We start from the raw sequence: 450,951 nt of genomic DNA, 5'->3' as shown, positions 1-450,951 counted from the left end.
CGCCGGGGCGAGGTGTCCGTCGTGGAGCCCGACCGCGAGGGCTGAGGCCCGGCGGGGGGGGCGCGGGGGCCGTCAGCCTCCCGGCTTCGCGCTGTCCGGCTTGCCGGCGGCGCGCAGCCACCCCGCCCAGGTGCGGGTCAGCGCCGCCCGGGTACCGGCGTCGGGGGCGAGGGACTCGGCGTAGGCGGTGAAGTCGGCGGTACGGGCGTTGCCGTACGCGTGCTTCTTCGGCCAGCCGGTCAGGAGGCGGGCGAAGCGGTCCTCGCCGAGGAGGCGGCGGACCTGGTGGAGGGTCATGGCGCCGCGCTGGTAGACGGGGGCGGCGAAGAGGGAGTTCTGGTCGGGCGGGTCGGCCGGGGGGAAGGTCCAGAGGCCGGCGTCGCCGGGGGTGGCGTAGAGGCGGTCGAAGGTCTCCTGGGCGGTGGGGCCGTCGTGGTCCTCCTCCCAGAGCCACTCGGCGTAGGTGGCGAACCCCTCGCTGAGCCAGATGTCCTGCCAGGTCCGGGGGGTGACGAAGTCGCCGAACCACTGGTGGGCGGTCTCGTGGACGACCAGGCCGACGCTGGGGGAGCCCGGGTAGACGGGCCGGGTCTGGGTCTCCAGCGCGTACCCGACGGTGCCGGGGTCCAGGACGATGGCGCCGAAGGAGTCGAAGGGGTACGCCCCGAACCGTTCGGCCGACCAGTCGAGGACGTCCGGGAGCCGGTCCAGCACCTCGGCGTCCTGGCCGGGGGCGACCGCGTTGACCACCGGCAGGCCCGAGGGCGTACGGGACCGGCTCAGCTCGTAGCGGCCGATGGCGAGGGTGGCCAGGAAACTCGCCATCGGGCGGCGGGATCTCCAGGTCCAGGTCGTGCGCCCGTCGCCGTCCGGCTCCGGCTCCAGCGTCTCCGGTTCGCCGCCCGAGACGGCCCGCTGCCCCTTGGGGACGGTGACGCGGAGGGTGTACGTGGCCTTGTCGAGCGGGTGGTGGTTGCCGGGGAACCAGGTCATCGAGCCGGAGGGCTCGCCGAGCGCCACCGTCCCCGCGTCCCCGGTCAGCCAGCCCTCCTCACTGCCGTCGGCGTCCGCCAGGGGCCCGGGGCGGCCCGCGTACTCCACGGTCGTCCGGAAGGCCGTCCCCTTGTCCAGTTCCCTCTCGGGCCGCACGGTCAGCTCGGTTCCGGCCCGGCCGTGGCGGGCGGGCCGCCCGTCGACGGTGACGGAGGTGACCTCCAGCCCCTTCAGGTCGAGGTTGAAGGCGCTGAGGTTCTGCGTGGCCCGCGCGGTGATCCGTGCCGTCCCGCGCAGCGGCCCCCCTTCGGCCCGCTCCCCGGACCGCGCCGGCGCCCAGTCGAGCGCGAGGTCGTAGTGGCGTACGTCGTAGCCGCCGTTGCCCAGCCGGGGGAAGAGCGGGTCGAGCGCCCCGGCCGCTCCCGGCGTCCCTTGCACCCCGCCGCTCCCGCATCCGGCGACCGGCGCCAGCACGGCGAGCGTGGCGACGGCGGCGAGGGCGGGGCGGGAGCGGGGGCGGCGAGGGGGAGGCACGGGGTGATCCTAGGGGTGCCCGGCGCCCGCGCGCGGGGTACGCGGTGTCCGGGTGACCGCCCCCACGGCGCGCGCTCCGGGCGCCCCTGGTCCGGGCCGGGCGCCGGGCCGCCGGGCGCCCGGGGAGCGGCCTTGCCGGCGGTGGCGACCCTCAGGCGGACCGGTGCCGGACAATGGGTGGGTGCTCGACATCGGCTACGCCCTCTCCGCCCGCTTCCCCGACCCGTCCGACCTGGACTACGCCCGGGTCGACCGGCACGCCCTGCGGCACGACCTCTTCTGCGGGGACGTGTACCTGGCGGACACCAAGGCGGACCGGGAGTTGTCCACAGCCTGGGGATGGGTGCCGGTGCTCGACTTCGCGTGGGCGCTCTGCGACATCGTCGAGCAGCTCGACCAGGACCCCCGGGGCAGCCGGGCCTCGCGGCCGCAGTACGCGGAGCTGGACTTCACCGAGTCGAGCGACCGGATGCTCTTCACCCGGCGGTTCGGGTGGGTCGACATCGAGGCCGACTGGATGAGGTCCGACGAGCCGCCGCTCACCTTCTCCCACGCGGAGCTGCGCCGGGAGGCCCGCGACTTCCTGCACGACGTCGTCGCCGACCTCTGCGACCTGCACGACTCCCTCGCGGACAACCCGGTGGTCTGGGACCTGCAAGCCCGCTTCCCGCGCCTGCCCGCGCCCCGCTGAGCCCGCCCCGCGACCGGCCGCGCTACCGGGCGCCCAGCTCGGCGAGGGCGCCGTCCGTCAGCCGGTACACCGTCCACCCGTCCTGCGGGCGGGCGCCGAGCGACTCGTAGAAGCGGATCGCCGGCTCGTTCCAGTCGAGGACGGACCACTCCAGCCGCTGGTAGCCCCGGTCGACGCAGGTGCGGGCCAGTTCGCGCAGGAGCGCCTTGCCGTGGCCGCCGCCGCGCGCCTCCGGGCGGACGTAGAGGTCCTCCAGGTGGATGCCGTGGACACCGCGCCAGGTCGAGAAGTTGAGGAACCAGAGGGCGAAGCCGACCGCCTCGCCGGTGGTGTCGTCCTCGGCGAGGTGGGCGAAGGCGGCCGGATGCGGGCCGAAGAGCGCGGTGCTCAGGTGCTCCTCGGTGAGGTGGACCTGGTCGAGGGCCTTCTCGTACGCGGCGAGGTCGCGGATCATCGCGTGTACGGCGGGCACGTCTGCGGGGCGGGCGGTACGGATCATGGCCGAAGGCTAGCCGGGGTGCCTCACGCGCGGCCCAGCAGGACGCGGGCGAGGTGGGCCTGGTCGGGCTGGAGGCGGTGGGCGCCGTCGAGGACGTTCCACCGGGTCTCCTGGAGGACGCGGGCCAGCGTCCAGCGGGCGGCCCGCCCCCGGTCGAGCCCGGCCAGTGCGGTGAGCGCGTCGAAGCGGCGGCGGACGGCGCCCGGGTCGAAGCGGTTGTACAGCGCGGGGGCCAGGTCGAAACCCGGGTCGCCCGCGAGGGGTTTGGGGTCGATGGCGAGCCAGGGGCCACGGGCGGCGGCCTCGGTGCCGGGGTGCGGGGCCAGGACGTTGCCGTAGTGGAGGTCCCAGTGCAGGAGGCGGTCGCCCGGCTCCGGCAGGACCTCGCGGACGGCGGCGGCGACGTCGGTGAGCAAGGCCCGCTCGAAGGGGTCGCCGAGGGCGGCGGCGACGCGCGGCGCGTCCTGGACCAGCCGGTCGGCGATGTCGGCGAGGCGCCGCGTCCCCGGCGGGGCGGGGCGGGCCGAGAGCCGGGCGAGGAGAGTGCCGAGCACGGCGACGGCCTCGTCGGTGTCGACCAGCCCCTCCAACGGCCGCCCGGAGTCGAGCCGTTCGACCAGCAGGGTGCCGGTGGCCGGGTCCTCGGCGAGCAGCCGGGCGGCCCCGTCGCCGTCCCAGGCGCGCAACGCGGCCCCCTCCCCCGCGCTCTCCTCGTCCAACAGCTGGAGCTTGAGCACGGCCGGGGCGTCGCCGTGGGCGGTCAGCCGGACGGGGAGGACGAGCGAGGCCGTGCCGTGCATCGCCGGGCCGTCGGGGCGCAGGCCCCAGGCGTCGCGGTAGTGGGCGGCGCGCTGCGGCAGTCCGGCGACGAACGCCCGCCCGCGCGCCCCGTTGTACCGGACCTGGCTGGCGGCGAGTCCGGGCGGGACGGTCAGCCCTGGCCAGGAGGGGGGTCCGTACGGGTGCGGGGCGGCGCCAGGGTGTGTCACGCGGGGCATCGTACGAGCCCAACGGCGTGCGGGACACGGGAATTCGGCCCCGCGCCGGGCCCCTGGCCCGCAGCGTCCGGCACGTGGCGTCACTCCCGGCCCGGAGGCGGTTCGTGGAGGCGGCCACAGGCGAGCCTGGGACAACGGACGTAACGAGGCGTCTCGTCGTCGGGCCGGGCGTCGCCGTGCGGGTCGGCGTGGTCCTGGTGGTCCGCGTGGTCGTCGTGGGGTTCGGTCCGCACGTCACTGCTCCTCGTGAAGGGGTACGCCCGGCCGTGGCCGTCACACCTGCGGCCGGGCGAAGCAGGGGGACGGGAAGCGGCCAGGGGGCGGGCGTAGAGCCGGTACCAGCCCGAGGCGTCCCGGGCCAGGAACGCGTACGGCAGGCCGTCCGCGAGGCACCGGGCGGCGGCCTCCTGATGTGCCACGTGGGCAGCCCACGCGCGGAGTCGGCTGGGGGCGTCCGCCCCGTGGGGCGGTGCCGGACGCAGCGCCCCCGGCGGCACCCACGCGCCGTCCGGGTCGGGGTCGAGCCCGTCGGCCAACCGGAGCGCCTGCCCCCGGAGCCAGCCAAGGGCGAGGCCCCGCACGCGGACCACGGCACGGCCGAGGCACAGGCTCCGCCCCGCGTCCCCGCCGTACACCTCGACCAGGTACCGGCCGCCCCGGCTCACGAAGCCCCCCGCAGCCAGCGCCGCAAGCGGTTCTCCTCAGCCATCCGAGCACGCAGCGCCCGCATCGCCGGGGAGTCCCCGTCCGACTCGGGAGCCCGCCCGGAGCCGGGCCCGGAGCCGGGCTCGGGACCGGGCCGAGGCCCATGGCACGGGCACCCGCAGGACACCCCGCACCCGGATTCCCCGCGCCCCGCGGCCTCCGCCATCACACCGGCTTACGGGCCGAACACTCCGCCGACGCCTGGTGCCGCCTGAGCAGCACCCGACAGTCGGTGGCCTTGCTCCAGTCGTACTCGGCATTGGCCTCAGCCTCGGCGAGGGCGAGGTGGCGGCAGGGGGCGCAAGGGGCGAACTGGGCGTCGGTGAAGACGCGTTCGGGAAGCGGGGGCCGACCCTCCGGGCGCTGCGCAGACATGGGCAACTCCTCTCTGTAGCGAAACCACTACCGGGAGCGCTTACGGTGGCTTACTCTCAGCAGACCATCAACCTCCGAGCAAATGAGTGGGAGTTGGGTCCAGAATGGCGAACCGCAAGAAACTGAATCCCGACGAGAGCCCGCGTGCGGCCTTCGGCGTTCGTCTGCGCACGCTGCGGGAAGGGCGAGGCTGGACACAGGAGGACCTGTCCGACCGCATGGGCTACTCCGCTACGCACATCTCCGGGGTCGAAACTGGCAGGCGAACTCCAACTCCCAGGTTCACCGCAAGTGCCGACAAGGCACTGGGGACGGGAGAGTCGCTCGCCCGACAGGGGGACGCCGTCCTCAACCCGGCGATACTCGACGGCTTTCCGCAGTTCGTCGTGCAGGAAGGGCGCGCGGTGGAGATCCGGCTGTTCGAGTTGGGGGTTCTCCCAGGGCTGTTCCAGAACCCGGCGTACGCCGCCGCCATCACCGAGGGAGCCGTACAGCGAGGTGCGATCACGGAGCAGCAGGGGGACGAACGCTTGGCACTACTGGACCGGAGGCAGCGATCTCTGGACCGCACGCCGCCGCCGCAGATCTACGCGGTGCTCGACGAAAGCTGCCTGATGCAGAAGGTCGGCGGCCCCACGGTCATGCGCACGGCGTTGGACCACCTGTTGGCCCTGGCCGGCCTGCCCAATACGGTGATCCAGGTCGCCCGGTTCGAACTGGGGGCACGCCGCTCGTTCTACACACCGGTAACACTGGTAACCATGCCCGATCGGTCCCAAGTGGCCTACGCGGAGTCTGCGCTCTCGGGGCAATTGCAGCGCGAATCACGCTTCGTCGGTCCACTGTTTACGGCCTACCATCAGCTTCAGGCTGAAGCGCTCTCACAGGCCGAGTCGGTGACTGTGATCAATCAGGTACGAAAGGGCATGTCGTGACTGCTGAATCCCTCCGTTGGTCCAAGTCCTCCTACAGCGCCAACGGCGGCCAGTGCGTAGAAGTCACCGCCGACCTGCTCGCCTCCCACGGGGTGGTCCCCGTCCGCGACTCCAAGCTCCAGTCAGGCCCCGTCCTGGCGCTGCCCGCCACCTCGTTCTCCACCTTCATCGCGGGCATCAAGGCCGACGACTTCCCGGCCTGATCAAGGCTCGGAACGTGCGCGATCCCCTCACCCACCCGCAACCGGGATACGACGGGCTCCGCTCCGAACAGCACGAAGGCCGCCCTACCCGGGGCGGCCTTCGTGGTTTCCGGACCCCGCCCCACGGGTGCGCCGCCACGACCGCGCGCCGGGCGCTTGGTTGGCCAGGGGTGCCGAGGCGAGCCGGCTTGTCAGCAGACCTCGGTGCTCCGCCTTGGGAGAGGCGGCGTTGCCGGAAGCAGTAAGTGGTGTGCATCCATGACCTGCACTTACCAACCGGCGGCCGGCACCGGCGGCCCCCCTCTCTACTCGGCTCGGCGCTCACGTGGTCCGGCTCCTCGATCACGACGGGCTCTCCCCACGAGCAAGGCGTGAACTCAGTTCGGTGCATTACGTTCTACGCGAGAACCGCAGATGACACATCGGAGGGCGCATCTCATGGCGGAGACAGAGCAGGAGCAGGCGAAGGGCACCACGGGCTTCCTGCTGGAGATGGGGATGCTCAAGCGCGCCAAGCGGTCCGGTTGGTGGATCGCCGGGGTGAAGGACCCCGAGACGATCGCCGAGCACAGTTTCAGGGTCGCGCTCATCGGTTCCGTGCTCGCCATGATGGAGGGCGCCGACCCGGCGAAGACCGCTCTCCTCGGTCTGTGGCACGACACCCAGGAGACCCGCGTCAGCGACATCCCCCACATCGGTCGCCGCTACCTCGAAGCGGCGAGCAACGAGAAGGTCACCGCCGACCAGGTATCCGCCGCCCACCCGGCGGTCAAGGCCGGAGCCCAGCGGATCGTGGACGAGTACGAGAACGGCGACTCCCTCGAAGTCGTCTGCGCACACGACGCCGACAAACTCGAATGCCTCCTCCAGGCCGTCGAGTACCGCGAACAGGGCTGCTCGAACGTCCAGCCCTGGATCGACAGCAGCGTCGCCAAGCTCAAGACCGCCTGCGCGCAGTCCCTCGCCGACACCGCGCTCACCATGACCTCGATCGAATGGCAGCAGACGTATCTCCGCTGACGGGAGATGGCCCGTGCACCATCCCTCCCCAGGCCGAGCACCGGGCTCCGCCTCCTCACCACGTGCTACACGGTCGGTCAGTCGTGAGCGCTGTCCGGCGGTGGCGCCGCGTGTGGTCCGCCTCGGTTCGGTCGGCCTACGAGGAGTCGGATTTCGGAGCTGAGGGCACTGCGTACTCATCGGCATCGACGTGCTGACGCCCGTGCCGGGCTCGCGGACCCGTCGGTCTGCGCCGTGAGCCTTGCGGGCCTCGGCCCGCTCGGCGGCGGCTTCCGCCTTCTCGGCCGCGTCCTCGTGGCGCGGGCAGCGAGGGCGGCCCTGCGCACGGCCTCACGCGGAGCCGAGTGGCCGAGGTGAGCGAAGGCCCGTTGCTCACGAAGGGCACCACGGACTCCGACCTCGCCGTGTGGCTTTGGTCATGCGAATCCCCGATCCCTCCTGCCGGACTGAGGCAGTGCTGACGCTACGGGGATGCGCCTTGTCGCGGGGGCGCCCCGCGTCTCACCGGCCGCTTCCGTCGCCCGGATGCGCGTCCATCCGCAGCGACCAGGTGCCCCCCGGGCAGCCCGTCGGCAGGGGTGGGAAGCGGTGGCCCTTCACGTCTGTGCTCCAGTGGTGGCTCTGGCCGCAGTCGCAGGCGTAGATCCCGCTCTCGGGCACGATCTCGCCCGGGCGCCACGTCGTCGTCTCCTCGCTCATCCTCCCTGTGTACGACGGAATCCGGCCGCGCGCGACCGGGGCGGGCCGCACTCGCGGAAGCGGTGCGGCGGGGTGATCCTGGAGGGGACGACCGAGCGGAGGCGGGCGGATGGCGGCAGAGCGGTTCTCCGTGGGCGACCACGTGCGGTGGAACTCCGAGGCGGGGCACGTCCAGGGCGTGATCGTGCGGAAGCACACCCGGGACGTGGAGTTCAAGGGCTACACCCACCACTGCTCGCCGGACGATCCCCAGTACGAGATCAAGAGCGACAGGACCGACCACATCGCCCTGCACAAGGGCGGGGCCCTGACGAAGCTCTGACCCGTGGCGCGCCCGTACCGGATACACACCCTCGGCCACTCGACCCGCGCGTTCGACGAGGTGCTGCGGATGCTGCGCGCCCGTGACGTGACCTGCCTGGCCGACGTCCGCCGCTTCCCGTCCTCACGGAAGCACCCCCAGTGGAACCGGGAGGCCGTTACGGAGGCCCTGCCGCCCGGCATCGGCTACCGGTGGATTCCCCAGCTCGGCGGCAGGCGCCACACCCCGAAGGGCGTCCCCAGCGAGAACGGCGCGTGGCGCGTCAAGGCGTTCCGCGACTACGCCGACCACATGGCCGGGGAGGAGTTCGCGGAAGGGCTGGACGAGGTGCTGAGCCTGGCCGGGCACGAGCGGGTCGCGCTCCTGTGCAGCGAGGCCGTGCCCTGGCGGTGCCACCGCCGCCTGATCACCGACGCGCTGCTGGTCGCCGGGGCCGAGGTCGAGCACATCCTCTCGGAGACCTCGGCCCGCCCCGCCACCCTCAACGAGCACGCCCGGGTCACCGACGGCCACCTCACCTACCCGCCGCCCGCCCCGAAGGCGCCATGACCTACGTCGACGACGTCCGGGCCGCCGTCGCCACGATCCCGCCGGGCTCCGTCGCCTCCTACGGCGAGATCGGCCGCCGGATCGGCCTCGGCCCGCGCCAGGTCGGCCGCGCCATGAGCCTGCTCGGCGAGGACGTGCCCTGGTGGCGCGTGGTGTACGCGGACGGCACCCCCGCCACCTGCCACGGCGGCCGGGCCCCGGCGCTGCTCGCCGAGGAGGGCACACCGATGCGCGGGCGGCGGGTGGATCTGGGGCGGGCGCGGCACCGGTGGGCGGGGTGAACGGCCCACCCGTCCCGCACCGCCCACGGCGTCCCCCTCCCTGTACGAGGGGCAGCCCACCCCGGCACCGACAGCCGGCGCGCCGGGGCGGGGCCGAGCCGGGCGGCGGACGGCGAGGGCGGCCAGGCCGGTGAGGAAGAAGGCTGCGACCCGGGGCGCCCGCCCGCATGCCCGCACGAGCAGCGCGGCCCCGTCCACTCCCGGGCCCGCTCCTCCCCCGCGCCAGGCGGCTCCCCCGGCTCCCCCGGCGCCTCCGGACCCCGCCCCGTCGCACCAAATCCCGTTGTGACCGTGCCAGTTCTCCCGCCGTCCCGGCGCCGAGCAGCTCGGACGGCAAGCCGGGGCGGGCTCCGTCGACGGCTCAGGCGCTGGGGGAAGGCGCGGGCCGGGCGGTGTCCGGGGGCTGTGCGATCATCCTGGAGCTGACATGACAACAGGGGGCTCGGGTGGGGACTGGGGCTGGGGCGGGGCGGGACGGTTCTTCGGAGCCGGACGACGCGTGGGAGAAGTTCCTGCGGGAGTCGGTGGAGGGCACGGCCGACGCGCCGAAGGAGCCGTCGGCGCGGGCCCGGAGCGTGGCCCGCCGGCTGCGCGAGGAGCCCGAACCGCCCGGTTGGCGCACCTACTCCCCGGCTCCGCCGCTGCCGGCCGTCCGGCGGGAGCGCCGGCGCCTCGCGGGGCCGCTGATCGCCGCGCTGGTCCTGGCCGTCGTGGTCGCCGTGGCCTGGTTCTTCGGCCCGTTCGGCGACCCGGGCGCGGAGGCTCCGGCGGCGCCGGAGACCGAGCGCCCCACCTCGGCGCCCCCGGCGCAGTCCGCCGCGCGGCCCACCCTCGACGCGCCGTTCCGGGGATCGCCCGCGGCCCGGTGGGAGAGCGGCGCGGCGGGGATCACGGTGCCGAAGGCCGAGGCCACCGGGTGGATGGACGCGGCCGAGGTCCGGCGCGCCCTCGATGGGAGCCTCGCCTTCCTGACCGAGACCAACCTCGACCCCGGGGTGCTGCGCGGCGAGCGCCCCGAGCGGGCACCGAAGCTGGTCAACCCGCACCAGGAGGACGTACAGGCGCTCCTGGGGGCGGCGTTCCGCGAGCCCGGGCCGAAGAGCGATCCGCTCCTGCTGGTCAGCCGCTTCGACGAGGAGCAGGCACACCTCGTCGGGGACGAGGTCCGCACCCGGGGGCGGCTCTCCTACCGCGAGGGGGAGCGGGGGGCGCTGGAGGTCTCCTCCGACGTCACCTTCGTCTACCCGGCGGTGCGGGCGGAGGGCGCCCGCGACGAGGTCGTCCGGACCATCGTCCGGCGGGAGACCGTGATGAGCTGGGACGACCCCGACAAGGTCGTCACCGAGCCGGGCACCTTCTCGCTGCTCTCGTACCGGCTGCACGTCACCAACGGCGGGTGCGGGGAGTCCGCCGGCTACTTCACCCCGCCCTTCGGCACGGAGCGGCGGGCCCCCACCACCGGGGACGAGATCGACCCGTACGACCGGAGCACGGGGCTGCGGGACGGCTCGGGCGACCGGTGCGACAAGGCCACCCGGTCCTGAGGCGATGGCACCACTGGCACCACGTGGCACCACACGGGACACATATGGCACCACGCGGCGCCACGTGATGCCACGTGGCGCCACACGAGACGCGCGACAATCACGCAGGTCAGGGCCCTGATGCGCCTCATCGACCATCAGTAGCGCCATCGAGGGGTTGCCATGGCGCCAGAGTGGTGCCACTATGACGCCATGGACCTGACGCCCTTTGTCGAAGACCTTCGCCGTGAGCTCGCGGTGGCCGCCGAGGCGGGCGGAGAGGATGCCCGCGCGCTGGCCGAGCGGCTGACGGCTCCGCTGGAGTCGGCCACCCGGCTCGCGATGCTGAACGTCCTCTCCACCGCGATGGACGAGATCACCCGGGATCTGGCCCCCGGCTCGGTGGACGTGCGGCTGCGGGGAGTCGACCCGGACTTCGTCGTGACGCCTCCGCCACGCGAGGAGGCGTACGAGGAGGCGTACGAGGAGCGGCGTGAGGTACCGGCCGAGCCGCCGAGGGCCCCGGCCTTGGCCGACGGCGACGAGGGCGGCACCGCCCGCGTCAACCTCCGCCTCCCCGCCCACCTCAAGGCCCGCGCCGAGGAGGCCGCCACCCGCGAGGGCCTGTCGGTCAACGCCTGGCTGGTCCGGGCCGTCTCGGCGGCCGTCGAGGGCGGCGGCACCCCGGGGCGCCCCTCGCCGAAGACCCGCACCCCCCGCACCGTCGGCCAGAGCTTCACCGGCTGGGCGCGCTGACCGCACCCGACCAGGCACGCCCGCACCACCTCACCACTCACACCGCACCGCGTCCACCTGCGAGGACGCCGCGACGACCCCCGAGGACGGGACAGCCATGCCTTCTTCCACCACTCCCACCGGCTCCACCTTCGAGACCCCCGGGCCGATCACCGCCACCGTGCACGTGGAGGCCGGATCGATACGCCTCGTCGCCACCGACCGGACCGACACCACGGTGGACGTCCGGCCGCGCGACCCCGGGAAGGACCAGGACGTCCGGGTCGCCGGGCAGACCGACGTCACCTACGTGAACGGCCGGCTGAGCGTGCGTACACCCAAGCAGCGCGCCCTGTTCGGGCGCACCGGCGCGGTCGACGTGACCGTGGAACTGCCCGCCGGCTCGCGGGCCGAGCTGACCGGGGCGTGGGCCCAGGTCTACGGCGAGGGTCGGTACGGCGAGGTCAGCGTCAAGACCTCGGCGGGCGACGTACGGCTCGACTCCACCGGCCCCCTGCACGCGACCGCCTCCGCCGGCTCGGTGAGCGTGGAGCGGGTCGAGGGCCCCGCCGAGATCACCACCAGCAACGGCAGCCTGCGGGTCGGCACCGTCGAGGGCCCGGCCGTGCTGAAGAACTCGCACGGCACCACCACCGTCGGCACCGCCCTCGGCGACCTGCGGGTGCGCGGCGCCAACGGCGACATCCTGGTCGAGCGCGCCGAGGGCTCCCTCGCCGCCACCACCGCCCACGGTTCCGTACGGATCGGCGAAGTGGTGCGCGGCAAGGCCGAGTTCGAGACCTCGTACGGCTCGATCGAGGTCGGCGTCCGCAAGGGGACGGCCGTCTGGATCGACGCCGGCTCCCAGGCCGGGCAGGTCGTCAACGCCCTGGACGCCGCCGACGGCCCCGACGAGGCCGAGGCCACGCTCGAACTGCGGGCCCGCACCAGCTTCGGCACCATCGAGATCCGCCGCGCCCACCCCTGACCGGCCGGGGCCGCCCGTACCGGCGGCCCCACCCCGGCACCACGACTCGCCATTCCTCCGAAAGGGAGAGCTCCATGGGTTCTGTTGTCATGCCCACGCCCACCAATCGCGGCGGGAACGACCGCCCGCCGCCCGCCCTCGCCGCCACCGGCCTGCGCAAGGCGTACGGCGCCCGGACCGTTCTCGACGGCATCGACCTGTGTATCCCCGCCGGCTCCGTCTTCGCCCTGCTCGGCCCGAACGGCGCGGGCAAGACCACCACCGTGAACATCCTGTCCACGCTCGTCCCCGCCGACGGCGGCCGGGCCGAGGTCGCCGGGCACGACGTGGCCGCCGCACCGGAGCGCGTACGGGCCGCGATCGGCGTCACCGGCCAGTTCGCCGCCCTGGACGATCTGCTCACCGCCGAGGAGAACCTGCTCCTCATGGCCGACCTGCTGCGCCTGGGCAAGCGTGAGGGGCGCGCACGCACAAGGGAGTTGCTGGAGCGGTTCGGTATCGCCGACGTGGCCACCCGCCGGGCGGCGCTCTTCTCCGGCGGTATGCGGCGGCGGCTGGACCTCGCCATGACACTGGTCGGCGAGCCCCGGGTGATCTTCCTGGACGAGCCGACCACCGGCCTCGACCCGCGCAGCCGCCGCACGATGTGGGAGACGGTGCGCGAGCTGGTCGCCGGCGGCACGACGGTCTTCCTCACCACCCAGTACCTGGAGGAGGCCGACCAGCTGGCCGACCGGATCGCCGTTCTCGACGGCGGCCGGATCGTCGCCGAGGGCACCGCCGAGGCACTCAAGGCCCGCATCCCCGGCAGCCACGTCCGGCTGCGGTTCACCGACCCCGCCGAGTACGAGCGGGCCGCCGGAGTCTTCCCCGACGCGAGCCGCGACGACGAGCGACTGACCCTGCGCGTCGCGGGCGACGGCGGCCTCGACGCCCTGCGCGCCCTGCTCGACCGGCTCGACGCCGCCGGGGCCCGCGCCGCCGACTTCTCCGTCCACACCCCCGACCTCGACGACGTCTTCCTCGCCCTCACCGGCGAGGGCGCGAAGGAGACCGCGCGATGAGCACCCTGACCTACGCCGTGCACGACTCCGCGACGATGCTGCGGCGCAACCTGAAGCACGCCATCCGCTACCCGGCCGTGGGACTGGGCAGCGCCATGCTGCCGATCCTCATGCTGCTCCTCTTCGTCTACGCCTTCGGGGACGCGATCGGCTCCGGGATGGGCGGGGGCCGGGCCGCCTACCTGGAGTACCTGACGCCCGGCGTGGTCATCATGGGCGTGGCCGCCGGTTCGATGTCGACCTCGATCGCGATCTGCTCCGACATGACCGAGGGCATCGTCAACCGCTTCCGGACCATGGACATCACCCGCGCCTCGTTCATGACCGGGCACGTCCTGGGCAGCGTCGTCCAGACCATGGCGTGCGCCGTGCTCGTGGTCGGCGCCGCCCTGGCCCTCGGCTTCCGCTCCGGCGCGACCCCGCTGGAGTGGCTGGCCGCGGCCGGTCTGCTGGCCGCCGTCGCCTTCGCCGTGACCTGGCTGTCGGCCGCCTTCGGGCTGCTCTCCAAGACCGTCGAGTCGGCGAGCAACAAGCCCCTGCTCGTCCAGTTCCTGCCGTTCCTCGGCTCGGCCTTCGTCCCCGCCGAATCCATGTCCCCGGGCCTGCGCTGGTTCGCCCAGCACCAGCCCTTCACCCCCATGACCGAGACCCTCCGCGGCCTGCTCTCCGGCACCCCCGTCGGCGACGCCTGGTGGATGTCCCTCACCTGGTGCGCCGCGATCGCCCTGGTCGGCTACGTGTGGTCCCGCCACCTCTTCGCCAAGGGTCCGGCCCGCTGACCGGGACCGTCCGGAAGAGCCCGCCTGCCCCCTTGGGGGCGGGCGGGCTCCCGGCTGCCGACGCGTCACGCGCCACGTGCCACCGCCACCCGAGGAGCGCACCCCACCCCACCCGCCGAACGGGCGACCGTTCCCCCTCCGCCCTGGACACGCCCCCCGAGAACCCGGTCATGGCGCCGACCCCAAGGTATGACATACATCAAATAAGCCTCATAGGGGTCATGGTGGTGCTCCGTCAGTCGGCGGTCCAGTCCCTCGCGGGCCGCCGGACCCCCTGATTGCTCCCAAGGAGCGCTTCATGTCTCAGACCGTCCAACGGGTACGCCGGCGCGTAACGGGTGTCGTCGCGGCCTCGCTCGCGCTGGCGCTCGGTGTGCAGGCGCCGGCCGGTGCCGCGCAGCCGCCGGCCGATCCGTACGCCAACGGCACGCCCATCACGTTGTCGGGGACCAACGACCCGGCGCGCGGCCTGTACGACTTCACCGGCAACGACGTGTACGGCGGCGGGAACAACCTCACTCCGGCGCTCACCTCGACCGACCTGACCGTGGACGACACGGCCCGCTCGCACCTCACCGTCTACGGCGGCAACAAGGCGGGCCCGCTCGACGGCCCCTCGCGCCTGACGTACGACGGAGCCCGCCCGGACCTCACCTCGACCGCGACCAGCGGGTACCAGGCGTACTTCCTGTACGGCGCGGGCGAGAGCGGCACCACCACCGGCCCCGCCACCGTGACCATGAACGACGGCTGGGTGCGCGGCTGGATCGTCGGCGGCGGCAAGGGGCCCGTGGTCGGGGACACCACGGTGACGATGAACGGCGGCCTGATCGGGCCGCACGTGGATTCCGGCGAGAACGTCGGGCAGGCGGAGATCTACGGCGGCGGCCTCGGCACCGAGGGCACCGTCCGGGGCGACACGCACGTCACCGTCCAGGGCCCGGTCTACGACCCGGCGACGTACCAGCCGGGTCAGCCGGCCACCCTCGTACGGCAGCACGTGCTCGGCGGCGGGTCGTCCGGCGCCGTCGTCACCGGGGACACCCACGTCGCGGTCAAGGGCGGCACGATCCAGGGCATGGTGCTCGGCGGGCCGGGCGGCGGGGGCGTCGCCAACAACGTCGTCGGCGACACGTACGTCGAGGTCAGCGGCGGCGTCATCACCACCCAGCCCGGTTCGACCGCGGGCGGCAGCGTCTTCGGCGGCGGCTACGCGCGCAACCAGAACGTCACCGGCAACACCCACGTCCGCGTCGTCGACGGCGCCGACATCCGCGGCGGCGTCTACGGCGGCGGGTACGCGGGCCCGGCCGGCATCCAGGGCAACGTCGTCACCGGGAACGCCGACACCCTCATCGAGGGCGGCAGGATCGGTACCAACATCTACGCGGGCGCGGCCGGCCTCTCCCGGGTCAACGGCACGGCCACCGTCACCCTGAAGGACATCGCCCCGGGCGAAACCTTCGCCACCGACTTCACCCGCCAGATCCTGCGCGGCGGCATCGGAACCGGCGGCACGGCGAACACCGTCTTCGACCACCAGACCGCGCCCTTCCTCGGCACCGTCGGCACCTCGGGCAACGGCCAGATGGACGCCATCCGGTTCGTCAACGGCACCGAGATGAACGTGGACCCGACCCGCTTCCACGGCCGTGACTGGTTCATCGAGAAGGGCTCGACCGTCGACGTGGTGGCCCCCGGCACGATGAGCACCCGCACCTTCACCAACGCCGGACTGCTCCGCCTCGACGGCCCCGACGCCCCGGAGAACCTGCTCTCCACGATCGGCGGCGACTACGTCTCCGAGGGCGGCACCCTCGCCATGGGCGCGACCTCCGACGACGCCAAGGACTTCCTGGAGATCCAGCAGGCGGCCACCCTCGGCGGCGACGGCCCCACCACGATCGACCTGGACCTCTCCCCGAACTGGGACGGCGACCGCGTCGACCTGGTCCGCTCGGCCGCGCCGAGTGAGGCCGGGGCGTTCACGATGGCCCCGATCGCGGTGGACAACGGCTCCTTCCGGGGCACGGCCGTCCTCAGGTCCGAGCCCAACGAGGCCGGTGGCATCACCTGGTACATCGAGGGCGTGCCGGAGGAGATGTACACGGTCACCGTCACCGACGGCACCCTGGCGGGCGGCCTGAGCAGCGACAGCTTCTACGCCGGGGACACCGTCGAGCTGACCGCCGACGAGCCCGCCGACGGGATGCGGTTCGCCGGGTGGCGGATCGACCGGGGCGGGCCGCTGGACGGCATCGACCTCTCCGCGCCGTCGACCTCGTTCACCATGCCCGCCCACGAGGTGGAGGTGACCGCCCTGTACGAACCGGTGTCGTCGCCCCATCCCACCCCCTCGCCCACGCATCCGACGCACTCCCCGAGCCACGGCCCGGGCCTCCCGGAGACCGGCTCGTCCTCGCTCATGCCCATCGCCCTGACCACCGGGCTCCTCGCCCTCGGCGGCCTTCTCTTCCTGCTGCGGCGCGGCCTGAGGCAGGGGCAGCACTGAACCCGTACCCGCACCCGCACCCGTAGGGGCGGCTGAGCGAGGGCCGACCGGACGCCGGTCGGCCCTCGCCCGTCGACCGCACGCGGTACTCAGCCCACGGGCGCCCCCTGCGCGGTGAGCCGCCCGTCGACCACCCGCACCACCTGGTCCGCCCCGGACAGGTGGTGCGGGTCGTGGGTGACCAGGACGGTGGCGCTGGCGGTGCGGTGGGTGAGGTCGGCGAGCAGGTCGAGGACGGCGGCGCCGCGTTCGTGGTCGAGGGCGCTGGTGGGCTCGTCGACGAGCAGGACGCGGGGGCCGTTCATCAGGGCGCGGGCGATGTTGACGCGCTGGCGCTGGCCGCCGGAGAGCTGGTGGGGGCGGCGGTCGGCCTGCCCGGCGAGGCCGACGGTGTCGAGGAGTTCGCGGGCCTTCTCGCGTGCGGCCGACTTGGGTCGGCCGTCGATGCGGGCCATCACCTGGAGCTGCTCGGCGGCGGTGAGGGCGGGCAGCAGGTTGGGCTGCTGGAAGACGACGCCGATCCGGGAGCGGCGCAGCGCGCTCAGCTCGCCCCGGCCGAGCCCGGCGGTCTCCCGCCCGGCGACGCGGACGGTGCCGCTGTCCGGTGTGATCAGGGTCGCCGCCACCGCGAGCAGGCTGGACTTGCCGGAGCCGGACGGCCCGACCACCGCCGTGAGGCTGCCCTCCGGGACGTACAGGCTGACCCGGTCGAGGGCGGTGAGGCGGCTGTCGCCGTCGGGGTAGGTGAGGGTGACGTCGGTCAGTTCGAGGCTCATCGGGCGCTCCCCAGGGCGGTCAGCGGGTCGACGGAGGTGATGCGGCGGACGGAGAGTGCGGCGCCGAGGGCGCCGAGGGCGATCAGCACGGCGGCCGGGACGAGGACGGTCCCGGGGGACAGCGCGAAGGGCACGGCGGAGCCGGAGACCAGGGCACCGATGCCGGCGGCGAGGCCGGTGCCGAGCAGGGTGCCCGCCGTGAGCAGGACGAGGGCCTGGCCGAGGGCGTCGGTGAGCAGGCTCCGGGTGGAGGCGCCGAGCGCCTTGAGGACGGCGATGTCACCGGCCCGCTGGATGGTCCACACGGTGAAGAAGGCGCCGATGACCAGGGCCGAGATGGCGAAGAGGAAGCCCCGCATGAGTTGCAGCGAGCCGTTCTCGGAGGCGTAGGAGCCGATGGCGGCGAGCGAGTCGCCGGTGGTGACGGTCCGCGTCCCGGCGGCCTGGTCGGCGGCGGGGACGGCGGCGGGGTCCGCGTCCACGGCGATGACGGTGGCCGTCGTGGCGGAGCGCCCGCCTTCGGCGGCGCCGGGGGCGAGGTGCTGCCAGTCGGCGAGGTGGGTCCAGACCACGGGCAGGTGGCTGTAGGCGTCGTCACCGCCGATCGACCGTACGGTGAACTCCCGTCCGGCAACCGCCACTTCGGCGCCCGAACGGTCGACGCCCAGTTCCTCGGCGGCCGGCTCCGTCAGCGCGATCTCGCCCTCGCGGACGCTCCCGGCGCCGATCCCGGAGTCGGGTCGTACGCCGAAGGCGGCGACCGAGGCGTGCCGGTCGCCCGCCGCCGCGCGCACCGAGGCGATGCCGACCGGTTCGGCCGAGCGCACCCCGTCGGCACGCCCGAGCCGCTGCCACTGCTCCTCGCGGACGACGGACGAGGCGTACGACAGGTCCTCGCCCCCGGCCGGTTCGGCGAAGGCGACCCGGTCGACGGGGAGGCGGGTGACCGCCGAGATGTTCTGCTGCCCGAGTCCGGCCGTCAGTCCCGACAGCAGCCCCACCAGCAGCGTGATCAGCACGATCACGGCCCCCATCAGCGCGAACCGCCCCTTGGCGAATCGCAGGTCCCGCCATGCGACGTACATCCCGCCTCACACCTCCTTCGGCCTCGCGGCCACTCGGCTTCCGTGGTTCAACGGTCGCCGCCCGAGGGGGTCGCGGGCATCGCGCGCGGGATGGCACTCCCGGAGCCGAAGTGGGGAGGGGCGCCTCCACCTTTCGGTTGACCCGCGCGGGCCGTTGCCCGTTCGATCAATCGCCCCTGCCCGTACGTACCTGGCGCCAACTGCTCCCGACTATGTAGACAGACAGAAGGAGCTGGGCGTCCCAGCGCCGGGGGGGTTCTTCTTGCACACTCACGAGAACGCGAAAGCCGCCGAGGTGCGCGGCGGACGTGCCTCCGCGTGCGCACCCTCCGCCGCCCGTCCCACCCCGCTGCTCCGCCTGCAGACCACGGCCGGCAACGCCGCAGTTGTCCAGATGCTTCGGCAGGCCGGTCACCCCTGGGCCCAGCCCGCCGCGCCCCGTCCACCGGCCGTCGTCCAGCGCGTGGGGGAAGCACCTGACCCGGCGGTCGAGTCCGAGTATCGGCTGGGCGTCGCCGCCACGCTGGAACGGACCATCAACGACGACGTGAAGGACCGGCTGGGCGCCGAAGGGCTGCATCTGAGTATCGGCGGTGGCGGCGGGGTGGCGGCGCTGCGGGCCGAGCGGCCCGTCCAAGACCTCGACCTGCGACTCCATATATCCGGCGCCCAGGGCGCCGACCCGGAATTTCGCCAGGAGGTCATCACGTACCTCCAGGCCCTCCTGCAGGACAAGGCGGACGACACCGTCGGCGGCACGACGGTGCGGGGCACGTTCGGTGGCGCGGAGGTCAGTGTCACGCTCGGCGAAGTGCCCACGCAGACCCGGGACATGTACGTACATGAGAGCCCCGCACGGGTTCCCTTGACGGTGGTGGCACCGCTGCGTCTGTTCACCGACAAGGTGGCCGCCTTCGCCACGCGCAAGGAGAAGGAGGGGGAGGACTTGGTGGAGAAGCGGCAGCGGGATGCCCGTGACCTGCTGACGCTCTACCCGCAGGTCACCGCCGGGAACGGGCTGGCGGACGTGCTGACCGCACACCTCGACGACCAGCAACTCATTCATCAAGGCCTGAAAAAAGCAGCCCCGTTCAAACAACAGTTGGACCGCTACAAGAAGGACCACCCGGACACGTTCGACGACCAGCAGTGGACGCTCCTCAGAGAGATCGCGCGCATCCTGGCCGATGTCGCCAAACAACAGCGAAAGCCCAAGGGCGAGGCCGCAGCGCAACAGGCAGGCGAGTCGTCGAACACCTCCAAGGAGGCCAAGCGGGCCAGACGGCAGCAGAGGCTCGCGGAGCGATAGCGCCGAGCTGACACCTTCCGGCCCGTGGTGTCCGGGATGGTTCGGTGTGGAGGGCGGATGCGAGTGCGGGCACGACTTCGGTGGTCATGTAGGTGCCGACCAGCTCAGCAAGTCCATGCAGACGGCTGCTCGCTCCGCCGAGCGTAAGCCGCACCCCGGCCCCGCGCGAGGGCGCCTCCGCGCCATGGCCGAAACCGCGAGGAGCCCCGCCACCCCTCCCGCAACGGGAGGCGGACGGGGCTTCCTTGAGCGCTGTTCGCCGAGGTCAGGCCGAGCGGAACCCGCCCGCCTTGACACCCGCCACGAAGGAGGAGAACGCGGCGGCCCGAACGTCCAGCACCGGGCCACTCACGACCTTCGAGTCACGGACGGGGACGGTACCGCGCGAGGCGACGAGGTTCGTGGCGACCTCCACGCAGTTGCCACCGTTACTGCTGTACGAGGACGTGAACCAGCGGGGGGATTCGGTCGTCGTCACAGGCTGCTGCCTTTCCGTCGTCACGGCTGCCGGACCATGGACACGAACGCCGCGAACGCCGCGACCGGCACCGCCAGCACCGCTCCACCCCGGTCCTTCGAGTCCCGGACGGGGACGACGCCCTGCGAGGCGGCCAAGTTGGTAGCCACCTCCACGCAAGTGCCGCCGTTGTTGCTGTACGAGGACGTGAACCAACGCGGGGACGTGTGCGCCATGGAGGTACCCCTTCGCAGACGGCTGCTCGTCCGCCGAGCGTAAGCCGCACCTCCGCCCCGCGCGAGGGCGCCTCCGCACCATGGCCGAAACAGCGAGGAGCCCCGCCACCCCTCCCGCGACGGGAGGTGGACGGGGCTTCCTTGAGCGCTGTTCGCCGAGGTCAGGCCGAGCGGAACTCGCCCGCCTTGACGCCCGCCACGAAGGAGGAGAACGCGGCGGCCCGAACGTCCAGCACCGGGCCGCTCACGACCTTCGAGTCACGGACGGGGACGGTGCCGCGCGAGGCGACGAGGTTGGTGGCGACCTCGACGCACTGGCCACCGTTGTTGCTGTACGAGGACTTGAACCAGCGGGGGGATTCGGTCGTCACGGTGAGCCCTTTCGAAACTGGTTGATCATGGCCACGGATGCCGCCTGGGACGGCGCTTCGGCCTGAAGCTGATGGTAGGCCGTCAGCAGGGGCAAGACCGACGTGCTTTCCCGCTCCAGATGCCCCTGCTGGGCCGACTCGGCGTACGACATGAGCGACCGGTCCGGCATCGTAAGCAAGGTTATCGGCAGGTCGAAGGGGCGTCGCCCACCCATGTCGAAAGTCGCCACCTGAAGCACCGTGTTCGGCAGGTCCGCGAACTCGACCAAGCGCGCCAACTGGGCATCCATGACCTCCGGGCTTCCGATGGGTCGACGGAGGCAGCCCTCATCCAGCACCACGAAGACGAGTGGCGGAGACTGCCGCTTGAGCACCATCTGACGTTCGGCGATCAAGCTGACCCGCTCGTCCGCCTGTTCAGGTGTGATCACCCCGCGCTTGACCGCGCTCTGCGCGAGGGCCTCGGCGTACGCCGGCGTCTGGAGCAGACCGGGCATGACGCCCACCTCGTACAGCCGGATCTCTGCCGCCCGAGCCTCGTACCCGATGAACTGCGGAAAGCCCTCCAGCAAGCTCCCCTGCTTCATCTCGCGCCACATGCGCTCGAATGACTCCTCGGCCCCTGATATGCCGAAGGCGTGATCAAGTCGACGCGATAGACGCAAGGTCGGAGACTTCCGACCGGTTTCCACGGCCGACATATGCGAGCTGGCATATTCGACCTTGTCGGCCACTTCCTGCTGTGTCCAGGCAAAACCCTCTCTCACCTTGCGCAAATGCGCGCCATAGGCAGCCTGCGGGCTGCTTTCCGGAGCCAGCTCCTTGCGGTTCAAGGAGCATCACCAACCTTCCGTTCCCAACTGTCACGTTGATCGCACGGCGACACTGGGTCAGCCTGAGTGCTCCCGGTAGCGGAACAGCTACAGAGAGGAACAAGCATGCCTGGAAACAGCGTTGCCCCGGACGGGAACGCGGCAACTGCCCGCCTCGTCTGCCGCACCTGCGAGGAGTACCGGCACGGCGAGGCGGCGGCCAACGCCGAACGGGACTGGAGCAGGGCGACCGACTGCCGCGTCCTGCTCAGACACCACCAGGACTCAGCCGATTGCGTGGCCCCGGAGCCCCGGTGACCACCCCCACCCCGCCGGACCCCTCCCCCGGCGAACCGGACGAGCCCGGCGAACCCGGCGAACCCGACGAGGGCTCCCCTCAGATGCGGAGCCTGCGCGCCCGCGTCACCGAGGAGAACCGCCTGCGCCGCTGGCTCCGCCGCGCCATATGACCGACACCCGCACACCGACGGGCGTCGCATACCTCGTCGAGGTCCACGGCGGCGCAGCCGCCTCCTCCGTGTTCCTCCGCGGGACCGTCACCCCCAACCGCCGCCTCGCCCTGCGCTGGCTGCGCCACCAGGCCCACCGCCTCGCCGACGCCCTCGACCCCGACCCCCACACCACCCGCCTACCCGCCGGCGCCCTGCGCCCGGCACCCCCCACCACCGAACACGCCCCCACCCAACTCCGCTTCTGGGCAGCCGATCCCGACTACGCCGAGGAAGCCACCGACCGCCTGACCACCGACTACCCCTACCACTTCACCGCCCGCCAAGGCCCGACCTGGTACCAGCTCACCGCCCGCCCCCTGCACACCCCCTCCACCCCGTCCGGCCGCCCGCGTGACGGCGGCGGCCGGACGGCCCCACCCACCCCCAGGAGCCACCCATGACCCAGCCGAACCCCACCCCCGACAACAACCAGCCCGACCAGCCCGACGAGCCCGAGCCCCTCCCCGCCCCCGAACCCGACACCCCGACCACCCCTCGCTACGTCCGCTGCCCCATGCTCGCCTGCGGCAGACTCCACGAGATCACCGAACTCTGAGACCGCGAGGCCGCCGGGACCGTGGTCGCCTTCGCCCGCCTCCGACGGACCCCGAAGGACCGCGCCCGGCCAATGCCCCGGGGGCGGTCACCAGCCGGGCGGACCGGGCTCCGGTCCCCGTGCCTCGTATCGGGCCCAGAGCTTCGTACGTCCCGCCCGGCCACCGCCCGGCCACGGCGCAGCCGACGCCGAGGGCGGCCCCGGCGGTGTTGCAGAGTACGTCGTCCACGTCGGCCGACCGCCCGGCCAGCGCGGCCAACTGCGCCAGTTCGATCAGCGCGGAGAGCGCCGCGTACTGCCCGACCAGCGCCCACGGCCGCAGGTTGCGCCGGCCGCCCGAGGTCTGGAGCACGGGCAGCGGGGCGAACATCAGCGCGTTGGCGATCAGTGTCAGCCGTACCGCCTCCCGCTGCGGCTCGTACATCCCCGCGCCCGACAGGCTGAGCACCCCGGCCCCCGACACCCCCTGCACGGAACCCGCCTGGGACCACAACGGCTCCGTCGGTACGACGGTCACCGCCAGCACCACCCCCAGCACCCCCCACCACCACACCCGCGCGACCTTCCGCGCCGTCCGCCGCGCCCGCCACCCACACCTCGAACCCGCACACGATCGCGACCAGCACCACGAGGAACCCGGCGACGCTCCAGGGGCTCACGGCGTAGATCACCGTCCACGGGGGCATCAGCCACCGCACTGCCCGTCAGGGAACCACTGGCTCACGAAGGTGAAGCCCTGGTCGGCCATCCGCGCCCGGATATCGGTCAGGACCACGGCCCCGACGAAGGAGCCCACGCTCCGGTACTGGTTCGCCATGCCCCCACGGTCGCCACGCGCACTCGCCGTGCCCCCCGACCACCCCCCGATTCACCCTTCGGGACGACAAGTCGTACTGACAGGAGGATGCGCCGGGCGGCGTCGGCACGGCGCGGGCGGGTCGGTCGGCTCGGCCGCCCCCTGCCGGCCTGCGGCAGACTCCGACGACGCGCGTCACACGTCGGCCCGCGACTCCCCCGGAAACCCCGTCCACCGCAGCTCTTCCGGCAGGTGTCCCAGGTCGTTGAAGAGCATCAGGGCGGTGGGGCGGCCCGGGGTGTAGCGGATGAGGGTCAGGCCGGTGTGGGCGTGGTTGAGGCCGATCCAGCGCCAGGGCGGGGCGTCGAGGGCGTCGCGGACCAGCCAGGCGGCGAGGAAGGCGTGGGTGACGAGGAGTTCGTGGCGGACCTCGTCCCCGTCGGCCGGGCCGGTGAACCGCCGCTGGGCCGCGCGGGCGAGTCCCGGCCCGGGGTCGCGTTCCTCGGCGGGGAACCCCGCGAGGCGTTCGAGTGTGGCGTCGGCCGATTCGGCGGGCAGTTCCTCGCGCCCGGGGAGGTAGGGGAGGTAGTCCCCCGCCTCCTCGGCGGCCTGGGGCCGTACGTCCCCGGCCTGATCGGCGACGAGCCGCGCCGTCTGCGCCGCCCGCGCCAACGGCCCGTGGTGCACGGCGGCCAGCGGTACTCCGGCCAGCCGCTCTCCGAGCAGGACCGCCTGGCGCCGCCCGGCGTCGGTGAGCCCGGTCTCATCGGGGGTGGCCTCGGCGTGGCGGGTGACGTAGAGGTAGCGGGTGGCGGGCATCGCGGGGACTCCTCGCGGTAGGGGGCGCGCAGATCCGGACGACGGGGGCACCCGGGGGGTGCGCGGGTTGGTCAGGGGGACGCGAGGGCGCGTGAGGCGGTTCCGCACGCCCCCGCGAGGGGCGGCCAGGTGTCGAGCCTCGGGCTCCGAGCCTCGGGCTCCGAGCTTCGGGCCTCGGGCTTCGAGCCCTCTTCCACCCCGGCGGGTCCCGGGGGTTTCCGGGGGGTGAAAACCACCCTCCCGCCCGCCCCAACCCCACCTGACACCAGGGCAGATCACATTCGGTGATCGGGTTGCGCCCGATGGTGAGGACGCTCTAGGTTCGCGATAAGCAATCGACCCCGGGCAGCGTTGCAGCGCTGACACCGGGGTCTGACCATCACGAAGCCCAAAGAGAAAGCCCTTCGCTCATGGCTACTCCGCAGTTTAGTGCTGCCTCCCTTCCCGCACCCCACCCCCGCGCCTGCGAGGGCTACGGAAAGCGGTACCCGGACGCACAACCGCCCTCCACCGCCCCCGACTTCACCCGGCTCCCGACCCGCGAGGCGGCCATCGCCTCGTACATCGACCGCCTCCCCGAGGGCGCGGCCATGGGCTACAAGACCCTCGCCAACGTCCTCCCCGCCTACGGCCAGCAGGCGTGCGCCTCGGCCCTGCGCGCGCTGAGCGCCGCCGGTCACCTGCGCCGCGTCCGCGAACACCTGACGCTGCACGACCGGACGATGCGCTGGGTGACGCGCACGTACTGGTCCCGCGAGCCGCACGACGACTCCTGGTGGGCGGAGTTCGTCCGCCGGATCAAGGGCATCGACATCACGGGCGCCCGGGGCGAGGGGCTGGCGCGGGTCGAACGGGGGGCGGGCGAGGCACCCGGGTTCGCGGCCGTGGTGGCCGCCCCCGCGCGGCACACCCCGGCTGCCGCCGCGTCGGGCACGCCGGGTGCCGCCACGCCGCCCGCCGCCGCGCCGGACACGCCGGATGCGCCGCCCGTCGCCGTGCCGGAGGCGCCGGAAGCCCAGGTCGAGGCGGCGGAAGCGGCTCCCGGGGGCCTGGCGGAGCGCCCGGCCTGGCTCGCCCATCCCGACGAGGCGCGCCCTGCGCCTCGTACCGAGCAGCCCCGTACCGAGGCCCCCACCCCGGACCCGGACCCGGCCCCGGAGGCCGCTCTCAGCACCCCCGGCTACCGCGCCCTCGCCCGCCTCGCCCACACCGAGCCGCGCCTGACGCTCTCCGCCGCCGAATGCGCCGCCCTCGCGCCCGTCGCCGACCAGTGGCTCCAGCGGCGCGTACGCCCTGAGCACCTGGCCCTCGCCCTGACCTCGGGCCTCCCCCAGGGGCCCATCCACAGCCCCGCCGCCTTCCTGCGCTCCCGACTGGAGAAGAAGATGCCCCCGCTGCCCGCCGACTCCGCCCCCGCCTCGGACGAGGAGAACGCCGCCCAGCCCGGCCGCGTCACCCGCGTCATCATGATCTGCACCACCTGCGACCAGGACGAGACCACCGTCCCCCTCACCGACGGCCTCTGCCCGGAGTGCCACGCCCTCCTCGCCGACGAACTCACCGGCCCCGCGCCCGCGCGGCCCCGCGCCAGCGGCCCGGAGACCCCCGTGGGCGAAGTGGCCGCCCTGTTCCTCAACCGCTGACCACCCTCCGTTCCAGGAGGGGCAGCAGACGGTCCCAGTGCCGGGCCAGCCCGGCCGGGTCGAAGGCGTCGGTGTCGCGCAGGGTGAACCCGTGCACGGTGCCGGGGGAGATCTCGGAGGTGTGGCGGACGCCCGCCGCGTCCAGGGCCCAGTTCACCTCCGCCCGCGCCTCCGGCGTCAGGTCGGACGCGGCGTGGCCGAGGTGGACCTCGGCGGTGATCGGCGACAGGAGCCCGTGCAGCCCCTCCGGCCCGCCCCCGACCACCGGGCTGTGGAACCCGGCGACGGCCGCCACCCGCTCCGGGTACGCCTGCCACTCCCCCGGCGCCCGCTCCAGACGGGCCGCCCACTCAGACGAGCTCGGGAACGGCCCCGGCGGGGTCGCTGGTCCAGTTGGTGACGACGGGCTTCTGAACGGTGGCGGTGTCGGGGAGCTTGAGCGTCACCATGTCGCTCTCCTTCATGACGGCGATGGTGACGTTGTCAATTTCCAAGCCGCTGTCGCTGTTCGTGGTCTTGGGGTTGATACCGGCGTACGCCTTGGCGGAGCCGCTGAGCTTGATGGCGGGCAGGCCGCCCTGTCCGATCCCCTCCGCGACACCGCTGGCGTGGGTGCCGAAGTTGACGTAGAGGGTGTGGGGCTCCAGCAAGCAGGTGATGCCGGGCTGAGCCTTGGCGGTGAGGAGGTAGTAGCCACCGGCCTGGGTCTCCGCAGTGACCGTGAGGTCCAGGTCGTTGGTGCCACAGGTCTGCTGGACGCCCTTGTCGCCGCCGTCGGCAGGCTTGGAGGAGCCGCCGGAACCGGAGTCGGAACCGCCGTCGGCGTTGCTGCCGCTGCCGGCAGGAGCAGACGACGCGCTGTCAGCAGCCGCGCGGTCTTCGGGGTCGCACGCGGTGGAGGTGGCGGCGATGGCCGTCACTGCCGCGGCGGCGAGGACGAGGCGGGTGGAACGGGCGGCGAGGCGCGAACGCATCATGGTCTCCAACGACTTTCGGTGGCGGGGCTGCTCCCCTGCTTGCACCGATGACACTACGGACCAGGTCATCTCGAAACGATCCTGCATATGTCCGGGTTCTGCTTCAGCACGATCGGTTCTGTCGACCGGCAGACAGCCCATCAGCACCGCGTACCAGCCGGGCGCGAAGCGGCATCCTCCGGCGTAGGCGACGATCAGGCCCATCCGCGCCCGCTACGAAAGCGGTCGGAAGCCACTGGGCCAGCATCAGTCGTCGCACCGTGCGACCGCGCAGCATCGCCCGGACCGTGGCGGGGGCTGCGCTCTCGTCGGCGGCCGCAAACGGCGCTGGGGCGCCAGCCGTGAGCCCGGCGGCGATCCGCCGGACACCGCTGGGAACGGGCATCAGGCCATCGCGAACGTGGCAACGTACTCGTCGAAGGGCGACGGCTCGGAGACGTCGGCCGGCCGGTGAGCCCGTCCCTCGTTCCGCCTTTCGGTCGATGGCCGAGCCCCCTCCCTTCCGTACCGTGGAAGGACGGCCGCCCCTCGTCGGCGGCCGGCCGACCCCGCCGTCCGGAGTGCACCGTGCCCAGCACCATCCCCGCCCGCGCCCCCGCGCGCTCTTCCCTCGCCACCCCCGCCCCCCGGGTCCTCGCCTGGTGCCTGCACCTGCTGGTCGCGGCGCTGCTGGTGATGGCGGTGGGGCGGGCCGTGGTCGTGGGTGGCGGGCAGGCGTGGGCGGTCGGGGTGGTGGGGGCGGCGTTCGGGGCGGCGTACGCGGTGGGGCCGGTGGTGCCGGGGGTGCGGAGGTCGCGGCGGGGAGCCGTGGTGTGGCTGGTCGGGGTGGGGGTGCTGTGGGCGGGGCTGCTGACGTTGACGGCGGACGCGATGTGGCTGGCGTTCCCGTTGTTCTTCGTGCAGTTGCATCTGCTGGCGGGGCGGGCGGGGCCGCTGGCGGTGGCGCTGACGACGGGGGTCGCGGTCTGCGCGTACGCGGCGCATCAGGGCCGGTTCACGGCGGCGGCGGCGATCGGGCCGGTGATCGGGGCGGCGGTGGCGGTCGCGGTGGTCCGGGGTTATCAGGCGCTGTACCGGGAGAGCGAGCAGCGGCGGCGGCTCATCGAGGAGCTGACCCGGGCGCGGGCCGACCTGGCGGCGGCGCAGCACACGGCCGGGGTGCTGGCCGAGCGGGAGCGGCTGGCGCGGGAGATCCACGACACGCTGGCGCAGGGGCTGAGCAGCATCCAGTTGCTGCTGCGCGCGGCCCAGCGGACGCTGGGCGACGGGGACGGCGGTTCGGACGGTGCCGCGCGGTACGTCGAACAGGCCCGCCAGGCCGCCGCCGACAACCTCGCCGAGGCCCGCCGGTTCGTCGCCGCCCTCGCCCCGCAGGACCTGGACGGGACCACGCTGGCCGGCGCTCTGGAGCGGCTCTGCGCCACCACCTCGGCCACCTCGCCGGTGGCCGTGCGCTTCCACCTGGCCCACGACCCGGGCCCGCTGCCCGCCGCGTACGAGGTGGCGCTGCTGCGGATCGCGCAGGCGGCGCTCGGCAACACCGTGCGGCACGCCGGGGCGCGTACGGCCGAGGTGACACTGAGCGGGCTCGGGGACGCGGTGGCGCTGGACGTGGTGGACGACGGCCGGGGGTTCGACCCGGCCGCCGTGCCCGCGCCCGACCCGGACCGGGGCGGCTTCGGCATCCCCGCGATGCGCGCCCGGACCCGCGCGCTGGGCGGCGCCCTGACCATCGAGTCCCGCCCGGGCGCGGGCACGGCGGTCGCCGCCCAACTGCCCCTTCCGCCCGCCGTTTCCGACCTCGTACCCGACCCCGTACCGGAGGCCCCGCGATGACCGCCATCCGCCTGCTGCTCGCCGACGACCACCCGATCGTGCGGGCGGGGCTGCGCGCCGTACTGGAGACCGAGCCGGACTTCGAGATCGCCGGGGAGGCCGCCAGCGCGGAGGAGGCGGTGGCGCTGGCCGAGCGGCTGGCGGTCGACGTCGTGCTCATGGACCTCCAGTTCGGGCCCGGCGCGCGGATGAACGGCTCGCAGGCCACCGCCGCGATCACCGCCCGGCCCGGCGCGCCGCGCGTCCTGGTGGTGACCACGTACGACTCGGACGCCGACACGCTCCCGGCGATCGAGGCGGGTGCCACCGGCTACCTGCTCAAGGACGCCCCGCCGGAGGAACTGGCCGAAGCGGTCCGTACGGCGGCGGCCGGCCGCACCACGCTGGCGCCCGCCGTCGCCGACCGGCTGCTGCGCCGCATGCGCACCCCGGGTACGGCGCTGAGCAGCCGCGAGACGGAGGTGCTGGGCCTGGTCGCGGAGGGCATGTCCAACCTCCGCGTCAGCGAACGCCTCCACCTGAGCCAGGCCACGGTCAAGTCCCACCTGGTGCACATCTACGCCAAGCTCGGCGTCGACTCCCGTACGGCGGCGGTCGCGGCGGCCCTGGAACGCGGCCTGATCCGGCGCTGAGCGGCCCCCGGGCCCGTGGCCGTGCGCGCGGTCAGCCGCCCCAGAGCGCTCGCGCCGCCCCGAGCCCCGTGGCGGCGGCGCCCAGGGCGGCGCTGACGCTGAGGGCCGCGTTGGCGAAGGCCGCGCCGCGAGCGCCGGTCTCGGCCAGGCGCAGGGTCTCGTAGGAGAAGGTCGAGTACGTGGTGTACGCGCCGCAGAGCCCGGTGCCGGCGAAGAGCAGCAGGTGGTCGGAGGCGGCCCCGGTGAGCAGGGCGCCCATCAGCACGCCGAGGACGAGGGAGCCGCTGACGTTGACGGCGAGGGTGCCCCAGGGGAAGCCGGAGGTGTGCCGGCGCTGGACAGCACGGTCCACCAGGTACCGCAAGGGTGCGCCGATCATGCCGCCGGCGACGACGAGCAGCCAGGTCACGCCGGACTCCGTTCCGCCCGGCCGAGCCGGACCGCCCGGCGGGTGGACCACGCCGCGGCGGTGACGGCGGCGAGCGCGGCGGCGACGGTGAGCCCGAGGGTGCCCAGAGCGCGGCCGGGGTGACCGCCGTCGAACAGGGTCCGCACGTCGACGGCGTAGGCGGAGAAGGTGGTGAAGCCACCGAGCACCCCGGTGCCGAGGAAGGGCCGCACCAGCCGGGGCGCCTGCGGCCACACCTCGGTGAGCAGCGCCATCAGCACGCCCATGGCCGCGCATCCGACGACGTTGACGACGAGGACCGTCCAGGGGAAGGCCCCGGCCGCCCCCGGCCACAGCACGGTCGCCCCGTACCGGAGAGCGGCCCCCGCCCCACCCCCGAGCGAGACGGCGAGGAGCACGGGCACCTGGCTCCCGGGGCGCGCCCCCCGCGCCGGGCCGGGTTCGAGGTCGGGGTCGGCCGGTTCGGGAGGCGGGGGCGGGAGGTCGGCGCGGTGCGGGGCGGGGACGGACTCCGGGCGGCCTTCGGGCGACCGGCCGTCGCAGGGGCGGGGCATGAAGGGAGACTAGGCGAACCCGGTGGCCCCGGCCCCGGGCTGACCGCCTCCCCGCGCCCCCTGTCGACGTTCTGTAAATAACGGCGTCCGAGGGGTTCCCTCGGATGACGGGCCTTCTTACCATCGGTAACACCACGCGTGTGGTAGCGCCCGAATCCGGACGAAGGGGCCGTTCCATGGCAACGACCGACGCACAGCCCGCCGCCCAGGACGAGGGCGGGCGCGACATCGACGACATCACCCGCCGGCTGCTGGAGTCCTCGGCGAAGCTCTCCTACGACCCGGCCACCGAGGTGGACTGGGAGACCCCGCTCGACACGTCCTTCCACGGCATGAGCCCGGAGTGGAGCTCGCTCTACGGCACGCGCTACTGGGACGAACTGACGGAGGACCAGCGCAAGGAGCTGACCCGGCAGGAGTCCGGGTCGGTGGCGAGTACCGGGATCTGGTTCGAGGTGATCCTCCAGCAGATGGTGCTGCGGGACATCTACGCCAAGGACCCGGGCAGCCCCGAGTTCCAGTGGGCGCTGACCGAGATCGCCGACGAGTGCCGGCACTCCATCATGTTCGCGCGCGGCGTCCGCAAGCTCGGCGCCCCGGCCTACAAGCCGCGCCGCGCGGTGAGGGAGCTGGGCCGCCTCTTCAAGACGCTGGCGGTCGGCGAGGCCGCGTACGCCTCGATCCTCGTCGCCGAGGAGGTCCTCGACGTGATGCAGCGCGACTGGATGCGCGACGAGCGGGTGGTGCCGTTCGTGCGCACCATCAACAACATCCACGTCGTCGAGGAATCGCGGCACATGAAGTTCGCCCGCGACGAGACGCTCAAACGGCTGGAGAAGGCGGGCTGGCTGCGCCGCAACGTCCAGGCCGTGGTCATCGCCGTCTGCGCGTACTTCGTCATCACCAGCATGTGGAACCGCGACGTGTACCGCAACGCCGGACTCGACACCGAGCGGGCCCTCGCCGAGGCCAAGGCCAACCGGCACCACAAGTCCATGATCCGCTCCAGCTGCTCGGGGCTGATGGACTTCCTCGCCTCCGCCCGGCTCCTCACCCGCCCCGCGGCGGCGGTCTACCGGCGGGCCAACCTGCTCTGACCCGCCCCGGCGACGACACGGCGACGGGCCGCGCGCCCGCCGCCGTCGGCCCCACGCGGTCCGCGTCCTGGACGGGCCCGCGCCCCCCTCCTGGCCCGGGGCCGCCCCGGGCCCGTACGACCGAGCCGGAAGCGGACCATGACCTACGCCATCACCCAGACCTGCTGCAACGACGCGACCTGTGTCGCGGTGTGCCCGGTCAACTGCATCCACCCCACCCCCGAGGAACGCGCCTTCGGCAGCACCGAGTTGCTGCACATCGACCCGCGCTCCTGCATCGACTGCGGCGCCTGCGCCGACGCCTGCCCGGTCGACGCGATCTTCCCGGTGGACCGCCTCAAGCCCGCCCACCGCGCGTACGCGGCCCTCAACGCCGCCTACTACGACGAGGAGGCGACCGGGAAGCCGGCGGGCGCCGAGGAGCCCGCGGCGGCCCAGGCCGAGCGCACCGGCCCCCTCTTCCGCGCGTGGGACGCCCCCGGCTTCGCGCGCACCCTGCCCGCCGACTTCGGCCCGCTGCGGGTCGCCGTCGTCGGCACCGGGCCGGCCGGGATGTACGCCGCCGAGGACCTGCTGCTGCACACCGACGCCCAGGTCACCCTGGTCGACCGGCTGCCCGTGGCCGGCGGCCTGATCCGGTACGGGGTGGCGCCCGACCACCCGGCCACCAAGAAGGCCGGCGACGCCTTCGCCCGGTTCCACCACCACCCGCGCGTCCGGATGCGGCTCGGCCTGGAGGTCGGCAAGGAGCTGACCGCCGGGGAACTGGCCGCCCACCACGACGCCGTGGTCTACGCGGTCGGCGCCGCCACCGACCGGCGGCTCGGCATACCCGGCGAGGAGCTGCCCGGCTCGGTCTCCGCCACCGGCCTCGTCGCCTGGTACAACGCCCACCCCGACCATGCCCCCGACGCCGTCTCGCTCGACGCCGAACGCGTCGTCGTGGTCGGCACCGGCAACGTCGCCCTCGACGTCGCCCGCATCCTCGTCGGTGACCCCGACGCCCTCGCCGCCACCGACATCGCCGCCCACGCGCTGGACGCCCTGCGCGGGCGCCGGGTCCGCGAGGTGGTGCTGCTCGGACGCCGGGGCCCCGAGGACGCCGCCTACACCCGGACCGAACTGCTCGCCCTCGGCCACCTGGACGGCGTCGACCTCGTCGTCGACGACCACGACCCGCGGACCGGCGCCGCCATCGACGCGGCCGGGCCGCTGGACAAGGCGGGCCTGCTCGGCGGGGTGACCCGCACCGCCGTCGACTGGACGCGCCCGCCCGAGCCGGGCCGCCGCATCGTCCTGCGCTTCCACTCGGCGCCGCTCGCGCTCACCGGGGAGTCGGCCGTCACCGGGGTCCAGGTCACCGGCGGGACCGAGATCCCGGCCCGGTTGGTGGTCCGCTCGATCGGCCACCGGGGGGTGCCCGTGCCCGGGCTGCCCTTCGACGAGGCCACCGGGACCGTGCCGCACGAGGGCGGGCGGGTGCACGGGCACACCGGCGCGTACGTGGTCGGCTGGATCAAGCGCGGCCCTACCGGCGGCATCGGCGCCAACCGGGCCTGCGCCGCCGAGACCGTCACCACCCTGCTCGCCGACGCGGTCGCGGGTGCGCTGCCGGCGCCGACCGGCACCGCCCGGGAGTTCGCCCGGCTCGCCCGGCGCCGCAACCGGCGCCTCGTCGACGCCCGGGGGCTCGCCGCCATCGAACGGGCCGAGCGGGAGAGGGGGCAGCGCGAGGGGCGGGCCCGCACCAAGTTCGCCACCGTGCCCGAACTGGTGGCGGCGGCCCGCCGCGGCAGACCGCGACTGCCGGGCTGAACCCGGGTCCGCGCGGGGCGGCCCGGCGCGAGGCGGCGGGAAACCCACGGTCCGGTCCTTCCGCGCCGCCTCGCGATGTTTCACGTGAAACATCACACGTCGGGCGGCCGGACGGGCCCGGGCGGCTCACGGGAGAGCCCTCTAACCTGGACGACGGCCCGCCCGACCGGCGGGGTTCTGTCCCGCGAGGAGTAACCGTGAACGCCGTCGTGCCCGCCCAGGGCGTCCCCGATCTGGCCGGCCCCGTACCGATCGGGCCCTGCGTGCTGCTGAAGCACGGCGAGGTGTTCCTCAAGGGCCGCAACCGGCACCTGTTCGTCGAACGCCTCCACGACAACCTCCGCGGCGCCCTGCGCGGCGTCTCCGGCTCCATCTGGATCAAGGAGATGCAGAACGTCACCGTCCTCGGCGGGGACGCGCCCCAGGACGAGCTGATCGAACGGGCCCGGCGGGTCATGGGCTTCGTCGCCGTACAGCCGGCGATGCGCGTCGAGACCACCGAGGAGGCGATCATCGCCGCCGCCGTCGCCGCCCTGGACGGGGCCGCGCCCGGCACCACCTTCGCGGTCCGCGCCCGCCGCCGCCACAAGCCCTTCCCGCTCACCTCCACCCAGCTCGAACGCCTCGTCGGCGCGCGCATCCAGGAGGCCCACGGCCTGCCCGTCGACCTGACCCGCCCCGACATTCGCGTCGAGGTCGAGATAGACCGCAAGGAGTCCTACGTCTCCGGCCTGCGCCACCCCGGCCAGGGCGGACTGCCCGTCGGCACCAGCGGGCGCGCCCTCGTCCTGCTCTCCGGCGGCTACGACTCCCCGGTCGCCGCCCACCGCGCGATGCGACGCGGGCTGCGCTGCGACTTCGTCCACTTCACCGGGGCGCCCTACACCAACGCCGCCTCCGCCTTCAAGGCGTACGCCCTGGCCCGCGAGCTCAACCGGTACCAGCCGCCCGGCAAGCTCCACATCGTCGCGCTCGGCCACGCGCAGAAGCAGCTCGCGGTGGCCGGGGCGGGGCGCTTCCAGGTCGTCGGGCAGCGGCGCCTGATGGTCAAGGCCGCCTCCGTCCTCGCCCGGCGACTGCGCGCCCAGGCGCTCGTCACCGGGGACGCGCTCGGGCAGGTCGCGAGCCAGACGCTCAGCAACATGGCACTCGTCGACGAGGCCGCGACCCTGCCCGTGGTGCGACCGCTCATCGGCTGGGAGAAGCAGGAGATCATCGACGAGGCCCGACGGATCGGCACCGCCGAGATCTCCGTCCTGCCGGACGAGGACTGCTGCCAGCTCCTCGCTTCGCGCCAGGTGTCGCTGCGGACCAAGCTGGAGGATGTCGCCGGGTTCGAGAAGCGGCTCGACACGGACGAGCTCATCGAGGAGATGCTGGCCTCCGCCCAGGTCATGAGGCCGACCGCCGACGAGGCCGCCACGCCCGCACCCCCGGCCGCCCCCTCGACCTGCGGCACGGTCTGACCCCGCCACAGCCGCACCCCCCGGGGCACCGACACGTCCGACCAGCTTCCACAAACAGGAGAAAAGTGACCACCGGCGTCGCACGCACCACCGCCGTGACGGGCAAGAACGGGATCGACCCCGCGGAGATGCGAGTGATCTCGCTCCTCCTGGTCGCCGCGTTCGTCGCGATCCTCAACGAGACCACGATGGCGATCGCCATCCCCGACCTCAATGCCGCCCTGGGCATCCCGCCCGAGTCGGGCCAATGGCTCACCAGCGCGTTCTTGCTCACGATGGCCGTGGTCATCCCCACCACCGGCTACATCCTGCAGCGATTCACCACGCGACAGGTGTTCCTGGCGTCGATGGCCGCGTTCTCAGTGGGTACCGCCCTGTGTCTGCTCGCACCCGGATTCAGCGTCCTGCTCGTCGGCCGCGTCGTCCAGGCCGCGGGTACCGGCATCATGCTTCCGCTGCTCACCACGACCATGATGAATGTCGTGCCGCCCCATTCCCGTGGGCGGATGATGGGCCGGGTCGGCCTCGTCATCTCGCTCGCCCCGGCCATCGGCCCCACGATGTCCGGACTCGTCCTCGACTCGTTGAGCTGGCGCTGGCTGTTCGGAATCGTCCTCCCCATCGCGCTGATCGCACTGGGGCTGGGCGCCAAGTGGATGACCAACCTCGGCGAGACGACGGACTCACCCATCGACGTGCCGTCGATCCTCCTGTCCGCGCTCGCGTTCGGAGGGATCGTCTACGGGCTCAGCCAGTTCGGCAAGGCCCCTTCGGAGGGGGCAGCCGGGGGGACCTCGAACGCGCTCGTGTGGGTCGCCCTCGTGGGCGGGCTCGTGGCTCTCGGCCTGTTCGTGTGGCGGCAGTCGCACCTTCAGAAACGAGACGGCGCACTTCTAGATCTACGCGTGTTCACGTCCCCGACCTACACGTTCTCCGTCATCATCATGGCCGTCGTCGCTCTGTCGATGTTCGGCACGTTCGCGCTGCTGCCCCTGTTCCTCCAGACGGTCGTCGACCTGTCCGCGACGGAGTCCGGGCTCGTCCTGCTGCCGGGCTCGCTCCTCATGGGTGTGCTGGCGCCCGCCATAGGCAGGATCTGCGACGCGCGCGGTCCCCGTGTGCTCCTGGTCCCGGGCACGATGATGATCGCGGCCGCGATGTTCGTGTACTCCACCGTCGGTACGGGGACACCGACGTGGACGCTCGTCCTCGTGCAGACCGTCATGTCCATCGGGCTCGCGGCGTCGTTCACCCCGATCTTCTCCGCCTCGTTGGGCTCACTGGACCGGCACCTCTACTCGCACGGTTCGGCCGCGCTCAACACCCTGCAGCAAGTCGGCGGTGCGGCCGGTACCGCCCTGCTCATCGCCGTCTACTCCGCGGCGCTGCACTCGGGCGAGGCCCAGGGGCTGCCCGTCGCGGACTCCGGTGCGTCCGGTGCGCGTACGGCGTTCCTCGTCGCCGCGCTCATCACGGTCGTCTCCGTCGTCCTCGCCTTCTTCGTCCGCAAGCCCGCGGACAAGGAGGCGGAAGCCCTGACCGTCTGACCCGGTGCGCGACGTACGAGGCACCCGTGCCGTCGAGGGGAGATGCCCGCATTCTCCACTCGCCGACGCGGGTGCCTCGTCGTTCGCCCCCCCCTTGGCCCGGAGGCCGCGCCGGCATCGGGCTCTCGGTGGACACCGTCCCACCGGTACCGCCTCAGTGATCGGCCTCCCGGCCGACGAGGCGGTCCGCACCCTGGAGAGGCAACGCCGAGGACGCTCCCCCGCCGGGCGGGGAGCCGTTGTCCGCGGCGTCGGCGTGGAGCGGAGCGGCTCACCCCTCGCCGAGGGGTGCGAGCGCCGGGCGCTTGGCCACGCGGCCGTCCGCCGAGGAACGGCCGCGCAGCCTGCGTCCCAGCCAGGGTCCGAGGAACCCCGCCACCCAGCGCGCCTCGGCGGTCAGGGCCCGTACGCCTCGTACCGGCGCCACGGCGGGCAGCGGTACGGCCCAGCCCCGGTCGCTGCCCGGGAGGGCGAGGGCGTGGGCGAAGGCCGCCGCGATACGGGCGTGCCCGAGCGGCGCCGCGTGCAGCCTGTCCGGGCTCCACAACCGCGGGTCGAGGACGACCTCCTCGCCGTACGTCTCCACCACCAGCACCCCGTGCCGGGCGGCAGCCTCGCGGATACGGGCGTTGAGCGCGGGGACGCGCGGCGCCAGCGGCCGGGCCAACGGCACCAGCCGCTCCATCGCCGGGAAGGTCAGGGTCGCGACCCGTGCCCCGGCACCGGTCAGCGCGGCGAACATGGCCTCCAGCTCCGCCGCCGTCGCGTCCGCGTCGAAACGGGGCCGCAGCAGATCGTTCATGCCCGCGACCACCGTGGCGAGGTCCGGCCGCAACGCGAGGGCCGCGTCGAGCTGCGTGGCCCGCACCTGCCCGGCCAACTGCCCCCGCACAGCGAGGTTGGCGTACTGGAGCCCGGGCCCGGCGGTGTCCAGCGACTCCGCGAGCCGATCGGCCCACCCCCGCAGCCCCCTCACCTCGTCGCCGTCCCCCAGACCCTCGGTCTGGCTGTCCCCCAACGCCACGTACCGCACCACCGCCGTCATCCCAACCCCTCCTGATCTCCACCCACGCCTTGCCCCACCCGCCAGAAGCCGAAGCCCGAGCCCACCTTCCCAGCCCGCCCGACCCCGACGCCACCTCCCAGCCCAGCCGACCCCGAGGCCACTTCCCCATCCCGGCCGGCGCTTGAGGCCCATCAGTGACCGGCCACGGCCACGGCCGACGGGACGAGACGAAGCCCGACCGAAGACAGCCCGATCGGCGCTTGAGACCACCAGCCCGACCGGCCAGGTCGTCCTCACGGCCGGCGCGGCGGTCCGGGCCGCCGAGGCCCGCTGAGCGGGCCGAACCGGCAGGGGCGGTGGCCGCCGGGGCAGACGAGAGCCCGGCCGGGCCTGTCGCGGGCGATCAGGTCCGGCCGGGCTCAGGTGCGGTGGATCAGCCCTGTTCCGGGGCTCCGCCGAGCTGAGCGGCGGCCGTCTCCACGGCGTTGCGCTCGATGGGGGCGGGCTCGGTGCCGGGGGCGGGGCGGCAGGTGAAGCCGAGGCGGGTCAGCGCCCGCGTCACCTCACCGGCGCTGAAGTCCCGCCGGTCCTGGCGGGTGATGACCTCCCCGACCTGCTTGACCGGGTAGTGGTGGCGGCCGATGATCACGTACTCGCCGGTGACCGGCTCGGGCTTGACGCCCTTCATCTTCGCCACCACCTCGCTCTTGACGAGGTCGAAGGGGAAGCGGGCGATGACACAGCGCATGGGTGCCTCAACTCACGGGGTTTCGAAGGGGGACCGGCGCCGGACAGCGCCCCCGGTCGGCCGGTCGGGGAAGGGGAGCGCGAGGACGCCATGAGCGTATCCGTCCGCACCCGTGACGGGCGAGGATTCGGGCAAGCGTTCTCCCCGCGGGCCCCGCCCGTCGTACGGCCCGGTGACCGGGCCGAGGCTCAAGCGGCCGAACCGAGCGACGAGGCGCCGCCCTGCCCGGCCGGACGGGCCCGCACGGCCGCCGCGCGCCGTGCCTGGGCCGCGGGGCTGCGCCGCCCGCGCGAGGAGGACGCGCCGCGCCGGGGCGAGGCGGGCGCGGGCGCCCGCACGGTGACGGGCACGCCGGAGGGCGTCCGGGCCCCGGTGATACGGGTCAGCTCGGCCTCGCCGGACCGTACCCGGGTGGTCTGCGGGGTGATGCCCGCGTCGGCCATCAGGCGGCTCATCGAACGCCGCTGCTCGGGCAGGACGAGGGTGACGACGCTGCCCGAGGCACCGGCGCGCGCGGTGCGTCCGCCGCGGTGGAGGTAGTCCTTGTGGTCGGCCGGCGGGTCGACGTTGACGACCAGGTCGAGGTCGTCGACGTGGATGCCGCGCGCGGCGACGTTGGTGGCGACCAGCGCGGTGACGTGCCCGTCGCGGAACTGGGTGAGGGTGCGGGTGCGCTGCGCCTGCGAGCGGCCCCCGTGCAGGGCGGCGGCGCGGACCCCGTTGCGGAGCAGGTGCTCGGTGAGCCGGTCCACGGCGTGCTTGGTGTCCAGGAAGAGGATCACCCGCCCGTCGCGGGCCGCGATCTCGGTGGCCAGGGTGTGCTTGTCGGCGCCGTGCACCTGGAGCAGGTGGTGCTCCATGGTGGTGACCGCGCCGGCCGACGGGTCGACGGAGTGGACCGTCGGGTCGTCCAGGTAGCGGCGGACCAGCAGGTCGACGTTGCGGTCCAGGGTCGCCGAGAAGAGCATGCGCTGCCCGCCCGGGCGTACCTGGTCCAGCAGCGCGGTGACCTGCGGCATGAACCCCATGTCGGCCATCTGGTCGGCCTCGTCCAGCACGGTGGCGCCGACCCGGTCGAGGCGGCAGTCACCCCGGTCGATGAGGTCCTTCAGCCGGCCCGGCGTCGCCACGACGACCTCGGCACCGCCACGCAGCGCCGACGCCTGCCGTCCGATGGACAGCCCGCCGACCACCGTGGTCATCCGCAGCCGCAGCGCGCGGGCGTACGGCGTGAGCGCCTCGGTGACCTGCTGCGCCAGTTCCCGGGTGGGGACCAGTACCAGCCCGAGCGGGCTGCGCGGCTCGGCGCGCTGCCCCTCCAGCCGGGCCAGCAGCGCGAGGCCGAAGGCGAGGGTCTTGCCGGAGCCGGTACGGCCCCGGCCGAGGATGTCGCGCCCGGCCAGCGAGTTCGGCAGGGTCGCCGCCTGGATCGGGAACGGCTCGGTGACGCCCTGGGCGGTCAGGCAGGCCAGCAGCGGGGCGGGCAGGCCGAGCTGGTCGAAGGCGTCGACGGGCGCCAGGGCCGGGGTGCCGGTGACGGGCGGGGCGAACTCGCCGCGGGCTCCGGCGCGGGTGCGCTCCCCGCCGGAGCGGCGGGCGCCCTGCGAGCCGCCGCGGCCCGCGGAGCGGTAGCGGTCGGGGTTGGTGGAGCGGGGGGCGCCGGCGCCCCGGTAGCCGCCGCCGGAGCGTCGGCCGGTGCGGTCGTCACTGCGACTCGCGCGGTTCTGGTTCATGGGAACCTCCTCGTTGCGGAACGCCGGGGAGTCCCGGCCGCGCGGAGCTGAAACGCGGAAGAGTCACCGATACGAACCGAAGAAAATGCGGGGCAACGCCGAGCAGCCGAACAGCTGCGCGGGTCGAACATCCGGAATGCGCGAGGGAGGCGTCGCTACGCCGGTGACGCGCTCGCGTACTGCCGTGAAAGGCCCGGGAAGAACGGGGCCGGGTGTGCTGTGCGACCACTCGCGGCGTCGCGCGCGAAGCGCGGCGAGGCGGGCATCGAATGCCTGGGCGGTGCGGGGATCGCGGTCGTCCCGCTCACCGGTGGAGCGGGTGCGCCGGTCGGGGCGCGGGTGCGCCGGACGGCGCGGGCGGGGCCGTTGGGCCCGCCGGGGGAAACGCACGAGCTGGGGCCCGCACCCAAGGTGCGGGCCCCAGCTACATCGGCGCTGGGCCGGTCGTCAGGAAGCGACGATGTTCTCGGCCTGCGGGCCCTTCTGGCCCTGCGTGACGTCGAAGCTGACCTTCTGGCCCTCGACGAGCTCCCGGAAACCGGTGGCCGAGATGTTGGAGTAGTGGGCGAAGACGTCGGCGCCGCCGCCGTCCTGCTCGATGAAGCCGAAGCCCTTTTCCGCGTTGAACCACTTCACGGTGCCAGTAGCCATGTCAAATTCTCCTTCGGGGCAATTCACCGGGAACGCACTGTGCGTATCCCGCGCCGCCGCGATGATTACCCCGCCCGGAGATAAATCCCCGGAAATACACAAGCGTTCCCGCTGATGGCCGTCGATTTCTCGACGGGGCCCTCCGCGAAGGAACGTGAAATTCTGGCAACCACAACTGCAACTCGACCGACACTAGCACGCACGCTCCGGCGGCACAGGAGCCGAAAGCGCTCATTCCGCCGGCCCCTGGGGATTTCCGTCCGCTGCCCCGTGAGGAAATCCGCACCCGCCGCGCCGCCTCTTTCTGCATCAGCCGTGACAGATATTCGGCGGCCGGCCTCCAGGGTCCCGTCGGCGCCCCCGCCCGCCCGGAGCCGCGAGCCGACAGGGGGTACCCACGACGCGAGGGATCGAACCCCACGACACTCCGCCCAAAACTGTCACGGCCACGTTAGACATGGGCCCTCCCCGGAGTTAGCCTTTTTCTTCCGGGTGCTGTGATCCGCCGGAGTCCCGAGCCCCCCGCGCACAGCGGAACGGCCGGGGAGGACTTCCTTCGGAAGGAGCAGCGATCCGTCCCACGAAGAGGTGCAGGTGACCCGAAAGACCCCGCCGGACCCGGCGGACAAGTTCGACGACGAGGACTACCCCGCGTACACGATGGGCCGCGCCGCCGAGATGATCGGCGCGACCCCGGCGTTCCTGCGGGCCGTGGGCGAGGCCCGGCTCATCACGCCGCTGCGCTCCGCCGGCGGCCACCGACGCTACTCGCGCTACCAGCTCCGGGTCGCCGCGCGCGCCCGGGAACTGGTCGACCAGGGCACACCCGTCGAGGCCGCCTGCCGCATCGTGATCCTGGAGGACCAGTTGGAGGAGGCCCTCCGCGTCAACGAGCGGCTGCGCGGCGCCGCCTCGGTCCCCGGTGGCGAGGACCCCCGCGACTGAGCCCCCGCTGCGCCCCGGCCGGGCCCGCGGGAAGGACTCAGACCAGGGGCAGGACGGCGGTCACGCGTTTGCCGCCGGCCGGCAGCAGCCGTACCGAGACGTCCCGGGCGAGGCGGTGCACGAGCGGCCAGCCGTAACCGCCGACCATCGGGCGGTCGGGGTCGAAGGGCTCGTCGGGACGGGTGGTGGTCGGCACGGCCGAGCTGGCGTCGCTGACGTGCAGGGTGAGATCGGTCTCGCCGAGCAGGATGTCGAAGCCGGTGAGGCCGCCACCGTGCCGAATGGCGTTGGTGACCAGTTCCGAGGTGACCAGCAAGGCGTCGGCGACGACCACGGAGTCGGCGTCGTGCGCGACGTCCGGGCCGAAGCTGTCGCACAGGGCCCGCTGGACCCGTTCGCGGGCCGCACGCGCGGTACCGGGTACCCCCGGCCCGCCGGACCGGGGCTGCCGGTGCCGGGGCACTGCGACGATCCGGGGCGCGTCGGCGGGGTGGGGCCTGCTGCCGGAGCGGTGGCCGTCGTCGGCGCGGGAGGGGCCCGGCCGGTTCTGGATCAGGTCCCCGTCGCCTTCATCGACTGTCACGGCTGCCCCCCTTGCGCGTCGGTGCGGCTGCTCGGCCCCGCGGCGGCACGGCCGGGCCACGACCCGGGGACGGGCCACGGGCTCGTGGATCTCGCCGGTGGCCACGGGGACGCACGGTGCGGTTCTCGCGGCCGGACTGCTTCTCCTGGCGTTCCACGAATCCCACTCCTCGGTTCGGACGTTCCGTTCCGTTCAGCGCTTTTTGCCACGATCCCCCGGTTCAAACGGGCGGCGCCCGAGGAGCGGAGAAATTCCGGTGCCTCTACCGGGAGCACGCGGAGAAAGCCCGGACACACCGGAGGAGCCGCCCGCCGAGGCCCGGATTCCGAGCCGGGCGCCGGGTTCCCACGCCCCGTTCGCCAGGCGGAATCCGCACGGCCGCGCCCCGCTCCCGACCGGCGGGGGCGTCCGGACGGGCGCTGCGGGACCCCGGATTCCCCGGCCCGAACCTGTGCTCTCCCGCAATTCTCCTTACGGACGAGGACACGCGGACGAAAGGGAAAGGCCCGCCGGGTGCCGGCGGGTCCCGGTGACCGCCGGCAGCCGCTCCAGATGCGACGCGCCTCCGGGCGGCGGACCGGCCGGAGGGCACCTGGTCAGGGACCACCCCGGCACTCGTGTACGGTGGGGTTTACCGACGCGGGGTGGAGCAGCTCGGTAGCTCGCTGGGCTCATAACCCAGAGGTCGCAGGTTCAAATCCTGTCCCCGCTACCACGATCCGGCCCCCGGGCGCACACAGCGCCCGGGGGCCGGGTGTTTTTCCGCTTTCCCGCCCGGGGCGCCCGCTTCCGGGCGGAACCCGGCGGGAGTTCGTTCCCCTCCGTCGAAGAACTCCGCGCCTCCCCCGGAGCCCCGCCCGTTCGCCACTCCGCCCCGTGCCCACGCGCGGCGGGACGAGGGCTCCCCCGCCGCCGCTCGTACCGCTCGCGCGCGAACGGGTGGGCCGCGGACTCCGTGGAGCCCTGGCGACCGACCGGAACAGTCTGCGGGAACCGGCGGGAAACTGGAACCGTTTTCTGGAATCTGCTTCCAGAAAGGGTGTTCTACCCTGAATCCGTCCCGCCTGTCCGTCCCGCGCTTCGCGCCGCCACACCCCGAGGACACCTCACTCGATGAGCCCGAAGCAGCAGCGCGGCGAGGCCACCGTCGAACGGGCCCTGGAGGCCGCCCTGTCCGTCTACGCCGAGGAGGGCGAACAGGGCTTCACCGTCGGCGCGATCACCCGGGCCGGCGCCCTGAGCCCCGGCAGCCTCTACCACCACTTCGGCAACCTCGACGGGCTCGTCGCCGCCCTCGTCCAGCGCTGGCTGGAGCGGCTGATGACCCCGCTGGCCGGCGCCCTGCTGGAGGCGGACTCCGCCCGGGAGGGCATCAGCGCCGCCGTCCGCGCCTACCTCGACTTCGTCCGGGACCACCCCGACGCCGCCCGCCTCCTGCACTCCGCCGTCGCCGACCGCCACGGCATGGCACACGCGAGGGAGCTGCGGGACACCCAGGAGGCCCGCCTCTCCCCGCTCGCCGCCTGGCTCCAGCACCGCATCGCCACCGGCGAACTGGCCCCGCTCTCCACGCCGTTGCTCGAATCCCTGATCCTCGGCCCGGTCGTCGCCACCGCCCGCCGCCACCTCACCCTCGCCGACACCGACCTCGACGAGGCCACGCGAGAACTGCCGGAACGGATCTGGAGCGCGGTACGGGGGTAGCACGGCGCCCTCGATGCCCCAGCATTCGCCAAGGCCACCCCGAGGGGAGTTTTCCGCCATTCTCCGGGGACGGGGTTCTCCACCACTCCCGCGCCCCGGCTTCCGCGCCCCAGCCCTCGCCTGCCGCGACGCGCCACTCGCGTCGAACTCCTTGTGCGATCACCCGCGGTCAAGGACGGCCTGCTCGGCGGGCTCCAGGTCTGCGGTGCGGAGGAAGTCGGCGGCCTTGCCCGGCTTGCCGAGGGTGACCGGCGGCTCCGGGCCGGGACGCCCTTCTTCGCCATGGGGGAGTGAGCGGGCGCGAACCCCCGTACTACACAGGTTCATTGGACCCGTCGGCCGCCTGCCGTCGGAGGTGCTCCTCCGGCAGGGTGGCGCGGCTTGATCCATCCGCCCGCCGTCAACTCGGTGCCAGGAGAGCGGAGTCCCACCAAGCTGCCGCGGCCGTGCGGCTCGCCGTCGGGCGGGACGACGCGGGGCTGACGGGCGCGAAGCCGTCAGTCGAGAGCGTGGACGCGGCAGGTCCGCAGGATCTCGTCGGACAGTTCGGGCTGGGCGTGGCTCACGGCGCGGGCGAGGGTCATCGCCCCTACGAGCCTGCTGAGCAGCAGCACCGCGCGCTCCCGCGCCTCCTGCGAGGTGATCTCCCCTTCGTGCTCGCGGGTGAACTCCTCGGCGAAGCCGGCGAGGTACCCCTCCACGCCGGTCGCGTAGGCGCGCTGGACCGTGTCGCTGTGCCGTCCGGCGTCGATGACCAGGGAGGCGGAGGGGCAGCCCCCGTCCGAGGCATCGCGGTGGGCTGCCGAAAGATAGTCGTCCACCACCCGCTTCAGTGGCGGGCCGGCGAGACCGGCGCCTTCCTCAAGGAGCTGTTCCAGGGAGCCCAGAGAGGCTTGGAACGAGGCGCCGCACGCCTCGACGGCCAGATCGCCTTTGGATGCGAAGTGGTTGTAGAAGCCTCCGTGGGTCAGGCCCGCTTCCTTCATCAGTTCGGCGATCCCTACGGCGTCGACGCCCTGCGAGCGGAACATGCGCCCGGCCGCCTCGACGATGTTCTTCCGGTTCCTGGCCTTGTCTTCCCTGGTGATCCGCGGCATGGCCGCCCTCCTGCGTCGGCAGTGTTTGACGTTTTCAATGTTACCCCTCATCATTCATTTTTAATGATGGCTGTCATCAAAGAATGGATGGAGGCGCCTATGCGCACCGTGGAGTACTCGCGGCAAGGGGAAGCCACGCAGGTGCTGGCGCTGAGGGAGACCCGCCGGCCGACCCCCGGCAGCGGGGAGGTTCTGGTTCGCCTGCTGGTCAGGCCTATCCACCCGGGGGACCTGATCGGGGTGGAGGGTCTGCCGGGACAGCCGGACCAGCAGTCGGGGGCCCGGACTCCCGGAGTGGAGGGGATGGGCGTCGTCGAGAGCGTCGGAGCAGACGTCCTGGCACCGCGCCCCGGGCAGCGAGTGGCGGTCTTCCCGGGGCCGGGAACGTGGAGCGACTTCGTCGTGGTCCCAGCCGATCTGGCAGTGCCGGTGCCGGACGGAGTCAGCGACGAGACCGCAGCCCTGATGCTGGTCAACCCGCTGACGCTGCTCATGCTGTACCGCGCGGTGGAGCACGCCCTGCGCGGGCAGGCGGGTCCGGTCCTCCAGACCGCCGCCGGCTCGTCCATCGGCAGGCTGGTCAGCGCGGCCGCGGCCCGGCACGACCTGCGGTTGATCAACCTCGTACGCAGCACCTCCGGTGCCGAGAAGGTGCGGGCGCTGCACCCCTCCCAGCCCGTGATCGCGACATGCGACGACGACTGGCGGGAACAAGTCCGCCTGCACGCCGGTGAGCGGGGTGTCCAGGTGGTCCTCGACTGTGTCGGCGGTGCCATGACCCAGGACCTCGCCGAACTCCTCGCCGACGGCGGCACCCTGATCCCCTACGGGCATCTGGGTTCCGGCACGACAACGCTGGAGGCACTGCCCCTCATGGCGCGGGCGCTGACGGTGCGGGGGATGTCGATACTGCGCTGGATGAGCCGCACCCCCGGGGAGCGGGCCCAGGACGTCGCCTTCGCCCAGGACCTGGCGCAGAGCACGCCGGACCTGTTCGAAGTCGCGGCCAGCTACGATCTCGCCGACTTCAAGGCAGCCGTCGAGCACACCCGTCGCCCTGCCAGGAGCGGAACCGTCCTGCTCACCACACCACGGACGGCCGGACACGGGGCCGCCCGATGAAGATCGGAATGCTCGGAGCCGGAGCGATAGCCCAGGCCATCGCCCGGCACGCGATCCGTCACGGCCACGAGGTCTTGCTCAGCAACAGCCGGGGGCCGACCTCCCTGGCCCCGCTGGTCAGGGATCTCGGCGCGCTCGCTGCAGCCGCGACCCCTGCGGAGGCCGCCACCGCGGACCTCGTCGTGCTCGCGGTCCCCTGGCCGCAGATCCCTGACGCCGTCGCCGGGCTCCCCCGCCTGGAAAAGACCGTCGTCATCGACGCAACCAACCAGTTCGCCTCCCGTTCCCCGGACCCGGAGATCGCCGATCTGGGCGACCTCACCGGGAGCGAGTACGTGTCCTCCCTGCTTCCCGGTGCGCGCGTGGTCAAGGCGTTCAACTCCCTCTACGCGCAGTTCATCGCACCCGATCCCCGCCACGAGGCGGGGCGGCAGGTGCTGTTCCTCGCCGGCGACGACGCCGATGCCAAGAACACCGTGCGCGACCTGACCTCCGAGTTCGGCTTCGCCCCCGTCGACCTCGGAACGCTGCGCGAAGGAGGACGCCTCATCCAACTCGGCGGTCCCCTGTCCGCCCTCCACGTCCTCAAGCAGGACTGATCCCAGCGACCGCTCGTGCTCCTCAAGCCCACGAAGTGCGGCTTCCGCCAGAAGAGAGACCTTCATGTCCCACCAGCCCTCAGCACCCGGCATCCAGCCCCTCCTACAGCCCGTTCGGCTGGGCGCGCTCAAGCTGCCCAACCGCGTCGTCATGGCTCCCATGACGCGCTCTCGGGCCGGCAACGAGGAGCTGGCCCCCACCGCCCTGCACGCCACCTACTACACGCAGCGCGCCGGCGCCGGCCTGATCATCAGCGAAGGGACCTGGGTCAGCACGGACGCGATCGGCTTCATCAACGTCCCAGGCATCTACACCGACGCCCAGACCGCCGGCTGGGCCGAGGTCACCCAAGCCGTGCACTCCGCGGGAGGCAGGATCGTCTCGCAACTCGGTCACGCCGGCGCCGCCTCCCACCCGGATCACCACGGCGGCAGGCTCCCCGCCGGCCCTTCAGCGATCAATCCCCACGAGATGTCCTTCACCCCCGACGGCCCGAAGGACTCCCTTACTCCACGCGCCCTGAGCGCCGCAGAGATCGCCACCACGATCGGCACCTACCGGCAGGCAGCCCTCAACGCCCTGCGCGCCGGATTCGACGGCCTGGAGATCCACGCGCAGGTGTCCCACCTCGTGGCCCAGTTCCTCAGCCCACGGCTCAACCAGCGCACCGACGCCTACGGCGGCAGCAGCGAAAAGCGGGCCCAGTTCCTCCTCGACATCGTGGACGCCGTCACCAGCGTGTGGGGCAGCGACCGCATCGGAATCAAACTCTCGCCCTACTGGAATCACGGACCTGCCTTCACCGCGGACGCCGAGACGCTGGACGAGTACGACCAGCTCCTCAAGCGCCTCGACGACAGCAACCTGGCCTACCTCCACCTCCTCGGCCCGGAACCCGGCACGGGAACCGACACCCTCACCGCATTCACCCGCTACCGCGCCCACTACCGCGGCGCCGTCATCGCCAACCTCGGCTTCACGCAAGCGAGCGGCAACGAGCTGATCGAACGGCAGTTGGCCGACGCGGTCTCATTCGGCGCCCCCTTCATCGCCAATCCAGACCTCGTCGATCGATTCACCCACGGCCACCCTCTCGCCGTCGGCAACCGCGACACCTACTTCGCGGGTGACGCGGAGGGATACACGGACTACCCCGCGGTGACCGGCTCCTACTGAAGATCCACCATCCTGACGTTGCTGGCGTGGGGACTGCAGGACGTTCGGCTCTGCCTCACAGGGCCAGGGCGTACTCAAGTGTGGTCAGGACCAGGTCGACGTCCGCGCGGGCGGAGGTCCCCCAGGCGACGACCCGGCGGGAGAGCGCGTCACGGATGGCGGAGAGCCACAAGGGCCCCTCGCCGGTGGAGACCATCGTGAGGTCGGTGACCCACAGCCGGTTCGGTGCGAGTGCGGTGAAGTCGCGCCCGACCAGGTCCGAGGCGGGCGTGGCCGTCGGGTCCCGGCGCGTGAAGCCCCTGGGGCGCGGGCTGACGCCCGCGATGCCGACCTCACGCATCAGGCGTTCGACGCTCGCGGCCCACCCGGGTGCCCTGGCGCCTGAGGACGGCGTGCACGTGCGGTGAGCCGTAGTTGTCGGCGGAGTCGGCGTGGATCTCCTTGATCCGCTTGGTCAGCTCGGCAACGCGGCGTTCGCGTGCGCGGGGTTCCTTCTCGGTGCGGCGCCAGCGGCAGGGCTCAGGCAGAGGCGCGGGAGGCGGCCGGCGGCCCATGGGAGGAGCACGCGGCGCGCTCTTCACCCGCGCGGACGGGCGCCCCCTCGACCCGCGCGCGGACTGGGCGGAGTTCAAGGAACTGCTCGCAGAGGCCGGGATCAGCGACCGGCGCCTGTACGACGCCAGTCGCCACACGGCCGGCACCATCCTCAACCAACTCGGGGTGGACATGCCGACCATCACCAAGGCGGCCCGCGCCCGCCTGCGGCGCCGCATCCGATAACACGAAAGGTGCAGGCCAGAGCATGTCTGGCCTGCACCTTCCACAGAGCCCCCTGTCGGATTCGAACCGACGACCTACGCATTACAAGTGCGTTGCTCTGGCCATCTGAGCTAAGGAGGCATGCCCGTGCAGTGTACCCATCGCGTGGGGAGCGGCCGGGTGGGTTTGGGCGGCGTGGGCGTAGGCGGGATCGTTACCGCTCAGGGCGTGATCCTTCTTCTCCGGGTACTGACAGGGACCCCCGCGAACCGATAGCTTCCAGGTGGTCCGCTTCGGTGGACTGGACCAGTCACCGTCGCGGGGGTCCCCGTGGCGGTTCACCTTCTTTACTCGGATCGTCCGGCACGTTCCTGCCGGTGAAGGGGGCCTGTCACCATGGCCACGGTTACGTTCGACAAGGCGACGCGCATCTACCCGGGCTCGGAGAAGCCCGCGGTGGACCAGTTGGAGATCGAGATCGCCGACGGGGAGTTCCTCGTCCTGGTCGGTCCCTCCGGCTGCGGCAAGTCCACCTCGCTGCGGATGCTCGCGGGACTGGAGGACGTCAACGGCGGCGCCATCCGCATCGGCGACCGCGACGTCACGCACCTGCCGCCCAAGGACCGGGACATCGCGATGGTGTTCCAGAACTACGCGCTCTACCCGCACATGACGGTCGCCGACAACATGGGCTTCGCCCTGAAGATCGCCGGCGTCAACAAGAGCGAGATCCGCGCCAAGGTCGAGGAGGCGGCCAAGATCCTCGACCTCACGCCGTACCTGGACCGCAAGCCCAAGGCGCTCTCCGGCGGTCAGCGGCAGCGGGTGGCGATGGGCCGCGCCATCGTCCGTGAGCCGCAGGTCTTCCTCATGGACGAGCCGCTCTCCAACCTCGACGCCAAGCTCCGCGTCTCCACCCGCACCCAGATCGCCTCGCTCCAGCGGCGCCTGGGCATCACCACGGTCTACGTCACCCACGACCAGATCGAGGCCATGACGATGGGCGACCGGGTGGCCGTCCTCAAGGACGGGCTGCTCCAGCAGGTCGACTCGCCGCGCAACATGTACGACAAGCCGGCCAACCTCTTCGTCGCCGGGTTCATCGGCTCGCCCGCGATGAACCTCATCGAGGTGCCGATCACCGACGGCGGCGTGAAGTTCGGCAACTCCGTGGTGCCGGTCGGCCGGGAGGCGCTGAAGGCCGCCGCCGACCGCGGCGACACCAGTGTGACCGTGGGTGTGCGCCCCGAGCACTTCGACGTGGCCGAGCAGAACAGCGCCGCGGCCGACGCCCTCTCCAAGGAGAGCTCGGACGCCCCGGCCGGCCTCGCCGTCACCGTGAACGTGGTCGAGGAGACCGGCGCCGACGCGTACGTCTTCGGCAGCGTGGACCTGGACGGCGGGTCGAAGGACCTGGTCATCCGCGTCAGCAGCCGCGCCGTCCCGGAGAAGGGCTCGACCGTGCACGTCGTCCCGCGCCCGGGCGAGCTGCACGTCTTCGCCACCTCCACCGGCGAGCGCCTCAGCGACTGACCCGAGGCCGCACCACCTCCGGCAGGGCCGGCTCCCCCGTTTCCACGGGCGGGGCCGGCCCTGCCGCCGTTGCCCGGCACGACCAGACCCCAAACCCCGGCAACCGGCCGAAACTCCCCCGAACCCCCGCGTACCGCACGCTTTCCCCACCCTCCGTCAACCCACACCCGGGAAAACCCGAGCGCCACAACCCGATCGAGTGACTAAATGTCGCCAAATCATCACTTGCCGCTACTCTCAGGCGCGTGAACCACACCGCTCGCCGCATCGGCCGCTCCCTCGCGCTCGTCCTCCCCGTCGTCCTGGTGCTGTCCGGGACGTTCGCGGTCACCCACGTCAACTGGTCGGGCGACCCGGCCGATTCCGTCCTCACCGCCTCGTCCGGGGACGCCTCCGTCCCCGCCAAGCCCCGCGCCGCCCACGACGTGCTGCGCGACAAGCTTCTCCTGGAGCTCCAGGAGAAGGACCCGGGCGAGGCGCTCACCTCCCTCCAGCGGGCCGTCGACCGCAAGCCCTCGCTCGCCCGGCACTGCGTCTCGCTCGCCCGCGCCCTCGGCAAGGCGGCCGTGAAGACCTACGGCGCCACCCGCGCCCAGTCCTTCGCCCGGCCCGTCTGCGACACCTCCTTCGCCTCCGGCGTCGCCCAGTTCGGGTGAGCGCCCCGGCACCCGCACCCGCCCCGCAGTCCCCGCCGGAGAGGCCCACGCAGGCGGTCGTCCTCGCCGGCGGGCAGGGCACGCGGCTGCGCCCGTACACCGACGACCGCCCCAAACCGATGGTGGAGATCCCCGGCACGGGGACGCCCATCATCGGGCACCAACTGGCCTGGCTCGCCGCGGAGGGCGTCACCGACGCGGTGATCTCCTGCGGGCACCTGGCCGGGGTGCTCCAGGAGTGGCTGGACTCCACCGAGCTGCCGTTGCGCACCCTCACCGTGGTCGAGCCGGAACCGCTCGGCCGTGGCGGCGGCCTCAAGTTCGCCGCCACGCGCCTGCCGGACCCCGGCGCGCCCTGGTACGCCACCAACGGCGACATCTGGACCCGCTTCCCGCTCGGCGAGATGGCCGCCTTCCACACCGAGCGGGACGCCCTCGCGACCCTCGCGCTGGCCCGGCCGCGCATCCCCTGGGGCGCCGTGGAGACCGACGCCTTCGGACACGTCACGGACTTCGTCGAGGCGCCCCCCTCGCCCTTCCACATCAACGCGGGCGTGTACGTCTTCGCCGCCGCCTTCACCGCGCTGCTGCCCGAGCGCGGCGACCACGAGCGGACCACCTTCCCTCGGCTGGCCCGCGAACGCCGCCTGGCCGGCTACCCGATCCCGCAGGGCGCCTACTGGCGGGCCATCGACACCGCCAAGGACCTCACCGAGGCCGCCGCCGAACTGTCCACGCATCCCGGCCGCTGAGCGGCGTCCCCGCGCAGCACACACCGCGCCCCGGCGCAACGACGCACACCACACGCCCGGCGGGAACGCTCTCCCCCGTCCCGGGCGTTGCCTGGGGACCGACCCAGCTCATAAGGAGAGAACGCGTGTCCGCCAGTCCGACGGACCCCCCGGGACCCAGTCCCCGACCATCCCGCCCTCATCATGACCAAGGCACTCGGCGGGGTGGTGTTCGATGAGTGCCGCTCTGGGCCTGCTGGCCGTCGTCCTGCTCACCGCCGGGACCGGCTACTTCGTCGCCCAGGAATTCGCCTACGTCTCCGCCGACCGGCTCAAGCTCGCCCGTGAGGCGGACCAGGGCGACCAGCGCGCGAAACGCGCCCTCAAGGTGCTGGAACGCCTGTCGTTCATGCTCTCCGGCGCCCAGCTCGGCATCACCGTGACCGGCCTGGTCGTCGGCTTCCTCGCCGAACCGTCCGTGTCGGCGCTGCTGCGGCCCGTCCTGGAAGGCGTCGGCGTCCCCGGCGCCGCCGCCACCGGCATCTCCGTGGTGCTGGCCTTCGTCCTCGCCACCGTCATCCAGATGGTGCTGGGCGAGCTGGCACCGAAGAACCTCGCCCTGGCCGTCCCCGAACGGCTCGCCAAGGCACTCGCCTCCTCCACCCTGATGTACCTGAAGGCCGTCGGGCCCCTGGTGCGCGTCTTCGACGGCGCCGCCAACGGCCTGCTGCGCCGGATCGGCATCGAGCCGGTCGAGGAGCTGCACCACGGCGCCACCCTGGAGGAACTGGGCCACCTGATCGGCGAGTCGCACGAGCGGGGCGAGCTGCCGAAGGACACCGCCCTCCTCCTCGACCACGCCCTGGAGTTCTCCGACCGCCCCCTCAAGGAGGTACTGGTGCCGAGGGCCGACACGGTCTTCGTACGCCAAGACGCGCCCGCCACCGAGGCGGTCGACCTGATCGCCCGCCACGGCCACTCCACCTACCCGGTCCTCGGCGACCACCCCGACGACGTCACCGGCGTCGTCGGCGTGCGGGAGCTGACGCACCACTCGGAGGAGTCGCTGGCCGCGACGACGGCCGGAGGGGTGGCGCGCGAGCCGCTGCTGCTCCCCGAGACGCTGGCGCTGCCCGACGCGGTCGAGCGGATGCGGGAGGCCGACGACGAGTTCGCGGTGGTCCTGGACGAGCACGGCGGCGTCGCCGGGATCGTCACCTACGAGGACATCGCGGAGGAGCTGGTGGGCGACATCGCCGACGAGTCCGACCGGGTCACCGACCTGGCCGCACCCGACGGTGCCGGCTGGCTGGTGGACGCCGGCCGCCGGGTGGACGAGGTGGCCGAGGCCACCGGGGTCCAGCTGCCCGAGGACGAGGCGTACGAGACGGTCGCCGGGCTCATCGTGGACCGGCTCGGCCGCTTCCCGGCCGTGGGCGACCAGCTCTCCGTCCGCCTCGGCACGGGGCTGGAGGCCGTCCTGGTGGTCCGCACGCTGGACCGGCACGTCCCGGACCTGGTGCGGCTGGAGACCGCCCCGGCGGCCACCGCCGCCAAGGCCCGTGAGGAGGGGACGGCATGAGTTTCCCCATGGCCCTGTTCGTCACCGTGCTGCTGCTGATCGGCAGCGGGTTCTTCGTCGCTGCCGAGTTCGCGCTGGTCGCCTCGCGGCGCCACCGGCTGGAGAAGGCCGCCGCCGAGGGCCGGCGGGGCGCGGGGGCGGCCCTCGCCGGGGCGCGGGAGCTGTCGCTGATGCTGGCCGGTGCCCAACTGGGCATCACCATCTGCACGCTGGGCCTCGGCTCGGTGTCGAAGCCCGCGATCTCGCACGCCCTCGACCCGGTCCTCAAGAGCCTGGGACTGCCCGCCTCGCTGAGCTACGGCGTCGCCTTCGCGGTCGCCATGGTCGTGGTGGTCTTCCTGCACATGGTGGTCGGCGAGATGGCGCCCAAGTCGTGGGCGATCGCCCACCCGGAGCGTTCGGCGATGCTGCTGGCGCCGCCGTTCCGCGCGCTGGTCAAGGCGGTCCGCCCGCTGATCCGGGTGCTCAACCTGGTCAGCAACGCCCTGGTACGGCTCTGCAAGGTCACCCCGCGCGACGAGATCACCGAGGTGCACAACCGCGAGCAACTCACCCAGCTGGTCGCCGAGTCCCAGCGGCTCGGACTGATCAGCGAGGACGACAGCGAGCTGATCACCAGCTCGCTCACCGAGCCGCTCTCCCCGGTCGGCGACCTCCAGATCCCGGCGGCCGAGATCGTCGCGGTCCCGGCCGACGCGGACGCCGAGACGGTACTGGCGACCGCCGCCGCCCACGACCGCAGCCGTCTGCTGGTCCGCGACGGCGAGCGGTTCATCGGCTCGGTGCACGCCCGGGACGCGCTCATCGCCCGCTCCCGGGGCCGCGCGGTGACCGCCCGCAAGCTGGCCCGCCCCGTCCCGGCGCTCTCCGCCGACGACACGGTGGGCCAGGCCATCGAGGTGCTGCGCCAGCGCCGCGCCTCGCTGGCCCTCGTCCACGCCCCGGCCGACCCGGCGTCCACCGTCACCGGCCTGGTCTCCCTGGACGACCTGCTGGCCCGCCTGCTGCACCCGCAGGGGGCGGCCTGACGGAGCCTGTGGGCCCCGGCGGCCGGAGACCTCCTCACCGCGAAGGCCCCGGGTACGTACGCGCGTACGTACCCGGGGCCTTCCCCGTACTCGGCGTGCCGGTCAGCCGAAGAGGCCGCCGACCAGCTTCGGGCCGCCGCCTCCGGAGCCGCCGTCGCCCGGGTCCTCGCCCGGGTCCTCGGCACCGCCGCCGTCGCCGGGGGCGGAGCCTCCCGGCGCCCCGGCGCCGCCGCCGGAGGAGTCGTCGCCCGGGCCCGCGCTGGTCTGCGGCGGGGGCTGCGGGGCGTTCTGCTGCGGCGGCGGGGCCTGGCCGGGGCCCTGGGTCTCGGCGGGGGCGGTGGTGCCGGTGCCCGCGGTCTCCTCCTGCTCGGTGCCGGCGGGCCCGCTGGTCATCCCGGCGGGGCCTTCCGTGGTGCCGCCCGAGGGAGCCTCGCCGACGCCGGCGGAGGCGTCGGGGCTGCCGGAGACCTGGCCGGACTCGCTGGGCAGCGGCACGCCGGGGACGCTGTTGCGCGGGGCCTCGCCGGGGCCGGGGACGACGACCCGGTCGGCGTCGCGGACGGCGCTGCCGAGCAGGGCGCCGAAGAGCAGGGTCAGCCCGACGGCGACGGTGGCGACGACCATGCCGCGCTTGAGCACCCAGCGCCGCAGCTGCCAGAGTTCGGCGCGCGGGCCGAGCTTGCGCCAGGCGTCGGCGGCGAGTTTGCCGTCGACCGACCAGACCGGGGCGCCCGCGATGATCAACGGGGTCCAGGCGGCCAGGTAGATGACGTCGGACATGGAGTAGACCGGGTTCGCGCGCCAGCTGACGGTGATCAGCAGCCCCGCCGCGAGCACCGCGCCCACCGAGGCGGCCAGCCGCTGCCACAGGCCGAGCACGGTCACCACGCCGACCAGGACCTGGAGGAAGGCGACCAGGAGGCCGACCCCGACCGGGTGGTGGACGGCGAAGCCGTGCAACGGCTCGGCGAGCGCCCACGGCTGGAGCGAGCCGAGCCAGCGCACCAGGGAGCCGCGCTCGCCGCCGTCGAAGTACGCCGGGTCGCAGAGCTTGCTCATCCCGGCGTAGGCGGTGGCGAAGCCGAGCAGGACGCGCAGCGGCAGCAGGACGACGCCGAGGTTCATCCGCCGGTACGGGTAGTAGGCGTGGCGCTCGGCGGAGCGGGCCTTGGGCCGGCCGTCCTGGTCGAGGTCGCTGCCGTCGCCGCCGTCGTACCCGTCGTGCTCGCCGTCGTAGGCCGGGGTGCCGTGGCCGGGGGTGTACGGGTCGTCGTAGGCGCTGCCGGCGGAGCGCATGCGGGGCAGCAGCGGTTCGCCGGGGGTGTGGCCGGTGAGGGTGGGGATCTCGCCGGTGGGGACGTCGTCGGGGTCCAGGCGCGGGATGACCTGGGTCGCGCCGGGCGGGTCGTCGCCGTGCCGGACGCCGGAGGCGCGGACCGCCTGGAGCAGGCCGGTGGTGGCGCCGCCGTCGCCGGGCGCCGCCCGGCCGGACCACACGACCGGCGCGCGGCGGCGGGTGACCGTACCGACGACGGGGATGCGCGCGGTGTCGGCCGACGCGTCGCCGGTGAGTCGCGAGATGCGCGGGGACTGCGCCTTCTGCGCGGAAGGGAGCTGTACGCGGAAACTCGCGTGGTTGACGATGACCTGCGCCGGGTCGCAGTGGACTTTCACCATGCTGAGCGGCGTGGGAGTTTCGTCGAACCCTGACGAGCGTCCCCCCGTGGGCGTGCGGGGCGTTCTGGTTTCCACGCTCATCTAACCGAGTGACGCGTGGTTTGGACACTGCCTTGACGCCACCGAATCTGTCCGGGCCCCGTCAAATGATCTTGAGGCCCGGACAGGAAGTGGATCAGGCCCGGCGGCGGGCCGCCTCGTAGAGGACGATGCCCGCGGCGACACCGGCGTTGAGCGACTCGGTGCCGCCCGGCATCGGGATGCGGACCCGGATGTCGCAGGTCTCGCCGACCAGCCGGGACAGGCCCTTGCCCTCGCTGCCGATCACGATGGCCACGGGGCCCCCCAGCGCCGGCAGGTCGGTGACGTCGGCCTCGCCGTCGGCGGCCAGGCCGACCACGATGACGCCTTCCTTCTTGTACGCCTCCAGCGTCCGCGTCAGGTTGGTGGCGCGGGCCACGGGGGTGCGGGCGGCGGCGCCGGCCGAGCTCTTCCAGGCACCTGCGGTCATCCCGGCGGCGCGCCGCTCGGGCACGACCACGCCGTGGCCGCCGAAGGCGGAGACGGAGCGGACGACGGCGCCGAGGTTGCGCGGGTCGGTGACCCCGTCGAGGACGACGACCAGCGGGTCCTGCCCGGCGTCGTAGGCGGCCGCCGTGAGGTCCTCGGCGTGCGCGTACTCGTACGGCGGGACCTGGAGGACGAGGCCCTGGTGGTTGAGGCCGTTGGTCATGCGGTCCAGCTCGGGGCGGGGGGCCTCCATGAGGTGGATGCCGCCGCGCTCGGCCGCGAGCGAGAGGGCGTCGCGGACCCGCTCGTCGTTGTCGATGAACTGCTGGACGTAGAGGGTGGAGGCGGGCACGCCGTCGCGCAGGGCCTCGTAGACCGGGTTGCGGCCGACGACCAGCTCGGAGGTGGAGCGCTGTCCGGGGCGGGCCTTGGGGCGGCGTGCCTGCTGCTTCGCCCTGGCGTTGGCCACGCGGTTCTTCGCGTGCCCCTTGCGCATCTCGGCGGGCGGGGTCGGGCCCTTGCCTTCGAGGCCGCGGCGTCGCTTGCCACCGCTGCCGATCTGCGCGCCCTTCTTACCGGACATGCGGCGGTTGTTCGCGGCCATGAGGTCTACCTGTTCCGTCGGGACTTGCGTCAATGAAGCGAGGTGGTGGTGCCCGGTGGTCCGGACACGCCGCCACCCAGTGTGCCGCCTCGCGGGCGGGGCGGCACACCGGGTGCGGTGAGGCAGCCGGACAGGCCCTAGCGGGGGCCGAGCGTCCAGCGGGGGCCGCTGGGGCTGTCCTCGATGACCAGGCCGGACTGCTGGAGCTGGTCGCGGATGGCGTCGGCGGTCGCCCAGTCCTTGCGGGAGCGGGCCGCCTCGCGCTGGTCGAGGACGAGGCGGACGAGGGTGTCGACGGCGCCGTGCAGGTCCTCGCCGCGGTCCGCCTCCTGGGCCCAGTGCGGGTCGTACGGGTCGAGGCCGAGGACGCCGAGCATCGCGCGGACCTCGGCGAGGCGGGCGACGGCGGCTTCCTTGTCGTCGGCGGCCAGGGCGGAGTTGCCCTGGCGGACCGTGGTGTGGATGACGGCGAGGGCCTGGGGCACGCCCAGGTCGTCGTCCATCGCCTCGGCGAAGGCGGGCGGCACCTCGGCGGCCGGTCCGGGGACCTTTCCGACCTTTTCGGTGACGCGCTGCAGGAAGCCCTCGATCCGCGCGAAGGCCGACTCGGCCTCGCGCAGCGCCTCCTCGCTGTACTCGATCATCGAGCGGTAGTGCGGGGTGCCGAGGTAGTAGCGGAGCACGATGGGGCGCCAGTGCTTGACCATCTCGGAGACGAGGACGGAGTTCCCGAGGGACTTCGACATCTTCTCGCCGGCCATGGTGACCCAGGCGTTGTGCACCCAGTACGTGGCGAAGTCGTCGCCGTACGCCTTGGCCTGGGCGATCTCGTTCTCGTGGTGCGGGAAGACCAGGTCGAGGCCGCCGCCGTGGATGTCGAAGGCGGAGCCCAGGTACTTGTGGGCCATCGCCGAGCACTCCAGGTGCCAGCCGGGGCGGCCACGGCCCCAGGGCGTCTCCCAGCTCGGCTCGCCGGGCTTGGCCGCCTTCCACAGGGCGAAGTCGCGCGGGTCGCGCTTGCCCGTCTCCCCCTCACCGGAGGGCTGGCGCAGCTCGTCGAGGTCCTGGTTGGACAGCTCCAGGTACCCGGGGAAGGAGCGCACGTCGAAGTAGACGTTGCCGTCGGCCTCGTAGGCGTGGCCGCGCTCGATGAGGCCGCGCATCATCTCGGTCATCTCCGGCACATGGCCGGTGGCGCGGGGCTCGTAGGTGGGCGGGAGGCAGCCGAGGGCGTCGTAACCGGCGTTGAAGGCGCGCTCGTTCTCGTAGCCGATCGCCCACCACGGGCGCTCCTGCTCGGCCGACTTCCTGATGATCTTGTCGTCGATGTCCGTGACGTTCCGGACGAAGGTCACGTCGTAGCCGCGGTAGGCGAACCAGCGGCGCAGGATGTCGAAGTCGAGCCCCGAGCGGATGTGCCCGATGTGCGGTGCCGACTGCACGGTGGCGCCACAGAGGTAGATCGAGACACAGCCCGGCGTCAGGGGGGCGAAGTCACGGATCTGCCGGGCGCTGGTGTCGTACAGCCGAATAGTCACGTCTCCCAGGGTAGTAGGCCCCGGGCAGTGCCCCGCCCCCCGTACGCGAGGCGCGTCCACTTCGTGACCGAAGGGGCGGGGCGGTACGGCTCAGAGGCGGCCGACGACCTTGTCCGGGGTGACGCGGACGACGACGCGGGCGGCGTCCTGGCCGGCGGCGGGGTTGAACTCGGCGTACGGCTTGCCGGTGTACTTGCGCGACAGCTCGTCGATCAGCTCCTGACCGCCCTCCTCGGTGACGGTGGCCCGGCCGCGGATCTCGGCGTAGGTGTACGGCTCGTCGAAGGGCTGGACCTGCAGGGTGACGCGCGGGTCGCGGCGCAGGTTCTTGGTCTTGCGCCGGTCGGCGGTGGTGGAGAAGAGCACGTCGTTCCCGTCGCGCTTCACCCAGACCGGGGACAGCTGGGGGCTGCCGTCGGGCTGGATGGTGGCGACGGTGAGGAAGACGGGGGTGTCCAGCTTCTCCTTGAGGGCGTCGCTGAGCTGCGCGGTGTCACTCATCGCGGGCATGCCTCCTGTGGCGGATGGGTCGTACGGGTCCGGCCCCACTCCTACCCCGCCGCGCGCCCCGCCGCACCGCCGCCGCACCCGGACGGCAGCAGCCGCGCCGCCGCCGCGCCCGCCAGCGGTACGGCGGCCAGCGCGCCCCACAGCACCGGCGCCGGAGCCTGGAGCAGCAGCCCGCTCGCCGCGCTCCCGCCGAGCACCGCGAGACCCGAGACCGAGGACAGTGCCCCGGTGGCGAGCCCGAGGTGCCGGTCCTCCACCAGGTCCGGTACGAGCCCCCGGGCGGCCGGGACCAGCAGCATCTGCCCGCAGGTCAGCAGGGTGACCAAGGCCGCGCCGGGCAGCAGTCCGCCGGGCCCGGCCGGGGTGACGGGCACCAGGGCGAACCCGGCGGCGACCAGGGCGAGCCCGGCGGTCAGCGCGGTGCGCGGGGCGAGGCGGACGGCGGCGTGCCGGGTCAGCGGGATCTGGACGGTGACGACCAGCAGCGAGGAGAGGGCGAAGAGCCAGCCGAGGGCCGCCTGGGAGCCGGTGGCCCGTTCCACTTCGGCGGGGAGGGCCAGGTAGAGCTGGTTGTAGGCGAGGAGCCAGGTGCTGTGGGTGAGGCAGAGGACGAGGAAGCGGGGGTTGCGGGCGAGGTGGCGTACGCCGCCGCGGGGGCGTACGCGGTGGACGGCGGCCCGGCGCGGCATCAGCACGGCGTGCCCGGCGAGGACCGCGGCGAAGACGGCGACGCCCGCCGCGCAGGTGGCCCGGAAGCCCCGGTCGCCGCCGAGGGCGAGGAGCAGCGAGCCGAGCAGCGGTCCGAGGAAGGCCCCGGCCTGCCCGGCGGCGGAGAAGACGCCGAGGGTGCGGGCGCGGGCGGTGCCGTCGGCCTGTTCGCGGCGGACGGCCTCGCGGGCGGTCTCGGACTCGACGGCCGGGGAGAACAGGGCGGCGGCGAAGCCGATCAGCAGCACGGCGGCGAGGACGGTGGCGGTGGAGGCGGCGAAGGCGAGCCAGGCGAAGCCGGCGATCCGCAGCCCGCAGCCGGCGAGCACGACGGGCCGGGGCCCGTACCGGTCGGTGAGGGCGCCGCCCACGACGAACAGCCCCTGCTGGCTGAAGGTACGCAGCCCCAGCACCAGACCGACCAGCCAGCCGGCCATGCCGAGCCCCTCGCCGAGGTGGGTGGCGAGGTAGGGCAGCACGGCGTAGAAGCCGGTGTTGAAGGCGAACTGGGTCCCGGCGAGCAGCCGCAGGTAGGGCGGCAGCCCGGTGACCTCGCGGAGGCTGGAGGTGGCGGGGCGGACGCCGGTGCCGGTGGTCATGCCGTCGTCTCGCGGGCGGTGGGGGCGGCGGCGGTCGCGGTGTCGGCGCCGGTGCGGCCTCGTACGGCGGCGGCCGTGAGCACGGCCAGGGCGCCGAGGACGGCGAGCGAGGCGGCCGGGGCGAGCACCGTCCAGGGGGCGCGTTCCCCGTACGGCATGTTCTCGGAGAGCATCCGGCCCCACTCGGGCGCGGGCGGCTGGGTGCCGAGGCCGAGGAAGCCGAGGGCGGCCAGGGCGAGGGCGAGCGCGGGCATCCGGAGCGCGGCGTGCCGGGTGACGGGCGGCAGCACGGCGGGGAGCAGGTGGCGCCGGAGCAGGTGGGCCCGGCCGGCGCCGAGCGAGCGGGCGGCGGCGAGGTGGGGCGCGGCCCGCTCCTGGGCGTACAGGGCCTCGGTGTGGGCGGCGAGCGGTGCCCAGGCCACGGCGGTGACGGCGGCGGCCGCGCCCCACGGCCCGGGTCCGGCGACGGCTGCGGTGAGCAGCCCGGCGAGGACGGCGGGCAGCGCGTTGACGGTCTCGGTGAGGGCGTTCGCCCGCAGGAATCCGGCGACCAGCCCGAGCAGCAGCGCGGCGGCGGCGACCGCGAGCGCCGTCAGCACGGTACGGGCGGCACCGTGGCCGAGGCGGGCCAGTACGTCCCGCCCGAGCGCGTCGGTGCCGAAGGGGTGCGCGGCCGACGGCGGCAGCAGCCGGGCGGCGGCGTCCACGTGCAGCGGGTCGCGGACCAGCCCGGCGACGAGCACCGCGCAGAACACCACGGCCAACGCGAGCGCCCCGGCGGCGACCCCCCGGCGGGCGGGCAGCCGGGGCGCGACCAGCGTGGGCAGCGCCCGGTCGGCCAGGGCCGGACCGAGCAGCGCCCGGGCCAGGAGGCGTACGGCGAGGGCGGCGGTCAGCCCCGTCAGCAGCAGCATCAGCACGGCGGCCTGGAGGACGGGCAGGTCCTGGGCGAGGGCACCGGCGAGGGCGGTGGAGCCGAGCCCGGGCACGGCGAAGAGGGTCTCGACGGCGACCGCGCCGCCGGTGAGGCCGACCACGACCAGGCCGCCCTGCGGCAGCAGCCCCGGCAGCGTGCGGCGCAGGGCGTGCCGGGCGACGCGGCGCGGCGGCAGCCCGGCGGCGGTGGCGGCCCTGGCCCAGGGTTCGGCGAAGGCGGCCGGGAGCGCGTCGTCGAGGAGGCGGCCGAGCAGGGCTCCGGCGGGCACGCCCATGGCCAGGGCGGGCAGCACGGCCTCGGCCGGGGTGCCCCAGCCGAGCGCCGGGAACCAGCCGAGGTGGACGGCGAACACCGTCGCCAGCACGGCGGCGAGCAGGAACTCGGGGAGCGCGGCCAGGACGGCGGCGAGCACCCCGGCCCGGGCGGTGGTGGCCTCCCGGCGGGCCCCCCGGCGCAGGGTGCGGGCGCTGAGGGCGAGGGCGAGCGGCACGGCGACGGCGAGCGAGACGCCCATCAGCGACAGCGAGGTGGCGAGCGCGGCCGTGACGTCCGGGCCGACCGGCTGACCGGAGACCCAGGAGGTGCCGAGGTCGCCGTGGAGCAGCCCGGCGGCCCACTGGCCGAGGACGTGGCCGGGCCCGCCGTCGAGGCCGGTCTCGGCGCGGATGGCGTCGAGGACCTCGGGGGTGGGCTGCCGGTCGCTGTAGCGGGCGTGCAGGATCGTCAGCGCCGGGTCGGTCGTGGTCAGCCAGGGCAGCAGGCCGATGAGGGCGAGGACGGCGAGCAGGGTGAGGGCTCGCCCGGCGAGGTGCTTCACGTCGGTCGCGGTGCCGGGCCGGGTCAGCGCAGCCGGGTGTCGGAGGTGATCAGGCGGCGCTCCATCGGATCGAGGGCGACCCCGTCGACCTTCCCGGAGTCGAAGCCCTGCACGAACCGTTCGTGGACCAGCGGTACGGCGGCGTCGGCGCCGAGGATCTTCGCCTCGGCCTCCATCTCGGCGGCGTGCCGCGCCTGGGTCCCGGCCGCCCCGGCGGCCTCGGCCACCGCCGCGTCCACGCCCTTGTCGCAGAGTTGCGCGATGTTGAAGCTGCCCTCGCAGGTGAAGTCGGAGCCGAGGTAGGAGACCGGGTCGGCGGTGTCGAGCAGGGTGTTGCGGGCCTGGATGAAGGCGTCGTACCTGCCCGCCAGCGCGTCCGCCTCCATCTGCGCGTAGTCGCGCACGTACTGCTTGACGGTGAACCCGCGCGCCTCCAGCTGCTGCTGGACCGCCGAGGCGACCTCGGGCAGCTCGGGCCGGTTGGTGTAGGTGGCGAGCACGATCTCCTTCGTCTTCGCCACCTCGGCCTCGCCCGCCGCCTTCGCCCGGCCCTCGGGCGCCCTGCGCGCGTCGGCGGCCCACCGCACACCGGGCCCGAGCAGTCCCCGCGCGGTGTCGGCGCGACCCTCGTAGACCCCGTCGACCAGGGCCTTGGAGTCGATGGCCGAACGGGCGGCGGCCCGGATCGCCGGGTCGGCGAAGGCGCCCCGCCGGGTGTTCAGGTACAGCGTGTTGGTGCGCGCGGTCGGCACCTCGTGGATCTGCTTCTCGTCCAGCAGCGAGGTCTGGGCGACGGGCACGTACTCGGCGATGTCGGCCGTGCCGGTCCGCAGCGCGTTGGCCCGCGCGGTCCCGTCGGCGACGAACTTCACGTCGACGCCCGGCGCCTTCGCCTTCCCGCCCCAGTACGTGTCGTTGCGCTCCAGCGTCGCGGAGACGGCGCCGTCGACCTCGGTCAGCGTGTACGGCCCGGTGGCGTGGCCGGCCGGGTCCACCTTGGCGCCCTGGGCGTAAGCGGCCTCGGAGAGGATGGCGAGCGAGGGGTTGGCGAGCCGCTGGGGCAGCAGCGGGTCGGCCTCGGCGGTGGTGACGCGGACGGTCCGCTTCCCTTCCGCCTCGGCCGTGAGCCGCACGTCGCTGAGGACGCGCGGCTTGGGCGAGGCGTCCTCAGCCGCGGCCAGCGAGCGCACCACCGCCTCGGCGTCGACGGCCCCGCCGTCCTGGAACCGGGCGTCCCGCAGGGTGAACTCCCAGCCCTTGTCCCCGTCCCGCCGCCACTTCGTGGCGAGCGCGGGCGCCGCTGCGCCCTCCTCGTCGATCCGGGTCAGCCCTTCGATGACGGAGAGCCGACTGAGGGTCACCGCGTCGTCCCCGTACGGCGACATGGCCTGGGCGGGCGGGAACGCCATGACGGCCCGCAGCCGCTGGTCACCGCCGCCGGAGGCACCCCCGCCGGTGGAGCCGCCGCAGGCGGCGACGGAGAGAAGCAGCGCGGCGGCGCCGAGCGCGAGCAGGGGGCGCCGGGCGCCCGTCCGGGCGGGGTTCCGGCGGGTGGACGGCGTGGACGACTGGGGCGACATGGGCGAGACCTTATATGAAAACGATTGTCATAAGAAAGGGGCGGAGACCGGCGGGATCAGGCGGACACGACGCCCGGCCGCCCGAGCCCTGCCACCGGCACCTCGAAGTGGACGATCCCCTGCCCGCCGCCGGGCAGCGCCCGCTCGTCGCAGACCTCCTCGGCGGTGGCCCGCCAGAACGCCTCGGCGCCGGGCACCGACGGGTCGGTGTGCAGGTAGACCCGCTCATACCCACCGGCACGCACCGCGAAGTCGCACAACTCCCGCACCAGGCGCCGGGCCAGCCCGTGGCGCCGGTGCTCGGGCCGTACGTAGATCCGGCAGAGCTGGGCGGTACCGCCCGAGGGGAAGCGGTCGGCGACCCACTGCGGATTGGGCGGCGCGGCGGGTCCCCGGTCGCGGACGGCGCCGGTCGCGACGATCTCCCCGCCCCGCTCGACGACGAGCAGCGTGCACCGCTCGGGCTCCAGGTAGGCCGCGACCGGGTCGATGATGTCGGCGTGCCAGCGGGGCACGTAACCGGAACGCAGATCCCGGTAGACCGTGTCCAGCATCACGGCCCGCGCCCCCGGCACATCGGCCCCCCCCGCGGTCCGCAGCACGTACGCGTCCCGCCCGACCCGCTCCCGGACACCCGCCTCCACTCCGGCGACCACAGCCATCCCGCCTCCCACCAGCCCTTATCAGCCACACGAACCCGCCCTGTCAGCGTACGTGCAACCCATGCGCAAGAGTGGACCCCGGTACTGGAAGACCCCATTCCGCCCCACCGATCCCCCCTGCCACCCTCCCCCAACCCCATGGACAGCGCCGACGCACAACTCCTCCGCGACCGCCCCCACCGCCCCGCCGGAATCAGCCCGGCCGGCGCTTGAGGCCATCAGCGACGGCAACCCCCGGGGCGCCCGAACGCCCACCCCACCCCGCAGAAATCAGCCCCGGCCGGCGCTTGAGGCCATCAGTGACGGCAGCGGCCCGGGGCCGCACCCAAGTGCCCCACCTCAGCCGACCCCAGCCGGGCCGGCGCCTGAGGCCGAAGAGCCCGGCCGGCGCTTGAGGCCACCTCACCCAAGCCCGGCCGGGCGGAACCCGACGCTGAACCCCGACTACCGGCCCCGGTACACCAGGGCGGTGGCGATCGCCGCCAACCCCTCCCCACGCCCGGTGAGCCCGAGCCCGTCCGTGGTGGTCCCGGACACGGACACGGGCGCCCCCACCGCGGCGGACAAGGCGGCCACAGCCTCCCCCCGCCGCTTGCCCACCTTGGGCCGCACCCCGATGACCTGCACCGCCACGTTCCCGATCTCCAGCCCTTCGGCCCGTACGATCCGTGCGGCCTCGCTCAGGAGCGCGACCCCGGACGCGCCGGCCCACTCGGGCCGCGAGGTGCCGAAGTGCGCCCCCAGATCCCCGAGCCCCGCGGCCGAGAAGAGCGCGTCGCAGGCGGCGTGCGCGGCCACGTCCCCGTCGGAGTGCCCGGCGAGTCCGAACTCCTCACCCTCCCAGAGCAGCCCCGCGCACCACAGCTCGCGCCCCCGCTCGAAGGCGTGCACATCGGTGCCGATCCCGACCAGCGGCATCGCGAACCCCGCCCCGCCCCGGGGCCCCGTCTCAGTACCCATCGTTGGCCCTCCTACGCGCCAGAACCGCCTCGGCCAGCACCAGATCGAGCGGCCTCGTCACCTTGAAGGCTTCCTCGTGCCCGGGCACGACCACGACCGGCAGCCCCAGCCGCTCGCAGAGCCCGGCGTCGTCCGTGGCGCCCTCGCCCTCCACGGGCCCCTGCCGGTGCGCGCGGTCCAGCGCCTCCCGGTCGAACCCCTGCGGCGTCTGCACCGCCCGCAGCCGCGCCCTCTCGGGCGTCGCCACCACCGGTTCACCGGGTGCGGTGGCGCCCTCGGCGAGCGCCCCGACCTCCTTGACGGTGTCGCTCAGCGGCAGCCCGGGCACGACGGCCGGGGCCCCGCCCCGTACCGCCACCACCACACCGTCGACGATGTCCACCGGCACCAGCGGCCGGGCCGCGTCGTGCACCAGGACGGTCGCCACGTCGGCGGGCAGCGCGTCGAGCCCGCGCCGTACCGACTCCTGCCGGGTCTCACCGCCGGCCACGACCACGACGTCGGTCTCGTCCCCGCCGCCGGCCCGTTCCGGCGCGAACGAGGGCGCCTCGGTCGGGTGGAGGTGGTCGTCGACCATCGCGCGCACCTCGGCGACACCGTCGGGCGGGGCGACCACCACGACCAGGGACACGGCGCGCGAGGCGGCCATGGCCCGGACGGCGTGGACGAGCATGGGGGTTCCGTGCAGCGTACGCAGGGCTTTCGGGGTGCCGGGGCCGAGCCGCACACCGCGGCCGGCCGCCGGAATCACCACCGCCGTGCGGGGCGCCTGGGTTTCGTCAGTCATCGGTTCCGTTCAGGTTTGTACGCTCGGGCGTCCTGGGTATGGCCACCAACGTGCCGGGCGCGACGTCTGGACCGGACCCTTCCGTGACTTCCGGTCGAGTCGGTCGCCGGGGACCCGGCACGTCCAGCAGCGACACGCCGGGGGCCATTCCGACCACAGACGCGACACCACCACCACACACAGCACGCGTCGCTCAGTATCCCGGTACGCCAGAGGGGCACACCGGCAAGGCGTGCCCCTCTTTCGCGCCGCACTGTCGGGCGCCACTTCCTGCCCGGATATGCCGAATCGCCCGGTGAAGGTGATCAGCGGGCGATACGGCAGATGGGACGTGCGCGCTCACGCGACGCCGCTCCGCGAGGAGCGGGGTGTCAGGAGGCGAGCACCTCGTCGAGGAGGGCCTCGGCCTTGTCCTCGTTGGTGTTCTCGGCCAGCGCCAGCTCGCTGACCAGGATCTGGCGAGCCTTCGCCAGCATGCGCTTCTCACCGGCGGACAGACCGCGCTCGCGCTCCCGGCGCCACAGGTCGCGGACGACCTCGGCGACGCGGATCACATCGCCCGACGCCAGCTTCTCCAGATTCGCCTTGTAGCGTCGGGACCAGTTGGTCGGCTCCTCGGCGTACGGCGCGCGCAGCACCTCGAAGACCCGGTCCAGACCGTCCTGGCCCACTACGTCGCGCACGCCGACCAGCTCCGCGTTGTCCGCGGGCACGCGCACCGTCAGGTCGCCTTGCGCGACCTTGAGAACCAGGTAGTTCTTGTCCACACCCTTGATCTGGCGAGTTTCGATTGCCTCGATCAGCGCGGCTCCGTGATGGGGATAGACCACGGTGTCGCCAACCTTGAACGTCATGTGACAGGTACCCCTTCCGTGGCTATCAAGGGTAACACGAGAATCGAGACCCTTGAATGGCGTTTTCGCAGGTCAGGCCATATCTCAGGGCTTGACAACAACAACGCGAACGTGCTGCGAAGGCCCCACGGAACGAGGTATTCGCAGGTCGGGGCAGCTCTGCAGGGAAAGGGAAACGCGTACGTTACAGGTGGTTGAGGCCGGAAAGGAAGGGCCCTATGTCCTAGTTTGTCCGGCCCAGCGCCCTCCCGTACGGCTCCCGTGCTCGAAGGACCGCGTCACACTTCCCGGCATTGCCGGAATTGATCACGCGGACCTCCCCGGGAGCACCGGAGGGGTCGACTCCGGGGCACCGGGGAAACGCCGCACGGGATCACGGCACGATCACGGGGTGATCACGCGGCGCGGCGTGGACGAGAAGGAGCGGCGCTCCGATCCATTTCCCCCGGCGCCCGCGCATTCCTTACGGGAAATCCCGGGAATCCCCCTCACCGGCGCCGCCCGCGCATTTCCGGATTGCCGCGGACCGGCCCCGGCGGGCACCCTCAGCCACCCTCGCGACGTGAGGCACGGACCGCCCCGGCAGTCCCGGGCCCGGGAGGGGGCGGGTCGGGTGAACCCCGGTGGCGACGGCTCGGTAACCTGATCACGCTTGACCGGGAGGGTCCCGAACCGCCCCCTTGGCCCGTACCGACCTCGTTCCGTCCTCGTGCAAGGAGTTGCCCGCACCGTGAGCAGCAGCCTTCGACGCGGCGCCATCGCCGCCGCCGCCATCGCGTTCTCGATCGCCTCGCTCGCCTCGTGCGCCGCAGGGAAAAACGCGGAGACCCACCAGATCCGTCCGGACAACGCGGCGGCCACGGTCGGCGACATCATGGTCCAGAACGCCACGATCGTGACCCAGCCCGACCTTGAGTCGACCGGCCCCGCGATCGTCGCCGCCACCATCTTCAACAACGGCGACAAGGACCAGACCCTCGACTCGGTCGTGGTCGACGGCGTGAACAAGAAGGCCGAGCTGACCGCCGCGCAGGGCAACGGCCCGCTGACCATCCCGGCCGGCGGCCGCCTCATCGTCGGCGGCAAGGACAACGCCTCGGCGGTCCTGCCCAGCAGTCGCCTCGCCGTCCTCGACGGCAACGCGCAGGCCGTCACCTTCACCTTCAGCCGCACCGGCGACGTGAAGCTGGACACCCTGGTCGTCCCGGCCACCAGCTACTTCAAGAAGTGGGGCCCGAGCGAGACGCCGAGCGCCCCGGCCTCCGGCAGCCCGTCCCCGGGGAACTCCAAGGCCCCGGGTGAGGGCGCCGAGGCCCCGGCCGACGAGACCGGCGCCCCCGCCGAGGGCGCGCAGGGCGAGGCCGGCGAGGCGTCGCACGCCGGTCACTGAGACCACGTACGAGGAGGGCGGGACCCGCACCGGGTCCCGCCCTCCTCGTCTGTCCGGCCCGCCGTGGACCGGGCCCCGTCAGGGCTCGAACTTGTAGCCCAGGCCGCGCACGGTGACCAGGTAGCGCGGGGCGCCCGGGTCCGGCTCGATCTTGGCGCGCAGGCGCTTGACGTGGACGTCCAGGGTCTTGGTGTCGCCCACGTAGTCGGCGCCCCAGACCCGGTCGATGAGCTGCATCCGGGTCAGCACGCGCCCGGCGTTGCGCAGCAGCATCTCCAGCAGGTCGAACTCCTTGAGCGGCAGGTCGACCTTGCCGCCGGCGACGGTGACCACGTGCCGGTCCACGTCCATCCGTACCGGACCGGCTTCCAGGGCCTGCGGTACGGCCTCCTCCGGTTCGCCCCGCCGGCGCAGCACGGCGCGGATGCGGGCGACCAGTTCGCGCGAGGAGAAGGGCTTGGTGACGTAGTCGTCGGCGCCTATCTCCAGGCCGACGACCTTGTCGATCTCGCTGTCCTTGGCGGTGACCATGATCACCGGCACGTTGGACCGGCCGCGCAGCTGGCGGCAGACCTCGGTGCCGGGCAGCCCGGGCAGCATCAGGTCGAGCAGGACCAGGTCGGCGCCGTTGCGCTCGAACTCGTCGAGTCCCTCGGGCCCGGTGGCGGCGACGGCGACCTCGAAACCCTCCTTGCGCAGCATGTAGGACAGGGCGTCGCTGAAGGATTCCTCATCCTCGACGACGAGCACTCGGGTCACGGGAGGACCTCCGGGGCAGGGAGAACGGATGGTGGGGCGGGCGGCGGTGCGGTGGACGCGGCGGGGGCCGCCGCGCGTTCCGCGCCGCCGGGTACGTCGTCGGTACGGGGGCGCCGGGTGGCGCCGGAGCCCTCGGCGGGGCCGGGGGCGGTGGTCGTGGTGGGGCCGCCGGAGTCCGGGGCCATCTCGGGCCGGGGCCTGCGCTTCGACCTCGAACGGCGGTCGCGGGTGGCACCGGCCTCGGGGAGGCGGAGGGTGAAGGTCGAGCCCTGGCCCTCGGAGCTCCAGACGGTGACCTCGCCGCCGTGCGAGGCGGCGACGTGCTTGACGATGGCGAGGCCGAGGCCGGTGCCGCCGGTGGCGCGGGAGCGGGCGGGGTCGACGCGGTAGAAGCGCTCGAAGACCCGCTCGCGGTCCTTCTCCGATATGCCGATGCCCTGGTCGGTGACGGTGATGTCGATGTACTCGCCGCCGGGCTCACTGACCCGGCGGGCGGCCACCCCGACCCGGGTGCGGGGCGGGCTGTAGTTGACGGCGTTCTCGACCAGGTTGCCCAGCGCGCCGACCAGCGCGCCCCGACTGCCCCAGACGAAGAGGTCGATGTCGCCGCCCCAGCTCATGGTGATCTGCTTGTGGGCGGCGGCCTGGCGGCTGCGGTCCATCGCCTCGGCGATCAGCTCGTCCACGTCGACGGGCTCGGCGTCCTCCATCGGGTCGTCGTTCTGGACCCGGGAGAGGTCGATCAGCTCCTGGACGAGGCTGGTCAGGCGGGTCGCCTCGATCTCCATCCGCCCGGCGAACCGCTCGACCGCCTCCGGGTCGTCGGCCGCGTCCCGGACCGCCTCGGAGAGCAGCGAGAGGGCACCGACCGGGGTCTTCAGCTCGTGGCTGACGTTGGCGACGAAGTCGCGGCGTACCGCCTCGATGCGGCGGGCCTCGGTCAGATCCTCGACCAGCAGCAGCACCAGGCGGGAGCCGAGCGGGGCGACCCGTGCGGAGACGGCGAGGCCCTCTCCCCGGCCGGCGCCCCGGCGGGGCAGGTCCAGCTCGGCCTGGCGTATCTCCCCGTCGCGCCGGGTGTCGCGGGCCATCCTCACCATCGGCTCGACGGCCAGTTTGCCGCCCCGCACCAGCCCGAGGGCGTACGCGGCGGAGCTGGCCTTGACCACGCCGTCCCCCTCGTCGAGCACGACGGCGGAGGAGCGCAGGGCGGAGAGGACGGTGTCGACGCCCGCCGGCAGCACCGGGGTGCTGTGCAGGGAGGTACGGGTGGGCCGGCGCAGCTCGCGTTCGCTCCAGCGGAACGCCAGCATCGCGATGACGCCGGTGCACACGCCGGCGAGCGCGGCCACCGCGGCCACTGCCGTGTTCACGTCCATGTGTCCAGGTTATGCGGGCGCAAGCCCCAGCTCACAGCGGCGGGAGCGCGGCCCGCACCACTCGTCGCCCAGAGTTCACCGTGGCGACGGGGGCGGTTCACCAGAGATGCCGGATGCCGTCGCGAAGTGCCCCCACCGTGGGAGCGTGGGGCCCAGAGCCCCCCGGAACCGGGAGAGAGGGAGCCCATGCGGGACGCGTACCACGAGGAACTGGACTCGATCGGCGACAGCCTGGTCGAGATGGCGCGGCTGGTCGGGTCGGCCATCGGACGTGCCACCACGGCGATACTGGACGCCGATCTGAACCTGGCGGAGAGCGTGATCGCCGGTGACCAGAGGATCGACGACCTCCAGCACGACCTGGAGGCACGGGCCATCGCGCTGCTGGCCCGCCAGCAGCCGGTCGCGACCGATCTGCGGATCGTCGTGACGAGCCTGAGGATGAGCGCCGACCTGGAGCGCTCCGGCGATCTGGCGAAGCACGTGGCGAAGCAGGCGCGGCTGCGCTTCCCCGACTCGCCGGTCCCCCGGGACCTGCACGCGACGCTGCTGGAGATGGGTCAGCTGGCGCAGCGGCTGATGGCGAAGGCGGCCGAGGTGATCATCACCAAGGACGTCGACCAGGCGCTCCAGCTGGAGACCGACGACGACGAGATGGACCTGCTGCACCGCGCGCTCTTCCAGCACCTGATGGACGACCGCTGGCAGCACGGCGTGGAGACGGCCGTGGACGTGACGTTGCTCGGCCGCTACTACGAGCGGTTCGCCGACCACGCCGTCTCGGTCGCCAACCGCGTCGTCTACCTGGTGACCGGCGAGCACGCCGACGACATCCAGCCGCCGGCGGTGCCGGTCGAGGGCGTGTAGCCCGAGCGGACGGCGAGGCCCGCGCGGGCCGGTCGGTGAGGGGCGGGGTGCCGACGGGCGCCCCGCCCCTCTCGTCGCATCCGCACCCGGCGCCCCCGCCGCCCCGCCCGTTCCGTGCGGAGGTGCGAGCCGGGCGCATCAGCGTGCGGCCCTCCCGTCCCGTACGCCCATGTGCGCCGTTGATGCGCCCGCCGGTCGGGGCGTCCAATGAGAGGCGGTACGGCTCCGAGCCGTACCCACCGCCGCCCGTCCGCGAGATCCGGACGGCGTACCCGGCCGACGTGCCTCCACCGAGTCGGCCCGGCCCGTGTACGCCGCCCGTCCCGCGACCTGTGAAGGGAACGCCATGGCCCAGGCCCGCATACCCGAGACCTCCCAGGAACAGCGCGTCCACCCCGCCGCCAGCCGCGACCTGCCCCGGCTCGTCCTGTTGGGCGCCTGCGGCTGCGGCTCCAGCTGCGGCTGCGGCTGCCAGTCCGGCGGCTCGTGCCAGTGCGGGGGCGGCTGCGGCTGACCCGCCACCGCGCCACGGGCCCGCGCCTCCGGTGAATCCGCCGGAGGCGCGGGCCTCGCGGACGTGAGCGGGTGCCGCACGCCGGAATAACTGGACAGACGTCCAGGTTGTTCGTCCGGGGGCGCCCGCCTCCCGCGTACTCTCACCACCCTGCGGACGGAACGGAGCATCACGATGACGTGGGTCCTGCTGGCGTGCGCGATCCTCGCCGAAGTCACGGCGACGATCTCCCTGCGGCTCTCCGAGGGGTTCTCGCGGATCGCCCCGTCGATCATCGTGGTCGTCGGCTACCTCACCGCCTTCACCCTGCTGGCCCTGGTCCTCAAGCGCGGTATGGCCATCGGCGTCGCCTACGGCATCTGGGCCGCCGCCGGAGTCGCCCTGGTCGCCTTGATCGGCGCCGCCTTCCTCGGCGACAGCCTGACGCCGGTCCAGTACGGCGGCCTGGCCCTGGTCGCCGCCGGCGTGGTCGCACTGGAGGCCGGCGGTGCCCACTGAACCCCAGGCCGACGGCCGCCGGGCGCGCGGCGAGGAGACCCGGCGGCGCCTGCTGGACGCGACGGTCCGGGTGATCGAGCGCGACGGGGTCGCCGGGGTCACCCACCGCGCCGTCGCCGCCGAGGCGGGCGTCCCCAAGTCGGTCGCCTCCTACCACTACCCGGCCGTCGACGACCTCCTCACCGCCGCCCTGCGCGACAGCTCCGACGCCTACGCCCGCGACCTCTCCGCCCGCCTCCCCGAGGGCTACGGCCTGGGCGACCTCGCCGCCCGCCTCGCCGCCTGCCAGGAGCAGAACCGCTCCCGCGCACTGGCCGAGTACGAGCTGTACCTCCAGGCGGCGCGCCGCCCCGCCCTGCGCCCGGCCGCCGCCCGCTGGACCGACGTCCTCGGCGAACTGGCCGCCCCCTTCACCACCGACCCCGCCACCGTCACCACCCTCACCGCCACCCTGGACGGCCTCTTCCTCCAGGCCCTGCTACGGGACGAGCCGGTGGACGCGGGGCGGGTGGAGGAGGCGATGCGCCGGGTGATCGGCACGTGATCGGCGGGGCTGACGGAGGCGGACGGCAGGTCCGGACGCTGGAAGTGGCCCCCTTGTCCACCAGGCTCGTCGGCAGCGGCGGGATCGACGGCTCCGAGTTCGCGGCATACGGGCTCGACGTACCCTCGATCGCCGCATTGCGCCGGTGGGCGCAGGAATGGGCCGACGACATCGCGGAACGGCTCCTGGATCGGGAAGAGCCGACCCGGGACTGATGCCGACGAGTGACAGCGGGCCCCCGCCTGCGATTCCCGGCAGTCGGGGGCCCGCTCCGCGAGGGAGGAGGTGTTCCTACTTCTTCTTGCCCTGGTTCTTCACAGCCTCGATGGCGGCCGCGGCCGCCTCCGGGTCCAGGTAGGTCCCCCCGGGGTTCAGCGGCCGGAAGTTCTCGTCCAGCTGGTAGGAGAGGGGGATGCCGGTCGGGATGTTGAGGCCCGAGATGTCGGCGTCGGAGATCTGGTCGAGGTGCTTGACCAGGGCGCGGAGGCTGTTGCCGTGGGCGGCGACGAGGACCGTGCGGCCGTCGAGGAGGTCGGGGACGATCGCGTCGTACCAGTACGGGAGCATGCGCTGGCCGACCTGGAGGAGGGCCTCCGTGCGGGGGCGGGCCTCCGGGGGGATGGCGGCGTAGCGCGGGTCGTCGTACTGGGACCACTCGGCGTCGGGGGCCAGCGGCGGGGGCGGGGTGTCGTAGGAGCGGCGCCAGAGCATGAACTGCTCCTCGCCGAACTCCTCCAGGGTCTGGGCCTTGTCCTTGCCCTGGAGGGCTCCGTAGTGGCGCTCGTTCAGCCGCCAGGAGCGGTGGACCGGAATCCAGTGGCGGTCGGCGGACTCCAGGGCGAGCTGCGCCGTGCGGATGGCGCGCTTCTGGAGCGAGGTGTGTACGACGTCGGGGAGGAGCCCGGCGGCCACCAGCAGCTCGCCGCCGCGTACAGCCTCCTTCTCGCCCTTCTCGGTGAGGTTGACGTCCACCCAGCCGGTGAACAGGTTCTTCGCGTTCCACTCGCTCTCGCCGTGGCGGAGGAGGATCAGCTTGTACGGTGCGTCGGCCATGGGCCCGAGCGTAATCCAAGGCCGGGGTGGGGGCGTGGACGGGCCGTATCGCGAAATCGGATGGCTGTCGGCGACCCGGCGGACGTAATATGCGCTCGCCCAGTTCACTGCTTACCTCACGCGGAGTCGCGATCATGCCCGTCCCGTCCCTGCCGTCACCGTCCTCGCTCGTTCCGAGAGCGGTCCGGACGGCCGTGCGGCGCAGTGTCTCCGGGTTGCCCCGCGAGTTCTGGTGGCTGTGGACGAGCACGCTCGTCAACCGGCTCGGCGGGTTCGTCGCCACCTTCATGGCGCTGTACCTGACGCTGGAGCGCGGGCACTCGGCCTCGTACGCGGGGCTGGTCGCGGCGCTGCACGGGCTCGGCGGGGTGATCTCGTCACTGGCCGCCGGCGTGCTGACCGACCGGCTCGGACGGCGGCCCACCATGCTGATCGCGCAGGTGTCGACGGCCCTGTCGGTGGCGCTGCTCGGCTTCATGACGGACCCGGTGGCGATCGCCGCCGTCGCCTTCCTGGTCGGCGCGTCGATGAACGCCAGCCGTCCCGCGGTGCAGGCGATGATGGCCGACATCGTGCGGCCCGAGGACCGGGTGCGGGCGTTCTCGCTCAACTACTGGGCGATCAACCTGGGGTTCGCCGTCTCGGCGATGGCGGCGGGGTTCATCGCCCAGTACAGCTACCTGGCCGGGTTCCTCGGGGAGGCGGTGATGACGCTGACCTGCGCGATCCTCGTCTTCGTCAAGCTGCCGGAGTCGCGGCCCGAGCGGTCGGCCGAGGAGCAGGGCGCCGAGGACGCGGTGAGCCTCGGGACGGTGCTGCGTGACGGGCGGTTCATGGGTGTGGTCGTGCTGTCGTTCCTGGCCGCGCTCGTCTTCCAGCAGGGGGCGGTGGGGCTGCCGGTGGCGATGGGGCGCGCGGGGTTCAGCCCGGCCGACTACGGGCTGGTCGTCGCGGTCAACGGCGTGCTGATCGTGGCACTCCAGATCCCCGTCACCCGGTTCATCGAGCACCGGGACGCGGGGCGGCTGCTGACGATCTCCACGCTGCTCGCCGGGTACGGCTTCGGGCTGACCGCCTTCGCCGGGTCGATCGGGGCCTTCGCGCTGACCGTCTGCGTCTGGACGCTGGCCGAGATCATCAACGCGCCGACCCAGACGAGCCTGGTCGTCCGCCTCTCGCCGGTCCACGGGCGCGGCCGCTACCAGGGCATGTACACGCTGTCCTGGGCGGTCGCGGCGATGGTGGCGCCGCTGATGTCAGGCATCGTCCTGGACCGCTGGGGCGCGGCCTGGCTCTGGGGCGCGTGCGCCGTCATCGGCACGGTCGCGGCCGGCGGGTACCGGCTGCTCGTCCGGGGCCTGGGCGACGAGGAGAGCCGCCCCACGCCCGCGGCCGCCGGTTCCCTCCCGCTGACCCCGGAGCCGCCGGTGGAGCTGACGGCGCCGAAGCCGGACGGGGAGCGGGACGCGCTGCGCAAGCCGGCCTGAGCGGGGTCAGGGCGCCACGATCCCCTCGCCGCCGACCGCGTCCGGCACGGTCGTCGTCCCGGTCCTGGTCAGGCCGCCGTCGGGGCCGATGCGGTACGTCTCGACGGCGCCGGCCTCGGTGGTCTGGACGTAGAGGTAGTCGCCGGCCGGGGAGACGGCCAGGTCGGTCGGGCCCGCGCCGGTGGCGGTGCGGCCGGCCGGGGTGAGGTGGCCGTCGGCGGCGACCCGGTAGGCGGTGAGGGCGTCGCTGCCGGTGTGGGAGACGTAGACGACGCCGCCGTCGCGGGCGATCCTGCCGGTTCCCATCTCGCCGGTGTCGACGGAGTCGACGGGGTGCACGGTGTCGTCCTTCCACAGGGTGAAGGTGTCGACGGTGTTGGTGGCGTCGGCGACGACGAGGCGGCCGTCCTCGTCGGTGACGAAGGCGAAGGGGGCGCTCGGCGCAAGGTCGTTGGTGACCGGTTCGGCGGAGAGCAGGCCGTCGTCGTCCACGTCGAAGACCTGGAGGGAGCCGTTGGCCTTGGTGGTGACGATCAGGCGGGAGCCGTCGTCGGTGAAGCCGACCTGGCCGGGGGTGCGGGTGTACTGGAGCGGGCTGCGGTCGGTGGACAGGCCCAGTTCGCGGCGGCTGCCGGCGATCGGCTCCAGGCGGGGCCCGTCGATGGTGAAGCCCTGGACGGAGCCGCCGCTTCCGGCGTTGAGGACGTAGGCGATGCCACCGTGCACGGCGATACTCGCGGGGAAGCCGCCGCCGGACGGGGTGACCTGGCGCAGGGTCAGCTTCGCGCCGTCGACCTCGAAGACGGAGACCGTGCCGCTGCCGGAGTTGGCGGCGATGAGGAGGGACTCCTCGGGGACGTAGGCGAGGGAGCCCTGCGACGCCTGGTAGCCGTCGGCCTCGGTACCGCGCAGCCGGCCGCCCTCGCCCCGGGTCGCGTAGCTGCCGGCCTCGCGCAGGGTGCCCTCGGGGGTGCGGGTGTACGCGACGACCCGGTTGCCCTCCTCGCCCGAGGTCTGCACGAAGACGATGTCGTGCGGTCCGGCGGTCCCGTCCGTCCCCGCCGCCTCGTCCGGCGCGGGCTGCCGGGCCACCGTGCCGGCGGGCGCGGGGGCCGCCGAGGCGAGGGCGGCCGGGGTCGCGGCGCAGACGGTCACGGCGGAGAGGGAGACGGCGGCGGCCTTGGCCGCCGCCCGGGCGGGCTTGCTGGTGGGACGGAACATCGGTCGTCCTTCCTACAGGGCCGACAGGACGGTCCCGCCGGAACGGCTGGACCTGCCCTCACCCTTAGTACGCCGCCGGTGACCCGCCACTCGATCAGCCCCGGACGCGGGCCGGCGGGCGCCCTGGCGACCTGCGCGGACACCGGGCGCGACACGGGCGACCGGGTGACGGGGAGGGGCCAGGGCGCCCCGCGCGGCGGTTGGGCCTGACGGGTGAGGCGGGGCGGGCGCGCCGGCCCCGCCTCAGCGCGGGCCGCGCTCGATCAGGTGCTGGAACGCCGCCAGGTTCCGGGTCGGCTCGCCGCGGGCGACGCGCCAGTCGTACTCCTTGCGGATGGCGGAGGCGAAGCCCAGTTCCAGGAGGGTGTTGAAGGCACCGTCGGAGGCTTCGAGGACGGCGCCGAGGAGCCGGTCGACCTCGTCGGGGGTGACGGCGGCCAGCGGGAGCCTGCCCGCGAGGTAGACGTCGCCGAGGGGGTCGACGGCGTAGCCGACGCCGTACAGCTTGAGGTTCTTCTCCAGCAGCCAGCGGTAGACGGCCTCGTGGTTCTCGTCGGGGCGGCGGACCACGAAGGCGTTCACCGAGAGCGAGTGGCCGCCGAGGATGAACGAGACGGTCGTCCACAGCTTGCGGCTGCCGGGCAGCTTGACCACGTAGTGGCCGGGCCGCGGGCTCTCCCACTCCAGCTCGGCGCTGTCGAACGCGCCCTGGAGGACACGCCGGCGGGCGGCCGCGTCCGGGGACGCGGGGGCCTGGTGGGACGGGGTGTCAGCCATGGGGCGAGCGTACGCGACGGCGGTGTTCCTGCACCGCGGCCGTGTAGACGTCCGCCGTGCCCGACGCCGCCGTGTCCCAGCCGAACGACTGGGCGTGCAGGGCCGCCGCCGCGCCCATCCGGTCGGTGAGCGCCGGGTCGTCGGCGAAGCGGGCGAGGCGGCGGGCGTAGTCGGCAGGGTCGTGGCCGTCGACGAGGAAGCCGGTCACCTCGTCGGTGACGGCGACGGGCAGGCCGCCGACCCGGGCCGCGAGCACCGGGGTCCCGGTGGCCTGCGCCTCGATGGCGACCAGGCCGAACGACTCGCTGTGCGAGGGCATCACCAGCAGCGACGCCGCCCGGAACCAGTCGGCCAGCTGCTCCTGCCCGACCGGCGGCCGGAACCGGACGACCTCCGAGATGCCGAGCCGCGCCGCCAGCTTCTGGAGCCGTTCCGGCTGGGCCGTGCCGGAGCCCGACGGGCCGCCGACCACCGGCACGACCAGGCGCGAGCGCAGCTCGGGCCGCTCGTCCAGGAGTACGGCGACGGCGCGCAGCAGCACGTCCGGCGCCTTCAGCGGCTGAATGCGCCCGGCGAAGAGCGGAACCAGCGCGTCCTGCGGCAGCCCGAGCCGCTGCCGCGCGGCGGCCCGCGCCTCGGGGACGGCGCGCGGCTCGACGGCGCCGGAGCGGCGCGGGTCCACGCGGAACAGGTCGAGGTTGACGCCGGGGTGGACGACGGCGACCTTGCCGGGGTCGGCGGCGTAGTGGTGGACCAGTTCGTCGGCCTCGCCGGAGGTGTTGGCTATCAGGCGGTCGGCGGCGTCGACGACCTGCGTCTCGCCGATGACGCGGGCGGCCGGTTCGGGGGTGTCGCCCTCGGCGAGCGCGGCGTTCTTGACCTTGGCCATGGTGTGCATGGCGTGCACCAGGGGGACGCCCCAGCGCTGGGCGGCCAGCCAGCCGACGTGGCCGGAGAGCCAGTAGTGGGAGTGGACCAGGTCGTAGTGGCCCGGCCGGTGGCCCGCCCACGCCTGCATCAGACCGTGGGTGAAGGCGCAGAGCTGGGCGGGCAGCTCCTCCTTGGCCAGGCCCTCGTACGGGCCCGCGTCGACGTGGCGGACGAGGACGCCGGGGGCGAGGTCCACGGTGGACGGGAGGGTCCCGGTGGTGGCCCGGGTGAAGATCTCCACCTCGATGTCGATGGCGGCCAGCCGCTTCGCCAGCTCCACGATGTAGACGTTCATGCCGCCCGCGTCGCCGGTGCCCGGCTGGTGCAGGGGCGAGGTGTGCACGCTCAGCATGGCCACCCGTCGGGGCCTGCGGCCTCCCCCGGGCAACCGCAGCCGCGGCTGGGCGGCGCGGCGTGAGAGCCGGGACGCGTACTGAGTCACCTGGCGGTCCTCCTAGCTGCGGCCCGCCTCGCCGGCGGGGGTCCGTCGGGACATACGGCTGCCCCGACGCGGAAACAGCCCGGACGGCCCGAGGCTTCCCGCTTTGCCTAAACGTTACGGGCGCCGGCGAACCCGCCCCGTTCCGAAGCCCCGGACCGGAGAAGGGGCCGGCCGGCGACCGGGGCCGCCCACGCGCGGACCCACCGCGGGCGATCCCCGTGCCACCCCGCCGCCCGGGGGCGGCCATACTCGAACCCATGCCGCCCCCGTCGCGCCCCGTGGGCACCGCGACCAGGGGCACCACCAACCCGAACCGTCTGCGCCGCATGGACCGCTGGATCGCCGCCGTCCACGGCGCGGCCCTGCGCAGGGCGGACCACCCCCTGGCGGTGGACCTCGGTTACGGCCACGCCCCCTGGACGGCCGTCGAACTCCTCGCCCGGCTGCGGACGGCGGCCCCCGGAGTCCGGGTGACCGGTGTCGAGATCGACCCGGAACGCGTCGCCGCCGCCCAGCCGCACGCCCGCGAGGGCCTCACCTTCGTACGGGGCGGCTTCGAGCTGCCCGTGCCCGGCCGCCCGCACCTGGTCCGCGCCGCCAACGTGCTGCGCCAGTACGACGAGGACGAGGTGCGCGCCGTCTGGGAACGGCTGACCGCGCGCCTCGCCCCGCCCGGCCCGGACCGGCTCGGCGGCGGGCTGCTGGTCGAGGGCACCTGCGACGAGATCGGCCGTCGGCACGTCTGGGTCGCGCTGGGCCCCGAGGGCCCCCGCACGGTGACCTTCGCGACCCGGCTCGGCTCCCTGGGCCGCCCCTCCGACCTGGCCGAACGCCTCCCGAAGGCGCTGATCCACCGGAACGTCCCGGGTGAGCCCGTGCACGCCTTCCTCCGCGACTTCGACCGCGCCTGGGCCGCCGCCGCGCCGTACGCCTCGTACGGGGCCCGCCAGCGTTGGCAGCGGGCGGTGCGCGACCTGGCCGCCGACTGGCCGGTGCTGGACGGGCCGGCGCGGTGGCGGCAGGGGGAGATCACGGTGGCGTGGGGGGCACTGGCGCCACGAGGGTGAGCCGGGGGCCCCAACGGGGTGGCACGGGAGTCGGCGACTGTCCCCCGCAGGGATGGGAAACGGTGACAGCTCCCGGAAGTCGGCGAACGGCCTGTGGGGGCTTTTCGCCCGTAGCCGCCGGAGGGCGGGCAAAGTGACCTGTGCGACGGGGATGTCGTCGAGCCGGTCCGGTGTCGGGTCTGTCGTATCTGAGCCGGACATGGCAGCATCCCCGATGTTACTGACGGGAAATCACTTTGTGGGGGCGGAGAGTGACCGGCATGCGAAGGAAGAACCTGGCCGCGGTGGCACTGGTGTGCGGCATCACCTGCGTCGGCGGACTGGCCTCGGCGGGCGCGGCCCACGCCGCTCCGGAGCCCGCCCCCACCGTCTCGGCGCCGGCCGCGCCGGGCGCTCCCGAGGGGGAGGCGGCCGAGGGGCAGGCGGCGACGCCGAGCCCCCTGGAAGAGGCGCGGAAGAAGATCGAGAAGCTGTACCACCGCGCCTCCGTCGCCACCGACGCGTACAACGCCGCCGAGGAGAAGGCCGAGCGCCAGTCCAAGGAGGTGGCCCGCCTGAACCGCGCCATCACCAGGGGCCAGGACCGCCTCGAACTGCTGCGCCACCAGGCCGGCGCCACCGCCCGCGAGCAGTACCGCAGCGGAGGCATCCCCGACGGCGCCCAGTTCCTCCTCTCCGACGACCCCCGCCTCTTCCTGGACAACGCCAACCGCTTCCAGCGCGGCCAGCACGCCGCGAAGAGCCTGATCTCCCAGCTGCGGACCACCCAGGAGCAGTTGGAGGAGGACCAGGCCGCGGCCGCCGCCGAGTACAAGACGCTGGAGCGGCACCGCACGGCCAGGGCGAAGGCGAAGAAGGAGATCAAGAAGCAGATCAAGGCGGCCGAGGAGCTGGAGTCCCGGCTCGCCGCCGAGGAGCTGGAGCGGCTGCGGAAGCTGGAGAAGGAGGCGCAGCGCAGGGCGCAGAGCGCCTGGGTGGACTCCGGCATCCTCGACGCGATCGACGGCAAGGCGTCCGCCGCCGGCAAGAAGGCCCTGGCGTACGCGGTGGACCAGATGGGCAAGCCCTACTCCTGGGGCGCCGAGGGCCCCGACTCCTACGACTGCTCCGGGCTCACCTCGCAGGCGTGGGCTGCCGCCGGGGTCGCCATACCGCGCACCTCGCAGGAGCAGTGGCGCCAGCTGGAGCGCGTCCCGATACGCGAGATGCGCCCGGGCGACCTGATCATCTACCACGACGACGCGAGCCACGTCGGCATGTACGTGGGCGACGGCACCATCGTGCACGCCCCCCGCCCGGGTCGGCACATCACTCTGGCGGGCGCGGGGACGATGACGATCCTCGGGGTGGTCCGGCCGGACGCGTGAGAGCGGGGGCGCGGGGGCGCAAGGTCACCCCGCGCCCCGGACCGCGGGGTGACCTTCGTCATCACCCCTCCCCCACAAAGCGTCCCAATCCCCTGACATGCCACGGCATATGACTCTGGCGACCCACGTCGTGGCATTCCGTTGGGGGGTCGCCAACCGCTATGGTCCCCGTCGGACAGAGCGTCGTTCGTCGCTCTGTCGCGCCCTCGGGGGGAGGGAAGGAAACCAAGACGATGCCCGTACCCATACCGCGGCAGAGAGTCATCCCCGCCGTGGAGAACGGTCACGACGGGGGCGCCGCACCACGGACGGACCGGCCCGCGGGGTCGCCCCCCGGCACCAACCGAAAGACCGCTCCCGGCGGTGCCACCGGCACCGGGACTCCGTACGACACCGGCGCCACCGGCTCCCCGTGGACCACGGGAGACGCGGACGGCACCGGCACCGCCTTCGGCTCGGCGGCCCCCACGGCCGCCGAGGCGGCGGAGGCACTGGCCCGGATCGCGGCCGGCTCGACGGGGTCGCCCGGCGCCGGGCAGGCGTCGGGCGCGCTCACCCTGCTGGTGATCGAGGACGACCCGGCCGGGCCGCTCAACATCCCGTCGCTGCTGGACTCGGCCGAGCTGACGGTACGGGTCCGCACCGCCCGCAACCTCACCGAGGCCGAGCGGCTGCTCACCGACGACGTCCACTGCATCCTGCTGGACCTCGCCCTGCCCGCCGCCGGATCGCGCCCGGCGGACACCGAGGCCGACGCCGAGGACGAGCTGGCGGTGCTCCGGCACGTCCTGCGGCTGGCGCCCCGGCACGCGGTCCTCGCGCTGACCGGTGCCGAGAACAGCGCGCGCGGCCCGGAGGCGGTGCGCGTCGGCGCCCAGGACTTCCTGTACCGCGACGAGCTCGACGGCCGGCTCCTGAGCCGCGCCGTCCGCTACGCCGTGGAGCGCAAGCGGGCCGACCACGCCCAGCGGCAGCTGACCGAGTCGCGGCTGCGCGCCCAGGAGAACGCCCGCCTGGAGCGCGGCCTGCTGCCGACCCCGCTGCTGGAGGGCGCGCCCCTGCGGTTCGCCGCCCGTTACCGGCCGGGCCGCTCCCGGGCCCTGCTCGGCGGCGACTTCTACGACACGGTGCGCACCGCCGACGGCACGGTGCACGCGATGATCGGCGACGTCTGCGGCCACGGCCCGGACGAGGCGGCGCTCGGCGTCGAGCTGCGCATCGCCTGGCGGGCGCTGACCTTCGCCGGCCTCTGCGGCGACGAGCTGCTCTCCACCCTCCAGAAGGTGCTGGAGAACGAGCGTTCGGACGACGAGATCTTCGCGACGCTGTGCGCCGTCGACATCGCGCCGGACGGCCGCTCGGCCGGGCTCTGCCTGGCCGGACACCCGTCCCCGCTCATCGCCCGCCAGGGCCACCTCGCCGAACTCCTGCCCTGCGAGGACAACGGCCCGGCGCTCGGCCTGCTCCCGCAGGCCCGCTGGCCCCGGCGCCAGGTCGAGCTGGGCCGCTCCTGGAGCCTGATGCTCTACACCGACGGCCTGATCGAGGGCCACGTGGGCGCGGGCACTCAGCGCCTGGGCCAGGACGGCATGGTCCGCCTCCTGCGCGGCCTGCTCGCCCGGGGACTGCGCGGGGACGCCCTCCTGGACGCCGCCATGACCGAGGTCCGCGCCCTCAACGGCGGAGAGCTGACCGACGACGTGGCCGTCCTCCTGCTGGACCGGATGGTGCCGACCACCCGCTGAGCCGCCGCCGACGCCCGTCGGTCGTGGCGAGAGGCCGGAACCGCTCCGTGCGGTCCCGGCCTCTCGCCGTCCGGTCTGCGGGCTGTCCGCCGTCTCGCCTGCCGTGCCGTCCTCGCTGCCGCTGTCAGCGACCGCCGTTGTACGGCCCGTACGGACCGTCGCTGCTCGACCCCCGGGAACCGCCGCGCCGGGGCCCTCCGGAGACCTCCCGGACGGCGGGCCGCACGTCGACCGTGTAGACGATCACCGCGATGAGGCCGATGATCGGCAGCGGGGACAGCAGCTCGAACAGCAGGCTCACCACCAGGACGATCCCGAGAACGATCAGCCAGAACGGCTTGGACTGCTTGGAGGCGGCCCGGAAGGCGTCCTCCCGGCGGGTCAGCGCGTCGATGAACGCGAAGGCGGCAAAGGCGGTGAACGCCAGTTGCAGCAGCCACAGCAGGCTGTTGAATCCCTGTATCAGCACTCTCTCCACCACCAGTTTCGACGGGCACGGCACCGCGGACTCCGCGGAACGGGTCACCCGGCTCCACGCCGGACGCCTGCCCCCAGTCTCCAGGACAGCGGCCGGAATCCCGGCCCGGCGCGGACACGCCGCCCGCGCCCGCACCCCGGACAACGCCCACGCCGCCGAAACCGTGCCCGATTCCATGAGGAATGCGCCACAGTATCCGCAATGCCCGGCACTGCTTCCAGCCCGGGCCTCCGCCGCGCGTGGGCACCACGCGGGTACGCCTACCCCCGTACGCCACCCAGCCACCGTCGCCTGCGCGCGGCAGCCGGCATTCCGGCCGCCGGATCAGCTGTCGGTCGGCGCGTCCCTGCGGGCCGCCGGCTTGCGGGCGGGCGCCTTCCTCGGCGCCACCGGCTTCTTCGGGGCGACGGGCCTCTTCACGGCCGCGCCGGTCCCGGCGCCCTTCGCGGTCGAGGACTTCCCGGAGGCGGCCGGCGCGGCCGGGGCGGACTGCGGCTCCACCTTCCGCGCCGCGTCCACCGCACTGTCGGCGGCCTCGTCGACCAGCTCGGCGACCTGGACGACACCCTCGGCGCTCTCGCCGCGCCAGGTGCGCACCGCCTGCTCACCGTGGTCGGCGACCTTGTCGTACGCCTCCTTGGCCTTCACGGCGTACTCGGCGGCGACGCCCACCGAGCGCAGCGCCAGCCCCTGGGCGCTCTCGCCCAGCTTCCGCAGGTCGGTGTCGAGCACCGCGAAGACCTCGTTGACCTTGCCCTGGACCGTTTCCTGCGCCTCCTTGGCGCGGGCGGCGGCCTTGTCCTGGACCACCTTCGGGTCGGTGTTGCGGACCGCCTCGATACGCTCGGGCGCCTCGGCGCGCAGCTGCTCGATCAGCTCCGGCACCTTCCGCGCCTGCCGCACGGCGAGGTCGGCGGTGCCGGCCGCGAAGTACAGGGGACGCGACTCACTCAGGGTCTTGCGCAGGTCGTCGGTGATGGCCATGAACGTGATCCTCCCGGTCTTGCGTCATTCGAGGGATGTGGAACCTGCCGCGCGCTTCACCCGGCAGCTGCTACGTGGCTTCCGCCGTCCCGGCGGAGGGTCCGCCGCCTTCGGCCTCACGGGCGCCGCCACCGCCGGCCGCAGGCCCATCGTCGGCTCCGTAGCCGTTCTCCTTGCGGAACGACTCGTAGATCTGGAGCAGTACCTGCTTCTGCCGCTCGTCGAGCGTCGGGTCGGCGAGGATGACGCCGCGCGTCTCCCTCTCGCCCGGATCCCGCTCGTCGAGAATCCCGGCCTGCACGTACAGCGTCTCGGCGGAGATCCGCAGCGCCTTGGCGATCTGCTGGAGGATCTCCGCACTCGGCTTGCGCAGCCCGCGCTCGATCTGGCTCAGGTACGGGTTCGACACCCCGGCGGCGTCGGCGAGCTGCCGCAACGACAGCCGCGCATTGCGCCGCTGCTCACGCAGATACTCCCCGAGCCCACCGACGTTGAGCGATGCCATGTCCTCACCATGCCCCACCCTCGCTAACTCCTGCAAGCGCGGCGCTTGCAAAAGTACCGGGGCGGATCGCGGGGAGGTAGCGGCGCCGGCGACCCTCCTGTCCGTCCCCGTGCTTGTGGTGTCTCCCACTGGATCTGCCCGGCGAAGTGATCGAGTCCCGATCACTCTGCGCGGCGAGGTCCGTCGGGGGTCGGGCTATGGGCGTCGCGCGACGAAGACGAACTCCTTGCCCGGCCTGTCGGGCGCGTCGCGTACGTCCTCCACCACGTACCCCTGCGCGATCAGCTCCGTCTCGACCTCCTGCCGCTCGCGGAAGCGCAGGGTGGAGTCCGACGTCATCACCTCCCCGTCGGCAGCGAACACATAGGTCCAGCGGAACGTCACCAGCGGCTCGCTCACCTCGACCATGTGGACCCAGCTTTCGACTGGGCCGACATCCGGGATCTCCGTCACGCGATACGAGGCTTCGCGGTTCCACTCCTCCCAGGCGCGTCTGGCCGGGTCCCGGGTCTCGAACACCAGACGGCCACCGGGCCGTAGTGCTTCGTGCGTGCCACGCAGGGTCTCGCGCCATGCCTGCGGATCAAGGATCTGCTGGGCGGCGTTCGCGGTCATGGTTGCCAGGTCGACCCGCATCGGCGGAAGTGTCGTGGCATCGCCCCAGATCCAGCGCACTCGCTCGCCGCCCGGCTTGGCTCGGGCCACGACGATGGACGCTTGAGCGGGATCGACACCCACGACCTCGATCCCGCGTTCAGCCAGCAGAAGCGCGAACACGCCTGTTCCACAGCCGATGTCCAGCACTTGACGTGCCCCGAACTCCTGCGCCATCCGGACGTAGGCGTCGAGATCGCCGCGATCGGGGTCGAGTGGGTCGTAGAGCGCGGCGAGCCGTGGATGCCGGAAACACTCGTCAGCCATGCGGTCGAAGGTAGGGCAGGGGGCGCCGGAGCGCAGCCGGGTTTCGCGCGAGTCCGGGCCGGACGGTCAACTCCCCTCACGCAGAGGGGGCTTGCCTCGCAGGCCGGCGCGTTGCAGGCTGAGGCATGCCGAACACTCCGACCTTCGTCCTTGTCCACGGCGCCTTCGCCAACTCGTTCTCCTTCGCGCCGCTCCAGGCCGAACTGGGCCTGCTCGGGCACCGCTCGGTCGCGGTCGACCTGCCGGGACACGGGTTCGAGGCCACCTTCCCCGCGGCCTACCAGGCCCCGCAGGACCTCCCGGCGCTCGCCGCCGAGCCGGGGGCCATCAAGGGCGTCACGCTCGCCGACAACGTGGCCCGCGTGATCGAGGCCCTGGAGCGGGCCGGACGGAACGGGCCCACCGTCCTCGTCGGCCACAGCCGGGGCGGCGCCACCATCACCGCCGTGGCCAACGCCCGCCCCGACCTGGTCGACCGCCTCGTCTACGTCTCCGCCTGGTGCCCGGTCGACCTGGCCGTGGGCGACTACTACGCCGAGCCGGAGATGGCCGACGTCGACCCGACCGCCTTCGCCTCCTCGCTGCTCGCCAACCCGGCCGAACTCGGCCTGCTGCGCACCAACTTCCGTACCGCGGACCCGACGGCGCTGGCCGCGTTCAAGGAGGCGTTCGCCGCCGACCTCACCGACGACGAGTTCCGGACCTTCCTCAACACCTTCCAGCCCGACGAGAACCTCGACGCCGGCACCGAGGCCGACCGCGCCAAGGCCGCGACCTGGGGCACCGTCCCGAGGACGTACGTCCGGCTGGCGGCCGACACCAGCATGCCGCCCGCCGTGCAGGACCGGATGATCCGCGAGGCCGACGCCCTCACCCCCGGCAACGTCTTCGACGTCCACACACTGGAGGGCAGTCACCTGCGCTGGCTGGTCCACCCGGGACCGGCCGCCGCCGTGCTCGCGGGGCTCGCCGGGAGCTGACCGGGGCCGGGGCCGAGGCCGGGGCCGATCGGCTCGGTCTCGGCACCGGTGTGGTCCAGACCGGCGCCGCCGACCACGGGGACGGCGATCACCTCTGCTCCACCCACCCGTTGACTCGGCTCCGCCTGCTCCAGTCGTTCCGCAGGTGGCGGCGTCGGCGGGTCGTCGCGCGGGACGTGGGGGCCTTTGGCGCAAGGCCCCCACCAGTCGTACGTCGAGAGTGGCAGGGGGCGGTTCGCCGTCCACCGGCTCCACGAGGCGATGGACGACCGGCCCGGCCCCGGTCGGCGAAGGGCACCGGCGCTGTCACATGTCGACACAGATGTGGGCGCGGTCGAAGCGGAGGGACGCCAGGTCCTTGCGGCGGATCAGCCAGCTCATGACACCCCGGTCCAGTTCCTTGACCTCCTCGCCGCAGCGCCAGGTGGCCAGCAGTGCCCAGTCCTCGGCGTCCTCCGGCTCCTCCTCCCGGACGCTTGCCAGCGGGTCGTAGTTCAGGGCGGTCGCGTTGCCGCCGAGCGCGAAGGTCCACATGGGCCACAGGCCGCCGGTGCTCGTCCAGGCGGCGGCCATCTCCTCCACGAGTTGCGTGGCCTGGTCGAACTCGTCCGCGTCCAGGTCGTCGTCCCACTTCGCCGAGGCGTAGCTCTCCGCGTCCGGCGTGGAGGCCCCGAGCCACCCCATGCACAGGTCGTGCGACGGGTACGCGCCGTACCCGGAATCGGCGGGACGGGCGGTCGTCCGCGTGCCGGCGGGGACGTACCGCACGATGCCGTCCTTCGAGCCGCCGAAACCGACGTGCGGCGCGGCGAAGAACAGCAGGTGGCCGTCGGCGGGCAAGGGGAGCCCGGTGCCATCCGGCAGGAGTGAGCAGTCCACGGTGGCGGCGAGCGGGGGGGTCGGGGCCGGCTCTTCCTCGGGCAGCAGCGCGTCACCGCCCAGCCGCGCCGCGACGGGCCCGGCACCCTCGAACGTCCAGAAGACCGCGGGCCTGACGGCTTCCAACCACTCCTCCACCTCCGCCGCCGGCAGTTCCCGGGAAGCCGCCTCGGCACGGAAGTGACGCACCCGGTCGGTGTTCCAGTGATCGATCACGGGGGCACTCTAGGTACGCCCCCGCCAAGTTGTCGAAGTGCCAGGCACCGTCGGAAGGTTGGGGCCGCACGGCGGCCACACCGCCGAGCGGCGCGGCGGCCGGAACGGGCCCGGGGGCTCAGTCGTTGGGGGCGACCCGGATCAGGTTGCCGTCGGGGTCGGCCGCGACGAAGGTGCGGCCGAAGACCGCGTCGCGCGGCTCCTCGACGATGGTGACGCCCTTCGCCGTCCACTCCTCGTAGCGGGCGTCGACCGAGGCCGGGGCGCCGTCCAGGGTGAGGCAGACCTCGGCGGTGCGGGGCCCGGTCAGGTTCTCGGCGGCGCCGCTCCACAGGGCGAGCTGGACGCCGCCGCCCAGTTCGAAGGTGATGAAGCGGGGTGACTCGAAGGCGGGCTCCATCGCGAACAAGCCACCGTAGAAGCGGGCGGACTCCCGAGCGTCGCGGACGTGGACGATGAACATGTCGGGTCGGGTCATGGTGAGGCTGCTCCTGCTCCGTCGCGGCTGTGCCGGTGGGTGGCGTACGAGGGAAGCGTGCCTGCCCTACCTGACAGATCCTGGCGTGTTTCCGTACGCCGGCGGTGAGATCGTGGCCGGGTGACGCCGGACCGCTTCTTCGCCCTTCTCCTCGCCCTCCAGACCCGCCGCGACCCGGTCACCACCACGGACCTCGCGGCCGAGACCGGGGTGTCGGTGCGCACCGTGCTGCGGGACCTGCGGTGGCTCCAGGACGCGGGTTTCCCCGTACTGGTCGAGCGGGGCCGGTGGGGCGGAGTGACGCTGCTGCCCGGGGGCGCCCTGGACACCGCCCGGCTCACCCCCGGCGAGCGGGACCAGCTGGCCCTGCACGGCCTCGACGACCGTCAGCGGCGCCAGCTGGGGGCGGGGGCCGACGGGCGGCGGGCGCGCGAGAAGGTCGCCGCTCGGACGACGGGGGCGGCGGCCGGTCCGCCGCTGCCGCTGAGCGCCGTGGTCACGACCGACAGCCGACCGTGGTTCTGGCCCGGTGCGCAGGGGCCGGAGCCGAGCGCGCTGGTCGGGGACGTCCGGCGCGGGGTACGGCTGCGCATCCGCTACCGGCGCTCGGGGGAGGCCGCGCCGACCTGGCAACTGGTCGACCCGTACGGGCTGCTGGCCAAGGCGGGCCGCTGGTACCTGGTCGCGGACCGGTCGGGCTCGCCACGTCTCTACTCGCTGGAACGCCTGGCCGCCTGGCACCCGACCGGCTCACCCCGCCGGCTGCGGCCCGGGGTCTCACTCGCCGACGTGGTCGCCGAACTGACCGCCGGGTGGGAGGCGTCGGCCGTGCTCCACGTCCACGGGCTGCTGGCATCCCGCCACGCCGAACGCGCCCTGCGCGTCCTCGGCTCCCGCCTGACGGTGCGCCGGCCCGAGGGCGGAGCCGAGGCCGGGCCGGGCCGGGTCACCGTCACCCTGGCCTGCCGGAACCTGGAGGACGTACGCCAACTCCTGCCGTTCGCTGACGACTTGACGATCACCGACCCTCCCGAGGCCCGCGCCCGCCTGCGGGAACTGGCCGCCGCGATCGTGGCGCGGTACGAGGAGCCGGACACGCCGGAGGGCACGGGCGGCCTCGCGTAGCCTCCCGCTCCATGACCGACACCTCCGAGACCGTCGAGCCCCTCGGACCCGCCGAGGCCGCCACCCGCGCGTCCTACGACACCGTCGCCGCCGACTACGAGCGGCTCCTGCGCGCCGAGCTGGACGGCAGACCCCTGGAGCGCGCCCTGCTCACCACCTTCGCCGCGCTCGTCAGGGGCCCGGGGACACGCCCCGTCGCCGACCTCGGCTGCGGCCCCGGGCGGATCACGGCGCACCTCGCCGCCCTGGGGGTCGACGCGTACGGGATCGACCTCTCCCCCGGGATGGTCGCGGTGGCTCGCCGGAGGTGTCCGCATCTGCGGTTCGAGGAGGGGACGATGGCGGCACTGGCCGAGGCCGACGGCGCGTTGGGCGGCGCCGTCGCCTGGTACTCGACGGTGCACACGCCGCCGGAACAGCTCCCCGGGGTGTTCGCCGAGGTCCACCGGGTGCTGGCCCCCGGCGGGCGGCTGCTGCTCGCCTACAAGGCCGGGGAGCGGGTACGGCACCTGGACCGGGCGTACGGGCATCCGCTCTCCCTCGACGTGTACTGGGTCCCGCCCGGCGAGGTGGCCGGGCTGCTGGGCGCGGCCGGGTTCACCGTGGAGGCCTTGCTGATCCGCCGGCCCGACGCGGACGACGGGCCCCGGGCGGGGGACCAGGGGTTCGTCCTGGCGCGGAAGGCGGAGCCGGGGGCGGGCGCGGTGTCCGAGTACAGGGCATGGGGGGCGCCCGCGTACGCCCCCACGCGCGCTGCTGCCCCCGCGCGCCCCTGGTCGGCAGTCATGGAACGGTGAGCGGGTGGGCAGGCCCTGTGCGGCCTGGTCGCACCTGCGGCCAGGCCGCACCGGCGGGGCGAACGCCGCGTCAACCAGAGGGAGTCGGCAGCCACTCGCACGCGCGGAACCGGGCCTCCCCGGTGGCAGTCCTGACAACCACCGGCCGTACGACAGGCCCACCCGCTGCCCGGGGCCCACTCGCACCGTGGCGCGTCGGTCCGCACCACAGATCCGGAGAACCGCACCCATGACCTCCTCCCCCGCCACCGGGATGGCCTCCCGCACGCTCTACCTGGCCAGGCATGGGGACGCGCCGGACGAGGACGGGCTCTCCGCGCACGGGCGCAGACAAGCCGCCTTCCTCGGGCGGCGGTTGCGCGGGGTGCCGCTGTCGGCGATCCACCACGGGCCGCAGGCGCCCACCCGCGAGACGGCCGAGATCGTGGCCGCGCTGCGCGACGGCGGGCCAAGGCCGCGTTCCTGCGACTCGGCCGGGGACTACGTGCCGTACCTGCCGGAGCGCCGGGAGGTCGACTCCGGGCTGCCCGAGACGACGTGGGAGTGGCTGCTCCAGTTGCCCGAGCGGGAGCGGCTGCCCGGGCCCGAGCTGGCGCGGGACGCGCTGCGGAGGTTCACCGGGGCGGTGCCCGGGGGTGTGGCCCGGCACGATCTGGTCGTCACGCACAACTTCGTGATCGGGTGGCTGGTGCGGGAGGCGATGGCTGCGCCCGACTGGCGGTGGATCGGCTTGCACCATGCCAACGCCGCGCTCAGCATCATCCATTACGCGCCTGGGCGGCCGTCCTCGCTGATCGTCTACAACGACATCCGGCATCTTCCGGAGGACCTCCGGTGGACCGGGTTGCCGCCCGAGCTGCGCGTCTAGTGCCTGGTCTTCGGCCTCGGCTGCCCCTCTGCCGTGCCGGTCACTGATGGCCTCGAACGCCGGCGGGGCCGGAAGTGGCCGACCAGGCTGGGAGCGGGCGGGCGCCGACGCGGGGTGTGTGCGTCGGGGGTGTGGCGTTGAGGGGAGGGGAGTGCGCAGGGTTCACCGGCGTGGGAGGTTCAGGTCCCACACGGTCTGGCGTACGGGTTCCAGGGTGCTGGTCACCAAGGGGGCGCCGGCGTCGCGGAGGCGGTCGTAGGCGGGGAGGTCGCGGGCGTAGCCGAGGAAGGGGGCGCCCGCGTCCCTGGCGGCGCGCAGGTCCTCGGGGGTGGAGCCGACCACCAGCGCCTCGGCCGGGTCGGTGCCCAGCGCGGCCAGCGCCCGCGACGGGGCGTCGTGGCCCAGGCGGACGAGGCCGTCGGTGCGGCCGTACACATGCGGGCCGAAACAGGCGGTGAGGCCGCGCCCGGCGAGGTAGGCGTGGACGGCGTCGGCGCAGTGGCCGGTGGCGACGGCGAGCCGGGTGCCCACCGCCGACCAGGTGCGGACCAGGTTGTCCGCGTAGGGCGCGGGACGGGCCGTCAGGGTGGCCGCCATCTCGGAGCCGGTCAGCAGCTCGTCCAGCTCCGCGCTGAGCGCGGGATCGTCGTCGAGGGCGCCGAGGGTCGGCGAGCGGAGCAGGGCGAGCGGGGTGCGGTCTGGCACCTCCTCTGCCGGGACCCCGCGCTCGTGCAGGAGCCGGGCGAGGGAGCCGGCGGCGGCGCGCGCCGTGAGCGGGTCGTAGAGGCGGCAGAGGGGGCCGTCGAAGCCGAGGATCACCGTCTTCGCGGCGGCGACCAGGTCGACAAGGCCCGCGAGTTCGTCGGCGGTCGGCTCGGGAGGGTGCGTGCTGGAGGTCACGAGGGGAGTGTCCGCTTCGCTCGGCGGGGAGACCAGAGGGCGTGCCGGGCAGCGTACCGCCGAGTCGGCCGCCGGGGGAGGGACCGGCGGCCCGGCGCCGCGGCCCGCGGCCTCCGGGCGCCACGCCCGGCGTCGGCCGCCTGCTCGTGGCCACGGGGGTCATCCAGGCCGTGCTGCGCCGCGTCGAGCGGGAGACGCGACGTCGGCGTCGACTGGTGCGGCGAGCCGCGCGACCTCCTCGCCGGAGTACCGGCCGAAGTGCCGGCCGCCCCGGACGGACGCCTCAACCGCGTTCAGGCGAACCGCACTTCACTGGCCGGACTGCCCGGCCGGAGCCGACCTCGCCACGGCCGCGTCCTCGCGCCCCGCGGTCAGAAGGCCGCCCGGATCTCCCCGACCCGCACGGCGCCGCCCAGCAGCGGGGCGCTGCCGATGCGGGTGGCCGTCTCGCCCCCGTACCCCAGTTGCTCCAGGAGGCGGGCGAGGACGGGGCCGAGGGCGCGGGTGGCGCCGTCGTCCACCTTGAAGGCGAGGGCGCGGCCGTCCGGGAGCGCGACCGCCTGGACCGCCTCGGCGCCCATCTTGGACAGGGCCCCGGGGATGCCCCGCATGAGCCAGGTGTCCGGGCGCCGGGTCCCGGCGACGTACTCGGGGTGGGCGCGCATGGCGTCGGCGACGCGGCGCTCCGGCGTACCGGGGTCGGCGCGGACGAAGGCGGCGAAGGCGCGGGCCAGGCCCGGCAGGGTGAGGGCCATCAGCGGGGCGCCGCAGCCGTCGGTGCCGAGCGCGGCGACGGGCTCGCCGGCCGCCGCCTCCACGGTCTCGCGGACCAGGAGCTGGAGCGGGTGGCCGGGGTCGAGGTAGCTGTCGAGCGGCCAGCCGTTGCGGGCCGCCGCGGCGAGCATCGCGGCGTGCTTGCCCGAGCAGTTCATGGTGAGGGGGCGGCGGACCTGGCCCGCGGCGAGGTAGTGCTCGGCCTCGACCGGGTCGAGCGGCAGGTCGGGCGGGCACCGGAGGGCGTCGGCGCGCAGGCCGAACTCGGTGAGCATCCGCTCCACCAGCTCCAGGTGGAAGGGTTCGCCGGAGTGGCTGGCGGCGGCCAGCGCGAGCCGTTCCCCGGCGAGGTCCAGGCCGGAGCGCAGGATCGCGGCGGCCTGCATGGGCTTGTTGGCGGAGCGCGGGAAGACCGGCCGGTCCGGGTCGCCGAGGGACCAGGCGACGCGGCCGTCGGCCTCCAGCACCACGGCGCTCCCCCGGTGGACGCCCTCGACGAAGCCGGAGCGCACCACCTCGGCGAGAACCGGGGACGGGGCGGCGGCGCGCCCTTCGTCGGCAGGGCGGGGCGGAACGGGCGGGCAGGTGGACATCGGGCGGCCTTCCGGTGCGGAGGCTCCCATTCTCGGCGCCCCCGGCCGACCCGCGCGGGCGGGGCCCCCGGACGGTCCTGTCCGCCGCGCCGCCCGCCTCGTCAGGCCAGCAGGTCGTCCACCTGCGCCTCGCCCTCCCGGTACCGGCGGGTGATCTCCGTGCCGCAGGCGTCGGCGGTGCGCTGGAGGTGCTGGCGGCGGCGGGAGACCCGCAGCTCGTAGCGGCCGAGGCGGGCGGTGGCGGTCTCCAGTTCCTCGTCGGTGAGGGCGGAGAGGTCGGAGAGCTCCACCTCGGAGAGCATCTCGGAGGCGAGCCGCCGGTACTCCTCGCCCTGCGGCACGGAGACCGTGACGTGCCGGGCCGAGGCGCGGTGCCGGGTGGGGGCGTCGGCGAGGATCTGGGAGAGGCGCGCCACCACCGGCGGCCCCACGACCAGCCGCGGGCCCACCCCGGTCAGCCCGGCGCCGAAGCCGAGCGCCCGAGCCGGGGCCGGAACCGAACCGGAACCTGAGACGGTGCCCTCTCCAGCGCCGGAGGCCCGCGCCGGGCGGGGATCACCGGAACCGGCGGGCACGGAACCGGAATCGCCCCCGGAGGCCGAGCCCGCCGATCCGGGCCCGGCGGCCTGCGCCCGCTCGGCCCGGCGGGCAGCCGCCTCGGCCCGCAGGATGTCCAGGCGGCCCTGGAGGATGCGCCGTACGTAGCTCAGGTCGCCCTCGTCGCGCAGGGCCGTGCGGCGCACGGTGCGCAGTTCGGCGAGGGAGAGGAGGACGAGGTCGCGGGTGGGCTCCCCGGTCGCGGACAGGCCGGCGCCGGGCGCGGGGCTGTCGGTGCGCTGGGTCGGCGGGCGCGCGGTCCCGTAGACGCCGCCGGAACGGCGCTCCGGGGCCAGTCGTCCCATGCCTGCCGTGATCGGTGTGCTCGATGTGCTCATGTCTTCTCGTCCGTCCCCTCGAACCGGCGGCGGGCTGCACCGCGTGGGAGCATCGTGCCACCCCGGATGACCGCAACGTGCCGGAGTGCCCGATTTCGTGCCCGTACGGCGGTACCGTTCCTGCGCGGCGTGGGGCGTGCGGGGCGCGCGGGTACGTGCGCGGCACACGCCGGGCGCACGGCATGATGGGCCCCATGCGAGCAGTGGTACAGCGGGTCGACGGCGCGAGCGTGGTGGTCGACGGCGAGACGGTCGGGGAGATCGGCGGCGAGGGACTCTGCGTCCTGGTGGGCGTCACCCACGACGACACCGAGCAGAAGGCGGCGCAACTGGCCCGCAAACTCTGGACGCTGCGCATCCTGAACGAGGAGCGCTCCTGCTCCGACGCCGGCGCCCCGCTCCTGGTCATCAGCCAGTTCACGCTCTACGGCGACGCCCGCAAGGGCCGTCGACCCACCTGGTCGGCGGCGGCCCCGGGACCGGTGGCCGAACCCCTGGTCGAGGCGGTGGTGGCGCACCTGCGGGAGCTGGGGGCGACCGTGGCGACGGGGCGGTTCGGCGCCAAGATGCGGGTCGGGCTGACCAACGCCGGCCCGTTCACGGTCCTGTTGGAGGTCTGACCCGGGCGTCGGCGCCTTGGGGTGCCGGCCCCGCCGGGGACGCGTTTCGCCACCCCCGGCGGGCACAGATCCGCCACCCCCGGCGCGCCCGGGGGCACGAAAGGCGCACGGCTGCACATGGGGCGCACCTGCCCCACCGGCCCCTTCCGCCCCGAAGGCCCTACGGCTCGACCACGACCTCCTGCGCCGCCGCCGTCGACTCCGCGACCAGCTCCGCGTCGACCGGTACGTTCCGCTTGACCAGGGCGAGGGCGATCGGGCCCAGTTCGTGGTGGCGGGCCGAGGTGGTGACGAAGCCCAGCTTCCGCCCGTCGGGCCCGTCGGCGGCCAGCCGGACCGGCGCGCCGGGGCCGGGCAGGTGCACCTCGCTGCCGTCGAGGTGGAGGAAGACCAGGCGACGCGGCGGCTTGCCGAGGTTGTGCACCCGGGCCACCGTCTCCTGGCCCCGGTAGCAGCCCTTCTGGAGGTGGACGGCGGTGCCGATCCAGCCCAGCTCGTGCGGGATCGTGCGGTGGTCGGTCTCGAAGCCGAGCCGCGGCCGGTGCGCCTCGACGCGCAGCGCCTCGTGGGCCAGGACGCCGACGGCCGGGCCGTGCGCGGCGGCGAACTCCTCCAGCCGCCCGCGCTCCAGGAAGACGTCCCGCCCGTACGGGGTCTCGCGGACGGCCGCCGCCTCCCCCTCGGCCAGGCTCGCGATGGACCCGGCGGGCAGGTGGACGAGGGCGAACTCCTCGGTCCGGTCGGCGATCTCGACCCGGTAGAAGAACTTCATGCTCTCCAGGTACGCGAGGAGCGCGCCCTGCGTACCCGGCTCGACGTGCACCCAGGTCGTCGCGCCGTCGTCCACCAGGTAGAGCGCGTGCTCGATGTGGCCGTTGGCGGTGAGCACCAGGGCCTCGGTGGCACGGCCGGCCGGCAGTTCGCTGACGTGCTGGGTGATGAGGAGGTGGAGCCAGCTCAGCCGGTCGTCGCCGGTGACGGTGAGGACGCCGCGGTGCGAGAGGTCGACGAACCCCGTGCCGTCGGCGAGGGCACTCTGTTCGCGGAACAGGTCGCCGTAGTGCGCGGCGACGCCTTCGTCGGGCCCCTCGGCGGGCACGGCACCGGGCAGGGACAGCAGGGGACTCTTCATGGACACACAGCCTAGGACGCCGGGTGGGGCCCTGAATATTCCGTCCCCACGACCCGGGGGCGCGGGTCAGCCGTGGGCAGCCGCCTGCTCGCGCTTCTCCCCGCACGCCGCACACCGGCCGAAGATCGCGAAGTGCTTCATGTCGGTGTCGAAGCCGAAGCTCTCGCGGAGCTGGGCGGTGAACCCCTCGACCACCGAGACGTCGGCCTCGATCACCTCGGAGCAGTCCCGGCAGACCAGGTGGATGTGGTGGTGGCGGTCGGCGAGGTGGTAGGTGGGGGCGCCGTGGCCGAGGTGCGCGTGGCTGACCAGGCCCAGCTCCTCCAGGAGCTCCAGGGTGCGGTAGACCGTGGAGATGTTGACGCCCGCGGCCGTCCTGCGCACCTCGCCGAGGATCTCGTCCGGGGTCCCGTGCTCCAGCCTGTCGACCGCCTCCAGCACCAACTGACGCTGAGGCGTCAGCCGGTAGCCGCGCTGCCGGAGGTCACTCGTCCAGTCGATGCTCACCACACGACCCAGTGTAGAGGGGGCCTCAAACCCCGGCCGTGCCACCGATAGCCCGGCCGACGCCTGAGGCCACCGGTGACCGGCAGGTCGAAACGGACCAGTGCGCACCATCAGCCCGGCCGGCGCTTGAGGCCACCGGTGACCGGCAGGTCGAAACGGACCGGTGCGCACCATCAGCCCGGCCGGCGCTTGAGGCCGAAGAGAGCCCGGCCGGCGCTTGAGGCCAGGAGCCGGCCGGCGCCTGAGGCAGCCCTACTTGAAGAAGGCGATCCCGTCGTCCGGGAGGTCACCGAGGTCCTTGGCCCAGGACTCGACCTCGCCCGGGGTCACGACCTTCTTGAGCTGAGCGGACATGTAGGGCCGCAGCGACACCTCGGGGGTCTGCTTCTCCCCGACCCACATGAGGTCACTCTTGACGTAGCCGTAGAGCCGCTTCCCGCCGCTGTACGGCCCGGAGGCCGCCGTGCGGGCCACCGCGTCCGTGACCAGGTCGATCTGCGGCTTCTGGTCGGCCAGCTCGCCGTACCAGACCTCGACCACCCCGTCGTCGCGGGTCATGACGACCTCGACCTTGCGGTCCTTGTCGATCCGCCAGAACCCCGCCTCGGACTCCAGCGGCCTGACCTTCTCGCCCGCCTCGTCGAGGACCCAGGTGTGCGAGTGGTACTCCAGGAAGTCCCGGCCGTCGTGGCTGAAGGACACCTCCTGGCCGAAGTTGCACTTCTCGGCGCCGGGGAAGTCGAAGACGCCCGCGCCCGCCCAGTCACCGAGGAGGAAGGTCAGCGGCACGAGGTCCGGATGCAGGTCGGACGGAATCTCGATCATGAGCGGCTCACGCGTTTCGTCGCAGGGGTTCGGGTCGGCCGGGCAGCTGGGTCAGCGCTGGCCCTGGTACAGCTTCTTCACGCTCAGGCCGACGAAGGCGAGAACGCCGACGCAGACCAGAACCAGCAGGGCGGAGAAGAATGCCTCAAGCACGGGGTGCTCCTCGGTGACGCGTGGATGAGCGGATACGAAGCCGACCCCAGCTTAGACGGCCTGGCGCCGCCGCTCTCGGCGAGGGCGGGCCCGGCTCCCCGGCCCGCCCCCGCCACCGGCCTCAGCCGAGCAGTCGCGTCTGGAGGAACGACCGTCCGGTGGAAGGGGACGCGGGCCGCGTCGTCCTCCCTCTCCTGCGCCACCGCGGCGAGGGTGTCCCCGGCGACGGTGTACGCCAACCCGGGCCTGGGCCCCGTCGTCGCCGTAGGGGGTTCCTCGCAGGCGTGCACGGAGGCGGTCTCGGAGAGGCCCCGGCTGGACCACCGCTCGTCGCTCCGGGTCTCTCGGTACGGGCCGGCGAGCCCCGAGGGCGGGAACCGCGGCAGGGGGGCGCGGGCCTCGGTTCCGTCCGGCATGGTCCAGCCTCGGGAGGCCGCGCGCCGCAGGGCGAACTCGTGGAGCCCGTCGGCGAGGTCGCGGCGGCCGTCCTTCTTGCGTACTCGGCGAGGTAGGCGGAGGTCGCCCCGGGGGTGACTACGATTCGGGGCATGGCGAAGAAGCTCGTGATCAAGGTGACGGCCGGGGCGGACGCCCCGGAGCGGTGCTCGCAGGCGTTCACGGTGGCCGCGGTGGCCGTGGCCAGCGGTGTGGAGGTGTCCCTCTGGCTGACCGGCGAGTCCTCGTGGTTCGCGGTGCCGGGCCGGGCGGCGGAGTTCACGCTCCCGCACGCGGCACCGCTGCCGGAGCTGATCGAGGGGATCATGGCGGGCGGCGGGATCACCCTCTGCACGCAGTGCGCCGCCCGCCGGGACATCTCGGAGGGCGACGTCATCGAAGGCGTCCGGATCGCGGGGGCGCAGGTCTTCGTCAGCGAGGTCATGGCGGACGGCGTGCAGGCGCTCGTCTACTGAGCCTGCCGACCGGTCGGCCCGACTCCCGCCCGCCCTCGGCGGTTCGGCGCCCGCGAGCGGCTACTCCTCCGGCCAGGGGCCGGGCCTGCGCGGATCGCTGCCACGTCCCGGCGGGCCGCCGCTGCCCCGGCGGTCCAACTCCCGCCACCACGCCTCGGATTCGGGGTCGTGTCCCTTGACGCGGTCCTCGTCGGAGAGAGGTCCCCGGCGCCCGCCGCGGCCCCCGGACCCGCCGGAGATCCCGGTGGAGCCGGACGGGTCGGGAGGGGAGGAGGGGCCGGAATGGGTGGACGGCTCCGAGGGCGGCCCGCGCCGCTCGGAGGACGGCCGCACCGGCGGCGTCCCCGGCCCGTCCCGGGGGTCCTTCCTGCGGACGTGGGTCGGCGGCGCGGGAGGGGGTTCGACCTCGCCGGAACCGTCGTCGGCGCCGGGGTCGTCGTACCAGCGGTCCTCGGGCCCCTTGCGGTTGGCGACGATGGCGGCGCACGGCGGGATCACCATCGCCACCACGCACATCGCGACGGCGGCCGGTACCGACCACAGGCGCACGACGGCGCACGCCACGACGAAGAGGCTCAAGCAGAGGCCCATCATGGCGAAGTACACATGCCGCCTTCGCGCATACATGGTTCCAGCGTAGGCACGTCCGCCCACCTCGCACCCCGGCGGACAGCCCTGTTCGAAAGTGCCCGAAAAACGCCCCTGACCAGGGAGAACGGCGACGCCGGTGGGTAGCGGCACGGACACGGACAGGCCGCGGGGCCACACCCCGTCCAGTGGCGTCCAACCCCCTGGGGTGCGGCCCCTCGCCCTGCGGTCCGAAGACGGCGGCGCGCCTCAGACGGCGATGGCGACCTCGGCGAGGCCGCCCTGCTGGGCGACGACCGTGCGGTCGGCGGAACCGCCCGGGACCAGGGCGCGCAGCGTCCAGGTGCCCTCGGCGGCGTAGAAGCGGAACTGACCGGTGGCCGAGGTCGGGACCTCGGCGGTGAACTCGCCGGTCGAGTCGAGCAGGCGCACGTAACCGGTGACGGGCTCGCCGTCGCGGGTCACGCTGCCCTGGATGGTGGTCTCACCGGGCTTGATGGTCGAGGCGTCGGGGCCGCCGGCCTTGGCTCCACACATTCCTGCATCCGTCCTTCGCTGGTGCGGTGCCCCCGCCGCCGGGTCGGGGGCGGGGGCGCGGGGCCGCGCCTGACGCGCGACCCCGCGGGGTCACTTGGCGGGGCCGAGCTCGATCGGCACCCCGACCAGGGAGCCGTACTCGGTCCACGAGCCGTCGTAGTTCCTGACGTTCTCGACGCCGAGCAGCTCGTGCAGGACGAACCAGGTCAGCGCGGAGCGCTCACCGATGCGGCAATAGGCGATGGTGTCCTTGGCGAGGTCGACCTGCTCGGCCTCGTAGAGCGCCTTCAGCTCCTCGTCGGACTTGAAGGTGCCGTCGTCGTTGGCGTTCTTCGACCACGGGATGTTGCGGGCGCTCGGCACGTGGCCGGGGCGCTGCGACTGCTCCTGCGGGAGGTGGGCCGGGGCGAGCAGCTTGCCGGAGAACTCGTCGGGCGAGCGCACGTCCACCAGGTTCTGGTGGCCGATGGCGTTCACGACGTCCTCGCGGAAGGCGCGGATCGCGGTGTTCTGCGGCTTGGCCCGGTACTCGGTGGCCGGACGCCGGGGGACCTCGGCGACCAGGTCGCGGGAGTCCAGCTCCCACTTCTTGCGGCCGCCGTCGAGGAGCTTGACGTTCTCGTGGCCGTACAGCTTGAAGTACCAGTACGCGTAACTGGCGAACCAGTTGTTGTTGCCGCCGTAGAGGACGACGAGGGTGTCGTTGGCGATGCCCTTGGCCGAGAGGAGCTTCTCGAAGCCCTCCTGGTCGATGAAGTCGCGCCGGACCGGGTCCTGGAGGTCCGTGGTCCAGTCGATGCGGATCGCGTTGCGGATGTGGTTCTTGTCGTACGCGGACGTGTCCTCGTCGACCTCCACGACGGCGACGTTCGGGTCGTCCAGGTTCTCCTGGACCCAGTCGGCGTCCACCAGGACGTCACTACGGCTCATGGTGCGTTCCTCCGGGGCAGTTGCGGGGCTGGTGCGCGCTGCGTGCGGTGCGCTGCGGGGGTGTCCGGGGATGCCGGTGCGCGGCCGGCTCGCGCGGGGCCGGTGCGGTCCGGCGGCCACGGTGTCCGCGATGCGGACAGGGTGCGGGATCGTGGCGCTCGCGCGGGCTTCCGGGCTTTTCGGCGGGGCGGTGGCGGGCCGGTTCCGCCCACGGGCGGAACGGGCCGGAGCGTACGGTCCCCGCGCTGCTCAGCCGCGGCGACAGAGCATGGCGGCGACGCGGCACAGGTCGACTGCCCGCCGCTTCGTGAGATCCGCCTGGCGCTTCATGGGTCCGATCGTAGGGACGAAGCGGCGGCGCTGTCACCGGCGTTTCATCATTCGAGACGAGATCGTCCGCGATGCGGGCATCCGACCCGCGCCCTGACAGCACGGAACCGCCCCCACCCCTTCAGGTGGGGGCGGAGGCGGTCGCGAGCGGACCGGCGGACCAGGATCACGGACGGCCGCGTCTCGCTCTGCGGACGCCGCGCGGGCCCGGTGGCGCCGGACGCGCGGCCGTCCTCCGTCCTACCCGGCCAGGCGGACCGACGAACCCTCGACGGTGATCTCGACGCCGTCCTCGGCCGGGGTCACCTTCGACAGCGCGATGCCACCGGGCAGCCCGCCGACCTTCTGCTGGAAGTCGGTGATCTCGCGGACCTTGTCCTCGGCGACCTTGATGCCGAGGTTCGGCAGCGCGTCGGCCTTCACTCGCACCTCGCCGTCCTGGACGGTCGGGGTGGAGAGGACCTCCACGGGCTTGGGGAGCGTGGTGCCGAAGATCTCCGCCTCGACCGCCACCTTGATCTTGCCGTTGCCGCCGTCGGAGAGGCCGACGACCTTGGCGGTGACGCCGGGGGCGACGTCGATCGGGTCGGGCTTGGCCGTCTTGAGCAGGTCGGCGTAGCCGATCCGGGCGGTTCCCTCGGCGGTCTTCGCGGTGGCCTGGCTGAAGCCGCCGGAGAACTCGACGCCGCGCAGGTGGGCGTTGAGGTCGGCGACGCGGACGCTCTTGCCGTCGGTGGTGGCGTCGAAGTCCCGCACCGAGACCTCGACGTCCTCCAGGCCGCTGCCCACGACCTGGGTGAGGAAGGGGAAGCCGTGGATGGTCACCTCGGGGTCGGTGTCCATCGCCCCGTTCGCCTTGAGCCGGTCGGCCACCTCGCCCTCGGCGAAGTGGACCGCGATGCGGTCGGCGATGACGAAGAGTCCCCCCAGGACCACGACGACGATCAGGAGTCTGCGTAGTGCGCGCATCGTTCGGCTTCCCCCACCAGGTGGCTTCGCTCCCGGCGCCCTGGTGGGCACCTGGCCGCGAGCGTAACCCGGACGGCCTAACGTCCTGATCATCTCCGCACGAGTGTGTGCGACCTGATACGTCCCGATGGCGCACGGCGACCGAAAGCGTACGGAACGCCACCGCGCCCCTGCCGGAATCGGCGGGGGCGCGGTAGGTGTCGGCGGTCGGGGTCAGCCGGTGACCACGCGGCCCAGCAGGTAGACGGCCGGGGCGGCGGCGGTGAGCGGCAGGGCGACGCCCGCCGTCATGTGCACGAACCGCGACGGGTAGTCGTACGCCGCGACCCGGTGGCCGATCACCGCGCACACCGCCGCGCCGGCGCCGATCAGCGCGGCCGGGGCGCCGAGCCCGGTCAGCGCGCCGCCGACCGCACCGGCCCCCGCGCCCGCGAGGACGGCGGCGACCATCGAGGCGGCGGCGGGCAGCGGCAGCGAGCGGACGAAGACCGCGACGGCCACCGAGATCCCGCCGACCACGACCGCGTCCGCCCCGGCGGCCAGGTACCCGGCGGCCAGGATCGCCAGCGCGGCCGAGGCGATGGTGGCGAAGAGGCCGTGCAGCCGGTCGTCGGGCGGAGCGCCGCTGCGCAGCTGGAGGACGAGGCAGAGCAGCACCCAGACGCCGAGCGTGCCGATGACGGCGGCGGGGCCGTTCTCCTCTCCGGCGACCAGCAGCACCGCGTCGGCCACGAGGGCGCCCGCGAAGGCGAGGACGATGCCCTGCCGGGCCGGCCACATCCCGTTCAGCCGGAACCACCCGGCCGCCGTCACCCCCTGGAGGACCACCAGCGGCACCAGCAGCCCGAACCAGCCGAGCGCCGCCCCGCCCGCCATGAGCAGACCGAGCGCGGCGGTGAGCAGCGCGGGCTGCGTCCCCGGGTCGATGATCGGCGAGCGGCCCTCGGCTCGGGCGCGCTGGGCGTCGGTGATGCGGGTGTTGCCGGTGACGGTGGCCGGGCCGTAGGCGGGCCCGTCCTCCGCCGGGCTCTCGGCACCCGGGGCACGGTGACTACCGGTCCCGGCGGGCGCACGGTGGTTCCCGGTCCCGGCGGGCGCACGATGGCTCCCGGTCCCGGCGGGCGCCCGATGGCCGCCGTCCCGCTCCCGGGCCTCGGGCATCGGCCCGGCACCGGTCACGGGCGGGATCAACGCCGTCTCCTCGTACGGCGACGGAGGCGGGACCGCACCTCCCCCACCACCGTGCGACACCGGACCAGACCCAGCCTCCACCGGCGGAATCAACGCCGTCTCCTCGTACGGAGAAGGCGGCGGGACCGGCCCCGGGCCGGGGGCCGTCGGGGGGACGAAGGCCGTCTGCTCGTACGGGGACGGCGGTGGTGCCGGGTGGCCCTGGCCGCCGTAGGGCGGGGGCGGTGGGCCGGGCGGGGTGGCGCCCCGCTTGGCCTGCGGCATCATCGCGGTCTCCTCGTAGGGGGAGGGCGCGGGCCGGCCGGGGGCGCTCGGGGGCGGGGGCGGGCCGGCGGCCGGGGTGGGCGGCATCATCGCCGTCTCCTCGTACGGCGAGGGAGCCGGGTACCGGCCCGAGGGCTGGGCCCCGTATCCCTGCGCCGGGTAGCCCTGCTGCCCACCGTAAGGACCCTGCGAGGGGTCGATCGTGGGGTGGCTCTGGCTCTCCCAGGTCTCGCCCTGCCAGGTCTGCGCGGGCGCGGCCTGCCCCTGGGGGGCCTGCTGCCCGCCGTATGCCTGCTGCGGGTACGGGTCCTGCCCGTACCCCACGGCGTTCGGGTCGTACGGGTGGCCCTGGGGGGCCTGCTGGCCGTACGGGTCGTACGGCTGCTGCGGCTGATTGCTCATGCTGTGGGGGGTCACCCTCCTGCGAACGGCGGGAGCACCTCGACCGTGCCGCCCTCGGCCAGCCGTACGGTCTCATGGGCGCGGGTGCCGACGGGATCGCCGTCGACCAGGAACGAGCAGCGCCGGAGCACGCGGACCAGCTCACCCGGGTGGGCGCCGCGCACACCGTCCAGGACCTCGGCGAGGGTCGCCGCGTCGTACGGCTCCTCGGCGACCCCGGCGGCGGCCTTGGCTGCCGCCCAGTAGCGGATCGTGCCGGTGGGCATGGGGGCTCCTCCTCGGCCGGGTGCGGGACACCGGCCCTCCTTGTTGCCTGGGGCGGTCCGCGGGCGCGCCCGGACGCAAGGTTAGGCCCTCGCGGGGCGGGGGTGACTCGGCGTGTCCCCGAATGCCGGGCGGGCTCTGCTTTGTCCGCGCACGCCGTACGGGCCCGGCCGCGGGCCGGTGAGCTGCGGGCACCCCCAGCGCTCTTCACCCACCCGGCGCCCGCCGCGCCGCCCAGTCGGCGATGCGGGTGAGCAGCGGCTCGCCCGCCGCGTTCTCGGCGTGGCCCATGCCGGGTTCGAGCCAGAGATCGGCGTGGGGGGCCGCGGCGGCCAGGGCGCGGGGGTGGTCGAGGGGGAAGTAGGGGTCGCGGTCGCCGTGGACGAGGAGGAGGGGGGTGGGGGCGATGCGGGCGGCGGCCTCGGTGGGATCGAGCGGGACCGGGTCCCAGTCGCGGGTGTGGACGCGGGTGCGCAGCCCGTACCGGCCGACCGCGCGGCCCAGCGGCCGGGTGACGACCCAGTGCAGGCGGCGCATGGCGGCGGTGCCCCGGTAGTACCAGCGGGCGGGCGCGCTGACCGCGACGACGGCGTCGGTGTGGGCGGGCCCGTCCGCGTCCGGCGTCCCGGGGCGGTGCAGGGCGGCGTGGCGCAGGACGACAGAGCCGCCCATCGAGAAGCCGACCGTCCGCACCGTGCGGTGGCCCAGCCGCCGGGCCCAGGCGACGGCGGCGGCGAGGTCGAGCACCTCGCGGTCGCCGACGGTCGAGCGGCCACCGGAGGCTCCGTGGCCGCGGAACGAGAAGGTGACCACCGCCCCGTGGCGGCGGAAGACGGCCGCGGCCCGGCGGACGTGCGGCCGGGTGGCACTGCCGGTGAAGCCGTGGGCGACGACGGTGACCGGCACCCGGCCGGCCGCGTCCTCGGTCACATCCGCGTCCCCGTCCGCGGGCTCGTACACCGCCTCGATCGCGACCCCGTCGGCCGCCAGCAGCACGACCCGTTCGGCTCCCTCGGGGAATCCTTCCTGACCTGCGGCGACGGGGGTCGTCCGAGGGCTCTGGGCGCCGCCCGCGGACCTCGGTCCGGCCCCTCGCGCACGGCCCCTCGAAGGGACTCGGGAGGCGGCCGGGGAGGGGTCCGGGCGCACGTCGCGCCCTGCCGTAGGCGTACTCATGTGGGTTATTGTGCTGGGAAGAGGACTCGGGCAGCGAAGCCCCCGGGTCCTTTCGTGCTTTCCGGCACGTTGTATACGACCGGGACTCCGGTCGCGTCCTGCGCTCCGGGAGGCCGGCGGTCCCCAGGGCGCGGGGGTCGTGGACGTATCCGTACGCAGTGCCGCATGTCCGTCCGGCGCGCCACTCCGGACGGGCTCCCTCTCGCAGGGAACCGAGGAGGAACCGACGTCATGGGCGAACGATCCAACCCCCACCATCCGAGCTGCCGAGACCGCTGCGGGGCGGGTGAGCGCCGATGAGCTCCCTGCTGCTGCTCACCAACGCCCTCCAGCCCTCCACCGAGGTGCTGCCCGCGCTGGGGCTGCTCCTCCACCAGGTCCGCGTCGTCCCGGCCGAAGGGCCCGCCCTCGTCGACGCCCCGAGCGCGGACGTCATCCTGATCGACGGCCGCCGCGACCTGCCGCACGTCCGCAGCCTCTGCCAGCTGCTGCGCTCCACCGGGCCCGGCTGCCCCCTGGTCCTGGTCGTCACCGAGGGCGGCCTCGCCGCCGTCACCGCCGAGTGGGGCATCGACGACGTGCTGCTGGACACCGCGGGCCCGGCCGAGGTCGAGGCGCGGCTGCGGCTGGCCATGGGCCGCCAGCAGATCACCACCGACGACTCCCCCATGGAGATCCGCAACGGCGACCTCTCCGTGGACGAGGCCACCTACAGCGCCAAGCTGAAGGGCCGCGTCCTCGACCTCACCTTCAAGGAGTTCGAGCTGCTGAAGTACCTGGCGCAGCACCCGGGCCGGGTCTTCACCCGCGCCCAGCTGCTCCAGGAGGTCTGGGGCTACGACTACTTCGGCGGCACCCGCACCGTCGACGTGCACGTACGGCGGCTGCGCGCCAAGCTCGGCCCCGAGCACGAGTCGCTGATCGGCACCGTCCGCAACGTCGGCTACCGCTTCGTCACCCCGGAGAAGCCGGAGGCGAAGGAGAAGGCGGCCAAGGAGCAGGCGCAGGTGGAGGCCGCGGAGAAGGTGCGGGAGTCCCGCGCCGCCGCCGCCTCCGCCTCCGGTTCCCCGGGGCAGGCGGCGGCCAAGGGCTGAGCCGCCCGGCCCGCTCCCTCCGCCCGTCTCCCGGCCGCCCCACGGCGGCCCCGGGAGGCGGGCGGAGCGCCGCCCGGGGCCGGTATCGGAGGGCGGAGAACCCATAGGGCGAGGGCCTCGACCCGCGTAGACTGCCCCGGTGGCCAAGGTGACGCGGGACGACGTGGCGCGACTGGCGGGTACCTCGACCGCCGTCGTGAGTTACGTGATCAACAACGGACCCCGGCCGGTCGCCCCGGCCACCAGAGAGCGGGTACTCGCCGCGATCAAGGAGTTGGGCTACCGGCCCGACCGGGTCGCGCAGGCGATGGCGTCCCGCCGCACCGACCTCATCGGCATGATCGTGCCCGACGCGCGGCAGCCCTTCTTCGCGGAGATGGCGCACGCCGTGGAGCAGGCCGCCGCCGAGCGCGGAAAGATGGTCCTGGTCGGCAACTCCGACTACCTCGACGAGCGCGAGGTCCACTACCTCCGCGCCTTCCTCGGCATGCGGGTCTCCGGACTGATCCTGGTCAGCCAGGGCCCGAGCGAGACCGCCGCCAGCGAGATCGAGGCGTGGGACGCCCGGGTCGTCCTGCTGCACCGCCGGCCCGACGCGATCGACGACGTCGCCGTGGTCACCGACGACGTGGGCGGCGCCCAGCTCCTCACCCGCCACCTCCTGGAGCACGGCGTCCCCTATGTCGCCTGCCTCGGCGGCACCGCCAGCACCCCGCCGGTCGGCGACCCGGTCTCCGACCACGTCGAGGGCTGGCGCCGCGCCATGGCCGAAGCGGGCCGCACCACCGAGGGCCGCCTCTTCCAGGCCCCGTACAACCGCTACGACGCCTACGAGGTCGCCCTGACCCTCCTCGCGGGGCCCGACCGCCCGCCCGCCATCGTCTGCGCCACCGACGACCAGGCGATAGGCGTGCTGCGCGCCGCGCGGGAGCTGCGGATCGACGTGCCCGGGGAGCTTCTCGTGGCCGGCTTCGACGACGTCAAGGAGGCCGGTCTCACCGACCCGCCCCTGACCACGGTCGCCTCCGACCGCACCGCGATGGCCCGCGCCGCCGTCGACCTCGTCCTCGACGACGCCCTGCGCGTGGCGGGCTCCCGCCGCGAGCGGCAGAAGGTGTTCCCGTCGCGGCTGGTCGTGCGGCGCTCCTGCGGCTGCTCCTGAACGAGCGCGGGCACCGCCCCGGCCTCCTCGTGCCGGGGGGGACAGGCTTCCTTATACCGGGCATACGGGATTCTCCCCCGCTTCTCAGGCGCTTCTCAGCTCGCTCTCATCCGGCGGCCGGATCGTCGCAGACATGACGGAGAGCCCCCGCCACGACGGCGCACCCAGCGAGTACCCGACGACCCCGTACCCCGAGCAGCGGACGCCGTACGCCCACGGTGCGGCCGGCGAGGCGGCTGCCTGGCCGCCGCCGCCCGCCTACCCGCCGCACACCCCGCGTCACCGGCGCCGCCTGCGCGGACCGGCCGGGCTGCTCGCCGCGGTCGCGGTGGCCGCCGCCGCGATCGGCGGCGGGACGGCGTACGCCTTCCAGGAGCTGACCGGCGGCGGGGCCGACGGCTCGGGCTCGCCGGTCAACGGCACCACCGTGGCCGCCTCCAGCAGGGGGACGGTCGCCGGGGTGGCCGCCGCGGTCGGGCCGAGCATCGTGGAGATCAAGGCGGCGGGGTCCTCGGGCCAGTCGACCGGCTCCGGCGTGATCATCAGCGAGGACGGCGAGATCGTCACCAACAACCACGTGGTCTCCGGGGCCTCGCAGGTCCAGGTGGCGACCAGCGACGGCACGACGTACAGCGCCGAGGTGGTCGGCACGGACAGCTCCAAGGACCTGGCGCTGATCGAGGTCCGGGGCGCCTCGGGGCTCAAGGCGGCCTCGCTCGGCGACTCCGGCAAGGTGGCCGTCGGGGACGACGTGGTGGCCATCGGGTCGCCCGCCGGACTGACCGGGACCGTGACCAGCGGCATCGTCTCCGCCCTCGACCGCGACGTGACCGTCTCCCGGGACGAGAGCCAGGGCGGCAGCGGGCAGGGCGGCGGTCGCGAGTGGCCCTTCGAGTACGGCGGGGAGCAGTTCAACGGCGAGACCGGCGAGCGGACCACGACCTACCAGGCGATCCAGACCGACGCCTCCCTCAACCCGGGCAACTCCGGCGGCGCCCTGATCAACCTGGACGGCCAGATCATCGGCATCAACTCGGCGATGTACTCGGCCGGTTCCTCGCAGGGCTCGTCGTCGGACGCCGGCAGCGTCGGCCTGGGCTTCGCCATCCCCGTCAACGACCTCAAGGCCGACCTCGACACGCTGCGCTCCGGCTCCCAGCGGTGACGGGTGCGGGCCGCCCCGCGCGTGCGAGGCTGACCGCGATCCGAGTTCCGTACCCCCGAACCCCAGGGAGCCCGCCATGCCGGCCGCCGAACCCCAGGACCAGGACCGCGAGCAGCGCATCCTGATCGTCGACGACGAGCCCGCGGTCCGCGACGCGCTCCGCCGCAGCCTCGCCTTCGAGGGGTACGGCACACAGGTCGCCGTCGACGGCCTCGACGCGCTGGACAAGGCCGCCTCCTACCGCCCCGACCTGATCATCCTGGACATCCAGATGCCCCGGATGGACGGGCTGACGGCGGCCCGTCGGATGCGGGCCGGCCAGGACAGGGTGCCGATCCTCATGCTGACCGCCCGCGACACCGTCGGCGACCGCGTCACCGGCCTCGACGCGGGCGCCGACGACTACCTGGTCAAGCCCTTCGAGCTGGACGAGCTGTTCGCCCGGGTCCGCGCCCTGCTCCGCCGCTCCTCGTACGCCGCCGAGCCGGCCGGCTCCGGCGAGGGCGAGGACGTGCTCGCCTTCGCCGACCTGCGGATGGACCTCTCGACCCGCGAGGTACTGCGCGGGAACCGGCCGGTGGAGCTGACCCGTACCGAGTTCACCCTGCTGGAGATGTTGCTCGCCCACCCGCGCCAGGTGCTGACCCGCGAGCAGATCCTCAAGGCCGTCTGGGGCTTCGACTTCGAGCCGACCTCCAACTCCCTGGACGTGTACGTGATGTACCTGCGGCGCAAGACCGAGGCGGGCGGCGAGCCGCGCCTGGTGCACACCGTGCGCGGCGTCGGCTACGTGCTGCGCTCGGGGAGCGGCGAGTGAGACGGCTCGGCGCGCTCCCGCTGCGGGCCCGCCTCGCCCTGCTGGTGACGGCGGCCGTGGCGCTGGCGGTCGCCGCCGTCTCGGTGGCCTGCTGGTTCGTGGTGCGCGGCAAGCTGTACGACGAGATCGACGCCCAGTTGCACGCGCAGAACCAGCCGCAGCCCACCGCCGCCCTGCGCGACCTGCTCGCCGACTGCCCGAGCGAGCCCGCCCCGGCCGGCCCGGGCGACTTCGGCCGGGCCCAGCCCGAGCTGTACCTCCAGCTGGTCACCAGCGACGGCCGGGTCTGCGTCGCGGCCTCGTCCGCCGGGGTGGTCCAGCCCGACGCCGCCGATCTCGCGGTGGCGTCGGCCGGGCCCGGCCACGAAGCCGGGCCGCACGACGCGAAGGCCGCCGACGGCACCGAGGTCCGCGTCCTGGCCGCCCCCGCACTGGGCAAGGGCCCGCCCCCGGCGCACTTCCCGGGCACCGCGATCGTCTACGCGTACGCGCTGGAGGAGACCCACGACACCCTGGACGACCTGGCGCTGCTGCTCCTGCTCGTCTCGGGCGTCGGGGTCCTCGGCGCGGGCGGGGCCGGGCTGTGGATCGCCCGGTCGGGGCTGCGGCCCGTGGACCGGTTGGCCAAGGCCGTGGAGCAGGTGGCCCGCACCCGGGACCTGACGGTGCGCATCCCGGTCGAGGGCGACGACGAGATCGCCCGACTCTCCGCCTCCTTCAACGCGATGACCAGCGCGCTCGCCGACTCCCACGACCTCCAGCAACAGCTCATCGCCGACGCCGGGCACGAGCTGCGCACCCCGCTGACCTCGCTGCGGACCAACATCGAGCTGCTGGCCCGCAGCGAGAGCACCGGCCGCGCCCTGCCGGCCGAGGACCGGGCCGAGCTGCTCGACTCGGTCAAGGCCCAGATGACGGAACTGGCCGCGCTCATCGGCGACCTCCAGGAACTCTCCCGCACCGACGGCGCGCAACAGGGCCGCCTGGAGGTGGTGGCCTTCCACGAGACGACGGCGACCGCCCTGCGCCGGGCCAGGCTGCGCGGCCCGCGGCTGACCTTCACCGCCGACCTGGCGCCCTGGTACGTCCGCTGCCGCCCGGCCGCGCTGGAGCGGGCCGTGGTCAACATCCTCGACAACGCGGTGAAGTTCAGCCCGCCCGGCGGCACCGTCGACGTCCGCCTGCACCGCGGCGAACTCACCGTCCGCGACCGGGGCCCCGGCATCCCCGAGGACGAACTCCGGTACGTCTTCGACCGGTTCTGGCGCTCCCCGTCGGCCCGCTCGCTGCCCGGTTCGGGGCTGGGCCTGTCCATCGTGGCCCGTACCGCCGAGCAGTGCGGGGGCCGGGTCGCCGTGGAACGGGCCGAAGGGGGCGGAACCCTGGTCCGGCTGATTCTGCCGGGGGCGCCCACGCCGCCGCCGGGGGCGGAGCGCACGGAGGACGGGGCCGAGGAGGCCGACGGAGGTACGGGGGCGGGCTGAGGCCAGGCCCCGTACCGGACCGCGCGCGCCCGCCCTACTTCCCGAACCGCACCCCCGTCCCCGCCAGCCTGACCAGGATGCCGTCCGGCTCCACCCTGACGTCGCGCAGGCGGACGTCGCCCTCGGCGGGGAGTTCGGGGAGGGTGAAGCCGAGGGTGAGGCGGTCGGCGAGCTGGGGGCGGGTGAGGTCGGCGAGGGCGTCGAGGAGGTTCGGGTCGATGCCGAGGCGGCTCAGGACGTCGGGGTGGGCGGCGGCGAGGTCGACCAGGTTGACCGCGAGGAGGTCGTCGACGACGGCGGGGGTGCCGAGGAGGTCGGCGAGCCTGCGGTCGTCGGCGAGGGCCGCGCGGATCCGGGAGTCGGGGACGCCGAGGGCGTGCACGATGGCCGGGACCGAGAGCAGGGCCTTGGCCTTGGCCGTCTCGTCGGCCAGCTTCTCCAGGCTGCTCGGGGTGAGGTGGAGGCCGGCACCGGGGCGGAAGACGGCGAGGTCACCGATGTCCAGCCGTGCGCCGGTGACCTCGGTGGTGACCCCCCGGTCGCCCTCGCGGCGGATCAACGCGTTGGCGCGCAGGGCCAGTTCGTGCCCGGCCACGGGCAGGGTGCCGCGCGCGAGGACGCGGTCGTCGCCCTTGCCGGTGAACGTGACCTGGGAGGCGCCGAGTTCGCGCCCGAGGTCGTCGAAGGAGAGCCGGACCTCTCCGTCGACGCCGCCGATGTCGGCCCCGTCGAAGCCGGTCAGGCCCTCCCCGGAGATCCGTACGTCGTGCCCGGTGGCGGAGACCTCGGCGAGCGAGACGCGACCGGCGGCGACGTCGGGGACGGTGAGGTGGACGGTGTCGAGCCGCCGGGCGGCGACCTGGGTGAGGAAGGGGAAGCCGTCGATGTCGACCTCGGGGGCGGCGGCGAGGTTCATCGACTCCTTGAGCGACTCCTCCGCCTTGTTCTCGGCGTAGAGGACGGCCCAGCGGTCGCCGAGGGCGAGGAAGGCGGCCAGGACGAGCACGCCGACGGTGATCTTGGCGCCCCAGTGCAGCGTGTGGAAGGCGCTCCGCACGGGACCGCGCCCGCGCGGCCGGCGCCGGGGCGCCGCAGCGGGGGGCGGCGCGCAGGCCGGGCCCTCGCCGGTCTCGAAGGCGTCGAGGGCGTCCGGCTCCTCCTGGAGGAAGGTGTCCACGGCCCGGTCGTCGAGCCCGGCCAGCTGCTCGTACGGGTTGTCCCACTCGGGGTTGGACGCGTACGGGCCGTAGCGCGGCGCGGGCGTGGCGGGCTCGTCGGCGGGGTCCGGCGCCTGGGGTGAACGGTCGTTTTCCTTGGCCATGCGGTGGGGGGAACGCATCGCCTCATCCCACCACGCCCCCCGCCACCACCCGCAACCTCGGCTCCCGGTACCTCAGCTAATGCGAGGTTTTCCGCACGTGTCGCGGGGAGGAGTCCCGCCCCGGGCGACGGCGGGAGGGGCGCACCCGGTGCTCCGCCGGGTGCGCCCCTCCTCCTTCCCTTCGTCGCCGGTGCGGCGCGTTACCGCACGATCGCGATCCGGTCCCCCTTCGGCGGTTCCAGGGGGTCGGCGGGGGAGGTGGTGGCCGTCAGGTAGTCGTTGAAGGCGGCCAGGTCGTCGCTGCCGACGAGGGGGTCGGTGCCCGCGCCGAGGGCCGCGAAGCCGTCGCCGCCGCCGGCGAGGAAGGAGTTCATCGCGACGCGGTAGGAGGCGGCCGGGTCGATCGGCTCGCCGTTCAGGCGGATGGTGTCGGCGACGACGCGGTCGGCGCCGGACCTGGTGAGGTCGAGGGTGTACGTCAGCCCCTCCGACACCTGGAGGATCTTCGGGGACGCCTCGTTGCCGCCGCTGACCTGCTGCTGGAGCGCGGTCACCAGTTGCTCGCCGGTGAGCGTGACGAGGTTGACGGTGTTGCTGAACGGCTGGACGGTGAACGCCTCGCCGTAGGTCACCACCCCGTCGCCCTCGCCGCCGGACGCCTTGTACACCAGGTCGGAGCGGATGCCGCCGGGGTTCATCAGCGCGAGGACGGCCGTGTCGTCCAGGGACTTGGCGTGGGCCAGCTGGGCGTCGGCGATGACGTCGCCGAGCGGCGACTCCGGCGTGGTGGCGCCCCGGCCGGGCAGGTCGCCGGAGATGTGGCCGACGGGCTGGGCGGCGATCGGCGCGGCCAGCTCGTTCCAGTCGGAGATCAGCCGGGTGAGGTCCTTGGCCTTGGGCTGGTCCCGGGTGACGACGTGGTTGGCCGAGGAGACGCTGGTGCGGACGATGTCCTTGGTCTTCCGGTCGTACGTCAGCGTGGTGTCGGTGTAGAGCTTGCCGAAGGACGAGGCCGAGGTGACCGTGCGCGGCTCGCCGGACGGGTCCGGGACGGTGCAGACGTACGCCTCGTGCGTGTGGCCGGTGACCAGCGCGTCCACCTTGGGCGTGATGCCCTTGGCGATCTCCACGACCGGCCCGGAGATGCCGTCCCCGGCGCCGGAGGAGTCGCAGTCGTAGTTGTACGACGTGGACGCCGGGGCCCCGCCCTCGTGGATGAGCGCGACGATCGACTTGACGCCCTGGCGGTCCAGCTCACGGGCGTACTTGTTGACGGTCTCGACCTCGTCGTGGAACTTCAGCCCCTTGACGCCCTCGGCCGAGACGATGTCCGGCGTGCCCTCCAGGGTGACGCCGATGAAGCCGATCTTGACGCCGTTCTTCTTCCACACCGTGTACGGCTTGAGGATCGGCTCGCCGGTCTTCTCGTCCGTGACGTTGGCGGCGAGGTAGGGGAAGTCGGCGCCCTGGAACTTCCGGCCGTCGGTGTAGCAGCCGTCCTCGGGGTGGCAGCCACCCTTCTGGAGGCGGTTCAGCTCGGCGCGGCCCTCGTCGAACTCGTGGTTGCCGACGCCCGTGACGTCGAGCTTCATCCTGTTGAGCGCCTCGATGGTCGGCTCGTCGTGGAAGAGCCCGGAGAGCAGCGGACTGGCGCCGACCATGTCACCGGCGGCGGCCGTGACGCTGTACGGGTTGCCCTTGCGCGCGGTGCGCAGCGAGGTCGCCAGGTACTCGGCGCCGCCGGCGTCGATCGCCTTGGTCGAGCCGTCCGGCTGGGTCTCGGTGACCTGGCCGGAGGAGCCGGCCGGGGGTTCGAGGTTGCCGTGCAGGTCGTTGAAGGAGAGCAGTTGCACGTCGACGGTGCGGCCGTGGCCGGGCTTGCCGTGGTCGTGGCCGGGCTCGCCGTGGGCCCCGGCCGGCATCGCGGCGACCAGCGCGCCGACGGCGGCCAGCGAGACGGTACCGGTCACCAGGCGCCGGGTACGGCGTCTCGTGCGGGGTGTGGCTGACATGCGTCCCCCTGAGGGAGTGGACTGGGATACGAGCGAAGCCTAGGGTCAACGCGCGTAGCAGGACAGAGGGTTGCGGTTACGACGAGGTTGCCGTCGGGCGGCGCGCCACCCCGGACGCCCGTTACGCCCCGAATGCGGCGGCCCGGCCGCCCGCCCGCCGTACCCTCGGGACCATGACCAGCGACGCCTCGGCCCCCGTGCCCTCCCGCCAGATCCACACCACCGACCAGCTCACCGAGGACCAGGCCGTCTCGGTGCTGGCCCTGCTGGCCGACGCCGCCGCAGAGGACGGCCAGCAGGCCGTCTCCGAACAGGGCCGCCTCCACTTGCGCGGGGGCCGCCGCGAGGGCGTACGCCACCTCCTGCTGACCGTCGGCGGACAGCTCGTCGGCTACGCCCAGTTGGAGGGCGCCGACCCGGTCGAGCCGCCCGCCGGCGAACTGGTCGTCCACCCCGCGCACCGGGGCCGGGGCCACGGCCGGGCGCTCGGCACCGCCCTGCTGGAGGCGGCCGGCGGCCGGCTGCGGGTCTGGGCGCACGGCGGGCACCCGGCCGCCCGGCACCTGGCGATCGCGTTGGGGATGAGCCTCTTCCGGGAGCTGCGCCAGATGCGCCGCCCCCTCTCGGTCCCGCCGCTGCACGAGTCGGCGTACCCGGAGGGCGTCACCGTGCGCACCTTCGTCCCCGGCGAGGACGACGCGGCCTGGCTCGCGGTCAACGCCGCCGCCTTCGCCCACCACCCCGAGCAGGGTTCCCTGACCCAGCGCGACCTGGACGACCGGATGGCCGAGCCCTGGTTCGACCCGAAGGGGTTCTTCCTCGCCGAGCGCGAGGGCGAACTGGCCGGTTTCCACTGGACCAAGGTCCACGCCGACGAGCGCCTCGGCGAGGTCTACGTGGTCGGCGTGGCCCCCGCCGCCCAGGGCTCCGGCCTCGGCAAGGCCCTCACCACCACCGGCCTCGCCCACCTCGCCGCCGAGGGGCTGCCGACCGCCATGCTCTACGTCGACGCGGACAACGAGGCGGCGGTCAGCGTGTACGAGCGGCTGGGGTTCACGACGTACGAGACGGACCTGATGTACCGCACGGAGGCCTGAGCCGGGAGGCCCGCCCGCACGGCCCCGCCGCGTTCCCGAAGGGAGCGGGGCGGGGCCCGCGCATGTCGGGAGCGATGAACACCGGCCCCCCCGGGCGGCCGGTGTCCGCCGCACGAGCCGCGCCCTCCACCGCCCGTGACGCCCCGTCACCGCGAAACGGGAGCATCAGCGCTTACCACCCCAAAGCTCGCTAGGGTCCACCCCATGCGCCCGATGCCGTCCGCCGACATGGTCAGCCTGATCTCCTTCCTCGCCGTGCTGCTGGTCTTCTTCAGCATCGACGTGCGGTCCAGGGACCCGGCGGCCTCCCAGCCCTGGCAGGCGAGCCTCTTCGAGTGGGCGTCCCGGATCGGGGGTGTCGCCACGGCCCTGGCCTTGACCCTGGGGTGGGTGGACCTCTTCCTCCCGGACGAGAGCAGCCCGATCCACGTGGCCTTCGTGGCCGTACCCGGGTCGACGGCCGTCCTGTGCGCCATCGCGCTGGGGCTGGAGATGCTGTGGCAGCGCGGGGAGCCGTCCTGACGGGGGCAGGGAGGCCGTTCCGGCGGCGTGGGCGCGCGGCTTCGAGGCGCCTCTGTTCGAGCCGTGACCTCGCCGCCTCACGCCCACCCCCTGGGGGGACTTGACGTTTGAGCGGAGCTGCATCACCCTTTCACTACTTGATTAGTGAAAGGGGGGTGACAGGTGATCGCCTACCGGATCGACCGGCGCAGCGGAGTCGCCACCTACCTCCAGATCGTCCAGCAGACCCGGCAGGCGTTGCGGCTGGGACTGCTGGAGCCCGGGGACAAGTTGCCGACCGCCCGCGAGGTGGTGGAGGCGACCGCGGTCAACCCCAACACCGTGCTGAAGGCGTACCGCGAGCTGGAGCGCGAAGGGCTGGTCGAGGCCCGCCGGGGCCTGGGCACCTTCGTCCGCCGCACCCTCGGCACCGACGCCGACACCGGGCCGCTCCAGGCGGAGTTGGCCCAGTGGGCGGCGCGGGCGCGGAAGGCCGGGCTCGGGCGCGAGGACGTGGCCGCGCTCTGCGCGGCGGTACTGGACTCGACGTATCCGGCGGAGGGTGAACGATGAGCACGACCTTGAACAGGCCCGCACCGGACGCCGTCTCGGCCGCGCCGACACCCTCGGTCGTCACGCTGGCCAGGGTCGCGCTGCGACTGCACCGGGGGGCGCTGGTGACCTGGCTCGCCGTGGTGGTGCTGGCGGCGGCGGGGCTGGTGTGGCTGCGGTCGCTGGGGATGTCGGCCGAGATCCTGGGGCCGCCCGACTGCTGGCGCCAGCCGGACTGCCTGCCCCGCGAGCCGGGTGTCGACCCGAACCTCGCGCTCCACCTCCAATGGTCCGGCGCGACTGTCCCCATCCTGCTGAGCACGCTGCCCGTGGCCGTCGCCGCCTGGGCCGGTGCCGCCCTCACCGGGGCCGAGCAGGAACGGGGGACGGCCGCGTTCGCCTGGACGCAGTCGGTCTCGCCGCGCCGCTGGGTCGCGGTGAAGTGGTCGGTCGCGGGAGCCGTGGTCGTGGCCGGGGTGGGCCTGCTGGTGCCGCTGTACGTATGGGCCCGGTCCGTTCCGTACCTGGCCGAGACCCCGCTGGACGACTGGACGGTCCAGCTCCTCTTCTCCGCCTCCGGACCGGCCACCCCGGCCCTGTATCTCCTCGCCGTCACCCTCGGCGCGTACACCGGGCTGCTGCTGCGGCGCTCGCTGGCCGCTCTGGCGGTGTCGGCGGGGGCCATGTTCGGGGCGGTGAAGGGCTTGCCGCTCCTGATCCCCCACCTGTGGCCGGCGGAACGGGTCTTCGGCTGGGACAGGGAGTCCGTCCCGGGGAAGGCGTGGGTGCTCAGCTCCGGGCCGGTCGACGGGCAGGGCCGGACCGTGTCGATGGACGGCTGCTACCTCGACGACGAGTCCCTCGTCCGCAGTTGCGTCGAGGCGAAGGGCGCCGAGGGCTTCGAGACCGTCTACCACCCCGCCTCCCACGCCGTCCCCCTCCACCTCGCCGAGGCGGCCCTGGTCCTCGTGGTCACCGCCGCGCTCGCCTTCGCGGCCCTGCGCCTGCTGCGCCGCCGCACCGCCTGACCCTCGCCCTCCCGTCCCCACGAAGGAATCACCATGACCGACACCGCCATCGAGGCCCGGGGCCTCGGCAAACGGTTCGGGCGCCGGGCCGCGCTCGACGCCTGCTCGTTCCGGCTGCCCGCCGGGCGGATCTGCGCCCTGGTCGGGCCGAACGGCGCGGGCAAGAGCACCCTGCTCACGCTCGCCGCCGGACTGGCCAGGCCCTCCGGCGGGGAGCTGCGCGTCCTCGGCGCCGGCCCCGCCGAGGCCCGCCGCGAGATCGCCTACGTCGCCCAGGACAAGGCGCTCTTCCCGCAGTTGACCGTGGCCGACACCCTGCGACTGGGCGCGGACCTCAACCCGGGCCGCTGGGACCAGGAGGCCGCCGAGCGGATCGTGTACGAGGACGGGGCCGAATCGGCGCTCGACCCGTCCGCCAAGGTGCGCGGCCTCTCCGGCGGGCAGCGGACGCGGGTCGCGCTGGCGCTCGCCCTCGGCAAGCGGCCCGCCCTGCTCCTCCTCGACGAGCCGGTCTCGGACCTCGACCCGCTGGCCCGCCACCAGTTGATGGGGACGCTGCTCGCGGAGGCGGCCGAGCGCGGCACCACCGTCGTCATGTCCTCGCACATCCTCGGCGAGCTGGCCGGAGCCTGCGACTTCCTCCTCCTGCTCGGCGGCGGGCGGGTCCGGATGGCCGGCCCGGCGGAGGACCTGACCGCCGTGCACCGCCTGGTCACGGGCCCCGGCGGCCCGGACGACCTCGCCCCGCACACGGTGGTGGAGTCCCGCCCCAACGGGCGCGGCCTCAGCGCCCTGATCCGTCCCGAAGGCCCGGTCGGCGGCGGCTGGGAGTGCGAGGAGCCGAACCTGGAGGACGTCCTCCTGGCCCACCTGCGCAACCCGTCCGCGCCCGCGCTCCTCGCCCCCGAGGCGACCGCGCGGGACCTGGCCGGGGCGGGGGTGCGGGCGTGACGACGACCCTGGCTCCCGACCGGCGCACCGAGGCGCCCGGCCCCGCTTCCGCGCGCACCCCGCGCACCGCGCTCCCGCGTGCGGCGCTCCGGCTGCACCGCAAGGCGCTGGTGGTGGGCGCGGCCCTGGTCGGCGTCTTCACCCTGCTGCTGCTCGGCTCCCTGCTGTGGCGCTCCCTGTACAGCCCGGCCCAGGCCGCCGCCTGCGGCACCGGAGCCGGATGCCCGGGACTCCACTCGTACGGGACGGCGCACTCCGTCTTCTGGTCCCTGCTCAACCAGAGCCAGAACGTGCTGCTCCTCGTCCCCCTCGTCATCGCCGCCTACGCGGCCGGCCCGCTCACCGCCCGCGAACGCGAACTCGGCACCCACCACCTCCTGTGGACCCAGTCCGCCGCCTCGCCCACCCGCTGGCTCCGCTCCACCCTCGCGCTGGCTTCCGTGGCCGTCGCGGTGGCGGGTGTCCTCCTGGTCATGGTCTACCGGACGGCGCTCGCCCCGGTGGCAGGGGCGTGGGGCGTCGGCGGCTGGGTCCCCGGCGGGTACGCCGCCTCGGGGCCCGTACTCGTGGCGTACTGCCTGCTCGGGCTGGCCGTGGGGGTGTGCGCGGGGACCCTCATCGGGCGTGCCCTGCCCGCGATCTTCGCCGGGGTGGTCGGGACCGGGCTGTTGATGGGGGTGGGCGTGGCGGTCCGGCCCTGGCTGTGGCCGGCCTCCACCCTGACCGTCCCCTTCACCCGGGACCGCAGCGCTTGGCCCGCTTCCGGTGCCGACTGGCCCGAGGACGCCGAGATACGGGGCCAGTGGCTCGTGACGGGGAACGGGGACCGGATCGACCTCGAATCCTGCTACGCCACGCCGGGCGGGATCGCGGGGTGCGGATCGCGGTCCGGAGCGGAGAACTGGCTCGTGGAGTTCCACCCGTTCTCCCACCGCCTGCCCGTCATGCTCGTCGAGACCGGGCTCGTCCTCCTGCTGGCCGCCCTCGCCGTGGGCGCCGCCTTCCTCGTCCTGCGGCGGCGCACGCCCTGACCTCGGCGAGGGGCGGGGTTCGTGGGCCTCGGGCGTCGGCGGGGGGTCCTGACGGCGGAGCCATCCTGGCCGTGCCGGTCACCAGCGACCTCACCCGCCGGCCAGGTCGATGGTGGCCGACCACCCGCGCAAGAGCCCCGCCGCACTCCGGACCACCGGAGGCGCGGCGGGGCTCCTGAGCGCTACGTCAGCCGCAAGCCTTCGCGAACGTCACGAGGGCGGCGAAGCCCTCGGGGGTGAGGGTCAGATGCGGGGCGTGCGGGGTCTTGCTGTCACGCACCAGGACTTCGCCGGTGAGGGCGGCGTGCTGCGGGGCCCACTCGACGCACTGGCCTTCCCCGGCGCTGTACGTGCTCTTGACCCACCGCAGGGCCCCGAGGGCGGGAACGTTACTCATTTGCGTGGTCCTCCATGATCTTGCGAATCAAAGCGCGTGATCCCTCTTCGGAGAGCGCCGTCATGCGTAGCCGGTCGAGCTTCTTGACCGCCGAGGCCACCACGGCCGGTGACTCGTCCACCTGCCCGCCGTGGGTCGGCGTCTCGGTGTAGACCGCGCGGGGCTTCTCGTCCAACGCAAGCAGCGTAAAGGGCAGATGGGATGGTGCGGCACCCGCGACGAAGGGAAAGACTTGAACCGTCACATGGGGCGACCGCATGAGCACCAAGAGGTGCTCCATCTGTCCGGCCATGACGGAGGGACCCCCGACATGCGCGCGCAGCACAGCCTCATGAACGATCACCCAGAGCAGGGGCGGCTCGTCTCGATTCAGAACCGCCTGCCGACGCAGGCGGAGTTCCACGCGTGCCTTTATCTGTTCGTCGGACTCGCGCGGGAACGTGGCACGGGTGACCGCCGCCGCGTACTCAGGCGTTTGCAACAAGCCCATGAGGAAGGTGCACGAGTAGTCAGTGATGCCGGTGGCCGACTCTTCCAGCGCAATGTACGGAACGAACCAGTCCGGATGCCCCTGCCTGCCGAGCCTCTTCCGTAGACGCTTGTAGAGACCCGGAGTTCCAGCCACACGGTCCATGGCGATGGCGAACGCCTCGGAGGCCAGTACAGCCCCCTTTTCCACCTTGCTCACTTGCCCCTGGTTGTAGTGCAACTTCGCAGCGAACGCCTCCTGCGAGAGCCCCAGCGCATCACGTAGCGCCTTGGCCTCACCCCCGAAGTATTCGGCGCCGTTCTTGGGTTCGCACTCCTCGCCGACCTCTTCGTTCACCTGTTCAACCTCCCTCTATGCCTCACTGGTTGGCGGGATATGCCATGCCCCTTGGCATGGCTTCAGCCCTTTTGAGAGTACGCCTCGGCGGTCACTGTTGGTGTGCACCCGGTTACACGTACGCAGCCGGCGAAGCAGCCCCACCGAAGGACCACACCGTATGAACGCCGAGTCGGCCTCTCCGCCCCCTGTCGACACCGATCAGCCGCCCACCCCGGATTCGCGGACGGGCGTCGCCCCCTGCCGCCCCTGCCAGGAACTCGCCCTCGCCGAAGCCGTCGCCACGGCCGAGTACGACTGGAGCAGGGCGACCGACTGCCGGGTGCTGCGCAAGCGGCACCGGGAGTCCGGGGAGTGTGGGGCCGGGGAGTCGGCGTGAGGGGTGCGGACCCCGTCGGGGAGGAGCCCGAGTTCAATCCGCTGGCGTTTCCGCCGTGCGCCTGTCCGCGTCACCGGGCCCACGACGGCCCCGCGCCCGCCGAGGGCGAGGAGTCCGCCGTGCTCCGGGAACTCCGTGCGCGGGTCGCCGAGGAGAACGGGGCGCGGCGGTGGGTGCGGGGGCAGGGGTGACGGGCGTGGAGTACCTGGCCGAGACGTACGGCGGCGACGCCGGGACCAGCGTTCACCTCGGCGGGACCATCGTCCCGACCCGCCGCCTCGCGCTCCGCTGGCTGCGGGGGCAGGCCCGGCGGCTGGCCGACGCGCTCGACCCGCACCCGCGCACCGGCTGGGCCCCGCCCGGCACGCTCCGGCGGATACCGGCCGCCGTCCGGGACGCCCCCGGCGCCCTGCGCGGGTGGCACGCCTCCACCGAGTCCCAGGACGCGGCCCTGCGCTGCCTGGCGGACGGCGAACCCTTCGTCTTCCTCACCCAGGACACGGCGTGCTGGTACCGCCTCACCGCGCACCCCCTGCCCGTACCGCCCGTACCGAGCACCACCCGCCCCCGGCGCCTCGTCCGCCTCACCCCTTCATCGGCATGACGGCCGCGCCCCGCCCGGCCCCGGCGACCAGGAGCAACCGCGTGCGACCCACCCCGGACGACGCCACCACCGACCCGGCCCTCGTCCCGGTCAGCGCCCCGGACCAGGCCGACCATAACCAGGTCGGCCCCGACCAGCCCACCCCCCAGACCCCCCGCCTCGTCCGTTGCCCGATGCTCGCCTGCGGCCGACTGCACGAGCTGCCACCGGACTTCGCGTAGACGCGTCACGCGGGCCGGCCCCTGCCGGAGCTGTGACACTGTTGGCAAACTTGTACAGGCCGGGCTACTCCGCCCCGGGTTCGACACGATGCTCCTGCGCTGGCCTCCCGCTGTCTGGGCCGCTCTGCCCGTTGGTTCCGTTGGGGCTCGCAAAGTGGAGGAAGAGGTAGGAGGGCGGTCCGCTATGTCTCACTCCATCCGTGCCCGCTCGATCACCGTGAGAACGGCCTCCGTCACAGCCTCCGGCCGGCTGCGGTGGATGTAGTGCCCAGCGTCGCGCACGACCCTGTGCTCGCCGTGCTCCGCTTCAGCGGCGACCTGCGCCTGCAGCTTCGTCCACCGCTCCCGCAACCGCCGGGGCATCCCCTGCATCGCGCTCAGGACGGTTACGGGTACTTCCGGCAGGCGCGAGGCCGCGCGCAGTCGCCGGATGGCGGACGCTTGCCGAGGGATCATCCGGTTCTCAGCCATCGCGGTGCGTACCTGGTGTTCATCGGCGTAGCACGCCAGTTCCGCCTCGACAAGCAGGTCCCGGACGCGCGGGTCGTCGGTCACCGCTTCGGCCGACCACACAGCCGCTTTGCGCAGGGAGCGTTCGGTGCGTCCCAGCACCCTCTGTATGGCGAATAGACGCATGAAGGCCTCCTCCGCAACCCGTCCGATCAAGGGATCGAACTCCTCATGGGCCGGATCGACAAGGACAAGCCCCGATACCAACTCCGGGGCAGTCCACGCCACCTGTTGGGCGAGCTGGCCTCCCCAGCTGTTGCCGACCAAAATGCAGGGCCCCCGTCCTGCCTCAGTCAGCAACGCGATCAGGTCCGCCACCGCGGAGCCAGCGGTGAGCAGCGGCGCTGGATCACTCATGCCGAGCCCTGCACGGTCGTAGGCGATGACGCGTACGTGCCCGGCCAGCACGGGCATCAGCGGCGCCCATGTCAGCGCCGGTGTACCGCTGGCCGCGTCCAGGACCACCGTGGGGCTGCCCGACCCCGCCTCGACCCACCGCAGTGCCCGCCCGCCCCGATCCAGCTCACCGCGCGTTACGCCGCACGGTATGAGTTCACTAAGCGCCTTCACCACTGCGTCGCTCATGGGCTCCCCTCCCGTTAGATGAAGCCCCCATGCTGACGGGTGCGGGACCCGGGCAACAGCCCATGGGCCGGGGCCGTCTTCCCTCCGGGGCAGAGGTGATCCGGGTGATCCGGAAGAAGGTCCTACCAGTGCTAGTCGGTGGGCCGTAGGGCCGCCAGGCGAGATGTTCGTGTGCGGGCTCGTGGGGTTTCGGTCCACCACGCATTGAGGCGGTGGAAGTTCATCGCCGTGGCCGTGAGCTGGTGCTGAAGCCGGGCTTTGGGCAGGCCGTGATACCGGCATTGCCGCAGGCCGAAGGCTCGAACACCTTGGGAGATGGTGCCTTCGACACCGGCCCGGTGTGCGTACTGCTTCTTCCAATCCTGAGTATCTTCCTGGGCTCGTGCCTGCTGGATCGCCTCATACTCCGCTTGCGGACGGAGGGTAATCCGGCGGCCCATGTCCCACTTACTGTTGGAGCGGGTGCACTGCTCTCGGGTCTTGCAGGGACGGCAGGCAGACGGCGGGAACCGTGCTCGGACCACGGCTGTCCCCTCCTGGGAGCGGTCTTCGGCCCAACGGCTGCTGGTTGCGCCGTTGGGGCAGGTCACCTGCCGGTTTTCCCAGTCGACGGCGAAGTCTGCCTGGGAGAAGCCGCCGTCCTTGGTCTGCCAGCTGGTGGAGGCGAGGATTGGGCCCACCAGAGTCACTTTGTGATTTCGGCGGGCGGTGACCACTTCCCTGGCGGTTGCGTAGCCCGCGTCGACCAGGTGACGGTCGGGCAGGAGGTCGCGCTCAGCAAGGTGGGCGTGGATCGGGGCGACCAGCCGCACGTCTTGGACGGTGGAGGCGGTCGTGGCGACGTAGGTGATCAGATTCGGGCTGTCCGGCTCGCAGGTCTCGGTGAGGTGGACCTTGTAGCCGTCCCAGAAGATGCCGCGCTTTACGCTGCCCCGTGCGTCGGTGTCGTAGGGCGTGACCAGGCGGTCCGCGCCCGGCGGGCGGTCCTTGAGGTCCCGGCGGTGGACTTGTCCGTTGTCGACGAAGTACTGCTGGTTCCACATCTGCCGAAGGTTCTGGACCCGGTCAAGCAGCCGTAGGGACGCAGGGGCGTCGGGTGCGTGCAGGGCTGCAAGAAGTCTCAGCCCGTCGGCGCCGATCTGCTCGATCAGCTCGGTCTGTTTGGCCTTCCCCTTGGGCAGCCGGGTGTCCTCGAACCGGATCGCGTACCGGTCGAACCACTCAGGCGGAGCCCACCCAGCCAGCCACTCCGGCTCGTGGGTCGCCACGCTGTTCAGTGCGGCACGCAGAGTTTCACCGAGCCGCACCAGCCCGTCGATCTGCCGGGCGGCGGACAGCACGATCGTGGAATCCGTGCGCGCACGGCCACCGGCCTTGAGCAGCCCGTGCTCCGCAGCGGCCTCAAGCACCCGGTCTAGGAGCTGAATCCCGGCATCTCCGGCGATCAGCCGGTCCCTGAACTCGGTGAGCACCGAATGGTCGAACCCCGGATCGACCAGTTCCAGTCCCAGCAGGTACTTCCAGTCCAGCCGTCCGCGCACAGCGTCCGCGGCCTGCCGGTCCGAGAGGCCCTCGGCGAACTGCATGATCGACACCAGTGCCAGCCTGCCCGGCGACCAGGCCGGCTTCCCCCTGGCCGGGTACAACCCGGCGAAGTCCGCGTCCGGGAATAGCTCGCCCAACTCGTCACGGATCCGCATCGCCAGGCTGCCCTTTGGGAACGCAGCCCGGGCCACCCGGGCCGTCTCCTCCGGAACGCCGTCGATCTTCTTGGCGTGCAAGGACACCAACACCCTCCCCAAATGCAACGTCGGCTTTCACGACCACAACGGGTCATGAAGGCCGACGTCACGTTCAGGCCCGGGATTCGCCAACAGTGTCGAGCTGTCGGCGGGGGCCGGGTCCTGGGCGGGGGTGGGGTCAGTCCGCGCGGGGGCGCCATCTCGTCGCCTCGCGGGCGGCGGTGGCGCCGGCCCAGGCCCAGAAGAGGAGGGCCAGGAACTCGACGGCGGCCAGGGTGCCGAACAGGACCGGCCACGACTGGGTGGCGCCGCCGCCGGGGCCGGTGAGGGGCGTCCCGAGCCAGACGGCCGCCCCCGCGCCCAGGAGCGCGGCCAGCGCGAGGGGCAGGCCGATGGTCCACCAGGCCGTCGCGGCGAAGACCCCGCGGCTGCCGGTGAGCACACTGACCGGCGCCACGGAGCGGCTGAACCCGAGGAAGTCGCCCAGGTTGTTGAGGCCCGCGGCGACGGTCAGGAAGACGACGCCGACCAGGCCCAGGAACATCACCCAGATCGCGGGCTTCTCCAGCTCCGCCGCCCCGACCAGCCACTCCCCGCTCAGCTCGGAGACCGACGGGCCCGCCATGTGCTGGTAGTACGCCTTCTTGACCTCGGCCACCGGCAGGTCACCGCCACCCTCCCCCACCAGCACGATCTGGTCGGGCGGTGCGGAACGGCCGGTCACCGGGCCCTCCTGGAGTCGCGTCGTCCCCTGACCGGAGGCGTACCAGGTGTCCAGCTCCCGGAGCCGTTCGTCCGGCCGCCCCCCGGAGTCCCCTCCGCACGGGGCGCCCACCGCCGCCAGGGCGGCACAGGGGCCCCGCAGGAAGAGCCGGTCCCCGTCCTCCTGGGGCAGGTGCAGGCCGAGCGCGTGCACCCCCGGCGGGAGGGCCCCGAGGAAGCCGTCCAGCGGGGCCGGGTCCTTCGGCAGCGGATCACCGACGACCAGGAGGCTCTGGCCGACCCGGGCCGCGACCGAACGGGCTTCCACCATCGGCTCGTTGAGCCGGCTGGACCAGAGCTGGACCTGGCTCACCAGCCCGATGGCGATGATCACGCCGGCCACCATCCGGGCGCACACGCCTGGTTGGGCGATGTTCCACCGCCCGGCGATCAGGGGCCCGGGGCGGCCTCGGCGGTTCCCGAAGCGCACCAGGCCGTGCCCGGCCCACCGGACGAGCAGGGAGACGACCGCCGGCAGGGTCGCCAGGGTGCCCAGGACCCCCACCGAGTAGAGCCCCAGGAACAGCAGGGGGGAAGTGCCCTGGGGGTCCGCGAGACCCGGGCCCCTCGTCCCCACCACCAGGAAGACCGGGCAGAGCCAGACCGCCACCCGCGAGACCCGCCCGGCACGGGGGGCGGGCCGGGTGCCTCCGGTTCGCGCGGGTGCCCGGTGCAGGAGCACCACGGCCGCCAGGACGAGGAACGCGGCGGCCACGACCGCACCGTAGAGCTGTGGTCCCCAACGCCGGAGGTCGGCGGCGGCGAGGGTGAAGTCGACGACGGGGACGGTCACGTCGCCCCACTGCGCGCAGAACACCAGGACGGCCCCGAACAGCGCGCCCAGCGCCACCGGCACCGCCGCCTCGCCGAGGTCGACCAGGGCGCGGGCCCGCCGCCCGGCCCCCAGGGCGCCGAGCAGAGCGGTACGGCGGTCACGGGCGGCGGCACCCGACCGCGCGGCGATCACCACGAGGGCACCGGCGGGCAACAGGGTCAGTCCCACGACGGCCACGGTGAACGTCGTCAGGGACTGCACCCGGATCTGGTCCCCGACCGTGGCGACGCTCCCGGACCCGTATCCGGCGATGTCCCACAGGGTCCCGGGCGCCACCGCTCCTTCGGGGGCGCGGACGTAGGCCAGCCGCTCCCCGGGGACGGACAGCCCCTCCTCCCCGATGACCCCCACGACCTCGCCGTACCGGTCGGTCGAGCCCTCCTCGGCCAGCGCCGCGCGCAGGGCCGGGGAGAGCACCGCCTGCCCCGGTCCGGGCCACGCACGCACCCCGGGCGGCAACGGGGCGTCCGCGCCGCCCGGCTCGATGGTGATGACGTCGTGCTGAAGCCCCCCGGCGGTGTCGAACATCTGCCGCCAACGGGCTCCCACGTCCCCCTCGTCCCCGCCCTCCCCGCGCGGGAGGAAGACCGGCGCGCGGTCGGCGCCGCGCAGTTCGCGGCCGTCGTAGGTGGCGAAACCCGCCACCACGGAGGTCAGGCCGAGACAGAGCGCGGCGGTGGCGCACAGCAGCGCCACGAACCGCAGCCGCCCGCCCCGCGCACCACGCCCCGCCGCCCGCCCGATCCGCAGGAGCTGCCGCCACAGCGGCGGCGCCGTCCGCCTCACCGGGCGTCACCCCGTACGGCCCCGGCGCCGACGGGTACGAGCCGCCCTTCCGCCAGCTCGACGTGCCGGCTCGCGCGGCGGGCGACGGCATGGTCGTGGGTGACCACCACCAGCGCGCACTGCCAGCGGCTCGGCGCCGAGAACAGCAGGTCCGCGACGTCGTCCCGGGTCGCGGCGTCGAGCGCCCCGGTCGGCTCGTCGGCGAGCAGCACACGCGGCCGGTTGACCAGGGCGCGGGCCAGCGAGGTCCGCTGGCGCTCGCCGCCCGACAGGTCGGCGGTCGCGGTGGTGCCGTGCGGCACGCCCAGTTCCCCGAGCAGCTCCGACGCCCTGCCGTACGCCTCGTCCCGGGCCACGCCGGAGAGCAGGGCGGCCAGCGCCACGTTCTCCAACGGCGTCAGCTCCGGCAGCAGTTCGCCGAACTGGAACACCATGCCGAGGTGCGCCCGGCGATGCTCGGCGAGCCCGCGCCCCTTCAACCGGGCGATGTCCGTCCCCGCCACCAGGACCTCCCCGCCCTGAGGCCGCACCAGCCCGAGCAGGCAGGACAGGAACGTGCTCTTCCCGCTGCCGCTGGGCCCGGTGACCGCGACCGACTCCCCATCGGCCACCACGAGTTCCGCGTCCTCCAGAAGGGCGCGCCCCCCGATCGCGTATCTCAGCCCGCGAACCTGGAGGGCGGGCGCGTCGGGGGGTGGCGGTGGCGTCGGAGCCATGGGGGTCTCTCTTCTCTACGGTTCCAGTGGGCCGTGAGGGCGAACGGGCGGAGGGGCGTGGTCACGGACAGGGACAGCGCCACGCAGGCGAGCCGACCGCCTCTCGCGATCGGCTCGCCTCGGGCCACGTGGGGCGGGCTCCCCGGGCACGGACCGCTTCAGACGGCCTCACGCTCCACAGCGGAGCCTCAGTTGAACTTCCAGGCGCCGCAGCTGTCCGGGGCGGCCTGCTCCTGCCGGCACGCACGGCCCTTGGCTATCTTGCTGCCCGTCGCGCTCTTGACGACGGTGCCGTTGCCGCTCTTGTTCCAGAGGTTCTTGATCGTGTTCGGGCTGGCCTGGCGCTCGTACTCCCCCTTGGCGGAGCGGCTGTCCGCGGAGGTGTCGTACACCCGGGCGATCTTGTGGCCCTCGTCGGAGCTGGTCGTCAGCTTCGAACCGGTCGTGGTGGCGCTCAGCGCGAACGCGGGCGCCGAGGCGAGCATCGCCCCGGCGCCGAGTGCGAGACCCGCGGCACGAAGAACGGTCTTCTTGTTCATGTGATTCCCCTCGTTATGTGAAGTGACCAGCGCCCGGCTTCACATGGTCGCCATGGGCACGACACACATTCGACACCGCCGTCACGCGAAGGTCACCACCTTTTTGATCTTGTGACCGAAGATCATCCCCGCCCCGCCCGGCTCCACTCCGCGAACCGGAAGTACCGCCCACCCGATCCCCCCGCACCGGCCAAGGGCCCCCGCGACCATGCGGAAGCCCGCGCAACCGAAGCCGGCCGCCCTCCCATATGGCTTGATCTTTTCCCTCTGCACACTCCGCCCTTCCCGGCGTGCACAACCCCGCCACCCGAAAGCCCGCGCAGAAGCCGGGCACCGCACAGCCCCGCCGCCCCCGAAGCCCCCGGCCCGCCCCACCCAAAAGGGTGCCCCCGCACACCCCGCGCGCCACGTCCCCGTAACCCCTGATTCAGCAACCCTTGGCACGCTCGCGCCATGCAGCCCGTAGTGCCCGAGCCCGGGCGGAAGCCACCCTTGAGGCTGGCTTCCGTCCCTTCCGACGCGCCCCAGGACCCCGCGAACGGGAAGAATGGGGCCATGCTGCGTACTCCAGGAGAGACCCCCGACCCGCTGGAGCAGGGTTCTCGGGCGCCCCGGGCCCCGCGCGCCTCCCCCGGCTCCCCGCACCGGCCGTCGACCGCCCCCCTGGAGCCCGATCTCGACTCGGACCCGGACGACTACGCGGGCGACGGCGCGGCGGAGCTGCCCGAGGGGCGCTTCCTGGACCGGGAACGCAGCTGGCTCGCCTTCAACGAGCGGGTGCTGGAGCTGGCCGAGGACCCGTACACGCCGCTGCTGGAGCGCGCCAACTTCCTGGCGATCTTCGCCTCGAACCTGGACGAGTTCTTCATGGTCCGGGTCGCGGGGCTCAAGCGCCGCATCGCCACGGGGGTGGCGACCAGGTCGGCCTCGGGGCTCCAGCCGCGCGAGGTGCTGGAGATGATCTGGGCGCGCTCGCGCGAGCTGATGGCCCGCCACGCCGCCTGCTACCAGCAGGACATCGCCCCGGCCCTGGCCGACGAAGGCGTGCACCTGGTGCGCTGGGCGGAGCTGGCGGAGGAGGAGCAGGCCCGTCTGTTCACCCTGTTCCGGCAGCAGATCTTCCCCGTACTGACCCCGCTCGCGGTCGACCCGGCGCACCCCTTCCCGTATATCTCGGGCCTGTCGCTCAACCTCGCCGTGGTCGTCCGGAACCCGGTCAGCGGCCACCGGCACTTCGCGCGGGTGAAGGTGCCGCCGCTGCTGTCGCGGTTCCTGGAGGCGTCGCCGGAGCGGTACGTGCCCATCGAGGACGTGATCGCGGCGCACCTGGAGGAGCTGTTCCCGGGGATGGAGGTGCTGGCGCACCACATGTTCCGGCTCACCCGGAACGAGGATCTGGAGGTCGAGGAGGACGACGCGGAGAACCTCCTCCAGGCGCTGGAGAAGGAACTCATGCGCCGCCGCTTCGGGCCGCCGGTCCGGCTGGAGGTCGAGGAGTCGATCGACCCGTACGTGCTGGACCTGCTGGTCCGGGAGCTGAAGATCAGCGACGCCGAGGTCTATCCGCTGCCGGGCCCGCTCGACCTCACCGGCCTCTTCGGCATCGCCGGCCTGGACCGGCCGGAGCTGAAGTACCGGAAGTTCGTGGCGCGCACCCACCGCGACCTCGCCGAGGTCGAGTCGGCCTCCGCGCCGGACATCTTCGCGGCGGTCCGCGAGCGGGACGTGCTGCTGCACCACCCGTACGACTCGTTCTCCACCTCCGTGCAGGCGTTCCTGGAGCAGGCGGCGGCGGACCCGGACGTGCTGGCCATCAAGCAGACGCTGTACCGGACCTCGGGCGACTCGCCGATAGTCGACGCGCTGATCGACGCGGCCGAGTCCGGCAAGCAGGTCCTCGTCCTGGTCGAGATCAAGGCCCGCTTCGACGAGCAGGCCAACATCAAGTGGGCCCGCAAACTGGAGGAGTCGGGCTGCCACGTCGTCTACGGACTGGTCGGCCTGAAGACCCACTGCAAGCTGTCGCTGGTCGTCCGCCAGGAGGGCGAACTCCTGCGCCGCTACTCGCACGTGGGCACCGGCAACTACCACCCGAAGACGGCCCGGCTCTACGAGGACCTCGGGCTGCTCACCGTCGACCCGCAGGTCGGCGCCGACCTCTCCGACCTCTTCAACCGGCTCTCCGGCTACTCCCGCCGCGAGAGCTACCGCCGCCTGCTGGTCGCCCCGCACTCGCTGCGGGCCGGGCTGGTCGCCCGTATCCACCAGGAGATCGAGCACCACCGGGCGGGCCGCGAGGCGTACGTCCGCATCAAGGTCAACTCGATGGTGGACGAGGCGGTGGTCGACGCGCTGTACCGGGCGAGCATGGCCGGGGTGCCGGTCGACGTGTGGGTGCGCGGGATCTGCGCGCTGCGGCCCGGGGTGCCCGGGCTCTCCGAGAACATCCGGGTGCGGTCGGTGCTCGGCCGGTTCCTGGAGCACTCCCGGGTCTTCGTCTTCGGCAACGGCGACGAGCCCGAGGTGTGGATCGGCAGCGCCGACATGATGCACCGCAACCTCGACCGGCGCATCGAGGCCCTGGTCCGCGTCACCGACCCGGTCCACCGCGCCACCCTCGACCGGCTGCTGGAGACCGGCATGGCCGACACCACCAGCTCCTGGCACCTGGACGCCGACGGCGAGTGGACCCGCCACAGCCACGACGCCGACGGCAGGCCGCTGCGCCCCGTACAGGAAATGCTCATCGACGCGCGGAGGCGCCGACGTGCCCCGAGTCCCTGAGCCGGTGCGCCCGCCCGGGCAGGCCCCCGGCCCCGCCGGGGCGGCGGCCCCCGTCGCCACCGCCCTGCGCGCCGAGGCCGCGGCCTTCCTGCGGGCCCTGCGCCACCACACCGAGGCCGCCCAGGACCCGCAGGAGGCCAGGGAGGCGGCCCGCGCGCTGGGCCGCTCGGCGCGCCGCCTCGGCGCCACCCTGCACACCTTCCGCCCGCTGCTGGACCGGGAGTGGGCCGACCGGCTGCGGCCCGAGCTGACCTGGCTCGGCGGCGTCCTCGCCGACGAGTACCTGGTGGCGGCCCGCCTGACCCGGCTGCTCGCCTCGCTCCACCGCCTCTCGGGCCCGGCCGCGCCCCGCCGGGGCGGCCCCGGCATAGGAGCCGCCAAGGCCGGCGCGCTGCTGGAGCGCCGGCTCACCCTCGCCCGGACCCGCGCCCACTCGGCGTGCCTGACGGCGTTCGCCTCGGCCCGGCTGCACGCCCTCGTCGACGAGATCGCGCTGCTCGGCGGCGAGGTGCCCCTCGCCCCGGACGTGCCCGGCCGCGCCGGGGCCGACGCCCTCGCCCAGGCCGCCGCCCGCCGCCTCGCCGACGCCGTCGCCGCCCTGCCGCTGCACCGCGCCGGCCACCCGTACAACGCCGACGCGCTGGCCCTCGCCGTACCGGTGCCGGACGGGCAGGACACGCCCTGGCACCAGGTCCGCCTACTGCTGCGCCTGCACCGTTACGCCCAGGAGGTCGTCGCCCCCGACCTCGGCCCCGACCCCCGCGTCGCCGCCGCCCGCCGCGCCCTCGACCACCACCGCGACGCCGCCGAGGCCGCCCACGAGGCCGCCTGTGCCGCCGCCACCCCCCGCATCGCCCCCACCACCGGCTACGCCCTCGGCGTCCTCCACGCCGACCAGCGCCACGAGGTCGAAGCCGCCCGCTACGCCTTCCAGCGGGCCTGGGCCGGGGAGGCGGTGGAGGTGGGGTGAGGGTGGGGGGTGAGTAGCGGCGGGGCGGACCCCGCCCCCACGCCCCGCCCCGAGCGACACGAGCCGTCCCCCTTGAGCCCCGCCCCGCCCCCTGCGACCCTGGAGCCATGACCGAGCGGAAACCGGCGGACGTCTCGTACGAGGACTGGGTGGATCATCAGATCCGGCAGGCCGAGCGGCGTGGGGAGTTCGCGGAGCTGCCTGGGCGGGGGAAGCCGCTGCCGGGGAACGAGATCGAGTACGACGCGCTGTGGTGGGTCAAGGCGAAGATGAAGCGGGAGGGGCTCGGGCAGGAGCAGGCCGACGCCTCGCACTCGCTGGTGGCGGTGTGCCGCCGGGACGCCGAGGAGCTGCCCGCCGTGCTGGCCCGGATCGAGGACGAGGCGGAGGTGCGCCGCCGGATCGCCGAGCTGAACAAGCGGATCACCGACCTGCACCTGATGCCGCCGCCCGGCCCGCCGCTGGGCATCCCCCGGTTCAAGGTGGACGAGGTGGTGCGGGAATGGCGCCAGGCGCGGAAGGCGGCGCGCAGGCGGCCAGGGGCGGCCGGGCGGGACTGACCCGCCCGACGCCCCGCCGGGCGGGGCTCACCGCAGAGCCCGCACCACCGCCTCGGCCACGGGCGCCGCGCTGGCCGGGTTCTGCCCGGTGATGAGCCGCCCGTCCTCCACCACGTACGGCGCGAAGGGCTCCTCGGCGGCGCGGTAGGAGGCGCCCACCGCGCGCAGCCGCTCCTCCAGGCTGAACGGCACGGCGTCCGCGCGCTGCGCCAGCTCCTCCTCGGGCCAGGAGAACCCGGTGACCTCGCGACCGCGCAGCAGCGGCGCACCGTCGGCGAGCGTGACCTCCAGCAGCCCGCACGGGCCGTGGCAGACGGCCGAGACGATCCGCCCGCCGTCGTGGAACGCGGCGATCAGCTCGCCGAGCGCCTTGCTGCGCGGGAAGTCGAACAGGGTGCCGTGCCCCCCGGCCAGGTAGATCGCGTCGTACCCGTCCGGGCGTACGTCGGCGACGGCGACGGTCTCTTCCAGCAGGTTCATGAACTCCCGGTCGGCGTAGCGCCGGGCGGTGCCCCGGTCGGCGAGGACGTCGTGGGCCAGGCTCTCGGGGTCGAGCGGGACGCGACCGCCGTCGACGCTGGCGATGGTCAGGTCGAACCCGGCCCGCTCGGCGACGTCGTGGAAGTGGGTCAGCTCGCCGAGCCACAGGCCCGTGCGGTAGCCGACGCTCTCGTACTCCCCGGCGCTGGTGACGACGATCAGGATGCGGCGGGTCGGGGTGGTGGCCATGGGGTTCCTGTCTCCTTCTCGGGCTCGACTGCGTACCAGCAGGCGCATACCCGCACAGAACCCCCGCAACGCCCCGCCCCCGCCCCGCGCCGCGGCGGGCGGGCGGAACGTTCAGCCCTGGTCGGTGATCTCCGGCGCGTAGACCGTGCCCAGCGGTTCGGGCCCGACGTACTGCTGGCAGTTGCAGGGGCGCTCCTCGAACCTGACCGGCTTGCGGTCGACGTCCCACTCGACCGGGGCCTGGACGCGCTCGTGGCAGCTGCCCCGCTTGTCGTGTTTGGCGAGGTGGTGCGTGCAGCCGCAGACGGGCTCCGGCGGGCGGCTCGCCGCGTCCAGGGCGCGCTGCCGCTCGGTCTCGGCGCGCTGGAGTTCCAGCTTGCGGGTGTGCCGCCCCCTGAGGGTGCTCCGCACGCTCTCCCCGATCCAGCTTCCCCCGCCCAGCAGCATGAACGCCAGGCCCCACCACATCCAGCCGCTCATCGAACGACTCCCCCCTGTGCCGTTTTTCCCGCATGGTACGCGCCGGTACCCGGCCCAGGGCGCGGCGCGGGCAGGTAACTCCCGCAAATGGCCCAGGCGTTGACCCGGCTGGTCGATCGGGATGAGGGTGCGGCTGCCGGCGGTCTCCACGTACTCGCGCCCGGGCGGCGACGGCCCCCCGGTCGCGCCCGGCGACGGCCTGGCACCCGGCCGGTCCACCCTGGCCGGGAGAGCCGGGCCGGTGGGCCCGGACAGCGGAAGGCGCCCCGCACCGGACGTGTGAGCCGGTGCGGGGCGCCTTCCGACGCGCGGCGTCAGATGAGCCTGATGTTCTCCGCCTGCGGGCCCTTCTGGCCCTGCGTGACGTCGAACTCGACCTTCTGGCCCTCGACCAGCTCACGGAAGCCGTTCGACTGGATGTTCGAGTAGTGGGCGAAGACGTCGGCGCCGCCGCCGTCCTGCTCGATGAAGCCGTAGCCCTTTTCGCTGTTGAACCACTTCACGGTGCCGGTGGCCATGTCTGCTCCCTGATCGAGGACGGGACCCGCACTGCGCGAGCCCCTCGGGTGTGAGGTGATCGCCCTGGTCCTTCGACTGCTGGCAAGCGGTACACCGGAACCATGACTGCTGCCCGCAAAGGTAGCCGACAAGGGCGCCCCGCGCCGGGAAACCGGGCGCTGCGCCGCGCCACGGGTCGCCCGCGAACCGCTCGCCGGAGTCCCGCGCGGCTCCGGGGCCCGCGCCCGGGACGGCGGCCGGTCAGGGCCGCTCCGCCGTGACCAGCCACGACGTGCTGAGCAGCCGTACGCCCGTGCCGTCCGCCGCCTCGTGGTCGCGCAGGTGCTCGCGCAGGACCGTACGGGCGCGGGCCAGCTCCGCGGCCGGGACCTGGCCCGCCAGGTGGCGGCCGGGCCCGGTGGCGAGCAGGAAGTCCGCCGCGTCGCCCGCGTCCCGGCCCCAGCGCCCGTACGCCTCCACCCGCTCGACGCCGACGGCGCTCCAGCCGGCCTCGGCGAGGAGCCGGCGGAGGCGGTCCGGCTCGGCCAGGGAGAACATGCCGGGGGTGCCCGCGCGCCCGAAGCCGCCGAGCGGCAGGACGCCGCGCAGCGAGGCCATGGCCGCGACCCAGCCGTTGCGTCCGGCCTCCGCCGGGCAGACGAAGGCGAGCCGGCCGCCGGGGCGCAGGGCGGTGCCGATCCGGGCGAAGGCGGCGACCGGGTCGGCGAAGAACATCACGCCGTACCGGCTGATCGCGGCGTCGAAGGCACCGGGCCCGAACGGGTGGGTCTGCGCGTCCCCCTGGACGAAGGAGGCGTTCGCGACCCCTTCCCCGGTGGCGCGGGCGCGTGCCTCCGCGAGCATGGGGGCGGAGAGGTCCAGGCCGAGGGCGTGGCCCCGGGATGCGCGGAGCGCGGCCAGCCGGGTGGTGCGGCCGGTGCCGCAGCCGATGTCGAGGACGTGGTCGGTCCCGGTGATGCGGGCGGCGTCGAGCAGCGGCTCGTTGAAGCCGTCGTTGACGGCGTTCCAGCGGTCCTGGTGGGCGGCCCAGTGGACGCCTTCCGGCCCGTTCCAGGCTTGCGACTGTTCGGCGTTGACGATCTCGGGCACGACGGACTCCCTCGCGTGGCGCGCTGCGGAACTCGGAATGGGCAAGCGCCCAAAGAATATGGGCGCATGCCCAAAACGGCAATCTCCGTTACGCTCCCCAGGCCGCCCGATCGGCGGGTGGCGGATCGAGCCGACCGACGGCGAGCTGAGGAGAGGCCATGTCACCCCGGGGAGTCGCGACACCGGACGTGAACGAACTGCTCTTCGCCGCCGCCGAACGCGTCGTCGTCCGGGACGGCCCCGGCGCCCTCACCAGCCGGGCAGTCACCACGGAGGCGGGCTGCTCCAAGGGGCTGCTGCACACGCACTTCGCCGGGATGGACGCGTTCGTGGCCGCGCTCTGCCTCGACCGCTTCGCCCGCAGCGCCGCGAGGGCCCGCGCCCTGCCGCCGCTGGCCGGAACCGGTACGGTCGCCGGCCACCTCGCCACCGTCACCGACGCGCTCTTCGGCTCCGGCGGCCCCGCCGTCTCCGGCCTGGCCCTGACCCGCCCCGGCGCCGCCCAGCGCTTCCGCGCGGCCATGGAGGCGGGCGCCCCCGGCTTCACCGCGATCCAGGAGGCGATCACCGCCTACCTCCGGGCGGAACAGAGCCTCGGCAGGTTCCCCGCCGCCACCGACCCCGACACCGCCGCCCTCTGCCTCGTCGGCACCGCCCACCACCTCCTGATGACCGACTGGCCGGGCGCCCCGGACCCCGAGCCGGCGCTGGCCCGGCTCATCGGCCTGCTGCTCGGGGACACCGCCGCCTGACGTCGGCCCGAAAACCGCTTGACCCGCACGCTTACGGTTCTCGCATGCCCCCTTCACCCCGCCCCCGCCTGGAACCGGTCACCGCCGCCAACTTCGAGACCGCGATCGGCGTGCGGGTCCGCCCCGACCAGGAGCACCTGGTGGCGCCGGTGGTGAAGTCCCTGGCCGAGGCGTACGTGCACCCGGACGCGGCCTGGCCCCGCCTGATCCTCGACGGCGAGCGGCCGGTCGGCTTCCTCATGGCCTTCCTCGACATCGACTTCACCGGCGACGGCACGGGCACCGACCTCCGCTCGGGACTTTGGCGGCTCAACATCGCCGCCGGCGAGCAGGGCCGGGGCTACGGCCGCTTCGCCGTCGAGTCGGTGGCCGCCGAGATCCGCCGCCGCGGCGGCACCCGGCTGACCGCCACCTGGCACCCGGGCGAGGACGGACCCGAGGGCTTCTACCTGGGGCTCGGGTTCCGGGCGACCGGGGAGACGAGCGGCGACGAGACGGTGGGCGTACTGGAGTTGGGCCCGCCCGACGCACGCCCGGCCGCCCCCTCCGCTTGAGGCCCGCCCCCGTCCGACGCCTCCGCCGACGCGGGCGGGCCCCTACGCCCCGGGCCCCCGCGCCGCTCCGGCACACCGACCCGGTCCCCGGACGGGGAGGCCGGGGTCCGATCTCCGCCAAGCCGCCGCCACGGCCTCCCCCTGCCACCCCAAGGGCACGTAAAGTCGGCGGGTGATCATCTGGCTGAATGGCACGTTCGGGGCAGGAAAGACCACCACGGCCGGGGAGTTGACCACCCGGATACGCGACTCGCGGATCTTCGACGCCGAGCGGGTCGGGGAACTGCTGGGGCACGTCCTGGGGGCGCCGGAAGGGGACTTCCAGGACGTGCCGCCCTGGCGCGGCCTGGTCGTGGAGACCGCGCGGCAGGTCCTGGACCACGCCGGGGGCACGCTGGTCGTCCCGCAGACGGTACTCGTCGAGCAGTACTGGCAGGAGATCCGCGCGGGTCTGGCCGCAGCCGGAATCCCGGTCCACCACTTCCTGCTCCACGCCGACCAGGACACCCTGGCCCACCGGATCGCCACCGACCCCGATCCCGGCGGCGCCGCCGGCCGCCGGTGGCGCCTGGACCACCTCCCCCGCTACCAGCAGGCCCTTCCCTGGCTGTACCGCGAGGCCGAGGTCATCGACACCGCCGAGCTACCCCCGGACCTCGTCGCGGAGGTCGCCGCGGCACGGATATGGCCGCACGGGGAGGGGCTGTACCGGTAGGGGCACGGCCGGCCCCGAAGGCCACGCCCCTTGGCCGCGCTGGTAGTTGAGGGCCGAGCATCCTTCGGCGAAGGGGCGGCGGGCCCGCCCGCCGCCGGAACCGGAGGCGCGGGCGGGCCGGGGCCCCGCGACACGGGCCCCGTGGGGTCAGGCGAGTGCGCGAACCTCGGCGGCCAGGGAGCGGCAGCCCCGGACGTAGTCGCGGGCCGCTGTCGGGGTGACCGCCTCCGGTTGCTGGAACGCCTGATTCCACAGGGCTTGCAGCCGGGCGTGGAGGGCTTGCCCCTCGGCGGGCAGCCCCAGTCCCGCCAGCCACGCCCGGATCTGCTCCGAACTGTGGCCGCGCGGCTGGGGGCCGAGCGGGTAGCCCCGGGCTCCCAGTACGTCCACGGCGCACTCCACCAGGCTCGCCCAGGCGTGGGCCACCGCGCGCACGGGCGCGTCGGCCGCCAGCTCCAGCGCCTCCTGGAAGGGGTCCGGCCGGCGCGGGGGCGGGGGCGTTGACCGGACAAGGTGGTCGCCGCCTCCACTCCAGCCACCCCACCCGCCCCCTGATGGAGGCTCGTTGGGACGCTCCCTCGGATCGGGAAGGGTGTCCTCCTCGTCCGGCGGGGGCTCCTCGTCCAGATCCTCCGGCCACCAGTCGGCGGAGGTCGACTCGACCGAGGCGGACAGTGTCCGCTCAGGCTCCCCGACCGGCGCGCGCAGGTCGTCGGCCTCGTCCCGCACGGCCCGCGCCGCCGCCTCGAACTCCAGCGTCCCGGCCGGGGTCTCCACCCGCGTGAGCCGCCCGAACGCCTGCTGGATCTGCGCCCGCACCATCCACACCAGGGCCAGCGTGACCACCGGCCACACCAGCGCGTCCAGGTACTTGAGCACCAACTCCGCTATCGCCACCCGCACATCCTCGCGGCACATCCCCACCCACCGGGCCGCGCCCGCGCATCGTGACCCGCCCGCAACACCGGTGTGCGCGCCGGGTCCTGAGGGAGGGCGGGGCCGGTGCTCGGACGTGCCCGGTTCCCGCGCACGCGTCGAAGGGCGCCCAGGCGCGGGCGGTGGCCGCGCGAGCGGCGTTCCGCTCGACGTGGGCGCCGCCGCCCGTTCCGCCGTGGGGCGGCTTGGCTCCGTCTCGGACGGGAGGGCGCACGACGACTGCTCGGGGTGGCCCCGGGCGAGGCCACCCGCGCCCCTGACTCAGGGGCGCACGCCCTTGGCGTGGTCCACGAACGCGGACCACGCCCGGACCCCGACCGTGAAGCCCGGCCGGCCGACGTCCTTGCTGTCCCGCACCGGGACCTCACCGAAGGCCGCCGCGTGGGCGGCGGCCCATTCGACGCAGCCCCCGCCACTACCGTTGCTGTAGGACGACTTGCCCCAACCAGGGTCCGTGGGTTTCGTCATCGGCAGTACCTCCAACTCGCACAGGCGCATAGCGCTACGACTCGGATTCTCCCGGTGAACAGGGCGCCGCGTAAGGGGAATTCAGAGGCGCACGGACTTGGCATAGTCCACGAACGCCGCCCAGGCCGGGGCTGCCACCGTGAAGCCCTGGAGGGCGATGTCCTTGCTGTCCCGGACGGGGACCTGACCGAAGTTGGCAGCGTGTGCAGCGGCCCACTCCACACACCCGCCACCATCGGTGTTGCTGTAGGACGACTTGGTCCAACCGTGACCGGGGACAGGGATCATTGGGGCAGTGCCTCCATCACATCGTGCATGAACTTGGCAGTCTCGGTGGGTGACAGCGCGCATCCCCAGAGACGTTCCCAACGAAGCATGCGCTTCTGCACCTCGGCGGGCGCCTCCAAGAGGGTTCCGCTACCAATCGACTCCTCGTAAGCCATGGAGTTCCCTTCCGGCAAGGTGAAGAGACTCAGCGAGCCACCAAGCAAGTTGTGCTCGCCATGGCCATACGGCAGGAGCTGAATGACGCACGTAGGAGTCTCCACCATGCTCACCAGGAACTCCAACTGCCGTTTCATCACCTCCGGCCCACCGATCGGACGCGCGATCGATGACTCGTCCAGGAGCACCGAGAGGTGCGGCGGATTCTGCCCGTAGAGCCGTGCCTGCCGTTGCTTGCGGACGGCCAGTTGCTCCTCCTGCCAAGCGAGGTCGCCCGGTCGGCCCGCCGCGAAGAGGGCGCGCGCGTAGTCGTCGGTCTGGAGCAGACCCGGTATGAGGGCGCCCGCGTACTCCTTGATGGACACCGCCAGCGCCTCGTACTCCATCCGGCGCTGGTACTGATCCTGGACAGCTTCCCGGCAGGCCAGCACGTACAGCTCCGCGAACAGCTCGTCCGTCCCGAACAGGTCGTCCAGAAGCGCGGGGATCTTCTCCGGGGCCAGATACTCGCCCCGTTCGACCCGGGCCAGTTGGGACTTGCTCATCGGGATCTTGGTGACGAGGTAGTCAAGGCTCCAACCTCGGGCTGCCCGCATCCGGCGGAGTCTCGCTCCGAACAGCTTCTTGTTCGAACCCGCCGGGTCGAGTTCCTTCGCGCGCGTACTCATGGGCATATGCCCCCTCTGTGCCACCGGGGAGTTGGTCCACGTTTCGCTGGCCAGCCTAGCCATCACTGGGTGAGTCTGAGGGCTCACGGAGAGAAACCGCCCCCCGGTGAGTAGGTACCCCCATGTCTCTTGTCGTCTGGCACCCCCGTACCCGTCGTCAGCTCGTGCTGCTGGATGTGGAGGGTGCCTTGCGCAGGGTCGCGGCGGTGCCGCTCGGGGATCGGGAGTTCCTGGTTCCGGAGAGGGAGTTGCAGACCTATCCGGGTGCCTCCGATCCCCGGGCGGTGGCGGGGTGTGTGGCGCGGCTCGTCACGCCGGAGACGGTGCGGGAGGGGGATCGGGTGTCGGTCGCCGGGGAGTACCGGCGGGTGCTGGCCTGTGGGCACACCCGGGCCGGGGGGCGGCGGTTGCAGTTGGAGGGGTACGGGCCGTGGGTGATGGCGTTCGACCGGGTGGCGTTCCGCGTGCCCGCCTCGCCGCAGCCCTGGAACGTGCCGGGCATCGAGGTCTCTCCGTGTGTTCCGCCGTACGCGCACTGTGTCACCTGTGAAGGAGCAGCCTTGTCCGCCTGGGTCCGCCATCTGGAGTGGAAGCGCGAGCAGATCCTCGCGCAGCACCGCGAGGGCATGTCCCTCGCCCGCCTGTGCGAGGTCTACGAGGTGCCGCCGGACGTGCTCCGGGCCTGCCTCGCCCGCTGGGAGCCGGAGGCGGCCTCCGAGGCGGGGTGAGCCACCCGGCCCCGGGCCGCGCGCGGGCCTACGCGCCCGCCGCCGCCCGCGCCTCGGCCAGGTAGGTCGCGACCGGGCCGAAGGTCAGCAACCCGCGTGCCGCGCCCGCCTGTCGGCCGTCGGCCGAGCGAGTTCGGTGGCCGCGCGGGCGGCGAGGCGGGGCGCACCGGCGAGGGTGGCGGCCTGTTCGACACGGCGGCGCCACGGCTCGGGGGCGGGCGGGTCGGCCGCGTGCGGCAGGGCCCCTTCGGCGAGGGCGTCGCCCCGTGGCTCCACCGCGACGGGGGCGAGCAGCCGGGCCCGTACCGCCTCGGGGGCTCCCTCGGGGAGGCCGGCGAGGACGCGTCCGGCGGACCGGACCACCGCGCGGGCGGCGTCGGGCGAAGCGTCGGCCCCCGGCGGCGCCGCCCGCCCGCACCCCGCCCGTTCGGGTGAACCCGTCGCCGCCCGCCCCCGGGGCCCCCGGCACCCCGACTAGACAGGCGGGACGCGTCACCCCCGTACCGACCGCCCTCCGGGAGAGCCCGTGCCGATCGTCCCCCAGCACCAGAACCCCGAGCCGGAGGGGGACCTCCCCCAGGCCCAGCCCCTCCTTCCGGCCCCGCGGCAGGAACCCCGGCCGTCGGCGGCCGAGGCGCGGGCCCACCGTGTCATCGACCGGTCGGCCCGCGCCGTCTGGCGGGAGGTCGGCGACTTCCCGGCCCTCGCCGACTGGCACCCCGGCATCGCCTCCAGCACCGCGCACCTCGGCGACCAGCGGGTACGCGACCTGGTCACCACCGAGGGCATCCGGCTCACCGAGGCCCTCCAGGCTTTCGACGACACCCTCATGAACCTGGAGTACACCTTCGTCACCCACCCGTTCCCGCTCACCGGCTACCGCGCCCGCCTGGAGGTCCGCCCCGAGGGCGACACCCGCTGCGCGGTCACCTGGACGGCGACGTTCCGGCCGCTGGGCGCCGACGGGGCGGAGCTGGCCGCGCGGTTCGAGGAGGGCGTGTTCGCGCCGGGGCTGGAGGCGCTGGGGCGGGGCGAGGGGACGACCTCGGGGTGAGCGGGTGGGGCGCGGCCGTCACCGCGCCCCCGTGGCCGCCTGCCACACCGCGCGCGTCTTCTTGCCGGCCCAGCGCTGGGCGCGGGCCAGCCGGGGGAAGCGGTCGCGTCGGAGGCGGGCCGAGCGGTCGAGTTCCTCGGCCAGGCGCGTCGAGCGCTTCTCCACGTCGAGTTCGTCCAGGACGCGGTCGACGTCGGTGAGCAGGGCGCCGTGCAGCTGCCACTGGCGGGGGTGCTCCTGGACGTGTTCCAGCAGCAGCCGGGCGACGTGTTCGCGGCTGGTGCGGGCCGCCGACAACTCGGTGAGCAGGAAGGTCTCGGCCTCGTCGGCGTCCTTGCTGACCTGGGCGGTGATGAGGACGGCGAAGCTGTCGATGGCCCCGGCCATGTTGATGAAGACGTCCTGGAGGGCGGTGGCCGTCGCCTCGGGGAAGAGGGGTTCGTCGGTGCGCCGGCGGGCCAGGTCCGTGAGGGTGCGGGCGGTCACCCGCAGCACCACCGCGATGATCTCCAGAGTGTCCAGGCCGGTACTGAGCACGACCTGGGAGAGCAGGCCCTCCCGTACGCGCGGGTTGAGACGGAGGCTGTCCACCGCCCGGTCGAGGGACTCGTCCACCTCGGCGATGTCGTGGTTGAGGTCGCGTGCCTCGTGGAGCCGGGCGGCGGCGCGCTCGACCGGGGTGTGGCCCGCCACCTCCTCCCCGATGTCGATCAGCAGTTCCTTCATCCGCCCGGCGAGGTCCTCGATCGACTCGCTCGCCGAGGAGACCCACACCGGCGGGACGAAGACGGTGTTGAAGAGCAGGCCGACCCCGGCGCCGACCAGCGTCTCCAGGATGCGGGTGAGGGCGAGGTCGGTGGCGTGCGAGACACCGAGGACGAGCATGGCGGAGATCGCGACCTCGCGGACGAACTCCTCGGCCCTCACGAGGTGGCCCAGCGCCAGCCCCGTGACGATCAGGATGCCCAGGCTCCACCAGCTCAGCCCCACCAGCGCGCTGAACCCGACCGCGATCAGCACACCCGCCACCACGGCGTTCACCCGGCGGATGCCGCTGGTGAGAGTGGCGAACAGGGTGACCTGGACGACGAGCAGCGCCGTCAGCGGCGCGAGCAGCGGCGGCGGCTTGCTGCCCAGCAGCCACACCGCCGCCGCGTAGGCGAAGGTCGCGGCGGCGGCGGACCGGGCCGCCTGCGTGACGGTCGGGTCCTTGCGCCACCGGTCGAGTGCCGCCACCGGAGCGTAGGAGGTGAGAGGGCGCATCCCGTACGCCTTCCCGCCCCGGGCCGCCGAGGTCTTCGGCCACCCGGGTGGCACGGGATGCGGCCAGGTGGGGCGGGGGCACGGGCGTGGTAGTCACTCCGGCGGCCGGTGCCGCCTCAGGAGCCCGGCTCCCCGCTCCCGGGCTCGCGGGCGCGGGAGGTGAGGCGGTCGGCGAGGGCGACGACGAGGTCGCGCAGTTCGTCGGGGCGCTCGATGACGAACGGCCGGTCGAGTGCGGCGAGGGTCCGGGGCAGCCAGTCGAGCCGCTCCACCCGCAGCTCGACCCGCAGCCAGCGCTCGGCCGCCGGGTCCGGACCGCCCCCGGGCTCGTACTCCTCCAGCCTCGCGACGCTCGCGGGGAGGTGCGCGCGGATCTGCTCCACCGTGCCGTGGACCCGCAAGGTCACCTCGTGCCGGTACTCGGCCGTGGCGAAACCCGACAGGAGGCGCTGCGCGGGATCAGGCTCCTCGGGCGCTTCGAACGTGCCGGGCAGGGCCCTCGCGCCCGCGACGCGGTCGAGCCGGAAGCTCCGGTCCTCGCCGGCCTGGGCGTCCTTCCCCGTGACGTACCAGCGGCCCGCGTGGGCGACGATCCCGTAGGCGTGCACGGTCCGTTCGCTGCGCCGTCCGGTGCGGTCGGTGTAGCGGATCGAGACCGGTCGGCGGTGGCGCACCGCGTCGGCGACGGTGAGCAGGAGCCCGGCGTCCGGGCGGGCCGGGCCGCCGGGCTGATCCGTGATGGCGAGGGCCTCCCGGAGCGCGTCGAGCCGGCGGGCGAGGTGCTTGGGCAGCACCCGCCGGATCTTCGCCGACGCCGTCTCGTTCGCCGTGCGCTCCGCCGCCGTCAGCTCGGCCCGGCCGCCGGCGACCAGGCCGAGCAGCACGGCCAGGGCCTCGTCGTCGCTGAGCATGAGGGGAGGCAGGCGGTACCCGGGAGCCAGCCGGTAGCCGCCGTAACGGCCGCGCAGCGACTCCACGGGCACGTCCAGGTCGATCAGCTGGCCCACGTACCGCCGCACGGTGCGCCCGTCGACGCCGAGACGCTCGGCCAGCTCGGCCACGGTCCGGGTGCCGCCCGACTGCAACAGCTCCAGGAGGGTCAGCACGCGGGCGGTGGGACGGGGCATGTCCGCAGCCTAGGGCCGATACAGGACCGATTCCGTCCCCTATTCCTCCTAGCCTGCGAGGCGCACGCCCTCCCTCCCCAGCACAGCCAAGGAGATCCCCATGCGCTTCGCCTCGATCCGCGTCATCACCGGTGACGTCGCCCGCCTCGTCGACTTCTACGAGCGGGCCACCGGCGTGCGGGCGACCTGGGCCAACGACGTCTTCGCCGAACTCAGGACCCCGGGCGCCACCCTCGCGATCGCCGACACCCGCACGGTCCCGCTGTTCGCCCCGGACTCCGCCCGCCCGGCGGACAACCACAGCGTGATCACCGAGTTCCTCGTCGACGACGTGGACCGCGTCCACCAGAACCTGGCCGGCTTCGTCACCGACTTCGTCACCGAGCCCACCACGATGCCCTGGGGCAACCGGTCGCTCCTGTTCCGCGACCCCGACGGCAACCTGGTCAACTTCTTCACCCCCGTCACCCCGGAGGCCAAGGCGAAGTCCACACGCTGACGCCCCTTCCGCTCCGAACGGACCGCCGGAGGGGTGCCCCTCACACCTTCCCGATCCCCAACGTGTTCTCCCCCGGCAGCAGGCCCGAGCCGATCGCCGCGAGCCACAGCGGTTCCAGGGCCCCGACCAGGTGGTCGCGGTCGGCGGCGGGGAGCGCGCGCCAGGGCCTGGCCGCCAGTTCGTCGGTGCGGCGCTCGACGGCGGCCCGGAGTGCGCGGCCCGCCTCGGTGGCGGTGCCGTCCACACCGACCAGGCCGCGGGCGGCCAACCGGGACCGGGCGGCCTCCCACGCGGAGGTGCTCCAGCCCCGGCTCGCGAACACCTCGACCGGGGCGGCGCCCACCGCCGCGAAGGAGACCAGCGACTCGACGGGGTCGAGCCCGGCCTCCCGCAGGGCGGCCAGGTGCCCGTCCCCCCGGTGCTCGCGGATCACGGTGGCCGCCTGCCACAGGGCGGCGGAGGGCTCCTCGGGCCAGGGGAGCGCCGCGTTGGCCGCGCTCAGGGGGCCCGCCGCCGTCCCGGCCGCGGCCTCGGCGACCCGCCGGGCCAGGGTCGCCGCCGCCGCGACGCCGGGGCCTTCGGCCTCGGGGCCGAGGAGTCCGGCGTACGTCCGCACGACCGCCCGGGCCCGGGCCGCCAGTACCGCGTCCGGCGCCGCCACCCGCCAGCTCCGCGGGACGTACCGGGCGACCGTGCCGGGGCTGAAACTGTGGAAGGCGGCGGTCGCCTCCTCGGCGCCGACCGGCCCGAGGGGGGCGGCGCGCCAGGCGAAGTACGAGGGCCAGCGCTCGGCCGTGCCGTACCCGAGCGCCGCCGCCTCCTCGTACGCCTCGGGGGCGTAGTAGACCACCGCGTGCAGCGGTTCCAGCAGGTGCCACATCCGCCGGGCCGCCGCCCGCTCGTCGGCCCCCGCCCGGGTCTTCGTACCGTGCTTCGCCTCGTCCGGCATGCCGCCCCCGCCTCTCCGTCGCCACGTCGCCGCGCGGGATCGGCCCGCCCGGCCTCGTACCCCATCTAGCCACTGCCTAGATGGGGCCCCAGCCTGCACTCGGACCGGAAACTTGTCAATGCCTAGATCCCGCGTACGCTGCTCCCATGACCAGCGAGCGCGCCGACCGCACCTACCACCACGGCGATCTGCGGCGGGCCGTCCTCGCCGCCGCCGAGGAGGTGATCAGGGCCGAGGGCCCGCAGGCGCTCTCCCTGCGCGACCTGGCCCGCCGCGCCGGGGTCTCGCACGCCGCCCCCGCCCACCACTTCAAGGACCGCACCGGCCTGCTCACCGCCTTCGCCGCCGAGGGCTGGTCCCTCTTCGCCGACGCTCTCCAGGCCGCCCCCGACCTGCGCGAACGCGGCGTGGCCTACGTCCGGTTCGCCCGCGAGCACCCGGCCCACTTCCAGGTGATGTTCCAGCCCGCCCTGCTGCGCACCGACGACCCCGCCCTGCGCTCCGCCATCGCCACGGCCGGCGAGGCCCTGCGCGCGGGCGTCGCCGGGGTGCCGGGCGCCGACGCCCCGCACCCCCGCCTGGCCGGGGTCGCCGCCTGGTCACTCGCGCACGGCTTCGCCTCCCTCCTCCTCAGCGAGAACCTCGACGACGCCTTGGAGGGCCGCGCCCCCGAGGACGCGTTCCGCGAGGTGGCGGCCATGCTCTTCGCCCCCTCGGAGCCGGCGGGGGGCTGAGGGAGGCCCGGTGGGGGCGGGGCACCGGAACTCGGTGGCGGCCCCGCCGCCGGGGGACCCACCATGGCCGCATGACCGAAGAATCCGCACGCTGGACCCGCGCGACCGTCTTCCCCGACATGTGGGTCGACCCCGACGACGACCCACGCGAGAGCGACGCCCCGGGCCCCGAGGGCGAGTTGGCCACCCTCCAGGAGTTCCTGGCCGACTACCGCCTCACCCTGCGCATGAAGTGCGAGGGCCTCGACGCCGAACAGCTGGCCCGCCGCTCGGTCCCGCCGTCCACCATGTCCCTGCTCGGCCTGGTCCGGCACCTGGCCGAGGTCGAACGGGACTGGCGCAACTGGCTCGGCGAGGGCGAGCCCGCGCCGAAGCTCTACGGCGCGCGCGACGCCGACTTCCTCGGCGCCGTCGCCGACCCGGCCGAGGTCGAGGCCGCCTTCGCCGCCCTGGAACGCGAACAGGCGGCCACCGACGCCGCCCTCGCCGCCCACCCGGACCTCGGCACGCGCGTCGGCGAGGACGCCGTCGCCGTCCGCGAACTCCTGGTCCACCGCATCGACGAGTACGCCCGCCACTGCGGCCACGCCGACCTGCTCCGGGAGTGCGTCGACGGGCGGGTGGGGCAGTAGCGGGGGCCCGGCCCGACGGGGGTCGAAGGCGGGGCCGGGGCCGGGGTGGCTAGATGACCCCCTGCTGCACCATCGCGTCCGCCACCCGCTCGAAGCCGGCGATGTTGGCGCCGGTGACGTAGTCGCCGGGGGCTCCGTACCGTTCGGCGGTTTCGTGGCAGGTGTCGTGGATGGCGGTCATGATGGCGGCGAGTTCGTCCTCGACGCGGGTGGCCGGCCAGGTGGTCCGGGCGTGGTTCTGGCTCATCTCCAGGGCGCTGACCGCGACGCCGCCCGCGTTGGCGGCCTTGCCGGGGCCGAAGGCCACGCCGGCCTGCTGGAGGAGGTGGACGGCCCCCGGGGTGGTGGGCATGTTGGCGCCCTCGGAGACGGCCTTGACGCCGTTGCGGATCAGGGCGGTGGCGTCGGCCTCGGTCAGCTCGTTCTGCGTGGCGGAGGGGAGGGCGACGTCGGCGGGGACCTCCCAGACGCTGCCGCCCTCGACGAAGCGGGCCGAGGCGCCGCGCCGCTCGGCGTAGTCGGCGACGCGGCCCCGCTCGACCTCCTTGATCTGCTGGAGGAGTTCGAGGTCGATGCCCTTCTCGTCCACCACGTAGCCGCCGGAGTCGGAGCAGGTCAGGGCGTTGGCGCCGAGGGCGGTCAGCTTCTCGATGGTGTAGAGGGCGACGTTGCCGGAGCCGGAGACGACGGCGGTCTGGCCCTCCAGGTCCTCCCCGCGCTCGCGGAGCATCGCGGCGGTGAACAGGACGTTGCCGTACCCGGTGGCCTCGGGCCGGATCGCGGAGCCGCCCCAGAGCGGGCCCTTGCCGGTGAGGACGCCGGCCTCCCAGCGGTTGGTGATGCGGCGGTACTGGCCGAAGAGGTATCCGATCTCCCGTCCGCCGACACCGATGTCCCCGGCGGGCACGTCGGTGTGCTCGCCGATGTGGCGCGCCAGCTCGGTCATGAAGGACTGGCAGAACCGCATGACCTCGGCGTCCGAGCGGCCGTGCGGGTCGAAGTCGCTGCCGCCCTTGCCGCCGCCGATACCGAGCCCGGTCAGCGCGTTCTTGAAGATCTGCTCGAAACCGAGGAACTTCACGATGCCGAGGTTGACCGACGGGTGGAAGCGCAGGCCGCCCTTGTACGGGCCGAGCGCGCTGTTGAACTCGATCCGGAAGCCCCGGTTGACGTGGACGCGCCCCCGGTCGTCCTGCCACGGCACCCGGAAGATGATCTGCCGCTCGGGTTCGACCAGCCGCTCGACCAGTCCGGGCTCGGCGTACTCCGGCCGGGCCGCCAGCACCGGGGCGAGGCTCTCCAGGACCTCGCGTACGGCCTGGTGGAACTCGGGCTCGGCCGGGTTGCGGCGCTCGGTCTCGGCGAGGAGCGAGGCGAGCTGGTCCTTGGTGTCGTTGCGGGTCACCGGGGGGTCCCTTCTGGCGCGGGGGGTCCGGTCGTGGGGACCGGGCCAAGGTCGCCGGGCACGTGGGGACGGGCGCCGCCGACTACCGGCACGCGCGCGCACCGGTGTGCCCGGTGGAGTGCGCTCGGCGCCGTTGCCTCGCACAGTGCGGGGGCCGCCGTCCACGGAAGAACGGGACCCCCTTCGACCCTAAGTGTTGCGGGTGGATGAACAGCCTGACCAGACCACCCCCTCTTATGACCACCCTCTGAGACGCGAATCCATACATTTACGTCATTCCGCCAAGGAGGGTGATCGGGAGCGCGCCGCTCCGGACCCCGGCCACCCCGCCGAGCCGACCCGGGCACATCCCCGGGTCGGCTCGGCGGGTGTGTTCAGAGAGCCGCGTCGCCGCCCTTGAGCGTGGCGACGAACGTCTCCCACGCCGGGGCGGGGAAGACGAACGCCCCGCGTTCGCGATCCTTGGTGTCCCGGACGGCCATGCGCCCGCCGTCCAGCGCGGCGGCTTCTACGCACTGGCCGCCCTGGTTGTTGCTGTAGCTCGACGTGAACCAGCGGGCGCCGGGCGGTGTGGGGTGCGTGGTCATCGGATCAGTCCTCCTTGATCGCGTCGACGAACACCCGCCAGGCAGTCGCCGGAAAGACGAAGGTTCCCCGGCGCCGGTCCTTGGTGTCCCGGACGGCCATGCGCCCGCCACCCAGGAAGGCGCCTTCGACGCACTGGCCGCCCTGGCCGTTGCTGTAACTCGACGTGAACCAACGAACTTCGGACAGTGCTGCCTGACGGGTCATGGATCAGCTCTCCTTGATCGTGTCGATGAAGGCGCCCCAAGCTGCCGCCGGGAAGACGAACGCGCCGCGCTGACGGTCCTTGGTGTCACGGATGGCCATCTGCCCGCCGTCCAGCAGGGCCCCCTCGACGCACTCGCCGCCCTGCCCGTTGCTGTAGCTCGACGTGAACCAGCGGGCATCGGACAGCGTCGCGGGCATGGTCGTGCGCATCAGAACTCCTTGATTGCATCTTTGATCATGCCGAGGGACTCCTGCGGCCCAACGGCAAGTATCTGGAGGTCGGTGAACGCTTCCTCGTACTGGGCAACGTCCGCCCGCCTGCGCATGACCGAAGCACCGACCAGGTTCTCCAGGTAGACGATTGGAGACGCGTCCTCGAACTTGAGGAGGGTGAAGGAGCCGTCCATCCCGGCATGGATACCCGCCTTGAACGGCACTACTTGCACGCGGACCGTGGGCTGACTCGCCATCTCGATCAGGTGCTCAATCTGGGCGCGCATGACGGAGCGCCCGCCGACCTGGCGACGCAGGACCGACTCGTTGATGATCGCAGCGCACTTCAGAGGTTCGCTGGAACGGCGCATCGCTTCCTGCCGCGTCATGCGCACATCGACCATACGATCGATCTCGTCATCAGGGAGCGCACCGGACGACAGCTGATGAACGGCTCGGACGTATCCCTCAGCCTGGAGCAGACCAGGGACGAATTCACTGTGATAGGTGTGCAACGCCTCCGCCGTAGCCTCCAACCCCAAGTACGCCTTGAAGGTCGGGGAGATCGCGGGTCGGTACTGCGGGGACTGCCACCAGTCTTTCTTGGTCTTCGTCACCGCCGCGTACCCGACGAGGAGTTCGCGGATCTCGGGGGCCGCCCCGTATATCTCGCAGAGCGCCATCACGTCGGCCGTCTCCACGACGGCGTTCTCGCCCGTCTCCAGCCGGGTCAGCTTGGAAGGGCTACAGATCAGCTTGCGGACGACCTGGGTCGAGGTCAGTCCGGCGGCAGCGCGTAACTTCCGCAGCTCCCTGCCGAGTTGCAGACGGCACAGAGCCGGTGTCGCACTCTCCACGTCCGTGATCATGTTCGCGCCTCCCAGTGGGCGTCACCCAGTGTGACCGAGAATGTCGCGCCACCGCAAGGAGCTTTCCGCCCAGGAGCAGAAAGCGCCGCCCGGGAGCGCGAAGTGCCCGATTTGGGTCGATGCATCGCGCAGAAACACGCTCGCGCATTTCCGGCTTCACGCTTCCCGGGTGGCGGTGCCGCTGCCACGATTACTACCAGTTGCCGCGACAGCGCACAGGGCAACGGTGAAACAGGGGGGACCTGGACGTGCGCACCGCCCCATGCCCGCAGGTCAGGAGCGTCTCATGGCAGATCTCGAACACGTGGTCCCGGACACCCCCGAGCGTGTCCCGCTTGACATCGGCGCGGCCCGCGCCGCCGCCGACGAAGCCCTGTCGCTCCAGCTCGGCACCACGACGCGTGTCCGGATCGAGGCGATGACCGAGCGGCTCACCGGCCAGATCAAGTCGGCCCTCGCCGAACTTCCCCGGGACGCCCCCGGCCGGCCCCGGCCGACGCGCGAGGAGGCGGCGGCCCTGCTGGCGGCGGCCCGTACCGGTGCGGCGCTCGCCTACACCGCGTACGGCGCCATGCGCGATCTGGCCTTCGTCCTGCGGCACCTGGCCGGCCGGTGCGAGGCGGAACGGGCGGCACAGGGCGCGCCCGGGGCCGAGCTGGCGCCCGGTTCCCCGACGCGCCGATGATGCTGTTCGCCGTCGAGTGGCAGCCGCCGCGACTCGACACGGGTGACCTCGCGCGGATCGCCGCCCGCCTGCGGGGGTTGCGCCCGCTGGAATCGATCCTGGACGACATCGGCGACGTGATCGGCGACCAGGACCCGCCGGCCGCCGAGGCCCCGGTGCTCGCCGAGCGCCTGCGCGGCGACCTGGTGCGGCTGGAGGACGTGGCGGTCGCCGCCGACGACCGGGACCCGCGGGTGGCGCACCTCGTCGCCCGTGCCCGCGCGTTGCGCCGCCGCGAGGCGCCCACCGCCGCCCACCCGGTGACCGTCGCCCACCTGCGCAGGCTGGTCGGCGCCGCCGAAGCGCTCCTGGAGCGGCTGACCGAGACCGGAACCCTGCGCGCCTGCGCGTGAGCGGCCGACCCGGCCCCACGCTCCCCTCCCCCTTCCCGAAGGAGTCACCGTGTCCAGCCTCCGAAGCCATCTGGAATGGAAGGCCGAGCAGATCCTCGGCCAGCTCCGGGACGGCCACTCGCTCGCCAGGCTGAGCGAGGTCTACGAAGTGCCGGAAGAGCACCTGGCCGCCCGCGTCCCCGACTGGCGCCGCCGGTACGCGCCGGGGGAGCCGACGCCGTAGGGGTGGCTCCGACGCCCGCGAGGCCCCGTCCGGCCCGCCCCGCGCGGGAGGCCGGACGGGGCTGCCTCACAGGAGGTCGGGCTCGTCCTCGTCGTCGTCCTCCCGGTCGTGGTGGATCACCCCGTCCTCGTCGAGGCGGGGCCGGACCTGCGAGGGCTCCTGGACGTTGACGTCGGAGGGGCGCGGGCCCTCCGGGCCGTCGGGGCCCCAGCGGACGAGGCGGCGGGCGCGGCAGACGCGGTGGACGGTGCCGAGGACCTCGACCTCGTTCAGGCGCTCGGCCTCGACGCGGTCGGCCGCCTGCGCGTACGCCTCCAGCTGGAGGGCCACCGCCGGCTCGGCCTCGGCGGCGCAGCTGCGCGCGTCGTCCTTGCGGTCGCCGAAGTCCCAGGCGATCAGGCCCCGTTCGCGCGGCTCGAACCAGCTGAGGCTGAACACCAGCGACTTGCGGGCCCAGTGCGGGGCGGCGTGCAGGGTGCCGCCGAGCCGCCAGCCGGGGCCGTTGCGCTGCACCAGCCGGAAGGCGACCGGCAGGATCAGCACGTCCGGATGGCTGACGATGGCCCGGCGGGCGTCCTGGCGGAAGTCGTCCGGGAAGGTCGCGGCGGTCTGCACCAGGCCCGTCATGAGCAGCCGCTCGGTCGCCTGGCTGGGAGTGAGGGGCGCGTCCGGGTCCAGGACCACGTCGTCGTCGAGCCCGCCCTCGGGATCGTGCTCCTCGCCGTGCTGCGCGACGGGCTCGGGGTCGGTCGGGCGGGGCATCTCGATGCCGTCCGGGCCGACGGCGGCGTACTCGTCGGCCCGGACGACACGGAACCGGGTGCCCAGCACGGTCAGTTCGTCCAGGCGCTCCCGCTCCAACCGGGCGACCCAGGGCAACAGGGCGCGCCGCTCCTCCCGGGTCGCGGACTTCTCGTACGCCCGCAGCCAGAGCATGTCCATGAGGGCGTCCCGGGCCTGCTGCGGGCACCCCTCCTTGACCGCGGAGACCACCCGCCAGCGGCGGTCCTCGCCGGCCACGTCCTGCGCGGCCACACCGAAGAGCGGCCCACGGATCAGCGCCGCGTCGATGTCCAGCGGAGCGTCACAGGCGTCCGCCTCCGTGACCGCCTCCACCGGGTCCTCCGGCGCCCTCACCACGATCCTGCGCGGCCCCGGCCACGTCTGCATTCCGTCATTCATGCCCACATCCTGCCGATCCGGGCGGGCCCGTGACCGGGTTTCCCGCATTCCTCCCTCCGCCGCCCCTCCTCCGTCCGGCCCAGCCGCCCCGCCCCGGCTGCCCGGGTGTCCGGCGGCCCGGCCCCACCTCGGCACACTGGTGCCATGCCCGATGCCAAGCCCGTCCCGATCCAGGCCGCCGGCTGTGTGCTGTGGCGGCGCGCGCCCGAGCCAGGAGGCGCCCTGGTGCTCTGCCTGGTCCACCGCCCCAGGTACGGCGACTGGTCGCACCCCAAGGGGAAGCTGGAGCCCGGCGAGGACCCGCTGACCGCCGCCGTCCGCGAGGTCCGCGAGGAGACCGGGCAGGACTGCCTGCCGGGCGCGCCCCTGCCCACGCTCCGCTACGAGGTCGGCGGGCGCCCCAAGGTGGTGCGGTACTGGGCCGCCGAGGCGACCGGCGGAACGTTCACGCCGAACCACGAGATCGGGGCCGTGCGCTGGGTCTCGCCGGGCGAGGCCCTCACCCTGCTCACCCGGCCCCGCGACCGCGACCTCGTCGCCGAACTGCTCCGCCTCCTCGGCCCACCGGGGCCTGCGGGCCCGGCCCGTCCCGGTACCTGACCCGGTGTCCCCGGGCGCCGGGGGAACCAGTCCGACAGGGGAGGTTCACCCCCCGTTCACCCCCCTCGGCAGACGGCGTCACCTGATCTGCCTAATTTCGGCCCTACGCGAGCGAGCCGCGAGCACCGCGGACTCGGCCGGTTTCTGGAAGGAATCCCCGACAGTGAAGCTTCAGCGCAAGAACAGGGCGCGCGCCCTGGCCCTCGGTGCACTCGCCCTGTCCGGCGCCCTGGCGCTGACGGCCTGCGGTTCGGACGAGACGGGCGACACCACCGGCGAGGGCGGCCAGGCCAGCGCCTCGGCGGCCGACGTCGAGTGCGGCAAGGGCGGGCAGCTCCTCGCCTCCGGCTCCAGCGCGCAGAAGAACGCGATGGACGTCTGGATCAAGAACTACCGCGCCGCCTGCCCGGACACCCAGATCAACTACAAGCCCGACGGCTCCGGCGCCGGCGTCACCGCCTTCCTCCAGGGCCAGACCGCCTTCGCGGGCTCGGACTCGGCGCTCAAGCCCGAGGAGATCGAGAAGTCGGCCGAGGTCTGCAAGGACAGCCAGGCCATCGGCCTGCCGATGCTCGGCGGCCCGATCGCCATCGGCTACCACGTCCCCGGCGTCGACAAGCTGAACCTGGACGCGGCCACCCTCGCGGACATCTTCAACGACAAGATCACCACCTGGGACGACGAGGCGATCAAGGAACTGAACCCCGACGCCGAGCTGCCCGACACCAAGATCCAGGCGTTCCACCGCTCCGACGAGTCGGGCACCACCGACAACTTCACCAAGTACCTGAAGGCCGCCGCGCCCAAGAGCTGGCCGTACGAGCCGGGCAAGGCGTGGGAGGCCAAGGGCGGCCAGTCGGCGCAGGGCTCCTCCGGCGTCGCCCAGCAGGTGAAGCAGACCGCCGGCGCCATCTCGTACTTCGAGCTCTCCTACGCCACCGACGGCATCAAGACCGTCGCCCTGGACACCGGCGCCGGCACCCCGGTCGAGGCCACCGTCGACAACGCCTCCAAGGCCATCTCCGAGGCGAAGATCGTCGGCCAGGGCAAGGACCTCGCCCTGGACCTGGCGTACGACACCAAGGCCGAGGGCGCCTACCCGATCACCCTGGTGACGTACGAGATCGCCTGCCAGAAGGGCAACAAGGCCGAGACCCTCGACGCCACCAAGTCCTTCCTCGGCTACATCGCCAGCGAGGACGGCCAGGCCCTCCTGAAGAAGGACGGCTACGCGCCGCTGCCGGCCGAGATCGCCGAGAAGGTCCGCACCACCATCGCCGACCTGGGCTGACGCCCACTGCGGGCCGGGCGCTCCGACCAAGGCGCCCGGCCCGCGCCCTCAGGTACACAACCCCATCCGCTCGATTCCGGTGCACCGCCGCCACCAGGGCACGAGACCGGCACCGCCGGCACCTCGCACCCTCAGACCGGAGAAATAGATGGACATGTCCATACACACCCCGCCGGACCCGGGGGCCCCGCGCGACCAGGGCCCCGGCATCCGGTCCGCCCCCACCGGCGGGACGCCGCCCCAGCCGGACGGCTCCCCCGCACCCCGCCGGACCGTCACCCACCTCGGCGACCGGGTCTTCCGCGGGCTGTCCCGGGGCTCCGGCATCACCCTGCTGGTGATCATGGCGGCCATCGCCGCCTTCCTGACCTACCGCGCGGTCGGCATCCTCGCCGCCAACGAGGGCAACTTCCTCACGTCCTTCGAGTGGAACACCAACGTCAACCCGCCGGACTTCGGCATCGCCGTCCTGGTCTACGGCACGGTCGTCAGCTCCGTCATCGCGATGGCCATCGCCGTGCCCATCGCGGTCGGCATCGCGCTGTTCATCTCGCACTACGCGCCCCGGCGCCTGGCGACCCCGCTCGCCTACGTCATCGACCTGCTGGCCGCGGTCCCCTCGATCGTCTACGGCCTGTGGGGCGCCCTCGTCCTCGTCCCGCACCTCGGCGGGCTCTACGAGTGGTTCGACGACTTCTTCGGCTGGACCGGCGTCCTGTCCTACCAGGGCGGCGCGGCCCGCTCCCTGTTCACCGTCGGCATCCTGCTGGCGATCATGATCCTGCCGATCGTCACCAACGTCAGCCGCGAGGTCTTCCTCCAGGTGCCGAAGACGCACGAGGAGGCCGCGCTGGCGCTCGGCGCCACCCGGTGGGAGGTCATCCGCATGTCGGTGCTGCCCTTCGGCCGCTCCGGCATCATCTCCGCCTCCATGCTGGGCCTGGGCCGCGCGCTCGGCGAGACCATGGCCGTCGCCACCGTCCTCTCCCCGAGCTTCACGATCATCGTCAGCCTGCTCGACCCGGGCGGCGGCACCTTCGCGCAGAACATCGCCAGCAAGTTCAGCGAGGCCAGCGAGGAGGGCCGGGACGCGCTCATCGCCTCCGGCCTGGTCCTCTTCGTCATCACCCTGCTGGTCAACAGCGGCGCCCGGGCGATCATCGCCCGCCGCAAGGAGTACTCGGGGGCCAACGCATGAGCACCGCGACCACCACCCGCCCCGCCCCGGGCGGCCCCGCCCCCCGGCTCAGCTCCGCGCGGCTGCCCCGCTGGACGCCCTGGATCGTCGCCCTCGGCTCCGTCGCCGCCGGCTGCGCGGTGGGCCTCGCCGCCGGGCTGAGCAGCGAGGTCCAGTGGGGCCTCATCGCCGGCCTGCTGTTCGTCGCCGCCAACTTCGCCCTGACCGCCCGCGTCGAAGGCCGCCGCCAGGCCAGGGACCGCCTCGCGACCAGCCTGATCTGGGCCTCGTTCGTCCTCGCCCTGGTCCCGCTGCTCTCGCTGCTGTGGGTCACCCTCGAACGGGGCGTGAAGGTCCTCGACGGCTACTTCCTCGGCCACTCGATGGGCGTGGTCGGCGACACCGAGACCGGCGGCGGCATCTACCACGCGATCGTCGGCACCCTGGAGCAGGTCGGCCTCGCCACCCTGATGGCCGTCCCGCTCGGGCTGCTCACCGCGGTCTACCTGGTCGAGTACGGCACCGGGAAGCTCGCCAAGGCCGTCACGTTCTTCGTGGACGTCATGACCGGCATCCCCTCGATCGTCGCGGGCCTGTTCATCTTCAGCTCCTGGATCATGATCCTCGGCTTCCAGCCGTCCGGCTTCGCCGGGGCGCTGGCCCTGGCGATCCTGATGATGCCGGTGGTGGTCCGCTCCACCGAGGAGATGCTGAAGCTCGTCCCCAACGAACTGCGCGAAGCCTCGCTGGCCCTGGGCGTCCCCAAGTGGCGCACCATCCTCAAGGTGGTGCTGCCCACCTCGGTCGGCGGCATCACCACCGGCGTCATGCTCGCCGTGGCCCGCGTCGCCGGCGAGACCGCCCCGGTGCTCCTGCTGGTGTGGGGCAACCCCCTCATCAACATGAACCCCTTCGAAGAGGGCCAGTCCTCGCTGCCGCTCTACGTGTACCAGCAGTACTCGGCGGGGCAGGCGCCCTCGATCGACCGCGCCTGGGCGGCGGCCCTCGTCCTGATCGCCTTCGTCATGGTCCTGAACATGGCGGCCCGCGGCATCGCCCGCTGGAAGGCCCCGAAGACCGGCCGCTAGAGGCCACGACAACCGGCTCCGTCCGCGGGGCCACGCGGAAAGTGTGAGTACAAGATGGCCAAGCGAATCGACGTCAGCGGCCTGACCGCCTACTACGGCACCCACAAGGCGATCGAGGACATCTCGATGACCGTGGAGCCCCGCTCCGTGACCGCCTTCATCGGCCCGTCCGGCTGCGGCAAGTCCACCTACCTGCGCACCCTCAACCGCATGCACGAGGTCACCCCCGGCGGCCGCGTCGAGGGCAAGGTCCTGCTGGACGACGAGGACCTGTACGGCTCCTCCGTCGACCCGGTCGCGGTCCGCCGCACCATCGGCATGGTCTTCCAGCGCCCCAACCCCTTCCCCACCATGTCGATCTTCGACAACGTGGCGGCCGGTCTGCGCCTCAACGGCAAGACCAAGAAGGCCGACCTCTCCGACGTGGTCGAGAAGTCGCTGCGCGGCGCCAACCTCTGGAACGAGGTCAAGGACCGCCTGAACAAGCCCGGCTCCGGCCTCTCCGGCGGCCAGCAGCAGCGCCTGTGCATCGCCCGCGCCATCGCGGTCGAACCGCAGGTGCTCCTGATGGACGAGCCCTGCTCGGCGCTCGACCCGATCTCCACCCTCGCCATCGAGGACCTGATCGGGGAGCTGAAGGAACGGTTCACCATCGTCATCGTCACCCACAACATGCAGCAGGCGGCCCGCGTCTCCGACCGCACCGCCTTCTTCAACCTGGAGGGTGTCGGCCGCCCCGGCAAGCTCGTCGAGATGGACGAGACCGAGCGGATCTTCTCCAACCCGTCCGTCCAGGACACCGAGGACTACATCTCCGGCCGCTTCGGCTGACCGACTCCCGCGGTGCTGCATGGCGGTGCCACCGCGGGAACCCGCCCGCTCCACCAGGGCGGGGGTACGCGAACGGGCCCGCGCCCCTCTCCCAGGGGTGCGGGCCCGTTCGCGTACGGCTCAGGGCGTACGCCCGGCGCTCATCACAGGAAGACGAAGTTCACCGCGTAGAAGCAGACCGCGGCGACCAGGGCGGCGGCCGGCATGGTGATGAACCAGCCGAGGATGATGTTCTTGGCGACGCCCCAGCGGACCGCGTTGACCCGCTTCGTGGCGCCCACGCCCATGATCGCCGAGGTGATCACGTGGGTGGTGGAGATCGGGGCGTGGAACATGAAGGCCGAGGCGAACATGATCGAGGCGCCCGTGGTCTCGGCCGCGAAGCCCTGCGGCGGGTCCAGCTCGATGATCTTCCGGCCCAGCGTGCGCATGATGCGCCAGCCGCCCGCGTACGTACCGAGCGAGAGCATCATGGCGCAGGCGATCTTGACCCAGACCGGGATCTCGTCGCCGGCCTGGTGGACGTCGGCGATGACCAGGGCCATGACGACGATGCCCATCGTCTTCTGCGCGTCCTGGAGACCGTGGCCGAGCGCCATGCCGGCCGCCGAGACGGTCTGCGCGATGCGGAAGCCGCGCTTGGCCTTGTGCGGGTTGGCCCGGCGGAACAGCCACATGATCAGGGCCATCACCAGGTAACCGAAGACGAGGCCGATCACCGGCGACAGGAACATCGGGATGACGATCTTGTCGAGGACGCCGGTCCAGATGACGCCGATGCCGCCGGCCAGGGCCGCGCCGACCATGCCGCCGAACAGGGCGTGCGAGGAGGACGAGGGGAGGCCGAAGTACCAGGTGATGAGGTTCCAGACGATGGCGCCGACCAGCGCGGCGAAGAGAATCCACATTCCCTTGTCGCCGTGGGGCGTCTCGATGAGCCCCTCACTGACGGTCTTCGCGACGCCCTGCCCGAGGAAGGCGCCCGCGAGGTTCATCACGGCCGCCATGGCGAGCGCCGCCCGGGGCGTGAGCGCCCGGGTGGAGACGGAGGTGGCGATGGCGTTCGCCGAGTCGTGGAAGCCGTTCGTGTAGGTGAAGCCGAGCGCGACGGCGATCGTCACGACCAGCGCAAAGGTGTCCACGAGAGTCAGGACTCCTTGACCGCGATGGTCTCCACCGTGTTGGCGACGTGCTCGAAGGCGTCGGCCGCCTCTTCCAGCACGTCGACGATCTCCTTGAGCTTCAGCACCTCGATGGCGTCGTACTTGCCGTTGAAGAGGTGGGCGAGGAGCTTGCGGTGGATCTGGTCCGCCTGGTTCTCCAGCCGGTTGACCTCGATCCAGTACTCCGTGAGGTTCTGCATCGTGCGGAGGTTCGGCATCGCCGCGGCGGTCAGTTCGGCGGCGCGGGAGATCACCTCGATCTGCATGTCGACGCCCTTGGGCAGTTCGTCCACCTGGTACAGCACGACCAGGTCGACGGCCTCCTCCATGCAGTCCATGATGTCGTCGAGGGAGGACGCCAGGGTGTAGATGTCCTCCCGGTCGAACGGGGTGATGAAGGAGGAGTTCAGCTGATGGAAGATCGCGTGGGTCGCGTCGTCCCCGGCGTGCTCCGCCGCCCGCATCCGCTCCGCGATCTCGGCCCGAGCGGAGGGGTCCGCCCCGAGCAGTTCCATCAGGAGCTTCGAGCCCGTGACGATGTTGTCCGCGGACGCGGCGAACATGTCGTAGAAGCTCGTCTCCCTGGGGGTCAGACGAAAGCGCACGTGGGGTCCTCGGGGTGCTCTGGATTCGGTCAGGCTGATGCTAGGCGCATCATCCGGCCACGGCTAACCGGCAGCCCCTCAGTGTTCCCTATCCGCACCCCGCACGGCCTGCCCGCCCTGCCATGGCAGGACGACGAAAGGCGAAGTTCGGTACCCTATACCCACCTGGGGTATAGGGGAGGCTGGTTCCGGCTGGTTCCGGACACTGTCCGGCTCCAGGCCGACGATACGACTTTCCGCTTGAGTACCCCGCCCCGCCCCCCGAAACCCCTTTCCAGGAGGACGCGATGACGACCACCGAGGCCGGAGCCCCGACCCCCGCCGCACCCTGGGCCGACCAGCGGGAAGCCACACCCGGCGACACCGCGGACACGCAGGCGCACCAGGGGGCGGACGTGACGAACGAGACAGCGGGGGCCGACCGGGCGGACGGCACCGGCGCGGTCGTCACCGGCCACGACCGCGGCGTCCACGGCTACCACCACAACAAGGCCGAGCACCTCAAGCGCCTGCGCCGCATCGAGGGGCAGATCCGCGGACTCCAGCGGCTGGTGGAGGAGGACGTCTACTGCATCGACATACTCACGCAGGTCTCCGCCAGCACCAAGGGCCTCCAGTCCTTCGCCCTCCAGCTCCTGGAGGAGCACCTGCGCCACTGCGTCGCCGACGCGGCCCTCAAGGGCGGCGACGAGATCGACGCCAAGGTGGAAGAAGCCACGAAGGCCATCGCCCGCATGCTCCGCACCTGACGGTCCGGCGGAGCCGTACCCCCGAGGGCCGGCGCGGAGGGCTACTCCTCGGCCCACCGGCCCGCGCAGACGGGCACCCGGGGCTCACGCACCCGCAGCACCTCGTCGATGACGGCGAAACTCAGGCGGTCGGCGGCAGCGGTCGAGGCGACGATCATCAACTCCCCGCACAGCTCTATCTCCGCGAGCGCCACGGCGTCCTGCACGCCCCCACCGCGCGTCCCGCCCATCCGCCCTCGCCTCTTCCCACGCCGTCGGCCGATCCTCCAGCGTAGGCAGGGCCCGACCGGTCGCACATGACACGGAGGGGCCATTTCCCCCACCCCCCGTCGGGACCAACCGGGCGGCCCGGCCGGGCGGCGGTGCGGTCCCGGGCGGCGGTGCGGTCCCCGGGCGGCGGTACCGGCCACGCGAGTACCGTGGACGTCGTGGCAGAGCCGACAGCACCTCCCGCGCCCCACGTCACCACCACCGTGGAGAAGGGGCGTTTCTGTACCGCACACTGCACCTGCGGATGGAGGGGCCCGGCACGCAGAGCCCGGTCGAAGGCCCGGTCGGACGCCGAGGCCCACCCGGAGGAGTACGGGGGCGGGCCGAGCCCCGCCGCGGCGACCTGAGCGTCGCGGGTTCAGGCGGCCAGGTCGCGGTCACGGCGGCGGCCGACGCCGACGGCACCGGACTCCTGGCGCACCTCTTCCTCCTGCCACTCCCCCTCCCGCCCCTCCTCCGGGGTGGCGGCCCCGCCCTGGACACCCTTCGGGGACCAGACCAGGCGGCCCACCTTCGGGGAACGGGCGACGAGCTTGGTGAGCGGGGTGAGGAGGGCCGAGGCCAGAGGGGAGAGGAGCAGGGCCACGGCGGTACCGAGGGCGAGGCCGCCGATCACGTCGGTCGGGTAGTGGACGCCCAGGTAGACGCGGCTGAAGCCGAGCAGGGCGGCGAGGGCGATACCGGCCAGCCCCGCCCACCGGTGGGCGATGAACAGGCCGACGGCAAGGGCCATCGCAAGGGTGGCGTGGTCGCTGACGAAGGAGAAGTCACCGCGGGCGGCGACCAGTTGCTCGATGCCCCGGTGCTGCTCGGCGGGGCCCAGGCGGCCGACGAAGCCGCGGATCGGGATGTTGACCAGCAGGGCGAGGCCGGCGGCCAGCGGTGCCCAGACGACGGCGGCGACCGCGCCCGCGGCCTCCTCGTCGCAAGCGGTGCGGCGCACCCGCCACCACGTCCACAGGGTCAGCAGGACGAGCGCGAGCACCAGCCCGTACTCACCGGCGAAGGTGACGACGCGGTCGACCCAGTCGGGGGCGGTGGCGGCGAGGCCGTTGATGTCGTAGAGCAGACCCACGTCGGGGTTCGGCCCGGTGGTCTCCAGTCCAGCCATCGCGGTGCGGCCCCTTGTCTGCTCGCCTGCCGGCACGCCCTGACGCGTGCCTCTTCTGCCTTCGCAACCCCCGTGGTCCGAAGCGACGGCTCCGCCACCTACGTGGTGACGGTCCGTCCGGTGCGTGCTGCTGCGTGGTCAGTGCGGCGTGCTGCCCCCCGACCTAGAAACGCCCGTGGGCCCGCGCGCCGTTCCACCCTCCACCGAACGATCACCCTCCTGTTATCGAAGAGAGACCCATCCTCGCAGCTCAGAGCCGGAATCTGACACAGAGTTCCGGCCACCTTACCGTGTGCGTTCAGGACGTAGGGGCCCTTGACACAACCGGGCCCGCGGCCTCGTCCGAACGCCCCCCGGACTCCTCGCGGCGGCCCTCCTCGCCCGCGTCCTGCTCCGGCGCCTCGCCTGGCTCCTCGCCCGGGTCCTCCGCCTCCTCGCCCGCGTCCTGCTCCGGCTCCCCGGCGGGCGCCGTCGGCAGCGCCTCCGCCCCCGCCGCCGTCACGCGGGTGGCGCCGAAGTAGTCCGCGGAGTCGATCGGGCTGAAGCGGATGACGGCGCCGGTGCGCGGGGCGTCGATCATCTGGCCGCCGCCCACGTAGATCCCGACGTGGCGGATGGCACGCGGGTTGGTGAGGTCGTCGGAGAAGAAGACGAGGTCGCCCGGGAGCAGTTCGTCCCGCGAGGGGTGCGGCCCGGCGTTGTACTGGTCGTTGGCGACGCGCGGCAGCTCGATCCCCACCGTCCGGTACGCCGCCTGCGTCAGCCCCGAACAGTCGAACCGGCCCCCCTGCGCGGCGGTGCCCGTCCCGCCCCACAGGTAGGGCGTCCCCAGCTTCTGCTGCGCGTAGTGGATGGCCTGCGCCGCCTGCTTGGACGGCTCGACCCGGGTCACCGGGCGGGCGAAGCTCTCGGAGAGGTCGGTGATGGTCTTCACGTAGTTCTGCGTCTCGCTGTACGGCGGCACGCCCCCGTACTTGATGACGGCGTACGGCCCGGCGTTGTACGCGGCGAGCATGTTGTGCGTCGGGTCGCCCGGCGCGTCCTTGACGTACTTGGCCAGTTCGCAGTCGTAGGAGGCGGCCGAGGGGATCGCGTCGCGCGGGTCCCAGACGTCCCGTACGCCGTCCTTGTTGCCGTCGATGCCGTGGGTCGCCCAGGTCCCGGGGATGAACTGCGCGATGCCCTGGGCGGCGGCCTGGCTCTGCGCCTTCGGGTTGAAACCGCTCTCCTGGTAGAGCTGGGCGGCGAGCAGGGCCGGGTTGATGGCCGGGCAGAGGTTGCCCCACTTCTGCACGAGGCCCTGGTACTGCGCGGGTACGGCGCCCTTGGCGAGCCCCACCGCACCGCCCGCGACCCCGCCCGCCAGCGACCCGGCGGCGGCCAGCGTGCCGACGAAGAGCAACGCGACGAACCCGAGGCACGCCGTGATCCCGATCCCGCCCACCACCAGAACCTTCTTCACGCCCCCAGGGTCCCCCATCGCGGCCGGAAGCGAACAGATTTCCCCCAGACATGACGCAGACCACGCCTGTGCGGCCGGTATATGACGCCCCCTCGACACAACCACCCCACCGGCCTCGCACGCGGGTCCGGGGCGGAAGGACGGGCTTCCCCGCCCAAGTCGGCCAGGTGCGCGGTCCGCACTCGACGCTCGTGTGGACGTGACCGGGCTGGACGGCGGTGGTGTGGCCGAGGTTGGCGGGGTCCTCCAAGTACAGGGCCAGGGTGTCGGGGGCGGCGGAACGGACGGCCCGGATGTTGGTGGTGGTCGGCGGTGGCCGCGGTGGCCAGGTCGTCGTGGAACTGCGGGGAGGGCTCGACGGCGACGACGCGGCCGTGGGAGCCGACGGCGTGGGCAGCCAGGAGACTGAAGACGCCACGGTGGGCTCCGCCATCGATGAAGGTGGTCCCGGGGCGGAGCCGGTCGCGCGGGAAGGCGCTCGGGTTCGGCTCCCACTCGCCGAACAGGTACTGGTGGCGCTGGATGACGTCGCTGGTGGTGAAGCCGACCTTGTCGCCGGTCAGCAGCCGGACGGTGGTGGGGGCCGGGTGGGTGCGCAGGTGCTCGGCGAGAAGGCTGCCGACGAGCCGGGCCTTCCCTGCGGCTCCGGGCGCGTGGCGGACGTACGTCCTCAGCGCGTGGGCGAGTGCGGAGGCGGACACGGGGGGCTCCTTCGAGTGGGGTGAGGGACGGGGGCTCCGGGCCGGTCGGCGGTGGCAGACTGGCCCGCGAACGAGGGTGATATGAGGGGAGTCGGCAGTGGCCGAGCGTGCTCCGGTGGTGTTCCTGCTGGTGGGGCTCACCGGTTCGGGGAAGACCACATACGCCCGGCGGAAGCTGGAGTCCCGGGGTGCTGTGCGGCTGTCGGTGGACGAGGTCGTCTTCGAGCGACACGGTCGGTACGGCGTCGACTACCCGGAGAACACCTACTTCGAGAAGGAGGCCCCGGTCCTCGCCCAGCTGCGCGAGCGGCTGGCCGAGCTGGTCGCGGAGGGCCGGGACGTGGTGTGGGACCACGGGCTGTGGCCGCGTAAGGACCGCGACGCGATGAAGGAGCTGGTGGAGTCGGCCGGCGGGCGGTGGCGGCTGCTGTACTTCCCGGTGGAGCGCGACGAGCTGCTGCGCAGGCTGTCGGAGCGCAACGAGCGGGAGGACGCGAACGCGCTGGTGGTGACGCCAGAGGCGTTGGACGACTTCTTTGCCCGCTTCGAGGCGCCTCAGGGCGAGGGCGAGGAGCTCGTGGAGCCGGACTGGCTCTGAGGCGTGTGTGGGCGCCAGGTGGTGGCGATCTTTGCGGCTTCGGCGGCCCAGCCGTCCGGCAGGCGGTCGAGGGTGACGCGGCGGAAGGCCAGACGGGGATCGGCGACGTCGATCCGGCCGTTGTGGCGGTCGATGTGCTGCAACAGGCGGGACGCCTCGCTGCGGACGGCCGGGGTGTGCTCGTCCCACGCGCCGGAGGTGAACCGGTCGACCCGTCGGCGCAGGTCGTCCAGGACGCCCGAGCGCCACTTGAAGTGGTGCACGCACGCGAGCGTCCGCGGATCGGGCTTGTGGCCCGGTGTCCGGTGGTTGCCGGACGCCACGGTCACCGAGGAACGGGCGAGGACGATCTTGCGTGGGTCGCCCTTGAGGAGCCGGTGGGTGAGGTGCCCACCGAGCGGGAAGGACCGGTCCAGCCCGGCCTCCGGCCGCCACAGCGCCAGGCGGCCGTCGTTCGAGGCGCGGTCGAGCAAGACCCCGCCGATCACCTTGTGCCCGGCGGCCTTGGCCTGGGCGATCATCTCGGCGAGCGGGGCCGGGTAGGTCTGGAACTCGTCGGAGTCGGCGATCAGGTGCCAGCCGGGACCCGCCTGCCCGCGCAGGAAGTCGCGGAGCCGGGTGTTGGTGTGCTCGTGCCAGGGTCCGGTGCTGACCCGGGCGGGGACGACGCCGAGGTCGTGGCTGGCCGCGAGCAGCTGGTCCCGCCAGGCTTCCGGGACGTGGTCGGGGAAGTGGAAGGCGAGGCGAAACCGCTCGATGCCGAGCTGGCGGTAGTGGGCGGTCCAGGCGGCCAGCAGAGCCGGTTCGACCGGGCCCACCACCGCGATCAGGGCCGGGGAGACGGGGGTCTTCATCAGCACTCCCTGATCAGAGCGGTGTAGGTGTCGGTGAGGAAGGCGGCCTGCTCGACCGCCGAGTTCATGTCCAGGACCCGGCGCGCCGACGGCCCGGGACGGGCGGGCGTCTGGTCCGTGAGGTGGTCCAGCGTCTTGGCGAGGGTGTCCGGATCACCTGCGGGGAAGATCAGCGCCCACGGTTCCCCGGCGAGGCGGGCGGTCAGCTCGGGGTCGTGTGCGGAGACGATCAGCGGGACGCCGAGGCGGGCGGCGTCCATGACCAGCCCCGATTCCTTGCCCACGCCGGGCTTCCGGGCGACGAGGGCCGCGTCGGCGGCGGCGTACACGAGCCGCAGGACCTCGTCGCCGACCGGGCCGGGCACGGTGTGGAGGCGGACGTTGGGGAGCTGGTGCCAGCGGGTGAGGACGGCGTCGTCCAGTGGGGTGCCGCTCACCAGGACGTGCAGCGGGGCGGTGAGGCGGGCGAAGGCCGCATCGATGGTGGCGATGTCCTTGTACGGCCACCAGCCGCCGACCACGCACACCGCCGTCGCGTCGGCGGGGACGGTGAAGGCGCTACGGGCTCCGTCGCGATCGGCGTTGGTCGGAGGGCGGCCGTCGTCAACCGCGAACGCCCGCACCTCGCCCGGCAGGTGAGGAAAGGCCGGTGTGACCTGGTTCCGGACGGCGATGGTCGGGTACAGCGCGATCACCCGCTTCTCGCCCCTGCGGGCGAGCCGGCCCAGCCACCGGATGGGGCGGTCCTCGGCGGTGACCGCCTCGTGGATGAACCGCAGGTGCGGGGTGCCGCCAAGCAGGGCGGCCATGCCGTGCAGGGCTTCGCTGGCGCTGAGGATCACCACCGAAGAGGCTCGCGGTGCGAGGTGGCGTGCGGTGCGAAGGCAGGCGGCCTCGGTCAGGCACCGGGCGAGCAGGGTGATCTGGTGCGGGGACCTGCGGACCGCCTTCGGCCAGCGCCGCGAGGCGAACACCTGTTGACCGGCGGCAGAGACGCGCGCTGTCGCCCGCGCGGCGGTCCGCAGGATCTTGGCTGCCGGTCCGACCGGACCGAGGACGACTCGGGCACCCGACCGCACCAGCGGCGCCAGGTCCTCGCTCAGGCCGCCGGGGGCGAGTATGAGGCTGTCCGGCCGCGCGGCGGCGAGCGCCGCCAGCGTGCGCTGGTGGTGTCCGCCGCCCCGGTGTGCGTACGGCTCGATGAGCACCATGGGCCCGGGGGCGGCGTTCATCCGGTGACCGCCTGCTCGCCGTGCAGGGTGGTGAAGTGCTGGTGCAGCCAGCGCGGGTCGTTGAGTGCTTCGAAGAGTTCCGGGTCGCGCGCGGCGGCCTCGGCGAACGCGATCCCGTCGCGGGCTCCGGTCGCCGCGTAGGCGGCGAATTCGCCGTCGCGGCTGGCCGTCCAGGCGGCGATGCGTTCCTGGGCGGAGGCGCCGGTCATGCCGTACTCGCTGCCGCGCGCGAGCATCGCGCACTCGCGGAAGCCGGACCGCCACGCGTGGAACGGGGTCTGGTTGAACCGTGTGATGCCGGCGGTCCGGCGGCAGAATTCCACCTTGCCGGGCAGGGCGGCCAGCACGTCGACGGCCTGGCCCATCTCCCTCAGCGCCGTACGGCGGATCAGCTTGAGCCCGCCGTAGCCGTAGGTCAGGCCGTTGACCGCGTTGACCGCCTGCCAGACCCGCATCGCCACCCCGTCGGCCAGCGGCTCGACCGTGGCGGTGGGGAACTCGGCGTCGATGGCGAAGTCACCGTCGGCGAGGAAGAACTGCTCGGTGTCGACCAGCTCGGCGGTGAGCCGGTAGGCGCGCCGCATCCCCCGGACTCCGTGGAGCCGCTTGACGGTGCCGCCCAGCACCCGGGACAGACGGGTGTGCAGGGAGCTGGCCAGCGGTTCGTCGTAGGAGAGTTGCACCGCCTCGAACCCGGTCACTTGATCGCCTCCAGGTAGCGGGCGGCGACCAGGGCGGGGGTGAGGTCGGCGGTGGAGGCGTACGCGCGCTTGGCGTGCAGCAGGTAGAACTCGGCGTCCGTGGCGAGGCGCTCGGCGATCTGGACGGCCTGCTCGTCGGTGTCGAACAGCAGCTCGTCGGCGATGTGCTCGGCCAGCCAGCCGGTGCGCGGGCCGATCACGGGCAGGCCCATCGCCTGGCAGTCAATTACCGACATGGACCAGGGGCAGCCAGGGCGGAAGGGAGCGATGCCGAAGTGGGCGCCGGCCAGCAGGTTGCGGTAGCGGACGCGGTCGCCACGGTCGGAGGCGACGGTGACGCCGTCCGTGGTCACCAGCTCCTCCAAGTACCTCTCGGGGCTGGGGTCGAGGCGGATGCGCTCGGGGCTGCGGGTGCCGAACAGGTCCATCACCGTGAGCCGCACCGGGACGTCGGCGACGATGCGGCGGGCGAGCTGGGTGAAGCGGGCGGTGCCGTAGTGCTCGTAGAGGCGGTGGTTGTAAAAGCCGGTGGCCCTGCCTTCGGGCGGGGTGATGTCGGCCGGGTCGCGCACCAGCCGTACGTCCCTGGGGGCGGGGACGATGTACAGCTTGTCGCCGAGGTCGACGCCGGTACGGGCGGCGGCTGCGGTGGTCCAGGAGGCCGCGGTGGAGGAGTGGACCAGGACGCGGTCGCAGACCCCGAGGCCGGCGGCGAAGGCCAGCAGCACGCTGCGGCCGAGGTCCCGGTCGTTCATCGCCGGGTCCAGCTCCAGGACGCCGCTGTCGGTGAAGGAGAACGGCAGGTAGTGGCAGTAGCCGGCGATCAGGGCGTCCACCCCGGCTTCCAGGAGCGCGGCCCGGATGGCGGGGGCGGCCTCGATCTGGTTGGCCACCACCACGTCGGGGCGACGGTCGCGGATCAGGGTGACCAGGGCGTCCATACCGGGGTCGAAGCGGGCCCGGTACTTGGTGGACGGCGAGGTGGTGGGCGCGAAGTGCACGCGGGTGTCGCCGACCGGGACCGGCGAGGCCACGGTCACCTCGGCCCCGGCGTCGGTGAGGGCCGGGGCGAGCATGTCGGCGAAGGTGAAGCCGGAGTCGGCTGACAGCTGACTGGAGTTGGAGACGTTGAGCAGATACAGCACGCGCATCGTTGGAACCCTCCTCGTTGGGGCCCGGGGGGTGACCGGGGCCGGTGGAAGAAGGAAACTGGCGGACGGGACCGTGACAGAATGGTGAGTCGAGATCACTCACGGTTCATTCATCTCATCCGGCGGCCAGGGCGGGGGCTTGATGGACGCGCGGGACGACGCCTTGACGGTCGGGCAGGCCGCCGAAGCGTTCGCGGCAGAGGTCGCCTACTGGCGTGAGGTGCGCGGGCTGGCCAAGCGCGAAGTCGCCAGAAGGATGGGCTTCGATCCCTCCTACGTCAGCCACGTCGAGTCGGGACGGCACAAGCCGACCGAGGACTTCGCCCGCCGCGCGGAGGAGGCCCTGAACGCGGGCAAGGCCATCTGGAAGCGCTGGCTGGACTACGAGCTGGCCAAGGCCCCCGCGGCGCCGGCGGCGGCCGTACCGGCCCCTCGCAAGGTCGAGCAGCCGTACGCGGCCGGCTCGGCGATCGTCGTCGAGCACGATGCGGCCCGGCTGGAGTACGACGGCAGCCTCTACCGGCTCACGATGCGCCGACTGCTGCGGAACACGGGCCATGAGCCGATCACCCGCTACCTGATCCGCATCAGCGTCGACCGCTACCCGGGCGAGCCCGAACAGTCCAACGCCCACTACCGCCTCCACCCACTGACCTGGGACGAGCTCTCCCTGACAGCGACCTGTCGCGGGGAAGCGATGCGCTGGCAGGCCAAGCACGACCGCGACGCCTTCAAGGAGGTGTGGCTGCTGTTCGAGAACGAGCAGGGCCGCTTCCCTCTCTACCCGGGCGAGTCGGTGTGGATCGAGTACGCCTACTCGGTGGGCCAGGAGAAGTGGGGCCGCTGGTTCCAGCGCGCAGTCCGCCTGCCCACCGAGCACCTGGCCGTCGAACTCGCCTTCCCCGCCCGCCTCGTCCCCGCCGTCTGGGGCACCGAGACCTCCATGACCGCCGAAGCGGCGCCGCTGCGAACGGCCCCGCTGCAGCGCGAGGAGAACGGCATGCGCGTCTTCTCCTGGAGCACATCCGCACCGGCACTCCACGCCCGGTACCGTCTGGAATGGCGGTTCCGGAACCAACCCGAACATGACGCGAGCCAAGGGGAGTTCAGGTGAGCCAGGTGCGGCCCAGCGAGCAGATGCGTGACCTCGGCGTCGTGCAGAACGGCGCCCCCGTCCTCACCGAACCCGCCCAAGCCTTCGACCTGCCGGCCGAGCGCGAGACGGCCGAGCACGTCATCGAACAGCTCTTCTTCGCGACAGAGCGGATCGGGCAGGTCCACCCCTTCGCCAAGGGCATGGGCATCGCGGCCCCGCAGATCGCGATCGGCCGGGCCGCCGCCGTGGTCCAGCCTCCCGAGCCCGGCGCCCCGGCGATCGTTCTGCTGAACCCTCGAATCACCGACCGCTCCAGCGATCAGGACGAGCAGTACGAAGGCTGCCTGTCGTTCTTCCACGTTCGCGGCCTGGTCCCCCGGCCGCTCAGGATCACCGTGGAGACCACGACGCTGGAGGGCCAGACGGCGACCACCAGCTACGAACGCGGACTCGCCCGGCTGATCCACCACGAGATCGACCACCTCGACGGGCTGCTCTACACCGCGCGGATGCGGACGGGCGTCGCCCCCATCCCTGTCGAGCGGTACCGCCAGACCGGCCGCTCGTGGGTCTACTGACCCGCCAGCGAGGACCCAGGCAGCAGGGGACGAGGGAACGCCCGTCCCACATCGGGCAGTTCGTGGCGACGTATCGCCCGACCGTGAGCAATCGAGGACACTGGCTAGGGTCGTACCCGTGGACCCACTGACCGAAAAGCAGATCCGTGCCTCGTTCGTCAACAGCACGAAGGGCGAGGCCGCGCGCCTGCGTCTCCCGCTCGACTTCGCCGAGCTGCCCTGGCCCGATCTCGACTTCCTCGGCTGGGTCGACCCGGGCGCGCCGCTGCGCGCACACCTCGTCGTCCCGCGCCCGGACGGCACCCCGCTCGGCGTCTCCCTGCGCGTCCCGGCCGTCGGCCGCACCAGCGCCATGAAGTCGAGCCTCTGCCAGGTCTGCCTGACCGGCCACGCCTCCTCCGGCGTCACCCTCTTCGCCGCCCCGCTGGCCGGCCCGCGCGGGCGTCAGGGCAACACCGTCGGCATCTACCTCTGCGCCGACCTGGCCTGCCCCCTGTACGTACGCGGCAAGCGCCAGCCCCAGCTGCGGTCCGGCCGCCAGGAGGAGTCGCTGACGACGCCGGAGCGGGTGGACCGGATGATGGGCAACCTGGAGGCGTTCACGGCGAAGGTGGTGGGCGGGTGAGGCCGCCCGCCTCGCAGGGGGCCGCCCCTCTCCGCCTCCGCTGATCGATTCGTCGCGGGCCCGGGGCCGAACCCCTGGCACCCCGCGCCGAGGGCGGGCAGACTCCGCCCATGACCCGACCCGAGCCTGACCACAGCTACAAAGCAGACCTGATCCGCTACCTCCAGGAGTCCAGGGACGCCCTGCTCTGGAAGCTGGACGGGCTGTCGGAGTACGACGCCCGCCGACCGCTGACCCCCACGGGGACCAACCTGCTCGGCCTGGTCAAGCACCTCGCCGGGGTGGAACTCGGCTACTTCGGCGACGCCTTCGGCCGCCCGTACTTCACCGAGGAGGCCCTGCCCGCCTGGTGGTGGACCAGGGCCACGGACCCGCACGCCGACATGTACACCACGCCGGACGAGTCACGCGAGGAGATCACGGGCCTCTACCGGCGGGCGTGGGAGCACGCGAAGGCCACGTTCGACGCGCTTGACCTGGACGCGGTCGGCCAGGTCCCGTGGTGGCCCGAGGAGCGCCGCGAGGTCACCCTGCACCACCTCATGACGCGGGTCGCCGCCGAGACCCAGCGGCACGCGGGCCATGCCGACATCCTCCGTGAACTCATGGACGGGGAGGCCGGGTTGCTGAAGAACAAGGACGCGCTGGCGCCGGGCGACGCCGAGAGCTGGGCGCTCCACCGCGAGCGGGTGGAGCGGGCCGCCCGACAGGCGGACGTCGGCTGAGCCACGCCCCCGCCAGGCGGCCCGCTCAGTGGTCGGTCAGGGCCGGTACGAGCAACGACGCGTCCACCGTGCCCAGGCCGCTGGCCTGGTCGTAGCCACGGGTGGCGCGGTGGCCGTCGGCGCCGTTGGTGCCATGGGTGACGTCGAGCAGGCCCGCCTCGCGGCCGGCGTCGACGTTCCGCCCCAGTTCGTACAGGTGGTGGTGGAGCCGGCCGACACGGTCCCCGGCCTCCTGGTCGGCGTCGGCGACGATCCCGGCGAACAGGGGTGCCGCCAGGCTGGTTCCGGCCATCGGCACCCAGGTGGGGGTCCTGCCGTCCTCGGTGAAGTGGATCATGGTCGAGCCGTCGCCGGAGGCGGTCATGGAGAGGTCGGGGACGCCTCGCTTGCCGCCGACGGCCGATTCCACCCGGTTCTGGTAGGAGGGGCGGGCGAAGACCTCGGAGACGCCGCCGCCGGAGGCGCCCGCGCGGTCGTCCCAGACCACGTCGGGGTCGGTCCGCCTCCCCTCGTCGTCCAGGCCGAGCCGGAGGCCGCCGACCGCGAAGACGCTGGGGTCGGAGGCGGGCCAGGACACGCCGCGTACGGGCTCGCCGTCCGCCTCGGTCGGTGCCGCCCCGTCGTCCCCGGCGGGGGCGACCACGGTGATGCCCTTGCGGGCCGCGTCGAGGAAGACCGGCGCCATCTCCTTGAACTCGGGCCGGAGTTCCCGCCCCAGCTTTCCCTTCTCGGGGACGGCGAAGCTCACCGACAGCACGTCGGCCGAGTCGTCCTCGACCACCTGCCGCGTCACCTCGGCGAGGCGCCGCACCCCGGCCGCCGTCAGCCCCTCGTCCTCCTCGCCCCGCGCCGCGTCGACCTGGTGCAGCACCACCTTGGCGTCGGGCGCCATGGCGTGCACCGCCTCGACGGCCAGGGTGGTGTCCTTGGCCTGCGAGACCATCACGTCGCTCTTCCAGTCGAAGGGCGCGGCCTCGCCGTCGTCGGGCCCGTGCCGCACCACCTCGATCCGCGGTGACGCCAGCCGCAGCTTCTCGCTGAACGCCCGCAGGTCGGCCTCCAGCACCGGCGAGCCCACCGGCATCACCACCGCGACCGTCTGCCCCTTGCCGGTCGCCTTCAGCTCCTTCACGCCGTAGACGGTCCGCAGCTGGTCGAAGGTGTAGCAGGAGGTCCGCTGCTCCTTACGGCACTCCTCCTGCGCCTGTCGCACGGAGGGATCGGGCTCGTCGGCGGCGGGCGTCGCCGGCGCCGGTGACCCGGGCACCCGCTGCCCCGCCCCGGCCCCCCGCGACCGCTCGGCCCCGCTCTCCTGCCCGGCCCCCTGGCATCCCGCCACCAGCACCGCCCCCGCCACCAGGGCGACCCCTGCCCGCGCCCTCGCTCCCCTGCCCATACTCCGGCCCTCCACGACGACGGCACCCCGACTCGCCCCGGCCGACCCGAGGCCATCCCACCCTCCGCCGAGGCGGCGGGGGCGGCGAGCGCGCGGGGGCCGGGCGAGTGACGGGGCCGCGACGCCGGGCCGGCCGCTCGGCGACCCGGCCGCCCCTCGTCCGCCGGCGCTGAGCCGCGCCGCGCCCGCGCCTCGCCCGTCAGGCGGGGGCAGTCGTCCCCGGCAACGGCACCCCCCGCAGCTGCGAGCCCCTGGCCGGCCCGTTGACGTGGAACGCGGCCCGGACGGCGGCGACGCCCCTGGCGGCCGTCTCCGGGGTGACCGAGTGGTCGATCGGGTCCGGTGGCAGGTCGCCGTAGAGGGCCTTCTCGCGGAGGCAGGCGTTGCACAGGCCCGGCTGGAACATGGCGGCCTTGCAGTTGGTGCACCTGGGGCGCGCGGCCGGGCGGGGTTTCGGGGCGCGTGGGGCGGGCTTCTTGCGCCGGAGCCGGTCGGCGACCAGGGCCGCCGCCGCGTGGACCCGGGGTGGCAGTCCGGCGGTCAGCGCGTGGAACACGGACGCCTCGTCGGCGCCGACCGCGAACCACTCGTCCAGCAGCGGCGCCAACCGCCGTGCCTCGTCGGCCCCGAGCGTGAGCCGCCGGTCCCGCAGACCGAGCTTCGCCAGCACCTCGGCGCTGCCGGTGAGGGGTTCCTCGCGGCGAGGACGCTGGGGCGCGTCTGCGGGGTCGGGGGGCGGCACCTCGCCCTCAGCCGCCTCGGAGGTCTCCCAGACGACGGGAGGGGCACCTGAGGGCTCTGGCGCAGGCGTGGAGGCCGAGGGGTCCGTGGCGGGTGGTGGGGGCGATGCCTCGGCCGCCGCCTCGGCAGGATGGTGGTCGTCCACCGGTGCGCGCGGTACGGGGACAGTGATCGGCGACTCCGGCCGCACGGGGGACGGTTGGGGTTCGAGGGGCTGTCCGGCGGCTGCGGGGGCCGCAGCCGACGGGTCCGTGGCGGGTGGTGGGGGCGAAGCCTGGGCCGCCGCTTCGGCGGGGTGGTGGTCGTCCACCGGTGCGCGCGGTACGGGGACGGTGATCGGCGACTCGGGCCCAGCGGGCGCCGGTTTGGGTTCTGGGAGCTGTTCGGCGGGGGCGGGGGCCGCCTCGCGGCTCTTGCGGGGGCGCTTCGGGCGGCGTCCGCAGACGCCCGCGTCCTCCGCCTCCGCGCCGTCCGCTCCGGGGGAGGGGACTCCCAGGGTGGGGGGTCTTGTACTCCCCGTCTTGCCCGTATGGGTAAGGCCGGGCCCGCCGACTGTCGGTTCACCGGAGGCCGGGTTTCCGGACACCGCCTCGCAGACCTCGCCGAGGCTCGCCACGTCCCGCTCGTCGGCCGGGTCCGGCTCATCGACGTACGGCAGGTCGAAGACCTCGTAATGGGTGGAGAAGCGGCCGGTCGGGCCCTGGCGCTTGACCCGGCGGAGGTAGCGGGCCTCCTCCAACTGCCGCAGGGCGGCGGCCACCCGGTCACGCCCTTCGTCCCTGAGTCCGGCGAGCTGGCGTACCGAGGTCCTGCTGCCGTCAGGGAGCCCGAGGAGGTACGAGAGGATGCCCGCCGCCGTCCACGAAAGGCGCTTGTCGCGTGTCGTGACGTTCGGGAGAGTGGTGAAAGCACGCTTGGGCGCGCTACGGTAAATGCGCATTGGGAAGGTTGAGTTCCTGGTGTCGTGACGGCAGGGAGCGGCAACTCCCGTGTACGTCTGCCCCCGTGTGCTACGCACCGGGGGCTTTTCCTATGAGCGGGCATATGCGCCGCTCGACGGCGACTCTATGTGAGCCCGAAAGGGCGAAGGCAAGCCCGAACAGGCATTTCGGGCCCGCACAGACGGATATTCACTCTTCCGTGTGAAGCGTCGAAGGCGGCACCCCCTCCTCCAGCTCCCCGAGCACGCCCAGATCGCCCGCCGCCCAGGCCAGCAGGGTGCTCCGGAGCAGCAGCGGGTGCACCAACCCCCCTCTCGTGTCCGGCTGATGGCGCCACCTCAGCGGCCAGGTCCAGCCGCCCAGCGCCGGTACGGGGATGAACGCGATCCGGCCCGACTCCCCCGTCAGCCGGGTCACCCCGTCCGGCCAGCTCCGGTGGCCCGTCGACCCGACCGGCACGAGGAAGTACACCGCCCGCCGCCCCCTGACCTCCTCGACCACCGGGCCGGGCTCGCCCAAGGTCATCTGCGCCATCGCCTCGGCGATCAGCCGCCCGGCACACCCGTCCACCCGCACGGCGTCGAACCGCACACCCGCCTTGCGCAGTTGGACCCCGCAGGAGGGCACCCAGTCCAGTTTCGTCGCGTGACTTTCCGTATTCATAGGCCCAGTGAAGTACCCCGGAAGTACCGTTTCCATGACTCTCTGTCGATGATCGCCAACACTGGGAAGTCGGCGGGTCCATCAGGAGACTGTTTGAGTTCGTTTGAGGTCAGGGGTGACCACATTGGGGCGAAAAGAGAAGGCGAGCAAGGGGCGGCTCTCGCCTGGCGCAAGTCGAGCTACAGCGACGGGGGCGGCGGCGACTGCGTCGAAGTCTCCCCCTGTGCCTGCCCCACCCCCACCACCCTCCACATCCGCGACTCCAAGAACCCCACCGGCCCCACCCTCACCCTCAGCAGCACCGCTTGGGCGGCGTTCGTCGCCTCCGCGTGACGTAGCTCGATGACGTCGCGGTATGCGGCCGGACGTTGGGGCTCGGGGGCGGCAAGGGCGTAGCCGGGGTCTGCCTGTACGTCCCGGCTGCGGCCACCGGTCTGCGGCCGGGCGGCGATCTCGACGTGTCCGTGGGCGTCCGGCGGGGCGTGCGGGAGGCGGCGGGCGGCTGGGTGCGGTCACCCGGCGGGCTTGTCCCACTCCTGGGACAGGACCGCCCACAGCTCCATGTCGAGGCGCCTGCCCCGGTGGACGAAGGCCGAGCGGCGGACGCCCTCGCGGGTCATGCCGAGGCGGCGGGCGACGGCGATGCTCGGCGCGTTGTCCGTGGCCACGTGCCACTCGACCCGGCGTATCCCGCGCTCCTGGAACGCCCAGTCGATGATCACGCGGCAGGCCCGCGTCACGAGGCCCTGCCCGACCGCCGAGGGCTCCAGCCAGCAGCCCGCCTCGGCGACCCCGTGCACGGGGTCGAAGGTGCGGAAGAGGACGCCGCCGACCAGCGTCCCTTGCCGCCAGATCCCGTACAGCCGGCCGCTGTCGGCCGCCTGCCTGTCCGCGTACGACTGGAGGAAGGCGCGGCTCCCGGCCAGGTCCCGGACGACGTCCGGCAGGCCGTTGCGCTCCCCGGCGTACTCCCGCGCGCGGTCCATGTGCGCCAGGAACTCGTCCGCCCGCCAGGGCTCGACGGGGCGGAGTTCGGCGCCTTCGGGGCCGAGGGGGTGGGTGAACATGGGGGCCTTCCGTCGCAGGGGCGCGGTGCGGTGCGCGGGGATGCTCTCACGGGGGCGGGGGCCGCGCAGCCGGTTTCCCGGCGCGGGGGCGGTGTGGCGCCGACCGAGGTCGGGCCGGGCAGCGCGGGCGGGTCCGGCGCGGTGCCCCGAGGTGGGCCGGGCCGCCCCCCGGCGGGGGTGGGCCCGTTCGCGTCGGCAGACAGGCGCCGCCGTCCGTTTCCGCGCAGAATGTAGGGGGTCGGCCACCCCGGCGCGTACCGAGCGCGGCCGGACCGGGAGCCGGGGCCGGGCAGGAGGAGGCTCATGCAGCGCAGCGCGTCCGGCGAACCCGATCCGCAGGCCGAGACCCCGACCGACGCGTCGGCCACCGCCAGGATGGCGCTGGCCGTCAACAACATGGGCGCCTACACCTGGACCCTCTCCGACGGCAAGCTCCGGTACGACGAGGGTGGCGAGGCGGTCATGGGCTTCCGGCCCGGGGAGTTCGACGGGCGGTTGGCGATGCTCGCCGAGCGGATGCTGCCGTTGGAGGTGCCGGCGGTCCGGGAGCAGGTGGAACAGGCGTTGCGGGAGCGGTCCAGCTTCAGCACGTACTTCCGGGTGCGGCACCCGAACGGCGCACTGCGCTGGACCCACACGCAGGGGCACGTGATCACCGACGAGCAGGGCAAGCCGGAACGGGTGATCGGGATCGTCCGGGAGGCCAGCCAGGAGCTGCGTGCCGTCGACCAGACGGCGGAACTGCGGCGGGCCCGCAGCGAGCGGCGCCGCCAGGCCGACATCGTCGGCCACGTCAGCGACACCCTGGTGCCCACCCTCACCGTGGACGACCTCGCGGAGGCGCTCACCTCCGACCAGCTGCTGGAGCAGCTCGGCGTCGCCAGCATCATCCTGGGCATGGTCGACGCCGGGCACATGCGGCTGATCGGCGCCAACGGCGTCCCCGCCGAGCTGCTGCGCGACTTCCACCTCTCCCGCCTGGAGCAGCCCCTGCCGCTCACCGAGGCGGTCCGCACCCGCGAGGCGGTCTTCATCATGGGCCGCCAGGACTTCGTCGACCGGTACCCGTCGCTGGAACCGTACGCACGCGAGTTCCCCCAGGGGGCCTCCTCCGTCTACCTCCCGCTGATCGCGCAGGGCGAGGCCATCGGTGCCGTCGGCCTCGCCTACGAGGGCCGGGCCCGCTTCCCCCAGGACGAGCGGACCGTGCTGCGCGCCCTCGGCAAGGTCATCGCCCAAGCCCTGCAACGCGCCCTCCTCTACGACCAGGAGCACGAACTCGCCGCCGGACTCCAGACGGCCATGCTCCCCGGGCACCTCCCCCACGCCCCCGGCCTGGAGCTGGCCGCCCGCTACCGGCCCACCCGGGCCCGGGGCGGCATCGGCGGCGACTGGTACGACGCGCTGCTGCTCTCCGACGGCCGAGTGGGGGCCCTCATCGGCGACGTGCAGGGCCACGACGTGACGGCCGCCGCCATCATGGGGCAACTGCGGATCGCGCTGCGGGCGTACGCGGCCGAGGGGCACCCGCCGACCACCGTCATGGCGCGCGGCTCGGTCTTCCTCACCGAACTCGACACCGGGCGCTTCGCCACCTGCCTCCTCGCCGTGCTCGACCCGCGCACCGGCATGACCACGATCGTGCGGGCCGGCCACCCCGACCCCGCCCTGCGGCTCGCGGACGGCACCACCTCCGGCCTCGACGTCCCCGGCGGCCTCCCCCTCGGCCTCACCTCATCAAAGGCCCAGCCCGTCTACCCGGCCTACGAGACCCTCCTCGAACCCGGCTCGACGCTGCTGCTCTGCACCGACGGGCTGTTCGAGTCCCGCTCCCAGGACATCGACACGGGACGCGCCCGGCTCCTCGACGCGCTCCGCAACGGGCCCGGCGACCCCGAGGGGCTGGCCGACCACCTGCTGGGCGCCATGGCCCCGTACACGGGCGAGGAGGACGACGTGGCGCTGCTGGTGCTGCGCCGCCTGGCCGGCCCGTCCACCCCGGCCCAGCGACTGGAGGCGGTCATCGCCCCGGGCGACCCGGAGGCGCTGCGGGCCGCCCGACAGGATCTGCGGGCCGCGCTGGAGAGCTGGCAGCTGGACACCCTCGCCGACACCGCCGTCCTGCTCACCAGCGAACTCGTCACCAACGCCCTGCTGCACACCGGCGGCGAGACGAGGCTGACGGCCCGCCCGGTACGGCGCGAGGGCGGCAGCCGAGCACTGCGGCTCTCCGTCACCGACACCTCACCCGCCTCACCGCGCCGCCGGGCCGCCACGGGCGAGCACACCTCGGGGCGGGGCATGCTCCTCGTGGAGGAACTGGCCAGCGCCTGGGGCGTGGAGCCGCGCGGCAACGGCAAGACGGTGTGGTGCGAGATCTCGTTGGCGGTGCCCTGAGGGCGGGGGCAGATCTGTCGCTGACTTATTGTTCGACAGCCCCTTCGGCGCCGGGTGAGCAGGCAGTGTAGGTCTTTGGCAGCCATACCCGCGTTCGACGGTGCGACGACCACTTCCGCGGGGTCGGGGCCGCCTTCACGGCAAGGGGGATCAGAGATATGGCCAGCAACATCAGAGTGCCCGTACGCGTCGCGTCCGCCCACACCGTTCGGCCGCGCGGCCGGGCCCCCGGCCGACGAGCCGAACGCGTTCGCCCGCACCGGCAGTACTGAGCCGGCCCGCCTCTCCCCGTTTCCGTCCTCACGGCCGCCTCCGGCGTGCCGACTTCACGGATTCCGCTGCCCGCACGGCCCGGAATCCGGTGCCCCGGTGGCCTCTTCCGGTTCGCCATGCCGTGGATCGAGGCCGCCGCCGCTCCGTTCCCGCCGGGAAAGGATTCAGAGATGGTCATGCCCGAAACCGGACGCCGCACCACATCCCAGCACCTCCACTTCACCTTCGACGACCTGCTCAAGGTCCGCATCGGCGACGAGGTCCTCCCGCACGTCGAGACGTACTTCGCGCTGCGCGCCCTGTCCGCGCCGCCCAACGCCGCACTGTCCCCCTGGCGGGACCTGGTCCGGCCCGCCCTCGGCTCCCTGCTCGGGCTGTTGAAGCAGCTCGGGCAGTGGCTCCCCTCGCCGTCGGCCCTGTTGGGCCTCACCCTCGGCGGCTCGCACGAGACGCGGGTCGCCCAGCTGCGGACCGGCGTCACGGGTGAGCGGCTGCGCGAGGCGCTGAACACCTTCTGGCGGGTCGCCGTCGAGCCGTACTGGCGGCAGATCACCGCCCATGTCCGCCGCTGCCAGCAGGAGTTGCGCGAGCGACTGGCCCACGGCGGGGTGGCGGACCTGCTCTCCCACCTGCCGGGCGGGAGCAACTGGCAGCAGCCGGTGCTGCGGCTGCCCGACGAGCGGGGCGGGGAGGTACGCCTCTCCGGCCGCGGGCTGCGCCTGGCCTCCTCGCTCTTCCTCCCGCAGCGGGGACGCCGGGTCCTGGAGCTGAGCGACGGCAGGGGACAGCCGACGCTCTACCTGCCGGCGCCGCTCGCCCAGGAGGACGCCCCGACGCTCTGGGGCGCGGCGGCGGGTGGGGAACGCTCCCTCGCCGCCCTCATCGGCGCGGGCCGGGCCCGGGTGCTCCAGGCCCTCACGGAGCCCCGGACGACGGGAGAACTGGCCCAGCTGGCGGGGATCTCCGGGCCGGGGGCCAGCCAGCACACGGCGGTGCTGCGGAAGGCCGGGCTGATCACCACCCGGCGCGAGCGGAACATGGCCTGGCACGAACTGACGCCGCTGGGGCGGGCCATGCTGACCAACCTGGAGAGCACCGGGACGCACCGCAGGCCCGCGACGGTCTCGCCGCTCCCCGCGCCCGCCTGCTGAGGGGAGGGACGCCGTGGTGCCCGGGGGACGTGGCGGCCCCCGGGCAGGTGGCCGCCCGGACCGTCAGGCGGGGACGAGCCGGGAGCGGACCCGGCCCTGGGCGTAGAGGCGGCGGACGTCGCGGAGCAGGTTGATCCGCTTGAGCCAGCGGTCCTCACCGTCGTACCGGGGGGTGAACGGGTCCCGGCCGTGCACGACCTTGTAGTTGTCGATGAAGACCAGGTCACCGGGGTGGAGCACGACCCGGCCCGCCGAGGAGCGCAGCGCGGCGTCGGTGACGCGCACCGCCTCGGCCGCCGCCGGGTCGGCGCCCGCCATGAAGTCCACGTCGAAGCGGAGGTACGGCGCGTGTTCCGGGCCGAACAGCACGCGCTCCTCGGGGTAGGCGGCGGGGCCGCCCTCCCGGCCCGGCGCCGGGCCGCTGTGCGAGTCGTCCGGGAAGAAGCGGAACCTCGGCTCCGCGAGCGTCCCGCGCGCCCCGGCCGGCAGGTCCACGTCCTCGACGCTGGCGACGGTGGTCCCCACGGCGTCCGGGTTGCGCAGGCACAGCAGTGCCACGTAGTCGGCGCGGCACGGGTGGAAGACGTCCTCGGTGTGCAGGGAGAGCGTCTTCTCGCTACTGGCGCTGGTCAGCGAGGACTCCATGCCCGGAGCCGGGCAGATGTCGTGGACGATGCGCCCCTCCTGCTGGCTCTCCCAGCCGAAGGCGTCGCCCATGACCGAGCCGCAGAGCAGCAGCGCGGCCTCCTCCCGGCGCCCCGCGGCCGACTTGGCCGCGGCCTCCCAGCCGGTGGGCGTGGGGACCAGCGCGGGGTCGAGGGGGATACCGGAGACCACCGTGAGGTCGGACTCCGCGGTCCGGGCCTCGGCCAGGAACTCCCGCAGCCTCAGCGGCAGTCCGGGGGCCGCCGCGGTGGCGGCCTCGGCGGCCTCCAGCGGGTCCCAGTCGTGGCCGGCGTCGAGGAACCGGCCGACCAGGGTGTCCAGCTCGCCCTGTTCGGCCTCGGTCAGCTGCAGCCTTCGCATTCTTCTCCCCCTACCGGGCTAGGAACCGCTGCCGGCGCGGAGCGAGGCCGGCCGCATGTCGGTCCAGTGGGTGTCGACGTACTCGGCGCAGGCGTCGCGCCCGGCCGGACCGTGGACGGTGGACCAGCCGTCCGGTACGTCGATGAAGTCGGGCCAGAGCGAGTGCTGGCCCTCGTCGTTGGCCAGGACCCTGAAGGTTCCGTCCGGGTCGTCGAAGGGATTGGCCATGGTCGTTCCTTTCGGCGCCCTCGGTCGGAGGGCGGTCTCGCTCCCCGTCGGGGAGGCGTGGGGTTCGAGGGGCGGGGAGGGGCTCAGAGCCCGCGTGCGGCCCGCAGCACCAGGTCGTTGGCGTCGGGCGTGCCGATGGTGAGGCGGATGCCTTCGCCGGGGTAGAGCCGCACCTGGACCCCCGCCCGGGCACACGCCTGGTGGAAGGCGGCGCACCGCTCCGGCTCGTCGAGCCAGAGGAAGTTGGCGTGGCTCTCCAGTACCCGCCAGCCCAGCTGCCGGAGCGCGGCCCCCGTCCGGACGCGCTCGGCGGTGAGGGTGGCGATGCGTTCGTCCAGCTCCGCCTCGGCGCCGACCGAGGCGACGACGGCGGTGCGCGCGGTCTCGGTGATGGAGTAGGGCACCGACATGGTCCGGATGCGGCGCGCGGTCTCGGGCGTGGTCAGGCCGTACCCGATCCGCAGGCCGGCCAGCCCGTACGCCTTGGAGAAGGTGCGCAGGACCACGAGGCCGGTGCGGCCGGCCTTGAGGAGATCGACACCCTGCGGCAGCACGGTGTCCCCGGCGAACTCCATGTACGCCTCGTCCAGCAGGACGAGCACGTGCGGGGGCAGGGCGTCGAGGAACCGCTCCAGGGCCCGCGCCCGCAACGCGGTGCCCGTCGGGTTGTGCGGGTTGCACAGGATCACCACGCGGGTCCGCTCGGTGACGGCCTCCAGGATGCGGTCCAGGTCCTGCTCACCGTCGGGGGTGAGCGGCACCTCGACGCGGCCGGCGCCCGCCATGTCGGTGATGATCGGGTAGGCGTCGAAGGCCCGCCAGCCGTAGACGACCTCGTCCTGGGGGCCGTCGGTGAACGCCTGGAGGGTCTGGAGCGCGACCCCCACCGAGCCGCTGCCGACGACCACGGACTCCGGCGCCACCCCGCGCCATTCCGCGATGAATTCCATCAGGTGGTCCGCGTAGAACTGCGGATACCGATGGATTTCCTGGATGCCGTCGGCAATGGCCTTACGCACCGACTCCAGCGGCGGGTACGGCGTTTCGTTGAGGGCCAGGGAATGGAGGGTGCGGGGTTCCTCGCTGACAGCCGTCATGACGCTCCCCTCTTTCCGCGCGGGCCCCGGGAAGCGTTCTCACTCACTGTCGTCCCGCTCCAGCTGGAAGATCACGGTGTTCGCCGGAGTGCTGTACACGTGCTGCTTCACGCACTTCCAGCCGGACTCCTCGAACACCGAATACCATTCCTCGCGCGTGGGGATGTACTGGCCCATCAGCGCGTGCGCCGTCTCGAATCCCATCGTGAACAGCGGGAGATCCGGCGTTTCGTCGTCCGCGTTGCGGTGGGTGTCGCAGAGCACGAAGTGCTTGAGGTTGGGGAGTTGCGTCCGGATTCCCCGGAAGAGTTCGACGCACTGCTCGCGCGGCCAGAAGTCGTGGCCCATGAGGAAGGAGGTCATGAGTTCGACGTCCTTGAACACCTCGTACTCGCCCAGCTTGCGGGCGTCGCCGCGGACCAGGGTCACCCGGTCCTGGAGACCGTTGGCCGCCACCGCCGCGGTGCCGACCTCGATGGCGCCGGCCGCGATGTCGAGACCCACGCAGGTCACCGAGGGGTCGCGCTTGGCCAGCTGGATCAGGCGCTCCCCGCTGCCGCAGCCGAGGTCGGCGGCGACGGAGAAGTCGAGGCCGTCCAGCACCTCGGTGAAGGCGGCGTCCATGAAGACGTCGTTGGCGTCCCGGCAGGCGATGCTCACGGCGGTGCTGTCACGCCGGATGTAGTCGCCGGTGCGGTGCTTCTCGTAGACGACCTCGCCCATGCGCTGGAAAAGCGATCCGTAGCCCTTGGTGAGCCACTGGAAAAGCCCCTTCGACTGGGCGAACTCCTCGAACGTGGCCCCTCTGGTCACCCGGTCCACGTCGACCTTCACGATGTCGGCGTAGGAGAGTGCCCGGAGCAGATAGCGCAGCGAGGGCTCGTCCATCTCCTCCTTCTTGGCGTACCACGGTATGTCGATCTCATCCGCTTCGGTGAGCGCTTTGAAGAGGTCGATGTCCCAGGCCGCGCTGACCGCCCAGGTGGCGATGGAGGAGTTGAAGAGCTGTGCCGATTTCGCGAATTCGGTGGCTCCGCCGCTCATGGATGCGACTCCGTTCCCGTAGAGATGAGCCGCTCCGGGTGGACGGCTCGGTTTTCGCCGGGCCCGTACGGGAGGGATTCACCGCACGACCGCAGCAGGGGCCCACTGTTGCCCGGGGCCCGGACGGTTTCCACCTTCGTAAGCTCACGCGAACACTCCCCCGGCCCTCGCGTCCCAACGCGGCGCCGCCTCTCAGGGGGTGGCCGGGCCGGGGCGGAGGGTGTAGTTCCACTGCTCCGCGCCACGGGGCACCGGGAGACCGGCGAGCGCCCGCGGGCGGGCCGGGAAGGACTGCCCGTGGAGCGGTCCGACGGTGCCGATCAGGACGTGCTCACCGGCGGCCGGCAGGCCGTCCCAACTGGCGGTGACCCGGCAGGAGAGCCGGTGCTCGGCGGTCGGCCAGCGCAGCGTGGCCGGCGGCAGGTGGCAGGCGGTGACCTCGGTGCCGCAGGCGGCGGCGAACTCCGCGAGGGCCCGGCGCAGGGTGTCGGGGCTGGTGGCCTGCGAGCCCGCCTCGACGGCCACCAGGAGCCGCTCGGGGCGGGGGCGCAGACCGCCGCCCTCCTGGACCCACCAGTGGCGGACGGCGCTGGCGATCAGCGCGGCGGTCCCGGCGTCGTCGAAGGGGAGCGCCGGCCGACCGACGACGGGCCGCGCCCCGGCCTTGCGGCGGCGGACGCAGAGATCCGTACAGGCCGCGGAGCGGAGCTGCGGGACACCGCCTTCCTGGACGCACTCCCCGCAGCCGCGCGCGCGCCGGCCGGGCTCGGCGGCGGGCTCGGCGCGGACCCGGATGGCCGGGTGGCCCGCGTCGGTGAAGCCGCGCAACAGCGCGGCGCCGTGGCGCAGCCGGGCGATCCGGTGCTCCCTGGTGCCGCGGACGGAGGTGTAGGCCGAGGGCTGGAGGGCGAAGCCTTCGGCCTTGAGCAGGGTCGAGACCGTGTCCGGGCCGACCGGGTGGCCGAGCAGGGTGAGCGCCTGGGCCAGTTCGCGGACGGAGAGGGTGGTCCACTCCAGCGGGGAGCGGCCGGCGCCCTCCGGCCCGGCGGAGCGCGCCAGGGCGAGCAGGGCGGGCATCAGTCCCGGGTCCCGCTCGGTGAGCGGTTTGCGTCCGGCGCCGGCGCGGCGCACCCGACCGGCCGGCAGGTGCGGGCCGTCGAGTTCGCGGACCCCCCGGGAGACCGTGGACTCGGCGACCCGGGCCGCCTTGGCGACCGTACGGACGCCGCCGCGGCCCAGGCCCTCGGCGACGGCTCCCAGCGCCAGGCGGCGCTGACGCTCGTCCAGGTTCGGCATCAGGCGCAGGAGTGCCCTGCTGAGTGGTCCGTCGGTCGCCTCCGTCACGCTCGCGAACGTATATCAGCCGGAAACCCACGAAATGGAGTTTCTGGCTGCGCCAAAACACACGACCGTGATCACTTGCTTCAGTTCTTGAGCGCAAAGCTGCCGGGAACTGGCCGATCCGGCTCTGTCGGATGTTCCGGTTCCGCTGGACCGGAGCAGGTCAGTCCGCCTGGTCGACCCGGGCGCTTCCGTTGCTGCTGCGGACGTCGACGGTCCGTTCCGCGCCCGGGGTGTCCTTCACCGAGGAGTCGGCCCGGCCGTTCTCGGCGTCGACCCGGACCTGGTAGCGGTCGTCACCCGGGGGGAGGGTGACGTTCACGTTGCCGTTGTCGGTGCTGGCGGTCACCTTGCGCGGCGGCTCGGTGAAGACGACCTTGAGCCGGCCGTTCCGGGTCTCGGCTGCCAGTCGCCCGGCGCTGATCCCGATCGCCTCCGCGTTCCCGTCGCGCACCTTCAGGCGGACGTCCCCGGAGGCGTTCTCGACCTTGACGGCCGCGTTGGACGAGGAGATCTCCTGGGACTGTGTGAGCCCGACCGAGTCGACCGCGCCGTTGCTGCTGTCCAGGCTCACCGCCATGTCCTTGGGCAGGGTCACGGTGTAGCGGGCGGCGCAGCTGATCGAGATGCCGTTGCACTCGGTCCGCAGACTCAGCGTGGACCCGGACAACTCCCACCGGGAGTTGTCGTCCTTGCCGGCCGCGCCCTCCACGGTGCGCGTGACCCGCACCTCCCCGCCCGTACTGTCCGTGCGCAGCCGCACGTCGGAGTTGTCGGCGTCGACGGTGAGCTTGTCCCCGGAGAAGGTGAAGGTCTTGCTCTCCGTCTTCTCCTCGCCCTTTCCCGGCCCCTGGCAGGCGGCCACGGAAACGCAGAGCAACGCGGCGCTCAGCGCCCCGCCCCATGTCCTCGCGTGCTTCCGCATGTCCATCCTCCCGTTGGCGGCGACCGTCCGCGTGCTCGTCCACGCGGGGGTTGCGACGGCGGTCCGACCGCTGCCCGGCGACCATAGGCAGCGCCCGCCGGTCAATTCAAGGCGGCTTGGAAGGTGGGGAGTTGGCTCGACCCCCGCCAGCCGGGGGGTGGAGTTTCCTCCACCCTCAGGTGGGCAGTCAGGGCCAGTGTCCGGGCACCGTGCGCCCTGCTGTACTCCATCGTGCCGGGACGAGTCGCCCCGGCACAGCCACCAGAGCACCACCGGGAGAGGAAGAATCCGTGTCGGGAGCCGTCATCGACCAGGCCGTCACGCTGCGCGGAGTCGGCAGACTCTACGGCCGCGGCGACGGCCAGGTCACCGCCCTGAACGACGTCCACTGCGCCTTCGCCCGCGGCACCTGCACGGCCGTGATGGGTCCCTCCGGCTCCGGAAAGAGCACCCTGCTCCAGTGCGCCGCCGGCCTCGACCGGCCCAGCACCGGCCAGGTGCTGATCGGGCAGACCGACATCAGCACGCTCAACGAGACGGAGCTGACCAAGCTGCGCCGCGAGCGGATCGGCTTCATCTTCCAGTCCTTCAACCTGATGCCCTCGCTCAACGCCCGCAAGAACGTGGCCCTGCCGATGCGGCTCGCCGGGCGGCGCCCCAGCCGCGACCAGGTGGACGAGGTGCTCCGGCAGGTCGGCCTCGGCGACCGCGGCAAGCACCGGCCCGCCGAGATGTCCGGCGGCCAGCAGCAGCGGGTGGCCATCGCCCGGGCGCTGATCAGCCAGCCGGACGTCCTCTTCGCCGACGAGCCCACCGGCGCCCTGGACACCAACACCAGCCGCGAGGTGCTCAAGCTGCTGCGTGCCCTGGTCGACAACGCCGGCCAGACCGTCGTCATGGTCACCCACGACCCGGTGGCCGCCGCCTGGGCCGACCGCGTGATCTTCCTGACCGACGGCGCGATCTACGGCGAGCTGGCCTCCCCCACCGTGGAGGCCGTCAGCGAGCAGATGGCACGGCTGGGTGGCTGACCGATGCTGACGATCGCCCTGCAGACCCTGCGCACCAGATTCACCCTGTTCATCGGCACGTTCATCGCCCTCTCGCTGGGCGTCGCACTGATCGCCGGCACCGGCCAGGTGCTCGACGCCACCCGCAAGCAGGACGGCCCGGCCGCCGCCGGACGGTACGACGCGGCCGACGCCGTCGTCCGCGCCCCGCAGTCCTACTCCGTGACCTTCGGCAGCGGCGACGGCGCGTACGACGAGACCCGCACCGGCACCCGCGTCCACCGCCTCGACGACGCCGACGAGGTCGCCGGGAAGGTCGCCTCGGCGCACGGCGTCGCCCGGGTCGTCGTCGACCGGTCCGTCCCGGCCCAGCTGCTCGACGGAACGGACGCCACCAGCGTCTCGACCGCCCGCGCCTGGCCGGCCGCGAAGCTGGCCCCCCACCGGCTGAGCGACGGTCGGGCGCCGGCCGCCGCCGGCGAGATCGTCCTCGCCCCCGCGCCCGGCGCGAAGGCCCAGGCCCGGGTGGGCGACCGGCTGGCCCTGCTCACCGCCCAGGGCCGCGAAGAGGTGCGGGTCGTCGGGATCGCCACCCGCACCGGCCCCGCCGAGCCCGAGGGCGCCGCCACCGCCTTCCTCACCGAGGACGCGCTCGCCGAGCTGAACCCGGCACCCACCGAGGCCGACGCCCTCGCCGTGTTCGCCGAGCCCGGCACCACCGCGGGCACCGTGGCCGACGCGGTCCGCACCGCCCTGCCCGAGGCCCCGCTCACCGTGCACACCGGGGCGGGCAAGGAGAGCGGCACCGCCGGGGCCAGCCGCGCCGCCGCCCTCGGCGAGGTCGCCACCCTGCTCGCGATCATGGCGCTGATCGGCTGCTTCGTCTCGGTCTTCGTCGTCTCGGGCACCTTCGCCTTCTCCATCGCGCAGCGCCGCCGCGAACTGGCGCTGCTGCGCACCGTGGGAGCCACCCCCGCCCAGGTGACCCGCATGGTCACCGCCGAGGCCGCGCTCCTGGGCGCCGCCGCCTCCGCCGCCGGCTGCCTCATCGGCATCCAGGGCAGCGACGGCATCACCGCGGTGCTCCAGCACTACGGGATGGCACCCGCCGACATGGAGGTGACCGTCTCCGTCCCGGTGCTGATCATCAGCTTCGTGATCGGTCTCGCCGTCGCCCTCGCGGGCGTCTTCGCCGCCTCCCGGCGCGCGGCGGGGGTCCGCCCCGCGGAGACCCTGCGGGAGTCGGACACCGACGCCCGGGTGATGACCCGGGGCCGGTGGATCACCGGCGGCCTCTTCCTGGCCCTCGCCGTCTTCCTGCTGGTCCAGCTGCCCCGCGCGGGCGACGACGGGGCCGTGGTCATCTCCCTGGTGCTGACCGAGATCCTGGTCATCGCCATGGTGGCCTTCGCCCCGCTGCTGGTCCCGCCGCTGGTCCGGGTCGCCGCCTGGCCGGTGGCCGCGCTGACCCGGTTCACGGGGACGCTCGCCGCCGACAGCGCACGGGCCGCCGTCCGCAGGACCGCCTCGTGCGCCGCACCGATCCTGGTGACCGTCGCCGTGGCCGGGTCGCTCGTCAGCATGAGCAACGCCACCTCGGCCAGCGCCGTCAACGACGAGCGGACGCACCTGCGCGCCGGAGCCGTCGTCGAGTCCGGCACGCAGATCGGCGTACCGCAGGCCGGAGTACGCGAACTGAGCGGCCTGCCCGGCGTGCGCAGCGCCGCCCCCGTCGAGGTCACCAGCGGTTCCCTGGTGGGCTTCAACGCCCTCATCTCCAGCGACGTCGGCGCCGTCGACCCCGGCCGGCTGGCCGACAGCTTCGAGCTGAAGGCGGCCGACGGCGACCTCTCGGACCTGCGCGGCGCCACGGTGGCGGTCAGCCGAACGCTCTCCGACCAGGCCGGCTGGAAGACCGGCGACGAGGTGTCGCTGCGGCTCTCCGACACCACCGCGCTGAAGCTGAAGGTGGTGGCGGTGCTGAACGCCTCCGCCGGTCTGCCGGGGGCCCTGCTCCCCCGCGACACCCTGCTGGAGGCCGAGCCCGGCCTCGCCGCCGGCCGCGTCTACCTGGCGCTGGACGAAGGCGCGGACGCCGCCCGGGTCGCGGCCGGCGCCGACGCGGTGGCCCGCCAGTACGGCGCCGCCGCCTTCGACCGCGAGAGCTGGCTGGAGCGCAGCGCCGCCGACTCCGAGCGGGAGGGCCGCATCCTGGTCCTCGTCCTGCTGGGCATGGCCCTGCTCTACACCGGCATCGCCATCGCCAACACCCTGGTGATGGCGGCCGAGCAGCGCGCCTCGGGCGTCCTGCTCCTGCGGCGGCTGGGGGCCACCGGCGGCCAGGTGCTGCGCAGCGTCCTGTGGGAGACGCTGACCGTCGTCGTGGTCGGCGGCATCCTGGGCATCGCCGCGGCCGGGGTCACCGTGCTCGGCATGAGCCGCGCGCTGGACGGCGCCGGTGGCGCCTCCTTCCCCGTCCCGTGGGCCGAGATGGGCGGCGTCCTGGGCGGCTGCCTGCTGATCGCCATGATCGCCTCCCTCATCCCGACGGTCCTCCAGCTCCGCTCCACCCGGACTCCCCGGCCGGCGGCGGTCGCACCGCCGCCCGGCCCGGGGCTGCCGGCGGCTCCCCAGGAGGTGGAGCCGCCGGTGCACAGCCGCTCCTGACCGCCGGTACATCCCCCGGCCGGCCGTCGGCACCGCGGCACGCACCCGCCCGGTCCGGACCCTCGTGGTCCGGGCCGGGCCGGGCGCACTTTAGGCGTGAGCTTCCGAAGGTGGCACCCGCTGCCGCCCTCGGCGAGGGTGGGTCCGCATCGCGCCGTGGGGCGCGTGGCCCGCCGGCCCCGCCCCTCCGCACCCGGAGTGTCCCCGGGCGGCGCGCCCAATTCCTGCCGGGAGCCCCGCCGGTGGCGACTGCCGCCCAGGTCTCCCGCCCGCGCCATAGGGGGACTTCGTGAACGTGGACGCGCTCTGCGAACGGCTGCCGGAGCTCGCCCGCCGGCACGGTGTACCGGGCGGCCAGTTCGCGCTGCGGCACGACGGGGCGACGTACTCCGTCCCCTTCGGCGAGGAGGAGGCCGGCACCGGCCGGCCCGTACGGGCGGACAGCAAGTTCCCCACCGGGTCGATCACCAAGACGTTCACCGCCGCGCTGGCCATGGTGCTGGTGGACGAGGGCGACCTCGACCTGGACCGGCCGCTCGCCGACGAACTGCCCGACCTGCGGGTGCCCGGCGCCTCCTTCGGCGAGAAGCAGACCCTGCGCCAGCTCCTCTCGCACAGCAGCGGCCTCCCGCCCGGCCGGGACAGCGACGACCTGGCCGACACCACCCGCCGCCGCTACCTCGCCGACTGCGCCCGGATGCGCCCCATCCCGGAGTGCGGCTCGTCGTTCTCCTACTCCAACATCGGCTACGTCGTCACCGGGTTCCTGGTCGAACACGTCGCCCGCATGGAGTGGCGGGAGGCGCTGGAGACGATCCTCCTGACGCCCCTGGGCATCGAACCGGCCTACATCACCCCTCCCGCCGGCCGCCCCCACGTCCCCGGCCACGCCGCCCGGGCCGCCGGCGCCGCCCTGCCCGTACGCCAGACGCTGCCCCGGATCGAGGCGGGCGCGGGCGCGCTCGCGCTGAGCGCCGCCGACCTGCTCACCTACGGTCTGCTGCACACCGACGACGCCGAGGGGGTGCCGGGGCTGCTGGACGCCGAGGCGCTGGTCCCGATGCGCCGGCCGGTGGCCGGGGCCGACCCGTTCGGCCTCGCCGACGCATGGGGGCTGGGGCTCTCCTGCTACCGCGCCCAGGACGGCGGCCTGCGGGTCGGCCACGACGGCACCTCCGACGGCACCTCCTGCCACCTGCGCGTGGACCCGGTCACCGGCACCGCCGCGGCCCTCACCACCAACGCCAACACCGGCATGGCGCTGTGGGAGCAGCTGACCGCCGAACTCGCCGCGGACGGCCTCGACCTGGCGGGCTACTCGTACTCCGGCGCGGACCGCGAGCGCGGCGAGGTACCCGCGCCGGACGAGTGCGAGGGCACCTACGAGAACGGCGACACCGCCTACGCCATCGACCTCGCGGCCGACGGCGGGGCGCTCCTGAAGGTCGGCGGCGAGCCCTTCGCCCGCCTCACCTTCCACGACGACCTCAGCTTCACCATGCGCGAACTGGCCGCCAACCGGCTGGCCTACCTGGGCCGGTTCCTGCGCGCGCCGGAGACCGGGCGCCTGGAGCAGATCCAGGTGACCGGGCGCCGCGCCCAGCGCGTCTGACGGCCCACCCGCCGTCCGCCGGGGGCAGCCGCGGCACCAGGCGCGTCCGCCCGGCCCGCCACGCCGCCACCCGGCGACGGGGGAGTACCGAAACCGATCCGGAAGAGGACAGGAAGACATGGAACGCGGAACGGCATCCCGGCGACCGAACCACCCGTCGAACGGCTCCGGCTATCCCGCGCACGCCTGCCTGCACGAGCTGTTCCAGGAGCAGGCGGCCCGCCGGCCGGAGGCGACCGCCCTCGTCCTCGGCGACCGCCAGGTCTCCTACGGCGCACTCAACGCGCGGGCCAACCGCCTCGCCCGCCACCTGGTCGAAGAAGGCGTGGGACCGGGCGACCTGGTCGGCGTCCGCCTGGAGCGCGGTGTGGAACTGGTCACCGCCGTGCTGGCGGTGCTCAAGGCGGGCGCCGGCTGTGCGCCGCTGGACCCCGCCTTCCCCGAACCCCGGCTGGCGGAGATGGCCGGCCAGGCCGGCACCAGGGCCGTCGTCACCGACACCGAGGGCGCCGGCCCGGCCGCCGCCCTGGCGCCCACCGTCGTCGTCCTGCCCGGCCCCGGTCAGCCCGAGGGAGCGCTCGCCGCGTACGGCGAGGAGGACCTGCCGCGCCGGGCCGCGCCCGACGACGCGGCGTACGTGATGTTCACCTCCGGCTCGACCGGCCGCCCCAAGGGCGTGCTCTCCCCGCACCGCTCCCTGGTACGCCTCCTCTTCGGCCAGGAGTTCCTGGTCCTCGGCGAGCACCGCACCTGGCTCCAGGCCGCGCCGGTCTCCTGGGACGCCTTCGCGATCGAGCTGTGGGGCGCCCTGCTGCACGGCGGGACCGGCGTCCTGCACCCCGGCTCCACCCCCGACCCCGCGGTCATCACCGAGCTGGCGGCGGCGCACGGCATCACCACCGCCTTCCTGCCCACCAGCCTCTTCAACGCGGTCGCCGACGAGTGCCCCGAGCTGATCGGAAGACTGCGCGAGGTCATGACGGGCGGCGAGGCGTGCAGCCCGCGCCACATGGCCAAGGCGCTGCGCGCCCACCCGGAACTGGCCCTCCTGCACGTCTACGGCCCGATGGAGAACGGCGGTTACACCACCTGGCACCGGGTCCGCCCCGACGAGCTGGACGGGCCCACCGTGCCGATCGGCCGCGCCATCGCCCACACCCGGACGCACGTGCTCGACGACCGGCTCCAGCCGGTGGCCGAGGGCGGCACCGGCGAGCTGTGGATCGGCGGCGCCGGCCTGGCCCGCGGCTACTTCGGCCGACCCGCGCTCACCGCCGAACGGTTCGTCGCCTCCCCCTTCGCCCCCGGCGAACGGCTCTACCGCAGCGGCGACCAGGTACGCCTACTGCCCTCGGGCGAACTGGAGTTCGTCGGCAGGACCGACCACCAGGTGAAGATCCGCGGCTTCCGCATCGAGCCCGAGGAGGTGCGCTCCGCCCTCCTCGGCCACCCCGCCGTCGCCGAGGCCGCCGTCGTCGCGGTCCGGCACGGCGAGGGCCCGCGCCGGCTCGCCGCCTACGTCGTCCCGACACCCGGCGACGAGGCCCCCGGCCGGGCCGAGCTGCGCGCCTTCCTCTCCCGCGAACTCCCCGCCCACATGGTGCCCAGCGCCTTCACCGCCCTGGAGCGGATGCCGCACAACGCCTCGGCGAAGGTCGACCGCGCCGCCCTGCCGGAACCGGACTGGGCCGCCGCCACGGAGGACCACGTCGCGCCCAGCGGGCGGGTGGAGGAGGCACTGGCCCGGGTCTGGGCCGAGGTGCTGGGCGTGCCGCGCGTCGGCGTCCACGACGACTTCTTCGACCTGGGCGGCGACTCCATCGCCGCCGTACGCGTCGCCTCCCGGGCCGCCGCCGCGCTCCACACGCGCGTGGCACCCCGCGCCCTGTTCCAGGCGCCGACGGTCGCCGCCCTCGCCGAACTGCTCGCCACGGCCCCGGAGCCGGCCGACACCCGGCCCGACGGCCCGGCCCCGGAGAGGGCCGGCCACACCGCGCTGCCCCTCTCGGACGCCCAGCGCCGACTGTGGTTCCTCCACGAGTCGGGCTCCGGCGCGGCCGAGTACAACACCCCCATCGGCCTGCGGCTGACCGGAACGGTGCGGACCGGTGCGCTGCGCGCGGCGCTGGGCGCGCTCAGCGCCCGCCACGAGCCGCTGCGCACCACCTTCGACTCGGCCGGCGGCGTCGGCACGCAGACCGTCCACGAGGTGCTGGAGCCCGGCCTCGAACAGCTCGACCTGAGCGCGCTGCCCGCCCACGAGCGGGACGCGGCCGTCGAGCGGCACGTCCGGCAGGACGCGGAACGCCCCTTCGACCTGCGCACCGGGCCGCCGATGCGCACCCTGCTGCTGACCCTCGCCCCCGACCGGCACCTGCTGGTCCTCAACCTCCACCACCTGGTGACGGACGGCTGGTCGACCCGGCTGCTCATCGAGGAACTGGCCGCCCTCTACGCTTACTTGTGCGAGGCGCCCGGCACGGCTCCGCACGAGGCCGCCGCCGCCTGCGGGCTGGCCCCGCTGGAGACCCGGTACGCCCAGTTCGCGCTCCACCAGCGGGAGCTGGCCGGCGGCGAGGACCGAAGGGCGGCGCTGGAGCGCTGGCGTACCCGCCTGTCCGGCGCCCCCGTGGTGGAGCTGCCTGCCGACCGGGTCCGCCCGCCGGTCCGCTCCACCGCGGGCGCCGTCCACCGCTTCGCGCTGTCCCCGCAGCTCACCACCGAGCTGAGGCGGCTGGGCCGGCGACACGGCGCCACCCTCTTCATGGTCCTCACCGCGGGTGTGCGGGCGCTCCTGGCCCGCGCCACCGGCGAGGAGGACGTCTGCGTCGGCACCGTCTCCTCCGGACGCACCCGCCCCGAACTGGAGCGGCTGGTCGGCTTCTTCGTCAACACCCTGGTGCTGCGCGGCACCGTCCGCCTCGACGCCGACTTCGCCACCCTGCTGCGCGAGGTCCGTGGCACGGTGCTGGACGCCTTCGACGACGAGGACGTGCCCTTCGACCGGGTGGTCGAGGCGGTCGCCCCGCAGCGCGACCCCGGCCGGCACCCGCTGGTGCAGACCATGGTGGCGCTCCAGGAGGAACTGCCCTCGGCCGACGACGCGGCCGGCCTGCGGATCGAGCCCTGCGACCTGCCGCGCGGCCGTGCGCGGTTCGACCTGTTCGTCGAGTTCACGCCCCGGGGCACGGCGCTGGACTGCGCCCTGGAGTACAGCACCGCCCTCTTCGAGCCGGGGACCGTCGAACGGTTCGGCGCGCAGCTGACCGCCCTGCTGCGCGGCGCGGTCCAGCGGCCCGGCGAGGCGCTGGCCGCGCTGCCGCTGGCCGACGGCGGGGAGCGGCCCGCGCCCGGCACCGAGTCCGTGGGCGGCGGCACCGACACCGGGCTTTGCCTGCACGAGGCGTTCGAGCGCCAGGCGGCCCGCACCCCCGACGCGGTGGCGCTGGTCTTCGAGGGCCGCCGGACCCGGTACCAGGAACTCGACGAGGCGGCCAACCGGCTCGCCCACCACCTCATCGCCCACGGCGCCGGACGCGGCCAGGTTCTCGCGGTCTGCCTGGAGCGCGGGCCCGAGCTGATCACCGCCCTGCTGGCGGTCCTCAAGTCCGGTGCCGCGTACGCCCTGCTGGACCCGGACTTCCCCGACGAGCGGCTGGCCGGCACCCTGCGCCAGACCGCCGCCCCGGTCCTGGTCACCGACGCCGCCGGGGCCGCCCGGTTCGCCGGCGCCACCGGGGTGCGGGTCCTGGACCTGGACGCCGAACACGGCTCCGTCGCCGCCCGCTCGCCCCTGGCACCCCGGGTGGACGTCACCCCGCTCGACGCGGCCAGCGTCATGTTCACCTCCGGCTCGACCGGCCGCCCCAAGGGCGTGCTCTCCCCGCACCGGGCCGCGGTACGCGTCGTCCTGGGCCAGGAGTTCGCCGCGTTCGGGCCCGACCAGGTCTGGCTCCAGTCGGCTCCGATGTCGTGGGACGCGTTCTCCCTGGAGCTGTGGGGTGCGCTGCTGCACGGCGCCACCTGCGTGCTGCACCCCGGCTCGGTCCCCGACCCGGCGGTGATCGCCGCCCTCGTCCCGGCCCACGGCGTCACCACGCTCTGGCTCTCCGCCAGTCTCTTCAACGTCCTCGTCGACCAGGAGCCGGACGTCTTCGGCCCGGTCCGCCAGGTCATCACCGGCGGCGAGGCCGCCTCCCCCGCGCACGTGGCGCGCGTCCGGGCCGCCTTCCCGCATCTGACGCTGGTCAACGGCTACGGGCCGGTGGAGAGCATGGTCTTCGCCACCGCCCGCCGGATCGAGGCGGACGACACCCGGCGGCCCTCGGTACCGATCGGCACGGCGCTCGGCCGCACCCGGGTGCACCTGCTCGACGACCGCCTGCGGCCGGTGCCGCCCGGCCTGCCGGGCGAGGTGTGGATCGGCGGCGACGGACTCGCCCTCGGCTACCTCGACCAGCCGGCCCTGACGGCGGAACGGTTCACCGCCTCCCCCTTCCACCCCGGCGAACGGCTCTACCGCACCGGTGACCTGGCCCGCCAGATCGGCGACGGCGCCCTGGAGTTCATCGGGCGCGCCGACGACCAGGTCAAGATCCGCGGCTTCCGGGTGGAGCCCGGCGAGGTGCGCGCCGCCCTGCTGCGCCACCCGGCGCTGCTCGACGCGGCCGTCGTCGCCCACCGCCCCGCCGAGGGCCCCAAGCGGCTCGCCGCCTACGCCGTCGCCGCGCCCGGCGCCACCGTGCCCGCCCCCGCCGAACTGCGCGGCTTCCTCGCGGCCTCGCTCCCCTCGCACATGGTGCCGTCGGCCTTCACCGCGGTGGACCGGCTGCCGCTGACCCCGGCCGGCAAGCTGGACCGGGCCGCGCTGCCCGCCCCCGACTTCGCCGCGGCCACCAGCGGGTTCGTCCCGCCGCGCGAGGGGGCCGAGCGGACCCTGGCCCGCATCTGGTCCGAGGTGCTGGGCGTGGAGCGGGTCGGCGCGCAGGACAACTTCTTCGACCTGGGCGGCGACTCCATCCTCAGCATGCAGGTGGTCTCGCGGGCCCGGTCCGCCGGCATCCCGCTCCACTCCAAGGACGTCTTCCAGCGGCAGACGGTGGCGGCGCTGGCCGCCGTGGAGGCCGGCGCCGCCCGGCGCCCGGCCGGGGAGGAGGTGTCCGCCCTCGGCGAGGTCCCCACCACCCCGGTGCAGCACTGGTTCTTCGCCACCCCGCAGGAACGTCCCGGCCACTTCGACCAGTACGTGGTCCTCGACCTCGCTCCCGGCACCGACCGGGCGGCGCTGGCCACCGCCGTCGCCGCGCTGCCGGCCCGGCACGACGCGCTGCGCACCCGCTCGGTCCGCGAGAGGGGCCGGTGGGTCCAGTACACCGAGCCGCTCGGCGAGCCGGCGGCGGCCGGACCGCGCACCGTCGACCTGTCGGGGCGGACCGCCGCCGAACAGGACGCCGCCGTCCGGGCGTGGCCGCACGGCGAAGAGGCCCGGTTCCGCCTGGAGGAGCCGGCCAAGTTCGCCTCGGTCCTCTTCGAGCGGGGCCCGGAGCGGGGCCCCGCGCTGCTGCTGACCGCCCATCACCTGGTCGTGGACGGAGTCTCCTGGCGCGTCCTCACCGAGGACCTGGAGACCGCCTACCACCAGGCGACCGTCGGCCGCCCCGTCGACCTGGGGGCGCCGACCACCTCGTTCCGCGCCTGGGCGCTCAGGCTGGAGGAGCACACCGCCAAGGGCGGCTTCGACGCCGAGGCCGGCTACTGGGAGAAGGCCGCCGCGCCGGGCCCCGCGCTCCCGCGCGACGGCGGGGGCCCGCGCCTGGCGGGCGCCGCCCGGAGCGTCACCGTGGAGCTGTCCGCCGAGGAGACCGGCACCCTGCTGCGACGGGCCTCGGCCGCGTACCACACGGGTGTGGAGACCCTGCTGGCCGCCGCCTGCGGCCGGGCGCTCGCCCGCTGGACCGGGCAGCGCCGCACCCTGGTCGCGATGGAGGGCCACGGCCGCGAGGAGCTGTTCGAGGACGTCGACCTCACCCGTACCGTCGGCTGGTTCACCTCGCTCTACCCGGTGGCGCTCTCGGTCGGCCCCGAGGACGGCTGGGACGTGACGCTCCCCTCCGTCAAGGAGCAGCTGCGCGCCGTCCCCGGCCGCGGAGTGGGCTTCGGCGCCCTGCGGTACCTGTCCGGCGGCGCGCCCGCGGACCCCGCCGACGGCCGGGTCGCGGGGGGCCTGCCCGAGGTGAGCTTCAACTACCTCGGCCGGTTCGACTCGGGCGCGGGCGCCGACGGGTCCCTGGTCCGGGGCAGTTCGGGGGTCCAGCTCGCCGAGGACCCCACGCGGCACCGGCCGTTCCTCCTCGACGTGGTGGCCCGGGTGGAGGGCGGGCGGCTCGCCGTGGAGTGGGTGCACTCCCCGGGCGTGCACGACGAGGCCACCGTGCGCACCCTCGCCGAGGAGACCGCCGCGGCCCTGCGCGAGATCGTCCGGCACAGCGCCGACCCCTCGGCCGGCCGCGCCACCCCGTCCGACTTCCCGCTGGCCGGGCTGGACCAGGCCACCTTGGACCGGGTGCTGGCGGGCCGCGACGTCGAGGACCTCTACCCGCTCACCGCGATGCAGAGCGGCATGCTCTACCACAGCATGGCCGACGCGCGGGAGGGCCTGTACCTGGAGCAGATCTCCTTCACCGTGGACGGCCTCGACGACGCGGCCACGCTGGAGGAGGCGTGGCGCCGGGCGGTCGCCGACACCCCGGTGCTGCGCACCGCCGTCCTGACGGACGGCCTCTCCCAGCCGCTCCAGGCGGTCCACCGCACCGCCCCGCTGCCCGTCACCCACCTGGACTGGCGCGAGCGGACGGACCCCGCCCGGCGCGCCGCCGACTGGGCCGAGGTGATGGAGCGCGACCGGGCCCGCGGCCTGGACCTGGACCGGCCGCCGCTGACCCGGCTCACCCTGGCCCGGCTCCCCGAGGGCGGCGTACGGGTGCTGTGGACCTTCCACCACCTGCTCCTCGACGGCTGGAGCGTCTTCCAGCTACTGAGCGACGTCCTGGACACCTGCGGCGCGGTCCTCTCGGGCGAGCCGGAGTCGCGCCGCGCCGGCCGCCGCCCCTTCCGGGAGTACGCGGCGTGGCTCGCCCGGCAGGACACCGGTGCGGCGGTGCGCCACTGGCACCGCGCCCTCGACGGGTTCACCGCGCCCACCCCGCTCCCCTGGGACCGCAGGCCGTCGGCCCGCCGGCAGAGCAGCTCCACCGGGCGGCTGAGTCGCGCCCTGCCCGCTCCGGTCACCGCGTCGCTGACCCGCACCGCCCGCGAGCACCGGCTCACCCTCAACACCCTCGTCCAGGGCGCCTGGGCGCTGCTCCTGTCGCGCTACGCCGCCCAGGACGACGTCTGCTTCGGCGCCACCCGCTCGATCCGCCCCCCGGAGCTGCCGGGCGCCGAGACCGTCCTCGGCCTGCTGATCAACACCCTGCCGGTACGGGCCGGGATCGAGCCGGGCGAACAGCTGGTGCCCTGGCTCACCCGGCTCCAGGAGCGGCAGACCGCCGCCCGCGAGCACGAGCACCTGCCCCTGACCGAGGTACAGGCGGGCAGCGGCGTCGCCTCGGGCACCGCCCTCTTCGACAGCGTGCTGATCTTCGAGAACTACCCGGTGGACACCACGGCCCGGCCCGACGGGCTGCGGCTGCACACGGTCGACGGCGACGTCGAGACCACCAACTACCCACTGGCCGTGACCGTCTACCCGGACCAGCGGCTGACCTTCCGCTTCGCCTACGACCCGGACCTCTTCGACGAGGCCACGGTGGAGCGGATGGCCGCCCGCCTGGAGCAGCTGCTCACCTCGGCGGCGCACCGCCCGCTGAGCCCCCTGCGGGCACTGGACTGGCTCACCGCCGAGGAGGAGCGGGAGCTGCTGGCGGCCGGCGAGGGCCCCGCGCCCACGGCCGCCGACGGCACCGTCCTCGACCTGCTCGCCGCGCAGACCGCCCGTACCCCCGACGCGCCCGCGCTGAGCGGGGAGGGCACCACGCTGACCTACCGCCAGCTGGCCGAACGCTCCGACCGGCTGGCGCGGATGCTGGCCGGCCACGGCGCGGGCCCCGAGGACCTGGTCGCCGTCGCGGCCCGGCCCTCCACCGACCTGGTCGTCGCGCTGATCGGCGTACTCAAGTCGGGAGCCGCCTATCTGCCGCTCGCCCCCGACCACCCGGCCGAGCGGACCGCGTACATCCTCCAGGACGCCGCGCCGAAGCTGGTCCTGGCCGACGCGGCCGGGCGCGAGGGGCTGCCCGCGGGCACCCGGACGCTGCCCGTCGAGGACGCGGGGACGGCCGGGGGGCCGGTCGCACAGGCCGGGCCCGGCGAGCCGCCCGGGGAGCGGCACCCCGCCTACGTCCTGTACACCTCCGGCTCCACCGGCCGGCCCAAGGGTGTCGTGGTCGAGCACCGGTCGCTCGCCGACTACGCGCGCTGGGCCGCCGGCGCCTACCCGGGCGCGGCCGGGGGCTCGGTGCTCCACTCGCCGCTCACCTTCGACCTGACGGTGACCTCGCTCTACCCGCCGCTGATCAGCGGCGGCCAGGTGCGCGTCGCCGACCTGGAGGACGCGGCGCGGGCCACCGGCGGGGGCCGGCGGACCCTGGTCCTGAAGGCCACCCCGGCCCACCTGCCGCTGCTCTCCGCGCTCGGCGGGCAACTCCCGGGCGCCGGCCAACTGGTCCTGGGCGGCGAGCAGTTGCTCGGCGAGACGGTGAGCCGGTGGCGCCGGGAACGTCCCGACGCCACCGTGGTCAACGAGTACGGCCCCACCGAGGCGACCGTGGGCTGCATGGAGTACCGGCTGCCGCCCGGCGCCGCGATCCCGCCCGGGCCGGTGCCGATCGGCCGCGCCCGGGCAGGCATCCGGCTGCGGGTCCTCGACACCTCCCTGCGCCCGGTGCCCGAAGGCGTCGCCGGCGAGCTGTACGTGGCGGGCACGGGCCTGGCCCGGGGCTACGTGCGGCGCCCGGCGCTGACCGCCGAACGGTTCACCGCCGACCCGTACGGCCCGCCCGGCACCCGCATGTACCGCACCGGGGACCTGGTGCGGCTGCGGCCCGACGGCGACCTGGAGTTCGTGGGACGCACCGACCACCAGGTGAAGATCCGCGGCCACCGGATCGAACTCGGCGAGGTCGAGGCGGCGCTCGTCGCCCACCCCTCGGTGGCGGAGGCCGCCGCGCTCGCGCTCCCCGCCCCGCCCGAACGGCGGGAGTCGGCGGAGCCCGGCGACGGCGAGCCCCGGCTGCGGCTGGTCGGCTACGCGGTGCCCGCCGCCGGACACCGTCCGGACGGCGCCGCGATACGCGCCGCCCTCGGTGCCCAACTCCCGGCGTACATGGTGCCGTCGGCCGTGGTCGTGGTGGAGGCGCTGCCGCTGACCGGCAACGGGAAGCTGGACCGCGCAGCCCTCCCCGAGCCGCCCGCACAGGAGAGCGAGGAGTACACGGCGCCCCGCACCCCCACCGAGGAGGCCGTCGCCGACCTGTGGGCGGCCCTGCTCGGAGTCGAACGGGTCGGTGCCCACGACGACTTCTTCGAGCGGGGCGGCGACTCGCTGCTGAGCCTCCAGGCCGTCCTGCGGATGAAGGTCGCCTTCGGCCTGGACCTCTCGCCCCGCGACGTCCTGAGCAGACCGACCGTGGCCGCCCTCGCCCAGCTGATCGAGGAACGCATCATCGCCGAACTGGAGCGGGCCGCCGCCGAGGAGGCGGGAGAGGACCTGCCGCCGTCCGCCTGAGCGGGCCGGCCCGGCGCCCGGGCGCGCCCGGCCGGCCCCCTTCCCGCACCCCGGAAACTTCTCGCCCCACAGCCCACGGAGAGCCCACGTGACCGTCCCTGACCAGCAGAACGACCGCGTCGCAGCCCTGCCGGCGCACCTCAAGGAGCAGCTGCGCCGCCGGCTCGCGGGCGGCGGAACCCAGCCCGCGAACCGCATCCCCACCCTGCCCAGGGACGGCTCACCGCTGCCCGTCTCCACCGCCCAGCGCCGCCTGTGGATGCTGGGCGAACTCGGCCAGGGCGGCGCCGAGTACAACAGCGCCGCCGCCCTGCGCCTGACCGGCCCGCTGGACACCTCGGCCCTGGGCGCCGCGCTCACCGACCTGACCGCCCGCCACGAGGTGCTGCGCACCACCTTCGCCACCGACGGCGCCGAGCCCGTGCAGCGGGTCGCCGAGCCCGGCCCGCTCCTCCTGCGCGTCATCGACCTGCCGGACGGCGACGGCCCCGTGCGCGAACGCCTGGACGCGCTGCTGCTGGCCGAGGTCCAGGTCCCCTTCGACCTGCGCGAGGCCCCGCCGTTCCGCCCGTTCCTGGTCCGCGAGTCGGCCGAGGTCCACGTCCTGGTGGTCTGCGCGCACCACATCATCACCGACGGCTGGTCCATGGGCGTGCTCCTGGACGACCTGGCGGCGCTCTACCGGTCGCGGCTGACCGGCGAGCCCAGCGGCCTGCCCGAACCCCGGGTCCAGTACGCCGACGTCGCCGCCTGGCAGCGGGCCCGCCGGGACAGCCCCGCCCAGGCCGCGCACCTGGCCTACTGGGAGCGGACGCTGGCCGGACTGGAGCCGCTGGAACTGCCCACCGACCGCCCGCGCCCGCAGCTGCGCACCGGGGCCGGCGCCACCTGCTCCCTCGACCTGCCCGGCGAGGTCACCCTGGGCCTGCGCAGGCTCGCCCGGGAGCACGGCTGCACCCTGTACACGGTGCTGGTCGCCGCCTACCAGGTGCTGCTGGCCCGGTACACCGGCAGCTCCGACATCGCGGTGGGGACCGTCGCCTCCGGGCGCGACCAGCCCGAACTGGAGCGGATGGCCGGGTTCTTCGTCAACACGGTGGTGCTGCGCGGCGCCGTCGACGAGCGGGAGCCCTTCACCCGGTTCCTGGGCGAGGTCAAGAACACCGTCCTGGACGCCTTCGACCACCAGGACCTGCCCTTCGACGAGGTCGTCACGGCGCTGCGACCCGAGCGCGACCTCGGCCGCACGCCGCTGGTGCAGACCCTCCTGGTGCTCCAGCGGGGCGCGGGCCCGGCACCCGCCATGCCCGGCCTGGACGTCGCGCACCACACCGTGCCGCGCGGCGCCGCCAACTTCGACCTCACCGTGGAGTTCGAGGACCGCGGCGAGGCGGAGCTGCGCTGCACCCTGGAGTACGCCACCGACCTGTTCGACCCCGCCACCGCCCGGCGGACCGCCGCCCACCTGGCCTCGGTCCTCGGCGCGGTGGCCGCCGACCCCGGCACCCGGGTGGCCCGTCTGCCGCTGCTGGACGCCGAGGGCGAGCGGCACGTCCTGGCCCTCGGCGAGGCGGCCGAGGCCGACCGCGCCCCGGCCCCCTCGGCGGCCGACACCCTGCCGGCGCTCTTCGCCCGGCAGTCGGCCCGCACCCCCGGCGCCGGCGCGCTGACCGACGGCTCCACCACCGTCACCTACCGGGAGCTGGACGAGCGGTCCGACCGGCTGGCGCGGCTGCTGGTGGAACGCGGCGTGGGCCCCGAGTCACGCGTCGCGGTGGCCCTGCCGCGCGGCGCCGACCTGGTGACCGCGCTGCTCGCGGTGGTCAAGGCCGGCGGCTGCTACGTGCCGCTCGACCCCGAGTACCCGGCCGACCGGGTCCGCCACATCCTCTCCGACTCCGCCCCCGAAGCCCTGCTGACCTGCGCCGAGGTGGCTCCCACCCTGCCCACCGGCGAACTGCCCGTCCTGGAGCTGGACGCGCCCGCCACCCGCGAGGCCGCCGAACGGCTCCCGGTCGGCGCCCTGACCGACGCGGAGCGCCGCGCGCCGCTCAGCGCCGACCACCCCGCGTACGTCATCTACACCTCCGGCTCGACCGGGCTGCCCAAGGGCGTCGTCGTGCCGCACCGGAACGTGGTGCGCCTCTTCTCCGAGACCGCACGGGACTTCGCCTTCGGCGCCGAGGACGTGTGGACCCTCTTCCACTCCTACGCGTTCGACTTCTCCGTGTGGGAGCTGTGGGGCCCGCTGCTGCACGGTGGCCGCCTGGTCGTCGTGGACCACGCCACCTCCCGCTCCCCGCAGGACTTCCTGCGGCTGCTGGAGCGCGAGCGGGTCACCGTGCTCAACCAGACCCCGTCCGCGTTCTACCAGCTGATCGAGGCCGACGAGGCGTTCGCCGCGGCCGGCGAGGAGAGCGCCGACCTGTCGGCGCTGCGCCGGGTCGTCTTCGGCGGCGAGGCCCTGGACCCCGGCCGCCTCGACCCCTGGTACGGACGGCACCCGGACGGCCCGGTGCTGGTCAACATGTACGGCATCACCGAGACCACCGTGCACGTCACCCGGGTACCGCTGGACGCCGGCTCCGCCCGGCGCTTCGGAGGTCGCAGCGTGATCGGCCGCCCCATCCCGGACCTCTCGGCCCGCGTCCTCGACAACGGCCTGCGACCCGTCCCCCAGGGCGTCACCGGCGAGCTGTACGTCGCCGGACCCGGCCTCGCCCGGGGTTACCTCGGCAAGGCGGCGCTGACCGCCGGACGGTTCGTCGCCGACCCCTACGGCCCGCCCGGCACCCGCATGTACCGCACCGGCGACCTGGTACGGCTGCGCCCCGACGGCTCGATGGAGTACGCGGGCCGCTCCGACCAGCAGGTCAAGATCCGCGGCTTCCGCATCGAACTCGGCGAGATCGAGTCCGCGCTGCACAGCCACCCCGCCGTGGCGAGCGCCGCCGTGGCCGTCCACCGCGACCAGGCCGGCCACCGGCGGCTGGTCGGATACGCGGTGCCGGCCCCCGGCCCCGCCCCGGACCCCCGGGCGCTGCGCGAACACACCGCCGCGAGCCTGCCGGACTACATGGTGCCGGCCGCCGTCGTCCTGCTGGACGCGCTGCCGCTGACCGCCAACGGCAAGCTCGACCGCAAGGCGCTGCCCGCCCCCGCGTACCCGGCCACCGAGTCGGGCGGCACCGCGCCCCGGACCCCCACCGAGGAAGCACTGGCCGCCATCTGGTGCGAGCTGCTCGGCGTGGAGCGGGTCGGGGTCGAGGACAACTTCTTCGACCTCGGCGGCGACTCCATCCTCAGCATCCAGACCGCCACCCGGGCCCGCGCCGCCGGGCTCCTGCTGTCCTCCCGCGACGTCTTCCTGCGGCAGACCGTCGAACAACTCGCCGCCGCGGCCGACGCCGCGGCCGAGGCCGGCCGGGAAACGGAGGCCGCCGTCGCCACCGGTCCCGCCCCACTCACCCCCATCCAACGCTGGTTCCACGAGACGTACCGGACGGCGCCCGACCGCGTCACCATGTCCGTGTACCTCCGGCTCGACCCGTGGGCGGACGTCGCCGCCGTCCGCGGCGCCGTCCACGCCCTGGCGGAGCGGCACCCCGCGCTCCGCTCCCGCTTCACCGTGCGCGACGGCGAGCGGGTGCAGGAGCCGGTCCCCGAGGCCGCCGGCGAGCTGTTCACCCACCTCGACCTGGCCCCCGTACCGGCCGCCGAACGGCAGGCGGCCCGGGAGCGCGCGGCCGAGCGGGTGCGCGGCGGCTTCCGGCTGGAGACGGGGCCGCTGTTCGGCGCCGTGCTCTTCGACGAGGGGCCCGGAGTGGGCCGCCGACTCCTGCTGACCGCCCACCACATGGTGGTCGACGGAGTCAGCTGGCGACTGCTCCTGGCCGAGCTGGACCGGGCCTACCGGCAGCTGGCCGAGGGCCGCCCCGCCGACCTGGGCGCTCCCCCGGTCCCCTTCGGCCAGTGGGCCCTCGCCCTGCGCGACCACGTCGCCTCGGGCGGGCTCGACCACGAGGTCCCGTACTGGGCCCGGGTCTTCGAGGGCGGCGGCGAGCGGGTGCCGGTCGACCGGGACGGCGCCAACACCGCCGGGTCGCTGCGCACCGCGCACGCCGAACTCGACGCGGGGCTCACCGAGTCGCTGCTCCAGCGCGTCCCCGCCGTCTACCGCACCCGCGTGAACGACCTGCTGCTGAGCGCCGTCAGCACGGTCCTCGGCCGCTGGAGCGGCCACGAGCGCGTCGTCCTCGCGGTGGAGGGCCACGGCCGCGAGGCCGCCGTACCCGCCTGCGACCCGGCGGGCACCGTCGGCTGGTTCACCGCCATGCACCCGGTCGCCCTCCGCCCGGACACCGGGGACGGCTGGCGTTCGGTGATCCGCTCGGTCAAGGAGCAGCTGCGCGCCGTGCCGCAGAACGGTTTCGGCTACGGCGCCCTGCGCGAGCTGAGCGCCCCCGGCACCCCGGGCGGTGTCCTCGCTGCGGACCCGCTGCCGCAGGTCTCCTTCAACTACCACGGCCGCTTCGAGTCCGGCGCCGCCTCCGACGGCCTGCTCCGGGGCCGCCTGGAGGACCTGGAGGACCGGCTCGCCGACGGCGAACTCCGCCCGCACCTGCTGGACGTCGTCGGGGTCGTCGAGGACGGCCGACTCGCCTTCACCTGGTTCTACTCCGACCAGGTGCACGCCCCGGCCACCGTCGAGCGGCTGGCCGGCGAGGTCGTGGCGGCGCTCGGCGAACTCGTCGCACACTGCCTGGCGCCCGGCGCCGGGGGCCGCACCCCCTGCGACTTCCCCCTCGCCCGCCTCACCCAGGCCGAGGTGGACCGGATCGCCGGGGACGGGCGCCAGGTCGAGGACATCGCCCGGCTCACGCCGATGCAGCAGGGGATGCTGTTCCACCGGCTGATGGACCCGGACTCGGACGCCTACGTCAACCAGCTGGCACTGCCCGTGCGGGGCGTCGACGACCCGGAGGCCTTCGCCGACGCCTGGCGCCGGACCGTCGAGGCCACCTGGGCGCTGCGCACCTCGGTCGTCTGGGAAGGGCTGGACGAGCCGGTACAGGTGGCCCACCGGCAAGTGGACCTCCCCGTCGAGCTGCACGACTGGCGCGCTCTGACCGCCGAGGAGCGCGAGCGGCACGTCCGCGAGCTGCTGGAGCGGGACCGGGCCCGCGGCATCGACCTGGCGGCGGCCCCGCTGACCCGGATCACCCTCGTGCGGACCGCCGACGACGAGGTGCTCCTGGTGTGGAGCTCCAGCCACCTGGTGCTCGACGGCTGGAGCGCCGCCGCCCTCTTCGCCGCGGCGGGCGCCGCCTACGCCGCGCTCCGCCGGGGCGAGGAGCCGCCCCGGCCGCGTGCCCGCCCCTTCCGCGACCACCTGGAATGGCTGGCCGGGCAGGACCCGGACACCGCGGACGCCTACTGGCGCGAGCGGCTGGCCGGCTACGACACCCCGACCCCGCTGCCCTACGACCGCCGGCCCGCCCAGGCACACCGCGCCAGCTCCGCCGTCCCCGTCTCCTTCGCCCTGCCGCCGGAGCAGACCGCCCGGCTGACCGCCGCCGCCCGCCGGCACCGGGTCACCATGAACACCGTGGTGCAGGGCGTGTGGGCGCTGCTCCTCTCCCACCACGGCGCCACCCACGACGTGGTCTTCGGCGCCACCGTCTCCGGACGCCCCGCCGAACTGGCCGGCGTCGAGTCGATGATCGGCCTGTTCATCAACACCGTTCCGGTGCGCGCCCGCGTCGAGGCGGGCCGCTCCCTCGGCGCGTGGCTGCGCGGTCTCCAGGCGGACCAGCTGGAGTCCCGCCCGTACGAGCACACGGCGCTCTCCCGCATCCAGTCGCTGAGCGAGGTGCCCGCCGGCACACCGCTCTTCGAGAGCCTGGTGGTCTTCGAGAACTACCCGCTGCAGGACGGCGGCGCCACCGAGCACGGCCTGCGGATCGGTGAGGTCGACGCCGTCGACACCAACAGCTACCCGCTGGCCCTCACCGCCCACCAGGACGACCGGCTGCACTGCGAGATCGCCTACGACCCGCAGCTGTTCGACGCGGCGACCGCCGCGGCGCTGGCGCGGCGCCTGGAGGTGCTGCTCACCGAGGCCGCCGCCGACAGCGACCGGCCCCTGACCGCGCTGCCCTGGCTCCCCGAAGGCGAGCGCGAGGAGCTGCTGAGCCGGGCGAGCGGCCCGGTCCACCACAGGCCCGCCGACCGGCCCGTCCACCTGCTCTTCGCGGAGCAGGCCCGCCGCACCCCCGACGCCCCCGCCGTCCGCTCGGGCGACACCGTCCTGACCCACCGGGAACTCGACGAGCGCACCGACGCCCTGGCCCGCCGGCTGGCGGCCCGCGGCGCCGGCCCCGGCACCCTGGTGGCGCTGCTGACCGGGCGGGGCGTCGAGATGGCCGTCGGGGTGCTCGGCATCCTCAAGTCCGGCGCCGCCTACGTACCACTGGACCCGGGACATCCCACGGAGCGGCTCTCCCAGATCGTCGCCGACACCCGCCCGGCCGTGGTCGTGACCCGGACCGGCCACCTCGACGTGTGGGCCCGCGTCGCCGCCGGCGAGGAGGCCGCCACCGCCGTCCTCGACCTGGACGCCGACGCCGCCGACGAGCCGCCCGCCGCCGAGCCGGTCCCGGCCGACGCCCGCGACCTCGCGTACGTCATCCACACCTCCGGCTCCACCGGCCGCCCCAAGGGCGTCATGATCGAGCACCGCCAGCTCGGCTACATCCTCGACGCCTGGGAGCGGCGCTACCACCTCTCGGAGAAGCGTCTCGACTTCGTCTCCGTCACCAGCCTCTCGGTCGACCTGTTCTTCGCCGACCTGCTGCGCTCGGTGCCCTTCGGCGGCTCCCTGACCATCTGCCCCCAGGACGTGGTCACCGACCCGCCGAGGCTGCTGGAGCTGATCGAGTCCGTCGGCGGCACCGGTCTGGAGCTGGTCCCCGGCCTGGCCGACGCGCTGGTCGCCGAGGCCGCCGTACGCGGCCGGGGACTGCCGCCGCTGAAGCTCCTGTCGGTCGGCTCCGAGGGCTGGCGCACCCAGGACTGCCTGCGGCTGCTGGACCACGTGGACCCCGCCACCGAGGTGGTCAACGCCTACGGCTCGACCGAGGTGACCATCGACGCCACCGTGCTCACCCCCACCCCGGCCGCGCTGGAGGGCGCCGCCTTCGTCCCGGTCGGCACTCCGCTGGCCAACACCCGGGTGCACGTCCTGGACGGCACGCTCTCCCCGGTCCCCGCCGGGGTCGAGGGCGAGCTGTACATCGGCGGCGAGGGCGTCGGCCGCGGCTACTGGGGCCGGGCCTCGCTGACCGCCACCCGCTTCGTCGCCGACCCGTTCACCCGCGGCGCCCGGCTGTACCGCACCGGCGACCGGGCGCGTACCCGGCCCGACGGATCGCTGGAGTTCCTCGGCCGCGCCGACGACCAGGTCAAGGTCCGCGGCTTCCGCGTCGAACTCGGCGAGATGGAAGGAGCCCTGGCCGCCCTGCCCGGCGTACGCCAGGCCGCGGTCAGCGTCCGCCAGGAGGCCGGGCGCACCCTGCTGACCGGCCATGTCGTCCTCGCCGACGAGGCCGCCGGGACCACCGGCGGCGACCTGCGCCGGGCCCTGCTCGCCCGGGTCCCCGACTACCTCGTACCGGCCCGCTTCGCGGTGACCGACGCCCTGCCGCTGACCCCCAGCGGCAAGGTGGACCGCCGGGCGCTCGCCGCCACGGCCTCGGCGGGCGCCGCCGGCGAGGAGCGCGTCGCGCCGCGCACCCCCGCCGAGAAGCTGATCGCCTCGGTCTGGGCGCAGACGCTGGAGGTCGAGGAGGTCGGCGTCGACGACGACTTCTTCGAGCTGGGCGGCGACTCGATCCTCAGCATCCGGATCACCTCCCGGCTGCGTACCGCACTCGGCCGCGACCTCTCGCCGCGCGCGCTCTTCGACCACCCCACCGTGGCCCTCCTCGCCGCCGCCCTGACGGGGACGGACGGCGGCCCGGCCACCGCACCGATCCCCCGTACCGAGGGCGACGAAGGGCCCCTCTCCTTCGCACAGCAGCGGCTGTGGTTCCTCGACGCCTACGAGCCCGGCAGTACCGACTACGTCTCCCCCACCGGCCTCAGGATGCGCGGCCCGCTCGACCCCGAGGCCCTGCGGCACGCGCTGGACGGCCTGGTGGCCCGGCACGCCTCGCTGCGCACCGTCTTCGAGGAGGTGCGCGGCCGGGCGGTGCAGAAGATCCGCCCGCCCGCCGAGGTGCCGCTGCCCCTCACCGACCTGAGCGCGCTCACCGGCACGGACCGGGAGGAGGCCCTGGAGCAGCTGCTCGCCGAGCAGACCGGAACCCCCTTCGACCTGCGCGAAGGTCCGCTGCTGAGGGCCGCGCTGGTGCGCCTGGACGAGGAGGACCACATCCTGGCCCTCTGCGTCCACCACATCGTCACCGACGGCTGGTCCAGTGCGGTGATCGCCCGCGACCTGGAGGCCCTGTACGCGGCCCACCGCCGCGGCGAGGGGCCGGGCCTGCCCGCGCTGCCCCTCAGGTACGCCGATTTCGCCCGTTGGCAGCGCGACCGGCTCACCGGCCCGGTCGCCGACGAACAGGTCGGCTACTGGCGCCGGCGGCTGGCCGGGCTGGAGCCACTGGAGCTGCCCACCGACCGCCCGCGCCCGCCCGTGCAGACCAAGAACGGCGCCACGCTCGGCTTCCGCGTCCCCGAGGAGACGACCGACCGGATCACCGAACTGGCCGCCGACCGCGGCGTCACCCTCTTCATGGTCCTCGTCGCCGCCTGCCAGCTCCTGCTGGCCCGCCACAGCGGGCAGCGGGACATCGCGGTGGGCACCGTCTCCTCCGGCCGCGAGCGGGCCGAACTGGAGGAGCTGGTCGGCTTCTTCGTCAACACCCTGGTGGTCCGCTCCGACATCGACGAGCACGGCAGCTTCCACGACCTGCTCGCCCAGGTGCGGCACACCGTCGTCGAGGGCCTCGCCCACCAGGACGCCCCGTTCGAGCGGCTGGTGGACGAGCTGGTCCCCGACCGGGACCCGAGCAGGTCCCCGCTCTTCCAGGCCATGGTGGTGCTCCAGAACACCCCGCAGCAGCGGGCCGAACTCGACGGCCTGCGCATCGAGGAGTTCGCCCTGCCCTCCCACAGCACCGCCTTCGACCTGACCGTGCAGTTCGAGGAGGTGGACGGGGCGCTGGTGGGCGGCATCCAGTACAACACCGACCTCTTCGACGCCCCCACGATCCAGCGGATGGCCGGCCGGCTGCGGACCCTGCTGGACTCGCTCACCGCCGCGCCCGACCGTCCGCTGCACACCGCGGCCCTGCTCCCCGCCGACGAGCACGCGGCACTGTCGCGCGCCGGAACGGGGGCGTCCGTCGCGCCGCCCGAGGAACTGACGGCCACCGCGCGCTTCGCCGAGCAGGTCCGCCGCGACCCCGGCGCCCCCGCCGTCGTCGACGGCGAACTGACGCTCAGCTACGCCGAGCTGGACGCCCGCGCCAACCGGCTCGCCCACCACCTGCGCGAGAACGGTGTCGGCCCGGACGTCCTGGTGGGCGTCTGCCTGCCGCGCGGGGCCGACGCGGTGGTGGCGGCGCTGGCCGCGGTCAAGGCGGGCGGCGCGTACGTCCCGCTCGACCCCGCCTACCCGGCCGAGCGGCTCGCCGCCATGGCCGAGGAGACCCGCACCCCGGTGCTGCTCACCCTGGACCGGCTGCGCGAGCGGCTGACGGCGGCCCCCGCCGCGACCGTCCTGCTCGACCGCGACCAGGAGCACATCGCCGGCCTGCCCGCCACCGCCCCCGACGGGCCCGCCGGCCCGGACCACCTGGCGTACGTCGTGTACACCTCGGGGTCGACCGGGCGGCCGAAGGGCATCATGATCCCGCACCGCTCGCTCTGCCACACGGTGGCCGACTTCGCCGAGCGGTTCGGCATCGGCCCCGGCGACCGGCTGCTCCAGCACCTCTCGCTCAGCTTCGACGGCGGGGTCTCGGACATCTTCTGCACCCTGATGTCCGGCGCCACCCTCTGCTTCGGCCAGACCGAGAGCGGCCAGGAACTCGCCGCCGAGGCACGGCGGCTGGCGGCGACCGTGCTGATGACCCCGCCCGCGCTGCTCGCCGCGCTCGACCCGGCCGAGGTACCGACGGTACGTACGGTCGGCGCGGCCGGCGACGCCTGCCCCGCCCCCCTGGCCGCCGTCTGGTCCGCCGACGGCCGCCGCTTCCGCAACATCTACGGCCCCAGCGAGACCACCCTGGTGGCCACCCTGCACACCGGCGGCTACGCGGGGAGCAGCCCGAGCGTGCCGCTGGGCGGGCCGCTCGCCGGGGTCCGGCTGCACGTCCTGGACCGCTGGCTGCGGCCGGTCCCGCCGGGCTGCCACGGCGAGCTGTACATCGCGGGCCCCGGCCTGGGCCGCGGCTACTTGCGCAACCCGGCGCTGACCGGGGAGCGCTTCGTCGCCTCCCCGTTCAGCGGTCCCGGCGAGCGGATGTACCGTACCGGCGACCTCGTCCGCCTCCAGGCCGACGGGACGCTGGACTTCACCGGACGCCAGGACCACCAGGTCAAGATCCGCGGCTTCCGCGTCGAGACCGGGGAGGTCGAGTCGGCGCTCCGCGCCCACCCGGACGTCGGCGAGGTCACGGTGGTCGCCGCCACCGACCCGGCCACCGGGCACAAGCGCCTCGCGGCGTACGCCACCCCGTCCGGCGCCCCGGGGAGCGGGCGGCCCGTCCCCACGGCGCTGCGGACCTTCCTCAGCACCGTCCTCCCGGCCCACATGGTGCCGACGGCCTACGCCGTCCTGGACGAACTGCCGCTCAGCCCCAACGGCAAGGTGGACCGCCGCGCCCTGCCCGCCCCGGCACCCGTGGCAGGGCCCGGCTCCGGCCACGTCGAGCCCGAGACCCCGCTGCAACGGCTGCTGGCCGGCATCTGGACCGAGGTGCTGGGCCTGGAGCGGGTCGGCATCACCGACCGGTTCTTCGACATCGGCGGCGACTCGATCCTCAGCATCCAGGTGCTGGCACGGGCCCGGGAGGCCGGGGTCCGGATGACCGGAAAGGACCTCTTCCTCCACCAGACCATCGCCGAACTCTCCCGCGTCGCCGAGGTCGGCGACGACGGCGCGGCGTCGTCGGCGGCACGCGGCCCGGTCAGCGGGGACGTCGTCCTCACCCCGGCACAGCGCTGGTTCTTCGCCACCCGCCGGCAACCCGACCACTTCAACCAGTCGACCCTGCTGGACCTGGCCGGCCCGGCGGACCGCCAGGCACTGGGCCGCACCCTGCTGGCCCTGGTGGCCCACCACGACGCGCTGCGCAGCCGGTTCACGCCCGACGGCACGGGCGCCCGCCGCCAGTGGGTCACCGAGGAACTGCCGACCGCCGAGGAGCTGCTGGCCGTCCACGACCTGTCGCGCCTGGCGGCCGGGGAGCGGCGGGAGGCGGTCGAGCGGCGCGCCGTCGAGGCCCAGCGCGGCTTCGCCATCGCCCGAGGCCCGCTGCTGAAGGCCGTCCTGTTCACCACCGGTGACGGCCCGGACCAGCTCTTCCTCACCGTCCACCACCTGGTGGTCGACACGGTCTCCTGGCGCGTTCTCCTGGACGACCTGGAGCGCGGCTACCACCGCGCCCTGGCGGGCGAGGAGATCGTCCCGTCGGCCCGCACCACCTCCTTCCAGGAGTGGGCCGCACTGCTCCAGGAGCACGCCGCCGAGGGCGCGGCCGACCACGAGCTGCCGCACTGGGCGGACGTCCTGCGGGCGGTCGAGCCGCTGCCGACGGACGGGCCGGGCCCCAACTCCGCCGCCACCGCCGCCACCGTCGAGGTCCGCCTCGGCCGCGAGGAGAGCACTCACCTGCTGCGCACGGCCCCCACCCGCTTCCGGGCCCGCGCCGCCGACGTGCTGCTCGGCGTACTGGCGCTGGCTCTCGGCCGGTGGACCGGACGCCGGCGGGTGGTGCTGGAGGTGGAGAGCCACGGCCGGGAGGAGATCTTCGAGGGCGTCGACCTCTCGCGCACGGTCGGGTGGTTCACCTCGGTCCACCCCGTCGCCCTGTCCGTGCCCCCGGACAGCCCCGCGCAGGGCGGGGCGGGGCCCGACTGGTCCCGGCTGATGAAGTCGGTCCGCCGCGACCTGCGCACCGTCCCGGAGAACGGCCTGCGGTACGGCGTCCTGCGCCACCTCGCCCCCGAGGACTCCCCGGGTGCCGCGCTGCGCGACCTCCCGGAGGCCGAGGTGGTCTTCAACTACCTGGGCCAGTACGAGAGTGCGGCACCCACCAGGACGGCCGCCGGCCCGGACCGGCTGATCGCGGTGGAACACGGAGCCCTCGGCGAGGACGCGGGCCCCGACGAGACCGCCACCCACCTCCTGGAGGTGGTCGGCAGCGCGGTGGACGGCCGGCTCGGCTTCACCTGGTACTACTCCACGGCCGTCTTCCACCCGGGCACGATGGCCAAGGTCGCCCAGCTCTTCGAGGAACTGCTCGGCGACCTGGCCCGCCACTGCGCCGCCCTGCCCGGTGCCACCCGACAGGAGAACGCGTGATGGCCGCCCAGGGGAAGACCCTCCAGCCGCAGCGGACCGTCCGTCCGCTGTGGCGCAACCGCGACTACAACCTGCTCTGGATGAGCAGGACCTTCACCGAGGCCGGGTTCAACGCCACCTTGATGGCCTTCCCCCTGCTGGTACTGGCGGTGACCGGCTCACCGGCCCAGGCCGGGCTGGTCGCCGCGGTCAACGCGACCGCGCAACTGGTCGCGGGCGTGCCCGCCGGCACCCTGCTCGACCGGTGGAACCGCAAGGTGGTGATGCTGGCCTGCGAGGTCGCCCGGGTCACGGTGCTCGGGCTGCTGGTCTGGATGATCTGGCAGGACACCGTGGAGATCTGGCACATGGTGGTCACCGCCGCCGTCCTCGGACTCTGCGCCTCCCTCTACGACCCGGCGGAGGAGGCGTCCCTGCCCCACGTGGTCCCCGAGGAGCAACTGGCCACCGCCGTCTCGATGAACCACGCCCGCGGCAGCATCGGGCAGTTGCTCGGCACCGGTGCCAGCGGCGTGCTCTTCGGCGTCAAGCACCTGCTGCCGTTCGCCGCCAACGCCGTCGCCCACGTGGTCTCCTTCTGCCTGCTGCTCTTCATCCGGCTGCCCAAGCCGCCACCGCCCGAGGCCGGAGAGGCCCGGCCGGGCTTCTGGAAGGAGACCGCGGAAGGACTGCGCTGGGTCTGGGGGCACCGGCTGATCCGGGTCACGGCGTGCTGCGCGGTGGCGCTGAACTTCCTCTTCCAGGTCGTCTACCTGGTCATCATCATGGCCGCCCAGCAGGACGACGTGCCCTCCGGCCAGATCGGCGTGATGGCCGCGATGTTCGGCGTCGGCGGCCTCCTGGGCGCCCTCGCCGCCCCGCGCCTGTACCGGCTGCTCGGCCAGCGCCACTCGGTGCTGATGGTCTTCTGGGCGATGGCGGTACTGGCGCCCGTCTCGCTGACGGTGACCAACGGCCTCCTCCTGGGCCTGCTGCTGGCGGGCATGGCCTTCTTCGCCCCCACCGCCAACACGGCGGTCAGCACCTACCAGCTGCTGACCACTCCCGACCGGCTGCGGGGCAGGCTCAGCGGGATCATCGGACTGGTGTCGGGCGTCTCCGCGGCGCTCGGCCCCCTGGCCGGCGGTCTGACCATGGAGTGGGCCGGCCCGCGCTGGGCGATCGTCGCCGCCGCCGCGGGGACCGCCGTCGTCGCGGTGGTCGCCACCCTCAGCCCGACCCTGCGCGGCTTCGACCCGCCCCAGGACGGGACCGCACCCGCGCCGGAACCCGCCGCCACCGCACCGTCCGGCGGGGAGTGACCGCGTACGGCGCGGCCGTGGGATGACGAGGGGGGGCCGCCGGACGGGCGGCCCCCCCTCTCTCACGCGTCCCGCAGGTACGCCAGCACCGCCAGCACCCGGCGGTTGCCGTCGTCCGGGGAGAAGCCGAGCTTGGTGAAGATGTTGCCGATGTGCTTGGCCACCGCACCCTCGCTCAGGTGGAGTTCGTCGCGGATCATGGCGTTGGAGTGCCCGGCGGCCATCAGGGCCAGCACCTCCGACTCCCGGGCCGAGAGCAGCTGGGTCCGGGTGCTGCGGTCCCGCTCGGTCAGCAGGTGGCGGACGACCTGGGGGTCGATGACGATGCCGCCGGCGGACACCGACCCGATCGCCGCCACGAACTCGCTCAGCTCCCCGATACGGTCCTTGAGCAGATAGCCCAGCCCGCCCCGGGTGACCCCGGGCGCGCTCCCGTCGAGCGAGAACAACTCCTTGGCGTACGCCTTGGCGACGTACTGGGAGAGGACCAGGACGGGCAGGTCCGGGTGGTCCCGGCGCAGTCGCAGGGCGGCGCGCAGGCCGTCGTCGCCGTGGCCGGGCGGCATCTGGACGTCGGTGATGACCAGGTCGGGCCGGCACTCCCCGACGGCCGTGACGAGGGCGTCCGCGTCGGCCACCGACCGCACCACCTCGTGGCCGAACTTGGTCAGCAGCTCCTCGATCCCGGCGCGTACCAGCGCGGAGTCTTCGGCCAGGACTATGCGGAGCGCGGGCACGGGACCTCCAGAGTGAGAGCGGTCGGGCCGCCCGGCGGGCTGGACAGGGCGAGTCTCCCACCGACCACCTCGGCCCGGTCGGCGAGCCCCTGGAGGCCGCTGCCGGCTCTCAGCGCGGCGCCCCCCACCCCGTCGTCGTGGACCGTGACCTCCAGCCCTCCTTCCGAACGGCCGCCGCGGACCACGGCGTTCCGGGCCCCGCTGTGCTTGGCGACGTTGGTCAGCGCCTCGCTGACCACGAAGTACGCGGCGGCCTCGATCTGGCGCGGCAACCGCTCGGCCAGTTCCAGCTCGACCCGGACCGGCACCGGACAGCGCACCGCCGCCTCCGAGACGGCGGCGGCCAGTCCCCGGTCGGTGAGGACCTGCGGGTAGATGCCGTGCACCAGGTCGCGGAGTTCGGTCAGGGCGTCCTTCGCCTCGCCGCGCGCCCGGGCGACGAGCCCCGCGCCGCGCCGTACCGCCTCCGGGCTCTCCTCCTGCCCGGCGCCCTTCAGCTCCAGCTCGGCCAGGCCCAGCGTCATCACCAGCGCCACCAGACGCTGCTGCGCGCCGTCGTGCAGGTCCCGCTGGATGCGGTGCCGCTCGGTCTCGAAGGCGTCCGCCAGCCGGGCCCTGGACCGGGTCAGCTCGACCACCCGCGCGTCCCGGTCCGGCTCGTCCCCGCGGGGGGCCGGATGCAGCAGGAGCCGGGCCAGCCGCGCCTGGAGCGCCGCCACCGCACCGAAGCCGTAGAGCGCGACGGGCACCGCCGGGACGGCGATCGCGGTGAGGATCAGCGCCTCCGGCTGCCCCGAGCGGTACGCCGCCCAGGGCGGTACCACCAGCGTCGCTGCGAGCAGGACCGCCAGCAGGAGCAGGGCCACATCGATCAGGAGGAAGAGGGTGGCGAGGAGCACCGCGTACCCGAACTCCCGCCAGGTGGCGGGCTCCCGGAGCCGCACGGTGAGCCAGGACCGGAGGCCCGGCTCCTCGACGGGGGCGTGCGGGGAGGGGATGGCGGGGGTGCCCGGCTCCTCGATCAGCCGGAGCCTGCGGCGCTCGATCTCCGCCAGGGGCAGGCTGAACAGGACGGACCCGACGAGCATCGGCACCCCGACCCCGATCACCGAGAGCAGCAGTCCCAGCCCGATCAGCACGCCGAGCACCAGCAGGGTGACGGCCCCGAGCCCCGCCCCGGAGAGCAGATAGAGGAGCGCCCGCCAGGGCTCGGCGGAGCTGAGATAGCTCAGCGGCGGCTGCGTCGTCGGTCGTCTGACTGGCGGGGTGCTCACCCCGCCACCCTAGGTACCCGGGGACGCGACGGACACCGGAACCCGGGGAATCCCCCGCGGGCCCGGCGGCCTGGTAGCGCCCGCTCTCCGTCCCGGGCGCCCCGCGCGCCTCTCGCGGACATGGCACGCACCGGCCGCCGTGCCGGGCGGTTCCCGCCACCCGCCCGATCCGTCGGACGGCCGCGCTGACGCCCCTCGCGCTCGCGGCCCGGTTTCCGTGCGAGCAGGGCGTGCGGGCGCAGTCGGTGAGGGTGTTCGGGGCGGCGCCGGTGCGTCCGGTGCCGCCCGCCCCGGTGGGCAGGGCGAGGCCGAACCTGTCGGCCGGGCCGGGTGGCCGGGCCGGGTGGCCGGGTCGCAGCCGGTCGTCGGCCCCTGTCTCCTGAGACGACGGACGCGGGGGCGGCCCGGCCCCGGGCAGGACTTCTGAGGGCCGATGTACGGCCGGCGGGGGGCCGCCTCAGCCGAGCGGGTTGGCGGTGTCCCGCAGGGTGGCCAGGGCAGGGGCGTACATGCGGGCCTTGATCGTGCCCAGGGTGTCGCCGGCCTTGTTCACCTGTGCCTGGGCGATCTCGATCGCGGTGGAGCGTACGGAGTCCTCACTGACCGAGTGGTCGACGATGCCGGCGCCCGCGGCGTCGGTGCCGCCGTAGCGGCGTGCGGTGAGCATGGCCTCGTGCGCGGTCCGCGGGTCCAGCCGGGACTGGATGAGCGCGGCCATGCCGGGGGTGAAGGGGATGTTGATGTCCGCTTCGGGCAGGCACCAGTAGCCGCGGTCGGCGCGCATCACGCGGAAGTCGTGGGCCAGGGAGAACATGGCGCCGGCGGCGAAGGTGTGCCCCTGCAGGGCGGCCACCGTGAGGACCGGCAGCGACAGCATGCGTGCGAACAGCCCGTGGACGGAGACGACGTAGTCCTGGTGCTGGTCGGCGTGGGCGAACAGCCACTCCAGGTCGAGCCCGTTGGAGTAGAACTTCCCCGTGGCGGCGGTGACCAGGGCACGGGGTCCCTCCGCCTGCTCCACCTCGTCGAGCGCGGCGCTGACGGCGGTGATCCAGTCGGGGTGGAAGCGGTTCTCCCCGTCCCCGAGGTCGAGGACGAAGACGTTGTCGTGGCGGTCGAGCGAGGGCATGGCGACTCCTTCGGACTGAGCTGGCGGGCCCCGTACTCACGCGGCAGAGCGGCGGCACCGAGGAGCATCCGCTCGCGACCGTCACTCCTGCGCGGACTCACCACGACCATCCTCCCGTCGCCACAACCGCCCACCGAGCGGGCTACCCGCCAGTAACTTATGGGGTACGGCCTAGCCCGTGCAAGGGGGCTGCGGCCGCCGTTCACGCGGCATCGGCATGCGCTCCGGGCGGCGGCGCGCCGCCATGACGCCCCTGAGTCCCTCAGCGCAAGGCGCTGGACTCGGCGGAGACCTCAGGGCGGAGCGCACACCTGACACCGGGCGGTGTTCCACGCGGAACACCGCCCGGGTCGCGGGCGACCGGCCGCGAGGAGCGGGCCCGGCCCGGTGTCACCTCACGTACACCGGCAGCGAGTCCACCCCGTAGACGATCGACAGCTTGCGGAACTCCAGCTCCCGGGGCTCGACGGCGAGGCGGAGGGCGGGGAAGCGCTCGACGAGGAGGGGGAAGGCGGCGCGCAGTTCCATGCGGCCGAGTTCGGCGCCGACGCAGCGGTGGATGCCGTAGCCGAAGGCGAGGTGCGAGGAGGCCGGCGGGCGGGAGGGGTCGAAGGCGTCCATGTCGGGGCCGAGGCGCTTGTCGCGGTCGGCGGCGCTCAGGGAGACGATGACGATGTCCCCGGGGGCGATGGCCTGGCCGCCGATCACGGTGTGCTCACGGGCGAAGCGCGGGAACGCCGCCTGCACGACGGTGAGGTGGCGCAGGAGTTCGTCGACGAAGGGGGTGGCGACGGCGGCCGGGTCCTCGGCCTCGCGGATCGCCGTGAAGTGGGTACGGTCCTGGAGCATGATCAGCGTGCCCAGCGCCAGCATGCTGGCCGTGGTCTCCAGGCCGCCGGTGAGGACGCCGTCGGCGAGTCCGGTCAGCTCCTCGTCGGTGACCTCGTCGCCGTGCTCGCGGATGATCATCCCGAGGAGGCCCTCCCCGGGCTCCCGGCGCTGCTGCTCGATGACGCCCCGCAGGTACTCGCGGGACTGCGAGATCGCGCCGAAGGAGGCGCCGAGGCCGCCGAGGACGTCGAAGCGGGCCACCGAGAACTGCTGGAAGGCGTCGCGCTCCTCGTAGGGGATGCCGAGGAGTTCGCAGATGACCAGGGCCGGGACCGGCAGGGCGAAGTGCTCGACCAGGTCGACGCGGCCGTCCGCGTCGGCGGCGGCGGCGAGCGCGTCGAGCCGCTCCTCGATGATCGAGTGGATCAGCGGGGTCAGCCGGGACAGGCGCCGCATCGTGAACTCGGGGGTGAGCAGGCGCCGCAGCCGGGTGTGGTCCGGCGGGTCGGCGAAGCCGAGGCCGCCCGGTTCGTGGTGTTCGGCGACGCCGTTGGTGCCGACCAGGTGGGCGAAGTCGTTGCTGAAGGAACGGGCGTCGCCCAGGACTTCCTTGGCCTCGTCGTAACCGGTGACCAGCCAGACCGGGACGGCGGGGACGGGGAGCCGGCTGACGGGCTCGCGGTCGCGCAGGGCGCCGATCTCGGGGACGGGGTCGAGGCCGTTGCGGCGGAGCGGCAGCAGGGCCGGTTCGGGGAGCTTGGAGAGGGCGTTCAGGTCGAGCGTGGTGCCCTTGCGGCGCATGCGGCCGAGATAGCGGCGGGTGAGCCAGGCGGCTATGGAGGAACGGGCGGTACGGACCGTGCGTATGGGTGTGGCTATGGGCATGACGGGTGCTCGCATCTGTGAAGTGTGGCGGACAGGTGGGGCGGGGCCGATTCCCCGTCCGGCGGCCGGCCTCCGCTGGGAGTACGCCGACGGGCCGGTCGGCGGTTCCGGCGGACGGTCCCTGACGGGAGACCGGGGTGGCCGGTTGCGCCGTGGCTCCGGTGCCCCTGTCCCGGGGCCGGTCCGCGCGACCGGGGCCGCGCGGGGTGTGGGTGGACGGGTGAGCGCTGCGGGCCAGGTGGCAGCGAGCGGTGGCCGTGGCCGGGCGCTGCGTCCCGGCACGACACGGGCGTGCGGGCCGGGGCGGCGAGTGGGGGTGAGGCCGGGTCAGGGCGGCTGCTTCGGTTCGGGGTTCGGGTCCTCCGGTGCGGTGCGGGAGCGGGTGGGTCGGCCGGACAGCGGGGACGCGTGACCACGCCGGAGCGTGGTGGCGTCCCGCTGTACCAGACGACGCGGGGGGCCAGGTGGTTGAGCGGTGATGATGACATGACCGTCCTGGACCAGGTACAGGGAGTACCGGCCAGTCCGCTTTCCGGGGCTGCGCGTTCGCTCGCCGGAGCCCGTCGTCAGCGGCGGTGGTCACGCTCGACGACAGCGCGGCCACGATGGCCGCGCCCCAGGGCGGGGCGGGCGGGGAGGCGGGTTACCAACCGGGCGTGGAGTCGTTGAGCGAATCGGTTCACCACCGGCATCTCCCCCACGACTTGAGGAGCGCACCCGTCATGACCACCGCCGAAGGCACCGACCGCCGGACCCTGCTGAGGACCGGTGTGGCCGGGCTCGCCGCACTGGCGGCCGGAGCCGCTCTCTCCCCGTCGGCCCAGGCCGACGAGGGCGAGAACGACCTCGCGATGTCGCCGCTGACCCTGTGGCTGCGCGGCGCCCCGGCCTTCGTACAGGACGAGCGGCTCCACACCGACCTGCTCGGCGACCAGCGCCCCGAGCAGTGGGTCCTGAGGGCCCAGCCCCAGCACGGCCCCGACACCTTCACCATCGAGAAGGCCGACGCCTCCGGCGTCGGCCTGATCGTCCCCGAGGACGAGGGCGAGCCGGTCGCCGTCCGACCCCTGCTCGCCCTGCCGGCCCACCCGCCCCACCACCCGGTGAACGAACTCTTCCGGATCACCCCGGTCGAGAAGGGCGCGCGTCACTACGCGGTCGCCTCGCTCCTGCCGGACGGCGCCCCGCGCCACCTCGCCCGCGCCGAGGTCGAGGACATGTCGCTGGCCCCGAAGCCGGTCTTCGCCCGGCGGACCGACCGGATCGAGCCGGTCGAGATCCGCTTCGCCTGAGACCGGCCCGCCCCGGGAACGACGGCGGGGCCGCGGGCACCGTCTCCGGTCCCCGCGGCCCCGCCGCGCGTACGCCCCGCCGTCGGATCAGACGAACGAGTTGATCTCGATGGTCTCGGTCCGGCCGGGGCCGACGCCGATCGCGGAGATCGGCGCGCCCGACATCTCCTCCAGCGCCTTCACGTACGCCTGCGCGTTCTTCGGCAGGTCGGCGAAGGTCTGGGCCTTGGTGATGTCCTCGGACCAGCCCGGCAGGTACTCGTAGACGGGCTTCGCGTGGTGGAAGTCCGACTGGTTGTACGGCAGTTCCTCGACGCGCTTCCCGTCGATCTCGTACGCCACGCAGACCGGGATGCGCTCCCAGCCGGTGAGGACGTCGAGCTTGGTGAGGAAGAAGTCGGTGAGGCCGTTGACCCGGGTCGCGTAGCGCGCGATGACCGCGTCGAACCAGCCGCAGCGGCGGTCGCGGCCGGTGGTGACCCCGCGCTCCCCGCCGATCCGGCGCAGCGCCTCGCCGTCCTCGTCGAACAGCTCGGTCGGGAACGGGCCCGCGCCGACGCGCGTCGTGTACGCCTTGAGGATGCCGATGACCCGGCTGATCTTCGTCGGCCCCACACCCGAACCCGTGCAGGCGCCGCCCGCGGTCGGGTTGGAGGAGGTCACGAAGGGGTACGTGCCGTGGTCGACGTCGAGCAGCGTGCCCTGGCCGCCCTCGAAGAGGACCACCTTGTCCTCGTCCAGCGCCTGGTTGAGGATGAGCGTGGTGTCCGCGACGTACGGGCGGATCGCGTCCGCGTGGACCAGCATCTCCTCGACGATCCGCTCGGCCTCGACGGCGCGGCGGTTGTAGACCTTGGAGAGCAGCTGGTTCTTGACCTCCAGCGCCGCCTCGACCTTCTGGAGCAGGATCGACTCGTCGTAGAGGTCCTGGACGCGGATGCCCGTGCGGTTGATCTTGTCGGCGTAGGTCGGGCCGATGCCACGCCCGGTCGTCCCGATCCGGCGCTTGCCGAGGAATCGTTCCGACACCTTGTCCATGATCACGTTGTACGGCGTGATCAGGTGGGCGTTGCCGCTGATCAGCAGCTTGGAGGTGTCGACGCCGCGCTCGTTCAGTCCGCTCAGCTCGGAGAGCAGGACCGACGGGTCGACGACGACACCGTTCCCGATGACGGGCACGCACCCAGGGGAGAGGATTCCGGAAGGGAGCAGATGCAGCGCGTACTTCTGGTCGCCCACGACGACCGTGTGGCCGGCGTTGTTGCCGCCCTGGTAGCGCACCACGTAATCCACTGAGCCACCGAGCAGGTCGGTGGCCTTTCCCTTGCCTTCGTCACCCCACTGAGCACCGAGCAGCACGAGTGCGGGCACAGGCGTACACCCCTTCCGGGCGGGGCATGTCCAAGGTTCAGGGCGCACACGCGTACGCGTACACGCCGACCGCCGTTGGCCGAGAACCGTCGGACCGCATGCCCCGAAATAGACGAAGCCCCTGGCGCAAGAGCGCAAGGGGCCTTTGCACAAAGATGCTACCCGAGGAAGGACCGAGGTGTCGGCTCCAGAGCCCGCCACGACCACCACGCCGTCGCTGCTGGTCATCGTGGACCCCACTGCCCGCCGCCTCGACGGAGAATCCGTCCGCATCGCGAAGGACGTGCTCAGCGCGGGCGCCCCGGTCAAACTCTGCCTCCCCGAGAGCCCCCGGGAGTACGCCCGCGCGCTGGCCCGGCGCGGCTCGCGGCGGCCGGTACTGATCGGCGACGACCGCGCCCTGGTCCGCGCCGTCACCCAGCTCCACCAGGAGCGGGAGCTGGCCGAGGCCGACCTCGCCATGGTGCCGGTCGGCCCGGGCGGCGCCCTCGGCCTCGCCCGCCGGCTCGGGGTGCCCGCCACCGCCGTGGCGGCGGCCCGCGCGGTGCTGGACGGCCGGCCGCGCCGCCTCGACCTGCTGGTCGACGACAGCGACGGCGTGGTCCTCGGCGAACTCCGCGTCCCGGCTCCACCCCGCCCGGCGGGCCGGGGCCCGGCGGGCCGGGTCTCCTGGCTGCGCCGCTCCGCCACCCGCACCGGCCCGACACCGCTGCGGGTGGAAGCCGACGGACGCCTGGTCGCCGACCTCGACCGCCCGGTCCACTCGCTCACCCTGGCCCCCGGCACCGACGGGAGCGTACGCGCCGAGGTGCACACCGCCGAGACGGACGACGCGCCCTCCCTCGTGAGCACGCACGCCGGAGTGGTGACGGTCTCCGGGCCCGACTTCCGCTACAAGGCCGACGGACACGTCCTCGGCCCGGTCCGGACCCGCACCTGGCGCGTACGAGGCGCGGCCTGGTCACTGGTGCTGCCATAGGGCGGGGCTCGCCCTTCGCTCACCCCGCCGACGACCATCTGTGAACTGGCGGTGCCCACTGTGGTGCCGGACTCCGGTCCGGCAGCGGGTTCGGTCTACCGGCTGTCCCTGGAGAGAAGGCGACGGTCAGGCCGGGGCCGGTTCGAGAGCCGCAACGTCGCCGACCTGGGTGTGGACAGTGCCGGCCGTCTGCTGGGCGAGGCCCTGGAGGCCACCGCGCCTGCACCTTGCCCAGCTGGGAATTCAGCAGCACCGTGAATCGAGCCGCCCCGGCACGACGACCCGCTTCCTCCCGACACCGGCACCACCGCCCGCCCAGCGACGCGAATGGCAGAGAAAGGGCACTCGGCACCCGTTCACCAGACGTCGCGCACGTCCCCCGGGTGACCTCGTCCCGCCCGAGCGGTGCAGGCACCGGACCATCGCAAGGTTCCGAAACCGCCCGGGCAGCGTCGGAACACGCTGCTGCCGATCCGGGACCTGCCCTGCGCCTCCACGGGGTTGCCGTGCGCCGCGGCAGACGTGAACCGAGCCGTGCCGGGGGAGGAGCTACTGCTCCTTGAGGACTCCGGGGTGTCATGCAGGACAACGCTGTGCTCAAGCGGGACGCGTCCCATGGGGAAGCTGTTGGCCGGCGCGGTCACGTCAGCCGTGCCGAAGGAGATGCCGAACAGCAGCTTGAGTTCGTCGGGAACACCCAAGAACCCGCGGACGGTGTCGGCGTACATCCCGAGCATGGTCTGCGGAATGCCTCCGAGCCTGGGGCACCACCCGGTGGGTCAGCGGTGGAGCGAGCGGTTGAGCTCGACGGTCTCTGCAAGCGTGGGCTCAGCGGCGAGGGAGGCGAAGCGCTCCATCATGCGGTCACGGTTACGCGCGCCCGCACCCCGGTCGGCCGCCCCAAGCGCCGTTGCCAGGTCCTCCAGGTCCAGTTCGGTGCAGTAGGCGGGCGTCATCGGCTGCTGGCGCCAGGAGTCGGCCAACATTCCGGCGTCGAAAGGATCGAAGCCGCTCTCGTCCACCAGGCGCATGCCCACGCGCCGCGCCTCCTGGGAGTCGGCTGCGACCGGAAGGGCGATGCGGCCCGCGGTTCCCGCGGGCACGCCCTTGGTCTGCAAGGTGCCGGCCAGGGCGGCATTCCATGCCTTGACGACGGGCCGCCCCAGTTGCTCGGCCACCCACAGGCTCTCCACCTGACCCCGCTCCACCGCGTCGATGGGACCACTCAGGTGAGGGAAGTAGTTGGAGGTGTCGATGACCACGGTCTCGCCGGGCACGGAGGCGAGAAGTGCCGCCACGTCCGGGACCCGCCCGAAAGGCACGGACAGGATGACCACGTCCTTGCCCAGCACGGCATCGGCCGCCTGCACAGCGCTCGCCCCGTGCTCCAGCGCAGCCGCATCGACTGTCTCGGGGCCCCGGGAGTTCGCCACCTGAACGTCGTGGCCGCGAGCGCTGAACTTGCGCGTCAGCGTCTGCCCGATCGGCCCCGAACCAATCACACCAATTCTCATGACTTATCCCTCTCGAAGGTGCACCCTTCCCGGAAGGGCGGCGCATGGTGACGGTAGGCAGCGCAGGGAAGGACGCGCTGCCAGGAATCCTGATGGCGCCAGCAGGCCGACTGCGAACGAACAGCGGGTGCTCTACTGCGCGTTGCCCTGCTCGCGGTATCCGCTTTCGATCAACGCACGCAGGCGCCCGAGTGACTCCTCACCGGCGGCACCGGTGCCTCTGATCCAGGCAGTGGAGATCGCAGCCAGGAACAGGTCATAGCCCTTCACCGACGAGCGTGCGCGCCCCGCGAGCTGCGCGGCCCGCACGTACTCGTCGGTGGTGGCGATGAGGTCATCGCACGGAAGGGTGAGCGGATTGCCCGGCTCCCGCTCGCGGGCCGCGGCCATGAGCGGTTCCGGCAACCCGCTGAAGGCACTGAAGTACTCCTCCATCGCCCGCAGCCACTGCCGCAGCGCCTCGGAGGCGTCCTCAAGCCGGGCGATACCGACCCGGCGGGCCACCAGCTCATCGGAGCGAGTGTGCAGCACGGCCGCCAGCAGCGCCTCTCGGGTAGGGAAGTGCCGATACAGCGTGGCCGGCCCTACTCCGGCCTCCTTGGCCACCGCCTCCAGGGAGGCGCCAACGCCGTCCCTCAAGAAGTGCCGCTGTGCCGCTTCCAGGAGCGCCGCACGGTTGCGTTGGACGTCCGCACGGGGCTTGCGCCCCTGCTGCCCCTCGACGCCCATGGCGTTCTCCTGTCCTTACGAATTCTGCGGCCGCAGAAAAACGGATACAGCCTCCGTATTGGGGCAAGCGTAAAACGGAGGCGGCATCCGGTCAACCCGGCGCCTGAACGGCAGCAACCTGCGGACCACGGGTGACCTGAGGTCATCCGTGGTCCTCCAGGTCAGACGTTCAACGCGCTGCACTTGACAGAGAACTGGGTGGTGACCAGGTCGAGGTGGCCGTCGACGTCGGCGAGGCGGGTGCCGAGGCCGCCCGCCTCCTCGTGGGCGGAGGTCACCGAGGTGGTGCGGTCGAAGCCCTTCGCGGAGCCCCAGAGGATGACGAGCCACCCCGGCGCGAAGTCGTTCGCCCGGTCCTCGCCGGGCGAACCGACGACCACGTCGGCGCACCCGTCCTTGTTCAGGTCGGCCGAGACCGGGGCCGTGCCGAAGGCGTCGCCCGCCTCGTCGGTGCGGCCGACACCCGGGCTCGCCTGGCTGCCTGGTGCCTCGTGGTCACCGGGCCGACACCCGGGCTCGCCTGGCTGACCACCTGGTGCCTCGTGGTCACCCCGCCGACACCCGGGCTCGCCTGGCTGACCACCTGGTGCCTCGTGGTCACCGGGCCGTCGGCCGAACGGGGACGACGGTGAGGTAGCCGCCCTTGCCGCCGCCGGGCACCCCCACCACCGACTGGGCGTACCCGCCCCCGTCGTACGGGAGGGCCGGGACGGCCCGCGCCGGGGCCGCGGTCGCGGCCGGGGCGGGTGCCAGCAGCCCGCCGCCCGCCGTCAGGGCCAGCACCAGGGCGGTGGCCAGGGGCCTTGCCCGCACGTGCGCCTCCAACGGTCCGCCGGTCGTCGCGGCCCGGCCGACCAGCCCGGCCCCGCGAAGAAGGTGACCGGCCGTGCGGGCGGCGGTCGTACGGCGCGGGGCGGCGGGCCGGCCTCCGCACTGCGCCGGGTCAGCGGAGGCCGCCCGGGGCGGGCGTGACCAGGCCCGCCTCGTAGGCGAAGACGGCGGCCTGGGTGCGGTCGCGCAGGGAGAGTTTCACCAGGACGCGCGAGACGTGCGTCTTCACCGTCGACTCGGCGACGAAGAGCCGGTCGGCGATCTCGGCGTTGGACAGACCCTGCGCGATCCGCACCAGCACCTCCGTCTCCCGCTCGGTCAACTCCCCGTACTGGCCCGGCCCCGGCGCCTGCGGCCGCTCGGCGAGCCGGGAGAACTCCGTGATCAGGCGGCGCGTGACGCCCGGGGCGAGCAGCGCGTCCCCGCTGGCCACCACGCGTACGCCCTCGGCGAGCTGGCGGGCGGAGGCGTCCTTGAGGAGGAACCCCGAGGCTCCGGCGCGCAGCGCCTGGTAGACGTACTCGTCCAGGTCGAAGGTGGTGAGGATGAGGACCCGGGCCGCCGCGTCGGCGGCGACGATCTCACGGGTCGCCTCGATGCCGCTCAGCTCCGGCATGCGGATGTCCATCAGGACGACGTCCGGGTCGAGCGCGGCCACCTGGCGGACGGCCTCGCGGCCGTTGACCGCCTCACCGACCACCTCGATGTCCGGCATCGCGCCGAGCAGCACGGAGAACCCCTCCCGCACCATCATCTGGTCGTCGGCGATCAGAACCCGGACAGGGCGGGACCCGGTCAACGGTCCTCCTTCTTGACGAGCGACAGCGGCGTGGTGGGCGCGGCCTCGGCCGCCTGCTCCGGGCCGGCGGCGGAGGGCGCGGCCTCGGCCGGCGGCTCCGGAGCGACGGCGGGCGACTCCTCGGGGGCGGGCAACGGCGCCGGAAGGAAGGCGGAGACCTCGAAGCCGCCCGCCTCGTCGGGGCCAGCGTGCAGCTCACCGCCGAGGACCGCGGCCCGCTCACGCATCCCCGTCAGCCCGTGCCCGGCGCCGGGCGACGGATCGGCGGGGCGCTCCGGCGCGTCGTTGACGACCCGCAGCCCGAGCCCCACCGGGACGTACGCCAGCTCCACCCGCGCACTCGCCCCCGGCGCGTGCCGCAGCACGTTGCTCAACGCCTCCTGCACCATCCGGTACGCGGACAGCTCCACCCCCTGCGGCAGCTCCCGCCGCCTCCCGGTCACCAGCTTCTCCACCGGTACGCCCGCCTCCCGGACCCCGTCGAGCAGCCGGTCCAGGTCGGCGAGGACGGGCTGCGGGGCGTCGGGGGCCTCGTAGTCGTCGGCGCGGACCACGCCGAGGACCCGGCGCAGCTCGGTCAGGGCCGCCACCGCGTTCTCCCGGATCGCGGCGAAGGCGTCGGCCAGCTCCTGCGGCGGGTCCTCGACCCGGTAGGGCGCCGCCTCCGCCTGGATCGCGACCACCGACATGTGGTGTGCGACCACGTCGTGCAGCTCGCGGGCGATGGTGGTGCGCTCCTCCAGCCGCACGGCACGGGTCCGCTCGGCGGCCGTCGCCGACCGCTCGGCGCTCACCTCCCGGTGCGCCTCACGGACCGTCTCGCGCGTGGTCCGGCGGAAGTGCCAGATGCTGACCGCGCTGAGGGCCAGGCCGAGGAAGAAGAGCAGCGGGACGGTGCTGCCCGAGCCGGTCCCCGTCATCCCGCCGACGAACGCCGAGAACGCGGCGGTGATCACCCACATCCACAGGGCGGCCCTCGGCCCCTGCCAGGCGGCGGCGATCGTCGACACGATCAGCGTCACCAGGAAGGAGACCGGGCCGAACGGCAGCGTGTCCCCGTACCCGGTGAGGACCGAGGCGAAGGCACCGACCGGCATCGTCAGCCACCAGGCGGCAACCGGCCGGGTCGCCGCCAGCACCGCGGGCGCCACCCCGAACAGGCCGAGCACCATCAGCTCGGGAAGCGACATGTACGGCCCCGTGCCCAGGCTGACAAGCAGGGCGAACAGGATCGACCCGAAGACGAGGACGTGCGGGGCGTGCGAGGCGAGGCGGCGCGCCCCCGGCAGCCGCATGGTCTCGCTGTCCGGCACGCTCAGCACCGGAAGCGGCCGGTAGGCCCAGGCCCCGCGCACCAGGTCGTCGCGGAACGCCCGTAGCCCCGCACTGACGAACTGCGCCTCCGGCCCCTTCCGTATCCCGGCCGAGCGAGGTGGCGGTGGCGAGGTGGTGCCCGTGGTCTGCTTCATGCCCCCACGGTAGGTACCCCCACCCGCCCCCGACGTCCGCTTGGTTACGGATTCCTCGGGGTCCGCCTTGAGGGGGAGGCGGGGCACACCGTCCCGCCACAGGAGGGTCGTCCCCTGCTCCCGACGGGCCCCACCCATGGTCGCCCGCACCGAAACCCTCACATCCCCTCGCACCCGAACCGATCCCACGTCCATGTCCACGTCCACGTCCACACGGGCCCACTCCCTTGAAGCCCAGGGCCGAACGCCCCACCAGGCGTGGTCCGTGGGGGGGGGCGACGGTGCAACCCTCCATCTGGGCCCCGCCGTACACCTGCAGGGGGAGCCCCGACGCCCTCTCAGCAACCCGGCCCCCCGGCCGGCGTTTGAGGCCAACAGTGACCGGCACCCCTCATGGCCGCCATGCAGAACCCACCCAAGCCCAAGACCTCCCCAGCCCGGCAGGCGTTGAGGCCAACGGCGACCGACACCCAGGGCGTCCCGCGTACCACCTCCAGACCGGGCGGGCGGCCCGAGCGGCACCGGGGACCCAGGGTCCACGGAGCCCCTTCACCAGGCCAATCGGGCTATCTCCTCGGCGACCAGGGCGCAGGCGGGCGCAGCCGGGTCGATGAGGGCGAAGTGGCCGACCCCGTCGACCAGGGTGAAGCCCGGGGCCTCCCCGGCGGCCGTCGCCGCGTCGGCGTACGCCTCCGCCACCGCGAGCGGTACCTCCGTGTCGTCGCTGCCCTGGACCAGGGTGGTGGCGATCCCGGTCGGCAGCAGAGCGGCGGGATCGGCGTGCGCCAGCCGCTCCCGGTACTCCTCACCGAGGAGCTGGGCGAACGCACCCCCGCAGACGTCCAGCTTCGCCGCGGCAGCGAAGTCCGCGAGGGGAGCGAGCGCCACCACTCCCCGCACGGCCGGCGCGTCGGCCAGGCGCCACGGCGAACCGGCGGGCAGTACGTGCCGGGCGGCGGCCCAGAGCGCGAGGTGGCCGCCGGCCGAGTGCCCGGTCAGCACGGTACGGCCCGGGTCGGCCTCCGGCACCGCCTCGGCCGCCAGCTGAGGCAGCGCGTCGCAGGCGGCGGCGATGTCGTCGAAGGTGTCGGGCCATCGCCCGGCGACCTGGCCGCCGTTGCCCCGCCGGTACTCCACGCTCGCCACCGCGAACCCCCGCCCCGCCAGGAACGCGGCGAACGGCGAGATGTGCCGCCGGTCGTACGCGGCCCGCCACGCCCCGCCGTGCACCACCACGACCAGGGGTGTGCCCGGCGCCGCGCCCGGCCCGCGCGGCGCGTAGAAGTCCACCACCTGGTCCGGGTCGGGGCCGTACGCCACGGTGGTGTCCGGCGCCGCCTCCGGGTACCCGAGCAGGGCGGTCTCCTCCTCCGCCTCGCGCTCCGCCGCGCTCCGCGCTGCGCTCACCGTCGTCCTCCTCCTCGGCGCGAACCGCCTCTACTCGGCACTGATCGGGCTTGACCGGGCTTACCCCCGGGCCCCGTCGCCATCCGGCCACAGCTGGCTGGATGGCGGCAGGCCCCCTGGCCGGGAGCCCCGCCCGGGCGGCCCCGTCAGCGGCGCCCCTTCCCGGGGGGGGGTGCCGCGACCGGCGCTCAGACCGCGCCGAGCGTTCCGGCCAGGACCCGGGCAGCGCGCTCCACCTCGGCGAAGCCGAGGTAGAGCGGGGTGAACCCGAAGCGCAGGATGTCGGGGCTGCGGAAGTCTCCGACGACGCCGCCCGCGATGAGCCGTTCCATCACCGACGCCGCGTCCGCGCACCGCAGCGCGACCTGGCTGCCCCGCTCCGCGTGGGCCACGGGCGTCACGACCTCGACCCGGCCCCGAGGGACGTACGCCTCGACGCACCGCAGGAAGAAGTCGGTGAGTTCCAGCGACTTGGCCCGGACGGCGTCGAGTTCCACACCGTCCCACACGTCGAGCGCGGCTTCGAGGGCGAGGAGCGAGAGGATGTCGGGGGTCCCGACGCGCCCCCGCACCGCCCCGTCGGCGGGCCGGAACCCTGGCTCCATGCCGAAGGGCTCCGCATGGCCGTTCCACCCCGGAAGCGGTGAGTCGAACACGCCCTGGTGCTCGGCGCGCACGTACAGGAACGCCGGGGCGCCGGGCCCGCCGTTGAGGAACTTGTACGTGCACCCCACCGCGAGGTCCACCCCGTGCGCGTCGAGCCCCACCGGCAGCGCACCCGCGCTGTGGCACAGGTCCCAGACCACCAGCGCGCCCGCCTCGTGCACGGCGGCGGTGAGGCCGGGCAGGTCGTGCAGGCGACCGGTGCGGTAGTCGACGTGGTTGAGCAGGACGGCGGCGGTACGCGGGCCGAGCGCGGCGGACACCTCACCGGCCCGCACCGGCCGGACCGTGCAGCCGGTCAGCCGGGCCGCCGACTCGGCGATGTAGCCGTCGGTCGGGAAGGTCGCGGCGTCGACCAGGATCTCGTCCCGCGCCTCGTCCCGGCCGCGCGCGATGCGGACCGCACCCACGACCGCCTTGAAGACGTTGACGCTGGTCGAGTCGGAGACCACGACCTGGCCCGGGGCTGCCCCGACCAACGGCGCGATCCGCTCGCCGATCCGCTCGGGTGCGGTCCACCAGCCGCTCTCGGTCCAGGAGCGGATGCGCAGCTCGCCCCACTCCCGGCCGATGACGTCGGCGATCCGCGCCGGAACCGCCTTCGGCAGCGCGCCGAGGGAGTTGCCGTCCAGGTAGACTGTTCCCTCGCCCAGGACGAACTCCTCGCGCTGGGAGCGCAGGACGTCCTCGGCGTCGCGCTTCGCCGCCTCCTCGGAGAGGTGCGTGTACCCCTCGGGGTGCGCGCCCCCCATGTCCATCACGCTCATGTGCTGCTTCCCCTCCCCGGGTCCCCGGCGAGGTGCCGAGGAGTGTCGTGCGTCGGTCGTGCGGGTCGTACACCTGGTGCGGGTGTTGCGGGTGGCACCGGCCAGTGTTCAGACATGGCTGCGGGCCGTCCACAGCTCGGGGAAGACGGTCTTGCCCGCCCGCTTCTCCAGCCAGGCGACCCCGGCGGAGCCGCCGGTCCCGGTCTTGGCGCCCATCGCGCGGCGAGTGGCGGTCAGGTGGTCGTTACGCCAGCGCCACACCAGCTCGGCCACGTCGGTCAGCACCTCGCCGAGCCGCAGCAGCCCGGGGTCGGCCGCCGGCCCGCCCTCCCGGTCGGCCTCAGCGGTGGGGGTGATCTCCTGGGCGCCGTAGATCGCGGCCCAGACGGCCTCGACCTCCTTGGACGGCTCGTACCGCTGGGTGAGGTCGCGGTCCAGGACCTCGGCGGGGATCGCGTGCCCGCGCCGGGCGAGGAGGCGCAGTACCTCGTCGTAGAGGCTCGGCTCGTGCAGTGCCTTCTCCAGCTCCGCGTGGACGCGGGGCGCGCCACTGTGCGGGATCAGCATCGACGCGGACTTGTCCCCGAGCAGGAACTCCATCCGCCGGTACATCGCCGACTGGAACCCGGAGCCCTCGCCGAGCGAGCCCCGGTAGGAGTTGAACTGGGCCGGGGTCAGGCCCGAGAGTGGCCGCCAGGAGTCGTTGAGCGCGGCCATCTCGCGCAGCGAGCGCTTGAGGGCGTCGAGCGCGGTCGGGATGTCGTCCCTCCGCAGCGCCTTTGAGGCGGTCTCCCACTCGTGGACGATGACGGTGAACCACAACTCCATGACCTGGGTGGTCACCAGGAAGACCATCTCGCCGGGGTCGTCCGAACGCAGCTGCTGGAGGTGGGTGAGGACGTCGGCCTGAACGTAGTCCTCGTAGGGGGTGGTACCGGCGAAGTCGAGATTCGGGGTGTCCGAACCGGCTTCCGTGGCACCGAGGTCGTGCGACATCTCTGTCTCCTCGATACGAACTACCGGGTAGCGGTCCGCTCGACCGCCCACCGCACGACGTGCCGTGGAAAGCGGGAGCTCCGGTCCCCTCGAACCCTCCGGTGCGCGAGGCGCGCACACAGGCTCAGCTCGCATCATCCGATGCCGGGCCCGCGACCGCAAGGCAGGTCCGCGCGGGCCGGGGGGTGCTCCGCCGGAGCCGCCTACCCACAGCTGTGGACAGATCCGACGCCAGGTCGCACCGGGGCTCGCACCTTCGGCCCGCACGAACCGGCCCGTCCGGCGGGACGGCGGGGCCAGTTCGCGGCATCCGGCCGGTCCCGCGCGGTGGCGCGACACGGCGCGGCCGAGCGGGTGGACAGGGGCGGGGCCGGGCCTGGGGGCGAGCAGGGTGTGCACGGCGTCTTCTCTCCTCGGGTCGGCGGCAGGCGGCGGGCGGTGGGGACCGCACGGGCGCGCACAGGACGGGCGACGCGTGAACGACCCGCACTTGTGACGAGCCGACCCACAGCGACATCACGGAGAGTAGTCACGACCACTCTCCGGACGCGACAATTCCGCGCAACTGTTCGTATACACGGACGGGTGAATCCGCATCCCGTGACCCCCCGTGCCGCACCTCGCCCACCGCCCGACCCCGGATGAGGCGGCCCTGCGGCGCGCGGCCGGGCGCTGCCGCGCTCCCCGGCCTGCCTCCACATCGGCCACGCCGACGACCACGGCCGCCCCGGCAGCACGCCCCCTGGGCCCGCCCGCCCACAGGGCGACCGAACGCCTCGTCGCGGCACACGCCCGCCGCTGACCTGGCCCCCGCGCACAGCAGAGGCCGGGCGGAAACCGCCCGGCCTCACACCGCACGCCGCACCGGCGCCCTCGCTCCGCCCCGGATCAGCCCAGCGTCTGGGCGGCCGTCGGCGAGGAGTCGCGGAGGAACTGCGTGCAGCGCTCGTACTCCTCCTGCTCGCCGATGGCCCCGGCGGCCCGCGCCAGGGCGTGCAGGGCGCGCAGGAAGCCTCGGTTCGGCTCGTGCTCCCACGGCACCGGGCCGTGGCCCTTCCAGCCGGCACGGCGCAGCGAGTCGAGGCCCCGGTGGTAGCCGGTGCGCGCGTAGGCGTACGACTCGACGACGCCGCCGTTCTCGAAGGCGGCGTCGGCGAGCTGAGCCCATGCCAGCGAGGACGTGGGGTACTTCGCGGCGACGTCGGCCGGGGCGGCACCGGCGGCGAGCATGTCGCGCGGGCCGGGGTCTTCGGGCAGGTGGGTCGGGGGCGGTCCCCCGAGCAGGTTCTCGTGAATGGCCATGGTTGCCAGTCTGCCTGGCCCCGGCGGAAGTTCCGCTACCGGTCCGGCTCAGGCTCCAGTGGGGGCGCCCCCACCGGGCAGCACGTCCGGGGCTCGGACCGCTGCAGAGCCGGGTCGTCGGCGGGCCTGCGCACCTGCCACCAGGCGAGGGCCGCGCCGGCCACCAGCAGCCCGGCGCAGATCGGCATGGCCCGCCGGAAGGCCGCCTCGAACTCCGGCGCCGACCGGTACGCCTCCGGCGTCATCCGCGCCAGCAACGGCAGCGCGGCCACCGCGACGAGCCCCGCGGCCCGCGCCGCCGCGTTGTTGATCCCACTGGCCAGCCCCGCCTTCCCCGCGTCCACCGAGGCCAGGACGGTCGCGGTCAGCGGCGCCACCATCGTCACCAGCCCCACCCCCAGCAGCCCGACGGCGGGCAGCACGTCGGCCACGTACGAGGCGCCGGGACCGACCCGCAGCATCAGGAGCATGCCCGCCGCCGCGATCAGCGGGCCGACGGTCAACGGCACGCGCGGGCCGACGCGCTGACCCAGCTCACCGGACTTGGCGGAGAAGAGCAGCATCAGGACGGTGGCCGGCAGCAGCGCCGTGCCCGCACCGAGCGCCGAGTACCCGGCCACGACCTGCAACTGGATGGCGGCGAGGAACATGAAGCCGCCGAGCGCCGCGTAGACGCAGAAGGTCACGAGGTTGACCGAGGTGAACAGGGGCGAGGAGAAGACCGACAACGGCAGCATGGGGTCCCCGCGCCGCCGCTCCACCTGGACGAAGACCACGCCGAGCACCACGCCCGCCACCGCCGACCCGATGACCAGCGCCGAGGCGCCCTCAGCCGGCGCCTCGATCAGCGCGTACGTCACCAGCGCCAGCGCCAGCGCGCCGAGCCCGGCCCCGAGCACGTCGAACCGCCGCCGCCCGCCGGCCCCGGCGCGTACGCCCTCCGGCACGCTGGTGTCCCGCGACTCCGGTACGTGCCGCAGCGCCACCGGGACGCAGACCAGGGCCAGCGGCACGTTCAGCAGGAAGACCCAGCGCCAGCCGGGCCCGTCCACCAGCCAGCCGCCCACGAACGGGCCGACCGCCGCGCCGACCCCGCCGAGACCCGACCAGAGGCCGACCGCCCTCGCCCGGTCGTCCGGGTGGAACCCGGACTGGATCAACGCCAGCGACCCCGGGGTGAGCAGCGCGCCGCCGACTCCCTGGAGGGCCCGGGCGGCGATGAGGACCACGTCGTCGGGGGCGAGGCCGCAGGCGAGCGAGGCGAGAGCGAACCAGATGACCCCGATGACGAAGACCCGCCGCCGTCCGAACCGGTCACCGAGCGCCCCGCCGAGCAGGATCAGCCCGGCGAGCGTGATCATGTAGGCGTTGACGGTCCACTGGAGCGCCGCCAGGTCGGTGCCGAGGTCGCGGCCGATGCGCGGCAGGGCCACGTTGACCACGGTCGAGTCGAGCATCGCCATGCTGGAGCCCAGCACGGTGGTGAGGATCATCCACCGGCCCGAGGCGTCCTTCAGCCGGATCTCCCCGGCCGGTTCCACGCTCCCACCGCCCGCCGCGCCCGCACGCCGCCGCCGCCGATGAGATGCCATGCGCCGATCGTGCCGCCGCCCGTCCCGGCCCGCCATCGCACGGGGGCCGGGCGGGTCCACCCGCGGCGCTGAGGCCCGGCCAGGCCGCTCTCAGCCGCGCAACGCCCTGATCAGCGCCTCCACACCGGCCTCCGCCTTGGACCGGGAGCACCCCAGGTTGAGGCGGACGAAGCCCGGGGCGTCGTAGACGGAGCCGCGCATGACGGCGACCTTCTCGCGCTCCACCAGCGTCCGCTGGAGCGCGTCCTCGTCGACGCCGAGCGGCCTCAGGTCGATCCAGGCCAGGTACCCGGCCTGTGGCGGGGTCCAGCCCAGTTCGGGGAAGGCGGCGTCGAGGCGGTCGGCGAGCAGGGAGAGGTTGCCGCCGATGTAGGAACGGGCCGCGTCGAGCCAGGGAGCGCCGTGCCGGTAGGCCGCGATGTGGGCGGTCAGCGAGAGGACGGCCGGCGAGGCGAGCCCTTCACCGGTCTCCATCCGCCGGACGAACGCGGCGTGGTCCTCGGCGTTCCCGAGGAAGCCGTACGAGCCGGTCAGCGCGGGGAAGTTGAACGCCTTCGAGCCGGAGGTGACGAGCGCCCACCGCTCGCCGTCGCCGCCGAAGCGGGTCCACGGGAGGTGGCGGTGGCCGGGGTGGACGAAGTCCGCGTGGATCTCGTCGCTGATGACGGCCACGCCGTGCCGGCGGGCGAGGGCGGCCAGCGCGGCCAGTTCCGCGGCGCTCCAGACCTTCCCGGTCGGGTTGTGCGGCGAGCAGAGCAACAGGACCCGGGCACGCGGCCGGGCGAGCAGTTCCTCCAGGACATGGAAATCCGGGTCGTCCAGCGGCGTGGGCACCCGGACTCGGCCGAGCCCGTCGACGGCCTTGCGGAACCCGTCGTACGTCGGGGTGTGCAGGACGACCTCGTCGCCCGGTTCGGTCCACATCCGCAGGAGCTGGGAGAGCTGGTTGAGGACCGACGGGGCGTAGACGAGCCGGTCGGTGTCGACGGCCGTGTCGTGGCGGGTGGCGAACCAGTGGGCTACGGCCGGGCGGAAGTCGCCGAGGCGCCAGTCGGTGTAGCCGAAGACGCCGTGGGATATCCGCCGGTGGAGCGCGTCCAGGAGGACCGGCGCCGAGGCGAAGTCCATGTCGGAGATGGTGAACGGCAGCAACCCGTCCACCCCGAACCGGTCGGCGACGCCGTCCCACTGGACGCTCCACGTGCCGTACCGGTCCACTGGGGTGTCGAAGTCGAAGCTCACGGGCGGACGCCTTTCACGGGACGGAGTACGAGGAACGGCGAGGGCCCGGCCCCCTCGGCGGCGAACCGGAGGGGACCGGGCCCGTGGCGCTGCGGGTCAGGCCGTCAGGCCCGGCCCGGCGGTCACTTCAGGCGGGTGCCGGCCGACCGCAGGTTCTGGCAGCCGACGACGACCCGGGCGGCCATGCCGGCCTCCGCGGACTTGCCCCAGGTGCGGGGGTCGTACTGCTTCTTGTTGCCGACCTCGCCGTCGACCTTCAGCACGCCGTCGTAGTTGCGGAACATGTGGTCCGCGACGGGGCGGGTGAAGGCGTACTGGGTGTCGGTGTCGATGTTCATCTTGACGACGCCGTTGGTCAGCGCGGTGGCGATCTCCTCCTCGGTGGAGCCGGAGCCGCCGTGGAAGACGAAGTCGAACGGCTGGCTGCCCGCGGGCTTGCCGAACTTCTCGGCGACGCTGGCCTGGAGGTCGGCCAGCAGCTCGGGGCGGAGGACGACGTTGCCGGGCTTGTAGACGCCGTGGACGTTGCCGAAGGAGGCGGCCAGCAGGTAGCGGCCCTTCTCGCCCAGGCCCAGGGCCTCGGCGGTGCGGATCGCGTCGTCCGGCGTCGTGTACAGCTCGTCGTTGATCTCGTGGGTGACGCCGTCCTCCTCACCGCCGGTCGGGGTGATCTCGACCTCAAGGATGATCTTGGCGGCGGCGGCCTTGGCCAGCAGTTCCTGGCCGATGGCGAGGTTGTCCGCGAGGGTCTCGGCCGAGCCGTCCCACATGTGCGACTGGAAGAGCGGGTTCTTCCCGGCCTTCACGCGCTCCTCGGAGACGGCGAGCAGCGGACGGACGTAACCGTCCAGCTTGTCCTTGGGGCAGTGGTCGGTGTGGAGGGCCACGGTGATGTCGTACTTCGCGGCCACGATGTGCGCGAACTCGGCGAGCGCGACCGCGCCCGTCACCATGTCCTTGTTGTACTGACCGCCCAGGAACTCCGCACCACCCGTGGAGATCTGGATGATGCCGTCGCTCTCCGCCTCCGCGAAGCCGCGCAGGGCGGCGTGGAGCGTCTGCGACGAGGTCACGTTGATGGCCGGGTAGGCGAACTTGCCTGCCTTCGCCCGGTCGAGCATCTCGTTGTAGACCTCGGGGGTTGCGATGGGCATGTGTTCGCTCCTTGTGATGTGCCGGTACGTACTTGGCCCTGACCTGGGGGCGACGACATCGTCGTGTCCATCCTTCCAGACTTGCCCCCAGCCTCCACCCGAGGGGACGGGGGAGGAGGTGACACTTCCCGCCACAGATCCACACAATCCGCCACTGCGGCGCCGCCGCCGGAGCCACCCCCGCCCCTTCGTGCGGGTACGCGATGTTTCACGTGAAACCACCCCCCGACTCCGGTGCCACCGGACCTGCGATGTTTCACGTGAAACATCACCCCCCAGTCGCCGGACGGTCAGCCGAGACCCAGCTCGTCCAGCGCGTACGCGTAGAGGTACGGGACACCGGCGGACTCGGAGATCTTCTCGCCGGCGCCCGTCGCGCGGTCCACGATCGTCGCCACGGCGACCACCTCGGCGCCCGCCTCGCGGGCCGCCTCCACGGCGGTCAGCGGCGAACCGCCGGTGGTCGAGGTGTCCTCCACGACCAGGACCCTGCGGCCCCTGATATCCGGCCCCTCCACGCGGCGCTGCATGCCGTGGGCCTTCGCCGCCTTGCGGACGACGAAGGCGTCCAGCCGCCGCCCGCCCGCCGACGCCGCGTGCAGCATCGAGGTGGCCACCGGGTCGGCGCCGAGGGTGAGGCCGCCCACCGCGTCGAACTCCAGCTCCTTGGTGAGGTCGAGCATGACCCGCCCCACCAGCGGCGCCGCGGCGCCGTCCAGCGTCACGCGCCGCAGATCGACGTAGTAGTCGGCCTCCAGGCCGGAGGAGAGGGTGACCTTGCCGTGCACGACGGCCTTGTCCTTGATGTGGTGCAGCAGCTCGCCGCGTACGTCGCTCATGCGGGGAATTTTACGGGCGCGGGGTGCGGCTCCCCCGGCCGCGGTCACCGGCGCTCAGCCCAGCTTCCGCCAGCTCCACGTCGTGGACGCCTCCAGCGGGTCGAGCGGGGTGACCAGACGCGGGGCGGTGTTGAGGCCGTTGGGCGGACCGGTCTGCGGCTCGACGCAGACCGCCTCGGCCTGCTCGTCGTAGACCACCACCCACGGCTCGCGGGAGGTGATGGAAAGCTCCAGCTCGCCGGGCCAGACCACCTTGACGTCGACGCCGTCGGGCATGCCGAAGCAGTCGTCCCAGGGCCCGGGGAGCGGGGCGATCCGCTGCCCGGTCGGCAGGTGGTCGCCGCCGCGCTCCTCCTGCCAGGCCGCGTCGAACTCCAGCCGGACGCCGTCACCGCCCTGCCCGAGGTGCCGCAGGAACCAGGGGTGCCAGCCGACCTGCGCCGGGAAGGAGCTCTCGTACGCCTCGACGCCCATGAAGAGCGTCAGCGCGCCGTCCTTGAGCGCGACCGTCTGCGTCACGCGGCCCGGGTAGGGCCACGGCTCCCCCAGCTCGTAGCTGAGCACGGCCTCGGTGCCGGAGGCCCGGACCACCTTCCAGGGCACGTCGCGCCCGGTGCCGTGGATCGCGTGCGGCGGGTTGTTCCGCGGCAGCTGCCGCACCTCGGCACCGTCCCGGAACCGCCCCTCGGCCACCCGGCCGCACCACGGGACCATCGGGAAGCTGCCGAACCCGGCGCCCTGGCACAGCAGTTCCACGCCGTCGATCCGCAGGCTGGACAGCCGTCCGCCGTTGCCCGCGTCCACCGACACCTCGGCCTCGCCCGCGGCGAGCCTCACCACATCCTCAGTACTCACGCCTCGACCCTAGAGGGTGCGGACGTGTTCCACAGCGCGGCCCGGCCCCGCGCACCGGCACCGCGGGGCTCGGCTACGAGCGGCGCCGCAGGGCCCGCCCGACCACCACCGCCGAGGCGACGACCAGGGCGGCTGCGGGGGCGGCCCAGCGCAGGGTGGCGGAGGTGGTGGAGGAGGCGGGGGCGGGGACGGGGGCGTACCGGCCGCGCGGGGGTGCGTGGTCGACCTCCTCGGCACTGCGGCCGATCATCGTGCGCCGGGCGTGGGCGGCCTCGGCGGGCTCGATGTCGGGCACCTCGATGACCTCCTCGACCTCCTCGTCGAGGTCGATCTCGTCCTCGTCGAACTCGTCCTCGTCCTCGGCGCCGTCCCGGCTGTGGAGGGCAGCCGCCAGTTCCTCAAGGGTGATCTCGTCGTCGTCGGTGAGGTCGGCGGGGCGGTGGGGCGCCGGGGCACCGGTGCTCGCGTCGGTGCCGGGAGCCTCGGTCCGCCCCTCTGCGTCGGCCCGGCCGCCTTCTCCGGCCCCGGCCGGGCCCTGCCCCGAGGAGCCGCCCGGCCGTCCCGCGTCCCCGGCGAGGGCTTCCACCGCCTGGGTGAGCAGGGCGCGCACCCCTCGCTCCGCCGCCACCGGGTCGAGCCGGGCGCCCCGCCCCTCGACCCGGGACCGCACGTCCAGCACGGCCAGGGTGCCGCCCTCCACGGGGGTGAGCCGGAGTCGCACGGTGGCCCGCCCGTGACCGGTGCCGCGCGCCTCGCCGCCCTCCACCTGGAAGACGTGGGTACCGTCGGCCTCGGTGGTCATCCGGAGCGTGCCCCGGTACGTGATGGTGCGCCCGTCCAGCCGTAGCCGCAGCCGTCCGGCCAGGGCGTTCGCGGCGCCGTCCGCCGCGCCCGTACCGCCGTCGGCCCCGGGATCGAGCTGGAGTCCGGGCACGCCGCGGACGGCCGTCGCGGGGGCCCGCAGCGCGGCGCGCAGGGTCTCGGCGGGCACCGGAACGAACACCTCATGCTCCATGCCAGCCGAGCCTACCCACGCCGAAGCCGTCCTGTACCCGCGTCGGCGGCGCCGGAAGGCCGTCGGCCGCCCCCGCCGCCGGCTTCCGGGGCCCGTCCGGCCCTCGCGCCGCGCCCCCGGCGCCCGGACCGCGCGTCACCGCGGGTAGCGCGGATGACTGAGGGTGGACGGCGGGAGGTGCGGCAACCGGGTGGCCTCTGCGGCCAGGCCGCCGGCGCGCAGCGCGGACCGGTCCAGTGTGAGCGGGGGCCCGCCGTCACCGGGGGGCGCCAGCGTCAGCGGCGGGCGCTCCCGGCCCGCGAGGAGGAACCCCCAGTCGGACGCCTTCGGGTGGTCCCACGGGGCACGGTCGGGGCCGAAGGCGAAGGCGCCGTCGTTCCCGGCGGCGCTGTAGGGCGTGGTGACCAGACCGGCCGCGCGCAGGGTCGCGTCGACGGTCCAGAAGGTCTTGGGGCGGTCGGCGGGCGAGCCGGAGTGGACGGCGATCCTGCCGCCGGGGGCGAGGGCCCGCGCGGCGAGGCCGAAGAACTCCTCGGAGTACAGCTTGGTGCTGGAGGTGATGCCGGGGTGCGGCAGATCGGCGACGACCACGTCGTACCCGCCGACCGGCCGCGCCCCCGTCGTGCCCGCGCGGGCCGCGCGCAGCCAGTCGAAGGCGTCGGCGGTGACGGGGTGGAGGCGGGGGTCGCCGTAGGCGTGGCCGTTGAGGGCGGCGAGGCCCGGGTCGCGGCGGGCCAGGTCGACGACGGCCGGGTCGATTTCGACCAGGTCCACCCGGCGTACGCCCGGGTGGCGCAGGACCTCGCGGGCGGCCAGCCCGTCGCCGCCGCCGAGGATCAGGACGCGGCCGTGCGGTCCGGCCATCGCGGGGTGCACCAGCGCCTCGTGGTAACCGTGCTCGTCGGCGCCGCTGACCCGCAGCCGGCCGTCGAGGTAGAGGGCCAGGGTGGGGCCGCCCCCGCCGGTGAGGACGATCTCCTGGACCTCGCTGCGCACAGCGACGCGGACATCCGCCCCGTACATCGCCCGGCGGGCCGCGTCCTCGAAGTCGCCGACGAGGGCGGCGGCCGTGCCCAGCAGGGCGAGGACGGCGACGTTGAGCAGGACCAGCAGCCGCCGTGAGCGCCGGGACAGGTCGCGGCCGAAGAGCCCGAGCACCAGCGCGCCCCCGGCGAAGGCGTTGACGGCGCCGGTCAGCAGGGCCCCGGTCAGCTGACCGAGCAGCGGCAGCAGCAGGAAGGGGAAGGCGAGCCCGCCGACGAGTGCGCCCACGTAGTCGGCGGCGAAGAGGTCGGCGACGGCGCCGCCCGCGTCCTGCCGCCGGATGCGCTGCATCATCTCCATCAGCAGCGGCACCTCCGCGCCGATCAGCACGCCGATCAGCAGCGAGAAGCCGACCATCAGGAACCGGGCGCCCGCGAGCCCCCCGGCGAACCACTCCGGGGACCAGGCGAACGAGGCGTACAGCGCCAGCGCGCTCACTCCGCCGACCAGCGCGAGAATCGCCTCGACCACGCCGAAACCCAGTGCGGCGCGGCAGCGGAGTCGTTTCGCCAACAGCGCGCCCACGCCCATCGCGAAGACCATGACGGAGAGCACCACGGACGCCTGCGTGACCGAGTCGCCCATCAGGTACGAGGCGAGGGCGACCAGTTCCAGTTCGTAGACCAGGCCGCAGGCGGCGCAGACGAAGACGGTGGCGAGCACCAGCAGCCGCGCCGGGCCCGGGCCGACCGGCAGCCCGCCGCTGAACTCCCTCCCCCGCGACGCACGTTCTGCTTCGGGCGCGGGTCGGGTCGGGGCTACGGATTCCGTCACGCGGTGAACGCTACGTCACCGCGCCACCACACCCCGTCACCCAGGGGGGTGCCGTGGGAGTGGAGAGCGGGCGCGGGCGCATCCGGTCGCCCGGCACCGCGCGCGCGACATTCCCGCACGCCCCACCGGACACCCCGGCCGCGCCCGGCGCGCCCGCACCGCGAGGCGAGGTCAGCCCCGGGCGGCCTCCACCGCGGGGCGTACCGGCCGGGAGGTACGCACCCCCGCCCGCGAGCGGGTGACGACGAGCTGCCCCTCCTCGGGGTACGCGTGCCAGGTCCGCCAGTGCGTCTGGCCGTCGCGCCACTGGGCGATCAGCGCGGTGAAGGCGTCGGGACTGCCCGGGAAGACCCCGGCGAGGCCGTGCGGATGGTCGGCGACCAGGGCCAGCAGCTCCTGGGCGCGCCCGGAGAAGGCGCTCGGCGCCATCACCTCGACGCGCGCCGAGAACTCGTACTCCCAGTCGCCGACCCGCTCCGAGACACCGACCGGCAGCGGGCTCTTGCTGCCGGGGATGCAGGCCACGGTCTCCGAGCAGACGCCGCGCTCCCGCTCCAGCAGCACCTGGTGGGAGGCGCCCAGCAGTCTGAGCTGCAACGCGTTGCCGCCGAGGCGGAGATCGAGGGTGGCGAGGGCGGGCAGTGGCTCGCGGCCCAGAGCCCAGGCGAGGTCGGACGCACGCGTATCGGTGTAGACGGTCTTGAGGGTCGTGAGCATGACTCGGCTCCGCAACACGCAGGAATGGGTGGCCGCCCCTCACGGGAACTCGGAGTGCGCGAGCGGGCGCCGGCGAAGGTCCGGGGGGCTGTATGGACGGATTCGAGGGAATCACGAACTGCCCTTGTGCCACAGCGCTTTTGCCCGATCACAGAGGGTTTCCATCCCCCCGGGGGTGAAATAGCTCAACCGTTCAACCAACTACACCCGCAACCTCGCCCCCTCCCCCGCCACACGAGTCTCTCCGGCCTCAACTCCCGCCCGCCGCAGGTGAATCGATTCCCCCTGTACCCACGGGCACGCTTCCGGCACCCCCGCCCGCACTCCCCCGGGCGCACCGGCCCCCTGGACGCGGGGCGCACGAGATCCGGCGCGCGCACCACGACCGCGCGCCGACCCCGGACGCCCACGTACGACCGCGCGGCGCGTCAGCTGCCGCCGCCACCACCGCAGGACGACCCGCCACCGCAGCTGTGCCCACCGCCGGACGAACCGCCGTCCGAAGAGCCGCTGTCCGACGAGCCGCTGTCCCACCAGCCGCCCCCGCCACCGCAGCCCCCGCCGGTGGTACCCGCCCCCGTACCCGAGGCACCCGAGCCGGACCGGCGCCCGCGCTTCGACGACGCCTTGCTCCTCAGCGCCGCGACCACACACACGACGGCTATCACCACGAACCCCATGAATACGAACATCACTGTCCTCCCCGTAGTCACCCCCGCCCGCTGTGCGGCATCCCCACATGACGGGGTCACGCCCAGACGATCCCCCCGCCGGCCGCTCCCCAAAGCGGAGTTGAGCAACTCCAGAGGTTCCCTTCCCCGGCGCCCCGCCCGGCCCGCCCCCACCTGGCACAATGACCGCTCGGCACGGGTCCGGCACGCCGGACAGGGCGCGACGGACGGCGGAACACCATGAACGACAGGCCCCTCCTCAACCGCAGGCTGGCCGAATTCGGCACCACGGTCTTCGCCGAGATGTCGGCCCTGGCCCAGGCCACCGGCGCCATCAACCTCGGCCAGGGCTTCCCCGACACCGACGGCCCCGAAGAGGTCCGCGAGGCGGCGGTCCGCGCGCTGCGCGACGGCCTCGGCAACCAGTACCCGCCCGGCCCCGGCGTCCCCGAGCTGCGCCACGCCATCGCCGAGCACCAGCAGCGCCGGTACGCCCTCACCTACGACCCCGACACCGAGGTCCTGGTCACCGCGGGCGCCACCGAGGCCATCGCCGCCACCCTGCTGGCCCTGGTCGAGCCCGGCGACGAGGTCATCGCCCTGGAGCCGTACTACGACTCGTACGCCGCCTGCATCGCCCTCGCCGGGGGCACCCGGGTCCCCGTCCAGCTCCGCCCCGACGCCGAGAGCGCCACCTTCCGGCTCGACCTCGACGAGCTGCGCGACGCCGTCACCCCGCGCACCCGCCTCATCCTGCTCAACACCCCGCACAACCCCACCGGCACCGTGCTGACCCGCGAGGAACTCGCCGCCATCGCCGAACTCGCCGTCGAGCGCGACCTCCTGGTCGTCACCGACGAGGTCTACGAACACCTCGTCCTGGACGGCGCCCACCTGCCGCTCGCCTCCTTCCCGGGGATGCGCGAGCGCACCGTGACCATCAGCAGCAGCGGGAAGACGTTCTCCTTCACCGGGTGGAAAGTCGGCTGGGTCAACCCTTTTTCGCCCAGCCATTTGGACGGTAGGCCGGTTGCCCGAACACGCCCTCTCGCCGGCTCACCGTCTTGAACCCCAAACCACGTGCACTCATAGAAGATGCTCCAGCTCCGGGCGCGCGCCCTAGGAAATCCCAAACAGCGTGCACCCAGCGGAGCGAGGCGTACGTCTTCTACTGTCCTTCCTGAAGCCGGGGACCACCGGCTCACTCATCCACCGGGAGATCCCCCGACCTCAGGAAGGAACTACATGCAGCTGAGGCTGATGTACGTGATCATTGCGGTCCTCGTGGCGCTCGTCGCCGCTCTGGCCGGCAGCTTCGTGACCGTCGTCGAGGGAGGGCGTCCCACTGCGGCCTTCAAGACTGGAGCACTGGCCTTCGCCGGTTCCCTGACGCTGCTTGTCGTGGTCATGAGCGCCCTGGGCGTGGTGGGCTCGTGAGCGACACGGGTGCCCGTCGAGGGCGCGTACAGGCAGAGGAACTCTCCTCGCTCGACGAGGTGCTCGTGAACGTGCGCCGACACCGCACGCACCTCTCGCGACTGATGAACGCCCACGACGCGACTCGCCTCGTCCTCGGGCTGCTGTACCTGAGCCGGACGCCGCGCGCCGCTCCCGGCACCGGAGTACCGACATGGTCGTGGTTGCTGGGTCAGTCGGCAGGGCGCGGTTCGGGGATCCGCGCTGCCGTGAGCAAGTGTCTGGCCCATTGGCTCCCCGCAACCGACGCACAGGGCGTCGACGCGGGCACGAGGAGCCTAATGCCCGTTCCACCCCCCGGTTCCGAAGGACCACTGGCCGCTCTCGTCCAGGCCATCGACTCCACTCAGAGGGTCGGGCCCCTACTCGACCAGTGCCTGCTGGACCTCTCGACGGACCAGGCAGATGGCAGCCACTACTTCACGCCGGTCGACATGGCGCGTCTCATGGTCGGCGCGGTCGTTCCCCGCGACGGGCACAGAGTGCTGGACCCAGTCTGCGGTTCAGGGGGACTGCTCGTCGAGAGTCACCGCTACGTCCACGACCGCGTCGGGCTGAAGCCGACCATGTCCTTGCAGGGAAAGGAGCAGCACGCCCACACCTCGCAGGTGGCACGCATGAACTTCGCCGTGCGGGGGATCACTGCCCACGTCTTCCCGCCCGGCGACAGCCTCGCGGAGCCCGAACTCGATACCTACGACATCATCCTGGCCAACCTCCCCTTCAACCAGCGCGACTGGGCGCCGGAGGACAGAGTGGAGCGGAGCGCCCGCCGACCGGCTCCCCCGGTCCCTGCCGATCCCCGGTGGCCCGAGGAACCGCCGTCCCGAGGATCCGCCAACTCCGCGTGGATTCAGCACATCGCGCACGCACTGGCTCCGGCCGGACGCGCCTCCTTCCTGATGGCCGACAGTGTGGCCAACAGCCGACAGCCCATCACCCAAAGGCTTCGGAAACGACTCCTGCGTGACGATCTCGTCGAGTGCGTGATCGCCTTGCCACCTCGCGTTTTCGGTCACACCCAAGCCCCCGCCTGCCTGTGGGTGCTCAACAGGGACAAGAGCGCGCGCCCGGGCTGGGGCGTCCTGGACCGTCGCCGACAGGTGCTCTTCATCAACGCGCGGCGAGCCTTCGAACCGGTCCCGGAGTCGAGGGCACGGAGGCTGGGCGACAAGAACACGGCATTGATCCTGACCACCCTCGCGGCCTGGCGTGGTCTCTCCGACGACGGTGCTGCGGCCGTGCCCTACGACGACGCAGCCGGCTGGTCCCGAAGCTGCTCCACCGAAGAGATCGCCGACCGCGAGTACAGCCTGATGCCGACTTCGTACGCCGTGGAGCCTCCGAGCCCCGAACGGGACACACGGAGCCGGATCGAGCAGCTCAAGCTCGAACTGACTGATCAGTTCGACCAGATGCGCCAGTTGGAACTCCGACTGTTGGATGCCTTGGAGGAGATCTGATGGAAACCCATGCCCACCAGGTCGCTTCGGGTACGGCAGCCTGGCCGACGACCTCCATCGAGATCGAGCGGTCCCGTAGGGACATTTACACCACCTCCGGCTTTCTCGACGACGGGGACGCCGATCAGACTCCAGGGGTCGTCAGCTCGACGTTCGTCCAGGACGGCAGCATCCAATCGCTGCGGACCGACAAGCGCGGGCGGAGCGAATCCCCGTCCACCCGGGCAACCCTCAGGGAGGGCGACCTGGCCGTAGTGCTCGTCAGACGGGTGGGCGATTCCGCGCTGGTCACCGCCGAGCACGCGGGATGGACAGCGACCAGGTCGATCGGCATCATCCGCGCTGAGCCGCACATCGTGTGGTGGCTACGCATTTGGCTGCAGACGCCCACGGCGAAGGCCCGGATCGACGAGGACGTGACAGCACACGTCGAGCCCACCATCAGCCTCGACACCCTCCGCCGCATGCTGTTCCCTCTGCCCCCGCCGGACGTCATCACCGCGTACCACCTGGCCTTCGGCCTCATCGAGCAGATGGCCTCCCTCTATGAGAAAACCGCGCGAAAGGCGGTGGAACTAGCCGACGCCGTCCACGACGAATGGGCGTCGGCGGATCCGTCCTGGGAAACACGAGCGCTCGCCGAGGTCGCTAGATCGAAGACGGGCAAGGGTTCTGAACGCTCGCTCCCCCCTATGTCGACAGGACCCACCGTCGACGCGATCGCTCCAAGCGACCTCTTTGACCTTCCCGTGCCCCACGTGGAGACGTTCCGTCTGCGAAGCCCAGCGGACGCCGGCGAGGCACACCCTCCCGGCACCTTCATGCTGAGCACCCGTCCCGACGGCGCGCACATCGCTGTGACACGCCACCCGGCGATCCCCCTCAGAAGTGTCGTGGCGGTACAGCCCACCGAGGACATCAACAGTTGGTGGCTGCTTCACGAACTCAGAAGCCGGGGCAGCGACATCACACAGATGACGCAGGGCGGGAACGCCCGAGAGATCTCCGCCGGCGCCCTCAAGCGTCTGAGAGTCACCTGGCCAGACCAGTTCACGCGCACCGACTTCCACGCGATGGCCGAGCCCCTACACGCCATGGCGCGACTCATGGTTTCCAAGATCGCGACACTGAACGCCCTGCGGGACGCGCTCCTGCGCGACATCTCGGCAAAGGCCGGCGTTCTCCGGGAACGGGCGGCGGAGCCGGGAGAAGGCGCCGTCCTCGCTCCTCGCCCCACTGCGATCCCCGCACCACGCGAAGGCAAGACAGGCAATGCGTCAGGATGGTCTCCGGAGAATCGACAGGCACCCGAGTGAGGACGGTGGAGACATGAGCGGCAGGCCGCTGCTGAACCGCAGGCTGGACGGGCTCGGGACGACGATCTTCGCGGAGATGTCGGCACTAGCGACAGCGACCGGCGCGATCAACCTGGGCCAGGGCTTCCCGGACACGGACGGCCCGGAATCCGTACGCGAGGCCGCCGTACGAGCGCTGCGCGACGGCCGCGGCAACCAGTACCCGCCGGGCCCGGGCATCCCGGAGCTCCGCCAGGCGATCGCCGACCATCAGCGCCGCTTCTACGACCTGAGCCTCGACCCGGACACGGAGGTCCTGGTCACCGCGGGCGCGACGGAGGCGATCGCGGCGACCATGCTCGCGTTGCTGGAGCCCGGCGACGAGGTGATCGCCTTCGAGCCCTTCTACGACTCCTACGCCGCCTGCATCGCCATGGCCGGCGCGAAGCGCGTACCGCTCACCCTGCGCGCCCCGTCCTTCCGCCCGGACCTGGACGAACTGCGATCCAAGATCACCCCGCGCACTCGCCTCCTGCTCCTCAACACCCCGCACAACCCGACCGGCATGGTCCTCACCACCGACGAGCAGAGCGCCATCGCCGCGCTCGCCGTCGAACACGACCTGCTCGTGGTCACCGACGAGGTGTACGAGCACCTGACCTTCGACGACGCCGCCCACGTCCCGATCGCGAGCCTCCCCGGCATGCGCGAGCGCACCGTCTCCATCTCCTCCGCCGGCAAGACCTTCTCCTTCACCGGATGGAAGGTCGGCTGGGCCATGGCGGACGCCCCGCTCATCGCCGCCGTACGGACCACGAAGCAGTACCTGAGCTACGTCAGCGCGGGCCCCTTCCAGTACGCGATCGCCGAGGCGCTCAACCTGCCGAACACGTACTTCGATGGCTTCCGCGCCGACCTGCAACGCAAGCGCGACCTGCTCGGCGACGGCCTGCGGGCGGCCGGCTTCGAGGTCTACCACCCCCAGGGCACGTACTTCATCACTACCGACATCACGCCCTTCGGCGAGAAGGACGCCTACGCCTTCTGCCGCGCCCTCCCCGAACGCTGCGGCGTCGTCGCCATCCCCAACTCCGTCTTCTACGACGACCCCGATGCCAGCCGCACCCAGGTCCGCTTCACCTTCTGCAAGAAGGACGACGTTCTCACCGAGGCCACCACCCGCCTGCAACTGTTGGCTTCCTGACTCGGCCACCGCTTCGAACAGGACGTTCGCGCGGCCCTCCCCGCCCACGCCGACCGGATCCTCGCCGGAGGCGAAGCAGGGCATCCACCTGTCCGCGATGGCCGACCCGGTCTGGGACGAGCCCCTCTTCTCCCGCACCTACGAGGGCCCCGGCCGTACCTTCGCGCGTGACGAGGTACGCGACGCGGTGGCCGACGCCGTGCTGTCCGAGGAGGGGGCCCTCAGCTCCCGGAACGCCGCGTGATCACCACTCGGTGAACGTGGCGCCGGCGGCCGAGTACGGCACCGACGCCGTCCTCACCCCCGACCGCCGGGACTTCCGTGCCATCAGGCCGGTCGGTCGGCACACGTCTTTCCGCCTTCTGCCGGACGGTCTGCCGCTCTGGCGGACCGCCCGCCACCCGCGCGGCGCTCGGCCTTCCCCCGCGCGACGGCGCGCCACGACACGACCGCCCGGCGTACCCCGTCCCCCGCGCTCAACTCGGCCGCGTCGGAGAGGGATTCGAGGAGTTCGAGGGTGAAGGCGCGGGCCTCTCGGGCGTCGAGGTGGCGGGTCCAGGGGAAGACCTCGGGGACGGCCTCCTGGAGGGCCTTGGCGCCGCCCTTCTGCCTCAGCAGGGCGAGGAAGAGGCGGGAGGCCGTGGTCAGGTTCTTCTCGGCGATCTCGGCCACCGAAGCCGTGGTCAGCACCAGGTCCGGCGTGTCCTGGAGGGTGAGACGCAGCCGGCCCGCGGTCGCGACCCGCGCCGCGACGCCCCGCGGGTTCCGGAAGAGGTCGGTGAAGGAGACGGACGCCGACTCCGCACCGGGATGAGTGACAGCCATCCTCAGAGTGTCGCCGCAGTGCGAGACCCACGGGCCCCCGGCGCAGGGGCGTGCGGGGGCGGCGCACGGCGCACGGGGTGCGCGGGGTCATTCCGCGCGCCTTCGCACGTCCGGTACGCCACCCTCACCCCACCTCATAAGCGAACCGGTACTCCACCTTCCGCTCCCCGTGCCGCGCCGTGTACGACCCGGAGCCGGCCAGGCGCCGGAGGGGATCGGCGGTGTGGGTGGGGACGACGGTGAAGGCGCAGTCGATGCCCTCGGGGGTGAAGGTGGCGCGCTCCTCCAGGACGAAGGTGCCGGTGCGGCCCGCCACCGTGCCGGTGAGGAGCTGGACGCCGGTGCAGAAGCCGGTGGTGGGAGTGGAGCCGTCCTCGGGGACCGTGTACGCGATGGTGTACGCGCAGGTGGTGCGGGTCGCCTCGATCGCGCCGGAGTAGGTGTTGGCGACCAGGGCACGGGCCAGGCGGACCGGACCGTCCTGCGGGCCCAGGGGGAATTCCTGCCAGTCGTCGCAGACGAAGTGGCCACGGGTCTCGGCGGGCATGGGTGCGGGTCCTTCCGGGAGGGGAGCGGGCGGCGGGTGCCGTCCTCGCATCGGACAGCCTGGTGGGCGTACCTGTCATCTCCTGTCAGGTACCGGCGCCGGGGCGCAGAATGCCTCCATGCGCGCGGACCGGCTCGTCTCCCTGCTCCTGCTGCTCCAGAACCGGGGGCGGCTGACCGCGCCCGAACTCGCCGCGGAGCTGGAGGTGTCGGTCCGTACCGTCTACCGCGACGTGGAGGCACTCGTCACCTCCGGTGTCCCCGTGCTGGCCGAGCGCGGCCCCGTCGGCGGGTACCGCCTGATGGACGGTTACCGCACCCGGCTGACCGGACTGAACGAGGCCGAGGCGGGTGCGCTGTTGCTGGCCGGGATGCCCGGGCAGGCCCGGGACCTCGGGCTCGGCCCGGTGCTGGCCTCGGCCCGGCGGAAGGTCGGGGCCGCCCTGCCGGAGGCGGCGGCCGAGCGGATGAGGCTGGTCGGGGAGCGGTTCCACCTGGACGCGGCCGGCTGGTTCCGGGCTGCCGATCCGGCCGGGCACCTCGCGGCGGTCGCCGGGGCGGTGTGGGAGCAGCGGGTCGTGCGGGCGCGCTACCGGCGGTGGCGCGGTGAGGTGCGCCGGGAACTGTGCCCGCTCGGAGTCGTCCTCAAGGGCGGCCTGTGGTACCTGGTCGCCGCCTCGGGCGAGCGGGCGGACGGGCCGGTGCGGACGTACCGGATCGCGCGGCTGGCGCAGGCGGAGGTGACCGGTACGCGGTTCACGCGGCCCGAGGGGTTCGACCTGGCGGCGTACTGGGCACGGTCGGCGGAGCGGCTGGAGGCGGCGGTGCGCCGGGAGACGGCGGTGGTGCGCCTGTCGCCCCGGGCGGTGCGGCTGCTGCCGGCGCTCTTCGGGGCGGCGGGGAGCGAGGCCGTCGAAGGCGCCGGGGAGCCGGACGCGGCGGGGTGGGTCGTGGTGCGGCTGCCGGTGGAGGCGGAGGCGGTCGCCGTCGGCGACCTGCTGCGGCTCGGGGCCCAGGCGGAGGTGCTGGCCCCGGCGGGCCTGCGGGCGGCCCTGGCGCGCACGGTGGCGGAGCTGGCGGAACGGTACCGGGGCGGGACGGGCACCGGGTGAGTGCCCGGGGCGGACGCGCCGGAGCCCGCCCCGCTCGGTGCGGGACGGGCTCCGGGGGCCGCCGTGGCGGGAGGGCGCGCGCCCTACTCCTCGTCCTTCTTCGGCTCGGCCGAGTCGACCTCCGACCCGAGGCCCAACTGCTCGACCAGCCAGCGGTCGAACTCGATGGCCGCGCGGACCCAGCTGACGGTGGAGGAGACGAAGTGCTCCAGGGCCACACCGGTGCCGATCAGCATCTGGGCCTCGCCGATGAGGCGGACCGTGCCGTCGTCGTGGGTGTGGGTGTAGACCTTCGGCCACAGGGTGCGGCGGTTCCAGTCGTCGATCGACTCCAGCAGCTGCGGCTTGTCGTCGATCTTGTGCGGCCGGTCGTAGAACGTCCGCACCGAGAAGACCTGCTGGTCGCCCTCGCCACGGAACATGAAGTAGGTGCGGAACTCCTCCCACGGCGCCGCGAGGTCACCCTCGTCGTCGACGACGTACTTGAGCTCCATCTGGTCCAGCAGCTGCTTGACCAGATCCTGGTCGGGGACGACGGGGCCCGCCGGTCCTGCTGCCTGCGGTTCGGGCTTGCCCCCGAAATTCGGAATGGAGGACGGGTCGATGCTCACCGTGTGATTCCCTTCGTACGGTTTCCCGTGCATCCTCTCCCATCCCCGCCCGCCCCTGGCAACCCCGCGGCCCCGCCACTCCCGCGTGTCCGCTGCCGGCTCAATCCGCCCTGCGGACACGCGGGTGGCCGTGCGCGGCCGGGTCAGCGCTCGGCGCGGCCGACGAGGAGCCCGTCCTCGCAGCGGTCGACGCGGACCGTGTCACCGTCGACGACCTCGCCGGCCAGGATCTCCTTGGCGAGCCGGTCGCCGATGGCCGTCTGGATCAGGCGGCGCAGCGGCCGGGCGCCGTACGCCGGGTCGAACCCCTCCTTCGCCAGCCAGGCCAGTGCCTCGGGCGTCACGTCGAGGGTCAGGCGGCGGTCGGCGAGGCGCTTGGCCAGGCCGGCGATCTGGAGCCCGGCGATCCGGGCCAGCTCGTCCTGGTCCAGCGCCGAGAAGACCACCAGATCGTCCAGGCGGTTGAGGAACTCCGGCTTGAAGGAGGCCCGGACCACCTCCATCACCTGGCGCTTCTTCTCCTCCTCGGGCGCGGACCCGACCAGGTACTGACTGCCGAGGTTGCTGGTCAGCACCAGGATGGTGTTCCGGAAGTCGACCGTGCGGCCCTGCCCGTCGGTGAGCCGCCCGTCGTCCAGCACCTGGAGCAGGATGTCGAAGACCTCCGGGTGCGCCTTCTCCACCTCGTCCAGCAGCACGACGCTGTACGGGCGCCGCCGCACCGCCTCGGTGAGTTGGCCGCCCTCCTCGTACCCGACGTAGCCGGGGGGCGCGCCGACCAGGCGGGCCACCGAGTGCTTCTCGCCGTACTCGCTCATGTCGATGCGGATCATGGCCCGCTCGTCGTCGAAGAGGAAGTCGGCGAGCGCCTTGGCCAGTTCGGTCTTGCCGACGCCGGTCGGGCCGAGGAAGAGGAACGATCCGGTCGGCCGGTCCGGGTCGGCGATCCCGGCGCGGGTGCGGCGCACCGCGTCCGAGACGGCCTGGACAGCCTCGCTCTGGCCGATCAGGCGGCGGCCCAGCTCCGCCTCCATCCGCAGCAGCTTCTGCGTCTCCCCCTCCAGCAGGCGGCCGGCCGGGATGCCGGTCCAGGAGCCGACCACGTCCGCGATGTCGTCGGGGCCGACCTCCTCCTTGACCATGGTGTCCCTGGCGGCCTCCTCCTCGGCCTCGGACGCCGCCTCCAGGTCCCGCTCCAGGGTCGGGATCTCGCCGTAGAGCAGCTTGGAGGCGGTGTCGAAGTCGCCGTCGCGCTGGGCGCGTTCGGCCTGGCCGCGCAGTTCGTCCAGGCGCTCCTTCAGCTCACCGACGCGGTTGAGGGACTGCTTCTCCTTCTCCCAGCGGGCGGTGAGCCCGCGCAGCTCCTCCTCGCGGTCGGCGAGGTCGCGGCGCAGCTTCTCCAGCCGCTGCCGGGAGGCCGGGTCGGTCTCCTTGTCGAGCGCCAGCTCCTCCATCTTCAGCCGGTCCACCGAGCGCTGCAGCTCGTCGATCTCCAGCGGCGAGGAGTCGATCTCCATGCGCAGCCGGGAGGCGGCCTCGTCGACCAGGTCGATGGCCTTGTCGGGCAGGAAGCGCGAGGTGATGTACCGGTCGGAGAGGGTCGCGGCGGCCACCAGCGCGCTGTCCGCGATCTGCACCTTGTGGTGCGCCTCGTACCGGCCCTTGAGGCCGCGCAGGATCGCGATGGAGTCCTCGACGCTCGGCTCGGCCACCAGCACCTGCTGGAAACGGCGCTCCAGCGCCGGGTCCTTCTCGATCCGCTCGCGGTACTCGTCCAGCGTCGTCGCGCCGACCATGCGCAGCTCGCCGCGGGCCAGCATGGGCTTGAGCATGTTCCCCGCGTCCATGGCGGAGTCGCCGCCGGCGCCCGCGCCGACCACGGTGTGCAGTTCGTCGATGAAGGTGACGATCTGGCCGTCGCTCTCCTTGATCTCGGAAAGGACCGTCTTGAGCCGCTCCTCGAACTCGCCCCGGTACTTTGCGCCCGCGACCATCGCGCCGAGGTCGAGCGAGACCAGCCGCTTGCCCTTCAGCGACTCGGGGACGTCGCCCTTGACGATGCGCTGGGCCAGCCCCTCCACGACGGCGGTCTTGCCGACGCCGGGCTCGCCGATGAGGACCGGGTTGTTCTTGGTGCGCCGCGAGAGCACCTGCACGACGCGGCGGATCTCCTGGTCCCGGCCGATGACCGGGTCGAGCTTGCCCTCGCGGGCGGCGGCCGTGAAGTCCGTGCCGAACTTCTCCAGTGCCTTGTACTGCCCCTCGGGGTCGGGCGTGGTCACCCGGCGTCCTCCTCGTGTGGTGCGGAATGCCTCCAGCAGCTTCCCAGCCGTCGCGCCCTGCCCGGTGAGCACCTCGCCGGCCGGGCCGCCCTTGGCGGCGATGCCGATCAGCAGGTGCTCGGTGGAGAGGTACTCGTCGCCCAGCTCCTCGGCGCGACCGCCGGCGTCGGCGATGACCGCGAGCAGGTCCCGGTTGGGCTGCGGCGGGGCGACGGTCGAGCCGGTGACGCTGGGGAGCGAGCCGAGGACGCGCTCGGCCCCCGCGCGGACCGCTGCCTGGTCGGCCTCGACGGCGGCCAGGAGGTCGACCAGGTTCTCGTTGTCCTGCCCCTCCAGGAGGGCCAGGAGCAGGTGGGCCGGGGTCAGGTCCGGGTTCCCCGCGGAGACCGCCCGGGTGGTCGCCGCGCTGAGCGCGTCCCGGCTCCTGTTGGTCAGCTCTGCGTCCACGTGCCGTCTCCTCGTCCGTCCATCCCGTCGTGCCTCGTACGTCGTGCGTGCCGCCTGGCTCATCGTGCTCCGCGGGGCCCGGCCTGTCGCGCCGGGGCCACGCCCCGGGCCGGCATCGACCGCGTCGGCACTGACAGAGCCGCCGTACACAAAGTTGAGTCTAGTCCACTCAAGCCGTTGAGGTCATCTCCGAACCCCGCCCGCCCAGGGACCTCGCGCGCGGCCATCACCCCCGTACCGGCCAGCCAGTACGTTCTCGGGGACACCGCTCCCCTCGCGCCCGACAGACCCTCACCGAGCGGGAGGCGGCAGGAAGGGCCCGAGGCCGGGGCGAGTGGCGCCCGCGCCCGTGGCCGGGGGGCCTCCCCCTCACCGGCGGGCGCCCTGCGGCCGTACGCTGCCGCCATGGCTCTCGACCTCACCGCGCCCCCCGCGGGCTTCCTCGCCTTCTGGCGCGAGAAGCACGTCTGCACCCTCACCACCCTCCGGCCCGACGGCACGGCGCACGTCGTCCCGATCGGCGTGACGTACGACCCGGACGAGCGGCTGGCCCGGATCATCACCGGCGGCGGGACCGCCAAGGTCCGCCACGTCCGCGCCGCCGGCCCCGAAGGCGCCCGGGTCGCCGTCTGCCAGCCGGCCGGCCGCTACTGGTCCACCCTGGAGGGCGTCGCCACGGTCAGCGAGGACCCCGCCCGCATCGCCGACGCCGAACGCCGCTACGCCGTCCGCTACGGCCGCGAGCCCCGGGAGAACCCGGCGCGCGTGGTCATCGAGATCGCGGTGGACCGGGCCATGGGGAACCTGCCGCCGGAACAGGCGTAAGGCGCCACAACGACAGCGACGCCACCGTGTTCAGGTCCACGGTGACGTCGCTGCCGGGGGGAGCGCCTGGGCGATCTGTGACGACGGGGGGATCGCGTCTCAGGCGCTGCGGGGGGTGGCTGAGAGAAGTTCTGTCTCGACCGGCTGGTGGTCGCGCTGGTCGAGGTTGACGAAGACCATGCCGTAGCGGACGGCGCAGCGCACGGGCTGGGGGGCGCCGCGAGGGCGGCGCAGGGCCCGGTAGGCGCGGAACCCTTCCTCCTCGTCCCGGACGACCAGGATCGGCTCGCCGAAGAGCGTCACCGTCAGCGGTTCGTCCTCGTCGGGCACGGCACTCACCAGGTCGATGAAGTGCCATCCGGAGCGGTAGGCCGCGGCCATCTCACGCCGGAAGGAATGGTCGTCCGGAGGCATGCTCATGCCTGGACATCCGTGGGCTGGTCCTCCCAGGTCGGCTCGCCGGCGGGGGCGGTCTCCCAGGTGGGCTCGCCCGCGGGGGCGGTCTCCCAGGTAGGCTCACCGGTCGGAGCCAACTCCCAGGTGGGCTCACTCGCGGGGGCGGCCTCCCAGGTCGGCTCACCGGTCGGGGCGAACTCCCAGGTGGGCTCCGACTGGACCGCCACCGGGTTGCCTTCCCAGGTCGGCTCGGCCAGCACCGAGGAAGCGGGCTCGCTCTCCCAGGTGGGCTCGCCACTGGCGATCGCACCGAAGGCAGCCGCGACCGCGAAAGCGCAAAGTACACGAACCATCTTGCTCATGGACGATCTCCACCTCTTCTAATCATTTCCTCCTCCCCCGTCCACATGACGATCGCTCACCAGGACCGCTCGCACCAGCGGATACAGGCATCATGTTCCTGTAATGCATGACCCTGAGGGGGGCTCAGATGGGGACAGACGACCATATACCGGTGCATCCTCACAGCCGTCGCGAGCTGTGCGAGGCGGGACGCCGGCTCTACGCGGACGCGCTGCGGACCGGCCGGATACCCCGCACGGAGGCGGAGGCGGCGCCCTGCCTCATCGACCTGGCACTGGTGCACGCCGACCCGGACGACCCCGAGTGGCTCCGGCCGCTGCCCCCGACGGTAGCGCTCGGCCATCTCGTGCACCCCATCGAGCAGGAGATCCAGGAACGCCGGCGGGCCGCCATCGGCCTCACCGAGACCTTCGCGCCCTTCCTCGCCATGGCGGCCCAGAACCCGGTGGCGTCCAGCGGCATCACCGTGCTGGAGGGGCTGGGACTCATCAACACCACCCTCGACCGGGTCGTCGCGGAATGCTCCGAGGAACTGCTGACCGTACAGCCGGGCAGCGGCCGTAAGCCGGGCACCATAGCCGAGGGGCTGCGCCGCGTCACGCCCCTGCTGGACCGCCGCGTGAAGATGCGCACCCTGTACCAGCACACCGCACGCCACCATTCGGCCACCATCGCCTACGTGGACCGGGTCGGCTCCGAGGTCGAGGTGCGCACCCTGGAGGAGAGCGTCGACCGGCTCATCGTGGTCGACCGCAAGGTGGCGTTCATCCCCGCCCGCTCCGACCGGCAGGTCGCCCTCCAACTACGCCACCCCGGCCTGGTGGAGTACCTCGTCGGCGTCTTCGACCAGTTCTGGCGGCACGCCGTCCCGTGGGACCAGCAGCCCGTCATCTACCGCCCCGAGCTGGACGGCATCACCGGCATCCAGCGCTCCATCGCCAAACTCCTCGTCGAGGGCCACGTGGACGACGCCATCGCCCGCCGCCTGGGCATGAACGTCCGCACCTGCCGCAGCCACATCGCCAAACTGGCCACCACCCTCGGCAGCGGCAGCCGCACCCAGCTCGGCTACCTCATCGCCCGCTCCGGCCTCCTGGACGAGGACGACTGAGCCCGCCCGCCCCGGGAGGAACGCCGAAGGGGCCGGAAGCAGTACGTACTGCTTCCGGCCCCTTCACGCGGGTGGAGCGGCGGCTACTCGCCGGACGGCCGACCCGGCCGCCAGACCACCAGCGCACTGGTGTGCCGCACGTCCTCGTACGGTACGAGGTCGCGGCGGTAGGAGGCGTGCACCTGGGCCTCGCGCTGCCGCATCTGGGCGGCGGCGCCGTCCACCGCTGTGGAGAGTTCCGCGACGCGCTGCTGGAGCGCGGCCACCTGGTTCTCCAGCTCGATGATCCGCTTGATGCCGGCGAGGTTGATGCCCTCGTTCTGCGACAACTGCTGCACCTGGCGGAGCAGTTCGATGTCGCGCGCCGAGTAGCGGCGGCCTCGCCCGGCCGCGCGGTCGGGCGACACCAGGCCGAGACGGTCGTACTGGCGCAACGTCTGCGGGTGGAGCCCGCTCAGCTGGGCCGCCACCGAAATGACGTACACCGGGGTGTCTTCCGTCAGTTCGTAGGGGTTGCGACGTCGTCCGTCCCGGTCCATGGCCTACGCTCCCTTCGCTGCCTTGAACAGCTCCGCCCGCGGGTCCTCGTCCACGGTGGCCTCGCGGTACGCCTCCAGGGCTTCACGGGCCTCGGAGGACAGGTGCTGGGGAACCGCCACGTCGACGGTGACCAGCAGATCGCCCCGGGTGCCGTCCTTGCGGACCGCGCCCTTGCCCCGGGCACGCATGGTGCGGCCCGCGGGGGTGCCCGGCGGCAGCTTCAGCGTCACCGGGGGCCCGCCCAGGGTGGGTACCCGGATCTCGCCGCCGAGCGCGGCCTCCGTGAGGGTGACCGGCACCGTGACGGTGAGGTTGTCGCCCTTGCGCCCGAAGACCGGGTGCTTGCCGACGTGCACCACCACGTACAGGTCGCCCGCCGGCCCGCCGCGCTCACCAGGACTGCCCTTGCCGCGCAGCCGGATGCGCTGCCCGTCCGAGACGCCGGACGGGATGCGGACCTGCATGGTGCGCGAGGACTTGGCCCGACCGGAACCCTTGCAGACCTCGCACGGGTCCTCGGCGATCAGTCCGCGGCCCTTGCAGTCCACGCACGGATCGGTGAGGGAGAAGCCGCCCCCGCCGCCGCGCGAGACCTGGCCGGTCCCGACGCAGGTCGGGCAGACGCGGGGCGTGCCGTTCTTGTCGCCGGTGCCCGAACACGCCTTGCAGGGGGCCTGGCTGGACATCCTCAGCGGCACCGTCGCGCCGTCGACCGCCTCGGTGAAGCTGAGCGTCACCTCGGACTCGATGTCCTGGCCGCGCCGGGGCTGCGTCCGCGTCCCCGCGCCCGCGCCCCCGCGGTTGAACAGCCCGCCGAAGACGTCCCCGAGGCCGCCGCCGAACCCGCCCTGCCCCTGGCCACCGCCGGGGGCGCCGCCCCCGAAGAGGTCGCCCAGGTCGAAGTTGAAGTTGCCGCCGGAGCCGCCACCACCGGGACCGGGGCGGAAGCCGCCGTTCCCGAAGAGGGAGCGCGCCTCGTCGTACTCCTTGCGCTTCTTGGGGTCGCCGAGGATGTCGTTGGCCTCGGAGATCTCCTTGAAGCGCTCCTCGGCCCTGGCGTTGCCCTTGTTGGCGTCCGGGTGGTTCTCCCGGGCCAGCTTGCGGTACGCCTTCTTGATCTCGGCGTCGGTGGCGTCCTTGGGGACGCCGAGGACCTTGTAGTAGTCCTTCTCGATGTAGTCCTTGGTACTCATCGGCGACGTCCCTCCTTCCACTGCGACGTCACCGCCGCGCGGTCACCGGTGAAGGTGACCGCGGCGGCGGTGAGCGGTTCAGCCCTCCTGCGGGCCACCGTTCTCCTCGTCCGGCTTCGCCCCGTCCTGCTCGGCCTCGGCCTGCTCGGCCTTGGCGTCCGCCTGGGGCTTGGCCTGCTGGGCGCCCGGCTGGGGCTCGGCCACCGCGACCCGGGCGGGCCGGATGGTGCGCTCGCCGATGCGGTACCCCGGCTGGAGGACCGCGACGCACGTCGTCTCCGTGACGTCGGGCGCGTAGCTGTGCATCAGGGCCTCGTGGATGGTCGGGTCGAAGGGCTCGCCCTCCTTGCCGAACTGGACCAGGCCCAGCTTGGCGGTGACCGTCTCCACCGACTCGGCTACCGACTTGAAGCCGCCGACCAGCTCGCCGTGGTCACGGGCGCGGCCGATGTCGTCGAGGACCGGCAGCATCTCGGCCAGCATGCCCGCGATCGCCACCTCCTTGACGGCGGCCCGGTCCCGCTCGACCCGGCGCCGGTAGTTCTGGTACTCGGCCTGGAGCCGCTGGAGGTCGGCGGTGCGCTCGGCGAGAGCCGTGCGCACCTGGTCCAGCTGGGCCGTCAGACCGTCCGTGGCGTCGGTGCCCGCGCCCGCCGGACCCGCCTCCGAGGAGGCGGGCCCGGCGGTCTCGGCCGCGTCGTCCGAGGAGGCACCGGGGGTGACGTCAGCGTCCTGCTGCTCGTCGGATCCGGGGGTCTCCTCGGTCACGCCGCACCGCCCTTGCGCTTGTCGTTGTCGTCGTCGACGATCTCGGCGTCGACCACGTCGTCGTCACCCTGCTGGGCCTGCTCGCCGCCCTGGGCACCCTGGGCGCCGGCCTCGCCGCCCGCGGCCTGGGCGTCGGCGTACATGGCCTGGCCGAGCTTCTGCGAGACGGCCGCGACCTTCTCGGTGGCCGTGCGGATCTCGGCGGAGTCGTCGCCCTTGAGCTTCTCCTTCAGCTCGGCGACGGCCTCCTCGACCTCCGTCTTGACCTCAGCGGGGACCTTGTCCTCGTTGTCCTTGAGGAACTTCTCGGTCTGGTACGCGAGCTGCTCGCCCTGGTTGCGGGACTCGGCGGCCTCGCGGCGCTTGTGGTCCTCCTCCGCGTACTTCTCGGCCTCCTCGCGCATGCGGTTGACCTCGTCCTTCGGCAGCGAGGAGCCGCCGGTGACGGTCATCTTCTGCTCCTTGCCCGTGCCCAGGTCCTTCGCGGTCACGTGCATGATGCCGTTGGCGTCGATGTCGAAGGAGACCTCGATCTGCGGGACGCCGCGCGGGGCCGGCGGCAGACCCGTCAGCTCGAACATCCCGAGCTTCTTGTTGTACGCCGCGATCTCGCGCTCGCCCTGGTAGACCTGGATCTGCACGGAGGGCTGGTTGTCCTCGGCGGTGGTGAAGATCTCGGACCGCTTGGTCGGGATCGTCGTGTTCCGCTCGATGAGCTTGGTCATGATGCCGCCCTTGGTCTCGATACCGAGGGACAGCGGGGTGACGTCGAGGAGCAGGACGTCCTTGACCTCGCCCTTGAGGACACCGGCCTGGAGCGAGGCGCCGATGGCGACGACCTCGTCCGGGTTGACGCCCTTGTTGGCCTCCTTGCCGCCGGTCATCTCCTTGACCAGCTCGGCGACGGCCGGCATGCGGGTGGAGCCACCGACGAGAACGACGTGGTCGATCTCGGAGAGCTGGATGCCCGCGTCCTTGATGACGTTGTGGAACGGCGTCTTGCAGCGCTCCAGCAGGTCGGAGGTGAGCTGCTGGAACTGGGCGCGGGTGAGCTTCTCGTCCAGGTGCAGCGGGCCCTCGGCGGAGGCCGTGATGTAGGGCAGGTTGATCGAGGTCTCGGTGGACGAGGACAGCTCGATCTTGGCCTTCTCGGCGGCCTCGCGCAGGCGCTGGAGGGCCATCTTGTCCTTGGCCAGGTCCACACCGTGGCCGGAGTGGAACTGCTTGACCAGGTAGTCGACGACGCGCTGGTCCCAGTCGTCGCCACCGAGGTTGTTGTCGCCGTTGGTGGCCTTCACCTCGACGACGCCGTCGCCGATCTCCAGGAGGGACACGTCGAAGGTGCCGCCACCGAGGTCGAAGACGAGGATCGTCTGGTCGTCCTTGTCGAGGCCGTACGCCAGGGCGGCGGCGGTGGGCTCGTTGACGATGCGCAGGACGTTCAGGCCCGCGATCTCGCCGGCCTCCTTGGTGGCCTGGCGCTCCGAGTCGTTGAAGTAGGCCGGGACGGTGATGACCGCGTCCGTGACCTTCTCGCCCAGGTAGGACTCCGCGTCGCGCTTGAGCTTCTGCAGGATGAAGGCGCTCATCTGCTGCGGGTTGAAGCTCTTGCCGTCGATGTCGATCTTCCAGTCGGTGCCCATGTGGCGCTTGACCGACCGGATGGTCCTGTCGACGTTGGTCACTGCCTGACGCTTCGCGACCTCGCCGACGAGCACCTCGCCGTTCTTGGCGAAGGCGACGACGGACGGCGTGGTCCTGGCGCCCTCGGCGTTGGTGATCACGGTGGGCTCGCCGCCCTCCAGAACGCTGACGACCGAGTTGGTCGTGCCCAGGTCGATGCCGACCGCACGTGCCATGTCAATTCCTCCAGCTGACTACTTGAGTGGAACTGACTCAAGGATGCATGAGGGCGCGCGGCGCGTCAACGTGCTTGAGTCGGTGAGGCTCAAGTTTTATTCGGCCAGTCCGAGCAGAGGGCCGCCGACTCGGTCCGCCTTCGCAGGTCAGGGGCGGTTCGAGCGGGGGCTCGGCCCGCCCCGGGGCGAGGCGGCCCCAGGCGTCGGCCGGGCCGGGATGCGCGTCTCGCCGCCTTCGGGCACCGGGCGCCGACGGCCTCGAACGCCGACCGGACGGGGAGGGGCGGCCCGAGTCACCGTGGCGGGCGGGGGGAGTTTCGGGGCGGGGCCGGGTCGGTCGGGGGAATGCCGGGGCGCAGGGCGGAGTATGGGGCGAGTCGCGCCCTATGGGGCAAATCGTCCGCCCCGCGTGCGCTGGGTGAGTGTGAGGAGATTCGGGTGGAGCCGTCGCAGCCCTCCCCTGGTGATGTCGGGGCCGTCGCCGGTGCCGCGCCGGCGGGGATCGCCGCCGTACCGCTGGAGGAGGCCGCCCGTACCTCGTACGTGGGGCGGCGGGCGCCGGTGGTGGCGGTGCTGATGACCTCGCGGGACCGTCGCCGGCAGACCCTGCGGGCGCTGGACGCCCTCGCCGACCAGCGGTCCCTGCCGCCCGGTACGGCCCTGCGCGTCCACCTGGTCGACGCCGGTTCGCGGGACGGCACCGCCGAAGCGGTCCGGGCCGCCCACCCCGAGGTCCAGGTGCACCCGGCCGGGCCGCGGGTCCGCTGGGGCGAGGGCATCCGGATGGCCAGCCGGAACAGCAGGGCGGCCGGGACCACCCCCTTCACCCACCAGTTCTGGCTGCGCGACGACGTGGTCCTCGCCGACGAGGCGCTGGCCCTGCTCCTGGCCACCTCCCGCTCGCTCGGCGACACCGCGGTGGTGGTCGGCGCCGTACGCGACGGCCGCGTGCCCGGCGCCCGGCCCGGCACCGCGCCGCTCGCCTACTCCGGACGCCGCCGCACCCGCGCCCCGCACCGGCTGCCACTGGTCGAGCCGACCGGGCGCACCGAACTCTGCGACACCTACGACGGGGCCGCCGTGCTGCTGCCCCGTGCCGCCCGCGAGCGGGCCGGCGACCTCGACCGGGCCTTCCGCCACACCCTCGGCGACCTCGACCACGGGCTGCGCGCCCGCCGGGCGCGGGTGCCCGCCTTCGTCGCCCCGCGCGCCGTCGGCGAACGCCACGCCCTGCCGCTGCCACCCGCCTGGGAGGAACCCGGCATCGGGGTACGCGAGGCCCTGCGCCGCCGTGCCGCCGACCTGCCGCCCCGTGCCTGGTGGACGTACTGCCTGCGGCACGCGGGGGCCCGTGCTCCGCTCCTGGTCGCCGCGCCCTATCTGCGCACCGTCGTGCGGGCGGCGCGGGGCTGAACTCCGTCACGAGCTGGGCACGGGCGACGTCACCGGCTCGTACCGCTCCGGTGACGTCCGCCTCGGCGCTCTCCCGCGCCACGCCCGCTCCCGGCGGCCCTCGCCGCCTGTGCGGCTGACGCCGCTGCCGCCGTCACGCGGCCAGCCCACCGCCCAGAAGCGGTGGTAGTCGCTCCGCCCGGTCCCGCCGGGCAGTCAGCGGGATAGTGCCAGGCAACAGGGGTGTGCTGCAAGGTGGTTGCCTGCGGCGCCGGATGAGCTGGGGGTTGGCCCCAGGGGCCGCTGGGGTCGGGCGCGGGGAGTCCGCCGCGCCGGTCGCGGACTGGCCTCGGACGCCGGCCGGGCTGGGATGGGGTGCGGAGAGCCGGGCCGCACCGTCACCGACTGGCCTCAACCGCCCGCCGGGCTGGATTGGGGCGCGCGCCCGTCGTCAGACACCGGTCGCCGATGGCCTCGGCGCCGGCCGGGCCGGAGGTTGGCCGCGCGCCGTCGCCGGGTCGGCGTCAGGGCGTGGCGCCGGGGAGTTCGAGGGCGGCTGCCAGGGTTCGCCAGGCGGCGATGGGGAGGTCCTGCAGGGGGTCGGCGGTGACGACCTGGAGGGCGACGTGGTCGGCGCCGGCCTCGTGGAAGGCGGTGACGCGGGCGCGAACGCGCTCGGCGTCGCCGTAGGCGACCACGGCGTCGAGGAGGGCGTCGCTGCCGCCGTCCTCGAAGTCGGCGGGGCCGAACCCGGCGCGGCGCAGGTTGTTGGTGTAGTTGGGGAGTTCGAGGTAGAAGCGGAGGTAGGCGCGGGCGGTCTCGCGGGCCCGGGCGAGGTCGTCGTCGAGGACGACCTTCAGTTCGGGGGCGAGGAGCGGGCCGGAGCCGAGTGCCTCGCGGGCCTCGGCGACGTATCCCTCGGTCACGAGGTACGGGTGGGCACCCGCGGCCCGGTCCTTGGAGAGCTGGAGCATCTTCGGCCCGAGGGCGGCGAGGACGCGCTGCCGGGCGGGGACGGGGTGGGGCGCCTCGTCGAGGACGGTCAGGTACTCCCGCATGGCGGTGTACGGCCTGGCGTACTCCTTGGGGGCCAGCTGCTGGTGGCTGGCCCCGATGCCGAGGAGGAAGCGGTCGTCGTAGGCGCGGTTGGCGTCGGACGCCTGCTCGGCGACGCGGTCGGCCGGGTGGTCCCAGATGGAGAGGATGCCGGTGGCGACGCGCAGGTGGTGGGTGGCGGCGAGGACCGCCTCGGCGTCGGCGACGCTCGCGCCCCCGCCGACCCAGATGGCCCCGTAGCCGAGTGCCTCGATCTCCTCGGCGGCGTCGGTGATGGCTCCGGCCCGTCCGGTCCCGTCACTGACCCGGAGCGCGCCGCTCCAGATGCCGACGGGGCCGATGCCCAGCTCGCGGGCGGCGGTGGTGCTGGTAGGGCTGGTCATGGTCGTCTCGCTCCTTCGTCGCGGGCCTTCCCTGGGCGGTGGGGGCCGGGCCCGGGCGGTCGGTCCGGTGTCACGGGGGCGGGGGCCCCACCCCGGACATCCTGCTGTCCGGGAGCTGGTATTCCCGGGACCCACGGCGGTGGCAGACCCAGGTGGCGGGATGCCCGGGTCCGGGCCCTCCCCGCGCACATCCCTGCCCTGCCTCACCTGCCCCACCCTCCTCGGTTCGGCGCGCCGCGCGGCAGTACGGCGATCCCGACGAGGAGCAGGCCGACCGAGACCACGAGGGCGCCCCGGTGGCCCCCCGGAAGCAGGACGACGGACCAGACGTACGTCCGGCCTGGCCCGGCGCTGCCGATCAGGGTCATGGCCAGCACCCAGGCGACCGGCGCCACCGCCCCGGCCAGCTCACCCGCCACCCGCCGGACCACCAGGAGCAGCCCGACGAGGAACAGGGTGTTACGGCCCGCCGCGTCCTGATCCGGGCCCCCCGACGCGACGGGGAGCAGCACGACGGCCCCGCAGCCGAGCCCGGCCACGGACAGCGCGAGGACCCGGTCCCACCAGGCGCCCGCCCGCACACCGGTAGCCTCGGCGGACGGCAGCCTGCGGTGCAGGCAGTGGCTGAGGGCGAGGGTGAGCACCAGCGGCGCGAAGAGGAGCAGGGGCTGAGCGGTGGCGCCGTACAGGGACGGCAGTTCCGCGGACGCGTTCCCGACGACGGCGGCGAGCACGGCGAACAGCACGAGGCCGACCGCCGGCACCGGCAGAGCCCGGACCTTCCACCAGAGCGTCATGATCGACCCCCCGGCGAGGGGTCGTACAGATACTTGTCCGCGTCCGCGTCGGCCGTGTACCTGCACTTCCTCAGCGAGGCGGAGGTCTCGGTGAACCACAGGCCCTGCTCGGCACGGGACAGGGGGAGGACCAGGTCGTCGAGGAGCAGCAGGTCCTGGCGCAGGACCATCCGGGCGACCGTGTCCCGATCCGTACCGGTGGTGAGGAGGAGCCATGCCTCCAGCGCCGACCCGCTCCCCACGTAGCCCCGGCAGTCCAGCGGGGGCGCGGCGGCCATGGCGATGGCCCGCTCCGCCTCGGTCCTGTCGGCCCCGGGGCGCAGGAAGTGGTACCAGGTGTCGGCGCGCCGGTCGGCCGGGTCGGCGGTGACGTACGAGATCTGCCGGGGCCGGGGCACGCCCGCTTCGGCGAGGCGGTCCACCACGGAGTCCGCCGCCTCGGTGATCGTCCCGAGGTCCCCTCCGAAGTCGGCGGGTACGCAGACACGCGGCGCGGAACCGGTGCAGACCGGCGCGTCGGAGCGGGCGTAGGGAGGCGGGTCCCCGTCCCACCCCCGCACCGGTGCGCTCGCGAACGCCCCACAGGCGGCGACGACGATGGCGCCCACCGCGGCCGCGGCGCCGAAGCGCGGCAGCCGCGACCGGGCGAGGACCGGCAGACGCGCCGCCTCCCCGCCCAGCACCACGGCGAGCGCCACCCCCACGGCGAGGATGCCGGGCGCCCACAGCGCGACAGGGTGCGTCGTGAGCGCGAAGTTGCCCACGGGGCCGTCCAGCATGCCGGTGAGGTGGCGCGGCCACATCGGGTCCACGATCGTGTTCGGGAGGACGATCCACAGGTAGTCGGCGACCAGCACGAGGGGTGGCGCCAGCAGCCGGGGCAGGACCCAGCCGGCCGCGTACCCTGCCACCGTGTGCGCCGCGATCAGCGCGCCGCACAGGGCCAGGACGCCCAGGTGCGGCCAGTCGTGCGCGCTCCCGGTGTCGATCCGTACCGTCACCAGCGAGACCCCCACCGCCGCCACGCCCAGCGCCGCCACCGGCCACAGGGCGTTCAGCGCGGTCGCGTACCGGCTTCGGACCGGCGCCAGACCGGGCAGCCCGGCGCGGCGCAGGCGTCCCGCCTGACGGGCCGCGAGCGCCGCGCAGGCCGGGCCGTACATGGCGACGCAGAGAGCGGCGAGGGCGGTGTTCCCCGCCCAGTACGGCGGCAGCCGACGGCTGTCGAAGTGGGTGAGGTGCCAGCTCATACCGAGGACCAGGGGAGCCAGCCACAGCACGCCGGAGGTGCGCAGCGCCGTCTTCAGACCCATGCCGAATCCCCCACTGTGCGGTGGTAGGCGGCCTCGCCAAGCCGCCCGGGGGCGGTGCCTTCGGGCGCGAGCGCGAGGAAGCCCGCGACGCTGCCCTGGTACCGCACCTGACCCGCGTCCAGCACGACCACGTGGTCGTAACTCTCCTCCAGGTCGGCCACGTCGTGGGTGGAGAGGATCACGTGCCGGCCGAGCGAGGCGAGCACGTCGTGGAAGACGCGCCGCTGGCGCGGGTCCATGCCGGCGGTCGGCTCGTCCAGGAGCAGCACGTCGGCCTGGTGCACGAGGGACTGCGCCACGCCCACCCGGCGCAGCTGGCCGCCGGAGAGCCGGTTCGCCTTGCGGTCGAGGTGGTCGCCGAGTTCGACCCTGGTCAGCGCGGTCCGCGCCGCGTCCCACGCGTCACGCCGGTTCATGCCCTTCTGCCACCCGACGTACGCGACCTGCTCCCGCGCCGTCAGCCCGGAGAGCGTCTCCACGCGCTGCGGCAGCCAGCCGACCCGCCGCCGGTAGGAACGCAGATCAGCACGGCGCGCGGTGGTTCTTTCCCCGTGCCGGACGGTTCCCTCGCGGGGGAACAGGGCGGAGGCGGCGAGCGCGAGCGTGGTGGACTTGCCCGCGCCGTTGGGCCCGAGGAAGACGGTGCGTCCGGGGGCGAAAGCGAGGGTGAGCCCGTCCAGGACGGGGCGGCGGCGCTGGTATCCGTACATGACGGAGCGCAGTTCGATGGGCATTCGGGAGCCTTCGATGAGGAGGAACCGGCGGGTGCCCTCCTCGACCGAGCAGGGCACCCCGTCTGACCCGGGTCAGTGGATGAAGTCGACGGTCTTCACGCTGAGCATCGGCCCGTAGGTGGCTCCGTTGATCTTGTTGATGGTGAAGTAGAGGCCGTACGCCTGCCGGTTCCAGGTCCCCGACGACGTGCCGCCTTGGAAGCACTTGGTGTAGGTCTTGGATTCGTCGTGCTCGTTCGGCAGCGCCGTCTGGTAGTTGTGCAACTGAACGGTGACCGACTTGCTGTCGAACCCGTTGTCAGAGGTGCAGCCGGTGAATTCGATGGAGGTGCTGCCCTCCAGGTTGTCGTACTGGGACGACGTGAAGCCCACGGTGGCCTGCTTGATGTAGCTGCGGTGGCTGAGCGGCTGTATGGCCGACGAGGTCGCGTCGACGGCAGCGGCCGACGCGGTCGGCGAGGCTGCCAAGGGCAACGCGGCAGCCAGCACGACGACAGCGGCCATCTTGTGCATACGCACGGAAGACTCAGATCCCCCCAGGATCACTTGAAGTAAGTCAACAACAATCCCGACACCCTCGCCCGGTGCACAACTCGGCACGGACAGCGCCGATTTGAGTATGTGCGAAACGATCTTCACGTCAAGGGCACTTTTCCGTCACTGACGGACGGCCTGGCAGTCGGAGCCTCCCCCAGCGACCCACCAGCGCCACGCACCGCGCCCACCGGGGCACCCTCGCCGCCGCACTCCCGCCGACCCGGGCAACGAGCAGTACTGGCCGCCGCCCACCGGCGAGCCGGCCCTCCTGGACCTGCTGACCCGCGTCTTCACCGACCACTGGCGCTCGATCAACTTCGGCCCGATCATCGAGGGCGCCGCCTGGGAGGTCGGCGCCCCTCGGAGCCGACCGACATCAGCCTCCACGACGGCTACGCCACCGTAGGGTCCGGCGCCTGACACTTCCATCACCGCACCAGCGAACACGCCTTCCCCACACCGGAGTTGAGCTGTACCCGATACTGCTCGCGGGCCGGGAGGTACCAGGCGCTCGTCGCCGACGGCCACCCCGCCTCCTGGGTATCCGCCTCTCCAACGGCCGCGCCGAACAGACGAGGACCGCCCTGCTCCCCAACCCCTTCCTCACCGACACCCAACAGCTGGGCGACACCCCTGACTTCAACCGTCTCGCCGCCGGGGACGCCCTGCGCGGCCACTCCCTCGGCCTGGACGCCGATCCGCTGGACCGGCATGGAAGGGATTCAGGCACGAGTGAGGCGCCCGGGGCCGGCCCCGGGCGCGTTCAGGGCGCGGGCCGGATCAGCAGGTAGGGCATGGGCCGGATCTCCCAGTGGAGCCGGGCACCCGAAGGGAGGTCCAGGACGAACCCGCAGGGCTCACCCCGATGCAGCGCGGCGAGCGCGCCGACGCGTCGGCTCCGGGCCCGGGCGACGACCTCCTCCATAGCCCTGGGGATCACCGAGGAGGCATGAGCGATCCGCACCTGCTCACACAGCCGCCGCACGGCGTCCCCGGGCCGGTCGAACATGTCCAGCGCCAGAACGGCCGGCGGCCCGGAAGACGCGGGGGAGAAGCACAGGTTCTCCAGCCAGAAGCCCTGCCGCACCTCGTCTTGGCCGTCGCTCCACGCCGTCACCTGTCGCCCGTGGCTCATACCTGACTCCCTGCTCGGCGCTTGGTGAGCACCCCCGGACAGTCGCCGCGCGGAGCGGCGGGGTGAACGAGGCACTCGCGGAAGGCGTCTGCCAACACGCCTGAGAGCAGGCAGAATTCAGCCCTTGCAGGCATATTTCCCCTCCGAGACCGGTCGCACTGACCACGCCCGGTGACGGTACCGCCACATACGGCTCAGGAGCAATAGTGATGCGGTAGCTACATTGACGCCCGGGTGGGTGGTGCACGCAGAACGGCCCCGAACCGGGGTCCGGTTCGGGGCCGCGAAGGTTGGCGCGCTCAGATCAAGTGGTCGTACTCTCCAGCCTTGACCCCTCGCACGAAGACGGCGAACTGCTCCGGGGTCACCCGGATCGTCGCCTCGGGGTCCTGACTCTCGCGCATGAAGATCACGCCATCCCGAGGCAGGGTTTCCACACAGTTATTGCCGCCTCCGCCACAGAAAGAAGATCGCTGCCATTCATTTTCCGGCATCTTCATGACCTTTCACAATGTGCGTGCGATTTCCCGGATAAGATCTCGCGACTCTGCGACGCCAAGACTACGGGATTCCATCTCGGACAGCAGATCCCGATACGCATCGAGCTGCGCCGCCGCATCAAGGAAGGCCGCCCCGTGCGCGAAGTCGAGCTGCACCGTGTCCAGCTTCGGGACATCACCCTCCGCAAGGAGTACAGCCTGCCCCGAACCGGCAAAGCCGTCAGCCTCGAAGGTCAGCACCCGTATCGTGCAGTTGGGCCGTTCGGAGAGGCTCAGGAGGTGATCCAACTGAGCGCGCGCCATCTTCGGCCCGCCGAACCTCATCCTGAGCGCCGCCTCATGGACGACCGCGCTGAAATGGGGCCCTCCGTCAGCATCCAGGATTTCAGCCCTCCGCATCCGGTGCTCGACCCTGGCACCGACATGCTCCTCGTCCAACCGCGGAAACGTGAAGTCGAAGACTGCCCGCGCATAGCCTTCGGTCTGCGTCAAACCGGGAAGATGAGCGATTTGATAAGTGCGCAGACTCTTCGCCTTCGCCTCAAGTTCCGTCAAATCAAGAAATCCTGCGGGAAGCGTACCGCGATACTCCTCCCACCAGCCACGCTCACGCTCTGCGACCATCGCCAGCAGCGCTTGAAGATAGGGCTCATCGCAACACCCGTAGCTGTTCGCCAGCACCCGCAGGCGATCCGAGCCAACACCCGACCGAGCCGTCTCCATGTGACTGATCTTGGTGTGATCGATGCCGAGCAGCGCTGCGGCTTCACGCGCGTTCAGGCCGGCGGCCTCCCGCATCTTCCTCAACTCCGCACCGAGGCGTCGCTGGCGGGCGGTCGTCACTGTCCTTGGAGGCATGCCGCCAGTCTGCCCCGTTGAGGTGAACCGGGTCCACAAGGATCAACATAGATCCTGCATTCCGTAGCTATGTTGATCCCGGGTGGCCTATGGTTCTGACAGCGCCAGCAGCACCCCGGGAAGACCCGAAGTGCAGCCATCCGCACGCCTGTTCAGGCGCCCCGGGGGATGGCCACTGCCACGGACGGTGGTGCCGACCGGTGCTCACGTCACCTTTGGGAAGACATGGGGAACCACCGAATGAGCAGGTCAACAGCTCCGCCCCTCGACAACGCGGCAGCCCGTTTCAGCCTCCCGAGTACGGCCGCCGCCCCCAGGCTCATGCGGAGCCTGGTCTCGGCTCTCCTCGTCACGGTGGGCCGCCCCCACCTGGCCGACGACGCCCGCCTGTGCGTCAGCGAACTGACCACCAACGTCCGCCGCCACACCGCCACACCCGCGATCCACCTCGACGTCACCGCGCACCCCGGCCGGGTCGCCGTCGCGGTCTGGGACGACAGCGGGGACATCTGGCCGTCCACCCTCCCCGCCACGCGCGACCGCCGCGACCCCGGGGAACACGGTCGCGGCCTCCTCCTCGTCCACCGCCTCGCGGCCACCTGGGGCGTCGCCTGGCCGGTACCGCGTGACCGGGGGCGTAAGACGGTGTGGTTCGACCTGGACGACGGGCCCTACCGCTCGGCCTCCTGACAGGGCGTCGGTGTCCGGCGAAACCGGGCGCCGGCGCGGACCGCTCCCGGTTCGGGGCGGCCGCAGCCGTTCCGCTCACCGTTCAGGCGAGCAGGCGGCCACGGATCTCCTCCCGTAGGTCACGGCCTCGGGGTGTGCCCGCGTAAGGACCCGCCTCCCGGTAGAGCTCGCCGAGCCGGTCGCGGAGACGCCGCGAGTCCACGGCTCCCATCAGGTGAAGACAACGGGAGGTCTCCTCAGCCGCGCCTTCGACTTCCCCGGCGACCAGGTGGGTGCGGGCGAGTCCGAGGTGGTCGAACGCCTTTGAGCGTCGGCGGTGCTCCGGACGGTGTGCGAGGGCTGCGAGGACCAACTCCTGCGAACGGCGGGCTCTGGTGGCTCGCTCGGGCCCGGTGAGGTGCTTGGCGGCGATCTGGTGCGCCATCCCGAGGGTGGCGCACAGCTCGGGGAGGTCGAAGTACGCCATGTGTGGCGACTCGTTCTCCGTGTCGACGCGGGCGAAGTGGTCTTGGGCGCGGTCTGCTGCGGCACAGCTTTCCGCGGGCCGGCCCAGGATGGCGAGGAAGCGTGCCTCCAGGGCGGTGAGGGCGGCCGCCGTGGCGGGGGTCATCTGGTTGCGGGCGCCGTACTGGGCGAGCGCGACGAGTTCGAGGGCGTCCTGGGGACGGTCGAGGTGTGACATCTGCCGGGCCATGCACTGGAGGATGTGCGCGCCCAGGGCGCGGTCCTGGGCTTCGGTGGCGGCGTGGAGTGCGGAGATGAAGATGCGCTGGGCGGCGGCGTGGCGGCCGGCGTCGAAGCTCATCCAGCCGGCGACGCTGCCGAGGTCGGCTGCGGCGGCGAAGAGGTCGCGGCCCACGTGCTCGGTGTACGTGCCGGTTCGCAGCATGGCCATCACGGTGTCGGCTTGGCCGAGGACGGCCGTGCGGGACAGGCCGCCGCCTCTCCGGTTGTCCAGGTCGCGGAAGGTCGCGGTGGTTTGCCGTACCGCCTCGACGTCGGAGGTTCCGATCCGGCGTCCGGTGCGGTGATGCGTACGAGGGTCAGGGTCGTTGGGGGTGGTTAAGGCCCACTGCTGAAGGGGTGCGAGCAGGTGGTCGGCGGTGTGGACGCGGGCCGCTTCGGGCTCGGTTCGGGTATCGGGCAGCATCATCTCGCTCCGGATGATTTGACTGAGGGCGGTGAGCGCGCTCGTGCGGGTCCACGGCAACCGGACCCCTCCGACTGGCCCGTGGTCGCCCGGAAGGCCAATGTCCTCGCAGCTGAGTGATGCGCCGGACAGCGAGGTGAGAACATCCACGATCAACCGGGGCACCGGCGGGCGGGGCACAGCCCCCTTGCGCCAGGCCCGTACGCGACTCTCGTCGGTACCGAGCCCTGTGACGCCCTCGTCCTGTCCACGGGCGTTGACGAGCCGTGCGAGCTGCCCGTTCGACAGTCCGCAGCGGTTCATCCAGTGTTCCAGCAACGCGTTTCGCTGCTGGTGGAGCGGGGGCCGGCCCATGCTGGTCCTCCGTAGATGTTGACCTTTCAGGGTAGTACGCGTACTCCAACTCGGCTGTGGACGGCAGTAATTCACCGCCAAGCACCGGCAGGCACCGGTCCGCGCGCCGAACCACACCCGGTTCTCCAAGGGGCGTGAGCCGCCGCCGATCACCGGTCAGCGCCGGATTCCGCTCAGGTCTCCGAACGGGTGTGCTGTGGGTGTCGCCGGGCACTCCGGCGCGACACAAGAGGAGGCGGCGATGGCGCCGGAGATCCACGACGACAGCATGCCGCTGCTGCTCACCGAGCCGGTCGACGAGGTGACCCTGGGCCGCGGGACGGAGACCCGCGAGGCCACCCACACCTACGACATGGTCTAGCAGCTCCTCCCGCCGCCCGGCGAGATGCCCGGTGCTGCCGCCCCGGCAGCACCGTCAACCACTCAGAGATGAGGACGCCATGCAGAGCACCGCCATCGAGATCACCGCTCCCGAGGTTCCGGCGCTGGCCATCGAGCCGGTGGACGAGATCACCCTCGGCCGCCAGAGCTTCAACGACTCGGACAAGTCGAACTACTTCGAGAACTGATCAGCACTCCGAGGGGGCGGGCGGCATGGCCGTCCGCCCCCTCGGGCGCGTCCTGGGCACGTGACGGAGGGAGAGGGAGAAGCATGGACATGTGGCTGGCATCGGGGGCCTTCGCGCCCCGCCCGGGGGCGGCGCGGACTGGCGGGGTGTGGCATCCACAAGGGACGTTCGTCCGGGAGGTGGCGGCGTCCGACATGAGCGTGCTGGTGGCAGGCGCCTGCCGCGCCGGCGCCCGCGAGATCATCGACACCGCCGCAGCCGTCTGCGAGGGACGGTTCGAGGCGGCTTCCCTGATGGATGGCTCGTACTGGCTGGTCGTCCATGACGCGGCACGGCGCCGCACCGTGGTGTCCGGAGACCTGGCGGAAGTCCGCGCGGTGTTCTACGCCCGCACGCCGCAGGGCCCGGTCTGGGCCACCCGCGCGGACCTGCTCGCGGAGCTGACCGGCGCGAGCCCGGACCTGGACATGCTGGCGGCTCAGATCGCGGTCGGGACGGCTGAGCACTGGCCGGACCGTTCGGTGTGGCGAGGGGTGTGCCGGGTAGCCGGCGGCACCGTCCTCATCCTCGACGGCGGGAGTGCGAAGACGGTGGACGCCCGGCCGACGCACCGAGTCCGCAGCATCGAGGAAGGCGCTGCCGCCGTAGGCGAGGCGCTGTGGCGTGCGACGCAGGCCCACGCCAGGTCGGCCGACGGCCGCGTGAGCGCGGACCTGTCCGGCGGTCTGGACTCCTCGACGGCTGTGGTGGCGGCCGCGTCGGTCGCCGACGTGCTGGCCGTGACCTACGGAGGGCCGCTGGCGGATGCCGAGGACACGCGGCTGGCAGGTCGCGTCGCTGAGTACGTGGGCGCTGAGCACCATCTGAGCGCCGGCGCCACCGTCACCACGGGTCACTTCACCTACTGGCCGACGGTGGCGCCCTACGCGCCCGTCCTCGCGGTCAGTTCTCACCCGCTCGACCTGGACTACCTGCCTCCTGCGCGTGATGTCTCGGCGGTGCACCTCACCGGGCACGGTGGAGATGTGGTGCTGGAGTCGTCCTCGGCGGCCTACACAGCGATGGCCCAGGCCCGTGAACGGCGACGAGCCAGCCGGGAAGCCACCGAGCACGCGCGGCGCGTCAACGCGGCTCCCGGCCCGCTCCTCAAAGGCATACGGGAGGCTGCCAGGGGGCGCCCGCAAGCACTGGAGAGGGCGGCAGACCAGGTCGCGAATGGTCAAGTCGACGCCGCGCTCCGGCTGTGGAGCTGGTGCGCAGTCGGGCCGGCCACCCGCTGGCTGACCGATCTCGGCCGACAGCGAGTCGCCGGCCTGCTCGCTGAGTCCGCCCACACGGTCGGCGCCCAGGAGGCCGGCGAGTGGGACGACTGGGCGGCCCTGCGGTACAACGGCGCGGCGGTCCGCGACAGCGCGCCCCTCTTCGCCCACCTCGGGGTGAACCCGGTCTCCCCCTACCTGGACAACGAGGTCGTGCGGGCCTGCCTGGCGATCCCGGCAGCCGAGCGGCGCAGATCCGGCGCGTACAAGCCCCTGCTGGCCGCTGCCCGCCCGGACCTGCCGAGCTGGCTCACGGACCGGCGTACGAAGGGCAGCTTCTCTCCCCTGCTTCATGCGGGTCTGAGCCGCAACCACTTCGGCCTCCGGCCCCTCGTGGAGGAGAGCCCGCTGGTGCGCTGCGGTCTGTTCGACGCCCGCCGCGTGCAGCTCGGCCTGGCGGCTGCGGCGGGAGGCGTCGGCCGAGCCCCGATACCGGCGGTCGAGATGTTCCTCATCACCACCTGGTGGCTGAAGTACGGCCTCCCCGTCCAGCAGCCGGCTGCCGACCGGACCGGTGCCGCATGCTGAGGGTCCCGCCCGGAGTGCACCGGGCCGAGCTGGGCGAGACAGTCGCAGTGCTGAACGAAGCGACCGGAACGTGGATGTGGGCAAGCCCGCTCACCGACCGGATCTGGGCGGCCGCCGTCGAGGGCCGGGTGGTCACCCTCATCGCGACGCTCGCCGCCGAAGGCCACGGCGAGACGGCCGAGCACACCGTCCAGACCACCATCGACCAGCTCGTCCATGCCGGGTACCTCACCACCGCCGGACCGGGGCTCCAGGCGCTTCCTGAGCAGATGCCCGATGTGGCGGCGCCGGCCCCGGACACCGACCGGCCCCCCTCCCGCCCGGTGCGCTGGCTGGCCCGGACCGGGCTGGCGCTCTCTCTGATCCTGATGACCGCGCCTTTGAGGTGGCGGTTGCGGGCGCTGGCGCCACTGCGAGTGCTGCCCGCTGCCCCACCCGCTCTGGCCGGCGCCGTCTCGGCTGCCATTCCGCAGATCCGCCCGGCCTGGTACCGGGGCCGCATCGCCTGCATGGAGATCTCGCTCGCGACGGTCCTCGCCCTGGCACTGTGCGGCCGGCGGGCCCACTGGGTGCTGGGCGCACGGCAGTTGCCCACCGAGGCGCATGCGTGGGTGTGGACCGGGGACGGCGCGCTCGGGCTGTCCGGCTGCGACCGCCCGGACCCCCGCCGCCCCTGGGTCGGCGCCCTCGCCGCACCTCCCGTACGCCTGCCCGAAAGGGCGAATCGTAAGGCGTCATGTTGACGCTCTCGGGGGTTGACCTGCGGATCTGTACCGCACCGCAGGCAATCCCCGTGCGGCGGCGTCAGGGCCCGCCTACACCGGAGGAGTGACAACACCCACCCCGCCCGTCGTCCCCGTCATGCGCCTGGCCGACGAGAGCCGCCCCACCGCCGGGCTGGGCCGGACCGCCCGGCGGATGCCCGCCGTCCTGGCCCGCACCGCCCGCCTCGCCTGGCGCGCCGACCGCCCGGCCGTGGTCGGCATGGTCGTCGCACAGGTCGCGGCCGCCGTTCTCGCGGCGCTCGCCCTGACCGCGACAACCGCAGTGCTCGCGGCCGGGCTCGACATGGTCACCGCCCATTCCACAGGCCGCGCCGTGGCCCCCTTGCTCTCGGGGGCGACCATGCCCTGCGTCACCCTGGTCCTCGCGCTCGCCGGTGCCGCCCTCGCGGACGCGGCCGCCCGCGCCGCCGCAGCCCGACTCGGCCCGAAGTGCTCGCGCGAAGCCGACCTCCAGGTCCTCGACGCAGCCGCCCGCGTGGAGCTGATCGCCTACGAGCACCCCGGCTTCGAAGACGGGCTCGACGCCGCCGGCAAGGGCGCAGAGAGCGCCCGCGACCTCGTCGCGGACGCCCAGAGCCTCATCTCGACCACCGCCCGCCTCGCCGCCGTCGGACTCGTCGTCGCCACGCTCGACCCGATCCTCCTCGCCCTGCTCCTGCTCGCAGCCACCCCCCGCGCCGTCGCCTCCCTGCGCGCCGCCCGCCTCGAACACGCCGCCGTCCACGCTTCCCGCGCCGACTCCCGCCTCCGGCAGTCCCTGCGCGGCTACAGCACCGACCGCAACACCGCCGCCGAGATCCGCGCCTGCGCCATGGGCCCCTTCCTCAGCACCCGCTACCGGCAGGTCTCCGACCGCCTGGAACACGACGTACTGGCCGCTGCCCTCCGCTCCCTGCGCGTGCAGCTCACCGGCGACGCCGCCTCCTCCCTCGCCCTCGCCGGCTGCTTCGCCGCCCTCGCCTGGATGGTCACCGCCGGCCGGATCGACCTCGCCGCCGCGGGAACCGCCCTCTTCGCCCTCCGTACCGCCTCCGCCGCCCTGGCCACGCTCACCCGCGCCGCCGCCCGCGTCTTCCGCACCGGCCTCTACCTGGACGACTGGGCCGCCTTCCTCACCGACGCCGAACACCATCGCACCCGGCGAGGAACCCTCCAGCTCCCCGCCGGGCCGCCGACGCTCATCGCCGCCCGCAACGTCACCTTCACCTACCCGGGAGCCGACCGACCCGCCCTGGACCGCCTCGACTTCGAACTCCGCTCCGGGGAACTCGTCGCCGTCATCGGGGAGAACGGCGCCGGCAAGTCCACCCTCGTCCAGCTCCTCACCGGCCTCTACCTCCCGGACACCGGGACGGTCCGCTGGGACGGCCACGACCTGGCCGACGTCGACCCCGCGAGCGTCTGGGCAAAGCTGGCCCTCACCCCGCAGGACTACACCCGCTGGCCGCTCACCGCCCGGGAGAACATCCACCTCGGCACACCCCGGCCAGAAGGGGACCTGGCCGTCATGGACGCCGCCCGCGCCTCCGGCGCCGACACCGTCCTCGCGGCACTCCCCGAGGGCCTGGACACCTCTCTGGCCCGCTCGTGGTGGGGCGGGCACGACCTCTCCGGCGGCCAGTGGCAACGCCTCGCCCTGGCCCGCTCCTTCCACGCCGACGCCCCCGTCCACCTCCTCGACGAGCCCACGGCGGCCTTGGACGCCCGCGCCGAACACCAGGTCCTCCAGCGGTTCCGTACGCTCGCCGACGGCCGCGCCGGCCTGTTCGTCACGCACCGGCTCGCCTCCGCCCGCATCGCCGACCGCGTCGTGGTCCTCCACCACGGGCGCGTGATCGAGTCCGGCACGTACGAAGGTCTGCTCGGCCGTCCCGGTGGGCGCTTCGCCGAGCTCCACCGGCTCCAGGACGGCGTCCACCACGCGTCGGCCGGGCAGTCCTCGTAGACCTCCCGCGTACCCGGACGAGCGGGACACGACCCGGTCCGGTCGTGTCCCGCTCGGTTCGGGGGCCGACGAGGCGGCGGGGCCGCTACAGCGCCGGCGCGTCGGAGCGCTCCGTGCACAGGGCCCAGATGACGAAGATGCCGAGGGCGATGTTCAGGATGGCCCAGAGGGGGAGGTAGGGGAGCCACATGAAGTTGAGGATGACCGAGACGGCGGCGAGGCCGACGCCGGTGGCCTTGGCCCAGGTCTGGCCGGTGAGGATGCACCAGCCGGTGAGGGCGACCAGGACGCCGAGGAACAGGTGGATCCAGCCCCACGCCGTGACGCTCATCTTGAAGGCGTAGTCGCCGATGACCTCGTAGACGGTGTTGTCGGCGATGCCCGCGATGCCCTGGAGGAAGCCGAAGACTCCCTGGAGGAGCAGGAGGACGCCCGCGAGGACCGTGCCGCCGGTGGCCCACGCCTGGCGGGCGGAGTCGTCCGCCGGGACGTCGGCGGTGCCGTTGTGCGCGCCGTTGGACGCGCCGCTGCGCGCCTCGCGGGGGTCTGGGGTCTCGTGCTGATCACTCATCTCGGGTGCCCTCTCCTCGACGGCGTGGCTCCGTCCAGCCTCAACGCGCCGCGCCCGGGGCGCACGGAGGGCTGAGCCGAACGGGTGAGGGGCCGGAGGCGGCCCCGTCGCCGGAGCGGGAACCGACTCGCGCGGAGGGTGTGGTCCCTGGTGTTCGGGTGAGGCGCGCGGTCACAGCCGTGCGGGCGGTTGACAAAGACCCGCACCCCCCTCCACCATCATTGTGCTATTCCATATACACAATGATGGTGGGCGGTGAGGGTGACGTGGCGGACGACGAAGGACGCACCAGCGTGATCACGTACCGGATCGAGCGGCGCAGTGGTGTCGCGACGTACATGCAGATCGTGTTGCAGACCAAGCAGGCACTGCGGCTGGGGGTGCTCGTCCCCGGGGACAAGCTGCCGACGGCCAAGGAGGTCGTCGCGACGGCGGCGATCAACCCGCACACCGTGCTCAAGGCGTACCGGGAGCTGGAGCGCGAGGGGCTGGTCGAACTCCAGCCGGGGCGCGGCACCTTCGTGCGGCGCGGGCTCGGTACCGCCGACACCGCCTCGCACGCGCCGCTGCGCGCGGAGCTGACGGCGTGGCTGCGCAGGGCCGAGGAGGCGGGGCTCGACCCCGAGGACGCCACCGCGCTCTTCGACGCCTGCCGCGCCGAGGTCTACGCGGCGGCGGGCTCCCCGCCGCAGGCCGGGCCCGCGCGCCCCTGAACTTTCCCGGCGAGAGCGGCCGAACGCCCCCGGGCCGCCCGGACCTCCCCACGGACGAGAGAGCACGCACGTGTACACAGAGCAGTTCGACCCGGCCGACGCCGGACTGGTCGCCCTGGAGGCGTCCGGGCTCGGCAAGCGCTACCGGCGCGGCTGGGCCCTGAAGGAGTGCGCCTTCCGCCTCCCCGCCGGCCGGGTCTGCGGCCTGGTCGGCCCCAACGGTGCCGGCAAGAGCACCCTGATGTCGCTGGCCACCGGGGTCAGCGGCCCCTCCGCGGGCAACCTGCGCGTCTTCGGCGGGGACCCCCGCGGCGGCCTGGCCCGCCGACGGGTCGGCTACCTCGCGCAGTCCAAGCCCCTGTACCCGCGCCTGACCGTCGCGGACACCCTGCGGATGGGCCGCGAACTCAACGGCGCCGAGTGGGACCAGCGCCGCGCCGAGGCCATCGTGCGCGCGGGGAACATCCCGTTCGACGCCCGGGCGGGCAGCCTCTCCGGTGGCCAGCGCACCCGCCTCGCCCTCGCCCTCTGCTTCGGCAAGCGGCCCGGCATGCTGCTGCTCGACGAGCCGATGGCCGACCTCGACCCGCTGGTGCGGCACGAGATGACCAGCCTGCTGATGGCGGAGGCGGCCGAGTCGGGGACGACCGTCGTCATGTCCACCCACACCCTCGCCGAACTCGAAGGCGTCTGCGACTACCTGCTCGTCCTGGCCGGAGGCCGGGTCCGGCTCGCCGGTGAGGCCGACGAACTGGCCTGGGCGCACAGCCTGGTCACCGGCGCGGCACCCGCGCCCGGGGCGCGCGGCCCGCTGGACGGGCACACCGTCGTCGAATCCACCACCAGCGGACGGCAGTTCACCGCGATGGTACGCCGCGAGGCCCCGCTCGCCGACGGGCCCACCTGGACCGTCACCGAGCCCTCGATGGAGCAGCTGCTCCTCGCCTACCTCCGCTCGCCCGACGCGCCCCCGCTCCTCACCGCCTCCGCGACCCCGCCCGGTTCGACGCCCCTCGCCAGCAAGGATCACGCCGCATGAGCACCGCCACCCTGGAGAGGGAGTCCGCCACCACCCCGGTCCCCGGGCCCCGCCGCCTGCTGCACGGCATGACGTGGCTGGTGTGGCGCCAGCACCGGGGCGCCCTGTGGACCGGCCTCACACTGGTCGCCGTCCTGGTGGCCGCCGCCGTCCTGCTGCGCCACAACGCCGTCGCCTTCCAGGCGGCGCACGGCATCGCCGACTGCCCGCTGATGGGCGGCTCCGAGCGGTGCACGGCGCGCCAGGAGCTCATCGACGAGTACCGCGGCCTGTACGCGGCCCCGTTCCGGCTCGTCCTCGTCGGCATCCTCGCCCTGCCCTTCCTCGGCGGCCTCTTCGTGGGCGCGCCGCTGATCGCCCGCGAACTGGAGGCGGACACCCACCGGTTGGTGTGGGCGCAGGGCATCACCCGGGAGAGCTGGCTGCTGCACAAGCTGGGGCTGCCGATGGGCGCGCTGATGGCCGGGACGGGCGTCGCCGCCTGGGTCGGCTCGTGGGCGCTGGAGGGCGCCGGGCAGGCGACGCTCGGCCTGTACTGGTACACGGCCATCGCCTTCATCCCCACCGGCCCGGCCGTCGTCGGGTACGCGGCGCTCGGCGTGGCCCTCGGCGCGGCGGCGGGCGCGGTGACCCGGCGGACGCTGCCCGCGATGGCGCTGACGCTGGGCGCGATGGGCGCGCTGACGGCCGTGCTGATGGCGGTCCGCCCGTATCTGGTGCGGTCCAACACCTCGTTCGGCCAGACGGTCCCGCCGGTCCGCGAGGAGGACTGGATGCTGGTCCACCCCCAGTCGGCCCTCGCCGACGAGACGCTCTTCGACTCCGCCCCCTGCTTCCAGGCCGACGACTTCGACACCTGCCTGGCCGACCACGGGGCGCTCTACGAGTACTCCGAGCGCCACCCGCTCGCCCACATGCGCGACCTCCAGCTCGCCGAGGGCGCCGTCTGCCTGGGGCTGGCCGCCCTCACGGTGACCTTCGTGTGGCTGTGGATGCGGCGCCGCTCCTTCTGACCGGCCGCCGGCGGGCGGCGTACGACGTGCCGGCGGGCGCGGGGCACGGCCATCCCAAGCCGTATCCCGCGCCCGGCGGTCTTTCCACAGCAGCCGAGGGCCCCTCAGCCCTCGGCACCTGCCCGGGGCCCCTCAGCCCCGGACGTCGCGGCGGCCCGCCCGTGGGGGCCGTGGTCCCAGTGTCGCGCCATCTGGCCCGTGAGGGGGCTGATGGAGGCTTCTGTGGTGAAGAACTCGCGGCGTTCGGGACCGAGCGCTCCGGGTACGCGGATGTCACGGGCCGCCCGGGACCTCACGCCCTACGCCGGGTCCGCCACAGCCAGGCGGCACCGCCCACGACGCACACCAGCTGGAGCAGGTCGGCCAGGACCCGGAGCGCCATGAGGTCCTCGCCGCTCAGCACCTGGTTCCACAGGAGGTTGGCGGCGGCGGGGAGCACCAGCGTCACCAGCACCCCGGTCAGCTTCTGCCACGGCCGCCAGAAGCGGCTGGTGCAGAGCAGCACGACACCGGTCAGCCGCACCAGCAGCGCCACCGCGAGCACCCCGGTCGGCACCCCGGTCAGCTGGAGCACGAGCGCCAGCGCGTACGAGGCGGCGATCAGCCCGACCGGCACGGCGGGGTGTACCCGCGCCGGCCGCCCGGCGGGCACGGGCGGCCGACCGGGCGAGGACGACCCGGCCGCCACCGCGCGCGGGTCGCCCAGCTCGGCCAGGACCTCGCTCATCGCCTCCGGGCGCCCGTCGAGCCCCCGGTCGATCCGCACCGCCACATCGGCCACCAGCGCCCTGCGCCGGTCGTCGGCCAGCTCGGCCGCCGCCCGCTCCACCTCCGCCAGATAGGCGTCCCGCTCCTGGTACGCCGCCTGCGCGCTCCCGGACTTCACCGCTCGCCCCACCTCTTCCGCTGCTCACCTCGGCGAAGCGAATCCCCGCTCCCCACGGATGCTATACACCCCGCTTATAGCTGGCGGCACCGGGGCGCGGACCGCCCCCGCGACGCCCAAGGGCTCTTTCGCGTCAACTCACGGGCCCCAGAGCTCCCTTGGCAACCAATCCGTCCGCCACGCGATCTAGTCCGGTGAACCGACGGCGCGAGCGGCCCCTGCCGGGCCGCCGCGGACCGGCGGCTTGAGGAACCACCGAGTTCTCTAGGGGGAGACTTGCGCAGAGGCGTGAGGAAGACATCCATACCGACGGTCGCCGCAGCGGTGGCCGTGGCCCTGGCGGCGGGGACGGTCCCGTCCTTCGCCGCCCAGCCGGACCCGAGGGGGACATCGGGCGCCGGCGCTCACCAGTCCGGCCGGCAGTTGCGTCACCTGACCCTCGTCACCGGCGACCGGGTCGGCGTCGACGCCGAGGGCAAGCCGGTCACCTTCCGGCCCGCGAAGGGTCGCGAGCACATCCCGGTCAAGCGGATGACCGGCCGGGGGCACACCCTGGTCGTCCCGGCCGACGCCCACCGGCTGGTCGTCTCCGGCAAGCTCGACCGGCGACTGTTCGACGTCACCGAGTTGAGTCGGCCCGAGAACCTGCGGGCCCAACGCGATGGCCTGAAACTGATCGTCGCCTACCGGGGCAAGCAGGCCGGCGCCGCGAAGGCGCAGGTGCGCGAGGCGGGCGGGACCGACGTCGGCCGCCGCCTCGCCTCGCTGAACGCCGAGTCGGTGACCACGCCGACCGCCGACGTCCCGGCTCTCTGGAAGGCGCTCACCGCCGGGCGGGCCAAGGGCGCGCGGGTCACCACCACGGCCGGTGTCGAACGGGTCTGGCTGGACGGGGTCCGCCGCGCGAGCCTCGACAAGAGCGTCCCGCAGATCGGCGCACCGGCGGCGTGGAAGGCCGGGTTCACCGGCAAGGGCGTCAAGATCGCCGTCCTGGACACCGGGACGGACGCCACCCACCCCGACCTCAAGGGCCAGGTCGTGGCGGAGAAGAACTTCAGCGACGCCGAGGACACCGAGGACCGGGTCGGCCACGGCACGCACGTCGCCTCGATCGCGGCGGGCACCGGCGCCGCGTCGGGCGGGAAGTTCAAGGGCGTGGCCCCGGAGGCCAAGCTGCTCGCCGGCAAGGTGCTCGACGACGAGGGGTACGGCGAGGATTCCGGCATCCTGGCCGGAATGGAGTGGGCGGTCGCCCAGGGCGCCGACATCGTCAACCTGAGCCTCGGCGGCGCGGACACCCCCGAGGTGGACCCGCTGGAAGCGGCCATCGACAAGCTCTCGGCCGAGACGGGCGTCCTGTTCGCCGTCGCCGCCGGCAACGAGGGCGACGGCGCGGGCACCGTCGGCTCGCCCGGCAGCGCGGACGCCGCGCTGACCGTCGGCGCGGTCGACGACAAGGACGAACTGGCGGACTTCTCCAGCCGTGGCCCGCGTGTCGGCGACGGTGCGGTCAAGCCGGACGTGACCGCCCCCGGCGTGGACACCACGGCGGCCATCGCCCCCGGGTCCGCGATCGCCGAGGACGTGGGCGAGAACCCCGCCGGCTACGCCACCATCTCGGGTACGTCGATGGCCACCCCGCACGTCGCGGGCGCCGCCGCCCTGCTCAAGCAGCAGCACCCGGACTGGGCGCACCTGGAGCTGAAGGGCGCGCTGACCGCGTCGGCGGAACCCGGCCCGTACAACCCGTTCCAGCAGGGCTCCGGGCGGATCGCGGTGGACCGGGCCCTGGAGCAGAGCGTCGTGGCCGACCCCGTCTCGGTGAGCTTCGGAATGCAGCAGTGGCCGCACACCGACGACAAGCCGGTCACCGAGCAGGTCACGTACCGCAACACCGGGAAGAGCGACGTCACCCTCGATCTGGAGGTGACGGGCACCGGCCCGAAGGGCAAGCCCGCCCCGGCCGGGTTCTTCACCCTCGGCGCGGACCGGGTCACCGTCCCGGCCGGCGGCACCGCCGAGGTCCCGCTGACCGCCGACACCCGGCTCGGAGGCACGGCCGACGGCACCTACGCGGCGTACCTGGTCGCCACCGGCGGCGGGCAGAGCGTGCGGACGGCCGCCGCGGTCGAGCGTGAGGTGGAGAGCTACGACATCACCGTCAAGCACCTCGGGCGCGACGGCCGTCCCGCCGCCTACGCCGAGCCCACGATCTACCGCTTCGGCGCCGGCGCGGACTTCCCGTTCCTGGCACCGGAGGTCGTCGACGGCACGGCGAAGATCCGGGTGCCCAAGGGCACGTACGCGGTCGACACCAACGTCTACCAGGACCCGGAGGACGTCACCGAGGGCGCCGACTGGATGGCCCGGCCCAAGATCGCGGTCTCCAAGGACACCACGCTGACCTTCGACGCCCGCAAGGCGAAGCCGGTGAAGATCACCATGCCGGACGCCAAGGCGAAGAGCCGGCTGTTCGCCCCGGCCTACTCGGTGGAGGCCGGGGACGAGGCCGTCTCCTTCGGCCGGCTCTCGGACTCGCCGGCCGGTCTGCGCACGCTGCACGTCGGCCCGAAGATCAGCGACGGGTCGCTCACCCAGCACTGGACGGGCAACTGGACCAAGGGGGCGTCGACCCAGTACGACATCGCGGTCGGCGGCGAGGTCGAGCGGCTCGCCACCGGCTACAGCCGGACGTTCACCACCGGGCAACTGGCCGAGGTGAAGCTCGCGATGGGCTCGGCCGGCGCGAAGAAGAAGGGGGAGGTCAGCGCCTGGCCCCTCCTGCCCAGGGAGAGTGACGGCTGGGTCGCCTCGGGCGAGCAGAAGCTGCCCGGCACCCGCACGCTGTACCTCTCCACCGCGGACAAGGTGCGGTGGGCCCTGGACTTCAGCCAGCTCGGGCCGATCGAGGAGGACGGCTACCCGGCCTACGAGTCCGATTACCAGGTCACCTCGGCGGCGAAGTACAAGGCGGGCCGGAAGTACCGGGAGACCGTGAACGAGCCGGTGTTCGGGCCCCTGCTGAACGAGGAGTTCGGCGTCTTCCGTGACGGCGACGAGATCAGGGGGTACCTCCCGCTGCTCGCCGACGGCCGGGGCAACCCCGGCTCGATGGCGCTCTCGTCGGCCAAGTCCGTCCTGTACCGCGACGGCAAGGAGATCGGCCGGAACAAGGACCCGCTCGCCGGCGAGGAGGGCTTCCGGGTACCGGCCGGCGCGGCCGACTACCGGCTGACGGCCTCGGCCCGGCACAGCGCGAAGATCAGCCCCCTCTCCACCCGGGTCGACGTGGCCTGGACGTTCCGTTCCCAGAAGACCGACTCCGCCGCGCTGCCCGTCTCCACCGTCCGGTTCGCCCCGGCCGTGGCGGCCGACGGCACGGCCAAGGCCGGCAAGACGGTCTCGGTGCCGGTGACGGTGCAGGGCGCGGCAGCGGGCAAGAACCTCGCGTCGCTCCGCACGTACGTCAGCCACAACGGCGGCAAGACCTGGAAGAAGGTCCACGTCCTGAAGGGGAAGATGACCTTCAAGAACCCCGCCGAGGGCAAGGCGGTCTCCTTCGCCGCCAAGGTCACCGACAAGAAGGGCAACACCTCGACGGTGCGGATCTACCGCGCCTACCTGGCCAAGTGACCGGGCACGGGGCGTAGTTCCCCTCGCGCGACGGCGGCCCGCCGCACGGATTCCCTCCGTGCGGTGGGCCGCTCGCGCGTCCGGGGCCGGCGCTGCTCGCCTGAAGAGCTCCAACACGGGGCGCGGAGCCGCCAGTTGTCGTACGCGCCGGAGTGTGACACGCCCTTCGGGCAGAGGTCCGACGCCGGGGCCGACCGGGTCCGGCGCCGCGAGGTCACGGGCATAGAGGGTCGAACAGAGGAGCGGCGGTTCGCCCGGAAGGAGCAGAAATACGGCTGTACGACCGTGGCCTGCGTCACACGGGCGAACCCTTCCGGACAGGACTCCGAATCGCTTGTTGACTGCCCGTGCGGCGATCTTCGAGAGCGCCGCCCACCCCCCCGTGCCCGTGTTCCGAAGGTGAGCCAGCGTGCCCTCTGTCCCGTCCGATCCCCCGTCCGCCGCGCTCGCGCTGACGGCCGCGCAGCGCGGTCTGTGGTTCGCCCAGCGGCTCGACCCGGACAGCCCCGCGTTCAACGTCGCCGAGTACGCCGAGGTGCGCGGGGAGCTGGACGTGCGGGCGCTGCGCCGGGCGGTGCGGCACGTCGAGGAGGAGACCGAGGCGCTGCGGCTGACCTTCCTGGAGCGGGACGGCGTGCCGTGGCAGCGGGTACGGGCACGCGCCGGCATCGAGGTGCCGGTGGTCGACGTCTCCGGGTACGCCGACCCGCATGCGGAGGCCCTTGGGCGGATGACGGCCGAGCTGGCGCGCCCGGCCGAGCTGGCGGGCGGCCCGCTGGTGCGGATGGCGCTCTACCGACTGGCCGACGGGCACCACCTCTTCCACCAGCAGGTGCACCACCTGGCCGTGGACGGGTACGGGGCGGTGCTGGCGCTGGCCCGGATCGCCGAGGTCTACACCCTGCTGGTGACCGCGCCCGGCGAGCCGGTGCCGGTGCGCCCCGCGCCGCTCGCGCCGGTGCTCGCCGACGAGGAGGCGTACGAGGGGAGTGAACTGCGGGAGCGGGACCGGGAGTTCTGGCGCCGCTACCTGGACGGCGCCCCCGCGCCCGCCGGGCTCGCGGACGGGGCGCCCGGCGGTCCCGCGCGCCGGGTGCGGGCGGTGAGTCGGCAGCTCGGCGCACCGGAGGCGGCCGGGCTGCGGGCGGCGGCGAAGCGGGCCAAGGTGGCGTGGCCGACCTTCCTGATCGCGGCGCTCGGGGTCTGTATGCACCGCGAACGCGGGCTGGAGGAAGTGGTGTTGGGGCTTCCGGTGACCGGGCGGCGGACCCCGGCCGCGCGGACCACCCCGGCCATGCTCTCCCACGTGCTGCCGCTGCGGCTGACCGTGTCGCCCGCCGACCGCGTCGCCGACGTCGCCCAGCGGGCCTCCGCCGAGGCCCGCAAGGTGCTGCGCCACCAGCGCTACCCGGCCCAGGAGTTGCGCCGCGACCGGGGCCTCGGGGTCCGGGAGGCGCAGGCGGGCCCGGCCGTCAACGTCCTCGCCTTCGACGACGCGCTCGCCTTCGGCCCGCTCCCGGCCACCCTGCACAACCTCTCCGTCGGCCCCGTCGAGGACCTGGCGGTGGCGGCGCACGCCTCGTACGGGGACGGCGGGCTGCGGATCGACCTGCTGGGCGACGCGGAACGGTACGGCGAGGCCGAACTCGCCCGCCACCACGAGGCGTTCTGCCGGCTGCTGGCGGCCTTCGCCGAGGACCCGGAGCGGCCCGTCGGCGCCCTGCCGCTCGTACCGGCGCCCGAGCGCACCCGGCTGGTCCGGCTCGGGACGGGCCCGGTGGCCGAGGGCGGGCCGCTGCCGACGCTGCCCGAGCAGTTCGCCGCGCAGGCGGCACGGACGCCGTGGGCCACCGCCGTGGTCAGCGGCGACGAGCGGCTGACCTTCGCCGAACTGGACGCACGCGTACGGTCCTTGGCGACCGAGCTGGCGGCGCGCGGGGCGCGGCCCGGGGAGCGGGTGGCGGTCGGGCTGGAACGTTCCGCCGACCTGGTGACCGCGCTGCTCGCGGTGTTGCGGTGCGGCGCGGCGTACCTGCCCGTGGACCCGTCGTACCCCGTGGACCGGCTGGCGTACATGCTCCAGGACGCGGCGCCGGTGGCGCTGGTGGCGCGGCCCGGGACGGCGGTGCCGCACGAGGGGCTGGAGCTGGTCGACCCGGCCGCCGTGGCGCCGGGCGGGGGCGGCGGGGAGCAGGAGCCGCCCGCGCCCGAGCCGCACGACGCGGCGTACGTCATCTACACCTCGGGCTCCACCGGCCGCCCCAAGGGCGTGGTGGTCGAGCACCGTTCGCTGGCCAACCTGCTGGAGCACCACCGCAGGGAGGCGCACGCGCTCGCCGCCGACGCGCTCGGGCGGCGGCTGCGGGTGGCGCTGACCGCCGCCACCTCCTTCGACGCCTCCTGGGACCCGGTGCTGTGGATGCTGGCCGGGCACGAACTCCACCTCGCCGACGACACCACCCGCCGCGACCCCGAGGCACTCGCCGCCTTCCTCGCCGAACAGCGGATCGACGCCGTCGAGACCACCCCCAGCTACCTGCGCCAGCTCCTCGCCGCCGGGCTGCTCACCGGCGACGGCCACCGCCCGCGCGTCCTCGCGCTCGGCGGCGAACCGGTCGGCGACGCCCTGTGGGCCGAACTCCGCGCCCACGACGACCTCATCGTCCTCAACTACTACGGGCCCACCGAGACCACGGTCGACGCGGTGACCGCCCGCGTCACCGGCACCTCCCCGACCATCGGCCGCCCCGTCACCGGGGCCCGCGCCTACGTCCTGGACAGCGCCCTGCACCCGATGCCGCTCGGCACCCCGGGCGAGCTGTACCTGTCGGGCGAGGGCGTCGCCCGGGGGTACGCGGGACGGCCCGGCCTGACCGCCCGCCGCTTCCTGCCCGACCCGTACGGACCGCCGGGCGCCCGCATGTACCGCACCGGGGACCTCGCGCGGTGGCGGCCCGACGGCACGCTGGAGTTCCTCGGGCGCACCGACGACCAGGTGAAGATCCGGGGGCACCGGGTGGAGACCGGCGAGGTCGAGGCGGCGCTGCGCGCGCTGCCCGGCATCGCCGACGCCGCGGTGGCGCCGGCCGGCCCGCCGGGCGGGGAGCGCCGACTCGCCGCCTACCTGGTCCCCGGGCCCGGCGGCACCGACCCGGCCGAGGTCCGCGAGCTGCTCGCCACCGCCCTCCCCGACCACCTGGTGCCCGCCCTCTACGCCGTGCTGGACCGGCTCCCCCTCACCCCCAACGGCAAGCTCGACACCGCCCGCCTCCCCGAGGCCACGGTGCCGCGCGCCGCGGGCGGCGCCCCGCGCACCGTGGACGAGGAGCGGATGTGCGCCCAGTTCGCCGCCTGCCTCGGGGTGGACGAGGTCGGCCGCGACGACGACTTCTTCCGGCTCGGCGGCCACTCGCTGCTCGCCACCCGGCTGATCGGCCGGGTCCGGGAGGCGTTCGGCGCCGAGGTGGCGATCCGCGCCCTGTTCGACCACCCGACCCCGGCCGCACTGCTCACCGCCCTCGACCGCACCGCCCCGGCCCGGCCCCCGCTCGCCGCCGTACGCCCCCGGCCCGCCCGCGTACCGCTCTCCGGGGCGCAGCACCGGCTGTGGCTGCTGGAGCGGCTGGGCGGCGCCGGGACCGCGTACCACCTGCCGGTCGGGCTGCGGCTGACCGGGCCGCTCGACCGAAAGGCGCTGGCAGCGGCCCTCGGCGACGTGGCCGCGCGCCACGAGAGCCTGCGCACGGTGGTGGGCGAGGACGCCGACGGGCCCTGCCAGATCGTCCGCGAGCCCGCTCCCGTACCGCTCGCCGTGGCGCCGCTGCCGCGCACCGGGACGGCGGAGCCGGACTCCACGCCGTTCGCGCTGGACAGCGAACCGCCGCTGCGAGCACGGCTGTTCACCGACGGCGACCAGGACCACCTGCTCGTCCTCACCTTCCACCACATCGCCGCCGACGGCTGGTCGATGCTCCCCCTCCTCGCCGACCTGAGCGACGCCTACGCCGCGCGCAAGGCGGGCCGCGCCCCCGAACCGCCGCCGCTGCCCGTCCAGTACGCCGACTACGCGCTCTGGCAGCGGGAACTGCTCGGCACCCCGGACCGGCCCACCGAACGGGCCGCGCGCCAGCTCGCACACTGGCGGGCCGTACTGGACGGCGCCCCGGCCGAGTCGGCGCCGCCCGCCGACCGGCCCCGCCCCGAGGAGCCCTCGGGACGGGGTGGCGCCGTCCGGGTCCGCGTGCCCGCCGCCACCCACCGGGCCCTGCTGGAGCGGGCCGCCGCCGACGGGGCCAGCCCGTTCATGGTGCTGCACGCCGCGCTGGCCGCCCTGCTGAGCCGGCTCGGGGCGGGCGACGACCTGGTGGTGGGGACGCCCGTGGCCGGCCGGTCCGAGGAGGCCCTCGCCGGGCTGGTCGGCTTCTTCGTCAACACCCTGGCGCTGCGCACCGACACCTCCGGCGACCCGGACCTCGTCACGTTACTGGCCCGGGTCCGCGAGGCGGACCTCGCCGCCCTCGCCCACCAGGAGCTGCCGTTCGAACGGGTGGTGAGCGCCGTGCGCCCGCCGCGCCACCCGGCACGGCACCCGCTCTTCCAGGTCATGCTGGCCCTCGACAACACGCCCGCCCCGCGCGCCGCCCTGGACGGGCTGACCGTGCGCCGCGACGAGGCGACCGGGCGCAGCGGCGCCAAGTTCGACCTCACCTGGGATCTCGCCGAGCGGCACACCGCCGAGGGTGCCCCGGACGGGATCTGGGGCGAACTGGAGTACAGCGAGGACCTGTTCGACCAGGCGACGGCCGAGCGGTACGCCGAGCGGTTCACCACCCTGCTCGCCGCCCTCCTCGACCACCCGGACACGCCCTTCACCGACCTGCCCTTCCTCTCCCCGAGCGAACGCGCCGCCGCCCTCGACGCGTGCGGGCCCGCGCTGCCGGCCGCCGGGCCCGGCCGGACGCTGCCCGACCTCCTCGCCGCCCGCGCCGCCGCCGACCCGGGACGTACCGCCGTGGTCGCCGCCGACCGGCAGCTCACCTTCGGCGAGCTGCGGGAGCGTGCCGAACGCCTCGCGCGCCGCCTCGCCGCGGCCGGGGTCCGCCCCGGCGACCGGGTCGTGCTCGCCCTGCCCCGCTCCGCCGCCGCCCTCGCCGCCCTCTTCGGCGTGCTCCGCGCCGGCGCCGTCCACGTCCCCCTCGACACCACCCACCCGCCCGCCCGCAACACCCTCGTCCTGCGCACCGCCGACCCCCGCCTCATCCTCACCACCGCCACCACCGACGCGGACGTCCCCGCCACCGGCCACCCCCGACTGGTCCTCGCCGAGGACCCCGACGACTGGCCCGCCACCGGCCCGCTCCCGGCGCCGCCGAGGCCCGAGGACGCCGCGTACGTCCTGTACACCTCGGGCTCCACCGGCCGCCCCAAGGGCGTCGTCGTGGACCACCGCGCCCTCGCCCACCTCCACGCCCACCACCGCGCACACCTCATCGGCCCGGCCGAGGCCGCCGCCGGCGGGCGGCGGCTGCGGGTGGCGCTGACCGCCGCCCTGACCTTCGACGCCTCCTGGGACCCGATCCTGTGGATGGCGGCCGGACACGAACTCCACCTGGTGGACGACGCCACCCGCCGCGACCCCGAGGCGCTCACCGCCCACCTGCGCGCCCAGGCGATCGACGTCGTCGAGACCACTCCGTCCTTCCTCGAACAGCTGCGGGCCTGCGGCCTGTTCACGCCCGGCCACCCCCGGCCCCGGGTCCTCGCACTGGGCGGCGAGCCCGTCGGCGAGGCCCTGTGGGAGGAGCTGGCCGCCCTCCAGGGCGTCGCCGCCTGGAACCTCTACGGCCCCACCGAGGCGACCGTCGACGCGCTCGTGGCGCCCCTCACCCCGGGCACCCGCCCGCACCTGGGCCGCGCCGTCACCGGGGTCCGCGCCCGCGTCCTCGACGCCCGCCTCGCCCCGGCGGCCCCCGGCGCCACCGGCGAGCTGTACCTGACCGGCCCCGGCCTCGCCCTCGGCTACGAGCGGGCCCCCGCCGCCACCGCCGACCGCTTCCTGCCCGACCCGTACGGCCCGCCCGGCAGCCGCATGTACCGCACCGGCGACCTGGTCCGGCGCCGCGCCGGGCGGCTCGTATACCTGGGCCGCGCCGACGGGCAGGCCAAGGTGCGCGGCTTCCGCGTGGAGACCGGCGAGGTCGAGGCGGTCCTGCTGCGCCACCCCGCAGTCGTCCAGGCCGCCGCCACCGTCCGCCCCGGGCCCGACGGCTCCGGGCGCCTGCTGGCCTGGGTCGTGCCCGGCGAGGGGCACCGCCCGGCCGGCCGCGACCTGCGCGCCCACCTCGCGACCCGGCTGCCCTCGTACCTGGTCCCGGCCGCCGTCGTCCCCGTCGCCGCGCTCCCGCTCACCGTGCACGGCAAGACCGACTTCGCCGCCCTCCCCGACGCCCCCGAGCCCCGGACGCCCGCCGACGGCGCCGCGCCCCGCTCGGCCCGCGAGGAGATCCTCTGCGCGCTCTTCGCCGAATGCCTCGGACAGCCGCACGTCACGCGCGACGACGACTTCTTCGAGTTGGGCGGCCACTCCCTGCTCGCCCTCGGCCTGATCGGCCGCGTCCGCTCCGCCTTCGGCGTCGAACTCTCCGTCCGCACCCTCTTCGACGCCACCACCCCGGCCGCCCTCGCCACCCGCCTCGACACGGCCCGGCCCGCCCGGCCCGCCCTGCGCCGCGCGGAACGCCCGGCCCGCCCGCCGCTCTCCCCGGCCCAGCGCCGCCTCTGGTTCCTGCACGGCCTCGACCCGGCCGACGCCTCGTACCACATCCCGATCGCGGTCCGGCTCGACGGCCGCCTCGACCGGGAGGCGCTGCGGGACGCCCTCGCCGACCTCACCGCCCGCCACGAGAGCCTGCGCACCCGCGTCCGGGACCACGACGGCGAGCCGTACCAGGCGGTCCTCGACCCCCGCGAGGCCCGGCCCGCCCTCCCGTCCACCCCGGTGAGCGAGGCGGGACTGGATGCCGCCCTGCGCGAGGCCGCCGCCCGGCCCTTCGACCTGTCCGCCGAACCGCCGCTGCGCACCGAGCTGTTCGCCCTCGGCGCCGAGCGCCACGTGCTGCTCGTCACCGTGCACCACATCGCCGCCGACGGCTGGTCGATGGGGCCGCTGGCCGAGGACCTGGCCGGGGCGTACGCCGCCCGCACCGCCGGAGGCGTACCGCAGTGGGCGCCGCTGCCCGTCCAGTACACCGACTACACGCTGTGGCAGGCGGACCTGCTCGGCGACCCGGACGACCCCGATTCGCTGGGCGGCAGACAACTCACCTACTGGCGCGAGCAGTTGCTAGGCGTGCCCGAGGAGGTCCCGCTGCCCGCCGACCGGCCCCGGCCGGCCCGTGCCACCGGGCGGGGCGGCACCGTCGCCCTGGTCCTGCCGCCCGCCACCACCGAGGCCGTCACGCGGCTGGCGCGGGCCACGGGGACGAGCCCGTTCATGGTGCTGCACGCCGCGCTGACCGCGCTGCTGAGCCGCACCGGCGCGGGCGAGGACCTCACCGTCGGCACGCCCGTCGCCGGACGCACCGACGAGGCCCTCCACCCCTTGGTCGGCTTCTTCGTCAACACCCTGCCGCTGCGCGTCAGCACCGGCGGCGACCCCACCTTCCGCACCCTGCTCGCCCGCGTGAAGGAGACCGACCTCGCCGCCTACGCCCACCAGGACCTCCCCTTCGAGCGGCTGGTCGAGGAGGTCCGCCCGACCCGCTCCCTCAACCGCCACCCCCTCTTCCAGACCATGCTGACCCTCAACAACACCCGCCCGCCCCGCCTCGACCTGCCCCACCTCGCCGCCACCCTGGACGGTGTCGCCTCCGGCGGGGCCAAGTTCGACCTCTCCTTCAGCCTCCGCGAAGAGGACGGCGCGCTCACCGGCACCCTGGAGTACAGCGCCGACCGCTTCGAGCACCACACCGCCCGCCGCATCGCCGCCTGGTTCGCCCACCTCACGGCCGCCGCGACCGCCGCACCCGACACCCCGGTACGCCGACTCCCGCTGTACGGCGCCCAGGAGGAGGCCCGGCTGCTGGCGCTCGGGGCCGGGGAGCCGGGCGAGCCGGTGACCCGTACCGTGCTGGACCGGTTCGCCGACACCGTCGCCGCGGCGCGGGCCGGCGAACCGGCCGTCACCGCACCCGACGGAGCACTGACCTTCGCCGAACTCGACGCCCGTTGCGGGCACGTGGCCGCGCTGCTCACCGCCAGCGGCGTCGTCCGCGGCGACCGCGTGGCCGTCCTACTGCCCCGCTCCACCGACTCCGTCGCCGCCCTGCTCGGCGTCCTCAAGGCGGGCGCCGTCCACGTACCGCTCGACCCCGCCCTGCCCGAGGCGCGCCTCGCCGCCGTCCTCGCCGACGCCGGTCCGCGCCTGGCCCTCGCCACCACCGCGACCGCGCCCCTGCTGCCCACCGGGCAGCCCCGCCTCCTCCTCGACCAGGGGCCCTGGGCCAGGTCCGCGCACACCGGCGCGCGCCCCACTCCCGACGACCCCGCCTACCTGCTGCACACCTCCGGCTCCACCGGCACCCCCAAGGGCGTCCTGGTCGGCCACGGTTCCCTCGCCCGGCTCCTCGACCACCACCGGCGCCACCTCTTCGCCCCGGCCGTCCGCGCCACCGGCCGGACCCGGCTCGCCGTGGCCCTGACCGCCGCGCTCACCTTCGACGCGGCGTGGGACCCGCTCCTGTGGCTGCTCGACGGGCACCACCTGCACCTGCTCGACGACGCCACCCGCCGCGACCCCGAAGCGCTGGTCGAGGCCGTCCGCACCCACCGCCTCGACGTCCTGGAGACCACCCCCAGCCACACCACCCACCTGCTCGACGCCGGGCTCCTCGCCGACGGCGCCCACCACCCTGCCGTCCTCGCGCTGGGCGGCGAAGCCGTCCCCGCACCCCTGTGGACCCGGCTGCGCACGGCCCCGGCCACCCGCTGCCTCAACTTCTACGGCCCCACCGAGGCCACCGTCGACACCCTCACCGCCGACCTGGCCGACACCCCCGGCCCGGTCCTCGGCCACCCCGTCACCGGCACCCGCGCCCACGTCCTGGACGCGGCCCTGCGCCCCACTCCGCCCGGCGTCCCGGGCGACCTCCACCTGGCGGGTGACAGCCTCGCCCTGGGCTACCCCACCCGGCCCGCCGAGACCGCCGCCCGGTTCGTCCCCGACCCGTACGGGCCGCCCGGCAGCCGCATGTACCGCACCGGCGACCGCGCCGTACGGGGAGCCGACGGCAGCCTGACGTTCGCCGGGCGCGCCGACGGCCAGGTCAAGATCCGGGGCTTCCGAGTGGAGACCGCCGAGGTCGCCGCCGTCCTCGAAGCCCACCCGCAGATCGCGCACGCCGCCGTCCTCGCCCACCAGGACCCGCACGCCGGCACCGCCCTCACCGCCCACCTGGTCCCGGTCCCCGGCGCCGACCCGGAGCCCGAGCACGTCCGCGCCCACGCCGCCCGCCACCTGCCCGCGTACATGGTCCCCACCGGCTGGACCACCCTGGACCGCCTGCCGCTCACCGCGCACGGCAAGCTCGACACCGCCGCCCTGCCCGCACCCCGGCCCCTCGCCGCGCCCACCGGCGGCCGGGTCCCGCGCACCCCGCGCGAGGACGTGCTCTGCACCCTCTTCGCCGAAGCCCTCGGCGCCGAACGCGTCACCATCGACGACGACTTCTTCGCCCTCGGCGGACACTCCCTGCTCGCCACCCGCCTCATCGGCCGCGTCCGCGCCACCCTCGGCACCGACCTGACCATCCGCACCCTCTTCGAGGCCCCGACCGTCGCCGCCCTCGCCGACCGCCTCGACTCCGCCGCCGCCGACGACTCCCTCGCCACCCTCCTCCCCCTGCGCCCCACCGGTTCCCTGCCGCCCCTGTTCTGCGTCCACCCGGCGGGCGGCCTCGCCTGGCCGTACGCCGGACTCCTCCCCCACCTCGACCCCGACCAGCCGCTGTACGGCCTCCAGACCCCCAACCTCGCCGGCAACGCGCCCTTCCCCGAGACCATCGAGGCGATGGCCGCGGCCTACGTCGCCGAACTCCGCACCGTCCAGCCGCACGGCCCGTACCGCCTGCTCGGCTGGTCCTTCGGCGGCAACGTCGTCCAGGAGATCGCCGTCCAGCTCCAGGAGGAGGGCGAGGAGGTGGCGCTCCTCGCCCTCCTCGACGCCTTCCCCATCGCCCCCCAGGACGACCTGGACAGCGCCCCGCGCGACACGGTCTTCCGGGCGCTGCTCGCCAACCTCGGCGTGGGCGGGGAGTCCGCCGAGGGCAGCCACGGCGTGGACGCCGCCGCCGTACGGGAGGAGTTCCGCCGGGTCGGCAGCCCGCTCGGCGCCCTCGAACCGGCCACGATCGACGCCATGGTCGACAACTTCGCCGGCCAGGCCCGGCTGCTGCGCCGCTACACCCCGCGCGCCTTCCACGGCCCGGTCCTCTTCTTCACCGCCACCGAGGGCCGCCCCGCCGACGCCTTCCCCCACGCCCTCTGGGACCCGTACCTCACCGGCCCCCTGCGCAACACCGACGTCGCCTGCGCCCACGCCCAGCTGATGTCCCCCGACGCCCGCGCCACGGTCGGCCCGGTCCTCGCCAAGGCCCTGGCCGCACTGGACGAGGCCGCCCCACCGGCCTCCTGACCCACGCCCCGCCTCTTGTCCCTTGTCCCTGTCCCTGTCCCACACCCCTGTCCCAGGAGTCCCCTCATGACGAACCCCTTCGACGACCCCCGCACCCACCACCGCGTCGTCGTCAACGACGAGGGCCAGCACGCCCTGTGGCCCTCCTTCGCCGCCGTCCCGGACGGCTGGGAAGCCGTCTTCGGCCCCGCCGACCAGGACGCCTGCCACGCCTACGTCGAGGAGCACTGGACCGACCTCACCCCCCGCAGCGCCCGCCGCACCGTCACCGTGTGAGCCACGCCGCGCGACGACGGGCCCAGCCTCGCGTGAGCGGAGGCCGGGCCCGTCGTCGTGCTGCCGCCTCACCCCGCCAGCAGCCCCCGTACCGCCGCCCGGTCCACCCGGTTCAGCGCCCGCACCACGACCGGGGTCAGCAGCACCAGGCCGATGCCGAGGAGCGAGGCCGCGCCGATCTGCCAGAAGGACTCCAGGTAGTAGGTGTGGCGTACACCGACGGCGTCGGTGTACGCGAAGAGCCGGTAGCCAGGCCAGCCGACGAAGGTCGGGAAGACCCAGGCGTACAGCGGCAGCAGCGCGACCGTCCACCCCGTGACCAGCAAGGTCAGCGTCATGACGAACGAGGCGATCCGCCACGGGAACATGACGACCTGGAACAGCACGGCCTTCCACCCGGCCGCGTCCGCCAGCCGCTCCTTGATCCCGCCTCGCGGCATCGGCGCGGGCGCCTCGGCCTTCGTCCCCAGCACGGCGGCGGCCCGCCCCCGTTCCCCCGCGCCCAGCCCCCGCGCCCCGGCCAGCAGCGCCACCAGCACCGGCAGCCCGAGCACGGTGACCGCCAGCCCCGCCCCGACCGAGAACAGCGTGACGACGAAGACGAACCCGGCGATGGCCACCGGGAACGAGGTGAACACGTACCCGTACTCCCGCCAGGCGGCGGCCGACAGCGGCCCCCGGCGTACGACGGTGGGGGTCTGATCGGACACATGCGGCAGCGGGCACGCGGTGGGGACGTCGGCGGTGGCCATGGTGACCTCGAATCCGGGAGACGGAGGGGACGGGGAGCGCCCCGGGGCCGTCCTTCGCGGGGCCTCGGCGCGTACTCCACGATGCCGCCCGGGCACCCTCCGGCGACATGGGGCGGCCGGGCGGACGGGGGGTGGGGTAATCCCCCGGGTGGAGGGTCCGGCGGGCCCGCCCTCCACGCCCGCCACTCACGCCCGGCCGGCACGGTCGGCGGCCACGGTTCGGCGGGAGAGGCGCCGGTGGCCGGACGAGATCAGCCGGCCCGCTCGACCTCGGCCCCGCTCACGGCACCGGCACCGGCACCGGCACCGGCACCGGCACCGGCCACCACGGTCGACCGCTTCCCCTGCCCCCACGGCCCGCGCCCTGCGTCCATCACGCCGCCCACCACAGCCAGCCCCAGCCCCACAGCCGCCAGCGAAGCCCCCACCAGCGCGGGCGAGGCCCAGCCCCAGCCGGCCGAGATGACCAGGCCGCCGAGCCACGCGCCGCCGGCGTTGGCGAGGTTGAACGCCGAGTGGTTGGAGGCGGCGGCCATGGTCGGGGCCTGTTCCGCCTTGGCCATCAGGAGCATCTGGACCGGGGTGGTGATGAAGGAGCCCATGGCGCCGATCAGCAGGACGCAGACCAGGGCCGTCACGGTGTGCTGCACCGCGAAGTAGAACGCGAACAGCACGACGGCCATGATGGCGAGCCCGCCGTACAGCGTCGGGCGCAGCGCCCGGTCGGTCATCGGCCCGGCGAGCAGCGTGCCGAGCGTCATGCCCACGCCGTACAGCGCGAGTACCAGCGTCGTCGACGACTGGGCCATCCCCGTGACCTCGGTGAGCATCGGCACCAGGTAGCTGTAGACCGCGAAGCAGCCGCCGAAGCCGACCACGGCGGTGGCCAGGCCGATCGCGATGTGCCGGTTGCCCATCGCCCGCAGCTCGTGCCGCACGCCCGCCCCCTCGGCACGCGGCTGGTGCGGTACGAACCGCGCCAGCGACGCCAGCGCGACGAGCCCGATCACGGCGACCGCCAGGTACGCCGAGCGCCACCCGAACTGCTGCCCCAGCGCGGTCCCGGCCGGCACCCCGACGATGTTGGCCACGGTCAGCCCCAGGAACATGGTCGACACCGCCCGCGCCGCCCGCTCCGGCGCCACCAGCCGCGAGGCCACCACGGCCCCCACCCCGAACAACGCCCCGTGCGGCAACCCCGCCAGCACCCGCGCCGCGAACAAGGTCCCGAACCCCGGCGCCACAGCGGAGGCGACATTGCCGACCACGAAGAGCCCGGCCAGCAGAAGCAGCAGCTTCCTGTGCGGGATCTTCGCCCCGAGCCCCGTCAGCAACGGCGCCCCGACGACCACCCCGAGCGCGTACGCGGACACCAGATTCCCCGCCTGCGGCACGGACACCCCGACCCCGTCGGCGATCTGCGGCAACAACCCCATCGAGACGAACTCGGTCGTCCCTATCCCGAACGCGACGACGGATAGGGCGAGCAGGGCCAAGGGCATGGCGGGAACCTCCGGGGGCAACGGTCACGGACGATCGGACGGGCAGGCGGGCGAGGCCCACGGCCACCGGGTACTCCGCCCACGCCGAGCCCCATCGCCCAGCGCGCGCCAGAACGGGGCCCGGCTCCCGGGCCCCTCGAAGAGCAGCGCGCGCGACAGGCAGGTCATTCCGGGTAGCGCCCGAAGAAGGGAGTGAGCCGCGCCACGCCGCCCGCCGACGAAGGCCCCCGCGGAGGTACGCGAACACCCTCGGCCCACAGACCACCCCCGAGAAGGGCTCGGACGTGCACCGGCCGATCCGCCACCACGGGCCCGCGCGCGTACGGCGCACCCCGGCTCCGCCTACGAGCGCAAGGCGTCGACCGGTTCAGCGCGCAGTCCGCCCCGTCGGTGGCCCAGGACGCCTCCAGGTCCCCGGGGGCCACGGGGGTGTAGGTGAACCCCTGCTTCGTCATGCAGGCCGCGAGGGCGTTCTCCAGGAGGTACTGCTTCTTGAGTTCGGCATGCGTGTCGGCGGGAACGTCGAGTTGCCCCGCCGCCCCGGCCGCCGTCTTCCTCCCGTCCGCCGAAGGGGAATCCGGGCCGGAACCACAGGCCGCCGCCAGGGGCAGCAGGCTCACCCCCACGAACAGCCTTTGGACAGTGCGGGATCACGTCATGAACGTCCGTCCGATCAAGAGGGGGGTGCCACTGGCACGGGGGAACACGCCGATCACGGTGGCGCCGGCAGTTCATCGCCGTGGGCTCGGCAGATGACCGAGCGGTAACAGTCCCCCTGGCGCCCCGCCCAGCCCTCGGTGCGCTCAGGCAGGGGGCCCGGTGACGAAGGCGCCCTCCTCGTCGTAGGGCCAGGCGTTGGCGACACACCCGTGCAGGCCCTTGATCTGCTGCATCATCACGGGCGCCGGCAGCCCGACGCCCGCGCAGGTGGCGTGCGAATGGCCGAGGTAGTGGCCCATCTCGTGGTTGATGATCAGCGCCCGGTAGTCGTGGATCGGCCCGTCGAACGTGGGCGAGCCCTCGACCCAGCGCTTGAGGTTCACCACCACCCCGTCGGGGACCTCGCAGTTGTACTCGCCCCCGGTGTCCTGCTGGATACCCGCCCAGCACAGGGCGTCCGCCGTCCCCGGTGTCGCGATCTTCACGGTGAGGTCGTGCGGCGCCCCCTCGCCCACCAGCTGGAACGCGACGTCCGGGTCCTGGGTCCAGCCGCGCGGGGCGGCGAGTATCCCGGCGATCTCCTTCGCGGCCCGGGACGGCGAGACGTCGAGGCCGGTCTCCACCTGCACGACGTAGCGCAGCGGGCGGGAACCACTGCCCACCGCCGCGCTCCCGGCCCCCGCACTGACGAACGTCCCACTGCCCGTCGGGGGGACGTCGATCTCGGTCCGGCTCGGGGTGGGGCTGGGGGACGGGGTGGGGGTGAGCGGGGAACTGGCGGTCGGGGTCGGAGCGGGGGTGCTCGGCGAGTGCGTCGCCCCGCCCGCCGCGTCGCTCCCGCTCCCTCCCGGGAAATACGGGGGCGCCAGGAAGTACGCCGCCGCGCCCAGCACGCCGAGAGCGACCAGCACGGCGGTCAGCAGGTACCGGCCCCGGCGGCGCGGACGCGCCCGGCGATGGGAGGAACGGCGCCGACGGCCGCCCTGGTGAACGGCCGCGGTGCTGCCTGCGGGAAACGCGGATCGCCGCTGTCGTACCGAGTGCATGGCCGCTCAAGCTGCTCAGCTCAGATGATCGCCGTGAGCCGACACCGTCACGAACGGGTAACGGTGCGCGCCCTCCCGTGGTCGCCCGCGCGACCGGGCCGGGCAGGGCCACCCACCCGCCGGCCCGTTGTGATCGTTGTGTAACGGCATCCGAAGGGCGCCCCTCCCCGCGCCGGCCATCTCATCCGACGTGCATACACTGCCGGGATGCCACGGGTCCTGATTGTCGAAGATGACCAAGATGTGCGCAGAGCCCTCCACTTGAGCCTGCGTCATCAGGGCCATGAGGTCCTCGCCGTGGAGACGGGTGAAGAGGGGCTGGAACGACTCCGCCCCTTCAGGCCGGACGTCGTCATCCTCGATCTCATGCTGCCCGGCATCTCCGGCCTGGACGTGTGCCGCCGCATCAGGGACCGCGACCAGGTGCCGATCATCGTGGTGACGGCCCGGGGCGACGACATCGACGTGGTCGTGGGGCTGGAGGCCGGCGCGGACGACTACGTGGTCAAGCCCGTACGGGCCAGGGTGCTCGACGCCCGCATCCGGGCCGTCCTGCGCAGACAGGACGCGACGCTGCCCGACGGCGCCCGCCCCCGGGCGGAGGCCCACGGCGAACTGGTCATCGACCGCGCCGGACTTGAGGTCACCCATGGGGGTGAGGCCGTCTCCCTCGCTCCCTCGGAACTCCGGCTGCTGCTCACCCTGTCCGCCTCCCCCGGCCAGGTGTTCAGCCGCCAGCAACTGCTGCAATCGGTCTGGGAACACAGCTACCACGGCGACATACGGCTGGTGGACGCCTGCGTGAAGCGGCTGCGCGGCAAGCTCGGCGAAGGCCGGAACCCCCGTTACGTGCAGACCGTACGCGGCTTCGGATACCGCTTCGGCAGCCCATGAGCGACCCGCGCTCCGCGCGGAGGCAGACGACCGGCCCGCCCCACGGAACCCCCCGTGGCGGAAGGGCCGGACGCCCGGAGGCGGCCGAGCACCCGCGCGGGGCCCCCACAGCCGACGAGGCACCCGCCTCCGGAACCGGCCCGCTGAGAACCCTCCGAGCCGCCCTGACACGCATCCCGCTCCCCCTTCGCGGCCTGCGCCCCCGCCTGCTGGCGGCCTTCGTGCTGGTGGCCATGGCCAGCGCCCTGGGCACGGGAGCCCTCGCCTTCCGCGAGGCGCGCACCGCGGTGCTCCAGCAGAGCCAGGACTCCGTCATCCGCCAGTTCCGCACCAGCGTCAACGCCATCGCGCCCGGCCTCTCCCCCGACCCGGACCGGGCCGACCTCCAGGCCGCGGTCAACCAGGTGCTGTACGCGAACCCGTCCTCGGGCTGGCGCGTCATGGCCACGCACGGCCACCTCCGCGCCTCCGCGCCGAAACCCGGATTCACCCGGCTCAGCCCCGCCCTGCGCCGCTCCGTACAGGGCAGACGCGCCGCCGTGTTCCAGCGGGTCGAAGTCGACGGTCAACCACACCTCGTCGTCGGCATGCCCGTCACCTACACCGCCGCCGACGACACGGAAAGGCTCTCCGGGACGGCGCTGTACCTGGAGGTGCCGCAGAAGACCGAGCAGGCGTACGTCCGGGCCATAGTGAGCGGCATCGAGCGAGCCACCCTGGTGGCCCTCTGCCTCGCCGTCGTCCTGGCCCTGGTCGCCGCGAGCGGCGTCCTGCGCCCGGTACGGGCGCTGCGCCGGGCGACACGCCGGATGGCCGCGGGCCACCTCGACGTACGGCTGGCCGTCACCGGCTCCGACGAACTGGCCGACCTGTCCTCCTCGTTCAACGACATGGCAGCCGAACTGGAGCGCACCATCGCGGAGTTGCGGCGCCTGGAGGCCCAGGGGCGCCGCTTCGTGGCGGACGTCTCCCACGAGCTGCGCACTCCGCTGGCGGCGATGTCGGCCGTCACCGACCTGCTGGACCTGGAGGGCGAGGCCGGTGACGCCCTCCAGCTCATCAGCGAGGGGACGGGCCGACTGAGCGCGCTGGTGAACGATCTGATGGAGATCTCCCGCTTCGACGCGGGAGCCGCCGAACTCCACCACGACGAGATCGACCTCGCCGAGTCCGTACGCCGCACCCTCACCTCCCGTGGCTGGCAGGAGCAGGTCGAGACCAGGCTTCCCGGCCCGGGAGCACTCCGCGCGGACGTCGACCCGCGCAGGATCGACGTGGTGACGGCCAACCTGGTCGGCAACGCGCTACGCCACGGTGCGCCCCCCGTGCGACTGACACTGGGGGTGCGCAAGGAGCAGGCGGGCACCGCCTGGGCGGTCATCGAGGTCACCGACAACGGCCCGGGGATCTCCGAGGAGGCCCTGCCGCACATCTTCGAGCGGTTCTACAAGGCGGGCGCCTCACGGAGCAGAAGCGAGAGCAGCGGCCTCGGCCTGGCCATCACGGCGGAGAACGTCCGCCTGCACGGCGGCCGCATCCAGGCGGCCAACCTGCCCAGGGGCGGCGCCGTGTTCACCGCCGAACTCCCGCTGCACACCACCGACGACGGCTGCGAGAGCCGGGGCGAAAGCGAGGCCGGCATGGGCACCCGCGCACACGGAGGCACACGGTGAAGAGCATCCGGGCGACCGCCCTGTCGGCCGGCCTCCTGGCCTCCGCCATGCTCGCGGCCTGCGGAGTCCCGCCGTCCGGCGTCATCGAGGCCGGCGAACCGGCGAGCGGCATGGTCTCCTCCGACCCGAGGCCCTCCCCGCCCACCACCACCTCCCTCTTCTTCCTCGACGACGGAGAGCTGACGGCCTACCCCCGCACGACCGGTACCGGGAGCCTCGCGGTCGCCGTACGCATGCTGTTCGAGGGACCGACCCCGCGCGAGTCCGTGACGGCCACCACCGAACTGCCCCGCCTGTCGCGGGCGTCGCTGGTGTCCCTCGACGACGACGGCGTCCTCTCGGTACGCCTCCCGGATGAAAGGTCCCCGCTGAGCCACCAGGGCATGCTCCAGCTGATCTGCACCGTGGCGCTGGCGACACCGTCGCTCCCCGTGCCCCTGTCCGAGGAGGAGACCCCCGACGGAGCCGTGCTCAGTCCCGCCGCACCCGGCGTCGTCCGGATACGCGGAGACGGATGGACCATGACGCAGTCGGACGACGCCTGCCCCCTCACCCCCTGACGCCCGGCCCGGCCCGAACCGCGACCCGAGGCGGGCGGCCCCGCGCCGACAGCAGGACCCCGGTGGACCTCCCCGCGCCCCCACCGAACCGCTCGCCGCTCCCGCCACACCCCGGGCGGCGAGAGCCGAGGGAGCCGCGCCACTCCGGCCGGGAGGGTGGCCGGGCCGTCGTCAGCGGCGCTCTTCCCCGGACGCCGGCACCGGCGAGGGGACGGCGCCCGCCGCCCGCCGCCGGGGCACGGCGCCGAACTGCCAGGCGGCGGCGTACAGCAGCAGCACGACCGCGAAGCAGGCGCCCGCCCTCTTCGCGACGCCGGTCGACACCCCTTCGGCCACGGTCCCCCACGGCGCCGGGACCATCGTGGAGGGATAGGTCGTCTCGCTCGCCCCGCCGCCCAGGTCGACGGTGATCGGGCGGCTGTGGTCGACCACCTCCGCATGGCGGTGGGCGTCGAAGTCGCCACGGGCGCCCACAGCGCCACCGAGTACGGGAGCCACGACCAGCGCGGCCACCACACCCCACCGCGCGAGAGGCCGCAGGCGGACGACCGCCCCGCCCCCGGCCCGCGAGCGCCCGCGACGTCGCCACAGGCACCAGCCGACGGCCGCCAACCCCAGGGCAGTGCTCGCGTACTGCGACAGCCGGGCGAACGACAGGCCCCCCAGGGCCGGGTCCTGGAACGCCTCCACCCGGAAGACCAGGAAATCCCCCCCGACGAACGCGTCCCACAGGCCGTGGGAGGCGACCCCGACCAGCGCGGAGACCAGCAGCCACAGCACGTACCGGGCCCTGGCCGGCAGGCCGGTCGGCCGCTCCGGCCCCGGGAGGCCGAGGCCGGAGGGGAGCAGCGCCGTGATCGGCGCCCGCACCATCCGGTACACGGCCACCAGGCCTACGGAGAACCCCAGACTCACCAGCAGGCCCGCACCGAAAGCGTGGGTCCCCGTGGCGTTGAGGAAGGGCTCGTACCAGTCCTCGGCGCCGGACGCGGACAGACCGAGGGCGGTCAGGAAGTACGGCACGTCGGGAGCCACGGAGCCCGCGACCAGCGCCGACGGAACGAAGGGCCCACGCAGCAACGGCAGCACGGCGGCGGGATGGGACAAGGTGAACGGCATGTCGGTGATCTTCTCTGTCGGACGAGCCCGGCCGCGGGCCACCGCCTGCCGCGCTGCGGGTACCACCGGCCCCGAGGCATACGGAGTCACACGGCCGGCCGGGCCGGACGGCACTCACGAAGGGGACACCGGAGAGACTATGCACGTCGACCGACCACCACCAGGTGCGTGAGGGACCGGACGGCTCCGGTGGACGAACACGCCGCGCGGCGGCAGTCCCCCGGGGCATGTTCCGAAGGGGGCCGGGGTCAGCGGTGGCGCACCGACTTCCTTCCTTCCGCGGCACGTCCGGAAGTCGGGGCACGCGGTCGGCATGGCGGGCTTGGAGAGGATGACGGGTACCGAACTCGCGCTCCTCGGCAACCGTGGCGTCGACGGCCTGCTTGTGTCCGTGCAGTCCAGCGCTGCTGAGGAGTTCCGCTCCGCCTTCGCCGCTTGTTCGGTGGCCGGCTCCGCCTTGACGCGGAACAGGGCCCGGCCGAGGCCAGGCAGGTCGAGTGCGGGAGTGGGTGGCTTCCACGATGGCGTGACACCGATCACCAGGGTGTCCAGAAGCTGGTGCCGAATCTGGCAGACAACGGCTTCAGGCCCCTTCCTCCCGCGCGCGGACCGTGCCACCGGCCAGGGTGAGGCAGCGGCGCACGAGTGCGAGGGTGCGCCGTGTGACCGTGTCGAGAGGGGTGCCGTTCTCGACGGCGGCCAGGGCGGTGTGCAGCATTCCGGCGATCAGGTCCGCCGTGAGTGCGGGCTCGGGAACGCCGAGCTCCCGGACGGCGGCGCGGAACGGTTCGACCTGCTGCAGGTGGAGTTCCATCAGCCGCTGCTGGCAGGCCGGAGGAAGGCCGGCGTCCATGAGGGCGACGGCGGGCCGGTGCGCGCCCTCGGCCGCGAGGCGGAGGCTTTCCCCGAAGAAGACCTCGACGCGTTCCAGCGGACCGTTCGCGGTGGCCAGGGCACGGGTGAGTGCCTCGTTGGAGCGCCGGAAGGCTTCTTCCGTGATGGTGGCCAGGAGGGCTGCCGAGGAGGCGAAGTACTGGTAGACGCTGGAGCGGGCCAGGCCGGCGCGGGCGCCGACCGCCGCCGGTGTGACGGCGGCGGCACCCTCGTTGACCAGGATGTCGATCGCCGCCCCGATCAGTGCCTCGCGTTGCTGGGCGCGGTGCTCGGCGACGGTGGAGGCATTGATCTTCGGCATGCGGGACGGGCTCCTGGAGGGGCTGATGGGGCCGGGAGCGATGTACCGGCCGGCGGGCGACCGGTCAGGAAAGGCAGCCGTCGACCATCTCGTGGACCCGGTCGGCTGCGTCCATTATCGCCGTGTCATGGGTGACCATGACTGTGGCCGTGCCGCGCTCGTGGGTCTGCTCGGCGATCAGCCGTACCGCCTCGGCCGAACGGACCCGGTCCAGCGCCGAGGTGGGTTCGTCCACCAGCAGGACGGCGGGGGAGGTCATCAGAGCCCGGGCCAGGCCCGCCCGCTGGCGTTCGCCCCCGGAGAGCTGGTGGGGGCGGGACCCTGCCCGGTGGGTGAGTCCGACCGCTTCGATGAGTGCGTCGGCCCGGGCCCGGGCGGCGGCGTCGAGGCGGCCGTCCATGTGCAGAGGCAACAGGAGCTGTTCCCTGACGGTGAGGGAGGCCAGCAGATTGGACTGCTGGAAGACGAAGCCGATGTGACGGCGGCGGGCGGCGGTGCGTTGCTTGTCCGGCAGCGCGGTCAGCTCGGTGTCGGCGATGTGCACGGTGCCCGAGGTGGGACGCTGGAGGCCGCCGGCGACGGCGAGAAGGCTGGACTTCCCGGACCCGGAGGGGCCGACGACGGCGACGAACTCTCCGGGCGCGACCGTCAGGCTGACATGGTCGAGGGCGGTGACGGCGGCGTCGCCGTCACCGAGGGTGAGGGTGACGTCGTCCAGGCGCAGTCCACTGGAGCTCGCGGAGGCCGTGGTGACCCGGTGGTCGGTGGCGGATGTGGTCATCGGGCGGCTCCCAGAGCGGTCAGGGGGTCCACGGCGGTGATGCGGCGGACGGCGACGGCGGCGCCCACCGTCCCGAGGACGATGAGGAGGCCGGAAGAAGTGGCGATGGCCGGGGCGGAGAGGGAGAAGGGCGCCTTGCCGATCATCGCGCTGCCCAGGGCCAGGCCCACGCCGGTACCCACGACCGTGGCGCCGACGAGCACGGCGACGACCTGGGCGAGCGCGTCGCGCAGGATGTATCCGGTGGGGGCACCCAGCGCCTTCATCAGGGCGATCTCGGCCTTGCGCTGCACGGTCCAGACGGTGAAGAACGCGCCGACGACCAAGGCCGAGATGGCATGGAGGAATCCCTTGATCAGCGCCATGGTGCTGGACTCGGCCGTGTAGCCGGGGGAGGCACCGAAGGCGGTCTCCTTGCTGTCGGCACGGGTGCCGGTTGCCTTCTCCACGGCGGCGACGTCGGCCCCCTGCTCAAGGGTCAGGGCGACGGCCGTGGCCTGTCGGCCGGCGGCCTCGGGCAGTTCGCCCGGCAATCCGTAATGGAGGTGCCGCCAGGTGTCGAGGTCGGCGTAGGCGACACCGATGTGGCCGTAGGAGACGGCATCGTCGACCATGCCGACGACCTTCAGCCGCACCTCGCTCTTGTCCGCGGTCAGCACGTCACCGACCTCTACGCCCAGCTCTGCGATCTCGGCGCTGATCACGATGCCCGCACCGCCCTCCCTCAGGCCCTCACCCCTGCTGGGGCTGGGGGCCAGAGGGGAGTCCGGTGCCATGCCGAAGACGGCGAGGTTGACCTGCTCGCCCTTCTTGGCTCCCCGGGTCACCTGGGCATTGGCCAGAGTGTTCCCGAACGGCTCCGCCCTCTTCACCCCCGGGGCCTTCGACCACGCCTGCCAGTCCCTCTGCTCCACGGTCGAGCGGGAGAACTGCTCGCTGGTCGCCTTCTCGTCGAAGGCCATATGAGTCACGGGCAGCGCCCGCAGACCGGATATACCGGCATCCGCCAGACCGGCGGCGAGCCCGGACAGGAGCACGCCGAGCACGGCGATGAGCGCGACCACCGCGCCCATCAGGGCGAAGCGACCGCGGGCGAAGCGCAGGTCGCGTAGGGCAAGGAACACGGGGTTCTCCGAGCGATGAAGGGGATGAGGGCACGACGACTGGACACGCCGCCCCTTTGCTCAAACTTGACGACAGAGGCGTCGGCATCGTATCGAAGGTTGTCGACACACCCGTCGGCACCTGGTCCCGCGGCGGCCCGGGACCGGTTCACGATGCCGCTCGCGATCAGGCGGTGCGGCACCGGTGGGCCGGGGCTGACCGCGGGCGGGTCCTGCCCCCTGGCGGCGCTGCTGGTCGAGGCGGTTCCCCACGTGCGGCGAGTACAGCTCAGCACTCGGTACGACCTGCCTGGGTGATGCGTTCGCGCACTACGGCCGGATCTTCAGGACGCTCCACCTGCTTCAGTTCATCGGCTCCGGGGCGTACCGCCGCATGACTGGCGCCCAGCCGAACATCGGCGAGGGCCGCCACGCGCTCGGCCGACGGATCATCTTCGGCCGCTTCGGCGAACTGAGGCACGGGCCCCGGGACGGGATGGAGGACCGGTTGGGGACGCTGGGTAGATGGACAACCGCCCCGGTCGCGGGGCACCGGCCATCGGCGGTACCGGCCGGTCGGGGCGGAGTTCAGCCACCAGCGCTTCCATCAGCCGGGCCGACGCCGTGAGGCACTCGGGTCTCGGCCCGGCTTCGCCACCCCTCCCACCGCCCGTGCTGTGTACACAGCACTGACGTACCGATAGGTTCCTGGTTGCTCCGGCACCGCAGGTCTCGTAGAACCCTCCTCCCACCCCACAGGAGAAGCCCCATGCGCAGATGCCCCCGCCCGCTGGCAGCCGCCACCGCCCTCGCGGCCTCCGCCGCCCTCGTACTGACCGTCTCACCGGCGAGTGCGGCAGCCGGCTGGACACAGGTCGACAGCGAGAAGTTCAACACCATCTACGCGCTCCAGCGCTCCCAGGGCGTCGCCACCGACGGCACCGACTGGTTCTTCTCCTGGAAGTCCGGCCTGTCCAGGGTGAGCATGGACTACGCGGAGACGTACGACACCGACGACAGCGCGATACCCGAAGCCATCGCCGACCAGGGCGGTGACCACATCGGCGACATCGCCCATTACGCCGGAAAGCTCTACGCGCCCATCGAGGACAAGGACTACGCCCACCCCTGGGTGTGCGAGTACGACGCGGCCACCCTCGACCACACCGGCGTCTGCAACGCGCTGCCCGTCAACCCCTCGGGCCAGACGCACGCCTCCTGGATCGCCATCGACCCGTCCAAGGGCCTCGCCTACACCACGGACTTCGACGGGGTGAACACCCTGCGCGTGCTGCGTCTGACCGACTTCAGCCTGGTACGAACGGTGCCGCTCAGCACCACGCTCAATGACGTCCAGGGCGGCGACGTGCACGAGGGGCAGCTCTACCTCACCTCGAACGACGGCGACAGGTCCGTCAACCGCGTCGATCCGGTCAGCGGCCAGGTCACTCGCGAGTTCGAGCAGGATCTGGATGCCGTCTCCGAGGCCGAGGGAGTCGTCGTACTGCCACGCCCGGACGGCTCGTTCCTGCACACGCTCGACGTCTCGTGGAACCTCTGGGTCAACTTCCGCAGCTACAAGCGCGGCTGACCCGCAGGCCCGGCCGGCCGCCCGGTACTCCGCGCGTCTTCGCGAGAGCCGCCGCCGGTGACGTCTCCGGCGGCGGCTCAAGGAGTGGCTCTGCGCGTGTGGGTCAGTGGAAGCTCAGGGAGGCCGATCCGGGCTCGGCGGTGATCGATTCCGGGCACAGGATGCTGCCGGAGCTCTTGGACGCGGTGAACGCCTGGTTCAGGTAGGTGCGGGTGGAGCCGTCGCGGGTCCACCCGACGCCGGACGCCGTGTAGCTACAGGTGACGATGGACTGCTTCACCGTGATGTCGATGAGGTCGGACGCCGCGGTGCCCGCCGCGTCGTCGAAGGTGAGCGTCGGGTTGTTGTTGAGGGTGGCGCTCGCGTCGCCGCTGCAGCTCAGGCTGCTGTTGACGGTGCCACCGTCGATGGTCGCGGTGGCGGGCGGGTCCGCGCTGACGGTGGCGCCGGTCCAGGTGCAGGTGCTGCCCGCGGCCGTGATGACGCCGTCGACCTGCTGCGAGGCCGCGGGGCCCAGCGCACTTGCCGCGGTGGACGCACCGGCGGTGACCGCGACGGCCAGGGCGGTGACGCACAAGAGTTTCCGTGTGGGCCTCATGTCGCTCCTTCTTGTCACGCACTCGTGGGGGTGTGCAGACGGCCCGGTTCGCGTCCGCAGTGGGGGCGACGGATCCAGGCATGTCATGAACGGTCCCACAGCAACCGACAACTTGTCAGGGTCACGTCACGGGAATGGCTGGATGGCACCCCCGGGCGAGGGCGGCAGGGGCGCGACGGCCTCGACCGCCCCCGCGAGGACGTGCAGGGCCGAGGCCGCTGGCGGTCCGGGTCGCGCCGAGGTCGAGCCACCTCGCGCGGATCTGACACGCGACGCCTGAAGCGGTCCGGACAACAAACAAGGCCCCGGTCGATGACCTGGACCTTTGCGATGGAGCGGGTGACGAGAATCGAACTCGCGCCCTGAGCTTGGGAATCAACGGTTCTTGAACGGCTGTAGTGGCTCTGACCTGCATGTCTGGCTGGAGGGGTCGAGGCTGGCGTGGTCTCTGGGTGCCGCGCTTGACCGCTGTTGTCCGCTCCGCTGGGCACGGATGGGGCACGGCGCCCGGGAAAGGTAGCCTGCGAGCATGCCGAGCGGGTTGCAGTCGTGTGTGGCCGGCGACCGACGTGCCCCACCCACTCATGAACCTTTGTCCTCAACACCCATGAGTGTGGCGCCGAAGGCCTGACGGCAGCGCACGGGACCTCACGTTCGGATCATGCCGGGCTCGTCGCCGACGAGCTACGGGCCTCGGGGCGGGCCGTGGTGTTTCGGCATGCTCGCGACACCGTCCGCGACGCAACGTTCGGCAGTCGGTGAGCGTCTCATCGAGAGTGACGGATCTTCCTGAGAAGAGGAACCCCATCAACACCCAGGACGAGCATGAGGACGAGCGAGTGCGGTCCGGCCCGTTGTGGCGCCATGCGCTGTGGGCGGTGCTCGTCACCTCCGCCGGAGTCACGCTGGGGTGGTTGGGCGCCATGTTCCGCATCGGCCCGGAGGAGTACGGCCTGCCGCCCGCCGCGCCGGGTGCACTCTGGCCCTATCTGTTCACCTGGGCGGTGATTGGCCTGGGGCTGGGCGCCATTCTGCGGTTCGTGGCGGCCAGGGTGCCGGTCTACTCCCCGTCGGAGGTCCTCCTCGGCACCGTCATGATCGGCACCCGGCTGTCCTTGGGCTGGCGGCCGGAGCCCCTCGAAGTCGCGGGCCTGGCCGCGGCCGCGCTGCTCCTGGTGACCGTATGGTGCGCCGTCGCACTGCGCGGGGCGGCCGTCGTGCGACGTTCCCAGGACGCTTCCGAGGTCGTTTAATGGCGCTTGGTCATGTGGGCGCGGGTCGGGCATGCCGCGGTGGCGGGTGAGGCAGGCGCCGGTCCGGACCACGAGGAGTAACTGCAGCTCACGGACGACTCGGTGGAGGCTCAGACCGGTGCCGTCTCGGTTGCTGACGAATGCCTACGGTTCCGAAACACCATCGGAAGCACCCCCGGACCTGGTCGGTCGTCCGGGAGCAAGAAGAATGTTCGCGCATAAGGCACATGGAGGGCACAGCGGGTCGTAAGAGGTCCAGACAGCAAAGAAGCCCCCGGCCGTTGGCCTGGGGCTTTCTCATGGAGCGGGTGACGAGAATCGAACTCGCGCTCTGAGCTTGGGAAGCTCATGTTCTACCATTAAACTACACCCGCAAGATCCACTTCCCCTGAGGGGTGGACCGCTGGTTACTCTACCCCATGCCCAGCCCCCGCCGTCCAGCGTGGGGCTTCGTCGTGTGGGGCGGGCGTACGGTGTGCGGGCGGGGGTGGCGTCGGCGGGGCCGGGGTTTCGTCCCGTAATGTGCCCTCGGGTGTCGGACGGCCGGGGGCGGCAGGCGGGTTCCCGGCGTTGGCGCCGATGTGTGTGACGGGCTCGTGGGGAAGGACTCTGGGACTTTGATGGAGCAGACCGTCGTCCGCTGTGCCGATGGGCACGTGTTCAGCACCGCTTCGTTTCCGATGCAGCAGCTCGGGACCGGGCGGATCGGGCCGGGGCGGCTGATCCGCTGTCCGCGGTGCGCCCGGCTGAGGCAGGCCGTGCCTGTGGAGTGGGCCAAGCGGTAGTGCCGTGTAGTACGGCGTAAGAAGAGTCACCTGCGCGCGGGGCCGTCCGGTTGGGGCGGGCCCGCGCGCTCTGCGTATCCTCGGTGCGTGCTTCTCTCAGACAAAGACATCCGGGCCGAGATCGACGCCGGGCGCGTACGGATCGATCCGTTCGACTCCGACATGGTGCAGCCGTCGAGTATCGACGTGCGTCTCGACCGGTACTTCCGGGTGTTCGAGAACCACCTGTACCCGCACATCGACCCCTCGGTGGAGCAGGACGGGCTGACGCGGACGGTGGAGCCGCCCGGCGACGAGCCGTTCATCCTGCACCCCGGGGAGTTCGTGCTCGCCTCGACGTACGAGGTGATCTCGCTCCCCGACGACCTGGCCTCGCGGCTGGAGGGGAAGAGCTCGCTGGGGCGGCTGGGTCTGGTGACGCACTCCACCGCGGGCTTCATCGACCCGGGCTTCTCCGGGCACGTGACGCTGGAGCTGTCGAACCTGGCGACGCTGCCGATCAAGCTCTGGCCCGGGATGAAGATCGGGCAGCTCTGCATGTTCCGGCTCTCCTCGCCCTCGGAGTTCCCGTACGGCTCCGAGCGGTACGGCTCCCGTTACCAGGGGCAGCGCGGGCCCACCGCCTCGCGCTCCTATCTCAACTTCCATCGGACGCAGGTGTGACACCCGGCATGAGCGACGTTCGCGAGAACCTCACGTACGAGACCTTCGGCACGGCCATCCGCGAGCTGGCCCAGACGATCGCCGACGACGGCTACGAGCCGGACGTCATCCTGTCCATCGCGCGTGGCGGGGTCTTCGTCGCCGGCGGCCTGGCGTACGCACTGGACTGCAAGAACATCCACCTGGTGAACGTGGAGTTCTACACGGGCGTGGGCGAGACGCTGGAGATGCCGGTCATGCTGGCGCCGGTGCCGAACGCGATCGACTTCACCGACAAGAAGGTGCTCATCGCGGACGACGTCGCCGACACCGGCAAGACGCTCAAGCTGGTGCACGACTTCTGCGTCGGCGAGGTCGCCGAGGTGCGTTCCGCGGTGATCTACGAGAAGTCGCAGTCGCTGGTGAAGTGCGAGTACGTGTGGAAGCGGACCGATGAATGGATCAACTTCCCGTGGTCGGTCTTGCCTCCGGTAAGTAAGTCTGGCGAGCCGCGCAAGCCGAACCTGGAAGCACTGTAGTCCTCGCGCTGCGGTAGCCGCCGTGCCGTGAGCCGCACTCGGTGGCAGTGCCTACCGATAGGACTTCGCCGTCCACTTCCGGTCCATCCTGCGCCTCGGCCAGGAGGTCGAGGACCCTGGGTTTCTGGTGCGGTACAACCGGATCGGAAGTGGGACATGGCAAGAAGGCGGACGTCCAAGCCGGAAGGGACGATCAAGGTAGCGGCCTCGCGAAGGCCCAGCTCCTGGGCGACCTCCTCGCCGTGCTGGTGGCGATCGCAAGCTGTGTGGAGCAGCTGGCGCGGGCCTGTCCGGCGGATCGGCCTAGCCGAGATAGGGCTGCTCGCGGTGCTCCATGAAGTGGCGGAGCCTGAGTCGCTGCGTGTGGTGCATCGGAAGTCGGTCCAGCTCCTCAGGACGGACGAACCGCAGCTCCGTCGATTCGTCGGAGAGCGTCAGTTCTCCGCCAACCATCCGCGCGGTGAAGCAGACGTTGAACTGCCGGCGCACCTCGCCATCCGTGTAGGCGATGATGTGCCTCGGGTCGGTGTACGTGCCGACCAGCCCCGTGATCTCCACGTCCAAGCCGGTCTCTTCCTTGACCTCGCGGACGGCCGTGCCGGGGAGCGAGTCGGTGAGGTCCATGCCCCCGCCGGGGAGGGCCCACAGATCGTTGTCGCGTCGACGCTGGAGCAGGATGCGCCCCTGTTCATCGGTGACAACGGCCGAAGCTGCGACAACCATGCTGTTCGGCTTGGGCGCGTTCGGGTCGTCGTAGTACTCGGTCCGTGCCATGGTCACCCCTCGTGCCGTACGGGTGTCGCCGTGGACCACACCGCGTTGAAGCTCTCGGCGTAAGTGTCGAACATGCCGCCTTCGCCGCTTCGCCGAAGATGCCAGACCGGGGCCCCGTACGCGTTGACGCCCCAGACGTGGCCATTGACCAACAACTGATCATCGGCGCGGTAGAACGAGTTGTAGAGCGTCGTCCCGTGGGTCCGGATGTCGATGCCGGGTACGCCGATCAGAGGGCGGTAATGCATGAGCGCCAGTTGGCAACGGGACTCGATGCCGTGGCCGAACTTCTCCTCCTCGCCGCGCGCCCGAACGTTCTCACTCGCGGCGTCGCCCACCGCGATCCGGATCGAGCAGCCGTCAGCGGCTCGCCCCCGCAAGAGCTCGTTGAGTCGGGGGTACGCCTCGTGCAAGAAGACGGCGGCGTACACCAGCACGTCGATGTGCTCGCGGGCCTGCGTCAGCATGTCCACGAAGGCGGATAAGGGGATGTCCGCCCGCTGGCCGTAGAGCGCCACGAGCTCCGGACTGATCGCTCGCGCCGCTCGCGCCTGCCGAAGTGCCGGCCATAGCGCGTGCACGTCTTCTCCTAGGGTCTCTGCCGCCTGCATGGCTGTGACACGGCGTGGCGTACGGCCGAGGTTGACCCACCGCTCAACGGATTTGGGGTCTACCTCGACCCTTTGCGCGAGGGTGGCGTACGTCCAGCCTCCCTCCGCCATGACGGCACGAAGTCTCTCGTTCGGCATGAGTTTCCCCCTGATCCTTGGGACGGCACCAGGGACGTTCTACCTGACGCGGGACGTCCCGAAGTGGGGTTCGGTGGAGGTTCCGACGTCCTTATGAACGGCAGCATGCTCGTGCCCATGGCGAGCAATCAGCAGGCCGGCCCCGGAATCGGTGAACTGGCCAAAGACCGGAAGGCCAGGCGCATCGGCGTCGTCATGGGCGAAATCGGTGGCCGCGTACAGATGCGACCGGTCGGTGGTGGCATCGAGTGGGAGGCCATGCCCGGCGACGTGCTGGTACCGGAGGCGCGGGAGGAACTGAGCGCGCGCCTGGCCGTGAAGAGCAACAACAGCAGGGTCGGCCTGTGATGCGCGTCATCGGCCGGCATGCCGGCGTCCTCCTCGTGATCTGCATCAGCGCTTCGGGCGGATTCGTGATCGGGGTCGCCCTCAGTACCGGCACCTGGACCGGTCCGCCCTGGACGGCTCGCCCGCGTGGCCCTGTCCTGACCCCTTCTTCTGCACGGAGGTTCCCCGCGTGGCAACTGCACCAACCACCCTGCCCCGGAGCTCTCTTCCTCCTCGCAACGAGAGCTGCGGGGACTGCGGCGGCAGCGGTGCCGACTCGTCCGGCAAGAGTTGCGGCACCTGCAACGGGCTCGGCGAGATCTACTGCCGCGTCGCCGACCGCCAGGGCGTACGCGTGCCGTCGCGTTTCTCGATCCGGAAGGAGTACCACTGATGGCTCACGCTCTGATTGCCTCCCCGTTCCTTGACGGGCATCTCCTCCTCAAGCCCGGCGCCAGGGCTGGGGCTCGCATCCCCGCTGACCACTACGAGGGTCTGCGGCAGGCCGCTGCCGACGGTGAGGCTTTGCCCGCCTGGGCGGTGCAGACCGCGTCCGACGTGTGGGGTATTGACCTGAGCGGCCGGCCCGCGCAGGGCACGGTGCTGGTGCGTGAGCCGTCCCCGTACGGCTACTGCCGGGCCTCCTGGGAGATCAACCTCGGCTGCAACTTCGGCTGCAAGCACTGCTACCTCGGCGAGCGCCCCTTCTCCGGCCTCGATTGGGAGGACAAGGTGCGGCTGCTGGACATCACGCGCGAGGCTGGCGTCCTCTGGCTCCAGATCACCGGCGGTGAGCCCACCATGGACCCTCACTTCCAGGGCGCCTACCGGTACGCCTGGCAGGCCGGGATGATGCTCACCATCTCGACCAACGGCTCGCTGCTCTGGCGGCCGGACCTCCTCAAGCTCTTCCGGGATTCTCCGCCGTACCGCCTGGTGGTCAGCATGTACGGGGCGAGCGAGGAGTCCTTCGACACGCTCACCCAGCGCCGCGGGGCGTGGAAGGCGTTCCGGCGTGGTATCAGCGCCGCACGTGAGGCGGGCCTGCCGCTGCGCATCAACGTCGTGGTGACTGAGGACAACGCCTCCGAGGCCGACGAGATGGCTGCCCTCGCCGAGGAATGGAACGTGGAGCACCACGCGTACACGAACATGACGCCCACGATCTCGGGCGGCGGTGAACCGCTGCTCGCCCAGTCCGCCGCCCACCTGCGGCAGCGCAAGCCGTTCGCAGGCTGCAACGCCGGGCACACCTTCTTCCACGCCGATCCGCACGCCAAGGTCTCGATCTGCAAGGTCGGCCGCGACGACCAGATCGACCTCATGGCCGAAGGCATCGACGGCCTCACCCGGCTCGGCGCCATCGCCGACCGCCTCATGCTTCGCACCGGAGGGTGCGAGGGCTGCGCCCTGTCCGGCACCTGCCGGGTCTGCCGCCCCCTGGCCAAGCACTACCAGGAGGCCAAGGCGCCGCTGCACACCTACTGCCAACACGGAGACAAGGAGAACGGATCATGATCCCGCCCGTACTGGTGGATCTCCTGCCGGGCCCGCCGGCCTCGGCGCGCCGCGCGGCCCCACCCGTTGCCGCATCGGCGGTCACCGCCGTCCAGGACCTGGACGTGGTCGTGGAGAGCGCGGAGTGCTCCTGCGACGCCGGTGACGATAACCCCCACTAACCGGCTGAATCTGGTCGGTCCCGTTCAGGTCCTGGCGCCTTCGCGCCGGGGCCTGAGCCCTGGCCGGCCGACAGTTAAGGTGCCGCTCATGTTCTTCCGCTGGGACTGGCTCCGGCCCGTGTCGACCGCGCCGATCGTGCCGACTCTCGGCCCCGTCCACCCCCACGTCCTCACCGTGGATCTCTTCGAGGACACGCTGCGAGCAGCTGTCGCTGACCGTTCCTTCCTTCGCTACGACAAGGACCGGCGTTGGAGCAGTGAGAAGGACGAGACGGTCCTTCGGGGCGACGTGGTCCACCAAGCCGATCACACCCTCATCCCCACGCTGACCCGGCGTGGAAGCGGCACCGTCAAGGTCTTCGCCTACGGGCACCGTGACAGCGTCGTGGACGAAGCGGCCGAACTGTCCGCGAAGCTCGCCGTCGTGCATGACGTAGTCAACGCGAGGGTCGTGCGCCCGCTCGGCCCCGAAACCGGCTTCCCGCGTGGCGCCCGCATCCAGCTCCAGGACTTCACGGCCAAACCCTGCCCCGACCCCGGCGGCCCGGTCCGCCCCGTCACTCACTGGTCGGCCGCTGTGCAAGAGACCTTTGCCCCGTTCGCCACGGCCATGGCCGCCGACGGCCTGGCCTTCCTTCACGGGCAGATGCAAGCCGGCCGGTGCGGCCCGGTCCTCGCCGCTGCCGTGGATGGTCGCATCGTGGGCGCGATCGGCCCGATGGAAGTACGCCCCGACGCGATCGGCTGCCCCCAGCTCATGCCTCAGTACTTCGCCGTACTGGCCGAGGCCCGAGGGCAGGGCCTCGGGCGTGTTCTGTGGCGGGCCGCGATGCACTGGGGCCAGTCCCATGGCGCCGCTTACCAGCTCCTACAGACCGAGGTCGGTGGCCCCTCCGACAGGCTGTGTCAGTCCGAAGGACTGACCTCCCTCGGCTTCAGCCACACCACACGGGCGTAGGGGGATCGCGGCCTGACCTACGACAACGAAAGACCGGCCCCCTCGGCCTGGACAGCATCCGGGGTGGTCCGGTCGCGGAAGCCCTGATCAGGAACCCGGTGCCGATGGCACTGGGGTGGTCGTCGTGTCCAGAGACGGGCTGCCCCCAACCCTGCTCTCGACTTGTCGAGTTGGAGAGGATCACACGGCGTGCGGTTCGGACGGCCTCAATGTCCTGGTGAGCTGGTGGGTGGCGCACGTGACATCGCGTCCGACTGGAGCGGATTCGGCTTGCGCTCGGCGATGGCCCCGCAGACGTCCTCCCACTCCTTCGGGGTGTTGATCGTCTCCCACTCGCCCCTGACGGGCTTGCCGTCCTCGCCGTGGCGGTCTCGCCGTGGTACGTCCGGTAGCCCACCGACCTCGGGTTGGTCAGGATGTGCTCGACGTGATGGTGGGCCATGCGCTTGGTGCCGGCGCGAGGGGTTGCCCAGTCCCTCTTCCTGCCACCGCGTGCGGATGGTGCTGATGCGCACCCCGGCAAGCACCTCCTTCTGTGCCGCGCGGATGTGCCCTGCCGCCTCGGGGTCCACCGTGTCGCGGTCGTCCTTCCGCCATCCGTACGGCACTGGAGGGCCGTTGCCCTTGCCCTGCTGTGCCAGCTCCAGGTGCTTACGCTTGATTCGCCGGGACGTGTCGTGCGACGACTTGTTGGCGAAGGACACCGTGATCCGGGCCACGGTCCGGCCGTCTGCCGTGCCGAGGTTCACGTCCTTGGTGACTCTGAGCGGCTGAGGGCCCGGACACCAGTACACGGTGTCCGGGCCCTCAGGTGTGTCGCGGGCTCAGAAGGTGCCGAGCTTGATCAGGGACAGTAGGGCCAGGAGCTGGATCGCGGAGGCGGCCAGCGCCTTCGGCCAGGGCAGGTCGTGGGACTTGGCGACCATCGCGGTGAACAGGGCGCCGGCGGCGAGCCAGGTGAGCCAGCCGATGATCTGGACGACCGAGGCGTCGCCGCCCATGAAGAGGGCGGGCAGCAGGCGCGGTACGTCGGTCAGGGTCATGACCAGCATCGACAGGCCCACCGTCGGCTGCCAGGAGCCGGCGCCGCCGAGTTGGCGCGCGAGGGTGTGGGTGACGGTGCCGAGGACGAAGGCGCTCAGGGTGAACGCCACCGCCGTGGTCAGGACGTACGGGATCGCGGTGGAGAGGGCGGCCTCTATGACGTCGTCGCGGGCGGTGTCGAAGCCGAAGATGGCGAGCAGGCCGTAGAGGAACGTGACGGTGAGGGCGGGGCCCCACACCTGGTAGTCGCGCATCTGGTGGAAGGTGGGGCCCGGGCGCAGCACGATGCCGCTCAGCAGCTGCTTCCAGTGCAGGCGGGGGCCGCTGGGGCCGGTCGCGTAGACCTCGCCCTCGGGCGGGCCGCCGTGGTGGTACTGCTCGTCGATCGAGAACGCCTGGGTGTGCCCGGCGTTGTTCTGCGCCGCGTACGGGTCGTGCGGTGCCTGGGGGCGCCGGGCGTACGGGTCGGGACCGGGTTGGCCCGCGTACGGGTCCGGGGCGCCGGCGCCCGGGTAGCCGTAGCCGGCCGGCGGCTGTTGGGGCTGCTGCGGGGGGTACGGCTGGTGGCCGCCGTGGCCTGGGTCGCCGAAGTACTCCGGCTCGCCCTGGCCGCCGGCCTGGGGCCACTGCGGGGGCGGTCCGCCCTGGTAGCCGCCGGCGGGCGGGGTCGGCTGACCGCCGTACGGGGCTTGCTGCCCGTACGGCTGCTGCCGCGGTTGTCCGTGCGGTCCGTCGGTGCGGTTGTCCCGGCCGCGTCCGGTCCTGAATCCAGCCACGTGGTCGAACGTACCTGGTCCGGACGGATCGCGCGCCGGGGCGAGTTGGCGGAAGGGGCGTTTGCGGCCGAGCTGTGACATCCCCGCCGGGGGACCCTTAGGGGACGCGGAAGGGAAAGGCCGGGTCAGCCCGAGAGGTGGCTCCCCAGCTCCGGGGCCCCCTCGGTGGGGATGCCGAGGGTGGAGACGTACAGGACGGCCGGGTCGGTGAGCTTGCGCGTCCTGGTGGAGCGGGCGGTGTGGAAGGAGCCGTTGCCGGCGTTCTCGCCGGCGGCGCCGATGACGGGGTCGGCGAGGCCGTCGCCGTCGAGGTCGGCGAGGTGGACGGCGGTGCCGAAGCGGTCGCCGGGCTCGTTCCCGTCGCGGAAGGGGCGGGCGTTCTGGTGGAGGGAGCGGGCGCCGTCGCCGGTGAGGCCGGAGCCGTCGGTGTCGCCGTAGAGGGCGATGACGGCGCCGGTCTCGGGGACGCCGTCGATGTGCTCGCCGGGGACCCCGACGAGCAGGTCGAGGTGGCCGTCGCCGTCGAGGTCGCCGAGGGCGAGGTCGGCGCCGAAGGCGTCGCCCTTCTCGACGTTGCCGGGGACGCCGACCGTCTCCGGGGTGAGGGTGCGGACCAGGCCGTGGGCGGGGCCCTCGGCGGTGCCGTGGACGACGCGGACCGAGCCGCCGAGTTCGCTGGGGCGGGCGGGTTCCCCGACGGCCGGGGAGCGGGGGGCCTTGGCGGCGGCCTCGGCCTTGTCGTCCTTGACCTGCTGGGCCCTCTCGCGGGCCTTGGCCTCGGGGGTGTCCTCGGAGGGCTTGGCGATCCCGGGGTCCTTGGGGGGCGCCAGTTCGCGGGGGCCGTCGGCGGCCTCGGTGGGGTCGGTGCCGAGGACGACCTCGTCGTAGCCGTCGCCGTCGGTGTCGCCGACCGCGCCCACGGGGCCGCCGGGGAGGCGCTGGGTGCCGGTGGCGGTGGGGCCTTCGGCGGTGCCGGGGAGCCAGAAGGTGGCGGGGCGGGCGTCGTCGGCGGCGTACCCGTCGACGAGCAGGTCGTCCTTGCCGTCACCGTCCAGGTCGCCGGCGCCCAGTGAGCGGGCACCGAGGCCGAAGCGGCCGTGCAGGGGCGGGGTGACGACGTGGTGGGAGCCGGGGGTGCCGTCGCGGGTGACGCCGCCGAGGAAGACGTCGACGGAGGCGTAGCCGTAGGCGGCACCCATGGCTATGTCGGTGCGGCCGTCACCGTCGAAGTCGCCGGTGGTGACGGGGGCGCCGAAGCCGTCGTGGCTGCCGGGGCGCGGGTCCTTGAGGGTGGTGCCGCCGACCAGGCCGGAGGGGGAGCCCCAGAGGACGACGGCGGTACCGGTGTCGTGGTCGTCGCCGATGTCCTCGCCCGGGGCGCCGGTGACCAGGTCGTCGTAGCCGTCGCCGTCGAAGTCGCCCCAGGCGTGGGCGGCGCCGAAGTGGTCGTACGGCTCCGCGTCGCCGGGGACGCCCGGGCTGTCCTGGTGGATCGTGGTGTGCCGGTTCCCCTCGGGGCCGCCGTAGATGATCGCGAGCTGTCCGGCGGCCACCTGGCCCTCGACGGTCGCCCTGGGCGCGGAGACGGCGACGTCGGCGTACCCGTCGCCGTTGAAGTCGGCGCCGGCGACCGGCGTACCGGAGTCCGCGGTGGCCACGGGTGCCACGGCGAGGAGCCCGCCGGTCAGGACGGCGGCGGTCGCGGCGGCGAGGGCGGTGCGGAGGTACTGCGGCATGTCTGGGGCTCTCCTGGGCGGGCCGGGCTCCCGTCGCGAACGAGGACGGGGTGGTGGCGCCGGGGGTCGGTCAGGTGGCGGAAGCTCTGCGGGTGAGGTTACGGGGTGCGACGGCGCCGGGCCCAGGCAGGCGGCCCGGCTCCGCTCCCCACGAGGTCAGCGCGGCAGCAGGTCGGCCGTCGTGAACGACAGCGCCGGGCGCGCGGCGGTGCCCTTCGCCGTGCCGGGGTGGACGGTGACGGAGTCGCGGGTGGCGCCGTGGACGGTGCGCAGGACCAGGTCGGCGCGGCCGTCGCCGTCGTAGTCGGCCAGGGCCAGCAGCCGCACGGCGTCGCCCTTGCCGCCGGGCGGCGTGACGGTGACGGCCCCGCCCGCGTCGAGGCCGGTACGGGCGCCGGGCAGCACGGTGACGGCGCGGGTGCCGTCGGCCGGGGCGAGGGCGAGGTCGGTGAGGCCGTCGCCGTCGGCGTCACCGGCCGCGAGGGGGCCCGGGGCGCGGGTCTTCACGGTGGTGGCGGGCCGTCCGGGGGCACCGGGGCGCAGGCGCAGGGTGGCGCCGGCGGCGAGGGCGGTGTCGAGGCCGGCCGTACGGGTGCCGCTGCCGCTGCCCGTGAAGTGGCCGAAGGCGTGGGCGGTGGCGGCGGGCAGGGCCGGGCCCGGGCGGGTCGGGCCCTGGGGTCCGCCGAGGACGACGCGGGCCCTGGCGCGGCCACCGCCCGCGCGGACGACCAGGTCGCTTCTCCCGTCGCCGTCGAGGTCGGCGGCGGGGCCGGTCGGCAGGTCGCCGGGGACGGGCAGGGTGGGGCCGGCCGCGGCGGGAGCGCCCTTGCGGGTGAACGGGCCCCGGAGGAAGGAGAGTCGGCTGCTGCTGGCGTGCAGGACCAGGTCCGCCTCGCCGTCCCCGTCGAAGTCCCCGCAGACGGGGTGGTCGGCCCAGTCGTTGCCGAACCGGGCCCGGTCGGGGACGCGCAGGACGACGGCGCGCCCGGTCAGCCCCTGGGGCCCGCCGAAGACCAACTGCACCGGAACGGGCGGACGCCCCTGCCCGTCGAACGGCGGATCGGTGGAGACGACCAGGTCGGTGTACCCGTCCCCGTCCAGGTCGCAGGCGGCCTCCGCGTCGAAGGCGGCGGGCAGGACGCCCTCGACCTCGGCGGCGTTCCGGGTGGGTGAGAGCAACTGGCGGGCGCCGGGGACGAGGCCGCGCTCGCTCCCGTAGACGATCCCGATGCCCGCGTCGTCGCCCTGCGGGTCGTCCGCGCCCTTGGCCAACTCGTCGAGGACCAGGTCGGGATGGCCGTCACCGTTGAAGTCCGGGGGTGCGGCGGTGTCCCGGGCGGCGCGAGTCCCCTTGCCCCGGGGGACGGGGAGGGGCGGGGTGGCCTTGCCGGACTTGGCGTTGGCCTGGGTGGAGCGGGCCTCGCCTCCGTCGTCCGACGGGGCGCAGGCGGTGAGGGCGAGGGCTGCGGCGAGGAGGGTGGCGGCTCGGCGGGGGGTGCGGGGGCGGGGGGCGCGACTCGGGGTGCGGGAAGGTGCGTCGTTGCCGCGCGCCCGGCTGCGTATGCCCATGTGGTGTGCCCGTCCCTGCGTGTGTGCCCGGGGGCCCTGGCGGCCCGGATTTCGGGGCCATGATGCTCCTGGGGCGGGGCGGGGGGTAGGGGCGGGGTGGGAGCCATGTGGGTGGAGGGCTCGAACTGCCGTGTCACAGCGGGCGGTTCGGGGCCGAATCGGCGGGATGCCCCCGTCCCTACACGGGCGGCATCCCCTGCGAACCGCTCACCCGCGTGCCATCCGCGTGCGGGGCGGGGGCGGGCGGGGGGAGCCGGTCCGGCCCCTCGGAGGACTTCCAGGACGCCCGACCCGACGCCCGCCACGAAGGCCGAGAGCCCTGGGCGTGCTTCGGCCTGCCTTGGCCCCGGGGACGGGGCGCGCCTCGGACAGCAGGCACGCTGCGGCAGCGAACCGCCCCGCCGCAGGGTGCGACGGGGCGGTTCGACGGCGGCCCGAGAGGCTGAATCGTTCAGGCGGAGGGGAAGTTGCCCGCCTTGACGCCCGCCACGAAGGACGAGAAGGCGGCGGCCTGGACGGTGAGGACCGGGCCGGACAGCACCTTGGAGTCGCGGACCGGGACGATGCCGTGGGTGGGGAGGAGGTTGGCTGCCACCTCGACGCAGGCGCCACCGTTGCTGCTGTAGGAGGACTTGAACCAGCGGGGAGATTCGGTCGTCACGAGATGCCCTTTCGTACCTGATCGATCAACACCGTGGAGGCGCTCTGCGACAGCGCTTCGGCTTGGAGCTGATGGTACGCCGTCAGCATGGGCTGAACAGCGCCATAATCGCGCTCCAACAAACCCTGTTGGGCCGATTCCGCATATGCCAGAACCGTTCTTTCTGGCAGCGTCAGCAGGTGGACCGGTAGATCGAATGACCTGAGTTCGCCCAGTTCGTACGGAGCAACCTGAAGCACAGTGTTCGGTAGCTCTCCGAAGGCGATCAGGCTCTCCAACTGGTCGGACATGACCTCGGCACCTCCGACCAAACGCCGGATACAGCTCTCGTCCAGCACCACATGAATGATGGGGACGGGATCACGCTTCAGCGAGGCCTGGCGCTTGGCGAGCAGGGTCAAGCGCTCCTCGGCCTGCTGCTCGCTGATCGCACCTCGCCGTAGAGCGCCCCGAGTGATGGCGGCGGCGTACTCCGAGGTCTGGAGCAGGCCGGGGATGATGCCCAGCTCGAAGAGCCTGATCTCCGTGGCGCGTATCTCCTGCTTCACGAACTCCGGAAAGCCCTCCAGCAAGGAGGAGTTCCGCACAGCACGCACTTTCCGGGCCAGCAGGTCGCCCGTCCCCAGCGCCCGGTCAGCACTCCTCGCGAAACGAGGAGTTGGAGGCCTGCGATGAGTTTCCACCGCAGATATATGCGTTCCGGAGATGCGCATGCGCGCGCCCAGCTCTTCCTGAGTCCAGCCCCGTTCATCCCGCAACCTGCGAAGAAGCGCCCCGAACTCGGCAGCCGGCGACTCCTCGGGGTCGATTTCCTTTCGATTCACCACAGTGCGGCTCAACTCCCCATCCGTTTTCCCCACGTTGATGACTCTTCGACACTAGGTCACCCTGATGCCTCTTGGTAGCGGAATCGCTACGGAGTGGAGTGGACGCCGGGGCGTATTCACGGGCGTTCGCGCCCCCGGGGCGCTTCCACCGTTGAAAGGAGGCATGCCTGTGAGTGCTGCCGAATCCCCCCAGGACCAGGGCGCCCGGACGTGCGACGGGTGCGAGGAATGGAAGCTCGCCGAGACGGTCGCCACGGCCCAGCGGGACCTCAGCCGGGCCACGGACTGCCGGGTCCTGCTCCGGCGGCACCAGGAGAGTGCGCAGTGCCGGGCGGGTGAGCCCCGGTGAGCGCGGGGTACGACCCCGGCGGGAAGGCGTACAGCGAGTTCGACCCCCTGCGCTTCCCGCCCTGCCGGTGCGAGGGCTGCCGTCGCCGCGCCGCGCTGGAGGACCAGGCCCAGCCGCCCACCGAGCCCGTCCCCGCCCCCGAACAGCCCCGTTACGTCCGCTGCCCCGTGCTCGGCTGCGGGCGCCTGCACACCGCGCTCCCCGACGACCCGGAGTGACCCGCGTGTCCCGCCGGGACGGGACGGGCCGCCCACGCCGAAGGGCCGCCCCCGCCGTGCTGGCGGGAGCGGCCCTTCGGGCTGTACGTCGGCCGGGATGCCCGGCCCTACTTCGCCGGTTCCGGCTCCGGAGTGTCCTCCGCGGCCTCGTCCGTGGACGGGTCCGCCGGGGTCTTGACCGACTCCAGGAGGAGCTGGGAGACGTCGACGACCGTCAGGCTCTCCTTGGCCTTGCCCTCGTTCTTCTTGCCGTTGACCGAGTCGGTCAGCATGACGAGGCAGAACGGGCAGGCGGTGGAGACGATGTCCGGGTTGAGGGAGAGGGCCTCGTCGACGCGCTCGTCGTTGACGCGCTTGCCGATGCGCTCCTCCATCCACATCCGGGCACCACCGGCGCCGCAGCAGAAGCCGCGCTCCTTGTGGCGGTGCATCTCCTCGTTGCGCAGGCCCGGGACGCTGGCGATGATCTCGCGCGGCGGCGTGTAGACCTTGTTGTGGCGGCCCAGGTAGCACGGGTCGTGGTACGTGATCAGGCCCTCGACCGGGGTGACCGGCACGAGCTTGCCCTCGTCCACCAGGTGCTGGAGCAGCTGGGTGTGGTGGATGACCTCGTACTCGCCGCCGAGCTGCGGGTACTCGTTGGCGATCGTGTTGAAGCAGTGCGGGCAGGTCGCGACGATCTTCTTGGAGCCCTTGGGCTTCTTCGTCGACGCGTCCTCGTCGTCCTCGCCGAACGCCATGTTCAGCATCGCGACGTTCTCCTGACCGAGCTGCTGGAACAGCGGCTCGTTGCCGAGGCGGCGGGGCGAGTCACCGGTGCACTTCTCGTCGCCGCCCATGATCGCGAACGTGACGCCCGCGATGTGGAGCAGCTCCGCGAAGGCCTTGGTGGTCTTCTTCGCGCGGTCTTCCAGAGCGCCCGCGCAGCCGACCCAGTAGAGGTAGTCGACCTCGGTGAGGTCCTCCACGTCCTGGCCGACGATCGGGACCTCGAAGTCGACCTCCTTGGTCCACTCGACGCGCTTCTTCTTGGCGAGCCCCCAGGGGTTGCCCTTCTTCTCCAGGTTCTTGAGCATCGTGCCCGCCTCGGACGGGAACGCGGACTCGATCATCACCTGGTAGCGGCGCATGTCGACGATGTGGTCGATGTGCTCGATGTCCACCGGGCACTGCTCGACGCAGGCGCCGCAGGTGGTGCAGGACCACAGGACGTCGGGGTCGATGACGCCGTTCTCCTCGGCGGTGCCGATGAGGGGGCGCTCGGCCTCGGCCAGCGCGGCGGCGGGGACGTCCTTCAGCTGCTCCGCCGTGGCCTTCTCCTCGCCCTCCATCGTCTTGCCGCCGCCGGCCAGCAGGTACGGGGCCTTGGCGTGCGCGTGGTCGCGCAGCGACATGATGAGGAGCTTCGGGGAGAGCGGCTTGCCGGTGTTCCAGGCGGGGCACTGCGACTGGCAGCGCCCGCACTCGGTGCAGGTGGAGAAGTCCAGCAGGCCCTTCCACGAGAAGTGCTCGACCTGCGAGGCGCCGAAGACCGCCTCCTCGGCGCCCTCCTCCTCGTCGAAGACCGTCTCGAAGTCGATCTCCTTGCCGCCCGAGACCATCGGCTTCAGCTCACCGAGGGCGGTGGAGCCGTCGGCCTCGCGCTTGAACCAGATGTTCGGGAAGGCGAGGAAGCGGTGCCAGGCCACGCCCATGTCGGTCTTGAGCGCGACGGTGATCATCCAGATGAAGGACGTACCGATCTTGATCGTGGCGACGAGGTAGACGAGGTTCTGGATCGTCTCCGTGCCGAGCCCGCGGAAGCCGGCCACCATCGGGTACGTCACCAGGTACGACCACTCGAAGTGGTCCACGTGGTGCAGGGCGCCCTCAAGACCGCGCAGGACCAGGATGGCCACGCCGATGATGAGGATGACGGCCTCGACGAAGTACGCCTGGCCGGTGTTGGACCCGGCGAAGCGGGACTTGCGGCCCGGCCGGTCGGGGCGCGAGAGCTGGCGGATGACGATCAGCACGGCGATGCCGAGGAACGTCAGCAGGCCCACCAGCTCGGTGAAGATCTCGTACGGCGCCCAGCCGCCGATGATCGGCAGCTGCCAGTCGGCCTGGAAGACCTGGCCCAGCGCGTGGACCAGGGTGAGCACGAGCGCGAAGAAGCCCACCGCGACGAACCAGTGCGCGACGCCGACGACGCCCCAGCGGTTCATCCGGGTGTGGCCGAGGAACTCCTTGGCCACCGTGACGGTGCGCTGCACCGGCTCGTCGGTCCGGGTGCCCGCGGGGACGGGCTGGCCGAGGCGGACGTACCGGTAGATCTGCGCGATGGCCCGGCCGAACAGCGCCACGCCGACGACGGCGAGGGTCAACGACACAATGATCGCGGCGAGTTGCATGGAGGCTCCTCGAACCTGCGCGAGCGGATAGCTAGGCGGATGGTCATGCGGACGGCGACCGAGGCGGCACCGCCGGTGCGAGGATGGCCCCGCGCTCATTACTAAGCGGTAACTTACTCAGTCCGTACGAGACTATCCATTTATTCGGCCGCACTGTAGCCAGCCGGGCGGTGATCTGCGTCGCTGAGGCGACCCTGAGTGGCGAGGCGGCGTCCCGTCGCGGCGCCGCCCCGCCGCTGTCGGCCCTGCGGCCCCTTCGACGCGTTCGATCACCACATCATCCGACATGGCGGACGGTTCGCGGGACATCGGCGCCGGGCGCGTCCGCCCGCGCGCCCCCTCGGCTCAGCCGGACAGCTCCAGCACCCGTCGCAGCCAGTCCAGGCGGGCGGCGCGGGCGGCCCGGGAGATCCTGGCGCCGGGGACCAGGCCGTCCGAGCCGTGGAAGGCGCCCGGCCAGACGTGCAGCTCGGCCCGGCCGCCCGCGCCCCAGACCCGGGAGGCGAAGGCCGCGCCCTCGTCGCGGAAGGTCTCGGCCGAGCCGACGTCCAGGTAGAGGGGAGGCAGGCCCGAGAGGTCGCGGGCGCGGGCCGGGGCGGCGTACGGGGGGACGCCGGGGCCGCCGGCCGCCCGGCCGAGCAGCGCGGCCCAGCCCGCCTCGTTGGCCGCCCGGTCCCAGACGCCGCAACCGGCGAGCTGGCGGGCGGAGAGGCTGTCGTTGCGGTCGTCGAGCATCGGGGAGAGCAGCATCAGCGCGGCCGGGAGCCGCACGCCCCGGTCCCGGGCGAGCAGGGCGGCACCGGCGGCGAGGCCGCCGCCCGCGCTGGTGCCGTGCAGGACGGAGCGGTCCGGGTCGAGGCCGTGGGCGGCGGCGCCCTCGCCGAGGGTCCAGGAGAGCGCCGTCAGGCAGTCCTCGACGGGGGCGGGGTGGGGGTACTCGGGGGCGAGGCGGTAGTCGACGGAGACGACGGCGCAGCCCAGCTCGCGCGCGTAGGTGAGGGGGTCGAGGACGCCCGCCCGGCGGTCGCCGACGATCATGCCGCCGCCATGCAGGGCGCAGAGGAAGGGGAGCGGGCCGGGCGCGGGTGCGGTGGGGCGGCAGACGAGGACGGGGACGCCGTCCGCGTCGTCCTCTTCGACCCGCCAGGCACCGCCGGCCGTCAGCTGGTCGTCGGTCACCTCCGGGTAGGCGGCGACCGCCTCCCGCAGCGCCGGGACCATGTCGACCTCGGCGGTGTCGGGCGTGGTGCGGCGCAGCTCGGCGGCGGCAGCGGCCAGCTCGGGGTCGTAGGGCGGGGCGGGCGGGGGCGGCTCGGCGGGGGTCGCGGGCACGGGCGGGCTCCTGGGGTGGTCCGCGCGGGGCGCGGGGAGGCGGCCCAGCCGGGCCGGGCATCCGGAAGGAGGGGGTCCGTTGAGATCTGCCCCGGAGCTGGTTGCATAATGCCGGAGGCAGCCCCGTCGCGTATCCCCCGTCGCGACGGGGCTGCCTTCCGTCGTACGGACGCCTTCCCCCCTGGCGTCCGCACCTGCCGCCGTCCCCCGACGGGCGGCCTCCCCCTCATCTCCCCCGGTGTCCCGGCTGTGTGCCGGGGCCTCCGGCCTTGCACCGGTCGCCCGGTCTCCCGGGTCCGGCTCGCCCGTGCGGCGGTCACGGGCGCCACCGGGTACGCGCCGTCTCCCCGCGCCGCCACCCCCGTGGGCGGCCCGAAGGCGGATCGCGTTCACGCCGGGGACGGGTTGATGCGCGTAGCATCGCCTTCCGCCACCGGCCTGTGCCACCGCCGGGGGCCCTCCGCGGCGACGTGCGTCCACGGCGGAGCCCCGGCAGCAACGCGCCCGGTCACCGTCAGGGCGCTCCCCTCGCGGCCCCCTGCCGGTGTTTTTTCGAGTTAACAGTGACGTAGAGTATTTACGCAAGTCCGAATCCGCAGCCGGAGCGCAATGCTCCCTTTGTCCACCCCTTCTCGCCGGGCACCGCCCGTTCGGGCGTCCGCCGCGCCTCCCCGGACGCGAGTCGGGCGCGGCCACCGGGACTGGGGCCCGTGGACCGGGGCAGGCATGGCCGGGAGGCCGCGGACGGTGGCAGGGGGTCCGTTACAGTACGACCCCGCCGACCGAGACGCGCACACCGCGGGCCTCGGTCCAGCAGGAACGGCGGAGGGGACAGTGGGGGCCGGATGAACAGCGCTGCCAGCTCGGAGGGGACCGACCGGACCGGGCAGCGGCGGCAGACCACCCCCGCCGCACCGCCAGGCACCCCGCACGACCACCCGGCGCACCCACCGGGGGACGACGGCGCCCCCGAACTGACGACGCTGCGGCAGAAGGTCGAGTACATGGTCGAGAAGACCTTCCCCGGCCAGCGCATCTCCGGCCGCTACTTCTCCGACCTGGTCCGCAGCCGCGGCGGCTCCCTCTCGCACAGCTACTTCTCGAACATCCTGGCCGGCAAGGTCACCCAGCCCTCCGAGGAGATCCTGAAGGCGCTCGGGCTCGGCTTCGGCGTCGACTGGCGCTTCTTCAAGGAGGAGTCCGAGGTCGTCGACGACGTGGTGGCCGGGCTCCAGTTCCTGGTCAAGCGGCGCACCGGCGAGATCAGCGGCGTCGCCGGCCGCGGCCTCGACGCACACGGACTCCCCCCCGAACTCCTGCAGTTCGCCCTCTCCCTGCTGGAGGAGAGCCAGCGCGGCGAGCAGGACGACGGCCGGCCCGGCGACGCGGGGAGCTGAGCGGCCATGTCGCTGCGCGCGCTGCGCAAGGAGTGCGAGGACGGCCTCGCCGACCTGCCGATACCCTCGCCCTTCGGGATAGCGGGCCTCGTCGCCAACATGGAGGCCGCCCGGGGGCGCACCATCGTCCTGCACGAGATCCCCGACCACCTCACGCGCGTCCACTCCGCGTGCGGGCTGCGGCTGAAGACCCCCGCCACCAGCTTCGTCCTGTACCGCAAGCGCCCCACCGCCTACCAGACGCAGCACGTCATCCTGCACGAGCTGTGCCACGAGTGGTTCGACCACGGCACCAGCCTCGACGGCGACCAGCTCCGCCGCCTCCTGCCGGTCTTCGACCCCAGCCTGATCGGCCGCGTCCTCGGCCGCGAGCCGGACGCGCCGGCGCCCGACGGGAGCCCCCTCCCCGGCCTGGAGGGGCCCGTGCAGGCCCGCGCCGTCTACGACACCCACGACGAGCGGGTGGCGGAGTTCGGCGCCTCCCTCATCCCGCGCATGGCCCGCGAGGTGGCGGGCGACGACATGGTGGGCCGCCTCGCCAACTCCCTGGCCCGGCCCGTCTCCCACCGCCGGGGTGCCCGCTCCCTGTTCCGGCGGCGGCCCTGAACCACTAACCTCGGACGGCCCCCACTGCCCGGCCCTCCCACGCCGGGCCACGCACCCCCACCCAAGGACCCCGTGTGAGCACCCTCGACCTGGCCGGTTACCTCGTCGCCGCGCTGATGACGGCCGTCGCCCTGTGGCGGATGCCCGCGGCCCTCTGGGGGGACGAGGAGGACCGGCGCAGACGCGCGCTCTGGGGCTGCTACGCCGGATTCGCCGCCGCCCTGTGGACCAAGACGGAGATCGTCCGCACCTCGCTCAACGACAGCCCGGTCACCGACCTGGCCGTCCTCATCAAGCACTACACGGCGACCATCGCGATCCTCGCCATCCTCAGCTACATCGTCGCCATCTACGGCCGTTACGCGGACCGGGGCGCGATCCCCCGCCACGTCCGCTTCGCCCGCCTCGTCCAGCGCACCGCCACCAAGGCGTCGGTCGCCACCCTCGTCCTCCTCACCGTCCTCTTCTTCACCGTCGTCGACCGGTCCGTCCCCTCCGACCGCTTCGTCTCCGACCACGCGGGCCAGCCCGGCGCCACCCTCTACATGACGGTCTTCTACGTCTACCTCGGCGCCGCCTCCGCCGTCTGCGCCTACCAGTGGAAGCTCGCCACCGCCGACGCCACCACCCGGCACCTGCGGATCGGCCTGTCGATGATGACCGCCGCCATGTTCATCGGCGTCGCCTACACCCTCAGCCGCACCCTGTTCATGTGGGTCAGCGTCGTCGACCAGCCGAGCGTGGAGTTCGCCGACACCTTCGACAAGGTCACCGAGGCCGGACAGGTGCTGCTCTTCGCCCTCTTCGCCGTCGGCGCCTCGCTGCCCGCCTTCTCCACCGGCCTGCGCCGGGCCCGCCTCTGGCGCGCCCAGGCCCGGCTGCACCCGCTGTGGCGCGAGCTGATGACCGCCTTCCCCGAGCAGCCCTTCGCCCCGCCCGCCTCCCTGCTGCGCGAGGCCATCCGCTTCGACACCCCGGCCGACCTGCGGGTGGACCGCTGGTCCGCCGACATCGCCGACGCCGTCGAGAAGCTGCGCCACTACGCGCCCGAGCACCTGGCCGACGCCGCCCGCGCCGCAGCCGCCGAGGACACCGCCGACGCGGCCGCGCGGGGCCCCCGCACCGACGCCCACTGGATACGGGCCGCGCTCGCCGCCCGCGCCGAGGGCGCCCCCGCCGGGCCCGCCGCCCCGGCCACCGACCCGCGGCAGGCCGAGGACCAGGAGGGCGAGGTCGCCTGGCTCACCCAGGTCGCCGCCGCCTGCCGGACCATCCCCGCCGCCCGTACCGCCGCCGTCCTCGCCGCAGCCCGCACGGGCCACGGCGCGGGCGCCGCCATCCCCGACTCCCCGGAGCAGCCGACCCGATGACCACCAGCACCGCCTCCACCAGCCCCGAGACGCCGGAGAACACCGCAGCCCGCCGCGTCACCGACATCCTCCAGCCCCGCAACGTCCTGCTCGCCGGGATGCTCGGGATCGGCCTCGCGGCGGCCGGGGGGCACTGGTCAGGACTGCTCTGGGGGTTCCTCGGGGCGCTCTGCGCCGGGCTCATACCCGCCGGGTACATCGAGTGGCAGCGGGGCCGGGGCGCCTGGGGCGACCGGCACGTGGTCGACCGGACCAAGCGCGCGCCGATCTTCTTCGTCATCCTCGGATCGATCGGGGCCGGTTCGCTGGTGATGGTGGCCGGGGGCGCGCCCCGCGACATCCTCGTCACCATGCTGGCCCTGTGGGCCATGACCATCGTGCTGCTCGCCGTCAACACGGTGTGGAAGATCTCCGTGGACGCGGCCGTCGCGTCGGCCATGGTGGCTCAACTGGCCGTCGTGCACCATCCGTTGTGGCTCGCCGGGTATCTGCTGGCTGCGGCGGTGTGCTGGTCGCGGGTGGCGTTGGGGTACCACACGGTGGGGCAGGTCACCGCCGGGACGGCGGCGGGGGTCGCTACGGCGGCGGGGTTCCTGATCGGCTGAGCAGGGACGCCCTCAGACCAGGTGCCGGTTGGGCAGCCGCGCCGCCTCCGCGCACTCCGGAAGCTCCACCACCGTCACACCCGCCCCCTCCAGGAGTTCGGCGCCGTCGGCACCGGGGACGAAGGTGTCGGGCTCCCGCCAGGCGGTCACGACACGGCGGACACCCGCGTCCCGGATGAGCTGGGCGCAGGGGCGCGGCCGGGAGGCCCGGCGGGCGCAGGGTTCGAGGGAGCTGTAGATAGTTGCGGTGGCGAGCCTGGGGTCGTCGGCGGGGAGCTTGGCCAGGGCGGCTTCCTCCGCGTGGTCGTGCGGGTCGCTCTCGCGGGAGTGCCCACGGGCCAGCTCCGCACCGTTGGCCGCGACGACGACCGCCCCGACGCTGAAGGCCGTGGCCGAAGGCGGGCAGAGCAAGGCCAGTTCGCAGGCGAGGGACAGCCACTCCCGGTCGGCGGCGCTGGGGTCGTGACCAGCGCCAGGAGCGCCGCCGGGCGAGGGAGTGAGGCTCATCGTTGCTCCGTGGACAGATCCTTGGGGGCGTACTTCAGGAGTACCACGTCGCCGATCTGCCGGGCCTCCAGGAGCCGGAGGCGTGCCCCGGGCCCGCCGGGATAGTGCGCCGGGCCGAGCATGCGGACGGCGTCCGGCTGGCCGACCAGGAGCGGGGCGACGGCGAGGTGGAGTTCGTCGGCGTACGCCCCTTCGAGGAACTGGGTGTGCAGGGACCCGCCGCCTTCGACCATGAGCCGCCCGACGCTGTACACGTCACCCAGGAGGTCGAGGGCGGTCGGCCACACTGCCCCAGCAGGGAGGTGCTGGACCCTGGCGAGGTCACCGAGGTTGGCCCGCGCCTTCTCCGTGGCTTCCTCCCCCACAGCCAGGACGAGCTTGTCGCCCCCGTGGTGCCAGAACTTCCACCCCGGGTCGAGCGCGCCCGTACCGGTGAGGGTCACCTTCAGCGGGTACGCGGGCCGCCCTGCGGCAACACGGGACGCCCGACGTTCGGGCGAGTTGACGAGGAGACGCGGGTTGTCGGCCCGCAGCGTCCCGGCTCCGACGAGGATCGCGTCGACACTCGCCCGGACCGCGTCGACGCGGTCGAAGTCCGCCGCGTTCGACAGCAGGAGCCGGTCCTCGCCGGGCCGGGTGTCGAGGTGGCCGTCGATCGAGACGGCGGAGAGAAGGACGTGGGGGCGGGGCATGAGGGGCTCCCGGAGGTGTGGGGCGTACAGGTCGGTATGAGGGCCCGGCGCTAATCGTCACCCCGACACGAAGTGAGCCGAAAACCGCCGCCCCCGTGCCCTGGCTCTGCCATCCTGAAGCCTGATCGAGAGGGGCCGCACCGATGCAGTGGAAAACCCACGGGGAACGTCCGATCTACGAGAACAAGTGGGTGAACCTCTGGCTCACCGACGTGGAGACGCCGGACGGGCACCGGTGGGAACACCACGTCGTCAAGATGCGGCACTTGGCGGTGGCTGTGGTCGTCAACAAGCGCCGCGAGGTGCTGATGATGTGGCGGCACCGCTTCATCACCGACGCCTGGGCCTGGGAGTTGCCGATGGGCCTGATCGAGGAGGGGGAGACCCCCGCCGAGGCCGCCGCCCGCGAGGTCCTGGAGGAGACCGGGTGGCAGGTGGGCCCGGTCAAGCCGCTCGTCTACGCCGAACCTGCCAACGGCATCACCGACTCGAAGCACCACGTCTTCCTCACCGAGGGCGCGACGTACGCGGGGCCGCCCACGGAGAAGAACGAGTCGGACCGCATCGAGTGGATTCCGCTCGCCGACGTACGCGCGATGATCGACCGCCGCGAGGTGGTCAGCAGCGGGGCCCTGGTCGGACTGATGTACGTCCTCATGGACGAGGCGACGCACTGAGCCCACCGGGCAGGGTCTCGCGCAGCCGTGCCTCGAAGTCGAGGACCAGCGGTTCGCGGCGGTGGGGCGCCAGCTCCCCGTAGAACTCGCGCAGGTGGTCCGCGACGCGCCGGGAGGCGGTGGCGGCCGCCGGGGTCAGTGCCTCCGTCGCCGTGTGGCACGCCTCGTCCAGCTTGCCCCGCTGGAGCTGCGTGCGGGCGAGCCAGAAGGCGTGGAACGCGCGGCCCCGGTGGTTGCTGTGCTGCTCACGGCGGAGGGCGTCGGTGATGAGGGGCTCTGCGAGTTCCGCGTCGCCGAGCCTGCCGTGGGCGATACCGGTGTCGACGGCGAGTTTCGTCTCGTCGAAGTACGCCACCCAAGCCGGGTCGGGGTCGCCCGTGCCGATCCGGCCGAAGGACGCGTGCGCCTCCGCGAGGGAGCGGTGGGTCGCCACCGGGTCTCCGAGGGCCGCATGGGCGAACGCCTCCCGCGTGGCGAGCATGGCCAGAACTCTGGGCGTCGTTCCTTCCGCGTACCGGGCCTGGTCCCGGGCCGCCGAAACCAGAGCGAGGGCGTCTCCTGGCCTTTCCTGGTAAGTGGCCTGCAGACTCATGCAGGCAAGGACATTGGCCATGAACAGCCGGTCGTCCGCAGCCTTGGCGAGTCCGAGGGCCTCGGTGAAGTAAGCGCGAGCCTGGTGGTACTGGCGGGCGTCGAAGTGCGTCCACCCCGTGAGCCTGGCCAGCTCCGCGGCGATGCCGTGGAGACCGTCCCGGAGCGGAACGTACGGCTGCTCTCTGAGAAGCCCCAGCACGTAGCGGAGTTGGCCGACCACGGCGGGCCGTAAGGTCTCGCCACCGTGTTCGTCGTCCCGGCGCCAGTAGTCGGTGATGGAGGAGTGCAGCGCTTCCAGTGTGGCCGTACCGGGGCGGTGGTCGGCCGCCAGCGCGAGCACACTGTCGATGCCCGTTCCGGGAAGGCCGGCCGCGACCGGCTCCCTGGACAGACCCCCGACACCGGACCGTTGCGCCGGAACGTCCAGGCACGGTGGCGTCTCCCAGGCACGGCGGGCGAGGCCGAGCATGTGTCCGGGAATGCGCAAGCCGTCGGCGATCCGCTCGACGACGTCCATGTGCACCAACTGGCGTCGGCCTGCGATCACTTCACCGACGCGGCTGGGGGTGAGATCGCACCGCCGCGCGATCATCGACGGATAAATGCCCGCCCGGGTCTTCACCAGCCGGAAAACGGTGCCGAAGTCCCTGCTCCGGCACGCGTCGATCATCGCCGGGTCCGTCAGCAGACCGGCCGGAAGTTCCGGTGAGTGAGGCAGCTCGGGCATCGACACGCTCCGATACGGGACTACGGATCGCTGCGGAAGGCAAACGGACAGTGATGTTACCCACGTTGGGTAACCCGTTGGGCCTTTTCCGCTCGGGCTGCCGCCCGAAATCCTCGACCCATGGCGAACGGACAGAACGACGACGAGGTACGGATGACGCTGCGGATCTCGCGCGACTCCGGCCGCACGTGGGGGCCCACGACGAAGGTGAGCGTGAGCAGGACGAGGCCGGCATCGGTGAGCCATGAGCGGTACCCGCCGTGCCAGTGCCAGAGCTGCCGCGCCCGTCAGCCGCAAGCCGCTCACGGCTCGGTGACGTGATGCGCTGCGCACACCGGCGCCGGGTACCGGTCGACGTGTTGACCGCCCTCTGGTCCGCTGGCTGGTTCGAGACAGCGGTGCGGTGCCAGTTACCGCCGCACAGCACCGGTAAGCACCACGGCTTGCTCGCCGAGACCGAACCGTACGCGGCCCTGTGGTTCCGCTGGGACGAGGGCGGCACGGCGGAGGCCGTCACGCTGCCCGACTGCCCGGTGCCGCCCCTCGACACCGACGCCGACGCCTGCTGCCTGTACTCCGGGCACCCCGAGCGGCACACCTGGGACGTAGCCGCGTACAGCGAGGAGACCTCGTGCACCAGTTGATCGTGAGCCCTTACAACGGCACTTTCCTCGTCGCCCGCCCGGGCATCCGGGCCGGCATGAGACTGCCCCGCGCGAAGTACGGCGAACTCGCCGCCCTCGCCAACAGCGGCCGTCCCGTGCTCAGGTGGCTCGTGGAGGGCGCACGGAAAGCATGGGACCTCGACCTCACCGCCACACCGTTCCGGAACGCCGTCCTGGTACGCCCACAGACGCCCCTCGGCTACGGACGGGCCACCTGGGAGATCAACAAGGGCTGCAACTTCAACTGCGAGCACTGCTACCTCGCGGAGAGAAAGTTCGAGGGCCTGCCCTGGGACGGGAAGGCGCGGTTGTTGCGCCTTCTGCGCGACGCGGGAGTGCTCTGGCTCCAGTTCACCGGCGGCGAGCCGCTGATCGACCGTGACTTCATGGATGCCTACGACCTCGCGTACGACTCCGGCATGCTCATCGAGATCCTGCCCAACGGCTCCCGGCTGCACCACCCCGAGATCATCGCCATGCTCAGGAACCGGCCGCCGCACAAAGTGACGGTGTCCCTCTACGGCGCCACACCTGACAGCTTCGACTCCCTGACGCGCAGGAAGGGAGCCTTCCGGCTCGTGGAGAAAGGGCTCGATGCCGCTCGGGAAGCACGCATCCCTCTCGAACTCGCGTTGATCATCACCCGGCACAATGCCCACGAGGTCCACGCCATGCGCGCCTTCGCCGACCGTTACGGTGCCCGTCGCACCGAGTACGGCACCATCTCGCCCACGTACACGGGCGACCCCGAACCGCTGGCCGCGCAAGCACCAGGATTCCTGGACAAGACGAGTGTCTTCCAGGGCTGTCCCGCCGGTCACACCTTCTTCCACGTCGACCCGCACGGCCAGGCCACCATGTGCAAGGTCGGCCGCGAAAACCCCGTCGACCTGGTTACCGAGGGCCTGGACGGGCTCCGCCGTCTACCCCGCATCGCCGATGCCCAGATGCTTCGCACCGGTGGCTGCGGCGGCTGTCTGCTCTCCGGCACCTGCCGGGTCTGCCGACCGCTCGCCAAGGTGTACCAGGAGGCGAAGGAGCCACTCAACACCTATTGCCGACACGGAAAGGAAGACCGTCGCTGACCGCTGTCATGGTGGAGATCACGAGCCCGCCGACTGCCCTGCGGGAACCCGAGGAAGTCGTACTCCTCGACGGCCTGGAGACGCTGACCGAGGGGGCCGTCCCGGGCTGCAACGACGACAACCCTTACCGGTAGTCGTTCAGGCAGGTGAGAGCGTCGGGGCTCGGCGGCATGTGGACGGCGAGCCCCGGCCGACGCACCGGCTAACCGAGGAAAGGCGCCGCATGCCCACTGCCCGTTTCTCTGTCGACCAGCTTCCGTCCGCCGTACGGGCTGCTGTCGAGGAGCACACCGGACCCCTGCTCCACGCCGAAGAGGTGGCCGAAGGGTTCAACAGCGAGATCTCCGTACGCCTCACTTCGGCCTCCGGCGCCTGGCACGTCAAGGGCCTGCGCACCGACCACCCCCGCGTCTGGACCCAGGCCCGCGAGGCAGCGATCGCCCCCTTCCTCACCGGGCTGGCTCCCGCACTGCGCTGGCATGTCGTGAGCCACGGCTGGGACCTCCTCGGCTTCGAAGCCCTGACCGGCCACCACCACGCCGACTACGCACCCGGCTCCCCGGACCTGCCGAAGGTCGTCGCCCTGCTGGACCGGCTCGGCGGAACGCCCCGCCCTGACATTCCGCTCCGCGAGGCGGAGCAACGCCTGAAGGAGTACGTCGGGGAACCGGCCGACCTGGCCTTCTTCTCCGGCGACCATCTTCTGCACACCGACCTGAACAACACCAACGTCCTCGTCGCCGAGGAAGCCCGTCTCGTGGACTGGGCCTGGGCCACGCGCGGGGCTGCCTGGCTCGACGCCGCCTACTGGGTCATCTGGCTCATCGCCTCCGGCCACACTCCCGCCTCGGCGGAAAGCTGGGCGGCCCGGACTCTCGCCTGGGCCACGGCCCCCGCCCCGGGAATCACCGCCTTCGCCGCCGCCAGCCATCGTCTGTGGTCCGAGATCAGCACGAGCGACCCCGATCCGTGGACGACCAGGCCGGCGACGGCGGCAAGGGTCTGGGACGAGTACCGGGCGAGGGCCTGAGCCCGGCGTCCAGGGCCTGTCCGCCGGACAGTCCCTAGCTCGCAGAGGCAGGGTCGCGGCGCCGCAGCACCCAAGCCGAAGCCCCCGCCCCCGCCACGCAGAGGCAGGCCGTGACCCAGACGGCCGTGTGGACGCCGTTGAGGAACGCCTGGCCGGCGGCCTCGGTGACGGGACCGTGGAGGGCTTCAGGCAGGCGGGGGCCGACCGGGGCCACGCCCATGGCGACGGCGTCCTTGGCCTCGGCGAGGCCGTCGGCGACGGGGGCGGGGACTCCGACAGCGGCCAGTTCGGCGCCGAAGGTCGCGGCGACCCGGCTGCTGATCAGGGAGATCAGGACGGAGGTGCCGAGGGCGCCGCCGACCTGGAGGGCGGTCGACTGGAGGCCGCCCGCGACCCCCGCGTCCCGCACGGGCGCGTTCCCGACGATGGCGTCCGAGGAGGCGGCCATGACCATGCCGATGCCCAGGCCGAGCGCCACGAAGGGCGGCCAGAGCGCGGCGTAGGCGGTGTCCAGGCCCCAGCCGAGGATGCCGAGGGAGGCGCCGGCCTGGAGCAGCATGCCGAGCGGCATCGTCAGGCGCGCGCCGAAGCGGCCGGTGAGGGCGGCGCCGAGCGGGGCGGCGACGACCGAGGCGAGGCTGAGCGGGAGGGTGCGTATGCCCGACTCGACGGGGCTGTAGCCGCGCACGTTCTGCAGGTACAGCATGACGAAGAAGATCACGCCGAGCAGGACGAAGAAGTTGACGGCGGTGATGACGGTGCCGATGGTCAGCGCCGGGTTGCGGAAGAGCCGCATCGGCAGCAGCGGGTGCGCCACCCGGTTCTCGTAGAGGCCGAACGCGACCAGGACCACGAGACCGCCCAGCAGTGTCAGCACGGTGGCCGGCGAACCCCAGCCCCACGTCTCGCCCTTGACGACGGCGAAGACCACCAGCAGCAGCCCGAGGGCGAGCAGCACCACTCCGGGGATGTCGAAGCGCGCACCGTGCTCCTCCTCGCCCTTGGCCTGCGGCAGCACCCAGGCGCTGAAGACCAGGGCGAGGACGCCGACGGGGGCGTTGATGAAGAAGACCGACTCCCAGTTGACGTGCTCGACCAGCAGGCCGCCGACGATCGGGCCCAGCGCCGTCGACACCGAGGAGACCATCGCCCAGATGCCCACCGCCATGCCGAACTTCTTCGGCGGGAAGACCGCGCGCAGCAGTCCGAGGGTGTTCGGCATCAGCAGCGCGCCGAAGAATCCCTGGACGGCGCGGAAGACGATGACGCCCTCGATGGACCCGGCCAGGCCGATGGCGACCGAGGCGAGGGTGAAGCCGGCGACGCCTATCAGGTAGTAGGTGCGGCGGCCGAAGCGGTCACCGAGCTTGCCGCCGAGGATGAGGGCGGCGGCGAGCGCCAGCAGGTAGGAGTTGGTGACCCACTGGAGGTCGGCGGTGCTGGCGTTCAGGTCGCGGCCGATCTCCGGGTTGGCCATGGAGACGACCGAGCCGTCCAGGGCCACCATGAAGAGCCCGAAGGCGACGGCTGTCAGGGTCAGCCACGGGTTGCCGCGCCGGCCGGGGGCCGGGGGCGCGGGTTCCGCCTGAGGCGGGGCTTCGGGGGTCCGGGTGGACATGGGGTTTCCTCACAGGAGACGCGGCGGCGGGGTGCCGCCGCAGGGGATGGGTGGTGCCGTGACACGGCTGCGGCCCCGCGCCGGATCAGGCAGGGGCGGGGCTGTGCGGGAGGGGCCGTGCGGCCGGACGTCAGGACCCGGCCGGGTGGAGACCCCGCTCCAGTACGCGCAGGGCTCCGACGGCGGCGCCGAGCGCGGCCCGCTCGCCGTCACTGAGGGTGGCCAGGGCTCGTACGACGTATCCGCTGATCAGGCCGTCCACCGTGCGGGTGCGGGCGGCGGCGGTCGGGGTGAGGTGGAGATGGGTGACGCGCTTGTCGGCGGGGTCCCGGCGGCGCTCGACCAGTCCCGCGGCCACCATCTGGGTCACCGTCGCGCTGAGGTTGTTGGGCTTGACCAGCAGCACCTCGGCCGCCTCCCGGACGGTGATGCCGTCCTGGTCCCGGATCAGCCGCAACAGGGCGATCTGGCCCTCGGCGGGCTTGGGGTGCGGGAAGTCGGCGTCTACGCGGCGGTCCAGGGCGCGATGGAGGGCGGGGAGGACGGCGGCGAGGGCCTGAGCCAGGTCCTCGGCCGGCGGCTTGTCCGGCATCCGTGCTGTCGTCTCCACGGAGAGGAGAATAGGTATGGGGTCATACCTATGTCAAAGTGCGGCGTCCCGCGGGGAGCCGGGCGGACGGCGGGGGTTCGCCCGCCCGCCTCGTCCGTCCACCCGCTGGGCGACGCGGAACAGGGCGGAACCGGACCGCCCCGGGCACGACGAAAACGGTCGGCCCCTCAGAGGGGCCGACCGCTTCGGTGTCGGCGTCCGCCGGGGCGGGACGGGTCAGGCCGTCGGCTTCTCCTCCAGGCGGGGGAAGAGGACGGCGCCCTTGGTGACGGTGGCGCCGGCCGGGAGGCGGCCCCAGTCGGCGGTCTCGTCGATGCGCTGGGAGGCGAGCGGGCCGAGGTGCGGCTCGGCGCCGAGGGAGTCCCAGAGCTTCTGGGAGGTGTCGGGCATCACCGGGTTGAGCAGGACGGCCATGGCGCGCAGCGACTCGGCGGCCGTGTACAGGATGGTGGCGAGGCGGGCGCGGCCCTCCTCGCTGTCGTCCTTGGCGACCTTCCAGGGCTCCTGCTCGGTGATGTAGCCGTTGACCTGCTTGACGAAGTCGAAGACGGCGAGGATGCCGGACTGGAAGTCCAGCTCCTCCCCGATCGCGCGGTCGGCGGTGGCGACGGCCTTGGCCAGGCCCTCCTGGACCGCCCGCTCGGCCTCGCCCGCGGCACCGGCGGCGGGCAGTTCGCCGCCGAAGTACTTGCCGACCATCGCGGCGACGCGGGAGGCGAGGTTGCCGTAGTCGTTGGCCAGTTCGCTGGTGTAGCGGGCGGAGAAGTCCTCCCAGGAGAACGAGCCGTCCTGGCCGAAGGAGATCGCGCGCAGGAAGTACCAGCGGTACGCGTCGACGCCGAAGTGCGAGGTGAGGTCCTGCGGCTTGATGCCGGTTAGGTTCGACTTGGACATCTTCTCGCCGCCGACCAGCAGCCAGCCGTTGGCCACGACCCGGCCGGGGAGCGGGAGGCCCTGCGCCATCAGCATGGCGGGCCAGATCACCGCGTGGAAGCGGAGGATGTCCTTGCCGACCAGGTGGACGTCGGCGGGGAAGGTCGCGTCGAAACGGGCCTGGTCGGCGCCGTACCCGGCGGCCGTGGCGTAGTTCAGCAGGGCGTCGACCCACACGTAGATGACGTGCTTGTCGTCCCACGGGACCTTGACGCCCCAGTCGAAGGTGGAGCGGGAGATCGACAGGTCGGTGAGGCCCTGGCGGACGAAGTTCAGGACCTCGTTGCGCGCGGACTCGGGCTGGATGAAGCCCGGGTTGGCCTCGTAGAAGTCGAGGAGGCGCTGGGCGTACTCGCTCAGCTTGAAGAAGTAGTTCTCCTCCTTGAGGATCTCCACCGGCTTCTTGTGCACCGGGCAGAGCTTCTCGCCCGCGAGGTCGCCCTCGCCGTCGAGCAGCTCACCGGGGAGCTTGTACTCCTCGCAGCCCACGCAGTACGGGCCCTCGTAGCCGCCCTTGTAGATCTCGCCCTTGTCCCACAGGTCCTGGACGAACTCCTGGACGCGGTCGGTGTGGCGCTTCTCCGTGGTGCGGATGAAGTCGTCGTTGGCGATCTCCAGGTGCTCCCACAGGGGCTTCCACGCCTGGGTGACGAGCTTGTCGCACCACTCCTGCGGGCTGACGCCGTTGGCGTCGGCGGTGCGCATGATCTTCTGACCGTGCTCGTCCGTGCCGGTGAGGTACCACACCTTCTCGCCGCGCTGACGGTGCCAGCGCGTGAGCACGTCGCCTGCGACGGTCGTATAGGCGTGGCCCAGGTGAGGAGCGTCGTTGACGTAGTAGATCGGGGTCGTGACGTAGAACGCCTTCGTCCCCTGCTTCTCGTTTCCATTGGCCGCCATGGGCGAAATCCTAACGGCCCGGCGAAGATCACTTCACCGCGTTTCACGGCGTGGAACGCGGGCGGCCCCCGGTCGCCGGACCGGGGGCCGCACAGGTCAGAGGGGGTCAGGCCCGGTCCGCCAGCCACGCGGGGAAGGCGGCGAGGAGCCCGGCGTACAGCTCCGCGTCGGTCAGCTCGCGGGGAGCGGGACCGGCCGGAAAGTACCCGGTGTGCGGGGTGTTGAGCTTCCGCAGGTACTCGAAGTTCTTGTGCTCGCTCTCGCCGAACCCCACGAACTGCCAGAACAGCGGGGCGTCGGAGACCGCCTTGATCGCCTGGGTCGCGGCGGTCTTCGCGTCCGGCGGACCGTCGGTCTGGAAGACCACCAGCGCGGGTTCGGTGGCCCCGGAGCTCTCGTGCAGCGCCGTGACCTCCTCGACCGCCCGGTGGTAGCTGGTCCGGCCCATCCGCCCGCACTGCGCGTGCAGTTCGTCGATCCGGCCCTCGTACGCGTCCGGGGTCAACTCGCCCTTGCCGTCGATCTCGGTCGAGAAGAAGACCACCTGTACGGCGGGGGCGTCGGCCGGGTCGAGGTACGTGGCCAGCGCCAGCACCTGCTCACCGAGGCACTGGGCGCTGCCGTCCTTGTAGTAGCCGCGCATCGAACCCGAGCGGTCGAGCACCAGGTACACCTTGGCCTTGGTCCCGGTCAGGCCCGCGTCGTCGAGCGCCTGCGCGGCGTCCGCGAGGGGAAGGCCGGGCGCCTGCGGCTCGGCCGCCGCCTTGGGCTCGGGGGTGGCCTCGGGCTCGGAGGTGGCCTCAGGCTCGGAGGTGGCCTCAGGCTCGGAGGTGGCCTCAGGCTCGGAGGTGGCCTCAGGCTCGGAGGTGGCCTCGGCGGGCCCGGGGGCCGGCACCGGCTCGGTGGCCGCGGCGGCGGGCTCGGCCGGCTCCGCCTGCTCCGGCTCGGTGGCCGGGGCGGGCTCAGGGGTCTCGGCCTGCTCCGCCTTCTCGGCCTCGGGGGCCGGGGCCGGCTTGGACTCGGCGACCGGCTCGGGGGTGGGCGCCGGCTCCGCGGAGGGCTCCGGCGCCGGCTCGGCCACGGGCTCCGCCGCCTCCGGCTTCGGTTCGAAGATCGAAGGCTCGATGATCAGGGCCTCGGGCACCTCCGGGTCGGCCGGTGCGGCGACGACGACCGGGTCGGCCTCGTCCTTCGCCTCGTCCTTCGCCTCGTCCTTCGCCTTGGCCTTGGCCTTGGCCTCGGGAGCCGTACGGGCGGAGTCCGCGTCGGCCTCGACCGCGTCGACGCCCTTCGTCGGCTCGGGGTCGGCCACCGGCCCGGCGGCCGGGGTCTCGGTGGACCGGGTCTCGGCGGCGGTGGCTTCGACGGCCGACGTCTCGACGGCCTTCTCCGGCACGTCCGGGGCCTCGGCCTCCGGCTCCTGCCCGGCCTGCGGCCCAACGGCCGGAGCCTCGATGACCGGGGTCTCGACAGCCCCCTCCGGCACGTCCGGGACGTCGGCCTGCGGCTCAGCGGCCGGAGTCTCGGACGCCGGAGTCTCGGCGACCGGCGCCTCCTCGGCCTGGGCAGGGGACTTCGGCTCGGCCTCGGGCGTCGTCGCCGAGTCGGCCGGCTCCGGCTCGGGGGCGGTCTTCGGGGCGGGCGCCGGGGTGGTGAGGGCGGCGTCCGGGTCGTCCTCGGGCGAGCGCTGGGGGCTCGGCACGGTGACCGCGTCGCGGTCGAAGGCGGCGGCGACCAGGTCGGGGGTGGTGTCCGGCGCCTCGGCGGCGGGGGCCTGCTCGGTGCGGGCCCCCGGGACGGACGGGGTGGCGGGGGCCGGGGTGTCGGCGGAGGTCGCGTCCTCGGTACGAGCCGGGGGGACCACCGTGGTGTTCTCGGTCCCGGTGCCGGAACCGGCCTCGGTAGCGTCCCGGTTCTTACGTGACCGGCCGAGCGCGTTCCGCAGGAGACTGAGAATGCCCATCAGGTTCCTTTCGAGGGGGCCACCGGCTCCAGCCGGCGGGGGATCGAATCCAGCCCTGCGCCACGAGGGCGCGGCAGCCGATCTTGCACGTGCGTCGCGGTCCGCGTCCGGCGGGACGCGGAGCCTGGGAAGAGGTGGGGCGAAGGGAGCGGAGGAGAGGGGTCGGGGTTCAAGAAGTGTGACCGACGAAACCGGCCACGGTCCCTAAGGCGGTGCGGGTCGAGCAGGCCGGGACGGCGCCGCCGGCCTCGCGGCGGTGGCCGCCCGCGCGGTCACGCGGCGGCGAGAACACCCGAGTCACCTGCGCAACCCTTCGCGTGAGTTGGTCCCCGTCGCTGCGAAGTCCCGGGGCGCGCCCGGGCCCCGGTTCTGGCCAGGGCGGACACGTAAGGTTAGCCGCCCGCACGGGTGATCTTGGGGAGGGTCGGCCGGGTGACACCGGACAACGTCCCGGCGTACTCCGCCACAGCGCAACCGGAGCCCGTGCGCCGGGGGTTCACGCTCCGTTCAACTCGCGTCCGCCGCGTTGCCCGGCTGCCCTCCTAGCGTCACGCCCGACCGGGGCTCTCACGGTCGGCCGGCCCAGACGGGTGCCGGTGCCGGGGCCCGGACGGAGGAGACCATGCGCAAGCTGCTTCCGCTGATCGGATCGCACCCTGGCGGCCGTTCGGCGCTGACCTGCCGTTTCCGCTGCGGGGACGCCTGCTTCCACGAGACGCCCAACACCAGTGACAACGCGTACGTCGGCGACGTGATCGCCGGCGTCCTCTCCAGAAGGTCGGCCCTGCGCGCGGCCGCCGTCGTCACGGTCGCCGGTGCGACCGGCGCCGCCGTGGCCGGGCCCGGCGCCGGCCAGGCCCTCGCGCACGGCGGGCGCCCCGGACCCGGGGGCCACCGCCCGGACGCGGGAAGCGGACAGGCGGCGCGCGGTCTGCGGTTCACCCCGGTCGCCCCCAACACCCTGGACCAGGTGAGCGTCCCGCAGGGGTACGCGCAGGAGATCGTCATCCGCTGGGGCGACCCGATCCTGCACGGCGCCCCGGAGTTCGACGAGAAGCACCACACGGCCAAGGCCCAGGCGGGCCAGTTCGGTTACAACAACGACTTCCTGTCGCTGCTCCCGCTCCAGGAGCACGGCGTCGAGCACGGCGGGGCCCGCCGCCAGGTGCTGGTCGCCAACCACGAATACACCGACGAGGTCCTGATGTTCGCCGGGTACGACCCGGAGAACCCCAGCCGCGAACAGGTCGAGATCGCCTGGGCCGCGCACGGCCTCTCGGTGGTCGTCGTCGAGGAGGAACGCCGCACCGGCAAGCTGACCCCCCTCCGCCGCCACCGCCTCAACCGCCGCCTCACCGCGACCAGCCGCTTCGAGATGACCGGCCCGGCCGCCGGCCACCCGCTGCTGCGCACCAGCGCCGACCGGCGCGGCACCACCGTCCTCGGCACCCTCAACAACTGCGCGGGTGGCACCACCCCGTGGGGCACCACGCTGCACGGCGAGGAGAACGTCAACCAGTACTTCGCCCATGCCGAGAAGGTCACCGACCCCGAGACCGCCGCCCGCCTCAAGCGGTACGGCATCACCGGCGGCGCCTCCGAGCGCAAGTGGGAGCGGTTCGACCGGCGGTTCGACCTCTCCGAGGAGCCCAACGAGGCCAACCGCCACGGCTGGGTGGTCGAACTCGACCCGTACGACCCTCACTCCACGCCGCGCAAGCGGACCGCGCTGGGCCGCTTCAAGCACGAGGCGGCACAGCCCCGGCTGACCCGCGACGGGCGGCCGGTCGTCTACATGGGCGACGACGAGAAGTTCGACTACTTCTACAAGTTCGTCTCCGCCAAGCGGATGCGGAAGGGCGACTCGCGCGCCGCCCGCGAGCACAACCTGACGCTGCTGGACGAGGGCACCCTGTACGTCGCCAGGCTCACCGGCGACTCGCCCGCCGACCAGATCGACGGCACCGGGAAGCCGCCCGCCGACGGCGAGTTCGACGGCTCCGGCCGGTGGATTCCGCTGGCCACGGCCGGCCCGCACGGCAACGTCTCGCACGTGCCCGGGATGAGCGCCGCCGAGGTCTTCGTCTTCACCCGCCTCGCCGGTGACAAGGTCGGCGCCACCAAGATGGACCGCCCCGAGGACGTCGAGCCCTCGCCGCGCACCGGCAAGGTCTACGTCGCGCTGACCAACAACAGCGACCGGGGCAAGGAGGGCAAGGCGCCCGCCGACGAGGCCAACCCGCGCAACGCCAACAAGCACGGGCAGGTCCTGGAGTTGACCGAGTACCGCGAGGACCCGACGAGCACCCGGTTCGCCTGGTCGCTCTTCCTCGTCGCGGGCGACCCCGAGGACCCCGCCACGTACTTCGCCGGGTTCCCCAAGGAGAAGGTCAGCCCGATCTCCTGCCCCGACAACGTCGCCTTCGACCCGCACGGCAACCTCTGGATCTCCACCGACGGCAACGCTCTCGGCTCCCACGACGGCCTCTTCGCCGTCGCCACCAGCGGCCCGCGCAAGGGGGAGCTGAAGCAGTTCCTCACCGTGCCGACCGGCGCCGAGACCTGCGGACCGGTCATCCAGGACCGGCGGGTCCTGGTCGCGGTACAGCACCCCGGCGAGGTCGACGGCGCCTCCGTGGAGGAGCCCGCCTCGCAGTGGCCGGACGGACCCGGGCGGATCGTCCGCCCCGCCGTGGTCGCGGTGTGGCGCGCCGACGGCGGCGACATCGGCGTCTGAGCCGGCCGCCTGCCGGAGGAACCGGCAGGTCAGCGCCGGGCCGGGCGAGCGCGCCGCAGCCCGGCGAGTACCGCGATGAGGAGTGCCAGGACGAGCAGGCCGCCGAGGACCGCCCACGCCAGGGTCCTCGGTGCGCTCGCCAGGGCGTCGAAGACGGCCGCGGCCGACGCCTCCGAGACGTCCGGAGGCAGCTCGTCCAAGGTGGCCCGCCGCCCGACCACGATGCCGAGGAGCAGCGCCCCGCAGGCCAGCGCCCCGCCGAGGCAGGTGAGGACGGCGGCGCGGGCCCGGCGCCGGGCCAGGAGGAGGCCGAGGGCGGCGGTCACCACGGCGGCGCCGGCCAGCCAGAGCCCGGCCTCCTGGAGCAGGCGGAAGCTCTGCCGGGCGGCCGGGAAGCGGTGCGCCTCCAGGATCGTCACCTCGACGTCCTCCACCGGGACGCGGTCGGCGAACGGCACCCCGTCGGCCTCCAACTGGTCCTTCACCTGCTGGGTGATGGGGGCGAGGTTGAGGGTGACCGCGCCGTTCCCGTCGCCCTCGCGCAGGGCGCGCTGAACCGCGCCGTGTGCCTCCCGGTTGGCGGCGTTCCAGCCGGTCCGGAAGGTCTCCGTGGTGGTGAACGAGCGGATGGCGCTCTCCACGAACTCGGCGACGGTGTCCTGGAGCGGGCCGGTGTCCAGTTCCCGCATGACCCGGTCGGTGACGGCCGCCGCGATGTCGGCCTGGATGTGCTCGTTCGAGGCGAGCGGCTCCATGGTCCCCACGTACTCGTCGACATCGCCGATGTCGAGCCGCGCCCACCCGGAGAGGATGGCGAGCGGCACCAGCAGCGCCGTGACGACCAGCAGTACCCCGGAGGCGGCCGCCGAGAGGCCCCGTCCCGCGCGGCGGGCGCGGGGCGGGGCGGGGCGGGGGGCGTTCGCGGGGCTGCTCACGGGGTCCAGCGAAGCGGTGCCACGCGGCGGACGCCACCCGTGGAGGGCTCATCGGGTCAGCGGTGCGCCCCCGGGGGTCACTCCTTGGTGTGGTAGCGGTAGAAGACCGAGGCCAGGACGGCCAGTCCCAGCGCGAGCCCCAGGCCGACGGCCCTCAGGGCGCTGGCCCCGCTGAGGCTGTACAGGTAGCCGAAGCTCACCCCGGCGAAGACGCCCCAGACCGCCGCCCGCACCTCCTGCGGGATGGCCCGGGTCATCCCCTTGTGCAGGACGAAGGCGAGGACGCCGACGACCAGACCCGAGAGGATGCCGAAGAGGACGTTGCCCCAGGTGATCGGGCCCGCGTCGCGGTCCATGGTGGCGCCCCAGCAGCCGTAGAGCACCGCGAGGACGAGCGGCCAGCCGATCGAGGCCCTGGTCGTCGCGGGGTGGCGGGCGGTGGAGCGGGAGCGTCCGGGGGTTCCCCTGGCCGGGGCGGCGTGCGACATGGCGGGCTCCTCTCAGCCGGTGAGCCGTGGGCTCGCTCGTACGCGCTGCCCCGTCCGGGCCGGGTACGGCCCGGGCACGGCTCCGGTGCGGCCGGTCTGCGGCCTGACTCCAGGGCACACCGCCGCGCGGGCCCCGGCAACTCGGGGCGCCGGGCCGTACGAAGTGCGAGGGTGCGGGGGCCGTGGTTCGCTGGCGGAATCAGCGGTCTGCGCCGATCGACGCCGGAGGGGGCGGAGCTGCGTGGACGGACGGGCAGGCAAGCAGGGATGTTCCACGTGGGTCCTCGGTGTCCGTTTCACGTGAAACATCGGGGCCCTCACGGTCGGATGGTGGATGTTTCACGTGAAACATCCACGAGAGCCGAGCGGTTGGGGGGCCTGAGCCGCCTCACGGGCCGGAACGACCGAGTGGAAGGCGCCAGATGGCGATCCCGAGGGACGTGAGGGAGAGCTCCCCATGAAGATCGTGGTGTTCGGGGCCACCGGCATGATCGGCAGTCGCATCACCGCCGAGGCGGTACGACGGGGCCATCAGGTGCTGGCGGTGAGCCGGAGCGGAGAGGCGCCCGTGCCCGGGGCGGTGGTGACGGCGGGCGACGCCGGCGATCCGGAACGGGTGCGCGAACTGGCGGCGGACGCCGACGCGGTCATCTCCGCCGTCGCCCCGCCCCGCGACGGCTCCGCCCCCGGCGAGGCCTTCCTGGCGGTCAACGTCGCGCTGGCCGAAGGGGTGAGTGCGGCAGCCGCCACCACTCCGGGACCCGCCACCGGCTCCGGCGCGGGGCGGCTGGTCGTGGTCGGTGGCGCGGGGAGCCTGGAGGTGGCCCCGGACCGGCCGCTGGTCGAGGAGGAGGGGTTCCCCGAGGAGTACCGGCCGGAGGCACTGGCCCAGCAGGACGTCCTCTGGTTCTACCGGGACATCGACGATCCGGGGCTGGACTGGACGTACATCTCCCCCGCACCGGAGATCGGCCCGGGCGAGCGGACCGGGCGCTACCGGATCGGTGGCGACACCCTGTTGACCGCCGAGGGGGCGGGCGGCAGCCACGCCTCGCGGATCAGCGCCGAGGACTTCGCCGTGGCCGTTGTCGACGAGACCGAGAACCACCGCCACCCACGCACCCGGATCTCGGTGGCGTACTGACGGGGTCCGTCCTGCGGTGAACGGCGGAAAGCAACCGGGAGGACGGGCCATGCGGCGCGAGGGAGACGCCAGGGCGCACCCGCACGCCGGTCACGTCCGTGTCCGCCCCCTGCCCTGGCTGCGCGGCCGACACGCCGTCCGGGTGCTGCCGACGCCGCTCCTCGTACTGATCGTCCTCGGCGACCTGGCGACGGGCAGCGGCTTCCGGGTGATCACCTGGGTGGTGATCGTCCCCGCCCTGACGGCCGCGCTCGCGGGGGTGCGGGCGACCGCCGTGTTCTCCGCCCTCTCCCTCGGGGCCTGCCTGCTGGTCGACCGGGTGCTGCGCCCCGGCCCGGAGGCCGAGCTGCCCGGGCTTCTGCTGGTCGCTGTGGGGGGCGTGGCGTCGGTGGCGGCCTGCGCCGTCCGCCAGGCCGACGAACGGCGCGCCGCCAGACTCAGCCTCGCCGCCGACGTCATCCGCGACACGGTGCTACGGCCGCTGCCACCCCGCTGGGGCGGCCTCGACCGGGCGGCGCTGTACGTGCCCGCCGACCACGTCGCACGGGTCGGACGACCTCACCGTTCTGGCCCTCAGACCCCTGCCGGCCGCGCCCCGGCGCGACGCGTTTCCGTGAGCGCCGGAGGACCAGGAGCGCGGAAGCGGCTTGCCCGTCCCCGGATCGCGTGATCGGGGAAGAGGCAGGAGGCTGGGAGTCAGGCCAGGGAGAGGAAGAGCTTCTCCAGGCGGGCCCGCATCTCCTCGCGGGACTCCGGTGTGGTGGGGCTCTCCCCGTCCTGGGGGTCGTCGATCAGACACTGCTGGAGCCCGGTGGCGATGATGGCGAAGCCGGCCCGGTCCAGCGCGCGGGAGGCCGCTGCCAGCTGCGTCACGACGTCCTCGCAGTCCCGCCCCTCCTCGATCATGCGGGCGACGCCCGCGATCTGGCCCTGGGCCCGCTTGAGACGGTTCAGCACGGACTTGAGATCCGACTCGGCGAGTTCCAGCTGCACGGGGGGCTCCTTCGTAGGTGTTCTCTCCCAGGATGACACCGGAAGCGGACGGACGAGGAAGGGCCCCGGCGCCCGAGGGCGGCCGGAGCCTCTTCCCGGTGCGGACGGGCCGCCGTCAGTCGCGGATGTCGATCTTCTGCTCGCCCTCGGCCGCGTGCGCGGCGGGGGCGGCCTGAGCGGGCGTCTGCGCGGGCACGGCGGTGGCGCCCTCCTTGGCGGTGATGCCCTTGAGGACGCTGGTCAGGTCCATCCCGGTGGTGGACTGGAGCAGCTCCATGCCCTGGGTGACGTTGTCGACCACGGTGCGGGAGAGCTTGGAAGCACCGTCCGTGGAGATCACCGTCATCTTGTCGACGGCGCTGAGCGGCTCGGACGCCTTGGCGACGACCTGCGGCAGCACCTCGACCAGCATCTGGAGGACGGCCGCGTCGCCGTACTGAGCGAAGGCGTCGGCCTTCTTCCGCATGGCCTCCGCCTCGGCGGCGCCCTTCGCCGCGATGGCGGCCGCGTCGGCCTCACCCTCGATGCGGACGGCGTCGGCGAGGGCGGCACGGTGCGCCTTCTCACCCTCACCGGTCAGGCGAGCCCGCTGCGCGTCGGCCTCGGCCTCCTTGACCTGGGCGATCCGGCGGGCCTCCGCCTCCTGCTCGGCCTGGTACCGCGCGGCGTCGGCGGGCTTACGCACCTTGGTGTCGAGCTCGCGGTCGGTCAGCGCGGCTTGGCGCTCGGCCACCTTCTCCTGCTCCATCAGCACTTCCTGCTGACGGGCGGCCTCGGCGAGCGGGCCGGCGGCGTTGGCCTTGGCGCCGGCCGCCTCCGTCTCGACCTTGATCTCGGCCTGCTTCAGGTAGAAGGTCCGCTCGGCGATGGCGATCTCCTCGGCGGCCTTCAGGCGGGCCTGCTCCGAGGCGCGCTTGGCGATCGCCTCGGCGATGTCGGCCTCCTGCTTGGCGCGGGCGGCCTCAGGACGGCCGAGGTCCTCCAGGTAGGAGCCCTCGGTGGTGATGTCCTGGATCTGGAAGGCGTCCAGGATCAGGCCCTGGCCGGAGAGGCTGGTCTCGGCCTCCTCGGCGACCTGCCCGGCGAAGGTGGCGCGGTCGCGGATGATGTCCTCGACCGACATGCGGCCGACGATGGCGCGCAGGGCGCCGGAGAGCACTTCCTGGGTGAAGCCGACGATGCCGCCCTGCTGCTGGAGGAAGCGCTGGGCGGCGGCACGGATGGCGTCCTCGTTGCCGCCGACCTTGACGATGGCGACGCCTTCGAGGTTGGCCTTGACGCCGCGCAGGGTCACCGCGCCCCGCACGGAGACCGGGATGTGGCGACTGGAGAGGTCGAGGGTGAAGCGCTGCTGCACGAACGGGACGACGAAGACACCGCCGCCGACCACGACCTTCTGCCCGCTGTTGTCGGTGATGACGCGGCCGGTGTCCGGGTCGGTGGACTTCTTGCCCCGGCGGCCGGTGATGATGAACGCCTCGCTGGGCCCGGCGACCTTGTACCGGGTGATCACCACCAGGGCGAGCAGGACGAGGAGCACCACGGCTCCCACGACTGCGGTGACGACTGGACTCATTGGGCTTCCCCCAAGCCGTCCGGGGGACGGCTGATAGTGCGGACAGTGCGGTCGGGTGGAGCTGCGGCCCTCCGGCACGGGCCGGTGTCCCCGTGTAAACACCCGACGGCCCCGTGACGGTGTTTCACGTGAAACGTCCGGATGTTTCACGTGAAACACCGGCCGACTCGGAAGGGCGGTCGGCCGCCGGTACTCCCCCGACCCGGTTCCGCCGCCGTCAGCGGTCGACGGGTCGGACGGAGACCGAGGTCGAGGAGAGAGATGCCTCGACCCAGACCTCCGTTCCCCTGGTGAGGGGAGCGGAGGATTTGGCGGACAGTTTGAGCGGCTGGCCGCCGAGGTACACCAGCACCTCGCCGTACCCGCTCATCGGAATCGCGGTGACCACGGAGCCGGCCGTGCCCACCAGATCGGCGGAGCGGGGCGTGGCATCGGTCTGGTCGCGCATCAGGGCCTTGCTCAGCCTGAGCACGATCCAGCCGGTCACGAGCCCGGCGAGGACACCGACGCCCGTCGCGCCGACCGCACCGAGCCCGGTGGTCCCCAGTACGACCGCTCCGCCGAACCCGAGCATCGACACGAACCCGGCAATGGCGGGCAGGGAGAGCAGACCGTCGAGGAAGTCCCCGAAGAATCCCTCCAGGACGCCGTCGAAGATCAGGGAAAGAACCAGCAGGACGATTCCCGCGATTCCCAGACCAAGAAACAGGGTCACGATTTACCCCTCCCCGTGTCGCCGTTCCTCGCCCACCACCGTGCCCGTTCGCAGGGGGCATTCGCTTCCGGAACCGGCGGTCCTGATTTCCGCCGTGCCGTTCCGGGCCGCTCCGCATTTCTGACGCGCGTGGCAGGGCGAGAAGCCGGTGCCGTGACTCTCCTGAATGCTCCCATAGGCCCGTCCGAAAAGACATTGCCGATCACCGGCAATCTTGACGCGTTCTTAATGCCATGTCGCCGCCCCTCTGTCCCCGGGACCCCGGCGTCCCGTACCCCCGCGCGGGCCCGGCCCTCACCCTGTACGGGCAAGTTGAGGCCACGGGTGGAAACGGGGCGGGAGGGCGTGCTCTGATGTCCTTCGGCTCGCGCGGCCGGGCCACGGCCGGCGCCCACGACCGGGTCCCGCACGCCCGGCCCGGCCGAACGGCAGCCGTTCCCACGGTGTCGGACCGGCCGGCTCTCCGGTCCCGCTCCACCCCCGGTGCCGAGCCCGTACGTCGGCCCCATCCGGACCGCCCGCCGGCCCGAACAAGGAGCGGACGGGAGCGGGCCGGCGGCCCAGGACCACGCCCCGAATTCTGCTGGAGCCCGAGTGCCCGGGCCGACCACCCGACCCACACGCCCACACCCACCGTCACGAACACCGCCGCAGCCGCAGCCCCGTCGGGGCCGGGCCGGGGCGACAAGGGGGAGATACCGACATGAGGACAGAGCGGGCCCAGGACGCCGAGCCGCCGCCCCGCACGGCCGCCGCTCTCAGGGCAGCGCCGCCGGAGCAGTACGAGGACGCGGCCCGGCGGGCCGGTCTCGACGGCCTGCCGCGCCAGGGCGGACGCGGCGAGAGCCCGGCGAGGGCGGACCGGGCCGTGGTGATGCTGCTGCACGGCGGCCGGGAAACGGGCCTGGAGGCGCCTCCGCCGTGGAACCTGCCCGGGCTGCGGATGCGGCCCTTCGGCCGGTCCATCGCCCGGGCAGCCCGGGGCCGCGACGTGCGGCTGACCACCGTCCGCTACACCCACCGGGGCTGGAACGGCGCCCGCGAGGACCCGCTGCGGGACACCACCCGCGCCCTCGACGCGCTGGCCGAGGAGTACGGCGAGGTCCCGGTGGTCCTGGTCGGCCACTCCATGGGCGGCCGGGCCGCCCTGCGCGCCGCCGGACACCCGCTGGTGCGCGGCGTCGTCGGCCTCGCCCCCTGGTGCCCGCCCGGCGACCCGGTGACCCAGCTCGCCGACCGCTCGGTGGTCCTGTTGCACAGCGACCGCGACCCCACCACCAGCCCGCTCGCCTCGCAGACCACGGCGACCCGCGCCCGCCGCGCCGGCGCCCGGACCTGCTCGGTGACGATCCGCGGCAGCGACCACGCGATGCTGCGCCGCGCCCCCGTCTGGCACCGGCTCACCGCGGACCTGGTCACCGGCCTGCTCGGCCACGGCCCGCTCCCCGCGGCCGTCGGCACCGCGCTGGCCCTCCCGCCGGGCACCACGGGGCCCGAGGGCAATCTCGACCTGGACCGGATCTCCGGCGTGCGCCCGTAGCGGCGGCTCACCCGTAGGACAGGTCGTCGCAGAGGTCGTCGTCGGCCGACCGGGCACCGTCCGCCACCTCGGCCGGGACGCCGGTCGGCTGCGGCGAGGGAGCGGCCTGGGGCCCGGCGTCGGGGTCGGCGGCGTAGGAGGTGCCGACGGTGACGTCGATGCCGGGCCCGGCCCCCTCGACCAGCCGGGCGCCGGGGAAGAGCCGGGCCGCCGTACGGGCGCCGTCCTCCTCGCCGGGGCCGTGGGTGATGACGGTGCCCGCCAGGTCCTGCCGGGGGGCGTTGCCGTAGGCGCTGACGGTGAAGCCGTGCTCGGTGAGGCGGGTGGCGGCGCGGGCGGCCAGGCCGCCGGTGGCGGTGCCGTTGTGGACGGTGACGGTGGTGCCGGTGCCGTCCACCGACCCGGTCGTGGCCGACGAGGTGTCGGCGGCCGGGCGGGCGTCCCGGCGGCCCCCCGCGTTCTTGCCGTCGAGGGTGCGGTCGCTCCTGAGTGCCTGCCACAGCGCGGCTGCGTCCGGCTCCACGACGGCCACCCGGTTGCCCTCGTAACGCCAGGGGATGGTGAGGAACTTGGTGTTGTCGAGGTCGATGTCCTTCAGTCCCATGGCGAAGCCGAGGAGCTTGTCGGCGGAGCCGAGGCCCGGGTCGACCGTCATCGACTTGGTGGCGGCGTCCGCGAGCGGCAGGAGCTTGCCGGGGGTGAGTCCGTCCTCCTTGATCTTCTTCATCAGGCTGCCCACGAACGCCTGCTGGCGTTTGATGCGGCCGAGGTCGGAGCCGTCGCCGATGCCGTGCCGGATGCGGACGTAGTCCAGCGCCCGCTGCCCGGAGACGTCCTGCTCGCCACGGGCGAAGACCCGCTTGCCCCGGGTGGCGCGCTTCGGGTCGAGGTCGCGCTCGTATATGTCCTTGGGGACGCAGACGCGGACGCCGCCGACCACCTCGGTGAGGTCGGAGAAGCCCTTGAAGTCGATGACGAGGGTGTGGTCGACGCGCAACCCGGTCAGCTGCTCCACGGTGTTCTGCGTGCAGGCGGGGTTGCCCTCAGCCGTCTCGCCCACGGTGTACGCGGTGTTGAACATGGCGCGCTCCCGCGGCTCGGTCCACGAGCCGTCCGGCAGCCGGCAACTCGGGATCGGGACGAGGGTGTCGCGCGGGATGGAGACCGCGACGGCGTGCTGGGCGTCGGCGTAGACGTGCAGCAGCAGCGCGGTGTCGGAGCGGCCGACGGCGTCCTTGTCCCCGCCGCCGAGGGCGGCGTTGCCGCCGGTGCGGCTGTCGGAGCCGAGGAGCAGGATGTTCTGCCCCGCCGAGGTGTCAGGGGGACGGTTGTCGGAGACGCCCTCCTGGCCGAAGGTGCCGAGGTTGCCGCCGAGTTTGAGGTAGAGCCAGCCGCCGCCCGCCGTGGCGAGCAGCGCGAGGGAGAGGCCGAGCAGCAGGACGCGCCGCGCCTTGCCCCGGCCCTCGGGCGCCGGCGCGGAACCCTGTTCGTCCCCGCGCCCGTCGCGCCCCGCGCCCCCGTCCACCGGTGCGCGCCGTCGGCTGCCGGTCATCCGGTCACTCCCCCTTCAGAGCCCCTCGCCGCATCTGTACGGCGTTGCGCAATGTAGCCAGTCAGGTCGGGCACGGGGAATCCTTCACGGGTATCCGCCGTACCGGCGGGGGCCGTTGGCCCGCCGGGGCGGACACCGCCAGGAGGCCCCGCCCGGAAGAACGACGGCGGCGCCCCGGAGTCCCGCCCGCTGCCCGTGTGCGCCGGGGCGGGGTCAGGGACTCGCGTGGTCGTAGCCGTAACGGAGCGGTTCGTGGTGGACGCGGGGGTCGCGCCGGTACACGTAGAGCGCGTCGACGCGGAAGGGCGCCGAACCGTCCTCCGTCCGGCACGGGTACGTCACCTGCACCACCGCCGGGCGGTCGCGCACCCGCAGGAGCGTGCCGTGGGCCGGGCCACCGTCGAGCAACGCCCGCTCCTCCGCGGCCATTTCGGGAGCGGGAGCGGCGGTCGGGGTGCGGGGCGCGGCTTCACCGGTTCCGTAGCTGGGCATGGAGAGACCTTACGCAGATCCCCACATCCGCTCCACGGCCCCCGGCCCACTCCCCCGAGGCCGGCGCCCGCCCGCCCCGATCCACCGCACCGGCACGGAACCGCCGCCGACTCGGCCCCGAGCCAGGCCGATTCCACTCCTCTCCCGCCGACACCCCACGGGTTCCACCCCCTATACCCGGGCGGCACTACAGCCCCACCACCGTCACCTCCGTGGCCTTGACCGCCATCCAGACCCTGCTTCCGTCCATCAGCCCGAGGTCGGCCGCCGCGGCCGGAGTGATCTCGGCGACCAGGGCCGGCACCTCCGCCGAGGTGAGAAGGACCCGGAGCCGGCTGCCCACCGCCGTCAGCTCCCGCACCGTCCCCGCCCAGACGTTCCGCGGACTGCCTTCCGGGCGGGCCAGATGGAGCGAGACCGCCTCCGGAGCGATCACCGCCAGGACCGGCGCGCCCGGTTCGGGCGGGCTGCCGCCGCCCGGTGCCGTCGTCAGCACGCCGCCGCCCGCCAGCTCGACCGCGCCATCCGCCCCGGCCGTGCCCTCCCAGGCGTTGCCGCCGAGCATCCTGGCCACCCACGGGGAGCGCGGGTGGCGGGTGACCTCGGCGGGCGGGGCGTCCTGCACCGCCTCACCGCCCTCCAGCACCAGCACCCGGCCGGCCAGCGACACCGCCTCCACCGGATCGTGCGTCACGATCAGGCAGACCCCGCCGAACCCGGCGAGATGGCGCCGCAGGGTGTGCCGCACCCGCGCCCTGGTCGTCTGGTCCAGCGCCGCCAGCGGCTCGTCGAGCAGCAGGAGGCGGGGCCGCGCCGCCAGCGCCCGGGCCAGCGCCACCCGCTGGGCCTGGCCGCCGGAGAGCTGGGCGGGCCGCCGGTCGGCCAGCTCTCCCACCCCGAGCCGCACCAGCCACTGGCGGGCCTGCCGCCGCGCCTCGGCCCGGGGCACACCGCGCGCCCGCAGCCCGTACGCCGTGTTGGCCAGCGCCGACAGGTGCGGGAAGAGCGCCCCGTCCTGCGGCACCCACGCCACCTCGCGCCGGTGGGTGGGCAGGCGGGTCACGTCGCGAGGGCCGAGCAGGACCTCGGCGCGGGCGCGCGGGGTGAGGCCCAGCAGGGCACGCAGCAGGGTCGTCTTGCCCGCGCCGTTCGGCCCGACGACCGCGATCGTGGTGCCGGCGGGCGCGGCGAGCGTGAGGCGGGTGTAGCCGGTGAGTTCGGCGCGCAGGTCGGACTTCCCCCCGGGCGGGGCGGCGGGGGCTCCGGGGCGTATCGCGGGTTCGTCCGGGGCGACGCGCTCGTCGGGGCCGTCCGGGTCCGCGCGGCCGGCCCGGGCGGCGGGCACCGTCTCGGCCTCCGGCGGCGGGGCGGAGCGGGCCTCGCGGACCGCCCCGCCCGCCCAGCGGCCGCGCAGGGCCACCAGGACCGCCATCGCGATCACCAGCAGCAGCAGCGAGACGGAGGTGGCGGCCTCGGGGGAGTCCTGGAGGAGGAGGTACACCTGGAGCGGCAGGGTCTGCGTGGCGCCCGGCAGGTTGCCCGCGAAGGTGATCGTCGCGCCGAACTCGCCGAGCGCCCGCGCCCAGGTCAGCGCGGCTCCGGCGGCCAGCGCCGGGGCGAGCAGCGGGAGCGTCACCGTGGCGAAGACCCGCAGCGGGCCGGCGCCGAGCGAGGCGGCCGTCTCCTCCAGCGAGGGGCGCAGCCCCGCGAGCGCCCCCTCCAGGCTGATCACCAGGAAGGGCATCGCCACGAAGGCGGCGGCCACCACCGCGCCCGCCGTGTGGAACGGCAGGGTCAGCCCGAAGGCGGACTCCAGCCACGGCCCGATCACCCCGCGCCTCCCGAAGGCCAGCAGCAGGGCCACACCGCCGACGGTCGGCGGGAGCACCATCGGCAGCAGCACCAGCGAACGGACCAGCGCCTTGCCGGGGAACGGCACCCGGGCCAGCAGCCAGGCCAGCGGCACCCCCATCAGCAGGGAGAGCAGCAGGGCCCAGCCGGAGACGACCAGCGACAGCCGGAGCGCCTGCGTCACCTGCGGCGACGTCAGGTGGTGGACCAGCGCTGCCCAGTCGGTCCTGGCCAGCACGCCGACCAACGGGAGCGACAGGAAGCCGACACCGGCCAGCGCCGGGACCAACAGCCCCGCCGGGACGCCCCGTCGCACCGCGCCGCCCACGCCCCTGCCCGGGCTCCCAGGCCGCTCCGGCCCCCGCACGACTCCCCGCTTCACGCCTGCCCCACCCCGCTCCCGCCTCGCACCCGCGCTCCTCCGTCCACCACGCCCCGCACACCTCGCACACCGCGCTCGTCCTGCGGCCTCCCCCGCCCGGACGCACGCCACACGGAACCACCGGCCCAACAGGAGCGCGGGGCGCACACGAACGCATGATCGAGCGCCCTGCCCGTCCCGAGCGCCCCGAACGATCCGGTACGCCCCCGCAGCCCCGTGAACGGCCCCGCGCACCTCCGCCCCAAGGCCGGAGGCATCGGGCTCAGGGCTCTTGGAACCCCGCCTTCCGCAGGAGCTCCCGCGCCTCGTCGGACGACAGCCACTTCACGAAGCGGGCCGCCTCCTTGGCGTGCTCCGAGCCCTTGAGGGTGGCCGCCGGGTAGGAGGCGACGGCGTTCTGAGCGTCCGGGATGCCGACGGCGTCGACCTTGTCCGCAGCGGTCTCGGCGTCGGTCTGGTAGACGAGGCCGGCGTCCGCCTCCCCCAGTTCGACCTTGCTCAGCACGGCGCGGACGCTGACCTCCTGCGAGACCGGCTCCACCGTCAGCTTCCGGGCGTCCAGGATCTGCTCGGCGTACCGCCCGGCCGGCACCTCCTCGGCGGCGAGTACCACCTTGAGCCGGCCGCCGGTGAGGTCCTCAAGGGCCCCGGCCTTCTTCGGGTTGCCCTCCTCCACCGCGATGACCAGGCGGTTCCTGGCGATGACGGCGGGCTGGCCGGTCTCGCCCGCCAGGCCGTCCATGGTCCTGGTGTCGGCGGTGACCAGGGCGTCGGCGGGCGCCCCCTGCCTGACCTGCGCCGCCAGTTCCTGCGAACCCGCGAAGGAGAAGCCGATCCTGACGCCCGGATGCCCCTTCTCGTACGCCTTCCCGACCTGCTCGAACACGTCGGTGAGCGAGGCGGCGGCGAGCACCGTCAGCCGGGTCTGCTGCTCGGACCCGCCCGACGCGCCACCGCCCCCGTCCTCCTCCCGGCCGCCGCCGCACGCGGCGAGCGGTATCAGCACGGCGGCGGTGGCCAGCGCCGCCAGGGCGCGGCGGCGGGGTGAGCGGGTCGGGCGGATGGCGGCGGAACTGGCCATGGAATCCTGGCTCCTCGGTCCGGGCGGGCCGGGCTGACCGTGCTGATCAGGCCGGAGGGAGTGGGGCGGGGCGGCGAAGGGGCGCTGTCCCGGGTGGACGGCGCCCCTCGCGCGCCGCACCTCAGATCCGGTCGATGTGCACGTTGGTCGACTTCACCCGGGCGGTGGCCCGCATCCCGACCTCCAGGCCGAGCTCCTCGACCGCCTCCCTGGTCAGCAGGGAGACCAACCGGTGCGGCCCGGCCTGGATCTCGACCTGCGCCGCGACGTCGCCGAGCTTCACCCCGGTGACGATGCCGGGAAAGGCGTTCCGGGCACTGGTGTACGCGGCTTCCTCGTCGTCCGCGCCCCGCTGTCCCACCTCCACGGCGAGGGCGGCGAGCGCCTGTCCCTCGATGAGGCGCCGGCCGTTGTCGTCGCGATGGGTGGCGACCCGCCCGGCGTCGGCCCAGCGACGCGCCGTGTCGGGGCTGACGCCGAGGAGCCGGGCCGCCTGCCCGATGGTGTAGGACTGCATGTGCGGCACGGTAGGGCGCTGAGCCTCGCATCTGCAAGGTCGCCCCCGACATAGCAGGCGCATGTACGCCCCCCTGGAGGGCACTTCGGCCCCCGCTCCCACGGAACGCGTGCTTCCGCCGCTCCTCCCTGTCGGCGTGAGGGCCGGCTGTCAGTGGGCCCTGCCACACTCCGGCCTCATGACGACCACCCCTGCCACCTCGGCCGCGCCCGCCGCTCCGGCACCCGACCCGCGCCCCTTCCTCCTCACCGACATCGAGGCCGCCGTCCGCGCGAGCTGGGGCCCGGACACCACGACGCCCGCGCACCGCCCGCACTGGAGCCCGCGGAACCCGGCCCGCGACCAGTGCGGGACGACCGCGATGGTCCTGAACGACCTGCTCGGCGGTGAGCTGATCCGCGGCGTGGTCCGCGTCGACGGCGTCCAGACCGACTTCCACTGGTGGAACCGGCTCGGCGCGGGCATCGAGATCGACCTCACCCGCGAGCAGTTCGCGCCCGAGGAGATCGTCTCGGACGGCGAGGTGATCCCCCGCCCGCCCCACTTCACCCGCCTGAAGGAGGAGTACGAGCTGCTGCGCTCCCGCGTCCTGGCCAGGCTGACCCGCCCGGCGGCCTGACCGAGCCGGCGGCCTGACCGGGCGGCGCTCCCCCTGGGCGCCCGTCCCCCGCGCCGCCCACACCGGACGCAAGCCGGAGACCACCCTCGGCAACGTCAAGGCGGACGTCCTCGCCCACTTCGTCCCCGGTTCGCCCCCGGCGGCTCCGTCGCCACCGCCGAGGAGGCCCCGTGGCCGGAGTGGGCCCGACGCCCGTGCGCGCGTGACGGCGGCGCGGCGAAGGCCGTTAGCCTGGGCGACCCCCGCTCCCCGCGGGGCCGCCGACCACGGGAGTCCACCGCCATGCCGCTGCCGCGCATCGGAGTCGTCATCGTCACCATGGGCACCCGCCCGCGCGAACTGGCGGCGCTGCTCGCCTCCGTGGCCCGCCAGGACGTCCCGGCCGCGCGCGTGGTCCTCGTCGGCAACGCGACGCCGCTCACCGAGGTCGCCGACGACACCGCCGGCCTGGCGCTCACCAAGATCCCGCTCACCGAGAACCTCGGCTGCCCCGGCGGCCGCAACGTCGGCCTCGCCCTGCTGCGCGAAGCCGGCGACGTCGACGTGGTCGTGGAACTGGACGACGACGGCCTGCTCATCGCCGACGACGTCTTCCGCACGGTCCAGCAGCGCTACGCCCGCGACCCCGGCCTCGGCGTCATCGGCTTCCGCGTCGCCGACGAGCACGGCCACACCGAACGCCGCTGGGTCCCCCGGCTGCGTGCCGGCGACCCGATGCGCGGCGGCCCCGTGACCGCCTTCCTCGGCGGCGGCCACGCCCTCTCGATGCCCATGCTGCGCCAGATCGGCCTCTGGCCCGCCGAGTTCTTCTTCGGCCACGAGGAATCGGACCTGGCCTGGCGCGCCCTCGACGCCGGCTGGACCATCCGGTACGCACCCGACCTGGTCCTCCAGCACCCCCGCACCTCCCCCGCTCGCCACGCGGTCTACCACCACAACACCGCCCGCAACCGCGTCTGGCTGGCCCGACGACGCCTCCCGGCCGTGCTGATCCCGGTCCACCTGGCCCTCTGGACGCTCCTGATGACGGCCCGCCTCCGCTCCCCGTCCGCCCTGAAAGCCTGGTGGGGCGGCTTCTTCGAGGGCCTGCGCACCCCCTGCGGCCCGCGCGGCCCGATGGCCTGGCGCACGGTCTGGCGGATGACCCGGCTGGGACGCCCGCCCGTCCTCTGACCGCCCGCCCCGGCCGGCAAACCCCTCGCCCCGGGCCCCGCCCCCGCCTAAGCTGCCCGTCCTGGCGAACCGGAAAGGGTGTGCGTGCGGGTGGAGATGCCGATACGGACCGAACGGCTGGTGCTGCGGCCGTTGCGGGCGGAGGACGCCGACGCGCTCCACGCCTACCACCGGCGGGAGGACGTAGCGCGGTACCTGTACCGGCCGCCGCTGGACCGGGACGGATGCGCGAAGCTCATCGCCCGCAGCGTCGAGTCGCCGGAGTGGGGCACGGCGGGGGCCGGCCTGGGGCTCGCTGTCTGCCTGCGCGGGCAGGTGATCGGCGAGACCGGGCTGCGGCTGCGCTCGGCGGAGGCGGCGCAGGCGGAGATCGGCTGGGTTCTCGCGCCGGAGTACGCCGGTCACGGCTACGCCACCGAGGCCGCCCGGGCCGTACTGGCGGCCGCGTTCGGCCCGCTCAAGGTGCACCGGGTCCACGCACGGCTCGACGCCGACAACAAGCCCTCGCGGCGCGTCTGCGAGCGGCTCGGCATGCGCCGCGAGGCACACCTGGTCGACAACGACGTCAACCCGGCCACCGGCACCTGGGGCAGCGAGTACGTCTACGCCATGCTGGCCAGGGAGTTCCGGGGCTGACCCGGGCCCGACCCCGTACGTACGCGACAGGGCCCGGACTCCCCGAGAGGGGGCCGGGCCCTGTGGCCGTGCGGGCGGTGAGGCTACTTGTCCTTGTCCTTGGCCTTCTCCGCGACCGGCTTGCGGAGCTGGATGTTCAGCTCGCGCAGGCGGGTCTCGTCCAGCTCGGTCGGGGCGCCCATCATCAGGTCCTGGGCGTTGCCGTTGAGCGGGAAGGCGATGGTCTCGCGGATGTTGGGCTCGTCGGCGAGGAGCATCACGATGCGGTCGACGCCCGGGGCGATGCCACCGTGCGGCGGGGCGCCGAGGCGGAAGGCGCGGAGCATGCCCGCGAACTCGCGCTCGACCGTCTCCCGCTCGTAACCGGCGATCTCGAACGCCTTCAGCATGACGTCGGGCTCGTGGTTGCGAATGGCGCCGGAGGACAGCTCGATGCCGTTGCAGACGATGTCGTACTGCCACGCGAGGATGTCGAGCGGGTCCTTCTCCTCCAGGTCCTTCATGCCGCCCTGGGGCATCGAGAAGGGGTTGTGGGAGAACTCGATCTTGCCGGTCTCCTCGTCCTTCTCGTACATCGGGAAGTCGACGATCCAGCAGAAGCGGAAGACGTTCTCCTCGAAGTGGCCGGAGCGCTTGGCGGCCTCGACGCGGACGGCCGACATGATCTTGGAGACCTCGTCGAACTCGCCGGCGCCGAAGAAGACCGCGTGGCCCGGCTTGAGGCCGAGGCGCTCGGTGAGGACCGCGACGTTCTCCTCGGTGAGGAACTTGGCGATCGGGCCGCTGAGGGCGCCGTCGTCACCGACGCGGACCCAGGCGAGGCCCTTGGCGCCCTGCTCGACCGCGTAGTCGCCGAGGCCGTCGAAGAACTTGCGGGACTGCCCGGCGGTGTCCGGCACCGGCAGGGCGCGGACGTGCTTGCCGGCGAACGCCTTGAACCCGGAGTCGGCGAAGACGTCGGTGATGTCGACCAGTTCGAGCTGGGCACGCAGGTCGGGCTTGTCGTTGCCGTACTTCAGCATCGACTCGCGGAACGGGATGCGCGGGAACGGGGAGGTGACCTCGCGGCCACCGCCGAACTCCGTGAACAGGTCCGTCATCAGCTTCTCGATGGGACGGAAGACGTCCTCCTGCTCGACGAAGCTCATCTCGACGTCGAGCTGGTAGAACTCGCCCGGCGAACGGTCGGCGCGGGCGTCCTCGTCGCGGAAGCAGGGGGCGATCTGGAAGTACCGGTCGAAGCCGGAGATCATCAGCAGCTGCTTGAACTGCTGGGGGGCCTGCGGCAGCGCGTAGAACTTGCCCGGGTTCAGGCGGGAGGGGACGACGAAGTCGCGGGCGCCCTCGGGGGAGGTCGCGGCGAGGATCGGGGTCGCCATCTCGTTGAAGCCCAGCGCCGTCATCTTGTGCCGGATCGCCGAGATCACGGCGGTGCGCAGCATGATGTTGCGGTGCATGCGCTCGCGGCGCAGGTCGAGGAAGCGGTACTCCAGGCGGCGCTCCTCGTTCACCCCGTCCTCGGCGTTGATGGTGAAGGGGAGCGGGCCCGCCTCGCCGAGGACCTCGACCTCGGAGACCTCGATCTCGATCTCGCCGGTGGGCAGCTCCGGGTTGACGTTCTCGGTGCCGCGCGAGACGGCCTTGCCGTCGACGCGGACCACCGTCTCCTTGGACAGCTTGTCCAGGACCTCGGCGGCGGGCGTACCCGGGCGGGCGACGAGCTGCGTGATGCCGTAGTGGTCGCGCAGATCGATGAAGAGGATGCCGCCCAGGTCTCGGCGATTGTGCAGCCAGCCGCTCAGCCGGACGTCGGAACCGACGTCAGAGGCGCGGAGCTCGCCGCAGGTGTGGGACCTGTACCGGTGCATCGTCGTTCATCCAGTCTTCGGAGGTGGGGTTCGGGGTGACTCAGCCCGGTCCCAGGTTACCGCTCGGGGCTGGGCCCTTCGTCGGGATATCGCTGGGGCCTGGGGCCGGGGGTGCGCTCGGTCTGCCGGGCGGCGGGTGGCGACCCCTGGGGCCACGGATCGGCCTCACGCCGGCCAGGCCGTCGTGGGCCTCCGTGCGGTGGTCCGAGCGCGGCGGACCGCCCCCGCCGGTCACCACACGTCGGCCGGGCTGAGTTCGGTCGGGGTGGGAGTCAGGGAGTCTCCGGCTCGCCGGCGGGCTCGGACCCCGCGGCCGTGGCGCCGCCCCCGCCGCCGTACCGCTGGCGCAGCTCCGCGGCGATGCCGAAGGCCGCCGCGGTGGCCGGGACCGCCAGCAGCACCCCGATGATCCCGCCGACCGTCGCCCCCGCCGTGATCGCCACCAGCACCATCGCGGGATGCATCTGCACGGTGCGGCTCTGGATCACCGGCTGGAGCACGTTGGCCTCCGTCATGTGCACCACGAAGATCACCAGTGCCGCCCAGAGGGCGATCGCGACCCCCCGGTCGGCGAGGGCCACCAGCACCGCCAGCACTCCCGACAGGAAAGCCCCGACGTAGGGGACGTACGCACCGATGAAGACCAGCGCCCCCAGCCCGGCCGCGCCCGGCACCCCGAGGATGAGCAGGCCGATCGTGGTGAGGCTGCCGTCGATGAGGGCGATCAGGGTCGTGCCCCGCATGAATCCCTCGACGGCCTGGTAGGCCCGACGTCCGATCGCCTCCGTCAGCTCGCCCACCGGCCCGGGGGCCACCGTGCGCAGCGCCCCCACGAACCGGTCACCGTCCCGGACGAAGAAGAAGACGAGCAGCACCGCCAGCAACACCATGGTGCCCGTCTGCACCACCACACCGAGCCCGCTGATCACCTCGGACGCGGCGTCCCCGCCGAACCGCCCGAACAGCCCCTTCGCCCGCTCGGCCAGATCGTCCAGCGAGTCCCCCCGGGCGCCGAAGAGCCTGGCGACGTCCTTCGCCGCCCGCTTCGCCGAGGCGACGATCTGGTCACCCGAATTGATCAGCGCCCTCACCACGATGTACAGCGCCCCGCCGACCACCACCAGCACCGCGGCACAGGCGAGCCCCGCCGCCAGCGACCGCTGCACCTTCATCGCCCGCAGCCGCCGGTTCAGCGGGGTCAGCAGCGCCGTCCCCAGCAGCGCCAGCAGCACCGGGATGACCGCCGCCCGGAACAGCACGCACAGCCACACCGCCACCCATGCCACCCCGGTCACCAGCAGCAGCACCACACACCACCCGGCAACCCGCACCGCTCCCTCGGGCAGCACCCCGTACTCGCCACCGCTGCGCTCGCTCATCCCCCGACCCCACCACAGCACGGACGCCCCGTCCCCCGGAGCGTGGCCGCTCGGGTGACGAGACGTCAGGGCCGATCGTGCTACATGCCGTGCACCGCGGGGACCGTGCCGAGGCGGCCGGCCTGGAAGTCCTCGAACGCCTGCTGGAGTTCGGCGCGGGTGTTCATGACGAACGGGCCGTAGTGCGCCATCGGCTCGCGCAGGGGCCTGCCGCCGAGGAGGACGACCTCCAGATCGGGGGTGTGGGCGTCCTGGCTCTCGTCGGCCCGCACGGTCAGCGCCGAACCAGCGCCGAAGACGGCGGTCTGGCCGGTGCGGACCGGGCGGCGGTCGGTGCCGACGGTGCCGCGACCGGCGAGGACGTACGCCAGGCCGTTGTACTCCTCGCGCCACGGCAGGGTCACCTCGGCGCCGGGGCGGACGGAGGCGTGGATCATGGTGATCGGGGTGTGGGTGATGCCCGGGCCCTCGTGGCCGTCGAAGTCACCCGCGATGACCCGCAGCAGCGCGCCGCCGTCACCGGTGGTCAGCAGCTTGACCTGGCCGCCGCGGATGTCCTGGTAGCGCGGGTCCTTCATCTTGTCCTTGGCGGGCAGGTTGACCCAGAGCTGGAGCCCGTGGAAGAGCCCGCCCGACATGACCAGCGACTCCGGCGGCGTCTCGATGTGCAGCAGCCCCGACCCGGCGGTCATCCACTGGGTGTCGCCGTTGGTGATGGTGCCGCCACCGCCGTTGGAATCCTGGTGGACGAAGGTCCCGTCGATGATGTACGTGACCGTCTCGAAGCCCCGGTGCGGGTGCCAGGGGGTCCCCTTCGGCTCACCGGCGGCGTACTCCACCTCACCCATCTGGTCCATCATGATGAACGGGTCCAGGTGCTTGTAGTTGATCCCGGCGAACGCGCGGCGCACCGGAAATCCCTCCCCCTCGTAGCCGCTCGGCGCGGTCGTCACCGCCAGCACCGGCCGCTGCACGGCATCGGCGTCGGCGACCACTCGGGGCAGGGTCAGCGGGTTCTCAACGGTCACTGCGGGCATCTCGGACCTCCTAGGCCAACCTCAGAGTAGTTGAAGAATGAACTACCTGCCACTCACAACCCCACCCACCCCGAAACCATTCCCGCCGCCGAGAGGCGAAGAGGGCAGCGAAGGACCGGCCTCCGGGGCGCCCAGGCTCCGGAGCGACCAGGCTCCGGAGCCACCGGACACGAAAGCGGGCCGGACACCGTCGATCAGTGCCCAGCCCGAAAAAATCAGCCCGTCCGGCGCTTGAGGACACTCAAGCCCGTCCGGCGTGTGAGGACGAGCGCGGCCGCAGGCCGGCGACACCCCGGCGGGCCACGCCGAAGGGTCCCCCACACCGGGGAAGCCGCGTTTGAGCCCAGCCCCCGCAGGGGCAAGCCAGAAGCAGACCCGGGGCTACCCGTACATCCGCCGCATGGCGAAGTCCACCATCTCCTCGACGGCCTTGGCGTCGAACACCATGCGGTGCTCCCCCTCCATGTCGAGGACGAACCCGTACCCCGTCGGGAGCAGGTCGATCACCTCGGCCCCGGTGATCACGAAGTACTTGGAATCCTTCCCCGCGTACCTGCGAAGTTCCTTCAGGGAGGTGAACATGGGGATGACCGGCTGCTGGGTGTTGTGCAGCGCGAGGAACCCCGGGTTGTCCCCCCGGGGGCAGTACACCTTCGCCGTGGCGAAGACCTGCTGGAAGTCCTCGCCGCCCATCGCCCCGGTGGTGAAGGCGCGCACGGCCTCGGCCAGGGAGGGCGGCGACGGCTCCGGGTAGAGCGGCTGCTGCGGCTGCCCGTACCCGCCGATCCCGCCGGCCTGCTGCGGGTCGCCGTAGCCCCCCGCCTGGGGCGGGGCGTAGTGCTGCTGGGCGCCCGCGTTCTGGTCGTAGCCGTACATGTTCAGAAGGGTAACGAGTATCGAGTCACAGATGGGCGGTTAGGGGTTGCTTCTTATTACTGACGGGTAGCATCATCGGTAGTTACCACCCGGTATTGCATCGAGGATCTTGCCTCCCGAGACACACGGAGCCTTGCGCCATGGGCCACTACAAGTCGAACCTCCGCGACATCGAGTTCAACCTCTTCGAGGTGCTCGGCCGCGACAAGCAGTACGGCACGGGCCCGTTCGCGGAGATGGACGTCGACACCGCCAAGAGCATCCTGGAGGAGGTCGCCCGCCTCGCGGAGAACGACCTGGCCGACTCCTTCGCGGACGCGGACCGCAACCCGCCGGTCTTCGACCCCGAGACGAACACCGCCCCGCTGCCCGAGTCCTTCAAGAAGTCCTACAAGGCCTTCATGGAGTCGGAGTACTGGCGCCTGGGCCTGCCCGAGGAGATCGGCGGCACCACCGCGCCCCGCTCCCTCATCTGGGCCCACGCCGAGCTGATCCTCGGTGCCAACCCGGCCATCTGGATGTACTCCTCCGGCCCCGCCTTCGCCGGCATCCTCTTCGATGAGGGCAACGAGGTCCAGAAGAAGGCCGCCGAGATCGCCGTCGAGCGCCAGTGGGGCTCCACGATGGTCCTGACCGAGCCGGACGCCGGTTCGGACGTCGGCGCCGGCCGCACCAAGGCCGTCGAGCAGGCGGACGGCAGCTGGCACATCGAGGGCGTGAAGCGCTTCATCACCTCGGGTGAGCACGACATGTCGGAGAACATCCTCCACTACGTCCTCGCCCGCCCCGAGGGCGCCGGCCCCGGCACCAAGGGCCTCTCGCTCTTCCTCGTCCCGAAGTACGAGTTCGACTGGGAGACCGGCGAGATCGGCGCGCGCAACGGCGCCTACGCCACCAACGTCGAGCACAAGATGGGCCTCAAGGCGTCCAACACGTGCGAGATGACCTTCGGTGACAAGCACCCCGCCAAGGGCTGGCTCATCGGCGACAAGCACGACGGCATCCGCCAGATGTTCCGCATCATCGAGTTCGCCCGCATGATGGTCGGCACGAAGGCCATCGCCACCCTCTCCACCGGCTACCTGAACGCCCTGGAGTACGCCAAGGAGCGCGTGCAGGGTCCCGACCTCGCGCGGTTCATGGACAAGACCGCGCCCAAGGTCACCATCACCCACCACCCCGACGTGCGCCGCTCGCTCATGACGCAGAAGGCGTACGCCGAGGGCATGCGCACCCTGGTGCTCTACACCGCCGCCGTGCAGGACACCATCCAGGTCAAGGAGGCGGGCGGCGAGGACGCCACCGCCGACCACGCCCTGAACGACCTGCTCCTGCCCATCGTCAAGGGCTACGGCTCGGAGAAGTCGTACGAGCAGCTCGCCCAGTCGCTCCAGACCTTCGGCGGCTCCGGGTACCTCCAGGAGTACCCGATCGAGCAGTACATCCGCGACGCCAAGATCGACACCCTCTACGAGGGCACCACCGCGATCCAGGGCCAGGACTTCTTCTTCCGGAAGATCGTCCGCAACCAGGGCGCCGCCCTGAACACCCTCGCCGGTGAGATCAAGGGCTTCCTCGCCGAGGCCACCGGGGGCGAGGCCCTCGCCGGTGCCCGCGAGCAGCTCGCCAAGGCCGCCGTGGAGCTGGAGGCCCTGGTCGGCGTCATGCTGACCGACCTCGCCGGCACCGAGAAGGACGTCAAGTCCATCTACAAGGTCGGCCTCAACACCACGCGCCTGCTCCAGGCATCCGGTGACGTCGTCGTCGGCTACCTGCTGCTCAAGTCGGCCGCCGTCGCCGCCGCCGCGCTGGAGACCGCCTCCGCCAAGGACAAGGCGTTCTACGAGGGCAAGATCGCGGCCGCGAAGTTCTTCGCCGCCAACGTCCTGCCCGGCGTCGCCCAGGCCCGCGCCCTCGCCGAGGCCGTCGACCTGGACGTCATGGAGCTGGACGAGGCGTCCTTCTGATCCGCTCCGCCGCCTGACGGTCCGCGCAGGGCCGTAGCAGTACCGGGTACAGGCCCGCTCCCCTCGGGGGGCGGGCCTTCGGCGTCGCCGGCCGCGTACGCGTACCGCTCAGTCGTCGAGGGTGATCCAGAAACGGCACTTGCGGCCGAGCACGGTGTCCCGGACGTCCTCCAGCACCGCTCCGTGGTGCTCGGCGACCCGCGCCGACGCCTCGTTGTCCTCGTCGCAGGTGATCAGGACGTGGCCGATGCCCCGAGCCCTGGCCTCCTCCAGCATCTCGCCCAGCGCCCAGGTGGCGACCCCCCGGCCGCGTGCCGAGGGGCGCACCGAGTAGCCGATGTGGCCGCCCGCCTCGAAGAGGAAACCGTTGAGACGGTGCCGCAGGTCGATCGCACCGAGGAAGGTGCCGTCCTCGACGATCCACCGGTGGGTGGCCGGCACGTACCCGCCGACCGGGTCCGTCTCCTGCTCCCGCAGGGTCTCGGTCCACCGCCGGAACCCGTCCGCCGTCTCCAGCCCCTGATCCGGTACGAGGTGCCGGCCCGCACCGTCCTGGGTGCCGAGCGCCTCCCACTCGGCGTTGGCGGCCAGCCAGGAGGCGTGCAGGGCGGGAGAGGGCTCGATCAGCTGCGGCATGGAAGGACGGTATCCGCCGCCCCCGGCCCCCGCTGATTCCACCGCGCCACCGCCCCCGCCTGCGGCCCTTGACCTGAAGTCCGCTTCAGGTCGCAGGGTGACGTACGGACCGGCCGCCACGGGGGCGGCCGGCACCCGAGGGCCCGCACGGAGGAGAAGACGATGAAGGCAGTGGTCATGCGCGCGTACGGCGGACCCGAGGTGCTGCGGTACGAGGAGGTCCCCGACCCGGTGCCGGGCCCGGGGGAGGTCCGGGTCGCCGTCCGGGCGTCCGGTGTCCACTTCATCGAAGGGCGGTTGCGGGCCGGCGGCGCCGAGGGCCTGCCGCCCGCGCCCGCCCTGCCCGCGATCATGGGCAGCGAGACGGCGGGCACCGTCGACGCGGTCGGCGACGGTGTCGACGACGCCTGGCTCGGGCGGCGTGTGGTCACCCGCTCCCCCAGCCCCGGCGGCTACGCCTCGTCGGTCACCTCACCCGTCTCCGAGCTGCACGAACTGCCCGCGACCATCGGATACGAGGCCGCCGTGACCCTCATCGGCACCGGCTCCATCACCCTCGACTTCCTCGACCAGCTCGACCCCGTCGCCCACGACGTCCTGCTGGTCCTCTCCGCCGCCGGCGGCATCGGCCGCCTCACCGTCCCCTTCGTCCGCCGGCTCGGCGCCACCGTGATCGGCGCGGCCGGCGGCCCCGCCAAGACCGCCGCCGTACGGGAGCTCGGCGCCGGCCTCGCCGTCGACTACGACGAACCGGGGTGGAGCGAGGCCGTCCGCGCCCACTTCGGCACCGGCCGGCCCGTCACCGCCGTCCTCGACGGTGTCGGCGGACGCAGAGCCGCCGAGGCGTACGGGCTGCTGGCCGACGGCGGGCGCCTGGTGACCATCGGCTGCGCCTGCGGCGAGTGGTTCGCCCCGGACCCGGAGGAGGCCGCCGCCCGCTCAGTGACCGTCGTCCCGGCCATCGGGCGCTGGGCCACCCAGGTCACCGACCGGCGCGCCTCGCGCACCCGCGCCCTGGAAGCGGGCGCGGACGGCCGCCTGGAGGCCGCCTACCAGACCTTCGCGCTCAGCGACGCGGCCCACGCCCACGCGGAGATGGCCGCGCGCCGGACCGCGGGGAAGGTCGTCCTGCTCCCCTGAGCACGAACTCCGGGCGGGCCCGGTCCGGGCTCAGCCCCGCCCTCCGTGGGAGCGCCAGCGCGCCATCAGCGCGGGGGACTCCACCGGGGCCGGGCGCGCCGGGCAGACCGAGAAGTGGCTGACCCGGCAGGTGTCCGCCGGGACCGCCCGGCCCAGCGGCACCGCCGTACCGTCCGGGGCGATCCGCCACCGGTGCCGCGCCGGAACCCGGTACGCGGGGAACGGGTCGGGCTCCATCGGTATCCAGGCACCGCCGACCGTGGTGTGCCAGCGGCCGGGCGCGAAGCAGTAGCGGCAGGTCATCGACTTGCCCTCACCCGGCGAGGGAACCGCCGCCGGGCGCTCGGGGAGCGGCTGGGCGCGCTCGGCGCGAACCAGCGTCGCCGTGGTCACCGGCAGCAGATCTCCCAACCGGACCGGATCTCCGTCCGGGGCCGGGGAGGCCGCTCCCGTGCAACTGGAGCAGAGCGGCAGCGCCAGCGGGCCGTGCCACCGCGCGCCGGGCGCCCCGCAGGCCGGGCAGGCGGGTCCGGGCGGCCCCGCCTGGCGCGGGACGCCGGGTGCGGAGCCCGAGGGGGAACGCTCCGGCCCCGGACGGTGCCGGGCGGCGGGCCGCCACCGCCGGGAGTCCTCGGGAAGAGCCCGGACACCGGGCTCACGGACGGTGTACGCGGAACGGTAGGTCGGCGAGGTCACCTGGTCCCCCCTCGGTCGGCGGTCACCGCCGGTCCGCCTCCGGTGGCGGACCGACAGCGCGCGGGCCCGGGCCGGACCCCCGACCCGCCCGGTCCCACGCGCCTGCCGCGATGGTGGCACGGGGCACTGACAGCACCGGGGTGCGAAGGATGAACAGCGGGGGGCGAGGGCGAAGTCGGCGACTCCTGACACGGTCCGCGAAGACTTTCCGGGGCCGGGCACCCACGCGCAGCGCACGACTGCGGCTCCGCATCCGGGGCCACCGCACGCCACACCGCGCCTCTCACGTCACCACCTCCTACGTTTCACGTGAAGCATCTGGTTTCACGTGAAACATCGCCCGCTCCTCCCTCTTGCGAGGCTTCACAGCCCACGCGCTGTTTCACGTGAAACATTCCGGGCCGAGCGGCGAAATCCCTTGTCGGCCTTCCACGGCTTCCCCCCGGAATCCCCCGGTCTCCGCCGCCCCTGGCCCACCGGGCAAGGCGCCTGGTTAGGCTGGGCGTATGAGCAGACCCGCCCGCTTCGACCGCGGCCACACCGACGACCTCCTCACCTACCTGGCGGCGAGCCCGTCCCCGTACCACGCGGTGGCCAACGCGGCCGGGCGGCTGGAGGAGGCCGGTTTCCGCCAGGTCGAGGAGACCGACGCCTGGGACGGGACCACCGGCGGCAAGTACGTCCTGCGGGGCGGTGCGCTCATCGCCTGGTTCGTCCCCGAGGGCGCCGAGCCGCACACCCCCTTCCGCATCGTCGGCGCGCACACCGACTCCCCGAACCTGCGGGTCAAGCCGCTGCCGGACACCGGTGCGGCGGGCTGGCGACAGGTCGCCGTGGAGCTGTACGGCGGCACGCTGCTCAACACCTGGCTCGACCGGGACCTCGGACTCGCCGGGCGGATCACCCTCCGGGACGGCCGCGACGTCCTGGTCAACATCGACCGGCCTCTGCTGCGCGTACCGCAGCTCGCCATCCACCTGGACCGCAGCGCCAACGACGGCCTGAAGCTGGACCGGCAGAAGCACATGCAGCCCATCTGGGGCCTGGGCGACGTCCAGGAGGGCGACCTCATCGCCTTCGTCGCCGAGGAGGCCGGGGTCGACGCCGCCGACGTGGTCGGCTGGGACCTCATGCCGCACCCCGTGGAGGCCCCCGCCTACCTGGGCCGCGATCGCGAACTGGTCGCCGGCCCCCGGATGGACAACCTCCTCTCCGTGCACGCGGGCACCGCCGCGCTCGCGGCTGCCGCCGCCACCGCGGACCTGCCGTACATCCCGGTGCTGGCCGCCTTCGACCACGAGGAGAACGGCTCTCAGTCCGACACCGGCGCCGACGGCCCGCTCCTCGGCTCCGTCCTGGAGCGCTCGGTCCACGCCCGCGGCGGCTCCCCCGAGGACCGCGCCCGCGCTCTCGCCGGGACCATCTGCCTCTCCTCGGACACCGGCCACGCCGTCCACCCGAACTACCCGGAGCGGCACGACCCGACCCACCACCCGCGCGCCAACGGCGGACCGATCCTCAAGGTCAACGTCAACATGCGGTACGCGACGGACGGTTCGGGCCGGGCGGTGTTCGCGGCGGCGTGCGAGAAGGCCGGTGTGCCCTTCCAGAACTTCGTCTCCAACAACGCGATGCCCTGCGGCACCACGATCGGCCCGATCACCGCGGCCCGCCACGGCATCAAGACGGTCGACATCGGCGTCGCCATCCTCTCCATGCACAGCGCCCGCGAGCTGTGCGGAGCCGACGACCCGTACCTACTGGCCAACGCCCTGACGGCCTTCCTGGAGGGCTGACCGCCCCCACGTCGCGAGGCGGTGCCGTCCGAGCCTCGACAGGCCCGGACGGCACCGCCTTGCGCGTGCCCGCCAAACTCCCCGCCGGTCGTGGAAGGCGGTCGCACCCACGACGACCGCCTCATCTGAGAGCGGCGGTCAGGCGCCGGCCCCGTCCTCGTCCATCCCTGCGAGAACGAGCGCCAGCCGGTCCGCGCCGTCCCCCTCGCCCGGCGTCACGATCCGCACGGGCACGCCCCAGTCCTGCTGGTGCACATGGCAGGCCGGGTACTCTCCCCCGGTCTTCGACCGGGAGGTGCCCCCAGCCGGGTCGTCGCAGGAGGCGGCCATCGCCGACACGTGCAGCACGCCCTCGGTGATCTCCGGGTTGAGCGGCAGCTCCCGGAAGAGCTCCGTACCCGCGCCGGCCCCGTCGAGCAGCAGCTCCGGCGGGGTCGCGGAGACCAGCAGCCGGGTCGAGGGCCCGTACCGGGTGTCCAGCTTCTGCCCGGCCGGCGCCTGGAAGACCACGTCGAGGCGGAGCCTGCCCGGCGCGATCTCGGTGGCGGCCCGCCGCGTACGGTGCGCGACCGCCTCGACGCGTACCGCCTCCTCCGGCAGCCGCAGCCGCGTCAGCCGGTGCCGCGCCGACTCGACCACCACGAGGTCGTCGCCGGCCAGCACCGCCCCCGACGGCTCCCGCAGATCCGTCGCGAGCGTGCTCACCTCGCCGGAGGCGGGGTCGTAGCGGCGCAGCGCGTGGTTGTACGTGTCGCTGACCGCGACCGAGCCGTCGGGCAGCACCGTGACCGCCAGCGGGTGCTGGAAGAGGGCCTGGGAGGCCGCGCCGTCCCGGTGCCCGAAGTCGAAGAGGCCGGTGCCGACCGCCGTGCGCACGGTGCCCTCCGGATCGACCCAGCGCAACGCCGAGGTCTCCGAGTCGGCCACCCACAGCCGTTCGTCCCCGTCGGCCGCCAGCCCCGAGGGCTGCGCGAACCACGCCTCGGCCCCGGGCCCGTCGACCAGCCCCTCGTTGGTCGTCCCCGCCGCCACGGTGACGGTCCCCGCCTGCGGGTCGTACGTCCACAACTGGTGCGTCCCCGCCATGGCGATCCACACCTTGCCGCCGAACCAGGCCACGTCCCACGGCGAGGAGAGGTCCACCTCGCGGGCCGGCCCCGAGGTCGGCGAGCCCTGCCACCACTGCCGCCCGGTCCCGGCCGGCGTCGACACCACCCCGCTCGCCAGCTCGACCCGGCGCAGCGCGTGGTTGACGGTGTCCGCGACGATCACCGCGTCGCCCTCCGGGGTCAGGACCAGGCCCTGCGGCTCGTTGAACCGCGCCTCGGCCGGGTCGCCGTCGGCCAGCCCCCGCAGCCCCTCGCCGCCGATCCGCCGGACGACGCTCTCCCCGTCCTCCGCCAGTTCCACCAGCTGGTGCCGCGTCGTGTCGCTGACCAGGAAGTTCCCCGAGGGCAGCAGCACCGCGCGCCCCGGGAACCGCAAGGCCCCGGCCACCGGCTCCGGGGGCACGTACGGCCCGTCGCCGCGCCGCAGCGTCCCCTTCGCCGCGTGCTCGGCCTCCAGCTCCCCCACCAGCTTCTCGATGGCGTGCGCGTGCCCCTCACCGGCGTGCTGCGCGACCACGTACCCCTCGGGGTCGATCACCACCAGCGTCGGCCAGGCCCGCACCGCGTACTGCTTCCAGGTGGCCAGCTCCGGATCGTCCAGCACCGGGTGCTCCACCCCGTACCGCTCGACCGCGTCCACCACCGCCTGATGCTCCGCCTCGTGCACGAACTTCGGCGAGTGCACGCCCACGATCACCACGGTGTCCCGGTGCCGCTCCTCCAGCTCCCGCAGCTCGTCGAGAACGTGCAGGCAGTTCACACAGCAGAACGTCCAGAAATCGGCGATCACGATCTTCCCCCGGAGCTCCCCGAGGCTCAGCTCATCGCCACCCGTATTGAGCCAGCCTCCCTTTCCCACCAGCTCAGGGGCGCGGACACGTGCACGCTTACTCATACGGCAAGGGTGCCATCCGCCCCAGCCGGGGGTCGCACTCCGGCCGTCCGTTCACGGGGGCGACACAGTCGGAGGCCACAGGCGCGCCGCGCTCACCCGTGCCCCTCGGGATGCCGCCGCAGGAAGACGTTGCCGTCGGACACGGTCGTCATGTCCCCGCCGGCCCGGGCCCAACTCCGCACCCGGGCCGGCTCGGTGCAGTAGGGACAGCCCTCGGCGGGCACCGGCTCCGGGTCCATACGTAAGGGGAGTTCCAGCGGGACAGTCGTGTAGCGCGTCGGCTCGGTCATCAGTCACCTCTCGGAGATTCGCTTCCCACGACAGGGTTCGGCAGATGAAGGCGCATCAGCTAGGGGCATTCGTAGGGGCAAGACGTCCCCCCGTACGGGGAAACCCACCGCCCTGGCCGTCTGGCGAGGCAGGATGAAGTCATGGCCATCGCCACCCTCGTCAAAGACCTCCGCACCGCCCGAGGCTGGTCCCAGGGGCGCCTGGCCACGGCCGTCAACGAGGCGTTCGGGACCGGGCTCGACCGGGAGTACGTCAGTCGGTGGGAGCGCGGGAAGGTCGAGCCGGGGCCGTACTACCTGCGGTGTCTGTCGGCCGTGCTCGACGTCCCGCTCGCGGTGCTGGAGGGTGAAGTGAACCGCCGTACGTTCCTGTCGGACGCCGCCGCCACGGCGATAGCCCCCGTGGTCGCCTCGGATCTGCTGAGTGCGGGGTTCGCCGCGCGACTGCGGGGCGGGCCGGAGGTCGAGGAATGGGAGGCGAAGCTCGCCACGTACGGAACCGAGTACATGAGTCTGGGGGCCGCCGACATCCAGCGGCGGATCTCCGGAGAGCTGGTCGCGGTCCAGCAGCAGTTGGAAGAGCCCCGGCTGTGGTCGGTGGCGGCCCGGCTCATGACCTTGTACGCGAAGACGTTCCCGGGGTCGGACGGGGCCAAGGCGGTCGGCTGGTACCGGATGGCGGCCACTGCGGCGGACCGGTCGGGGGACGAGGCGACGCGGGTCTGGGTGCGAGGACGGGCGGCCATCGCGCTGGGGTACGAGGGCGCCTCGCTCGGCGTCGCGGATGTGCTCGCCGACCAGGCCATGGCGATCAGCGAGCGCCCGTCACTGGGGCTGCTCAACGCCGTCATGGGCAAGGCGCACGCAGCCGCGCTGCGAGGGGACGAAGCGACGGCGCGGGCGCTGCTGGAGCGGGGTCGGGCGGTGTTCGACCGGGCCGGCTCGTACGAGCAGACCTCGGACTACGCCGTGCCGTGGTGGCGGATGAACGTCTTCGTGTCGCTCCTGGCGGCCCGGCTCGGCGACGAGGGCGCGGCGGTGGCCGCCCAAGCCGCCTCCGGACGCGAACTCCCCGCTGAGCTGCCGCGCTTCGCGACCCACCTGGAGATGCACCGGGGGCTGATGCTCGCCAGATCGGGGGAGAAGGCCGAGGGCGCCGCCCATGCGCGTGCCGCCCTGGAAACCCTGCCTCAGGAGAAGCACTCGCTGACGCTGCGGCTGCTGAGGGATGAGGTGGAGCGGGGCTGAGCCAGCGGGGCGGCCGACCCCCCGCGCGCCCCCGCGCATTCACGCGCCCCCAGCGGGAACCTGACCCCCATGAGATTCCTGGTACGTGAGCGAATGTTCGCCGTGGGCGACGACTACTGGATCGAGGACGCCGACGGGCGGCGGGTCTACCTCGTCGACGGCAAGGCCATGCGGCTGCGGGACACCTTCGAGTTGAAGGATGCCGACGGGCGGGTGCTCATCGACATCCGGCAGAAGCTGGTGAGTCTGCGGGACACCATGGTGATCGAGCGGGGGGACGAGAAGCTCGCCACCGTGAAGCGCAAGCGGTTGTCGCTGTTGCGCAACCACTTCCGGGTCACCATGTCCGACGGGACCGCACTCGACGTCAGCGGGCGCATCCTCGACCGGGAGTTCGCGGTCGAGTACGACGGGGAGCTGCTGGCGCAGATCTCCCGGCGCTGGCTGACCGTGCGGGACACCTACGGCGTCGACGTCGTCCGGGACGACCTGGACCCGGCGCTGGTCATCGCGGTGGCGGTGTGCGTGATCACGCTGGCCGAGAAGGAGCGGGAGGACTGAGCCGCCGGCCTGGCCCCGCCTCCGTACCCCCCGGCACTACGGGCGCAGTCGCGTCGGCTCGGCCAGGCCCAGCCGGCGGTCCTTCAGGGCCGGGAAGCGCTCGCGGGTCGCGGCGACCGTCGCCGGGTCGAAGTCGACGGTGAGGATCTCCTCGCCGGTGCCCGCCTCGCCCAGGACCTCGCCCCAGGGGTCGACGACGACGGAGCGGCCCGCCTGCTCGGTTCCGGCGTGGGTGCCGGCGGTGCCGCAGGCCAGGACGTACGCCTGGTTCTCGACGGCGCGGGCGCGGGCCAGCAGGCTCCAGTGGGCGGCGCGGCGGGCCGGCCAGCCGGCGGGGATCACCAGGGTCTCGGCGCCGGCGTCGACCAGGGCCCGGAACTGCTCGGGGAAGCGCAGGTCGTAGCAGGTGGCGAGGCCGAGGGTGGTCTCGGGGAGGCCGACGGTGACCAGGCGGTCCCCGGCGCCCATCAGGACGGCCTCGCCCTGGTCGAAGCCGAAGCGGTGGATCTTGCGGTAGGAGGCGGCGAGGGTGCCGTCGGGGGCGAAGACCAGCGAGGTGTTGTACAGGCGGCCCTCGGCGTCGTGCTCGGGGAGGGAACCGCCGTGCAGCCAGACCCCGGCGTCGCGGGCGGCCTCGGAGAGGGCGAGGAAGGTGGGGCCGCGCAACTGCTCGGCGTGCTCGCCGAAGTGGTCGAAGGCGAAGGCGCCGGTGGTCCAGAGTTCGGGGAGGACCACCAGGTCGGAGCCGGATCGCTCGCGGATCAGACCGACCGCGCGGTCCGTGCGGGCGGCCACCGACTCGGCCGGGTCCACGCAGAGCTGGATGAGCGAGGCGCGCACACTACCACCGTCCTGGCATTCGAGCCGTCGACACGGCCTACGATCGTCACACGAAAGCACTGCCGGGGTGCCATGGGGCAGCGTACTGTGCTGTTCCACGAAGGGGCGCGTCGGAGGGGACCGATCACCCGGCATGCCCGCCCCTCGTCCCGAGCAGACGCGCCGCCCACCCGCCGCCCGCCCACCCGACGTCCCAGCCGTCAGCCTCCTTCCGTCCGCTGTCCGTTGCCGACTGCCCTTGTCCGAACGCGACCGGGGACCGGTGGTCCGTACGATGCGCGTACGGAGATGTCCCGTACGACCGTACGGGCCGCTCGCACCGCCGTTCGCCCGTACCCGCCGCAATCCGACCGCCCGCGCACCACTCGCCCGAGGGATCACGTGAGTCTCCATCCCAGCCTTCAGTCCTACGCCGATGCCTGGACCCACTCCGTCGAAGCGGTATTGGAGCTGGTCCAGCCCCTCCCCGAGGCGCGGTGGAACCTCGCCACGCCCTGCCCGGCCTGGTCGGTGCGGGACGTGGTCTCCCATGTCATAGGGCTCGACTGCGAGATGCTCGGCGACCCACGTCCGATCCACACGCTGCCGAGGGACCTGTACCACGTACGGACGGACCTCCAGCGGTACATGGAGATGCAGGTCGACGTCCGGCGCCACCACACGGGGCCGGAGATGACGGCGGAGCTGGAGTACACGATCATCCGGCGCTCGCGCCAGTTGCGGAACGAGACGCGGGAGCCGACGGCGGCGCTGCGCGGCCCGCTGGGCACCGAGCAGACCCTCGAAGCGGCCATGCGCCTGCGCGCCTTCGACGTCTGGCTCCACGAGCAGGACCTGCGGACGGCGCTCGGGCAGCCCGGCAACCTCGACTCCCCGGGCGCGCTGATCACGCGGGACATGCTGCTGGCCGGCCTGGCGAAGATGGTGGCCCGCGAGGCGGGCGCGCCTCCCGGCACGGCCGTCGTGGTCGACGTGCAGGGTCCGGTGGAGTTCCTGCGGACCGTGCGGGTCGACGCCGAAGGGCGCGGCTCGGTGGACGGCTCGCCCTCGCTCGGTCCGGCGGTCACGCTGACCCTGGACTGGGAGACGTACCTCAAGCTGGCGGCCGGCCGGGTGCGGCACCAGGCCGTCGGGGACCGGGTGAAGACCGAGGGCGACCCGGAGCTGGCCCGGGCGATCCTGGACAACTTCGCCGTGACCCCGTAGCGGCGTCGCTCGCGGGCAGCGCGTACGCGCGACGGCCCCGGTTCCCGGTCGGTCCGGGCGCCGGGGCCTTTCGCCGTCGCCGTCAGGCCGGTACGTGCACGGTCTCCACGCGGCTGGCGACCAGGCGTTCGCCCTCGCGGCGCAGGGCGGCGCGGCGCAGGCGGAGGATCTGCGCGGTGCCGAGCGCCTGGAGGACGAAGAGGGCGCAGAAGGCGATGCGGTAGTTGTCGCCGGTGAGGTCGAGCAGGACGCCGATGGCCAGCAGTGAGGTCATGGAGGCGGTGAAGCCGCCCATGTTGACGATGCCGGAGGCGGTGCCCTGCCGCTCGGGCGGGTTGGCCGGCCGGGCGAAGTCGAAGCCGACCATCGAGGCCGGCCCGCAGGCGCCGAGGACCAGGGCGTGCACGAGCAGCAGCCAGGCCGGGGCGGTGCCGGGCCAGCTGAGGACGGCGGCCCAGCAGGCGGCGGTGGCGAAGACGGTGCCCAGCACGATGACGCTGCGCGCGCGGTGGTTACGGGCGATGAGCTGGCCGTAGACGAGGCCGACCACCATGTTGGACAGGACCACGAGGGTGAGGAGTTCACCCGCCTCCGCGCGGGTCATGCCCTGTGCCTCGACGAGGTACGGCAGCCCCCAGAGCAGCAGGTAGACCATGGCGGGGAACTGCGTGGTGAAGTGCGTCCACAGGCCGAGCCGGGTGCCGGGTTCGGCCCAGGAACGGGAGATCTGGCGGCGGACGGCGGCGGCGCCCCGGTGCTCCTCGGGGACGGGCGGCGAGGCGTGGCCCTCCGGGTGGTCCTTGAGGAAGACCAGCATGAAGACGAGGACGACGACGCCGAGCAGGGCACTGCCGCCGAAGGCCGCCTCCCAGCCGATGCCGTGCAGCAGCCGGGCGAGGACCAGGGTGGAGACCAGGTTGCCGGCCATGCCGACCAGCCCGGCGAGCTGGCTGACGAGCGGCCCGCGCCGGGCGGGGAACCAGCGGGAGCCGAGCCGCAGTACGGAGATGAAGGTCATCGCGTCGCCGCAGCCGAGCAGGGCGCGGGAGACCAGCGCCATGCCGTAGTGCGGGAAGAAGGCGAAGCCGAGCTGGCCCAGGGTGAAGAGGATGACGCCCCAGGTCAGGACGCGCTTGGTGCCGACCCGGTCGATCATCAGGCCGACGGGTATCTGCATGCCGGCGTAGACCAGCAACTGGAGGATGGAGAAGGTCGACAGGGCGGAGGCGTTGATCTCGAACCGGTCGGCGGCGTCGAGTCCCGCGACGCCGAGCGAGGTGCGGAAGATGATCGCGACGAAGTAGACGGAGACGCCGGCCGACCAGACGAGGATCGCCCGGCGGCCACCGGGCGGGTCCAGCGGGTGCGGGCCTGGTCCGGGCGAGGAGTCGCCCGGGGAGCCGGGGGCGCCGGACGGGGTGGGGGTCGAGCTGCTCATCGGCCCTCCCCCCGGATCAGCTCGCGGACGCGGCCGACGTGGCTGCGGACGCAGGCGGCGGCGGCCTCGGCGTCGCCGGAGCGGATCGCCTCCAGCAGTTCGGCGTGCTCGGCGAGGTTGGCGGCGATCCGGCCGGGGTGGGCCTCCATGACGGCGACGCCCATCCGCAACTGGCGGTCGCGGAGCTGGCCGTAGAGGCGGGAGAGGATCTGGTTGCCCGCGTTGCGGACGATCTCGACGTGGAAGGACCGGTCCTTGTCGGAGACGGCGGCGAGGTCGCCGGCCTCGGCCAGTTCACGTTGTTCGGCGAGGAGCCGCTCAAGGCGGCTGATGAGGGCGGCGGGGGCGGGGACGGCGCGGCGCGCGGCGTACTCCTCGACCAGCAGCCGGGTCTCGACGACGTCGGAGACCTCCTGGGCCGAGACCGGCAGGACCAGGGCGCCCTTCTTCGGGTAGAGCTTCAGCAGCCCCTCGACCTCCAGCTTCAGCAGCGCCTCACGGACCGGCGTGCGGGAGACCCCGACGGCCTCGGCGAGGCCGCCTTCGGTGAGGAGGGTGCCGCCCGCGTAGCTGCGGTCCAGGACGGCCTGCTTCACGTGCCGGTAGACGCGGTCGGCGGCGGGTGGCTTCTTCTCGGCGGCGGTGGGGGGCGCTGAAGGCATGGACACAGGATAGATACATGACGCGTACACCATCAGCGGGCCGCCCGGGCTTCCCGCGATGCGGACGATGACTTTGGTCACAGGCATGCTCCACTGGGCAGCTCGTCGGCTGCCACTTGGGGGATTCCCCTCAGCGACCCGCCCGCACCAGCCGGCCCCCTGCCTCCCAGGGCCCGGGAGGGACGTGGCTGTACAACCCTTCCGCCGGTTCGGCAGTCTGCTCTGCGCGCCCGGAATCCAGGGAGGTCCCGGGCAAGGAACGCGAATTCGGAGCTTCCCCTGTGACTTTCGGCATTTCGGGCGGTCGCCGCGCCGCCGCCGTCCTCCTCACCACCGGCGCCGTGCTGGTCGCCGGCCCCCTCGTCAGCCCGGCCGCGGCAGCGACGGCCACCGCGACGCCCAAGGTGAGCGCCAAGGGCGCCTTCCTGATGGACACCGCATCCGGGAAGACGGTCTTCAGCAAGAGCGCCGACACCAAGCGGCAGATGGCCAGCACCACCAAGACCATGGCGGTCGCGGTGGTCCTCGGCACCAAGGGCGTCAACCTCGACAAGAAAGTCACGGTGAAGCAGACCTACCGCGACTACGTCACCAAGAACGGCGCCTCCACCGCCGACCTGCGCACCGGCGACAAGCTGACCGTCCGCCAGCTGCTCTACGGCGCCATGCTGCCCTCCGGCTGCGACGCCACCTACGCGCTGGCCGACACCTTCGGCACCGGCTCCACCGTCTCCGCCCGGACCAAGTCGTTCATCTCCAAGATGAACGCCAAGGCGAAGTCGCTGAAGATGACGAACACCAAGTTCGACTCCTTCGACGGCATCTCGAAGGGCGGCAAGAACTACTCGACCCCGCGCGACCTGGCCAAGCTCGCCCGGCACGTGATGAAGAACAGCACCTTCAAGACCGTGGTGAAGGCGGCCTCCACCAAGCAGAAGGCCACCGCGAAGGGCGGCGGGACCCGCACCTACACCTGGTACAACACCAACAAGCTGCTCGGCTCCTACAAGGGCGCCACCGGCGTCAAGACCGGAACCGGGACCGCCGCGGGCCCGTGCCTGATCTTCTCCGCGACGAAGAACGGCAAGTCGCTGGTCGGAGTCATCCTCAACGACAACAACCGCTACGCGGACGCCGGCAAGATGCTCGACTACGGCTTCGGGAAGAAGACCACGAGCGCCCTCCAGGTGAAGCCGCTGCCGCAGGGAGCACAGCAGGACTGAGGCGGCGGGGCGCCTCTTCGACGAGGTGCCGGTTTCACGTGAAACATCCCGACGTTTCACGTGAAACCGAAACAGGGGCGTCCGCGGTGTGCGGACGCCCCTGTCGGTTTCGGTCCCAGACCGCCCCGGCCGGGGCGGGAACCGGCCTCTGCCGGACGAGTGCTACGTCCAGGTCAGCAGGCGCTTGGGGTGCTCCAGGAACGCCGCGACGTCGGCGAGGACCCTGGAACCCAACTCGCCGTCGACGAGGCGGTGATCGAAGGAGAGGGCCAGGGTGGTGACCTGGCGGGGCTTGACCTTGCCCTTGTGGACCCAGGGCTGCCACTTCACCGCGCCGAAGGCGAGGATGGCGGACTCCCCGGGGTTGAGGATGGGCGTACCGGTGTCGACGCCGAAGACGCCGACGTTGGTGATGGTCACCGTGCCGCCCTGCATGTCGGCCGGCGAGGTACGGCCCTCGCGGGCGGTACCGACCAACTCGCCGAGCGCGGCTGCCAGCTCAGGCAGGGTCTTGGCCTGCGCGTCCTTGATGTTCGGGACGATCAGGCCGCGCGGGGTGGCGGCGGCGATGCCCAGGTTCACGTAGTGCTTGCGCACGATCTCCTGGTTGGCCTCGTCCCAGGCTGCGTTGACGTCCGGGTTGCGGCGGATGGCGACCAGCAGGGCGCGGGCCACCATGAGCAGCGGGTTGATCCGGACGCCGGCCAGGTCCTTGTCGGCCTTCATCTTCTCGACCAGCTTCATCGTGCGCGTCACGTCCACCGTGACGAACTCGGTGACGTGCGGCGCGGTGAACGCCGAGCCGACCATCGCCTGCGCCGTGGCCTTCCGTACGCCCTTGACCGGGATACGCGTCTCCCGGGCGTCCGGGGCCGGGGCGACGGCGGGCTGGGCGCCCGGGGCGGCCTGGGGCCGGGCGGCGGCCTGGGCGGGCTCGGCCGGGGCCTGCGGGACGGCCGCCGCGTGGACGTCCTCCCGGGTGACCACGCCGCCCTCGCCGGTCGGCACCACGGTGGCCAGGTCGACCCCGAGGTCCTTGGCCAGCTTGCGCACCGGCGGCTTGGCCAGCGGCCGGTCGGCGCCGGAGACCGGGACGCCGTTGGCCACCGGGGCGGCCGGGGCCGGGGTGGGCGTCTCGGCGGCCGGAGCCCGCACGGCCGGGGCCTCGTTCGCCGAGCGGCGGGCTCGGCGCTTGGTGGAGGACTCCGAGACGCCGTAGCCGACCAGGACCGGCTGGCGGCCCTGCGGCTCGGCGCTCTCCGCCTCGGCGTCGGGAGCCTCGGCCGGGGCTGCCGCCGGACCGGCGGCCGGGGCGCCACCGCCACCGGTGTCCACCGTGATGATCACCTGGCCGACGTCGACCGTGGTGCCCTCGGCGAAGCGCAGCTCGCGCACCGTCCCGTCGAAGGGGATCGGCAGCTCCACCGCCGCCTTGGCCGTCTCCACCTCGCAGACGACCTGGCCGTCGGTGACCGTGTCGCCCGGCTGGACGTACCACTTGAGGATCTCGGCCTCGGTGAGGCCCTCACCCACGTCGGGCATCTTGAACTCGCGTACCGCCTGGGCGGATTCCGTCATCGTCGTCACGACCCTCTCCCTCAGAACGCCAGCGAGCGGTCGACGGCGTCGAGCACCCGGTCGAGGCCCGGCAGGTACTCCTCCTCGATCCGCGCCGGCGGGTACGGCGCGTGGTAGCCGCCGACCCGCAGCACGGGCGCCTCCAGATGGTAGAAGCACCGCTCGGTGATCCGGGCGGCGATCTCCGACCCGGTGCCCAGGAAGACCGGGGCCTCGTGGACCACGACCAGCCTGCGGGTGCGCTCCACCGAGCGCTGGATCGCGTCGAAGTCGATGGGCGAGATCGACCGCAGGTCCAGGACCTCCAGCGACTTGCCCTCCTCGGCCGCGGCGTCGGCCGCCGCCAGGCAGACCTTCACCATCGGGCCGTAGGCGGCCAGCGTCAGGTCGCTGCCCTCGCGGGCCACCTGGGCGCGGTGCAGCGGGGCCGGGATCGCCTCGCGGTCGACCTCGCCCTTGTCCCAGTACCGGCGCTTCGGCTCGAAGAAGATCACCGGGTCGTCGCTCTGGATGGCCTGCTGGAGCATCCAGTAGCCGTCCGCCGCGTTGGCCGGGGAGACCACCTTGAGGCCGGCGACGTGTGCGAACAGCGCCTCCGGGGACTCACTGTGGTGCTCCACGGCGCCGATGCCGCCGCCGTAGGGGATGCGGATGACGATCGGCAGCTTCACCGTGCCCAGCGAGCGGGCGTGCATCTTCGCGAGCTGCGTGACGATCTGGTCGTACGCGGGGAAGACGAAGCCGTCGAACTGGATCTCCACGACCGGCCGGTAGCCGCGCAGGGCCAGGCCGATCGCGGTGCCGACGATGCCGGACTCGGCGAGCGGGGTGTCGATGACCCGGTCCTCGCCGAAGTCCTTCTGGAGGCCGTCGGTGACGCGGAAGACACCGCCGAGCTTGCCGACGTCCTCGCCCATGATGAGGACCTTCGGGTCGCTCTCCAGGGCGGTGCGCAGCGATTCGTTGATGGCGCGGGCGAGCGCGAGCTTCTCGGTGGCCATGATCAGTTCGCCTTCCCGGTCACGTCGGCGTCCTCGAACGACGCCTGGTACGCCGCGAACTCGGCCCGCTCCTCGTCCACGAGGGCGTGCCCGTCCGCGTAGGTGTGCTCGAACATCGCCATCGGGTCGGGGTCGGGCATCGCCCGTACCGCCTCCCGTACGCGACGACCGAGTGCCTCGCTCTCCTCCTCCAGCGCGGTGAAGAACGCCTCGTCGGCGTGGCCCTCGGCCTCCAGGTGGGCGCGCAGGCGCTGGATCGGGTCGCGGGCCTCCCACGACTCCCGCTCGTCGTCGGAGCGGTAGCGGGTCGGGTCGTCGGAGGTGGTGTGCGCGCCCATCCGGTACGTGAACGCCTCGACCAGCGTCGGGCCCTCGCCCCGGCGGGCGCGGGCCAGCGCCGCCTTGGTCACGGCGAGGCAGGCGAGGACGTCGTTGCCGTCGACGCGGACGCCGGGGAAGCCGAAGCCGCTGGCGCGCTGGTAGAGCGGTACGCGGGTCTGCTTCTCGGTGGGCTCGGAGATGGCCCACTGGTTGTTCTGGCAGAAGAAGACGACGGGCGCGTTGTAGACCGCGGAGAAGGTGAACGCCTCGTTGACGTCGCCCTGGGAGGAGGCGCCGTCGCCGAAGTAGGCGATGACGGCGGAGTCGGCGCCGTCCTTGGTGATGCCCATGGCGTACCCGGTGGCGTGCAGCGTCTGGGAGCCGATGACGATCGTGTAGAGCTGGAAGTGGTTGCTGTTCGGGTCCCAGCCGCCGTGGTTGACGCCGCGGAACATGCCGAGCAGGTTGGCCGGGTCGACGCCCCGGCACCAGGCCACGCCGTGCTCCCGGTAGGTCGGGAAGACCCAGTCGTCCTCGCGGGTCGCGCGGCCGGAGCCGATCTGCGCGGCCTCCTGGCCGAGCAGCGAGGCCCACAGACCCAGCTCGCCCTGGCGCTGGAGCGAGGTGGCCTCCGCGTCGAAGCGCCGGGTGAGCACCATGTCGCGGTAGAGACCGCGCAGCTCCTCGGGGGTGATGTCGGCGACGTACGGGTCGTACTCGGCGTCGGCGACGCGCTTGCCCTCGGGCGTCAGCAACTGCACGAGCTGCGGCTCGGCGGGGGCGGCGGGCGTCGCGGGCCCCTTCCGCCGGGCGGCCTTCGCGGCCTTGGCAGGGGTCCGCCCGGCCGCGGCCTTGCCGGACGCCTTCCGGGCGGGGGCCTTGGCGGCGTTCTTGGCGGGCGCCTTCGCCGTCGCCCGCTCGGCGGGCTTCGGGGACTCGGCTGCCCGGGCGGCCCGCCCGGCGTCGCCGCCGGTCTCGGTCCCGCCGCGGCGCGTCCCTCGCGCGGCACTGCTCTCCACGGTCACGTGTGCTCCTCCGTCGGTCCGGCCCCCGGGGTCCACCGGGAGCCTGGTGCCCCCTCGTCGAAGACGGGGGGAGGCTCGCCCCGTACCCGTACGCGCACGGGGTGGGTGCGAGCCCGGGAACAAGGCGTGACAGGTGCCCCGGCGAACGCCTGTGACATGCACGTTACCCAGTGCTGCACAAATCCGCGAAACCCTACCTGACCTGCGATTTTCCTCGGAAGTCCAAGTAAAACCGGAAAGCGGCGCGCAGCTCCAGGTCACAGCCTCGCAGGGTGCCGGAACACCGGCACGTTATCCCGGTCACCCCGGGCGCGGGAAGACTTGGCGTGTGAGACTCCTTCCGTGCGCGAAGGCGGAAAAATCACCGTATTCCTGCTCGACGACCATGAGATGGTGCGCCGGGGGGTGCGCGAGCTGCTGTCGGCCGAGAACGACATCGAGGTCGTCGGCGAGGCGGGTACCGCCGCCGAGGCCCTGGCCCGCATCCCCGCCACCCGCCCCGACGTGGCCGTTCTCGACGTACGGCTGCCGGACGGCAGCGGTGTCGAGGTCTGCCGCGAGGTCCGTTCCCACGACGAGTCGGTCAAGTGCCTGATGCTCACCTCGTACGCCGACGACGAGGCACTCTTCGGCGCGATCATGGCGGGCGCCTCCGGCTACATCCTGAAGGCCATCCGCAGCGGCGACCTCCTCGACGCCGTCCGCCAGGTCGCCGCCGGGGAGTCCCTCCTGGACCCGGCCGCCACCGCCCGCGTCCTGGAGCGGCTGCGCGGCCGGGACGCCCGCAGCGGTGACGAGCGCCTGAGCGGGCTCACCGAGCGGGAACGCCGCATCCTCGACCTGATCGGGGAGGGCCTGACCAACCGGGCCATCGGCGAGCGTCTCCACCTCGCCGAGAAGACCGTCAAGAACTACGTCTCCGCCCTGCTCGCCAAGCTCGGCATGGAACGCCGCTCCCAGGCCGCCGCGTACGTGGCGCGGATGCACGCGGAACGCGGCCGGTAGGCACCCGGCGGTACGGACGCCGACGGGCCTCCGGTCGTGATGACCAAAGGCCCGTCGGCTCGCGCGCGGAGGGAGCGGGGCGGTGCGGAGCCCGCCGGCTCACTGACCGCCGGTGGTCTCCCCGTCCGGCGGCGGCACCTCCTCCGTCGGCTCCGCGGGCGACGACGGCGGCAGCTCGGGCGACGGAGGCGGCTCCTCGGACTGCGAGGGCTGCTCGTCGTCCGAGGGGGCCGGGTCCGTCGGCGTCTGCGGGGTGCCCTCGGTGGGCTGCTCGTTCGACCAGCCCGGGTCGCCGGTCTGCTGCGGCGGGTACTGCTGCTCGGTGCCACCGGTGTCGCCCGGCACCGTCTCCTCGTCGGTCTCCTCGTCGGAGGGCGAGGTGGACGGCGAGGGGGACTCCTGGCTGGCGGAGGGGGACGGCTTCACCGGAGGCTTCTCGTCCCCGGTCCCGGCACCCTTCACCGCGAAGGCCACACCGCCGACGATCGCCAGCACCGCGAGCACCGCGATCAGCCACATCCGGCCGCGGCCTGACCCGCCGGGCCGGCCACCGCCCTCGTAACCGCCGTCGTCCACGCCCGGCGGCCGGATCATCGGCTGCTGCATCGTGCCCGGGTCGGGGTGCGGGAGGCCGCCGTGGCCGCCCATGCCGCCGACGCCCATGGCCGGGGTGTGGCCGCCCTCGTGCAGATCGACGGGGCCGGTGTTCCAGGTACGGGTGTGGCCGCCCTGCTGCTGGAGCATCTGGAGGCCGTACTGGACCAGGCCGCGCATCTCCTCGGCGCTCTGGAACCGGTCGTCCGGGTCCTTCGCGAGGGAGCGCATGACCAGGCCGTCCAGCTCGGGCGGCGCCGCGTCGGAGACCTCGGAGGGCGGCACCGCCTGGTCCTGGACGTGCTGGTAGACCACCGAGAGCGGCGTCTCGCCGGTGAACGGGGGCCGCAGCGCCAGCAGCTCGTAGAGGAGGCAGCCGGTGGCGTAGAGGTCCGAGCGGTGGTCGACGGCCTTGCCGAGCGCCTGCTCCGGGGAGAGGTACTGCGGGGTGCCCATCACCATGCCGGTCTGCGTCATCGTCGACTGGGCGCCGTGCAGCGCGCGGGCGATGCCGAAGTCCATGACCTTGACGGCGCCGGCGTGGGTGATGATGACGTTGGCCGGCTTGATGTCGCGGTGGACGATGCCGTGCTGGTGGCTGTAGGCGAGCGCCTCCAGGACCCCGGAGACGATGATGAGCGCCTGCTCGGGGCCGGGGGCCTCCGCGTCGACCAGCAGGTCACGGATGGTGTGACCCTCGACGATCTCCATCACGATGTAGGGGACGGTGCTGTTGCCGACCCGGTCCTCGCCGGAGTCGTAGACCGCGACCACCGCGTGGTGGTTCAGGCCCGCGACCGACTGCGCCTCGCGCGTGAAACGCGCCTTGGAGACGGGGTCCTCCGCCAGGTCCGAGCGGAGCAGCTTCACGGCGACGGTCCGGCCGAGCCGGACGTCCTCGGCCGCGAAGACCTCCGCCATACCGCCCCGGCCGAGTCTGCGCGTCAGCCGGTAGCGGCCGTCGCCTACGAGACCGCCGTTGCCCCACAGTTCCGGCGCGTCATGGGAGTCCGACATGTCGCCGCCAGCCGCCTCGGGGTCGGACGGGCCCTGAGCGCGCTGCGTCTGTGCCATCGGTCCTCGCCGTCGTGTCTTGATCGTCACTTTCCGCGCGCTCGGGTTACTCACTCGGAGTACGGAGATTCTCGGTCTCGCCCGGAGAGTCGCGCGGGTGCTCCGACGGGTCACGCTACAGCCTTGCAAGGCCCCGTCGTTCCGAGAAGGACCGGCCATCAAACCTCGAAAACCTCCTTCGGGGCAAATCCCCCACCCCCCGGAACCCGCCCTCCGGCCGCCCGCCGCTCTCGCCCCCCAGAGCGTGCGCGCCTCCGGCCTCCTGGTGCGGGACCGTTGTCGTACGGTCACGGAACGGCCACCCGGCTTGACGTGTCCGTGGCCTGCGGCAGACTTGGCCAAAATGTAGGGATCAGCGACTGGCGGGCACTCACCGTGCCGATGGGGGACGCAGGACATGAGCCAGGACGGCGCACAGGGCCGCTACGCAGGGCGGGCGGTGGCCGGTGGTCGCTACCAGCTCCGGGATCTGCTGGGCGAGGGCGGCATGGCCTCGGTGCACCTGGCCTACGACACGGTCCTCGACCGGCAGGTGGCCATCAAGACCCTGCACACGGAACTGGGCCGGGAGGCCGCCTTCCGCGAGCGGTTCCGCCGTGAGGCGCAGTCCGTGGCGAAGCTCACCCACACCAACATCGTCTCCGTCTTCGACACCGGTGAGGACGACGTCGACGGCACGGCCACGCCGTACATCGTCATGGAGTACGTCGAGGGACGGCCGCTCGGCTCGGTCCTCGACGAGGCGGTGTCCCGGCAGGGCGCGATCCCCGCCGACCAGGCGCTGAAGATCACCGCGGACGTGCTGGCCGCGCTGGAGATCAGCCACGAGATGGGGCTGGTCCACCGCGACATCAAGCCGGGCAACGTGATGATGACCAAGCGCGGCGTCGTGAAGGTCATGGACTTCGGCATCGCCCGCGCCATGCAGTCCGGCGTCACCTCCATGACCCAGACCGGCATGGTCGTCGGCACCCCGCAGTACCTCTCCCCCGAGCAGGCCCTCGGCCGCGGGGTGGACGCCCGCTCCGACCTGTACTCGGTCGGCATCATGCTCTTCCAACTGGTCACGGGAAGGCTCCCGTTCGAGGCGGACTCGCCGCTGGCCATCGCCTACGCGCACGTCCAGGAGGAGCCGGTCGCGCCCTCCTCGGTCAACCGCGCCCTCCCCCCGGCCGTGGACGCGCTGGTGGCCCGCGCGCTGAAGAAGAACCCGAACGAGCGGTTCCCCAGTGCCGAGGCGATGCGCGACGCATGCCTGCGGGTCGCCCAGTCACTCCAGCCGGCCGCTCCGAACATCGTCCCCGGCAGCCAGACGCAGAGCGGCGCGGGCGTCGGCTCGGCCGTCTTCCCGCCGGTCGGCCAGCAGCCGCCGTCCACCGGCCCGGTCCAGACGCCGTACCAGCCCGCTCCGTACGGCACCGGGACCCCGCCCTCGGCCCAGCACCACGCGACTCCCACCTCGGCCCCCGGCTACGGCTACCCGCAGCAGTCCGGTTACGCCACCCCGCAGCCCTACGGCCACCAGCAGGCCCCGGCGACCCCGCCGCCCTACGCGGCCGCCCCGCAGAACGGGGGCGGCGGCAAGCGGCAGTTGCCGCTGGTCATCGGGTCGATCGTGGTGGCGCTGCTGGCGGTCGGCGGTCTGGTCACCGCGCTCGCCCTCCAGGAGGACGACGACCCCGGCACCACGCAGGGGGAGGGGAAGGGCGGTCAGAAGCCCGGCTTCCGCGGCCCGGACCTCACCAAGACCATGGACGCCGAGGAGTGCACCGACCCGGACGTGGCGTACAGCGACCCGGAGAAGATCCGTGTCCCCGACTTCACCTTCACCAACATCACGTTCGTGAAGAAGTGCCTCCAGGGCGCGAAGTGGCAGTACGACACCACGACGATCGACGAGAACGCCTACGGCAAGGACACCGTGATGCGGCAGCACCCGAAGGCCGGCACCGAGGTCGACCCGGACGACATGCCGCCGATCCAGCTCGACGTCTCCAGCGGCAACCCGAGCTGACCCCCGCCTGACCCGCCCGAAGGGGCCGGGAGCGCCTTCGCGCCTCCCGGCCCCTTCGACGTACGGAGAAGGGCCGACTGCCGGCCTACAGGTACGGGCCTCCGGTGCGCCCGGCGGCCGGGGAGGCACCGTCGGCCTCCTCGGGCGCGACGCCGGGCGGCAGGGCGCGGCGCATCTGCTCCAACTGGGCGCGGGCCGCCATCTGCTGGGCGAAGAGGGTGGTCTGGATGCCGTGGAAGAGACCCTCCAGCCAGCCCACCAGCTGCGCCTGGGCGATGCGCAGCTCGGCGTCGCTCGGGGTGGCCTCGTCGGTGAAGGGCAGCGAGAGCCGCTCCAGTTCCTCGACCAGTTCCGGGGCGAGGCCGTCCTCCAGCTCCTTGACCGAGCTGGAGTGGATGTCCTTGAGGCGGTTCCGGCTCGCCTCGTCGAGAGGAGCCGCGCGCACTTCCTCCAGCAGTTGCTTGATCATGCTGCCGATGCGCATGACCTTCGCGGGCTGCTCGACCATCTCGGTCACCGGCACTTCGGTGGATTCGTCGTCGCCGCCCAGCGCCATCCCGTCCTGGCCCACGATCAGGACCTGCGGGTTCTCCGTCGAGCGTGACGACCGTTCGTTCCTGGGCATCTCCATGGCAGCCATTCTGTCGCACTCAGATCCGACGCACGCGCAGGGCGAGGAAGACCAGGCCGAGCCCGAGACCCACCATGATCAGTCCGCCTCCCAGCGGCAGCACGTGGAGCGTACGGCCCGAGGCACGGGCCATCGCCCGCTGCTCGGTGCTCCGCCCGGCCTCCCCCGCCGCGGCGTCCTCCCGGGCGAGGTCCGGGCCGGTCTCCTCCTCTCGCGGGGCGGGCGGAGCCTCGGGCGCGGCCCGGTAGGCGCTCTCCGCGTGCGCCGCCGGGAGGGAGCGCACGGACTCCCGCCGGTGTTCCGGGGTGCGAGGGGTGGGCGAGGGCGGCGCCGAGGGGGACGCGCTCGGCTCGGGCTGGTGCGGGGGCGCCTCGGGGCTCGGGACCTCGGGCGGCCCGGCCGGGATCAGGGTGGCGCCGGGGCGGAGCGGGGGGACGGCCCCAACGACCGGGGCGCTGCCGGACGAAGCCGACCCGGTAGGGGGCGCCGAGGGGTCGGGCACGCCCTGGGCGTGATGGTCCCGCATGCCGTCCAGTCGTGGTCCGGGGTCGTGGCGCTGGGCTTGGCCCGGCCGCTCGGGCGGGACGGGCCGGTCGGCGCTCTCGCCGGACCCCGGGGCGGGGGCCCGGGGGTCCACGGTGCCCGTACGGCCCGGCCGGTCGCGTCCGGGTCCGGACGCGTCGCCCATGCTCGCCGAGCCGGAGTCCGGGCGGGCCGTCGGCGCCGCGAGGGCGGGGGACGTCGGGACGGCGCACAGGGCGGTGGCGGTGAGCAGGAGTGCGGGCAGTGCGGTACGTCGTACGGGCATGCGCAGGTTCACGCCGGTGATCACGTCATTGCCCCCTGTCGGAGCCGGGTCGCTGGGCCGTCCGGGAAGACGACCGCGCTCACGGGCCTGAGCCGTCGTGCCCCGGCCCCCCCCCATCGATCGATCGACGTCACCAGCGTCACACGCCCCCCGCGCCCCGGCATCTCGGTTACCCACCGCTCCCGTACCGAAGCCCCGCGTACGAGTGAGCGGGGCGCCCCCTGTGCGGGCGGTGCCCGAGCCGAGCGGAACGGCCTTCAGCCGCTCGCGCGCTCCAACTCGACGGTGAGGCGGCGGGCGCGCTCCATCGCCCAGCCGGCGGCGAGCAGACCGCAACCGGCGGCGGAGGCCGGGACGGAGACGACCAGGAACGTGACCGGAGTCGTCCAGTCGCGGGCCACGGCACAGTTCAGCTCGTGCCGTTCCCGGTCGGTCAGGCTCGTCCGCGCGCTGTACGGGTCCGGGCGGTCCGCGACGGCCGGCGGCGCGCAGGTCTCGGAGGTCCCGTCCGCCCCGTAGGGCAGGAACACCTGCCAAGCGGCGCACACCCAGGCCAGGAGGGCGACCGCCAGCAGCGCCCACCCCCGGCCCCGCAGGCGGGCCGCCTGCGCGTGGAAGTCCCGTTCGACGGCTGCTGGATGCATCTCGGCTGTCCCCCGTGTCCGGCCGGCCTGTGGGAGCCCTCACCAGGGCCGAGAACCGCCGATACGGCTCCCCGCGACCGCCGTGGACGATAGCCCGACGCCGCGCATGCCCTTGCGGGAGGGGCCGGTTGAGGGCCCGTCACCCATCGGGCGGGCACCTCCCTCCCTCACGGCCGAGCCCCGGCCGGTGTCCGGCCGGGGCTCGGGAGCTCACTCTCCGGTGACGAGGAGGACCTTGCCGATGTGGCTGCTCTCCTCCAGGACCCGGTGTCCGGCCGCCGCGTCCCGCATCGGCAGCTCGCGGTCGACGACCGGCCGCACCCGCCCGGCGTCGATCAGCGGCCACACGTGCTCGCGGACGGCGGCGACGATGGCCGCCTTCTCGGAGGCGGGGCGCCCCCGGAGCGAGGTCGCGGTGACGGCGCCGCGCTTCCTCAGCAGGGTGGCGATGTCCAGCTCGGCCTTGGTGCCGCCCTGCATACCGATGATGGCGAGCCGGCCGTTGGTCGCCAGCGCCCGCACGTTCCGGTCCAGGTACTTGGCGCCCATGATGTCGAGGATGACGTCCGCCCCCGAGCCGGCGGTGACCTCGCGGATCTCCTCCACGAAGTCCTGCTCGCGGTAGTTGATGAGGATGTCCGCACCCAGCTCACCGCAGAACCGGAGCTTGTCCCGACTCCCCGCGGTGACCGCGACCCTGGCGCCGACCGCCTTGGCCAGCTGGATCGCCATGGTCCCGATACCGCTCGCCCCGCCGTGCACCAGCAGGGTCTCGCCGGGGCGCAACTGGGAGACCATGAAGACGTTGGACCAGACCGTGCAGACCACCTCGGGCAGGGCCGCCGCCGTCCTCAGATCGACACCGGCCGGCACCGGCAGCAGCTGGCCCGCCGGTACGGCGACCTTCTCGGCGTACCCGCCGCCGGACAGCAGGGCGCAGACCTCGTCACCCACGGCCCAGCCGGAGACCTCCGGGCCGATCGCCGCGATCCGGCCCGAGCACTCCAGGCCCGGGTACGGGGACGAACCGGGCGGCGGGTCGTAGAAGCCCTGCCGCTGGAGCAGATCGGCTCGGTTGACGGCGCCCGCGACGACCTCGACGAGCACTTCGCCCGCGCCGGGCACCGGGTCGGGGACAGGGGCCCAGACCAGGGCCTCGGGTCCACCGGGTTCGGGGATCGTGATCGCATGCATAGCCGCGAGGCTACGCCAGCGCCTGGCGGATGTTTCACGTGAAACGTCCGCCAGGGACCGGTAGCTCCCCGCGTGCGATGTTTCACGTGAAACATCATGGCTTCAGCGGCATTTCGCGCCATGTTTCACGTGAAACATCACCCCGGATCAGGGCATCGGGCGCTTCGGCCCCGCCGCTGTGGGGCGGACCGGGGCCGTACCGGGCTTGTTGTGGATGATCGTGATCACCCGGTCGGTGAGCTGGAGCGTGCCGATGGCCGGATCGTCGTAGCCGAGGAGCCGGTGCCCGCGCAGGACACTGACCACGAGGTCGCCGGTCTCCCGGGGGGTCTTGCCCACCTCGGCCTTTATCACCGGCCGTTCGACCAGGTCGAGGCCGCTGCCCTGCTGGATCAGGTCCTCCATCACCGTGCCGGCGCTGGGGCTGAGGACGGAGAGGCCCAGCAGCCGGCCGGCCGCGCTGGCGCTGGTGATCACCGCGTCGGCACCGGACTGCCGGAGCAGCGGCGCGTTCTCCTCCTCGCGGACGGCGGCGACGATGTTGGCGCCCCGGTTGAGCTGGCGCCCCGTCAGGGCGACGAGGACGGCGGTGTCGTCGCGCTGGGTGGCGATGATGATCCGGCGCGCCTTCTGCACCTCGGCACGGAGCAGGACGTCACTGCGGGTGGCGTCGCCGACGACCCCGACGAACCCCTCGGCGGCGGCCGCGTCGATCACCTTCTCGTTGGGGTCGACGATGACGATCTGCTCCTTGGAGAGACCGGAGGCGATCACCGTCTGGATCGCCGAGCGCCCCTTGGTACCGAAGCCGACGACGACAGTGTGCTCGCGCAAGGAGGACCTCCAGCGGTTCAGTCGCCACTCCTCCCGAGTCCGCTCGGTGAGGACCTCCAGCGTGGTGCCGACCAGGATGATCAGGAAGGCGACCCGCAGGGGGGTGACGGCGAGGATGTTGATGAGCCGCGCACTGTCGCTGACCGGCACGATGTCGCCGTAACCGGTGGTGGAGAGCGTGACGGTGGCGTAGTAGAAGGCGTCCAGGAAGTCGACGGAACCATCGGAGCCGTCACCGTAGCCGTCGCGGTCCAGATAGACGATGAAGACGGTGATGAGCAGGACGACGAGCGCCATCGACAGACGCTTGGCGACCTGGCGGAGCGGACGTTCCACCACGCGGTGGGGGAGCTTCACGCGGCGCGTGAGGAGGTGTTCGTCCGCGTCGCGCGCCATGGCGTCCTGGCCGGGCAGTTTCACGTGAAACCGCCGCCCCCACCCGCCCACGGCAGAGCCAGCAGCTCCACCCGGTGACCTGACTCGGCCCCGCCGGGGCCCACCACCGCCAGCGCGTCGGCCGTGGCCACGCCGCGCAGCATCGCCGGGCCGCCGAAGCCCAGCGGTCGCGCCCGCCCGGCGTCCACCCGCACCGGCACCAGCCGAGTGTCGGTCGGGTGCCCCTGAACAGCCTTGTCCAGGACGGCGGTCGGGGCGAGAGCCATGGCGTCGCAACCAGGCGGAGCGGTGACCGCGAGCGGGTCGGTGGAAAGCTGCATCCGGCGAGTCTCGTACACGTCGGGGGCGGCGCCGCCGCCGGGGGTGGCTCCGGTATCGGGCCGCTGCCAAAGCGGCGCCCCGGCGAGGCCCCGCAACAGCGGTACGACGAGGGTGAGCAGCCCGCTGACGGCGGCGAGCGGATTGCCGGGCAGGCCGACCAGGTGCTGACCGGGGGCGGTACGCGCCAGCAGCATCGGATGGCCCGGCCGGACCGCGACCCCGTCGACGAGCAGCTCGGCGCCGAGCCGGTCGAGCGTCGCGTGGACGAAGTCGACGGGCCCGGCCGCCGTCCCGCCGGTGGTGACGACGAGGTCCGCCTCCGAGGCGGCCAGGGCCCGGGCCAGCGCCTCGGGACGGTCGCCGAGGTGCTCCACGGCCCGCACCCGCGCACCGGCCTCCCGCAACCAGTGCGGCAGCATCGGGCCGAGGGCGTCGCGGATCAGCCCCTCTCGCGGCAGTCCGCGGGTGAGCAGTTCGTCGCCGAGGACGAAGAGGTCGACGGTGGGGCGGGCGTGCACCGCCAACGTGTCGTACCCGGCCGCCGCCGCCAGCCCGAGGGCCGCGGGGGTCACCGCGCTCCCGGCGGGCAGCAGGGTGTCGCCTGTGCGGCACTCCTGGGCACGCGGCCTGATGTCCTGCCCGTGGACCACCTCGCGCTGCGGATGGAGTCCGCCGTGGGCGTCGAGGCGGCCGTGCTCGCTACGGATGACGGCGGTCACCTCGCGCGGGACCCGGGCGCCGGTCGCGATCGGCACCGCCTCCCCGTCGGCCAGGGCCGCGCCGGACTGCCCCGCCAGGACGCCCTCGGGCCGGACCCGCCAAGGACCCGGCCCGGCCACCGCCCAGCCGTCCATCGCCGCCGTGTCGAAGGGCGGCAGGTCGGTGAGGGCGGCCAGCGGACGCGCCAGGACCAGCCCGAGCGCGTCGGCCGGCGGAAGCTCCAGCGCGGGCCGCGCCTGCGCGGTCCGCTCCCGGACCACCTGCCCGGCCCGCCCGGCCACGCCTACCGCGTCGGCCCAACTGGTCACGGCGGAGCCCCGGCGCCGTACGCCGCACTCCCTGCGGGGCGCCGCACCGGCGGGCTCCCGCCCGGCGGCGTCACCGTCCGGCGCACCGTCGGCCCGGGGCGCGCCACCGCTCCCGGCCGGCGGCGGAGTCCTCGGGCCTGGCGGCTCTGGACCGTACTCCGCGGGCCACTGCGTGCGGGCCGGGGGCGGGGCCGGGGCAGCCTCCGGCCCGGCGGGGAGGCCGACGGCACCGGGCGACTCCGCCGCGGGCTCCCGGGCCCCGGTCCGGTCACTCCCGGTACCGCGCCGCGCCTCACCGGTCCGGCCGTCGGCCTCCTGGTCGTACGGAGCGGCCGGCTCCTCGCGGGTGCGGCGCGCGGAGGCACCGTTGACCAGGGCCAGGATGCTGTCGAAGCCGTCCGGGTCGGGGGCCGGGCCCCCGCTCACCCGGTGCCTTCCCCGGGCTCGGGGGGCACCTCGGCCGCCCAGCGTTCGGCGAGCGCGGCGGCCTTGCGGGCCGCCTCGGCCACCGCTTCGGGCCCGCCGCCCGCACGGCCCGCCGCGTATCCCACCAGGAAGGTGGTGAGCGGGGCCGCGGGGCGCACGACACCGTGGGCGGCGTCGCGGGCGAGGTCGAGAAGCACACGGATGTCGACGTCCAGGTCGATGCCGAGTTCTTCCTTGGCTGCCAAGATCCATTCGTCCAACACGTGTCCATGCTCCCTGATCCGCGCGCGGGCCGCCGCGAGGTCCCCCCAGGTGTCGCAGTCGAAGGAGACCGGCGCGCCGCGCTCCTCGGCCTGGTGGTCCAGAGTCAGGCGCCCGGTGAGCCGCCGCAGCGGAAGCCCCGTCAGGTCGCCCTCCTCCCGGCGGATCTCCTCCAGTGCCCGCACCAACGGGGCCCTGCGGTACGCCCCGACCAGCGGCTGGTCCCGGCCCTCGGCGTCCCGGGCCAGTACGGCGTCCGCGTCGCCCGCCGCGAGCCGTGCGAGCAGCCCGCGCAGTGCCGCCTCGTCCAGGAACGGCAGATCGGCGGCGACCACGACCACGGCCCCCGGCCCGGCCGCGCCGCCCGCCGCCCGGACTCCGGCCGCCAACGCCGCCAGCGGCCCGCCGCCCGCGGGCTCCTCCCGCGCCCACACCACCTCGCGCGCCACCGCCCTCGGCGCCGCCACCACCACCGTGCTCCGGGCCGCCCCGCAGGCCGCCAGCACCCGGTCGATCAGCGCCCGTCCCCCGACCCGCAACCCCGGCTTGTCCGCCCCGTCGAGCCGCCGCGCCCCACCCCCCGCGAGCACCACGGCGTCGAACGCCCCCGCACTCCGGCCGGACGATCCGGCTTCACCAGACCCAGAACTCATGGCCCCGAGTATGCGCGGCCCCTCCCCGCCCCACGCCCCGCGACCGCCGACCGGGCGTACGCCTGCCGAACCGGGCCGACTCCTGAGGCCGACTACGCCAGGCCCGGCCGGGCCGCGCTCCACAGCCACGGCCGGGCCGGCACCCGGGGCTCACAGGCCCCGCAACAGCACCGCCGGCTGCTCCACGCAGTCGGCCACGTACCGGAGGAACCCCCCGGCGACCCCGCCGTCGCAGACGCGGTGGTCGAAGGTGAGCGAGATCTGCGTGACCTGGCGGACCGCCAGCTCGCCCTCGTGGACCCACGGCTTGGGGACGATCCGCCCCACCCCGAGCATCGCCGCCTCGGGATGGTTGATGATCGGCGTCGAGCCGTCGACCCCGAAGACGCCGTAGTTGTTCAGCGTGAAGGTGGAGCCGGTCAGCTCCCCGGGCGTCAGGGTCCCGGCGCGCGCCGCCCCCGTGAGACGGCCCAGTTCCTCGCTGAGGGACTCGGCGTTCCGCTCGTGGGCGTCGCGGACCACGGGCACGACCAGCCCCCGGTCGGTCTGCGCGGCGAAGCCGATGTGCACCCGTTCCAGCCGGACGATCTCACGGGCCTCGGTGTCCACCCGGGCGTTCAGCTCGGGGTGGCGGGCCAGCGCGGCGGCGCAGATCCGGGCCAGCAGCGCCAGCAGCGAGATCTTGGGGGCGTCCGGGCCGCCGGCCGTGTTCATCGCCCGCCGGGCGGCGAGCAGTTCGGTGGCGTCCACGTCGACCCAGCAGGTCGCCTCCGGGATCTCCCGGCGGCTCCGGCTCATCTTGTCGGCGACGACCCCGCGCACCCCGCGCAGCGCGATCCGCACCTCACCAGCGTCGCCCGGCGCCAGGGCGGCGTCGGCGCTCGGCCCGGCGGGGGCGGCGGACGCCCCGATCGCCCGCTCGACGTCCGCCCGGAGGACCAGCCCGCCGGGGCCGGACCCGGTCAGCGTCCGCAGCTCGACCCCGTTCCGCCGGGCCAGCCGCCGCACCAGCGGGGAGATGACCGGCACCGGGCCCGGCGCGGGCCCGGCCACGCCGTCCCGCGCGGGCACGTCGGGCGTGACCGCGTGGCGCCCGTAACCGGAGGCCACGCCGTTGACCGGCCCCCCGCCCGTGGCGAGGGCGGGGGCGGGCCGGACGCGGCGGCGCCGGGCGGGCGGTGCGCCCGTGCCGTAGCCGACCAGGACGGCCCCGGAGGTCTCCCCCGCGCCACCGCCCCCGGCCGCGTCCACGCCGTCGGCCTCGGCCTCGGCACGGTCCGCGCCGCCGGAACCGGAGCCGTCCGCCTCGTCCGCCGTGCCGACCGCGACCGTCAGCAGTGGTGCGCCGACGGCCAGTTCCTCGCCCTCCTCGCCGTACCGGGCGGTGACCACACCGGCGTACGGGCACGGCACCTCGACCATCGCCTTGGCCGTCTCGACCTCCACCACCGGCTGGTCGACGGCGACGACCTCGCCGACCTCGACCAGCCAGCGCACGACCTCCGCCTCGGTCAGCCCCTCACCGAGGTCGGGCAGCGTGAACTCCTTGACCTCGGCCATCAGCTCCCCGCCTCCCACTGCAGCCGCTCGACCGCGTCGAGGACCCGGTCGACGCCGGGCAGGTGGTGCCGCTCCAGCATCGGCGGCGGGTAGGGGATGTCGAACCCGGTGACGCGCAGCACGGGCGCCTCCAGGTGGTGGAAGCAGCGCTCGGTGACCCGGGCGGCGATCTCCGCGCCGGGCCCGCCGAAGCCGGTGGCCTCGTGGACCACCACGGCCCGCCCGGTCCTGCGCACCGAGGCGCAGACCGTCTCGTCGTCGAAGGGGACCAGCGAGCGCAGGTCGACCACTTCCAGCCGCCGCCCGTCGGCCCGCGCGGCCTCGGCCGCCTCCAGGCAGACCGGGAGCGAGGGCCCGTAGGTGAGCAGCGTCGCGTCGGTGCCGGTGCGGCGGACCGCGGCCCGTCCGATCGGCTCGACGGCGGTCGGCGCCTCGGGCGACCAGTCGGACTTCGACCAGTACAGCCGCTTCGGCTCCATGAAGACGACCGGGTCGTCCGAGGCGATGGCGGCGCGCAGCAGCCCGTACGCGTCCTCGACGGTCGCCGGGGTGACCACGTGCAGACCGGGCGTGGCCACGTAGTACGCCTCGGAGGAGTCGCTGTGGTGCTCGACGCCGCCGATGCCGCCGCCGTACGGGACGCGGACGGTGATCGGCAGGGGCATCGCGCCCCGGGTGCGGTTGCGCATCTTGGCGACGTGCGAGGCGAGTTGCTCGAACGACGGGTACGCGAAGGCGTCGAACTGCATCTCCACCACCGGGCGCAGGCCGTACATGGCCATGCCGACGGCGGTGCCGAGGATGCCGGCCTCGGCGAGCGGGGTGTCCGTGCAGCGGTCGTCGCCGAACTCGGCGGCCAGGCCGTCGGTGATCCGGAAGACGCCGCCGAGCGTGCCCACGTCCTCACCGAGCACGTGGACGGCAGGGTCCTCGGCCATGGCGTCGCGCAGCGCGCGGCCGATGGCCTGGCCCATGGTGGCGGGCTTGGCCGCCTTGGCGCGGCGGGCGGGGCGGGCCTCAGCCGTACCCGGCGTCCCGGTCGGCCCGGGGGCGGCGGCGGTCATCGGAGGTCCTCCCCGTGGCTGGCGGCTTCGGCGTCGAGTTCGGCGCGCAGGTGCGCGGCCTGCTCCCGCAGCTGCGGGGTGGGCTCGGCGTAGACGTGGTCGAAGAGGTCGGCCGGGGTCAGCTCGGCGTCGGCGTTCATCCGCTCGCGCAGCGAGGCGGCGAACCGCTCGGCGTCCTCGCGGACCGCCGCGAACTCGGCCTCGTCGGCGAGGCCGCGCGCCCGCAGCGCCCCTTCGACCAGCTCCACCGGGTCGTGGGCGCGCCACGCCTCGACCTCCTCGGCGCCCCGGTAACGGGTGGCGTCGTCGGCGTTGGTGTGGGCGTCGACGCGGTACGTGATCGCCTCGACCAGGGTGGGGCCGCCGCCCGCACGGGCCCGGGCCACCGCCTCGGCGAGGACGGTGTGGACGGCGAGGGCGTCGTTGCCGTCGACCAGGCGGCCCGGCATGCCGTAACCGACGGCCTTGTGGGCGAGGGAGGGGGCGGCGGTCTGCTTGTCGAGCGGTACCGAGATGGCGAAGCCGTTGTTCTGCACCAGGAAGACGACGGGCGCCTGCCAGACGGCCGCGAAGTTGAGCGCCTCGTGGAAGTCGCCCTCGCTGGTCCCGCCGTCGCCGACCATGGCGAGCGCCACCACGTCGTCCCCCTTGAGGCGCGCGGCGTGGGCGAGGCCGACCGCGTGCGGCAGCTGGGTGGCGAGCGGCGTGGAGAGCGGCGCGATCCGTACGGCGAGCGGGTCGTACCCGGTGTGCCAGTCGCCGCGCAGCAGCGTGAGCACCTCCATCGGGTCCACGCCCCGGGCGACGGCGGCGAGGGTGTCGCGGTAGCTGGGGAAGAGCCAGTCGCGCTCCTGGAGGACCAGGGCGGCGGCGACCTCGCACGCCTCCTGGCCGGTGGAGGAGGGGTAGACGGCGAGGCGGCCCTGCTTGGTGAGGGCGGTGGCCTGCGTGTTGTAGCGGCGGCCCAGCACCAGCTCGCGGTGGAGGCGCTTCAGCAGGGCCGGGTCGGCCGAGGCGGCCGCCTCGGTCCCAAGGACACGGAACGGGGACTCGTCGGGCAGCAGCGGCCCCGGGTCCACGCGCGGGCGCCAGACCGGCGGCGTGACGGTGTGCTCCGCCGCCTCGGGTACGTCCTCGGGGCCGGTGCGCCGACGCCGGTCGACGACCGGCGTACTCTGCCGCTTCTTCGACACGTCGCCTCCTCCTTGTCACGAACGGTCACACAGGGAAGGAGCGCCCGCACGGCGTGCTGTGACGCTCCTCACCTACCGATTGTTCGGTCGCCGATGCATTTTGGCTACGGGTGGCCCCAGGATGTGGACGAACGGTTCTGCACGATGCGGGCCGGGCACAGGTCGTCCAAGGGGCGGGCCCGCCGGGAGTGGGGAGCGATACGAATGGCCGGACAGACAGCACCCAGACCACTGGACGCCGTCGACAGGAACATCCTGCGGCTGCTCCAAGCGGACGGCCGCGCCTCGATCCGGTCGGTGGCCGACACCGTCCACGTCTCGCGCGCCAACGCCTACGCCCGCATCAACCGCCTCATGGACGACGGCGTCATCCGCGGGTTCGGGGCGCGCGTCGACCACGAGCGCGCCGGGCAGGGGGCCTGCGCCTACATCACCCTGAAGATCGTCCAGAACTCCTGGCGCACCGTCCGCGAGGAACTCCGCCACCTGCCCGGCGCCGCGCACATCGCCCTGGTCAGCGGGGACTTCGACGTCCTCCTCATGGTCCACGCCGCCGACAACCGCGCCCTGCGCGAACTGGTCCTCACCCGCCTCCAGTCCATGCCCGACGTCCTCTCGACCAGAACCCTCCTGGTCTTCGAGGAGGAGGAGCTGTCACCCGAAGGGTGACGACGGACGAGCCTCGGCCCGGACTCAGCCGGCCGGCGTTCGAGGCCCTCGTTGACCGGAGGTCGACGCGGTCCGCAGCGCCGACGACGCCGTCAGCCCGGCCGGCGTACGAGGCCACTTCACGTCAAAGATGGCCTCGAACGCCGGCCGGGCTGAGGTCTGCCGGGTCGGCCGGAGTGGCCCGGTCAGCCGGAGTGGCCGGGCAGGCCAGGACGGCGGCGTCAGCCCTGGGCCCGCAGGCCGGAGAAGGCGATCCGCACGACCGCGTCGGCGATCTCGGCCCCGCTCCCGACGGGCCCGTCCTCGTACGGAGACCCCCCGCCCCCGTGCCGGACCCCGTCCGGCCGAACCCACTCGACGACCGAGTTGATCATCCCGAAGAGCAGCCGGGTGGCCATCCGCACCTCGACGTCGCCGCGCAGCTCCCCCTCCTGGACGGCCGCCGAGAAGAGCCCGGCCACCCGGTGGTCGAACTCGCGGCGCCGCTCCAGCGCCCACCGCTCGGTGTCGGTGTTGCCGCGCACCCGCAGCAGCAGCGTCACGTAGGGGAGTTCGGCGAGGAGCACCTCCACGGTGCGGCGCGTGACGTACTCGGCGCGCTCCAGCGGGCGGCCGGTGACCGCGCCCTGCTCGTCCAGGACGGCGAAGAGCCCGTCGATGGCCCGGCTGACCGCGCGGCGCAGCAACTCCTCCTTGCTGGACACGTGGTGGTAGATCGAGGACTTGGAGATCCCGGCGGCCTGCGAGAGGTGCTCCATCGAGGTGCCGTCGTAGCCGCGTTCGTTGAAGACGCGCACCGCCACCGAGAGCAGCGTCTGCGGCGTGTACGTGTCGCGCCCACCCCGCGTCGCGCGCCCCGCGCCCCGCCCCCGCCGCCCGGCCGTGGCCGCGTCCGGCGTGCCGCTGCCCTCGTGTGCTGTCATGCCCGCGATCCTCCCGTACGGATACCGGGGGCCCGGCAAGGGGGTGCACCCCCACCGAACCGACCGATCGTTCGGGCAATCTAACGCGATCCTCGCCCCACGGCTCACCCGGAACCGTCAGGCGGGCGCCGCCCCCGAGGCCGAGGCCCAGTGGAAGAGGGCCATGCCGACGCTGGTCGCCAGGTTGTAGCTGGAGACCTGGGGGCGCATCGGCAGGGCGACCAGGTGGTCCGCGCGGGCCCGCAGCTCGGCCGTCAGCCCGTGCCGCTCGGAGCCGAAGGCCAGCAGCGCGTCGTCCGGCAGGGTGAGGCCCCGGATGTCGGCGCCCTCCGGGTCCAGCGCGAAGAGCGGCCCGTCCGGCAGCTCGGGGGCCTCCAGCGCCGCCACCGCCGTCGCGAAGTGCAGCCCCGCCCCACCCCGTACCACCGTCGGGTGCCACGGATCGAGCGGTCCGGTCGTCACCACCCCGCTCGCCCCGAACCCGGCCGCGAGCCGCACGACCGCCCCCGCGTTGCCCAGGTGGCGGGGCTGGTCCAGCACCACCACCGGCGTGCGGCGCCCGCCACGCAACGACTCCGCGACCGCGACCGGATCGGGCCGCTCCGCGAGCGCCGCCACCCCGGTCGGGTGCGGCCGCGCGAGAAGCCCGCGCAGCGTCCCCGCGTCCACCTCCACCAGCAGCCGCGCCAGTACCCCCGCCACGTCCGGCGCCAGCTCCGCCGCCAGCTCCAGTGCCCCCGCCCGGTCGGTACAGAGCGCCACCGGTACCACCGCACCGAACCGGAGCGCATGCTTCAGCGCGTGGAACCCCTCCAGCAGTACCTGGCGGGGCGCGGCCCCGGGGCCGGAGCCCGCCTCCGGGGCCAGCCCCCGCCAGCGCTCCAGCGCCTCGTACGCGTTCATGGCGGGAAGCCTACGACGGGCGGACGGGCAGCTTCCGCCCCGGCCCGGCCGGCTCCTCGCCCCTGGGCCCGCCGTCCACGCCCCTCCGGAGCACCGCACGCGCCCGGCGCACCACCCCGTCGCGCACCCTCGCGCACCACCCGCCGGCCCACAGCAGGAAGACCGTCGGCAGGAAGACCGAGTCGGCCGCGATCATCGCCAGCGAGAAGAACGGCAGCCCCAGCAGCACCGCGATGGCCAGGTGCTCGACCATCATCACCGCCAGCAGCACGTTCTTCGCCCGCCGGTTGAGCAGCGCGAACGGGAACGCCACCTGCGTCAGCACCGTCCCGTACGTCACCACCAGCACCAGCAGCCCGTGACCGGCCAGCATCCCGGAGAGCCCGGGCCACGGCGAGAACGACTCCAGCTGCAACGGGTAGTAGACCGCCGTGCCGTCCTGCCAGCGGCTGCCCTGGATCTTGTACCAGCCGGCGGTCGCGTAGATCAGGCAGGTCTCCGCCATGATCACCAACAGGGCGCCGTTGTGCACCAGATGGGCCACCACGTCACTGAGCAGGTACGCCTGCCCCTGTGGCGCCCGCCTGCCCAGCCACCACCACAGCGCCTGCCCGGACAGCACCGCCCAGAAGAACAGCAGCCAGCCCCAGCCGACCACGCCCAGGGCGGTCACCGCCGCCAGCGCCGCCCCACCACCCGCCCACAGCACCGGCCCGGCGCGGTCCGCCCACGGCTCGCGCCCCGCCGCGCCCGCCCGCGCCGCCCGGCGCGCGTCCAGCGACCAGACCTGGCCGCAGCGGGTCAGCACCAGGTAGATCGCGAGCAGATGGATGACGTTGTCGCCGCCGTCGCCGACGAAGATGTTCCGGTTCTGCAGCGAGAGCACGCCCACCATGAACAGCACGGACGTCGTCCGCGTCCGCCAGCCGACCAGCAGCAGCGCACTCGCCAGCACGGCCAGCGCGTACACCGCCTCGAACCACAGCCGCCCGTCCGACCACATCAGCAAGGTGAACGCGTCGTTCCCCGAGATCAGCCGCCGCGCCATCGACCAGCCCCACGGCCCGTCAGGCCCGTAGAGCAGCTGCCGGTGCGGGAACTCCCGTACCAGGAACAGCAGCCACGTCCCCGCCACCCCGATCCGCACCACGGCGGTCTGGTACGGGCCGAGCGACCGCGACGTCACCAGGTGCACGCCCCGCGCGAACCCGGCCGGCACCCCCTTCACCGCGCGCCCCCGTCACCCTCGCGCCGCAGCCGGAGCGTCCCACCGAGCGGAACGTCCGCATCCGTCACCGACCACCACGCCAGCTCGCGGTCGGCCGGCGCCCGGCTCGCCTTCTCCTCGCTCCACGGCGGCGGCGGGACCGGCGTCGTCCGCGAACGCAGCTGTATCCGGTCGATCACCCCGTCCCGCGTACCGTCCAGCTCCGCCGCCAGCCGCGCCAGCACGATCCGGCGCACGTACCGCTCGGAGAGGTCGCCACGCACCCCGTTCGGCACCCCGGCGCCGTCGTGCGAGTTGACGTAGAAGTCCCAGCCCCGGCGGAGCAGGTTCTGCCGCGTGTGGCTCGGCAGCAGGTCCCCGTCGATCGCCTCGCCGTCCAGCGCCGACAGGTCGACCCACCGGGTCCGGTCCAACGCCCCGTCCTCCACCAGGATCTCGGCACGCGCCTGCACGGCGATGTTCTGCTGCAGGGGGTTGGGCGCGAACAGCTTCCAGTTCTGCTCGAACTCCGGGTAGACGTAGTCGTCGACCGCCTGCCCGTGCTGCCTGGTCACCGTGTTGGCGGGCGCGATGTGCAGGAACACCATCAGCAGATGCACCCCCACCCCCGCCGCCACCAGCGCCAGCACCACGGCCGCCACCACCTGGTTCCCGACCCGCAACGCCCCGATCCCCGGCCCCGCCGCCCCCGCCTCGACGGCTGGGGCAACGGATTCCGGTACGGGGGTGGGTATGCGCCCCTTCCCCTTCCCGGCCACGGGCGGGGGAGCCGACGCGGGAACGGGGCCGGCGGGACCGGGCGCGGAACCGAGGACGTGCGCGGTACGACCTGGGAAGCGAGCACCCCCGCCCTCCCGCCCCTCGCCGTCCGACGGCGCGCAGGGGCCGGGAACGTGCTCCGGGGAGGCCGCCCGCTGGGCACCGATCCCCGGCCGTCGCGGGATCGTACGGTCCGCGTCCCGCCCCTGCCCGTCCGCCCCGGGGTCCGCGTCCCCGGCACCGCCGTATGCGTCCATCCGAACCGTCCCCGTTTCGCCGAGCGGCGGCGCTCATGGTCCGCCCGCGCAGAAACCGTACTCAGGGCAAGGTCCCGCCCGCAGGGCCACGCCCCACTCCGGCATCCGCCTCAGGCGACGAAGCCGGGCCGGCCCCCCTCGTCGACCAGCGGGCGGCCGGCGATTTCCCAGGCCCGCATGCCGCCCTCGACGTTCACCGCGTCGATCCCCTGCTGCCGCAGGTACATCGTGACCTGCGCCGACCGGGCGCCCGACCGGCAGATCACGTTGACCCGTCCGTCCTGCGGCGCCACCTCGGTCAGCTCGCCGTACCGCTCGGCGAACGCGCTCATCGGGATGTGGAGCGCACCGGCGGCGTGGCCCGCGTTCCACTCGTCGTCCTCCCGGACGTCCAGCAGGAAGTCCTCGCCGGACAACGCTCCGACCTCGACCGTGGGTACCGCAGATCCGAAATGCATGGGCCCGACGCTACCGGACGCCCTCGGTCCGCCCCGCGCCCCGCCGCGGCCGTCCCCGCCCCCCGGCGCCGGTCACCCCAGCAACGCGGCCAGCTCCCGCTCGCGTCCGGCGACCTCGGCGAGGAGCTGCTCGGCGATCTGGTCCAGCAGCCCGTCGGGGTCGTCCTGCGCCACGCGCAGCATCGAGCCGATCGCCCCGTCCTCCAGCTCCTTCGCGATCAGCGTCAGCATCTCCTTGCGCTCGGCCAGCCACTCCAGCCGCGCGTACAACTCCTCGCTCCGGCTCGGCGGCTGCTCCTCCGGCGCCGGACCCGCCTCCCACTCGGCGGTCAGCGCCCGCAGCGCCGCCTCGTCGCCGAGTGTGTACGCGTTGTTGACCCGGGCGATGAAGGCGTCCCGGCGCGCCCGCTCGGCCTCCCCCGGTGCCAGGTCGGGGTGGGCCTTGCGCACCAGGTCCCGGTAGAGACGGCGGGCGTCGGCACTGGGGCGGACCCGCTGCGGCGGACGCACCGGCTGGTCGGTGAGCATGGCGGCCCCCTCGGGGGAGAGCCCCCCGGAGTCGAGCCAGCCGTGGAACAGCTCCTCCACCCCCGGCATCGGCATGACCCTCGCCCTGGCCTCCTTGGCCAGCCGCAGATCCTCGGCGTCACCGGTCCGCGCCGCCTTCGCCTCGGCGATCTGGGCGTCCAGCTCGTCGAGGCGGGTGTACATCGGGCCGAGTTTCTGGTGATGCAGCCGGGAGAAGTTCTCGACCTCCACCCGGAAGGTCTCCACCGCGATCTCGAACTCGATCAACGCCTGCTCGGCGGCCCGGACCGCCTTCTCCAGCCGCTCCTCGGGTCGCCGGGGGGAGTCGGCCCCGCCGGGACCGGCCGGCTCGGCGGCGGCTTCGGCGGGGCCACCGGCTCGCTTCCGGCCTGCGGGTGCCCCGTCGGAGGCAGCCGCGCCGGTGGGCCCCTCGGCGGCGGGTTCCGAGGTAAAGGGCGCGCCCGGGGAAGGCTCGTCCTGGGCGGGGGCGGGCTGAGATTCGGCTTCCGGGCTCGTCACCCGTCCAGCGTAGGCCCTGTGGCCGAACGGGGGTGCTCGTCGGTGAGGCGGGGGTAGGGGCGCCGTCCCTGAGCCCGGCTGGGGACGCCCGCGGACACCCACGCACGGGGGCTCCCGCCCCCTCCCCGGTCACCGACACCCCACCTGACCCACGCGTCCCGGCCGCACCGGACAGTCCGCGGCCCTGCCGAACAGCCCGCCCCCGGGGGCCGATCACCGCCCGAGCCGCCTGAGACAATCGTCACATCGCACGAACCGGCCCCTGACCACCGGCGGCGCACCGCGCCCGAGGGACTCGGCACCACTCGACGCGGAGGCGCCTCGGAACACCACAGCCGTCCGCCCGCCAACGGCACGCGGGCACAACGAGAACCGGGCCCCCACCAGAACTTTCGTCCTGATGGAGACCCGGTCTCCATGGTGCGCGAGGGGGGAGTTGAACCCCCACGCCCTTTCGGGCACTGGAACCTGAATCCAGCGCGTCTGCCTATTCCGCCACCCGCGCATTGGGTGTTGACTTCCGGTCCGGCCCTGGTGGGGCGCGGCGCCTTCCGACATGCAGAAGATTAGCACGGTGCTCAGGGTGGAATCACCTCGCTTTCCCCGAGCCCGCCCGCGACCCGCCGAGACCTCGGAACCAGAACCTCCGCGGAGCCCTTCCCCGCCTCCGCAAGGCCACTTCGCCCCGCCCCACCCCGCACCCGGGAGGGCACGATCCGCCGCCGGGCGCTCCCGTCTGTGTCCCGTATACGGGACACTGAACAGGGAGAGCACCGGGAAGGCACGGTGCGCGGGCGGGAGTGCGTGACGCCGGCCGGCCCGTGAGAGGGTCCGGACCGCGCCTGCGGCCCGGACCGCCCACCGACGGGGCACCCGGGAGCGCGCGCCGGGGCCCAGGACCCTGGCAAGGCCCCCCGCGGCCGTGGCAGGGTCCCCCGGAAAGGTTCGCCCCGAGTCGTGAATCGGCGTGCACGGGGCATGTCTTGTGAGGGGCGACACTCGTGGACGGGGCCGACAGGGGGAACCAGCCGATTTCCCGGGGCGTGGATACGATCAGTAAGCAGTACCAGGAAGCCAACGACGGAGGAGGTGCCCCATGGGAGTCCTGAAGCGTTTCGAGCAGCGGCTCGAGGGTTTGGTCAACGGCACCTTCGCCAAGGTCTTCAAGTCCGAGGTGCAGCCGGTCGAGATCGCCGGCGCGCTCCAGCGCGAGTGCGACAACAACGCGACGATCTGGAACCGCGACCGCACGGTCGTCCCCAACGACTTCATCGTCGAGCTCTCCACCCCGGACTTCGAGCGGCTCAGCCCGTACTCGGGCCAGCTGGGCGACGAGTTGTCCGGCATGGTCCGCGACTACGCCAAGCAGCAGCGGTACTCCTTCATGGGCCCCATCAAGGTCCACCTGGAGAAGGCCGACGACCTCGACACGGGCCTGTACCGCGTCCGCAGCCGCACGCTGGCCTCCAGCACCTCCCAGACGCCGGGCGGCGCACCCGCCCCCGGCAGCCACGCCTACCCCCCGGCGCCCGGGCAGGGCGGCGGCCCCGCACCCCTTCCCGGCCGGCCCACCCAGGGCGGCTACGGCTACCCGCAGCCCCCGGCCTCGCCGCCTCCCATGCCGGCGGGCCCTCCGCCCGGGACGCACGGCGGCGGACCCTCGCTCGCCGGGGCGGGCGCCACCACCCGCCGCTGGATCGAGATCAACGGCAACCGCCACCAGATCTCCCGCTCCACCCTCGTACTCGGCCGGAGCACCGAGGCCGACGTGCGCATCGACGACCCCGGAGTCTCCCGCAGACACTGCGAGATCCGGACGGGTTCGCCCTCCACGGTCCAGGACCTCGGGTCGACCAACGGCATCGTGGTGGACGGACAGCACACCACCCGCGCTACGCTCCGCGACGGCTCGCGAATCGTCGTGGGCAACACCACCATCATTTACCGGCAAGCCGAAGGGTGAAGCGGGGGCAATGTCAGAGCTGACCCTGACGGTCATGCGGCTGGGTTTCCTGGCCGTTCTGTGGCTGTTCGTGATCGTGGCCGTCCAGGTCATCCGGAGCGACCTGTTCGGCACGCGGGTCACCCAGCGCGGAGCACGGCGGACCGCCGAAGCACGGCCGCAGCAACAACGCCAGCAGGCCGCGCCGCCGTCGCAGCGCGCCCAGGGCGGGTCGAGCCGCCAGCGGCGCGGGGCACCGACGAAGCTGGTGGTGTCCGAAGGGTCACTCACCGGCACCACCGTCGCCCTCCAGGGGCAGACGATCTCGCTCGGCCGCGCCCACGACTCCACCATCGTGCTGGACGACGACTACGCCTCCAGCAGGCATGCCAGGATCTACCCGGACCGCGACGGCAAGTGGATCGTCGAGGACCTCGGGTCGACCAACGGCACCTATCTCGACCGGACCCGGCTCACCACCCCGACACCGATTCCGCTGGGCGCACCGATCCGTATCGGCAAGACCGTCATCGAGCTGCGGAAGTAGTACGACAATGAGTGAGCGGAGCGAGCGGGCCGTCGTGATCCACCGTCAGGGTCCGATTCAGGAGGCGCTCCCGACCGGAGGGTGGGCAGTGTGGCTCGATCAGACCGGCTGTACCCGGAACCGTCGACAGGCGAGGTGCGGCGCATGAGCCTGTCACTGCGCTTCGCGGCGGGGTCGCACAAGGGCATGATCCGCGAGGGGAACGAGGACTCCGGTTACGCCGGCCCCCGCCTCCTCGCCATCGCCGACGGCATGGGCGGCCAGGCCGCGGGCGAGGTCGCCAGCTCCGAGGTCATCACGACCCTCGTGGAGCTCGACGACGAGATCCCCGGCTCCGACATCCTCACCTCGCTGGGCGCCGCCGTGCAGCGGGCCAACGACCAACTCAGGGTGATGGTCGAGGAGGACCCGCAGCTGGAGGGGATGGGCACCACGCTCACCGCCCTGCTGTGGACCGGCCAGCGGCTGGGCCTCGTGCACGTCGGCGACTCCCGCGCGTACCTCCTGCGGGACGGTGTGCTCACCCAGATCACGCAGGACCACACCTGGGTGCAGCGTCTCGTGGACGAGGGGCGCATCACCGAGGAGGAGGCGACGACGCACCCGCAGCGCTCGCTGCTGATGCGCGCGCTGGGCAGCGGCGACCATGTCGAACCCGACCTCTCGATCCGCGAGGTCCGCGCCGGCGACCGGTACTTGATCTGCTCCGACGGCCTCTCCGGCGTCGTCTCCCACCAGACGATGGAGGAGACCCTCGCCAGTTACCAGGGCCCGCAGGAGACCATCCAGGAGCTGATCCAGCTCGCCCTGCGCGGCGGCGGCCCGGACAACATCACCTGCATCGTCGCCGACGTCCTCGACGTCGACTCCAACGACACCCTCACCACCCAGCTCAACGACACCCCCGTGGTCGTCGGCGCTGTCGCGGAGAACCAGCAACAGCAGCAGGACAGCGGTGCCATGGAGACCCCGGCCGGCCGCGCGGCGGGCCTCGGCCGCGGACCGTCCGCCCCCAGCGGCTCCTTCGGCCCACCCGGAAGCGGCTCCTCCGCCGAGTACGCCCCGGAGAACTCCTTCGGCGCGTACGGCGACGCGGACTTCGACAAGCCGCGGCGCGGCCGTGCCTGGCTGAAGCGGTCCCTGTACACGGTGCTGGCCCTCGCGGTCGTCGGCGGCGGCCTCTACGGCGGCTACCGCTGGACCCAGACCCAGTACTACGTGGGAACCAAGGGCAACCACGTCGCCCTCTTCCAGGGCATCAACCAGGATCTGGCCTGGGTGTCGCTCTCCAAGGTCCACCGCGACCACCCCGAGATCGAACTCAAGTACCTCCCGCCGTACCAGCGCAAGCAGGTGGAGGCGACCATCGCCGAGGGCGGCATGGACGAGGCCAGGGAGAAGGTCGAGGAACTCGGCGTCCAGGCGTCCGCCTGCAAGAAGAACGCCGAGCGCCGCACCGCCGCGCAGAAGCAGCAGGAGGAGGCGAAGCCCGGCAAGGGCGACTCCGACGCGGCCGAGGACCTCGCCGACGACGCCAAGAGCAAGAACAAGTCCGATGCCACTCCCACGCCCGGCCCCAGCCTCTCGGAGGAAGAGCAGAAGCTGGTCCCGCTGTGCGGTAAGCAGTAAGCAGCCGTTGGGGGCCTTTTCACGCCATGAGCAGTAGTACGACACAGACTTCCACCATCGGGGCCATCGGCGCGCCGAGCCGCCGCAACACCGAACTCGCCCTTCTGGTGTTCGCGGTGGTCATCCCCGTGTTCGCCTACGTCAACGTGGGCCTCGCGATCAACGACGAGATCCCCACGGGCCTCATCGGCTACGGCATCGGCCTCGGCCTGCTGGCCGGCGTGGGCCACATCGTGGTGCGCCGCTTCGCGCCTTACGCCGACCCCCTGCTGCTCCCGCTGGCGACCCTGCTCAACGGCCTGGGCCTGGTGCTGATCTGGCGCCTGGACCAGTCGGAGCGGCTCCAGCAGCTGGCCAAGAGGGCGTACGGCTCCTTCTCGGCCTCCGCGCCCAACCAGCTGATGTACTCCGCGATCGGCATCGCGTTCTTCGTCGCCGTGGTGATCTTCCTCAAGGACCACCGCATCCTCCAGCGGTACACGTACATCTCCATGGTGGGCGCGATCATCCTGCTGCTGCTGCCGCTCGTGCCGGGGCTCGGCACGGACGTCTTCGGCGCCAAGATCTGGATCAACGTCGGCGGATTCTCCATCCAGCCCGGTGAGTTCGCCAAGATCGTCATCGCGATCTTCTTCGCCGGGTACCTGATGGTGAAGCGCGACGCGCTCGCCCTGGCCAGCCGCCGTTTCATGGGGCTCTACCTGCCGCGCGGCCGCGACCTCGGCCCGATCCTGATGATCTGGGCGGTCAGCCTCCTCGTCCTCATCTTCGAGAACGACCTCGGCACCTCGCTGCTCTTCTTCGGCATGTTCGTGATCATGCTGTACGTGGCCACCGAGCGGACCAGCTGGATCGTCATCGGCCTGGGCATGGCGGCGGCCGGCGCCGTCGGCGTCGCCTCCTTCGCCTCCCACGTGCAGCTCCGCGTCAACGCCTGGCTCGACCCCTTCAGCTGCTACGCGGACTCCGGGGCGTGCGAGCAGATCGGCCAGTCGGTCATGTCGTTCGGCTCGGGCGGCGTCCTCGGCACCGGCCTCGGCCAGGGCGACTCCGACCTCATCGGCTTCGCGGCCAACTCCGACTTCATCTTCTCCACCGTCGGCGAGGAGCTCGGCCTTGCCGGGGTCATGGCCTTCTTCCTCCTCTACGCCCTGATCATCGAGCGCGGCGCCCGTACCGCGCTGGCCGCCCGCGACCCGTTCGGCAAGCTCTTCGCCATCGGGCTGACCGGCGCCTTCGCCCTCCAGGTCTTCGTGGTCGCCGGCGGCGTGATGGGGCTCATCCCGCTGACCGGTATGACCATGCCCTTCCTCGCGTACGGTGGTTCGTCGGTGCTCGCCAACTGGGCGCTGATCGCCATCCTGATCCGCATCAGTGACACCGCCCGCCGTCCCGCCCCGGCGCCGGCTCCTTCCCCCGACGCCGAGATGACCCAGGTGGTGCGCCCGTGAACAAGCCCCTGCGCCGGATCGCGATCTTCTGCGGCCTGCTGGTCCTCGCCCTGCTGCTGCGGGCCAACTGGATCCAGTACGTGAAGGCCGACGAGCTGGCCACGCACGAGAAGAACCGTCGCGTCTCCATCGAGCGGTACGCCCAGCCGCGCGGCGACATCATCGTGGACGGCAAGTCCATCACCGGCTCCAAGGCCACCGAGGGCACCGACTACGAGTACAAGCGCACCTACAAGAACGGCGAGATGTGGGCCCCGGTCACCGGGTACGCCTCGCAGCTCGTCGGTGCCTCGCAGATCGAGAACCTTGAGGACGGCATCCTCACCGGCAACGACGACCGCCTCTTCTTCCGCCGCACGCTCGACATGCTGACCGGCAAGAAGAAGGAGGGCGGCAACGTCGTCACGACGCTGAGCGAGAGCGCCCAGAAGGCCGCGTTCGAGGGCCTCGGCGACCGCAAGGGCGCCGTCGCCGCGCTCGACCCCTCCACCGGCGCGATCCTCGCCCTCGCCTCCACCCCGTCCTACGACCCCGGGGTCTTCGCCGGGATCACCAACAAGGACGGCGAGGAGTTCTCCAAGCTCGACAAGAACAAGGACAAGCCGCTGGTCAACCGGGCGCTGCGCGAGACGTACCCGCCCGGCTCGACCTTCAAGGTCCTCACGGCGGCGGCCGCCCTGGAGCACGGCCTGGTCACCGACGTCGACGCGAAGACCGACACCCCGCTCCCGTGGATCATGCCGGGCACCACGACACCGCTGCCGAACGAGGGCAACATCCCCTGCGAGGACGCCACCCTCCGCGACGCGCTGCGGGTCTCCTGCAACACCGTCTTCGGCAAGATCGGCGCCGACCTCGGCAAGGACAAGATGCTGGAGACGGCGGAGAAGTTCGGCTTCAACGAGGAGCAGTTCACGCCGGTCCGCTCCAACGCCTCGGTCTTCCCGAAGGAGATGGACAAGGCGCAGACCGCGCTCTCCTCCATCGGCCAGTTCGAGACCGCCGCCACCCCGCTCCAGATGGCCATGGTCACCTCGGCCATCGCCAACGACGGTGTCCTCATGGAGCCGTACATGGTGCGCGAGCTGCAGGCGCCGGGCCTCGACACCATCGAGACGCACGAGCCGAAGAAGATGAGCGAGCCGCTCTCGAAGGAGAACGCGCAGAAGCTCCAGCAGATGATGGAGACGGTCGTCAACGACGGCACGGGGTCCAACGCGCGCATCCCGGGCGTCACCGTCGGCGGCAAGACCGGTACCGCGCAGCACGGTATCGACAACAGCGAGAAGCCCTACGCCTGGTTCATCTCCTTCGCCAAGACGGCCGAGGGCTCCCCGGTGGCGGTCGCGGTGGTCGTCGAGGACGGCAGCGCCGAGCGCGACGACATCTCCGGTGGGGGCCTCGCCGCGCCGATCGCCAAGTCCGTCATGGAGGCGGTCCTGGGCAAGAAGTGAGCCGGCGGCCGGCCATGGCCCCCGTAGCGGTCCGGTAGTTGTGGATCTTCACGCGCGGGGATACCGGTCAGGTATCAGCTCACGGCCGGGGCCGGTCCGGCCTGTGCGGGGCGGGTACCGTATGGCCGGGCAGCACACCGCCGGACCACACACGGGTGCGGTCGGGACCGACGGAGAGAGCTGGTAGGTAGCTATGGAAGAGCCGCGTCGCCTGGGCGGCCGGTACGAGCTGGGCTCGGTGCTCGGCCGTGGTGGCATGGCCGAGGTGTACCTCGCCCACGACACGCGTCTCGGCCGGACCGTCGCCGTGAAGACGCTCCGGGCCGACCTCGCCCGCGACCCGTCCTTCCAAGCCCGGTTCCGCCGCGAGGCCCAGTCGGCCGCCTCGCTCAACCACCCCGCGATCGTCGCCGTCTACGACACCGGCGAGGACTACGTCGACGGGGTCTCCATCCCGTACATCGTCATGGAGTACGTCGACGGCTCCACCCTCCGTGAACTGCTGCACTCGGGCCGCAAGCTGCTGCCCGAGCGCTCCATGGAGATGACCATCGGCATCCTCCAGGCGCTGGAGTACTCGCACCGGGCCGGCATCGTCCACCGCGACATCAAGCCGGCCAACGTGATGCTGACCCGCAACGGCCAGGTCAAGGTCATGGACTTCGGCATCGCCCGGGCCATGGGCGACTCCGGTATGACGATGACGCAGACCTCCGCCGTCATCGGCACCGCCCAGTACCTCTCCCCGGAGCAGGCCAAGGGCGAGCAGGTGGACGCCCGTTCCGACCTGTACTCCACGGGCTGCCTGCTCTACGAGCTGCTCACCGTCCGGCCTCCCTTCGTCGGGGACTCCCCGGTCGCCGTCGCCTACCAGCACGTGCGCGAAGAGGCCCAGGCTCCGAGCGTCTTCGACCCCGAGATCACGCCCGAGATGGACGCGATCGTCCTGAAGGCCCTGGTCAAGGACCCGGACTACCGCTACCAGTCGGCGGACGAGATGCGCGCCGACATCGAGGCGTGCCTCGACGGCCAGCCCGTCGGCGCCACCGCGGCCATGGGCGCGGTCGGCTACAGCGGCTACCCGGACGACCAGCCGACCACGGCGATGCACGCGCAGGACGGCTCCGCCCCCACCTCCATGCTTCCGCCGGTCAACCCGGACGACGGCGGCTACGGCTACGACGACCGGCCCGGGCGCCGCCGCCAGCAGCCGAAGAAGAACACCAACCTGTCGACGGTCTTCCTGATCGCCGCCGGCGTCCTGGTCCTCGTGGGCGCCATCTTCATCGGCAAGGCGATCTTCGGGGAAAGGGGTGGCGACACCACGGTCAAGGTCCCCAACTTCGTCGGAAGCACCGAGGCCAAGGCCAAGAAGAAGGCCGACAACATCGACCTCAAGCTGGAGGTCTCCGCCCGCGAGGAGTGCGAGGACCAGCCCGCCAAGCACATCTGCAGCCAGGACCCCGAGCCGGGCCAGGGCGAGGGCGCCATGGTCGAGCGCGGCACCACCGTCAAGGTGGTCGTCTCCACCGGCGCCCCGAAGATCACGGTCCCGGACGTCAAGGGGCTCTCCTTCGAGAAGGCCGAGGAGCAGCTCAAGGCGAAGGGCTTCACCGACATCGAGCAGAGTGCCGAGGAGTCCGACCAGACCCCCGGCACGGTGATCGGCCAGGACCCCGAACGTGACTCCGAGGTCGAGAAGGGCACCACGATCACGCTGACCATCGCCAAGGAGAAGGCGATGACGGCGGTGCCGGACGTCAGCGGCAAGACCTGCGAGGAGGCCACCTCGCAACTGGAGGGCAGCGACCTCAAGGCGAGCTGCGTCGAGGAGGAGAGCGAGGCGGAGGCCGGCAAGGTCTTCGCCCAGACCCCCGCACCCCAGGCCCAGGTCCAGCCCGGCTCCACGGTCACCCTGAAGATCGCCAAGGCGGCCGAGAAGGTCAAGGTCCCGGGCGGCCTGCGCGGTCAGAAGCTCGGCGACGTGAAGAAGGCCCTGACCGACGCGGGCCTGGCGGTCGGCGACATCTCCGGCTCCCCGGACGACAAAGCGCTCGTTGCCGCGCTGGACCCGGGCGAGGACGCGGAGGTCCCGAAGGGCACCGCGGTCAACCTGACCACGGTCGGCCCGCCCGGCGCCGACGGCGGCCTCTTCGGCGGCTAGGACCGCCCTTCCCGCGCGACAGCACGTGAACGCGAAGCCCCGGCACCGGATGAACGGTGCCGGGGCTTCGTCGAGGCGGTCCTAGCGCAGCTCGGCCGGTGGGGTGCGCTGGTTGTCGACCTTCTCCACACGGTCCAGCTCGCCCCAGACGATGTAGCGGTAGTCCGAGGTGTACACCGGGGTGCAGGTGGTGAGCGTGATGTACCGGCCGGGCTTCGTGGCGCCGGACTCCTCCGGAACGGCCTCCAGGACCTTCACGTTGTACTTCGAGGTCTCGGGAAGGATCGCGAACGTCTTGTAGACGTACCAGGAGTCCTTCGTCTCGAAGACGATCGGGTCGCCCTTCTTGATCCTGTCGATGTTGTGGAACTTGGCGCCGTGGCCGTCGCGGTGGGCCGCCAGGGTGAAGTTGCCCTTGTCGTCGGAGGGGAGAGCCGACTTCACCGGGTCGGTGTAGTAGCCGGCGACGCCCTTGTTGAGCAGGGAGCTCTCGGTGCCCTTCTTGACGAGCACCTCGCCGTTCTTCATCGCCGGGACGTGCAGGAAGCCGACGCCGTCCTTGGTGTCGAGTGCTCCAGGGCCGCCGGCCCAGCGGTCGCGGACCGATTCACCCTGCTTGCCGGCCTCCCGGTCGGCGACGACGTTGGTCCACCAGAGCGAGTAGGCGACGAAGAGGCCGAGGACGACGCCCGCGGTGATCAGCAGTTCGCCGAAGACCCCGACCCCGGTCGCGATGATGCCGCGCTTGCTTCTGCGCGGCGCGGCGACGGACTCCTCGTCCGTCCTGTCCTGCGTCTTCGTCGCTGCCACTGGCGCTGCCCCGTCCGTCCGGTCCGACTCAATCGACGAGCGCATCGGGCTTGCCCTTGCTGCGCGGCCGTTCCTCGACCATCTTGCCCCAGACGATCATCCGATACGTACTGGTGAATTCCGGGGTGCAGGTGGTGAGCGTGATGTACCGGCCGGGCTTCGTGAACCCCGATCCCGCGGGCACGGGGTCGATGACGGCCGTGTTGGACGGGGGAGTCTGCGGCAGGATGCTCGCCATCTCGTACACGTAGTAGGTGTCCTGGGTCTCCACCACGATCGGGTCGCCCGGTGTGAGCCGATTGACGTACCGGAAGGGTTCTCCGTGGGTGTTCCGGTGGCCCGCGACGGCGAAGTTCCCCTCCTTCGCCGCGGGCAGCGCCGTCTTCAGGGAGCCCTCGGCGTAGTGGCCCGCCATGCCCCGGTCGAGGACACGCTCCTTGTCGATGCCCGAGGCCACCGGGACGACGACGTCCAGCTTCGGGATGTGCAGGATGGCGAAGCCCTGACCGGCCTCGAACGCCCCCGGCTTCCGCTCCCCCCGCTCCCAGTCCTGCTGGAGACTGCTGGCGGCTCCGTCCGCCTGCTGCTGGGCGCGCACGTTGGTCCACCAGAGCTGGTAGGTCACGAAGAGCAGCATCAGGACGCCGATGGTGATGAACAGCTCGCCGATCACGCTGCTGGCGACCGTGGCGGCGCTCGGCTTCCGGGCCCGCGCCGCCCTCCGCGCCTCGACGCGGGTACGGGGCCGCTCCGGCGGCTCGGCGGGTGCGGCACGGCGGCGGCCGGACCCGGCGCGGCGGCCCCCCGGCCGGGCCTTTCGCTTGGCTGCCTTGCGCCGCGCCGCCCGGCCCCCTTCGACGCCGTCGGCCCCCGGCCGGGGGTCGCGGTGCTCCTCGTCCGTCCGTGCCGGGCCGACCGCCCGCAGCGCCATCGTCTCGCCGTCCCGGGAGACCTCCGGCACGGGGCTGTACGCGTCCTCGGCGGACGCGGGCTCCGGCTGGGCCTGCGCAGACGCGCAGCCGCCCGGTGCGACGTAGGCGGGTTCCCCGGTGTAGGCGGCAGGCGGCTCGGCGGGGAGCTGCTCGGCGGCGTGGACGGGGGCGGCCGTGGGGGGCTGATACGCGGCCTGCGGAGTCGCCGCGTACGGGCCGCCGGGGATGGGCGCGTACGGGCCGGCGGGTGGCGGCTGGGGCGTGAAGACGTCGTGGCCCTGGCCTCGCTGTGGGAGCTGCTCGGCGCGGAACCAGGGGGAGCTGTGGCTGCCGGCCAGCACGTCGGGGAGCGGGTCCGTGAGCGGGTCGACCGGCCCCCCGGCGGCCGTCTCGCGCTCGGGCCGCAGGTCGGTCACTCCGTGGCCTTGCCCACCACCGGCGCGAGCCCCCTCGACCGCCCTACGGCCCCGGTGTCGCCGCACTCCGCCAGCCAGTTGGCGAGCATGAGGTGCCCGTGTTCGGTGAGGACCGACTCGGGGTGGAACTGGACGCCTTCGACGGGCAGTTCCCGGTGCCGCACGCCCATGATGATCCCGTCGGCGGTGCGAGCGGTGACCTCCAGCTCCTCGGGGACGCGCTCGGGTTCGGCCGCCAGCGAGTGGTACCGGGTGGCGATGAAGGGCGACGGGAGCCCCGCGAAGACCCCGTGGCCCTCGTGGAAGACCGGAGAGGTCTTGCCGTGGAGCAGTTCCGGGGCGCGGTCCACGACGCCGCCGTAGGCGACCGCCATCGACTGCATGCCGAGGCAGACGCCGAAGACGGGGACGCCGGTGTCCGCGCAGTGGCGCACCATCTCGATACAGACGCCGGCCTGCTCGGGGGCGCCGGGGCCGGGCGAGAGCAGGACGCCGTCGAAGCCGTCCTGGGCGTGGGAGGTCCGGACCTCGTCGTTGCGCACGACCTCGCACTCGGCGCCGAGCTGGTAGAGGTACTGGACGAGGTTGAAGACGAAGCTGTCGTAGTTGTCGACGACCAGAATGCGCGCGCTCATCAGTGGGCCCCCCGGGCGTCGTCCACGGTCACGTCGTTGAACGGAAGCAGGGGCTCGGCCCACGGGAAGACGTACTCGAAGAGCGCGTAGACCACAGCGAGGGCGAGAAGCAGAGAGATGAACGCCCTCACCCAGGCATTGCCCGGCAGATGCCGCCAGATCCAGCCGTACATGCCGTCCCCACTTGTCCTGCCGCGCGCGATGGTTGACCGCTGGGCATACCGACTCACGTAGTTGCAGCACCAGACTAAAGGGATCGGCCTTCTCCTCGGGTCGTCCTCGGAGATTGGGGACCCGCCACACCACCGGGCGGGCACGGGGAGGTGATGTTTCACGTGAAACCAAGGGGTGTTTCACGTGAAACCAAGGGGTGTTTCACGTGAAACCACGATGTTTCACGTGAAACATCGAGCAGGCTCAGCGGAACGGGGCCGGTTCAGGAGACCGGCTTGGCGTAGTGCAGGTCGACGGTGCCGGAGTAGCCGTCGAGTTTGGTCTTCTCCGCGTCCTCGACCTTCCAGCCGAGGCCGTAGGCGTTGACGTAGAGCATGTAGTTCTGGATCTCCGGGGACTCGGCGAGCGCCTGCCTGAGTTTCTCCTGGTCCCCCACGGCCGTGACGGTGTAGGGCGGCGAGTAGACCCGCCCCTGGAGGATCAGGGTGTTGCCGACGCAGCGGACCGCGCTGGTGGAGATGAGCCGCTGGTCCATGACCTTGATGCCCTGGGCGCCCCCCTTCCACAGCGCGTTCACCACGGCCTGCAGATCCTGCTGGTGGATCACGAGGTCGTTGGGGTGGGGGTCGGGGTAACCCGGCAGCTTGGGGGTGGCGTCGGGCGGGGCGTCGGCGAGGGTCACGGAGACGGAGGAACCGGTGATCGGCTTGGTTCCGGCGGCCTTCTCCAAGGCGCCGAGCTGGGCGTCCTCGGCGTCGGTGCTGCCGTCGTCACGCTCGGCCAGGGCTTCGACCTCTTCACGCAGCGCGCGGTTGGTGTCTTCCAGCTCACCGTTCTTGTGACTGCGGTCCCGGATGAGGTCCGAGAGCTTCAGCAGCGCGGTGTCGGTGCGGATGTTGGTCCCGCGAGCCGTGTTGAAGCTGGTCACGAAGATCAGACCGGCCAGCGCGAAGACGCCCACGGTGAGAAGACGCACGGGACGCCAGCGGAATCGCCCACGGTCAGGACTGGAGTCCGCGTGGGGTGAGTCGGCAGAATTGCTCAACGTACCCTTGCTCTCCTTCGGCACCACGGAAGCACTACGCTAACGGACGGCCGGGGGAGACCACACCGCCCCGGGCCACCCGCCCGGAGCCAGCCACCGTCCCCCTGCGCGGCCACGCAGCGCATCGACAGGAGAGCCCCTCGTGCCGAAGTCACGTATCCGCAAGAAGGCTGATTACACGCCGCCCCCGGCGAAGCAGTCCACCGAGATAAAGCTGACCAGCCGGGGCTGGGTGGCGCCGGTGATGCTCGCCCTGTTCCTGATCGGCCTGGCGTGGATCGTCGTCTTCTACCTGACGGACGGCAGCCTCCCGATCGACTCCTTCGGCAACTGGAACATCGTCATCGGCTTCGGCTTCATCGCGGCCGGCTTCGGCGTCTCCACGCAGTGGAAGTAGCCGACCGGCCCGCAGCTCTTCCGGCCCGCTGAGGCAAGCCCTGCCCCAAGCTATCCACTGGGTTATCCACACCTGGGGAAAAGGTCGGAAGATCTGTGGATAACTCATCTGCGGTTGACGCCGGTACGACTGGCCGCCGGCACGTAGGACCTCTGTTCGCCCCTTGCCCCTCCTGGGAAGTACCAGGTCAGAGGCGAGGGGCGAACGCGTTCCGCACACTGTGCACAAGATCCGGCACAGTCTGTGGATAACCCGCACATCGAGATTCGAACATGTGTACAACCCTGGTGTGTCGCTCGCCCGGACGGGTGGCGCTCACCCCGATGTGCACAACCGACCCCAGCCCTCTGCTAGGCCCGTACGCCGTCAGGCCAGCGCCAACGTCCGGACGACGATCATGACCAGCGCGGCAACCAGGACCGCACCGCAGGCTCCCCACTGGACCAGCGCCCTGCGCCCGCGCGGCGCGTGGACCATGGCATAGCCGATGATCGCCCCCGCGACCAGACCGCCGACGTGCGCCTCCCAGGCGATCCGCGGGGCCAGCACCGTGAACGCGAGGTTCAGCGCGACGAGGACCAGGACGGGGCGCAGGTCCTGGTTGAGGCGCCGCATCAGGATCACGGTGGCGCCCATCAGGCCGAAGACGGCGCCGGAGGCACCGAGCGAGGGCTGCTGGGGAGCGGCGACGACGTAGGTGAGGGCGCTGCCGGCCAGGCCGGAGATCAGGTAGAGCGCCAGATACCGGGCACGCCCGAGGGCGGCCTCCAGCGGTCCCCCCAGCCACCAGAGCAGGAGCATGTTGGAAGCGAAGTGCAGGAACTCCTGGTGGGCGAAGACCGACGTGACCAGCCGGTACCACTCACCGGCCGCCACACCCATGACCGGTTCCCAGCCGAACTCCGGCGGTGGGAAGGCACCGACCAGCACCAGGTGCGCCGCGAACTCGTCACCCATCGCCAGGATGGCGACGAAGACGGCGGCGTTGATCCCCAGCAGGATCTTGGTGAGCAGCCGGGGGTCGGCCGCGATGGTGCCGCCGGCGAGGGTGCGCGGCGCGTTCACCGCGGAGGAGCCGGTGCCCGAGCCGCCGCGGACGCAGTCCGGGCACTGGAAGCCGACCGAGGCGCTGACCATGCACTGGGGGCAGATGGGCCGCTCGCAGCGCACGCAGCTGATCCCGGTCTCACGGTCCGGGTGCCGGTAGCAGCCCGGCAGGCCGTGGGCGTCGCGCGCGCCAGGCGCTCCGGATGGGCCCTGATCCATGGGATCTCTTCCCCTCACAACGTTCCTCGTACGGCGATCCGGACCGCGCGGTCAGCGCGCCGCCCCGCCCATCCTCTGTACGGATGGGCGGGGCGGAAAGGTTCCCTGCACGGACTCACGGCGAGCGCCGAGCCGTCGGGGATCAGCCCTCGCGGTTCTCCACCACGACCGACTCGATGACCACGTCGTTGACGGGGCGGTCGGTGCGCGGGTTGGTCTTGACGGCGGCGATCTCGTCGACGACCTTCTGGCTCGCGGCGTCCGCGACCTCACCGAAGATGGTGTGCTTGCCGGTCAGCCAAGCGGTCGGCGAGACGGTGACGAAGAACTGCGAGCCGTTGGTGCCCGGGCCGGCGTTGGCCATGGCCAGCAGGTAGGGCTTGTTGAAGGCGAGGTCCGGGTGGAACTCGTCACCGAACTTGTAGCCGGGGCCACCGGTGCCGTTGCCCAGCGGGTCGCCGCCCTGGATCATGAAGCCGCTGATCACGCGGTGGAAGACCGTGCCGTCGTACAGCTTGTCCGTCGTCTTCTGGCCGGTCTCCGGGTTCGTCCACTCCCGCTCACCGGTGGCGAGCTCGACGAAGTTCTTGACCGTCTTCGGCGCGTGGTTCGGCAGAAGCCGCACGTTGATGTCGCCGTGGTTGGTCTTCAGGGTGGCGTAAAGCTGCTCAGCCACGATGTGCCTTCCGTTGTCCTCTGTGACGCACCGATCCTCGCACGGTCCGCACGCGCCGGGCACTTCCCTCCCCTGATTCGGGCGATTACCCCCCGGGCGCCACCCTTGTACGGCAACACCCACCCCGAAACCGCCCGGGCGTGGACGGCGGGGAGTGCCACGCCGGGAAGCGGGCACGCGCTGTGGCGAGGGCCGCCGTGACGTACCGATCGCGGCCCGGCGTGACCCGGATGCCCGCCCCTGTGTGCTGTGGGCCCCGAGGGAAGGCATCATCGCGAAAAGGGTGGAAAGGCGAGCTATCAGGAGAATTATTCGCCTTCTGGGGCATAACCCCCAGGCACTCACATACGCCACCGAGGAGGAGGAACCCGTGACCCGCATCGACAGCGTGCGCGCCGCGACCGGCTCGGCGAAGGAGAGCGCGCGGCACGCCGCGGAGGCGGTGGCTCCCTACGCCGAAACAGCCAAGGAACGCGCCGCCCACCTGAGCCATGAGGCCCGCGTCCGGCTCGCACCCAAGGTGTCGCTGGCCGCCGCACAGGCGGCCGACCAGGCACGCATCCGATACGACGCCCACCTTGCGCCGCGCCTGGAGAACGCCCGCGCCCACGTCCCGCCCAAGGTCGACGAAGTCGCACACAGGGCGGCCGCCCACACCCGGCGGGCCGCCCAGCAGGCCGCGGCCTACTCCCGGCCCCGCCTGGAGCAGGCCGTGGCCGCCGCTCAGCCGGCCCGCGAGGAAGCGGCCGCCCGGTCCGCCGCCGCGCTGGCCGCCCTGCGGGGCCAGGTGAGCGCCCAGCAGATCGAGAAGCTGGCCCGCAAGCAGAAGCGTCGGGGGCGCGGCAAGCGGTTCGCCCTCTCGGCGCTGGTACTCGGAGCCGTGGCGGGTGGTGCGCTGGCCGCCTGGAAGTGGTGGGACAAGCAGGCCAACCCGGACTGGCTGGTGGAGCCCCCCGCTCCCACCGAGGTCCCGGACGGGCCGCCGCTGACCTCCGTGGACGGCGCCGGACAGGGCCTCCTCGACCCGGAGGTACGCGCCAAGCAGGCCGACACCGAGACGGACAGGCTCGACGAGGAGGGTGGCTCCAGGTCCGCTTGACGAGTCTGGCCTGGCCTGGCCCGGTCACACGTGTGCGGGTGTCGATGTTTCACGTGAAACATCGACACCCGCACACGTGTGACCGGGCGAAACCGGCCGACGCCGAGGCCCCTCGCGATTCCCCCCAGGGGCCAGTGCTCGGCTGCTCGCCCGCGCGACGGCCTCGGGCACGCGACAGCAGGGCGTCCCGGCCGCCCGCCCGCCATCTCGCCCACCAGATCACTCACACACCATCAACGAACCTGAACTCAAAGAATTTCGGATCAATATCCCGCGAAGGGGTGCTGCAGTCCCGTGAAGACCGCAACACCCGCTCTCCCTCCGCATCAGAGATTGCGGTTCCGCATGCCTCGATCATGCCGTCTCATTCATATATCAACCGTTATCAACCGTCATAGCCGTCTCGGGATTGGCCGCACTCACGGTCGGTTGCACCGCTGCTGCGGACTCCCCAACCGCTCGAACGACGCCGCCACCGTCCCCCTCGCCCTCGGCCTCCATCAGCCCGGAGCCGAGCACCGCTCGCATTCCACCGGCCGCCAACGCGCAACTGCCGCAGGGCGTCGAGCGAACCGCGCGAGCCTTCACGCGCGCCTACGCAGAGCACGACGCTCGGGACGGGAGGGACCAGGCGTACGCCGACGCCGGCGCCCGGGCCGCGAAGCTCGCCACCGGCGCCTTGGCGCCGACCTTGGCAGAGGTGCGGCCGATCCAGGCCGCCCTCTGGGCCGCCCTCAGGGCAGAGAATGCTGATCAGCGGGCTTCGGTCACCTCGGTCGCGGTTCCTGACGGCGCTCCCTCCCCGAAGAGGACTCGGCGCTGGTCCGGGTGAGCTACGCCCTCAAGACCATCCCGAAGTCGGGCCGAAGCGGCAGACCGAAGAGCACGTCGCCCTCCAGCTGGAACGCACCACCGAGGGCTGGCGCGTCGTCGCGCTCCCCTGGGCATGACGGGGCGGCTATGAAGAAGACAGCGTTCGGCCTCGGTCCGGGCCTCTTCACAGCCACGGCCGTTTCGGGGGTCGCCCTGCTGACGACGTTCGGCGCGGCCGGGGGCGCGTCGGCAGAGGAAACGGGCCCCGGTGACGGGCTCACGACGGACGCACCGGTCCCTCGCTGGGTCCGCGAGCTGGTCACCAAGCACGCCGACGTGTGCCCGCAGGTCACGGCTTCGCTCCTGGCGGCCCAGCTCCTGGCGGACGTCTCGTCCTCGAAAACCTCGGACTCCTGTTTGGCGTCACGCAAGCCACCAGCCCGAAACAGCACGGCGTAACTGAACGTGCCGTCCCTTCTCCGCCGTTTCCTGATCGGAGCCATGACGGGACCGTGCGACAGCTCGACGTCGACACGGTTGACGTTATGAGCACGGAGAGGGCCTCTGACCCGCGTATCCGCAGGTCAGAGGCCCTCTCTAGAGTGTGGAGCCTAGGAGAGTCGAACTCCTGACATCTGCCATGCAAAGACAGCGCTCTACCAACTGAGCTAAGGCCCCGGGAGGACGTGACGTGTGCCGGAGGGCACCCGTCGGCGTCGACCGCGACCAAGAGTACCGGTCCCGGGCCGATCTCGTAAAAACAGTTCGCTCCGGGCCCGTCCGCCCCCGGTGGGCCGTACGGGCCCGGTGCCGACGAGGACGGCGGTGAAGAGGGCTCCCGGCCGTAGACCACGCTCCGTAAGATGTGGCGAGGTTCGCAGCAGCGAAGGGGAGTGGGCATGGACGCAGCGCAGCAGGAAGCGACCGCCAGAGCGCGGGAGCTCCAGCGGAACTGGTACGGGGAGCCGCTGGGGGCGCTGTTCCGACGGCTCATCGACGATCTCGGGCTCAACCAGGCACGGCTCGCCGGAGTCCTCGGCCTCTCCGCGCCGATGCTCTCCCAGCTGATGAGCGGGCAGCGCGCGAAGATCGGCAACCCCGCGGTGGTCCAGCGGGTGCAGCTGCTCCAGGAGCTCGCCGGCCAGGTCGCCGACGGCAGTGTCAGCGCGGGGGAGGCGAGCGCGCGGATGGACGAGATCAAGAGGTCGCAGGGAGGTTCGGTCCTCTCCCAGACCGGGCAGACCGCGACCGGCTCCGGTGCCCCCACCGTCAAGCGGGTGGTACGCGAGATCCAGTCGCTGCTGCGGTCGGTCGCGGCGGCCGGGGACATCATCGACGCCGCCGACACCCTCGCCCCCACCCACCCCGAACTGGCAGAGTTCCTACGGGTGTACGGCGCCGGGCGCACCTCCGAGGCGGTCGCCCACTACGAGTCGCACCAGAACTGACGTCCGTCGGCCCCGACGGACGAGACACACGGGGAGCATGGCGCAGCATGGGTGAGGTCTTCGCCGGCCGGTACGAACTGGCCGATCCGATCGGGCGGGGCGGGGTCGGCGCCGTGTGGCGCGCCTGGGACCACCGTCGGCGCAGGTACGTCGCGGCCAAGGTGCTCCAGCAGCGCGACGCCCACACCTTGCTGCGGTTCGTCCGTGAACAGGCCCTGCGGATCGACCACCCGCACGTGCTCGCCCCGGCCAGCTGGGCGGCCGACGACGACCAGGTGCTGTTCACCATGGACCTGGTCAGCGGCGGCTCGCTCGCCCATCTGATCGGCGACTACGGGGCGTTGCCGCCGCGCTTCGTCTGCCTCCTGCTGGACCAGCTGCTCGCCGGCCTCGCCGCCGTGCACGCCGAGGGCGTGATCCACCGGGACATCAAGCCGGCCAACATCCTGCTGGAGGCCACCGGTTCGGGCCGCCCGCACCTGCGCCTCTCGGACTTCGGCATCTCCATGCGCCAGGGCGAGCCGCGCCTCACCGAGACCAACTACGTGGTCGGCACGCCTGGTTACTTCGCCCCCGAGCAGCTTCTGGGCGCCGAACCCGACTTCACCGCCGACCTGTTCGCGGTCGGCCTGGTCGCGCTCTACCTCCTCCAGGGGCGCAAGCCCGACTCCCAGGCTCTGGTGGAGCACTTCGCGGAGCACGGGACACCGAGCGCCCCCGACGCGATCCCCGAGCCGCTCTGGCAGGTCGTCGCCACCCTCCTCCAGCCCGACCCGCAGGCCCGCTTCCGCACCGCCACCGGCGCCCGCAAGGCCCTCGCCTCCGCGGCCGAACTGCTGCCGGGGACCGGGGAGGAGCCGGTCGAGGTCTTCGACCAGATCGGCCCGCTGCCCCCGGGGTTCGGGCCCGACGGCCCCGAGCCGAAGGCGGCCGAGGCCACGCCCGCCGGGGCCGGGACCCCGCCCCCCGGCCCGGACGCCCCGGCGGCCACCCCGGACCGGACCAGCACGGACGGCTTCCCCCTCGCCCCACCCGCGCCCCGGGCCCCGGCCGCACCGTCCACCCAGCCCCCGCCTCCGGCGCCGGACCCCACCTTCGTCCCCGCCCAGGCCCCCACCGCCTCCGTCCACCAGCCCGCCACCACGGCGCCCGCGCCGGCCCCCGTACCGGGATACGCCGACACCCGCCCGTACACCGCTCCGGGCGATCCCCGGCCGCACCCCTCCTTCCCGGCCCAGCCCGCCTACGGCTACCCGCAGGCCCAGGCGCCCGGCTACGGCTACCCGCGGCCTGCGCCCCCGGCGCGGGCGCAGGCCGCCTCCCGCCCGCGCCCCGGCCCCTCCGCGAAGATCGCCGTCCCGGTCCTCCTGGTCGCCCTGGTCTGCCTGGCCGTCGGCCTCTGGGCCCTCACTCAGACCTGACCCCCGCTCCGGGCCGCGCCGCGCCGCGCCACCCAGAACCACGTCCCGAGGCCCGCCAGGAGCACCGTGCCGGTGCCGATCCCGGAGGCGGCGACCACGGCCATGGTCTCGGAGCGCGTCACCTCGGCGTCGCTGCGGCCGTCCTCGGCGGCGTCCCGTTCCCGGTCGCCGACCTGGAAGGGCCCGGCGTCCCCGGCGTAGCGGGGCCCGCCGGCGGGCTCCCCCTGCACACGGACCCGCAGGGTGACACCGAAGTCGCCACCCCGGAAGACCTCGGCCATCTCGGGGGAGAGGGTGAGCTGCACGTAGTACCAGCCGGCGAAGCGCACGCCGTTGACGTCCGCGGCCGGGGCGTGCCGATTCGCGTAGGCGACCGGCTGGAGCGGGGCCGACCTCCTGGTCTGGGGGCTTCCGCTGAAGACCAGGGAGTCGTCCGTGACCGGACCGTAGGCGGGGTTGTAGAGCGCCGTCTGCAGGGCACCGGTGACGAGCGCGATCGACTTGCCGGAGGTCGCACTGCCCAGTTCGGGCTCGACGTACAGACGCTGGCCCCAGTCGACCGGCACCCGGTAGAAGACCGATTCGCCGGGCTTCAGGCGGGTCTTGAAGCTGCCGTCGGCCAGCGCGACGGAGTCGTTGAAGCCCGTGCCGCCCGGACGTTCCACGGGCTCGCCCCCGGGTATGTCGGCCGGGGCGTCCGTGGGGCTCGGCGAAGGCGCCTGGGTCGGGCCGCCCTTGCCCTCCACCGCGGGCTCGGTGAGCAGCCGCAGTTCGAGCTGCCAGGGCTCCTGCGCGGACGTCCCCTCCGTCGTACGCTCCACGACCACGAAGTACGGCCCCGCCTCCTGACAGGCCCCGGCATCCGGCTCGACGGCCCGCACCGCCTGCGCGGCCAGCGGACGCGGGTACTCGGCCGAGCCGAACCGCGCGTCCCCCGTGCCGCACTGGTTGTCGCGGCGGTCCCGCAGGGTCACGGTGAGGCTGTCCCCCGCCTCCACCTTCGCCCCCGGCTTCGGCACGGCGACCGCCGAGGCGTACGCGTACGAGGAGGCGTCCAGGTCGACGGCGTAGTACAGCGTCTCGCCGGGCCCGATCCGGGAGCGGTAGGCCCGCCCGGCGGCCAGGGTGTGCGCGTCGGTGCTGCTCACCTCCCCGGCGACCTGCTCGGCACCGTCGGCGAAGACGTACGGGGCCGTGCCGCCCTCCGCCCGCACCGGGGCCGTGCCCAGCAGCACCGCCGCCAGCGCCAGGCCCACCGCGCCGAGACCGCGCCCTCTCATCCTGTGCCACCCCTCGTCGAACCGCCCGCGCCCCGCCCGGCACGGCGCCGGACGACCAGGGCCGCGGCCGCCACCGCGAGCAGCGCCAGCGCCCCGCCCGCCGCGGCGAGCACCCACGGCGGGGGCCATCCTGCCTCCTCCACGGCTGCCGTGTCCTTCACCGGGCCCTTCTCCTCCCCCTCGGCACCGGCCGCCGGAGCCTCCTCGGGGGCGTCCGCCGCGGCCGGGGCGTCCTTCTGGGGCCCGGCCAGTTCGGTACCGGCCACCTCGACGCGGAGGACCACGCCGATCGCCGGGTTCTCCGCGAACGTCGCGGTGTCGGGGCCGAGCGAGACCGCGAGGTAGTAGTCCCCGGCCGCGCGCACCGGCTTCACGTGGGCGGCCGGCTCCCAGCGGTTGGTCCAGGTCACGGGCACGGTGCCGTGGTCGAGGACGGACGGTTTGCCGAAGTACCCCTTGTGGTCGCTGAACTCCGTGCCCGTGCTGATCGGCGCCCGCGACGGCGCGTGCAGCGAGGTCGAGGCGAAGGAGCGGCGGATCACCAGGTCGTCGTGGTCGATGGTCGGCTCGTTGCCGAAGTCGACGGTGTAGCGCAGCTGCTGGCCCCAGCCGACCTTCACCTTGTACCAGCGGGTCTGGGCGGGCAGCAGCCCGTCCTTCCAGACGCCCTCGCCGATCCGCACGGCGTCGTTGAAGCCGGTACCCCCGGTCACGGCCTTCGCCGGGCCCTCGACGCGCGGCGCCCGGTCCTTGGCGATCTCCCCGAACTCCGTGGCGGACTGGGCCGGGACGGTTCCCCTGGCCAGGGGCTCCTCGACCGCCATCCGCAGCTCCAGCGGCCAGCGCGCCCGGTCGGCGCCGTCCCCGGAGACCCGCTTGACCTCCAGGTGGTACGTGCCGGCCTCGTCACAAGCCGCGTTGGCCTTCGCGGTCGGGACGCGGCTGACCGCGCCGCTGACCGGCAGGGCGCCCTCGTCCTGCTGGAAGGTGGCCCGCGCGTTGTCGCAGACCCTCGGGAACTCCCCGGAGCTGTGCACCCGCAGTTCGAGCCCGTCGGAGTACCCGACCGGAACTCCCGGCTGCGGTACGGCCGTCACGCCGAAGTCGACGGTGCCGGTGGCGTCCAGTGCGGCGGCGTACCACCGGGTCTCCCCCGGGCCGATGGAGTCGAGGTACTGACCGGGCCCGATGGAGGGCGCCCCCTTCACCGAGGCCGAGCCTTCGACCACGTCTCCCTCGAACTGGTAGCCCCCGGCCGAGAGTTCGGCGGCGCGCTGCAACTGGCGGGCAAGGGCCGCAGCGTCCGGCGCCTCGTAGTACGCCCCGTGCCCGGCCTCAGCGACGCAGGTCAGCTCCTCGCGGGCCTTGCCCTTCACCTGGAAGCCGATGGCGTCGATCCTCAGGTCGAGGCCGGACTCGGCGAGTTGCTCGGCGGCCTCGCAGGGCGGCGGGGAACCGCAGTTGTCCTCGCCGTCCGAGATGAGCAGCACGGTACGGCGCCCGACCGCGCCCGGCTCCGGCTCGGGCAGGTCGGCGACGGCCTTCTGGAGGGAGAGCCCGATCGGGGTGTCGCCCTTCGGCTCGACACCGGCGACCGCCTTCTTCATCGCGTCCCGGTCCAACGGCTCGACGGGCCGGGCGAGTCGGGTGTCCGTGCAGCCGCTGGCGCGGTCGGCGCCGTAGAGCCTGAGCCCGGTCGGATAGCCGTCCGGCAGGCTGTCCACCACGGTGCCGACCGCGTCCCGGGCCGCCTCGATGCGGGTACGTCCGCCGCCCGCCTCGTCGGCCATGGAGCCGGAGGAGTCGAGGACCATGACGAGACCGCCGGCTCCGGTGGCCGGTTCGGGGGCTCGGGGCGGGGCGGCGGCCACGGGCGGGCCCGCGGCCAGGGCGCAGAGCACCCCGGTGAGAAGTACCGCCGCCGTCCGGCGGCCGAGCCGAGCCTTCACCGTTCCCCCTGTCCCGCGCGGGCCGTGGCCGCGCCGTCCTCACCGGTTCTTTGCTCACGCAAGCTATTGATTTGCGAGGGCGAACTCAAGGGCCCAGCCCATCACGGAACCGCAACAACGGGCCGCCCTACGACAGGGGAGCGCACCCCGCATCCCGAACCGGCCCCCGCCTTCGCCCGCCCCCGGACACACAAAACCCCGGCCGCGATGCGGCCGGGGTCAGTGAAGGACCGACGATGCTCACGAACCCGTGGGAACGGAGTCGGTCGCCTCCGTCCACAGATCCTGCTCGGCGCGATCCGCCTGGATCTGGCGGTACACGAGGAGCCCGCCGATGGCGGCCAGTGCGACCAGGAGAAGCTTCTTCACCGCGCGACCTCGTCTTTCGTTGACGTAGGAGACCTCTGACGGCCGACTATACACACCGACCGATATCGATCGGTGACCTGTTCCCCTCTCCTCGCGCACCTCAACTCCCCTGGCGCCGCTCAGGAGTCCGGGAGAGGGCGGATGACCACCGACGACCTCGGGTGATCTTTCCGGGTGTGATCCGGGCCGCTTTTGGCCCGATGCCTCCGTCCGAGTGGTGTTCATCGGAATATCGCCGCGCCGCGAGCGTCGATCCCACGCCACGGACCACCGACCCACATGATGAGGAAGTACGCAAATCGCCCCACCTGAAAGTGGTGAATCCTGATGGCTTCCAAGGCCGCCCACCTGTGGACCGTCCTCGTCGGTGCCTTCCTCTCCCTCTTCGCCGCGCTCGGCTTCAGCGCCCCCGCCACGGCCGCGGCGCCGCAGGCCCAGCCGCAGCCCCAGCCCCACCCGCAGAGCGCCCCGCAGGAGACGTGGGCCGCTCCCTGCGCCGCACCCCTGGATCTGCCGGCGGCGGCGCCCCACTGGTCACTCGGCCTCGACCGTTCGATGCCGCCCACGATGAAGCAGCGCATCACCGCCGAGGCCCACGGTTCCTCGCCCACCTGCCGCTCCACCGTCGCCGACGCCGTGGTCACCCCGGCCGACGCGGACCGCGAACCCTCCGACGTGATCGACCGCGCCGCCGAGTCCCGCGCCACCCCGACCCGCGGCTCCGACCACGAGAACCCGCCGTGACCGGCCCGCAGCCGCGACCCCAGGCCCGAAGGCACCCGCCTCCGGGCCTTTTCGCCGCCCGCGACCAGCTACCGCCCGACCGCCCCTGCCACACCCTCGCCCGGCCCGCGACTCGGAGCGAGGGCGTCTCAGCACCTCCGCCCCCGGCGGAACCTCCCCCCTCGCCCCGCCGCCGTCGCCCCCGGCCTCCGCCTCGCGGCCGACTGACGTCGGCACAGACGACGAAGGCCCCCACCGTTCCCGGTGGGGGCCTTCGTTCTGGTGGGGCTAACAGGATTTGAACCTGTGGCCTCATCCTTATCAGGGATGCGCTCTAACCAACTGAGCTATAGCCCCGCCGCGCTCTGCGGGCTCTCGCTCCGCGCGCTGACCCCTAAAGATTAGCGCACCTCGGGGCCAGTCCCAAAATCGGTCGCCCACCACCCCGGCAGACCGAAGGGCGGGACCGGACATCCGGCCCCGCCCTCAGCGGTGTTCGGCGGCCCGCCGGGGGCCACCGCTCATTCGTCCTCGGCGAGCGTCAGCTCGACCCCGCCGACGAAACCGGCGGAGAGGTTGTAGATGAAGGCGCCCAGCGTGGCCAGAGCCGTCGCCAGGACCACGTCGATCACCGCGATGATCGAGGTGAACATCAGCACCCGGGGCAGCGACAGGAACGACTGCAGGTCGAAGCCGTTGGACTCGCTCGACCCGGTCGCCTCGGCGATGGTGCCGCCGACCGTGGAGAAGACGCCCATGGCGTCCATGACCATCCACAGCACCGCCGCCGCCACCACCGTGCAGATGCCGAGCGCGATGGAGAGCAGGAAGCTCACCTTCATCACCGACCACGGATCGGCCTTGGCCACCCTGAGCCGCGCCTTACGGGTACGCGGCTGGGTGCGCGCGCCCGTCCGGGGCCGCCGCACACCCGGCTGCTCGGGCGTCGGGTACGCCTGCGGCGGAGTGAAGGGCTGGGCCGGGCCCGCGTCGGCTCCGGTCCGCTCACCGGGCAGCGGGCCGGCCTCGTACTGGTCGTAGCCCTGGTACTGCCGGCCGCCGCCCTGGGTCCCCGGGTAGGGCTGGGCCCCCAGGGAATCGGGCTCGCGCGTGTCCGTCACGGTTCTCCCCCCGCCCGCGGAGGCGCTGCCTCCGGCCTCGGCCTGGTGCGTGGCGGAGCCACGGACGCCGTTTCCGGGTCCATTCGCTCCGGCGCCCGTGGCTCCGCTCACGTTGACTCTCTCCTCGTGCTACTCCGCCGAGGGCTCGGTGCCCTCGGCCGGGGACCGCGTGTCCCCGTCCGTACCACCGGCCGCCTCACCCTCGGCTCCGTCGGCCGGCAGGTCGCCGTCGACCTCCTCGGCCTCGCGGCCGGCCTCGGCGTTGCGGGCGATGCCCACCACGGCATCGCGCTTGCCCAGATTGATCAGCTGGACGCCCATGGTGTCACGGCCGGTCTCCCTGATCTCGTTGACGCGCGTGCGGATCACACCGCCGCCGAGCGTGATGGCAAGGATCTCGTCGGTCTCCTCGACCACCAGCGCGCCGACCAGCGACCCACGGTCCTCAACGATCTTCGCAGCCTTGATACCGAGTCCGCCACGGCCCTGCACGCGGTACTCGTCCACGGCCGTGCGCTTCGCGTACCCGCCGTCCGTGGCGGTGAAGACGAAGGTACCCGGGCGGACCACGTTCATCGAGAGGAGCTCGTCCCCCTCACGGAAGCTCATCCCCTTCACGCCGGAGGTGGCGCGGCCCATCGGGCGCAGCGACTCGTCGGTCGCGGTGAACCGGATGGACTGGGCCTTCTTGCTGATCAGCAGCAGGTCGTCGTCGGCCGAGACCAGCTCGGCGCCGATCAGCTCGTCGTCCGAACCGTCCGCGGTCTCGCGCAGGTTGATCGCGATGACACCGCCGGAGCGGGGCGAGTCGTAATCCTTCAGAGACGTCTTCTTGACCAGACCGCCCTTGGTGCCGAGCACCAGGTAGGGGGCGGCCTCGTAGTCGCGGATGGCGAGGATCTGCGCGATGGACTCGTCCGGCTGGAAGGCGAGGAGGTTGGCGACGTGCTGGCCGCGCGCGTCACGGCCGACGTCGGGCAGTTCGTACGCCTTCGCGCGGTACACGCGGCCCTTGTTGGTGAAGAAGAGCAGCCAGTGGTGGGTGGTGGAGACGAAGAAGTGGTCGACGATGTCGTCTTCCTTGAGCTTCGTGCCCCGCACGCCCTTGCCGCCGCGCTTCTGCGAGCGGTAGTCGTCGGTCTTGGTGCGCTTGACGTAGCCGCCACGGGTGATCGTGACGACGATGTCCTCCTCGGCGATCAGGTCCTCGATGGACATGTCACCGTCGAAGGGCACCAGCGCCGAGCGCCGGTCCTCGCCGAACTTGTCGACGATCGCCGCCAGTTCCTCGCTGATGATCTGCCGCTGGCGCTCCGGCGAGGCGAGGATCGCGTTGTACTCGTCGATCTTGGCCTGGAGGTCGTCGTGCTCGGCGACGATCTTCTGGCGCTCCAGGGCGGCGAGCCGGCGGAGCTGCATCTCCAGGATCGCGTTGGCCTGGATCTCGTCGATCTCCAGCAGCTCCATCAGGCCGCCGCGCGCGACGTCGACGGTCTGGCTGGCCCGGATCAACGCGATGACCTCGTCGATCGCGTCCAGCGCCTTCAGCAGACCGCGCAGGATGTGGGCGCGCTCCTCGGCCTTGCGCAGCCGGAACCGGGTCCGCCGGACGATGACCTCGACCTGGTGGGCGACCCAGTGCCGGATGAAGGCGTCCAGCGAGAGGGTGCGCGGCACGCCGTCGACCAGGGCCAGCATGTTGGCGCCGAAGTTGGTCTGGAGGTCGGTGTGCTTGTAGAGGTTGTTGAGGACGACCTTGGCGACCGCGTCCCGCTTGAGGACGATGACCAGGCGCTGCCCGGTCCGCGAGGAGGTCTCGTCGCGGACGTCGGCGATGCCGCCGATCCGGGCGTCCTTCACCAGGTCGGCGATCTTCTGCGCGAGGTTGTCCGGGTTGACCTGGTACGGCAGCTCGGTGACGACCAGGCACTGGCGGTTCTGGATCTCCTCGACCTCGACCACCGCGCGCATCGTGATGGAGCCGCGCCCGGTGCGGTACGCCTCCTCGATGCCCTTGCGGCCGACGACCAGGGCGCCGGTCGGGAAGTCCGGGCCCTTGATCCGCTCGATCAGCGCGTCCAGCAGGGTGTCCGGGTCGGCCTCGGGGTTCTCCAGGTACCACTGGGCGCCCGCCGCGACCTCGCGGAGGTTGTGCGGCGGGATGTTGGTGGCCATGCCGACCGCGATGCCCGCCGAGCCGTTGATCAGCAGGTTCGGGAAGCGGGCCGGGAGGACCGAGGGCTCCTTGGAGCGGCCGTCGTAGTTGTCCGTGAAGTCGACGGTCTCCTCGTCGATGTCGCGGACCATCTCCATCGACAGCGGCGCCATCTTGCACTCGGTGTACCGCATGGCGGCGGCCGGGTCGTTGCCCGGGGAGCCGAAGTTGCCGTTGGAGTCGACCAGCGGCATCCGCATCGACCAGGGCTGGGCGAGCCGCACCAGGGCGTCGTAGATCGAGGAGTCGCCGTGCGGGTGGTAGTTGCCCATCACGTCGCCGACGACGCGGGCGCACTTGTAGAAGCCCTTCTCGGGCCGGTAGCCGCCGTCGTACATCGCGTACAGCACGCGCCGGTGGACCGGCTTCAGGCCGTCGCGCACGTCGGGCAGCGCGCGCGAGACGATGACGGACATCGCGTAGTCGAGGTACGAGCGCTGCATCTCGGTCTCGAGCCCGACGGGCTCGATCCGCATGGCCAGCGGAAGGCCCTCGGCGTCGATCTCGGTCTCGGGAGTGCTGGGGTTGTTCTCGTCGGCCATGGCCGTGCTGGTTCCCTTCGGGAGCGAATCCCCCGCAGCCGGCCGCCGCGGTGGACGGGGGCGGGCGGTTCGGTTACGAGGACGAAGTCGTGGCGCCGCCCCCGCCTCGGCGGGCGGGGGCGGCGGCGCCGTCAGATGTCGAGGAAGCGGACGTCCTTGGCGTTGCGCTGGATGAACTGGCGGCGGGCCTCGACGTCCTCGCCCATGAGGACGGAGAAGAGGTCGTCGGCCTGGGCGGCGTCGTCCAGGGTGACCTGGCCGAGGACGCGGTGCTCCTGGTCCATCGTGGTGACGCGCAGCTCCTCGGCGTTCATCTCACCGAGACCCTTGAAGCGCTGGACCGAGTCGTCGCGGATGCGCTTGCCCTGCTCGCGGCCGAGCGCGATCAGCGCGTCCCGCTCGCGGTCGGAGTAGGCGTACTGGAAGTCGTCCCGGGACCACTTGATCTTGTACAGCGGCGGGCGCGAGAGGAAGACGTGGCCCGCCTCGACCAGCGGCCGCATGAACCGGAAGAGGAAGGTCAGCAGCAGGGTGTTGATGTGCTGGCCGTCGACGTCGGCGTCGGCCATCAGGATGATCTTGTGGTAGCGGAGCTTCTCGATGTCGAAGTCCTCGTGGACCCCGGTGCCGAAGGCCGAGATGAGCGCCTGGATCTCCTGGTTGTGCAGGATCTTGTCGATGCGGGCCTTCTCGACGTTCAGGATCTTGCCGCGGATCGGCAGGATGGCCTGGTACATCGGGTCGCGGCCGGACTTGGCGGAGCCGCCGGCCGAGTCGCCCTCGACGATGAAGATCTCGCACTTGATCGGGTCGTTCGACTGGCAGTCCGAGAGCTTGCCGGGGAGCGAGGCCGTCTCCAGCAGGCCCTTGCGGCGGGTCAGGTCGCGCGCCTTGCGGGCCGCCACGCGGGCGGTCGCGGCGGCGATGCCCTTGCGGATGATGTCCGCGGCCTCGTTCGGGTTGCGGTCGAACCAGTCGGCGAGGTGCTCGTAGACCACCTTCTGCACGAAGGTCTTGGCCTCGGTGTTGCCCAGCTTGGTCTTGGTCTGGCCCTCGAACTGCGGCTCGCCGAGCTTGACGGAGATGATCGCCGTCAAGCCCTCGCGGATGTCGTCGCCGGTGAGGTTGTCGTCCTTGTCGCGCAGGAGCTTGCGGTCCCGGGCGTACTTGTTGACCAGGGTGGTCAGCGCGCCGCGGAAGCCCTCCTCGTGGGTGCCGCCCTCGTGGGTGTGGATGGTGTTGGCGAAGGAGTAGACCCCCTCGCTGTACCCGGCGTTCCACTGCATCGCGACCTCGACGGACAGGAGCCGCTCCTTGTCCTCCGCCTCGATGTCGATCACCGTCGGGTGGACGACCTCGCCCTTGCGGGAGTTGAGGTACGTCACGAAGTCGACGATGCCGCCCTCGTAGTGGTACGTGACGGTGCGCGGCTCCTGGGGCTCGCCCCCCGTGGCCTCTTCCGAGTCGGCGCCGGCGGTCGCCGTGGCGGAGGGGCGCTCGTCGGTGAGCTTGATGGTGAGGCCCTTGTTGAGGAAGGCCATCTCCTGGAAGCGCCGGGAGAGCGTCTCGAAGGAGTAGTCGGTGCTCTCGAAGATCGAGTCGTCGGCCCAGAAGGTGACCGAGGTGCCGGTCTCCTCGGTGGCCTCGCCCTGGGCGAGCGGCGCGGTCGGGACGCCGCGCTCGTAGCTCTGCGTCCAGTGGTGGCCGTCGGTGCGGATCTCCACGTCGACACGGGTGGACAGCGCGTTGACCACGGAGACGCCGACGCCGTGCAGACCGCCGGAGACCGCGTAGCCGCCGCCGCCGAACTTGCCGCCCGCGTGCAGCACGGTGAGGACGACCTCGACGGCCGGCTTGCCCTCGGAGGGGACGATGCCGACCGGGATGCCGCGGCCGTTGTCGATGACGCGGACGCCGCCGTCGGCCAGGATCGTCACGTCGATGAAGTCCGCGTGGCCGGCCAGCGCCTCGTCGACGGAGTTGTCGACGACCTCCTGGACCATGTGGTGCAGGCCGCGCTCACCGGTCGAGCCGATGTACATGCCGGGCCGCTTGCGGACCGCGTCCAGGCCCTCCAGGACCGTGATCGCGCTCGCGTCGTACGACACGGGCGCCTCGATCCCGGAGCCTTCGGGCGCGGCGACGACCGACTCCGGTGTCAGCGCGGGGCCGCCGGTGCCGGACGCGTCCTCCTCGCCCGGGCCGGTGGACGGGATGTTCTCGTTGGGGTTGCCGGAATCGGCCACGAAGCGCCCTTTCTGGCACAGCTCAAGCCTTGATCCCCGGAGAGCCGGGATGCGGCTGCGTCGTTCGGTCTCGGTCAGCGGTTGCTGGGGCGAGGCGCGCGTCCGGCACCCGGGCGGGGGCCTGCGGTGCGTCTCTGTCCGGCCTCCCGGTGAAGGAGGCGCGAATCGAGCCCATTCTACCGCTAGCGCCGAAGGTAATGGGGCCTTGCCGGTACCTGAGTTCGCATCTGCGGCACTGAACCGCCCACTTTCGACTCCCCATATGCGGCCCAGGGCTCCAGGGGGCTCACAGTGGCACTCAGCGCTTCGGGGTGGCTCCATCGCGTCAACCAGTCGGCCGGTGGCACCGGGGGGTCGTTCGGATGACCTCCGCCATGAGGGAGAAACCCGAGGTGAGGGGCGGTTTCCCGGGTCGGCGGAGGGACTTTCGGGCACCCGGGAGGCGGTACGGGTACGGAGTGAGGCGGACTCGAGTGGCGGCGGGGGCCTGCGAGGCCGGGCCACAGCCTGGAGGCGGGAGCCGGGCCGGCGGCCGGAAGCAGCCGTGCACAAGCTCACATGCCGGCGGACAGGGTGCCGGGCCGGGCAGCGCTCAGGACTCGGTCACCCGTACGTGTCCCCCGGGCCCTTGCTCCCCGGCGCCCGGAGCGGGCCGTACCGGCGGGAGGGGCCGGAGGGGCCCATGACCTTGAGGAAGGTGACGGTGCCGGGGCCGATGTCCTTGTTGAGGCGAGCCACCAGCTGGGGGGCGAGCAGGCGCACCTGGGTCGCCCAGGGCGTCGAGTCGCAGCGCACGGTCAGCACCCGGGCGTCCTCGTCGTACCGCTCGGGGACGCAGTGGTTGGCCAGGTCCGGCCCCACGATCTGCGGCCAGCGGCCCATCACCCCGCCCACCGCGGCCGGCTTCTCCCAGCCGCGCTCGGTCATCAGCCGGGTGATCGCCGAGGCCAGCGGCAGCGGGTCGCGTCCGTCGGCGCGCGCCCCGGAGCGTAGGCCGCCGCGCCGGGCCTGCTTCCTCTGCTGGGCCGCCGCGCCCTGGGCCCGGGCCTGCTCGCGGGCGGCGCGCAGCGCCACCCGGGCCAGGTCCACGCCGGTGGGCTCGGTGCCCTTCTTCGGGTCGGTCATGCCCGCGCCACCTCGCCCCGGGTCACGCGGAAGCGGGCGCCCGCGAGGACCGGCGGGACGTCCTCGTCGACGGCGGCGGTCACCAGGACCTGCTCGCCCGGGGCGACCAGCTCGGCCAGCCGCTCCCGGCGCCGCGCGTCCAGCTCGGCGAAGACGTCGTCCAGGACGAGCACCGGCTCGCCCGTCGCCTCGCCGCCCTCCGAACGCAGCAGGTCGTAGCTGGCCAGACGCAGGGCGAGCGCCAGCGACCAGGACTCGCCGTGGCTCGCGTACCCCTTGGCGGGAAGGGCGCCGAGGCGCAGGAGGAGGTCGTCGCGGTGCGGGCCCACGAGGGTGACGCCGCGCTCGATCTCCTGCTTGCGGACCTCGGCGAGAGCCTCGGTCAGGGAGCCGTACAGCTCCTCGCGGGTGGTGCCGGTGCCGGCCGCCGAGGGCTTGTACTCCAGGTGGACCGGGCCGCCGCCGGGCGCCAGTTGCTCGTACGCCTTGTCGGTGAGCGGCTGGAGGGTGGTGATCAGGTCGAGGCGCTGGGCGAGGAGTTCGGCGCCGGCCCGGGCGAGGTGCTGGTCCCAGACGTCGAGGGTGGAGAGGTCCATGGTGCGACCGCCGTGGCGGCGGGCCAGCGCGGCCGTCTTGAGCAGGGTGTTGCGCTGCTTGAGGACCCGGTCGTAGTCGGAGCGGACGCCGGCCATCCGCGGGCTGCGGGCGGTGACCAACTCGTCCAGGAAGCGGCGGCGCTCGCCCGGGTCGCCCTTGACCAGGGCGAGGTCCTCGGGGGCGAACAGCACGGTGCGCACGATGCCGAGCACGTCGCGCGGCTTGACCTGCGAGGACCTGTTGACGCGGGCGCGGTTGGCCTTGCCCGGGTTCAGCTCCAGCTCGATGGTGCGGCGCCGCTCGCCGTGCTCGACGGCGGCGCGGATCACCGCCCGCTCTGCCCCGGCCCGGACCAGGGGCTGGTCCGAGGAGACCCGGTGGCTGGAGAGGGTGGCGAGGTAGCCGACCGCCTCGACCAGGTTGGTCTTGCCCTGGCCGTTGGGCCCGACGAAGGCCGTGACGCCCGGGTCGAGCGCGAGGTCGGCCCGGGCGTAGCTACGGAAGTCGGCCAACGACAGGTGCGAGACGTGCATGAACGGAAGCCGACCTCCCCGGCGGTGTACTGCTGGTTACTTCTTCGCCTCGACCGCGTGGCCGCCGAACTGGTTGCGCAGCGCGGCGATCATCTTCATCTGCGGCGAGTCGTCCTGGCGGGACGAGAAGCGGGCGAAGAGCGAGGCGGTGATGGCGGGCAGCGGCACGGCGTGGTCGATGGCGGCCTCGACCGTCCACCGGCCCTCGCCGGAGTCGGCGGCCCAGCCGCGCAGCTTCTCCAGGTGCTCGTCCTCGTCCAGCGCGTTGACCGCGAGGTCGAGCAGCCAGGAGCGGATGACGGTCCCCTCCTGCCAGGAGCGGAAGATCTCCCGGACGTCGGTGACCGAGTCCGCCTTCTCCAGCAGCTCCCAGCCCTCGGCGAACGCCTGCATCATGGCGTACTCGATGCCGTTGTGGACCATCTTGGCGAAGTGCCCGGCGCCGACCTTGCCCGCGTGGACCGAGCCGAACTCGCCCTCGGGCTTGAGCGCGTCGAAGACCGGCTGGACCTTGGCGACGTCCTCCTCGGAGCCGCCGTACATCAGGGCGTAGCCGTTCTCCAGACCCCAGACGCCGCCGGAGACACCGCAGTCGACGAAACCGACGCCCTTGTTGCCGAGCTGCACGGCGTGCTTCTCGTCGTCGGTCCAGCGGGAGTTCCCGCCGTCGACCACGATGTCGCCGGGCTCCAGGAGCCCGGACAGCTCATCGATGGTCGCCTGGGTGGCGGCACCGGCCGGGACCATCACCCAGACGACGCGCGGGCCCTTGAGGCGGCCCACGAGCTCTTCCAGACTCTGGACGTCCGCCAGTTCGGGGTTGCGGTCGTATCCGATGACGGTGTGGCCTGCGCGGCGGATGCGCTCGCGCATGTTGCCGCCCATCTTGCCGAGGCCGACGAGACCGAGCTCCATCAGTGTTCCTTCGCTGCGTTCGGGCATTGCCTGACGCTGCCCGAGCCTACTGCCGGGCCCCGCCGCACACCTGTGGGCTCAGCCGCTCAGCCGTACCGGCATGATCAGGTACTTGTACGCCTCGTCCGCCTCGGCGTCGACCGCGGGCTTGCCGCTGAGCAGGGCAGGCTTGGTCGAGGTGGTGAAGGACAGCTGGGCGGCGGGTGAGTCGATCGCGCTGAGGCCGTCGAGCAGGAAGGTCGGGTTGAAGGCGATCGAGATGTCGTCGCCCTCCAGCTGGGCGTCGACCCTCTCCACAGCCTGTGCGTCGTCGCTGGAGCCGGCCTCCAGGGTGAGCACGCCGGCCTCGAAGCTGAGGCGGACCGGGGTGTTCCGCTCGGCCACCAGGGAGACGCGCTTGACGGCCTCCACGAAGGGCGCCGTCTCGATCACCGCGACGGAGTTGAACTCGGTCGGGAAGAGCGTGCGGTACTTCGGCAGGTCGCCTTCGAGCAGCCGGGTCGTGGTACGGCGGCCGGCGCCCTCGAAACCGATGAGCCCCTCGCCCGCACCGGAGCCGGCGAGCGCGATGGTGACGCTGTCGCCGCTGGTCAGGGCCTTGGCGGTGTCGAGCAGGGTCTTGGCGGGGACCAGCGCGACGGCGGACGCCTCCGGGTCCTCCGGCTTCCACAGGAACTCGCGCACCGCGAAGCGGTAGCGGTCGGTGGAGGCGAGGGTGACGGTGTCGCCCTCGATCTCGACACGGACACCGGTGAGGACCGGGAGCGTGTCGTCGCGGCCCGCGGCGATGGCGACCTGGGCGGCGGCCGAGGCGAAGACGTCGCCGGGGACGGTGCCCGTGGCGGTCGGCATCTGCGGCAGGGCCGGGTACTCCTCGACCGGCAGGGTGTGGAGGGTGAACCGCGAGGAGCCGCAGTTCACCGTCGCCCGTACACCGTCCGTGGAGATCTCCACCGGGCGGTTGGGCAGGGCGCGGCAGATGTCGGCGAGCAGTCGGCCGGAGACGAGGACGGTGCCCTCCTCCTCGGTCTCGGCCTCGACGGAGACCCGCGCCGAGACCTCGTAGTCGAAGCTCGACAGGGAGAGGGCGCCGTCCTCCGCCTTCAGCAGCAGGCCCGCGAGAACCGGGGCCGGCGGCCGGGCCGGGAGGGAGCGGGCCGCCCAGGCCACTGCCTCCGCGAGTACGTCGCGTTCCACCCGGATCTTCACCGTAAGCCGCCTCCTGCGCTTGCTGGCTGCTCTCGCCCTGCTGGCCGTCGTCTGTCTGGTCGTCTTGCTGGTCCTGCCGCTGCGGCGGGCCGGGGCCCGGTCGCTCTCCGCGGCGGGCGGGCCGCGGATGAAGTCGGCGGCCGGTGGGTACGGGACGGGCAGTCGGCGAGTGCTCCGGCTGGGGTGCCGCTGCCTCGTCGATGCCGTCCCGGCGTCCTGCCGCCGTGCACCAGTCTGACGCACACCACCGACAGTCCGTGCGGCCCCGGGTCAAATCGCGAGATCGGCCCGGATCGGCGGTCGAGCCGAGTTGTGCACAGCACCCACTTCGAAACGGATTCCTAGCTCTCTACTCATGGACGTAGTAGTAGGGGCTGTGGATACCGTGGATAACCCCGTCTTCGCAGGTCGGAGGCGGTTTTTTGTCCACCGGTCCTGTGGGCGGAGGCGGTGGAAAACCGGGTGCTCCTGTGGACGGCCCGAAGTTACCCACACCCCGTCCACAGCAGAGGGCGAGTTCTCCCCAGCTGCGTCCCCAGGTTTGGACGAGTTCCCCACAGGGCCCTGCGGCAACCTTCTGTGACGCGGTTCACTCCGAGTGGTGAGGAGGCGCGTTGGGTTGCCGAACAGTGGACAGCCCTGTGGGAAAGCCCGCGAAAGCTGTGCACAACACGGGTCTGCCTGTGGGTTGCCGGTGGACAACCGCGAACGCCGCCTGTGGACGAAAAATGATCCACAGGCTGTGGATATCTTCTGTCCACTAATCCCCAGCCTCCCGACCTGGACTGATGATCTCTCACTCCGGCAGCCTGTGGACAGAATCTGGACAACTCCGCAGTCCCCAAGCTGTGGACGCCATGAACCTGACGAATCTGTGGAGAACTCCACCGCACACGTCACTATTCGAACGGGGGACGGGGGACCGAGCCGCGGAGACCTGGGCGGATCGGGGCTCGCGAGGGGCGAGAAGGGCTTCCCGGCGGCGACTTCCGGGCGTCGAGGCGGCTTCCGGACGCCTCCCGGGCGCCTCCGCCACACGACGAAGCCCCGTCCACCGCCTGGGGACAGGCGTGGACGGGGCTCGGCAGGGGGTGCAGGGCGGTGCGGGCCCCAGTAATAAGGAGAAGGGCGCGCGCGGGCGGTCAGCCGTTCTTGATGCGGTTGGTCAGCTCCGTGACCTGGTTGTAGATCGAGCGACGCTCCGCCATCAGGGCGCGGATCTTGCGGTCGGCGTGCATGACCGTGGTGTGGTCCCGCCCGCCGAACTGCGCCCCGATCTTCGGCAGCGACAGATCCGTCAGCTCCCGGCAGAGGTACATGGCGATCTGCCGGGCCGTCACCAGGACGCGGCTGCGCGAGGACCCGCAGAGGTCCTCGACCGTCAGCCCGAAGTAGTCGGCGGTGGCCGCCATGATGGCGGACGCGGTGATCTCCGGGGCCGCGTCCTCGCCTCCGGGGATCAGGTCCTTCAGCACGATCTCGGTCAGGCCGAGGTCGACCGGCTGCCGGTTGAGCGAGGCGAAGGCCGTCACGCGGATCAGCGCGCCCTCCAGCTCGCGGATGTTCCGCGAGATGCGCGAGGCGATGAACTCCAGTACCTCCGGCGGGGCGTTCAGCTGCTCCTGGACCGCCTTCTTCCGCAGGATCGCGATCCGCGTCTCCAGCTCGGGCGGCTGGACGTCGGTGATCAGGCCCCACTCGAAGCGGTTGCGCAGCCGGTCCTCCAGCGTCACCAACTGCTTGGGGGGCCGGTCCGAGGAGAGCACGATCTGCTTGTTGGCGTTGTGCAGGGTGTTGAAGGTGTGGAAGAACTCCTCCTGCGTCGACTCCTTGTCCGCCAGGAACTGGATGTCGTCGACGAGCAGGATGTCCATCTCGCGGTACCGCTTGCGGAAGCTGTCGCCCTTGCCGTCGCGGATCGAGTTGATGAACTCGTTGGTGAACTCCTCCGAGCTCACGTACCGCACCCGCGTCCCCGGGTAGAGACTGCGCGCGTAGTGCCCGATGGCGTGCAGCAGATGGGTCTTGCCGAGCCCGGACTCGCCGTAGACGAAGAGCGGGTTGTACGCCTTGGCCGGCGCCTCGGCGACCGCGACGGCGGCCGCGTGCGCGAAGCGGTTGGAGGCGCCGATGACGAAGGTGTCGAAGAGGTACTTCGGGTTCAGCCGCGCCGTCGGCTCACCGGGCCCGGTCGCCGGCGCGGGCTGTGCGGCCAGCGGACCGGGTGCGCCGCTGGAGGCGGGCAGCGCCGAGCCGCCCGGCCCGCCGCTGTGCACCCCGTGGCCGCCGTGCGCGCCGCGGCCCTCGCGGGGGCCACGCGGGTCGTGTCCGTCGTCCAGCGGCTCGCGCCGTCCGTAGTCCCCGCGCTCGGACCCCGAGGCCCGGAAGTCGTGCTGGCCGGAACCTCCGTGCGAGGGCCCGGTGTAGGAGTCCCGCTCCGGGTAGCCGAGGCGCTGCTGCTGCCAGTAGTCGTCCTGCGTCCGCGGCCAGGCGCCCGGCTCGGGCCGCGGACGCTGGTACTCCGGGTACGCGGGACGGGCCTGCGGCAGGCCCTCACGGCCCCGGCGCTCCTCGTCCCGCAACTCGCCGCCGGCCCCGCCCTGCTCCTGGCCGCGCAGCCCGTCGTACCGGTCCTGGCCGTACTGGTCCTGCGGGTACGGCTCGCCGGGGTGGCGGTCCTGGTCGTAGCGGCCGGCCTCGTAGCGGTCGCCGCCGAGGGGCTCCTGCTCGTATTCGTAGCGGCCGTGGTCCTGGGGGAAGGGGAACCCGCCGGGGCGGCGCTCCTCCTCGCGGGCCGGCTGCTGCTCCTCAGGCTGGGGTTCCTCGCCGTGCCGGTCGCCCGCCGCGCCGTACGGGGGGTAGCCGTAGCCGCGCTCCTGGGCGGGGCGGGGCGGAGGTTCCGGGTAGCGCTGCGGGGGAGCGGGGTCGCCCATCGTCGGGTCGACGGTGATGGCGATCCGGATCGGGCGGCCGCACTCCCGGCTCAGCGTCTCGCTCACCACCGGGGCGAGCCGGCCCTCCAGGACGCCCTTGGCGAACTCGTTCGGCACCGCGAGCAGTGCCGTGTCGGCGACCAGAGCCAGCGGCTGGCAGCGCCGGACCCACTGCTCGTCCTTGGCCTCGACACCCTGTCCGCGCCCGTCCCCGAGAAGATGCTCCAGTACGCGCGGCCAGACTGCGGCAAGATCGGCGGGTACATCAGCCACAGGGCACGCTCTCTCACGGGTCCCACGAAGGAGTGGTTCTGGGACGGGTTGGTGTGGTCCGATCCGGGCGGGATCGGGGCGGATCAGGGGGGAAGCCCACGAAACCGGAGTCTGGCCACGGTAGTCAGCGTGGCCGCTGCGGTACAAGTCGTTGTCCACAGCCTGTGCACAGTGTCCCCTGTCGGGGCTGGTTTGACCGAATGGAGCAGCCGCGCGTACCGTGTCGAAGTCGAGTTGTCGATGGCTGCTGCCGCCTGCCTCCGATGGGCATAGATCACCCTGAGTGATCGTGGAGCGGTTGCACTCGGGCGTAAGCGAGCTACTCGTGGGCGCACGGTGACAGCCAAGGCATCCCGCAACTACCTCATCATTTCTGGAGCCCCCGAGTGAGCAAGCGCACCTTCCAGCCGAACAACCGTCGTCGCGCCAAGACCCACGGTTTCCGCCTGCGTATGCGTACCCGTGCCGGCCGCGCGATTCTCGCGTCCCGCCGTGGCAAGGGTCGCGCCCGCCTGTCCGCCTGATCGCGCGCAGGTCGTGTCGTGCTGCCCTCCGAGAATCGGCTGAGGCGGCGCGAGGATTTCGCGACCGCGGTACGCCGAGGACGTAGGGCCGGTCGCCCGGCCCTCGTCGTTCATCTCCGCAGCGGTGTCACGGACCCGCACGGGTCGGGGGAGGAGTCTCCCCCGACCCGTGCGGGTTTCGTCGTGAGCAAAGCCGTGGGCGGAGCCGTCGTCCGTACCGCGGTGAAGCGGAAGCTTCGCCACCTCATGCGGGAACGACTCTCCAGGCTGCCCGAGGGCAGTCTGGTGGTCGTCCGCGCGTTGCCCCCCGCCGGTGACGCAGACCAAGCACAGCTGGCCCGAGACCTGGACGCCGCCCTGGAGCGGCTCCTGGGAGGGGGCGCGCGATGAAGTATCCGCTGCTCGCTTTGATCAAGTTGTACCAGTGGACGATCAGTCCGCTGCTCGGCCCGGTGTGCAAGTACTACCCGTCGTGTTCCCACTACGGCTACGGAGCCATCGACCGGCACGGAGCGATCAAGGGAACGGCGCTCACCGCCTGGCGGATTCTGCGGTGCAATCCGTGGTCCCTCGGCGGTGTCGACCATGTGCCACCGCGCAAGCGACCGCGATGGCACGAAATGCTGCGCAACGCCTGGCGAGACAGGGGCACCAGCAAGGGCGGAAACGCCGTCGCCCCTGCCGGGGGGAGCGGCGACACGTCGTCCTCCACCTCCACGACGGGCCCCCAGTCGGCCCCGAGCCCGGCCGCCGAGACCTCGCCCCATGCTCAAGGAGCCTGATCAGTGGATACGATCGCCAGTCTCTTCAGTTTCATCACGACACCTGTGTCATGGGTGATCGTCCAGTTCCACACCTTGTACGGCGCCCTTTTCGGCCCTGACACGGGCTGGGCGTGGGGACTGTCCATCGTCTCCCTCGTGATCCTGATCCGTATCTGCCTGATCCCGCTCTTCGTGAAGCAGATCAAGGCCACTCGGGCGATGCAGACGCTGCAGCCCGAGATGAAGAAGATCCAGGAGCGCTACAAGAACGACAAGCAGCGCCAGTCCGAAGAGATGATGAAGCTCTACAAGGACTCGGGTACCAACCCGCTGGCCTCGTGTCTTCCCATCCTTCTCCAGTCGCCGTTCTTCTTCGCGCTCTACCACGTGCTCAACGGCATCGCGTCGAACAAGACCATCGGCTACATCGACGACGCGCTCCTCGCCAGCGCGCAGAAGGCGCACATCGTCGGCGCCCCGCTGGCCGCGAAGTTCACCGACAGCGCGGACAAGGTCGACGCCCTCGGGTCGTCCACGACCAACGTGCACATCGTCACCGCCATCATGATCATCCTGATGTCAGCCTCGCAGTTCTTCACCCAGCGCCAGCTGATGACGAAGAACGTCGACACCACGGTGAAGACGCCGTTCATGCAGCAGCAGAAGATGCTGATGTACGTCTTCCCGATCATGTTCGCCGTCTTCGGCATCAACTTCCCCGTCGGTGTCCTCGTCTACTGGCTGACCACCAACATGTGGACCATGGGCCAGCAGATGTACGTCATCCGCCAGAACCCCACCCCGGGCAGCAAGGCGCAGGCCGCCTTCCTGGAGCGCTTCCTCAAGCGGATCACGATGAACCCGAAGGTCCGCAACAAGCGCGAGCGGAACGTCGTCAAGGCCATCGTCGCCAAGGGCCGCGACCGCAACGAGTACGAGCGCAAGTTCGTCAACGGGCTGACCAAGGCCGGCCTCGCCGCTCAGGCGGACGGCACCGTCGGGCCGAAGAGCGGGACCGCCGTGATCGACGAGGAGGGCGAGCCGGCCGACGAGTCGCAGGGTGCGCCGCGCCGCCAGCAGCCCAAGCGGCAGAGCAAGTCGCAGCGCCAGGCCCAGCCCACCACTCCGCAACGCCCCGGCCAGCGCACCCGGGCCTCCTCGGGCCGCACCGCCGGCGAATCCACCACCTCGCTGGAGAAGTCGCAGGGCGGGAGCGAGGACAAGAAGTCCTCCGGCCGCCAGGCGGGCAAGTCCGGCTCCACAGGCCAAGCCAAGTCCGGACGCAAGGGCCAGAAGCCCAAGCACCCGTCCAAGAAGTAGAGGAGTCCATCCCGTGACGGAAGGCACTACCGCCGCCAAGGCCGGCGACGAGCTCTCCCACCTGGAGCAGGAGGGCGAGATTGCCGCCGACTACCTGGAGGGTCTGCTCGACATCGCCGACCTCGACGGCGACATCGACATGGACGTGGAGGCTGATCGGGCCGCTGTCTCGATCATCAGCGACTCCGGGAGCCGTGATCTCCAGAAGCTCGTCGGCCGCGACGGCGAGGTCCTGGAGGCTCTTCAGGAGCTGACTCGTCTCGCGGTGCACCGCGAGACGGGCGACCGCAGCCGCCTCATGCTGGACATCGCCGGCTACCGCGCCAAGAAGCGCGAGGAGCTCTCCGAGATCGGCGCCAAGGCCGCTGCCGACGCGCGGAGCACCGGCGAGGCGGTTCGGCTGGACCCGATGACGCCCTTCGAGCGCAAGGTCGTCCACGACGCCGTCAAGGCCGCGGGACTGCGTAGCGAGTCCGAGGGCGAGGAGCCGCAGCGCTTCGTCGTCGTCCTCCCCGCCTGACCCGG

420 protein-coding genes, 6 tRNA genes and 5 pseudogenes (1 of these 431 only partly in view) are annotated in these 450,951 nt (G+C 73.2%); 187 read left to right on the top strand and 244 right to left on the bottom strand.

Translation table 11 applies throughout. From position 1 onward, the window contains the following. On the top strand, positions 1-45 hold the 3' portion of the coding sequence (locus tag ACSLIC_RS14905; protein WP_436738176.1) for an FG-GAP repeat domain-containing protein. Its footprint begins 1,317 nt before the window's first position; 45 of the gene's 1,362 nt are visible here — the last part of the coding sequence; its start codon lies off the left edge, out of view; its stop codon occupies positions 43-45. Between the two features lie 27 nt (positions 46-72). On the opposite strand, the gene ACSLIC_RS14900 is transcribed toward ACSLIC_RS14905, so the two are convergent. Then, the gene (locus ACSLIC_RS14900; RefSeq protein ID WP_436740375.1) at positions 73-1,431 is read right to left on the bottom strand and encodes a M1 family metallopeptidase; all 1,359 of its coding nucleotides are present in this window, start codon (positions 1,429-1,431) and stop codon (positions 73-75) included. A gap of 277 nt (positions 1,432-1,708) precedes the next feature. On the opposite strand from ACSLIC_RS14900, the gene ACSLIC_RS14895 reads away from it, so the two are divergent. Further along, positions 1,709-2,218: a hypothetical protein gene (locus ACSLIC_RS14895; protein WP_436738175.1), complete on the top strand. Its 510-nt coding sequence runs from the start codon at positions 1,709-1,711 to the stop codon at positions 2,216-2,218. Positions 2,219-2,240: 22 nt separating this feature from the next. Here the strand turns inward: ACSLIC_RS14895 and ACSLIC_RS14890 are convergent, their stop codons facing one another. The 4 genes from ACSLIC_RS14890 to ACSLIC_RS14875 all read right to left on the bottom strand — a co-directional run bounded on the left by ACSLIC_RS14890 (position 2,241) and on the right by ACSLIC_RS14875 (position 4,795). Continuing rightward, on the bottom strand, positions 2,241-2,717 hold the full coding sequence (locus ACSLIC_RS14890; RefSeq protein WP_436738174.1) for an N-acetyltransferase family protein: 477 nt from the start codon (positions 2,715-2,717) through the stop codon (positions 2,241-2,243). Positions 2,718-2,740: 23 nt separating this feature from the next. Continuing rightward, on the bottom strand, positions 2,741-3,652 hold the full coding sequence (locus ACSLIC_RS14885) for an aminoglycoside phosphotransferase family protein (RefSeq protein WP_436740374.1): 912 nt from the start codon (positions 3,650-3,652) through the stop codon (positions 2,741-2,743). A gap of 143 nt (positions 3,653-3,795) precedes the next feature. Continuing rightward, positions 3,796-4,134: a hypothetical protein gene (locus tag ACSLIC_RS14880; RefSeq protein ID WP_436738173.1), complete on the bottom strand. Its 339-nt coding sequence runs from the start codon at positions 4,132-4,134 to the stop codon at positions 3,796-3,798. Between the two features lie 451 nt (positions 4,135-4,585). Continuing rightward, on the bottom strand, positions 4,586-4,795 hold the full coding sequence (locus ACSLIC_RS14875; RefSeq protein WP_436738172.1) for a hypothetical protein: 210 nt from the start codon (positions 4,793-4,795) through the stop codon (positions 4,586-4,588). Positions 4,796-4,899: 104 nt separating this feature from the next. Here ACSLIC_RS14875 and ACSLIC_RS14870 point away from each other — a divergent pair, with 104 nt between their 5' ends. From ACSLIC_RS14870 to ACSLIC_RS14860, 3 genes are all read left to right on the top strand, one after another. Continuing rightward, positions 4,900-5,730, top strand: a complete 831-nt coding sequence (locus ACSLIC_RS14870; RefSeq protein ID WP_436738171.1) for a helix-turn-helix domain-containing protein — start codon at positions 4,900-4,902, stop codon at positions 5,728-5,730. Continuing rightward, a complete protein-coding gene (locus ACSLIC_RS14865; protein ID WP_436738170.1) occupies positions 5,727-5,933 on the top strand; it encodes a DUF397 domain-containing protein in 207 nt (68 codons plus the stop codon). The genes ACSLIC_RS14870 and ACSLIC_RS14865 overlap by 4 nt, the downstream gene beginning before the upstream one ends. A gap of 438 nt (positions 5,934-6,371) precedes the next feature. After that, on the top strand, positions 6,372-6,953 hold the full coding sequence (locus ACSLIC_RS14860) for an HD domain-containing protein (RefSeq protein ID WP_436738169.1): 582 nt from the start codon (positions 6,372-6,374) through the stop codon (positions 6,951-6,953). Positions 6,954-7,454: 501 nt separating this feature from the next. On the opposite strand, the gene ACSLIC_RS14855 is transcribed toward ACSLIC_RS14860, so the two are convergent. Beyond that, entirely contained in the window at positions 7,455-7,652 is a 198-nt protein-coding gene (locus ACSLIC_RS14855) for a hypothetical protein (RefSeq protein ID WP_436738168.1), read from the bottom strand. Between the two features lie 109 nt (positions 7,653-7,761). Between ACSLIC_RS14855 and ACSLIC_RS14850 the strand changes: the two genes are divergently transcribed. The 9 genes from ACSLIC_RS14850 (at position 7,762) to ACSLIC_RS14810 (ending at position 16,405) form a co-directional block, all read left to right on the top strand. Then, positions 7,762-7,974: a DUF2945 domain-containing protein gene (locus ACSLIC_RS14850; RefSeq protein WP_436738167.1), complete on the top strand. Its 213-nt coding sequence runs from the start codon at positions 7,762-7,764 to the stop codon at positions 7,972-7,974. A gap of 3 nt (positions 7,975-7,977) precedes the next feature. Continuing rightward, on the top strand, positions 7,978-8,523 hold the full coding sequence (locus ACSLIC_RS14845; RefSeq protein ID WP_436738166.1) for a DUF488 domain-containing protein: 546 nt from the start codon (positions 7,978-7,980) through the stop codon (positions 8,521-8,523). Next, positions 8,520-8,804: an MGMT family protein gene (locus tag ACSLIC_RS14840; RefSeq protein ID WP_436738165.1), complete on the top strand. Its 285-nt coding sequence runs from the start codon at positions 8,520-8,522 to the stop codon at positions 8,802-8,804. Before ACSLIC_RS14845 ends, ACSLIC_RS14840 begins: the two co-directional genes overlap by 4 nt. A 446-nt stretch (positions 8,805-9,250) precedes the next feature. Beyond that, positions 9,251-10,348, top strand: a complete 1,098-nt coding sequence (locus ACSLIC_RS14835) for a hypothetical protein (protein WP_436738164.1) — start codon at positions 9,251-9,253, stop codon at positions 10,346-10,348. 192 nt (positions 10,349-10,540) lie between these two features. Beyond that, a complete protein-coding gene (locus ACSLIC_RS14830) occupies positions 10,541-11,083 on the top strand; it encodes a toxin-antitoxin system HicB family antitoxin (RefSeq protein WP_436738163.1) in 543 nt (180 codons plus the stop codon). Positions 11,084-11,180: 97 nt separating this feature from the next. After that, a complete protein-coding gene (locus ACSLIC_RS14825) occupies positions 11,181-12,050 on the top strand; it encodes a DUF4097 family beta strand repeat-containing protein (protein WP_436738162.1) in 870 nt (289 codons plus the stop codon). A 74-nt stretch (positions 12,051-12,124) separates the two neighbouring features. Beyond that, on the top strand, positions 12,125-13,114 hold the full coding sequence (locus ACSLIC_RS14820; protein WP_436738161.1) for an ATP-binding cassette domain-containing protein: 990 nt from the start codon (positions 12,125-12,127) through the stop codon (positions 13,112-13,114). Further along, positions 13,111-13,893 (top strand): ABC transporter permease, encoded by a 783-nt coding sequence (locus tag ACSLIC_RS14815; RefSeq protein ID WP_436738160.1) that lies wholly within the window; start codon positions 13,111-13,113, stop codon positions 13,891-13,893. The genes ACSLIC_RS14820 and ACSLIC_RS14815 overlap by 4 nt, the downstream gene beginning before the upstream one ends. A 298-nt stretch (positions 13,894-14,191) precedes the next feature. Next, the gene (locus tag ACSLIC_RS14810) at positions 14,192-16,405 is read left to right on the top strand and encodes an InlB B-repeat-containing protein (protein WP_436738159.1); all 2,214 of its coding nucleotides are present in this window, start codon (positions 14,192-14,194) and stop codon (positions 16,403-16,405) included. Positions 16,406-16,494: 89 nt separating this feature from the next. Here the strand turns inward: ACSLIC_RS14810 and ACSLIC_RS14805 are convergent, their stop codons facing one another. Beyond that, the gene (locus tag ACSLIC_RS14805) at positions 16,495-17,181 is read right to left on the bottom strand and encodes an ABC transporter ATP-binding protein (protein WP_436738158.1); all 687 of its coding nucleotides are present in this window, start codon (positions 17,179-17,181) and stop codon (positions 16,495-16,497) included. Continuing rightward, the gene (locus ACSLIC_RS14800; protein ID WP_436738157.1) at positions 17,178-18,266 is read right to left on the bottom strand and encodes an ABC transporter permease; all 1,089 of its coding nucleotides are present in this window, start codon (positions 18,264-18,266) and stop codon (positions 17,178-17,180) included. Before ACSLIC_RS14800 ends, ACSLIC_RS14805 begins: the two co-directional genes overlap by 4 nt. Before the next feature lie 262 nt (positions 18,267-18,528). Here ACSLIC_RS14800 and ACSLIC_RS14795 point away from each other — a divergent pair, with 262 nt between their 5' ends. Further along, on the top strand, positions 18,529-19,575 hold the full coding sequence (locus tag ACSLIC_RS14795; protein WP_436738156.1) for a hypothetical protein: 1,047 nt from the start codon (positions 18,529-18,531) through the stop codon (positions 19,573-19,575). 265 nt (positions 19,576-19,840) lie between these two features. On the opposite strand, the gene ACSLIC_RS14790 is transcribed toward ACSLIC_RS14795, so the two are convergent. From ACSLIC_RS14790 to ACSLIC_RS14775, 4 genes are all read right to left on the bottom strand, one after another. Next, positions 19,841-20,053: a DUF397 domain-containing protein gene (locus tag ACSLIC_RS14790; protein ID WP_436738155.1), complete on the bottom strand. Its 213-nt coding sequence runs from the start codon at positions 20,051-20,053 to the stop codon at positions 19,841-19,843. A 20-nt stretch (positions 20,054-20,073) separates the two neighbouring features. Then, a complete protein-coding gene (locus tag ACSLIC_RS14785) occupies positions 20,074-20,268 on the bottom strand; it encodes a DUF397 domain-containing protein (protein ID WP_436738154.1) in 195 nt (64 codons plus the stop codon). 161 nt (positions 20,269-20,429) lie between these two features. Then, positions 20,430-20,639 (bottom strand): DUF397 domain-containing protein, encoded by a 210-nt coding sequence (locus ACSLIC_RS14780; protein WP_436738153.1) that lies wholly within the window; start codon positions 20,637-20,639, stop codon positions 20,430-20,432. After that, positions 20,636-21,472 carry a helix-turn-helix domain-containing protein gene (locus tag ACSLIC_RS14775; protein ID WP_436738152.1) on the bottom strand — a complete coding sequence of 279 codons (837 nt, stop codon included), beginning with the start codon at positions 21,470-21,472 and terminating at the stop codon, positions 20,636-20,638. The genes ACSLIC_RS14780 and ACSLIC_RS14775 overlap by 4 nt, the downstream gene beginning before the upstream one ends. 105 nt (positions 21,473-21,577) lie before the next feature. Between ACSLIC_RS14775 and ACSLIC_RS14770 the strand changes: the two genes are divergently transcribed. From ACSLIC_RS14770 to ACSLIC_RS14755, 4 genes are read left to right on the top strand one after another with little or no spacing between them, the layout of a single operon-like run. Next, the gene (locus ACSLIC_RS14770; RefSeq protein WP_436737543.1) at positions 21,578-21,769 is read left to right on the top strand and encodes a hypothetical protein; all 192 of its coding nucleotides are present in this window, start codon (positions 21,578-21,580) and stop codon (positions 21,767-21,769) included. Beyond that, the gene (locus tag ACSLIC_RS14765) at positions 21,766-21,921 is read left to right on the top strand and encodes a hypothetical protein (protein ID WP_436738151.1); all 156 of its coding nucleotides are present in this window, start codon (positions 21,766-21,768) and stop codon (positions 21,919-21,921) included. Before ACSLIC_RS14770 ends, ACSLIC_RS14765 begins: the two co-directional genes overlap by 4 nt. Continuing rightward, complete coding sequence (locus ACSLIC_RS14760) at positions 21,918-22,364, top strand: hypothetical protein (RefSeq protein ID WP_436738150.1); 447 nt, start codon at positions 21,918-21,920, stop codon at positions 22,362-22,364. Before ACSLIC_RS14765 ends, ACSLIC_RS14760 begins: the two co-directional genes overlap by 4 nt. Further along, on the top strand, positions 22,361-22,519 hold the full coding sequence (locus ACSLIC_RS14755; RefSeq protein ID WP_436737546.1) for a hypothetical protein: 159 nt from the start codon (positions 22,361-22,363) through the stop codon (positions 22,517-22,519). Before ACSLIC_RS14760 ends, ACSLIC_RS14755 begins: the two co-directional genes overlap by 4 nt. On the opposite strand, the gene ACSLIC_RS14750 is transcribed toward ACSLIC_RS14755, so the two are convergent. From ACSLIC_RS14750 to ACSLIC_RS14740, 3 genes are all read right to left on the bottom strand, one after another. Next, the gene (locus tag ACSLIC_RS14750; protein WP_436738149.1) at positions 22,506-23,072 is read right to left on the bottom strand and encodes a VanZ family protein; all 567 of its coding nucleotides are present in this window, start codon (positions 23,070-23,072) and stop codon (positions 22,506-22,508) included. The genes ACSLIC_RS14755 and ACSLIC_RS14750 overlap by 14 nt on opposite strands. Positions 23,073-23,204: 132 nt before the next feature. Continuing rightward, positions 23,205-23,336: a hypothetical protein gene (locus ACSLIC_RS14745; protein WP_436738148.1), complete on the bottom strand. Its 132-nt coding sequence runs from the start codon at positions 23,334-23,336 to the stop codon at positions 23,205-23,207. 174 nt (positions 23,337-23,510) lie between these two features. Beyond that, entirely contained in the window at positions 23,511-24,134 is a 624-nt protein-coding gene (locus ACSLIC_RS14740; protein ID WP_436738147.1) for a histidine phosphatase family protein, read from the bottom strand. 410 nt (positions 24,135-24,544) lie between these two features. Here ACSLIC_RS14740 and ACSLIC_RS14735 point away from each other — a divergent pair, with 410 nt between their 5' ends. Continuing rightward, positions 24,545-25,777, top strand: coding sequence for a hypothetical protein (locus ACSLIC_RS14735; RefSeq protein WP_436738146.1), 1,233 nt, complete (start codon positions 24,545-24,547; stop codon positions 25,775-25,777). Here the strand turns inward: ACSLIC_RS14735 and ACSLIC_RS14730 are convergent. Further along, positions 25,767-26,087 (bottom strand): annotated as a pseudogene (locus ACSLIC_RS14730) (dienelactone hydrolase family protein); the annotation flags it as partial. The gene ACSLIC_RS14735 and the pseudogene ACSLIC_RS14730 overlap by 11 nt on opposite strands. Positions 26,088-26,127: 40 nt before the next feature. Further along, positions 26,128-26,751: a DUF4232 domain-containing protein gene (locus ACSLIC_RS14725; RefSeq protein WP_436740373.1), complete on the bottom strand. Its 624-nt coding sequence runs from the start codon at positions 26,749-26,751 to the stop codon at positions 26,128-26,130. 570 nt (positions 26,752-27,321) lie between these two features. On the opposite strand from ACSLIC_RS14725, the gene ACSLIC_RS14720 reads away from it, so the two are divergent. Together ACSLIC_RS14720 and ACSLIC_RS14715 are read left to right on the top strand one after the other, a co-directional pair. Next, positions 27,322-28,590, top strand: a complete 1,269-nt coding sequence (locus tag ACSLIC_RS14720) for a sensor histidine kinase (RefSeq protein WP_436738145.1) — start codon at positions 27,322-27,324, stop codon at positions 28,588-28,590. Further along, positions 28,587-29,222: a response regulator gene (locus ACSLIC_RS14715; protein WP_436738144.1), complete on the top strand. Its 636-nt coding sequence runs from the start codon at positions 28,587-28,589 to the stop codon at positions 29,220-29,222. Before ACSLIC_RS14720 ends, ACSLIC_RS14715 begins: the two co-directional genes overlap by 4 nt. 31 nt (positions 29,223-29,253) lie before the next feature. On the opposite strand, the gene crcB is transcribed toward ACSLIC_RS14715, so the two are convergent. After that, complete coding sequence (gene crcB, locus ACSLIC_RS14710) at positions 29,254-29,631, bottom strand: fluoride efflux transporter CrcB (protein ID WP_436738143.1); 378 nt, start codon at positions 29,629-29,631, stop codon at positions 29,254-29,256. Continuing rightward, positions 29,628-30,185, bottom strand: a complete 558-nt coding sequence (locus ACSLIC_RS14705; RefSeq protein WP_436738142.1) for a fluoride efflux transporter FluC — start codon at positions 30,183-30,185, stop codon at positions 29,628-29,630. The genes crcB and ACSLIC_RS14705 overlap by 4 nt, the downstream gene beginning before the upstream one ends. Positions 30,186-30,361: 176 nt before the next feature. Between ACSLIC_RS14705 and ACSLIC_RS14700 the strand changes: the two genes are divergently transcribed. The 4 genes from ACSLIC_RS14700 to ACSLIC_RS14685 all read left to right on the top strand — a co-directional run bounded on the left by ACSLIC_RS14700 (position 30,362) and on the right by ACSLIC_RS14685 (position 36,110). Next, positions 30,362-31,282, top strand: coding sequence for an AurF N-oxygenase family protein (locus ACSLIC_RS14700; protein WP_436738141.1), 921 nt, complete (start codon positions 30,362-30,364; stop codon positions 31,280-31,282). 138 nt (positions 31,283-31,420) lie between these two features. Beyond that, the gene (locus ACSLIC_RS14695; RefSeq protein ID WP_436738140.1) at positions 31,421-33,097 is read left to right on the top strand and encodes an FAD-dependent oxidoreductase; all 1,677 of its coding nucleotides are present in this window, start codon (positions 31,421-31,423) and stop codon (positions 33,095-33,097) included. Positions 33,098-33,294: 197 nt separating this feature from the next. Further along, positions 33,295-34,563 carry a tRNA uracil 4-sulfurtransferase ThiI gene (gene thiI, locus ACSLIC_RS14690; RefSeq protein ID WP_436738139.1) on the top strand — a complete coding sequence of 423 codons (1,269 nt, stop codon included), beginning with the start codon at positions 33,295-33,297 and terminating at the stop codon, positions 34,561-34,563. Positions 34,564-34,628: 65 nt separating this feature from the next. After that, a complete protein-coding gene (locus ACSLIC_RS14685) occupies positions 34,629-36,110 on the top strand; it encodes a DHA2 family efflux MFS transporter permease subunit (RefSeq protein WP_436738138.1) in 1,482 nt (493 codons plus the stop codon). 271 nt (positions 36,111-36,381) lie between these two features. Here the strand turns inward: ACSLIC_RS14685 and ACSLIC_RS14680 are convergent, their stop codons facing one another. From ACSLIC_RS14680 to ACSLIC_RS14665, 4 genes are all read right to left on the bottom strand, one after another. Further along, positions 36,382-37,155, bottom strand: a complete 774-nt coding sequence (locus tag ACSLIC_RS14680) for an SGNH/GDSL hydrolase family protein (RefSeq protein WP_436738137.1) — start codon at positions 37,153-37,155, stop codon at positions 36,382-36,384. A 394-nt stretch (positions 37,156-37,549) separates the two neighbouring features. Continuing rightward, positions 37,550-37,864 carry an SCO5918 family protein gene (locus ACSLIC_RS14675; RefSeq protein ID WP_436738136.1) on the bottom strand — a complete coding sequence of 105 codons (315 nt, stop codon included), beginning with the start codon at positions 37,862-37,864 and terminating at the stop codon, positions 37,550-37,552. Positions 37,865-38,052: 188 nt separating this feature from the next. Then, a complete protein-coding gene (locus ACSLIC_RS14670) occupies positions 38,053-39,597 on the bottom strand; it encodes a DEAD/DEAH box helicase (RefSeq protein WP_436738135.1) in 1,545 nt (514 codons plus the stop codon). Positions 39,598-40,044: 447 nt separating this feature from the next. Then, a complete protein-coding gene (locus ACSLIC_RS14665; protein WP_436738134.1) occupies positions 40,045-40,248 on the bottom strand; it encodes a cold-shock protein in 204 nt (67 codons plus the stop codon). 594 nt (positions 40,249-40,842) lie between these two features. Between ACSLIC_RS14665 and ACSLIC_RS14660 the strand changes: the two genes are divergently transcribed. Beyond that, positions 40,843-41,193, top strand: coding sequence for a MerR family transcriptional regulator (locus tag ACSLIC_RS14660; RefSeq protein ID WP_436738133.1), 351 nt, complete (start codon positions 40,843-40,845; stop codon positions 41,191-41,193). Between the two features lie 37 nt (positions 41,194-41,230). Here ACSLIC_RS14660 and ACSLIC_RS14655 read toward each other — a convergent pair whose 3' ends face one another. After that, positions 41,231-41,776, bottom strand: a complete 546-nt coding sequence (locus ACSLIC_RS14655) for an ATP-binding protein (RefSeq protein ID WP_436738132.1) — start codon at positions 41,774-41,776, stop codon at positions 41,231-41,233. A gap of 638 nt (positions 41,777-42,414) precedes the next feature. On the opposite strand from ACSLIC_RS14655, the gene ACSLIC_RS14650 reads away from it, so the two are divergent. From ACSLIC_RS14650 to ACSLIC_RS14640, 3 genes are all read left to right on the top strand, one after another. After that, positions 42,415-42,491, top strand: a tRNA-Met gene (locus ACSLIC_RS14650). 398 nt (positions 42,492-42,889) lie between these two features. Next, complete coding sequence (locus ACSLIC_RS14645; protein WP_436738131.1) at positions 42,890-43,480, top strand: TetR/AcrR family transcriptional regulator; 591 nt, start codon at positions 42,890-42,892, stop codon at positions 43,478-43,480. A 153-nt stretch (positions 43,481-43,633) separates the two neighbouring features. Then, a complete protein-coding gene (locus ACSLIC_RS14640; RefSeq protein WP_436738130.1) occupies positions 43,634-43,774 on the top strand; it encodes a hypothetical protein in 141 nt (46 codons plus the stop codon). Between the two features lie 203 nt (positions 43,775-43,977). Here ACSLIC_RS14640 and ACSLIC_RS14635 read toward each other — a convergent pair whose 3' ends face one another. Beyond that, a complete protein-coding gene (locus ACSLIC_RS14635; protein WP_436738129.1) occupies positions 43,978-44,577 on the bottom strand; it encodes a TetR/AcrR family transcriptional regulator in 600 nt (199 codons plus the stop codon). Positions 44,578-44,676: 99 nt separating this feature from the next. Here ACSLIC_RS14635 and ACSLIC_RS14630 point away from each other — a divergent pair, with 99 nt between their 5' ends. The 3 genes from ACSLIC_RS14630 (at position 44,677) to ACSLIC_RS14620 (ending at position 47,475) form a co-directional block, all read left to right on the top strand. Beyond that, positions 44,677-45,699: a zinc-binding dehydrogenase gene (locus ACSLIC_RS14630; RefSeq protein ID WP_436738128.1), complete on the top strand. Its 1,023-nt coding sequence runs from the start codon at positions 44,677-44,679 to the stop codon at positions 45,697-45,699. Then, a complete protein-coding gene (locus ACSLIC_RS14625; protein ID WP_436738127.1) occupies positions 45,696-46,298 on the top strand; it encodes an NADPH-dependent F420 reductase in 603 nt (200 codons plus the stop codon). Before ACSLIC_RS14630 ends, ACSLIC_RS14625 begins: the two co-directional genes overlap by 4 nt. Positions 46,299-46,362: 64 nt before the next feature. Next, entirely contained in the window at positions 46,363-47,475 is a 1,113-nt protein-coding gene (locus tag ACSLIC_RS14620; RefSeq protein WP_436738126.1) for an alkene reductase, read from the top strand. A gap of 55 nt (positions 47,476-47,530) precedes the next feature. Here the strand turns inward: ACSLIC_RS14620 and ACSLIC_RS14615 are convergent, their stop codons facing one another. Both ACSLIC_RS14615 and ACSLIC_RS14610 read right to left on the bottom strand, forming a co-directional pair. Beyond that, a complete protein-coding gene (locus tag ACSLIC_RS14615; protein ID WP_436738125.1) occupies positions 47,531-47,815 on the bottom strand; it encodes a DDE-type integrase/transposase/recombinase in 285 nt (94 codons plus the stop codon). Continuing rightward, positions 47,808-48,029 (bottom strand): IS3 family transposase, encoded by a 222-nt coding sequence (locus tag ACSLIC_RS14610; protein WP_436738124.1) that lies wholly within the window; start codon positions 48,027-48,029, stop codon positions 47,808-47,810. Before ACSLIC_RS14610 ends, ACSLIC_RS14615 begins: the two co-directional genes overlap by 8 nt. On the opposite strand from ACSLIC_RS14610, the pseudogene ACSLIC_RS14605 reads away from it, so the two are divergent. Further along, positions 47,996-48,228 (top strand): annotated as a pseudogene (locus tag ACSLIC_RS14605) (tyrosine-type recombinase/integrase); the annotation flags it as partial. The gene ACSLIC_RS14610 and the pseudogene ACSLIC_RS14605 overlap by 34 nt on opposite strands. Before the next feature lie 73 nt (positions 48,229-48,301). Here the strand turns inward: ACSLIC_RS14605 and ACSLIC_RS14600 are convergent. Next, positions 48,302-48,375: transfer RNA gene (locus ACSLIC_RS14600), tRNA-Thr, on the bottom strand. 255 nt (positions 48,376-48,630) lie between these two features. Between ACSLIC_RS14600 and ACSLIC_RS14595 the strand changes: the two genes are divergently transcribed. The 5 genes from ACSLIC_RS14595 to ACSLIC_RS14575 all read left to right on the top strand — a co-directional run bounded on the left by ACSLIC_RS14595 (position 48,631) and on the right by ACSLIC_RS14575 (position 53,764). Further along, positions 48,631-49,767, top strand: coding sequence for an ABC transporter ATP-binding protein (locus tag ACSLIC_RS14595; RefSeq protein WP_436738123.1), 1,137 nt, complete (start codon positions 48,631-48,633; stop codon positions 49,765-49,767). 245 nt (positions 49,768-50,012) lie between these two features. Continuing rightward, entirely contained in the window at positions 50,013-50,423 is a 411-nt protein-coding gene (locus ACSLIC_RS14590) for a hypothetical protein (protein WP_436738122.1), read from the top strand. Continuing rightward, the gene (locus ACSLIC_RS14585; protein WP_436738121.1) at positions 50,420-51,175 is read left to right on the top strand and encodes a nucleotidyltransferase family protein; all 756 of its coding nucleotides are present in this window, start codon (positions 50,420-50,422) and stop codon (positions 51,173-51,175) included. Before ACSLIC_RS14590 ends, ACSLIC_RS14585 begins: the two co-directional genes overlap by 4 nt. 214 nt (positions 51,176-51,389) lie before the next feature. Next, positions 51,390-52,736, top strand: a complete 1,347-nt coding sequence (locus tag ACSLIC_RS14580; RefSeq protein WP_436738120.1) for a hemolysin family protein — start codon at positions 51,390-51,392, stop codon at positions 52,734-52,736. Next, positions 52,733-53,764 (top strand): CNNM domain-containing protein, encoded by a 1,032-nt coding sequence (locus tag ACSLIC_RS14575; RefSeq protein WP_436738119.1) that lies wholly within the window; start codon positions 52,733-52,735, stop codon positions 53,762-53,764. Before ACSLIC_RS14580 ends, ACSLIC_RS14575 begins: the two co-directional genes overlap by 4 nt. Before the next feature lie 102 nt (positions 53,765-53,866). Here the strand turns inward: ACSLIC_RS14575 and ACSLIC_RS14570 are convergent, their stop codons facing one another. The 11 genes from ACSLIC_RS14570 to ACSLIC_RS14520 all read right to left on the bottom strand — a co-directional run bounded on the left by ACSLIC_RS14570 (position 53,867) and on the right by ACSLIC_RS14520 (position 66,507). After that, on the bottom strand, positions 53,867-55,441 hold the full coding sequence (locus ACSLIC_RS14570; protein WP_436738118.1) for a hypothetical protein: 1,575 nt from the start codon (positions 55,439-55,441) through the stop codon (positions 53,867-53,869). 175 nt (positions 55,442-55,616) lie between these two features. Then, complete coding sequence (gene rlmB / locus ACSLIC_RS14565; protein WP_436738117.1) at positions 55,617-56,555, bottom strand: 23S rRNA (guanosine(2251)-2'-O)-methyltransferase RlmB; 939 nt, start codon at positions 56,553-56,555, stop codon at positions 55,617-55,619. Between the two features lie 137 nt (positions 56,556-56,692). After that, on the bottom strand, positions 56,693-58,093 hold the full coding sequence (gene cysS, locus ACSLIC_RS14560) for a cysteine--tRNA ligase (protein ID WP_436738116.1): 1,401 nt from the start codon (positions 58,091-58,093) through the stop codon (positions 56,693-56,695). Between the two features lie 90 nt (positions 58,094-58,183). Beyond that, positions 58,184-58,594: a PPOX class F420-dependent oxidoreductase gene (locus ACSLIC_RS14555; protein ID WP_436738115.1), complete on the bottom strand. Its 411-nt coding sequence runs from the start codon at positions 58,592-58,594 to the stop codon at positions 58,184-58,186. Between the two features lie 50 nt (positions 58,595-58,644). After that, positions 58,645-59,910 (bottom strand): MFS transporter, encoded by a 1,266-nt coding sequence (locus ACSLIC_RS14550; RefSeq protein ID WP_436738114.1) that lies wholly within the window; start codon positions 59,908-59,910, stop codon positions 58,645-58,647. Continuing rightward, positions 59,907-61,664 carry an ABC transporter permease subunit gene (locus ACSLIC_RS14545; protein WP_436738113.1) on the bottom strand — a complete coding sequence of 586 codons (1,758 nt, stop codon included), beginning with the start codon at positions 61,662-61,664 and terminating at the stop codon, positions 59,907-59,909. Before ACSLIC_RS14545 ends, ACSLIC_RS14550 begins: the two co-directional genes overlap by 4 nt. 23 nt (positions 61,665-61,687) lie before the next feature. Beyond that, entirely contained in the window at positions 61,688-63,244 is a 1,557-nt protein-coding gene (locus ACSLIC_RS14540; RefSeq protein ID WP_436738112.1) for an ABC transporter substrate-binding protein, read from the bottom strand. Positions 63,245-63,300: 56 nt separating this feature from the next. After that, a complete protein-coding gene (locus ACSLIC_RS14535; protein WP_436738111.1) occupies positions 63,301-63,906 on the bottom strand; it encodes a GNAT family N-acetyltransferase in 606 nt (201 codons plus the stop codon). Positions 63,907-64,350: 444 nt separating this feature from the next. Next, positions 64,351-64,866 carry a 2-C-methyl-D-erythritol 2,4-cyclodiphosphate synthase gene (gene ispF / locus ACSLIC_RS14530; RefSeq protein ID WP_436738110.1) on the bottom strand — a complete coding sequence of 172 codons (516 nt, stop codon included), beginning with the start codon at positions 64,864-64,866 and terminating at the stop codon, positions 64,351-64,353. After that, positions 64,856-65,653 (bottom strand): 2-C-methyl-D-erythritol 4-phosphate cytidylyltransferase, encoded by a 798-nt coding sequence (gene ispD, locus ACSLIC_RS14525; RefSeq protein WP_436738109.1) that lies wholly within the window; start codon positions 65,651-65,653, stop codon positions 64,856-64,858. The genes ispF and ispD overlap by 11 nt, the downstream gene beginning before the upstream one ends. Positions 65,654-66,024: 371 nt before the next feature. Continuing rightward, a complete protein-coding gene (locus ACSLIC_RS14520; protein WP_003949795.1) occupies positions 66,025-66,507 on the bottom strand; it encodes a CarD family transcriptional regulator in 483 nt (160 codons plus the stop codon). 730 nt (positions 66,508-67,237) lie between these two features. Between ACSLIC_RS14520 and ACSLIC_RS14515 the strand changes: the two genes are divergently transcribed. Beyond that, positions 67,238-67,897 carry a DUF461 domain-containing protein gene (locus tag ACSLIC_RS14515; RefSeq protein WP_436738108.1) on the top strand — a complete coding sequence of 220 codons (660 nt, stop codon included), beginning with the start codon at positions 67,238-67,240 and terminating at the stop codon, positions 67,895-67,897. A 78-nt stretch (positions 67,898-67,975) separates the two neighbouring features. Here ACSLIC_RS14515 and ACSLIC_RS14510 read toward each other — a convergent pair whose 3' ends face one another. Together ACSLIC_RS14510 and ACSLIC_RS14505 are read right to left on the bottom strand one after the other, a co-directional pair. Continuing rightward, complete coding sequence (locus ACSLIC_RS14510) at positions 67,976-68,656, bottom strand: response regulator (protein ID WP_436738107.1); 681 nt, start codon at positions 68,654-68,656, stop codon at positions 67,976-67,978. Continuing rightward, positions 68,653-70,035 carry a sensor histidine kinase gene (locus tag ACSLIC_RS14505; RefSeq protein ID WP_436738106.1) on the bottom strand — a complete coding sequence of 461 codons (1,383 nt, stop codon included), beginning with the start codon at positions 70,033-70,035 and terminating at the stop codon, positions 68,653-68,655. The genes ACSLIC_RS14510 and ACSLIC_RS14505 overlap by 4 nt, the downstream gene beginning before the upstream one ends. A gap of 186 nt (positions 70,036-70,221) precedes the next feature. Between ACSLIC_RS14505 and phoU the strand changes: the two genes are divergently transcribed. From phoU to ACSLIC_RS14480, 5 genes are all read left to right on the top strand, one after another. Further along, the gene (gene phoU / locus ACSLIC_RS14500; RefSeq protein WP_436738105.1) at positions 70,222-70,902 is read left to right on the top strand and encodes a phosphate signaling complex protein PhoU; all 681 of its coding nucleotides are present in this window, start codon (positions 70,222-70,224) and stop codon (positions 70,900-70,902) included. A gap of 346 nt (positions 70,903-71,248) precedes the next feature. Beyond that, entirely contained in the window at positions 71,249-71,416 is a 168-nt protein-coding gene (locus tag ACSLIC_RS14495) for a hypothetical protein (RefSeq protein WP_436738104.1), read from the top strand. Between the two features lie 174 nt (positions 71,417-71,590). Next, complete coding sequence (locus tag ACSLIC_RS14490) at positions 71,591-71,914, top strand: DMT family transporter (protein WP_436738103.1); 324 nt, start codon at positions 71,591-71,593, stop codon at positions 71,912-71,914. Next, positions 71,904-72,458 (top strand): TetR/AcrR family transcriptional regulator, encoded by a 555-nt coding sequence (locus ACSLIC_RS14485; protein ID WP_436738102.1) that lies wholly within the window; start codon positions 71,904-71,906, stop codon positions 72,456-72,458. Before ACSLIC_RS14490 ends, ACSLIC_RS14485 begins: the two co-directional genes overlap by 11 nt. A 53-nt stretch (positions 72,459-72,511) precedes the next feature. After that, complete coding sequence (locus tag ACSLIC_RS14480; protein ID WP_436738101.1) at positions 72,512-72,673, top strand: hypothetical protein; 162 nt, start codon at positions 72,512-72,514, stop codon at positions 72,671-72,673. Between the two features lie 76 nt (positions 72,674-72,749). Here the strand turns inward: ACSLIC_RS14480 and ACSLIC_RS14475 are convergent, their stop codons facing one another. Continuing rightward, entirely contained in the window at positions 72,750-73,511 is a 762-nt protein-coding gene (locus ACSLIC_RS14475; RefSeq protein ID WP_436738100.1) for a phosphoglyceromutase, read from the bottom strand. 134 nt (positions 73,512-73,645) lie between these two features. On the opposite strand from ACSLIC_RS14475, the gene ACSLIC_RS14470 reads away from it, so the two are divergent. After that, positions 73,646-74,998, top strand: coding sequence for an MDR family MFS transporter (locus tag ACSLIC_RS14470; RefSeq protein ID WP_436738099.1), 1,353 nt, complete (start codon positions 73,646-73,648; stop codon positions 74,996-74,998). Positions 74,999-75,004: 6 nt separating this feature from the next. On the opposite strand, the gene ACSLIC_RS14465 is transcribed toward ACSLIC_RS14470, so the two are convergent. The 3 genes from ACSLIC_RS14465 to mshA all read right to left on the bottom strand — a co-directional run bounded on the left by ACSLIC_RS14465 (position 75,005) and on the right by mshA (position 78,368). After that, entirely contained in the window at positions 75,005-76,219 is a 1,215-nt protein-coding gene (locus ACSLIC_RS14465) for a lactonase family protein (protein ID WP_436738098.1), read from the bottom strand. 243 nt (positions 76,220-76,462) lie between these two features. After that, positions 76,463-76,996, bottom strand: coding sequence for a YbjN domain-containing protein (locus ACSLIC_RS14460; protein ID WP_436738097.1), 534 nt, complete (start codon positions 76,994-76,996; stop codon positions 76,463-76,465). Then, a complete protein-coding gene (gene mshA / locus ACSLIC_RS14455) occupies positions 76,989-78,368 on the bottom strand; it encodes a D-inositol-3-phosphate glycosyltransferase (protein ID WP_436738096.1) in 1,380 nt (459 codons plus the stop codon). Before mshA ends, ACSLIC_RS14460 begins: the two co-directional genes overlap by 8 nt. A gap of 257 nt (positions 78,369-78,625) precedes the next feature. On the opposite strand from mshA, the gene ACSLIC_RS14450 reads away from it, so the two are divergent. From ACSLIC_RS14450 to ACSLIC_RS14440, 3 genes are all read left to right on the top strand, one after another. Further along, the gene (locus tag ACSLIC_RS14450) at positions 78,626-79,435 is read left to right on the top strand and encodes a class I SAM-dependent methyltransferase (protein WP_436738095.1); all 810 of its coding nucleotides are present in this window, start codon (positions 78,626-78,628) and stop codon (positions 79,433-79,435) included. A 260-nt stretch (positions 79,436-79,695) separates the two neighbouring features. Further along, on the top strand, positions 79,696-80,802 hold the full coding sequence (locus ACSLIC_RS14445) for an NlpC/P60 family protein (RefSeq protein WP_436738094.1): 1,107 nt from the start codon (positions 79,696-79,698) through the stop codon (positions 80,800-80,802). A gap of 233 nt (positions 80,803-81,035) precedes the next feature. Continuing rightward, positions 81,036-82,547: a PP2C family protein-serine/threonine phosphatase gene (locus ACSLIC_RS14440; RefSeq protein WP_436738093.1), complete on the top strand. Its 1,512-nt coding sequence runs from the start codon at positions 81,036-81,038 to the stop codon at positions 82,545-82,547. A gap of 124 nt (positions 82,548-82,671) precedes the next feature. On the opposite strand, the gene ACSLIC_RS14435 is transcribed toward ACSLIC_RS14440, so the two are convergent. From ACSLIC_RS14435 to ACSLIC_RS14420, 4 genes are all read right to left on the bottom strand, one after another. Beyond that, positions 82,672-83,016, bottom strand: coding sequence for a DUF2516 family protein (locus ACSLIC_RS14435; protein ID WP_436738092.1), 345 nt, complete (start codon positions 83,014-83,016; stop codon positions 82,672-82,674). A gap of 333 nt (positions 83,017-83,349) precedes the next feature. Next, complete coding sequence (locus ACSLIC_RS14430) at positions 83,350-84,009, bottom strand: hypothetical protein (RefSeq protein WP_436738091.1); 660 nt, start codon at positions 84,007-84,009, stop codon at positions 83,350-83,352. Between the two features lie 70 nt (positions 84,010-84,079). After that, the gene (locus ACSLIC_RS14425) at positions 84,080-84,514 is read right to left on the bottom strand and encodes a helix-turn-helix domain-containing protein (protein WP_436738090.1); all 435 of its coding nucleotides are present in this window, start codon (positions 84,512-84,514) and stop codon (positions 84,080-84,082) included. Positions 84,515-84,709: 195 nt separating this feature from the next. Next, a complete protein-coding gene (locus tag ACSLIC_RS14420; protein WP_436738089.1) occupies positions 84,710-85,435 on the bottom strand; it encodes a class I SAM-dependent methyltransferase in 726 nt (241 codons plus the stop codon). 125 nt (positions 85,436-85,560) lie between these two features. On the opposite strand from ACSLIC_RS14420, the gene ACSLIC_RS14415 reads away from it, so the two are divergent. Continuing rightward, positions 85,561-86,415 carry an alpha/beta fold hydrolase gene (locus ACSLIC_RS14415; RefSeq protein ID WP_436738088.1) on the top strand — a complete coding sequence of 285 codons (855 nt, stop codon included), beginning with the start codon at positions 85,561-85,563 and terminating at the stop codon, positions 86,413-86,415. A gap of 306 nt (positions 86,416-86,721) precedes the next feature. On the opposite strand, the gene ACSLIC_RS14410 is transcribed toward ACSLIC_RS14415, so the two are convergent. Together ACSLIC_RS14410 and ACSLIC_RS14405 are read right to left on the bottom strand one after the other, a co-directional pair. Then, on the bottom strand, positions 86,722-87,510 hold the full coding sequence (locus ACSLIC_RS14410) for a DUF1963 domain-containing protein (RefSeq protein WP_436738087.1): 789 nt from the start codon (positions 87,508-87,510) through the stop codon (positions 86,722-86,724). A gap of 118 nt (positions 87,511-87,628) precedes the next feature. Then, positions 87,629-87,988 carry a VOC family protein gene (locus tag ACSLIC_RS14405; RefSeq protein ID WP_436738086.1) on the bottom strand — a complete coding sequence of 120 codons (360 nt, stop codon included), beginning with the start codon at positions 87,986-87,988 and terminating at the stop codon, positions 87,629-87,631. 120 nt (positions 87,989-88,108) lie between these two features. Here ACSLIC_RS14405 and ACSLIC_RS14400 point away from each other — a divergent pair, with 120 nt between their 5' ends. The 3 genes from ACSLIC_RS14400 to ACSLIC_RS14390 all read left to right on the top strand — a co-directional run bounded on the left by ACSLIC_RS14400 (position 88,109) and on the right by ACSLIC_RS14390 (position 90,778). Beyond that, on the top strand, positions 88,109-89,113 hold the full coding sequence (locus ACSLIC_RS14400; RefSeq protein WP_436738085.1) for a helix-turn-helix transcriptional regulator: 1,005 nt from the start codon (positions 88,109-88,111) through the stop codon (positions 89,111-89,113). 11 nt (positions 89,114-89,124) lie between these two features. Beyond that, complete coding sequence (locus tag ACSLIC_RS14395; protein ID WP_436738084.1) at positions 89,125-89,910, top strand: class I SAM-dependent DNA methyltransferase; 786 nt, start codon at positions 89,125-89,127, stop codon at positions 89,908-89,910. 229 nt (positions 89,911-90,139) lie between these two features. Then, positions 90,140-90,778, top strand: coding sequence for a histidine phosphatase family protein (locus tag ACSLIC_RS14390; protein WP_436738083.1), 639 nt, complete (start codon positions 90,140-90,142; stop codon positions 90,776-90,778). A 162-nt stretch (positions 90,779-90,940) separates the two neighbouring features. Here ACSLIC_RS14390 and ACSLIC_RS14385 read toward each other — a convergent pair whose 3' ends face one another. The 3 genes from ACSLIC_RS14385 to ACSLIC_RS14375 form a co-directional block, all read right to left on the bottom strand. Then, positions 90,941-91,678, bottom strand: a complete 738-nt coding sequence (locus tag ACSLIC_RS14385) for an HAD family hydrolase (RefSeq protein WP_436738082.1) — start codon at positions 91,676-91,678, stop codon at positions 90,941-90,943. 371 nt (positions 91,679-92,049) lie between these two features. Beyond that, positions 92,050-93,045: an asparaginase gene (locus tag ACSLIC_RS14380; RefSeq protein ID WP_436738081.1), complete on the bottom strand. Its 996-nt coding sequence runs from the start codon at positions 93,043-93,045 to the stop codon at positions 92,050-92,052. Positions 93,046-93,146: 101 nt separating this feature from the next. Then, positions 93,147-93,980 (bottom strand): RsiG family protein, encoded by an 834-nt coding sequence (locus ACSLIC_RS14375; RefSeq protein ID WP_436738080.1) that lies wholly within the window; start codon positions 93,978-93,980, stop codon positions 93,147-93,149. Positions 93,981-94,174: 194 nt separating this feature from the next. Between ACSLIC_RS14375 and dtd the strand changes: the two genes are divergently transcribed. Further along, entirely contained in the window at positions 94,175-94,600 is a 426-nt protein-coding gene (gene dtd / locus ACSLIC_RS14370) for a D-aminoacyl-tRNA deacylase (protein WP_436738079.1), read from the top strand. 160 nt (positions 94,601-94,760) lie between these two features. On the opposite strand, the gene ygfZ is transcribed toward dtd, so the two are convergent. The 3 genes from ygfZ to ACSLIC_RS14355 form a co-directional block, all read right to left on the bottom strand. Beyond that, positions 94,761-95,732, bottom strand: a complete 972-nt coding sequence (gene ygfZ / locus ACSLIC_RS14365; protein ID WP_436738078.1) for a CAF17-like 4Fe-4S cluster assembly/insertion protein YgfZ — start codon at positions 95,730-95,732, stop codon at positions 94,761-94,763. A 66-nt stretch (positions 95,733-95,798) separates the two neighbouring features. Further along, positions 95,799-96,242, bottom strand: a complete 444-nt coding sequence (locus ACSLIC_RS14360) for a Fur family transcriptional regulator (protein ID WP_436738077.1) — start codon at positions 96,240-96,242, stop codon at positions 95,799-95,801. A 249-nt stretch (positions 96,243-96,491) separates the two neighbouring features. Continuing rightward, entirely contained in the window at positions 96,492-97,064 is a 573-nt protein-coding gene (locus ACSLIC_RS14355) for an FABP family protein (protein WP_436738076.1), read from the bottom strand. A gap of 701 nt (positions 97,065-97,765) precedes the next feature. On the opposite strand from ACSLIC_RS14355, the gene ACSLIC_RS14350 reads away from it, so the two are divergent. Beyond that, the gene (locus ACSLIC_RS14350; protein WP_436738075.1) at positions 97,766-98,128 is read left to right on the top strand and encodes a DsrE family protein; all 363 of its coding nucleotides are present in this window, start codon (positions 97,766-97,768) and stop codon (positions 98,126-98,128) included. A gap of 60 nt (positions 98,129-98,188) precedes the next feature. Here ACSLIC_RS14350 and ACSLIC_RS14345 read toward each other — a convergent pair whose 3' ends face one another. The 8 genes from ACSLIC_RS14345 to ACSLIC_RS14310 all read right to left on the bottom strand — a co-directional run bounded on the left by ACSLIC_RS14345 (position 98,189) and on the right by ACSLIC_RS14310 (position 104,599). Further along, complete coding sequence (locus ACSLIC_RS14345; protein WP_436738074.1) at positions 98,189-98,755, bottom strand: DUF3099 domain-containing protein; 567 nt, start codon at positions 98,753-98,755, stop codon at positions 98,189-98,191. A 210-nt stretch (positions 98,756-98,965) separates the two neighbouring features. Then, the gene (locus ACSLIC_RS14340; RefSeq protein ID WP_003949043.1) at positions 98,966-99,253 is read right to left on the bottom strand and encodes a DUF1416 domain-containing protein; all 288 of its coding nucleotides are present in this window, start codon (positions 99,251-99,253) and stop codon (positions 98,966-98,968) included. A gap of 90 nt (positions 99,254-99,343) precedes the next feature. Beyond that, positions 99,344-100,183: a sulfurtransferase gene (locus tag ACSLIC_RS14335; protein WP_436738073.1), complete on the bottom strand. Its 840-nt coding sequence runs from the start codon at positions 100,181-100,183 to the stop codon at positions 99,344-99,346. Between the two features lie 249 nt (positions 100,184-100,432). Then, entirely contained in the window at positions 100,433-100,513 is an 81-nt protein-coding gene (locus ACSLIC_RS14330; RefSeq protein ID WP_350495130.1) for a putative leader peptide, read from the bottom strand. 240 nt (positions 100,514-100,753) lie between these two features. Further along, on the bottom strand, positions 100,754-101,482 hold the full coding sequence (locus ACSLIC_RS14325; RefSeq protein ID WP_436738072.1) for an LmeA family phospholipid-binding protein: 729 nt from the start codon (positions 101,480-101,482) through the stop codon (positions 100,754-100,756). A 213-nt stretch (positions 101,483-101,695) separates the two neighbouring features. Next, positions 101,696-103,339, bottom strand: a complete 1,644-nt coding sequence (locus ACSLIC_RS14320) for a hypothetical protein (RefSeq protein WP_436738071.1) — start codon at positions 103,337-103,339, stop codon at positions 101,696-101,698. 11 nt (positions 103,340-103,350) lie between these two features. Beyond that, positions 103,351-103,605 carry a MoaD/ThiS family protein gene (locus tag ACSLIC_RS14315; protein ID WP_436738070.1) on the bottom strand — a complete coding sequence of 85 codons (255 nt, stop codon included), beginning with the start codon at positions 103,603-103,605 and terminating at the stop codon, positions 103,351-103,353. 205 nt (positions 103,606-103,810) lie between these two features. Next, a complete protein-coding gene (locus tag ACSLIC_RS14310; protein ID WP_436738069.1) occupies positions 103,811-104,599 on the bottom strand; it encodes an alpha/beta hydrolase in 789 nt (262 codons plus the stop codon). 476 nt (positions 104,600-105,075) lie between these two features. On the opposite strand from ACSLIC_RS14310, the gene ACSLIC_RS14305 reads away from it, so the two are divergent. From ACSLIC_RS14305 to ACSLIC_RS14285, 5 genes are all read left to right on the top strand, one after another. Next, the gene (locus ACSLIC_RS14305) at positions 105,076-105,873 is read left to right on the top strand and encodes a response regulator transcription factor (protein ID WP_436738068.1); all 798 of its coding nucleotides are present in this window, start codon (positions 105,076-105,078) and stop codon (positions 105,871-105,873) included. 139 nt (positions 105,874-106,012) lie between these two features. After that, a complete protein-coding gene (locus tag ACSLIC_RS14300; protein WP_436738067.1) occupies positions 106,013-107,035 on the top strand; it encodes a LacI family DNA-binding transcriptional regulator in 1,023 nt (340 codons plus the stop codon). A gap of 133 nt (positions 107,036-107,168) precedes the next feature. Further along, positions 107,169-108,200, top strand: a complete 1,032-nt coding sequence (locus tag ACSLIC_RS14295; protein WP_436738066.1) for a S1C family serine protease — start codon at positions 107,169-107,171, stop codon at positions 108,198-108,200. Positions 108,201-108,276: 76 nt separating this feature from the next. Next, a complete protein-coding gene (locus ACSLIC_RS14290) occupies positions 108,277-109,017 on the top strand; it encodes a response regulator transcription factor (protein ID WP_436738065.1) in 741 nt (246 codons plus the stop codon). Further along, positions 109,014-110,501: a HAMP domain-containing sensor histidine kinase gene (locus ACSLIC_RS14285; RefSeq protein WP_436738064.1), complete on the top strand. Its 1,488-nt coding sequence runs from the start codon at positions 109,014-109,016 to the stop codon at positions 110,499-110,501. Before ACSLIC_RS14290 ends, ACSLIC_RS14285 begins: the two co-directional genes overlap by 4 nt. A gap of 34 nt (positions 110,502-110,535) precedes the next feature. Here ACSLIC_RS14285 and ACSLIC_RS14280 read toward each other — a convergent pair whose 3' ends face one another. Next, the gene (locus ACSLIC_RS14280) at positions 110,536-111,840 is read right to left on the bottom strand and encodes an LmeA family phospholipid-binding protein (RefSeq protein WP_436738063.1); all 1,305 of its coding nucleotides are present in this window, start codon (positions 111,838-111,840) and stop codon (positions 110,536-110,538) included. A gap of 182 nt (positions 111,841-112,022) precedes the next feature. Next, positions 112,023-113,834 carry a bifunctional metallophosphatase/5'-nucleotidase gene (locus ACSLIC_RS14275; RefSeq protein ID WP_436738062.1) on the bottom strand — a complete coding sequence of 604 codons (1,812 nt, stop codon included), beginning with the start codon at positions 113,832-113,834 and terminating at the stop codon, positions 112,023-112,025. A 173-nt stretch (positions 113,835-114,007) separates the two neighbouring features. Here ACSLIC_RS14275 and mshD point away from each other — a divergent pair, with 173 nt between their 5' ends. The 6 genes from mshD (at position 114,008) to ACSLIC_RS14245 (ending at position 118,994) form a co-directional block, all read left to right on the top strand. Continuing rightward, positions 114,008-114,931 (top strand): mycothiol synthase, encoded by a 924-nt coding sequence (gene mshD / locus ACSLIC_RS14270; RefSeq protein WP_436738061.1) that lies wholly within the window; start codon positions 114,008-114,010, stop codon positions 114,929-114,931. A 204-nt stretch (positions 114,932-115,135) separates the two neighbouring features. Then, positions 115,136-115,453 (top strand): hypothetical protein, encoded by a 318-nt coding sequence (locus ACSLIC_RS14265; protein WP_436738060.1) that lies wholly within the window; start codon positions 115,136-115,138, stop codon positions 115,451-115,453. Between the two features lie 162 nt (positions 115,454-115,615). Further along, positions 115,616-116,005, top strand: a complete 390-nt coding sequence (locus ACSLIC_RS14260; protein WP_436738059.1) for a GntR family transcriptional regulator — start codon at positions 115,616-115,618, stop codon at positions 116,003-116,005. Continuing rightward, positions 116,002-117,012, top strand: coding sequence for an ABC transporter (locus tag ACSLIC_RS14255; RefSeq protein WP_436738058.1), 1,011 nt, complete (start codon positions 116,002-116,004; stop codon positions 117,010-117,012). The genes ACSLIC_RS14260 and ACSLIC_RS14255 overlap by 4 nt, the downstream gene beginning before the upstream one ends. Before the next feature lie 33 nt (positions 117,013-117,045). Next, positions 117,046-117,963, top strand: a complete 918-nt coding sequence (locus tag ACSLIC_RS14250; RefSeq protein WP_436738057.1) for an ABC transporter ATP-binding protein — start codon at positions 117,046-117,048, stop codon at positions 117,961-117,963. Next, positions 117,960-118,994 carry an ABC transporter gene (locus tag ACSLIC_RS14245; RefSeq protein WP_436738056.1) on the top strand — a complete coding sequence of 345 codons (1,035 nt, stop codon included), beginning with the start codon at positions 117,960-117,962 and terminating at the stop codon, positions 118,992-118,994. The genes ACSLIC_RS14250 and ACSLIC_RS14245 overlap by 4 nt, the downstream gene beginning before the upstream one ends. 187 nt (positions 118,995-119,181) lie before the next feature. Here ACSLIC_RS14245 and ACSLIC_RS14240 read toward each other — a convergent pair whose 3' ends face one another. Continuing rightward, positions 119,182-119,391 carry a DUF397 domain-containing protein gene (locus tag ACSLIC_RS14240; RefSeq protein ID WP_436738055.1) on the bottom strand — a complete coding sequence of 70 codons (210 nt, stop codon included), beginning with the start codon at positions 119,389-119,391 and terminating at the stop codon, positions 119,182-119,184. Continuing rightward, positions 119,384-120,217 carry a helix-turn-helix domain-containing protein gene (locus ACSLIC_RS14235; protein ID WP_436738054.1) on the bottom strand — a complete coding sequence of 278 codons (834 nt, stop codon included), beginning with the start codon at positions 120,215-120,217 and terminating at the stop codon, positions 119,384-119,386. The genes ACSLIC_RS14240 and ACSLIC_RS14235 overlap by 8 nt, the downstream gene beginning before the upstream one ends. A gap of 160 nt (positions 120,218-120,377) precedes the next feature. Here ACSLIC_RS14235 and ACSLIC_RS14230 point away from each other — a divergent pair, with 160 nt between their 5' ends. From ACSLIC_RS14230 to ACSLIC_RS14220, 3 genes are all read left to right on the top strand, one after another. Next, the gene (locus ACSLIC_RS14230; protein WP_436738053.1) at positions 120,378-120,596 is read left to right on the top strand and encodes a hypothetical protein; all 219 of its coding nucleotides are present in this window, start codon (positions 120,378-120,380) and stop codon (positions 120,594-120,596) included. Between the two features lie 169 nt (positions 120,597-120,765). After that, positions 120,766-121,200, top strand: coding sequence for a hypothetical protein (locus ACSLIC_RS14225; RefSeq protein WP_436738052.1), 435 nt, complete (start codon positions 120,766-120,768; stop codon positions 121,198-121,200). 41 nt (positions 121,201-121,241) lie between these two features. Beyond that, positions 121,242-121,421, top strand: coding sequence for a hypothetical protein (locus ACSLIC_RS14220; protein WP_436738051.1), 180 nt, complete (start codon positions 121,242-121,244; stop codon positions 121,419-121,421). Positions 121,422-121,610: 189 nt separating this feature from the next. Here the strand turns inward: ACSLIC_RS14220 and ACSLIC_RS14215 are convergent, their stop codons facing one another. The 5 genes from ACSLIC_RS14215 to ACSLIC_RS14195 form a co-directional block, all read right to left on the bottom strand. Continuing rightward, positions 121,611-122,516: an alpha/beta fold hydrolase gene (locus ACSLIC_RS14215; protein ID WP_436738050.1), complete on the bottom strand. Its 906-nt coding sequence runs from the start codon at positions 122,514-122,516 to the stop codon at positions 121,611-121,613. Between the two features lie 131 nt (positions 122,517-122,647). After that, on the bottom strand, positions 122,648-124,303 hold the full coding sequence (locus tag ACSLIC_RS14210) for an IS1182 family transposase (protein ID WP_436738049.1): 1,656 nt from the start codon (positions 124,301-124,303) through the stop codon (positions 122,648-122,650). 133 nt (positions 124,304-124,436) lie between these two features. Beyond that, the gene (locus tag ACSLIC_RS14205) at positions 124,437-126,641 is read right to left on the bottom strand and encodes an ABC transporter permease (RefSeq protein ID WP_436738048.1); all 2,205 of its coding nucleotides are present in this window, start codon (positions 126,639-126,641) and stop codon (positions 124,437-124,439) included. Continuing rightward, positions 126,638-127,357, bottom strand: a complete 720-nt coding sequence (locus ACSLIC_RS14200) for an ABC transporter ATP-binding protein (RefSeq protein WP_436738047.1) — start codon at positions 127,355-127,357, stop codon at positions 126,638-126,640. The genes ACSLIC_RS14205 and ACSLIC_RS14200 overlap by 4 nt, the downstream gene beginning before the upstream one ends. A gap of 188 nt (positions 127,358-127,545) precedes the next feature. Beyond that, entirely contained in the window at positions 127,546-127,896 is a 351-nt protein-coding gene (locus ACSLIC_RS14195; protein ID WP_436738046.1) for a hypothetical protein, read from the bottom strand. A 555-nt stretch (positions 127,897-128,451) separates the two neighbouring features. On the opposite strand from ACSLIC_RS14195, the gene ACSLIC_RS14190 reads away from it, so the two are divergent. The 3 genes from ACSLIC_RS14190 to ACSLIC_RS14180 all read left to right on the top strand — a co-directional run bounded on the left by ACSLIC_RS14190 (position 128,452) and on the right by ACSLIC_RS14180 (position 132,210). Then, on the top strand, positions 128,452-130,680 hold the full coding sequence (locus ACSLIC_RS14190; RefSeq protein WP_436738045.1) for an RNA degradosome polyphosphate kinase: 2,229 nt from the start codon (positions 128,452-128,454) through the stop codon (positions 130,678-130,680). Beyond that, on the top strand, positions 130,664-131,650 hold the full coding sequence (locus ACSLIC_RS14185) for a CHAD domain-containing protein (protein WP_436738044.1): 987 nt from the start codon (positions 130,664-130,666) through the stop codon (positions 131,648-131,650). Before ACSLIC_RS14190 ends, ACSLIC_RS14185 begins: the two co-directional genes overlap by 17 nt. A gap of 107 nt (positions 131,651-131,757) precedes the next feature. Further along, complete coding sequence (locus tag ACSLIC_RS14180) at positions 131,758-132,210, top strand: DUF1992 domain-containing protein (RefSeq protein WP_436738043.1); 453 nt, start codon at positions 131,758-131,760, stop codon at positions 132,208-132,210. Positions 132,211-132,237: 27 nt separating this feature from the next. Here ACSLIC_RS14180 and ACSLIC_RS14175 read toward each other — a convergent pair whose 3' ends face one another. From ACSLIC_RS14175 to ACSLIC_RS14160, 4 genes are all read right to left on the bottom strand, one after another. Then, complete coding sequence (locus ACSLIC_RS14175) at positions 132,238-132,939, bottom strand: type 1 glutamine amidotransferase domain-containing protein (RefSeq protein ID WP_436738042.1); 702 nt, start codon at positions 132,937-132,939, stop codon at positions 132,238-132,240. A gap of 111 nt (positions 132,940-133,050) precedes the next feature. Beyond that, the gene (locus tag ACSLIC_RS14170) at positions 133,051-133,419 is read right to left on the bottom strand and encodes a hypothetical protein (protein ID WP_436738041.1); all 369 of its coding nucleotides are present in this window, start codon (positions 133,417-133,419) and stop codon (positions 133,051-133,053) included. Positions 133,420-133,733: 314 nt separating this feature from the next. Then, the gene (locus ACSLIC_RS14165; RefSeq protein ID WP_436738040.1) at positions 133,734-133,937 is read right to left on the bottom strand and encodes a cold-shock protein; all 204 of its coding nucleotides are present in this window, start codon (positions 133,935-133,937) and stop codon (positions 133,734-133,736) included. A 241-nt stretch (positions 133,938-134,178) separates the two neighbouring features. Further along, complete coding sequence (locus tag ACSLIC_RS14160; protein WP_436738039.1) at positions 134,179-135,027, bottom strand: class I SAM-dependent methyltransferase; 849 nt, start codon at positions 135,025-135,027, stop codon at positions 134,179-134,181. A gap of 158 nt (positions 135,028-135,185) precedes the next feature. On the opposite strand from ACSLIC_RS14160, the gene ACSLIC_RS14155 reads away from it, so the two are divergent. The 3 genes from ACSLIC_RS14155 (at position 135,186) to ACSLIC_RS14145 (ending at position 137,048) form a co-directional block, all read left to right on the top strand. Beyond that, positions 135,186-135,779, top strand: a complete 594-nt coding sequence (locus ACSLIC_RS14155) for a TetR/AcrR family transcriptional regulator (RefSeq protein WP_436738038.1) — start codon at positions 135,186-135,188, stop codon at positions 135,777-135,779. Positions 135,780-135,823: 44 nt separating this feature from the next. Continuing rightward, the gene (locus tag ACSLIC_RS14150) at positions 135,824-136,333 is read left to right on the top strand and encodes a GNAT family N-acetyltransferase (RefSeq protein WP_436738037.1); all 510 of its coding nucleotides are present in this window, start codon (positions 135,824-135,826) and stop codon (positions 136,331-136,333) included. A 172-nt stretch (positions 136,334-136,505) separates the two neighbouring features. After that, positions 136,506-137,048: an AAA family ATPase gene (locus tag ACSLIC_RS14145; protein WP_436738036.1), complete on the top strand. Its 543-nt coding sequence runs from the start codon at positions 136,506-136,508 to the stop codon at positions 137,046-137,048. A 147-nt stretch (positions 137,049-137,195) separates the two neighbouring features. Here ACSLIC_RS14145 and ACSLIC_RS14140 read toward each other — a convergent pair whose 3' ends face one another. The 4 genes from ACSLIC_RS14140 to ACSLIC_RS14125 form a co-directional block, all read right to left on the bottom strand. Next, complete coding sequence (locus ACSLIC_RS14140) at positions 137,196-137,945, bottom strand: hypothetical protein (RefSeq protein ID WP_436738035.1); 750 nt, start codon at positions 137,943-137,945, stop codon at positions 137,196-137,198. A gap of 300 nt (positions 137,946-138,245) precedes the next feature. After that, entirely contained in the window at positions 138,246-138,452 is a 207-nt protein-coding gene (locus ACSLIC_RS14135; RefSeq protein ID WP_436738034.1) for a DUF397 domain-containing protein, read from the bottom strand. Positions 138,453-138,533: 81 nt separating this feature from the next. Continuing rightward, on the bottom strand, positions 138,534-138,740 hold the full coding sequence (locus ACSLIC_RS14130; RefSeq protein ID WP_436738033.1) for a DUF397 domain-containing protein: 207 nt from the start codon (positions 138,738-138,740) through the stop codon (positions 138,534-138,536). After that, positions 138,737-139,564: a DUF5753 domain-containing protein gene (locus tag ACSLIC_RS14125; RefSeq protein WP_436738032.1), complete on the bottom strand. Its 828-nt coding sequence runs from the start codon at positions 139,562-139,564 to the stop codon at positions 138,737-138,739. The genes ACSLIC_RS14130 and ACSLIC_RS14125 overlap by 4 nt, the downstream gene beginning before the upstream one ends. A 122-nt stretch (positions 139,565-139,686) precedes the next feature. On the opposite strand from ACSLIC_RS14125, the gene ACSLIC_RS14120 reads away from it, so the two are divergent. Then, positions 139,687-140,292, top strand: a complete 606-nt coding sequence (locus ACSLIC_RS14120; protein ID WP_436738031.1) for a hypothetical protein — start codon at positions 139,687-139,689, stop codon at positions 140,290-140,292. Between the two features lie 84 nt (positions 140,293-140,376). Here the strand turns inward: ACSLIC_RS14120 and ACSLIC_RS14115 are convergent, their stop codons facing one another. After that, complete coding sequence (locus ACSLIC_RS14115; protein ID WP_436738030.1) at positions 140,377-140,655, bottom strand: hypothetical protein; 279 nt, start codon at positions 140,653-140,655, stop codon at positions 140,377-140,379. 163 nt (positions 140,656-140,818) lie between these two features. On the opposite strand from ACSLIC_RS14115, the gene ACSLIC_RS14110 reads away from it, so the two are divergent. Then, positions 140,819-141,346 carry an SRPBCC family protein gene (locus ACSLIC_RS14110; RefSeq protein WP_436738029.1) on the top strand — a complete coding sequence of 176 codons (528 nt, stop codon included), beginning with the start codon at positions 140,819-140,821 and terminating at the stop codon, positions 141,344-141,346. An 18-nt stretch (positions 141,347-141,364) separates the two neighbouring features. On the opposite strand, the gene ACSLIC_RS14105 is transcribed toward ACSLIC_RS14110, so the two are convergent. Together ACSLIC_RS14105 and ACSLIC_RS14100 are read right to left on the bottom strand one after the other, a co-directional pair. Next, on the bottom strand, positions 141,365-142,609 hold the full coding sequence (locus ACSLIC_RS14105) for an FUSC family protein (RefSeq protein WP_436738028.1): 1,245 nt from the start codon (positions 142,607-142,609) through the stop codon (positions 141,365-141,367). A 116-nt stretch (positions 142,610-142,725) separates the two neighbouring features. Continuing rightward, positions 142,726-143,736 (bottom strand): helix-turn-helix transcriptional regulator, encoded by a 1,011-nt coding sequence (locus ACSLIC_RS14100; RefSeq protein ID WP_436738027.1) that lies wholly within the window; start codon positions 143,734-143,736, stop codon positions 142,726-142,728. 100 nt (positions 143,737-143,836) lie between these two features. Here ACSLIC_RS14100 and ACSLIC_RS14095 point away from each other — a divergent pair, with 100 nt between their 5' ends. After that, positions 143,837-144,235, top strand: a complete 399-nt coding sequence (locus ACSLIC_RS14095; RefSeq protein WP_436738026.1) for a VOC family protein — start codon at positions 143,837-143,839, stop codon at positions 144,233-144,235. A 40-nt stretch (positions 144,236-144,275) separates the two neighbouring features. Here ACSLIC_RS14095 and ACSLIC_RS14090 read toward each other — a convergent pair whose 3' ends face one another. Further along, positions 144,276-145,184: an SCO6745 family protein gene (locus ACSLIC_RS14090; RefSeq protein WP_436738025.1), complete on the bottom strand. Its 909-nt coding sequence runs from the start codon at positions 145,182-145,184 to the stop codon at positions 144,276-144,278. A gap of 146 nt (positions 145,185-145,330) precedes the next feature. Here ACSLIC_RS14090 and ACSLIC_RS14085 point away from each other — a divergent pair, with 146 nt between their 5' ends. Next, positions 145,331-145,918, top strand: a complete 588-nt coding sequence (locus ACSLIC_RS14085; RefSeq protein WP_436738024.1) for a TetR/AcrR family transcriptional regulator — start codon at positions 145,331-145,333, stop codon at positions 145,916-145,918. 71 nt (positions 145,919-145,989) lie between these two features. After that, a complete protein-coding gene (locus ACSLIC_RS14080; protein WP_436738023.1) occupies positions 145,990-146,550 on the top strand; it encodes a mycothiol transferase in 561 nt (186 codons plus the stop codon). A gap of 49 nt (positions 146,551-146,599) precedes the next feature. Here ACSLIC_RS14080 and gdhA read toward each other — a convergent pair whose 3' ends face one another. From gdhA to ACSLIC_RS14055, 5 genes are all read right to left on the bottom strand, one after another. Then, on the bottom strand, positions 146,600-147,955 hold the full coding sequence (gdhA, locus tag ACSLIC_RS14075) for an NADP-specific glutamate dehydrogenase (RefSeq protein ID WP_436738022.1): 1,356 nt from the start codon (positions 147,953-147,955) through the stop codon (positions 146,600-146,602). Between the two features lie 374 nt (positions 147,956-148,329). After that, the gene (locus ACSLIC_RS14070; protein ID WP_436738021.1) at positions 148,330-148,542 is read right to left on the bottom strand and encodes a DUF397 domain-containing protein; all 213 of its coding nucleotides are present in this window, start codon (positions 148,540-148,542) and stop codon (positions 148,330-148,332) included. A 4-nt stretch (positions 148,543-148,546) separates the two neighbouring features. Continuing rightward, positions 148,547-148,747: a DUF397 domain-containing protein gene (locus ACSLIC_RS14065; protein WP_436738020.1), complete on the bottom strand. Its 201-nt coding sequence runs from the start codon at positions 148,745-148,747 to the stop codon at positions 148,547-148,549. A gap of 3 nt (positions 148,748-148,750) precedes the next feature. Then, entirely contained in the window at positions 148,751-148,957 is a 207-nt protein-coding gene (locus ACSLIC_RS14060; protein WP_436738019.1) for a DUF397 domain-containing protein, read from the bottom strand. Then, complete coding sequence (locus ACSLIC_RS14055) at positions 148,957-149,829, bottom strand: helix-turn-helix domain-containing protein (protein ID WP_436738018.1); 873 nt, start codon at positions 149,827-149,829, stop codon at positions 148,957-148,959. Before ACSLIC_RS14055 ends, ACSLIC_RS14060 begins: the two co-directional genes overlap by 1 nt. A gap of 286 nt (positions 149,830-150,115) precedes the next feature. Here ACSLIC_RS14055 and ACSLIC_RS14050 point away from each other — a divergent pair, with 286 nt between their 5' ends. The 3 genes from ACSLIC_RS14050 to ACSLIC_RS14040 are packed head-to-tail and all read left to right on the top strand — an operon-like array spanning position 150,116 to position 151,129. Continuing rightward, on the top strand, positions 150,116-150,514 hold the full coding sequence (locus tag ACSLIC_RS14050; RefSeq protein ID WP_436738017.1) for a hypothetical protein: 399 nt from the start codon (positions 150,116-150,118) through the stop codon (positions 150,512-150,514). Beyond that, positions 150,511-150,906: a DUF6415 family natural product biosynthesis protein gene (locus ACSLIC_RS14045; protein ID WP_436738016.1), complete on the top strand. Its 396-nt coding sequence runs from the start codon at positions 150,511-150,513 to the stop codon at positions 150,904-150,906. Before ACSLIC_RS14050 ends, ACSLIC_RS14045 begins: the two co-directional genes overlap by 4 nt. A 49-nt stretch (positions 150,907-150,955) precedes the next feature. Further along, positions 150,956-151,129, top strand: a complete 174-nt coding sequence (locus ACSLIC_RS14040; RefSeq protein WP_436738015.1) for a hypothetical protein — start codon at positions 150,956-150,958, stop codon at positions 151,127-151,129. Between the two features lie 66 nt (positions 151,130-151,195). Here the strand turns inward: ACSLIC_RS14040 and ACSLIC_RS14035 are convergent, their stop codons facing one another. Continuing rightward, positions 151,196-152,311 (bottom strand): DUF5954 family protein, encoded by a 1,116-nt coding sequence (locus ACSLIC_RS14035; RefSeq protein WP_436738014.1) that lies wholly within the window; start codon positions 152,309-152,311, stop codon positions 151,196-151,198. A 144-nt stretch (positions 152,312-152,455) separates the two neighbouring features. Between ACSLIC_RS14035 and ACSLIC_RS14030 the strand changes: the two genes are divergently transcribed. The 5 genes from ACSLIC_RS14030 (at position 152,456) to pstB (ending at position 157,298) form a co-directional block, all read left to right on the top strand. After that, positions 152,456-152,911 (top strand): NUDIX hydrolase, encoded by a 456-nt coding sequence (locus ACSLIC_RS14030; RefSeq protein WP_436738013.1) that lies wholly within the window; start codon positions 152,456-152,458, stop codon positions 152,909-152,911. Positions 152,912-153,074: 163 nt separating this feature from the next. Further along, entirely contained in the window at positions 153,075-154,202 is a 1,128-nt protein-coding gene (gene pstS, locus ACSLIC_RS14025) for a phosphate ABC transporter substrate-binding protein PstS (RefSeq protein WP_436738012.1), read from the top strand. Positions 154,203-154,350: 148 nt separating this feature from the next. Then, positions 154,351-155,400, top strand: coding sequence for a phosphate ABC transporter permease subunit PstC (gene pstC / locus ACSLIC_RS14020; protein WP_436738011.1), 1,050 nt, complete (start codon positions 154,351-154,353; stop codon positions 155,398-155,400). Continuing rightward, entirely contained in the window at positions 155,397-156,467 is a 1,071-nt protein-coding gene (gene pstA / locus ACSLIC_RS14015; protein ID WP_436738010.1) for a phosphate ABC transporter permease PstA, read from the top strand. The genes pstC and pstA overlap by 4 nt, the downstream gene beginning before the upstream one ends. Positions 156,468-156,521: 54 nt before the next feature. Continuing rightward, positions 156,522-157,298: a phosphate ABC transporter ATP-binding protein PstB gene (pstB, locus tag ACSLIC_RS14010; protein ID WP_436738009.1), complete on the top strand. Its 777-nt coding sequence runs from the start codon at positions 156,522-156,524 to the stop codon at positions 157,296-157,298. A gap of 143 nt (positions 157,299-157,441) precedes the next feature. On the opposite strand, the gene ACSLIC_RS14005 is transcribed toward pstB, so the two are convergent. Both ACSLIC_RS14005 and ACSLIC_RS14000 read right to left on the bottom strand, forming a co-directional pair. Further along, complete coding sequence (locus tag ACSLIC_RS14005) at positions 157,442-158,440, bottom strand: anion permease (RefSeq protein WP_436738008.1); 999 nt, start codon at positions 158,438-158,440, stop codon at positions 157,442-157,444. Between the two features lie 5 nt (positions 158,441-158,445). Beyond that, a complete protein-coding gene (locus ACSLIC_RS14000; RefSeq protein ID WP_436738007.1) occupies positions 158,446-159,066 on the bottom strand; it encodes a DUF47 domain-containing protein in 621 nt (206 codons plus the stop codon). Positions 159,067-159,353: 287 nt separating this feature from the next. On the opposite strand from ACSLIC_RS14000, the gene ACSLIC_RS13995 reads away from it, so the two are divergent. Beyond that, positions 159,354-159,815: a metal-sensitive transcriptional regulator gene (locus tag ACSLIC_RS13995; RefSeq protein ID WP_436738006.1), complete on the top strand. Its 462-nt coding sequence runs from the start codon at positions 159,354-159,356 to the stop codon at positions 159,813-159,815. 41 nt (positions 159,816-159,856) lie between these two features. Here ACSLIC_RS13995 and ACSLIC_RS13990 read toward each other — a convergent pair whose 3' ends face one another. The 3 genes from ACSLIC_RS13990 to ACSLIC_RS13980 form a co-directional block, all read right to left on the bottom strand. After that, complete coding sequence (locus tag ACSLIC_RS13990; protein WP_436738005.1) at positions 159,857-160,045, bottom strand: hypothetical protein; 189 nt, start codon at positions 160,043-160,045, stop codon at positions 159,857-159,859. 398 nt (positions 160,046-160,443) lie between these two features. Then, complete coding sequence (locus ACSLIC_RS13985) at positions 160,444-161,196, bottom strand: phosphatase PAP2 family protein (protein ID WP_436738004.1); 753 nt, start codon at positions 161,194-161,196, stop codon at positions 160,444-160,446. 298 nt (positions 161,197-161,494) lie between these two features. Next, positions 161,495-162,676, bottom strand: a complete 1,182-nt coding sequence (locus tag ACSLIC_RS13980) for an NlpC/P60 family protein (RefSeq protein WP_436738003.1) — start codon at positions 162,674-162,676, stop codon at positions 161,495-161,497. 275 nt (positions 162,677-162,951) lie between these two features. Between ACSLIC_RS13980 and ACSLIC_RS13975 the strand changes: the two genes are divergently transcribed. Beyond that, complete coding sequence (locus tag ACSLIC_RS13975) at positions 162,952-163,383, top strand: hypothetical protein (protein ID WP_436738002.1); 432 nt, start codon at positions 162,952-162,954, stop codon at positions 163,381-163,383. 73 nt (positions 163,384-163,456) lie between these two features. After that, on the top strand, positions 163,457-163,957 hold the full coding sequence (locus ACSLIC_RS13970) for an AAA family ATPase (protein ID WP_436738001.1): 501 nt from the start codon (positions 163,457-163,459) through the stop codon (positions 163,955-163,957). On the opposite strand, the gene ACSLIC_RS13965 is transcribed toward ACSLIC_RS13970, so the two are convergent. From ACSLIC_RS13965 to ACSLIC_RS13950, 4 genes are read right to left on the bottom strand one after another with little or no spacing between them, the layout of a single operon-like run. Further along, positions 163,915-164,811 carry a glycosyltransferase family 2 protein gene (locus ACSLIC_RS13965; RefSeq protein WP_436738000.1) on the bottom strand — a complete coding sequence of 299 codons (897 nt, stop codon included), beginning with the start codon at positions 164,809-164,811 and terminating at the stop codon, positions 163,915-163,917. The two genes, ACSLIC_RS13970 and ACSLIC_RS13965, sit on opposite strands and share 43 nt — an antisense overlap. Beyond that, entirely contained in the window at positions 164,811-166,043 is a 1,233-nt protein-coding gene (locus ACSLIC_RS13960) for a hypothetical protein (protein WP_436737999.1), read from the bottom strand. The genes ACSLIC_RS13965 and ACSLIC_RS13960 overlap by 1 nt, the downstream gene beginning before the upstream one ends. After that, entirely contained in the window at positions 166,040-166,744 is a 705-nt protein-coding gene (locus ACSLIC_RS13955; protein ID WP_436737998.1) for a hypothetical protein, read from the bottom strand. Before ACSLIC_RS13955 ends, ACSLIC_RS13960 begins: the two co-directional genes overlap by 4 nt. Next, positions 166,741-167,895, bottom strand: coding sequence for a glycosyltransferase family 1 protein (locus ACSLIC_RS13950; RefSeq protein WP_436737997.1), 1,155 nt, complete (start codon positions 167,893-167,895; stop codon positions 166,741-166,743). Before ACSLIC_RS13950 ends, ACSLIC_RS13955 begins: the two co-directional genes overlap by 4 nt. A gap of 142 nt (positions 167,896-168,037) precedes the next feature. Between ACSLIC_RS13950 and ACSLIC_RS13945 the strand changes: the two genes are divergently transcribed. The 4 genes from ACSLIC_RS13945 to ACSLIC_RS13930 all read left to right on the top strand — a co-directional run bounded on the left by ACSLIC_RS13945 (position 168,038) and on the right by ACSLIC_RS13930 (position 170,919). Next, on the top strand, positions 168,038-169,009 hold the full coding sequence (locus tag ACSLIC_RS13945; protein WP_436737996.1) for a helix-turn-helix domain-containing protein: 972 nt from the start codon (positions 168,038-168,040) through the stop codon (positions 169,007-169,009). Further along, positions 169,006-169,569 carry a peptide deformylase gene (locus tag ACSLIC_RS13940; RefSeq protein ID WP_436737995.1) on the top strand — a complete coding sequence of 188 codons (564 nt, stop codon included), beginning with the start codon at positions 169,006-169,008 and terminating at the stop codon, positions 169,567-169,569. The genes ACSLIC_RS13945 and ACSLIC_RS13940 overlap by 4 nt, the downstream gene beginning before the upstream one ends. Before the next feature lie 118 nt (positions 169,570-169,687). Beyond that, the gene (locus tag ACSLIC_RS13935; RefSeq protein WP_436737994.1) at positions 169,688-170,194 is read left to right on the top strand and encodes an FBP domain-containing protein; all 507 of its coding nucleotides are present in this window, start codon (positions 169,688-169,690) and stop codon (positions 170,192-170,194) included. A gap of 110 nt (positions 170,195-170,304) precedes the next feature. After that, the gene (locus ACSLIC_RS13930; RefSeq protein ID WP_436737993.1) at positions 170,305-170,919 is read left to right on the top strand and encodes a DinB family protein; all 615 of its coding nucleotides are present in this window, start codon (positions 170,305-170,307) and stop codon (positions 170,917-170,919) included. A gap of 25 nt (positions 170,920-170,944) precedes the next feature. On the opposite strand, the gene ACSLIC_RS13925 is transcribed toward ACSLIC_RS13930, so the two are convergent. The 3 genes from ACSLIC_RS13925 to ACSLIC_RS13915 all read right to left on the bottom strand — a co-directional run bounded on the left by ACSLIC_RS13925 (position 170,945) and on the right by ACSLIC_RS13915 (position 174,660). Next, positions 170,945-172,132, bottom strand: coding sequence for a S53 family peptidase (locus ACSLIC_RS13925; RefSeq protein WP_436737992.1), 1,188 nt, complete (start codon positions 172,130-172,132; stop codon positions 170,945-170,947). Between the two features lie 382 nt (positions 172,133-172,514). Further along, positions 172,515-173,996 (bottom strand): hypothetical protein, encoded by a 1,482-nt coding sequence (locus ACSLIC_RS13920; protein ID WP_436737991.1) that lies wholly within the window; start codon positions 173,994-173,996, stop codon positions 172,515-172,517. Between the two features lie 190 nt (positions 173,997-174,186). Next, complete coding sequence (locus ACSLIC_RS13915) at positions 174,187-174,660, bottom strand: hypothetical protein (RefSeq protein ID WP_436737990.1); 474 nt, start codon at positions 174,658-174,660, stop codon at positions 174,187-174,189. A gap of 93 nt (positions 174,661-174,753) precedes the next feature. On the opposite strand from ACSLIC_RS13915, the gene ACSLIC_RS13910 reads away from it, so the two are divergent. After that, positions 174,754-174,993: a DUF397 domain-containing protein gene (locus tag ACSLIC_RS13910; RefSeq protein WP_436737989.1), complete on the top strand. Its 240-nt coding sequence runs from the start codon at positions 174,754-174,756 to the stop codon at positions 174,991-174,993. Between the two features lie 179 nt (positions 174,994-175,172). On the opposite strand, the gene ACSLIC_RS13905 is transcribed toward ACSLIC_RS13910, so the two are convergent. After that, entirely contained in the window at positions 175,173-175,727 is a 555-nt protein-coding gene (locus tag ACSLIC_RS13905; protein ID WP_436737988.1) for a GNAT family N-acetyltransferase, read from the bottom strand. 303 nt (positions 175,728-176,030) lie between these two features. On the opposite strand from ACSLIC_RS13905, the gene ACSLIC_RS13900 reads away from it, so the two are divergent. Together ACSLIC_RS13900 and ACSLIC_RS13895 are read left to right on the top strand one after the other, a co-directional pair. After that, positions 176,031-178,124: a SpoIIE family protein phosphatase gene (locus ACSLIC_RS13900; protein WP_436737987.1), complete on the top strand. Its 2,094-nt coding sequence runs from the start codon at positions 176,031-176,033 to the stop codon at positions 178,122-178,124. A 443-nt stretch (positions 178,125-178,567) separates the two neighbouring features. After that, positions 178,568-179,548, top strand: coding sequence for an ArsR/SmtB family transcription factor (locus tag ACSLIC_RS13895; RefSeq protein WP_436737986.1), 981 nt, complete (start codon positions 178,568-178,570; stop codon positions 179,546-179,548). A gap of 63 nt (positions 179,549-179,611) precedes the next feature. On the opposite strand, the gene ACSLIC_RS13890 is transcribed toward ACSLIC_RS13895, so the two are convergent. From ACSLIC_RS13890 to ACSLIC_RS13865, 6 genes are all read right to left on the bottom strand, one after another. Then, positions 179,612-180,574 (bottom strand): TauD/TfdA family dioxygenase, encoded by a 963-nt coding sequence (locus ACSLIC_RS13890; protein ID WP_436737985.1) that lies wholly within the window; start codon positions 180,572-180,574, stop codon positions 179,612-179,614. A gap of 18 nt (positions 180,575-180,592) precedes the next feature. After that, positions 180,593-180,802 carry an MbtH family protein gene (locus tag ACSLIC_RS13885; protein WP_436737984.1) on the bottom strand — a complete coding sequence of 70 codons (210 nt, stop codon included), beginning with the start codon at positions 180,800-180,802 and terminating at the stop codon, positions 180,593-180,595. A gap of 83 nt (positions 180,803-180,885) precedes the next feature. Next, positions 180,886-181,899 (bottom strand): histidinol-phosphate transaminase, encoded by a 1,014-nt coding sequence (locus tag ACSLIC_RS13880; protein WP_436737983.1) that lies wholly within the window; start codon positions 181,897-181,899, stop codon positions 180,886-180,888. A 39-nt stretch (positions 181,900-181,938) separates the two neighbouring features. Continuing rightward, positions 181,939-182,943, bottom strand: a complete 1,005-nt coding sequence (locus tag ACSLIC_RS13875; protein WP_436737982.1) for a methyltransferase domain-containing protein — start codon at positions 182,941-182,943, stop codon at positions 181,939-181,941. Positions 182,944-183,135: 192 nt separating this feature from the next. Further along, a complete protein-coding gene (locus ACSLIC_RS13870) occupies positions 183,136-184,287 on the bottom strand; it encodes an ISAzo13-like element transposase-related protein (RefSeq protein ID WP_436737981.1) in 1,152 nt (383 codons plus the stop codon). Positions 184,288-184,447: 160 nt separating this feature from the next. Continuing rightward, positions 184,448-185,209: a DUF4097 family beta strand repeat-containing protein gene (locus ACSLIC_RS13865; RefSeq protein ID WP_436737980.1), complete on the bottom strand. Its 762-nt coding sequence runs from the start codon at positions 185,207-185,209 to the stop codon at positions 184,448-184,450. A gap of 290 nt (positions 185,210-185,499) precedes the next feature. Between ACSLIC_RS13865 and ACSLIC_RS13860 the strand changes: the two genes are divergently transcribed. From ACSLIC_RS13860 to ACSLIC_RS13835, 6 genes are all read left to right on the top strand, one after another. Continuing rightward, entirely contained in the window at positions 185,500-186,240 is a 741-nt protein-coding gene (locus tag ACSLIC_RS13860; protein ID WP_436737979.1) for an ABC transporter ATP-binding protein, read from the top strand. 3 nt (positions 186,241-186,243) lie between these two features. Continuing rightward, the gene (locus tag ACSLIC_RS13855; protein WP_436737978.1) at positions 186,244-188,886 is read left to right on the top strand and encodes an ABC transporter permease; all 2,643 of its coding nucleotides are present in this window, start codon (positions 186,244-186,246) and stop codon (positions 188,884-188,886) included. A 289-nt stretch (positions 188,887-189,175) separates the two neighbouring features. Beyond that, positions 189,176-190,498, top strand: coding sequence for a serine hydrolase domain-containing protein (locus ACSLIC_RS13850; RefSeq protein ID WP_436737977.1), 1,323 nt, complete (start codon positions 189,176-189,178; stop codon positions 190,496-190,498). Between the two features lie 118 nt (positions 190,499-190,616). Then, complete coding sequence (locus ACSLIC_RS13845; protein WP_436737976.1) at positions 190,617-200,282, top strand: amino acid adenylation domain-containing protein; 9,666 nt, start codon at positions 190,617-190,619, stop codon at positions 200,280-200,282. A gap of 88 nt (positions 200,283-200,370) precedes the next feature. Beyond that, complete coding sequence (locus ACSLIC_RS13840) at positions 200,371-212,877, top strand: amino acid adenylation domain-containing protein (RefSeq protein ID WP_436737975.1); 12,507 nt, start codon at positions 200,371-200,373, stop codon at positions 212,875-212,877. After that, positions 212,877-214,178: an MFS transporter gene (locus ACSLIC_RS13835; protein ID WP_436737974.1), complete on the top strand. Its 1,302-nt coding sequence runs from the start codon at positions 212,877-212,879 to the stop codon at positions 214,176-214,178. Before ACSLIC_RS13840 ends, ACSLIC_RS13835 begins: the two co-directional genes overlap by 1 nt. A gap of 62 nt (positions 214,179-214,240) precedes the next feature. Here the strand turns inward: ACSLIC_RS13835 and ACSLIC_RS13830 are convergent, their stop codons facing one another. The 4 genes from ACSLIC_RS13830 to ACSLIC_RS13815 all read right to left on the bottom strand — a co-directional run bounded on the left by ACSLIC_RS13830 (position 214,241) and on the right by ACSLIC_RS13815 (position 219,034). After that, positions 214,241-214,915 (bottom strand): response regulator transcription factor, encoded by a 675-nt coding sequence (locus tag ACSLIC_RS13830; protein ID WP_436737973.1) that lies wholly within the window; start codon positions 214,913-214,915, stop codon positions 214,241-214,243. Next, entirely contained in the window at positions 214,897-216,189 is a 1,293-nt protein-coding gene (locus tag ACSLIC_RS13825; RefSeq protein WP_436737972.1) for a sensor histidine kinase, read from the bottom strand. The genes ACSLIC_RS13830 and ACSLIC_RS13825 overlap by 19 nt, the downstream gene beginning before the upstream one ends. Before the next feature lie 457 nt (positions 216,190-216,646). Continuing rightward, positions 216,647-217,318, bottom strand: coding sequence for an enoyl-CoA hydratase-related protein (locus tag ACSLIC_RS13820; protein ID WP_436737971.1), 672 nt, complete (start codon positions 217,316-217,318; stop codon positions 216,647-216,649). Positions 217,319-217,708: 390 nt separating this feature from the next. Further along, positions 217,709-219,034, bottom strand: coding sequence for a cytochrome P450 (locus ACSLIC_RS13815; protein ID WP_436740372.1), 1,326 nt, complete (start codon positions 219,032-219,034; stop codon positions 217,709-217,711). A 722-nt stretch (positions 219,035-219,756) separates the two neighbouring features. On the opposite strand from ACSLIC_RS13815, the gene ACSLIC_RS13810 reads away from it, so the two are divergent. Next, positions 219,757-220,326, top strand: coding sequence for an I66 family serine proteinase inhibitor (locus ACSLIC_RS13810; RefSeq protein ID WP_436737970.1), 570 nt, complete (start codon positions 219,757-219,759; stop codon positions 220,324-220,326). 87 nt (positions 220,327-220,413) lie between these two features. Here the strand turns inward: ACSLIC_RS13810 and ACSLIC_RS13805 are convergent, their stop codons facing one another. Continuing rightward, positions 220,414-221,697, bottom strand: a complete 1,284-nt coding sequence (locus ACSLIC_RS13805) for an adenylosuccinate synthase (RefSeq protein WP_436737969.1) — start codon at positions 221,695-221,697, stop codon at positions 220,414-220,416. Between the two features lie 178 nt (positions 221,698-221,875). On the opposite strand from ACSLIC_RS13805, the gene ACSLIC_RS13800 reads away from it, so the two are divergent. Then, complete coding sequence (locus ACSLIC_RS13800; RefSeq protein ID WP_436737968.1) at positions 221,876-222,676, top strand: diacylglycerol kinase; 801 nt, start codon at positions 221,876-221,878, stop codon at positions 222,674-222,676. A gap of 356 nt (positions 222,677-223,032) precedes the next feature. Here the strand turns inward: ACSLIC_RS13800 and ACSLIC_RS13795 are convergent, their stop codons facing one another. The 19 genes from ACSLIC_RS13795 to ACSLIC_RS13705 form a co-directional block, all read right to left on the bottom strand. Continuing rightward, positions 223,033-223,404: a hypothetical protein gene (locus ACSLIC_RS13795; RefSeq protein ID WP_436737967.1), complete on the bottom strand. Its 372-nt coding sequence runs from the start codon at positions 223,402-223,404 to the stop codon at positions 223,033-223,035. Between the two features lie 51 nt (positions 223,405-223,455). Next, on the bottom strand, positions 223,456-224,190 hold the full coding sequence (locus ACSLIC_RS13790; RefSeq protein WP_436737966.1) for an NADPH-dependent F420 reductase: 735 nt from the start codon (positions 224,188-224,190) through the stop codon (positions 223,456-223,458). A 132-nt stretch (positions 224,191-224,322) separates the two neighbouring features. Next, positions 224,323-224,919 carry a TetR/AcrR family transcriptional regulator gene (locus tag ACSLIC_RS13785; protein ID WP_436737965.1) on the bottom strand — a complete coding sequence of 199 codons (597 nt, stop codon included), beginning with the start codon at positions 224,917-224,919 and terminating at the stop codon, positions 224,323-224,325. A gap of 161 nt (positions 224,920-225,080) precedes the next feature. Beyond that, a complete protein-coding gene (locus tag ACSLIC_RS13780; protein WP_436737964.1) occupies positions 225,081-225,299 on the bottom strand; it encodes a hypothetical protein in 219 nt (72 codons plus the stop codon). 217 nt (positions 225,300-225,516) lie between these two features. After that, positions 225,517-225,732, bottom strand: a complete 216-nt coding sequence (locus tag ACSLIC_RS13775; protein ID WP_436737963.1) for a hypothetical protein — start codon at positions 225,730-225,732, stop codon at positions 225,517-225,519. A gap of 130 nt (positions 225,733-225,862) precedes the next feature. Further along, positions 225,863-226,549: a response regulator gene (locus tag ACSLIC_RS13770; RefSeq protein WP_436737962.1), complete on the bottom strand. Its 687-nt coding sequence runs from the start codon at positions 226,547-226,549 to the stop codon at positions 225,863-225,865. After that, complete coding sequence (locus ACSLIC_RS13765) at positions 226,546-228,018, bottom strand: sensor histidine kinase (protein WP_436737961.1); 1,473 nt, start codon at positions 228,016-228,018, stop codon at positions 226,546-226,548. The genes ACSLIC_RS13770 and ACSLIC_RS13765 overlap by 4 nt, the downstream gene beginning before the upstream one ends. Before the next feature lie 549 nt (positions 228,019-228,567). Then, the gene (locus ACSLIC_RS13760) at positions 228,568-229,425 is read right to left on the bottom strand and encodes an alpha/beta hydrolase (protein WP_436737960.1); all 858 of its coding nucleotides are present in this window, start codon (positions 229,423-229,425) and stop codon (positions 228,568-228,570) included. A gap of 188 nt (positions 229,426-229,613) precedes the next feature. Next, complete coding sequence (gene kynU / locus ACSLIC_RS13755; protein WP_436737959.1) at positions 229,614-230,855, bottom strand: kynureninase; 1,242 nt, start codon at positions 230,853-230,855, stop codon at positions 229,614-229,616. Positions 230,856-230,963: 108 nt separating this feature from the next. Then, positions 230,964-231,851: a tryptophan 2,3-dioxygenase family protein gene (locus tag ACSLIC_RS13750; protein WP_436737958.1), complete on the bottom strand. Its 888-nt coding sequence runs from the start codon at positions 231,849-231,851 to the stop codon at positions 230,964-230,966. An 888-nt stretch (positions 231,852-232,739) separates the two neighbouring features. Continuing rightward, positions 232,740-233,153: a DUF3151 domain-containing protein gene (locus tag ACSLIC_RS13745; protein ID WP_436737957.1), complete on the bottom strand. Its 414-nt coding sequence runs from the start codon at positions 233,151-233,153 to the stop codon at positions 232,740-232,742. Positions 233,154-233,188: 35 nt separating this feature from the next. Next, positions 233,189-234,745, bottom strand: a complete 1,557-nt coding sequence (locus ACSLIC_RS13740) for an MFS transporter (protein WP_436737956.1) — start codon at positions 234,743-234,745, stop codon at positions 233,189-233,191. Between the two features lie 90 nt (positions 234,746-234,835). Further along, positions 234,836-235,987: a MalY/PatB family protein gene (locus ACSLIC_RS13735; protein ID WP_436737955.1), complete on the bottom strand. Its 1,152-nt coding sequence runs from the start codon at positions 235,985-235,987 to the stop codon at positions 234,836-234,838. A 122-nt stretch (positions 235,988-236,109) separates the two neighbouring features. Further along, complete coding sequence (gene fbaA, locus ACSLIC_RS13730) at positions 236,110-237,159, bottom strand: class II fructose-bisphosphate aldolase (RefSeq protein WP_436740371.1); 1,050 nt, start codon at positions 237,157-237,159, stop codon at positions 236,110-236,112. 272 nt (positions 237,160-237,431) lie between these two features. After that, complete coding sequence (gene pyrE, locus ACSLIC_RS13725; protein WP_436737954.1) at positions 237,432-237,980, bottom strand: orotate phosphoribosyltransferase; 549 nt, start codon at positions 237,978-237,980, stop codon at positions 237,432-237,434. A gap of 54 nt (positions 237,981-238,034) precedes the next feature. Then, positions 238,035-238,835, bottom strand: coding sequence for an aldose 1-epimerase (locus ACSLIC_RS13720; protein ID WP_436737953.1), 801 nt, complete (start codon positions 238,833-238,835; stop codon positions 238,035-238,037). 73 nt (positions 238,836-238,908) lie between these two features. Then, a complete protein-coding gene (locus tag ACSLIC_RS13715; protein WP_436737952.1) occupies positions 238,909-239,850 on the bottom strand; it encodes an SRPBCC family protein in 942 nt (313 codons plus the stop codon). A gap of 135 nt (positions 239,851-239,985) precedes the next feature. Continuing rightward, the gene (locus ACSLIC_RS13710) at positions 239,986-241,668 is read right to left on the bottom strand and encodes a polyamine aminopropyltransferase (protein WP_436737951.1); all 1,683 of its coding nucleotides are present in this window, start codon (positions 241,666-241,668) and stop codon (positions 239,986-239,988) included. Positions 241,669-241,839: 171 nt separating this feature from the next. Further along, the gene (locus tag ACSLIC_RS13705) at positions 241,840-242,385 is read right to left on the bottom strand and encodes a DUF2617 family protein (RefSeq protein ID WP_436737950.1); all 546 of its coding nucleotides are present in this window, start codon (positions 242,383-242,385) and stop codon (positions 241,840-241,842) included. A gap of 911 nt (positions 242,386-243,296) precedes the next feature. Between ACSLIC_RS13705 and ACSLIC_RS13700 the strand changes: the two are divergent. The 7 genes and pseudogenes from ACSLIC_RS13700 to ACSLIC_RS13670 form a co-directional block, all read left to right on the top strand. Continuing rightward, positions 243,297-244,049: pseudogene (locus ACSLIC_RS13700) on the top strand (aminotransferase class I/II-fold pyridoxal phosphate-dependent enzyme); the annotation flags it as partial. A 252-nt stretch (positions 244,050-244,301) separates the two neighbouring features. Then, complete coding sequence (locus ACSLIC_RS13695) at positions 244,302-244,493, top strand: hypothetical protein (protein WP_366041569.1); 192 nt, start codon at positions 244,302-244,304, stop codon at positions 244,491-244,493. Next, a complete protein-coding gene (locus ACSLIC_RS13690; protein WP_436737949.1) occupies positions 244,490-245,995 on the top strand; it encodes an N-6 DNA methylase in 1,506 nt (501 codons plus the stop codon). The genes ACSLIC_RS13695 and ACSLIC_RS13690 overlap by 4 nt, the downstream gene beginning before the upstream one ends. Continuing rightward, a complete protein-coding gene (locus ACSLIC_RS13685; RefSeq protein WP_436737948.1) occupies positions 245,995-247,311 on the top strand; it encodes a hypothetical protein in 1,317 nt (438 codons plus the stop codon). Before ACSLIC_RS13690 ends, ACSLIC_RS13685 begins: the two co-directional genes overlap by 1 nt. A 13-nt stretch (positions 247,312-247,324) precedes the next feature. Next, positions 247,325-248,494 (top strand): pyridoxal phosphate-dependent aminotransferase, encoded by a 1,170-nt coding sequence (locus ACSLIC_RS13680; protein WP_436737947.1) that lies wholly within the window; start codon positions 247,325-247,327, stop codon positions 248,492-248,494. Positions 248,495-248,591: 97 nt separating this feature from the next. Beyond that, positions 248,592-248,738 carry a hypothetical protein gene (locus ACSLIC_RS13675; RefSeq protein WP_436740492.1) on the top strand — a complete coding sequence of 49 codons (147 nt, stop codon included), beginning with the start codon at positions 248,592-248,594 and terminating at the stop codon, positions 248,736-248,738. A 7-nt stretch (positions 248,739-248,745) separates the two neighbouring features. Further along, a pseudogene (locus tag ACSLIC_RS13670) lies at positions 248,746-248,877 on the top strand (VapC toxin family PIN domain ribonuclease); the annotation flags it as partial. Here ACSLIC_RS13670 and ACSLIC_RS13665 read toward each other — a convergent pair. Both ACSLIC_RS13665 and ACSLIC_RS13660 read right to left on the bottom strand, forming a co-directional pair. Next, positions 248,822-249,319 (bottom strand): hypothetical protein, encoded by a 498-nt coding sequence (locus ACSLIC_RS13665; RefSeq protein WP_436737946.1) that lies wholly within the window; start codon positions 249,317-249,319, stop codon positions 248,822-248,824. The pseudogene ACSLIC_RS13670 and the gene ACSLIC_RS13665 sit on opposite strands and share 56 nt — an antisense overlap. Before the next feature lie 124 nt (positions 249,320-249,443). Beyond that, positions 249,444-249,866 carry a DUF3224 domain-containing protein gene (locus ACSLIC_RS13660; protein WP_436737945.1) on the bottom strand — a complete coding sequence of 141 codons (423 nt, stop codon included), beginning with the start codon at positions 249,864-249,866 and terminating at the stop codon, positions 249,444-249,446. Between the two features lie 118 nt (positions 249,867-249,984). Between ACSLIC_RS13660 and ACSLIC_RS13655 the strand changes: the two genes are divergently transcribed. Further along, complete coding sequence (locus tag ACSLIC_RS13655; protein ID WP_436737944.1) at positions 249,985-250,977, top strand: helix-turn-helix transcriptional regulator; 993 nt, start codon at positions 249,985-249,987, stop codon at positions 250,975-250,977. An 83-nt stretch (positions 250,978-251,060) separates the two neighbouring features. On the opposite strand, the gene ACSLIC_RS13650 is transcribed toward ACSLIC_RS13655, so the two are convergent. Further along, positions 251,061-251,588, bottom strand: coding sequence for a YbjN domain-containing protein (locus tag ACSLIC_RS13650; protein WP_436737943.1), 528 nt, complete (start codon positions 251,586-251,588; stop codon positions 251,061-251,063). A gap of 143 nt (positions 251,589-251,731) precedes the next feature. Then, the gene (clpB, locus tag ACSLIC_RS13645) at positions 251,732-254,317 is read right to left on the bottom strand and encodes an ATP-dependent chaperone ClpB (RefSeq protein ID WP_436737942.1); all 2,586 of its coding nucleotides are present in this window, start codon (positions 254,315-254,317) and stop codon (positions 251,732-251,734) included. Between the two features lie 405 nt (positions 254,318-254,722). On the opposite strand from clpB, the gene ACSLIC_RS13640 reads away from it, so the two are divergent. After that, positions 254,723-255,142, top strand: coding sequence for a pyridoxamine 5'-phosphate oxidase family protein (locus ACSLIC_RS13640; RefSeq protein WP_436737941.1), 420 nt, complete (start codon positions 254,723-254,725; stop codon positions 255,140-255,142). Positions 255,143-255,241: 99 nt separating this feature from the next. Here the strand turns inward: ACSLIC_RS13640 and ACSLIC_RS13635 are convergent, their stop codons facing one another. Together ACSLIC_RS13635 and ACSLIC_RS13630 are read right to left on the bottom strand one after the other, a co-directional pair. Further along, positions 255,242-255,562, bottom strand: coding sequence for a (2Fe-2S)-binding protein (locus ACSLIC_RS13635; RefSeq protein WP_436737940.1), 321 nt, complete (start codon positions 255,560-255,562; stop codon positions 255,242-255,244). After that, on the bottom strand, positions 255,559-255,900 hold the full coding sequence (locus tag ACSLIC_RS13630) for a hypothetical protein (RefSeq protein WP_436737939.1): 342 nt from the start codon (positions 255,898-255,900) through the stop codon (positions 255,559-255,561). Before ACSLIC_RS13630 ends, ACSLIC_RS13635 begins: the two co-directional genes overlap by 4 nt. Positions 255,901-256,028: 128 nt before the next feature. On the opposite strand from ACSLIC_RS13630, the gene ACSLIC_RS13625 reads away from it, so the two are divergent. After that, entirely contained in the window at positions 256,029-257,012 is a 984-nt protein-coding gene (locus tag ACSLIC_RS13625) for a helix-turn-helix transcriptional regulator (protein ID WP_436737938.1), read from the top strand. An 83-nt stretch (positions 257,013-257,095) separates the two neighbouring features. Here ACSLIC_RS13625 and ACSLIC_RS13620 read toward each other — a convergent pair whose 3' ends face one another. From ACSLIC_RS13620 to dnaK, 4 genes are all read right to left on the bottom strand, one after another. Next, on the bottom strand, positions 257,096-257,551 hold the full coding sequence (locus ACSLIC_RS13620; RefSeq protein ID WP_436737937.1) for a heat shock protein transcriptional repressor HspR: 456 nt from the start codon (positions 257,549-257,551) through the stop codon (positions 257,096-257,098). A gap of 3 nt (positions 257,552-257,554) precedes the next feature. Continuing rightward, positions 257,555-258,745, bottom strand: coding sequence for a molecular chaperone DnaJ (gene dnaJ, locus ACSLIC_RS13615; RefSeq protein ID WP_436737936.1), 1,191 nt, complete (start codon positions 258,743-258,745; stop codon positions 257,555-257,557). Between the two features lie 78 nt (positions 258,746-258,823). Continuing rightward, positions 258,824-259,513, bottom strand: a complete 690-nt coding sequence (grpE, locus tag ACSLIC_RS13610; protein ID WP_436737935.1) for a nucleotide exchange factor GrpE — start codon at positions 259,511-259,513, stop codon at positions 258,824-258,826. After that, positions 259,510-261,372, bottom strand: coding sequence for a molecular chaperone DnaK (gene dnaK, locus ACSLIC_RS13605; protein WP_436737934.1), 1,863 nt, complete (start codon positions 261,370-261,372; stop codon positions 259,510-259,512). Before dnaK ends, grpE begins: the two co-directional genes overlap by 4 nt. 438 nt (positions 261,373-261,810) lie before the next feature. Here dnaK and ACSLIC_RS13600 point away from each other — a divergent pair, with 438 nt between their 5' ends. Beyond that, positions 261,811-262,785, top strand: a complete 975-nt coding sequence (locus tag ACSLIC_RS13600; RefSeq protein ID WP_436737933.1) for a glycosyltransferase family 2 protein — start codon at positions 261,811-261,813, stop codon at positions 262,783-262,785. A 503-nt stretch (positions 262,786-263,288) separates the two neighbouring features. Here ACSLIC_RS13600 and ACSLIC_RS13595 read toward each other — a convergent pair. The 5 genes from ACSLIC_RS13595 to ACSLIC_RS13575 all read right to left on the bottom strand — a co-directional run bounded on the left by ACSLIC_RS13595 (position 263,289) and on the right by ACSLIC_RS13575 (position 267,686). After that, complete coding sequence (locus ACSLIC_RS13595; protein ID WP_436737932.1) at positions 263,289-264,203, bottom strand: TIGR03620 family F420-dependent LLM class oxidoreductase; 915 nt, start codon at positions 264,201-264,203, stop codon at positions 263,289-263,291. Between the two features lie 203 nt (positions 264,204-264,406). Continuing rightward, positions 264,407-265,000, bottom strand: a complete 594-nt coding sequence (locus ACSLIC_RS13590; RefSeq protein ID WP_436737931.1) for a hypothetical protein — start codon at positions 264,998-265,000, stop codon at positions 264,407-264,409. Further along, positions 264,997-266,313, bottom strand: a complete 1,317-nt coding sequence (locus ACSLIC_RS13585; protein WP_436737930.1) for a DUF7224 domain-containing protein — start codon at positions 266,311-266,313, stop codon at positions 264,997-264,999. The genes ACSLIC_RS13590 and ACSLIC_RS13585 overlap by 4 nt, the downstream gene beginning before the upstream one ends. Next, positions 266,304-267,047, bottom strand: a complete 744-nt coding sequence (locus ACSLIC_RS13580) for an ABC transporter ATP-binding protein (RefSeq protein WP_436737929.1) — start codon at positions 267,045-267,047, stop codon at positions 266,304-266,306. The genes ACSLIC_RS13585 and ACSLIC_RS13580 overlap by 10 nt, the downstream gene beginning before the upstream one ends. A 72-nt stretch (positions 267,048-267,119) precedes the next feature. After that, on the bottom strand, positions 267,120-267,686 hold the full coding sequence (locus tag ACSLIC_RS13575) for a hypothetical protein (protein ID WP_436737928.1): 567 nt from the start codon (positions 267,684-267,686) through the stop codon (positions 267,120-267,122). A 166-nt stretch (positions 267,687-267,852) separates the two neighbouring features. Here ACSLIC_RS13575 and ACSLIC_RS13570 point away from each other — a divergent pair, with 166 nt between their 5' ends. Next, positions 267,853-267,990, top strand: coding sequence for a DUF7676 family protein (locus tag ACSLIC_RS13570; protein ID WP_436740370.1), 138 nt, complete (start codon positions 267,853-267,855; stop codon positions 267,988-267,990). A 10-nt stretch (positions 267,991-268,000) separates the two neighbouring features. Beyond that, positions 268,001-268,375: a DUF7676 family protein gene (locus ACSLIC_RS13565; RefSeq protein WP_436740369.1), complete on the top strand. Its 375-nt coding sequence runs from the start codon at positions 268,001-268,003 to the stop codon at positions 268,373-268,375. Here ACSLIC_RS13565 and ACSLIC_RS13560 read toward each other — a convergent pair. From ACSLIC_RS13560 to ACSLIC_RS13550, 3 genes are all read right to left on the bottom strand, one after another. Continuing rightward, positions 268,348-268,719, bottom strand: a complete 372-nt coding sequence (locus ACSLIC_RS13560; RefSeq protein ID WP_436737927.1) for a hypothetical protein — start codon at positions 268,717-268,719, stop codon at positions 268,348-268,350. The two genes, ACSLIC_RS13565 and ACSLIC_RS13560, sit on opposite strands and share 28 nt — an antisense overlap. Positions 268,720-269,018: 299 nt before the next feature. Continuing rightward, positions 269,019-269,219 (bottom strand): DUF397 domain-containing protein, encoded by a 201-nt coding sequence (locus tag ACSLIC_RS13555; RefSeq protein WP_436737926.1) that lies wholly within the window; start codon positions 269,217-269,219, stop codon positions 269,019-269,021. Positions 269,220-269,225: 6 nt separating this feature from the next. Next, the gene (locus ACSLIC_RS13550; protein ID WP_436737925.1) at positions 269,226-270,062 is read right to left on the bottom strand and encodes a helix-turn-helix domain-containing protein; all 837 of its coding nucleotides are present in this window, start codon (positions 270,060-270,062) and stop codon (positions 269,226-269,228) included. Between the two features lie 255 nt (positions 270,063-270,317). On the opposite strand from ACSLIC_RS13550, the gene ACSLIC_RS13545 reads away from it, so the two are divergent. Continuing rightward, positions 270,318-270,767 carry an ATP-binding protein gene (locus ACSLIC_RS13545; RefSeq protein ID WP_436737924.1) on the top strand — a complete coding sequence of 150 codons (450 nt, stop codon included), beginning with the start codon at positions 270,318-270,320 and terminating at the stop codon, positions 270,765-270,767. A gap of 82 nt (positions 270,768-270,849) precedes the next feature. Here the strand turns inward: ACSLIC_RS13545 and ACSLIC_RS13540 are convergent, their stop codons facing one another. Then, positions 270,850-271,920, bottom strand: a complete 1,071-nt coding sequence (locus ACSLIC_RS13540) for a transcriptional regulator (RefSeq protein ID WP_436737923.1) — start codon at positions 271,918-271,920, stop codon at positions 270,850-270,852. A gap of 791 nt (positions 271,921-272,711) precedes the next feature. Here ACSLIC_RS13540 and ACSLIC_RS13535 point away from each other — a divergent pair. The 4 genes from ACSLIC_RS13535 to ACSLIC_RS13520 all read left to right on the top strand — a co-directional run bounded on the left by ACSLIC_RS13535 (position 272,712) and on the right by ACSLIC_RS13520 (position 277,417). Further along, positions 272,712-272,840, top strand: coding sequence for a hypothetical protein (locus tag ACSLIC_RS13535; protein WP_436737922.1), 129 nt, complete (start codon positions 272,712-272,714; stop codon positions 272,838-272,840). Between the two features lie 194 nt (positions 272,841-273,034). After that, positions 273,035-274,687: an asparagine synthase-related protein gene (locus tag ACSLIC_RS13530; protein WP_436737921.1), complete on the top strand. Its 1,653-nt coding sequence runs from the start codon at positions 273,035-273,037 to the stop codon at positions 274,685-274,687. Between the two features lie 74 nt (positions 274,688-274,761). Continuing rightward, positions 274,762-275,430: a lasso peptide biosynthesis B2 protein gene (locus ACSLIC_RS13525; protein WP_436737920.1), complete on the top strand. Its 669-nt coding sequence runs from the start codon at positions 274,762-274,764 to the stop codon at positions 275,428-275,430. An 85-nt stretch (positions 275,431-275,515) separates the two neighbouring features. Beyond that, positions 275,516-277,417 (top strand): ABC transporter ATP-binding protein, encoded by a 1,902-nt coding sequence (locus tag ACSLIC_RS13520; RefSeq protein WP_436737919.1) that lies wholly within the window; start codon positions 275,516-275,518, stop codon positions 277,415-277,417. A gap of 85 nt (positions 277,418-277,502) precedes the next feature. Here the strand turns inward: ACSLIC_RS13520 and ACSLIC_RS13515 are convergent, their stop codons facing one another. Further along, entirely contained in the window at positions 277,503-277,988 is a 486-nt protein-coding gene (locus tag ACSLIC_RS13515; RefSeq protein ID WP_436737918.1) for a DUF7144 family membrane protein, read from the bottom strand. Positions 277,989-278,281: 293 nt separating this feature from the next. Here ACSLIC_RS13515 and ACSLIC_RS13510 point away from each other — a divergent pair, with 293 nt between their 5' ends. The 3 genes from ACSLIC_RS13510 to ACSLIC_RS13500 all read left to right on the top strand — a co-directional run bounded on the left by ACSLIC_RS13510 (position 278,282) and on the right by ACSLIC_RS13500 (position 280,753). After that, positions 278,282-278,701, top strand: a complete 420-nt coding sequence (locus ACSLIC_RS13510; protein WP_436740368.1) for a GntR family transcriptional regulator — start codon at positions 278,282-278,284, stop codon at positions 278,699-278,701. 70 nt (positions 278,702-278,771) lie between these two features. Next, positions 278,772-279,740: an ABC transporter ATP-binding protein gene (locus tag ACSLIC_RS13505; protein ID WP_436737917.1), complete on the top strand. Its 969-nt coding sequence runs from the start codon at positions 278,772-278,774 to the stop codon at positions 279,738-279,740. Next, positions 279,737-280,753: a transporter gene (locus tag ACSLIC_RS13500; protein ID WP_436737916.1), complete on the top strand. Its 1,017-nt coding sequence runs from the start codon at positions 279,737-279,739 to the stop codon at positions 280,751-280,753. Before ACSLIC_RS13505 ends, ACSLIC_RS13500 begins: the two co-directional genes overlap by 4 nt. A gap of 292 nt (positions 280,754-281,045) precedes the next feature. Here ACSLIC_RS13500 and ACSLIC_RS13495 read toward each other — a convergent pair whose 3' ends face one another. Further along, positions 281,046-281,639: an HAAS signaling domain-containing protein gene (locus ACSLIC_RS13495; RefSeq protein WP_436737915.1), complete on the bottom strand. Its 594-nt coding sequence runs from the start codon at positions 281,637-281,639 to the stop codon at positions 281,046-281,048. Between the two features lie 288 nt (positions 281,640-281,927). On the opposite strand from ACSLIC_RS13495, the gene ACSLIC_RS13490 reads away from it, so the two are divergent. The 3 genes from ACSLIC_RS13490 to ACSLIC_RS13480 all read left to right on the top strand — a co-directional run bounded on the left by ACSLIC_RS13490 (position 281,928) and on the right by ACSLIC_RS13480 (position 296,238). After that, on the top strand, positions 281,928-285,272 hold the full coding sequence (locus ACSLIC_RS13490; RefSeq protein WP_436737914.1) for a S8 family peptidase: 3,345 nt from the start codon (positions 281,928-281,930) through the stop codon (positions 285,270-285,272). 409 nt (positions 285,273-285,681) lie between these two features. Further along, positions 285,682-295,962: an amino acid adenylation domain-containing protein gene (locus ACSLIC_RS13485; RefSeq protein WP_436737913.1), complete on the top strand. Its 10,281-nt coding sequence runs from the start codon at positions 285,682-285,684 to the stop codon at positions 295,960-295,962. A gap of 66 nt (positions 295,963-296,028) precedes the next feature. Continuing rightward, positions 296,029-296,238 (top strand): MbtH family protein, encoded by a 210-nt coding sequence (locus ACSLIC_RS13480; RefSeq protein ID WP_436737912.1) that lies wholly within the window; start codon positions 296,029-296,031, stop codon positions 296,236-296,238. Positions 296,239-296,306: 68 nt separating this feature from the next. On the opposite strand, the gene ACSLIC_RS13475 is transcribed toward ACSLIC_RS13480, so the two are convergent. The 3 genes from ACSLIC_RS13475 to ACSLIC_RS13465 all read right to left on the bottom strand — a co-directional run bounded on the left by ACSLIC_RS13475 (position 296,307) and on the right by ACSLIC_RS13465 (position 300,198). Then, entirely contained in the window at positions 296,307-296,990 is a 684-nt protein-coding gene (locus tag ACSLIC_RS13475; RefSeq protein WP_436737911.1) for a sensor domain-containing protein, read from the bottom strand. A gap of 251 nt (positions 296,991-297,241) precedes the next feature. Next, on the bottom strand, positions 297,242-298,492 hold the full coding sequence (locus tag ACSLIC_RS13470) for an MFS transporter (protein WP_436737910.1): 1,251 nt from the start codon (positions 298,490-298,492) through the stop codon (positions 297,242-297,244). 803 nt (positions 298,493-299,295) lie between these two features. Further along, positions 299,296-300,198: a DUF3152 domain-containing protein gene (locus ACSLIC_RS13465; protein ID WP_436737909.1), complete on the bottom strand. Its 903-nt coding sequence runs from the start codon at positions 300,196-300,198 to the stop codon at positions 299,296-299,298. A gap of 207 nt (positions 300,199-300,405) precedes the next feature. Here ACSLIC_RS13465 and ACSLIC_RS13460 point away from each other — a divergent pair, with 207 nt between their 5' ends. The 3 genes from ACSLIC_RS13460 (at position 300,406) to ACSLIC_RS13450 (ending at position 303,325) form a co-directional block, all read left to right on the top strand. Next, positions 300,406-301,092: a response regulator gene (locus tag ACSLIC_RS13460; protein WP_436737908.1), complete on the top strand. Its 687-nt coding sequence runs from the start codon at positions 300,406-300,408 to the stop codon at positions 301,090-301,092. Positions 301,093-301,325: 233 nt separating this feature from the next. After that, on the top strand, positions 301,326-302,765 hold the full coding sequence (locus ACSLIC_RS13455) for an ATP-binding protein (RefSeq protein ID WP_436737907.1): 1,440 nt from the start codon (positions 301,326-301,328) through the stop codon (positions 302,763-302,765). Next, the gene (locus tag ACSLIC_RS13450; protein ID WP_436737906.1) at positions 302,762-303,325 is read left to right on the top strand and encodes a hypothetical protein; all 564 of its coding nucleotides are present in this window, start codon (positions 302,762-302,764) and stop codon (positions 303,323-303,325) included. The genes ACSLIC_RS13455 and ACSLIC_RS13450 overlap by 4 nt, the downstream gene beginning before the upstream one ends. A 171-nt stretch (positions 303,326-303,496) precedes the next feature. Here the strand turns inward: ACSLIC_RS13450 and ACSLIC_RS13445 are convergent, their stop codons facing one another. The 4 genes from ACSLIC_RS13445 to ACSLIC_RS13430 form a co-directional block, all read right to left on the bottom strand. Next, the gene (locus ACSLIC_RS13445; RefSeq protein ID WP_436737905.1) at positions 303,497-304,444 is read right to left on the bottom strand and encodes a DUF4184 family protein; all 948 of its coding nucleotides are present in this window, start codon (positions 304,442-304,444) and stop codon (positions 303,497-303,499) included. A gap of 583 nt (positions 304,445-305,027) precedes the next feature. Continuing rightward, positions 305,028-305,639, bottom strand: a complete 612-nt coding sequence (locus tag ACSLIC_RS13440; protein ID WP_436737904.1) for a TetR/AcrR family transcriptional regulator — start codon at positions 305,637-305,639, stop codon at positions 305,028-305,030. Positions 305,640-305,703: 64 nt separating this feature from the next. Next, a complete protein-coding gene (locus ACSLIC_RS13435; RefSeq protein ID WP_436737903.1) occupies positions 305,704-306,420 on the bottom strand; it encodes an ABC transporter ATP-binding protein in 717 nt (238 codons plus the stop codon). Beyond that, positions 306,417-307,544: an ABC transporter permease gene (locus ACSLIC_RS13430; protein WP_436737902.1), complete on the bottom strand. Its 1,128-nt coding sequence runs from the start codon at positions 307,542-307,544 to the stop codon at positions 306,417-306,419. Before ACSLIC_RS13430 ends, ACSLIC_RS13435 begins: the two co-directional genes overlap by 4 nt. A 289-nt stretch (positions 307,545-307,833) precedes the next feature. On the opposite strand from ACSLIC_RS13430, the gene ACSLIC_RS13425 reads away from it, so the two are divergent. Then, entirely contained in the window at positions 307,834-308,151 is a 318-nt protein-coding gene (locus tag ACSLIC_RS13425; RefSeq protein ID WP_436740367.1) for a Tn3 family transposase, read from the top strand. A 141-nt stretch (positions 308,152-308,292) separates the two neighbouring features. Beyond that, on the top strand, positions 308,293-309,114 hold the full coding sequence (locus tag ACSLIC_RS13420) for a hypothetical protein (protein WP_436737901.1): 822 nt from the start codon (positions 308,293-308,295) through the stop codon (positions 309,112-309,114). A 103-nt stretch (positions 309,115-309,217) separates the two neighbouring features. Here ACSLIC_RS13420 and ACSLIC_RS13415 read toward each other — a convergent pair whose 3' ends face one another. After that, positions 309,218-309,712, bottom strand: a complete 495-nt coding sequence (locus ACSLIC_RS13415) for a hypothetical protein (RefSeq protein ID WP_436737900.1) — start codon at positions 309,710-309,712, stop codon at positions 309,218-309,220. Positions 309,713-310,488: 776 nt separating this feature from the next. On the opposite strand from ACSLIC_RS13415, the gene ACSLIC_RS13410 reads away from it, so the two are divergent. After that, a complete protein-coding gene (locus ACSLIC_RS13410; protein WP_436737899.1) occupies positions 310,489-310,965 on the top strand; it encodes a hypothetical protein in 477 nt (158 codons plus the stop codon). A 300-nt stretch (positions 310,966-311,265) separates the two neighbouring features. Here the strand turns inward: ACSLIC_RS13410 and ACSLIC_RS13405 are convergent. Continuing rightward, a tRNA-Gly gene (locus tag ACSLIC_RS13405) sits at positions 311,266-311,339 on the bottom strand. 498 nt (positions 311,340-311,837) lie between these two features. Between ACSLIC_RS13405 and dcd the strand changes: the two genes are divergently transcribed. Together dcd and ACSLIC_RS13395 are read left to right on the top strand one after the other, a co-directional pair. Further along, entirely contained in the window at positions 311,838-312,413 is a 576-nt protein-coding gene (gene dcd / locus ACSLIC_RS13400) for a dCTP deaminase (protein ID WP_436737898.1), read from the top strand. An 8-nt stretch (positions 312,414-312,421) separates the two neighbouring features. Continuing rightward, positions 312,422-312,931, top strand: coding sequence for a phosphoribosyltransferase (locus ACSLIC_RS13395; protein WP_436737897.1), 510 nt, complete (start codon positions 312,422-312,424; stop codon positions 312,929-312,931). Positions 312,932-313,234: 303 nt separating this feature from the next. On the opposite strand, the gene ACSLIC_RS13390 is transcribed toward ACSLIC_RS13395, so the two are convergent. Both ACSLIC_RS13390 and ACSLIC_RS13385 read right to left on the bottom strand, forming a co-directional pair. Further along, complete coding sequence (locus ACSLIC_RS13390) at positions 313,235-313,705, bottom strand: NUDIX domain-containing protein (protein ID WP_436737896.1); 471 nt, start codon at positions 313,703-313,705, stop codon at positions 313,235-313,237. Positions 313,706-313,707: 2 nt separating this feature from the next. Continuing rightward, complete coding sequence (locus tag ACSLIC_RS13385; protein WP_436737895.1) at positions 313,708-314,454, bottom strand: XRE family transcriptional regulator; 747 nt, start codon at positions 314,452-314,454, stop codon at positions 313,708-313,710. Between the two features lie 117 nt (positions 314,455-314,571). Between ACSLIC_RS13385 and ACSLIC_RS13380 the strand changes: the two genes are divergently transcribed. The 5 genes from ACSLIC_RS13380 to ACSLIC_RS13360 all read left to right on the top strand — a co-directional run bounded on the left by ACSLIC_RS13380 (position 314,572) and on the right by ACSLIC_RS13360 (position 317,418). Next, on the top strand, positions 314,572-314,802 hold the full coding sequence (locus ACSLIC_RS13380; protein ID WP_436737894.1) for a hypothetical protein: 231 nt from the start codon (positions 314,572-314,574) through the stop codon (positions 314,800-314,802). Positions 314,803-314,971: 169 nt separating this feature from the next. Then, a complete protein-coding gene (locus ACSLIC_RS13375; RefSeq protein WP_436737893.1) occupies positions 314,972-315,175 on the top strand; it encodes a hypothetical protein in 204 nt (67 codons plus the stop codon). Next, positions 315,175-316,299, top strand: coding sequence for a radical SAM protein (locus ACSLIC_RS13370; protein ID WP_436737892.1), 1,125 nt, complete (start codon positions 315,175-315,177; stop codon positions 316,297-316,299). The genes ACSLIC_RS13375 and ACSLIC_RS13370 overlap by 1 nt, the downstream gene beginning before the upstream one ends. Next, positions 316,296-316,460, top strand: coding sequence for a hypothetical protein (locus ACSLIC_RS13365; RefSeq protein ID WP_436737891.1), 165 nt, complete (start codon positions 316,296-316,298; stop codon positions 316,458-316,460). The genes ACSLIC_RS13370 and ACSLIC_RS13365 overlap by 4 nt, the downstream gene beginning before the upstream one ends. Positions 316,461-316,548: 88 nt before the next feature. Continuing rightward, on the top strand, positions 316,549-317,418 hold the full coding sequence (locus ACSLIC_RS13360; protein WP_436737890.1) for a GNAT family N-acetyltransferase: 870 nt from the start codon (positions 316,549-316,551) through the stop codon (positions 317,416-317,418). Between the two features lie 206 nt (positions 317,419-317,624). On the opposite strand, the gene ACSLIC_RS13355 is transcribed toward ACSLIC_RS13360, so the two are convergent. From ACSLIC_RS13355 to ACSLIC_RS13330, 6 genes are all read right to left on the bottom strand, one after another. Continuing rightward, positions 317,625-318,167, bottom strand: a complete 543-nt coding sequence (locus tag ACSLIC_RS13355) for a hypothetical protein (protein ID WP_436737889.1) — start codon at positions 318,165-318,167, stop codon at positions 317,625-317,627. 75 nt (positions 318,168-318,242) lie between these two features. After that, positions 318,243-319,238: a YIP1 family protein gene (locus tag ACSLIC_RS13350; protein ID WP_436737888.1), complete on the bottom strand. Its 996-nt coding sequence runs from the start codon at positions 319,236-319,238 to the stop codon at positions 318,243-318,245. A 125-nt stretch (positions 319,239-319,363) separates the two neighbouring features. Continuing rightward, positions 319,364-320,974, bottom strand: a complete 1,611-nt coding sequence (locus ACSLIC_RS13345) for an FG-GAP-like repeat-containing protein (protein ID WP_436737887.1) — start codon at positions 320,972-320,974, stop codon at positions 319,364-319,366. 156 nt (positions 320,975-321,130) lie between these two features. Further along, entirely contained in the window at positions 321,131-322,543 is a 1,413-nt protein-coding gene (locus ACSLIC_RS13340; protein WP_436737886.1) for an FG-GAP repeat domain-containing protein, read from the bottom strand. Between the two features lie 451 nt (positions 322,544-322,994). Further along, positions 322,995-323,204 (bottom strand): DUF397 domain-containing protein, encoded by a 210-nt coding sequence (locus tag ACSLIC_RS13335; protein WP_436737885.1) that lies wholly within the window; start codon positions 323,202-323,204, stop codon positions 322,995-322,997. Then, positions 323,201-324,031: a helix-turn-helix domain-containing protein gene (locus ACSLIC_RS13330; RefSeq protein ID WP_436740366.1), complete on the bottom strand. Its 831-nt coding sequence runs from the start codon at positions 324,029-324,031 to the stop codon at positions 323,201-323,203. The genes ACSLIC_RS13335 and ACSLIC_RS13330 overlap by 4 nt, the downstream gene beginning before the upstream one ends. A 169-nt stretch (positions 324,032-324,200) precedes the next feature. Between ACSLIC_RS13330 and ACSLIC_RS13325 the strand changes: the two genes are divergently transcribed. Next, positions 324,201-324,380: a hypothetical protein gene (locus tag ACSLIC_RS13325; RefSeq protein WP_436737884.1), complete on the top strand. Its 180-nt coding sequence runs from the start codon at positions 324,201-324,203 to the stop codon at positions 324,378-324,380. Further along, entirely contained in the window at positions 324,377-324,598 is a 222-nt protein-coding gene (locus ACSLIC_RS13320; protein WP_436737883.1) for a hypothetical protein, read from the top strand. The genes ACSLIC_RS13325 and ACSLIC_RS13320 overlap by 4 nt, the downstream gene beginning before the upstream one ends. A gap of 107 nt (positions 324,599-324,705) precedes the next feature. On the opposite strand, the gene ACSLIC_RS13315 is transcribed toward ACSLIC_RS13320, so the two are convergent. Then, entirely contained in the window at positions 324,706-326,991 is a 2,286-nt protein-coding gene (locus ACSLIC_RS13315) for a (Fe-S)-binding protein (RefSeq protein WP_436737882.1), read from the bottom strand. Between the two features lie 345 nt (positions 326,992-327,336). After that, positions 327,337-328,323, bottom strand: coding sequence for an alpha/beta hydrolase fold domain-containing protein (locus ACSLIC_RS13310; protein WP_436737881.1), 987 nt, complete (start codon positions 328,321-328,323; stop codon positions 327,337-327,339). 845 nt (positions 328,324-329,168) lie between these two features. Here ACSLIC_RS13310 and ACSLIC_RS13305 point away from each other — a divergent pair. The 4 genes from ACSLIC_RS13305 to ACSLIC_RS13290 all read left to right on the top strand — a co-directional run bounded on the left by ACSLIC_RS13305 (position 329,169) and on the right by ACSLIC_RS13290 (position 332,301). Beyond that, a complete protein-coding gene (locus tag ACSLIC_RS13305) occupies positions 329,169-329,720 on the top strand; it encodes a hypothetical protein (RefSeq protein WP_436737880.1) in 552 nt (183 codons plus the stop codon). Positions 329,721-329,726: 6 nt separating this feature from the next. Continuing rightward, positions 329,727-330,326 (top strand): toxin, encoded by a 600-nt coding sequence (locus tag ACSLIC_RS13300; RefSeq protein ID WP_436737879.1) that lies wholly within the window; start codon positions 329,727-329,729, stop codon positions 330,324-330,326. Between the two features lie 74 nt (positions 330,327-330,400). After that, positions 330,401-331,696 carry an MAB_1171c family putative transporter gene (locus ACSLIC_RS13295; protein ID WP_436737878.1) on the top strand — a complete coding sequence of 432 codons (1,296 nt, stop codon included), beginning with the start codon at positions 330,401-330,403 and terminating at the stop codon, positions 331,694-331,696. Further along, on the top strand, positions 331,693-332,301 hold the full coding sequence (locus tag ACSLIC_RS13290) for a hypothetical protein (protein WP_436737877.1): 609 nt from the start codon (positions 331,693-331,695) through the stop codon (positions 332,299-332,301). The genes ACSLIC_RS13295 and ACSLIC_RS13290 overlap by 4 nt, the downstream gene beginning before the upstream one ends. A 12-nt stretch (positions 332,302-332,313) precedes the next feature. Here the strand turns inward: ACSLIC_RS13290 and ACSLIC_RS13285 are convergent. Continuing rightward, positions 332,314-333,500, bottom strand: a pseudogene (locus ACSLIC_RS13285) (dihydrofolate reductase family protein). 143 nt (positions 333,501-333,643) lie between these two features. On the opposite strand from ACSLIC_RS13285, the gene ACSLIC_RS13280 reads away from it, so the two are divergent. Then, entirely contained in the window at positions 333,644-334,177 is a 534-nt protein-coding gene (locus ACSLIC_RS13280) for an NUDIX hydrolase (RefSeq protein WP_436737876.1), read from the top strand. On the opposite strand, the gene ACSLIC_RS13275 is transcribed toward ACSLIC_RS13280, so the two are convergent. Further along, on the bottom strand, positions 334,155-335,498 hold the full coding sequence (locus ACSLIC_RS13275) for a helix-turn-helix domain-containing protein (protein WP_436737875.1): 1,344 nt from the start codon (positions 335,496-335,498) through the stop codon (positions 334,155-334,157). The two genes, ACSLIC_RS13280 and ACSLIC_RS13275, sit on opposite strands and share 23 nt — an antisense overlap. 443 nt (positions 335,499-335,941) lie before the next feature. Here ACSLIC_RS13275 and ACSLIC_RS13270 point away from each other — a divergent pair, with 443 nt between their 5' ends. The 4 genes from ACSLIC_RS13270 to ACSLIC_RS13255 all read left to right on the top strand — a co-directional run bounded on the left by ACSLIC_RS13270 (position 335,942) and on the right by ACSLIC_RS13255 (position 338,278). Further along, positions 335,942-336,142: a hypothetical protein gene (locus ACSLIC_RS13270; protein WP_436737874.1), complete on the top strand. Its 201-nt coding sequence runs from the start codon at positions 335,942-335,944 to the stop codon at positions 336,140-336,142. Continuing rightward, positions 336,130-337,248: a radical SAM protein gene (locus tag ACSLIC_RS13265; RefSeq protein WP_436737873.1), complete on the top strand. Its 1,119-nt coding sequence runs from the start codon at positions 336,130-336,132 to the stop codon at positions 337,246-337,248. Before ACSLIC_RS13270 ends, ACSLIC_RS13265 begins: the two co-directional genes overlap by 13 nt. Positions 337,249-337,256: 8 nt before the next feature. Then, positions 337,257-337,382: a hypothetical protein gene (locus ACSLIC_RS13260; protein WP_436737872.1), complete on the top strand. Its 126-nt coding sequence runs from the start codon at positions 337,257-337,259 to the stop codon at positions 337,380-337,382. Between the two features lie 89 nt (positions 337,383-337,471). Continuing rightward, complete coding sequence (locus tag ACSLIC_RS13255) at positions 337,472-338,278, top strand: aminoglycoside phosphotransferase (RefSeq protein WP_436737871.1); 807 nt, start codon at positions 337,472-337,474, stop codon at positions 338,276-338,278. 34 nt (positions 338,279-338,312) lie between these two features. Here ACSLIC_RS13255 and ACSLIC_RS13250 read toward each other — a convergent pair whose 3' ends face one another. The 4 genes from ACSLIC_RS13250 to ACSLIC_RS13235 all read right to left on the bottom strand — a co-directional run bounded on the left by ACSLIC_RS13250 (position 338,313) and on the right by ACSLIC_RS13235 (position 344,302). After that, positions 338,313-339,896 (bottom strand): MFS transporter, encoded by a 1,584-nt coding sequence (locus ACSLIC_RS13250; RefSeq protein ID WP_436737870.1) that lies wholly within the window; start codon positions 339,894-339,896, stop codon positions 338,313-338,315. A gap of 130 nt (positions 339,897-340,026) precedes the next feature. Continuing rightward, on the bottom strand, positions 340,027-340,506 hold the full coding sequence (locus tag ACSLIC_RS13245) for a MarR family winged helix-turn-helix transcriptional regulator (RefSeq protein ID WP_436737869.1): 480 nt from the start codon (positions 340,504-340,506) through the stop codon (positions 340,027-340,029). A gap of 216 nt (positions 340,507-340,722) precedes the next feature. Beyond that, positions 340,723-342,339, bottom strand: coding sequence for a methionine--tRNA ligase (metG, locus tag ACSLIC_RS13240; protein WP_436737868.1), 1,617 nt, complete (start codon positions 342,337-342,339; stop codon positions 340,723-340,725). Between the two features lie 106 nt (positions 342,340-342,445). Then, positions 342,446-344,302 (bottom strand): VWA domain-containing protein, encoded by a 1,857-nt coding sequence (locus ACSLIC_RS13235; RefSeq protein ID WP_436737867.1) that lies wholly within the window; start codon positions 344,300-344,302, stop codon positions 342,446-342,448. A gap of 622 nt (positions 344,303-344,924) precedes the next feature. On the opposite strand from ACSLIC_RS13235, the gene ACSLIC_RS13230 reads away from it, so the two are divergent. Next, entirely contained in the window at positions 344,925-347,039 is a 2,115-nt protein-coding gene (locus ACSLIC_RS13230) for a PhoX family protein (protein WP_436737866.1), read from the top strand. A 29-nt stretch (positions 347,040-347,068) separates the two neighbouring features. On the opposite strand, the gene ACSLIC_RS13225 is transcribed toward ACSLIC_RS13230, so the two are convergent. Continuing rightward, entirely contained in the window at positions 347,069-347,974 is a 906-nt protein-coding gene (locus ACSLIC_RS13225) for a hypothetical protein (protein WP_436737865.1), read from the bottom strand. A gap of 77 nt (positions 347,975-348,051) precedes the next feature. Further along, entirely contained in the window at positions 348,052-348,462 is a 411-nt protein-coding gene (locus ACSLIC_RS13220) for a hypothetical protein (RefSeq protein ID WP_436737864.1), read from the bottom strand. Positions 348,463-348,919: 457 nt separating this feature from the next. Between ACSLIC_RS13220 and ACSLIC_RS13215 the strand changes: the two genes are divergently transcribed. After that, the gene (locus tag ACSLIC_RS13215) at positions 348,920-349,606 is read left to right on the top strand and encodes an NAD(P)-dependent oxidoreductase (protein WP_436737863.1); all 687 of its coding nucleotides are present in this window, start codon (positions 348,920-348,922) and stop codon (positions 349,604-349,606) included. Between the two features lie 49 nt (positions 349,607-349,655). Next, entirely contained in the window at positions 349,656-350,276 is a 621-nt protein-coding gene (locus ACSLIC_RS13210; RefSeq protein ID WP_436737862.1) for a hypothetical protein, read from the top strand. Positions 350,277-350,302: 26 nt separating this feature from the next. On the opposite strand, the gene ACSLIC_RS13205 is transcribed toward ACSLIC_RS13210, so the two are convergent. The 3 genes from ACSLIC_RS13205 to ACSLIC_RS13195 form a co-directional block, all read right to left on the bottom strand. After that, on the bottom strand, positions 350,303-350,599 hold the full coding sequence (locus tag ACSLIC_RS13205; RefSeq protein ID WP_436737861.1) for a metal-sensitive transcriptional regulator: 297 nt from the start codon (positions 350,597-350,599) through the stop codon (positions 350,303-350,305). 115 nt (positions 350,600-350,714) lie between these two features. Then, on the bottom strand, positions 350,715-352,175 hold the full coding sequence (locus ACSLIC_RS13200; protein ID WP_436737860.1) for a flotillin family protein: 1,461 nt from the start codon (positions 352,173-352,175) through the stop codon (positions 350,715-350,717). Positions 352,176-352,392: 217 nt separating this feature from the next. After that, positions 352,393-352,890, bottom strand: coding sequence for a hypothetical protein (locus ACSLIC_RS13195; RefSeq protein ID WP_436737859.1), 498 nt, complete (start codon positions 352,888-352,890; stop codon positions 352,393-352,395). Between the two features lie 703 nt (positions 352,891-353,593). On the opposite strand from ACSLIC_RS13195, the gene ACSLIC_RS13190 reads away from it, so the two are divergent. Continuing rightward, positions 353,594-354,430, top strand: a complete 837-nt coding sequence (locus ACSLIC_RS13190) for an alpha/beta hydrolase (RefSeq protein ID WP_436737858.1) — start codon at positions 353,594-353,596, stop codon at positions 354,428-354,430. Between the two features lie 7 nt (positions 354,431-354,437). Here ACSLIC_RS13190 and ACSLIC_RS13185 read toward each other — a convergent pair whose 3' ends face one another. From ACSLIC_RS13185 to ACSLIC_RS13165, 5 genes are all read right to left on the bottom strand, one after another. Continuing rightward, positions 354,438-355,982, bottom strand: a complete 1,545-nt coding sequence (locus ACSLIC_RS13185; protein WP_436737857.1) for an LCP family protein — start codon at positions 355,980-355,982, stop codon at positions 354,438-354,440. A gap of 213 nt (positions 355,983-356,195) precedes the next feature. Further along, positions 356,196-356,474: a hypothetical protein gene (locus tag ACSLIC_RS13180; protein WP_436737856.1), complete on the bottom strand. Its 279-nt coding sequence runs from the start codon at positions 356,472-356,474 to the stop codon at positions 356,196-356,198. A gap of 187 nt (positions 356,475-356,661) precedes the next feature. Further along, the gene (locus tag ACSLIC_RS13175; protein WP_436737855.1) at positions 356,662-358,653 is read right to left on the bottom strand and encodes an ABC transporter permease; all 1,992 of its coding nucleotides are present in this window, start codon (positions 358,651-358,653) and stop codon (positions 356,662-356,664) included. A gap of 316 nt (positions 358,654-358,969) precedes the next feature. Next, complete coding sequence (gene modA / locus ACSLIC_RS13170) at positions 358,970-359,788, bottom strand: molybdate ABC transporter substrate-binding protein (RefSeq protein WP_436737854.1); 819 nt, start codon at positions 359,786-359,788, stop codon at positions 358,970-358,972. 121 nt (positions 359,789-359,909) lie between these two features. Beyond that, entirely contained in the window at positions 359,910-360,305 is a 396-nt protein-coding gene (locus tag ACSLIC_RS13165) for a TOBE domain-containing protein (RefSeq protein WP_436737853.1), read from the bottom strand. A gap of 178 nt (positions 360,306-360,483) precedes the next feature. Between ACSLIC_RS13165 and ACSLIC_RS13160 the strand changes: the two genes are divergently transcribed. The 3 genes from ACSLIC_RS13160 to ACSLIC_RS13150 all read left to right on the top strand — a co-directional run bounded on the left by ACSLIC_RS13160 (position 360,484) and on the right by ACSLIC_RS13150 (position 362,733). Continuing rightward, the gene (locus ACSLIC_RS13160; RefSeq protein ID WP_436737852.1) at positions 360,484-360,924 is read left to right on the top strand and encodes a YunG family protein; all 441 of its coding nucleotides are present in this window, start codon (positions 360,484-360,486) and stop codon (positions 360,922-360,924) included. A 282-nt stretch (positions 360,925-361,206) separates the two neighbouring features. Continuing rightward, positions 361,207-362,097, top strand: a complete 891-nt coding sequence (locus tag ACSLIC_RS13155) for a glycosyltransferase family 2 protein (protein WP_436737851.1) — start codon at positions 361,207-361,209, stop codon at positions 362,095-362,097. An 84-nt stretch (positions 362,098-362,181) separates the two neighbouring features. Then, positions 362,182-362,733, top strand: a complete 552-nt coding sequence (locus ACSLIC_RS13150; protein ID WP_436737850.1) for a GNAT family N-acetyltransferase — start codon at positions 362,182-362,184, stop codon at positions 362,731-362,733. An 83-nt stretch (positions 362,734-362,816) separates the two neighbouring features. Here ACSLIC_RS13150 and aspS read toward each other — a convergent pair whose 3' ends face one another. From aspS to ACSLIC_RS13130, 4 genes are all read right to left on the bottom strand, one after another. Beyond that, entirely contained in the window at positions 362,817-364,601 is a 1,785-nt protein-coding gene (gene aspS / locus ACSLIC_RS13145; RefSeq protein WP_436737849.1) for an aspartate--tRNA ligase, read from the bottom strand. A gap of 272 nt (positions 364,602-364,873) precedes the next feature. After that, the gene (locus ACSLIC_RS13140; protein ID WP_436737848.1) at positions 364,874-365,980 is read right to left on the bottom strand and encodes an AI-2E family transporter; all 1,107 of its coding nucleotides are present in this window, start codon (positions 365,978-365,980) and stop codon (positions 364,874-364,876) included. Between the two features lie 80 nt (positions 365,981-366,060). Continuing rightward, a complete protein-coding gene (locus tag ACSLIC_RS13135; protein WP_436737847.1) occupies positions 366,061-367,017 on the bottom strand; it encodes a pirin family protein in 957 nt (318 codons plus the stop codon). Positions 367,018-367,398: 381 nt separating this feature from the next. Next, positions 367,399-367,893 (bottom strand): SseB family protein, encoded by a 495-nt coding sequence (locus ACSLIC_RS13130; RefSeq protein WP_436737846.1) that lies wholly within the window; start codon positions 367,891-367,893, stop codon positions 367,399-367,401. Between the two features lie 140 nt (positions 367,894-368,033). Here ACSLIC_RS13130 and ACSLIC_RS13125 point away from each other — a divergent pair, with 140 nt between their 5' ends. Further along, a complete protein-coding gene (locus ACSLIC_RS13125; RefSeq protein ID WP_436737845.1) occupies positions 368,034-369,860 on the top strand; it encodes an acyl-CoA dehydrogenase in 1,827 nt (608 codons plus the stop codon). A 108-nt stretch (positions 369,861-369,968) separates the two neighbouring features. Here ACSLIC_RS13125 and ACSLIC_RS13120 read toward each other — a convergent pair whose 3' ends face one another. Continuing rightward, complete coding sequence (locus ACSLIC_RS13120; protein WP_436737844.1) at positions 369,969-370,496, bottom strand: GNAT family N-acetyltransferase; 528 nt, start codon at positions 370,494-370,496, stop codon at positions 369,969-369,971. Positions 370,497-370,658: 162 nt separating this feature from the next. Between ACSLIC_RS13120 and ACSLIC_RS13115 the strand changes: the two genes are divergently transcribed. Beyond that, complete coding sequence (locus ACSLIC_RS13115) at positions 370,659-371,636, top strand: zinc-binding dehydrogenase (RefSeq protein WP_436737843.1); 978 nt, start codon at positions 370,659-370,661, stop codon at positions 371,634-371,636. 30 nt (positions 371,637-371,666) lie between these two features. On the opposite strand, the gene ACSLIC_RS13110 is transcribed toward ACSLIC_RS13115, so the two are convergent. Further along, positions 371,667-372,047, bottom strand: a complete 381-nt coding sequence (locus tag ACSLIC_RS13110; protein ID WP_436737842.1) for a DUF6083 domain-containing protein — start codon at positions 372,045-372,047, stop codon at positions 371,667-371,669. Between the two features lie 791 nt (positions 372,048-372,838). Here ACSLIC_RS13110 and ACSLIC_RS13105 point away from each other — a divergent pair. Then, positions 372,839-374,128, top strand: a complete 1,290-nt coding sequence (locus tag ACSLIC_RS13105) for a M18 family aminopeptidase (RefSeq protein ID WP_436737841.1) — start codon at positions 372,839-372,841, stop codon at positions 374,126-374,128. A 138-nt stretch (positions 374,129-374,266) separates the two neighbouring features. Here ACSLIC_RS13105 and ACSLIC_RS13100 read toward each other — a convergent pair whose 3' ends face one another. Both ACSLIC_RS13100 and ACSLIC_RS13095 read right to left on the bottom strand, forming a co-directional pair. Then, a complete protein-coding gene (locus ACSLIC_RS13100) occupies positions 374,267-376,132 on the bottom strand; it encodes an NHL domain-containing thioredoxin family protein (RefSeq protein ID WP_436737840.1) in 1,866 nt (621 codons plus the stop codon). 92 nt (positions 376,133-376,224) lie between these two features. Beyond that, positions 376,225-376,422 (bottom strand): hypothetical protein, encoded by a 198-nt coding sequence (locus ACSLIC_RS13095; protein WP_436737839.1) that lies wholly within the window; start codon positions 376,420-376,422, stop codon positions 376,225-376,227. A 141-nt stretch (positions 376,423-376,563) separates the two neighbouring features. Here ACSLIC_RS13095 and ACSLIC_RS13090 point away from each other — a divergent pair, with 141 nt between their 5' ends. Both ACSLIC_RS13090 and ACSLIC_RS13085 read left to right on the top strand, forming a co-directional pair. Beyond that, the gene (locus ACSLIC_RS13090; RefSeq protein ID WP_436737838.1) at positions 376,564-377,670 is read left to right on the top strand and encodes a helix-turn-helix domain-containing protein; all 1,107 of its coding nucleotides are present in this window, start codon (positions 376,564-376,566) and stop codon (positions 377,668-377,670) included. Between the two features lie 69 nt (positions 377,671-377,739). Next, on the top strand, positions 377,740-378,231 hold the full coding sequence (locus ACSLIC_RS13085; protein ID WP_436737837.1) for an LURP-one-related/scramblase family protein: 492 nt from the start codon (positions 377,740-377,742) through the stop codon (positions 378,229-378,231). 36 nt (positions 378,232-378,267) lie between these two features. On the opposite strand, the gene ACSLIC_RS13080 is transcribed toward ACSLIC_RS13085, so the two are convergent. Further along, a complete protein-coding gene (locus ACSLIC_RS13080; protein ID WP_436737836.1) occupies positions 378,268-379,071 on the bottom strand; it encodes a carbon-nitrogen family hydrolase in 804 nt (267 codons plus the stop codon). Positions 379,072-379,452: 381 nt separating this feature from the next. Here ACSLIC_RS13080 and ACSLIC_RS13075 point away from each other — a divergent pair, with 381 nt between their 5' ends. After that, entirely contained in the window at positions 379,453-380,277 is an 825-nt protein-coding gene (locus ACSLIC_RS13075) for a maleylpyruvate isomerase family mycothiol-dependent enzyme (protein WP_436737835.1), read from the top strand. Positions 380,278-380,359: 82 nt separating this feature from the next. On the opposite strand, the gene ACSLIC_RS13070 is transcribed toward ACSLIC_RS13075, so the two are convergent. Both ACSLIC_RS13070 and ACSLIC_RS13065 read right to left on the bottom strand, forming a co-directional pair. Continuing rightward, complete coding sequence (locus ACSLIC_RS13070) at positions 380,360-381,715, bottom strand: MFS transporter (RefSeq protein ID WP_436737834.1); 1,356 nt, start codon at positions 381,713-381,715, stop codon at positions 380,360-380,362. Beyond that, the gene (locus ACSLIC_RS13065) at positions 381,712-382,377 is read right to left on the bottom strand and encodes a GntR family transcriptional regulator (RefSeq protein ID WP_436737833.1); all 666 of its coding nucleotides are present in this window, start codon (positions 382,375-382,377) and stop codon (positions 381,712-381,714) included. The genes ACSLIC_RS13070 and ACSLIC_RS13065 overlap by 4 nt, the downstream gene beginning before the upstream one ends. A gap of 281 nt (positions 382,378-382,658) precedes the next feature. Here ACSLIC_RS13065 and ACSLIC_RS13060 point away from each other — a divergent pair, with 281 nt between their 5' ends. Further along, positions 382,659-383,600 (top strand): D-alanyl-D-alanine carboxypeptidase family protein, encoded by a 942-nt coding sequence (locus tag ACSLIC_RS13060; protein ID WP_436737832.1) that lies wholly within the window; start codon positions 382,659-382,661, stop codon positions 383,598-383,600. A gap of 162 nt (positions 383,601-383,762) precedes the next feature. Here ACSLIC_RS13060 and ACSLIC_RS13055 read toward each other — a convergent pair whose 3' ends face one another. Genes ACSLIC_RS13055 through pdhA (ACSLIC_RS13045) form a run of 3 tightly spaced genes read right to left on the bottom strand, consistent with a single transcriptional unit; the run spans position 383,763 to position 387,525 of the window. Continuing rightward, positions 383,763-385,178, bottom strand: coding sequence for a dihydrolipoamide acetyltransferase family protein (locus tag ACSLIC_RS13055; RefSeq protein WP_436740365.1), 1,416 nt, complete (start codon positions 385,176-385,178; stop codon positions 383,763-383,765). 20 nt (positions 385,179-385,198) lie between these two features. Continuing rightward, entirely contained in the window at positions 385,199-386,179 is a 981-nt protein-coding gene (locus ACSLIC_RS13050; protein ID WP_436737831.1) for an alpha-ketoacid dehydrogenase subunit beta, read from the bottom strand. 2 nt (positions 386,180-386,181) lie between these two features. Then, the gene (gene pdhA, locus ACSLIC_RS13045) at positions 386,182-387,525 is read right to left on the bottom strand and encodes a pyruvate dehydrogenase (acetyl-transferring) E1 component subunit alpha (protein ID WP_436737830.1); all 1,344 of its coding nucleotides are present in this window, start codon (positions 387,523-387,525) and stop codon (positions 386,182-386,184) included. 342 nt (positions 387,526-387,867) lie between these two features. On the opposite strand from pdhA (ACSLIC_RS13045), the gene ACSLIC_RS13040 reads away from it, so the two are divergent. After that, a complete protein-coding gene (locus ACSLIC_RS13040) occupies positions 387,868-388,530 on the top strand; it encodes a response regulator (RefSeq protein WP_436737829.1) in 663 nt (220 codons plus the stop codon). A 99-nt stretch (positions 388,531-388,629) separates the two neighbouring features. Here ACSLIC_RS13040 and ACSLIC_RS13035 read toward each other — a convergent pair whose 3' ends face one another. Next, positions 388,630-390,198, bottom strand: a complete 1,569-nt coding sequence (locus ACSLIC_RS13035) for a protein kinase domain-containing protein (RefSeq protein ID WP_436737828.1) — start codon at positions 390,196-390,198, stop codon at positions 388,630-388,632. Positions 390,199-390,595: 397 nt separating this feature from the next. Between ACSLIC_RS13035 and ACSLIC_RS13030 the strand changes: the two genes are divergently transcribed. Then, complete coding sequence (locus tag ACSLIC_RS13030) at positions 390,596-392,212, top strand: protein kinase domain-containing protein (RefSeq protein ID WP_436737827.1); 1,617 nt, start codon at positions 390,596-390,598, stop codon at positions 392,210-392,212. A gap of 85 nt (positions 392,213-392,297) precedes the next feature. Here ACSLIC_RS13030 and ACSLIC_RS13025 read toward each other — a convergent pair whose 3' ends face one another. The 10 genes from ACSLIC_RS13025 to pdhA (ACSLIC_RS12980) all read right to left on the bottom strand — a co-directional run bounded on the left by ACSLIC_RS13025 (position 392,298) and on the right by pdhA (ACSLIC_RS12980) (position 403,225). After that, complete coding sequence (locus ACSLIC_RS13025; RefSeq protein ID WP_436737826.1) at positions 392,298-392,843, bottom strand: bacterial proteasome activator family protein; 546 nt, start codon at positions 392,841-392,843, stop codon at positions 392,298-392,300. Positions 392,844-392,862: 19 nt separating this feature from the next. Then, entirely contained in the window at positions 392,863-393,675 is an 813-nt protein-coding gene (locus tag ACSLIC_RS13020) for a hypothetical protein (RefSeq protein WP_436737825.1), read from the bottom strand. 233 nt (positions 393,676-393,908) lie between these two features. Beyond that, the gene (locus ACSLIC_RS13015) at positions 393,909-394,295 is read right to left on the bottom strand and encodes a hypothetical protein (RefSeq protein ID WP_436737824.1); all 387 of its coding nucleotides are present in this window, start codon (positions 394,293-394,295) and stop codon (positions 393,909-393,911) included. Positions 394,296-394,505: 210 nt separating this feature from the next. After that, positions 394,506-395,489 (bottom strand): NAD(P)H-quinone oxidoreductase, encoded by a 984-nt coding sequence (locus ACSLIC_RS13010; RefSeq protein ID WP_436737823.1) that lies wholly within the window; start codon positions 395,487-395,489, stop codon positions 394,506-394,508. Positions 395,490-395,636: 147 nt separating this feature from the next. Beyond that, positions 395,637-396,743: a potassium channel family protein gene (locus ACSLIC_RS13005; RefSeq protein WP_436737822.1), complete on the bottom strand. Its 1,107-nt coding sequence runs from the start codon at positions 396,741-396,743 to the stop codon at positions 395,637-395,639. Next, positions 396,740-398,494, bottom strand: coding sequence for a molybdopterin molybdotransferase MoeA (locus tag ACSLIC_RS13000; protein ID WP_436737821.1), 1,755 nt, complete (start codon positions 398,492-398,494; stop codon positions 396,740-396,742). Before ACSLIC_RS13000 ends, ACSLIC_RS13005 begins: the two co-directional genes overlap by 4 nt. After that, positions 398,491-399,408, bottom strand: coding sequence for a DUF6457 domain-containing protein (locus ACSLIC_RS12995; RefSeq protein ID WP_436737820.1), 918 nt, complete (start codon positions 399,406-399,408; stop codon positions 398,491-398,493). The genes ACSLIC_RS13000 and ACSLIC_RS12995 overlap by 4 nt, the downstream gene beginning before the upstream one ends. A 150-nt stretch (positions 399,409-399,558) precedes the next feature. Then, the gene (locus tag ACSLIC_RS12990) at positions 399,559-400,968 is read right to left on the bottom strand and encodes a dihydrolipoamide acetyltransferase family protein (protein WP_436737819.1); all 1,410 of its coding nucleotides are present in this window, start codon (positions 400,966-400,968) and stop codon (positions 399,559-399,561) included. Further along, a complete protein-coding gene (locus ACSLIC_RS12985) occupies positions 400,968-402,032 on the bottom strand; it encodes an alpha-ketoacid dehydrogenase subunit beta (protein ID WP_436737818.1) in 1,065 nt (354 codons plus the stop codon). Before ACSLIC_RS12985 ends, ACSLIC_RS12990 begins: the two co-directional genes overlap by 1 nt. Further along, the gene (pdhA, locus tag ACSLIC_RS12980; RefSeq protein ID WP_436737817.1) at positions 402,029-403,225 is read right to left on the bottom strand and encodes a pyruvate dehydrogenase (acetyl-transferring) E1 component subunit alpha; all 1,197 of its coding nucleotides are present in this window, start codon (positions 403,223-403,225) and stop codon (positions 402,029-402,031) included. Before pdhA (ACSLIC_RS12980) ends, ACSLIC_RS12985 begins: the two co-directional genes overlap by 4 nt. Before the next feature lie 204 nt (positions 403,226-403,429). On the opposite strand from pdhA (ACSLIC_RS12980), the gene ACSLIC_RS12975 reads away from it, so the two are divergent. After that, positions 403,430-403,894 carry an Lrp/AsnC family transcriptional regulator gene (locus tag ACSLIC_RS12975; RefSeq protein WP_436737816.1) on the top strand — a complete coding sequence of 155 codons (465 nt, stop codon included), beginning with the start codon at positions 403,430-403,432 and terminating at the stop codon, positions 403,892-403,894. Positions 403,895-404,115: 221 nt separating this feature from the next. Here the strand turns inward: ACSLIC_RS12975 and ACSLIC_RS12970 are convergent, their stop codons facing one another. The 7 genes from ACSLIC_RS12970 to ACSLIC_RS12940 form a co-directional block, all read right to left on the bottom strand. Further along, positions 404,116-404,817: a TetR/AcrR family transcriptional regulator gene (locus ACSLIC_RS12970; RefSeq protein ID WP_436737815.1), complete on the bottom strand. Its 702-nt coding sequence runs from the start codon at positions 404,815-404,817 to the stop codon at positions 404,116-404,118. A gap of 117 nt (positions 404,818-404,934) precedes the next feature. Continuing rightward, positions 404,935-405,720, bottom strand: coding sequence for a TrmH family RNA methyltransferase (locus tag ACSLIC_RS12965; protein ID WP_436737814.1), 786 nt, complete (start codon positions 405,718-405,720; stop codon positions 404,935-404,937). A 10-nt stretch (positions 405,721-405,730) separates the two neighbouring features. Further along, entirely contained in the window at positions 405,731-406,915 is a 1,185-nt protein-coding gene (locus ACSLIC_RS12960) for an HTTM domain-containing protein (protein WP_436737813.1), read from the bottom strand. A gap of 29 nt (positions 406,916-406,944) precedes the next feature. Further along, on the bottom strand, positions 406,945-407,964 hold the full coding sequence (locus ACSLIC_RS12955; protein ID WP_436737812.1) for a DUF5819 family protein: 1,020 nt from the start codon (positions 407,962-407,964) through the stop codon (positions 406,945-406,947). Between the two features lie 110 nt (positions 407,965-408,074). After that, positions 408,075-408,422 carry a rhodanese-like domain-containing protein gene (locus ACSLIC_RS12950; protein ID WP_436737811.1) on the bottom strand — a complete coding sequence of 116 codons (348 nt, stop codon included), beginning with the start codon at positions 408,420-408,422 and terminating at the stop codon, positions 408,075-408,077. 72 nt (positions 408,423-408,494) lie between these two features. Continuing rightward, the gene (locus ACSLIC_RS12945) at positions 408,495-409,469 is read right to left on the bottom strand and encodes a J domain-containing protein (protein WP_436737810.1); all 975 of its coding nucleotides are present in this window, start codon (positions 409,467-409,469) and stop codon (positions 408,495-408,497) included. A gap of 418 nt (positions 409,470-409,887) precedes the next feature. Beyond that, positions 409,888-409,974 (bottom strand) — tRNA-Leu (locus ACSLIC_RS12940). 591 nt (positions 409,975-410,565) lie between these two features. Between ACSLIC_RS12940 and ACSLIC_RS12935 the strand changes: the two genes are divergently transcribed. The 6 genes from ACSLIC_RS12935 (at position 410,566) to pknB (ending at position 418,656) form a co-directional block, all read left to right on the top strand. Continuing rightward, positions 410,566-411,432, top strand: coding sequence for an FhaA domain-containing protein (locus tag ACSLIC_RS12935; protein ID WP_436737809.1), 867 nt, complete (start codon positions 410,566-410,568; stop codon positions 411,430-411,432). Between the two features lie 10 nt (positions 411,433-411,442). After that, positions 411,443-411,958 carry an FHA domain-containing protein FhaB/FipA gene (locus ACSLIC_RS12930; protein ID WP_436737808.1) on the top strand — a complete coding sequence of 172 codons (516 nt, stop codon included), beginning with the start codon at positions 411,443-411,445 and terminating at the stop codon, positions 411,956-411,958. Positions 411,959-412,102: 144 nt separating this feature from the next. Next, positions 412,103-413,587, top strand: coding sequence for a Stp1/IreP family PP2C-type Ser/Thr phosphatase (locus ACSLIC_RS12925; RefSeq protein WP_436737807.1), 1,485 nt, complete (start codon positions 412,103-412,105; stop codon positions 413,585-413,587). 26 nt (positions 413,588-413,613) lie between these two features. Continuing rightward, positions 413,614-415,038, top strand: a complete 1,425-nt coding sequence (locus ACSLIC_RS12920; RefSeq protein ID WP_436737806.1) for an FtsW/RodA/SpoVE family cell cycle protein — start codon at positions 413,614-413,616, stop codon at positions 415,036-415,038. Beyond that, entirely contained in the window at positions 415,035-416,492 is a 1,458-nt protein-coding gene (locus ACSLIC_RS12915; RefSeq protein ID WP_436737805.1) for a peptidoglycan D,D-transpeptidase FtsI family protein, read from the top strand. Before ACSLIC_RS12920 ends, ACSLIC_RS12915 begins: the two co-directional genes overlap by 4 nt. Positions 416,493-416,685: 193 nt before the next feature. Beyond that, positions 416,686-418,656, top strand: coding sequence for a Stk1 family PASTA domain-containing Ser/Thr kinase (gene pknB / locus ACSLIC_RS12910; RefSeq protein ID WP_436737804.1), 1,971 nt, complete (start codon positions 416,686-416,688; stop codon positions 418,654-418,656). Between the two features lie 81 nt (positions 418,657-418,737). Here pknB and ACSLIC_RS12905 read toward each other — a convergent pair whose 3' ends face one another. The 5 genes from ACSLIC_RS12905 to ACSLIC_RS12885 all read right to left on the bottom strand — a co-directional run bounded on the left by ACSLIC_RS12905 (position 418,738) and on the right by ACSLIC_RS12885 (position 422,668). Then, positions 418,738-419,511 (bottom strand): class E sortase, encoded by a 774-nt coding sequence (locus tag ACSLIC_RS12905; RefSeq protein ID WP_436737803.1) that lies wholly within the window; start codon positions 419,509-419,511, stop codon positions 418,738-418,740. Then, the gene (locus tag ACSLIC_RS12900; RefSeq protein ID WP_436737802.1) at positions 419,495-420,814 is read right to left on the bottom strand and encodes a class E sortase; all 1,320 of its coding nucleotides are present in this window, start codon (positions 420,812-420,814) and stop codon (positions 419,495-419,497) included. The genes ACSLIC_RS12905 and ACSLIC_RS12900 overlap by 17 nt, the downstream gene beginning before the upstream one ends. Then, the gene (locus tag ACSLIC_RS12895) at positions 420,811-421,449 is read right to left on the bottom strand and encodes an aminodeoxychorismate/anthranilate synthase component II (RefSeq protein WP_436737801.1); all 639 of its coding nucleotides are present in this window, start codon (positions 421,447-421,449) and stop codon (positions 420,811-420,813) included. Before ACSLIC_RS12895 ends, ACSLIC_RS12900 begins: the two co-directional genes overlap by 4 nt. Next, positions 421,449-421,622, bottom strand: a complete 174-nt coding sequence (locus ACSLIC_RS12890) for a hypothetical protein (RefSeq protein WP_436737800.1) — start codon at positions 421,620-421,622, stop codon at positions 421,449-421,451. The genes ACSLIC_RS12895 and ACSLIC_RS12890 overlap by 1 nt, the downstream gene beginning before the upstream one ends. Positions 421,623-421,885: 263 nt before the next feature. Continuing rightward, the gene (locus ACSLIC_RS12885) at positions 421,886-422,668 is read right to left on the bottom strand and encodes a DUF881 domain-containing protein (protein WP_436737799.1); all 783 of its coding nucleotides are present in this window, start codon (positions 422,666-422,668) and stop codon (positions 421,886-421,888) included. 142 nt (positions 422,669-422,810) lie between these two features. Between ACSLIC_RS12885 and crgA the strand changes: the two genes are divergently transcribed. Beyond that, complete coding sequence (crgA, locus tag ACSLIC_RS12880; protein WP_436737798.1) at positions 422,811-423,065, top strand: cell division protein CrgA; 255 nt, start codon at positions 422,811-422,813, stop codon at positions 423,063-423,065. A 366-nt stretch (positions 423,066-423,431) separates the two neighbouring features. On the opposite strand, the gene ACSLIC_RS12875 is transcribed toward crgA, so the two are convergent. Together ACSLIC_RS12875 and ACSLIC_RS12870 are read right to left on the bottom strand one after the other, a co-directional pair. Further along, positions 423,432-424,331 (bottom strand): rhomboid family intramembrane serine protease, encoded by a 900-nt coding sequence (locus ACSLIC_RS12875; protein WP_436737797.1) that lies wholly within the window; start codon positions 424,329-424,331, stop codon positions 423,432-423,434. A gap of 142 nt (positions 424,332-424,473) precedes the next feature. Next, on the bottom strand, positions 424,474-425,007 hold the full coding sequence (locus ACSLIC_RS12870) for a peptidylprolyl isomerase (protein WP_436737796.1): 534 nt from the start codon (positions 425,005-425,007) through the stop codon (positions 424,474-424,476). A gap of 370 nt (positions 425,008-425,377) precedes the next feature. Between ACSLIC_RS12870 and ACSLIC_RS12865 the strand changes: the two genes are divergently transcribed. Next, positions 425,378-426,106, top strand: a complete 729-nt coding sequence (locus ACSLIC_RS12865) for a DUF5324 family protein (RefSeq protein WP_436737795.1) — start codon at positions 425,378-425,380, stop codon at positions 426,104-426,106. An 833-nt stretch (positions 426,107-426,939) separates the two neighbouring features. Here ACSLIC_RS12865 and ACSLIC_RS12860 read toward each other — a convergent pair. Together ACSLIC_RS12860 and ACSLIC_RS12855 are read right to left on the bottom strand one after the other, a co-directional pair. Beyond that, the gene (locus tag ACSLIC_RS12860) at positions 426,940-427,422 is read right to left on the bottom strand and encodes a hypothetical protein (protein WP_436737794.1); all 483 of its coding nucleotides are present in this window, start codon (positions 427,420-427,422) and stop codon (positions 426,940-426,942) included. A 102-nt stretch (positions 427,423-427,524) separates the two neighbouring features. Further along, a tRNA-Ala gene (locus ACSLIC_RS12855) sits at positions 427,525-427,597 on the bottom strand. A gap of 221 nt (positions 427,598-427,818) precedes the next feature. On the opposite strand from ACSLIC_RS12855, the gene ACSLIC_RS12850 reads away from it, so the two are divergent. Then, positions 427,819-428,367 carry a helix-turn-helix domain-containing protein gene (locus tag ACSLIC_RS12850; protein WP_436737793.1) on the top strand — a complete coding sequence of 183 codons (549 nt, stop codon included), beginning with the start codon at positions 427,819-427,821 and terminating at the stop codon, positions 428,365-428,367. A 47-nt stretch (positions 428,368-428,414) separates the two neighbouring features. Beyond that, the gene (locus ACSLIC_RS12845) at positions 428,415-429,788 is read left to right on the top strand and encodes a serine/threonine-protein kinase (RefSeq protein ID WP_436737792.1); all 1,374 of its coding nucleotides are present in this window, start codon (positions 428,415-428,417) and stop codon (positions 429,786-429,788) included. Here ACSLIC_RS12845 and ACSLIC_RS12840 read toward each other — a convergent pair. From ACSLIC_RS12840 to ACSLIC_RS12830, 3 genes are all read right to left on the bottom strand, one after another. Further along, on the bottom strand, positions 429,779-431,068 hold the full coding sequence (locus ACSLIC_RS12840; RefSeq protein WP_436737791.1) for a hypothetical protein: 1,290 nt from the start codon (positions 431,066-431,068) through the stop codon (positions 429,779-429,781). The two genes, ACSLIC_RS12845 and ACSLIC_RS12840, sit on opposite strands and share 10 nt — an antisense overlap. Continuing rightward, positions 431,065-433,017 (bottom strand): vWA domain-containing protein, encoded by a 1,953-nt coding sequence (locus tag ACSLIC_RS12835; protein ID WP_436737790.1) that lies wholly within the window; start codon positions 433,015-433,017, stop codon positions 431,065-431,067. Before ACSLIC_RS12835 ends, ACSLIC_RS12840 begins: the two co-directional genes overlap by 4 nt. A gap of 240 nt (positions 433,018-433,257) precedes the next feature. Further along, entirely contained in the window at positions 433,258-433,386 is a 129-nt protein-coding gene (locus tag ACSLIC_RS12830; protein WP_003999697.1) for a DLW-39 family protein, read from the bottom strand. 327 nt (positions 433,387-433,713) lie between these two features. On the opposite strand from ACSLIC_RS12830, the gene ACSLIC_RS12825 reads away from it, so the two are divergent. Continuing rightward, positions 433,714-434,130 carry a DUF6344 domain-containing protein gene (locus ACSLIC_RS12825; RefSeq protein WP_436737789.1) on the top strand — a complete coding sequence of 139 codons (417 nt, stop codon included), beginning with the start codon at positions 433,714-433,716 and terminating at the stop codon, positions 434,128-434,130. A 259-nt stretch (positions 434,131-434,389) separates the two neighbouring features. Here the strand turns inward: ACSLIC_RS12825 and ACSLIC_RS12820 are convergent. The 9 genes from ACSLIC_RS12820 to dnaA form a co-directional block, all read right to left on the bottom strand. Beyond that, positions 434,390-434,466, bottom strand: a tRNA-Ile gene (locus ACSLIC_RS12820). Between the two features lie 164 nt (positions 434,467-434,630). Next, entirely contained in the window at positions 434,631-435,341 is a 711-nt protein-coding gene (locus ACSLIC_RS12815; RefSeq protein ID WP_436737788.1) for a DUF3566 domain-containing protein, read from the bottom strand. Positions 435,342-435,359: 18 nt separating this feature from the next. Next, on the bottom strand, positions 435,360-437,987 hold the full coding sequence (gene gyrA / locus ACSLIC_RS12810) for a DNA gyrase subunit A (RefSeq protein WP_436737787.1): 2,628 nt from the start codon (positions 437,985-437,987) through the stop codon (positions 435,360-435,362). 131 nt (positions 437,988-438,118) lie between these two features. Continuing rightward, positions 438,119-440,233 carry a DNA topoisomerase (ATP-hydrolyzing) subunit B gene (gyrB, locus tag ACSLIC_RS12805; protein ID WP_436737786.1) on the bottom strand — a complete coding sequence of 705 codons (2,115 nt, stop codon included), beginning with the start codon at positions 440,231-440,233 and terminating at the stop codon, positions 438,119-438,121. 603 nt (positions 440,234-440,836) lie between these two features. After that, positions 440,837-441,358 (bottom strand): DUF721 domain-containing protein, encoded by a 522-nt coding sequence (locus ACSLIC_RS12800; RefSeq protein ID WP_436737785.1) that lies wholly within the window; start codon positions 441,356-441,358, stop codon positions 440,837-440,839. Next, a complete protein-coding gene (gene recF / locus ACSLIC_RS12795) occupies positions 441,355-442,488 on the bottom strand; it encodes a DNA replication/repair protein RecF (RefSeq protein ID WP_436737784.1) in 1,134 nt (377 codons plus the stop codon). Before recF ends, ACSLIC_RS12800 begins: the two co-directional genes overlap by 4 nt. A 36-nt stretch (positions 442,489-442,524) precedes the next feature. Continuing rightward, on the bottom strand, positions 442,525-443,403 hold the full coding sequence (gene gnd / locus ACSLIC_RS12790) for a phosphogluconate dehydrogenase (NAD(+)-dependent, decarboxylating) (protein WP_436737783.1): 879 nt from the start codon (positions 443,401-443,403) through the stop codon (positions 442,525-442,527). 78 nt (positions 443,404-443,481) lie between these two features. Next, positions 443,482-444,612 carry a DNA polymerase III subunit beta gene (dnaN, locus tag ACSLIC_RS12785; RefSeq protein WP_436737782.1) on the bottom strand — a complete coding sequence of 377 codons (1,131 nt, stop codon included), beginning with the start codon at positions 444,610-444,612 and terminating at the stop codon, positions 443,482-443,484. 1,142 nt (positions 444,613-445,754) lie between these two features. Continuing rightward, positions 445,755-447,818 carry a chromosomal replication initiator protein DnaA gene (gene dnaA, locus ACSLIC_RS12780; protein WP_436737781.1) on the bottom strand — a complete coding sequence of 688 codons (2,064 nt, stop codon included), beginning with the start codon at positions 447,816-447,818 and terminating at the stop codon, positions 445,755-445,757. Positions 447,819-448,204: 386 nt separating this feature from the next. Between dnaA and rpmH the strand changes: the two genes are divergently transcribed. From rpmH to ACSLIC_RS12755, 5 genes are read left to right on the top strand one after another with little or no spacing between them, the layout of a single operon-like run. Continuing rightward, positions 448,205-448,342, top strand: a complete 138-nt coding sequence (gene rpmH, locus ACSLIC_RS12775) for a 50S ribosomal protein L34 (protein ID WP_003949374.1) — start codon at positions 448,205-448,207, stop codon at positions 448,340-448,342. Between the two features lie 18 nt (positions 448,343-448,360). After that, a complete protein-coding gene (gene rnpA, locus ACSLIC_RS12770) occupies positions 448,361-448,732 on the top strand; it encodes a ribonuclease P protein component (RefSeq protein ID WP_436737780.1) in 372 nt (123 codons plus the stop codon). After that, on the top strand, positions 448,729-449,124 hold the full coding sequence (gene yidD / locus ACSLIC_RS12765; protein ID WP_436737779.1) for a membrane protein insertion efficiency factor YidD: 396 nt from the start codon (positions 448,729-448,731) through the stop codon (positions 449,122-449,124). The genes rnpA and yidD overlap by 4 nt, the downstream gene beginning before the upstream one ends. Positions 449,125-449,127: 3 nt before the next feature. Then, positions 449,128-450,426 carry a membrane protein insertase YidC gene (yidC, locus tag ACSLIC_RS12760; RefSeq protein WP_436737778.1) on the top strand — a complete coding sequence of 433 codons (1,299 nt, stop codon included), beginning with the start codon at positions 449,128-449,130 and terminating at the stop codon, positions 450,424-450,426. A 13-nt stretch (positions 450,427-450,439) separates the two neighbouring features. Then, a complete protein-coding gene (locus ACSLIC_RS12755; RefSeq protein WP_003949378.1) occupies positions 450,440-450,946 on the top strand; it encodes a protein jag in 507 nt (168 codons plus the stop codon). Positions 450,947-450,951 lie beyond the last annotated feature (5 nt).

Source organism: Streptomyces sp. BBFR102, assembly GCF_051397025.1.
Taxonomy (GTDB): domain Bacteria; phylum Actinomycetota; class Actinomycetes; order Streptomycetales; family Streptomycetaceae; genus Streptomyces.
The sequence above is the reverse complement of the archived record's forward strand: the minus strand, read 5'-3'. Positions and strand labels throughout refer to the sequence as shown.

Coding starts and splice junctions, on each gene's coding strand:
- ACSLIC_RS14890 (WP_436738174.1), bottom strand. CDS start 2,717: ATGATCCGTACCGCCCGCCCCGCAGACGTGCCCGCCGTACACGCGATG.
- ACSLIC_RS14875 (WP_436738172.1), bottom strand. CDS start 4,795: ATGTCTGCGCAGCGCCCGGAGGGTCGGCCCCCGCTTCCCGAACGCGTC.
- ACSLIC_RS14870 (WP_436738171.1), top strand. CDS start 4,900: ATGGCGAACCGCAAGAAACTGAATCCCGACGAGAGCCCGCGTGCGGCC.
- ACSLIC_RS14860 (WP_436738169.1), top strand. CDS start 6,372: ATGGCGGAGACAGAGCAGGAGCAGGCGAAGGGCACCACGGGCTTCCTG.
- ACSLIC_RS14855 (WP_436738168.1), bottom strand. CDS start 7,652: ATGAGCGAGGAGACGACGACGTGGCGCCCGGGCGAGATCGTGCCCGAG.
- ACSLIC_RS14850 (WP_436738167.1), top strand. CDS start 7,762: ATGGCGGCAGAGCGGTTCTCCGTGGGCGACCACGTGCGGTGGAACTCC.
- ACSLIC_RS14840 (WP_436738165.1), top strand. CDS start 8,520: ATGACCTACGTCGACGACGTCCGGGCCGCCGTCGCCACGATCCCGCCG.
- ACSLIC_RS14830 (WP_436738163.1), top strand. CDS start 10,541: ATGGACCTGACGCCCTTTGTCGAAGACCTTCGCCGTGAGCTCGCGGTG.
- ACSLIC_RS14825 (WP_436738162.1), top strand. CDS start 11,181: ATGCCTTCTTCCACCACTCCCACCGGCTCCACCTTCGAGACCCCCGGG.
- ACSLIC_RS14820 (WP_436738161.1), top strand. CDS start 12,125: ATGGGTTCTGTTGTCATGCCCACGCCCACCAATCGCGGCGGGAACGAC.
- ACSLIC_RS14815 (WP_436738160.1), top strand. CDS start 13,111: ATGAGCACCCTGACCTACGCCGTGCACGACTCCGCGACGATGCTGCGG.
- ACSLIC_RS14810 (WP_436738159.1), top strand. CDS start 14,192: ATGTCTCAGACCGTCCAACGGGTACGCCGGCGCGTAACGGGTGTCGTC.
- ACSLIC_RS14805 (WP_436738158.1), bottom strand. CDS start 17,181: ATGAGCCTCGAACTGACCGACGTCACCCTCACCTACCCCGACGGCGAC.
- ACSLIC_RS14800 (WP_436738157.1), bottom strand. CDS start 18,266: ATGTACGTCGCATGGCGGGACCTGCGATTCGCCAAGGGGCGGTTCGCG.
- ACSLIC_RS14785 (WP_436738154.1), bottom strand. CDS start 20,268: ATGGCGCACACGTCCCCGCGTTGGTTCACGTCCTCGTACAGCAACAAC.
- ACSLIC_RS14770 (WP_436737543.1), top strand. CDS start 21,578: ATGCCTGGAAACAGCGTTGCCCCGGACGGGAACGCGGCAACTGCCCGC.
- ACSLIC_RS14760 (WP_436738150.1), top strand. CDS start 21,918: ATGACCGACACCCGCACACCGACGGGCGTCGCATACCTCGTCGAGGTC.
- ACSLIC_RS14755 (WP_436737546.1), top strand. CDS start 22,361: ATGACCCAGCCGAACCCCACCCCCGACAACAACCAGCCCGACCAGCCC.
- ACSLIC_RS14745 (WP_436738148.1), bottom strand. CDS start 23,336: ATGGCGAACCAGTACCGGAGCGTGGGCTCCTTCGTCGGGGCCGTGGTC.
- ACSLIC_RS14740 (WP_436738147.1), bottom strand. CDS start 24,134: ATGCCCGCCACCCGCTACCTCTACGTCACCCGCCACGCCGAGGCCACC.
- ACSLIC_RS14735 (WP_436738146.1), top strand. CDS start 24,545: ATGGCTACTCCGCAGTTTAGTGCTGCCTCCCTTCCCGCACCCCACCCC.
- ACSLIC_RS14725 (WP_436740373.1), bottom strand. CDS start 26,751: ATGCGTTCGCGCCTCGCCGCCCGTTCCACCCGCCTCGTCCTCGCCGCC.
- ACSLIC_RS14715 (WP_436738144.1), top strand. CDS start 28,587: ATGACCGCCATCCGCCTGCTGCTCGCCGACGACCACCCGATCGTGCGG.
- ACSLIC_RS14705 (WP_436738142.1), bottom strand. CDS start 30,185: ATGCCCCGCCCCTGCGACGGCCGGTCGCCCGAAGGCCGCCCGGAGTCC.
- ACSLIC_RS14700 (WP_436738141.1), top strand. CDS start 30,362: ATGGCAACGACCGACGCACAGCCCGCCGCCCAGGACGAGGGCGGGCGC.
- ACSLIC_RS14695 (WP_436738140.1), top strand. CDS start 31,421: ATGACCTACGCCATCACCCAGACCTGCTGCAACGACGCGACCTGTGTC.
- ACSLIC_RS14680 (WP_436738137.1), bottom strand. CDS start 37,155: ATGACGGCGGTGGTGCGGTACGTGGCGTTGGGGGACAGCCAGACCGAG.
- ACSLIC_RS14675 (WP_436738136.1), bottom strand. CDS start 37,864: ATGCGCTGTGTCATCGCCCGCTTCCCCTTCGACCTCGTCAAGAGCGAG.
- ACSLIC_RS14670 (WP_436738135.1), bottom strand. CDS start 39,597: ATGAACCAGAACCGCGCGAGTCGCAGTGACGACCGCACCGGCCGACGC.
- ACSLIC_RS14665 (WP_436738134.1), bottom strand. CDS start 40,248: ATGGCTACTGGCACCGTGAAGTGGTTCAACGCGGAAAAGGGCTTCGGC.
- ACSLIC_RS14645 (WP_436738131.1), top strand. CDS start 42,890: ATGAGCCCGAAGCAGCAGCGCGGCGAGGCCACCGTCGAACGGGCCCTG.
- ACSLIC_RS14635 (WP_436738129.1), bottom strand. CDS start 44,577: ATGCCGCGGATCACCAGGGAAGACAAGGCCAGGAACCGGAAGAACATC.
- ACSLIC_RS14630 (WP_436738128.1), top strand. CDS start 44,677: ATGCGCACCGTGGAGTACTCGCGGCAAGGGGAAGCCACGCAGGTGCTG.
- ACSLIC_RS14625 (WP_436738127.1), top strand. CDS start 45,696: ATGAAGATCGGAATGCTCGGAGCCGGAGCGATAGCCCAGGCCATCGCC.
- ACSLIC_RS14620 (WP_436738126.1), top strand. CDS start 46,363: ATGTCCCACCAGCCCTCAGCACCCGGCATCCAGCCCCTCCTACAGCCC.
- ACSLIC_RS14615 (WP_436738125.1), bottom strand. CDS start 47,815: ATGCGTGAGGTCGGCATCGCGGGCGTCAGCCCGCGCCCCAGGGGCTTC.
- ACSLIC_RS14610 (WP_436738124.1), bottom strand. CDS start 48,029: ATGGGCCGCCGGCCGCCTCCCGCGCCTCTGCCTGAGCCCTGCCGCTGG.
- ACSLIC_RS14595 (WP_436738123.1), top strand. CDS start 48,631: ATGGCCACGGTTACGTTCGACAAGGCGACGCGCATCTACCCGGGCTCG.
- ACSLIC_RS14580 (WP_436738120.1), top strand. CDS start 51,390: ATGAGTGCCGCTCTGGGCCTGCTGGCCGTCGTCCTGCTCACCGCCGGG.
- ACSLIC_RS14575 (WP_436738119.1), top strand. CDS start 52,733: ATGAGTTTCCCCATGGCCCTGTTCGTCACCGTGCTGCTGCTGATCGGC.
- ACSLIC_RS14570 (WP_436738118.1), bottom strand. CDS start 55,441: ATGGTGAAAGTCCACTGCGACCCGGCGCAGGTCATCGTCAACCACGCG.
- rlmB (WP_436738117.1), bottom strand. CDS start 56,555: ATGGCCGCGAACAACCGCCGCATGTCCGGTAAGAAGGGCGCGCAGATC.
- ACSLIC_RS14555 (WP_436738115.1), bottom strand. CDS start 58,594: ATGAGTGACACCGCGCAGCTCAGCGACGCCCTCAAGGAGAAGCTGGAC.
- ACSLIC_RS14550 (WP_436738114.1), bottom strand. CDS start 59,910: ATGACCACCGGCACCGGCGTCCGCCCCGCCACCTCCAGCCTCCGCGAG.
- ACSLIC_RS14540 (WP_436738112.1), bottom strand. CDS start 63,244: ATGTCGCCCCAGTCGTCCACGCCGTCCACCCGCCGGAACCCCGCCCGG.
- ACSLIC_RS14535 (WP_436738111.1), bottom strand. CDS start 63,906: ATGGCTGTGGTCGCCGGAGTGGAGGCGGGTGTCCGGGAGCGGGTCGGG.
- ispF (WP_436738110.1), bottom strand. CDS start 64,866: ATGGGTACTGAGACGGGGCCCCGGGGCGGGGCGGGGTTCGCGATGCCG.
- ispD (WP_436738109.1), bottom strand. CDS start 65,653: ATGACTGACGAAACCCAGGCGCCCCGCACGGCGGTGGTGATTCCGGCG.
- ACSLIC_RS14520 (WP_003949795.1), bottom strand. CDS start 66,507: ATGACGTTCAAGGTTGGCGACACCGTGGTCTATCCCCATCACGGAGCC.
- ACSLIC_RS14505 (WP_436738106.1), bottom strand. CDS start 70,035: ATGGACGTGAACACGGCAGTGGCCGCGGTGGCCGCGCTCGCCGGCGTG.
- phoU (WP_436738105.1), top strand. CDS start 70,222: ATGCGGGACGCGTACCACGAGGAACTGGACTCGATCGGCGACAGCCTG.
- ACSLIC_RS14495 (WP_436738104.1), top strand. CDS start 71,249: ATGGCCCAGGCCCGCATACCCGAGACCTCCCAGGAACAGCGCGTCCAC.
- ACSLIC_RS14490 (WP_436738103.1), top strand. CDS start 71,591: ATGACGTGGGTCCTGCTGGCGTGCGCGATCCTCGCCGAAGTCACGGCG.
- ACSLIC_RS14475 (WP_436738100.1), bottom strand. CDS start 73,511: ATGGCCGACGCACCGTACAAGCTGATCCTCCTCCGCCACGGCGAGAGC.
- ACSLIC_RS14470 (WP_436738099.1), top strand. CDS start 73,646: ATGCCCGTCCCGTCCCTGCCGTCACCGTCCTCGCTCGTTCCGAGAGCG.
- ACSLIC_RS14465 (WP_436738098.1), bottom strand. CDS start 76,219: ATGTTCCGTCCCACCAGCAAGCCCGCCCGGGCGGCGGCCAAGGCCGCC.
- ACSLIC_RS14460 (WP_436738097.1), bottom strand. CDS start 76,996: ATGGCTGACACCCCGTCCCACCAGGCCCCCGCGTCCCCGGACGCGGCC.
- ACSLIC_RS14450 (WP_436738095.1), top strand. CDS start 78,626: ATGCCGCCCCCGTCGCGCCCCGTGGGCACCGCGACCAGGGGCACCACC.
- ACSLIC_RS14445 (WP_436738094.1), top strand. CDS start 79,696: ATGCGAAGGAAGAACCTGGCCGCGGTGGCACTGGTGTGCGGCATCACC.
- ACSLIC_RS14440 (WP_436738093.1), top strand. CDS start 81,036: ATGCCCGTACCCATACCGCGGCAGAGAGTCATCCCCGCCGTGGAGAAC.
- ACSLIC_RS14430 (WP_436738091.1), bottom strand. CDS start 84,009: ATGGCCATCACCGACGACCTGCGCAAGACCCTGAGTGAGTCGCGTCCC.
- ACSLIC_RS14425 (WP_436738090.1), bottom strand. CDS start 84,514: ATGGCATCGCTCAACGTCGGTGGGCTCGGGGAGTATCTGCGTGAGCAG.
- ACSLIC_RS14420 (WP_436738089.1), bottom strand. CDS start 85,435: ATGGCTGACGAGTGTTTCCGGCATCCACGGCTCGCCGCGCTCTACGAC.
- ACSLIC_RS14415 (WP_436738088.1), top strand. CDS start 85,561: ATGCCGAACACTCCGACCTTCGTCCTTGTCCACGGCGCCTTCGCCAAC.
- ACSLIC_RS14405 (WP_436738086.1), bottom strand. CDS start 87,988: ATGACCCGACCCGACATGTTCATCGTCCACGTCCGCGACGCTCGGGAG.
- ACSLIC_RS14395 (WP_436738084.1), top strand. CDS start 89,125: ATGACCGACACCTCCGAGACCGTCGAGCCCCTCGGACCCGCCGAGGCC.
- ACSLIC_RS14390 (WP_436738083.1), top strand. CDS start 90,140: ATGACCTCCTCCCCCGCCACCGGGATGGCCTCCCGCACGCTCTACCTG.
- ACSLIC_RS14380 (WP_436738081.1), bottom strand. CDS start 93,045: ATGTCCACCTGCCCGCCCGTTCCGCCCCGCCCTGCCGACGAAGGGCGC.
- ACSLIC_RS14375 (WP_436738080.1), bottom strand. CDS start 93,980: ATGAGCACATCGAGCACACCGATCACGGCAGGCATGGGACGACTGGCC.
- dtd (WP_436738079.1), top strand. CDS start 94,175: ATGCGAGCAGTGGTACAGCGGGTCGACGGCGCGAGCGTGGTGGTCGAC.
- ygfZ (WP_436738078.1), bottom strand. CDS start 95,732: ATGAAGAGTCCCCTGCTGTCCCTGCCCGGTGCCGTGCCCGCCGAGGGG.
- ACSLIC_RS14355 (WP_436738076.1), bottom strand. CDS start 97,064: ATGATCGAGATTCCGTCCGACCTGCATCCGGACCTCGTGCCGCTGACC.
- ACSLIC_RS14350 (WP_436738075.1), top strand. CDS start 97,766: ATGGCGAAGAAGCTCGTGATCAAGGTGACGGCCGGGGCGGACGCCCCG.
- ACSLIC_RS14345 (WP_436738074.1), bottom strand. CDS start 98,755: ATGTATGCGCGAAGGCGGCATGTGTACTTCGCCATGATGGGCCTCTGC.
- ACSLIC_RS14340 (WP_003949043.1), bottom strand. CDS start 99,253: ATGTGTGGAGCCAAGGCCGGCGGCCCCGACGCCTCGACCATCAAGCCC.
- ACSLIC_RS14335 (WP_436738073.1), bottom strand. CDS start 100,183: ATGAGCCGTAGTGACGTCCTGGTGGACGCCGACTGGGTCCAGGAGAAC.
- ACSLIC_RS14330 (WP_350495130.1), bottom strand. CDS start 100,513: ATGAAGCGCCAGGCGGATCTCACGAAGCGGCGGGCAGTCGACCTGTGC.
- ACSLIC_RS14325 (WP_436738072.1), bottom strand. CDS start 101,482: ATGCGCGCACTACGCAGACTCCTGATCGTCGTCGTGGTCCTGGGGGGA.
- ACSLIC_RS14320 (WP_436738071.1), bottom strand. CDS start 103,339: ATGAGCAATCAGCCGCAGCAGCCGTACGACCCGTACGGCCAGCAGGCC.
- ACSLIC_RS14315 (WP_436738070.1), bottom strand. CDS start 103,605: ATGCCCACCGGCACGATCCGCTACTGGGCGGCAGCCAAGGCCGCCGCC.
- ACSLIC_RS14305 (WP_436738068.1), top strand. CDS start 105,076: ATGAGCTCCCTGCTGCTGCTCACCAACGCCCTCCAGCCCTCCACCGAG.
- ACSLIC_RS14295 (WP_436738066.1), top strand. CDS start 107,169: ATGACGGAGAGCCCCCGCCACGACGGCGCACCCAGCGAGTACCCGACG.
- ACSLIC_RS14290 (WP_436738065.1), top strand. CDS start 108,277: ATGCCGGCCGCCGAACCCCAGGACCAGGACCGCGAGCAGCGCATCCTG.
- ACSLIC_RS14280 (WP_436738063.1), bottom strand. CDS start 111,840: ATGCGTTCCCCCCACCGCATGGCCAAGGAAAACGACCGTTCACCCCAG.
- ACSLIC_RS14275 (WP_436738062.1), bottom strand. CDS start 113,834: ATGTCAGCCACACCCCGCACGAGACGCCGTACCCGGCGCCTGGTGACC.
- mshD (WP_436738061.1), top strand. CDS start 114,008: ATGACCAGCGACGCCTCGGCCCCCGTGCCCTCCCGCCAGATCCACACC.
- ACSLIC_RS14265 (WP_436738060.1), top strand. CDS start 115,136: ATGCGCCCGATGCCGTCCGCCGACATGGTCAGCCTGATCTCCTTCCTC.
- ACSLIC_RS14255 (WP_436738058.1), top strand. CDS start 116,002: ATGAGCACGACCTTGAACAGGCCCGCACCGGACGCCGTCTCGGCCGCG.
- ACSLIC_RS14250 (WP_436738057.1), top strand. CDS start 117,046: ATGACCGACACCGCCATCGAGGCCCGGGGCCTCGGCAAACGGTTCGGG.
- ACSLIC_RS14240 (WP_436738055.1), bottom strand. CDS start 119,391: ATGAGTAACGTTCCCGCCCTCGGGGCCCTGCGGTGGGTCAAGAGCACG.
- ACSLIC_RS14230 (WP_436738053.1), top strand. CDS start 120,378: ATGAACGCCGAGTCGGCCTCTCCGCCCCCTGTCGACACCGATCAGCCG.
- ACSLIC_RS14215 (WP_436738050.1), bottom strand. CDS start 122,516: ATGAGCGACGCAGTGGTGAAGGCGCTTAGTGAACTCATACCGTGCGGC.
- ACSLIC_RS14200 (WP_436738047.1), bottom strand. CDS start 127,357: ATGGCTCCGACGCCACCGCCACCCCCCGACGCGCCCGCCCTCCAGGTT.
- ACSLIC_RS14195 (WP_436738046.1), bottom strand. CDS start 127,896: ATGAACAAGAAGACCGTTCTTCGTGCCGCGGGTCTCGCACTCGGCGCC.
- ACSLIC_RS14190 (WP_436738045.1), top strand. CDS start 128,452: ATGCTGCGTACTCCAGGAGAGACCCCCGACCCGCTGGAGCAGGGTTCT.
- ACSLIC_RS14180 (WP_436738043.1), top strand. CDS start 131,758: ATGACCGAGCGGAAACCGGCGGACGTCTCGTACGAGGACTGGGTGGAT.
- ACSLIC_RS14175 (WP_436738042.1), bottom strand. CDS start 132,939: ATGGCCACCACCCCGACCCGCCGCATCCTGATCGTCGTCACCAGCGCC.
- ACSLIC_RS14170 (WP_436738041.1), bottom strand. CDS start 133,419: ATGAGCGGCTGGATGTGGTGGGGCCTGGCGTTCATGCTGCTGGGCGGG.
- ACSLIC_RS14165 (WP_436738040.1), bottom strand. CDS start 133,937: ATGGCCACCGGCACCGTGAAGTGGTTCAACAGCGAAAAGGGCTACGGC.
- ACSLIC_RS14155 (WP_436738038.1), top strand. CDS start 135,186: ATGTCACCCCGGGGAGTCGCGACACCGGACGTGAACGAACTGCTCTTC.
- ACSLIC_RS14150 (WP_436738037.1), top strand. CDS start 135,824: ATGCCCCCTTCACCCCGCCCCCGCCTGGAACCGGTCACCGCCGCCAAC.
- ACSLIC_RS14135 (WP_436738034.1), bottom strand. CDS start 138,452: ATGACGAAACCCACGGACCCTGGTTGGGGCAAGTCGTCCTACAGCAAC.
- ACSLIC_RS14130 (WP_436738033.1), bottom strand. CDS start 138,740: ATGATCCCTGTCCCCGGTCACGGTTGGACCAAGTCGTCCTACAGCAAC.
- ACSLIC_RS14125 (WP_436738032.1), bottom strand. CDS start 139,564: ATGAGTACGCGCGCGAAGGAACTCGACCCGGCGGGTTCGAACAAGAAG.
- ACSLIC_RS14120 (WP_436738031.1), top strand. CDS start 139,687: ATGTCTCTTGTCGTCTGGCACCCCCGTACCCGTCGTCAGCTCGTGCTG.
- ACSLIC_RS14105 (WP_436738028.1), bottom strand. CDS start 142,609: ATGCGCCCTCTCACCTCCTACGCTCCGGTGGCGGCACTCGACCGGTGG.
- ACSLIC_RS14100 (WP_436738027.1), bottom strand. CDS start 143,736: ATGCCCCGTCCCACCGCCCGCGTGCTGACCCTCCTGGAGCTGTTGCAG.
- ACSLIC_RS14095 (WP_436738026.1), top strand. CDS start 143,837: ATGCGCTTCGCCTCGATCCGCGTCATCACCGGTGACGTCGCCCGCCTC.
- ACSLIC_RS14090 (WP_436738025.1), bottom strand. CDS start 145,184: ATGCCGGACGAGGCGAAGCACGGTACGAAGACCCGGGCGGGGGCCGAC.
- ACSLIC_RS14085 (WP_436738024.1), top strand. CDS start 145,331: ATGACCAGCGAGCGCGCCGACCGCACCTACCACCACGGCGATCTGCGG.
- ACSLIC_RS14080 (WP_436738023.1), top strand. CDS start 145,990: ATGACCGAAGAATCCGCACGCTGGACCCGCGCGACCGTCTTCCCCGAC.
- ACSLIC_RS14070 (WP_436738021.1), bottom strand. CDS start 148,542: ATGACCACGCACCCCACACCGCCCGGCGCCCGCTGGTTCACGTCGAGC.
- ACSLIC_RS14065 (WP_436738020.1), bottom strand. CDS start 148,747: ATGACCCGTCAGGCAGCACTGTCCGAAGTTCGTTGGTTCACGTCGAGT.
- ACSLIC_RS14060 (WP_436738019.1), bottom strand. CDS start 148,957: ATGCGCACGACCATGCCCGCGACGCTGTCCGATGCCCGCTGGTTCACG.
- ACSLIC_RS14055 (WP_436738018.1), bottom strand. CDS start 149,829: ATGATCACGGACGTGGAGAGTGCGACACCGGCTCTGTGCCGTCTGCAA.
- ACSLIC_RS14050 (WP_436738017.1), top strand. CDS start 150,116: ATGGCAGATCTCGAACACGTGGTCCCGGACACCCCCGAGCGTGTCCCG.
- ACSLIC_RS14045 (WP_436738016.1), top strand. CDS start 150,511: ATGATGCTGTTCGCCGTCGAGTGGCAGCCGCCGCGACTCGACACGGGT.
- ACSLIC_RS14035 (WP_436738014.1), bottom strand. CDS start 152,311: ATGAATGACGGAATGCAGACGTGGCCGGGGCCGCGCAGGATCGTGGTG.
- ACSLIC_RS14030 (WP_436738013.1), top strand. CDS start 152,456: ATGCCCGATGCCAAGCCCGTCCCGATCCAGGCCGCCGGCTGTGTGCTG.
- pstC (WP_436738011.1), top strand. CDS start 154,351: ATGGACATGTCCATACACACCCCGCCGGACCCGGGGGCCCCGCGCGAC.
- pstA (WP_436738010.1), top strand. CDS start 155,397: ATGAGCACCGCGACCACCACCCGCCCCGCCCCGGGCGGCCCCGCCCCC.
- pstB (WP_436738009.1), top strand. CDS start 156,522: ATGGCCAAGCGAATCGACGTCAGCGGCCTGACCGCCTACTACGGCACC.
- ACSLIC_RS13995 (WP_436738006.1), top strand. CDS start 159,354: ATGACGACCACCGAGGCCGGAGCCCCGACCCCCGCCGCACCCTGGGCC.
- ACSLIC_RS13990 (WP_436738005.1), bottom strand. CDS start 160,045: ATGGGCGGGACGCGCGGTGGGGGCGTGCAGGACGCCGTGGCGCTCGCG.
- ACSLIC_RS13985 (WP_436738004.1), bottom strand. CDS start 161,196: ATGGCTGGACTGGAGACCACCGGGCCGAACCCCGACGTGGGTCTGCTC.
- ACSLIC_RS13980 (WP_436738003.1), bottom strand. CDS start 162,676: ATGGGGGACCCTGGGGGCGTGAAGAAGGTTCTGGTGGTGGGCGGGATC.
- ACSLIC_RS13975 (WP_436738002.1), top strand. CDS start 162,952: ATGTTGGTGGTGGTCGGCGGTGGCCGCGGTGGCCAGGTCGTCGTGGAA.
- ACSLIC_RS13965 (WP_436738000.1), bottom strand. CDS start 164,811: ATGAAGACCCCCGTCTCCCCGGCCCTGATCGCGGTGGTGGGCCCGGTC.
- ACSLIC_RS13960 (WP_436737999.1), bottom strand. CDS start 166,043: ATGAACGCCGCCCCCGGGCCCATGGTGCTCATCGAGCCGTACGCACAC.
- ACSLIC_RS13950 (WP_436737997.1), bottom strand. CDS start 167,895: ATGCGCGTGCTGTATCTGCTCAACGTCTCCAACTCCAGTCAGCTGTCA.
- ACSLIC_RS13945 (WP_436737996.1), top strand. CDS start 168,038: ATGGACGCGCGGGACGACGCCTTGACGGTCGGGCAGGCCGCCGAAGCG.
- ACSLIC_RS13930 (WP_436737993.1), top strand. CDS start 170,305: ATGACCCGACCCGAGCCTGACCACAGCTACAAAGCAGACCTGATCCGC.
- ACSLIC_RS13920 (WP_436737991.1), bottom strand. CDS start 173,996: ATGCGCATTTACCGTAGCGCGCCCAAGCGTGCTTTCACCACTCTCCCG.
- ACSLIC_RS13915 (WP_436737990.1), bottom strand. CDS start 174,660: ATGAATACGGAAAGTCACGCGACGAAACTGGACTGGGTGCCCTCCTGC.
- ACSLIC_RS13905 (WP_436737988.1), bottom strand. CDS start 175,727: ATGTTCACCCACCCCCTCGGCCCCGAAGGCGCCGAACTCCGCCCCGTC.
- ACSLIC_RS13900 (WP_436737987.1), top strand. CDS start 176,031: ATGCAGCGCAGCGCGTCCGGCGAACCCGATCCGCAGGCCGAGACCCCG.
- ACSLIC_RS13895 (WP_436737986.1), top strand. CDS start 178,568: ATGGTCATGCCCGAAACCGGACGCCGCACCACATCCCAGCACCTCCAC.
- ACSLIC_RS13890 (WP_436737985.1), bottom strand. CDS start 180,574: ATGCGAAGGCTGCAGCTGACCGAGGCCGAACAGGGCGAGCTGGACACC.
- ACSLIC_RS13885 (WP_436737984.1), bottom strand. CDS start 180,802: ATGGCCAATCCCTTCGACGACCCGGACGGAACCTTCAGGGTCCTGGCC.
- ACSLIC_RS13880 (WP_436737983.1), bottom strand. CDS start 181,899: ATGACGGCTGTCAGCGAGGAACCCCGCACCCTCCATTCCCTGGCCCTC.
- ACSLIC_RS13875 (WP_436737982.1), bottom strand. CDS start 182,943: ATGAGCGGCGGAGCCACCGAATTCGCGAAATCGGCACAGCTCTTCAAC.
- ACSLIC_RS13865 (WP_436737980.1), bottom strand. CDS start 185,209: ATGCGGAAGCACGCGAGGACATGGGGCGGGGCGCTGAGCGCCGCGTTG.
- ACSLIC_RS13855 (WP_436737978.1), top strand. CDS start 186,244: ATGCTGACGATCGCCCTGCAGACCCTGCGCACCAGATTCACCCTGTTC.
- ACSLIC_RS13845 (WP_436737976.1), top strand. CDS start 190,617: ATGGAACGCGGAACGGCATCCCGGCGACCGAACCACCCGTCGAACGGC.
- ACSLIC_RS13835 (WP_436737974.1), top strand. CDS start 212,877: ATGGCCGCCCAGGGGAAGACCCTCCAGCCGCAGCGGACCGTCCGTCCG.
- ACSLIC_RS13820 (WP_436737971.1), bottom strand. CDS start 217,318: ATGCCCTCGCTCGACCGCCACGACAACGTCTTCGTCCTCGACCTCGGG.
- ACSLIC_RS13815 (WP_436740372.1), bottom strand. CDS start 219,034: ATGCCCATAGCCACACCCATACGCACGGTCCGTACCGCCCGTTCCTCC.
- ACSLIC_RS13810 (WP_436737970.1), top strand. CDS start 219,757: ATGACCACCGCCGAAGGCACCGACCGCCGGACCCTGCTGAGGACCGGT.
- ACSLIC_RS13795 (WP_436737967.1), bottom strand. CDS start 223,404: ATGTACGCCGACACCGTCCGCGGGTTCTTGGGTGTTCCCGACGAACTC.
- ACSLIC_RS13790 (WP_436737966.1), bottom strand. CDS start 224,190: ATGAGAATTGGTGTGATTGGTTCGGGGCCGATCGGGCAGACGCTGACG.
- ACSLIC_RS13785 (WP_436737965.1), bottom strand. CDS start 224,919: ATGGGCGTCGAGGGGCAGCAGGGGCGCAAGCCCCGTGCGGACGTCCAA.
- ACSLIC_RS13765 (WP_436737961.1), bottom strand. CDS start 228,018: ATGAAGCAGACCACGGGCACCACCTCGCCACCGCCACCTCGCTCGGCC.
- kynU (WP_436737959.1), bottom strand. CDS start 230,855: ATGAGCGTGATGGACATGGGGGGCGCGCACCCCGAGGGGTACACGCAC.
- ACSLIC_RS13750 (WP_436737958.1), bottom strand. CDS start 231,851: ATGTCGCACGACCTCGGTGCCACGGAAGCCGGTTCGGACACCCCGAAT.
- ACSLIC_RS13745 (WP_436737957.1), bottom strand. CDS start 233,153: ATGGCCATTCACGAGAACCTGCTCGGGGGACCGCCCCCGACCCACCTG.
- ACSLIC_RS13740 (WP_436737956.1), bottom strand. CDS start 234,745: ATGGCATCTCATCGGCGGCGGCGGCGTGCGGGCGCGGCGGGCGGTGGG.
- pyrE (WP_436737954.1), bottom strand. CDS start 237,980: ATGAGCGACGTACGCGGCGAGCTGCTGCACCACATCAAGGACAAGGCC.
- ACSLIC_RS13715 (WP_436737952.1), bottom strand. CDS start 239,850: ATGGAGCATGAGGTGTTCGTTCCGGTGCCCGCCGAGACCCTGCGCGCC.
- ACSLIC_RS13705 (WP_436737950.1), bottom strand. CDS start 242,385: ATGCTCACGACCCTCAAGACCGTCTACACCGATACGCGTGCGTCCGAC.
- ACSLIC_RS13695 (WP_366041569.1), top strand. CDS start 244,302: ATGCAGCTGAGGCTGATGTACGTGATCATTGCGGTCCTCGTGGCGCTC.
- ACSLIC_RS13685 (WP_436737948.1), top strand. CDS start 245,995: ATGGAAACCCATGCCCACCAGGTCGCTTCGGGTACGGCAGCCTGGCCG.
- ACSLIC_RS13680 (WP_436737947.1), top strand. CDS start 247,325: ATGAGCGGCAGGCCGCTGCTGAACCGCAGGCTGGACGGGCTCGGGACG.
- ACSLIC_RS13675 (WP_436740492.1), top strand. CDS start 248,592: ATGGCCGACCCGGTCTGGGACGAGCCCCTCTTCTCCCGCACCTACGAG.
- ACSLIC_RS13665 (WP_436737946.1), bottom strand. CDS start 249,319: ATGGCTGTCACTCATCCCGGTGCGGAGTCGGCGTCCGTCTCCTTCACC.
- ACSLIC_RS13660 (WP_436737945.1), bottom strand. CDS start 249,866: ATGCCCGCCGAGACCCGTGGCCACTTCGTCTGCGACGACTGGCAGGAA.
- ACSLIC_RS13655 (WP_436737944.1), top strand. CDS start 249,985: ATGCGCGCGGACCGGCTCGTCTCCCTGCTCCTGCTGCTCCAGAACCGG.
- ACSLIC_RS13640 (WP_436737941.1), top strand. CDS start 254,723: ATGGCTCTCGACCTCACCGCGCCCCCCGCGGGCTTCCTCGCCTTCTGG.
- ACSLIC_RS13635 (WP_436737940.1), bottom strand. CDS start 255,562: ATGAGCATGCCTCCGGACGACCATTCCTTCCGGCGTGAGATGGCCGCG.
- ACSLIC_RS13630 (WP_436737939.1), bottom strand. CDS start 255,900: ATGAGCAAGATGGTTCGTGTACTTTGCGCTTTCGCGGTCGCGGCTGCC.
- ACSLIC_RS13625 (WP_436737938.1), top strand. CDS start 256,029: ATGGGGACAGACGACCATATACCGGTGCATCCTCACAGCCGTCGCGAG.
- ACSLIC_RS13620 (WP_436737937.1), bottom strand. CDS start 257,551: ATGGACCGGGACGGACGACGTCGCAACCCCTACGAACTGACGGAAGAC.
- dnaJ (WP_436737936.1), bottom strand. CDS start 258,745: ATGAGTACCAAGGACTACATCGAGAAGGACTACTACAAGGTCCTCGGC.
- dnaK (WP_436737934.1), bottom strand. CDS start 261,372: ATGGCACGTGCGGTCGGCATCGACCTGGGCACGACCAACTCGGTCGTC.
- ACSLIC_RS13595 (WP_436737932.1), bottom strand. CDS start 264,203: ATGACCAGCCCTACCAGCACCACCGCCGCCCGCGAGCTGGGCATCGGC.
- ACSLIC_RS13590 (WP_436737931.1), bottom strand. CDS start 265,000: ATGACGCTCTGGTGGAAGGTCCGGGCTCTGCCGGTGCCGGCGGTCGGC.
- ACSLIC_RS13585 (WP_436737930.1), bottom strand. CDS start 266,313: ATGGGTCTGAAGACGGCGCTGCGCACCTCCGGCGTGCTGTGGCTGGCT.
- ACSLIC_RS13580 (WP_436737929.1), bottom strand. CDS start 267,047: ATGCCCATCGAACTGCGCTCCGTCATGTACGGATACCAGCGCCGCCGC.
- ACSLIC_RS13560 (WP_436737927.1), bottom strand. CDS start 268,719: ATGAGCCACGGGCGACAGGTGACGGCGTGGAGCGACGGCCAAGACGAG.
- ACSLIC_RS13555 (WP_436737926.1), bottom strand. CDS start 269,219: ATGAAGATGCCGGAAAATGAATGGCAGCGATCTTCTTTCTGTGGCGGA.
- ACSLIC_RS13545 (WP_436737924.1), top strand. CDS start 270,318: ATGAGCAGGTCAACAGCTCCGCCCCTCGACAACGCGGCAGCCCGTTTC.
- ACSLIC_RS13540 (WP_436737923.1), bottom strand. CDS start 271,920: ATGATGCTGCCCGATACCCGAACCGAGCCCGAAGCGGCCCGCGTCCAC.
- ACSLIC_RS13535 (WP_436737922.1), top strand. CDS start 272,712: ATGCAGAGCACCGCCATCGAGATCACCGCTCCCGAGGTTCCGGCGCTG.
- ACSLIC_RS13530 (WP_436737921.1), top strand. CDS start 273,035: ATGAGCGTGCTGGTGGCAGGCGCCTGCCGCGCCGGCGCCCGCGAGATC.
- ACSLIC_RS13525 (WP_436737920.1), top strand. CDS start 274,762: ATGTGGGCAAGCCCGCTCACCGACCGGATCTGGGCGGCCGCCGTCGAG.
- ACSLIC_RS13515 (WP_436737918.1), bottom strand. CDS start 277,988: ATGAGTGATCAGCACGAGACCCCAGACCCCCGCGAGGCGCGCAGCGGC.
- ACSLIC_RS13500 (WP_436737916.1), top strand. CDS start 279,737: ATGAGCACCGCCACCCTGGAGAGGGAGTCCGCCACCACCCCGGTCCCC.
- ACSLIC_RS13480 (WP_436737912.1), top strand. CDS start 296,029: ATGACGAACCCCTTCGACGACCCCCGCACCCACCACCGCGTCGTCGTC.
- ACSLIC_RS13475 (WP_436737911.1), bottom strand. CDS start 296,990: ATGGCCACCGCCGACGTCCCCACCGCGTGCCCGCTGCCGCATGTGTCC.
- ACSLIC_RS13470 (WP_436737910.1), bottom strand. CDS start 298,492: ATGCCCTTGGCCCTGCTCGCCCTATCCGTCGTCGCGTTCGGGATAGGG.
- ACSLIC_RS13465 (WP_436737909.1), bottom strand. CDS start 300,198: ATGCACTCGGTACGACAGCGGCGATCCGCGTTTCCCGCAGGCAGCACC.
- ACSLIC_RS13460 (WP_436737908.1), top strand. CDS start 300,406: ATGCCACGGGTCCTGATTGTCGAAGATGACCAAGATGTGCGCAGAGCC.
- ACSLIC_RS13455 (WP_436737907.1), top strand. CDS start 301,326: ATGGCCAGCGCCCTGGGCACGGGAGCCCTCGCCTTCCGCGAGGCGCGC.
- ACSLIC_RS13445 (WP_436737905.1), bottom strand. CDS start 304,444: ATGCCGTTCACCTTGTCCCATCCCGCCGCCGTGCTGCCGTTGCTGCGT.
- ACSLIC_RS13440 (WP_436737904.1), bottom strand. CDS start 305,639: ATGCCGAAGATCAATGCCTCCACCGTCGCCGAGCACCGCGCCCAGCAA.
- ACSLIC_RS13435 (WP_436737903.1), bottom strand. CDS start 306,420: ATGACCACATCCGCCACCGACCACCGGGTCACCACGGCCTCCGCGAGC.
- ACSLIC_RS13420 (WP_436737901.1), top strand. CDS start 308,293: ATGCGCAGATGCCCCCGCCCGCTGGCAGCCGCCACCGCCCTCGCGGCC.
- ACSLIC_RS13415 (WP_436737900.1), bottom strand. CDS start 309,712: ATGAGGCCCACACGGAAACTCTTGTGCGTCACCGCCCTGGCCGTCGCG.
- ACSLIC_RS13395 (WP_436737897.1), top strand. CDS start 312,422: ATGAGCGACGTTCGCGAGAACCTCACGTACGAGACCTTCGGCACGGCC.
- ACSLIC_RS13390 (WP_436737896.1), bottom strand. CDS start 313,705: ATGGCACGGACCGAGTACTACGACGACCCGAACGCGCCCAAGCCGAAC.
- ACSLIC_RS13385 (WP_436737895.1), bottom strand. CDS start 314,454: ATGCCGAACGAGAGACTTCGTGCCGTCATGGCGGAGGGAGGCTGGACG.
- ACSLIC_RS13380 (WP_436737894.1), top strand. CDS start 314,572: ATGGCGAGCAATCAGCAGGCCGGCCCCGGAATCGGTGAACTGGCCAAA.
- ACSLIC_RS13370 (WP_436737892.1), top strand. CDS start 315,175: ATGGCTCACGCTCTGATTGCCTCCCCGTTCCTTGACGGGCATCTCCTC.
- ACSLIC_RS13365 (WP_436737891.1), top strand. CDS start 316,296: ATGATCCCGCCCGTACTGGTGGATCTCCTGCCGGGCCCGCCGGCCTCG.
- ACSLIC_RS13360 (WP_436737890.1), top strand. CDS start 316,549: ATGTTCTTCCGCTGGGACTGGCTCCGGCCCGTGTCGACCGCGCCGATC.
- ACSLIC_RS13345 (WP_436737887.1), bottom strand. CDS start 320,974: ATGCCGCAGTACCTCCGCACCGCCCTCGCCGCCGCGACCGCCGCCGTC.
- ACSLIC_RS13340 (WP_436737886.1), bottom strand. CDS start 322,543: ATGGGCATACGCAGCCGGGCGCGCGGCAACGACGCACCTTCCCGCACC.
- ACSLIC_RS13315 (WP_436737882.1), bottom strand. CDS start 326,991: ATGCAACTCGCCGCGATCATTGTGTCGTTGACCCTCGCCGTCGTCGGC.
- ACSLIC_RS13305 (WP_436737880.1), top strand. CDS start 329,169: ATGAACAGCGCTGCCAGCTCGGAGGGGACCGACCGGACCGGGCAGCGG.
- ACSLIC_RS13300 (WP_436737879.1), top strand. CDS start 329,727: ATGTCGCTGCGCGCGCTGCGCAAGGAGTGCGAGGACGGCCTCGCCGAC.
- ACSLIC_RS13290 (WP_436737877.1), top strand. CDS start 331,693: ATGACCACCAGCACCGCCTCCACCAGCCCCGAGACGCCGGAGAACACC.
- ACSLIC_RS13280 (WP_436737876.1), top strand. CDS start 333,644: ATGCAGTGGAAAACCCACGGGGAACGTCCGATCTACGAGAACAAGTGG.
- ACSLIC_RS13275 (WP_436737875.1), bottom strand. CDS start 335,498: ATGCCCGAGCTGCCTCACTCACCGGAACTTCCGGCCGGTCTGCTGACG.
- ACSLIC_RS13260 (WP_436737872.1), top strand. CDS start 337,257: ATGGTGGAGATCACGAGCCCGCCGACTGCCCTGCGGGAACCCGAGGAA.
- ACSLIC_RS13255 (WP_436737871.1), top strand. CDS start 337,472: ATGCCCACTGCCCGTTTCTCTGTCGACCAGCTTCCGTCCGCCGTACGG.
- ACSLIC_RS13250 (WP_436737870.1), bottom strand. CDS start 339,896: ATGTCCACCCGGACCCCCGAAGCCCCGCCTCAGGCGGAACCCGCGCCC.
- metG (WP_436737868.1), bottom strand. CDS start 342,339: ATGGCGGCCAATGGAAACGAGAAGCAGGGGACGAAGGCGTTCTACGTC.
- ACSLIC_RS13235 (WP_436737867.1), bottom strand. CDS start 344,302: ATGGGCATTCTCAGTCTCCTGCGGAACGCGCTCGGCCGGTCACGTAAG.
- ACSLIC_RS13230 (WP_436737866.1), top strand. CDS start 344,925: ATGCGCAAGCTGCTTCCGCTGATCGGATCGCACCCTGGCGGCCGTTCG.
- ACSLIC_RS13220 (WP_436737864.1), bottom strand. CDS start 348,462: ATGTCGCACGCCGCCCCGGCCAGGGGAACCCCCGGACGCTCCCGCTCC.
- ACSLIC_RS13215 (WP_436737863.1), top strand. CDS start 348,920: ATGAAGATCGTGGTGTTCGGGGCCACCGGCATGATCGGCAGTCGCATC.
- ACSLIC_RS13210 (WP_436737862.1), top strand. CDS start 349,656: ATGCGGCGCGAGGGAGACGCCAGGGCGCACCCGCACGCCGGTCACGTC.
- ACSLIC_RS13200 (WP_436737860.1), bottom strand. CDS start 352,175: ATGAGTCCAGTCGTCACCGCAGTCGTGGGAGCCGTGGTGCTCCTCGTC.
- ACSLIC_RS13190 (WP_436737858.1), top strand. CDS start 353,594: ATGAGGACAGAGCGGGCCCAGGACGCCGAGCCGCCGCCCCGCACGGCC.
- ACSLIC_RS13185 (WP_436737857.1), bottom strand. CDS start 355,982: ATGACCGGCAGCCGACGGCGCGCACCGGTGGACGGGGGCGCGGGGCGC.
- ACSLIC_RS13180 (WP_436737856.1), bottom strand. CDS start 356,474: ATGCCCAGCTACGGAACCGGTGAAGCCGCGCCCCGCACCCCGACCGCC.
- modA (WP_436737854.1), bottom strand. CDS start 359,788: ATGGCCAGTTCCGCCGCCATCCGCCCGACCCGCTCACCCCGCCGCCGC.
- ACSLIC_RS13165 (WP_436737853.1), bottom strand. CDS start 360,305: ATGCAGTCCTACACCATCGGGCAGGCGGCCCGGCTCCTCGGCGTCAGC.
- ACSLIC_RS13160 (WP_436737852.1), top strand. CDS start 360,484: ATGACGACCACCCCTGCCACCTCGGCCGCGCCCGCCGCTCCGGCACCC.
- ACSLIC_RS13155 (WP_436737851.1), top strand. CDS start 361,207: ATGCCGCTGCCGCGCATCGGAGTCGTCATCGTCACCATGGGCACCCGC.
- aspS (WP_436737849.1), bottom strand. CDS start 364,601: ATGCACCGGTACAGGTCCCACACCTGCGGCGAGCTCCGCGCCTCTGAC.
- ACSLIC_RS13140 (WP_436737848.1), bottom strand. CDS start 365,980: ATGAGCGAGCGCAGCGGTGGCGAGTACGGGGTGCTGCCCGAGGGAGCG.
- ACSLIC_RS13135 (WP_436737847.1), bottom strand. CDS start 367,017: ATGCCCGCAGTGACCGTTGAGAACCCGCTGACCCTGCCCCGAGTGGTC.
- ACSLIC_RS13130 (WP_436737846.1), bottom strand. CDS start 367,893: ATGTACGGCTACGACCAGAACGCGGGCGCCCAGCAGCACTACGCCCCG.
- ACSLIC_RS13125 (WP_436737845.1), top strand. CDS start 368,034: ATGGGCCACTACAAGTCGAACCTCCGCGACATCGAGTTCAACCTCTTC.
- ACSLIC_RS13120 (WP_436737844.1), bottom strand. CDS start 370,496: ATGCCGCAGCTGATCGAGCCCTCTCCCGCCCTGCACGCCTCCTGGCTG.
- ACSLIC_RS13115 (WP_436737843.1), top strand. CDS start 370,659: ATGAAGGCAGTGGTCATGCGCGCGTACGGCGGACCCGAGGTGCTGCGG.
- ACSLIC_RS13105 (WP_436737841.1), top strand. CDS start 372,839: ATGAGCAGACCCGCCCGCTTCGACCGCGGCCACACCGACGACCTCCTC.
- ACSLIC_RS13100 (WP_436737840.1), bottom strand. CDS start 376,132: ATGAGTAAGCGTGCACGTGTCCGCGCCCCTGAGCTGGTGGGAAAGGGA.
- ACSLIC_RS13095 (WP_436737839.1), bottom strand. CDS start 376,422: ATGACCGAGCCGACGCGCTACACGACTGTCCCGCTGGAACTCCCCTTA.
- ACSLIC_RS13090 (WP_436737838.1), top strand. CDS start 376,564: ATGGCCATCGCCACCCTCGTCAAAGACCTCCGCACCGCCCGAGGCTGG.
- ACSLIC_RS13085 (WP_436737837.1), top strand. CDS start 377,740: ATGAGATTCCTGGTACGTGAGCGAATGTTCGCCGTGGGCGACGACTAC.
- ACSLIC_RS13070 (WP_436737834.1), bottom strand. CDS start 381,715: ATGAGCAGCTCGACCCCCACCCCGTCCGGCGCCCCCGGCTCCCCGGGC.
- ACSLIC_RS13065 (WP_436737833.1), bottom strand. CDS start 382,377: ATGCCTTCAGCGCCCCCCACCGCCGCCGAGAAGAAGCCACCCGCCGCC.
- ACSLIC_RS13055 (WP_436740365.1), bottom strand. CDS start 385,178: ATGACGGAATCCGCCCAGGCGGTACGCGAGTTCAAGATGCCCGACGTG.
- ACSLIC_RS13050 (WP_436737831.1), bottom strand. CDS start 386,179: ATGGCCACCGAGAAGCTCGCGCTCGCCCGCGCCATCAACGAATCGCTG.
- ACSLIC_RS13035 (WP_436737828.1), bottom strand. CDS start 390,198: ATGGCACAGACGCAGCGCGCTCAGGGCCCGTCCGACCCCGAGGCGGCT.
- ACSLIC_RS13030 (WP_436737827.1), top strand. CDS start 390,596: ATGAGCCAGGACGGCGCACAGGGCCGCTACGCAGGGCGGGCGGTGGCC.
- ACSLIC_RS13025 (WP_436737826.1), bottom strand. CDS start 392,843: ATGGAGATGCCCAGGAACGAACGGTCGTCACGCTCGACGGAGAACCCG.
- ACSLIC_RS13015 (WP_436737824.1), bottom strand. CDS start 394,295: ATGCATCCAGCAGCCGTCGAACGGGACTTCCACGCGCAGGCGGCCCGC.
- ACSLIC_RS13010 (WP_436737823.1), bottom strand. CDS start 395,489: ATGCATGCGATCACGATCCCCGAACCCGGTGGACCCGAGGCCCTGGTC.
- ACSLIC_RS12995 (WP_436737820.1), bottom strand. CDS start 399,408: ATGAGTTCTGGGTCTGGTGAAGCCGGATCGTCCGGCCGGAGTGCGGGG.
- ACSLIC_RS12990 (WP_436737819.1), bottom strand. CDS start 400,968: ATGGCCGAGGTCAAGGAGTTCACGCTGCCCGACCTCGGTGAGGGGCTG.
- ACSLIC_RS12985 (WP_436737818.1), bottom strand. CDS start 402,032: ATGACCGCCGCCGCCCCCGGGCCGACCGGGACGCCGGGTACGGCTGAG.
- ACSLIC_RS12975 (WP_436737816.1), top strand. CDS start 403,430: ATGGCCGGACAGACAGCACCCAGACCACTGGACGCCGTCGACAGGAAC.
- ACSLIC_RS12970 (WP_436737815.1), bottom strand. CDS start 404,817: ATGACAGCACACGAGGGCAGCGGCACGCCGGACGCGGCCACGGCCGGG.
- ACSLIC_RS12965 (WP_436737814.1), bottom strand. CDS start 405,720: ATGAACGCGTACGAGGCGCTGGAGCGCTGGCGGGGGCTGGCCCCGGAG.
- ACSLIC_RS12955 (WP_436737812.1), bottom strand. CDS start 407,964: ATGGACGCATACGGCGGTGCCGGGGACGCGGACCCCGGGGCGGACGGG.
- ACSLIC_RS12950 (WP_436737811.1), bottom strand. CDS start 408,422: ATGCATTTCGGATCTGCGGTACCCACGGTCGAGGTCGGAGCGTTGTCC.
- ACSLIC_RS12935 (WP_436737809.1), top strand. CDS start 410,566: ATGGGAGTCCTGAAGCGTTTCGAGCAGCGGCTCGAGGGTTTGGTCAAC.
- ACSLIC_RS12930 (WP_436737808.1), top strand. CDS start 411,443: ATGTCAGAGCTGACCCTGACGGTCATGCGGCTGGGTTTCCTGGCCGTT.
- ACSLIC_RS12925 (WP_436737807.1), top strand. CDS start 412,103: ATGAGCCTGTCACTGCGCTTCGCGGCGGGGTCGCACAAGGGCATGATC.
- ACSLIC_RS12920 (WP_436737806.1), top strand. CDS start 413,614: ATGAGCAGTAGTACGACACAGACTTCCACCATCGGGGCCATCGGCGCG.
- pknB (WP_436737804.1), top strand. CDS start 416,686: ATGGAAGAGCCGCGTCGCCTGGGCGGCCGGTACGAGCTGGGCTCGGTG.
- ACSLIC_RS12905 (WP_436737803.1), bottom strand. CDS start 419,511: ATGCGCTCGTCGATTGAGTCGGACCGGACGGACGGGGCAGCGCCAGTG.
- ACSLIC_RS12895 (WP_436737801.1), bottom strand. CDS start 421,449: ATGAGCGCGCGCATTCTGGTCGTCGACAACTACGACAGCTTCGTCTTC.
- ACSLIC_RS12890 (WP_436737800.1), bottom strand. CDS start 421,622: ATGTACGGCTGGATCTGGCGGCATCTGCCGGGCAATGCCTGGGTGAGG.
- ACSLIC_RS12875 (WP_436737797.1), bottom strand. CDS start 424,331: ATGGATCAGGGCCCATCCGGAGCGCCTGGCGCGCGCGACGCCCACGGC.
- ACSLIC_RS12860 (WP_436737794.1), bottom strand. CDS start 427,422: ATGGCTCCGATCAGGAAACGGCGGAGAAGGGACGGCACGTTCAGTTAC.
- ACSLIC_RS12850 (WP_436737793.1), top strand. CDS start 427,819: ATGGACGCAGCGCAGCAGGAAGCGACCGCCAGAGCGCGGGAGCTCCAG.
- ACSLIC_RS12845 (WP_436737792.1), top strand. CDS start 428,415: ATGGGTGAGGTCTTCGCCGGCCGGTACGAACTGGCCGATCCGATCGGG.
- ACSLIC_RS12840 (WP_436737791.1), bottom strand. CDS start 431,068: ATGAGAGGGCGCGGTCTCGGCGCGGTGGGCCTGGCGCTGGCGGCGGTG.
- ACSLIC_RS12825 (WP_436737789.1), top strand. CDS start 433,714: ATGGCTTCCAAGGCCGCCCACCTGTGGACCGTCCTCGTCGGTGCCTTC.
- gyrA (WP_436737787.1), bottom strand. CDS start 437,987: ATGGCCGACGAGAACAACCCCAGCACTCCCGAGACCGAGATCGACGCC.
- ACSLIC_RS12800 (WP_436737785.1), bottom strand. CDS start 441,358: ATGACCGACCCGAAGAAGGGCACCGAGCCCACCGGCGTGGACCTGGCC.
- recF (WP_436737784.1), bottom strand. CDS start 442,488: ATGCACGTCTCGCACCTGTCGTTGGCCGACTTCCGTAGCTACGCCCGG.
- gnd (WP_436737783.1), bottom strand. CDS start 443,403: ATGGAGCTCGGTCTCGTCGGCCTCGGCAAGATGGGCGGCAACATGCGC.
- yidD (WP_436737779.1), top strand. CDS start 448,729: ATGAAGTATCCGCTGCTCGCTTTGATCAAGTTGTACCAGTGGACGATC.